The sequence below is a fragment of the Streptomyces sp. NBC_00820 genome (assembly GCF_036347055.1).
Lineage (GTDB): Bacteria > Actinomycetota > Actinomycetes > Streptomycetales > Streptomycetaceae > Streptomyces.
The window spans coordinates 2,790,260-3,251,632 of record NZ_CP108882.1; the positions used below are offsets into that span (position 1 = coordinate 2,790,260).

General features: G+C 72.1%; 379 protein-coding genes, 10 tRNA genes and 11 pseudogenes (2 of these 400 only partly in view). 185 read left to right on the plus strand and 215 right to left on the minus strand.

Features of this window, described 5'->3' with window-relative positions; genetic code table 11:
* Window positions 1–413, plus strand: the 3' end of a protein-coding gene (locus OIB37_RS12765) for an ABC transporter ATP-binding protein (protein ID WP_330457704.1). It extends 1,321 nt beyond the left edge of the window; only the last 413 of its 1,734 coding nucleotides appear in the window; the start codon falls outside the window, past its left edge; the stop codon is at window positions 411–413.
* Window positions 413–2,341 carry an ABC transporter ATP-binding protein gene (locus OIB37_RS12770; protein WP_330457705.1) on the plus strand — a complete coding sequence of 643 codons (1,929 nt, stop codon included), beginning with the start codon at window positions 413–415 and terminating at the stop codon, window positions 2,339–2,341. Before OIB37_RS12765 ends, OIB37_RS12770 begins: the two co-directional genes overlap by 1 nt.
* Window positions 2,342–2,392: 51 nt before the next feature.
* Here OIB37_RS12770 and OIB37_RS12775 read toward each other — a convergent pair.
* Window positions 2,393–3,648 (minus strand): annotated as a pseudogene (locus OIB37_RS12775) (RNA polymerase sigma factor).
* 185 nt (window positions 3,649–3,833) lie between these two features.
* On the opposite strand from OIB37_RS12775, the gene OIB37_RS12780 reads away from it, so the two are divergent.
* Window positions 3,834–4,469 (plus strand): hypothetical protein, encoded by a 636-nt coding sequence (locus OIB37_RS12780; RefSeq protein WP_330457706.1) that lies wholly within the window; start codon window positions 3,834–3,836, stop codon window positions 4,467–4,469.
* Between the two features lie 40 nt (window positions 4,470–4,509).
* On the opposite strand, the gene dnaG is transcribed toward OIB37_RS12780, so the two are convergent.
* The 4 genes from dnaG to OIB37_RS12800 all read right to left on the minus strand — a co-directional run bounded on the left by dnaG (window position 4,510) and on the right by OIB37_RS12800 (window position 10,461).
* Window positions 4,510–6,417: a DNA primase gene (dnaG, locus tag OIB37_RS12785; RefSeq protein WP_330457707.1), complete on the minus strand. Its 1,908-nt coding sequence runs from the start codon at window positions 6,415–6,417 to the stop codon at window positions 4,510–4,512.
* A 47-nt stretch (window positions 6,418–6,464) separates the two neighbouring features.
* Window positions 6,465–7,730, minus strand: a complete 1,266-nt coding sequence (locus tag OIB37_RS12790; RefSeq protein WP_330457708.1) for an NAD(P)/FAD-dependent oxidoreductase — start codon at window positions 7,728–7,730, stop codon at window positions 6,465–6,467.
* A gap of 93 nt (window positions 7,731–7,823) precedes the next feature.
* Window positions 7,824–9,164 (minus strand): deoxyguanosinetriphosphate triphosphohydrolase, encoded by a 1,341-nt coding sequence (locus OIB37_RS12795; protein ID WP_330457709.1) that lies wholly within the window; start codon window positions 9,162–9,164, stop codon window positions 7,824–7,826.
* 499 nt (window positions 9,165–9,663) lie between these two features.
* Window positions 9,664–10,461, minus strand: a complete 798-nt coding sequence (locus tag OIB37_RS12800) for a sirohydrochlorin chelatase (RefSeq protein WP_443058263.1) — start codon at window positions 10,459–10,461, stop codon at window positions 9,664–9,666.
* 223 nt (window positions 10,462–10,684) lie between these two features.
* Here OIB37_RS12800 and OIB37_RS12805 point away from each other — a divergent pair, with 223 nt between their 5' ends.
* Together OIB37_RS12805 and OIB37_RS12810 are read left to right on the plus strand one after the other, a co-directional pair.
* Window positions 10,685–11,362 carry a SanA/YdcF family protein gene (locus OIB37_RS12805; RefSeq protein WP_330457711.1) on the plus strand — a complete coding sequence of 226 codons (678 nt, stop codon included), beginning with the start codon at window positions 10,685–10,687 and terminating at the stop codon, window positions 11,360–11,362.
* A gap of 214 nt (window positions 11,363–11,576) precedes the next feature.
* The gene (locus OIB37_RS12810) at window positions 11,577–13,829 is read left to right on the plus strand and encodes a molybdopterin oxidoreductase family protein (RefSeq protein WP_330457712.1); all 2,253 of its coding nucleotides are present in this window, start codon (window positions 11,577–11,579) and stop codon (window positions 13,827–13,829) included.
* A 77-nt stretch (window positions 13,830–13,906) separates the two neighbouring features.
* On the opposite strand, the gene OIB37_RS12815 is transcribed toward OIB37_RS12810, so the two are convergent.
* The gene (locus OIB37_RS12815; RefSeq protein WP_330457713.1) at window positions 13,907–14,335 is read right to left on the minus strand and encodes a gamma-glutamylcyclotransferase family protein; all 429 of its coding nucleotides are present in this window, start codon (window positions 14,333–14,335) and stop codon (window positions 13,907–13,909) included.
* Window positions 14,336–14,473: 138 nt separating this feature from the next.
* Here OIB37_RS12815 and OIB37_RS12820 point away from each other — a divergent pair, with 138 nt between their 5' ends.
* The 7 genes and pseudogenes from OIB37_RS12820 to OIB37_RS12850 all read left to right on the plus strand — a co-directional run bounded on the left by OIB37_RS12820 (window position 14,474) and on the right by OIB37_RS12850 (window position 22,806).
* Entirely contained in the window at window positions 14,474–16,123 is a 1,650-nt protein-coding gene (locus OIB37_RS12820) for a M4 family metallopeptidase (protein ID WP_330457714.1), read from the plus strand.
* A 427-nt stretch (window positions 16,124–16,550) separates the two neighbouring features.
* Window positions 16,551–17,093, plus strand: coding sequence for a hypothetical protein (locus OIB37_RS12825; RefSeq protein ID WP_330457715.1), 543 nt, complete (start codon window positions 16,551–16,553; stop codon window positions 17,091–17,093).
* 168 nt (window positions 17,094–17,261) lie between these two features.
* Window positions 17,262–17,939 (plus strand): class F sortase, encoded by a 678-nt coding sequence (locus OIB37_RS12830; protein ID WP_330457716.1) that lies wholly within the window; start codon window positions 17,262–17,264, stop codon window positions 17,937–17,939.
* A 68-nt stretch (window positions 17,940–18,007) separates the two neighbouring features.
* Window positions 18,008–19,276, plus strand: coding sequence for an NAD(P)/FAD-dependent oxidoreductase (locus OIB37_RS12835; protein ID WP_330457717.1), 1,269 nt, complete (start codon window positions 18,008–18,010; stop codon window positions 19,274–19,276).
* Complete coding sequence (gene nirB, locus OIB37_RS12840; protein ID WP_330457718.1) at window positions 19,276–21,951, plus strand: nitrite reductase large subunit NirB; 2,676 nt, start codon at window positions 19,276–19,278, stop codon at window positions 21,949–21,951. The genes OIB37_RS12835 and nirB overlap by 1 nt, the downstream gene beginning before the upstream one ends.
* 5 nt (window positions 21,952–21,956) lie before the next feature.
* Window positions 21,957–22,298: pseudogene (nirD, locus tag OIB37_RS12845) on the plus strand (nitrite reductase small subunit NirD); the annotation flags it as partial.
* A 226-nt stretch (window positions 22,299–22,524) separates the two neighbouring features.
* Entirely contained in the window at window positions 22,525–22,806 is a 282-nt protein-coding gene (locus OIB37_RS12850) for a DUF6355 family natural product biosynthesis protein (RefSeq protein ID WP_330457719.1), read from the plus strand.
* Window positions 22,807–22,874: 68 nt separating this feature from the next.
* Here the strand turns inward: OIB37_RS12850 and OIB37_RS12855 are convergent, their stop codons facing one another.
* From OIB37_RS12855 to OIB37_RS12870, 4 genes are all read right to left on the minus strand, one after another.
* A complete protein-coding gene (locus tag OIB37_RS12855; protein WP_330457720.1) occupies window positions 22,875–23,708 on the minus strand; it encodes a carbohydrate ABC transporter permease in 834 nt (277 codons plus the stop codon).
* Window positions 23,701–24,603 carry a carbohydrate ABC transporter permease gene (locus tag OIB37_RS12860; protein ID WP_330457721.1) on the minus strand — a complete coding sequence of 301 codons (903 nt, stop codon included), beginning with the start codon at window positions 24,601–24,603 and terminating at the stop codon, window positions 23,701–23,703. The genes OIB37_RS12855 and OIB37_RS12860 overlap by 8 nt, the downstream gene beginning before the upstream one ends.
* The gene (locus tag OIB37_RS12865; RefSeq protein ID WP_330457722.1) at window positions 24,600–25,859 is read right to left on the minus strand and encodes an ABC transporter substrate-binding protein; all 1,260 of its coding nucleotides are present in this window, start codon (window positions 25,857–25,859) and stop codon (window positions 24,600–24,602) included. The genes OIB37_RS12860 and OIB37_RS12865 overlap by 4 nt, the downstream gene beginning before the upstream one ends.
* A gap of 92 nt (window positions 25,860–25,951) precedes the next feature.
* A complete protein-coding gene (locus OIB37_RS12870) occupies window positions 25,952–26,728 on the minus strand; it encodes a helix-turn-helix domain-containing protein (protein WP_330457723.1) in 777 nt (258 codons plus the stop codon).
* Between the two features lie 233 nt (window positions 26,729–26,961).
* On the opposite strand from OIB37_RS12870, the gene OIB37_RS12875 reads away from it, so the two are divergent.
* From OIB37_RS12875 to OIB37_RS12885, 3 genes are read left to right on the plus strand one after another with little or no spacing between them, the layout of a single operon-like run.
* On the plus strand, window positions 26,962–27,627 hold the full coding sequence (locus tag OIB37_RS12875; protein WP_330457724.1) for a DUF4097 family beta strand repeat-containing protein: 666 nt from the start codon (window positions 26,962–26,964) through the stop codon (window positions 27,625–27,627).
* A 31-nt stretch (window positions 27,628–27,658) separates the two neighbouring features.
* Complete coding sequence (locus OIB37_RS12880; protein WP_330457725.1) at window positions 27,659–28,624, plus strand: ATP-binding cassette domain-containing protein; 966 nt, start codon at window positions 27,659–27,661, stop codon at window positions 28,622–28,624.
* Window positions 28,621–29,397, plus strand: a complete 777-nt coding sequence (locus OIB37_RS12885) for an ABC transporter permease (protein ID WP_330457726.1) — start codon at window positions 28,621–28,623, stop codon at window positions 29,395–29,397. The genes OIB37_RS12880 and OIB37_RS12885 overlap by 4 nt, the downstream gene beginning before the upstream one ends.
* 125 nt (window positions 29,398–29,522) lie before the next feature.
* Here the strand turns inward: OIB37_RS12885 and OIB37_RS12890 are convergent, their stop codons facing one another.
* Together OIB37_RS12890 and OIB37_RS12895 are read right to left on the minus strand one after the other, a co-directional pair.
* Entirely contained in the window at window positions 29,523–29,714 is a 192-nt protein-coding gene (locus tag OIB37_RS12890) for a DUF397 domain-containing protein (RefSeq protein ID WP_330461828.1), read from the minus strand.
* Window positions 29,715–29,722: 8 nt separating this feature from the next.
* On the minus strand, window positions 29,723–30,574 hold the full coding sequence (locus OIB37_RS12895) for a helix-turn-helix domain-containing protein (protein ID WP_330457727.1): 852 nt from the start codon (window positions 30,572–30,574) through the stop codon (window positions 29,723–29,725).
* A gap of 202 nt (window positions 30,575–30,776) precedes the next feature.
* Here OIB37_RS12895 and OIB37_RS12900 point away from each other — a divergent pair, with 202 nt between their 5' ends.
* Both OIB37_RS12900 and OIB37_RS12905 read left to right on the plus strand, forming a co-directional pair.
* Window positions 30,777–31,181, plus strand: a complete 405-nt coding sequence (locus OIB37_RS12900; RefSeq protein WP_330457728.1) for an ATP-binding protein — start codon at window positions 30,777–30,779, stop codon at window positions 31,179–31,181.
* Between the two features lie 22 nt (window positions 31,182–31,203).
* Window positions 31,204–31,635 (plus strand): annotated as a pseudogene (locus OIB37_RS12905) (hypothetical protein); the annotation flags it as partial.
* Between the two features lie 157 nt (window positions 31,636–31,792).
* Here OIB37_RS12905 and ppdK read toward each other — a convergent pair.
* Window positions 31,793–34,540, minus strand: a complete 2,748-nt coding sequence (ppdK, locus tag OIB37_RS12910; protein ID WP_330457729.1) for a pyruvate, phosphate dikinase — start codon at window positions 34,538–34,540, stop codon at window positions 31,793–31,795.
* 416 nt (window positions 34,541–34,956) lie between these two features.
* The gene (locus OIB37_RS12915) at window positions 34,957–36,195 is read right to left on the minus strand and encodes an ROK family transcriptional regulator (RefSeq protein ID WP_330457730.1); all 1,239 of its coding nucleotides are present in this window, start codon (window positions 36,193–36,195) and stop codon (window positions 34,957–34,959) included.
* Between the two features lie 120 nt (window positions 36,196–36,315).
* Between OIB37_RS12915 and OIB37_RS12920 the strand changes: the two genes are divergently transcribed.
* From OIB37_RS12920 to OIB37_RS12930, 3 genes are all read left to right on the plus strand, one after another.
* Window positions 36,316–37,878 carry an MGH1-like glycoside hydrolase domain-containing protein gene (locus OIB37_RS12920; protein ID WP_330457731.1) on the plus strand — a complete coding sequence of 521 codons (1,563 nt, stop codon included), beginning with the start codon at window positions 36,316–36,318 and terminating at the stop codon, window positions 37,876–37,878.
* Window positions 37,875–39,812, plus strand: coding sequence for an amylo-alpha-1,6-glucosidase (locus OIB37_RS12925; protein WP_330457732.1), 1,938 nt, complete (start codon window positions 37,875–37,877; stop codon window positions 39,810–39,812). The genes OIB37_RS12920 and OIB37_RS12925 overlap by 4 nt, the downstream gene beginning before the upstream one ends.
* A gap of 774 nt (window positions 39,813–40,586) precedes the next feature.
* On the plus strand, window positions 40,587–42,251 hold the full coding sequence (locus OIB37_RS12930; protein WP_443058264.1) for a CDP-alcohol phosphatidyltransferase: 1,665 nt from the start codon (window positions 40,587–40,589) through the stop codon (window positions 42,249–42,251).
* Window positions 42,252–42,638: 387 nt separating this feature from the next.
* On the opposite strand, the gene dusB is transcribed toward OIB37_RS12930, so the two are convergent.
* Window positions 42,639–43,772, minus strand: coding sequence for a tRNA dihydrouridine synthase DusB (gene dusB, locus OIB37_RS12935; protein ID WP_330457734.1), 1,134 nt, complete (start codon window positions 43,770–43,772; stop codon window positions 42,639–42,641).
* Between the two features lie 146 nt (window positions 43,773–43,918).
* Here dusB and OIB37_RS12940 point away from each other — a divergent pair, with 146 nt between their 5' ends.
* Window positions 43,919–45,376, plus strand: a complete 1,458-nt coding sequence (locus tag OIB37_RS12940) for an MFS transporter (protein WP_330457735.1) — start codon at window positions 43,919–43,921, stop codon at window positions 45,374–45,376.
* Between the two features lie 56 nt (window positions 45,377–45,432).
* Here the strand turns inward: OIB37_RS12940 and OIB37_RS12945 are convergent, their stop codons facing one another.
* Window positions 45,433–46,482: an alpha/beta hydrolase gene (locus OIB37_RS12945; RefSeq protein ID WP_330457736.1), complete on the minus strand. Its 1,050-nt coding sequence runs from the start codon at window positions 46,480–46,482 to the stop codon at window positions 45,433–45,435.
* Window positions 46,483–46,816: 334 nt separating this feature from the next.
* Between OIB37_RS12945 and OIB37_RS12950 the strand changes: the two genes are divergently transcribed.
* Entirely contained in the window at window positions 46,817–47,815 is a 999-nt protein-coding gene (locus OIB37_RS12950; protein ID WP_330457737.1) for a L,D-transpeptidase, read from the plus strand.
* Window positions 47,816–47,947: 132 nt separating this feature from the next.
* Window positions 47,948–49,312: an alpha/beta hydrolase family protein gene (locus tag OIB37_RS12955; RefSeq protein WP_330457738.1), complete on the plus strand. Its 1,365-nt coding sequence runs from the start codon at window positions 47,948–47,950 to the stop codon at window positions 49,310–49,312.
* 57 nt (window positions 49,313–49,369) lie between these two features.
* Here OIB37_RS12955 and OIB37_RS12960 read toward each other — a convergent pair whose 3' ends face one another.
* A complete protein-coding gene (locus OIB37_RS12960) occupies window positions 49,370–50,116 on the minus strand; it encodes a TetR/AcrR family transcriptional regulator (protein WP_330457739.1) in 747 nt (248 codons plus the stop codon).
* Window positions 50,117–50,165: 49 nt separating this feature from the next.
* Here OIB37_RS12960 and OIB37_RS12965 point away from each other — a divergent pair.
* The 3 genes and pseudogenes from OIB37_RS12965 to OIB37_RS12975 all read left to right on the plus strand — a co-directional run.
* Window positions 50,166–50,300: pseudogene (locus OIB37_RS12965) on the plus strand (ATP-binding cassette domain-containing protein); the annotation flags it as partial.
* Between the two features lie 331 nt (window positions 50,301–50,631).
* On the plus strand, window positions 50,632–50,856 hold the full coding sequence (locus OIB37_RS12970; protein WP_330457740.1) for a hypothetical protein: 225 nt from the start codon (window positions 50,632–50,634) through the stop codon (window positions 50,854–50,856).
* 164 nt (window positions 50,857–51,020) lie between these two features.
* Complete coding sequence (locus tag OIB37_RS12975) at window positions 51,021–51,452, plus strand: hypothetical protein (protein WP_330457741.1); 432 nt, start codon at window positions 51,021–51,023, stop codon at window positions 51,450–51,452.
* Here the strand turns inward: OIB37_RS12975 and OIB37_RS12980 are convergent.
* From OIB37_RS12980 to OIB37_RS12990, 3 genes are all read right to left on the minus strand, one after another.
* Window positions 51,427–52,074 (minus strand): TetR/AcrR family transcriptional regulator, encoded by a 648-nt coding sequence (locus OIB37_RS12980; RefSeq protein WP_330457742.1) that lies wholly within the window; start codon window positions 52,072–52,074, stop codon window positions 51,427–51,429. The genes OIB37_RS12975 and OIB37_RS12980 overlap by 26 nt on opposite strands.
* Before the next feature lie 26 nt (window positions 52,075–52,100).
* A complete protein-coding gene (locus OIB37_RS12985; RefSeq protein ID WP_330457743.1) occupies window positions 52,101–53,111 on the minus strand; it encodes an aldo/keto reductase in 1,011 nt (336 codons plus the stop codon).
* 184 nt (window positions 53,112–53,295) lie between these two features.
* Window positions 53,296–54,678 carry a glycine--tRNA ligase gene (locus OIB37_RS12990; RefSeq protein ID WP_330457744.1) on the minus strand — a complete coding sequence of 461 codons (1,383 nt, stop codon included), beginning with the start codon at window positions 54,676–54,678 and terminating at the stop codon, window positions 53,296–53,298.
* Window positions 54,679–54,860: 182 nt separating this feature from the next.
* On the opposite strand from OIB37_RS12990, the gene OIB37_RS12995 reads away from it, so the two are divergent.
* The 4 genes from OIB37_RS12995 to OIB37_RS13010 all read left to right on the plus strand — a co-directional run bounded on the left by OIB37_RS12995 (window position 54,861) and on the right by OIB37_RS13010 (window position 58,087).
* Entirely contained in the window at window positions 54,861–55,856 is a 996-nt protein-coding gene (locus OIB37_RS12995; protein ID WP_330457745.1) for a metal ABC transporter substrate-binding protein, read from the plus strand.
* 38 nt (window positions 55,857–55,894) lie between these two features.
* The gene (locus tag OIB37_RS13000; RefSeq protein ID WP_330461829.1) at window positions 55,895–56,704 is read left to right on the plus strand and encodes a metal ABC transporter ATP-binding protein; all 810 of its coding nucleotides are present in this window, start codon (window positions 55,895–55,897) and stop codon (window positions 56,702–56,704) included.
* Window positions 56,704–57,606: a metal ABC transporter permease gene (locus tag OIB37_RS13005; RefSeq protein WP_330457746.1), complete on the plus strand. Its 903-nt coding sequence runs from the start codon at window positions 56,704–56,706 to the stop codon at window positions 57,604–57,606. The genes OIB37_RS13000 and OIB37_RS13005 overlap by 1 nt, the downstream gene beginning before the upstream one ends.
* 61 nt (window positions 57,607–57,667) lie before the next feature.
* Window positions 57,668–58,087, plus strand: a complete 420-nt coding sequence (locus OIB37_RS13010) for a Fur family transcriptional regulator (RefSeq protein WP_330457747.1) — start codon at window positions 57,668–57,670, stop codon at window positions 58,085–58,087.
* A 6-nt stretch (window positions 58,088–58,093) separates the two neighbouring features.
* Here OIB37_RS13010 and OIB37_RS13015 read toward each other — a convergent pair whose 3' ends face one another.
* The 4 genes and pseudogenes from OIB37_RS13015 to OIB37_RS36300 all read right to left on the minus strand — a co-directional run.
* Window positions 58,094–58,627 (minus strand): YcxB family protein, encoded by a 534-nt coding sequence (locus OIB37_RS13015; RefSeq protein ID WP_330457748.1) that lies wholly within the window; start codon window positions 58,625–58,627, stop codon window positions 58,094–58,096.
* Between the two features lie 60 nt (window positions 58,628–58,687).
* Window positions 58,688–59,539, minus strand: coding sequence for an isoprenyl transferase (locus OIB37_RS13020; RefSeq protein WP_330457749.1), 852 nt, complete (start codon window positions 59,537–59,539; stop codon window positions 58,688–58,690).
* A gap of 25 nt (window positions 59,540–59,564) precedes the next feature.
* Window positions 59,565–60,311 (minus strand): DNA repair protein RecO, encoded by a 747-nt coding sequence (recO, locus tag OIB37_RS13025; RefSeq protein WP_330457750.1) that lies wholly within the window; start codon window positions 60,309–60,311, stop codon window positions 59,565–59,567.
* Window positions 60,312–60,608: 297 nt separating this feature from the next.
* Window positions 60,609–60,695: pseudogene (locus OIB37_RS36300) on the minus strand (DNA repair protein RecO); the annotation flags it as partial.
* Window positions 60,696–61,185: 490 nt separating this feature from the next.
* Here OIB37_RS36300 and OIB37_RS13030 point away from each other — a divergent pair.
* Window positions 61,186–62,112, plus strand: a complete 927-nt coding sequence (locus OIB37_RS13030; protein ID WP_330457751.1) for a dihydrodipicolinate synthase family protein — start codon at window positions 61,186–61,188, stop codon at window positions 62,110–62,112.
* Between the two features lie 80 nt (window positions 62,113–62,192).
* On the opposite strand, the gene OIB37_RS13035 is transcribed toward OIB37_RS13030, so the two are convergent.
* Genes OIB37_RS13035 through OIB37_RS13060 form a run of 6 tightly spaced genes read right to left on the minus strand, consistent with a single transcriptional unit; the run spans window position 62,193 to window position 68,774 of the window.
* Window positions 62,193–63,179, minus strand: coding sequence for a hypothetical protein (locus OIB37_RS13035; protein ID WP_330457752.1), 987 nt, complete (start codon window positions 63,177–63,179; stop codon window positions 62,193–62,195).
* A gap of 45 nt (window positions 63,180–63,224) precedes the next feature.
* Entirely contained in the window at window positions 63,225–64,205 is a 981-nt protein-coding gene (locus OIB37_RS13040; protein ID WP_330457753.1) for an SCO2521 family protein, read from the minus strand.
* Between the two features lies 1 nt (window position 64,206).
* Complete coding sequence (locus tag OIB37_RS13045; RefSeq protein WP_330457754.1) at window positions 64,207–65,190, minus strand: SCO2522 family protein; 984 nt, start codon at window positions 65,188–65,190, stop codon at window positions 64,207–64,209.
* Window positions 65,187–66,104: an SCO2523 family variant P-loop protein gene (locus OIB37_RS13050; protein ID WP_330457755.1), complete on the minus strand. Its 918-nt coding sequence runs from the start codon at window positions 66,102–66,104 to the stop codon at window positions 65,187–65,189. Before OIB37_RS13050 ends, OIB37_RS13045 begins: the two co-directional genes overlap by 4 nt.
* A 1-nt stretch (window position 66,105) precedes the next feature.
* Window positions 66,106–67,947 carry an SCO2524 family protein gene (locus OIB37_RS13055; protein WP_330457756.1) on the minus strand — a complete coding sequence of 614 codons (1,842 nt, stop codon included), beginning with the start codon at window positions 67,945–67,947 and terminating at the stop codon, window positions 66,106–66,108.
* A 56-nt stretch (window positions 67,948–68,003) separates the two neighbouring features.
* Window positions 68,004–68,774, minus strand: coding sequence for an SCO2525 family SAM-dependent methyltransferase (locus tag OIB37_RS13060; protein WP_330457757.1), 771 nt, complete (start codon window positions 68,772–68,774; stop codon window positions 68,004–68,006).
* Window positions 68,775–69,065: 291 nt separating this feature from the next.
* Between OIB37_RS13060 and OIB37_RS13065 the strand changes: the two genes are divergently transcribed.
* Entirely contained in the window at window positions 69,066–69,581 is a 516-nt protein-coding gene (locus tag OIB37_RS13065) for a GNAT family N-acetyltransferase (RefSeq protein WP_330457758.1), read from the plus strand.
* A 113-nt stretch (window positions 69,582–69,694) separates the two neighbouring features.
* On the opposite strand, the gene OIB37_RS13070 is transcribed toward OIB37_RS13065, so the two are convergent.
* A complete protein-coding gene (locus tag OIB37_RS13070; protein WP_330457759.1) occupies window positions 69,695–70,393 on the minus strand; it encodes a TerB family tellurite resistance protein in 699 nt (232 codons plus the stop codon).
* Window positions 70,394–70,578: 185 nt separating this feature from the next.
* The gene (gene leuA, locus OIB37_RS13075; RefSeq protein ID WP_330457760.1) at window positions 70,579–72,300 is read right to left on the minus strand and encodes a 2-isopropylmalate synthase; all 1,722 of its coding nucleotides are present in this window, start codon (window positions 72,298–72,300) and stop codon (window positions 70,579–70,581) included.
* 344 nt (window positions 72,301–72,644) lie between these two features.
* Between leuA and OIB37_RS13080 the strand changes: the two genes are divergently transcribed.
* The 3 genes from OIB37_RS13080 (at window position 72,645) to OIB37_RS13090 (ending at window position 75,506) form a co-directional block, all read left to right on the plus strand.
* Window positions 72,645–73,715 (plus strand): M4 family metallopeptidase, encoded by a 1,071-nt coding sequence (locus OIB37_RS13080; protein ID WP_330457761.1) that lies wholly within the window; start codon window positions 72,645–72,647, stop codon window positions 73,713–73,715.
* A gap of 21 nt (window positions 73,716–73,736) precedes the next feature.
* A complete protein-coding gene (locus tag OIB37_RS13085; protein WP_330457762.1) occupies window positions 73,737–74,003 on the plus strand; it encodes a protealysin inhibitor emfourin in 267 nt (88 codons plus the stop codon).
* A gap of 69 nt (window positions 74,004–74,072) precedes the next feature.
* Window positions 74,073–75,506 (plus strand): GH1 family beta-glucosidase, encoded by a 1,434-nt coding sequence (locus tag OIB37_RS13090; protein WP_330457763.1) that lies wholly within the window; start codon window positions 74,073–74,075, stop codon window positions 75,504–75,506.
* A gap of 21 nt (window positions 75,507–75,527) precedes the next feature.
* Here OIB37_RS13090 and OIB37_RS13095 read toward each other — a convergent pair.
* Together OIB37_RS13095 and era are read right to left on the minus strand one after the other, a co-directional pair.
* A pseudogene (locus OIB37_RS13095) lies at window positions 75,528–75,721 on the minus strand (hypothetical protein); the annotation flags it as partial.
* A 41-nt stretch (window positions 75,722–75,762) separates the two neighbouring features.
* A complete protein-coding gene (era, locus tag OIB37_RS13100) occupies window positions 75,763–76,716 on the minus strand; it encodes a GTPase Era (RefSeq protein WP_330457764.1) in 954 nt (317 codons plus the stop codon).
* A gap of 207 nt (window positions 76,717–76,923) precedes the next feature.
* Between era and OIB37_RS13105 the strand changes: the two genes are divergently transcribed.
* Both OIB37_RS13105 and OIB37_RS13110 read left to right on the plus strand, forming a co-directional pair.
* Window positions 76,924–78,237, plus strand: coding sequence for an ammonium transporter (locus OIB37_RS13105; RefSeq protein WP_330461830.1), 1,314 nt, complete (start codon window positions 76,924–76,926; stop codon window positions 78,235–78,237).
* A complete protein-coding gene (locus OIB37_RS13110) occupies window positions 78,234–78,572 on the plus strand; it encodes a P-II family nitrogen regulator (RefSeq protein WP_330457765.1) in 339 nt (112 codons plus the stop codon). Before OIB37_RS13105 ends, OIB37_RS13110 begins: the two co-directional genes overlap by 4 nt.
* 85 nt (window positions 78,573–78,657) lie before the next feature.
* On the opposite strand, the gene OIB37_RS13115 is transcribed toward OIB37_RS13110, so the two are convergent.
* Window positions 78,658–79,011: a cytidine deaminase gene (locus OIB37_RS13115; RefSeq protein ID WP_330457766.1), complete on the minus strand. Its 354-nt coding sequence runs from the start codon at window positions 79,009–79,011 to the stop codon at window positions 78,658–78,660.
* Window positions 79,012–79,049: 38 nt separating this feature from the next.
* Entirely contained in the window at window positions 79,050–79,871 is an 822-nt protein-coding gene (locus tag OIB37_RS13120; RefSeq protein WP_330457767.1) for a helix-turn-helix transcriptional regulator, read from the minus strand.
* A 150-nt stretch (window positions 79,872–80,021) separates the two neighbouring features.
* Here OIB37_RS13120 and OIB37_RS13125 point away from each other — a divergent pair, with 150 nt between their 5' ends.
* Window positions 80,022–81,452: an MFS transporter gene (locus OIB37_RS13125; protein ID WP_330457768.1), complete on the plus strand. Its 1,431-nt coding sequence runs from the start codon at window positions 80,022–80,024 to the stop codon at window positions 81,450–81,452.
* A 162-nt stretch (window positions 81,453–81,614) separates the two neighbouring features.
* Here the strand turns inward: OIB37_RS13125 and OIB37_RS13135 are convergent, their stop codons facing one another.
* The 6 genes from OIB37_RS13135 to OIB37_RS13160 form a co-directional block, all read right to left on the minus strand.
* Window positions 81,615–81,974 carry an MmcQ/YjbR family DNA-binding protein gene (locus OIB37_RS13135; RefSeq protein ID WP_330457769.1) on the minus strand — a complete coding sequence of 120 codons (360 nt, stop codon included), beginning with the start codon at window positions 81,972–81,974 and terminating at the stop codon, window positions 81,615–81,617.
* Window positions 81,971–83,269: a hemolysin family protein gene (locus OIB37_RS13140; protein ID WP_330457770.1), complete on the minus strand. Its 1,299-nt coding sequence runs from the start codon at window positions 83,267–83,269 to the stop codon at window positions 81,971–81,973. The genes OIB37_RS13135 and OIB37_RS13140 overlap by 4 nt, the downstream gene beginning before the upstream one ends.
* Before the next feature lie 16 nt (window positions 83,270–83,285).
* Window positions 83,286–83,783: an rRNA maturation RNase YbeY gene (gene ybeY, locus OIB37_RS13145; RefSeq protein ID WP_330457771.1), complete on the minus strand. Its 498-nt coding sequence runs from the start codon at window positions 83,781–83,783 to the stop codon at window positions 83,286–83,288.
* A gap of 12 nt (window positions 83,784–83,795) precedes the next feature.
* Window positions 83,796–85,949: a PhoH family protein gene (locus OIB37_RS13150; protein WP_330457772.1), complete on the minus strand. Its 2,154-nt coding sequence runs from the start codon at window positions 85,947–85,949 to the stop codon at window positions 83,796–83,798.
* Window positions 85,950–86,128: 179 nt separating this feature from the next.
* The gene (locus OIB37_RS13155; protein WP_330457773.1) at window positions 86,129–87,271 is read right to left on the minus strand and encodes a carbohydrate kinase family protein; all 1,143 of its coding nucleotides are present in this window, start codon (window positions 87,269–87,271) and stop codon (window positions 86,129–86,131) included.
* Window positions 87,272–87,375: 104 nt separating this feature from the next.
* The gene (locus tag OIB37_RS13160) at window positions 87,376–88,665 is read right to left on the minus strand and encodes a glucarate dehydratase family protein (protein ID WP_330457774.1); all 1,290 of its coding nucleotides are present in this window, start codon (window positions 88,663–88,665) and stop codon (window positions 87,376–87,378) included.
* A gap of 617 nt (window positions 88,666–89,282) precedes the next feature.
* On the opposite strand from OIB37_RS13160, the gene OIB37_RS13165 reads away from it, so the two are divergent.
* Entirely contained in the window at window positions 89,283–90,581 is a 1,299-nt protein-coding gene (locus OIB37_RS13165) for an MFS transporter (RefSeq protein WP_330457775.1), read from the plus strand.
* Here OIB37_RS13165 and OIB37_RS13170 read toward each other — a convergent pair.
* The 5 genes from OIB37_RS13170 to OIB37_RS13190 all read right to left on the minus strand — a co-directional run bounded on the left by OIB37_RS13170 (window position 90,545) and on the right by OIB37_RS13190 (window position 96,887).
* The gene (locus OIB37_RS13170) at window positions 90,545–91,537 is read right to left on the minus strand and encodes an adenosine deaminase (RefSeq protein ID WP_330457776.1); all 993 of its coding nucleotides are present in this window, start codon (window positions 91,535–91,537) and stop codon (window positions 90,545–90,547) included. The genes OIB37_RS13165 and OIB37_RS13170 overlap by 37 nt on opposite strands.
* Before the next feature lie 31 nt (window positions 91,538–91,568).
* Complete coding sequence (locus OIB37_RS13175; RefSeq protein ID WP_330457777.1) at window positions 91,569–92,474, minus strand: ribonuclease Z; 906 nt, start codon at window positions 92,472–92,474, stop codon at window positions 91,569–91,571.
* A 6-nt stretch (window positions 92,475–92,480) separates the two neighbouring features.
* Window positions 92,481–92,834, minus strand: coding sequence for a histidine triad nucleotide-binding protein (locus OIB37_RS13180; RefSeq protein ID WP_330461831.1), 354 nt, complete (start codon window positions 92,832–92,834; stop codon window positions 92,481–92,483).
* Window positions 92,835–93,014: 180 nt separating this feature from the next.
* Complete coding sequence (locus tag OIB37_RS13185; protein WP_330461832.1) at window positions 93,015–96,197, minus strand: S41 family peptidase; 3,183 nt, start codon at window positions 96,195–96,197, stop codon at window positions 93,015–93,017.
* 120 nt (window positions 96,198–96,317) lie between these two features.
* Window positions 96,318–96,887, minus strand: coding sequence for a hypothetical protein (locus OIB37_RS13190; RefSeq protein WP_330457778.1), 570 nt, complete (start codon window positions 96,885–96,887; stop codon window positions 96,318–96,320).
* Window positions 96,888–96,992: 105 nt separating this feature from the next.
* Here OIB37_RS13190 and OIB37_RS13195 point away from each other — a divergent pair, with 105 nt between their 5' ends.
* Window positions 96,993–97,412: a hypothetical protein gene (locus OIB37_RS13195; protein ID WP_330457779.1), complete on the plus strand. Its 420-nt coding sequence runs from the start codon at window positions 96,993–96,995 to the stop codon at window positions 97,410–97,412.
* Here OIB37_RS13195 and OIB37_RS13200 read toward each other — a convergent pair.
* The 5 genes from OIB37_RS13200 to hrcA all read right to left on the minus strand — a co-directional run bounded on the left by OIB37_RS13200 (window position 97,357) and on the right by hrcA (window position 101,900).
* Entirely contained in the window at window positions 97,357–97,746 is a 390-nt protein-coding gene (locus tag OIB37_RS13200; RefSeq protein WP_330457780.1) for a VOC family protein, read from the minus strand. The two genes, OIB37_RS13195 and OIB37_RS13200, sit on opposite strands and share 56 nt — an antisense overlap.
* 57 nt (window positions 97,747–97,803) lie before the next feature.
* On the minus strand, window positions 97,804–98,550 hold the full coding sequence (locus OIB37_RS13205) for a 16S rRNA (uracil(1498)-N(3))-methyltransferase (RefSeq protein ID WP_330457781.1): 747 nt from the start codon (window positions 98,548–98,550) through the stop codon (window positions 97,804–97,806).
* Window positions 98,547–99,665, minus strand: a complete 1,119-nt coding sequence (locus tag OIB37_RS13210; RefSeq protein ID WP_330457782.1) for a nitronate monooxygenase — start codon at window positions 99,663–99,665, stop codon at window positions 98,547–98,549. Before OIB37_RS13210 ends, OIB37_RS13205 begins: the two co-directional genes overlap by 4 nt.
* Window positions 99,666–99,743: 78 nt before the next feature.
* Window positions 99,744–100,883, minus strand: coding sequence for a molecular chaperone DnaJ (gene dnaJ, locus OIB37_RS13215; RefSeq protein ID WP_330457783.1), 1,140 nt, complete (start codon window positions 100,881–100,883; stop codon window positions 99,744–99,746).
* Window positions 100,884–101,900 carry a heat-inducible transcriptional repressor HrcA gene (hrcA, locus tag OIB37_RS13220; protein ID WP_330457784.1) on the minus strand — a complete coding sequence of 339 codons (1,017 nt, stop codon included), beginning with the start codon at window positions 101,898–101,900 and terminating at the stop codon, window positions 100,884–100,886.
* Between the two features lie 173 nt (window positions 101,901–102,073).
* On the opposite strand from hrcA, the gene OIB37_RS13225 reads away from it, so the two are divergent.
* Together OIB37_RS13225 and OIB37_RS13230 are read left to right on the plus strand one after the other, a co-directional pair.
* Window positions 102,074–102,796 carry an MBL fold metallo-hydrolase gene (locus OIB37_RS13225; RefSeq protein WP_330457785.1) on the plus strand — a complete coding sequence of 241 codons (723 nt, stop codon included), beginning with the start codon at window positions 102,074–102,076 and terminating at the stop codon, window positions 102,794–102,796.
* A 34-nt stretch (window positions 102,797–102,830) separates the two neighbouring features.
* Window positions 102,831–103,709 carry a DUF3097 domain-containing protein gene (locus tag OIB37_RS13230; RefSeq protein ID WP_330457786.1) on the plus strand — a complete coding sequence of 293 codons (879 nt, stop codon included), beginning with the start codon at window positions 102,831–102,833 and terminating at the stop codon, window positions 103,707–103,709.
* Here the strand turns inward: OIB37_RS13230 and OIB37_RS13235 are convergent.
* The 5 genes from OIB37_RS13235 to lepA form a co-directional block, all read right to left on the minus strand.
* Window positions 103,681–104,265 carry a Uma2 family endonuclease gene (locus OIB37_RS13235; RefSeq protein ID WP_330457787.1) on the minus strand — a complete coding sequence of 195 codons (585 nt, stop codon included), beginning with the start codon at window positions 104,263–104,265 and terminating at the stop codon, window positions 103,681–103,683. The genes OIB37_RS13230 and OIB37_RS13235 overlap by 29 nt on opposite strands.
* 99 nt (window positions 104,266–104,364) lie before the next feature.
* Entirely contained in the window at window positions 104,365–105,597 is a 1,233-nt protein-coding gene (hemW, locus tag OIB37_RS13240) for a radical SAM family heme chaperone HemW (protein ID WP_330457788.1), read from the minus strand.
* A gap of 258 nt (window positions 105,598–105,855) precedes the next feature.
* Window positions 105,856–107,697: a SpoIIE family protein phosphatase gene (locus OIB37_RS13245; protein ID WP_330461833.1), complete on the minus strand. Its 1,842-nt coding sequence runs from the start codon at window positions 107,695–107,697 to the stop codon at window positions 105,856–105,858.
* Window positions 107,698–108,021: 324 nt separating this feature from the next.
* A complete protein-coding gene (locus tag OIB37_RS13250) occupies window positions 108,022–109,896 on the minus strand; it encodes an AMP-dependent synthetase/ligase (protein WP_330457789.1) in 1,875 nt (624 codons plus the stop codon).
* A gap of 260 nt (window positions 109,897–110,156) precedes the next feature.
* Entirely contained in the window at window positions 110,157–112,031 is a 1,875-nt protein-coding gene (gene lepA / locus OIB37_RS13255; protein WP_330457790.1) for a translation elongation factor 4, read from the minus strand.
* A 224-nt stretch (window positions 112,032–112,255) separates the two neighbouring features.
* On the opposite strand from lepA, the gene rpsT reads away from it, so the two are divergent.
* Window positions 112,256–112,522 (plus strand): 30S ribosomal protein S20, encoded by a 267-nt coding sequence (rpsT, locus tag OIB37_RS13260; RefSeq protein ID WP_007503526.1) that lies wholly within the window; start codon window positions 112,256–112,258, stop codon window positions 112,520–112,522.
* Between the two features lie 598 nt (window positions 112,523–113,120).
* Here rpsT and holA read toward each other — a convergent pair.
* From holA to leuS, 9 genes are all read right to left on the minus strand, one after another.
* The gene (holA, locus tag OIB37_RS13265) at window positions 113,121–114,110 is read right to left on the minus strand and encodes a DNA polymerase III subunit delta (protein WP_330457791.1); all 990 of its coding nucleotides are present in this window, start codon (window positions 114,108–114,110) and stop codon (window positions 113,121–113,123) included.
* Window positions 114,111–114,197: 87 nt separating this feature from the next.
* Entirely contained in the window at window positions 114,198–114,443 is a 246-nt protein-coding gene (locus OIB37_RS13270; protein WP_330457792.1) for a hypothetical protein, read from the minus strand.
* A 192-nt stretch (window positions 114,444–114,635) separates the two neighbouring features.
* Window positions 114,636–115,517: a YceI family protein gene (locus OIB37_RS13275; protein WP_330457793.1), complete on the minus strand. Its 882-nt coding sequence runs from the start codon at window positions 115,515–115,517 to the stop codon at window positions 114,636–114,638.
* Window positions 115,518–115,642: 125 nt separating this feature from the next.
* Window positions 115,643–116,482, minus strand: coding sequence for an arylamine N-acetyltransferase family protein (locus OIB37_RS13280; protein WP_330457794.1), 840 nt, complete (start codon window positions 116,480–116,482; stop codon window positions 115,643–115,645).
* A gap of 26 nt (window positions 116,483–116,508) precedes the next feature.
* Window positions 116,509–119,085, minus strand: coding sequence for a ComEC/Rec2 family competence protein (locus OIB37_RS13285; RefSeq protein ID WP_330461834.1), 2,577 nt, complete (start codon window positions 119,083–119,085; stop codon window positions 116,509–116,511).
* A gap of 86 nt (window positions 119,086–119,171) precedes the next feature.
* Window positions 119,172–120,026 carry a helix-hairpin-helix domain-containing protein gene (locus OIB37_RS13290; RefSeq protein ID WP_443058142.1) on the minus strand — a complete coding sequence of 285 codons (855 nt, stop codon included), beginning with the start codon at window positions 120,024–120,026 and terminating at the stop codon, window positions 119,172–119,174.
* 661 nt (window positions 120,027–120,687) lie between these two features.
* Window positions 120,688–121,533 (minus strand): DegV family protein, encoded by an 846-nt coding sequence (locus OIB37_RS13295; protein ID WP_330457796.1) that lies wholly within the window; start codon window positions 121,531–121,533, stop codon window positions 120,688–120,690.
* Between the two features lie 81 nt (window positions 121,534–121,614).
* Window positions 121,615–122,355: a hypothetical protein gene (locus tag OIB37_RS13300; RefSeq protein WP_330457797.1), complete on the minus strand. Its 741-nt coding sequence runs from the start codon at window positions 122,353–122,355 to the stop codon at window positions 121,615–121,617.
* 141 nt (window positions 122,356–122,496) lie between these two features.
* Window positions 122,497–125,379 carry a leucine--tRNA ligase gene (gene leuS / locus OIB37_RS13305; RefSeq protein WP_330457798.1) on the minus strand — a complete coding sequence of 961 codons (2,883 nt, stop codon included), beginning with the start codon at window positions 125,377–125,379 and terminating at the stop codon, window positions 122,497–122,499.
* Between the two features lie 417 nt (window positions 125,380–125,796).
* Here leuS and OIB37_RS13310 point away from each other — a divergent pair, with 417 nt between their 5' ends.
* Window positions 125,797–127,086 carry a cytochrome b/b6 domain-containing protein gene (locus OIB37_RS13310; protein ID WP_330457799.1) on the plus strand — a complete coding sequence of 430 codons (1,290 nt, stop codon included), beginning with the start codon at window positions 125,797–125,799 and terminating at the stop codon, window positions 127,084–127,086.
* On the plus strand, window positions 127,083–128,693 hold the full coding sequence (locus OIB37_RS13315; RefSeq protein WP_330457800.1) for an NADH-ubiquinone oxidoreductase-F iron-sulfur binding region domain-containing protein: 1,611 nt from the start codon (window positions 127,083–127,085) through the stop codon (window positions 128,691–128,693). The genes OIB37_RS13310 and OIB37_RS13315 overlap by 4 nt, the downstream gene beginning before the upstream one ends.
* 143 nt (window positions 128,694–128,836) lie before the next feature.
* On the opposite strand, the gene OIB37_RS13320 is transcribed toward OIB37_RS13315, so the two are convergent.
* The 4 genes from OIB37_RS13320 to OIB37_RS13335 form a co-directional block, all read right to left on the minus strand.
* Window positions 128,837–128,909 (minus strand) — tRNA-Ala (locus tag OIB37_RS13320).
* Window positions 128,910–129,092: 183 nt separating this feature from the next.
* The gene (locus OIB37_RS13325; protein ID WP_006136074.1) at window positions 129,093–129,326 is read right to left on the minus strand and encodes a hypothetical protein; all 234 of its coding nucleotides are present in this window, start codon (window positions 129,324–129,326) and stop codon (window positions 129,093–129,095) included.
* 3 nt (window positions 129,327–129,329) lie between these two features.
* Window positions 129,330–129,503: a hypothetical protein gene (locus OIB37_RS13330; RefSeq protein WP_330457801.1), complete on the minus strand. Its 174-nt coding sequence runs from the start codon at window positions 129,501–129,503 to the stop codon at window positions 129,330–129,332.
* A 69-nt stretch (window positions 129,504–129,572) separates the two neighbouring features.
* The gene (locus tag OIB37_RS13335) at window positions 129,573–130,937 is read right to left on the minus strand and encodes an MFS transporter (RefSeq protein ID WP_330461835.1); all 1,365 of its coding nucleotides are present in this window, start codon (window positions 130,935–130,937) and stop codon (window positions 129,573–129,575) included.
* Window positions 130,938–131,223: 286 nt separating this feature from the next.
* Between OIB37_RS13335 and OIB37_RS13340 the strand changes: the two genes are divergently transcribed.
* A complete protein-coding gene (locus OIB37_RS13340; RefSeq protein WP_330457802.1) occupies window positions 131,224–132,168 on the plus strand; it encodes a helix-turn-helix transcriptional regulator in 945 nt (314 codons plus the stop codon).
* 23 nt (window positions 132,169–132,191) lie between these two features.
* Here OIB37_RS13340 and OIB37_RS13345 read toward each other — a convergent pair.
* The 8 genes from OIB37_RS13345 to OIB37_RS13380 form a co-directional block, all read right to left on the minus strand.
* A tRNA-Ala gene (locus OIB37_RS13345) sits at window positions 132,192–132,264 on the minus strand.
* A 172-nt stretch (window positions 132,265–132,436) separates the two neighbouring features.
* Window positions 132,437–132,509, minus strand: a tRNA-Ala gene (locus OIB37_RS13350).
* Between the two features lie 105 nt (window positions 132,510–132,614).
* Window positions 132,615–133,283, minus strand: a complete 669-nt coding sequence (locus tag OIB37_RS13355; RefSeq protein WP_330457803.1) for a histidine phosphatase family protein — start codon at window positions 133,281–133,283, stop codon at window positions 132,615–132,617.
* Window positions 133,280–133,726: a ribosome silencing factor gene (gene rsfS, locus OIB37_RS13360; RefSeq protein ID WP_330457804.1), complete on the minus strand. Its 447-nt coding sequence runs from the start codon at window positions 133,724–133,726 to the stop codon at window positions 133,280–133,282. Before rsfS ends, OIB37_RS13355 begins: the two co-directional genes overlap by 4 nt.
* A gap of 169 nt (window positions 133,727–133,895) precedes the next feature.
* The gene (locus OIB37_RS13365) at window positions 133,896–135,704 is read right to left on the minus strand and encodes a LytR C-terminal domain-containing protein (protein ID WP_330457805.1); all 1,809 of its coding nucleotides are present in this window, start codon (window positions 135,702–135,704) and stop codon (window positions 133,896–133,898) included.
* 16 nt (window positions 135,705–135,720) lie between these two features.
* Window positions 135,721–136,476 carry a nicotinate-nucleotide adenylyltransferase gene (gene nadD, locus OIB37_RS13370; protein WP_330457806.1) on the minus strand — a complete coding sequence of 252 codons (756 nt, stop codon included), beginning with the start codon at window positions 136,474–136,476 and terminating at the stop codon, window positions 135,721–135,723.
* Between the two features lie 56 nt (window positions 136,477–136,532).
* Complete coding sequence (locus tag OIB37_RS13375) at window positions 136,533–136,697, minus strand: hypothetical protein (protein ID WP_330457807.1); 165 nt, start codon at window positions 136,695–136,697, stop codon at window positions 136,533–136,535.
* A 141-nt stretch (window positions 136,698–136,838) separates the two neighbouring features.
* Window positions 136,839–137,003: a hypothetical protein gene (locus OIB37_RS13380; protein WP_330457808.1), complete on the minus strand. Its 165-nt coding sequence runs from the start codon at window positions 137,001–137,003 to the stop codon at window positions 136,839–136,841.
* A gap of 101 nt (window positions 137,004–137,104) precedes the next feature.
* Between OIB37_RS13380 and OIB37_RS13385 the strand changes: the two genes are divergently transcribed.
* Window positions 137,105–138,220 carry a M48 family metallopeptidase gene (locus OIB37_RS13385; protein WP_330457809.1) on the plus strand — a complete coding sequence of 372 codons (1,116 nt, stop codon included), beginning with the start codon at window positions 137,105–137,107 and terminating at the stop codon, window positions 138,218–138,220.
* Between the two features lie 39 nt (window positions 138,221–138,259).
* On the opposite strand, the gene OIB37_RS13390 is transcribed toward OIB37_RS13385, so the two are convergent.
* The 5 genes from OIB37_RS13390 to proB all read right to left on the minus strand — a co-directional run bounded on the left by OIB37_RS13390 (window position 138,260) and on the right by proB (window position 143,243).
* Window positions 138,260–139,330, minus strand: coding sequence for an SCO2583 family membrane protein (locus OIB37_RS13390; RefSeq protein ID WP_330457810.1), 1,071 nt, complete (start codon window positions 139,328–139,330; stop codon window positions 138,260–138,262).
* An 89-nt stretch (window positions 139,331–139,419) separates the two neighbouring features.
* Window positions 139,420–139,992, minus strand: coding sequence for an SCO2584 family spore wall biosynthesis protein (locus OIB37_RS13395; RefSeq protein ID WP_443058143.1), 573 nt, complete (start codon window positions 139,990–139,992; stop codon window positions 139,420–139,422).
* Between the two features lie 109 nt (window positions 139,993–140,101).
* Window positions 140,102–141,388, minus strand: a complete 1,287-nt coding sequence (locus tag OIB37_RS13400; protein WP_330457812.1) for a glutamate-5-semialdehyde dehydrogenase — start codon at window positions 141,386–141,388, stop codon at window positions 140,102–140,104.
* A gap of 145 nt (window positions 141,389–141,533) precedes the next feature.
* A complete protein-coding gene (locus tag OIB37_RS13405) occupies window positions 141,534–141,959 on the minus strand; it encodes a hypothetical protein (RefSeq protein WP_330457813.1) in 426 nt (141 codons plus the stop codon).
* A gap of 177 nt (window positions 141,960–142,136) precedes the next feature.
* Window positions 142,137–143,243: a glutamate 5-kinase gene (gene proB, locus OIB37_RS13410; RefSeq protein WP_330461836.1), complete on the minus strand. Its 1,107-nt coding sequence runs from the start codon at window positions 143,241–143,243 to the stop codon at window positions 142,137–142,139.
* A gap of 214 nt (window positions 143,244–143,457) precedes the next feature.
* On the opposite strand from proB, the gene OIB37_RS13415 reads away from it, so the two are divergent.
* Window positions 143,458–144,858 (plus strand): polysaccharide pyruvyl transferase family protein, encoded by a 1,401-nt coding sequence (locus OIB37_RS13415; protein WP_443058144.1) that lies wholly within the window; start codon window positions 143,458–143,460, stop codon window positions 144,856–144,858.
* 97 nt (window positions 144,859–144,955) lie between these two features.
* Here the strand turns inward: OIB37_RS13415 and OIB37_RS13420 are convergent, their stop codons facing one another.
* The 10 genes from OIB37_RS13420 to OIB37_RS13465 all read right to left on the minus strand — a co-directional run bounded on the left by OIB37_RS13420 (window position 144,956) and on the right by OIB37_RS13465 (window position 162,071).
* On the minus strand, window positions 144,956–146,116 hold the full coding sequence (locus OIB37_RS13420) for a glycosyltransferase family 2 protein (RefSeq protein WP_330461837.1): 1,161 nt from the start codon (window positions 146,114–146,116) through the stop codon (window positions 144,956–144,958).
* Window positions 146,117–146,539: 423 nt separating this feature from the next.
* The gene (locus tag OIB37_RS13425; RefSeq protein ID WP_330461838.1) at window positions 146,540–148,645 is read right to left on the minus strand and encodes a hypothetical protein; all 2,106 of its coding nucleotides are present in this window, start codon (window positions 148,643–148,645) and stop codon (window positions 146,540–146,542) included.
* 188 nt (window positions 148,646–148,833) lie between these two features.
* Window positions 148,834–150,330, minus strand: a complete 1,497-nt coding sequence (locus OIB37_RS13430) for a bifunctional cytidylyltransferase/SDR family oxidoreductase (protein ID WP_330457815.1) — start codon at window positions 150,328–150,330, stop codon at window positions 148,834–148,836.
* Between the two features lie 681 nt (window positions 150,331–151,011).
* Entirely contained in the window at window positions 151,012–152,562 is a 1,551-nt protein-coding gene (locus OIB37_RS13435) for an alkaline phosphatase D family protein (RefSeq protein ID WP_330457816.1), read from the minus strand.
* A 501-nt stretch (window positions 152,563–153,063) separates the two neighbouring features.
* Complete coding sequence (gene obgE, locus OIB37_RS13440; protein WP_330457817.1) at window positions 153,064–154,512, minus strand: GTPase ObgE; 1,449 nt, start codon at window positions 154,510–154,512, stop codon at window positions 153,064–153,066.
* A gap of 150 nt (window positions 154,513–154,662) precedes the next feature.
* Window positions 154,663–154,917 (minus strand): 50S ribosomal protein L27, encoded by a 255-nt coding sequence (rpmA, locus tag OIB37_RS13445; RefSeq protein WP_147986439.1) that lies wholly within the window; start codon window positions 154,915–154,917, stop codon window positions 154,663–154,665.
* A gap of 14 nt (window positions 154,918–154,931) precedes the next feature.
* Window positions 154,932–155,252 carry a 50S ribosomal protein L21 gene (gene rplU, locus OIB37_RS13450; RefSeq protein ID WP_007449531.1) on the minus strand — a complete coding sequence of 107 codons (321 nt, stop codon included), beginning with the start codon at window positions 155,250–155,252 and terminating at the stop codon, window positions 154,932–154,934.
* A 244-nt stretch (window positions 155,253–155,496) separates the two neighbouring features.
* Complete coding sequence (locus OIB37_RS13455; protein ID WP_330457818.1) at window positions 155,497–159,822, minus strand: Rne/Rng family ribonuclease; 4,326 nt, start codon at window positions 159,820–159,822, stop codon at window positions 155,497–155,499.
* Between the two features lie 262 nt (window positions 159,823–160,084).
* A complete protein-coding gene (locus OIB37_RS13460) occupies window positions 160,085–160,855 on the minus strand; it encodes a TIGR03936 family radical SAM-associated protein (RefSeq protein WP_330457819.1) in 771 nt (256 codons plus the stop codon).
* 46 nt (window positions 160,856–160,901) lie between these two features.
* On the minus strand, window positions 160,902–162,071 hold the full coding sequence (locus OIB37_RS13465; RefSeq protein ID WP_330461839.1) for a hypothetical protein: 1,170 nt from the start codon (window positions 162,069–162,071) through the stop codon (window positions 160,902–160,904).
* A gap of 232 nt (window positions 162,072–162,303) precedes the next feature.
* Between OIB37_RS13465 and OIB37_RS13470 the strand changes: the two genes are divergently transcribed.
* The gene (locus OIB37_RS13470; RefSeq protein ID WP_330457820.1) at window positions 162,304–162,657 is read left to right on the plus strand and encodes a DUF805 domain-containing protein; all 354 of its coding nucleotides are present in this window, start codon (window positions 162,304–162,306) and stop codon (window positions 162,655–162,657) included.
* A 122-nt stretch (window positions 162,658–162,779) separates the two neighbouring features.
* Here OIB37_RS13470 and OIB37_RS13475 read toward each other — a convergent pair whose 3' ends face one another.
* The 11 genes from OIB37_RS13475 to OIB37_RS13525 all read right to left on the minus strand — a co-directional run bounded on the left by OIB37_RS13475 (window position 162,780) and on the right by OIB37_RS13525 (window position 178,576).
* Complete coding sequence (locus OIB37_RS13475; protein WP_330457821.1) at window positions 162,780–164,741, minus strand: TIGR03960 family B12-binding radical SAM protein; 1,962 nt, start codon at window positions 164,739–164,741, stop codon at window positions 162,780–162,782.
* Between the two features lie 72 nt (window positions 164,742–164,813).
* Window positions 164,814–166,313, minus strand: a complete 1,500-nt coding sequence (locus OIB37_RS13480) for a CYTH and CHAD domain-containing protein (protein WP_330457822.1) — start codon at window positions 166,311–166,313, stop codon at window positions 164,814–164,816.
* Window positions 166,314–166,404: 91 nt separating this feature from the next.
* A complete protein-coding gene (gene rodA, locus OIB37_RS13485; RefSeq protein ID WP_330457823.1) occupies window positions 166,405–167,601 on the minus strand; it encodes a rod shape-determining protein RodA in 1,197 nt (398 codons plus the stop codon).
* Window positions 167,598–169,847: a penicillin-binding protein 2 gene (gene mrdA, locus OIB37_RS13490; protein WP_330457824.1), complete on the minus strand. Its 2,250-nt coding sequence runs from the start codon at window positions 169,845–169,847 to the stop codon at window positions 167,598–167,600. Before mrdA ends, rodA begins: the two co-directional genes overlap by 4 nt.
* A gap of 177 nt (window positions 169,848–170,024) precedes the next feature.
* Window positions 170,025–170,699: a rod shape-determining protein MreD gene (gene mreD / locus OIB37_RS13495; RefSeq protein WP_330457825.1), complete on the minus strand. Its 675-nt coding sequence runs from the start codon at window positions 170,697–170,699 to the stop codon at window positions 170,025–170,027.
* Between the two features lie 12 nt (window positions 170,700–170,711).
* Window positions 170,712–171,653, minus strand: coding sequence for a rod shape-determining protein MreC (mreC, locus tag OIB37_RS13500; RefSeq protein WP_330457826.1), 942 nt, complete (start codon window positions 171,651–171,653; stop codon window positions 170,712–170,714).
* Between the two features lie 165 nt (window positions 171,654–171,818).
* A complete protein-coding gene (locus tag OIB37_RS13505) occupies window positions 171,819–172,838 on the minus strand; it encodes a rod shape-determining protein (RefSeq protein WP_330457827.1) in 1,020 nt (339 codons plus the stop codon).
* A 337-nt stretch (window positions 172,839–173,175) separates the two neighbouring features.
* A complete protein-coding gene (gene ndk, locus OIB37_RS13510; RefSeq protein ID WP_330457828.1) occupies window positions 173,176–173,589 on the minus strand; it encodes a nucleoside-diphosphate kinase in 414 nt (137 codons plus the stop codon).
* 62 nt (window positions 173,590–173,651) lie between these two features.
* Window positions 173,652–174,014 carry a DUF4233 domain-containing protein gene (locus OIB37_RS13515; RefSeq protein ID WP_330457829.1) on the minus strand — a complete coding sequence of 121 codons (363 nt, stop codon included), beginning with the start codon at window positions 174,012–174,014 and terminating at the stop codon, window positions 173,652–173,654.
* Between the two features lie 10 nt (window positions 174,015–174,024).
* A complete protein-coding gene (gene folC / locus OIB37_RS13520) occupies window positions 174,025–175,539 on the minus strand; it encodes a bifunctional tetrahydrofolate synthase/dihydrofolate synthase (RefSeq protein ID WP_330457830.1) in 1,515 nt (504 codons plus the stop codon).
* 412 nt (window positions 175,540–175,951) lie between these two features.
* Window positions 175,952–178,576 (minus strand): valine--tRNA ligase, encoded by a 2,625-nt coding sequence (locus OIB37_RS13525; protein WP_330457831.1) that lies wholly within the window; start codon window positions 178,574–178,576, stop codon window positions 175,952–175,954.
* Between the two features lie 138 nt (window positions 178,577–178,714).
* On the opposite strand from OIB37_RS13525, the gene OIB37_RS13530 reads away from it, so the two are divergent.
* Window positions 178,715–179,722: a hypothetical protein gene (locus OIB37_RS13530; protein ID WP_330457832.1), complete on the plus strand. Its 1,008-nt coding sequence runs from the start codon at window positions 178,715–178,717 to the stop codon at window positions 179,720–179,722.
* Window positions 179,723–179,794: 72 nt separating this feature from the next.
* Here OIB37_RS13530 and clpX read toward each other — a convergent pair whose 3' ends face one another.
* From clpX to OIB37_RS13555, 5 genes are all read right to left on the minus strand, one after another.
* Window positions 179,795–181,081, minus strand: a complete 1,287-nt coding sequence (gene clpX, locus OIB37_RS13535; RefSeq protein ID WP_330457833.1) for an ATP-dependent Clp protease ATP-binding subunit ClpX — start codon at window positions 181,079–181,081, stop codon at window positions 179,795–179,797.
* A gap of 168 nt (window positions 181,082–181,249) precedes the next feature.
* On the minus strand, window positions 181,250–181,915 hold the full coding sequence (locus OIB37_RS13540; RefSeq protein WP_330461840.1) for an ATP-dependent Clp protease proteolytic subunit: 666 nt from the start codon (window positions 181,913–181,915) through the stop codon (window positions 181,250–181,252).
* 70 nt (window positions 181,916–181,985) lie between these two features.
* Entirely contained in the window at window positions 181,986–182,591 is a 606-nt protein-coding gene (locus OIB37_RS13545; protein ID WP_199273062.1) for an ATP-dependent Clp protease proteolytic subunit, read from the minus strand.
* Between the two features lie 385 nt (window positions 182,592–182,976).
* A complete protein-coding gene (gene tig / locus OIB37_RS13550; protein ID WP_330457834.1) occupies window positions 182,977–184,350 on the minus strand; it encodes a trigger factor in 1,374 nt (457 codons plus the stop codon).
* Between the two features lie 231 nt (window positions 184,351–184,581).
* Window positions 184,582–184,658: transfer RNA gene (locus OIB37_RS13555), tRNA-Pro, on the minus strand.
* 184 nt (window positions 184,659–184,842) lie between these two features.
* On the opposite strand from OIB37_RS13555, the gene OIB37_RS13560 reads away from it, so the two are divergent.
* Window positions 184,843–184,913 (plus strand) — tRNA-Gly (locus tag OIB37_RS13560).
* Between the two features lie 198 nt (window positions 184,914–185,111).
* On the opposite strand, the gene OIB37_RS13565 is transcribed toward OIB37_RS13560, so the two are convergent.
* Window positions 185,112–185,306 (minus strand): hypothetical protein, encoded by a 195-nt coding sequence (locus OIB37_RS13565; protein ID WP_330457835.1) that lies wholly within the window; start codon window positions 185,304–185,306, stop codon window positions 185,112–185,114.
* Window positions 185,307–185,817: 511 nt separating this feature from the next.
* Between OIB37_RS13565 and OIB37_RS13570 the strand changes: the two genes are divergently transcribed.
* Complete coding sequence (locus OIB37_RS13570; RefSeq protein ID WP_443058265.1) at window positions 185,818–186,936, plus strand: acyltransferase family protein; 1,119 nt, start codon at window positions 185,818–185,820, stop codon at window positions 186,934–186,936.
* A 33-nt stretch (window positions 186,937–186,969) separates the two neighbouring features.
* Here OIB37_RS13570 and OIB37_RS13575 read toward each other — a convergent pair whose 3' ends face one another.
* Together OIB37_RS13575 and OIB37_RS13580 are read right to left on the minus strand one after the other, a co-directional pair.
* On the minus strand, window positions 186,970–187,425 hold the full coding sequence (locus OIB37_RS13575; protein WP_330457837.1) for an HD domain-containing protein: 456 nt from the start codon (window positions 187,423–187,425) through the stop codon (window positions 186,970–186,972).
* Between the two features lie 153 nt (window positions 187,426–187,578).
* On the minus strand, window positions 187,579–188,751 hold the full coding sequence (locus OIB37_RS13580; protein WP_330457838.1) for a PP2C family protein-serine/threonine phosphatase: 1,173 nt from the start codon (window positions 188,749–188,751) through the stop codon (window positions 187,579–187,581).
* Window positions 188,752–188,926: 175 nt separating this feature from the next.
* Here OIB37_RS13580 and OIB37_RS13585 point away from each other — a divergent pair, with 175 nt between their 5' ends.
* Complete coding sequence (locus OIB37_RS13585) at window positions 188,927–190,168, plus strand: GNAT family N-acetyltransferase (protein ID WP_330457839.1); 1,242 nt, start codon at window positions 188,927–188,929, stop codon at window positions 190,166–190,168.
* 13 nt (window positions 190,169–190,181) lie between these two features.
* Here the strand turns inward: OIB37_RS13585 and OIB37_RS13590 are convergent, their stop codons facing one another.
* Window positions 190,182–190,991: an Fpg/Nei family DNA glycosylase gene (locus tag OIB37_RS13590; protein WP_330457840.1), complete on the minus strand. Its 810-nt coding sequence runs from the start codon at window positions 190,989–190,991 to the stop codon at window positions 190,182–190,184.
* Window positions 190,992–191,020: 29 nt separating this feature from the next.
* Window positions 191,021–191,509, minus strand: coding sequence for a ribose-5-phosphate isomerase (locus OIB37_RS13595; RefSeq protein WP_330457841.1), 489 nt, complete (start codon window positions 191,507–191,509; stop codon window positions 191,021–191,023).
* A gap of 256 nt (window positions 191,510–191,765) precedes the next feature.
* Between OIB37_RS13595 and OIB37_RS13600 the strand changes: the two genes are divergently transcribed.
* Window positions 191,766–193,193: an amino acid permease gene (locus tag OIB37_RS13600; protein ID WP_330457842.1), complete on the plus strand. Its 1,428-nt coding sequence runs from the start codon at window positions 191,766–191,768 to the stop codon at window positions 193,191–193,193.
* Between the two features lie 388 nt (window positions 193,194–193,581).
* Here OIB37_RS13600 and OIB37_RS13605 read toward each other — a convergent pair whose 3' ends face one another.
* Entirely contained in the window at window positions 193,582–194,160 is a 579-nt protein-coding gene (locus OIB37_RS13605; protein ID WP_330457843.1) for a biotin transporter BioY, read from the minus strand.
* 282 nt (window positions 194,161–194,442) lie between these two features.
* Between OIB37_RS13605 and OIB37_RS13610 the strand changes: the two genes are divergently transcribed.
* Window positions 194,443–195,831, plus strand: a complete 1,389-nt coding sequence (locus OIB37_RS13610) for an amino acid permease (protein ID WP_330457844.1) — start codon at window positions 194,443–194,445, stop codon at window positions 195,829–195,831.
* Window positions 195,832–195,889: 58 nt separating this feature from the next.
* On the opposite strand, the gene OIB37_RS13615 is transcribed toward OIB37_RS13610, so the two are convergent.
* Both OIB37_RS13615 and OIB37_RS13620 read right to left on the minus strand, forming a co-directional pair.
* The gene (locus OIB37_RS13615) at window positions 195,890–196,504 is read right to left on the minus strand and encodes a histidine phosphatase family protein (RefSeq protein ID WP_330457845.1); all 615 of its coding nucleotides are present in this window, start codon (window positions 196,502–196,504) and stop codon (window positions 195,890–195,892) included.
* Between the two features lie 226 nt (window positions 196,505–196,730).
* Window positions 196,731–198,170 carry an FGGY-family carbohydrate kinase gene (locus OIB37_RS13620; protein ID WP_330457846.1) on the minus strand — a complete coding sequence of 480 codons (1,440 nt, stop codon included), beginning with the start codon at window positions 198,168–198,170 and terminating at the stop codon, window positions 196,731–196,733.
* Between the two features lie 177 nt (window positions 198,171–198,347).
* Between OIB37_RS13620 and OIB37_RS13625 the strand changes: the two genes are divergently transcribed.
* The 8 genes from OIB37_RS13625 to OIB37_RS13660 all read left to right on the plus strand — a co-directional run bounded on the left by OIB37_RS13625 (window position 198,348) and on the right by OIB37_RS13660 (window position 207,412).
* Entirely contained in the window at window positions 198,348–199,784 is a 1,437-nt protein-coding gene (locus OIB37_RS13625) for an ABC transporter substrate-binding protein (protein ID WP_330457847.1), read from the plus strand.
* Window positions 199,785–199,790: 6 nt separating this feature from the next.
* Window positions 199,791–200,672 (plus strand): carbohydrate ABC transporter permease, encoded by an 882-nt coding sequence (locus OIB37_RS13630; RefSeq protein WP_330457848.1) that lies wholly within the window; start codon window positions 199,791–199,793, stop codon window positions 200,670–200,672.
* Window positions 200,669–201,523 carry a carbohydrate ABC transporter permease gene (locus OIB37_RS13635; RefSeq protein WP_330457849.1) on the plus strand — a complete coding sequence of 285 codons (855 nt, stop codon included), beginning with the start codon at window positions 200,669–200,671 and terminating at the stop codon, window positions 201,521–201,523. The genes OIB37_RS13630 and OIB37_RS13635 overlap by 4 nt, the downstream gene beginning before the upstream one ends.
* Entirely contained in the window at window positions 201,520–202,704 is a 1,185-nt protein-coding gene (locus OIB37_RS13640) for an ABC transporter ATP-binding protein (protein WP_330457850.1), read from the plus strand. Before OIB37_RS13635 ends, OIB37_RS13640 begins: the two co-directional genes overlap by 4 nt.
* The gene (locus OIB37_RS13645) at window positions 202,701–203,516 is read left to right on the plus strand and encodes a DeoR/GlpR family DNA-binding transcription regulator (protein WP_330457851.1); all 816 of its coding nucleotides are present in this window, start codon (window positions 202,701–202,703) and stop codon (window positions 203,514–203,516) included. Before OIB37_RS13640 ends, OIB37_RS13645 begins: the two co-directional genes overlap by 4 nt.
* Entirely contained in the window at window positions 203,513–204,586 is a 1,074-nt protein-coding gene (locus OIB37_RS13650; RefSeq protein WP_330457852.1) for an ABC transporter ATP-binding protein, read from the plus strand. Before OIB37_RS13645 ends, OIB37_RS13650 begins: the two co-directional genes overlap by 4 nt.
* Window positions 204,583–205,716 carry a 2-hydroxyacid dehydrogenase gene (locus OIB37_RS13655; protein WP_330457853.1) on the plus strand — a complete coding sequence of 378 codons (1,134 nt, stop codon included), beginning with the start codon at window positions 204,583–204,585 and terminating at the stop codon, window positions 205,714–205,716. The genes OIB37_RS13650 and OIB37_RS13655 overlap by 4 nt, the downstream gene beginning before the upstream one ends.
* A gap of 208 nt (window positions 205,717–205,924) precedes the next feature.
* Window positions 205,925–207,412 carry an FGGY-family carbohydrate kinase gene (locus OIB37_RS13660; RefSeq protein ID WP_330457854.1) on the plus strand — a complete coding sequence of 496 codons (1,488 nt, stop codon included), beginning with the start codon at window positions 205,925–205,927 and terminating at the stop codon, window positions 207,410–207,412.
* Window positions 207,413–207,489: 77 nt separating this feature from the next.
* On the opposite strand, the gene OIB37_RS13665 is transcribed toward OIB37_RS13660, so the two are convergent.
* Window positions 207,490–208,152, minus strand: coding sequence for a mycothiol-dependent nitroreductase Rv2466c family protein (locus OIB37_RS13665; RefSeq protein WP_330457855.1), 663 nt, complete (start codon window positions 208,150–208,152; stop codon window positions 207,490–207,492).
* A 165-nt stretch (window positions 208,153–208,317) separates the two neighbouring features.
* Between OIB37_RS13665 and pepN (OIB37_RS13670) the strand changes: the two genes are divergently transcribed.
* From pepN (OIB37_RS13670) to OIB37_RS13680, 3 genes are all read left to right on the plus strand, one after another.
* The gene (pepN, locus tag OIB37_RS13670; RefSeq protein ID WP_330457856.1) at window positions 208,318–210,903 is read left to right on the plus strand and encodes an aminopeptidase N; all 2,586 of its coding nucleotides are present in this window, start codon (window positions 208,318–208,320) and stop codon (window positions 210,901–210,903) included.
* Window positions 210,904–211,118: 215 nt separating this feature from the next.
* Complete coding sequence (locus OIB37_RS13675; RefSeq protein ID WP_330457857.1) at window positions 211,119–212,162, plus strand: hypothetical protein; 1,044 nt, start codon at window positions 211,119–211,121, stop codon at window positions 212,160–212,162.
* Window positions 212,163–212,293: 131 nt separating this feature from the next.
* The gene (locus OIB37_RS13680; protein WP_330457858.1) at window positions 212,294–212,935 is read left to right on the plus strand and encodes a GNAT family N-acetyltransferase; all 642 of its coding nucleotides are present in this window, start codon (window positions 212,294–212,296) and stop codon (window positions 212,933–212,935) included.
* 48 nt (window positions 212,936–212,983) lie between these two features.
* Here the strand turns inward: OIB37_RS13680 and OIB37_RS13685 are convergent, their stop codons facing one another.
* From OIB37_RS13685 to OIB37_RS13700, 4 genes and pseudogenes are all read right to left on the minus strand, one after another.
* Complete coding sequence (locus tag OIB37_RS13685) at window positions 212,984–214,756, minus strand: TIGR03767 family metallophosphoesterase (protein WP_330457859.1); 1,773 nt, start codon at window positions 214,754–214,756, stop codon at window positions 212,984–212,986.
* Between the two features lie 201 nt (window positions 214,757–214,957).
* Complete coding sequence (locus OIB37_RS13690; protein ID WP_330457860.1) at window positions 214,958–215,446, minus strand: NUDIX hydrolase; 489 nt, start codon at window positions 215,444–215,446, stop codon at window positions 214,958–214,960.
* Window positions 215,447–215,655: 209 nt separating this feature from the next.
* A pseudogene (locus OIB37_RS13695) lies at window positions 215,656–216,543 on the minus strand (pyridoxamine 5'-phosphate oxidase family protein); the annotation flags it as partial.
* A gap of 20 nt (window positions 216,544–216,563) precedes the next feature.
* Complete coding sequence (locus OIB37_RS13700; protein WP_330457861.1) at window positions 216,564–217,016, minus strand: VOC family protein; 453 nt, start codon at window positions 217,014–217,016, stop codon at window positions 216,564–216,566.
* A 108-nt stretch (window positions 217,017–217,124) separates the two neighbouring features.
* Between OIB37_RS13700 and OIB37_RS13705 the strand changes: the two genes are divergently transcribed.
* Together OIB37_RS13705 and OIB37_RS13710 are read left to right on the plus strand one after the other, a co-directional pair.
* Window positions 217,125–217,670 (plus strand): CGNR zinc finger domain-containing protein, encoded by a 546-nt coding sequence (locus tag OIB37_RS13705; RefSeq protein WP_330457862.1) that lies wholly within the window; start codon window positions 217,125–217,127, stop codon window positions 217,668–217,670.
* A 157-nt stretch (window positions 217,671–217,827) separates the two neighbouring features.
* Window positions 217,828–221,151: a S8 family serine peptidase gene (locus tag OIB37_RS13710; RefSeq protein ID WP_330457863.1), complete on the plus strand. Its 3,324-nt coding sequence runs from the start codon at window positions 217,828–217,830 to the stop codon at window positions 221,149–221,151.
* Window positions 221,152–221,281: 130 nt separating this feature from the next.
* On the opposite strand, the gene OIB37_RS13715 is transcribed toward OIB37_RS13710, so the two are convergent.
* On the minus strand, window positions 221,282–222,217 hold the full coding sequence (locus OIB37_RS13715; RefSeq protein WP_330457864.1) for a hypothetical protein: 936 nt from the start codon (window positions 222,215–222,217) through the stop codon (window positions 221,282–221,284).
* A gap of 1 nt (window position 222,218) precedes the next feature.
* Complete coding sequence (locus tag OIB37_RS13720) at window positions 222,219–222,767, minus strand: RNA polymerase sigma factor (protein ID WP_443058145.1); 549 nt, start codon at window positions 222,765–222,767, stop codon at window positions 222,219–222,221.
* A gap of 365 nt (window positions 222,768–223,132) precedes the next feature.
* Between OIB37_RS13720 and OIB37_RS13725 the strand changes: the two genes are divergently transcribed.
* The 4 genes from OIB37_RS13725 (at window position 223,133) to OIB37_RS13740 (ending at window position 228,160) form a co-directional block, all read left to right on the plus strand.
* A complete protein-coding gene (locus OIB37_RS13725) occupies window positions 223,133–224,152 on the plus strand; it encodes an aspartate-semialdehyde dehydrogenase (protein WP_330457866.1) in 1,020 nt (339 codons plus the stop codon).
* A gap of 136 nt (window positions 224,153–224,288) precedes the next feature.
* A complete protein-coding gene (gene pepN / locus OIB37_RS13730; protein ID WP_330457867.1) occupies window positions 224,289–226,868 on the plus strand; it encodes an aminopeptidase N in 2,580 nt (859 codons plus the stop codon).
* A gap of 175 nt (window positions 226,869–227,043) precedes the next feature.
* Entirely contained in the window at window positions 227,044–227,532 is a 489-nt protein-coding gene (locus OIB37_RS13735; RefSeq protein WP_330457868.1) for a DUF1203 domain-containing protein, read from the plus strand.
* 109 nt (window positions 227,533–227,641) lie between these two features.
* The gene (locus OIB37_RS13740) at window positions 227,642–228,160 is read left to right on the plus strand and encodes a MarR family winged helix-turn-helix transcriptional regulator (protein WP_330457869.1); all 519 of its coding nucleotides are present in this window, start codon (window positions 227,642–227,644) and stop codon (window positions 228,158–228,160) included.
* A gap of 4 nt (window positions 228,161–228,164) precedes the next feature.
* Here OIB37_RS13740 and OIB37_RS13745 read toward each other — a convergent pair whose 3' ends face one another.
* Window positions 228,165–229,706, minus strand: coding sequence for an FAD-dependent monooxygenase (locus tag OIB37_RS13745; RefSeq protein ID WP_330457870.1), 1,542 nt, complete (start codon window positions 229,704–229,706; stop codon window positions 228,165–228,167).
* Between the two features lie 142 nt (window positions 229,707–229,848).
* Between OIB37_RS13745 and OIB37_RS13750 the strand changes: the two genes are divergently transcribed.
* Entirely contained in the window at window positions 229,849–230,427 is a 579-nt protein-coding gene (locus OIB37_RS13750; RefSeq protein WP_330457871.1) for a TetR/AcrR family transcriptional regulator, read from the plus strand.
* Window positions 230,428–230,596: 169 nt separating this feature from the next.
* Here OIB37_RS13750 and OIB37_RS13755 read toward each other — a convergent pair whose 3' ends face one another.
* The 3 genes from OIB37_RS13755 to OIB37_RS13765 are packed head-to-tail and all read right to left on the minus strand — an operon-like array spanning window position 230,597 to window position 233,363.
* Window positions 230,597–230,881, minus strand: a complete 285-nt coding sequence (locus OIB37_RS13755; protein WP_330457872.1) for a hypothetical protein — start codon at window positions 230,879–230,881, stop codon at window positions 230,597–230,599.
* A 52-nt stretch (window positions 230,882–230,933) separates the two neighbouring features.
* Window positions 230,934–233,117 (minus strand): 4-alpha-glucanotransferase, encoded by a 2,184-nt coding sequence (gene malQ, locus OIB37_RS13760; protein WP_330457873.1) that lies wholly within the window; start codon window positions 233,115–233,117, stop codon window positions 230,934–230,936.
* Window positions 233,118–233,363: a hypothetical protein gene (locus tag OIB37_RS13765; protein WP_330457874.1), complete on the minus strand. Its 246-nt coding sequence runs from the start codon at window positions 233,361–233,363 to the stop codon at window positions 233,118–233,120.
* 291 nt (window positions 233,364–233,654) lie between these two features.
* Between OIB37_RS13765 and OIB37_RS13770 the strand changes: the two genes are divergently transcribed.
* The 5 genes from OIB37_RS13770 to OIB37_RS13790 all read left to right on the plus strand — a co-directional run bounded on the left by OIB37_RS13770 (window position 233,655) and on the right by OIB37_RS13790 (window position 238,275).
* On the plus strand, window positions 233,655–234,260 hold the full coding sequence (locus tag OIB37_RS13770; RefSeq protein ID WP_330461841.1) for an RNA polymerase sigma factor: 606 nt from the start codon (window positions 233,655–233,657) through the stop codon (window positions 234,258–234,260).
* On the plus strand, window positions 234,257–235,210 hold the full coding sequence (locus OIB37_RS13775; protein WP_330457875.1) for a zf-HC2 domain-containing protein: 954 nt from the start codon (window positions 234,257–234,259) through the stop codon (window positions 235,208–235,210). The genes OIB37_RS13770 and OIB37_RS13775 overlap by 4 nt, the downstream gene beginning before the upstream one ends.
* 268 nt (window positions 235,211–235,478) lie before the next feature.
* Entirely contained in the window at window positions 235,479–236,267 is a 789-nt protein-coding gene (locus OIB37_RS13780; protein ID WP_443058266.1) for an ABC transporter ATP-binding protein, read from the plus strand.
* Entirely contained in the window at window positions 236,267–237,673 is a 1,407-nt protein-coding gene (locus OIB37_RS13785) for a hypothetical protein (protein WP_330457877.1), read from the plus strand. Before OIB37_RS13780 ends, OIB37_RS13785 begins: the two co-directional genes overlap by 1 nt.
* Window positions 237,670–238,275: a hypothetical protein gene (locus OIB37_RS13790; RefSeq protein ID WP_330457878.1), complete on the plus strand. Its 606-nt coding sequence runs from the start codon at window positions 237,670–237,672 to the stop codon at window positions 238,273–238,275. The genes OIB37_RS13785 and OIB37_RS13790 overlap by 4 nt, the downstream gene beginning before the upstream one ends.
* 84 nt (window positions 238,276–238,359) lie before the next feature.
* Here OIB37_RS13790 and OIB37_RS13795 read toward each other — a convergent pair whose 3' ends face one another.
* Window positions 238,360–238,896 (minus strand): HNH endonuclease, encoded by a 537-nt coding sequence (locus OIB37_RS13795; RefSeq protein ID WP_330457879.1) that lies wholly within the window; start codon window positions 238,894–238,896, stop codon window positions 238,360–238,362.
* 313 nt (window positions 238,897–239,209) lie between these two features.
* Between OIB37_RS13795 and OIB37_RS13800 the strand changes: the two genes are divergently transcribed.
* The 10 genes from OIB37_RS13800 (at window position 239,210) to OIB37_RS13845 (ending at window position 251,773) form a co-directional block, all read left to right on the plus strand.
* Window positions 239,210–240,328 (plus strand): mechanosensitive ion channel family protein, encoded by a 1,119-nt coding sequence (locus OIB37_RS13800; protein ID WP_330457880.1) that lies wholly within the window; start codon window positions 239,210–239,212, stop codon window positions 240,326–240,328.
* Window positions 240,329–240,802: 474 nt separating this feature from the next.
* Window positions 240,803–242,032, plus strand: coding sequence for an ROK family transcriptional regulator (locus OIB37_RS13805; protein WP_330457881.1), 1,230 nt, complete (start codon window positions 240,803–240,805; stop codon window positions 242,030–242,032).
* Between the two features lie 175 nt (window positions 242,033–242,207).
* Entirely contained in the window at window positions 242,208–243,551 is a 1,344-nt protein-coding gene (locus OIB37_RS13810; RefSeq protein ID WP_330457882.1) for an ABC transporter substrate-binding protein, read from the plus strand.
* Window positions 243,552–243,554: 3 nt separating this feature from the next.
* Entirely contained in the window at window positions 243,555–244,496 is a 942-nt protein-coding gene (locus OIB37_RS13815; RefSeq protein WP_330457883.1) for a carbohydrate ABC transporter permease, read from the plus strand.
* A gap of 1 nt (window position 244,497) precedes the next feature.
* Window positions 244,498–245,391: a carbohydrate ABC transporter permease gene (locus OIB37_RS13820; RefSeq protein ID WP_330457884.1), complete on the plus strand. Its 894-nt coding sequence runs from the start codon at window positions 244,498–244,500 to the stop codon at window positions 245,389–245,391.
* A gap of 6 nt (window positions 245,392–245,397) precedes the next feature.
* Complete coding sequence (locus tag OIB37_RS13825) at window positions 245,398–246,663, plus strand: 6-phospho-beta-glucosidase (RefSeq protein ID WP_330457885.1); 1,266 nt, start codon at window positions 245,398–245,400, stop codon at window positions 246,661–246,663.
* Window positions 246,654–247,634: an N-acetylglucosamine kinase gene (locus OIB37_RS13830; protein WP_330457886.1), complete on the plus strand. Its 981-nt coding sequence runs from the start codon at window positions 246,654–246,656 to the stop codon at window positions 247,632–247,634. Before OIB37_RS13825 ends, OIB37_RS13830 begins: the two co-directional genes overlap by 10 nt.
* 302 nt (window positions 247,635–247,936) lie before the next feature.
* The gene (locus OIB37_RS13835) at window positions 247,937–249,370 is read left to right on the plus strand and encodes a hypothetical protein (RefSeq protein ID WP_330457887.1); all 1,434 of its coding nucleotides are present in this window, start codon (window positions 247,937–247,939) and stop codon (window positions 249,368–249,370) included.
* A 14-nt stretch (window positions 249,371–249,384) separates the two neighbouring features.
* Window positions 249,385–250,419, plus strand: a complete 1,035-nt coding sequence (locus OIB37_RS13840) for a glutamate ABC transporter substrate-binding protein (RefSeq protein WP_330461842.1) — start codon at window positions 249,385–249,387, stop codon at window positions 250,417–250,419.
* A gap of 46 nt (window positions 250,420–250,465) precedes the next feature.
* Window positions 250,466–251,773: a hypothetical protein gene (locus tag OIB37_RS13845; RefSeq protein ID WP_330457888.1), complete on the plus strand. Its 1,308-nt coding sequence runs from the start codon at window positions 250,466–250,468 to the stop codon at window positions 251,771–251,773.
* Between the two features lies 1 nt (window position 251,774).
* Here OIB37_RS13845 and OIB37_RS36305 read toward each other — a convergent pair whose 3' ends face one another.
* Entirely contained in the window at window positions 251,775–252,113 is a 339-nt protein-coding gene (locus OIB37_RS36305; protein WP_443058146.1) for a hypothetical protein, read from the minus strand.
* Between OIB37_RS36305 and OIB37_RS13850 the strand changes: the two genes are divergently transcribed.
* From OIB37_RS13850 to OIB37_RS13865, 4 genes are all read left to right on the plus strand, one after another.
* Entirely contained in the window at window positions 252,073–254,307 is a 2,235-nt protein-coding gene (locus OIB37_RS13850) for a tetratricopeptide repeat protein (protein WP_443058147.1), read from the plus strand. The two genes, OIB37_RS36305 and OIB37_RS13850, sit on opposite strands and share 41 nt — an antisense overlap.
* Before the next feature lie 3 nt (window positions 254,308–254,310).
* The gene (locus tag OIB37_RS13855; protein ID WP_330457890.1) at window positions 254,311–255,639 is read left to right on the plus strand and encodes a PP2C family serine/threonine-protein phosphatase; all 1,329 of its coding nucleotides are present in this window, start codon (window positions 254,311–254,313) and stop codon (window positions 255,637–255,639) included.
* 118 nt (window positions 255,640–255,757) lie between these two features.
* The gene (locus tag OIB37_RS13860) at window positions 255,758–257,098 is read left to right on the plus strand and encodes a vWA domain-containing protein (protein WP_330457891.1); all 1,341 of its coding nucleotides are present in this window, start codon (window positions 255,758–255,760) and stop codon (window positions 257,096–257,098) included.
* 49 nt (window positions 257,099–257,147) lie between these two features.
* Complete coding sequence (locus tag OIB37_RS13865) at window positions 257,148–258,614, plus strand: FHA domain-containing protein (protein WP_330457892.1); 1,467 nt, start codon at window positions 257,148–257,150, stop codon at window positions 258,612–258,614.
* A gap of 27 nt (window positions 258,615–258,641) precedes the next feature.
* Here the strand turns inward: OIB37_RS13865 and OIB37_RS13870 are convergent, their stop codons facing one another.
* Window positions 258,642–259,619: a methyltransferase domain-containing protein gene (locus tag OIB37_RS13870; protein ID WP_330457893.1), complete on the minus strand. Its 978-nt coding sequence runs from the start codon at window positions 259,617–259,619 to the stop codon at window positions 258,642–258,644.
* 86 nt (window positions 259,620–259,705) lie between these two features.
* Here OIB37_RS13870 and OIB37_RS13875 point away from each other — a divergent pair, with 86 nt between their 5' ends.
* The 4 genes from OIB37_RS13875 (at window position 259,706) to OIB37_RS13890 (ending at window position 267,493) form a co-directional block, all read left to right on the plus strand.
* A complete protein-coding gene (locus tag OIB37_RS13875) occupies window positions 259,706–260,110 on the plus strand; it encodes a globin (RefSeq protein WP_330457894.1) in 405 nt (134 codons plus the stop codon).
* A gap of 171 nt (window positions 260,111–260,281) precedes the next feature.
* Window positions 260,282–263,662 (plus strand): FtsX-like permease family protein, encoded by a 3,381-nt coding sequence (locus tag OIB37_RS13880; RefSeq protein ID WP_330457895.1) that lies wholly within the window; start codon window positions 260,282–260,284, stop codon window positions 263,660–263,662.
* A gap of 1 nt (window position 263,663) precedes the next feature.
* A complete protein-coding gene (locus OIB37_RS13885) occupies window positions 263,664–266,402 on the plus strand; it encodes an FtsX-like permease family protein (RefSeq protein WP_330457896.1) in 2,739 nt (912 codons plus the stop codon).
* Between the two features lie 119 nt (window positions 266,403–266,521).
* Window positions 266,522–267,493 carry an ABC transporter ATP-binding protein gene (locus OIB37_RS13890; protein ID WP_330457897.1) on the plus strand — a complete coding sequence of 324 codons (972 nt, stop codon included), beginning with the start codon at window positions 266,522–266,524 and terminating at the stop codon, window positions 267,491–267,493.
* A 162-nt stretch (window positions 267,494–267,655) separates the two neighbouring features.
* On the opposite strand, the gene OIB37_RS13895 is transcribed toward OIB37_RS13890, so the two are convergent.
* From OIB37_RS13895 to OIB37_RS13930, 8 genes are all read right to left on the minus strand, one after another.
* The gene (locus tag OIB37_RS13895) at window positions 267,656–268,342 is read right to left on the minus strand and encodes a hypothetical protein (RefSeq protein ID WP_330457898.1); all 687 of its coding nucleotides are present in this window, start codon (window positions 268,340–268,342) and stop codon (window positions 267,656–267,658) included.
* Window positions 268,339–268,755, minus strand: coding sequence for an acyl-CoA thioesterase (locus tag OIB37_RS13900; protein WP_330457899.1), 417 nt, complete (start codon window positions 268,753–268,755; stop codon window positions 268,339–268,341). Before OIB37_RS13900 ends, OIB37_RS13895 begins: the two co-directional genes overlap by 4 nt.
* A gap of 7 nt (window positions 268,756–268,762) precedes the next feature.
* Window positions 268,763–270,427, minus strand: a complete 1,665-nt coding sequence (ettA, locus tag OIB37_RS13905; protein WP_330457900.1) for an energy-dependent translational throttle protein EttA — start codon at window positions 270,425–270,427, stop codon at window positions 268,763–268,765.
* Between the two features lie 184 nt (window positions 270,428–270,611).
* A complete protein-coding gene (locus OIB37_RS13910; protein ID WP_330461843.1) occupies window positions 270,612–270,884 on the minus strand; it encodes a hypothetical protein in 273 nt (90 codons plus the stop codon).
* Between the two features lie 287 nt (window positions 270,885–271,171).
* Window positions 271,172–272,581 (minus strand): TQXA domain-containing protein, encoded by a 1,410-nt coding sequence (locus OIB37_RS13915; protein WP_330457901.1) that lies wholly within the window; start codon window positions 272,579–272,581, stop codon window positions 271,172–271,174.
* 327 nt (window positions 272,582–272,908) lie between these two features.
* Complete coding sequence (locus OIB37_RS13920; RefSeq protein WP_330457902.1) at window positions 272,909–273,385, minus strand: single-stranded DNA-binding protein; 477 nt, start codon at window positions 273,383–273,385, stop codon at window positions 272,909–272,911.
* 505 nt (window positions 273,386–273,890) lie between these two features.
* Window positions 273,891–276,104 (minus strand): YfjP family GTPase, encoded by a 2,214-nt coding sequence (locus OIB37_RS13925; protein WP_330461844.1) that lies wholly within the window; start codon window positions 276,102–276,104, stop codon window positions 273,891–273,893.
* Window positions 276,105–276,161: 57 nt separating this feature from the next.
* Window positions 276,162–277,769 (minus strand): dynamin family protein, encoded by a 1,608-nt coding sequence (locus tag OIB37_RS13930; RefSeq protein ID WP_330457903.1) that lies wholly within the window; start codon window positions 277,767–277,769, stop codon window positions 276,162–276,164.
* Window positions 277,770–278,041: 272 nt separating this feature from the next.
* On the opposite strand from OIB37_RS13930, the gene OIB37_RS13935 reads away from it, so the two are divergent.
* Both OIB37_RS13935 and OIB37_RS13940 read left to right on the plus strand, forming a co-directional pair.
* Window positions 278,042–278,117 (plus strand) — tRNA-Arg (locus tag OIB37_RS13935).
* A 1,000-nt stretch (window positions 278,118–279,117) separates the two neighbouring features.
* Complete coding sequence (locus OIB37_RS13940; RefSeq protein ID WP_330457904.1) at window positions 279,118–279,582, plus strand: hypothetical protein; 465 nt, start codon at window positions 279,118–279,120, stop codon at window positions 279,580–279,582.
* Window positions 279,583–279,964: 382 nt separating this feature from the next.
* Here the strand turns inward: OIB37_RS13940 and OIB37_RS13945 are convergent, their stop codons facing one another.
* The gene (locus tag OIB37_RS13945) at window positions 279,965–280,225 is read right to left on the minus strand and encodes a hypothetical protein (RefSeq protein WP_330457905.1); all 261 of its coding nucleotides are present in this window, start codon (window positions 280,223–280,225) and stop codon (window positions 279,965–279,967) included.
* On the opposite strand from OIB37_RS13945, the gene OIB37_RS13950 reads away from it, so the two are divergent.
* Window positions 280,224–280,517 carry a hypothetical protein gene (locus OIB37_RS13950; RefSeq protein WP_330457906.1) on the plus strand — a complete coding sequence of 98 codons (294 nt, stop codon included), beginning with the start codon at window positions 280,224–280,226 and terminating at the stop codon, window positions 280,515–280,517. The two genes, OIB37_RS13945 and OIB37_RS13950, sit on opposite strands and share 2 nt — an antisense overlap.
* A 235-nt stretch (window positions 280,518–280,752) precedes the next feature.
* Complete coding sequence (locus OIB37_RS13955; protein WP_330457907.1) at window positions 280,753–281,262, plus strand: hypothetical protein; 510 nt, start codon at window positions 280,753–280,755, stop codon at window positions 281,260–281,262.
* A 249-nt stretch (window positions 281,263–281,511) separates the two neighbouring features.
* Here the strand turns inward: OIB37_RS13955 and OIB37_RS13960 are convergent, their stop codons facing one another.
* A complete protein-coding gene (locus tag OIB37_RS13960; RefSeq protein WP_330457908.1) occupies window positions 281,512–282,012 on the minus strand; it encodes a YfbM family protein in 501 nt (166 codons plus the stop codon).
* Window positions 282,013–282,096: 84 nt separating this feature from the next.
* Here OIB37_RS13960 and OIB37_RS13965 point away from each other — a divergent pair, with 84 nt between their 5' ends.
* Window positions 282,097–282,561, plus strand: a complete 465-nt coding sequence (locus OIB37_RS13965) for an SCO4402 family protein (RefSeq protein WP_330457909.1) — start codon at window positions 282,097–282,099, stop codon at window positions 282,559–282,561.
* A gap of 322 nt (window positions 282,562–282,883) precedes the next feature.
* Here OIB37_RS13965 and OIB37_RS13970 read toward each other — a convergent pair whose 3' ends face one another.
* Window positions 282,884–284,497 (minus strand): adenosine deaminase family protein, encoded by a 1,614-nt coding sequence (locus OIB37_RS13970; protein WP_330457910.1) that lies wholly within the window; start codon window positions 284,495–284,497, stop codon window positions 282,884–282,886.
* A gap of 348 nt (window positions 284,498–284,845) precedes the next feature.
* Window positions 284,846–286,855: a hypothetical protein gene (locus OIB37_RS13975; protein ID WP_330457911.1), complete on the minus strand. Its 2,010-nt coding sequence runs from the start codon at window positions 286,853–286,855 to the stop codon at window positions 284,846–284,848.
* Between the two features lie 302 nt (window positions 286,856–287,157).
* On the opposite strand from OIB37_RS13975, the gene OIB37_RS13980 reads away from it, so the two are divergent.
* Entirely contained in the window at window positions 287,158–287,481 is a 324-nt protein-coding gene (locus OIB37_RS13980; protein WP_330457912.1) for a chaplin, read from the plus strand.
* 151 nt (window positions 287,482–287,632) lie between these two features.
* On the opposite strand, the gene OIB37_RS13985 is transcribed toward OIB37_RS13980, so the two are convergent.
* From OIB37_RS13985 to OIB37_RS14015, 7 genes are all read right to left on the minus strand, one after another.
* On the minus strand, window positions 287,633–288,499 hold the full coding sequence (locus OIB37_RS13985; protein WP_330457913.1) for a tyrosinase family protein: 867 nt from the start codon (window positions 288,497–288,499) through the stop codon (window positions 287,633–287,635).
* Window positions 288,483–288,977 carry a tyrosinase family oxidase copper chaperone gene (locus OIB37_RS13990; protein ID WP_443058148.1) on the minus strand — a complete coding sequence of 165 codons (495 nt, stop codon included), beginning with the start codon at window positions 288,975–288,977 and terminating at the stop codon, window positions 288,483–288,485. Before OIB37_RS13990 ends, OIB37_RS13985 begins: the two co-directional genes overlap by 17 nt.
* Before the next feature lie 371 nt (window positions 288,978–289,348).
* A complete protein-coding gene (locus tag OIB37_RS13995; protein ID WP_330457915.1) occupies window positions 289,349–289,864 on the minus strand; it encodes a hypothetical protein in 516 nt (171 codons plus the stop codon).
* Window positions 289,865–290,033: 169 nt separating this feature from the next.
* Window positions 290,034–290,537 (minus strand): DUF5949 family protein, encoded by a 504-nt coding sequence (locus OIB37_RS14000; protein ID WP_330457916.1) that lies wholly within the window; start codon window positions 290,535–290,537, stop codon window positions 290,034–290,036.
* A 165-nt stretch (window positions 290,538–290,702) separates the two neighbouring features.
* Window positions 290,703–290,999, minus strand: coding sequence for a hypothetical protein (locus OIB37_RS14005; protein WP_330461845.1), 297 nt, complete (start codon window positions 290,997–290,999; stop codon window positions 290,703–290,705).
* Between the two features lie 175 nt (window positions 291,000–291,174).
* A complete protein-coding gene (locus OIB37_RS14010; protein ID WP_330457917.1) occupies window positions 291,175–292,386 on the minus strand; it encodes a hypothetical protein in 1,212 nt (403 codons plus the stop codon).
* A gap of 212 nt (window positions 292,387–292,598) precedes the next feature.
* Complete coding sequence (locus OIB37_RS14015) at window positions 292,599–292,838, minus strand: chaplin (protein ID WP_330457918.1); 240 nt, start codon at window positions 292,836–292,838, stop codon at window positions 292,599–292,601.
* A gap of 213 nt (window positions 292,839–293,051) precedes the next feature.
* Between OIB37_RS14015 and OIB37_RS14020 the strand changes: the two genes are divergently transcribed.
* From OIB37_RS14020 to OIB37_RS14060, 9 genes are all read left to right on the plus strand, one after another.
* Window positions 293,052–293,390, plus strand: coding sequence for a hypothetical protein (locus OIB37_RS14020; RefSeq protein ID WP_330457919.1), 339 nt, complete (start codon window positions 293,052–293,054; stop codon window positions 293,388–293,390).
* A 54-nt stretch (window positions 293,391–293,444) separates the two neighbouring features.
* A complete protein-coding gene (locus OIB37_RS14025) occupies window positions 293,445–294,677 on the plus strand; it encodes a glycosyltransferase family 4 protein (RefSeq protein WP_330457920.1) in 1,233 nt (410 codons plus the stop codon).
* Window positions 294,674–296,125, plus strand: a complete 1,452-nt coding sequence (locus tag OIB37_RS14030; protein ID WP_330457921.1) for an exopolysaccharide biosynthesis polyprenyl glycosylphosphotransferase — start codon at window positions 294,674–294,676, stop codon at window positions 296,123–296,125. The genes OIB37_RS14025 and OIB37_RS14030 overlap by 4 nt, the downstream gene beginning before the upstream one ends.
* A gap of 144 nt (window positions 296,126–296,269) precedes the next feature.
* A complete protein-coding gene (locus OIB37_RS14035; RefSeq protein WP_443058267.1) occupies window positions 296,270–297,601 on the plus strand; it encodes an O-antigen ligase family protein in 1,332 nt (443 codons plus the stop codon).
* Between the two features lie 32 nt (window positions 297,602–297,633).
* Window positions 297,634–299,382: a murein biosynthesis integral membrane protein MurJ gene (gene murJ / locus OIB37_RS14040; RefSeq protein WP_330457923.1), complete on the plus strand. Its 1,749-nt coding sequence runs from the start codon at window positions 297,634–297,636 to the stop codon at window positions 299,380–299,382.
* Complete coding sequence (locus tag OIB37_RS14045) at window positions 299,366–300,133, plus strand: polysaccharide deacetylase family protein (RefSeq protein WP_330457924.1); 768 nt, start codon at window positions 299,366–299,368, stop codon at window positions 300,131–300,133. Before murJ ends, OIB37_RS14045 begins: the two co-directional genes overlap by 17 nt.
* Window positions 300,133–301,290: a glycosyltransferase gene (locus OIB37_RS14050; protein WP_330457925.1), complete on the plus strand. Its 1,158-nt coding sequence runs from the start codon at window positions 300,133–300,135 to the stop codon at window positions 301,288–301,290. The genes OIB37_RS14045 and OIB37_RS14050 overlap by 1 nt, the downstream gene beginning before the upstream one ends.
* Window positions 301,287–301,946 carry a lipopolysaccharide biosynthesis protein gene (locus tag OIB37_RS14055; RefSeq protein WP_330457926.1) on the plus strand — a complete coding sequence of 220 codons (660 nt, stop codon included), beginning with the start codon at window positions 301,287–301,289 and terminating at the stop codon, window positions 301,944–301,946. The genes OIB37_RS14050 and OIB37_RS14055 overlap by 4 nt, the downstream gene beginning before the upstream one ends.
* Window positions 301,943–303,088, plus strand: a complete 1,146-nt coding sequence (locus OIB37_RS14060; protein ID WP_443058149.1) for a GNAT family N-acetyltransferase — start codon at window positions 301,943–301,945, stop codon at window positions 303,086–303,088. The genes OIB37_RS14055 and OIB37_RS14060 overlap by 4 nt, the downstream gene beginning before the upstream one ends.
* 65 nt (window positions 303,089–303,153) lie before the next feature.
* On the opposite strand, the gene OIB37_RS14065 is transcribed toward OIB37_RS14060, so the two are convergent.
* On the minus strand, window positions 303,154–304,647 hold the full coding sequence (locus OIB37_RS14065; RefSeq protein WP_330457927.1) for a glycoside hydrolase family 26 protein: 1,494 nt from the start codon (window positions 304,645–304,647) through the stop codon (window positions 303,154–303,156).
* A gap of 167 nt (window positions 304,648–304,814) precedes the next feature.
* Between OIB37_RS14065 and OIB37_RS14070 the strand changes: the two genes are divergently transcribed.
* A complete protein-coding gene (locus tag OIB37_RS14070; RefSeq protein ID WP_330461847.1) occupies window positions 304,815–306,080 on the plus strand; it encodes an NAD(P)-binding domain-containing protein in 1,266 nt (421 codons plus the stop codon).
* 103 nt (window positions 306,081–306,183) lie between these two features.
* Here the strand turns inward: OIB37_RS14070 and OIB37_RS14075 are convergent, their stop codons facing one another.
* The 3 genes from OIB37_RS14075 to OIB37_RS14085 form a co-directional block, all read right to left on the minus strand.
* Entirely contained in the window at window positions 306,184–307,359 is a 1,176-nt protein-coding gene (locus OIB37_RS14075) for a chaplin family protein (protein ID WP_330457928.1), read from the minus strand.
* A 119-nt stretch (window positions 307,360–307,478) separates the two neighbouring features.
* On the minus strand, window positions 307,479–307,730 hold the full coding sequence (locus OIB37_RS14080) for a chaplin (RefSeq protein WP_330457929.1): 252 nt from the start codon (window positions 307,728–307,730) through the stop codon (window positions 307,479–307,481).
* 288 nt (window positions 307,731–308,018) lie between these two features.
* Complete coding sequence (locus OIB37_RS14085; protein ID WP_330457930.1) at window positions 308,019–308,432, minus strand: rodlin; 414 nt, start codon at window positions 308,430–308,432, stop codon at window positions 308,019–308,021.
* Between the two features lie 268 nt (window positions 308,433–308,700).
* Here OIB37_RS14085 and OIB37_RS14090 point away from each other — a divergent pair, with 268 nt between their 5' ends.
* Window positions 308,701–309,111 carry a rodlin gene (locus tag OIB37_RS14090; protein ID WP_330457931.1) on the plus strand — a complete coding sequence of 137 codons (411 nt, stop codon included), beginning with the start codon at window positions 308,701–308,703 and terminating at the stop codon, window positions 309,109–309,111.
* Window positions 309,112–309,419: 308 nt separating this feature from the next.
* Window positions 309,420–309,827: a rodlin gene (locus OIB37_RS14095; protein WP_330457932.1), complete on the plus strand. Its 408-nt coding sequence runs from the start codon at window positions 309,420–309,422 to the stop codon at window positions 309,825–309,827.
* A gap of 170 nt (window positions 309,828–309,997) precedes the next feature.
* Here the strand turns inward: OIB37_RS14095 and OIB37_RS14100 are convergent, their stop codons facing one another.
* From OIB37_RS14100 to iolC, 8 genes are all read right to left on the minus strand, one after another.
* Window positions 309,998–310,861 (minus strand): ABC transporter permease, encoded by an 864-nt coding sequence (locus tag OIB37_RS14100; RefSeq protein ID WP_330457933.1) that lies wholly within the window; start codon window positions 310,859–310,861, stop codon window positions 309,998–310,000.
* A complete protein-coding gene (locus OIB37_RS14105) occupies window positions 310,858–313,590 on the minus strand; it encodes a CocE/NonD family hydrolase (protein ID WP_330457934.1) in 2,733 nt (910 codons plus the stop codon). The genes OIB37_RS14100 and OIB37_RS14105 overlap by 4 nt, the downstream gene beginning before the upstream one ends.
* 152 nt (window positions 313,591–313,742) lie before the next feature.
* A complete protein-coding gene (locus tag OIB37_RS14110) occupies window positions 313,743–315,158 on the minus strand; it encodes an APC family permease (protein ID WP_330457935.1) in 1,416 nt (471 codons plus the stop codon).
* Window positions 315,159–315,579: 421 nt separating this feature from the next.
* Window positions 315,580–317,082, minus strand: coding sequence for a CoA-acylating methylmalonate-semialdehyde dehydrogenase (gene mmsA, locus OIB37_RS14115; RefSeq protein ID WP_330457936.1), 1,503 nt, complete (start codon window positions 317,080–317,082; stop codon window positions 315,580–315,582).
* Between the two features lie 15 nt (window positions 317,083–317,097).
* The gene (gene iolD, locus OIB37_RS14120) at window positions 317,098–318,981 is read right to left on the minus strand and encodes a 3D-(3,5/4)-trihydroxycyclohexane-1,2-dione acylhydrolase (decyclizing) (RefSeq protein WP_330457937.1); all 1,884 of its coding nucleotides are present in this window, start codon (window positions 318,979–318,981) and stop codon (window positions 317,098–317,100) included.
* The gene (gene iolB, locus OIB37_RS14125) at window positions 318,978–319,817 is read right to left on the minus strand and encodes a 5-deoxy-glucuronate isomerase (RefSeq protein ID WP_330457938.1); all 840 of its coding nucleotides are present in this window, start codon (window positions 319,815–319,817) and stop codon (window positions 318,978–318,980) included. The genes iolD and iolB overlap by 4 nt, the downstream gene beginning before the upstream one ends.
* A gap of 7 nt (window positions 319,818–319,824) precedes the next feature.
* Window positions 319,825–320,745, minus strand: coding sequence for a Cgl0159 family (beta/alpha)8-fold protein (locus tag OIB37_RS14130; protein WP_330457939.1), 921 nt, complete (start codon window positions 320,743–320,745; stop codon window positions 319,825–319,827).
* Entirely contained in the window at window positions 320,742–321,692 is a 951-nt protein-coding gene (gene iolC, locus OIB37_RS14135; RefSeq protein WP_330457940.1) for a 5-dehydro-2-deoxygluconokinase, read from the minus strand. Before iolC ends, OIB37_RS14130 begins: the two co-directional genes overlap by 4 nt.
* A 132-nt stretch (window positions 321,693–321,824) precedes the next feature.
* Between iolC and OIB37_RS14140 the strand changes: the two genes are divergently transcribed.
* Both OIB37_RS14140 and OIB37_RS14145 read left to right on the plus strand, forming a co-directional pair.
* Window positions 321,825–322,739, plus strand: coding sequence for a sugar phosphate isomerase/epimerase family protein (locus OIB37_RS14140; protein ID WP_330457941.1), 915 nt, complete (start codon window positions 321,825–321,827; stop codon window positions 322,737–322,739).
* Window positions 322,740–323,076: 337 nt separating this feature from the next.
* Window positions 323,077–323,277, plus strand: a complete 201-nt coding sequence (locus OIB37_RS14145; protein ID WP_330457942.1) for a helix-turn-helix transcriptional regulator — start codon at window positions 323,077–323,079, stop codon at window positions 323,275–323,277.
* Window positions 323,278–323,478: 201 nt separating this feature from the next.
* On the opposite strand, the gene OIB37_RS14150 is transcribed toward OIB37_RS14145, so the two are convergent.
* The gene (locus OIB37_RS14150; RefSeq protein WP_330457943.1) at window positions 323,479–324,522 is read right to left on the minus strand and encodes a zinc-dependent alcohol dehydrogenase family protein; all 1,044 of its coding nucleotides are present in this window, start codon (window positions 324,520–324,522) and stop codon (window positions 323,479–323,481) included.
* Window positions 324,523–324,807: 285 nt separating this feature from the next.
* Between OIB37_RS14150 and OIB37_RS14155 the strand changes: the two genes are divergently transcribed.
* The 3 genes from OIB37_RS14155 to OIB37_RS14165 all read left to right on the plus strand — a co-directional run bounded on the left by OIB37_RS14155 (window position 324,808) and on the right by OIB37_RS14165 (window position 328,433).
* Window positions 324,808–325,668, plus strand: a complete 861-nt coding sequence (locus OIB37_RS14155) for a PrsW family intramembrane metalloprotease (protein WP_443058268.1) — start codon at window positions 324,808–324,810, stop codon at window positions 325,666–325,668.
* Window positions 325,669–325,750: 82 nt separating this feature from the next.
* Window positions 325,751–325,990 (plus strand): heavy-metal-associated domain-containing protein, encoded by a 240-nt coding sequence (locus tag OIB37_RS14160; RefSeq protein ID WP_330457945.1) that lies wholly within the window; start codon window positions 325,751–325,753, stop codon window positions 325,988–325,990.
* Window positions 325,991–326,090: 100 nt separating this feature from the next.
* Entirely contained in the window at window positions 326,091–328,433 is a 2,343-nt protein-coding gene (locus tag OIB37_RS14165; protein WP_330457946.1) for a heavy metal translocating P-type ATPase, read from the plus strand.
* Between the two features lie 710 nt (window positions 328,434–329,143).
* Here the strand turns inward: OIB37_RS14165 and OIB37_RS14170 are convergent.
* The 6 genes and pseudogenes from OIB37_RS14170 to OIB37_RS14195 all read right to left on the minus strand — a co-directional run bounded on the left by OIB37_RS14170 (window position 329,144) and on the right by OIB37_RS14195 (window position 336,389).
* Window positions 329,144–330,433, minus strand: a complete 1,290-nt coding sequence (locus tag OIB37_RS14170) for a citrate synthase (RefSeq protein ID WP_330457947.1) — start codon at window positions 330,431–330,433, stop codon at window positions 329,144–329,146.
* A 219-nt stretch (window positions 330,434–330,652) separates the two neighbouring features.
* Complete coding sequence (gene recD2 / locus OIB37_RS14175; protein WP_330457948.1) at window positions 330,653–332,911, minus strand: SF1B family DNA helicase RecD2; 2,259 nt, start codon at window positions 332,909–332,911, stop codon at window positions 330,653–330,655.
* A 31-nt stretch (window positions 332,912–332,942) separates the two neighbouring features.
* Complete coding sequence (locus OIB37_RS14180) at window positions 332,943–333,125, minus strand: DUF397 domain-containing protein (protein ID WP_330457949.1); 183 nt, start codon at window positions 333,123–333,125, stop codon at window positions 332,943–332,945.
* A gap of 8 nt (window positions 333,126–333,133) precedes the next feature.
* Window positions 333,134–333,286, minus strand: a pseudogene (locus tag OIB37_RS14185) (transcriptional regulator); the annotation flags it as partial.
* A 53-nt stretch (window positions 333,287–333,339) separates the two neighbouring features.
* Window positions 333,340–333,852 (minus strand): hypothetical protein, encoded by a 513-nt coding sequence (locus OIB37_RS14190; protein WP_330457950.1) that lies wholly within the window; start codon window positions 333,850–333,852, stop codon window positions 333,340–333,342.
* Between the two features lie 71 nt (window positions 333,853–333,923).
* Window positions 333,924–336,389, minus strand: coding sequence for an ATP-binding protein (locus OIB37_RS14195; protein WP_330461848.1), 2,466 nt, complete (start codon window positions 336,387–336,389; stop codon window positions 333,924–333,926).
* A gap of 202 nt (window positions 336,390–336,591) precedes the next feature.
* Between OIB37_RS14195 and OIB37_RS14200 the strand changes: the two genes are divergently transcribed.
* From OIB37_RS14200 to OIB37_RS14240, 9 genes are all read left to right on the plus strand, one after another.
* Window positions 336,592–338,160: a phosphatidylinositol-specific phospholipase C domain-containing protein gene (locus OIB37_RS14200; RefSeq protein WP_330457951.1), complete on the plus strand. Its 1,569-nt coding sequence runs from the start codon at window positions 336,592–336,594 to the stop codon at window positions 338,158–338,160.
* A 150-nt stretch (window positions 338,161–338,310) separates the two neighbouring features.
* On the plus strand, window positions 338,311–338,832 hold the full coding sequence (locus OIB37_RS14205) for a GNAT family N-acetyltransferase (RefSeq protein ID WP_330457952.1): 522 nt from the start codon (window positions 338,311–338,313) through the stop codon (window positions 338,830–338,832).
* A gap of 109 nt (window positions 338,833–338,941) precedes the next feature.
* On the plus strand, window positions 338,942–340,027 hold the full coding sequence (locus OIB37_RS14210) for a LacI family DNA-binding transcriptional regulator (RefSeq protein ID WP_330457953.1): 1,086 nt from the start codon (window positions 338,942–338,944) through the stop codon (window positions 340,025–340,027).
* On the plus strand, window positions 340,024–341,547 hold the full coding sequence (locus OIB37_RS14215) for a sugar ABC transporter ATP-binding protein (RefSeq protein ID WP_330457954.1): 1,524 nt from the start codon (window positions 340,024–340,026) through the stop codon (window positions 341,545–341,547). Before OIB37_RS14210 ends, OIB37_RS14215 begins: the two co-directional genes overlap by 4 nt.
* Complete coding sequence (locus tag OIB37_RS14220; RefSeq protein ID WP_330457955.1) at window positions 341,537–343,480, plus strand: ABC transporter permease/substrate-binding protein; 1,944 nt, start codon at window positions 341,537–341,539, stop codon at window positions 343,478–343,480. The genes OIB37_RS14215 and OIB37_RS14220 overlap by 11 nt, the downstream gene beginning before the upstream one ends.
* An 82-nt stretch (window positions 343,481–343,562) precedes the next feature.
* Window positions 343,563–344,552: a ribokinase gene (locus OIB37_RS14225; protein ID WP_330457956.1), complete on the plus strand. Its 990-nt coding sequence runs from the start codon at window positions 343,563–343,565 to the stop codon at window positions 344,550–344,552.
* Window positions 344,549–344,938, plus strand: a complete 390-nt coding sequence (gene rbsD / locus OIB37_RS14230) for a D-ribose pyranase (protein WP_330457957.1) — start codon at window positions 344,549–344,551, stop codon at window positions 344,936–344,938. The genes OIB37_RS14225 and rbsD overlap by 4 nt, the downstream gene beginning before the upstream one ends.
* A 396-nt stretch (window positions 344,939–345,334) precedes the next feature.
* Window positions 345,335–346,381 carry a LacI family DNA-binding transcriptional regulator gene (locus OIB37_RS14235; RefSeq protein WP_330457958.1) on the plus strand — a complete coding sequence of 349 codons (1,047 nt, stop codon included), beginning with the start codon at window positions 345,335–345,337 and terminating at the stop codon, window positions 346,379–346,381.
* A 132-nt stretch (window positions 346,382–346,513) separates the two neighbouring features.
* On the plus strand, window positions 346,514–347,740 hold the full coding sequence (locus tag OIB37_RS14240; protein ID WP_330457959.1) for an MFS transporter: 1,227 nt from the start codon (window positions 346,514–346,516) through the stop codon (window positions 347,738–347,740).
* A gap of 63 nt (window positions 347,741–347,803) precedes the next feature.
* On the opposite strand, the gene OIB37_RS14245 is transcribed toward OIB37_RS14240, so the two are convergent.
* Both OIB37_RS14245 and OIB37_RS14250 read right to left on the minus strand, forming a co-directional pair.
* Entirely contained in the window at window positions 347,804–348,457 is a 654-nt protein-coding gene (locus OIB37_RS14245) for a hypothetical protein (RefSeq protein WP_443058150.1), read from the minus strand.
* A 113-nt stretch (window positions 348,458–348,570) separates the two neighbouring features.
* Window positions 348,571–350,421: a glycoside hydrolase family 3 protein gene (locus OIB37_RS14250; RefSeq protein WP_330457960.1), complete on the minus strand. Its 1,851-nt coding sequence runs from the start codon at window positions 350,419–350,421 to the stop codon at window positions 348,571–348,573.
* A gap of 312 nt (window positions 350,422–350,733) precedes the next feature.
* Between OIB37_RS14250 and OIB37_RS14255 the strand changes: the two genes are divergently transcribed.
* Window positions 350,734–351,180, plus strand: coding sequence for an SMI1/KNR4 family protein (locus tag OIB37_RS14255; RefSeq protein WP_330457961.1), 447 nt, complete (start codon window positions 350,734–350,736; stop codon window positions 351,178–351,180).
* 67 nt (window positions 351,181–351,247) lie between these two features.
* On the opposite strand, the gene OIB37_RS14260 is transcribed toward OIB37_RS14255, so the two are convergent.
* The 4 genes from OIB37_RS14260 to OIB37_RS14275 all read right to left on the minus strand — a co-directional run bounded on the left by OIB37_RS14260 (window position 351,248) and on the right by OIB37_RS14275 (window position 357,343).
* A complete protein-coding gene (locus OIB37_RS14260) occupies window positions 351,248–351,874 on the minus strand; it encodes an HAD-IA family hydrolase (RefSeq protein WP_330457962.1) in 627 nt (208 codons plus the stop codon).
* A gap of 96 nt (window positions 351,875–351,970) precedes the next feature.
* Window positions 351,971–352,369, minus strand: a complete 399-nt coding sequence (locus OIB37_RS14265; RefSeq protein ID WP_330457963.1) for a hypothetical protein — start codon at window positions 352,367–352,369, stop codon at window positions 351,971–351,973.
* Between the two features lie 157 nt (window positions 352,370–352,526).
* Window positions 352,527–356,252 (minus strand): ABC transporter ATP-binding protein, encoded by a 3,726-nt coding sequence (locus OIB37_RS14270; RefSeq protein ID WP_330457964.1) that lies wholly within the window; start codon window positions 356,250–356,252, stop codon window positions 352,527–352,529.
* A 167-nt stretch (window positions 356,253–356,419) separates the two neighbouring features.
* Window positions 356,420–357,343 (minus strand): serine hydrolase, encoded by a 924-nt coding sequence (locus OIB37_RS14275; RefSeq protein ID WP_330457965.1) that lies wholly within the window; start codon window positions 357,341–357,343, stop codon window positions 356,420–356,422.
* Window positions 357,344–357,484: 141 nt separating this feature from the next.
* Here OIB37_RS14275 and OIB37_RS14280 point away from each other — a divergent pair, with 141 nt between their 5' ends.
* A complete protein-coding gene (locus OIB37_RS14280) occupies window positions 357,485–357,853 on the plus strand; it encodes a hypothetical protein (protein WP_330457966.1) in 369 nt (122 codons plus the stop codon).
* A 113-nt stretch (window positions 357,854–357,966) separates the two neighbouring features.
* On the opposite strand, the gene OIB37_RS14285 is transcribed toward OIB37_RS14280, so the two are convergent.
* Window positions 357,967–358,725, minus strand: a complete 759-nt coding sequence (locus OIB37_RS14285) for a GntR family transcriptional regulator (RefSeq protein ID WP_330461850.1) — start codon at window positions 358,723–358,725, stop codon at window positions 357,967–357,969.
* 150 nt (window positions 358,726–358,875) lie between these two features.
* On the opposite strand from OIB37_RS14285, the gene OIB37_RS14290 reads away from it, so the two are divergent.
* Window positions 358,876–359,367: an ATP-binding protein gene (locus tag OIB37_RS14290; RefSeq protein ID WP_330457967.1), complete on the plus strand. Its 492-nt coding sequence runs from the start codon at window positions 358,876–358,878 to the stop codon at window positions 359,365–359,367.
* On the opposite strand, the gene OIB37_RS14295 is transcribed toward OIB37_RS14290, so the two are convergent.
* The 3 genes from OIB37_RS14295 to OIB37_RS14305 are packed head-to-tail and all read right to left on the minus strand — an operon-like array spanning window position 359,355 to window position 363,537.
* Window positions 359,355–361,040 carry a thiamine pyrophosphate-binding protein gene (locus OIB37_RS14295; RefSeq protein ID WP_330457968.1) on the minus strand — a complete coding sequence of 562 codons (1,686 nt, stop codon included), beginning with the start codon at window positions 361,038–361,040 and terminating at the stop codon, window positions 359,355–359,357. The genes OIB37_RS14290 and OIB37_RS14295 overlap by 13 nt on opposite strands.
* A 5-nt stretch (window positions 361,041–361,045) precedes the next feature.
* Window positions 361,046–362,017: an agmatinase gene (speB, locus tag OIB37_RS14300; RefSeq protein WP_330457969.1), complete on the minus strand. Its 972-nt coding sequence runs from the start codon at window positions 362,015–362,017 to the stop codon at window positions 361,046–361,048.
* 56 nt (window positions 362,018–362,073) lie between these two features.
* Window positions 362,074–363,537, minus strand: coding sequence for a sodium:solute symporter (locus OIB37_RS14305; RefSeq protein ID WP_330457970.1), 1,464 nt, complete (start codon window positions 363,535–363,537; stop codon window positions 362,074–362,076).
* Window positions 363,538–363,730: 193 nt separating this feature from the next.
* Here OIB37_RS14305 and OIB37_RS14310 point away from each other — a divergent pair, with 193 nt between their 5' ends.
* Together OIB37_RS14310 and OIB37_RS14315 are read left to right on the plus strand one after the other, a co-directional pair.
* The gene (locus OIB37_RS14310; protein WP_330457971.1) at window positions 363,731–365,626 is read left to right on the plus strand and encodes a helix-turn-helix domain-containing protein; all 1,896 of its coding nucleotides are present in this window, start codon (window positions 363,731–363,733) and stop codon (window positions 365,624–365,626) included.
* Window positions 365,627–365,851: 225 nt separating this feature from the next.
* Window positions 365,852–366,640, plus strand: coding sequence for a phosphatase (locus tag OIB37_RS14315; RefSeq protein WP_330457972.1), 789 nt, complete (start codon window positions 365,852–365,854; stop codon window positions 366,638–366,640).
* A 67-nt stretch (window positions 366,641–366,707) separates the two neighbouring features.
* Here OIB37_RS14315 and OIB37_RS14320 read toward each other — a convergent pair whose 3' ends face one another.
* From OIB37_RS14320 to OIB37_RS14345, 6 genes are all read right to left on the minus strand, one after another.
* Window positions 366,708–367,079 carry a hypothetical protein gene (locus OIB37_RS14320; protein ID WP_330457973.1) on the minus strand — a complete coding sequence of 124 codons (372 nt, stop codon included), beginning with the start codon at window positions 367,077–367,079 and terminating at the stop codon, window positions 366,708–366,710.
* Window positions 367,080–367,451: 372 nt separating this feature from the next.
* On the minus strand, window positions 367,452–368,321 hold the full coding sequence (locus OIB37_RS14325; RefSeq protein ID WP_330457974.1) for an acyl-CoA thioesterase: 870 nt from the start codon (window positions 368,319–368,321) through the stop codon (window positions 367,452–367,454).
* A 35-nt stretch (window positions 368,322–368,356) separates the two neighbouring features.
* Window positions 368,357–369,514, minus strand: a complete 1,158-nt coding sequence (locus tag OIB37_RS14330) for an acyl-CoA dehydrogenase family protein (RefSeq protein ID WP_330461851.1) — start codon at window positions 369,512–369,514, stop codon at window positions 368,357–368,359.
* A 124-nt stretch (window positions 369,515–369,638) separates the two neighbouring features.
* Window positions 369,639–370,226, minus strand: coding sequence for a hypothetical protein (locus OIB37_RS14335; protein WP_330457975.1), 588 nt, complete (start codon window positions 370,224–370,226; stop codon window positions 369,639–369,641).
* A 77-nt stretch (window positions 370,227–370,303) separates the two neighbouring features.
* Window positions 370,304–370,885: a Uma2 family endonuclease gene (locus OIB37_RS14340; protein WP_330457976.1), complete on the minus strand. Its 582-nt coding sequence runs from the start codon at window positions 370,883–370,885 to the stop codon at window positions 370,304–370,306.
* A gap of 55 nt (window positions 370,886–370,940) precedes the next feature.
* A complete protein-coding gene (locus OIB37_RS14345) occupies window positions 370,941–371,546 on the minus strand; it encodes an SACE_7040 family transcriptional regulator (protein WP_330457977.1) in 606 nt (201 codons plus the stop codon).
* A gap of 96 nt (window positions 371,547–371,642) precedes the next feature.
* Here OIB37_RS14345 and OIB37_RS14350 point away from each other — a divergent pair, with 96 nt between their 5' ends.
* The 11 genes from OIB37_RS14350 to OIB37_RS14400 all read left to right on the plus strand — a co-directional run bounded on the left by OIB37_RS14350 (window position 371,643) and on the right by OIB37_RS14400 (window position 385,417).
* Entirely contained in the window at window positions 371,643–373,259 is a 1,617-nt protein-coding gene (locus OIB37_RS14350) for a carboxyl transferase domain-containing protein (RefSeq protein WP_330457978.1), read from the plus strand.
* An 11-nt stretch (window positions 373,260–373,270) separates the two neighbouring features.
* Window positions 373,271–375,220, plus strand: coding sequence for an acetyl/propionyl/methylcrotonyl-CoA carboxylase subunit alpha (locus OIB37_RS14355; RefSeq protein WP_330457979.1), 1,950 nt, complete (start codon window positions 373,271–373,273; stop codon window positions 375,218–375,220).
* Window positions 375,217–376,176 carry a hydroxymethylglutaryl-CoA lyase gene (locus tag OIB37_RS14360; RefSeq protein WP_330457980.1) on the plus strand — a complete coding sequence of 320 codons (960 nt, stop codon included), beginning with the start codon at window positions 375,217–375,219 and terminating at the stop codon, window positions 376,174–376,176. Before OIB37_RS14355 ends, OIB37_RS14360 begins: the two co-directional genes overlap by 4 nt.
* A 5-nt stretch (window positions 376,177–376,181) precedes the next feature.
* A complete protein-coding gene (locus OIB37_RS14365) occupies window positions 376,182–377,342 on the plus strand; it encodes an acyl-CoA dehydrogenase family protein (protein ID WP_330457981.1) in 1,161 nt (386 codons plus the stop codon).
* Between the two features lie 476 nt (window positions 377,343–377,818).
* Window positions 377,819–378,535, plus strand: a complete 717-nt coding sequence (locus tag OIB37_RS14370) for a peptidase inhibitor family I36 protein (RefSeq protein ID WP_330457982.1) — start codon at window positions 377,819–377,821, stop codon at window positions 378,533–378,535.
* A gap of 92 nt (window positions 378,536–378,627) precedes the next feature.
* Window positions 378,628–379,062, plus strand: a complete 435-nt coding sequence (locus OIB37_RS14375) for a hypothetical protein (RefSeq protein WP_330457983.1) — start codon at window positions 378,628–378,630, stop codon at window positions 379,060–379,062.
* Window positions 379,063–379,177: 115 nt separating this feature from the next.
* Window positions 379,178–380,224 carry an ABC transporter substrate-binding protein gene (locus tag OIB37_RS14380; protein ID WP_330457984.1) on the plus strand — a complete coding sequence of 349 codons (1,047 nt, stop codon included), beginning with the start codon at window positions 379,178–379,180 and terminating at the stop codon, window positions 380,222–380,224.
* A 181-nt stretch (window positions 380,225–380,405) separates the two neighbouring features.
* Window positions 380,406–381,848: a lysine decarboxylase DesA gene (gene desA / locus OIB37_RS14385; RefSeq protein WP_330457985.1), complete on the plus strand. Its 1,443-nt coding sequence runs from the start codon at window positions 380,406–380,408 to the stop codon at window positions 381,846–381,848.
* Window positions 381,832–383,106 (plus strand): lysine N(6)-hydroxylase/L-ornithine N(5)-oxygenase family protein, encoded by a 1,275-nt coding sequence (locus tag OIB37_RS14390; protein ID WP_330457986.1) that lies wholly within the window; start codon window positions 381,832–381,834, stop codon window positions 383,104–383,106. The genes desA and OIB37_RS14390 overlap by 17 nt, the downstream gene beginning before the upstream one ends.
* Window positions 383,103–383,651: a GNAT family N-acetyltransferase gene (locus tag OIB37_RS14395; protein ID WP_330457987.1), complete on the plus strand. Its 549-nt coding sequence runs from the start codon at window positions 383,103–383,105 to the stop codon at window positions 383,649–383,651. The genes OIB37_RS14390 and OIB37_RS14395 overlap by 4 nt, the downstream gene beginning before the upstream one ends.
* Entirely contained in the window at window positions 383,648–385,417 is a 1,770-nt protein-coding gene (locus OIB37_RS14400) for an IucA/IucC family protein (RefSeq protein WP_330457988.1), read from the plus strand. The genes OIB37_RS14395 and OIB37_RS14400 overlap by 4 nt, the downstream gene beginning before the upstream one ends.
* 95 nt (window positions 385,418–385,512) lie before the next feature.
* Here OIB37_RS14400 and OIB37_RS14405 read toward each other — a convergent pair whose 3' ends face one another.
* Window positions 385,513–387,120, minus strand: a complete 1,608-nt coding sequence (locus OIB37_RS14405; protein ID WP_330457989.1) for a beta-N-acetylhexosaminidase — start codon at window positions 387,118–387,120, stop codon at window positions 385,513–385,515.
* 70 nt (window positions 387,121–387,190) lie between these two features.
* Here OIB37_RS14405 and OIB37_RS14410 point away from each other — a divergent pair, with 70 nt between their 5' ends.
* The gene (locus tag OIB37_RS14410) at window positions 387,191–388,072 is read left to right on the plus strand and encodes a DUF4429 domain-containing protein (protein ID WP_330457990.1); all 882 of its coding nucleotides are present in this window, start codon (window positions 387,191–387,193) and stop codon (window positions 388,070–388,072) included.
* Between the two features lie 57 nt (window positions 388,073–388,129).
* Here OIB37_RS14410 and OIB37_RS14415 read toward each other — a convergent pair whose 3' ends face one another.
* Window positions 388,130–389,728 carry a purple acid phosphatase family protein gene (locus OIB37_RS14415; protein WP_330457991.1) on the minus strand — a complete coding sequence of 533 codons (1,599 nt, stop codon included), beginning with the start codon at window positions 389,726–389,728 and terminating at the stop codon, window positions 388,130–388,132.
* Between the two features lie 190 nt (window positions 389,729–389,918).
* Between OIB37_RS14415 and OIB37_RS14420 the strand changes: the two genes are divergently transcribed.
* On the plus strand, window positions 389,919–390,176 hold the full coding sequence (locus tag OIB37_RS14420) for a hypothetical protein (protein ID WP_330457992.1): 258 nt from the start codon (window positions 389,919–389,921) through the stop codon (window positions 390,174–390,176).
* A gap of 26 nt (window positions 390,177–390,202) precedes the next feature.
* Complete coding sequence (gene glmS, locus OIB37_RS14425; RefSeq protein WP_330457993.1) at window positions 390,203–392,020, plus strand: glutamine--fructose-6-phosphate transaminase (isomerizing); 1,818 nt, start codon at window positions 390,203–390,205, stop codon at window positions 392,018–392,020.
* Between the two features lie 145 nt (window positions 392,021–392,165).
* On the opposite strand, the gene OIB37_RS14430 is transcribed toward glmS, so the two are convergent.
* Entirely contained in the window at window positions 392,166–392,726 is a 561-nt protein-coding gene (locus tag OIB37_RS14430; RefSeq protein WP_330457994.1) for a GPR1/FUN34/YaaH family transporter, read from the minus strand.
* Window positions 392,727–392,887: 161 nt separating this feature from the next.
* Window positions 392,888–393,415, minus strand: coding sequence for a universal stress protein (locus OIB37_RS14435; RefSeq protein ID WP_330457995.1), 528 nt, complete (start codon window positions 393,413–393,415; stop codon window positions 392,888–392,890).
* A 317-nt stretch (window positions 393,416–393,732) separates the two neighbouring features.
* Here OIB37_RS14435 and OIB37_RS14440 point away from each other — a divergent pair, with 317 nt between their 5' ends.
* The 4 genes from OIB37_RS14440 to OIB37_RS14455 all read left to right on the plus strand — a co-directional run bounded on the left by OIB37_RS14440 (window position 393,733) and on the right by OIB37_RS14455 (window position 396,587).
* Complete coding sequence (locus tag OIB37_RS14440) at window positions 393,733–393,990, plus strand: hypothetical protein (RefSeq protein WP_330457996.1); 258 nt, start codon at window positions 393,733–393,735, stop codon at window positions 393,988–393,990.
* Window positions 393,991–394,368: 378 nt separating this feature from the next.
* Window positions 394,369–395,586, plus strand: coding sequence for a helix-turn-helix domain-containing protein (locus tag OIB37_RS14445; RefSeq protein WP_330457997.1), 1,218 nt, complete (start codon window positions 394,369–394,371; stop codon window positions 395,584–395,586).
* A gap of 184 nt (window positions 395,587–395,770) precedes the next feature.
* The gene (gene orn / locus OIB37_RS14450; RefSeq protein ID WP_330457998.1) at window positions 395,771–396,373 is read left to right on the plus strand and encodes an oligoribonuclease; all 603 of its coding nucleotides are present in this window, start codon (window positions 395,771–395,773) and stop codon (window positions 396,371–396,373) included.
* A gap of 141 nt (window positions 396,374–396,514) precedes the next feature.
* Window positions 396,515–396,587, plus strand: a tRNA-His gene (locus OIB37_RS14455).
* A 176-nt stretch (window positions 396,588–396,763) separates the two neighbouring features.
* On the opposite strand, the gene OIB37_RS14460 is transcribed toward OIB37_RS14455, so the two are convergent.
* Window positions 396,764–397,804: a LacI family DNA-binding transcriptional regulator gene (locus OIB37_RS14460; protein ID WP_330457999.1), complete on the minus strand. Its 1,041-nt coding sequence runs from the start codon at window positions 397,802–397,804 to the stop codon at window positions 396,764–396,766.
* Window positions 397,805–398,124: 320 nt separating this feature from the next.
* Here OIB37_RS14460 and OIB37_RS14465 point away from each other — a divergent pair, with 320 nt between their 5' ends.
* The 4 genes from OIB37_RS14465 (at window position 398,125) to OIB37_RS14480 (ending at window position 403,023) form a co-directional block, all read left to right on the plus strand.
* A complete protein-coding gene (locus OIB37_RS14465) occupies window positions 398,125–399,453 on the plus strand; it encodes an ABC transporter substrate-binding protein (protein ID WP_330458000.1) in 1,329 nt (442 codons plus the stop codon).
* Window positions 399,450–400,475: a carbohydrate ABC transporter permease gene (locus OIB37_RS14470; RefSeq protein WP_330458001.1), complete on the plus strand. Its 1,026-nt coding sequence runs from the start codon at window positions 399,450–399,452 to the stop codon at window positions 400,473–400,475. Before OIB37_RS14465 ends, OIB37_RS14470 begins: the two co-directional genes overlap by 4 nt.
* A complete protein-coding gene (locus OIB37_RS14475; RefSeq protein WP_330458002.1) occupies window positions 400,472–401,365 on the plus strand; it encodes a carbohydrate ABC transporter permease in 894 nt (297 codons plus the stop codon). Before OIB37_RS14470 ends, OIB37_RS14475 begins: the two co-directional genes overlap by 4 nt.
* 149 nt (window positions 401,366–401,514) lie before the next feature.
* The gene (locus tag OIB37_RS14480) at window positions 401,515–403,023 is read left to right on the plus strand and encodes a GH1 family beta-glucosidase (protein ID WP_330458003.1); all 1,509 of its coding nucleotides are present in this window, start codon (window positions 401,515–401,517) and stop codon (window positions 403,021–403,023) included.
* 16 nt (window positions 403,024–403,039) lie between these two features.
* Here OIB37_RS14480 and OIB37_RS14485 read toward each other — a convergent pair whose 3' ends face one another.
* The 4 genes and pseudogenes from OIB37_RS14485 to OIB37_RS14500 all read right to left on the minus strand — a co-directional run bounded on the left by OIB37_RS14485 (window position 403,040) and on the right by OIB37_RS14500 (window position 408,871).
* The gene (locus OIB37_RS14485; protein WP_330458004.1) at window positions 403,040–404,872 is read right to left on the minus strand and encodes a hypothetical protein; all 1,833 of its coding nucleotides are present in this window, start codon (window positions 404,870–404,872) and stop codon (window positions 403,040–403,042) included.
* 124 nt (window positions 404,873–404,996) lie between these two features.
* Entirely contained in the window at window positions 404,997–406,445 is a 1,449-nt protein-coding gene (locus OIB37_RS14490) for a glycoside hydrolase family 18 protein (RefSeq protein WP_330458005.1), read from the minus strand.
* 270 nt (window positions 406,446–406,715) lie between these two features.
* Window positions 406,716–408,167 (minus strand): annotated as a pseudogene (locus OIB37_RS14495) (sensor histidine kinase); the annotation flags it as partial.
* On the minus strand, window positions 408,164–408,871 hold the full coding sequence (locus OIB37_RS14500) for a response regulator transcription factor (RefSeq protein ID WP_330458006.1): 708 nt from the start codon (window positions 408,869–408,871) through the stop codon (window positions 408,164–408,166). The gene OIB37_RS14500 and the pseudogene OIB37_RS14495, both read right to left, overlap by 4 nt.
* Before the next feature lie 112 nt (window positions 408,872–408,983).
* Between OIB37_RS14500 and OIB37_RS14505 the strand changes: the two genes are divergently transcribed.
* Window positions 408,984–409,526 carry a hypothetical protein gene (locus tag OIB37_RS14505; protein ID WP_330458007.1) on the plus strand — a complete coding sequence of 181 codons (543 nt, stop codon included), beginning with the start codon at window positions 408,984–408,986 and terminating at the stop codon, window positions 409,524–409,526.
* 283 nt (window positions 409,527–409,809) lie between these two features.
* Here OIB37_RS14505 and OIB37_RS14510 read toward each other — a convergent pair whose 3' ends face one another.
* A complete protein-coding gene (locus tag OIB37_RS14510) occupies window positions 409,810–410,679 on the minus strand; it encodes a spermidine synthase (protein WP_330458008.1) in 870 nt (289 codons plus the stop codon).
* Window positions 410,680–410,836: 157 nt separating this feature from the next.
* Window positions 410,837–411,262 (minus strand): hypothetical protein, encoded by a 426-nt coding sequence (locus tag OIB37_RS14515; RefSeq protein ID WP_330458009.1) that lies wholly within the window; start codon window positions 411,260–411,262, stop codon window positions 410,837–410,839.
* 265 nt (window positions 411,263–411,527) lie between these two features.
* Here OIB37_RS14515 and OIB37_RS14520 point away from each other — a divergent pair, with 265 nt between their 5' ends.
* Window positions 411,528–413,138 (plus strand): hypothetical protein, encoded by a 1,611-nt coding sequence (locus OIB37_RS14520; protein ID WP_330458010.1) that lies wholly within the window; start codon window positions 411,528–411,530, stop codon window positions 413,136–413,138.
* 264 nt (window positions 413,139–413,402) lie between these two features.
* Here OIB37_RS14520 and OIB37_RS14525 read toward each other — a convergent pair whose 3' ends face one another.
* Window positions 413,403–413,999, minus strand: coding sequence for a histidine phosphatase family protein (locus tag OIB37_RS14525; RefSeq protein WP_330458011.1), 597 nt, complete (start codon window positions 413,997–413,999; stop codon window positions 413,403–413,405).
* Between the two features lie 219 nt (window positions 414,000–414,218).
* On the opposite strand from OIB37_RS14525, the gene OIB37_RS14530 reads away from it, so the two are divergent.
* From OIB37_RS14530 to OIB37_RS14565, 8 genes are all read left to right on the plus strand, one after another.
* Complete coding sequence (locus tag OIB37_RS14530) at window positions 414,219–415,184, plus strand: phosphatase PAP2 family protein (RefSeq protein ID WP_330458012.1); 966 nt, start codon at window positions 414,219–414,221, stop codon at window positions 415,182–415,184.
* Window positions 415,081–416,292, plus strand: a complete 1,212-nt coding sequence (locus tag OIB37_RS14535; RefSeq protein WP_443058151.1) for a hypothetical protein — start codon at window positions 415,081–415,083, stop codon at window positions 416,290–416,292. The genes OIB37_RS14530 and OIB37_RS14535 overlap by 104 nt, the downstream gene beginning before the upstream one ends.
* The gene (locus OIB37_RS14540; RefSeq protein WP_330458013.1) at window positions 416,283–416,516 is read left to right on the plus strand and encodes a hypothetical protein; all 234 of its coding nucleotides are present in this window, start codon (window positions 416,283–416,285) and stop codon (window positions 416,514–416,516) included. Before OIB37_RS14535 ends, OIB37_RS14540 begins: the two co-directional genes overlap by 10 nt.
* Window positions 416,507–418,222, plus strand: a complete 1,716-nt coding sequence (locus tag OIB37_RS14545) for a hypothetical protein (RefSeq protein WP_330458014.1) — start codon at window positions 416,507–416,509, stop codon at window positions 418,220–418,222. Before OIB37_RS14540 ends, OIB37_RS14545 begins: the two co-directional genes overlap by 10 nt.
* Window positions 418,219–419,556 (plus strand): AAA domain-containing protein, encoded by a 1,338-nt coding sequence (locus tag OIB37_RS14550; protein ID WP_330458015.1) that lies wholly within the window; start codon window positions 418,219–418,221, stop codon window positions 419,554–419,556. The genes OIB37_RS14545 and OIB37_RS14550 overlap by 4 nt, the downstream gene beginning before the upstream one ends.
* A 288-nt stretch (window positions 419,557–419,844) precedes the next feature.
* The gene (locus OIB37_RS14555) at window positions 419,845–420,216 is read left to right on the plus strand and encodes a hypothetical protein (protein ID WP_330458016.1); all 372 of its coding nucleotides are present in this window, start codon (window positions 419,845–419,847) and stop codon (window positions 420,214–420,216) included.
* Between the two features lie 443 nt (window positions 420,217–420,659).
* A complete protein-coding gene (locus OIB37_RS14560) occupies window positions 420,660–421,259 on the plus strand; it encodes a bifunctional DNA primase/polymerase (RefSeq protein WP_330458017.1) in 600 nt (199 codons plus the stop codon).
* Window positions 421,250–421,323 (plus strand) — tRNA-Lys (locus OIB37_RS14565). Before OIB37_RS14560 ends, OIB37_RS14565 begins: the two co-directional genes overlap by 10 nt.
* Before the next feature lie 163 nt (window positions 421,324–421,486).
* Here the strand turns inward: OIB37_RS14565 and OIB37_RS14570 are convergent.
* Window positions 421,487–422,788 (minus strand): M6 family metalloprotease domain-containing protein, encoded by a 1,302-nt coding sequence (locus OIB37_RS14570; protein ID WP_330458018.1) that lies wholly within the window; start codon window positions 422,786–422,788, stop codon window positions 421,487–421,489.
* A 290-nt stretch (window positions 422,789–423,078) separates the two neighbouring features.
* On the opposite strand from OIB37_RS14570, the gene OIB37_RS14575 reads away from it, so the two are divergent.
* Window positions 423,079–424,893: a putative bifunctional diguanylate cyclase/phosphodiesterase gene (locus tag OIB37_RS14575; protein ID WP_330458019.1), complete on the plus strand. Its 1,815-nt coding sequence runs from the start codon at window positions 423,079–423,081 to the stop codon at window positions 424,891–424,893.
* On the opposite strand, the gene OIB37_RS14580 is transcribed toward OIB37_RS14575, so the two are convergent.
* Window positions 424,872–425,960: an LLM class flavin-dependent oxidoreductase gene (locus OIB37_RS14580; RefSeq protein WP_330458020.1), complete on the minus strand. Its 1,089-nt coding sequence runs from the start codon at window positions 425,958–425,960 to the stop codon at window positions 424,872–424,874. The genes OIB37_RS14575 and OIB37_RS14580 overlap by 22 nt on opposite strands.
* A 385-nt stretch (window positions 425,961–426,345) precedes the next feature.
* Here OIB37_RS14580 and OIB37_RS14585 point away from each other — a divergent pair, with 385 nt between their 5' ends.
* From OIB37_RS14585 to OIB37_RS14620, 8 genes are all read left to right on the plus strand, one after another.
* Window positions 426,346–427,302, plus strand: coding sequence for a D-2-hydroxyacid dehydrogenase (locus OIB37_RS14585; protein ID WP_330458021.1), 957 nt, complete (start codon window positions 426,346–426,348; stop codon window positions 427,300–427,302).
* 16 nt (window positions 427,303–427,318) lie between these two features.
* On the plus strand, window positions 427,319–428,716 hold the full coding sequence (locus tag OIB37_RS14590) for an amidase (protein ID WP_330458022.1): 1,398 nt from the start codon (window positions 427,319–427,321) through the stop codon (window positions 428,714–428,716).
* A gap of 69 nt (window positions 428,717–428,785) precedes the next feature.
* Window positions 428,786–429,715: an ectoine/hydroxyectoine ABC transporter substrate-binding protein EhuB gene (ehuB, locus tag OIB37_RS14595; protein ID WP_330458023.1), complete on the plus strand. Its 930-nt coding sequence runs from the start codon at window positions 428,786–428,788 to the stop codon at window positions 429,713–429,715.
* Entirely contained in the window at window positions 429,712–430,449 is a 738-nt protein-coding gene (ehuC, locus tag OIB37_RS14600) for an ectoine/hydroxyectoine ABC transporter permease subunit EhuC (protein WP_330458024.1), read from the plus strand. Before ehuB ends, ehuC begins: the two co-directional genes overlap by 4 nt.
* A complete protein-coding gene (gene ehuD, locus OIB37_RS14605) occupies window positions 430,446–431,096 on the plus strand; it encodes an ectoine/hydroxyectoine ABC transporter permease subunit EhuD (RefSeq protein WP_330458025.1) in 651 nt (216 codons plus the stop codon). The genes ehuC and ehuD overlap by 4 nt, the downstream gene beginning before the upstream one ends.
* Window positions 431,086–431,883 carry an ectoine/hydroxyectoine ABC transporter ATP-binding protein EhuA gene (gene ehuA / locus OIB37_RS14610; RefSeq protein ID WP_330458026.1) on the plus strand — a complete coding sequence of 266 codons (798 nt, stop codon included), beginning with the start codon at window positions 431,086–431,088 and terminating at the stop codon, window positions 431,881–431,883. Before ehuD ends, ehuA begins: the two co-directional genes overlap by 11 nt.
* A gap of 207 nt (window positions 431,884–432,090) precedes the next feature.
* On the plus strand, window positions 432,091–432,849 hold the full coding sequence (locus OIB37_RS14615; protein ID WP_330458027.1) for an IclR family transcriptional regulator: 759 nt from the start codon (window positions 432,091–432,093) through the stop codon (window positions 432,847–432,849).
* Between the two features lie 272 nt (window positions 432,850–433,121).
* Window positions 433,122–433,195: transfer RNA gene (locus tag OIB37_RS14620), tRNA-Lys, on the plus strand.
* An 86-nt stretch (window positions 433,196–433,281) separates the two neighbouring features.
* Here OIB37_RS14620 and OIB37_RS14625 read toward each other — a convergent pair.
* From OIB37_RS14625 to OIB37_RS14635, 3 genes are all read right to left on the minus strand, one after another.
* A complete protein-coding gene (locus OIB37_RS14625) occupies window positions 433,282–433,887 on the minus strand; it encodes a lytic polysaccharide monooxygenase auxiliary activity family 9 protein (protein WP_330458028.1) in 606 nt (201 codons plus the stop codon).
* Between the two features lie 154 nt (window positions 433,888–434,041).
* The gene (locus OIB37_RS14630; RefSeq protein ID WP_330458029.1) at window positions 434,042–435,184 is read right to left on the minus strand and encodes an SPFH domain-containing protein; all 1,143 of its coding nucleotides are present in this window, start codon (window positions 435,182–435,184) and stop codon (window positions 434,042–434,044) included.
* A gap of 164 nt (window positions 435,185–435,348) precedes the next feature.
* Window positions 435,349–436,698 carry a peptidoglycan-binding protein gene (locus OIB37_RS14635; RefSeq protein ID WP_330458030.1) on the minus strand — a complete coding sequence of 450 codons (1,350 nt, stop codon included), beginning with the start codon at window positions 436,696–436,698 and terminating at the stop codon, window positions 435,349–435,351.
* 217 nt (window positions 436,699–436,915) lie between these two features.
* Between OIB37_RS14635 and OIB37_RS14640 the strand changes: the two genes are divergently transcribed.
* A tRNA-Lys gene (locus tag OIB37_RS14640) sits at window positions 436,916–436,989 on the plus strand.
* Window positions 436,990–437,677: 688 nt separating this feature from the next.
* Window positions 437,678–438,223 (plus strand): annotated as a pseudogene (locus tag OIB37_RS14645) (glycosyl transferase); the annotation flags it as partial.
* Window positions 438,224–438,233: 10 nt separating this feature from the next.
* On the opposite strand, the pseudogene OIB37_RS14650 reads toward OIB37_RS14645, so the two are convergent.
* From OIB37_RS14650 to OIB37_RS14675, 6 genes and pseudogenes are all read right to left on the minus strand, one after another.
* Window positions 438,234–439,302, minus strand: a pseudogene (locus OIB37_RS14650) (glycoside hydrolase family 6 protein).
* Between the two features lie 280 nt (window positions 439,303–439,582).
* The gene (locus OIB37_RS14655; protein ID WP_330458031.1) at window positions 439,583–440,257 is read right to left on the minus strand and encodes a class F sortase; all 675 of its coding nucleotides are present in this window, start codon (window positions 440,255–440,257) and stop codon (window positions 439,583–439,585) included.
* An 11-nt stretch (window positions 440,258–440,268) separates the two neighbouring features.
* A complete protein-coding gene (locus OIB37_RS14660) occupies window positions 440,269–440,928 on the minus strand; it encodes a hypothetical protein (RefSeq protein ID WP_330458032.1) in 660 nt (219 codons plus the stop codon).
* 129 nt (window positions 440,929–441,057) lie between these two features.
* Window positions 441,058–441,849 carry an HAD-IIA family hydrolase gene (locus tag OIB37_RS14665; RefSeq protein WP_330458033.1) on the minus strand — a complete coding sequence of 264 codons (792 nt, stop codon included), beginning with the start codon at window positions 441,847–441,849 and terminating at the stop codon, window positions 441,058–441,060.
* Window positions 441,850–442,562: 713 nt separating this feature from the next.
* Window positions 442,563–443,609, minus strand: coding sequence for a hypothetical protein (locus tag OIB37_RS14670; protein WP_330458034.1), 1,047 nt, complete (start codon window positions 443,607–443,609; stop codon window positions 442,563–442,565).
* Window positions 443,610–443,820: 211 nt separating this feature from the next.
* Entirely contained in the window at window positions 443,821–445,248 is a 1,428-nt protein-coding gene (locus OIB37_RS14675; protein ID WP_443058269.1) for an ROK family protein, read from the minus strand.
* Window positions 445,249–445,379: 131 nt separating this feature from the next.
* Between OIB37_RS14675 and OIB37_RS14680 the strand changes: the two genes are divergently transcribed.
* From OIB37_RS14680 to OIB37_RS14690, 3 genes are all read left to right on the plus strand, one after another.
* Window positions 445,380–446,447 (plus strand): Gfo/Idh/MocA family protein, encoded by a 1,068-nt coding sequence (locus tag OIB37_RS14680; RefSeq protein ID WP_330458036.1) that lies wholly within the window; start codon window positions 445,380–445,382, stop codon window positions 446,445–446,447.
* The gene (locus OIB37_RS14685; protein WP_330458037.1) at window positions 446,447–446,947 is read left to right on the plus strand and encodes a heme-degrading domain-containing protein; all 501 of its coding nucleotides are present in this window, start codon (window positions 446,447–446,449) and stop codon (window positions 446,945–446,947) included. The genes OIB37_RS14680 and OIB37_RS14685 overlap by 1 nt, the downstream gene beginning before the upstream one ends.
* A gap of 99 nt (window positions 446,948–447,046) precedes the next feature.
* A complete protein-coding gene (locus OIB37_RS14690; RefSeq protein ID WP_330458038.1) occupies window positions 447,047–447,949 on the plus strand; it encodes an LLM class F420-dependent oxidoreductase in 903 nt (300 codons plus the stop codon).
* Window positions 447,950–448,165: 216 nt separating this feature from the next.
* Here OIB37_RS14690 and OIB37_RS14695 read toward each other — a convergent pair whose 3' ends face one another.
* From OIB37_RS14695 to OIB37_RS14710, 4 genes are all read right to left on the minus strand, one after another.
* A complete protein-coding gene (locus OIB37_RS14695; RefSeq protein ID WP_330458039.1) occupies window positions 448,166–449,056 on the minus strand; it encodes a fumarylacetoacetate hydrolase family protein in 891 nt (296 codons plus the stop codon).
* Window positions 449,057–449,212: 156 nt separating this feature from the next.
* Window positions 449,213–449,929 (minus strand): YidC/Oxa1 family membrane protein insertase, encoded by a 717-nt coding sequence (locus tag OIB37_RS14700; protein ID WP_330458040.1) that lies wholly within the window; start codon window positions 449,927–449,929, stop codon window positions 449,213–449,215.
* Window positions 449,930–450,074: 145 nt separating this feature from the next.
* A complete protein-coding gene (locus OIB37_RS14705) occupies window positions 450,075–450,401 on the minus strand; it encodes a DUF6412 domain-containing protein (RefSeq protein WP_330458041.1) in 327 nt (108 codons plus the stop codon).
* Window positions 450,402–450,444: 43 nt separating this feature from the next.
* Entirely contained in the window at window positions 450,445–450,972 is a 528-nt protein-coding gene (locus OIB37_RS14710; RefSeq protein WP_330458042.1) for a winged helix-turn-helix transcriptional regulator, read from the minus strand.
* A 68-nt stretch (window positions 450,973–451,040) separates the two neighbouring features.
* On the opposite strand from OIB37_RS14710, the gene OIB37_RS14715 reads away from it, so the two are divergent.
* From OIB37_RS14715 to OIB37_RS14740, 6 genes are all read left to right on the plus strand, one after another.
* Complete coding sequence (locus OIB37_RS14715) at window positions 451,041–452,525, plus strand: MFS transporter (RefSeq protein WP_330458043.1); 1,485 nt, start codon at window positions 451,041–451,043, stop codon at window positions 452,523–452,525.
* Window positions 452,526–452,667: 142 nt separating this feature from the next.
* Entirely contained in the window at window positions 452,668–453,678 is a 1,011-nt protein-coding gene (locus OIB37_RS14720) for an SEC-C domain-containing protein (protein ID WP_330458044.1), read from the plus strand.
* A 32-nt stretch (window positions 453,679–453,710) separates the two neighbouring features.
* On the plus strand, window positions 453,711–454,133 hold the full coding sequence (locus tag OIB37_RS14725) for a very short patch repair endonuclease (RefSeq protein WP_330458045.1): 423 nt from the start codon (window positions 453,711–453,713) through the stop codon (window positions 454,131–454,133).
* A gap of 135 nt (window positions 454,134–454,268) precedes the next feature.
* Window positions 454,269–456,383 (plus strand): helix-turn-helix transcriptional regulator, encoded by a 2,115-nt coding sequence (locus OIB37_RS14730; RefSeq protein ID WP_330458046.1) that lies wholly within the window; start codon window positions 454,269–454,271, stop codon window positions 456,381–456,383.
* Window positions 456,380–457,357, plus strand: coding sequence for a hypothetical protein (locus OIB37_RS14735; RefSeq protein WP_330458047.1), 978 nt, complete (start codon window positions 456,380–456,382; stop codon window positions 457,355–457,357). The genes OIB37_RS14730 and OIB37_RS14735 overlap by 4 nt, the downstream gene beginning before the upstream one ends.
* A complete protein-coding gene (locus OIB37_RS14740; protein WP_330458048.1) occupies window positions 457,357–458,325 on the plus strand; it encodes a DUF6339 family protein in 969 nt (322 codons plus the stop codon). The genes OIB37_RS14735 and OIB37_RS14740 overlap by 1 nt, the downstream gene beginning before the upstream one ends.
* 10 nt (window positions 458,326–458,335) lie before the next feature.
* On the opposite strand, the gene OIB37_RS14745 is transcribed toward OIB37_RS14740, so the two are convergent.
* The 3 genes from OIB37_RS14745 to OIB37_RS14755 all read right to left on the minus strand — a co-directional run.
* Window positions 458,336–459,553 carry a DNA cytosine methyltransferase gene (locus tag OIB37_RS14745; protein WP_330458049.1) on the minus strand — a complete coding sequence of 406 codons (1,218 nt, stop codon included), beginning with the start codon at window positions 459,551–459,553 and terminating at the stop codon, window positions 458,336–458,338.
* Window positions 459,554–459,618: 65 nt separating this feature from the next.
* Window positions 459,619–460,656 carry a DNA cytosine methyltransferase gene (locus OIB37_RS14750; RefSeq protein ID WP_330458050.1) on the minus strand — a complete coding sequence of 346 codons (1,038 nt, stop codon included), beginning with the start codon at window positions 460,654–460,656 and terminating at the stop codon, window positions 459,619–459,621.
* A 124-nt stretch (window positions 460,657–460,780) separates the two neighbouring features.
* On the minus strand, window positions 460,781–461,373 hold the 3' portion of the coding sequence (locus OIB37_RS14755; RefSeq protein WP_330458051.1) for a Z1 domain-containing protein. It continues 2,386 nt past the right edge of the window; 593 of the gene's 2,979 nt are visible here — the last part of the coding sequence; its start codon lies off the right edge, out of view; it ends in the stop codon at window positions 460,781–460,783.

Below are 461,373 nucleotides of genomic sequence, written 5' to 3' on the forward strand. Positions count from 1 at the left end.
TGTGGCACGCGCTGGAGGTGGCGCAGGCCAAGGGCTTCGTGGAGCGGCTGGACGGCGGCCTGGACGCGGTGATCGCGCAGGGCGGCACGAACGTGTCGGGCGGCCAGCGCCAGCGTCTGGCCATCGCGCGCACGCTGGTGCAGCGCCCGGAGATCTACCTCTTCGACGACTCCTTCTCCGCGCTCGACTACGCGACGGACGCGGCGCTGCGCGCGGCGCTCGCCGAGGAGACGGCCGAGGCGACCGTCGTCATCGTCGCCCAGCGGGTGGCGACCATCCGGGACGCGGACCGGATCATCGTCCTCGACGAGGGACGGGTGGTCGGCTCGGGCCGCCACCACGAACTCATGGCGGGCAACGAGACCTACCGGGAGATCGTGCTCTCCCAGCTCACGGAAGCGGAGGCTGCCTGATGGCCGGGCCCATGGGACGCATGATGGCCGGGGGCGGCCCCGACCAGCGCTCGATGGACTTCAAGGGGTCGGGCAAGCGGCTCGTCGCCCAGTTCCGACCGGAACGGTTCACGATCTACGGCCTGCTGCTGTGCGTGGTCGTCAGCGTGGCCCTGAGCGTGGTCGGTCCGAAGATCCTCGGCAAGGCCACCGACCTGGTGTTCTCCGGGATCATCGGCCGGCGGATGCCCGCCGGGGCCACCAAGGAGCAGGTGCTCGCGTCGATGCGCGACCACGGCCAGGGCGCGGTCGCGGACATGCTGAAGAGCACCGACTTCACCCCCGGCAAGGGCATCGACTTCGGCGCGGTCGGCAACGTCCTGCTGATCGCGCTGGTCACCTTCCTGGTCGCCGGCCTGCTGATGGCGGTCGCGACCCGGCTGGTCAACCGGACCGTGAACCGCACGATGTACCGGATGCGCTGCGAGGTGCAGGCCAAGCTGTCGCGGCTGCCGCTGTCGTACTTCGACAAGCGCCAGCGCGGCGAGGTGCTGTCCCGGGCCACCAACGACATCGACAACATCGGGCAGACGCTCCAGCAGTCGATGGGGCAGCTGATCAACGCGGTGCTGACCATCGTCGGCGTGCTCGCGATGATGTTCTACGTCTCGTGGATCCTGGCGCTGGTCGCACTCGTGACCGTGCCGCTGTCGTTCGTGGTCGCCACCCGGGTCGGCAAGCGTTCGCAGCCGCACTTCGTGCAGCAGTGGCGCACGACCGGCGCGCTCAACGCGCACATCGAGGAGATGTACACCGGGCACACCCTGGTGAAGGTGTTCGGGCGGCAGGAGCAGTCGGCGCGGCAGTTCGCCGAGCAGAACGAGACGCTGTACGAGGCCTCGTTCAAGGCGCAGTTCAACAGCGGTGTGATGCAGCCGCTGATGATGTTCGTGTCGAACCTGAACTACGTGCTCGTGGCCGTGGTCGGCGGTCTGCGGGTGGCCTCGGGCGCGCTGTCGATCGGTGACGTGCAGGCGTTCATCCAGTACTCGCGGCAGTTCTCGATGCCGCTGACGCAGGTCGCGTCGATGGCGAACCTGGTGCAGTCGGGTGTCGCCTCGGCCGAGCGGGTCTTCGAGCTGCTGGACGCGGAGGAGCAGGAGGCGGACCCGATGCCGGGCGAGCGTCCGGCCGAGCTGCGCGGGCGGGTGGCGCTGGAGGGCGTGTCCTTCCGGTACGACCCCGAGAAGCCGCTGATCGAGGACCTGTCGCTGAAGGTCGAGCCCGGCCACACGGTCGCGATCGTCGGCCCGACCGGCGCGGGCAAGACCACGCTGGTCAACCTGCTGATGCGGTTCTACGACGTCTCCGGCGGCCGGATCACCCTGGACGGCGTGGACGTCGGCCGGATGTCCCGGGACGAGCTGCGCTCCGGGATCGGCATGGTGCTCCAGGACACCTGGCTGTTCGGCGGCACCATCGCGGAGAACATCGCGTACGGCGCCTCGCGCGAGGTGACCCGGGGCGAGATCGAGGAGGCGGCGCGGGCGGCCCACGCCGACCGCTTCATCCGTACCCTCCCGGACGGTTACGACACCGTGATCGACGACGACGGTGCCGGGGTCAGCGCCGGTGAGAAGCAGCTCATCACCATCGCGCGGGCGTTCCTGTCCGACCCGGTGATCCTGGTGCTGGACGAGGCGACGAGTTCCGTCGACACCCGCACCGAGGTGCTGATCCAGAAGGCGATGGCCAAACTCGCCCACGGGCGGACGTCGTTCGTCATCGCGCACCGGCTCTCCACCATCCGCGACGCGGACACCATCCTGGTGATGGAGAACGGCTCGATCGTCGAACAGGGCGGCCACGCCGAGCTGCTGGCGGCCGACGGTGCCTACGCGCGGCTGTACAAGGCGCAGTTCGCGCAGGCGGTGGCCGAGGTCGACTGAGCCCGGACCTGACCTGAAGGGGGCTGCTCACACCGCGTGAGCAGCCCCTTTTCAGTCCAGGTACCCGCGCAGCTGGTCCGCGTAGGCGTGGTCGCGGAGCTTGTTCAGCGTCTTGGACTCGATCTGCCGTATCCGCTCCCGGGTCACGCCGAAGAGGCGCCCTATCTCCTCCAGGGTGCGGGGGCGGCCGTCGGCGAGGCCGTAGCGGAGCTGGACGACCTTGCGTTCGCGCTCGCCGAGGGTGGACAGGACGGCGTCCAGGTGCTGGCGCAGCAGCAGGAAGGCGGCGGACTCGACGGGGCTCGCGGCGTCGCCGTCCTCGATGAGGTCGCCGAGGGCCACGTCGTCCTCCTCGCCGACCGGGGCGTGCAGCGACACCGGTTCCTGGGCCAGGCGCAGGACCTCGAAGACGCGCTCGGTCGGCAGTTCGAGGTGGCCGGCGACCTCTTGCGGGGTCGGCTCGTAGCCGCGTTCCTGCAGCATGCGGCGCTGGACGCGGACGACCCGGTTGATCAGTTCCACGACGTGCACGGGCACCCGGATGGTGCGGGCCTGGTCGGCCAGCGCGCGGGACATGGCCTGGCGGATCCACCAGGTGGCGTAGGTGGAGAACTTGTAGCCGCGCGCGTAGTCGAACTTCTCCACGGCGCGGATGAGGCCGAGGTTGCCCTCCTGGACCAGGTCGAGCATGGTCAGGCCGCGGCCGACGTACCGCTTCGCGACGGACACCACGAGCCGCAGGTTGGCCTCGATGAGGCGGCGCTTGGCCATCCGGCCCATGACGACGAGCCGGTCCAGGTCGAGTTCGAGCCGGGCGTCCAGGTCGGGTGTCCTGCTCAGCTTCTCCTCGGCGAACAGTCCGGCCTCGACCCGGCGGGCGAGTTCGACCTCCTCGGCCGCGGTGAGCAGCGGGATGCGGCCGATCTCGCGCAGGTACTGGCGGAACAGGTCCGAGGAGGGGCCGGCCGTCTCGGCGCGGGCGGCGCGCGGCGCCTCGGCGGATTCCGCCGCCTCCTCCGGCGCCTCGGCCTCGTCGGGTTCCTCCGGCGGCGCCTCGGCGGCCGGCTCCGCTGGAGCGGCGGTCTCCGCCGGGGCGGACGGCTCCGGGTCCGGCGTCCGGGCGGCCTCCGGGTGGTGCAGGGCGCGGCTCTGCGGGGGCACGGCCGCGAGGACGTCCGCCTCCGCGTCCGGCTCGTCGGCGGCCGCGGCGGTCGCGCTGGTGGTGCGGTCGGACTGGGCGAGGGTCTGGGTCTGCACGGGGGCGACCTCCAGGATGATCGCTGCTCAGAGGTTTGCGGCAGCGGCACGTCGGGAGCGGGGAGTCGACGGCCTGCGCTCCGCGGACTCGGGGCACCGCCACCCAGTGTGGGGTACGACACATCACCACCACGAGGGGCGTGCGGTGACTTTTTGCGTCCGGTCCGTGACCGGGAGGTGACAGGGGCCGGGAAACCGGGATGTCGCACCGGGGCCCGTCTGCGAGGATCCTGTGGTGTCCGGACCTCAGTACGAAACCCATGTGACCGTCTCCTGCGCGGACCCCGCCGAGGCGGAGCGCCTGCACGGCTGGGCGCGTGGCGCCGGGCTGAAGCTGACGCACATCGTGCTGGCCCGGGGCCGGATGCGGCACCAGCCGATGCTGACCCTCGCCGGGTCGGCGTCGTACGCGCAGGAGTCGTCGCGGGCCGCCCGGACCGTGGCGGAGCTGCGCGCGGAGGGGTTCGCCGTGGTGCGCGTGAAGATCGAGTCGGTGCCGTGGGCGCCGGAGGTGCCGGACGGCCCTTGCGGGGGCGGGCAGTACTTCGAGCATCACGTGAAGCTGCTGCTGGACGCGGAGGCCGGTCTCGGCACGCTGGCGGCGCGGGTCGTCCCGCACGGGGCGCACCTGTCGTGGAACGCCCGGCGGGTGCGCGGGGACGGGCGGCACGAGCGGTTCGTCACCCAGCGGTGCCGGGGAGTGGCGGACGAGGACGCGGGGCGGGCGCTGGAGCGGCTGCTGGCGGAGCTGAACGGCCTGGAGGTGCTGTCCGTGGAGCGGGAGTTCGTGCTGTACGACAGCGACGAGTCGGTGGACGAGGGCTGGCTCGAGGACGGACCGGCGCGGGAGGCACGGGAGGCACGGGTGTGAACGAGCGGTGGCGTGACCGGCGCTGTCGCGCGGGCACCGTCTAGAGCGCCGAGGCTCCGCGCTCGCGCAGTGCCTGGTCGTACTGCTGGAGGACCCACAGTTCGTTCTGCACGGCGGACAGCTGGGCGGGGTCGCCGCCGCTGGAGAGGCGGGTCATCTGGGACTGGATGTCGCGGATGCGGCGCTCCACCGCGCGGCGGCGGATCACCACCAGGACCGTGCCGGCGTACGTCTCGTCCACGGTGCGCCGCAGGATCGGTTCGACGGCCAGCTCGGTGACCATGGCGCGGACGGTGTCGTCGGGGGCCGCCTCGCGCACCCGGACCAGGTACTCCTGCGGGTCCGGGACGCCGTACTCGGCGCCGCCCGCCTCCGCGATCGTCTGGCGTACGGCGGCGTAGGGCGGGGCGGTGAACTCGTCGACGCCGTACGCGTCGACGGCCGGGGAGACCAGTTCGGGGCGCTGGAGGGCGAGTTTGAGCAGTTCGCGTTCGGCGGCGTAGACGGGGTTGCGCAGGGTGAGGGCGGGGCCGGAGTTGGTGGGGCGGGGGCCGGCCTCCCACTGCTGCTGCGGGCCGCGGGGCTGCTGGCGGGGATCGCCCTTGCCGCCGCGGTCGCGGGCCCAACGGGCCAGCTGGGCCACGCGCTTGACGACGAACTGGGTGTCGAGGATGCCGAGCATGCCGGCCAGTTGGACGGCGACCTCGTGCTGGGCGCCGGTGTTCTTGATGCGGGCCACGATCGGGGCGGCCTCGTCCAGGGCGGCGGCGCGGCCGGCCGGGGTGTCGAGGTCGTAGCGCAGGACGATCTGGCGCAGCGCGAACTCGAAGAGCGGGGTGCGGGGTTCGGTCAGGTCGGCGACCGCCTCGTCGCCCTTGGCGAGGCGCAGCTCGCAGGGGTCCATGCCGTCGGGGGCGATGGCGATGTAGGTCTCGGCGGCGAACTTCTGGTCGTCCTCGAAGGCGCGCAGGGCCGCCTTCTGGCCGGCGGCGTCACCGTCGAAGGTGAAGATCACGCGGGCCGAGCCGTTGTCCATCAGCAGCCGGCGCAGGATCTTGATGTGGTCGCCGCCGAACGCGGTGCCGCAGGTCGCGATGGCGGTCGTCACGCCGGCCAGGTGGCAGGCCATGACGTCGGTGTAGCCCTCGACGACGACGGCCCGGCTGACCTTGGCGATCTGCTGCTTGGCGAGGTCGATGCCGTACAGGACCTGGGACTTCTTGTAGATCGCCGTGTCGGGGGTGTTCAGGTACTTGGGCCCGTTGTCCGCCTCGTACAGCTTGCGGGCGCCGAAGCCGACGACCTCGCCGCCGATGTCCCGGATGGGCCACATCAGGCGGCCCCGGAAGCGGTCGATGGGCCCGCGCCGGCCCTCCTGCGACAGCCCGGAGAGGACCAGCTCCTTGTCGGTGAAGCCCTTGCCGCGCAGATAGCGGGTGAGGTGGTCCCAGCCCTGGGGGCTGTAGCCGACGCCGAAGTGCACGGCGGCCGCCTGGTCGAAGCCGCGCTCGGCCAGGAAGACCCGGCCGGTCTCGGCCTCGGGGCTGGTGGCGAGCTGCTCGGCGTACCACTGGGCGGCGATCTTGTGCGCCTCGACCAGCCGGATGCGCTCGCCGCGCTGGTGGGCGGGGTTGTACCCGCCCTCCTCGTAACGCAGCGTGATGCCGGCCTGTCCGGCCAGCCGCTCCACCGCCTCCGAGAAGGAGAGGTGGTCCACCTTCATCACGAAGGTGATGGTGTCGCCGCCCTCCTGGCAGCCGAAGCAGTGGAAGAGTCCCTTGCTCGGGCTGACCTGGAAGGACGGCGACTTCTCGTCGTGGAAGGGGCACAGCCCCTTGAGGTTGCCGCCCCCGGCGTTGCGCAGCTGGAGGTACTCCGAGACCACGGCGTCGATCGGGACCGCGTCCCGTACCGCCTTCACGTCCTCGTCGTTGATCCGTCCTGCCACGCATGAATTCTACGGGGGTGAAGTGACCGTTCCCGCGCCCCGAGCGGTCAGGGGACGAGACTGTCGAGCGGAACGTGCGGATTCGCGAGGGCTTCCGTGTCCACCGGGGCCTTGGATCGGATGAGTTTCTGCACGGTCTCTGTGACATCCCACACGTTCACGTTCATCCCGGCCAGCACCCTCCCCTCCGTCAGCCAGAACGCGATGAACTCGCGCTTGCCCGCGTCCCCGCGGATCACCACCTCGTCGTACGACCCCGGCGGCGCCCACCCGCTGTACTCCATCCCCAGGTCGTACTGGTCGGAGAAGAAGTAGGGCATGCGGTCGTAGCCGACGTCCTGGCCGAGCATCGCGCGGGCGGCGGCCGGGCCGCCGTTGAGCGCGTTGGCCCAGTGCTCCACCCGGAGCCGGGTGCCGAACAGCGGCAGCGGGAAGTTCGCCACGTCGCCGGCCGCGTGGATGTCGGGGTCGGACGTGCGCAGCCGTTCGTCGACCACGATGCCGCCGCCGTGCGCCCGGTCGGCCAGCTCCAGCCCCGCCGCCTCCGCGAGCCCGATCCGCGGCGCGGCGCCGATCGCCGCGAGGACGTCGTGCGCCGGGTGCTCCTCGCCGTCGTCGGTGCGGGCCGCGAGGACCATGCCGTCCTGGCCGACGATCTCGGTGAGCCGCACCCCGAAGCGGAAGCGGACGCCGCGCTCGCGGTGCAGCTCGGCGAAGACGTTGCCCAGCTCGGGGCCGAGGGCCTGGTGGAGCGGCGTCGGCTCCGGCTCGATCACGGTGACCTCGGCGCCGTACTCACGGGCCGCGGCGGCGATCTCCAGGCCGATCCAGCCGGCACCGGCGATCACGAGGTGGCCGTTGTCCCGGCCGAGGGTGGCGAGGACCCGCTTGAGGCGTTCGGCGTGGGCGAGGCGGCGCAGGTGGTGGACGCCGGCCAGACCGGTGCCGGGGATGTCCAGGCGACGGGGTTCGGCGCCGGTGACGAGCAGCAGCTTGTCGTAGTGGACGAGGGTGCCGTCGTCGCCGTAGCGCACGGTCTTCGCGGCGCGGTCGATGGCGTCGACGGTCTGCCCGAGGTGCAGCTCGATGTCGTTCTGCGCGTACCAGGCGGGCTCGTGCACGAAGACGCTGTCGCGCTCCTCCTTGCCGAGCAGGAAGCCCTTGGACAGCGGCGGCCGCTCGTACGGCTGGTCGCGTTCGTCGCAGATCAGTATCACGCGCCCCGTGAAGCCCTCCGCCCGGAGCGTCTCGGCCGCCTTCGCACCGGCGAGACCGCCTCCGACGATGACGAATGTCTGATCCGCGTCGACCACTTGATGCCTCCTCGTAAGGGTGCCGCCACATGCGAGCGTCCCGCACGCAGCCTGGTGCGGGAAGGGGGTGTGCCCCGATCAGGCCACGCGGAGTCACTTTCCTTTCACATATGCACCGGTCAGTCTCGCGTGCAGGGAACGGGCCGAGGCGTCGGTCAGTGAGGCGATCTGGTCCACGATCACCCGCTTGCGCGCGGCGTCGTGGGACGCCGCGTCGAACAGCGCCCGGAACTGCGGGTCCAGCCCCTCCGGCGCGCGGACGGTGAGCGCCTCGGCCAGCTCGGCGACCACGACCCGCTGGTCGGCACGGAGCAGCTCCTGCTCGGCGCGCTGCATCACGTACCGGTCGGCGACCGCCTTGAGCACCGCGCACTCCAGCCGGGTCTCGCGGGGTACGACGAGTTCGGCGCCGTAGCGGGTGAGCCGGCCGCCGCCGTACGCCTCGCGCGTGGCGCCCTCGGCGGCCAGGCAGAAGCGGCCGATGAGCTGGCTGGTGGCGTCCTTCAGGCGGGCCTGGGCGACCGCCGTGCCGTCGTAGCCGTGCGGCCACCACTCCTGCTCCAGGAGGCGGTCGAGCGCGGCGTCGAGTTCGGCGGGGTCGGTGCCGGCGGGGACGTACCGGCCGACGGCGACCTCGAACACCGCCTGCCGTTCCGGCTCGGCGTGCAGGCAGTTCGGGTCGATGTGCCCGGCGTGCAGGCCGTCCTCGACGTCGTGCACCGAGTAGGCCACGTCGTCCGCCCAGTCCATGACCTGTGCCTCGAAGCAGGTGCGGGTGCCGGGCGCCTCCTTGCGGACCCAGTCGAACACCGGACGGTCGTCCTCGTACACGCCGAACTTCGGGGACGCCGGGTCGGTGGGGTGGGCGCCGCGCGGCCAGGGGTACTTGGTGGCGGCGTCCAGGGCGGCGCGGGTGAGGTTGAGGCCGACGGAGCCCTCGGCGGTGAAGCGCTTGGGCTCGATGCGGGTGAGGAGCCGGAGGGACTGGGCGTTGCCCTCGAAGCCGCCGCAGTCGTCGGCGAACTCGTTCAGTGCCTGTTCGCCGTTGTGGCCGAAGGGGGGATGGCCGAGGTCGTGGGAGAGGCAGGCCGCCTCGACGAGGTCGGGGTCGCAGCCGAGGGCGGCGCCCAGTTCCCGGCCGACCTGGGCGCATTCGAGGGAGTGGGTGAGGCGGGTGCGGGGGCTGGCGTCCCACACCTGACTGGGGGTCCCCCCTGTTCGAGCGAAGTCGAGAGCTTGGGGGAGGGTGCCTGGGGTGACCACCTGGGTCTTGCCCGCCAGGCGGCGCAGGGCGGCTGAGTGCAGGACGCGGGCGCGGTCGCGCTGGAAGGCGGTGCGGCCAGGGCGTTTGTCGGGCTCGGGGGCGTAGCGGTCGGCTGACGCCGGGTCGTAGCCGGGTGGGGGTTCGGAGCTGGTGTCTGCGATGCCTTCCATGGTTCGACAGTACGGGTCGGGGGTGACGATCGGGGGTTGGCGGGTGCGGGGGCCTGCTCGGCCGAGTGGTTCTGTTCTGGGGTGGGGGTGGGTACGGGTTTGGGGTGGGTGCGGCGGGGTCGGGGCTGGGCGCGCAGTTCCCCGCGCCCCTGGGGTGGGTGCCGCTTGGCTTCTCTTTCAGGCTGAGGGGCGTTTGCGGGGTGGTGCGGGTTTGGGGTGGGTGCGGCGCCGTCTTGGCTGGGCGCGCAGTTCCTCGCGCCCCTAGGGGGGTGTCGCTTGGCTTCTCGGTCGGGCTGAGGGGCGTTTGCGGGGTGGGTGCGGATTTGGGGGGTGGGTGCGGCGCCGTCTTGGCTGGGCGCGCAGTTCCCCGCGCCCCTGGGGTGGGTGCGGTTTGGGGGTGGGTGCGGCGGGGGCGGGGCTGGGCGCGCGGTTCCTCGCGCCCCTAGGGGGTGCGGCGGGGGTGGGGGTGGGTGCGTGGGGCCCCGTGTCTCGGGGGGGTTCAGGCTGGGGTCAGTTGTGGGTGGGTGGGTGTTGTCAGGGTCTGGTCGTAGCGGTGGAGGATCAGGCGGGCCATGGCCGGGTGGGATCCCAGGGGGGCCGAGACGATCCAGGGGGCCTGTCGCGCGCACTGGGTCACGAAGCGGCCCGGGGCCGTGAAGCAGGAGGCGATCGCGATCCTGTGGCGGCCCCCTGCCGTCAGGGTGCGCAGGGCCGTGGGGATCGTGGGGGTGGCCGCCGAGGCGTAGGCGGGGAGGACCGGGACGCCCAGGCGGTCGGACAGGAGGCGGGCCGTGTGGCCGGTGTCCGCTGCCGAGTCGGGGTCGCGGGAGCCGGCCGCCGCGAGGACGACCGCGCTGCAACGGCGGCCGGCGGGGTCCATGGCCGGGGGCCAGCCGGCCTCCACGAGGCGGGCGTACAGGGTTTCCGTGAGGAGCGGGTGCGGGCCCAGGGGTGCGGCCACGCGTACGCGTGCCCCCGCGGCGGCCATCGCGGGGATGTCCCGCTTGACGTGGTGGCCGTGGCCCAGGAGCAGCGGGACCAGGACAGCGGGGGTGTCGCCGAGAGCGGCGAGGGTGTCGGGGAGCAGGGGTTCGTTCAGCTCGATGTGGCCCAGCTGGACGCTCAGCGCGGGGCGCAGTTCGCGTATCCGGTCCATGAGGGTCCGTACGGTGGTGAGGGCCCGCGGGTCGCGGCTGCCGTGGGCGACGAGGACGAGGGCGGGCGGGACCGGACGGCGGCGTCCGCTCGGGGAGACGAGCCGGAGCTGGTCGGTGAGCCTGCTGCTGATGCTGTTCATGAGGTGTGCGGTGCTGCCGAGGTGGAAGAGGGACTCGTCGCTGTCGCTGAAGAGGATCGGCGCCGTCATGGCAGGATCCTGGCCGCGGGAGGTTGCGAGGCCGTTGCGGGGCCGTCACGGAAATCCCTTCCGCGGGTTCACGTCGTCCGGATGCGGGGCGTGAGGTGAACCGGACCGGCCGCGGGCGCGTCCTCCAGGTCGGAACCGATCGCAGGGGGCCCGTATGAAGATCCGCCGACCACGGCTGCCGCGCACCCGCCGGGGGCAGCGGCGGCTGGTGCAGGCCGTGATGGCCGGGTGCGTGCTGGCGCTGCTGCCGGCCGCCTGGCTCTACGTGTCGACGGCGGACCGGCTCCGTACGGCGGCGGACGTGCCGCGCACCCCGGTCGCCGTCGTCTTCGGCGCCGGCCTGTGGGACGGGGAGCCGTCTCCGTACCTCGCGCACCGGCTGGACGCGGCGGCGCGGCTGTACCGGGAGGGCCGGATCGAGGTCGTGCTCGTCACGGGTGACAACAGCCGCGAGGACTACGACGAGCCCGACGCCATGCGCGCCTACCTGACCCGGCACGGCGTGCCGGGCGCGCGGATCGTCAGCGACTACGCCGGTTTCGACACCTGGGACTCGTGCGTGCGGGCCAGGAAGATCTTCGGGGTGCACCGGGCGGTCCTGATCAGTCAGGGCTTCCACATCCGGCGGGCGGTGGCCCTGTGCGAGGCGGCGGGGGTGGACTCCTACGGCCTCGGGGTCGACGACAAGCACGACGCGACCTGGTACTACGGCGGCACCCGCGAGGTGTTCGCGGCCGGCAAGGCGGCGCTGGACGCGGTGCTCCGGCCTGATCCGCAGTTCCTGGGACCGCGGGAGCACGGGGTCGCGCGGGCGATGTCCGGGGCCCGGTGAGCGTCACCGGGGAGGACGGTGCCGGGAAGCTCGGTGTCAAAGAGAGCGGTGTCGAGGAGAGCGGTGCCGGGAAGCTCGGTGTCGGGAAGCTCGTGTCGGGGAGGGCGGTGTCCGCCGCCTCACCGCACTCCGCCCGGCGCGGGGAGGCGGTCGTCCCGCCGGTGTAACCGGGGGCGGGCGCGGGCCGTAACAGGCCGCGAGCACGCTGGCCGGCATGGAGACCGCCGCGACGCCCACCCACTGCCCGTACTGCGCCCTGCAGTGCGGGATGAACCTCACGCCCCTGCCGCGAGGGGGCGTGGCGGTGTCCGAGCGGGCGGACTTCCCGGTGAACCGGGGCGCGTTGTGCGGCAAGGGCCGTACGGCGGCGCAGGTGCTGTCGGCCGAGGCGCGGCTGACCTCGCCGCTGGTGCGGTCCCGGACCGGCGCGCTCGTACCGGCGGGCTGGGACGAGGCGCTGGACCGGGTCGCGGGGGCGCTGGGGTCGGTGCGCGCGGAGCACGGCCCGGACGCCGTCGGGGTGTTCGGCGGGGGCGGGCTGACGAACGAGAAGGCGTACGCGCTCGGCAAGTTCGCGCGGGTGGTGCTGGGCACCTCGCAGATCGACTACAACGGGCGGTTCTGCATGTCGTCGGCGGCGGCCGCCGGTACGAGGGCGTTCGGCCTGGACCGGGGGCTGCCCTTCCCGCTGGAGGACATCCCGCGCACGGGCTGCGTGATCCTCGTCGGCTCCAACCTCGCCGAGACGATGCCGCCGGCGCTGCGGTTCTTCGGCGAACTGCGGGCGAACGGCGGCACGTTGATCGTGGTCGACCCGCGCCGCACGCGGACCGCCGAGCAGGCGGACCTGCATCTGGCACCCCGGCCCGGCACCGATCTGGCCCTGGCGCTGGGCCTGTTGCACCTGGTGGTGGCCGAGGGGCGAACGGACGAGGAGTACATCCGGTGCCGGACGACCGGCTGGGCGCAGGCGCGGGCTGCGGCGATGGCGCACTGGCCGGAGTACGTGGAACGGATCACCGGCGTGACCGTTCCCCAACTCCGGCGAGCTGTGCGCATGTTCTGCGAGCCGGAGTCCGCGATGGTGCTGACGGCGCGCGGCCCGGAGCAGCAGTCCAAGGGCACGGACACCGTGAGCGCGTGGATCAACCTGTGCCTGGCGACCGGCCGTCCGGGACGCCCGCTGTCCGGGTACGGCTGCCTGACCGGCCAGGGCAACGGGCAGGGCGGCCGCGAACACGGCCAGAAGGCGGACCAGTTGCCCGGTTACCGCAGGCTGGACGACCCGGCGGCGCGGCGGCACGTGGCCGGGGTGTGGGGTGTGGACCCGGATGCGCTGCCCGGCCCCGGCCGCAGCGCGTACGAGCTGCTGGACGCGCTCGGCACGGACATCCGCGCACTGCTGCTGATGGGGTCCAACCCGGTCGTCTCGGCACCCCGCGCCGCCCACGTCGAGCAACGGCTGCGCTCGCTGGACTTCCTGGCGGTGTGCGATGTCGTCCTCTCGGAGACGGCGGAGCTGGCGGACGTCGTCCTGCCGGTCACCCAGTGGGCCGAGGAGACCGGCACGACGACCAGCCTGGAAGGCAGGGTCCTGCTGCGCCGCCGAGCCGTCACGCCGCCCGCCGGCATCCGCAGCGACCTGGAGGTCCTGCACGCCCTCGCCGCCCGCCTCGGCATCGAGAAGGGCTTCCCGGCCGACCCCGAGGAGGTCTTCGGCGAGCTGCGCCGGGCGAGCGCGGGTGGACCGGCGGACTACTCGGGGATCACCTACGGCAGGCTGGCACGGGAGAACGGCGTGTTCTGGCCGTGCCCGGAGAGTCCCGGCGAGGCCGCCGGGGATGCGGGGGATGCCGGGACGACGGGGGGTGCCGGGGGTGCCGGAACCACCGAGGACGCCGGGGGCGCCAGGACCGCCGGAACCGCCAGGGGTGCCGGAACCGCCGGGGGCGCCGCGCACCCCGGAACCCCCCGCCTCTTCCTCGACCGGTTCGCCACCGAGGACGGCCGGGCTCGGTTCGTCCCCGTGTCCCACCGGGCGAGCGCCGAGGAGCCGGACGCCGCGTACCCGCTGCTGCTGACCACCGGCCGGGTGGTGTCGCAGTACCAGTCCGGGGCGCAGACGCGCCGCGTGGCGGAACTGAACGCGGCCGCGCCCGGCCCGTTCGTCGAACTCCACCCACGCCTCGCCGTCCGCCTCGGTGTGACCGACGGCGACCCGGTCGCGGTGACCTCCCGGCGCGGCCGGGCCGTCGCACCGGCCCGTGTCACCGCCACCATCCGCCCCGACACCGTCTTCATGCCCTTCCACTGGCCGGGCGAGGGCCGCGCCAACACCCTCACCAACCCGGCCCTGGACCCGGCGTCCCGGATGCCGGAGTTCAAGACGTGCGCGGTACGCGTGGAAGCCCTGAGGACCACGGAGCCGACCCGATCCCATCCTCGGAACGAGACCGGGAGGACCTGAAGGCCCCGCGTACTGGCGGTGCGTGCGGGCGCGGCGCGGACGAGAGGCCGGAGCCGGCGGGCGGCGCCCGGGGCGGGTCAGTGGCGGTGGGTGAGCCAGTCGCCGGCCGGGATGCGGGTGCCGTGGGTGCGCAGGTGGGCCGCGACGTGCGGGGCGGCCACGTACACCCAGGCACGCGCCGTGCCGCCGTCGGCGCGTACGGTGTGCCGGGCGACGCGCTCGTAGAGGCCGCGGGGGTCGCCGGGGGCGCACTCCTCCAGCCGGTCCAGTTCGGCGAGCAGGCGGTCGTACGTCTCCGGGAGCGCGGTGACCAGTTCGCCCCGCACCACTCCCCCGGGCTCCTCCACGGCGTAGGGGTAGCCGGGGCCGTCGTACAGCACGGCGTCCGTGAGGCGGGCCGGTTCCTCCGACGCGGTGCGGCCCCGCAGGAACAGGTCGTGGTTCGGTTCGCCGGGGCGCAGGGTGCCGTAGACGAAGAAGGGCAGGCGGGGCGGCGGGACGATCACGGAAACGATTCTCCATCCCCTCCGAGTCCCCACACATCTCCATAGAGACCCTATAGACGCGACATGTCATGCCCACTTAAATCACTCTCGGTACCAGCGCCACCCCCACGCCTCCAAGGCGCATTCCCGAGGAGACAGATGAGTCGGATACGGCAGCACGCCCACGGCGCCCGCCGCGTCGCCACAGCCGGCATCGCCGCCACCACGGCCACCCTGCTGGCCGCCGCGCTCGCCCCCGCCGCGCACGCCGACGGCAGGCCGGCCCCGGCCACCGCGATCGCGCGCGCGGCGTCGGCTCTCGTGGCGCACGCCACGAGCCTGGGCCTGAGCTCCGCGCAGGACACCAGCGTCCGCGACGTGATCGTCGACAAGGACGGCACCCAGCACGTCCGTTACGACCGCACCTACCGCCGACTCCCCGTGCTGGGCGGCGACTTCGTCGTCCACCTGGCCCCCGGCGGCAGTTACCGCGGCGCCGACCGCGCCACCCGGGGCACGCTGTCCCTGGCCTCCGTCACCCCGAAGCTGCCCGCCCCGAAGGCAGCCGATCTCGCGGTGAACGCGCTGCGCGCCGCCAACCTCGGCGAGACGCTGAAGCAGGTGACGGCCAAGCCGCAGCTGGTCGTCGACGCCCTGCACGGCGCGCCGCGGCTGGCCTGGCGCACCGACGCGGCGGGCCGGGACTCGCTCGGCAACCCCGTCGCCCGCACCGTGCTGACCGACGCCCTCACCGGCGCCCAGATCGACGCCTGGGACAGCATCGAGACCGCCACCGGCGACGGACGGTCGCTGTACAGCGGGACGGTGCCGCTGGAGACGACCGGGTCCGGGTCGTCGTACCAGCTCAAGGACCCCACCCGCGGCAACACCTACACCGGGGACGCCGCCGGCAAGACCGACCTGTGCATCCTCGGCATCTGCCTCAGCCGGGCCCCCGCGACGCTGTTCACGGACACCGACAACCACTGGGGCACGGGCACCACAGCCGACCGCGCCTCGGCCGCAGTGGACGCGCAGTACGGCACCAACTCGACCTGGGACTACTACAAGAACGTCCACGGCCGCAACGGCATCGCCGGTGACGGCAAGGGCTCGTACAACCGCGTCCACTACGGCAGCAACTACAACAACGCCTTCTGGGACGACAGTTGCTTCTGCATGACGTACGGCGACGGTGACGGGACGCAACTCGGCCCGCTGGTCGCGCTGGACGTCGCCGGGCACGAGATGACCCACGGGGTCACCTCCAAGACGGCCAAGCTGACCTACTCGGGCGAGTCCGGCGGCCTGAACGAGGCCACCTCCGACATCCTCGGCACCATGGTCGAGTGGTACGCGGACAACCCCTCCGACCCCGGCGACTACCTCATCGGCGAGAAGATCGTCCGCCCCGGCTTCGGCAAGCCCGCGCTGCGCTTCATGGACAAGCCGTCCAAGGACGGCAACTCGGCGGACTACTGGAGCAGTTCGGTCGGCAACCTCGACGTCCACTACTCCTCGGGCGTCGCCAACCACTTCGCGTACCTCCTCGCCGAGGGCAGCGGGGCGAAGACCGTCAACGGCGTCAGCTACGACTCCCCGACCGCCGACGGCTCGACCCTCACCGGCATCGGCCGGGACAAGGTCGGCAAGATCTGGTACCGGGCGCTGACGGTCTACATGACGTCGTCCACGAACTACGCGGGCGCGCGCACCGCGACGCTCAACGCCGCCAAGGACCTGTACGGGGCGGGCAGCACGGAGTACAACGCGGTGGCGGCGACCTGGAACGCCGTCAACGTGCACTGAGCACCGTGAGCTGAGCGCCACGCACGGGGGCTCCGTGAGCCGATCCTCGTGAACTGAGCGCCGCGCACGGAGCCCCGTGCGGCAGGAACGTGAACCGCCGCGCACACGGCGGGCGCGGCAGCGGCCGCCCCTGGCCCGACAGGCCGGGGGCGGCCTTCGCGCGTCCGGGGCCGTCACCCGTTCACCGCCGACCGCGCGCCATTCGTGTGCTCTTCCCCGACGCCCCGCCCACGCCCATGACCTGCCGGAACTCGGCGCGGCTAGCCCGTGTGGGGGCCGTGACCGCCACCCGTTCACCGCAGCGCCGGCCGATCCTCGGGAGGCGGAGCCGCCGGAGAGCCACTTACCTCGGAAGGGCAGGGGCGCGCCCCTGGAGAAGTCGAGACACGAGGTCGAGACACAAGTCGGACGAGCTCTGGGGAGCACCATGCGACGCACCGCCCGCCTGCTGACCGCCACCGCGCTCGCCGTCGCCTCGGCGGGCGTGGCCGCCGCTCCGGCGTACGGCGGCGGCGCGGTCCGCGCGGTGACCCGGGCGGGCAGCCTGCAGGTGTACCCGTCCACGGCGCTGCCGGGCAGTCAGGTCACGGTGAACACGGCGGACTGCGGGACCAAGGGCACGGCGCTGGGCGACGCGGGCGCGGTCGGCGCCGGAACCTTCACACTGGCGCCCAGCACGCACGCGGGCGAGGCGATCGGCCAGTTCAAGGTGCCGTCGAGCGCGCAGCCCGGGACGTACGAGATCGTCGCGAAGTGCGCCGAGGGCGACCGGAACGTGACGGGCGATCTGATGGTGGTGCTGAGCGCGGCGCACGAGCAGGTGCAGCCGCGGGGAAGCGTGAAGACGGGGGTCGGCGGCGCACTCGGCACCGACCCCGTACAGACCACGGCGGGTGTGGCGGCTCTGGCCGTCGCCGCCGCGGGCGGTACCTGGCTCCTGCATCGCCGGGCGAGAGGCGACGGGATCTGACGGACACCCTCCGCTGTCCGTCGCCGGTACCGCAAGTCCCACCCCCTCCGGGTCCGACGCCCCTCGTGGCCCGGAGGGGGAGGGGGTCGTCCCTTCGGGGAAACCCCCTCCGGAATCAGCCTCACAGGGGTCCGTCCCACCGCGGGCGTGCTCCGGGAGAGGGGTCGTATGCGCAGGATCGGGGACACCGCGATAGCCGCCGTCACCGTCGTCGCCCTCGGTTCGGGGGTGTGGCTGCTCGGCGCCGGGGCGGGGACGCACGCGCCGCCGCAGCCGGCCGCCGCCGAGGGGCGGCCCGAACCCGCGGAGGAGCGGCTCTCCTCCCCCGCCCTGGAGCCGTCGGTACCCACCCGCATCCGCATCCCCTCGATCCGGGTGGACGCTCCCCTGATGGGCCTGGCCCTCACCGCCACCGGCAGCCTGGACGTGCCGCCGGCCGGGCAGAAGAACCTCGCCGGCTGGTACGAGGCCGGCACCGCGCCCGGTGAGACGGGCACCGCGGTCGTCGCGGGGCACGTCGACAACACCGAGGGACCCGCCGTCTTCTACGACCTCGGCGCCCTGAAGCGGGGTGCGCGCATCGAGGTGGACCGTGAGGACGGCTCCGTGGCCGTGTTCACCGTGGACGCGGTGGAGGTCTACGCGGCCCGCGACTTCCCCGACGAGAAGGTGTACGGCGCCGCCCACCGCCCCGAGCTGCGCGTCATCACCTGCGGCGGCGGCTACTCGAAGACCACCGGCTACCAGGGCAACGTGGTGGTCTTCGCCCACCTGACGGACAGCACGGCACACACTCCCCAGGAGCACGCGGACAGCGCCCTCACACCCACTCCCCGCCCCCGCTGAGGGCAGCGTTCCGCACGGGAAACAGGGGGGAACCCACCGGGTAATCTCCGGGCCGCACGCTCCTGTGCATGACCTCGGACACGCGTGTGGTGGTGATCGGCGCCGGTCTCGCGGGCACGCGGCTCGCCCGGCGGCTCGGTGAGCTGGGCACACCCGCGCTGCTCGTCGGGGAGGAGGCGCACCCGCCGTACAACCGGGTGCTGCTCGCCGACGTGCTGGCCGGACGGTACGGCCCGGAGGTGATCACCCTCCCCTCCCCCGGCGACCTGGTGCGCGCCCGGATCACCGGCATCGACCGCGCCGCCCGCCTGCTGCACCGCGCCGGCGGACCGCCGATCGGCTACGGCACGCTGGTCCTGGCCACCGGCTCCAACCCGGTGCTGCCGCCGCTGCACGGGCTGCGCGGCGACGACGGCCGGCTCCCCGGGGGTGTCCACGCGTTCCGCACCCTGGACGACTGTCTGGACCTGGCCGGGGCGGCACGGCCCGGCGCACGGGCGGTCGTCGTGGGCGGCGGGCTGCTCGGGGTGTCCGCGGCCCGCGCGCTGGCCGCGCGCGGCGTACGGGTGGTGCTGGCGCAGCAGGCCGAGCGGCTGATGGAGCGCCGGCTCGACCCGGACGCGTCCGCGCTGGTGCGGCGGCACCTGACGGACCTCGGCATCGAGGTGCACACCGAGTGCCGGGTGCGGGACGTGCGCCGCGCCGGCGGGGCCGTGCGCGCGGTGGAGCTGGCGGACGGATATGTCCTCGACACCGACCTCGTGGTCCTCGCCTGCGGGGTACGGCCCCGTACCGGCCTCGCGGAACGGGCGGGCCTCGCCGTCCGTGAGGGTGTCCTCGTCGACGACCGCCTGCGCACCTCCGACCCGCGCGTCCACGCCATCGGCGACTGCGCGCGGCACGCCGGCACGCTCTACGGCCTCGCCGCCCCGGCCCTCGAACAGGCCGACGTGCTGGCCCAGTTCCTGGCCGGGGACACCGGCGCCCGCTACACCGGCACCCGCTCCCTCACCCGCCTGACCCTCTCCGGCCCCGGCCCCGGCTCCCCCCTCGGCCTGGCCTCCTCCGGCCCCACCCCCCTCGACGCCGGCCCCCTCGATCTCGCCGCCTTCGGCCGGGCCGAGGCCCGCCCCGGTGACGACGTCGTACGGCTCACCGACGCCACCCGGGGCACCTACCGCAAGCTCCTCGTCCGCCACGACCGCCTGGTCGGCGGTGTCCTGGTCGGCGACCTCGGCGCCGTCGGCGCGCTCGCCCGCGCCTGGGAGGGCACGGAGCCGCTCCCCGCGGACGGCGGCCCGCTGCTGCACCTGCTCACCCTCGACGGAGGCTCCTGATGCCCGCGAACGCACCTGCCTGGGACCGGCCCCGCCCCACGATCGTGCTCGTCGGCCATGGCATGGTCGGCCAGCGCTTCCTCGAAGCGCTCGCCGAGCACGGCCTGACCGCCACGCACCGCGTGGCCGTGCTGTGCGAGGAACCGCGCCCGGCGTACGACCGGGTCCGGCTCACCTCGTACTTCGCGGGCCGTTCGCCCGCCGAACTCTCCCTGACCGAACCCGGGTTCATCGCCGCCCACGGCATCGAACTGCACGTCGGCGACCCGGCGGTGGCCGTCGACCGCGCGGCACGGACGGTGACCGCCCGCTCGGGAATGGTCCTCGGCTACGACGTCCTCGTGCTGGCCACCGGCTCGTACCCCTTCGTGCCCCCGGTCCCGAACAAGGACGCCGAGGGCTGCTTCGTCTACCGCACGATCGAGGACCTCCTCGCGATCGAGGAGTACGCGAAGTCGAGGGCGAGGACCGGCGCTGTGGTCGGCGGGGGGCTGCTCGGCCTGGAGGCGGCCGGCGCGCTCAAGGACCTCGGACTCGCCACCCACATCGTGGAGTTCGCGCCGCGCCTGATGCCCGTACAGGTGGACGAGGGCGGTGGCGCGGCGCTGCTGCGCACCGTCGAGGGCCTGGGCCTGACCGTGCACACGGGCGTGGGGACGCGGGAGATCACCGTCGGCGAGGACGGCGCGGTCACCGGCATGCGGCTGTCCGACGACTCCGAACTCGCCGTCGGCATGGTCGTGTTCAGCGCCGGCGTCCGGCCCCGTGACCAGTTGGCCCGCGACTGCGGCCTGGCGGTCGGCGAGCGCGGCGGCATCGCCGTCGACGAGCGGTGCCGTACGGTCACCGACCCCCGCGTGTTCGCGATCGGCGAGTGCGCGCTGGCGGCGGACGGCCGGGTGTACGGCCTGGTCGCCCCGGGGTACGAGCAGGCGGAGACGGCCGCCTCGGCGATCACCGGCGACGCGGGCGGCTCGGACGTCGCGGACGGGCAGCGGTCGTTCACCGGCGCCGACCTGTCCACCAAGCTGAAGCTGCTCGGCGTGGACGTGGCGTCCTTCGGGGACGCGCACGGCACCACCGAGGGCTGCCTGGACGTCGTCTACTCCGACTCCCGCGCGGGCCTGTACAAGAAGCTGGTCATCGGCGCGGACGGCACGCTGCTCGGCGGCGTCCTGGTCGGCGACGCGGAGGCGTACGGCACGCTGCGCGCCCTCACCGGCTCGGTCCCGCCGCTCGCCCCCGAGTCGCTGGTCCTGCCGGCGGACGCCGGCGCGCCGGACCGGCTCGGCCCCTGCGCACTGCCGGACGGGGCGGTCGTCTGCTCGTGCCACAACGTCTCCAAGGGCACGATCCGCAGCGCGGTCACCGACCACGGGTGCACGACCGTGCCCGAGGTGAAGAAGTGCACCAAGGCCGGTACGGGATGCGGCAGTTGCGTCAAGGTGCTCGGCGAACTGGTCACCGCCGAGCTGGCGGCGTCCGGCGTCGAGGCCGACCCGGGCCTGTGCGGCTGCTTCGCGCGGACCCGCGAGGAGCTGTACGAGATCGTCCTGGCCCTGCGCCTCACCACCTACCGGGACCTCCTCGACCGGTACGGCCGCGAGGACGCCCGGGGCGGCGAAGGCTGCGAGGTCTGCAAGCCGGCCGTCGCCTCGGTCATCGCCTCCCTCGCCCCGGCGATCGGCGCGAGCGGCCACGTCCTGGACGGCGAGCAGGCCGCCCTCCAGGACAGCAACGACCACTTCCTCGCCAACCTCCAGAGGAACGGCTCGTACTCGGTCGTGCCGCGCGTCCCCGGCGGGGAGATCACCCCGCAGGGGCTGATCGTGATCGGTGAGATCGCCCGCGACTTCGGCCTCTACACAAAGATCACCGGCGGCCAGCGCATCGACATGTTCGGCGCCCGCGTCGAACAACTCCCCCTGATCTGGACCAGGTTGGTGGAGGCGGGCTTCGAGTCCGGGCACGCGTACGGCAAGGCCCTGCGCACGGTGAAGTCCTGCGTGGGGCGCACCTGGTGCCGCTACGGCGTCCAGGACTCCGTGCGCATGGCCATCGACCTGGAGCTGCGCTACCGGGGCCTGCGTTCCCCGCACAAGCTGAAGTCGGCGGTGTCGGGCTGCGCCCGCGAGTGCGCCGAGGCCCGGTCGAAGGACTTCGGCGTGATCGCCACCGCCCAGGGCTGGAACCTGTACGTCGGCGGCAACGGCGGCGCGACCCCACGCCACGCGGACCTGCTGGCGCAGGACCTGGACGACACCGCGCTGGTCCGCCTGATCGACCGGTTCCTGATGTTCTACATCCGCACCGCGGACCGCCTGGAGCGCACCTCGGCCTGGCTGGAGCGGATTCCGGGCGGCCTGGACCACGTCCGGGACGTGGTGGTGGAGGACTCCCTGGGCATCTGCGCGGAGCTGGAGGCGCTGATGGCGGCCCACGTGGCGCACTACCGCGACGAGTGGGCGGCGACCCTCGAAGACCCCGGGAAGCTGGCCCGGTTCGTGTCCTTCGTCAACGCTCCCGGCACCCCCGACCCGGTCGTCGGCTTCGTCCCCGAGCGCGGCCAGATCAAGCCCGACCTGCCCCTGCTGGCCCTCGGCCGCCCGCCGCGGACCCCCGACTCCGCCGGAGCCGGGCAGACCCCCCTCCTGGAAGGAAGCGCCCGGCGATGACCCTGGTGACCCTGGCACCCGAGACGACCGGCGGCACGGTCCAGGTCCTGGTGGCGGACGTCTGGTTCCCGGTCTGCGACCTGCGGCTGCTGCTCCCCGGCCGGGGCGTCGCCGCGCTCCTGCCCGACGGCCGCCAGGCCGCCCTGTTCCGGGACCGCCGGGGCGGGCTGTACGCCGTCGACAACCGCGACCCGTTCACCGGCGCGGCGGTGCTCTCCCGCGGCCTGACCGGAACCCATCGGGGCCGCCCCTTCGTGGCCTCGCCCCTGCTGAAGCAGCGCTTCGACCTGGGGACGGGGCAGTGCCTGGACGACGAGTCCGTACGGATCGCCGTGTACGAGGTGCGCCCCGTGCCACCGGCCGGTCCGACCGACACCGGCGCCGACGCCAGTACCGGCACCGGCACCGGCACCGGCACCGGCACCAACCTCATGGTGCACACGTGCGAGTGACTGGTGATCGCCAGAACCGTTTCCGCAGGCAGCAACCCCGTAACGTGTCCGACATTCAGGCACAAATGACCCGTCGTACGCGACACGGCTCGCGCGCGGGTCTGCACACGAGGAGCTGTCCATGCGTGTCCGTCGTCTCGTCCCGACCGCCCTGGCCGCCATCTTGATGAGCGCCGCCGCCGGTGTCGTCACCGCCGCTCCGGTGGCCGCCGACCCCTGCGGCTTCTACAAGACCGGCTCCGACGCGTACTACAACCACTGCACCTCGGACGGCTCGCACGTCGTCATCAAGGTGCAGGTCGCGCTGGCCCCCGACTACGAGCGGTGTGTCGTCCCCGGCAACACGTGGCTCGGCGCCGCGAGCAAGATCCAGGGCGCGTACTACGTGGGCCGCACCTGCTGAACCCCGTCCGGCGTCGCGCCGACCGGGATCGATCTGCCGGACGCCGTTCGACGGCCGTCCGGCAGACGTCATTCGATCCCGGACCGCTCCACCCCCGCCACGATCCACCGCTGGAAGCACAGGAACACCAGCAGCAGCGGCAGGATCGACACGGCCGCCGCGATGAACAGCTCGTGCAGGCGCACGACTTGGGACGTGGTGAAGGAGGACAACGCGACCTGGACCGTCCAGGCGTCGCGGTCCTGTCCGATGACCAGGGGCCACAGGAAGGAGTTCCAGGCGCCGAGGAACACGATCGTGCCGACGGCCGCGAACACCGGGCGCGTGTTCGGTACGACCACCAGCCAGTACGTGCGCCAGGGCCCGAGCCCGTCGACCTGGGCCGCGTCCTCCAGCTCCCGGGGGAATCCGAGGAAGTACTGGCGGAAGACGAAGCAGGCGAACGCCGGGAACAGGGTCGGGACGATCAGGCCCCGGAGCGTGGAGATCCAGCCCAGTGACGACACCAGGACGAAGCTCGGCACGAAGGTGACGGCGGCGGGGACCAGCAGGGTGCCCAGGATGCCGTAGAAGACCTTGTTCGCGTGCCGGTAGGGGATGCGGGCGAGGCCGTAGCCGGCGAGGGAGGCGAGGAGCAGGGTGCCGAGCGTCGTCGCGACGGCGATCAGCGCGGAGTTGAGCAGGGAGCGGGCGAACGGGACGGAGGTGTCGTCGAACAGCTCCCGGACGTTGCCCCAGCGCACCGTGTGCGGAAGGAAGGTCCAGTCGGGAGAGGTGATCTCCCGCTCGCTCGCCAGGCCGTTGCGGACCAGCAGGTAGAAGGGGATCAGGAAGAGCAGCGCGAGCGCGACGAGCACGGCCACGCGCAGCGCGCGCCCGGCCCGCACCAGGGCGTCATCCATCGGCGTCCGTCCTTCCCAGCCTCAGCCACCGCGCCTGCCCCAGCGTGACGACGGCGATGACCAGCGCGAGGATCACCGCGCCCGCGCTGCCCGCGCCGAGGTTCTGCCCCTGCCCGAGGGCGGTGTAGTAGAGGTAGACGAGCGGCGGGCGGGCGTAAGGCGGGTAACCGCGGGCGTCGGAGAGCAGGTTGTAGAACTCGTCGAAGGCCTGGAAGGCGTTGATGACGAGCAGCAGCACCACCGCGACGGAGGTGGCGCGCAGCTGGGGCAGGGTGATGTGCCGCAGCACGGTCCAGCCGGGCCGGGCCCCGTCCACGGCGGCCGCCTCGTACAGCACGGGGTCGATGCGTTGCAGCCCGGCGAGGAACAGGATCATGTAGAAGCCGGCCTGGAGCCAGAGCCGTACGGTGACGATGACCAGCCAGTACCAGGGTGGTTCGGTGGTGGACAGCCAGGCGACGGAATCGCCGCCGAACCAGCCCAGCACCGTGTTGACCAGCCCGAACCGCACCCCGCTGAAGAGGGACATCTTCCAGATGAGCGCCGCGACGACGTAGCTGCACGCGGCCGGCAGGAAGAACACGGACCGGAAGAAGGCCCGGGCCCGGCGCAGGCGGTTGACCATCAGGGCGAGCGAGAGGGACACGAGGTAGGTGACGGGCACGATGAAGGCGGTGAAGACGAGGAAGGTCTTCAGGCTGCCGGTGAAGGCGTCGTCGCGCAGCATCGCGGTGTAGTTGTCCAGGCCGACGAAGCGCGTGGGCGTGACGGTGTTGTGCGCGTCGAAGAAGCTCAGTCCGACGCTCCACAGCAGGGGCACGTAGGTGAACAGGGCGAGCCCGAGGGCGAAGGGCCCGACGAACACCCAGAACCACAGCGCCCGTCCGCGCCTCACGGCTTCTTCTTCACGCGGTCGAGTTCGGCCGACACCTTCCGTACGACGCCCCGCAGTTCACTCTCGGGACTCGCGCCGCTCTTGATGATCCGGCTCAGCGCGTCCTGGTAGGCGGTCTGGCCTGCCGGGGTCCACAGCAGGGGCTGGGCGTGCCCGTGGTCGGTGGTGAAGCGGACCGCGTCGGCCGCCGCACCCGTACGCAGCTTGGCCGCCTTCTTGGCGAGGGAGATCCGGGCGGGGATGTGGAAGCCGTAGGAGAGGGCGAAGTCCTCCTGGTAGTCGGTGCGTTCGACCCACAGCCACTTCACGAAGTCCTTGGCCGCCTGCCGGTGCCTGCCGCGCGCGCTGACGGCGGCACCGTACGCGCCGACGGGAACGGCGGCCCGGCCGTGCGCCCCGTCCGCCGGGAACGGCAACACCCCGAAGTCGTCGCCGAGTTCCTTCTGGATCTGCGGCAGCGCCCACAGCCCCGACCACTGCATGGCGGTGAGTCCCTGGAGGAAGGCCGACGGGTCCGACCAGTCGGCGGGTGCGCCGAGGAGGAGGGACTTGTCGGCGTAGAAGCGGCGCAGCTTGCCGAGGGTGCGGGCGGCGGCGGGATCGTCGAAGCCGACCTTGCCGTCCTCGGTGACGAGCTGGAGTCCGGCCGCGTAGAGGGGAGTTCCGCCGAGGACGCCGGCCCCTCCGTCATTCCCGAGGAACAGCCCCTTCACCTTGCCGCTGGTCAGCTTCCTCGCGGCGTCGACGAGCGCGTCCAGGGTGGTCGGCGGCTCGACTCCGGCGTCCTTGAGCAGGCTCTTGCGGTAGTAGAGCATCTGCATGTCGACGACCTGCGGGATGCCCCAGATCTTCCCGTCGTACGTCTTCGGCGTGAGCACGGCCGGGTTGAAGTCGTCCTTCACGCCGTCCAGCAGGTCGGTGAGGTCGACGACCTGGCCGCCCTGGATCTGGTCGAGCGTGGGCCCGTTGACCTCGAAGACGTCCGGCCCCGCGTCGGTGAGCAGCGCGGCGGCGGTCTGCTGGTCGAAGTCGCCGGGCCGCCACTGCACCTTGACGTCGGCCTTCTTGTAGGCGGCGGCATACCGCTCGACCGCCTGCTCGGTCCCGGCCTCCCCGTACTGGTGGTACCACTGCGACAGCACGGGCCCGGACCCGCCGCCTCCGTCACTCCCGCCACGCCCGGTGTTGGACCCACAGGCGGTGAGCAACCCCGCCCCCACGCCCGCACCCAACAGCACCCTGCGGCTCATCGTCATCTGTGCCCCCTGACGCTCGTCATCGACACACGGCTCAACGATCAACCATGGAGGACGATTGCGAAAGGGGGGTTGCGGCCGTGTGTCACACGTCAGTGATCCGTGGCCGGCCCGGCCGCGTCGTCCGGGGGCGATCCGGCCGCGTCGTCCGGGGGCGGTCCGGGTTGCATGTAGAGGATGTCGCGGGCCTGCTCCGCGGCGCGGGCCAGGGCTTCGGAGACGAAGTCGACGAAGCGGGCGATGTTCTCGAGGCGGGTGGCGGCGGGGGTGTGGGGTCCGAGGACGCTGACGCCCTGCCGGGCGGTCGCGGCGAGCTGGGAGTTGGACCGGGCGGCGCTCATCATCGACTGGTAGAAGACGTCGGCGTCGACGACGTAGCGCTCGCGTCGGCGTTCGTCGCGTTCACGGCGGATGAGGCCCTGGCTCTCCAGGAACGTGGTCGCCTTGGAGATGGACGCCGGGCTGACCTGGAGGCGCTGGACGAGTTCGGACGCGGTCAGGCTGCCGGCGTCGGTGGTGTAGAGGCAGGTCAGCACCCTCGACATCATCTTGGGCAGGCCCTGTTGCATGAGGAGCGTGGTGAACGCCTCTCCGTACTCGCGAACGGCTTCGGCGTCGCGTCCGTGCGCCTGCGGGGGCGCCTCCGGCTCCCGGGGTACCGCCTGCCTGCGCCGGTGGGCGCGGCGCTCGGTGGCGCGGTGGGCGAGGTCGGCGCGGTAGGCGAGCGGACCGCCGTTGCGCATGACCTCGCGCGTGACGGTCGAGGTGGGGCGGTCGAGACGCCGGGCGATCTCCGCGTAGGCGAGCCCGTCGGCCAGCCCCAGCGCGATCTGCTGACGTTCCTGCTGGGTGAGTCTGCCTCCCGGCATCGCGCCCTCCTTCATGGTCCGTGGCGTGGCCGACTATAGCGTTCACTCCAGCTCATTGCGACGAGCGGGCTGCATCCTGTTGCGTTAGAAACACAGCCGTTGCAACATTTTCCCCGTCTTCACCTGCCCTGATGGGGATTTCGCGCAACAACCCTGTTCCCAGATCCATAAAGGCAACGTAGCGTTTCCCATGTCAGAAAGAAGAGCGCGCGACACAGACAAAGGAGAGCACGATGCAGAAGTTCGACACCCCCGCCCCGATCTCCGCCGTCCTGGACATCCCCGCCGGACGCGTCCAGTTCATCGCCGCCGACCGGACGAACACCACCGTCGAGGTCCGGCCCGCCAACCCCTCCAAGAGCCGTGACGTGAAGACCGCCGAGAAGACCACCGTCACCTGCGGCGACGGCGTCCTGCGGATCACGGCCCAGGCCCCCGACAACAAGCTCCTCGGCCCCTCCGGATCCGTGGAGGTCACCGTCCAGCTGCCCGCCGGCTCCCACGTCGAGGGCAGGACCGGCGGCGCCGAACTGCGCGGCGTCGGACGGCTCGGCGACGTCGTCTTCGAGGGCGCGTACCGGCAGATCAAGATCGACGAGGCCGCGAGCGTCCGCCTCACCGCCCACGACGGCGACATCGAGGTCGGCCGGCTGAACGGCCCCGCGCAGATCAGCACCGCCAGGGGCGACATCAGCATCGCCGAGGCCACACGCGGCGCGGTCGTGCTCAGCACCCAGTCCGGCGACATCTCGGTCACCGCCGCCCCCGGCGTCTCCGCCGCCCTGGACGCCGGCACCGCTCACGGCCGTGTCAGCAACTCCCTGAAGAACGACGGCACCGCCGAGCTCGACATCCGCGCCACCACCTCCCAGGGCGACATCACCGCCCGCAGCCTGTAAAGCCCCCGCTGTCCTCGAAGGAGCACTTCTCATGACCGATCCGGCCATCGCGGCGACCGGGCTGCGCAAGTCCTACGGCGACAAGACCGTCCTCGACGGCATCGACCTGACCGTCGCGGAAGGCACGGTCTTCTCGCTGCTCGGCCCGAACGGCGCCGGCAAGACCACCGCCGTGAAGATCCTCTCCACCCTCATCACGCCCGACCCCGGCAGCGGCCCGGTCCGGGTCGGCGGCCACGACCTCGCCACCCGGGCACCGGCCGTGCGCGCGGCGATCGGTGTCACGGGACAGTTCTCCGCCGTCGACGGACTGATCACGGGCGAGGAGAACATGCTCCTCATGGCGGACCTGCACCACCTGCCCAGGCAGGAGGGGCGGCGCATCGCCGGCGAACTGCTGGAGCGCTTCGACCTGACCGAGGCGGCGAAGAAGCCCGCCTCCACCTACTCCGGCGGCATGAAGCGGCGTCTGGACCTCGCGATGACGCTGGTCGGCAGCCCGCGGATCATCTTCCTCGACGAGCCCACCACCGGCCTCGACCCGCGCAGCCGCCACAACATGTGGCAGATCATCCGCGAGCTCGTCACCGACGGCGTCACCGTCTTCCTCACCACCCAGTACCTGGAGGAAGCAGACCAGCTCGCCGACCGCATCGCGGTCCTCAACAACGGGAAGATCGCCGCCGAAGGCACCGCCGAGGAACTCAAGCGGATCGTCCCCGGCGGACACGTCCGCCTCCGCTTCACCGACCCCACCGCCTACCGCGACGCCGCCTCCGCGCTGAGCGAGGCCCCCCGCGACGACGACGCCCTCACCCTGCAGCTCCCCAGCGACGGCAGCCAGCGCGAACTGCGCTCCATCCTCGACCGGCTCGACTCCGCCGGTATCGAAGCGGACGAACTGACCGTGCACACCCCCGACCTGGACGACGTGTTCTTCGCCCTCACCGACACCGTCCCCGCCCAGTCCAGCCAGTCCAAGGAGACCGTCCGATGAGCTCCCTCTCCCTCGCCGTCCGCGACTCGGGCACGATGCTGCGCCGCAACCTCCTGCACGCCCGCCGCTACCCGTCGCTGACCCTGAACCTGCTGCTCACCCCGGTCATGCTCCTGCTGCTGTTCGTGTACATCTTCGGCGACGCGATGAGCGGCGGCGCGGGCCGCTCCGCCTACATCGCCTACATCGTCCCCGGCATCCTGCTCATGACCATCGGCTCCACCACCGTCGGCACCGCCGTCTCCGTCTCCACCGACATGACCGAAGGCATCATCGGCCGCTTCCGCACCATGGCCATCCACCGCGGCTCCGTCCTCATCGGACACGTCATCGGCAGCGTCCTGCAGTCGATCATGAGTGTGGTCCTCGTCGGCGCGGTCGGCGTGGCCATCGGCTTCCGCTCCACCGACGCCACCGTCCTGGAATGGCTCGCCGCCTTCGGCCTGCTCACCCTCTTCGCCCTGGCCTTCACCTGGATCGCCGTCGGCATGGGCCTGGGCAGCCCCAACGCCGAAGCCGCCGGAAACAGCGCCATGCCGCTGATCCTGCTGCCCCTCATCTCCAGCGCCTTCGTCCCCCTCCACACCATGCCCGGCTGGTTCCAGCCCATCGCCAAGTACCAGCCCTTCACCCCCGCCATCGAAACCCTCCGCGGCCTCCTCCTCGGCACCCACATCGGCAACAACGGATGGCTCGCCATCGGCTGGTGCGTCGCCCTCACCGCCCTCGGCTACCTCTGGTCCCAGGCCCAGTTCAACCGCGACCCCAAATAACCACCACACCCCCCGTGTACGCGACGGGACTGTTCGCCGAGGAGCGAGCGGCGACACGCAGAGGGCGGCACCCCCGCACAGGGTGCCGCCCTCTTCTTTGCCTGCCTCGTGGCAGAAGGAGACGATTACGAGGGTGTCTTCTTCAGAGCTTCGACGAAGGGAGTGAAGGCCTCGGCCGGGATGGTGACAGTTGCCCTGTCCGGGGCTTTGGAGTCACGGATGGCTATACGGGTGGGCCGGGTGGCGATTTCCACGCAGTTATTGCCGTCGCCGCCACCGGAGTAGGACGACTTCCGCCAGTTGTCGGGAGTGTTCACGGGGTGTCTCACAGGTCCTTGACCATTCGGTGGATGAAGTCACGCGAGCGCGTGGGATCGAGTGACACAGCTTCCACCCTACGGAAGAGCGTTCGAAAGACTTCGAGTTGAGCCTCGGCATCGATGAATCCGGTTCCGTGAGGCGCATCGCGTACGGCGGTGTCCAGTTTGGGCACCGTACCGCCCGCCAGCATCATGGGGCTCCAGGCCGCCCCGAAGCCGTCCAGGTCGAAGGGGATGACGCGCAAGGTGATGTGGTCCGCCCCGGAAAGCTCCAGGACACGGAGAAGTTGGGCCCGAGACGTAGCTCGGTCACCGACTCGGATGCGCAGTGCCGCCTCATGGATGACGGCCTCGTACGGGATGGGTTGAGGGCCCACGAGGATCACCTTGCGCTGCATGCGATGACGGACGCGCAGTTCCAGCTCTTCCTCGGGAAGCTCGGGGACCCTGGAGGCAAAGGCGGCGCGAGCGTACTCCGGCGTCTGAAGCAGCCCCGGAATGAACAGAAACTCCGCGTCACGTCGGTATGTGGAGTGGTGCTCCAGCTCCGCCAGGTCGAGGAACGGCGCGGGCAGACACTCGCGATACTCCTCCCACCAACCCCGCGTACGGTCGGTCGCCATAGCCGCCAGGGCATCGATCAGCTCACCGTCGAAACAGGAGTAGTTGACGGCGAGGCAACGCAGTCGCTTCTCGCTCACGCCCGCGAGGCCGGCTTCAATCTGGCTGATCTGCGGGGCACTCACACCGAGAAGCGCCGCCGCCTCCCTGGCGGTGAGCCCCGCCGCGTCACGGAGCCTTCGGAGCTCGACCGCAAGACGCATCTGGCGTGCAGTCGGTTCACTTCTCAATGCCATGACCGCCCCTTCCAACCACCCTGCAGGGCTTACTCGTTCGGGGGCAGATTACGCGACCTGCTTGCAGAACCTAAACAATGCGACCTACCGTCGGTGACGTAGCGCACACGTAGCGGAAGCGCACCGCGTCGTCCTGCCATGACGACTGCGGCAATGCCACCGCGCGCCGGAATCCCCACTCTCACTGATTCGGAGCTGCCGCATGCCCGAAACCTGGGACTACACCCTCTACATCCCCAACGACCTCAGAGCGGTCACGGTATGCCGCCGCACTCTGCGCCTGATCCTGACGATGCACGGTCTGATCGGCCTGACGGACACCGCCGAACTCCTCGCGACGGAGCTGGTCTCCAACGCCGTACGGCACACGAAGGGGCCGGCCGCGCTGAGGGTGCGCCGGACGGCGGAGGGGGTGATCTGGATCGGCGCGTGGGACACGGACCCGGGCCCGCCGGAGCCGCCGCGTCCGCTGGAGCAGGTCACGGACCTGGAGGACGGCCGAGGCCTCGCACTGGTCCGCGCCTGCGCCGACCTGTGGGGCTGGCAGCCGTCGGCCCGCTTCGGTAACCGGGGGAAGTTCGTGTGGTGCGAACTGGAGGCCGCGTGATGGTCGGCTCACCGCACGAGGCCCTGCACCGGATCTCTCGGCCATGACACACGGGCGTGGCCCGCAGGCCGCCGCCATACTGAAACCCCTGGCATCCGCCCTGCGGACCATCGACCCCGACAGCGCCGCCGTCCTCGCCCAATTCGTCGACTCCTGCCTGACCGACCCCCAGGCACAGCAGCAGTGGAGGGAACTGATGACAGCCATCCAGTACTTCTGGCGCCACCCCCTCGCCGAACAGGTACGCGAGGAAGGCCGGGAGCAAGGCCGTGAGGAGGGGCGGCTGGAGGACCGCCGGAAGATGGTCCTCCATGTCCTCGAATGGCGCGGCATCCCCGTCCCCGACGCCGTCCGCGAGCAGGTGACCGCCTGCACGGATCTCGACCGGCTGGAGATCTGGGCCCAACGGGCCGTCCACGCCACCGACGCGTCGGACCTGTTCGCCGGGGAGTGACAGACGCACGCCGAGGGGCGGCACCCCCGCACAGGGTGCCGCCCCTCCTCTTTCGTGCTCCGGAGACGTCGTCGATCGGTGTTGAGGGTCGGGGACCGACGACGGCTCCGGGGCTCGGGTGGGCGGCGCCCCCGCACAGGGTGCCGCCCGGCAGGGCTCAGCGGTGGTCGCTGCCCTCGGACTGGGTTGCCGCGCGGCCGGCCTCCAGGCGGGCGACCGGGATGCGGAACGGGGAGCAGGAGACGTAGTCCAGGCCGACCTCGTGGAAGAAGTGGACGGACTCGGGGTCGCCGCCGTGCTCGCCGCAGACGCCGAGCTTGAGGTCGGGGCGGGTGGCGCGGCCGGCCTGGACGGCCGACTTGACCAGCGCGCCGACGCCGTCCTTGTCGATCGTCTCGAACGGCGACACCCCGAAGATGCCCTTCTCCAGGTACGCCGTGAAGAAACTCGCCTCCACGTCGTCGCGGGAGAAGCCCCACACCGTCTGGGTCAGGTCGTTCGTGCCGAAGGAGAAGAACTCGGCGGCTTCCGCGATCTGGCCCGCCGTCAGCGCGGCGCGCGGCAGTTCGATCATCGTGCCGATCGCCAGCTTCAGGCGGACACCCGTCCTCGCCTCGACCTCGGCGATGACCTGGTCGGCCTCCTCGCGGACGATCTCCAGCTCCTGGACGGTACCGACGAGCGGGATCATGATCTCCGCGCGCGGGTCGGCCTTGGCCGTCTTGCGCTCGGCGGCCGCCTCGGCGATCGCGCGGACCTGCATGGTGAACAGGCCGGGGATGACCAGGCCGAGGCGCACGCCGCGCAGGCCCAGCATCGGGTTCTGCTCGTGCAGGCGGTGTACCGCCTGGAGCAGGCGCAGGTCGTTCTCGTGCGGCTCCTGCCGGGACTCGGCGAGGGCCACTCGGACCGACAGCTCGGTGATGTCGGGCAGGAACTCGTGCAGCGGCGGGTCGAGGAGACGGACCGTCACCGGGAGGCCGTCCATCGCCTCGAACAGCTCGACGAAGTCCTTCTTCTGGAGCGGCATCAGCTCCGCCAGGGCGGCCTCGCGCTCCTCCTGGGTGTCCGCGAGGATCAGCTTCTCGACCATCTCGCGGCGCTCGCCGAGGAACATGTGCTCGGTGCGGCACAGGCCGATGCCCTGGGCGCCGAAGCGGCGGGCGCGCAGCGCGTCCTCGGCGTTGTCGGCGTTGGCGCGCACCCTGAGGCGGCGCTTGCGGTCGGCGAAGGCCATCATGCGGTGCACGGCCTCGACCAGCTCGTCGGCGTCGTCGGCGCCCGGGTGCATGCGGCCCTCGAAGTACTCCACGACCGGGGAGGGGACGACCGGGACCTGGCCCAGGTAGACCTTGCCGGAGGAGCCGTCGATGGAGATGACGTCGCCCTCCTCGACCACGTGGCCGCCCGGCACGGTCATCCGGCGGCGCTTGGTGTCGACCTCCAGCTCCTCGGCGCCGCAGACACAGGTCTTGCCCATGCCGCGCGCGACGACGGCCGCGTGGGAGGTCTTGCCGCCGCGCGAGGTCAGGATGCCCTCGGCCGCGATCATGCCGTCGAGGTCGTCGGGGTTGGTCTCCCGGCGGACCAGGATGACCTTCTCGCCCGAGCGGGACCACTTCACGGCGGTGTACGAGTCGAAGACCGCCTTGCCGACCGCCGCGCCGGGCGAGGCCGCGATGCCGCGTCCGACCTGCTCGACCTTCGCGTCCTCGTCGAAGCGCGGGAACATCAGCTGGGCGAGCTGGGCGCCGTTGACGCGCTGGAGCGCCTCGGTCTCGTCGATCAGGCCCTGGTCCACCAGCTGGGTGGCGATGCGGAAGGCGGCACCGGCGGTGCGCTTGCCGACGCGGGTCTGGAGCATCCAGAGCTGGCCGCGCTCGATGGTGAACTCGATGTCGCAGAGATCCTTGTAGTGGTTCTCCAGGGTCTCCATGATCTGCATGAGCTGGTCGTACGACTTCTTGTCGATCGACTCCAGCTCCGCGAGCGGCACCGTGTTGCGGATGCCGGCGACGACGTCCTCGCCCTGCGCGTTCTGCAGGTAGTCGCCGTAGACGCCCTGGTGGCCGCTGGCGGGGTCGCGGGTGAAGGCGACGCCGGTGCCGGAGTCGGGGCCGAGGTTGCCGAACACCATGGAGCAGATGTTGACGGCCGTGCCGAGGTCGTGCGGGATGCGCTCCTGGCGGCGGTACAGCTTGGCGCGGTCACCGTTCCAGGAGTCGAAGACCGCCTTGACGGCGAGGTCCATCTGCTCGCGCGGGTCCTGCGGGAAGTCCCGGCCGGCCTCCTTCTTGACGATCTTCTTGAAGGTGGTGACCAGCTTCTTCAGGTCGGCGGCCTCCAGGTCGGTGTCGACCGTGACCTTCTTGGCCTCCTTGGCCCTGTCGAGGGCCTCCTCGAAGAGCTCGCCGTCGACGCCGAGCACGGTCTTGCCGAACATCTGGATCAGGCGGCGGTAGGAGTCCCACGCGAAGCGGTCGTCGCCGGCCTGCTTGGCCAGGCCCTGCACCGACTTGTCGGAGAGGCCGATGTTCAGGACGGTGTCCATCATGCCGGGCATGGAGAACTTGGCACCCGATCGCACCGAGACCAGCAGCGGGTCGTCGGCCTGGCCGAGCTTCTTGCCCATCTTCCGCTCGAGGGCGTCGAGATGCGCGCTCACCTCGTCACGCAGTGCCGCGGGCTCCTCGCCGCTGTCGAGGTAGACCTTGCAGGCCTCGGTGGTGATGGTGAAGCCGGGAGGTACCGGCAGGCCCAGGTTGGTCATCTCGGCGAGGTTGGCACCCTTGCCGCCGAGGAGGTCCTTGAGGTCCCTGTTGCCCTCGGTGAAGTCGTAGACGAACTTCACGTCCTCAACGCTCTGGCCCTGCTGGGTGACCTGAGGATCTTTGTTTTCCGACACGGGTCTCGACTCCTTGAGGCCGCGGTGGCTGCCCTGACGGCCAGGAACATACCCAGATCAAAGGCATCTTGGTACATCCACTTGTGCGTCATGAGCCTGTAACCGGTCGTCCGCCACAGGATCGAAAGTCACGGCTCGGCAAGCCGACAGGCCGTCTTGTGTTCACTTCTTGAACGAATCGCCACCCATGAGGGCTAGAAACCGCTCAGGTGAGCAGGGTTTGCCGCGTCTGAGTTCGATCGATGAACGATCAAACCGTGGCACTGAGTGCCAGCCATTGGAGAAGTGCAGCCGCCCGCATTCCGCTCATCTGAGCGCAACCCTTATCAGGGGTGGCGAGAATCACGCTGCCACAGGCCGCCCGTTTCCACCATGCGGACCGCTCCCGAGACGGGAAACACGAGGAAACGCGCCCGTCACACCCCGAGCGCCGACAGCCGCTCCTCCACCCGCTCCGGCGCGTACAGGTGCTCCACGACCATGGCCCCGGCCCCGGTCAGCGCGGCCCGCTCGCCCAGCCGGGAGGTGACGACGTCCAGGTGGGCCGTGGAACGGGGCAGCGCCCGCTGGTAGAGCAGTTCCCGCACACCGGTCAGGAAGGGGGTTCCGGCCAGGTCGCCCGCGATCATCAGCACACCCGGGTTGAGCAGGGTCACCACGGTCGCCAGGACGTCCCCGACCTGGCGGCCGGCCTCCCGGGCCAGCGCCGCGGCCTCGGGGTGCCCCGCGGCCAGCAGGTCCCGTACGTCCGAGCCGGACGCGGCCGGCACCCCCGCCTCGGCCAGCCGCCGGGCCACCGCGCCACCGCTGGCGACGGCGGCGAGACAGCCGTACGACCCGCACCGGCACAGGGCGTCGGTGCCCACGCGGATATGGCCGATGTCGCCCGCGCCGCCGTCGATCCCGCGGTAGATCGAGCCGTCGACCACGACCCCGGCGCCGATGCCGGTGGAGACCTTGACCAGGACGAAGGCCGAGCAGTCGGGGTGTCCGGCGCGCTGTTCGCCGTAGGCCATGAGGTTGGCGTCGTTGTCCACCAGGACCGGGACGGCGGGGGCGCCGGCACGCTCGCCGAACGCGCGGGAGAGGCGGCCCGTTATGTCGTAGCCGTCCCAGCCGGGCATCATCGGCGGCTGGACCACGCGGCCGGTCACGCTGTCCACCGGGCCCGGCACCGCGAGGCCGATCCCGCAGACCTCCCGCGGGTGGTGTCCGGCGAGGGTGAGCAACTCGGCGAACCAGCCGCCGAGTTCGCCCAGGACGGCCTCGGGTCCGTCCTCGATGACGAGGGTGCCGGCGTGTTCCGCGAGGATCTCGCCGGTCAGGGTGAGGACGGCCGCGCGGGCGTGCCGGGTGTCGAGGTCCGCGACGAGGACCACCGCGTGGGAGCCGTCGAACTCCAGGGTGAGGGAGGGGCGGCCGCCGAGCGGGGAGCCGACCGGGCCGCCCGCGCCCTCGCGCAGCCAGCCGGCCCGGAACAGCCGGTCGAGCCGCTGATGGACGGTGGCGCGGGAGAGTCCGGTGGCCTGCTGGAGCGCTCCGCGGGTGACCGCCCGCCCGCTGCGGACCAGTTCGAGCAGCTCACCCGCGGTGCCCTGGCCGCTGCTCCTGATGGTCCTTCCGGTCCCTGCGGTCCTGCCGGGCCGTCCGGTCATGCGCACCCCCTTGTGCTTCTCAAGTTTGCCTTACATATTGAGTTTTGCATGTTAAATAGACGTAACCCTGCGATAGGCACAGCCAAACCCGGTCGGCCGGACGTCTTCGGGGAGCCCCGAGTGGATCGCACTGCCCAGCTCACCAGCCGTGTCACGGATCGCGAGATCGCATACGATCCGCCGCCCGCGGCCTCATCGGCCCCTGCGGCCCCATCGGCTCCATCGGCCGTATCGGCCCCGCTGCCGCCGCCGCACTCGCCCGGGCCACCGGCCGAGTCGCTGCGCGTCGCGGCGGCCCGGGTGCTGGCGGCCAACTGGACGGGCGCGTCGACGGTTCCGTCCCGGAACCTGTATCCGCACCAGTGGTCCTGGGACTCCGCGTTCGTCGCGATCGGGCTGCGGCACCTGTCGCCGCTGCGGGCGCAGACGGAACTGGAGACGCTGCTGGCGGCCCAGTGGGCCGACGGGCGCGTCCCGCACATCGTCTTCAACCCCTCCGTGCCCCTCGACGCGTACTTCCCGAGCCCCGACTTCTGGCGCTCCTCGACCGCGGGGCGCGCGGCGGGCGCACCGCGCACCGTACAGACGTCGGGCATCGTGCAGCCACCGGTGCACGCGCTGGCGGTGTGGCTGGTGCACCGCGCCGATCCGGGCCTGTCCCGGGCGCGCGGCTTCCTCGCCCGCCTCTACCCCCGGCTGGCCGCCTGGCACCGGTACCTGCTGCACCGGCGGGACCTCGGCGGGGGCGGGCTGGTGTCCGTCGTCCACCCCTGGGAGCAGGGCATGGACAACAGTCCCTGCTGGGACCCGCCGCTGGCCCGTGTCACCCCGGCACCGGCCCGCTCCTTCCGCCGCGCCGACCTCGGCCACAGCGCCCCCGAGGACCGGCCGACGGACCTGGACTACGGACGGTACGTGCGGCTGGCGGCGGACTACCGGGACGCGGGATACGCCGACGGGGGCGGTGAGTTCGCCGTGGAGGACCCGGCGTTCAACGCGCTGCTGATCGCCTCCGAGCAGGCCCTGGCCCGGATCGCCGGAGAACTGGGGGCGCCGGGCACCGCCCGCCACGCGCGCGCCGAACGGCTCACCGCGGCGCTGGTGGAGCGGCTGTGGGACCCGGAGAGCGGGATGTTCCTGTGCCGGGACGTGATGGGCGGGAGTGGCGGAGCTGGGGGCGGGGGCAGCGGCAATCGCGAGCCGCGGGACCGGGCCCTGATCCCCGAGCGGGGCGTCTCCGGCCTCGTCCCCCTCCTCCTGCCCGGCCTGCCCCGCGAGGTGGCCGCCGCGCTCGTCCGCACCCTGGGCGGCCCCCACTTCGGGCTCGGCGACCGCACCCGTCTCGTGCCCAGCTACGACCTCCTCGGCGAGGCCTTCGACCCGCACCGGTACTGGCGCGGCCCGGCCTGGTTCAACACGAGCTGGCTCATCGAGCGGGGGCTGCGCGTACACGGCGAGCCCGCGGCGGCGGACGCGCTGCGGGAGGCGTTCCTGCGCACCGCCGGCGACTCCGGCTTCGCGGAGTACGTCGACCCGTACACGGGCGAGGCGTGCGGGGCGCTCGGCTTCGGCTGGACCGCCGCCCTCGCGCTCGACCTGCTGCACCGGCGGCCGGAACACACCGTGTCCTCCACGGGCACCACCGCGTTCGACAGGAGTGACGAGGGAAGGGACCGAGGATGACGGACCGGCAGCATCTGCTCGTGCACGGTGCGACGTTCGCCGCCGTGGGCGACCGGGGCGACATCAGCGGGGTACGCGGCGGCGGCTCCCCCGACGGGCTGTTCGTACGGGACGCCCGGCATCTCAGCCGCTGGCAGCTCACCGTCGACGGCACGGTGCCCGAGACCCTCACCCCGGTCGCGGACGGGGACTCGGCACGCTGCGTACTGGTGCCGCGCGGCGGCCGGCAGGAACCGCCCGCGCACACCGTCTTCCGTGAACAGGCCGTCGGGGACAGCGCGTTCGTCGAGTCCCTGCGGATGACCAGCAACCGCCCGGTGCCCACCACGGTCCGGATCGCCATCACCGCCGACGCCGACTTCACCGACCAGTTCGAACTCCGCTCCGACCACCGCACCTACGTCAAGGCCGGCGCCGTACGCACGCGCCAAGTCCTGGACGACGGAATTGAGTTCGGCTACCGGCGGGGTGAATGGCGGTCCGTCACGACCATCACGGCCGACCCCGCCCCCGACGCGGTCGAGGAGACCGGCACGGGCGCCCGCCGGCTGGTGTGGACGCTGGAGCTGGAACCCCACGGCACGGCCGAACTGGTGCTGCGCGTGATGGCCCGCCCGCACGGCGACAGACGCGCCCTGCGCGTACCGCGTTCACCCGCCGCCCTGAAGGAGCAACTCCTGTCACTGGAGGGCCGGTTCTTCGAGGGCGTGGCCTTCCCGACCGGCTGGCCGGAGCTGGCGGCGGCCTGCGCGCGGGGCCTCACGGACCTGGCCGCGCTCCAGGTCCCGGCGACCGGACCGGACGGCGAGGAGCTGCGCGTACCGGCGGGCGGCGCCCCCTGGTTCCTCACCCTGCTCGGCCGGGACGCCCTGCTCGCCTCCCTGTTCGCGCTGCCCTACCGCCCACAGCTGGCCGCCGCCACGCTCCCCGCGCTGGCCGCCACCCAGGCGACCGGAGGCGGCGGCTCCCCGCTCGCCCAGCCCGGCAAGATCGTGCACGAGGTGCGGCACGGCGAGCTGGCGCACTTCGGGCAGGTGCCGTACGGGCGTTACTACGGCTCGGTCGACGCGACCCCGCTGTTCCTGATCCTGCTCGGCGCGTACGTCGAGCGGACCGGGGACGCCCTGCTGGCCTGGCGGCTGGAGCGGCACGCCCGCGCGGCGATCGGCTGGATGCTGGACCACGGCGGGCTGACCTCGCGCGGTTATCTGGTCTACCGCGCGGACGAGGGCGGCCTCGCCAACCAGAACTGGAAGGACTCCCCCGGCGCGATCTGCTGCGCCGACGGCACCCGGCCGACGGGCGCGGTGATGGCGGCGGGCGCGCAGGGCTACGCGTACGACGCGCTGCGCCGCACGGCGTGGCTGGCGCGCACGGTGTGGGGCGACGAGACGTACGCCGCCCTGCTGGAACAGGCGGCGGTCGATCTGCGGGACCGCTTCCAGCGGGACTTCTGGATGCCGGATCGGTGCTTCCCGGCGCTCGCGCTGGACGGGGCGGGCCGCCAGATCGACGCGCTCGCCTCCGACGCCGGGCATCTGCTGTGGTCGGGGCTGCTGGACAAGGAGTACGGCGAGGTCGTCGGCCGGCGGCTGCTGGAACCGGACTTCTTCTCCGGCTGGGGCGTGCGCACCCTCGCCTCCGGCCAGCCGGCGTACCACCCGCTCTCCTATCACCGGGGCTCGGTCTGGCCGCACGACAACGCGCTGATCACGCTGGGCCTGGCCCGCTACGGCCTGCACGACGAGGCCCGTACGGTCGCGCACGCGCTGGTCGACGCGGCGACCGCCGCCGGACACCGGCTGCCGGAGGTGCTGGCGGGCTACGGCCGCGACACGCATCCCGAGCCGGTCCCCTACCCGCACGCGTGCGTCCGCGAATCCCGCTCGGCGGCGGCGCCGCTCGCGCTGCTCACCGCGGTGGGCGGGGCGTAGGCGGCCGTCGGGCATGCCCTGTCCGGAGGAACCGTTGGTGAGGGGTTTGCCGGGTGTTTGCCCTGGACTGTGAACAGGTGCGGTGAACCGGCCGTACGACATGGCGGCGGGCCAGGCAGGCCGGGCTTCCCGGCCCTGCCCAGCCTCCCCAGCGTGGCCCGCCGACTTCGCCACCGGGTCACGTACGGAAGGACCTCCGGGTTGCCTCAGCACACGAGCACGCGCCAGTCACCGGCTTCGGCCGAGCGGGCGGAGGACGCCCCGGGGAGAGTGAAGGAAACGGTACCGGCCACCCCCGAGCAGGCGGACGGTGCCGAGGAGACCCCGGGGTCCGGCCCCGAGGCGACGGCCCCGGCGGACGCCGGGAAGGCCGATGCCAAGACGGCCACGGCGGAAGGGGTTTCCGGTGACGGGGCTTCGGGTGACGAGGCCTCGGTCGACAAGGACTCGGCCGGCGAGGCTTCGACGGGCGAGGCTGCCGCTGACAAGGCCCCCGCCGACGAAGCCCGGGGCGGCGGCACTTCCGCCGACGGCACTTCCACCGACGACGCTCCCAGCGACGCGGGTCCGGCCGACAGCACTTCCACCGCCGAGACCCCCTCCGGCAGCGCGCCCCCCGCCGAAATCCCGGCCGACAGCGCTCCCGCCGCCGAGACCCCCGAAGCCGAAACCCCGGCCGACAAGACACCCGCCGAGGAGATCCCCGCCGACGGACCCCCCGTACCCGCCGAGCCCCGCGCCGAGTCACGCCGTTCCTGGCCGTGGAGCGGGCCCCTGCGGCGCCGGCGGGAGGCTCACCCCGGCGTCGCCCGGGCCCTGTCCACGGCCGTCACCGTGCTCGCCGCCGCGCTGGTCGTCGCCGCACTGGTGCTGCCGAGCACGGTCGTCGGGCTGGGACCCGCCAAGTTCCTGCGGATTCCGGGTGAGGCGGTCATCGGGGCCGCCGTACTGATCGCGCTGCCGCGGCGGCCGAGGATCGCGCTGGCGGCGGTGTCCGGGGTCGCGCTGGCCGCGATGACCGTGCTGAACCTGCTGGACATGGGGTTCAACCAGTACCTGGGCCGCGGCTTCAACCTCGTCCTGGACTGGACCCTGCTCGGCGACGCGGAGTCGTACCTGGAGGACTCGCTCGGCCGCACGGCCACCCTGGCAGCCACGGCCGGTGTGATCGTGGTCGTCCTGCTGCTCTTCGTGCTGCTGGCGCTGTCCATGGTCCGCCTGAGCAACCTCCTGGCCCGGCACACCGGCACCGCGACCCGCGGCACCCTGATCGCGGGTGTCGCCTGGATCACCTGCTCCTCCCTCGGCCTCCAGATCTCCGGCGTGCCGATCGCGTCGGAGCGCACCGCCACGGCGCTGAAGGCCCAGGCCCGCACGGTGACGGACACGCTGCGGGACGAGGCGGAGTTCCAGAAGGTCGCCAGGGTGGACGCCTTCGGTGACACGCCCCCCGCGCAGCTCGTGCCCGACCTGCGCGGCAAGGACATGGTCTTCACGTTCATCGAGAGCTACGGCCGCAGCGCGATCGAGGACCCGGTCATGGCGCCCGGCGTCGACAAGACGCTCGACGCGCGCACCGCGGCGCTGGAGAAGTCCGGCTTCCACGCCAAGAGCGGCTGGCTGACCTCGGCGACCTACGGCGGCAGCAGCTGGCTCGGCCACTCCACGACCATGTCGGGCCTGTGGATCAGCAACCAGCAGCGCTATCGCACCGTCATGGCGAGCGACCACATGAGCCTGACGGACGCCTTCAAGAAGACGGGCGACTTCGACACGGTCGGCGTGATGCCGGGCGTGCAGAAGGGCTGGCCGGAGCAGAAGTGGTACGGCCTGGACAAGAACTACGACGCCTTCCAGCTCGGCTACAAGGGACCGAAGTTCAGCTGGTCGACCATGCCCGACCAGTACGCGCTGGAGCAGTACCAGAAGCGGGTGCACAGCAAGAAGCCGGCCGACGGCAAGGCGCGGATGTCGCTGCTCATCCTCACCTCCAGCCACCAGCCCTGGGCGCCGATCCCGAAGATGGTCGACTGGGACCGGCTGGGTGACGGTTCGGTCTTCAAGGGTGTCGAGGCCGCGGGCAACAAGCCGGCCGACGTCATCGCCGACACCACCAGGTCCCGCCAGGAGTACGGCAAGTCGATCCAGTACTCGGTGACCGCGCTGACCGAGTGGCTCCAGCGCTACGGCAGCAAGGACACCGTGCTCGTCTTCCTCGGCGACCACCAGCCGATCGCCCGCGTCAGCGGCAACCACGCCAGCCGTGACGTGCCGATCTCGATCGTCGCCAAGGACCCGAAGGTCCTCGACAAGATCACCGACTGGGGCTGGACGGACGGCCTGCGCCCCGCCCACAGCGCCCCGGTCTGGAAGATGAGCTCGTTCCGCGACCGCTTCCTGAAGGCCTACGGCTCGACACCGCACCCCAGGAAGGACTGACACCCGGGCCACACGCGCGGGGCCGGTGCGAAACCCCCGGCCCCGCCCGGCCCGGCAGCCGGGCTCACCCGAGCGGCAGCCCCGGGCCCATCCGAGCCCGCAGCACCCGACTCACCCGAACCCGCAGCCCGCGATTCACCCGAGCCCGAGCCCGAAGTCCCCGGCCCAGCCCCGCCCCGCAGCACCCGACTCACCCGAACCCGCAGCCCGCGATTCACCCGAGCCCGAGCCCGAAGTCCCCTGCCCAGCCCCGCCCCGCAGCACCCCGCAGCACCCCGCAGCCCCCGAAGGCGCCGCTCCCCGGCTCTTCGCGGGGTCCGGGGCGGAGCCCCGTGGGACGGCGCCCTCCCGGCACACCGAGTCGGGCGGGCGGGCGGGAAAGCGATCTCATCCCCCGGACGTGTCCAGTTCGGCTTCCTCGCCGACCCACGCGCAGTCGTACGGGTCCTTCAGCCAGCCGTCCGGCAGCACCACCCGGTTGTTGCCGGACGTACGGCCGCGGGGGCCGTCGGCGCCGACGGGCCACGCCTGGTCGAGGTCCAGCTCGTCGAGGCCGGCGCGCAGTTCCTCCAGCGAGGAGGTGATCGCGAGCCGCTTGCGCATCTCGGAGCCGACCGCGAAGCCCTTCAGGTACCAGGCGACGTGCTTGCGGAAGTCGATGACGCCCTTGGACTCGTCGCCGATCCACTCGCCGAGGAGGGTGGCGTGGCGGACCATGATGTCGGCCACCTCGCGCAGCGCCGGCCGGGCGAGGTCCTCCGGGCGCCCCTCGAAGGCGGCCACCAGGTCCGAGAACAGCCACGGCCGGCCGAGGCAGCCGCGGCCCACGACCACGCCGTCGCAGCCGGTCTCGCGGACCATCCGCAGCGCGTCCTCGGCGGACCAGATGTCGCCGTTGCCGAGCACCGGGATCTCCGGGACGTGCTCCTTGAGGCGGGCGATGGCCTCCCAGTCGGCGGTGCCGCCGTAGTGCTGGGCGGTGGTGCGGCCGTGCAGCGCGATCGCGGTGACGCCCTCCTCGACGGCGATGCGGCCGGCGTCGAGGTAGGTGATGTGGTCGTCGTCGATGCCCTTGCGCATCTTCATCGTCACCGGCAGGTCACCGGCCCCGCTGACGGCCTCGCGCAGGATCGCGCGCAGCAGGTTGCGCTTGTAGGGCAGGGCCGAGCCACCGCCCTTGCGGGTGACCTTCGGGACCGGGCAGCCGAAGTTCAGGTCGATGTGGTCGGCGAGACCCTCTTCCGCGATCATGCGGACGGCCTTGCCGACGGTCGCGGGGTCGACGCCGTACAGCTGGATCGAGCGCGGCTTCTCGCTCTCGTCGAACCTGATCAGCTGCATGGTCTTGTCGTTGCGCTCGACCAGGGCCCGGGTCGTGATCATCTCGCTGACGAACAGCCCCTTTCCGCCGCTGAACTCCCGGCACAGGGTGCGGAAGGGCGCGTTGGTGATGCCCGCCATGGGTGCGAGCACGACAGGCGGCGTGACGGCGTGCGGGCCGATGGCGAGGGGCTGGTTCATCACGGAACTCCGGGACGGCTGTACGACGGGCAACGCTCCATTGTCCCTCACTCCCCCGCAAGCTCATCCGGTCGCTCCGGACACTCTTCGTGACCGGACGGCAGTACTTAGTTAGGCGCACTATTGAAATCGGTTACGATGGACGCATGCCCGAGTTGAGTCATCGTCGACGCCTGCTCGTGCTCACGATCTGCTGCAGCAGCCTGTTGATCGTGAGCCTCGACAACACGGCCCTGAACGTCGCCCTGCCCTCGATGCAGCGCGAGCTGCACGCCACGACCTCCGGTCTCCAGTGGACGATCGACGCCTACACCCTGGTGCTGGCCTCGCTGCTGATGCTCGCGGGTTCGACGGCCGACCGGATCGGCCGCAAGAAGGTCTTCATGACGGGGCTGACGGTCTTCACCGCCGGTTCCCTGCTGTGCTCGCTCGCGCCGAACCTGGAACTGCTGATCGTCTTCCGCATGATCCAGGCGGTCGGCGGCTCGATGCTCAACCCGGTCGCCATGTCGATCATCACCAACACCTTCACCGACGCGCGCGAGCGCGCCCGGGCGATCGGCGCGTGGGGCGCGGTGATCGGTATATCCATGGCCGCCGGCCCTCTGGTCGGCGGCCTGCTGGTGGAGTCGGTCGGCTGGCGCTCGATCTTCTGGGTCAACCTCCCCGTCGGCCTCACGGCCCTGCTCCTCACCCTCCGCCTCGTCCCCGAGTCCCGCGCCCCCAGGGCCCGGCGCCCCGACCCGGTCGGCCAGGTGCTGGTGATCGCCCTGTTCGGCTCGCTGACGTACGCGATCATCGAGGCGCCCGCCTCCGGTGTGACGTCGGTCCTGCCGTTCGCCGCCCTCGCCGTGGCCGCCCTGCTCGCCCTCCTCCGGTACGAACCACGCCGCGACGAACCCCTCATCGACCTGCGCTTCTTCCGCTCGGCGCCGTTCAGCGGGGCCACGGTGATCGCGGTCAGCGCGTTCGCGGCACTGGGTGGCTTCCTCTTCATGTCCACGCTGTACCTGCAGAACGTACGCGGCCTGAGCGCGCTGCACGCCGGGCTGTGGATGCTGCCGATGGCCGTGCCGACGTTCCTGTGCGCGCCGCTGTCCGGACGGCTGGTGGCCACCCGGGGCCCGCGCCCGTCCCTGCTGCTGGCGGGTGCCGCGATGACCGCGAGCGCCCTGCTCTTCGCGGGCTTCGAGGCGGAGACCTCGAACGTGACGCTGTTCCTCGGCTACCTGCTGTTCGGCATCGGGTTCGGCTTCGTGAACGCCCCCATCACGAACACGGCGGTGTCCGGGATGCCGCGCGCCCAGGCGGGCGTCGCCGCCGCCGTCGCGTCCACCAGCCGGCAGCTGGGGCAGACACTCGGTGTCGCGGTGGTCGGCGCGGTGCTGGCGTCGGGAGTGGCGTCGGCGGCGGACTCGTCGTCGTACCGGCACACCTTCGTGTCGGCCGCGGTCCCCGGCTGGTGGATCCTCACGGGCTGCGGCATCGCGGTGCTCGTCCTGGGGGCGCTGACGAGTGGACGCTGGGCGCGGGCGACCGCCGAGCGTACGGCCGAGAATCTGCGGTCCGCGGGGGTGCGCGAGACCTCGGGAGTCGGGGCGTAGTCCGGCGGGCGGCGCTCGGCCGCTCGGGCCAGGCAACCGCTCAGCCGGTCAGCTGCTCAGCCGCTCAGGGCCGTCCGTAGTGCGTCGGCCGCCTCGGTCGTGGCCTCGCGGAAGCGGTGTCCGATGCCGAGGAAGTTGGCGTAGCCGTGGATCAGGTCCGCCCGGCGGCTGAGGGTGACCTTCACACCGGCCTCGGTGAGGGCCTTCGCGTAGGCCTCGCCCTCGTCGCGCAGGGGGTCGAAGCCGGCGGTAGCGATGTAGGCCGGTGGCAGTCCGGCGAGGTCGCCGGCGAGCAGCGGGGACAGGCGGGGGTCCGACCGGTCCACGCCCGTCGGGGCGTAGTGGTCGGTGAACCAGTCCATCTGCTCGCCGGTGAGGAAGAAACCGTCGGCGAACAGCTCCCGCGAACGCGAGTGCCGCGACGCGTCGGTCGCCGGGTAGAGCAGCAGCTGGAACGCGGGCGCCGGGCCGCCGCGCGCGGTGGCCAGTTGGGCGGTCACGGCGGCGAGGTTGCCGCCCGCGCTGTCTCCGCCGACGGCGATCCGCTCCGGGTCGGCCCCGAGGGCGGCCGCGTTCGCGTGGGCGTGGTCGAAGGCGGCGAGCGCGTCCTCGACGGCCGCCGGGAAGACATGCTCGGGGGCCCGGCGGTACTCGACGGACAGCACCCGGACGCCGGCCCGCCGGGCGAGGAAGCGCGCGGTGTTGTCGTGACTCGTCCGGCTGCCCAGCACCCAACCGCCGCCGTGGAAGAACACCAGCAGCCCGGACGGCGCCGCGAGTCCCTCCGGTGTGTAGAGGGTGGCGGGCAGCTCGCCGTACTCCACCGGGATCCGGATCTCCCGGGCGGCCACCGGCTCGATCACGGGCCCGCTCACCATGTGCCGCCCCAGGTCCAGCGCCGCACGGGAGGCGTCCACCTTGCCGTCCAGGACGAGCCTGGTGCCGGCGATTCGCATCAGCCGCAGCAGCAACTGCGCGTCCAGGGCGAGTTCCTGACCGTCCCGCCGGATCGGCGCCCCCGCGATCAGCCGCCGCAGCGGGCGGGGCAGCGCGAACGCCGCCCGGACCGCGGCCGCCTGGGCACGGACGTGAAGCGGAATCGACATCGTGCCTCTTTCGCGCCGGGACCGGGGGCCGGCCAGGCTTTCACGGAATCGGGCCGGGCGGTAGGTGATCGGTGTCCCGGGTGCCCCGCAGACGGACGTGTCCCGCAGATGGACATGCCTCGCGGCAGGCCGTGCCCGGGCCCCGCAGAAGCCGGGCCGGAACCGTGACTCGTGACTCGTGACTCGTAAACAGCCCCATTGGCCCCGGCCCGGTGGTGCGCGCCGAATTTTTGGGACACATTTCCCTCGACGCGCGCAACTGCGACCCGCCTCCGGACTGTCTGACAGGGAGTCGGGCCCGTCAGGGCCGAACAGCGAGAGAGCGGGGCAGGCCGTGGGACGGCGCAAGGGTGGCATAGGGATCGCACTCGTCGTGGGTGCGATGCTGGTGGGCGCGAGTGGCTGCGGCGGGGGCGGCAGCGACAAGGCGGGCGCCACGGCGGGCGGGGACGACGCGAAGTCGTCGGGCAGGCCGAGCGCGAGCGCCTCTCCGTCACCGACGAAGCCCGCGGGGCCGCCGATGCTGCTGGACACGATCACCCCGCAGACGGGAACCACGGTCGGCGTGGCCATGCCGATCTCGGTGGTGTTCACGAACCCGGTGGCGGCGAAGGCGCGGGCCGCGGTGGAGAAGCACATGTCGGTGAGCGCCTCGCAGCCGGTGGTCGGCGCCTGGCACTGGTTCGGCGACAGGCGCGTCGACTGGCGGCCGAAGACGTACTGGCCCTCCGGCACGAACGTGAAGATCGACGTCGACGTGAAGGGCGTCAGCAACGGCAACGGGCGCTACGGCGTCCGCAGCTACACGCACGACTTCAAGGTCGGCGACGACGTGCGCGCGGATGTCTCGGTGACCGGCCACACCATGAGGGTGTCCCGGAACGACAAGGTGGTGCGCACCCTGTCGATCAACGCGGGAAGCGCCCAGTATCCGACGTGGAACGGCACGATGGCCGTCATCGACAAGCAGGAGAAGGTCCACATGACCTCCTGCAGCGTCGGCATCAGCTGCGACAAGGGCAGCCCCAACTACTACGACCTGACGCTGCCCTGGGACGTCCACCTGACCCAGTCCGGCACGTACGTGCACTACTCGACCGGCGACCCCACTCCGGGCAGCGGCAGCGCCCGCGGCTCGCACGGCTGCATCCACCTGTCCATGTCGGACGCCAAGTGGTTCTACGGCCAGGTCAAGCAGGGCGACCCCGTCACCATCACCGGCTCGCCCCGCGCCAAGGCCCCGGCCGACAACGGCTACGCCGCCTTCAACCTGGACTGGGACCAGTGGCTCGTGGGCAGCGCGTCCGGGAGCGGGACGACCGCGACGCTGTGACGCGCCGCGCCGGCGGCGCCGATGGTCCTCCGGGCCCCGGGGAGCGAACCCGGGGCCCGTGAGGACTGTTCGAGGGAGGGGAGCCGCGCGGCATCGAGGCGGGCGGAGGCGGACCCCTTACGGTGCGGCACCATGACGCACCTCTCCCGCCGGGCCGCCCTGACCGGTCTCGCCGTCGGCACGGGGGCCCTCGCCACCACGGGCTGCACCCTCGGGACAGCCGCGTCCGCCCCCTCGCCGTCGGCCTCCGGCCCCTCTGCTTCGGGGCCGTCCCTCACCCCGGGCGCGATGCGGCTGTTCCCGGACGACGGTTTCGACTTCTCGGGGCTGCTCGCGCTCGGCGCGGCCACCATGCGAGCCTCGGAGGTCGGGGACGTGCTCACGGCCGTGAACGCGATCAACAGGGCCGGGCTGTCGGCGCAGACCTACTGCGACACCTTCCACGCCCTGGGCGACCGCCTCTCGTCGCGGAGCGGCCGGCCCGACGACGAGACCCGCCGCTTCCGCTCCCTGCGGGCCGCCCAGTACTACGCGCAGGCCCTGTTCTACGTCCTCGGCACCAGGCGGCCGGGCGACGAGAAGGACTACTACCTGGCCGGACGCCGCGCCTGGGACGACTTCGCCCGGCTGTGCGCACCGGCCGCCGTGACCGCCCAGGTCCCCTACGAACGCACCCGTCTGCCCGTCTGGTTCTTCCGCCCCGACGAGCAGGACAAGGCGCGCCCCACCGTCATCCTCACCAACGGCAGCGACGGCCAGAACGTCGACATGTGGACCTACGGGGTGTGCGCGGCCCTCGACCGGGGCTGGAACGCCCTCGTCTACGACGGCCCCGGCCAGGGGCAGCTGCTCTTCGTGGAGGAGATCCCGTTCACGACCCGCTGGGAGCGCGTGGTCACCCCGCTCGTCGACTGGCTGGTGCGCCGGGGGGACGTCGACGCGACCCGGATCGCCCTCACCGGGCTCAGCATGGGCGGCAACCTGGTCGCCCGGGCCGCCGCCTTCGAGCACCGGATCGCGGCCGTCGTGTGCGAGCCCGGCTGTGTGCGGCCCTGGCTCGCCTTCCCCCAGGAGATCCGCGAGATCGTCACCCCGGACCGGACACGGACCAACCGGATCTGGAAGGAAGCGGTCCCCCGACTCGACCCGTACCAGGCCTACACCGTCAAAAAGCGCTTCGAGATCTTCACCCGCGAGGCCCTCCTCCAGGCCCGCGCGGGCAAGGTCCTCACGGACCTGTGGAGCGCCGCCCAGGTCGCCATCGGCCTGGACGTCACCAAGCAGGTCCGGAACATCAAGGCGCCGGTCCTCGTCCTGGACTACGAGGGCGAGCAGTTCTATCCGGGCCAGCCCCGCGAGATGTACGACCTGCTCCGCTCCCGCCGCGAGTACTTCCGCTTCACCGCGGCCACCGGAGCGCAGCTGCACTGCTCCCCGATGGCCCCGCAGCAGCACTGCGACAAGGTCTTCGACTGGCTGGGCTCGGTCCTTCGCTGACACTCCCGCGGCGGCACTGGCCGCCGGCTCCACGGACGGCCGCCCAGGCGCCGGCGGTCAGTGCCGCCGTCGCGCGACCGCCTCGACCAGGCACCGGATGTCGTCCAGGTCGGCCTCGAACTCGGCCGTGAGGTCGGGCGGCAGGTCCAGCCACGGTGCGAGCCTGCGGTGCCCCGGCAGCTCGCTCTCCGGGAGCCTGCCGCGCCGGCCGCGCCGGCCGCGCGGGTCGAGGGCGCCGGGGGCGAAGCGGCCCGCGGCCTCGGAGGCGGCGAATCCGATCACGAAGGTGGTCACCAGACGCTCCAGCCGGGGCACCTCGGACTCCGGAACCCCGGCTTCGAGGAGGGCCAGGTAGATGATGTCCACGGCACGCGCGGCGTCCGCGGTCACGGCGGGACGCGAGAAGAGCAGGTGCGCGGCCCACGGGTGACGCTGGGCGATCTCCCGGCAGGCGTAGGCGAGGGCGTTGAGCCGTTGGTCCCAGGTCCGGCCCCTGCCCGCGTCCGTACCCGCGTCCGTACCCGTGTCCGTGTCCGTAGCCGTGTCCGTAGCCGTGCCTTTCGCACCCGCACCCGTGCCGGCGCCCTGCGTGTCACCCGCGCCCGCTTCCGGCGGCAGCAACGCGCCGAGCAGGCGTCCGACCATGGCGTCCAGCAGCGCCGCCTTGTCCGCGACGTGCCGGTACAACGCCATCGGCGTGACGCCGACGCGTTCGGCCAGTGCCCGCATCGAGACCGCTTCGAGGCCGCGCTCGTCGGCCAGGGCCAGGGCCGCGTCCAGGATCTCTTCTCGCCTGCCAGTCATGGGTCTACAGTGTAGACCCATACAGCGTAGACTCGATCAAGGGGGACGCATGCTCGAAGCAGAGGGACTGGTGAAGTGCTACGCCGGGCGTCGCGCGCTCGACGGCTTCGGCCTGACGGTCGCGCCGGGCGAGGTCGTGGGCCTGATCGGCCACAACGGCGCCGGCAAGACGACGTTCGTCGAGATCGTCACCGGACTGGTGCGCCCCGACGCGGGCCGTGTCCGCGTCGGGGGGTACGACGCGCTGCGCGCCGGACCTCGGCGTGGCGCTGGTCTGCGGCGCCCTGGCCTCGGTGCGGCTGCGAGGCGGCAGCGGCCGGCTGGTGGCGCTCTGACGCCAAAGGGGCCGGGCGCCGTATCCGGCCCGCTCCCGATCCTCGGATGCGTTCCCGGTCCTCGGATGACGGTCCGGTCAACTCGCCGGGAAACCCTCCCCGCCGATGTCGTTCTTGCTGCACACTCCTTTGCGGCCGGGGAACGGCAGCAGGCGACACGGGAGGGACGTGGGAGAGGCCATGCCGCAGAGCAACAGCACGAGCAAGGTCAGCCGCTGGGACCAGCACGGCCGGGAGCATGTGGTCCAGGTACGGCGGACGGGCATCCAGCGCACGATCAGCTGTGACACCTGCGGCTGGCACAAGGCGGTCCAGTTCCTGCCCTGGCTGAAGGCGGAGGAGCATCTGGCCGGGGCGCACCAGGCGACGGTGGACCCGTCGGCGGCGCGGCAGTCCTCGCGCTGACGCCGCCGACGCGGAGCGCCCGGCACCGGACCCGTCCACCGTTCGCGCCGGTGACCTGCGGTTTCGCGGGTTCCGAGGGCTGCTGCGAGCGGTTTCGAGTGGCCGCTCGCACGGACCGGCGCCAGCCTGGGAAGGTCCATCGAGCGACAGGACGGGAGACCTCCATGACCTCCGCACTCCGCCATCGCTACGGCCGCGCGCTCGGCGCCGGCGCCCTGTCTGTGCTCCTGCTCTCCGGCTCGGCGGCCGGAGCGTCCGCCGCGGCCGGCACCACCGGCACCGCCGCCACCGGCAGCCGTTCCAGCGCGAGCCCCAGCGCCGAGGAGGGCTCGATCACCGTCAAGGCCGGGAAGAGCTCGGTGAAGGCCGGGGACAAGGTGACGTTCACCGGGCGCACCAAGGGGCTGAAGATCGGCACCAAGCTGGTGCTCCAGCATGAGAAGTCCGGGAAGTGGACCACCCTGAAGGCGTCGGCCAAGGTCAGGACCGGCAGCTCGTACGCCATCGTCGCCAAGCTCAACTTCAAGGGCGAGGAGCACTTGCGCGTCTCGGCCGGGAAGGTCCACTCGCCTACCGTGAAGGTGAAGGTGAGCTGAGTCCGCGTATCAGCAGGTCCACGACGGCCGTGAACTCCTCCTCGATGCCCGGGCGCCGCCATTCGCGGGCGTAGCAGGGGTCGTGGAAGCGGCCGGTGGCCTGGAAGACGGCGCGGGCGGCGGCGGCCGGGTCGGAGACGCGGAAGGCGCCCGACCCGGTGCCGGCCTCGATGATCCGGGTCAGCTGCGCGGTCAGGTCGGCGATGTGCTCGCCGACCGCCGTGCCGTTCTCGTCGGCCAGCACGCTGTAGGTGGCGAAGAGTTCGGGGTCGTCGCCGGCCTTGTGCCGCTTGGCCTCGAACAGGGCGCCGAGCCAGGCGCGCAGCCGGTCCTCGGCGGTGCCGTCCCCGGCGACGCCCACCGTGCCGGTACCGTCCTGCGCGGTGCCGTCCCCGGCGGCGATGCCGGCCAGGTGCCGCGAGGTCCGGTCCAGCCAGCGCTTGGTCACCGCCTCGCGCAGCGCCGCCTTGGTCCGGAAGTGCCGGTAGACACTGCCGTGGCTGACGCCGAGCGCGCGCGCCACGTCGACCACGGTGGCCTTGGCCGGGCCGTGGCGGCGCAGCACTTCCTCGGTCGCTTCGAGGATGCGCTCGGCGGTCAGGATCTCGCTGGTCGGTGCCATGTCCTAGACGGTACCGGGGGGTGGTCTCAGCGTTCGCTGTCGAGGTGTGCCATCTGCGCGGTCGGGTAGCGCTCGCCGGCCGCCGCGTCCGCCGGGACGGCCTCCTCGATCGCCGCGAGGTCGGCCGCGTCCAGCGTGACGTCCAGCGCGCCCAGCGACTCGGCCAGCCGCTCGCGGGTGCGGGCGCCGACGAGCGGCACGATGTCGTCGCCCTGGGCGAGCACCCAGGCGATGGCGATCTGCGCGACGCTCACGCCCTTCTCCTCGGCGATCTTCCGCAGGGCCTCGACGAGGTCCAGGTTGCGCCGGAGGTTGTCGCCCTGGAAGCGGGGCGAGAAGGCGCGGAAGTCGTTCGCGCCCAGTTGCCGGTCGTGGGTGAAGTGGCCGGAGATGAGGCCGCGGGAGAGCACGCCGTAGGCGGTGACGCCGATGCCCAGTTCGCGGACGGTCGGCAGGATCTCCCGCTCGATGCCCCGGGTGATCAGCGCGTACTCGATCTGGAGGTCGGCGATCGGGGCGGTGGCGGCGGCCCGGCGGATGGTCTCGGCGCCGACCTCGCTGAGTCCGACGTGCCGGACGTGGCCCTTCTCGATCAGCTCGGTGATCGCGCCGACGGTCTCCTCGATGGGGACGTCCGGGTCGAGGCGGGCGATCCGGTAGACGTCGATGTGGTCGACGCCGAGGCGCTGGAGGGAGTAGGCGGCGAAGTTCTTCACGGCGGCGGGGCGGCCGTCGTAGCCGCTCCAGTTGCCGTCCGGGTCGCGCAGCGCGCCGAACTTCACGCTGACCTGGGCCTGCTCGCGGGCGGCCGGTGAGGCGGAGCGCAGGGCCTCGCCGATCAGCATCTCGTTGTGACCCATGGCGTAGAAGTCGCCGGTGTCCAGCAGCGTCACGCCGGCGTCCAGGGCGGCGTGGATGGTCGCGACGGACTCGGCGCGGTCGGCGTCGCCGTACAGCGCGGACATGCCCATGCAGCCGAGGCCGAGGGCGGAGACCTGGGGGCCGGTGGTTCCGAGGGTGTGGGTGCGCATCGTCATGCATCCACTGTGACATCAGGACTGACAGATTTCAATATCTGTCAGCTGTCATTTGTCATCCACCGTTCGTCGGCCGGGTCGGGGCACAAAAACGCCCACCCACCAGCCGACCGAGTCGGGTGGTGGGTGGGCGAGGAACCGGGGGCCCGGGGGCGGAGCCCCCGGACAGCGCCTCAGACGGAGGTCAGCAACCCACCAGACGGGAGGCCAGGTAACCCTCGATCTGGTCGAGAGACACCCGCTCCTGCTTCATGGTGTCGCGCTCGCGGACGGTGACCGCGTTGTCCTCGAGGGTGTCGAAGTCGACGGTCACGCAGAACGGCGTACCGATCTCGTCCTGGCGGCGGTAGCGGCGGCCGATGGCGCCGGCGTCGTCGAACTCGATGTTCCAGTTCTGGCGCAGCGCCTGGGCCAGACCCTTGGCCTTCGGGGACAGCTCGGGGTTGCGGGACAGCGGGAGCACCGCGACCTTCACCGGGGCCAGACGGTGGTCGAGGCGCAGCACCGTGCGCTTCTCCATCTTGCCCTTGGCGTTGGGGGCCTCGTCCTCGACGTAGGCGTCGAGCAGGAACGCCAGCATCGTGCGGCCGACACCGGCGGCCGGCTCGATGACGTACGGCGTCCAGCGCTCGCCGGCCTCCTGGTCGAAGTAGAAGAGGTCCTGACCGGAGGCCTTGGAGTGGGCCGTGAGGTCGTAGTCGGTGCGGTTGGCGACACCCTCCAGCTCGCCCCACTCCGAGCCGCCGAACTGGAAGCGGTACTCGATGTCGGCGGTGCGCTTGGAGTAGTGGGAGAGCTTCTCCTTGGGGTGGTCGTACCAGCGCATGTTCTCCTCACGGAGACCCAGGCCGGTGTACCAGTTCCAGCGCTGCTGCATCCAGTACTCCTGCCACTGCTCGTCCTCGCCCGGCTTGACGAAGAACTCCATCTCCATCTGCTCGAACTCGCGCGTGCGGAAGATGAAGTTGCCGGGCGTGATCTCGTTGCGGAAGGACTTGCCCATCTGGGCGATTCCGAACGGCGGCTTGCGGCGGGAAGTGGTCTGCACCTGGGCGAAGTTGGTGAAGATGCCCTGGGCGGTCTCGGGGCGCAGGTAGGCGACGGAGCCGGAGTCCTGCGTCGGGCCGAGGTGGGTGGAGAGGAGACCCGAGAACTGCTTGGGCTCGGTGAACGTGCCCTTGTTGCCGCAGTTGGGGCAGTTGAGGTCGGCCAGGCCGTTGGCCGGGGCGTGCCCCTTCTTCTCCTCGTACGCCTCTTCCAGGTGGTCGGCGCGGTAGCGCTTGTGGCACGAGGTGCACTCGGTCAGCGGGTCCGAGAAGGTGGCGACGTGACCGGAGGCGACCCAGACCTCGGGGGCCAGGATGACGGACGAGTCGATACCGACGACGTCCTCGCGCGACGTCACCATGTAGCGCCACCACTGGCGCTTGATGTTCTCCTTGAGCTCGACACCCAGCGGTCCGTAGTCCCAGGCGGCACGCTGACCGCCATAGATCTCACTGCAGGGGAAAACGAAGCCACGGCGCTTGCTCAGGCTGACGATGGTGTCGATCTTGTCGGCGGCCACGGTGCTCTCTTCATTACGACGGCGGGCGTTGAAGCGAGATGCTTCCAGCGAATGATTCAGGTTACCGGCGCGGACTCCCCCTCGGCCAAATCGGCCCTGCCCGCAGGCCCCACGCCAGGGCATTCCGGGCCTCTCACCAGGCTTGTTGACAACGGTTTCCATGTTAGTTGAAAATGACTGTCATGAACGCACGTCGGCGCCCCGGTGCCTCCCGAATAGGCGCGGCCAAGATCGCGGCCGCGGTGGCCATCGCGCTGGGCCTGGGCACCCTCACCGCCTGCTCGACCACCGGCGCCGCCGCGGGCGGCACGGGCAAGTTCGACGTCGTCACGTCGTTCTATCCGATGGCCTTCCTCGCCGAGCGGATCGGCGGCGACCACGTCCACGTCACCAGCCTCACCTCCCCCGGCCAGGAGCCGCACGACCTGGAGCTCAGCCCGCTGCAGATCGCCGGCATCCAGGACTCCGACGCGGTCCTGTACCTGAAGAACCTCCAGCCCTCCGTCGACGACGCGGTGGCCCAGTCCCCGGTGCGCACGAAGATCGACGCGGCCTCCCTGACCACGCTGGAGGAGCACGGCACCGAGGTCGGCGGCCACGCGGCCGCGCACGACACCCCTGACGCCCACGACCCCGGTGACCACGCGGAGTCCGCCGGGCTGGACCCGCACATCTGGCTCGACCCGGTGCGCTACGCCCAGGTCGCCGGCGGCGTCGGCAAGGCCTTCGAGAAGGCCGACCCCGAGCACGCGGCCGACTACCGGAGGAACACCGCGGCCCTGGTGAAGCAACTGGGCCGGCTGAACACGGAGTTCGAGGACGGCCTCGCGCACACGAGGACCAGGGTCTTCATCACCACCCACGCCGCCTTCGGCTACCTCGCCGAGCGCTACGGCCTCACCGAGGAGGCCATCAACGGCCTCGATCCCGAGTCCGAGCCGAGCGCCGCGCGCGTGAAGGAACTCCAGAAGCTCGCCAGGGCCGACCACGTCGGCACCGTCTTCTACGAAACCCTCGTCAGCGACGACACCGCGAAGACGATCGCCGGCGACGCCGGACTGCGGACCGACGTGCTCGACCCGATCGAGGGGATCACCGGCAAGTCCCGCGGCAAGGACTACCTCGCCGTACAGCGGGCCAACCTCAAGGCCCTCCAGCAGGCCCTGGGGGCCAAGTGACCGGCAGGGAGGACGAGACCATGCACACCATGGACGCCATGGACGCCAGGGACACCAGGGACACCAGGGACACCGACACCACGAGCGAGCCCGTCGCGACGATGCGCGGGGTGCGCGCGGAGCTCGGCGCGCGCCCGGTTCTGCGCGGCGTCGACCTCACCGTGCGCCGCGGCGAGGTCGTCGCGCTGCTCGGGGCGAACGGCTCCGGCAAGTCGACGGCCGTACGCACCCTCATCGGCCAGGTCCCGGCCACCGCCGGCGCCGTCGAGCTGTTCGGCACCCCGCTCCGCGCCTTCCGCGACTGGGCGCGCGTGGGCTACGTACCGCAGCGCACCAGCACCGCCGGCGGGGTCCCCGCCACCGTGACCGAGGTCGTCTCCTCGGGCCGGCTCTCGCGCACCCGCTTCGGCCTCTTCCGCAAGGCCGACCGGGAGGCCGTGCACCGCGCCCTGGAGCTGGTCGGCATGGCGGACCGCGCCAAGGACACGGTGACCGCGCTCTCCGGCGGCCAGCACCAGCGGGTGCTGATCGCCCGCGCCCTGGTCGCCGAGCCCGAACTGCTGATCATGGACGAGCCGATGGCGGGCGTCGACCTGGCCAGCCAGGAGGTGCTCGCCGCGACCCTGCGCGAGCAGGTCGCCGCCGGTACGACGGTCCTGCTGGTCCTGCACGAGCTGGGCCCGCTGGAACCCCTGATCGACCGGGCGGTCGTCCTGCGCGACGGCTGCGTCGTCCACGACGGACCGCCGCCACGCGCGCTCGGCCAGCACGCCCTGCCGGGCCACGACCACGTGCACCCGCACACGTCCGCGAACTCCGAACCGATCCGCACGGGACTGCTGAGCTGATGGACCTCCTGAACTACGCCTTCATGCAGCGGGCGCTCCTCGCGGCCGTCCTGGTCGGCATCACCGCGCCCGCGATCGGCATCTACCTCGTCCAGCGCCGCCAGCCCCTGATGGGCGACGGCATCGGGCACGTGGCGATGACCGGCGTGGGCCTCGGCTTCCTGCTGCACGCCTCGCCGGTGTGGATGGCCACGCTCGTCTCCGTGCTCGGCTCGGTCCTGATGGAGCTGATCCGCTGGTACGGCAGGACGCGCGGCGACATCGCCCTCGCCATGCTCTTCTACGGCGGCATGGCCGGCGGCGTGCTGTTCGTGAACCTCGCGCCGGGCGGTTCCAACGCCAATCTGACGTCCTACCTGTTCGGCTCGCTCTCGACGGTCTCGCCCTCCGACGTGACCGCGATCGTGATCCTCGCCGCGTTCGTGGCGGTCGTCACCCTGGGGCTGCGCCGCCAGCTGTTCGCGGTCAGCCAGGACGAGGAGTTCGCGCGGGTCACCGGGCTGCCGGTGCGCGCCCTGAACCTGCTCACCGCCGTCACCGCGGCCGTCACGGTCTCCGTCGCCATGCGGGTGGTCGGCCTGATCCTGGTCTCCGCGCTCATGGTCGTCCCCGTCGCCGCCGCGCAGGCGCTCACCCGCAGCTTCGCCGCGACCTTCGCGATCGCCGTCGCCCTCGGCGTCACCGTGTCGGTCGGCGGCACGGTCACGTCCTTCTACCAGGACGTCCCGCCCGGCGCGACGATCGTCCTGCTGACCATCGGGGCCTTCGTCGCCCTCACCGCCCTGGCCGCTCCGCTGGCCCGCCGACGGGCCCGGACGGCCGCGGCGGCGCAGCCGGCCGGAGACCCCGCGGAGTGCACGATTCCGGCCACGCGGACGGCCGCGGACGAGCTCGGCGTCTGACCGGGCGCGGTCCGGGCTGGCAGAATGGCCCGCGGCAGACGCGTGACGTGAGGAGACAACGGTGACGACCGCTGGACCGCCCGTGAAGGGCCGCGCGACCCGGCAGCGGGCTGCCGTGGCGGCGGCCCTGGACGAGGTCGACGAGTTCCGCAGCGCGCAGGAACTGCACGACATGCTCAAACACAAGGGCGACTCGGTCGGTCTGACCACGGTCTACCGCACCCTGCAGTCCCTCGCCGACGCCGGCGAGGTCGACGTCCTGCGCACCTCCGAGGGCGAGTCCGTCTACCGCCGCTGTTCCTCCGGCGAACACCACCACCACCTGGTCTGCCGTGCCTGCGGCAAGGCGGTGGAGGTGGAGGGCCCCGCCGTGGAGAAGTGGGCGGAGGCCATCGCGGTGGAACACGGCTACGTCAACGTGGCGCACACCGTGGAGATCTTCGGGACCTGCGCGGACTGCGCGGAGGTCTCCGGCGGCTGAGCGGGTTCAGGCGCGGCTCAGGTTGCGGTCCAGGATCGCCCGCAGCCTGTCCGCGTCCTCGGCGTTCCTGAGGCCGCGCTTGGGCAGTACGGCGAACCGGACCGCGTTCTTGTCGCCGCCGAACAGCACGAACATCTCCGCGGTCTCCCGATAGCGCGGCAGCGCCGTCCAGTTCAGCGTCGACGTGGCGTTGTCGGTGGCCGCCGTGAACCCGGCGTCCGTGACCGTCACACGATGCGTGCCGTTGCGCTCGAACGCGCGGAACAGCTGGCGAGCCTGCAGGCGGGGCGCCAGGAGCATCAGGGGCACGAAGACGGCGATCCAGACCCCCCAGAAGACCGGGGCTTCACCGTCCGCCAGATCCGCCGCGGCACCCAGTACGGCACAGCCGACCATGACGCCGATCCACCATTTCCGCCGCCGCCCCGCCTTGCTGACCTGTCTGCGTTCCCGCAGCGCCGTCACCCAGTCCGCCTCGACCGACTGGTACTCCAGCTCGACCGTCTCCTGTGCGGCATCCCGCCCCATGTCCATGATCATGAGGCGGGATACTAAGCCAGCCGACCGGTCGTCACGAGCGCTTTTCCCGGCCGTTACCGATCAGTTCCCCTCGGGACGGCCCTTCATCGCCGCTTCCATCGCCAGCAGCTCCTCGTTCGGCACCGCGCCGCCGAAGCGGCGGTCGCGGGAGGCGAACTCCATGCACGCGCGCCACAGGTCACGGCGGTCGAAGTCGGGCCACAGCACGTCCTGGAAGACCATCTCGGCGTATACGCTCTGCCAGACCAGGTAGTTGGAGGTGCGCTGCTCGCCGCTGGGGCGCAGGAACATGTCGACGTCCGGCATGTCCGGGAAGTACATGTACTTCTGGAGGGTCTTCTCGTTGACCTTGGACGGGTCGAGCCGGCCCGCCTTCACGTCCTCGGCGATGGCCTGCGCGGCGTCGGCGATCTCCGCGCGGCCGCCGTAGTTCATGCAGAAGTACAGGGTGAGCTTGTCGTTGTCCTTGGTCTGCTCCTGGGCGATCTGGAGCTCCTTGGCCACCGACTTCCACAGCTTGGGCATCCGGCCCACCCAGCGCACCCGGATGCCGAGCTCGTCGAGGGTGTCGCGGGTCTTGCGGATGAAGTCGCGGTTGAAGTTCATCAGGAAGCGGACCTCGTCGGGCGAGCGCTTCCAGTTCTCGGTGGAGAAGGCGTACAGCGAGATGCTGCCGACGCCGACCTCGATGGCGCCCTGGAGGACGTCCAGGACCTGCTCGGCGCCGACCTTGTGCCCCTCGGTGCGCGGCAGCCCGCGCTCCTTGGCCCAGCGTCCGTTGCCGTCCATGACGATCGCCACGTGGTTCGGCACCAGCTCACCGGGGAGCTTCGGCGCGCGGGCGCCCGACGGATGCGGTTCCGGCGTCCTGTACTCACGGCGCCGGCGCCCCAGGATCCCGCTTACGACCATGTGCTTCTCGTCTCCTCAGCCGTGCTTAATTCTCGACGTACCGAAGGGAGCGCAGCCCGCGCTCCAGGTGCCAGTGCAGATAGGCGGACACCAGCCCACTGCCCTCGCGGACGTGCCGTGCCTCGGCCGCGTCCGCCGTCTCCCAGTCTCCCGTAAGCAGCGCGCCGAGCAGAACCAGGGTCTGCGGGGAGGGTACGACGCTGCCCGCCACCCGGCAGTCCACGCAGACGGAGCCGCCGGAAGCGACCGAGAAGAACCGGTTCGGCCCGGGCATTCCGCACTTCGCGCAGTCGCCGAAGCTGGGGGCGTACCCGTTGACGGCGAGCGACCGCAGCAGGAAGGCGTCGAGGACGAGGTGCGAGGCGTGCTCACCGCGGGCGAGGGTGCGCAGGGCGCCGACGAGCAGCAGGTACTGCTGTACGGCGGGCTCACCCTCGTGGTCGGTGAACCGCTCGGCGGTCTCCAGCATGGCCGTGCCGGCGGTGTAGCGGGCGTAGTCGGTCACGATCCCGCCGCCGTACGGAGCGATGGTCTCGCTCTGCGTGCACAGCGGCAGCCCCCGCCCGACCAGCTCGCTGCCGCGCGCGAAGAACTGCACGTCGACGTGCGAGAACGGCTCCAGCCGCGCCCCGAACTTCGACTTGGTCCGCCGCACACCACGAGCCACGGCCCGCACCCGTCCGTGACCACGCGTGAGCAGCGTGATGATCCGGTCCGCTTCACCGAGCTTCTGGGTGCGCAGGACGATCCCGTCGTCCCGGAAGAGGCTCATCGCCGGCCTCCGCTTCCGGCCGGCCGGGGGCCCGGGGGTTGCCCCCCGGAGCAGCACAGCATGATCCGGTCCGCTTCACCGAGCTTCTGGGTGCGCAGGACGATCCCGTCGTCCCGGAAGAGGCTCATCGCCGGCCTCCGCTTCCGGCCGGCCGGGGGCCCGGGGGTTGCCCCCCGGAGCAGCACAGCATGATCCGGTCCGCTTCACCGAGCTTCTGGGTGCGCAGGACGATCCCGTCGTCCCGGAAGAGGCTCATCGCCGGCCTCCGCTTCCGGCCGGCCGGGGGCCCGGGGGTTGCCCCCCGGAGCAGCACAGCATGATCCGGTCCGCTTCACCGAGCTTCTGGGTGCGCAGGACGATCCCGTCGTCCCGGAAGAGGCTCATCGCCGGCCTCCGCTTCCGGCCGGCCGGGGGCCCGGGGGTTGCCCCCCGGAGCAGCACAGCATGATCCGGTCCGCTTCACCGAGCTTCTGGGTGCGCAGGACGATCCCGTCGTCCCGGAAGAGGCTCATCGCCGGCCTCCGCTTCCGGCCGGCCGGGGGCCCGGGGGTTGCCCCCCGGAGCAGCACAGCATGATCCGGTCCGCTTCACCGAGCTTCTGGGTGCGCAGCACAATGCCGTCGTCGCGGAACAGACTCATGGGATCCATTCTCGCCCATGCGGCGGCGGCCCCGTCCCGTCGTCGGCACGACCTCGGGCGGCTGGGTCGGTGGGGGGGACCCAGGCGACCCGGGTCACCGGCCGGACCGGGCACCCGTACACGCACACCCTGTTCCCGGCCGCGTCGCAGCCCGGACTCCGCTGCCGCTGCCAGCATCCTGTGGAGGACCAGCCGACCCGCGACCGCGCGCCCGAGCCCGCCCCGGAGGCCCGAATGACCTTTCCCGCCCCGCTGACCGGTGTCGTACCGCCCGTCTGCACGCCCCTGACGCCGGACCGCGAGGTGGACGTCCCCTCCCTGCTCAGGTTGGTCGACCATCTCGTGGAGGCCGGAGTGCACGGGTTGTTCGTGCTCGGGTCGACCTCGGAGGCGGCCTTTCTGACGGACCGGCAGCGCCGGCAGGTGGTGGAGGCGGTCGTCGGTCACGTCGGCGGCGGGCTGCCCGTCCTGGCCGGTGCCATCGACATGACCACGAACCGCGTCCTGGACCACGTCGCCTCCGTCAGCGCCGCCGGCGCCCAGGCCGTCGTCGTCACGGCCCCCTTCTACACCCGCACCCACCCCGCCGAGATCATCCGCCACTACCGCCGCGTCGCCGCCCTCAGCCCGGTCCCGGTCATCGCCTACGACATCCCGTCCGCCGTGCACACCAAGCTCCCCGCCGACGTGGTGCTGGGCCTGGCCGGTGACAGGGTGCTGGCCGGCCTGAAGGACTCCAGCGGAGACCTCGCCGCCTTCCGCGAGGTCGTCACCGGGGCCCGCGCCCACGCCGGGTTCGCCGTGCTGACCGGCTCCGAGGTGATCGCCGACGCCGCGCTGGCGCTGGGCGCGGACGGGATGGTGCCGGGCCTCGCCAACGTCGACCCGCACGGGTACGTCCGCCTCTACCGGCTCGCCCGGGCGGGCGACCTGGCCGGCGCGCGGGTGGAACAGGAGCGGTTGTGCGCGCTGTTCGGCATCGTCGGCATCGGCGACCCGGCCCGGATGGGCGGCAGTTCCGCGGCGCTGGGGGCGTTCAAGGCCGCGCTGTGTCTGCGGGGCGTGATCGACTGCCCGGTGACCGCCGAGTCCCAGATCCCGCTGTCGGGCGACGAGGTCGAGCGGGTGGGCAAGGTGCTGGCGGCGGCGGGGCTGCTGTGACGCGGTGGCCGCGGCCGGGCCGCTGTGACGCGGTGAGCGCGGCCGGGCCGCTGTGACGCGGTGAGCGCGGCGCCCGTGGTTCACGTGGCGGTCGGATCGGGGCCTCCCGTCCGTGTCCGGGTGCTGTCCGGGACCCCGTTGGGGCTGCCTCCCGGGCTGGCGTTCCACAGTTCGCCGAAGCGCCTGATCCGCTGCTGCACGTCGTCCGCGCGGGCGTTCACCGTCGTCCAGGAGTTCACGCTCAGCTGGTCGACGCCGATCTCGTAGGACAGTTCCTCGTCGAAGACGATGAAGTCGATCATCTTGCCGCGCTGGACGTACAGCGGGAGCTGGGACAGGGCCACCACCCGCACCTCGATGCCCACGTCCCGCTGCTCCTTGCAGAGGTCCGCGAGCCCCGGGATGTCCGTCGTCTGCCTGACGACGAACAGGCGCCTGACCGTCACCCCGCGGTCCTCGATCGCCTTGCGCTGGGCCTCCAGGTAGCGGCCGGCCGGTTCGGTGCTCCAGAAGTCCCGGTCCACGGAGGTGCTGGTGGCGTAGACGCTCCTCTTCGCGCACTTGGTCAGGCTCAGCAGCCAGTCGTGGTTCTCGCCGGGGCACTCGGCGCTGAGGTTGGTCAGGTCGTCCATCTGCAGGGCCAGCCGGTTGATCTCCTCGCGCGCGAAGTCGTGCAGGATCTGCGGCCCGATGGACACCACGTGCGTGGCGCTCTCGGCGAGCCGGGGCACACCGTCGTCGCGGAGCTTCTCCACCTCGTTGAAGAGCTTGGTGGCCCGGCCGATGTCGATGAAGCGTTTCTCCACGGAGCTCTTCAGATCGCCCAGCTGGTGCGCGAAGGTCACCATGAACTGGACGATGAGCACCGCGCCGCCGCACAGCACCGACAGCACCAGCTGCCACACGTCGTCGGCCGTCGGGGCCAGCACCGTGCTCAGCACGTACACCACGCCGCCCGCCAGCACCGTGACGAGCAGCTTCTGCATCAGCCTGCGGGCGCCGTCCTCCCGGCCGCGACCGCCGTCGTCGTACCCGTTGTCTCCGCGCGATGTGATCGTTCCGGTCATCTCGCTTTCTCCCCCCGTCGGGACCGTGTGGATGGTGCTCGTTCGTCAGCGGGCCGCCAGCGCGGCGTCGCTCTGGGACAGCAGCGCCCGCAGGGCCATCTGGTCGCGGACGCGCTGCACCAGGTTCTGCCACTGGCGGGTGAAGCCGGGGCGCTGCTCCAGCGTCTGCCACAGCGGGTCGAGCGCCGGGTCCAGGCGGGCCCTGGGCATCCAGACGTGCAGCAGGTGTTCGACGAGGGGGCGCAGCACCTTCAGGGCGGCGGCCCCGTCCGCCGCCGCGACCGGCAGGCCGTCGAGCTTCTGTCCGACGGTCGTCAGCAGCCAGTCGTGCAGGGCCAGGTCCTCGCAGAGTCCGGCCACGGCGTCGGGCGCGGAGTCCTCGGGCACGCGCAGCTCGGCGGTGCGCAGACCCTCCTCGTCGTCGACGGTGAAGCTCACCAGACGGGCCGGGGTGCCGGCCGGGGCGGGCAGCGCGGCCCAGCGCAGCCGTGTGTCGGAGGTCCGCAGCGGGGGGTCCTGGTCGAGCAGGCGGTACTGCCGCGAGATCCGGTCCAGCAGGCCCTGGGCGACGGAGCCGACGTCGAGCAGGTCCGGGGAGCGGGCGTCGGCCAGGAAGCCCTGGACGACCGCTTCGCGCGGCAGGCGGCCGACGGGGACCAGCACTCCGGGGCGGACCAGGTAGTACCCCCACGGGCGGCGCCGGTCGGGTCCGGCGGCCGGGGCGGAGAAGTACGCCGTGGCCTGGAGCACGCGCCCCTCGGTGAGGGCGGCGCGGGCCGTCACCGTGCCGACGGCACGGACCTTGGCGCCGCTCGTGGTGGGCAGCCGGCAGTCCACGCCGGTGAGGACGTCCGGGGAGAGCGCGTGCGGGTTGGGGCGCCGGGAGAGGCGGACGCGTTCGTCGGGACGCAGTTGCAGCAGCCGCTGCGCCACCCGCCCGTCGACGGCGTCACGGGTGGGCAGCAGGCAGGTGCGGACCTCGCCGCACATCAGGGCCGGCGCGGCCGGCAGGGCCCGGTCCGCCATGTCACAGCCCCGGCGGGAAGAGGTAGGAGGTGCGCTCCACGACGTCCTCCGGCACGGTGAGCTTCTCCCGCCCGGCGCGCTCGACGATCTGTCCGACGGCGTGCGCGTCGACGTGGACCTGTTCCAGGACGACCCGCACGGCGTGCTCGACGGGCAGGAAGCGGGTGGGCAGCACGCTGCAGGTGTAGTAGGCGGTGAAGGGCGGCGCGGCGGGGTTGAGCCGCAGCAGGGGCGGCAGCGCGTCCCAGTCCGCGGGGAACGTCCGCTGCTCCCACGGGACGGGGGTCAGCACCGCCCGTCCGTCGTCGCGCAGCAGCCCGAGGCGGGTCAGTTGCCAGACGGCGGCGAGGAACGCGCAGGACCAGGTGCGCTGTTCGCCGACGTCGTCCCACAGTTCGACGTCGACGAAGACCGAGTGGCCGCGGGCCCCGGTCTCCCCGGGCGGCTGCCAGGCGCCGTCGGCGTCCAGCGCGGCGGAGGTACGGCGGGTCGGCGCGCGCCTGCCGTTGGTGAGCCAGCCGGTGCGGCTGACGGGCGGCCGGAAACCGTTGCTGCCGGGCGGCGGGGACTCCACCAGTCGGTGCATCACGGCGTCCGCGAGGCCCGGCCGGTCCGGGCGGAGCGGGTCGGTCAGGGCGCAGCCCGACTCGCGGGCGAGGTAGTCGATGGTCAGCCCCGCCCGCTCGGCCGCGCCCAGCAGGGTCGGTAACAGTTCGGCGGGGGTGGACAGCCGGCTGAAGTAGTCGTCGATCAGGAAGCAGGTGCTGATCCGGGGCCGGTTGCCGGTCGGCAGGGCGGCGGCCCAGGCGCGGGCGGTCTCGGCCCAGGGGCGTACGGCGGTGAAGTGGCGCACCAGCCGTTCGGCGCCCTCGGCGAAGTCCTCCATGTACAGGTGGCCCAGTTCCAGGGAGAGATGGGAGAACGGCAGGGCCTCGGTGACCGGGTCGGCGCTGGTCTCCCGGAAGGCGGCCGCGGCTTCCGTCACAGTTGCCCCCAGTACTTGTCGTCGGTCAGCCGCTCCGCCAGTTCCACCAGGGCCTGCCGGGTCTTGAAGTTGGCGATCTTGCTGTCGAGGACGTCCTCGTCGGTGATGAGCTGCTCGCGCATCTGGAGCACGGGTTCCAGCGGGACCGAGCCGAGGACCCGGGACTTGCCGATGTCCAGGGACGCCGCCAGCTCCTCCAGCCGCTTGTTGCACTGGCGCATCCAGGTGTACTGGGCGGGCGGCATCTGCGCCCACTGCGGCGACTCCAGGTCGGGCACGGCGGCACGGACGAAGCGGATGGCACCGAGGAGTGCCGTCCGGTCGTGTCCCATGGCCACGCCGTGGGACACGATGCCCTGCCGGCCGGCGACCAGTTCGGCGGCGGCCATGACGTGCTGCCGGGTCCAGCGGTGGTAGAGCAGCCAGCGGGCCGGGACGCGCCGCAGTTCGTCGCGGGCGGTGGCGGCCAGCACCAGGTCCATGGCGTAGCTGCGGCCGGCGCTCAGGTCCACCACGATGAGGTCGAACTCGCGGCGCAGCCGCAGGAAGAGGTCGACGCAGCGGTGCAGGTTCTCCTCGTCGGTGACGAACTCCCCGCCGCCGCGGTCGCCGGGCAGCAGGACCAGCCGGCCGGAGCCGCTGGGGCGGTCGCGGAGCACGGGGTGCTCGGTACGGCTCCACACGTCGGCGCGCAGCGGTTCGCCGGTCTTGCCCTTCAGGTAGGAGTGCAGGCCCCGTCCCTCGGCCTCGGTCTTGACGTTCGGGGTGTCGAAGACGGCGGTGGCGGTGGGCGAGCCGAAGTCGAAGTCCAGGTAGCAGACGTCGTCGCCGTCGAGGGCGCGGCGGTAGGCGAGGTTGGCGCTGGTGACCGAGCGGCCGGTGCCTCCCTTGTCGGAGGCGGCGAAGACGAGCACCTCACACCCCCTGGCGCCCGGCGGCCCTGGCGCGGGCGAGGGCGTCGAGTCTGCCGAGCACGTTCAGGGTGAGCGCGCAGGACGTGCCGGGCTGGCTGTCGAGCAGGATGCGGGCGCGGCGCAGGTCGGCCTCGATGCCCTTCAGTTCCGTGCCCTCCTGGCTCTTGGCGATGGGGGCGGGCTGTTCCATCTGCTCGGTGCCGAGGAGGTGGGTCGCCTCGCTGAGCAGGGAGCGGGCCAGCGCGGTCGGTTCGGGGCTGCGGATCGGTGCCTGGGTGTAGAGCTGCTGGGCGGCGACCATGCACTCGGTGACGCGTTCGGTGATGTTCCAGGACAGCCGTCCCTGGCGGTCCGCCGAGTCCGGGTAGGTCGCGTGCACGTTGTCCCACAGGCCGACGCCCTCGCCGTCGGAGATGCGCCGTGCCCACAGGTGGTCGAGGGTCTGTTCGGCGAGCCGGAGCAGCCGGTCGTGCGCGGCGACGTTGCGGGACAGGGCGCACAACTGGATGACGCGCTTGAGCAGTTGGGCCGAGAAGTCGGTCATCGTCCAGCGCATGGGCGGGCCGAGGGGGTCGTCGGACTGCAACGGCAGTGCGACGCCGGGGTTGTGCAGCAGGACCGCGGGGTCCTCGCGGGTGGTGCTGGAGGTGATCCGGCTGCGTTCGGCGAGGCGTTCCATGACGCCGACGGTGCGGGTGAGGTCGTCGTCGGTGGCCCGGCGCCGTACCAGGTCGTGGACGAGGATGGAGGCGACGGAGAGGGAGAAGTACTCGGACTCCAGCTGCTGGCCCGTGGTCCGCCAGGGGATGTCCTCCAGCGGCCATCTGTCGTCGTCGAACCGCGCGATGCCGGACCAGTACTGCTGGGTGATGGTCCAGCGCAGGCGCAGGGCGTCGGCGAGCTTCTGCTGTTCGGGGTTGAGCAGGCCCAGGACGAGGGTGCGGTCGGAGAACAGGTCCTGGATGCCGTCGAGGGCGACGACGGTGAAGTACAGGTACGGCACACCGCGGGCCACGCCGTCGGCCTGGTCCCCGATCGGCTCCCCGGTGTCCACCTGGGGTGCGCCCTTGACCAGGCTCCAGGCCCAGCCGCATTCGAAGAGGCGGTTCTCGTTGCCGAGCTGCTCCTCCACGTCGACGCCGAGGACGACGCTCTCGCGGATGACCGCGCGCAGCGCCCGGAAGCGTTCCTGGAACTGCTGGAGGACCATCCGGTCGGGTGTGCGGCCCTGGCCGATGAGCCGGCACAGCGCCTGACCCTGCGGTGACTCGACCTCGTAGACGTCGACGGTGAAGGAGCGCAGCAGGCTGACCATGGCCGCGGTGAGGCGGTCGCTGGTGGCCTGGCGCAGTCTCTCGATCAGCTGGAGGGTGCCGGAGCGCTCGGTCTTGGTCTGGTAGACCTTGAGGAATCCGAGGGTTGCCAGGCACAGCGTGACCGACAGGCTGAACGAGTCGACGACGCCGAGTGCCCGCTGTTCCTTCGACAGTTCCTGGTCGGGGTCGCGGGTGGTGAAGTAGTGCCCGCCGGAGAAGGTGGGGGTGTCGCCCGCCCGGTGTTTCTCCATGAATTCGGTGAGCGCCCGGACCAGGCTCTCCGGGATCTCTGTCGCGTCACCGACCGCTTTCAGGGATTTCTCGACGTCCGGCTGTGTGGTGTCGGGCGCGTCCAGCCGGAACGCGGGAAACTCGGTCGCGGGATACAGCAGGCAGAGCAGCCGTTCCGCGTCGGCGACGCTGCTGACTCCTCCCGATTCACCCCAGTCCCATGCGCCGTCCGGATAGCAATGACGAGCAACCGACTGCCAGATGGACAGAAGATTCTGTCTGGGCTTGATCTGCATCCCCATGCCCCTCACACAGGTATGTCACCCGGACGGCGATTTGGTATGAGCATTTCTCAGGCACCTCGGTGGCCGCAGGCGACGATCATTCCCGTGTATCCCTCGCGCAGCAGGTCCCCGGGTTTCCCCAGGCGGTGGGTCTCGATTTTCGAAGCGTATTTACCCAGGGTGTCCCGGACTTCCTGCTCGTCGATGTCGAGTGCGGGGAAATCGCGTCCACCCACCCAGTAGCCCCGCGAGTGCTCCATGAAAGCGGCGGCGAACGGCGCCTCCGGCTCCAGGGCGTTCATGAAGCAGCCGACGCCCCGCCGGAACTCCTCCAGCGATCCGGTGATCGACTCGGCGACGAAGAACATGGTGCCCATCGCCCAGCGCTCGCCGCCCTCGTGGAGATCGAAGAGGTTGCCGAGCCGGGGCCGGACCCGTTGCGCGAAGCGCGCCCGGGGGTCCCCGCAGCGCCGGGCGTAGGCCTCGTCCCGGCACAGGACGTCCCAGAACTGGTCCCACTGGAGGTCGTAGGAACGACGCTGCTGATCGAGGTACCCCACGTTCGCCGGCGAGCGCTCCAGGAGCGTGACCCTGTCGCACCAGGGGAGCATGCTGAGAGCGGGATAGAGATTCGGACCCGCCCCGACGTCGATACCGGAAGCCACGCCACCGGAAGTGCCGAAATGGCTGCTGAAATGATCGCGAACGACACCGATGATCGCCTCGTCATCAGGGTGCAGGCTGAGATAATTGTGCCTGATGTACTCCTGGGGATCGAAATGCTCCCAGGTCACATCGTTATTCCGCTTCTCCGTGCCGGTCGGCGATCCCGAGGTCATTAACGCAGGGTAGCAGAGCCGACGCACAAAGCACCCACGCCACGTGCGATCCACGGCGCATGATCACAGAAAGACGGCGCTCGAACGCACAGTTTCGGCCGCCTGGCACGCTCAACCACAAATGGTCCAGATCTCGGCTTGAACGGCCAAAAGCGGCGGGTAAAGATGGGACGAGCCGTGCCGGTCACGGGTTGAGTGATCAGATGCATACCGTCGCATCGATATGTATATCGCACGAGATCCGCACACCCTCACCTTCACCTCGCGCAGGGGCCGAGAAAAGGGGACGGAATGATTCCTCTTCCCGAAGACCACTTCCCGTCGCACACCGGTTCCGTCGCGGGCAGCGGGTCCGAGAAGACACCACGGCTGATCAGAAAGGCCGTGGAGGCCGACCTGCCCGAGGTGCTCCGCCTCGACCGGGAGGCGTTCCCGGAGGGGCCGTATCCGTACTTCGTCCTGCGCCAGTTCCTCGACGCGCTCGGGGACCACATGCTCGTCGTGGACGGCGGCGACGGGCTGCGCGGCTACGTCCTCGCGACCCCGCCGCACCACGCCCGCAGCTGGATACTGAGCCTCATCGTCGGCCACGAGCTGCGCGGCAACGGGGTGGGCCGCGAGCTCATGACCGAGATGCTGCGGCAGCTGCGCGCGGAGGGCGCCGCCGAGATCCTGCTCACCGTGGACCCCGCCAACGAGTCGGCCGTGATGCTCTATCACCACCTGGGATTCGCGCCGTGGGGCCTGCCCCGGGAGGACTACCTGGGCCCTGGAGAGGCAAGGCTGCGCATGCGCCTGGCGTGCTGATCCGGCCCCCCGCGCGACACGGCACCCCGTCCGAGGCCGCCGTCAGACCGTCCGAGGCCGCCGGCAGACCGCCGTCAGGACGCCGCCGGGACGCCGTCAGAGCCGGAGGGGTGTCACGACGGTGTCCGCGCCGCCGCCAGCAGCCGGCTCACGTCGGTGCCGCAGAGGGTGAGCGCGGCGCCGACGGTGGTGAGGGCGTCGCGTTCGGCGGGGGTGTAGGGGCCGTCGGCCAGGGCGATGCGGGCGGCCTGGAGGAAGAGGGCCTCGCGGCCGGCGCAGGCCAGGTGCGGGGCGAGCGGGTCGAGGGCCTCGTGCAGCTCTATGGCGAGGCTCGCGCCGCACGGGCCCGCGTCCACCACCCGGCCGGTGTCGGCGGCGAGCGCCTCGACCAGGGCGGCGAGCTGTTCCTCGGTGCAGTCCTCGAAGCCGGCGGCGCGGACCGCGCAGGCGGCGGTCTCCAGGGCCGTACGGGAGCCGGTGCCGCCGGCGGCGAGCACGGCGAGGGCGACGGTGTGGACGGCGTCGCGGAGCATCGCGGAGAAGCGGCGGGTGGTGGGGTGGTCGAGGACGTCGGTGCCGAAGTGCCGGCGGCAGGCGGCGCACTCCACGACCGGCCCGGCCACCCCACGCGGCAGCACGGGCACCCCGAGGAGGGTGAGGCGGCGGCGGCCGGTGAGCCGCTGGTAGTTGCGGTCGCCCCCGCAGCCAGGGCAGAAGAACTCGCCGTCCCCGACGGGCGTCCACGCGGTGCGGGTGCCCAGGATGCGCGCAGCCCTGACGGCACGGTCGCCTCGTCCCCGTACTGGCAGCACGTCGCACCTCCGTAACCCCGCGGCAACATCGCCGCGCTGGCGTGATGTTAGCCACATCGCGCCGGTTGAGTCAGTACCCCGTAGGAGACCTTTCCGTGACCTGAGGGGCGCGATGGCCGGTACACGACGGTGCCCCGACCCCCGCGCACGCGGGTCGGGGCACCGAAAGTGCCGGTCAGGGGCGGTCAGCGGGTCGCGCGGTTCACCGCGGAGACGACGGCCTTCAGCGACGCACGCGTCGTGTTCGCGTCGATCCCGATTCCCCACAGGACCTTGCCGTCGATCGCGCATTCGATGTAGGAAGCGGCCTGCGCGGAGGCGCCCTCGCTCATCGTGTGCTCCTGGTAGTCCAGCAGGCGTACGTCGATGCCGCAGGACTCCAGGGCGTCGAAGAAGGCGGAGATCGGGCCGTTGCCGGAGCCGGTCAGGACGGTGTCCTCGCCGTCGACGGTCGCCTCGACGGTCAGGGTGTCGACCCCGTCCGTGTCCGTGGTCGACTGGCCCGTCCTGACCTGGATGCGGCCCCACGGGTTCTCGGGGTTCGGCAGGTACTCGTCCTGGAAGACCGCCCAGATGTCCTTCGGCGTGATCTCGCCGCCCTCGGCGTCCGTCTTCGTCTGGATGATCTTCGAGAACTCGATCTGCATGCGGCGGGGCAGGTCCAGCTTGTGGTCGTTCTTCAGGACGTAGGAGATGCCGCCCTTGCCGGACTGCGAGTTGACGCGGATGACGGCCTCGTAGGAGCGGCCGACGTCCTTCGGGTCGATCGGCAGGTACGGCACCGCCCACTCGATGTCGTCGACCGTGACGCCCTTGGCCTTGGCGTCGGCCTCCATGGCGTCGAAGCCCTTCTTGATGGCGTCCTGGTGGGAGCCGGAGAAGGACGTGTAGACCAGGTCGCCCACGTACGGGTGGCGCGGGTGGACCTCCATCTGGTTGCAGTACTCCCACGTGCGACGGATCTCGTCGATGTCGGAGAAGTCGATCTGCGGGTCGACGCCCTGCGAGAACAGGTTCATGCCCAGGGTGACCAGGTCGACGTTGCCGGTGCGCTCGCCCTGTCCGAACAGGCAGCCCTCGACGCGGTCGGCGCCGGCCATCACGGCCAGCTCGGCGGCCGCCACGGCCGTACCGCGGTCGTTGTGCGGGTGGACGGACAGGCAGACGTGCTCGCGGCGGGAGAGGTTGCGGTGCATCCACTCGAAGCGGTCCGCGTGCGTGGACGGGGTCGAACGCTCCACCGTGGCGGGCAGGTTGAGGATGATCTCGCGGCCCGGGCCCGGCTGGTAGACGTCCATCACCGCCTCGCAGACCTCCAGCGCGAAGTCCAGCTCGGTGTCGGTGAAGATCTCCGGGCTGTACTGGTAGCCGAACTCGGTCTCGGGGCCCAGCAGTTTCTCGGCGTACTCCATCACCAGGCGGGTGCCGTCGACGGCGATCTGCTTGATGTCGTCCTTGGAGCCGCGGAAGACGACGCGGCGGAAGACCGGGGCGGTGGCGTTGTACAGGTGGACGGTGGCGCGCCTGGCGCCCTTCAGCGACTCCACGGTCCGCTCGATCAGGTCCTCGCGGGCCTGGGTCAGGACGGAGATCGTCACGTCGTCCGGGATCGCGCCCTCTTCCTCGATGATCGAGCGCACGAAGTCGAAGTCGGTCTGGCCGGAAGCCGGGAAGCCGACCTCGATCTCCTTGTAGCCCAGCTTGACCAGCTGGTCGAACATCCGGCGCTTGCGCTCGGGCGACATCGGGTCGATCAGCGCCTGGTTGCCGTCGCGCAGGTCGGTGGAGAGCCAGCGGGGGGCGGCGGTGACGCGCTTCTGCGGCCAGGTGCGGTCCGGGATGTCGACCTGGTCGTAACGACCGTACTTGTGGATCGGCATGGGGCTGGGCTGCTGGCGGTTGACCATGATCGGTGGGCTCCTGGGAGGTCCGGATGGACGGCCGACGCGCAACGCCAGAGCTCCGCGGGGAGGGGGTCGGCCTCTTGACTACAGGCCCTCGCCGCGGCAGCTAAGAAGAAGCAGCCCGAAACGCATGATGCTCCGCAGCCTAGCCGAGCCGTGCCGGATGCGCGGACCCGTATCAGTATGCGGAACCGAGGGCCATGAATCGGACAAACGGTTATCTCACGCCACGCATCACCACGAGCCATACCACTCCGTGACACAGCATGACGACGGATGTCCGCGTATTTCACCAATCATGGTTGCGCGTAGTGACATCCATGTCACGCAGTGCAAGGGTGCCGGGCATGACGACCAACGGGGGCTTCGAGCCCGTCTTCTGCACGATCGTGCCGCCCCACCTCCTCGACAAGCTCGCCCGCAGCGAGGACTCCGCCGTCTCCGGACCGGCCCGCCGCTCCCTGGAGCGCGACGCCCTGGAGCGCACCCGGCGCCGCCTGACCACGGTGATCGGCGCGCCCTCCGTCGCGCCGCCCGCCGGCGCCGCCGCCGACCAGCCGCACCGCACCGTCTACGACGCCCGCCACACCCAGGACCTGCCCGGCACGAAGGTCCGCGAGGAGGGCACGCAGCCCGGCTCCGACGCCACCGTCAACCGCGCCTACGCGGGACTCGGCGCCACCTTCGAGCTGTATCTGAAGGTGTACGGCCGCCACTCCATCGACGACAACGGGCTGCCGCTGAACGCCACGGTTCACTTCGACAAGGACTACGACAACGCCTTCTGGAACGGCGACCAGATGGTGTTCGGCGACGGCGACAACGAGATCTTCCTGGACTTCACCATCCCGGTCGACGTCATCGGCCACGAGCTGACCCACGGCGTCACCCAGTACACCGCCAACCTCGCCTACTTCGGCCAGTCCGGCGCGCTCAACGAGTCGCTCTCCGACGTCTTCGGCTCGCTGATCAAGCAGTACGCGCTCGGACAGAGCGCCGCCGAGGCCGACTGGCTGATCGGCGCCGGCCTGCTCGCGCCGCGCGTCACGGGCACCGCCCTGCGCTCGATGAAGGCACCGGGCACGGCCTACGACGACGACGTCCTGGGCAAGGACCCGCAGCCCGCCACCATGGACGGCTTCGTGCACACCGGCCGCGACAACGGCGGCGTGCACATCAACTCCGGCATCCCGAACCACGCGTTCTACCTGGTCGCCACCGCAGTCGGCGGCAACTCCTGGGAGCGGGCCGGGCAGATCTGGTACGACGTCCTGACCGGCGGGAAGCTGGCGGAGGACGCCCAGTTCGCCGACTTCGCCACGCTGACCGTGAAGGCGGCCCGTGAGCGGTACGGCGCGGGCGACGAACTCCAGGCCGTGGAGAAGGCGTGGGAGCAGGTCGGGGTGCACACGCTGTAGTTCCGTACTAGACAGTGACCCATGCGTATCCAAGTACGGCGCACGGGCGGCTTCGCGGGCATCGAGCGCCGGGCCGAGGTGGACACCTCGGCCCGGCCCGACGCCCGCGAGTGGCAGTCACTGGCCGAACGCGTCCTCGCGGCCGGCCCCACCACCCCGCCGGACGGCGTCCCGGACGGCTTCAGCTACACGATCACGGTCGACGGCCGCACGGTGTACGCCGCCGACCCCCGACTCACCGGGGACCAGCGGGAGTTGGTCTCCAGAGTGCTGAAGGAGGGGGCTTAGGGGGTCTGTGAACGGCGGTCGGCGCCGGGGCGTTGACTTCTGTTACCGGGGGTACGGATGATCCGGCCCATGGCGACCGACGCAGGCGACCCGGCATCCCGCTCCCGCCCCCTCGCAGATCCCCTCTCAGCGCCCCTCACAGACCCTCCCCCGGCGCCCCTCTCCGTCTCCGGGCCCGGCCCCCTCCCCGGCCCCGGGCCCCGGTCCGCTGCGCGCCTCCGCTTCCCGGACGGCTTCCTGTGGGGCGTCTCGACCTCGGCCCATCAGATCGAGGGCGCCGCCGGGGAACGCGAGCCGTCGGTGTGGGACGTGTTCACGGCCGGGCCCGGCCGGGTGAAGGACGGCTCCACGGCGGCGGTGGCCTGCGACCACTACCACCGCTACCGCGAGGACGTGGCCCTGCTCGCCGGCCTGGGCGTGGACGCGTACCGCTTCTCCGTCTCCTGGCCGAGGGTGAACTCCCCCGGCGGCCTCGACTTCTACGACCGTCTGGTGGACGAGCTGTGCGCGGCGGGCGTCCGTCCCGTCCCGACCCTCTTCCACTGGGACCTTCCCGCGTCCCTGGACTGGATGGACCGGGACACGGCGGAGAGGTTCGCCGCGTACGTGTCGGTCGTCGCGGGCCGTCTGGGCGACCGGGTGACGAAGTGGATCACCCTCAACGAACCGGCGGAACACACCCTGCTGGGCCATGCCCTCGGCGCCCACGCTCCCGGCCGGCGGCTCCTCTTCGACGCCCTCCCGGCCGCCCACCACCAACTCCTCGCCCACGGCCTGGCGGTTCGGGCCCTGCGCGCGGCCGGGGCGCAGGACATCGGCATCGCCAACTCCCACTCCCCCACCTGGCCCGCGTCCGGGAGTCCGGCGGACGTGGAGGCGGCGGACTTCTACGACCTGCTCCTCAACCGCCTCTTCGCCGACCCGCTCGTCCTGGGCGCGTACCCGGAGGGCGTCGGCGAGTTGATGCCGGGAGACGTGGCGGCGGACCTGAAGGTGATCTCCGAGCCGCTGGACTGGTACGGCGTCAACTACTACGCCCCGGCCAGGGTGGGTGCCCCGCGGGACACGGAGACGGAGTTCGGCGGCCTCACCCTGCCGCCCGGACTCCCCTTCTCCCTGCGGGAGATCGAGGGGCGCCCGGTGACGGACTTCGGCTGGCCGGTCGTACCCGAGGCGCTGACGGAACTCCTCACGGATCTCTCCGCCCGCTACGGCGAACGCCTCCCGCCGCTGGTCGTCACCGAGAACGGCTGCTCGTACGAGGGCGTCGACGACCAGGACCGCATCGCCTACCTGGACGCCCACATCAGCGCCGTGCACGCGGCGCTGGAGGCGGGCGCGGACGTGCGCGGCTACTTCGTCTGGTCCCTGATGGACAACTTCGAGTGGGCGGAGGGCTACACCCGCCGCTTCGGCCTGGTGCACGTCGATCACGTCACGCAGCGGCGCACGCCGAAGGCGTCGTACCACTGGTTCCGCGAACTGCTGCGGGCGCCGAGATGACCGCCCCGCCTCCGCGCGGGCTCAGAAGCCGAGCTTGCGCAGCTGCTTGGGGTCCCGCTGCCAGTCCTTGGCCACCTTGACGTGCAGGTCCAGGCTGCATCAACGTGCGGCTACCGCCGCGCGGCCGGCGTCCCCAGCAGCGCCTCGACGCGCTCGCAGGACCTGACGCCGACCTCCTTCAGACGCCCGCCACGCCAGCCCCGGCCCATCCCTTTCCAGCGAACCGGAAGCCGGGGCAGGGGCGAAGCCCCGGCACTCAGAAGCCGAGCTTGCGCAGCTGCTTGGGGTCTCGCTGCCAGTCCTTGGCCACCTTGACGTGCAGGTCCAGGAAGACCGGCGTGCCCAGCAGCGCCTCGATGTGCTTGCGGGACTTGATGCCGACCTCCTTCAGCCGCTTGCCCTTGGGGCCGATGATGATGCCCTTCTGGCTGGGCCGCTCGATGTAGAGGTTGGCGTGGATGTCCAGGAGCGGCTTGTCGGCCGGGCGGTCCTCGCGCGGGAGCATCTCCTCGACGACCACGGCGATGGAGTGCGGCAGCTCGTCGCGGACGCCCTCCAGGGCCGCCTCACGGATCAGCTCCGCGATCATGACCTGCTCGGGCTCGTCCGTGAGGTCGCCCTCGGGGTAGAGGGCCGGGCCCTCGGGCAGCAGCGGGACGAGCAGGTCGGCCAGCAGGCCCACCTGCTTGTCACCGGTCGCCGACACCGGCACGATCTCCGCCCACTCGAAGCCCAGCTCCTTGGCCAGCTGGTCGATCGCGATCAGCTGCTCGGCGAGGGCCTTGGAGTCGACCAGGTCCGTCTTGGTGACGATGGCGATCTTGGGGGTCTTCTTGATCCCGGCCAGTTCCTTGGCGATGAAGCGGTCGCCGGGGCCGATCTTCTCGTTCGCCGGCAGGCAGAAGCCGATCACGTCGACCTCGGCCCACGTCGTGCGCACGACGTCGTTGAGCCGCTCGCCGAGCAGGGTGCGCGGCTTGTGCAGCCCGGGGGTGTCCACCAGGATCAGCTGGGCGTCGGGCCGGTGCACGATGCCACGCACGGTGTGCCGGGTCGTCTGCGGCTGGTTGGCGGTGATCGCCACCTTCTGCCCGACCAGAGCGTTCGTGAGGGTGGACTTGCCCGCGTTGGGGCGGCCCACGAAACACGCGAAGCCTGCGCGGTGGACGGTATCGCCCGACTGCTCGGATGACTGGGTACGAACGCTCATGAGGCTCATTGTCCCTGATTCACGAGCGGGTGCCGCACCAGCGGGCCGCACCGGCCCACTCCGTGAGCGTCCCGTGAGCCTTCGGAAACCCGCCCGCAACGAAACGTCACCGAAACACACCTGTACGCGACCGGAAACCGGCGCCGGTGACCCTCTGACGAGCCCCCCACACCGTTGGAGACGCCCGTGCCCCTCGCCGCCGCCGCCATCGACACAGCCGCCGCCCCCATCGACACGGGCGACACCGCGTGGCTCCTCGTGGCCACCGCCCTCGTCCTGCTGATGACCCCGGGCCTGGCCCTGTTCTACGGCGGCATGGTCCGCGCGAAGAGCGTCCTCAACATGCTGATGATGAGCTTCGTGTCCATCGCCCTGGTGACGGTGGTGTGGCTGGCGGCCGGCTACTCCCTGGCCTTCGGCGACGACACCTTCGCGGGGCTCGTCGGCGGCCTCGGACACGCCGGCATGACGGGCATCGGCCCCGGCAGCGTCCACGGCACGGTCCCCACCCTCCTCTTCGCCACCTTCCAGCTCACCTTCGCGATCATCACGGCGGCCCTGATCAGCGGCGCGGTCGCGGACCGTACGCGATTCCCGGCGTGGCTGGTGTTCGTCCCGCTCTGGACCCTGCTGGTATACGTTCCGGTCACCCACTGGGTGTGGGGCCCCGGCGGCTGGATCGGGGCCCGGCTGGGCGCGCTGGACTTCGCGGGCGGCCTGCCCGTCGAGATCACCTCGGGCGCCTCGGGCCTGGCCCTTTGCCTGGTCCTCGGCCCCCGCCTCGGCTTCAAGAAGGACTCCATGCGCCCGCACAGCCTGCCCATGGTCGTCCTCGGCGCCGGTCTGCTCTGGTTCGGCTGGTTCGGCTTCAACGCGGGCTCCGCGCTCGGCGCGAACGGCCTCGCCGCGGCCGCGTTTCTCAACACCCTCGCCGCCGGCTGCACCGGCCTGCTCGGCTGGCTCTTCGTCGAGCAGCGGCGCGACGGCCATCCGACCACCCTGGGCGCCGCCTCCGGCGCGGTGGCCGGCCTGGTCGCGATCACCCCGTCCTGCGGCACGGTCTCCCTGCTCGGCGCGCTGGTCGTGGGTCTGGCCGCCGGTGTCGTCTGCTCCTACGCCGTGAGCTGGAAGTTCAGGCTGAACTACGACGACTCCCTGGACGTCGTGGGCGTCCACCTGGTCGGCGGCGTCATCGGCACGCTGCTGATCGGCCTGTTCGCCGAGAAGGCGATGACCGGCGGCCCGGAGGGCCTCTTCTACGGCGGCGGTCTGGCCCCGCTGGGCAAGCAGCTCGTGGCGGTGCTCGCCGTGGCCGGCTACGCGTTCACGGTGACGTACGGCCTCGGCAAGCTGCTCGACCGGGTGATGGGCTTTCGCGCGAGCGAGGAACAGGAGCACACCGGCCTGGACCTTACGGTGCACGCCGAGTCCGCTTACGATCACGGGGTCCTGGGCCACGGCGCCCCGGTCGCCCACTCCCTCGTCCGCTCCGTCGCCCAGAAGGTCGAGCGCCCGGCATGAAGCTCATCACCGCGATCGTCAAGCCCCACCGCCTGGACGAGGTCAAGACCGCCCTGCAGGAACTCGGCGTACACGGCCTGACCGTGACCGAGGCCAGCGGTTACGGCCGTCAGCGCGGCCACACCGAGGTCTACCGGGGCGCCGAGTACCGCGTCGACCTGGTGCCGAAGGTGCGCATCGAGGTCGTGGTGGAGGACGCGGTGGCCGACGACGCGATCGACGCGATCGTCGAAGCCGCCCGGACCGGCAGGATCGGCGACGGCAAGGTGTGGTCGGTCCCGGTGGAAACGGTGGTCAGGGTCCGCACCGGCGAACAGGGCCCAGACGCCCTCTGACTCCACCCGGTACCTTCTCGGCCAACAGTTTCAGGTGGGTGTGGTGGGCAAAATGGCGGTCCAGGGGGCGGAGCCCCCTGGTACCTCAGCCGGCGGAAACAGTCACCCGCACAACCCCGTCGGGCGAAGCCAGCAACACCGGCGTCCCCGCACCCCCGAGATCGGCAACAGCAGCCAGATCCTCCGCGGCAACCCCCTCCGCCAAGCTCACCACCGCAGCCGCCTCAAGCGACTGAGCCCCCGAAGCCACAGCCATCGCGACAGCCGCCCGCAGGGCACTCAGCTCCAGCGAGGCCAGCGACACCGACCCGGCGACGTACGTACGCCCGGTCTCGTCCCGTACGGCCGCCCCCTCGGGCACCCCGTTGCGGGCCCGCGCCGAACGCGCCAGCGTGACGATCTTGCGGTCCTCGGGATCAAGCTCGTTGCTCTCGCTCATGCCCAGAGCATACGAACCCCTGCCACCGCCCCGGCCCCTCACCCCGCCACGGGGTACATGGCCCCCCGCCGCCCCTCGGGAGACGCCAGCCACTCCAGCTTCGCCGCCGTGTTCGCCTCCTCCAGCGGAGTGTGCAGCACGATGAGCAGATCGGGCCGCGCCGGCACCTTCATCGCCGTCGCCTCCACGACCAGCAGCCCGGCCAGCGGATGCTCCAGCTCCTTGCGGATCTGCCCCTGGTCCTCGATGTCCCGCTCGGCCCAGATCCTGCTGAACTCGGGGCTCAGGGACGTCACTTCGGCGAGCACCGCCTGAAACCCCTCGTCATCGGGGTCCGCGGCGCACGCCGCCCGGAACTGGGCGACCACCGTCCGCGCGTTCCGCTCCCAACTGGCGCTGCGCAGCCGGAAGAGCGGGTCGGTGAAGAAGTCGACGAGGCAGTTCTGCGTGGACTCGCGCCGCATGCCGAGCACCACCGCGGCCGCCTCGTTGTACATCACGCAGTTGTAGTACCGGTCCATGATGTGCGCCGGATACGGCATCCAGGTGTCGATCAGCCGACGCAGCCCGTCGCACATGTCCCGCTTCTCGGGCGCCACTTCGGCCGCGGGCGGGTTCAGCCCGGCCAGCACGTACAGGTGCCGCCGCTCGGCGTTGCTCAGCCGCAGCACACGGGCGACGGCGTCGAGGACCTGCGGCGAGACGGAGATCTCCCGGCCCTGCTCCAGCCACTGGTACCAGGAGGCGCCGACCCCGGCGAGCACGGCGACCTCCTCCCGGCGTAGTCCGGGCGTACGGCGCCGGGCCCCGCCGAGCGGCAGCCCGGCCTCCTCGGGGGCGACCCGGGCGCGTCTGCTCATCAGGAACTCCCGCAGCTCGCTGCGCCGTTCACTCCTCGCCGTTCCCGCGACCGCCACGTGCCGATCCCCCTCGTCGCCGTGTCTGGTGGTGCCACCACCACCATAAGTTCCGACTCCCCACGCGTATTCCGGCTGCCCCAGGCTGTTGCCATGGCGATCGACACCACCACCCCGACCATCCAACCCACCGCCCCCGTAGGCGAATCGCTCGGCACCTCCCCGCTGTCGACGCGTGACAAGCTCGTCCTGTTCGTGCTGTGCGCGGCCCAGTTCATGGTCGCGCTGGACTTCTCGGTACTGAACGTGGCGCTGCCCGCACTCGGCACCGACCTCGGCATGAGCCGCTCGGCCCTCCAGTGGGCGGTCACCGCGTTCGCGCTGCCCTCCGGCGGGTTCCTGCTCCTCTTCGGCCGCGTCGGCGACCTGTACGGCCGCCGCAAGCTGTTCCTGACCGGTCTGGCCCTGTTCGGCGCGGCCTCGCTGCTGGCGACCCTGGCCTGGGACCCGACGGTCTTCCTCGCCGGCCGCGCGCTGCAGGGCCTCGGCGCGGCGGCGATCGTACCGGCGGGCATGTCCCTGCTGACCACCACCTTCCCGGAGGGTCCGGCCCGCGACCGCGCCCTCGGTATCTCCGGCACGCTGCTGTCACTGGGCTTCACCGTCGGCATGGTCGCGGGCGGTGTGCTGACCGACGCGCTCGGCTGGCGCTCCACGATGGCCCTGCTCACGGTGTTCGCGCTGATCGTGCTGCCGCTCGCCCCGCGCCTGCTGAAGGAGTCGCGCACCCCGGACCGCCCACGCCTGGACGTACCCGGCGCCGTCACCGTCACCACGGGCCTGCTGTCCCTGATCTACGCCCTGTCCACGGCCGCCGACCACGGCTTCGGCCACGCCGACGTCGTCACGACGCTGATCGCCGGCCTGATCCTGCTGGCCGCGTTCGTCCTGATCGAGTCCCGTACGGCCGCCCCGCTCGTCTCGCTCCCGATGCTGCGCCGCCGCACGGTGGCGTGGGGCAACGTGGGCGGTCTGGTCACCTTCTCGATGATGTCGACGGTGGTCTTCGCCCTGACCCTGTACCTCCAGGAGATCCTGCGTCTGTCGGCCTTCGAGACGGGTCTGGTCTTCGGCGTCCAGGGCGTGCTGTCGGCCGTCGCCGGCACGCTGGCCCCGAGGGTCATCGGCCGCTTCGGCGCCAGCCGTACCCTGGTCGGCTCGCTGGCCGGTCAGGGCGCACTGGTGGCGACGCTGCTCCTGCTGGACACCCACACCTGGTCGGTGTGGCTCGCCACGGCCGCCGTGTCCCTGGCGAGCATGTGCCACCTGGGCGCGATCATCTCGTACGGCCTCACCGTCACCTCCGGCGTCCCGGACACGGAACAGGGCCTGGCCACCGGCCTGGTGACCTCCACCCAGCAGGTCGGCATCACGGTCGGCATCCCGCTGCTGGGCGTGCTGGCCACCACCTCCCCCGACCTGATGTCCGGCGTCCACACGGTCCTCGCCCTGGACGCGGCGATCGTGCTCGCCGCCGCCGTCCTGGTCGGCCTCGGCCTGCGCCGGGGTCAGTCCAGAATCTGAACGACCTCACTCCGCGCGGCCGTGTACCCCACACGGCCGCGCGCGCCGTTCACCAACGCAAGACCGGGCGCCACCTGCCCGCACAGCGCGGTGAAGCAGGAAGCCCCCGGAAGGGCCGGACGCTCCGGGCCGGAACCCCTGGCCCCTGGGCCAGGGAACACGTCAAGGCCGGTCCAGCCGCAGCCGCTGCGTTCTCGGCAGGCCGGCGACGACCAGGTCGTACGAGTCCTCGACCAGCTCGCGGACGAGGCCGTCGGGGAGTTCACCGTCCACCGTCACGGTGTTCCAGTGGCGTTTGTTCATGTGCCAGCCGGGGACGACGAGGCCCTCGTGCTCGGCGCGGAGCCGGACCGCGTCCTCCGGGTCGCACTTGAGGTTGACCGTCAGGGGCCGCGCGCCCAGGTTCGCCAGGGCGAACATCTTGCCCAGGACCTTGAAGACCGAGGTCTCCGGGTTGAACGGGAAGTCCTCCACGACCGCGTTGAAGGACAGGCAGAAGGCGCGCAGCTCCTGGGGGGTCACTCCGTATCCTCCTCCGGGACCGGGCCCCCGGCCGGCTCCACCAGCACGGTCACGATCTTGTTCCGGCGTCCCGCCGCCGCCTCCGCCGTCAGCTTCAGGCGGCGCTCGTCGGGCAGTTCGACCTCGGCGGAGGCACCCGCGATGGGCACACGGCCGAGTGCCTTGGCGAGCAGCCCGCCGACGGTCTCCACGTCCTCGTCGTCGTACTCGTCGAGGCCGTACAGCTCGCCGAGGTCGGTGATGTCGAGCCGGGCGGTGACCCGGTAGCGGTCGTCACCGAGGTCCTCCACGGGCGGGAGTTCGCGGTCGTACTCGTCGGTGATCTCGCCGACGATCTCCTCCAGGATGTCCTCGATCGTGACGATCCCGGCGGTGCCGCCGTACTCGTCGATGACGACGGCGACGTGGTTGCGTTCCTTCTGCATCTCGCGCAGCAGGTCGCCGGCGTTCTTGGTGTCGGGCACGAAGACGGCCGGGCGCATGGCGGTGGACACCAGGTCGCTCTCGGACTCCCGGTTGATGTGCGTCTTGCGGACCAGGTCCTTCAGGTACACGATCCCGACGATGTCGTCCTCGCTCTCACCGGTGACCGGGATCCGGGAGAACCCGGAGCGCAGCGCGAGGGTGAGGGCCTGCCGGATGGTCTTGTACCGCTCGATGACGACCAGGTCGGTGCGCGGCACCATGACCTCGCGCACCAGGGTGTCGCCCAGCTCGAAGACGGAGTGCACCATGCGGCGCTCGTCGTCCTCGATCAGCGACTCCTGCTCGGCGAGGTCGACCAGCGCGCGCAGCTCCGCCTCGGAGGCGAACGGGCCGCGCCTGAAGCCCTTGCCGGGAGTGAGCGCGTTGCCGATGAGGATCAGCAGCGACGGGACCGGGCCCATGATCCGGGCGAGCGGCAGCAGCACGTACGCCGCCACCGTCGCCGTGTTGAGGGGGTGCTGGCGGCCGATGGTGCGCGGGGAGACACCGACCGCGACGTACGACACCAGGACCATGACGGCGATGGCGACGAGCAGGGCTTCCCAGGTCTCCGTGAACGCGCGCAGGCAGCCGTACGTCACCAGGGCCGCCGCCGCCATCTCGCAGGCGACGCGGACCAGCAGGGCCACGTTGACGTAGCGGGTGGGGTCGGCGGCGACCTGGGCCAGCTTGGCGCTGCCGCGCCGGCCGGACTTCACCGCCTCCTCCGCCCGGAAGCTGGAGACGCGCGCGATGCCCGCCTCCGCGCAGGCGGCGAGCCAGGCGACGACGACCAGCGCGATCGCCCCGAGAACGATCTGCGGACTCATACGTGGACCGGCCCTCTTACGAGACGGTCGGCGCCGGGGACGGCCCGGTCAGCCCGTGCTCGGCCCGCCACCCGTCGACGATGGCGGCCTGGAGCCCGAACATCTCGGCCTTCTCGTCGGGCTCCTCGTGGTCGTACCCGAGCAGGTGCAGCACGCCGTGGACGGTGAGCAGCTGGAGCTCCTCGTCCATGGAGTGCTGCGTGGGCGCGTCGGCCCCCTGCTGGGTGGCGACCTCCGGGCACAGCACGATGTCGCCGAGGAGTCCCTGCGGGGGCTCCTCGTCGTCCTTGGACGGCGGCCGCAGCTCGTCCATCGGGAACGACATGACATCCGTGGGACCCGGCAGGTCCATCCACTGGATGTGCAGCTGCTCCATGGCGTCGGCGTCCACGACGATCACCGAGAGCTCGGAGAGCGGGTGGATACGCATCCGCGTGAGCGCGTAGCGGGCGATGTCGAGGATCGCCTGCTCGTCGACCTCGGTTCCGGACTCGTTGTTGACGTCGATCGACATGGTCGCGCTGGTCTACTTCCCCTTGTGTCCGGCCCTGCCGCGGCTCTGCCCCTTGTGGGCGCCGTTGTCGGTGCCGTGCTTGCTGTCGTACTGCTCGTACGCGTCGACGATACGTCCCACCAGCTTGTGCCGTACGACGTCCTGGGACGACAGGCGGGAGAAGTGGACGTCGTCCAGGCCCTCCAGGATCTCCTGCACCTGCCGCAGACCGCTCTTGGTGCCGTTCGGCAGGTCGACCTGGGTCACGTCACCCGTGATGACGATCTTCGAGTCGAAGCCGAGCCGGGTGAGGAACATCTTCATCTGCTCGGGGCTGGTGTTCTGGGCCTCGTCCAGGATGATGAAAGCATCGTTCAGGGTGTTGTGCGTCAGCAGGTAATCCTGAGTGACGTAGAGGGAGTCCTCGGCGGCCACCTGGATGCAGACGGTTTCCTCCCTGCCCGCGGGCTCGATGCTGTCGATGAAGCGCATCGGCCGTCCGCCGCCCCCGGCCGCGTGGTAGGCGTCGCGCTTGCGGGCGAGGCGGAAAGGTTCGATGCCTTCGGGGAGGCGGATATCGACGACGTGGGCGTCGTGCCGGTACGCGACTTCCCGGCCCTTCACGAGACCCGGCCTGCGGCCTTCGGCGGGCCTACGGCGGGTGTACGCGACGCCGCCCAGCGATTGGACCAGTGCGATCACGTCGTCGCGGAGCAGGATCGATGTCGTCGTGTACTGAATCCGACAAGTGCGGCCACTCTGCGTGACGGGGCCGCCGTCCGCGTCGAGCAGACCCTGGAGGACCGCCAGCCGGACCTCGGCGGAGTTGTACAGGTAGCCGTCCGGGACGAACTTGGTGTGCGAGCGGGTGCGCAGCAGGTCCAGCTCACGCATCACGCACGTGACCGGGTTCTCCAGGGTGACAACGCCCCCTGGAGACTTGATGCGGTTGAGGACGTAGTCCGGACCGCTCTTGTGGCGCACCGCGACGCCCGGCAGTGCTCCTTCCAGCGCCTCGGCCAGTTCCGGGTCCTCCGTTGCGAAGGAGGGAGTGGTCGAGCCCGTGAGGCAACCGTCGCCCAGCAGCAGGCCCAGCGCGTACGGGTCCATCGGGACCGGACGTTCCGGGAAGCAGACCGGCGCCGTGAGCAGAGGCAGCTCGTACCGGCGGGCGTGAGCCGCACGCAGGTTGCCGATCATGTCCTGGGTCTCCAGGACACGCCACGGCTTGTTCCGGCGTTTGTCCGACGCGGTGCGGACCGTCCACAGGTGCTCGCCGCAGCACAGAGTCCAGGAGCCGTCTTGGGCGGTGACGCGATAGATGTCCTTCTCGCCCTGCGGATAGACGCCGAGGACCGGCGTCGGCTCACCGTTCGAGCCGACGACGAGATCACCGACCTCAAGGTCGCCGATGGGACGCCAGCCGTCCGGGGTCAGGACGTTGGTGAAGATCGGTTGGGCCCTTCCGCGCATGTACGCCAGCGGCGCGACCTCGATCGTCCCCGCCGCCATCAGGCGCGGGATCGAGTCCGGGTCCAGCATGTCGTGCAGCGCGTCGTACAGCGGGCGCAGGTACGGGTCGATCTTCTCGTAGAGCGTGCCGGGCAGGAAGCCCAGGCGCTCGCCGGCCTCGACCGCCGGGCGGGTCAGGATGATGCGGTTGACCTGCTTGGACTGGAGGGCCTGGACGGCCTTGGCCATGGCCAGGTAGGTCTTGCCGGTACCGGCGGGGCCGATGCCGAAGACGATCGTGTGCTTGTCGATCGCGTCGACGTACCGCTTCTGGTTGAGCGTCTTGGGGCGGATCGTGCGGCCGCGCGAGGACAGGATGTTCTGCGTCAGCACCTCGGCCGGGGTCTCCGGGCCGTCGTTCGTCCCGTCGTCACTCGCCTTCAGCATGGCGATCGAGCGTTCCACTGCGTCCTCCGTCATCGGCTGACCGGTGCGGAGCACCAGCATCATCTCGTCGAACACGCGCTGGATCAGGGTGACTTCCGCCGGGCCGCCGACCGCGCTGATCTCGTTGCCCCGGACGTGGATGTCGGCCCCCGGGAAGGCCTTCTCGATCACGCGCAGGAGGGAGTCGCCGGACCCGAGCACGGTGACCATGGGGTGCTGGGCGGGGACCGTGAACTGTGCTCTCGCCTGCTCCTGCGTGGAGGGGTGAGCTGTGGGTGTCTGAGTCATGGGCCGGCTCTGTAGGCCTGCGGTTCCTCCTCGTTACGGCCGCGTAGCTGAGGGCGGCCTCGCACTGTCCAGGGTACGACGGGGCATGGACAACACCGTAGGGATTTTGACCGGGGAGATCGGGGGTCCGGGGACATCTGGGGGAGGATCGGGGTGGACCGGGGCGGAGCCCCTGCGCGTCAGGTGGACCGGCGGAAGCCGATGGTGGGCACCGCCCGCCTGAGCGGCCACGGCCGGTCCAGCTCCCGGGGGACCAGGCCCTCCAGGAACGCGTACCGCCGCAGGGCCGCGGGATCCTGTCCCTCCACCTCCTGCACCCGGCGCCACCACGCCCCGATCTCGGACCAGCCCGGCGCCGACAGCGACCCGCCGAACTCCTGCACCGACAGGGCCGCCGTGAGCCCGGCGAAGGCCAGCCGGTCCGCCAGCGGCCAGCCGGCCAGCGTCCCGGTGACGAAACCCGCCACGAAGACGTCCCCCGCCCCGGTCGGGTCGAGCGCCTCGACCGCGATCGCGGGCACCTCGGCCGCCTCGCCGGTACGGCGGTCCACCGCGTACGCCCCCTCGGAGCCGAGCGTGACGACGGCCACCGGCACGTGCGCGGTCAGCGCGTGCGCGGCCGCCCGCGGGCAGTCCGACCGGGTGTAGCGCATCGCCTCCTCGGCGTTGGGCAGGAACGCCTCGCAGTGCTCCAGGTCGGCGAGTCCGGACAGATCCCACCGCCCGGTGTCGTCCCAGCCGACGTCCGCGAAGATCCGGGTGCCCTCCCGCGCGGCCTGGGCGATCCAGGGGGCCCGCGCCCCAGGGGTGAGCGAGGCGACGGCGGCCCGTGCCGGGGGCGGGCAGTCCGGCACCGCCTCCTGCGGCGGCGGCTCGTGGCCGTGGGAGACCATGGTCCGCTCCCCCTCGTACGCCATGGAGACCGTGACCGGCGAGTGCCAGCCGGGCACGGTCCGCGAGGGGGCGAGGTCGATGCCCTCACCCTGTTCGAGCGCGTCCCAGCAGTACTCCCCGTAGTGGTCGTCCCCGAAGGCCGCCGCGAGGGACGTCCGCAGGCCGAGGCGGGCCAGCGCGGCGGCCATGTTGGCGACCCCGCCGGGGCTGGAGCCCATCCCCCGCGCCCAGGACTCGGTGCCGCGCACGGGCGCCGACTCCAGGCCGGTGAAGATGATGTCGAGGAAGACCGTGCCGGTGAGGTAGACGTCCCAGGGCGGATCGCCGGGCGCGCGCAGGGCGGCCAGCGGATCGAGCTGGGCCTCGCGGCGCGCTGCCTGCGTGAGGTGTTCCGGTTCCTCTCCGGCGATCGCGTGGGACGGGGTCACGGTGCGCTCCCTGACGTGGTGCGGATCTGGCCAGTGTGCACCACCTCCCGCCCCGCATACGGCTTCGCGCACCGGGAGTTGCCACCCCCGTGGGCACCGCCCCGCTACCAGCGCGGCATCACCGGTGTCCGCCAGTCCGGCTCGGCCGCCCGCATCGCCGCCGCGTCGTCCCGCTCGCGCAGTGTCCCGTCGTCCTCGGCCCAGCGCCGGTGCAGCCGGGCCAGTTCGTCCCGGTCGAGTTCGACGCCGAGGCCGGGCGCGTCGGACACGGTGACCCGGCCGTCGGTGAAGGCGATCCGCTCGGTGAGGACGTCCTCGGACTGCCAGGGGTAGTGGGAGTCGCAGGCGTGGTGGAGGTCCGGCACGGTGGCCGCGACCTGGGTCATGGCGGCGAGGCTGATGCCGAGGTGGGTGTTGGAGTGCATGGACACCCCGACGCCGAACGTGGCGCAGATCGCGGCGAGGTGGCGGGTGTTGCGCAGTCCGCCCCAGTAGTGGTGGTCGGAGAGCACCACCTGGACGGCGTCCTTCGTGAAGGCCTCTTTGATCTCGCCGAAGGTGGTCACGCACATGTTGGTGGCGAGGGGGACGCCGGTCCCGGCGGACACCTCGGCCATGCCGGCGGTGCCCAGCGTGGGGTCCTCCAGGTACTCGAGGACGTCGGCGAGTTCGCCGGCCACCTTCAGCGAGGTCTCCACCGACCAGGCGCCGTTGGGGTCGAGCCGCAGCGGGTGCCCGGGGAAGGCCGCGGCGAGGGCGCGTACGGCCGCGATCTCCTCGTCGGGCGGGAGGACGCCGCCCTTGAGCTTGAAGGAGGTGAAGCCGTACCGCTCCGTCAGCTCGCGTGCCTGGGCGACGATTCCGGCCGGGTCCAGGGCCGGGCCCCAGTCGTCGGGTTCGCAGGCGACGCCCTCGGGGTGGGTGCCCCACTTGTAGAAGAGGTAGGCGCTGTACTCGACCGAGTCCCGCACCTTGCCGCCGAGGAGCGCGTGCACGGGCAGTCCGAGCGCCTTGCCCTGGGCGTCGAGGCAGGCGACCTCGAAGGCGGACAGCACGGACAGGCGCAGCTTGTCGGCGCTCTGGACGCCCCGCAGCCCGCCCGCGTCCAGGGCGTCCCCTACCCGGCTCTCGTCCACGGCGAGGTCGAGCCCGAACAGTCCGTTCACATCCATGACCGATCGTCCGGGCAGTCGCTCGGCCAGGGAGCGGGCCGGCTCCAGGTACTTGGTGTCGCCGTAGGTCTCGCCGACTCCGGTCACCCCGTCGGCCGTCACCACCTCGACGATCAGCCGTGGGGTGTAAGGCTGGTGCACGCCCTGGGTGTTGAGCAGCGGCGCGTCGGCGACCAGGATCGGGGTCAGCCGTACCTCGGTGATGGTCAGGTCACGGGTCACAGGGCGGCTCCTCTGGGTCATGTATGAGAACCGAGGCTAAATACACGAACAAAGAGCCGTCAATGGGGGGCGCGAGCGCGAGAAAGCGCGGGCGAAGGCGGGAGTGAGGGCGAGGGAGGGGTGAGGGGGCAAGGGGGGAACACAAAGAACCCCACCCCGCACAAAGCGGGATGGGGTTCGATCGGAGCGCCGGGCAGGCCTTGCACCTGCATTTCCCCGCAGGAAGCGGGGCGTCTTTCCTTGGACCACCAACGCACTGTCCGCCACCGGGAGTTCCGGCGACCGCGACGTGATCAACCATAGCGCATCCGGAGCCCGATGTGATCACCCGACAGGAAAGTCCGGGAAGCCGGGGCGGTTCGGGAGGCGGGGCAGTCCGGAAGGCGGGGGCAGCCTGGAAGGCCGGGGAAGCCGACCGGTTTGGCGCCCGCTTCTACCCGCGCTTCCGTACCGCAAACCCCATGTGATCCACATCACCGCACACCGCCTTCTTCTCGTACCGCGTGCTTGATACAACTTGCTCGCGCGCCCCCGTCGTTCGACGGCCCGTCGCGCCCTCCCCCCTCTTCTTCCGAGCGGCTCCCCCGAGCGCTCCTTCGTCTGCCCCGGGAACGCCCGTGTCCGCCCCCCGCTCTCTTCCCTGGCCCCTCGTCGCCCTCTTCACGGCCGGGTATCTCTCGTCGTACCTGCTGCCGACCACGGTCGGCCGGCTGGACGCCGGCCTGCCACTGTCCGCCACCCAGGCCGGGGCCATCGGCAGTGCGCTGCTGCTGAGTTCGGCGTCGGCCGGCTTCCTGCTGGCCTCGCGCGTCGACCGGACCGGGGCCCGCACCCTGGCCAGGCTGGGGCTGACCCTCGCGGTCCTCGGCTACGGCGGCGCCGCCTTCACCGGGATCGTCCCGGCCGTCGTCGCGGGCGCGGTCGTCGGCGGTTTCGGGTCCGGTACGGTCACCGCGGTCGCCGCGAGCGGTATCGCGGGCCGCCCCGACCCGCACCGCGTCACCACGCTCGGCCTGCTCTGCGTCTCCGCTCTCGCGGGCGCCCTCTACCTGACGATCCCCCGCCTCGGCCCGGGCCACGGCCTGCCGCTCGCCGCGATCGCGCTGACCGCGCTCGCCGTGTGGCCGCTCACCGGCCGGCTGCCCGCCGCTGCCGCCCCGGCCGGCGGGACCGCCGCGGCGCGGGGCCGGCTGCCGCATCCGCGTACCGGGCTGCTGCTGGCCGTCGCGATGCCCTTCTGGTCCCTGACGCAGAACTCCCTGTGGGGCGTCAGCGGCCGCATCGGCCTCGTCCAGGCGCACCTCACCGAGGTCACCGTCGGCGCGGTGTTCGCGGTCGCGCTCGGCGCCGGACTGCTCGGCGTCATAGGTGCCGGCGTGGTCGGACAGCGCCTCGGCCGGGCCGTGCCGATCGGCGTCGGCACGGCGCTCATCGCGGTCTGCGTCCGGCTCAGCGCGTCGGCCGACGGCCTGCGGTCCTTCGCGGCGGGCGAGATCGCCTGGAACCTGCTCTACCCCGTCGTGCTGTCGTACGTCATCGGCCTGGCCGCCTCCCTGGACCCGCGCGGCCGCTGGGCCGTACTGGTCGGCTCGGCGGCCTCGCTGGGCACCGCGGCCGGTCCGCTGGCCGGGAGCCTGCTCGCGGCCCGGGCGGGCTTCCCGGTGATGGGTGAGGTGCTGGCCGCCGGACTGCTGGCGGTCACGGTGCCGATGACGGTGGTGGCGCGCCGGACGGAGCGGCGGCCGCTGCCGCTGCCGGTCGTGGACATCCCCGTGGAGACGGCCGCCCTGCCCGCCCGGAGCGCGTACGACACCGCCTCGGTCGTGGCCGTCCCCATGGAGACGGCCGCCGTGTCCGCCCGCGGCGCGTACGACACCGCCTATCCGAAGGTGTACGCCTCGACCTCGGCGAGGTAGCGGGCCCGGCGCTCCTCGTCGTCCTCCAGGAAGGAGGCGAGGAAGGAGTTGCGGGCCAGTTCGCGCAGCCGGTCCTCGGTCAGGCCGAGGGTCTCGCGGACGGCGTCGAAGTTGTCGCCGGCGTAGCCGCCGAAGTAGGCCGGGTCGTCGGAGTTGACCGTGCACATCAGGCCGGCGTCGAGCATCGCGGGCAGCGGGTGGTCGGCGAGGACGTCGACGGTGCGCAGCCGGACGTTGGACAGCGGGCACAGGGTCAGCGGGATGCGCTCGCGGACCAGTCGCTCGACCAGCGCCGGGTCCTCCATGCAGCGCAGGCCGTGGTCGACGCGCTCCACGCCGAGCACGTCCAGGGCCTCGGTGATGTACTGCGGCGGCCCCTCCTCGCCGGCGTGCGCCACGCGGCGCAGCCCGAGGGCGGCGGCGGCCTCGTACACCTCGCGGAACTTCACCGGCGGGTGCCCGACCTCGGCCGAGTCGAGGCCGACACCGGTGATCCGGTCCAGGTGGGGCTTGGCCAGCTCCAGGGTTTCCAGGGCCGACTCGGCGGACTCGTCGCGCAGGAAGCACAGGATCAGCCGGGTGGAGACGCCGTGCTTCTCCACACTGGTGCCGAGCGCCCGCCACAGCCCGTTCACGACGGTGGCCATGTCGACACCGCGGGCGAGGTGCGCCTGCGGGTCGAAGAAGATCTCCGCGTGCCGTACGCCCTGCGCGGCGGCGCGGGCGAGGTAGGCGTCGGCGAGGTCCTCGAAGTCCTGCTCGGTGCGCAGGACGGCCATCAGCTCGTAGTACAGGTTCAGGAAGGACTGGAGGTCGTCGAACTGGTACGCCTTGCGCAGCTCGTCGGTGTCCGCGTAGGGCAGCGTGACGCCGTTGCGCTCGGCGAGCCGGAACGCCAGCTCGGGCTCCAGGGTGCCTTCGATGTGGAGGTGCAGTTCTGCTTTCGGGAGGGGCATCAAAGCATCGTACGGCCCTCCACCTGGCCCTTCACCTACGCCGGGGCAGCGGCACTCTCTGCAGGTCGTACGCCACGGTCAGCTCGCCCTCGAATCCGGCCGCCCGGGCCTGCCGCGCGAACTCCTCGGGATCGGAGTAGCGCTGGCTGAAGTGGGTGAGCACGAGGTGTCGTACCCCCGCGTCGCGGGCCACGGCCCCGGCCTGCCCGGCGGTCAGATGTCCGTGCTCGACGGCCAGCCGGGTGTCCTCGTCGAGGAAGGTGGACTCGATGACGAGCAGGTCGCAGCCCTCGGCGAGCGCGTGCACGCCCTCGCACAGCCGGGTGTCCATGACGAACGCGAAGCGCTGTCCGCGCCGCACCTCGCTCACCTCGTCCAGGGTCACGTCCCCGAGCCGGCCCTCGCGCTGGAGCCGGCCGACGTCCGGCCCCTGGATGCCGTGCGCGGCGAGCCGCTCGGGCAGCATGCGCAGCCCGTCGGGTTCGGTGAGCCGGTAGCCGTAGGACTCGACGGGGTGCGACAGCCTGCGCGTGTCCAGGGTGTACGACGGCGTGACGGCGAGGACGCCGTCCGCGTCGGCCGGTGCCTCGGTGAGCGCGACCGTCTCCCGGTAGGCGGTGGCGTACCGCAGCCGGTCGAAGAAGTGCTGCCCGGAGCGCGGGTAGTGCGCGGTGATCTCGTGCGGGACCTGGTCGAGGTTGATCCGCTGGATGACGCCGGCGAGGCCGAGGGAGTGGTCGCCGTGGAAGTGCGTGACGCAGATCCGGTTCAGGTCGTGGGCGGCGACCCCGGCGCGCAGCATCTGCCGCTGGGTGCCCTCGCCGGGGTCGAACAGGATGCCCTCGCCGTCCCAGCGCAGCAGGTAGCCGTTGTGGTTGCGGTGCCGGGTAGGGACCTGGCTGGCGGTGCCGAGCACCACCAATTCACGTACGGACACGGCGACTTACCCGGGGGGCCATTCGAGGCCGCGGCCGCCGAGGACGTGCGCGTGGGCGTGCCAGACGGTCTGGCCGGCGCCGCTGCCGGTGTTGAAGACGGTGCGGTAGCTCTCGAGCTTCTCCTCGTCGGCGACGGCCCGCGTCTCGGCGAGGACGTCGGCGGCGAGCGCGGGCGCGGCCTCGGCCAGCTCGGCGGCGTTCTTGTAGTGGGCCTTGGGGACCACCAGGACGTGGGTGGGGGCCTGGGGGTTTATGTCCCGGAAGGCGAGGGTGGTTTCGGTCTCCCGGACGATCGTCGCCGGGATCTGCCTCGCGACGATCTTGCAGAACAGGCAGTCGTCCTGCGGCTCTCCCGCCATTGCGCTGCGCTCGCTTTCGCCGGTGATCAGTACGGGGGCATCGTAGTCGTTCGGGTGCGGGTCCGTGGGGCTGGTCGCGCTCACGCGGCGGTGGCCGCATATCGATACGGCCCCGCGCCCCTAAATCCTGTCGTCGAACTCCCGTTGTCCGCCCGGAGTGCGGTAGTTCGACAACAGGGCCTAGGTCGGCAGGCCCGGTGGTGTCTTTGCGGGCACCGTTTCCAATGCCTCCAGTGCCAGCCGTATCGCCTCGTCGAGCTGGGGATCTCTCCCCGCCGCCCAGTCCTGCGGGGTCTGTACGACCTCCACGTCCGGGTCGACGCCGTGGTTCTCCACGTCCCAGCCGTGCCCCTCCATCCAGAAGGCGTACTTGGGCTGGGTGACCAGGGTGCCGTCGACCAGGCGGTAGCGGCTGTCGATGCCGATGACGCCGCCCCAGGTGCGGGTGCCGACGACCGGCCCGATGCCGAGGGCGCGGATGGCCGCGTTGACGATGTCGCCGTCGGAGCCGGAGAACTCGTTGGCGACGGCGACGACGGGGCCGCGCGGGGCGTCCTGCGGATAGCTGAAGGGCCGTCTGCCGCGGGGCAGGTCCCAGCCGACGATCCGGCGGGCCAGCTTCTCCACGACCAGTTGGGAGGTGTGGCCGCCGCGGTTCTCGCGCACGTCGACGACGAGTCCCTCGCGGGCCACCTCGACGCGCAGGTCGCGGTGGATCTGGGCCCAGCCGGGCGCCTGCATGTCCGGCACGTGCAGGTAGCCGAGGCGGCCGCCGGACCGCTCGTGGACGTGGGCCCGCCGGTCGGCGACCCAGTCGTGGTAGCGCAGGGGCTCCTCGTCGGCGAGGGGGACCACGACCGCGTGCCGGGGCTCGCCCCCGCCGGCGGGCGAGACGGTCAGCTCGACGGGCTTTCCGGCGGTGCCGGTCAGCAGCGGTCCGGGGCCGGTGACCGGGTCGACCGGATGCCCGCCGACCGCGACGATCGCGTCCCCGGGGCGTACGGCGACGCCGGGCGCGGTGAGCGGGGAGCGGGCCTGCGGGTCGGAGGTCTCGGACGGCAGGATGCGGTCGACGCGCCAGGCGCCGTCGCCGTGACGGGAGATGTCGGCGCCGAGCAGTCCCTGCCGGGCGCCGTTGCCCCAGGCGCCGTGCGGGATGACGTAGGCGTGCGAGGTGCCGAGTTCGCCGTGCACCTCCCACAGCAGGTCCACGAGGTCGTCGTGGGTGGCGAGGCGGGCGAGGAGGGGCCGGTAGCGGTCGAGGACGCCGTCCCAGTCGACGCCGCCCATGTCCGGCCGCCAGAAGTTGTCCCGCATGACGCGGCCCGTCTCGTCGTACATCTGCCGCCACTCGGCGACCGGGTCGACGGTCTGCCGGATCCGGGTCAGGTCGACGGTGATGTTCGAGTCGCTGTCCTCGTCGTCGGAGGCGCGCCGGTCGGCGGGTACGACCTTGAGCCGCTCGTCGGTCCACAGCAGCACCCGCTTGCCGTCGCCGCTGACCTCGAAGTGGTCGGCGTCGCCCTCGAGGTGTTCGAGGCGCTGCTGGGCGAGGTCGTACCGCTCCAGCGCGGTCTTGGGGTCGGGGGCGTCGGGTGTGGCGCGGGTGGCGCCGAGGACGCCGCGCACGGGGTGGCGCAGCCAGAGCACGCCGTCCTTGGCGGCGCGCAGGTTGGTGTAGCGGGCGGCCTCGACCGGGAAGGGCACGATGCGGTCGGCGAGGCCGTCGAGGTCGACGCGGGTCGTCGGGGTGCCCTCGGAGTCGGGGGTCTCCTCCTTGTCCGGGGTTCCGAAGGGCCGGCCGTGGCGCTGCGGTCCGAAGGGGGACGGTGTGGTCGCGGCGAGGGTGATCAGGTGCGGGCGGACGCCCTCCACGAAGGCCAGGTCGAAGACGTGCTCGTCGTAGACCGGGTCGAAGGCGCGGCTGGAGAGGAACGCGAGGTGCTTGCCGTCCGGGGTGAAGGCGGGGGCGTAGTCCTGGAAGCGCAGCGGGGTCGCCTCGGTGACCGACAGGTCGGTGGTGCGGGCGATGCGGATCTGGGAGAGCGGGCGGGGTCCGGGGTGGGCCCAGGCGAGCCAGCCGGAGTCGGGCGAGAAGGCCAGGCCGGTGACGTCTCCGTGCTCGCTGCGGTCGGCCTCGCGGACCTCGCCGGTCTCGCGTTCGACCAGCAGCAGCCGTCCGTCGTGCGAGGCGACGGCGGCCCGGCTGCCGTCGGGGGCCATGGCGAGGGCCAGTACGCGGCCGAGCTGTCCGGCGGCGAGCCGGCGCGGGACGGCACCGGGGAGGAGGCCGGTGGCGGGGGCGAACTCCAGGGCGTCGTCGCCCTCGGCGTCCGTCACCCACACCACCCACTCCTCGCCGTCGGCGCGGAAGGTGCGCGGCAGCCGGGCCCGTACGCCGGGCTGCGCGGCGAGCGCGCGGGCCGGCCCGAAGCGGTGGGTGACCCAGTGGACGGCGCCGCGCACGGCGACCGCGCTGCCGCGCGCGGTGTGGTCGGGGGCGGCGGCGCCGAACCAGCGGGCGGCGGCGACGGGATGGGGCTGGAGGTCCACGCGCGGGCCGCCGAGCCGGATGTCCAGCCGGCGTGGGGCGGCGCCGAACAGGTCGTCCAGGATCCACAGTTCGCCGGCGCTGGACCAGACGGCGCGGCTGCCGTCGCCGGCGGCGTGCCGGGCGTAGAAGCCTGTCCCGCTCCCGGCGCCGCCCGGGCGGGAGGCGTCCGCGAGGGGGGTGTGGCGGCGCAGGTCCGTCCCGTCGGCGAGGGAGGAGTACAGGGCGCCGGTGCCCTCGTGGTCGGAGAGGAACGCGATCCGGTCCCCCGCCCACAGCGGGTTCTCGATGTTGCCGTCCAGTTCCTCGTGCAGCCGTGTGAACCGGCCGTCGCCCTCCCGGTCGATCCACAGCTTGCCCGCCGTGCCGCCCCGGTAGCGCTTCCACGTGGCGGCCTCGCGGCCCATGGTGGCGGACAGCAGCACGGTGTGCGGGCCATGGGCGACGTCGCCGACCGGCCCGTAGGGCAGGGTGGTCGCCGGTCCGCCGTCCAGTGGGACGGCGCGGGCCCAGGTGCGGCGCAGACTGGCCTGGCCCTGGGCGCTGATCGCGAGGACCTCGCCGTCGGGGGTCCAGCCGCGCACCTGGGTGCGTCCGCTCCCCCAGTACGTCAGCCGCCTGGCCTGGCCGCCGGCGACCGGGGCGACGTGCACCTCGGGGGCGCCGTCGCGGGTGGAGGTCCAGGCGACGTGGGTGCCGTCGGGTGAGATGCGGGGGTGGGTCACCGGGACGTTGTCGCCGCTGACCCGCCAGGCCCGGCCGCCGTCCAGCGGCGCCAGCCACACATCGTCCTCGGCGACGAAGGTCACCAACTCGCCGTGCAGGTGCGGGAATCGGAGGTACGAGGAACTTTCCGTGCCGTGCCTGGAAGCGCCCTGAGTCACTCCGTCACCTTACGCGCGGGGCCCGTTGCGCGGGGGCCGGTTCACGGATCACTTTCCCTCGGCCGGCCAGCAGGTCGGGTCGCCCTTGCACCACAGGGTGCGGGTGACGGTGACCGTGACGGTCACGGTGGGCCTGGGCTGTGCCGGGGGGCGGTAGGTGGCCGGCGGGGTGAACGCCGGCCCGGGGGTGGCGTCGCAGTCGCCGAGCCCGCTCACGTGGAAAACCCGCCTGCCGCCGACCGTGGCCGTCAGGCTGCCACGCACACAGGCCCCGTCGACGGCCCGGGTGATCCTCCCGTCGACGGTGATCTTCCGCCCGTCCTTGGTCCGTCCCAGGCAGTCGACGGAGACGGCGGTGGTCCGCGTCGGGTCGGGCGACTTGCCGGGGGTGCGGCCGGCGTCGCCGTACTCGCCGGTGCAGTTGAGCCAGTCGACGTCGACGTGCTGCCGGTTCAGCGCGTCGGTCGCGGTCCTGTCCGTGGTGTACGCCACCGAGGCCGAGCCGAGCCCTCCCGGCTGGCAGGCCACCGCCCCGCCCACGGCGACCGCCGCGAGTCCCGCCGCGGCCACCACCCGGGTGGGGCGCGGCCGACGCCAAATCCATCTCAATACCCCCATGAACGGCAGAGTGCCACCGGAACACGCGGGACGGAAGGCCGCATACGGCCACTCACCCGTTCGATCACCCACCCGTGAGGGGCGGTTCGTCCGTATCCTGATTCCGTGCGCAACGAACGCAGACTCAGGCAACTGGTCGTGCCGGACGGGTTCCGCTACGAATGGAGGGTGCGGCATCGCTGCTCGGCGGGTGAACCCTGCACGGAGGCGCTGGACCTGTGGCGAGACGGTGTCGCGCTCCGCGTCGTGTTCCGCGGCGGGGACGGACGGGTCGTCAGCGGCGGCGCCTACACCCACTCCGGGCGGGTGAGCGACGAGCACGGACACTCGGTGAATCTGCACGAGCCCGGCGTCGTACGGGCGTTCGTGGACGAGGTACGCCGGCGGGGCGGGGAGGCCGGCGACGTGGACGGCCGGGAGCCGGCGGCCGGCGAGGTGGACGGATGGGAACTGCTGCCCGCCGTCGCGGTCAGCCGAGCAGCAGCCACTCCTGAAGTTCCACCAGATTGCCCTCCGGGTCCTTGACGTAGGCCACGCGCATGCGGTCGGTCAGCGGGGCCGGGGCGCGGAGCAGGGTCGCGCCCCGGGAGGTGATCTGCTCGCAGTAGGCGTCGAGGTCGTCGACGCGCAGCACGACCAGGGAGCGGTGGCCGGTCGCGGTCTCGCCGAGTTCGTCCAGCAGCCCGGCCATCGTCTCGCGGCCCTGCAGCGCGATCCCGGCGGAGCCGGCGTGCGGGCTGAACTTCTCGTACGGCCCCTCGGTCGCCCCCGACTGCGGCCGCAGGCCCAGGACTTCGGCGTAGAAGCGGTAGCAGGCGGCGAAGTCGGTGACGAGGAGCCGTACTTGGGCGAGCTCCATGGGGTGCTCCTCTCGACTCGGGCCGGGTCGGCTCAGGTCAGGTCAGGTCGGCTCAGGTCAGGACCAGCGGCCGGTGCGGCCGAGCAGGAGGGCCGCGGCGGCGGTGCCCGCCGTGGAGGTGCGCAGGACGGAGGGGCCGAGCACGTGGGCGCGGGCGCCCGCCTCCTCGAAGAGGGCCAACTCGTCACGGGAGACGCCCCCTTCGGGGCCGACGACCAGCACGATCTCACCCTCGGCGGGGAGTTCGGCGGTGGCGAGGGGGGCACTCTCGTGCTCGAAGTCGGAGTGGAGCACGGCGGCGAAGTCGGCCCGCGCGAGAAGTGCGGCCACCTGCTTGGTCGTTGCCGCGTCCGCGACCTCGGGGAAGCGGACCCGGCGGGACTGCTTCCCCGCCTCGCGGGCGGTGGCCCGCCACTTGCCGAGGGCCTTCAGCCCGCGGTCGCCCTTCCACTGGGTGATGCACCTGGCCGCCTGCCAGGGCACGATGGCGTCGACGCCGACCTCGGTCATCGTCTCGACGGCGAGTTCGCCCCGGTCGCCCTTGGGCAGGGCCTGGACGACGGTGATGCGCGGGGACGGCGCCGGCTCCTCGGAGACGGACGTCATGCGGACGACCAGCCGGTCCTTGCCCTCGGCGGCGATCACGTCGCACACCGCATAGCGCCCGGCGCCGTCGGTGAGGACGACCTCCTCGCCGGGCTGCAGCCGCTTCACGGAGACGGCGTGCCGCCCCTCGGGCCCGTCCAGTACGAACTCCGGCCCGGCGGCGTCGAGTTGGTCCACAACGAATACAGGCGCGGTCATCGCGCGTCACCTCCGGCCGACAACGCTGTCATGGCTTCGGCCAGTTCGGCCGCCAGTACCTCAACCAGCTCTCCGGCCGGCAGTTCACGGGCCATCCGGTGCCCCTGTCCCGCGAACATCGCCATGCCCTGGGCGTCGCCGGCCAGGGTGGCGGCCTTGCGCAGCGGGCCGGTCAGATGGCCGACCTCGGGGTAGGCGGCGGGGGCGTAGGGGCCGTGCTCGCGCAGGAACCGGTTGACCAGTGCGCGGGCCGGGCGTCCGGTGAAGGCGCGGGTCAGCTCGGTGCGCGCGAAGACGGGGTCGGTCAGCGCCCGCTTGTGCAGGACGTGGGCGCCGGACTCGGGGGTGGGGACGAAGGCGGTGCCCAGCTGGGCCGCGCAGGCACCGGCGGCGAGGACGGCTGCGATCTGGCTGCCCCGCATGATGCCGCCGGCGGCGACGACCGGGATGCCCACCGTCTCCCTGATCTGCGCGACGAGGGACAGCAGGCCGATGCCGGCGCCGTCGTTCTCCGGGACGTCCCGGTGGGTGCCCTGGTGGCCGCCGGCCTCCACGCCCTGCGCGATCACCGCGTCCGCCCCGGCCCGCTCCACCGCGAGGGCCTCCTCGACGGTGGTGGCGGTGACCAGGGTGAGGGTGCCGGCCCGGCGCAGCGCGTCCAGCGCCTCCCGGCTCGGGACGCCGAAGTGGAAGGAGACCACCGGCACCGGGTTGTCGAGCAGTACGGCGAGCTTGACCTCGTAGCCGTCGTCACGTCCGCTGTCCGGGTCGCCCAGCTCGGTCTCGTACCAGGCGGCCTCGCCGGCCAGCTGCTGTGCGTAGAGCTCGACGGCACCGGAGGGGGGCGGGGCGTCGGCCGCCGCACCTGAGCCGGTGACCGCGCCGGGATACTCCGGCTGCGGCATGAACACGTTCACACCGAAGGGACGGTCGGTGAGTCCGCGCAGCTGCTTGATCTCCTGGTACATGCCGTCGGCCGTCTTGTACCCGGCGGCGAGAAACCCCAGTCCCCCGGCCTCGGACACGGCCGCGGCGAGCCGTGGCACGGAGACACCGCCCGCCATGGGTGCCTGCACGATCGGCAGGGGAAAGAGATCGGTCAGCGCGGAGGACATGACCGCATGGTGTCATGTCCTCCGGACAAGTCCGAATCGGCCCGGGGGTGCCTTTCGGCACCCTCTGCCTCACCGGTGTCAGCGCCCGTTGAACGCGTCCTTCAGGCGGGAGAACAGCCCCTGCTGCCCGGGCTGGAACTGGCCCGTGGGCCGCTCCTCGCCGCGCAGCTTGGCCAGCTCCCGCAGCAGCCGCTCCTGCTCGGGGTCGAGCTTGGTCGGCGTGGTGACCTCGACGTGCACGATCAGATCGCCCCGGCCGCCGCCCCGCAGATGCGTGACGCCCCGGCTGTGCAGCGGGATCGACTGCCCCGACTGCGTGCCGGGCCGGATGTCGACCTCCTCCATGCCGTCCAGCGTCTCCAGCGGCACCTTGGTGCCGAGAGCCGCCGCGGTCATCGGGATGGTCACCGTGCAGTGCAGGTCGTCGCCGCGCCGCTGGAAGGTCGAGTGCGGCAGCTCGTGGATCTCGACGTACAGGTCGCCGGCCGGACCGCCACCGGGGCCGACCTCGCCCTCGCCGGCCAGCTGGATGCGCGTGCCGTTGTCGACACCGGCCGGGATCTTGACCGTGAGGGTGCGCCGGGAGCGGACCCGCCCGTCGCCCGCGCACTCGGGGCACGGGGTGGGGACCACGGTTCCGAAGCCCTGGCACTGCGGGCAGGGCCGGGAGGTCATGACCTGGCCCAGGAAGGACCGGGTGACCTGCGAGACCTCACCGCGACCGCGGCACATGTCACATGTCTGGGCGGAGGTGCCCGGGGCCGCGCCCTCACCGTTGCAGGTGTTGCAGACGATGGCCGTGTCGACCTGGATGTCCTTGGTGGTCCCGAAGGCCGCCTCGTCCAGCTCGATCTCGATCCGGATCATGGCGTCCTGGCCGCGCCGCGTGCGCGAGCGCGGGCCGCGCTGCGACGCCGTGCCGAAGAACGCGTCCATGATGTCGGAGAAGTTGCCGAAGCCGCCGGCTCCGAAGCCGCCCGCGCCACCGGCGCCGCCCGACTGGGACAGCGGGTCGCCACCGAGGTCGTAGACCTGCTTCTTCTGCGGGTCCGACAACACCTCGTAGGCGGCGTTGATCTCCTTGAACCGCTCCTGCGTCTTCGGATCGGGATTGACGTCCGGATGCAGCTCGCGCGCGAGCCGACGGAACGCCTTCTTGATCTCATCCTGCGACGCGTCGCGGCGCACGCCGAGAACGGCGTAGTAATCCGTGGCCACTTACGACTCCGCCAGGATCTGTCCGACGTACCGTGCCACTGCGCGTACCGCTCCCATCGTTCCCGGGTAGTCCATGCGGGTCGGTCCGACCACGCCGAGCTTGGCAACCGCCTCGCCGCCCGAACCGTAGCCGACCGAGACGACGGACGTGGAGTTGAGTCCCTCATGGGCGATCTCGTGCCCGATGCGCACGGTCATGCCCGGATCCTTCGCCTCGCCGAGGAGCTTGAGAAGCACGACCTGCTCCTCCAGTGCCTCCAGGACGGGCCGGATCGTGAGGGGGAAGTCATGTCCGAAACGGGTGAGATTGGCGGTGCCGCCGATCATCAACCGCTCCTCGTTCTCTTCGACCAGTGTCTCCAGCAGAGTGGAGAGCACTGTGGAGACCGTACCGCGATCCTCGGCCTCGAATGACTCCGGGAGGTCCTCGACCAGTTGCGGCACGTCGGCGAACCGGCGTCCCGCGACCCGGCTGTTGAGCCGTGCCCGCAGGTCGGCGAGGGAGACCTCGCTGCACGGAGCCGGGCAGTCGACCATCCGCTGCTCGACCCGGCCGGTGTCCGTGATCAGCACGAGCATCACGCGCGCCGGGGCGAGCGAGAGCAACTCCACATGCCGCACGGTGGACCGGGTCAGGGACGGGTACTGCACGACGGCGACCTGCCGGGTCAGCTGCGCCAGCAGCCGCACGGTCCGCGCCACGACGTCGTCGAGGTCGACGGCGCCTTCGAGGAAGTTCTGGATGGCCCGCCGCTCGGGCGCGGTCATCGGCTTCACGCCGGCGAGCCTGTCGACGAACAGCCGGTAGCCCTTGTCCGTGGGGATCCGCCCGGCGCTGGTGTGCGGCTGGGCGATGAACCCCTCGTCCTCCAGGGCGGCCATGTCGTTGCGCACGGTGGCCGGGGAGACCCCGAGGTTGTGCCGCTCGGTGAGCGCCTTGGAACCCACCGGCTCCTCGGTGCCCACATAGTCCTGGACGATGGCGCGCAGCACCTGAAGCCTGCGTTCACTCAGCATCCGCGCGCACCTCCCTCACGTCGTCCCCACGGGCCACACGGTCTCTCGCTTGGCACTCTGCGCATGCGAGTGCCAGCCTTCACCGGCCCAGTGTACGGCCGTGGGGTGCTCACTGGGCAAGGCCGGTCCCGCCGCGACGGCTCACGCGGATCTCGTACGGATAGCGTCGCGGTATGACGGTGACTTGGGAAGACCTGGGGTGGGAGCGACTGGCCCCGGGCGTCGGCCGGTGCCGGCTGCCCGGCTGGGACTGCACGGTGGGGCTGGTTCTCGGCGAGGGTACGGCACTGTTGGTGGACGCGGGGTCCAGCCTGGCGGAAGGTGCCCGGCTGCGGGCCGCGGTACGGGAGCTGACCGGCCGCGATGTGACTCATCTCGCGCTGACCCACCCCCACTTCGACCATGTCTTCGGCGCCGCCGCGTTCGCCGGGGCCGAGGTGTACGCCGCGGTGGGCCTGGAGGCGGTGCTCGCGCACGAGCGCGCGGAACTGCGGCGGGACGCGATCAGGAACGGGCTGCCGGCCGCCGAGGCGGACGAGGCGGCGGACGTGGTGTCCCGGCCCGTCCATCCGGTCTCGGGCGAGTGGACCCTCGACCTCGGGGGCGGCCGCCAGGCGCTGCTGGCCAACGTCGGCCCCGGCCACTCCGCCCACGATCTCGCGGTCCTGGTCCCCGGCACCCCGGAGGTCGTCTTCTGCGGTGACCTGGTCGAGGAGTCCGGCGAACCGCAGGCCGGCCCGGACGCCGTGCCGTCGCGGTGGCCGGCCGCGCTGGACCGGCTGCTCGCGCTGGGCGGCGAGGACGCGCTGTACGTACCCGGTCACGGAGCGGTGGTAGACGCGGCGTTCGTACGACGGCAACGGGACGAGCTGGCGGCGCGTTTCGGCGTGTCTTGAGTACCGGGCCGCCGCTTCTCCTATCGTCATCCGAATGCGCCCACCCGTCTCCCACCACCGCCCTTCCAACGAGGGCCCTTCGGGCCCGCGCCTTCGTACGTACACCCCCGACCTGACCCCGCCCTGGAAGAAGCCGAAGCCCGTGCCCGAGGTCGCGGCCGAGCCCGGCCTGGTGGTGGAGGAGCCCGGTACCGGCTTCTGCGGGGCGGTGATCCGCTGCGAGGCGGGCACGGTGACACTGGAGGACCGCTTCGGCAAGCACCGGGTGTTCCCGCTGGAGCCGAGCGGTTTCCTGCTGGAGGGCAGGGTGGTGACGCTCGTACGACCGCCGTCCTCGGGCCCGGTACGTCCCACCCGTACCGCATCCGGCTCGGTCGCCGTCCCCGGCGCCCGCGCGCGCGTGGCCCGCGCCGGCCGCATCTACGTCGAGGGCCGGCACGACGCCGAGCTGGTCGAGAAGGTGTGGGGCGACGACCTGCGCGTCGAGGGCGTCGTCGTGGAGTACCTGGAGGGCGTGGACGACCTGCCGTCCGTCGTCGAGGGGTTCGGGCCCGGCCCGGACGCCCGCCTCGGTGTCCTGGTGGACCACCTGGTCCCCGGCACCAAGGAGTGGCGCATCGCCCAGTCGGTGACGAGTGAACACGCACTGGTGGTCGGCCACCCCTACATCGACGTCTGGGAGGCGGTGAAGCCCTCCGCCCTGGGCATCGAGGCGTGGCCCCGCGTCCCCCGCGGCCAGGACTGGAAGACGGGCGTCTGCCGGGCACTGGGCTGGCCGCACGAGAACACGGGCGCGGTGTGGCAGGCGATCCTGGCGCGCGTGGGGTCCTACAAGGACCTGGAGCCGGAGCTGCTGGGACGGGTGGAGGAGCTGATCGACTTCGTCACGGCAACGGCCACCGGTGGGGTTTGACGTCGGGGAGGATGCCGAAGCTGCTCGTGTCGAGTTCGACCCCCAGGGTCTCGAGCGAGAGCGTCTCGCCGAATTTCCTCTTGGTCTGCCCCATGTAGTCAGCCCTCTCCCCCTCGCCTTCAGGCCGCGTCAGCAGGACGCATTGCGCCATGATCGGATCGACGACGAGATAAACGGGGACACCGGCGGCGGCGTAGATCGATCGCTTGACGCTGTAGTCCCGCTCGACGCTGGTCTTTGACACCACCTCGACGACCATGGTGATGAGGCTCGCCGGAAGGAGCCGCCCCGAAGCCGGCAGTACCTCGGGTGCCACGACCACAAGGTCCGGGACAGGCTCACTGGCTTCGTCGACGATGTCGACGTCCTGGGTCTGAAGACGTACCCAATGCCCGCGCGGGATCTGGTCCTGCACATCGCTGACAATCAGGTTGTGCACCAGATCCGGGCTGGCCATCATCACGATTTCCCCCCGCAGAAGCTCCATCCTGAGTCCGTCGGGCGGCTCGAAGCCCTCGAAGAACTCCGCGACTCCTCGTTCGTCCACAGCGGTCATCTCCGTGGCCTCCACATTCGCCGCGTGCTTTCAGCGGCAGCCTACGAACCAGGTTAGGGGCCGTGCCGTCGTTCCGCAGTGATTCACTCCGCCGGGTGGTCAGTCCACCAGGTCCCTGACCACCGCGTCCGCCAGCAGCCGCCCCCGCAGGGTCAGCACCGCGCGTCCCTCTTCGTACGGACCGGATTCGAGCAGCCCGTCCGCCCGTGCCTGCCGGGAAGCCGCGAGGCCTTCCTCCTTCAGGAGGGACAGCGGGACGCCCTCGCGCAAACGCAGCTCCAGCAGGATGCGTTCGACGCGCCGGTCCTCATCCGACAGCAGTTCCCGGCCCGCGCCCGGCGAGCGGCCGGAGGCCAGCGCCGCCGCGTACGCACCCGGGTGCTTGACGTTCCACCAGCGCACCCCGCCGACGTGGCTGTGGGCGCCCGGGCCTGCGCCCCACCAGTCGGCGCCGCGCCAGTACAGCTCGTTGTGCAGGCAGCGGCCCGCCTCGGAGGTGGCCCAGTTGGAGACCTCGTACCAGTCGAAGCCCGCCGCGGACATGGCCTCCTCGGCGATGAGGTAGCGGTCGGCGTGGACGTCGTCGTCGGTCATCGGGACCTCGCCGCGGCGGATGCGGCGGGCGAGCTGGGTGCCCTCCTCGACGATGAGCGCGTAGGCGCTGATGTGGTCGGGGCCGGCGCCGAGGGCCGCCTCCAGGGAGGCCCGCCAGTCGTCGTCGGACTCGCCGGGGGTGCCGTAGATCAGGTCGAGGTTGACGTGGTCGAAGCCCGCCGCCCGCGCCTCGGCCACGCAGGCCTCGGGGCGGCCCGGGGTGTGGGTGCGGTCGAGGATCTTCAGCACGTGCTGCTTCGCGCTCTGCATGCCGAACGAGATCCGGTTGAAGCCGCCCTCGCGGAGGGTGTCGAGGTAGGCCCGGTCGACCGACTCGGGATTCGCCTCGGTCGTGATCTCCGCGTCCGGCGCGAGACCGAACTCGTCACGGATCGACGCCAGCATCCGTACGAGATCGTCCGCCGCCAGCAGGGTCGGCGTGCCGCCGCCGACGAAGACGGTGCGGATCTCGCGCGGGTCGTCGCCCAGCACCTTCCGGGCGAGGCGGACCTCGTCGGTCAGCGTGTCCGCGTAGTTGTCCCGGGAGGCGAGCACCCCGCCGGTGCCGCGCAGCTCGGTGGCGGTGTAGGTGTTGAAGTCGCAGTAGCCGCAGCGGGTCGCGCAGTACGGGACGTGCAGATAGAACCCGAGGGGGCGGTCGGCGGCCCCGGCGAGGGCGGCGGCGGGCAGCGCGCCGTCGTCCGGGACGGGCTCGCCGTCGGGAAGTGCGGAAGGCATGTCCTCCATTGTCCCGTACGACTGCCCCGTACGACGACGCCTGCCCGGCCGGCGTCCGCGCCTCAGGGCCTCGTGCCTCCCCGCACCCCCAGGCCGCCGTCCGCGCCTCCGGCCGCCACGCGCGCCCCCGGACGCCCCCGGGTGCCTGGCCGCCGCGTACGGCGTCGGGGGGGGCCTGCTCGGCGCGTACGGCGTCGGGTGCCCGGCTGTCCGTCTGTCCCCGGCTGTCCGTCTGTCCGCCGTCCCGTGGCGCGGAGGTCACTCGGCCTGGAGGACGAGCAGGGCGAGGTCGTCCTCCGGGAGGCCGCCGCCGAAGTCGTGCACGAGGCGGCGGATGCGTCCCGCGATCCGTTCGGCGCTCAGGCCCGCGCAGCCGGACAGGGCGCGCGCGAGGCCGTCACCGTCGTCGAACTGGCGGGAGCCGGAGCGGCGCTCGGTGACCCCGTCCGTGACGCACAACAGGCTGTCCCCGGGCCACAGTTCGATGGTCTCGCTGGTGTAGGTCTCGTCCTCCACGACGCCGAGCAGGGTCTGCGGGCGGGCGGCGGTGCGCACCTCGCCGTCGGGGCGCAGCAGCAGCGGCAGCGGATGTCCGGCGGAGGCGAGGGTGCAGCGGACGCCGCCGTCGAACGGGGTCAGCTCGCCGTACAGGAGGGACAGGAAGCGGGTCTGCGGGCCGTCCCCGGGGGCCACGGGCCGGCCGCCGGCGGCGACCAGCGCGCGGGCGGCGGCGTCGGCGGCCTCGGTGGCGTCGTCGAGCAGGAGCTGGTTGAGGCGGTCCAGGACGTCGGCGGCGCGGTAGCCCTCGCGGGCCAGCAGCCTGAGCCAGGGCCGGGCGAGCCCGATGACGACCGCGGCCTCGGGGCCCTTGCCCTGTACGTCGCCGACGGCGAAGCACCAGCGGCCGTCGCCCGCCGGGAACACGTCGTAGAAGTCACCGCTGGGGCCGCCCGAATCGCAGGGCTCGTAGACGAGCGCGCTGCGCATCCCGGGGATCTCGGCGACCGCGCCGGGGAGCAGGCCGCGCTGGAGGACGGCGCTGATGGTGGCCTGGCGGGCGTACTGGCGGGCGGCGCCGATGGCCAGCGCCACCCGGCGGCCGAGGTCCTCGACCAGGCCGGTGACCTCGTCGGGGAACCCGTCAGGACCGCACCGGCCGATCACCAGCGTGCCGAGCGGGCGGCCGCCCGCGACCAGCCGGTAGGCGAGCGCGCTGCCCCGGGCGCCGGCCGGGCCGAGCGCGTCGCCGGGCCACGGGTACGGCTCCGGGCCGGACCGGACGCCGTCCCGCGGGCGGGGCGGGTCCTTCTCCAGGGTGCGGTGCAGTTCCTCGATGCGGTTCTCGCTGGCGTGCCAGACCCGGGCGGGCCCGCTCCCGTCGCCGCCACGCACGCTGGCCTCGTCCTCCAGCCACACCGCGCACCAGTCGGCGAGCCGGGGCACGATCAGCTGGCCGGTGAGCGCGGTGACCAGGTTCTCGTCGAGCTGCCCGGCGAGGAGGTCGGAGGCCTCGGCGAGGAAGGACAACGCTCCCCGTCCGAGCCAGTCCCGCTCGGCCCCGGGACGCTGCGGCTGCGGGGCGAGCGCCTCGGCGGCGTCCAGGGTGTGGTCCGCCGCGGGTCCGTCCGGCTCCGGCCTGCCCCCGGCGGGCAGCCGCGCCCACACGGTCTTGGCGCCGGTGCGGTAGGTGACGCCCCAGGACTCGGCGAAGGTGGCCACCAGCCGCAGGCCGCGCCCGTATTCGGGGCTGTCGCCCGCCGGGTCGCCGCCGGAGGGGTCACGCGGGGGCCGTGCCGGATGGTGATCGCTCACCTCCACGACGAACGCCCCGGACTCCTCCAGCCGCCACTCGACCTCCACCTCCGTACCGGCGTGCACGACGGCGTTGGTGACCAGCTCGCTGACGACGGCCATCGCGTCGTCCCTCAGCCGCGCCACCGCCCCGTCCGCGACCAGTCCCCGTGCGGTCCACTCGCCGAACGCGGCCCGCACCAGGGATCGTGCCGACCCGGGCGCCAGAGGACTTCCGGGCAGCGCGGCACGCCCCTGTGCCGCACGGGGGTAGGTATCGCTCTCCCGCTGCGTAGGTATGGCCGCCATGTCCATGCGGCCAGCGTGACAGACAGCCCGCAGGCATGAGCGCTGAGTTACCGAAGTGGCCGGTCATGACCGCGGACCGCGCCGGGAGAACGTCGAAAGACAGTCACTTTCGAGCGAAACGCGAACGCAAGCCGCCCGGGCAGGGCCCGTGGAGGGCCTGGGGAGGGGGCTGTGCGGGGGAGGTGGGGGGCGGCTCGGCCGCGGGGGCGCCGGGCTCGGCTCGGTTCGGCCCCAGGGCGACCCGGATCGGCTCGGCCCGGTCGCGGGGGGGGGCGCGGCTCGGCCGCGGCGCCCCCACCCCTCCCGCCCTCTCCGCGAGGCGGCCTACGCCTCCCGCGCTCCCGCGTACATCTCGTCGATGAGCTGCTTGTACACCCGCTCCACCACCGGCCGCTTCAGCTTCAGGCTCGGCGTGATCTCCCCGTGCTCCACATCGAGGTCCCGGGGCAGCAGCCGGAACTTCTTGATGGTCTGCCAGCGCTGGAGACCCTCGTTGAGCCGCTTCACGTATCCGTCGATCAGCTCGACCGTCTGCGGCGCGGCCACGACCTCGGCGTACGGCTTGCCCTCCAGGCCGTTCTCCTTGGCCCACTGGAGGATGGTGGGTTCGTCGAGCGCGATGAGGGCGGTGCAGTAGTTCCGGTCGGCGCCGTGCACCAGGATGTTGGAGACGAACGGGCACACCGCCTTGAACTGGCCCTCGACCTCGGCCGGCGCGACGTACTTGCCGCCGGAGGTCTTGATGAGGTCCTTCTTGCGGTCGGTGATGCGCAGATAGCCGTCGGGCGACAGTTCGCCGATGTCGCCGGTGTGGAACCAGCCGTCGGACTCCAGCACCTCGGCGGTCTTCTCGGCCTGCTGGTGGTAGCCCTGCATGACGCCGGGGCCGCGCAGCAGGATCTCGCCGTCGTCGGCGATGCGCACCTCGGTGCCGGGCAGCGGCTTGCCGACCGTGCCGGTGCGGTAGGCCTCGCCGGGGTTGACGAAGGAGGCGGCGGAGGTCTCGGTGAGGCCGTAGCCCTCCAGGATGTGGATGCCCGCACCGGCGAAGAAGTAGCCGATGTCGGGGGCGAGGGCGGAGGCGCCGGAGACGCAGGCGCGCAGCCGGCCGCCGAAGGCCTCGCGGAGCTTGGCGTAGACGAGCGCGTCGGCGGCCTTGTGCTTGGCGGCGAGGCCGAACGGCACGGAGGCGGTACCGGTGCGCCGGAAGTTGTCCTGACTCACCTTGGCGTACTCGCGGGCGACCTCGGCGGCCCACTTGAAGATCTTGTACTTGGCCCCGCCGCCCTCGCGGGCCTTGGCGGCGACCCCGTTGTAGACCTTCTCGAAGATGCGCGGCACGGCGGCCATGTAGGTCGGCCGCACCACCGGGAGGTTCTCGATGATCTTGTCGACCCGGCCGTCGACGGCCGTGACGTGGCCGACCTCGATCTGGCCGGAGGTGAGGACCTTGCCGAAGACGTGGGCGAGCGGCAGCCACAGGTACTGCACGTCGTCGCCGGTGATCAGCCCGGTCGCCGTGGTGGCCTTCGCCATGTACGACCAGTTGTCGTGCGGCAGGCGCACACCCTTGGGGCGGCCGGTGGTGCCGGAGGTGTAGATGAGGGTGGCGAGCTGGCCGCCGGTGATCGCGCCGACCCGCTCCTTGATCAGCTCGGGGTGCTGCTGCAGATAGGCGGCGCCGCGCTGCTCCAGTTCGGCGAGGGTGATCACCCAGTCGCCGGTCTCCGCGCCGGCCGGGTCGATGACGACGACCTTGGTCAGCAACGGGAGGTCGGCGCGCTTCTCCAGGGCCTTGGCCACCTGGGCCGCGTCCTCGGCGATCAGCACCCGGCTCTCGGAGTCGGAGAGGATGAACGCCGACTCGTCCGCGTTGGTCTGCGGATAGACGGTCGTGGTGGCGCCGCCCGCGCACATGATGCCTAGGTCGGCGAGGATCCACTCGACGCGGGTCGAGGAGGCGAGGGCGACCCGCTGCTCCGACTCGATACCAAGCTCGATGAGGCCGGCCGCGATCGCGTGGACCCGCTCCGCCGCCTGCCCCCAGCTCAGCGACTTCCAGTCGTCGGGGCCCGTGCCGGTGGACGACGGCACCGGGTAGCGGTACGCCTCGGCGTCCGGTGTGGCCGCCACGCGCTCCAGGAAGAGGGCCGCCACGGACGGCGGACGGTTCTCGATCAGGGTCTGTGTGTCACTCACGACATCCTCCGGGGCCCGCGGCAGTGCGGCTGACTCGGTGCGGCTGGGTTAACTCACGGTGGGGTTCGGACTGTTGTTTAACTCGCGAGTAACTATCGAGCAGGGATCAGCGTAAGGGGGCGACCGGCCGCTGCGTAAGAGGCTTCGGCCTGTCACTTTCCACGCAGAGCGACGCTACGCACGCGTAGGGGCCCGCCGCGCTTTCGCACGGCGAGCCCCCGCGTGTCCTTTTTGCGGACGTAACCGGTAGTTGCCCGCGGTTACTTCTTGGCCTTGCCCGACCCCGCCGAGTCGTCGCTGGAGAGGACGGCGATGAAGGCCTCCTGCGGAACCTCCACGGAACCCACCATCTTCATCCGCTTCTTGCCTTCCTTCTGCTTCTCCAGCAGCTTCCGCTTACGGGAGATGTCACCGCCGTAGCACTTGGCGAGGACGTCCTTGCGGATGGCGCGGATGGTCTCTCGGGCGATGACCCGCGAGCCGATGGCGGCCTGGATCGGCACCTCGAAGGCCTGCCGCGGGATGAGCTCGCGCAGCTTGGCGACGAGCCGCACCCCGTACGCGTACGCGGCGTCCTTGTGGGTGACCGCCGAGAAGGCGTCCACCTTGTCGCCGTGCAGCAGGATGTCGACCTTGACCAGGCTGGAGGCCTGCTCGCCGGTGGGCTCGTAGTCGAGGGACGCGTAACCACGGGTCTTGGACTTCAGCTGGTCGAAGAAGTCGAAGACGATCTCCGCGAGCGGCAGGGTGTAGCGGATCTCGACCCGGTCCTCGGAGAGGTAGTCCATGCCGAGCAGGGTGCCGCGCCGGGTCTGGCACAGCTCCATGATCGAGCCGATGAACTCGGTGGGCGCCAGGATGGTGGCGCGCACGACCGGCTCGTACACCTCGCTGATCTTGCCCTCGGGGAACTCGCTCGGGTTGGTGACGACGTGCTCGGTGCCGTCCTCCATGAGCACGCGGTACACCACGTTCGGCGCGGTCGCGATGAGGTCGAGGCCGAACTCGCGCTCCAGCCGCTCCCGGACCACGTCCAGGTGCAGCAGCCCGAGGAAGCCGACGCGGAAGCCGAAACCGAGAGCCGCGGAGGTCTCCGGCTCGTAGACCAGCGCGGCGTCGTTGAGCTGAAGCTTGTCGAGGGCTTCGCGCAGCTCCGGGTAGTCGGACCCGTCCAGCGGGTAGAGCCCGGAGAAGACCATGGGCCTCGGGTCCTTGTAACCGCCGAGCGCCTCGGTCGCGCCGTTGTGCAGGCTGGTGATCGTGTCACCGACCTTGGACTGCCGGACGTCCTTCACACCGGTGATGAGGTAGCCCACCTCACCGACGCCGAGACCGTCCGCCGGGAGCATCTCGGGGGAGCTGACGCCGATCTCCAGCAGCTCGTGGCTGGCGCCGGTCGACATCATCCGGATGCGCTCGCGCTTGTTGAGCTTGCCGTCGATGACACGGACGTAGGTCACGACGCCGCGGTAGGAGTCGTAGACCGAGTCGAAGATCATCGCGCGGGCGGGCGCGTCGGCGACCCCGACCGGCGCCGGGATCTCCTTGACGACCTTGTTCAGCAGCGCGTCGACGCCGAGTCCGGTCTTGGCGGAGACCTTCAGCACGTCGGACGGGTCACAGCCGACCAGGTTCGCCAGCTCCTCGGCGAACTTCTCCGGCTGCGCGGCCGGCAGGTCGATCTTGTTCAGCACGGGGATGATCGTGAGGTCGTTCTCCATCGCCAGGTAGAGGTTGGCGAGGGTCTGCGCCTCGATGCCCTGGGCGGCGTCGACGAGGAGGACGGTTCCCTCGCAGGCGGCCAGCGACCGCGAGACCTCATAGGTGAAGTCGACGTGCCCCGGGGTGTCGATCATGTTGAGGATGTGGGTCGTGCCCTGGTCGGGGCCCTCGGTGGGGGCCCAGGGCAGACGCACCGCCTGGGACTTGATCGTGATACCGCGCTCGCGCTCGATGTCCATCCGGTCGAGGTACTGAGCACGCATCTGCCGCTGCTCGACCACACCGGTCAGCTGGAGCATCCGGTCGGCGAGCGTGGACTTGCCGTGGTCGATGTGCGCGATGATGCAGAAATTGCGGATCAGAGCCGGGGCGGTACGGCTCGGCTCGGGCACATGGTTAGGGGTCGCGGGCACGCAGGGTCCTGTCTCTTGAGGCGCCTTATGCCTCGGGTCGGATCGTTACGTAGTCTCCATGGTCCCACGGGGAACGACCGCGGACCGTTTTGGGCCGCCGGCGAAGGCGCTGGTACTGTAGATGGCTGTGCCTCATGCCCTCTCAGCGCGAGGCACAACAGGAAATTTTGGATATCGGTGCGGGACCCGAGCGGCCCCGTACCAGAACCTGAAAAGGCTCCTTCGTGGCGAACATCAAGTCCCAGATCAAGCGGATCAAGACCAACGAGAAGGCTCGGCTGCGCAACAAGGCCGTCAAGTCCTCCCTGAAGACCGCCATCCGCAAGGCCCGCGAGGCCGCTGCCGCGGGTGACGTCGAGAAGGCCACCGAGTACCAGCGCGCTGCCGCGCGTCAGCTCGACAAGGCCGTCTCCAAGGGCGTCATCCACAAGAACCAGGCCGCCAACAAGAAGTCGGCGCTTGCTTCCAAGGTCGTTGCCCTCAAGGGCTGAGACTCCTTTCTGATCTGACCGCCGGAAGGACCCAGAGCGGGCCCTCTCTCATCCGCTCCCGTCCGGCACCCCGGAGCACACGCGGCCTGCGTTCGCCACGCGGGTGTGACTCCAACAGCTTGACCCGAGGCCCCGATGCCCACCCTTCCCCGGGAGGGCGCCGGGGCCTTTGGTCTGCCCGGGACCGTTGGTGTTGCCGGGACGGTCGGTCTGCCCGGACCTCTCAGCGTGCCCGGGACTGTCGAGGCGTTGATCGACCGGCCGCTCGCCCGGGGTGAGGGGCACGGGCGCTTGTCAGCGGGACGACGGGACTGTTGAACGCTGGGCGCTCGGCGCTGGACGCTAGTCAGCGGGCCGAGTCGATGAGACATCTCACTGCCGGAGACATCTCACTGTCGCCCGCGGCGAATCCCAGGGTGACCGCGGCGAAGCCCAAGGCACCCACGCCGGAGCCCAGGAGGACCGCGGCGGGCTCAAAGGGCCTGCGCCGGAGCCCAGGAGGACCGCGGCGGACCCGAAGGGCCTGCGTCGGAGCCCAGGGGGAGCGAACGGGGGCCGGTGACCCCTGGCGGGTCGGGCCGGGCGGAGCGCCGGTCGGCTACCCGCGCCCCCGCGACCGGGCGGCCCGCGCGATCGTCACGACCGCCTTCTCCAGGGCGTACCCCGGATCGGTTCCCCCGCCCTTCACGCCGGCGTCGGCCTCGGCGACCGCGCGCAGCGCCTCGGCCACACCGTCCGGGGTCCATCCCCGCATCTGCTGCCGAACCCGGTCGATCTTCCACGGCGGCATCCCCAGCTCGCGAGCCAGGTCGGCCGGCCGGCCGCCCCGCGCCGAGGACAGCTTCCCGATCGCGCGCACTCCCTGAGCCAGCGCGCTGGTGATCAGCACGGGGGCCACCCCGGTGGACAGCGACCACCGCAGCGCCTCCAGCGCCTCCGCGGTCCGCCCCTCGACGGCCCGGTCGGCGACCGTGAAGCTGGATGCCTCGGCCCGCCCGGTGTAGTACCGGCCGACCACGGACTCGTCGATCGTCCCCTCGACGTCGGCGACGAGCTGTGCCGCCGCCGAGGCCAGCTCACGCAGGTCGCTGCCGATCGCGTCGACGAGCGCCTGGCACGCCTCGGGCGTCGCCGACCGCCCGAGCGCCCGGAACTCCCCTCTCACGAACGCCAGCCGGTCCGCCGGCTTGGTCATCTTCGGACAGGCCACCTCCCGCGCGCCCGCCTTGCGCGCGGCGTCCAGCAGCCCCTTGCCCTTCGCGCCGCCCGCGTGCAGCAGCACGAGTGTGATCTCCTCCGCGGGCGCACTCAGGTACGCCTTCACGTCCTTGATCGTGTCGGCCGACAGATCCTGTGCGTTGCGTACGACCACGACTTTGCGCTCGGCGAAGAGCGACGGACTCGTCAGCTCGGCGAGCGTGCCGGGCTGCAGCTGGTCCGGGGTGAGGTCTCGTACGTCCGTGTCGGCGTCGGAGGCCTTGGCGGCGGCCACCACCTCCTGCACGGCACGGTCGAGCAGGAGGTCCTCCTGGCCCACGGCAACGGTCACCGGGGCGAGAGGGTCGTCATTCGCAGTCTGTCTGGCCATCGCTCAAAGCATCCCACGCGGCACCGACAATGAACCGGCCCGCACACCCTGACCGGCCCCCGAACCGGCCCGGAGACCGTCTCAGGGTCACGGCTCCTCGCGCCAGCCGTCCCACTCGCGCGCCAAGGCGTCCAGCTCGACGGGGTCCAGCCGTTCGTTCTCGTCATGCAGGACGACCAGCCACTGGGCGTCCTCCGCGTCGTCCTCGCCGGCCAGGGCGTCCCGGACGAGCTGCGGCTCCTCGTCGATGCCGAAGCGCTCCCCGAGCGCCTCGGCCGCCTCCTCGGCGGCGTCTCGGTCGGGCAGCACCAGCACGTGTCTCACTTCGCTCACCCAGCCATTCTCCGGCACGCCGGCGGAGCCGAAGCACCAGGTCAGGGATCTGGGATGCGGGAGAGGCAGGAGGCGGGAGACGGGAGGGCAGCCGTACCGGGCGCCCCGACCTGGCAGGCCCCGGCATCACCAGGCCCACCAGACGCACCGGGACAGCCGGGCGAGCCGGCGGGGTCGGCGGGGTCGGCAGAGTCAGCCCTGGGGCACGATCTGCACGTCGAGTTCGACGCGGATGCTCGGTCCCACCACCGCGATGCCCCGCGCCAGCATGGTCTGCCAGCTGACGGTGTAGTCGTCGCGGTGGAGTTCGGTGGAGGCCCGGCAGGCGGCCCGGGCCTCGCCCTCCACGCCGTTGCCGAGGCCGAGGTACTCGGTGTCGAGCGTGACCGTGCGCGTCACACCGTGCAGCGACAGCGCGCCGGTGACGGCCCAGCGGGTACCGCCCTTGTGCACGAACCGCTCGCTGTAGAACTCCAGCGTCGGAAACCGCTGCACGTCCAGGAAGTCCGGCGAGCGCAGGTGGTCGTCGCGCATCCCGACGCCCGTGTCGATGGACGCCGCGTCGATCACGACGTGCATCGCCGAACGTTCCATCCGGTCGGCGATCCGCACGGCCCCCGCGAAGGAGTTGAACCGTCCGTGGATGCGGGCCAGCCCGATGTGCCGCGCGGTGAAGCCGATCGAGGAGTGGGCCGACTCGATCTCCCAGTCGCCCGGCGCGGGCGGCTCCGGCGGCTGCGCCACCTGGAGGGTCACATCGCCCAGCGAGGCGAGGGTGTTCTGGCCGACCAGGGCCGTGGCCCGGTAGGGCCTGTAGCCCTCGGCCGACACCGCGAGCCGGTACTCCCCCGCCGGCACGTTCGCCATGAACGTCCCGTAGGGATCGGTACCTCCGGCGACCACCTTGCGGCCCATGCTGTCGCTGACCGTGAACGCCGCGTGCCCCACCGGCTCGTTGACCGGATCGAGCACCCGACAGCTCAGCACGCCCGCGTCGGCCGGCGTCCGCAGTGCCGCCAGGGGACTCGTCCGATGGACCCGGCTCGCTCGATTCCCCAGCCAGCGACCGAACATGTACGACACCCCTGTGCACCTCGACATCATCTGTTGCCGAAGGGTCATTCGATCACCGATGTGAATTTCGAGCAACACGGGCCTACATCATGGGAAACCGGCGCATGCGCCGGAACTCGCCCGAATTAGTCCCTCCGGCTCGGGTTTCGCACGGTCGGCACACCGCTCAGCCCGATCCCGAACACTTCCCGGTACGTGCCCAACACCTCCTCGTCGCCGCCCAGTTCCCGGGTCTCCTTTCTCCCGCCCGCCGCCGTCGTCGTCAACGTCCGTCCGCCGAGGGTGATCCGGCCTCCGTCCTCCGTGACCCGTGAACACACGAGGGAGCGGGTGAAGTGCGAACGCGGTGACGTGCTGTGCCACCAGGCCCCTGCCGTGAAGTCCCCCAGCGCCCGGGGCCGCGTCTCCAGCCGGTACTGCCGCCCGCCGTCCCGTACGACGTCCAGGTCGGCGGCCCCGGCCGAGCCCGTGCCGCCCGGCACCCCGGCCGGATCCGGCCCGGCCTCCGCCACCCGGAACGTCCCCGCGGGATCCGTCTGGTCCCCGCGTTCGGCGAAGGCCAGCGGATGGTGGCTGTGCGCGCCGAACCCGACGTCGGCGAGCAAGTCACCGCCCTCCACCGTCCGCACCCGCAGGGCGAGATGGTCGTACGGGATCCCGAGCCGCCCCTCGTCCCCGTACACGCGTGCCGCGAGCAGCTGGACCTCGTAGCCGAGGGCGGCGAGCAACGCCCCGAACAGGCCGTTGAGTTCGTAGCAGAAGCCGCCCCGCCGCGCTCCGACCACCTTGTCCAGCAGCGCCTTCTCCTCCAGCACGATCTCCTCGCCGAGGTGGATCGACAGGTTCTCGAAGGGGACGGTCCGCAGATGGCGCAGATGCAGCTCGCGCAGAGCCCCGGCGGTCGGCCGCTCGGGACGCGCGGCGCCCAGGCGGCGGAGGTAGGCGTCTGCCTGTGCTGAGTTCATACGCCCAGTCTGGTCGAGCCCGCCACTCATTCCCTGGTCACGTACAGTTCTCCCTTCGCCCCTCCGGTGCCGCCGACCGCCACGGCTCCGTCCCGGTCCGTGCGCAGCACCGTCGCGCCGCCCGCCTGGAGCGCGGCCACCGTCACCGGTGCCGGGTGGCCGTAGGGATTGCCGGCACCCGTGGAGATGAGGGCCGCGCGCGGGGACGCCAGCCGTATCAGCTCCGGGTCCTGATACGCCGAGCCGTGATGGGCGACCTTCAGTACGTCCACACCGGCCAGCTCGGCCGCAGCCGGTGAGCGGAGCAGTTCCCGCTGTGCGGGCGGTTCCAGGTCCCCGAGCAGCAGCAGTCGCAGTCCGCCGGTCCGGGCGAGCAGCGCGACGCTGGCGTCGTTCGGGCCGTCCGGCTCCGGTGCCGGGTCCGGCGGAGGCCACAGCACCCGCCAGGTGAGCGCTCCGGTACGCCGCTCTTCTCCCGCCACGGCCCGGGTGAGCGGGATGTGCCGGGCGGCCGCCTCTCTCCGCACGGACGCGGCCTGGTCCGCCGGTTCCTCGAAGCCGGTGGTCTCGATCGCGGCCACGGAGCGGCCCCGCAGCACTCCGGACAGTCCCGCGACGTGGTCGGCGTGGAAGTGGGTCAGGACGACGAGGGGGACGCGCGTGACGCCCAGTTCTCGCAGGCAGTGGTCGACCAGCGCCGGGTCGGGTCCGGCGTCCACGACCACCCCCGCTCCGTCGCCGGCCGCCAGCACGGTGGCGTCCCCCTGCCCGACATCGCACATCGCGAACCGCCAGCCCGGCGGTGGCCAGCCCGTGACCGCCCGGGTGAGCGGGGCCGGCCGTACGACCACCAGCAGCAGTAGCACACCCAGCGCGCCGCACCACCACGGATGCCCCAGCAGACGGCGCCCGGCCAGGACGACTCCCACCGTGACCGCCGCGAGCAGGAGCGCTCCCGCCCAGCTGCCCGGCCAGTCCACTCCCCCGCCGGGCAGTGACGCGCCGGTCCTGGCGACCCCGGCGATCCATCCGGCCGGCCAGCCTGCGCACCAGGCCAGCACCCTGGCCACGGGCAGCGCGACCGGCGCTGCCGCGAGCGCCGCGAAGCCCAGCACCGTGGCCGGCGCGACCGCCGCCTCGGCGAGCAGGTTGCAGGGCACCGCCACCAGGCTCACCCGGGCCGACAGCACCGCCACGACCGGCGCGCACACCGCCTGCGCGGCGGCGGCAGCGGCCAGCGCCTCGGCCGGCCGCCCGGGAACTCCGCGCCGTCTCAGGGCCTCGCTCCAGCGGGGTGCCAGCACGAGCAGCGCACCGGTGGCCAGCACCGAGAGCAGGAAGCCGTAGCTGCGGGCCAGCCAGGGGTCTTGGAGGACCAGCAGCAGAACGGTCGTGGCGAGCGCGGGGATCAGGGACCTGCGGCGCCCTGTCGCCAGGGCCAGCAGGGCGACCGTGCCGCAGGCCGCTGCGCGCAGCACACTGGGGTCGGGACGGCACACGATCACGAAGCCCAGCGTCAGTGCCCCCGCGAACAGCGCGGTGGCCCGCAGCGAGAGCCCCAGGCGCGGGGCGAGTCCGCGGCGCTCGATCTGCTGGGCCAGGCCGGGTGGCCCGATGAGCAGGGCGAGCAGGATCGTGAGGTTGCTGCCGGAGACCGCGAGGGTGTGGGCCAGGTCCGTCTCCTTGAAGGCGTCGTCCAGTTCGGGGCCGATCCGCGAGGTGTCCCCGACGACCAGGCCGGGAAGCAGCGCCCGCGCGTCCGCCGGCAGCCCCTCGGTCGCCTCCCGCAGCCCGGCCCTGAGCCGGCCCGCCAGCCGCTGCACGGCGCTGGGTCCGTCCACGACCTCGGGTGCCGGCCGGCCCCGTACCCGCAGTACGGCCGCCGTGCGATCACCGCCCGCCAGGGCCGGTGCCAGCCGGCCAGTCACCCGCAGCCGCGTGGACGGCAGCAGCCCGAGCCAGCCGGAACGCCCCGCCGGGACACCGTCGGCCCGCGACGCCGCTGAACTCCCGCCACGCCCCTGGCTTACGGTGCCTTCGCCCGGCGCCGGAACGTCCGCGTCCACGACCAGCAGGACCGGACTCCGCGTCCGCAGCTCTCTCGGTCCTGTCCGCTCCCTCGCGCCCTTGGCCCCGTCTCCCTCCTCGACGCACCGCACCTCGGCCCGGGCGAGCACCGCCATCGGTGCCGCGTGGTCGCCCCGCACCCGCGGCCTGCTCAGCCAGGGGTCGCCGCTCAGCTCGACCTCTGCGGTGACGCTCGCGAACCGCCGGGCCAACTCGGGCACCGGCCCACGCCGCACGTCCGCCCCGTGCAGTCCGGCGGAGACGGCGGCAGCGGCAACACAGAGCAGTACGGCGGCAATCGGGATGGAGTACGTGGAGCGCGTCGAGTGCGTGGAGCTCATGGAGCGGATGGAGTATGTGGAGCGCACGGAGTACGTGGAGCGGTTCGCGCCTGTCGTCCTCCGGGTCCGGAGCAGGAGGACGCCGACGATCAGGCTGACGGTCGCGGCGCCGATGCTCCAGACCAGCGGGGCGGTCAGGGACAGGGCCGCGGTCGCCCACGCCGCGAGCGCGGGCGGGACGAGCCGCAGGTCCATCGGGGCCCCCTGTCCCGGCGCCCGCTCGCCGTCCGGACCGCCCAGGACCGCCCCGGCGTCCGGTGCCTCGTCGTCCGGCCTCCCGCTCACGGCCGCACCAGGGTCCGCAGATCCGAGAAGCGCCGGTCGCCGATGCCGTTGACCTGGCGCAGTTCGTCCACCGAGCGGAAGCCGCCGTGCCGGGCGCGGTAGTCGACGATGTGCTGCGCCAGCACCGGACCGACCCCGGGCAGGGTGTCGAACTGGTCCACGGTCGCGGTGTTGAGAGAGACCGGGGCCGTGGAGCCCGTACCCGCCGGTCCGAAGCCGGCCGCCGCGCCCGGTGCCGCAGGAGGGGCCACGGCGGTTGCCGGGGCTCCTACGACGATCTGTTCGCCGTCCACCAGGAAACGGGCCCGGTTGATCCCCGCGGTGTCCGTACCCGGCCGTACCCCTCCGGCCGCCTTGAGCGCGTCGGCCACCCGGGCGCCGGCCGGAAGGCGCTGGATTCCCGGCTCGCGCACCTTGCCGCCGACGTCCACGACGATCGCCCCGCCGGGTGAGGCCGACGGGCCGCCCATGAGGTCACCGGACTGCACGCCCTCGCTCTTCTTGGCGTATGGCGGCTGCGCACGCGTCACTTGAGGGGCACTCACGGTCTGGGTACGGCCCGCCCAGAAGTGCTGGGCGGCGAAACCGGCGGTGGCCACGAGCACCACGGCAAGCGCGATCACGCCCCGGCGCTCCACCCCGCACCGTGCCTGCACCCACACCGGCAGCCTCTCCCGCAGAGCGAGCCCGGCCCTCTCCCGCCACTGCGCCCCGTCGGGCCGATCCGCCTCCGACCGGCTTACGGAGTCGGGAAGTTGAACCTCGGAAACCGGTCGCGGCTCGGCCACGTCACCCAGCCCCCTGGCCAACCCCGCTCCCGACCCCGCCCCTGGCCCCACGCCAGACCTCATGGCAGACCCCATGGCAGACCCCACGGCGGACCCCACAACCGGCCTCACCTCCGGCCTCGTCACCGACGACGTCCCCGGCCCCACCGTCAGCCCCGCACCCGACGCCGCGATCAGCCCCGCCCCCGACCCCGCATCCACCGCGAACCCCGGCGTCCTCACCCGCACAGGCCGTGCACCGCCCAGCCCAGGCGCCCCTCCTGTCCCCCTCACCGTCTCCGTTTCCGTCTCCGACTCCGTTTCCGTTTCCGGCTCCAGCTCCAGCTCCGGCTCCGTCCCCCTCCCCGTCCCCACCCGCGCGAGTGCCGCACGTCCCGGCACCCCGTCGCCCGGCGCCCGCCGCTCCGGCTCCCGCCGCTCCGCGGCCCGTTCGCCGAAGAGGAGTTCCGCGCGGCGGCGCAGCTCCTCCGCCGGTGCGGGTGGGCGGGGGCGGGGGCGGCCCGGGGCGGCGGCGGGGCGGCGGCGCGTACGACCGTCGGAGGCGGGGCCTCGGCCCGGACCGCTGGTCGGGGAGGGGATGCGTGAGCGTGATCGGAGTGCCATGCCACGAGGATGGGGCATTCCGCCGATCCGCGATGATCTTGGTCAATTTCCGTGGATCACGGCCCAGTTGTGGATAACTCCACCACCCGGATGTGTGAAGTCGAACCCCGGGACGGGGGCGTCAGCGCGGTGAGACGACCACTCCGAGCAGGCCGGGCCCCGTGTGTGCGCCGATGACGGCCCCGACCTCGCTGACATGCAGGTCGCTCAGACCGGGGAGTCGCTCGCGCAGCCGTTCGGCGAGCGCGGCGGCCCGTTCGGGAGCCGCGAGGTGGTGCACGGCGATGTCGACCTCGGCGCCGGCCGCCCGGTCGACGGCGATCTCCTCGAGGCGGGCGATCGCCTTGGACGCCGTACGGACCTTCTCGAGGAGTTCGATGCGCCCGTCGTCCAGCTGGAGCAGGGGTTTGACGGCGAGTGCGGAGCCGAGCAGGGCCTGTGCGGTGCCGATGCGGCCGCCGCGGCGCAGGTAGTCGAGGGTGTCGACGTAGAAGTAGGCGGTGGTGCCCGCGGCTCGCTTCTCGGCTGCCGTGACGGCCTCGTCCATCGTGCCGCCGGCTTCCGTCACCGCGGCGGCGGCCAGCGCGCAGAAGCCGAGCGCCATCGCGACCACCCCCGTGTCCACGACGCGTACCGGCACCGGGGCCTCGCGCGCGGCCAGGACGGCGGCGTCGTAGGTACCGGACAGTTCGGCGGACAGGTGCAGGGAGACGATGCCGCTCGCGCCCGACTCGGCGACCCTGCGGTAGGTCTCCGCGAACTCCTGCGGACTGGGGCGGGAGGTGGTGACCGGGCGTCGCTTCTGCAGCGCCTGGGCCAGGGCGCGGGTGGAGATCTCGGTGCCCTCCTCGAGGGCCTCGTCGCCGAGGACCACGGTGAGGGGCACTGTTGTGATCCCGTGGCGCTCCATCGACCGTGGCGGCAGGTAGGCCGTTGAATCGGTGACGATCGCGACATGGCGGGACATGAGCTGGAGGTTACCTGCCGTAGCCCTCGCCCGGCAGCTCGGCCCCCGCCTGCCGGGCCCGGAGAGCCTTGCGGGGCGGGGTCACATGGTGCTCTCGGGGCGCGGCTTCTTCTGCCAGGGATAGGACGGCCGCGTCACGGGCGGGGTGATCGAGCGGGTCGTGGGCCGCTCGGCCGGGGCCGGGCCGGGGGTCTCCGGCCGCGTCCGTCGGTCTGCGGCGGGTGTCCCGGCGCCGGCCGGGGCGTCGGGCCAGGGCGCGGCGTCCGGGGCCGGTTCGGTTCGTGTCCAGTGGCGCAGGGCGCCCGCCTCGACGTCGATCTGGCTGCTGAGCGCGTCCAGGTCGTCTTCGGCGAAGCGGCGGGCCCGGTCGCGGGCCGCCCAGCGCAGGGAGTCGGCCGAGCTGGTGATGCGCTCGGTACGGCCGCGCAGTTCGGGCAGGCACGCGGTGAGCGCGGCCCGGTCCGGCTCCGACTCCAGGCGCCTGAGGTCCGCGTCGAGTTCCTGTCCGTGGGCGCTGAGCCGTGCGAAGAGGCCGAGGGACTCCTTCAGCGACTCGTCCTCGGCCGCGCCCGCGTGCAGCGCTTCCTGGGTGGCGCGCATCGATGTGCGCAGCGTGAGCCGCAGTTGGGCGATCTCGCCGGCGGGGCCGGGCTGGGCGAAGGACTTGGCGCGCAGGGTGTGGTCCTCGACCGTGCGGCGGGCCTGCGCGATGGTGCGGTCCACTCCGCGTTTGGCGGCGCCGACCGCCTTGACCGTGGCGTAGGCGCCGAGGCAGACCATGAGCAGGAAGAGGAGGGCGAACACGGTGAGCACGGTTTCCATGACGCTCCTCCTCCGACGGGCACGGCATGAGCGGCCGTGTTCTCCACGGTAAACGCAACGGGCAGGCCCGAGGTTCCAGAAGAACCCCGAACCTGCCCGTAGGGAACTACCCCGATGCCGGGTGTGTCCGGCGTCCGGTCATCACGCGGGGACGATGTTCACCAGCTTGGGCGCCCGCACGATCACCTTGCGGATGCCGGCGCCGTCCAGCGCCGCGACGACCTTCTCGTCGGCCAGCGCGGCCTTCTCCAGCTCCTCGTCGGAGATGGACGGCGAGACCTCCAGGCGGGCCTTGACCTTGCCCTTGATCTGCACGACGCAGGTCACCGTCTCGTCGACCACGTACCGCGGGTCGGCGACCGGGAAGTCGCGGTGGACGACCGAGCCGGTGTGGCCCAGCCGGCGCCACAGTTCCTCGGCGATGTGCGGGGCCAGCGGGGCGGCCATCAGCACCAGCGACTCGGCGACGGGGCGCGGGAGGGCGCCGCCGGCCTTGGTCAGGTGGTTGTTCAGCTCGGTGATCTTGGCGATGGCGGTGTTGAAGCGCAGGCCCTCCAGGTCCTGACGCACGCCGTCGATCGCCTTGTGCAGGGCACGCAGCGTCTCCTCGTCGGGCTCGGCGTCGGTGACGGTGACCTCGCCGGTGTTCTCGTCGACGATGTTGCGCCACAGCCGCTGCAGCAGCCGGAACTGGCCGACCACCGCGCGCGTGTCCCAGGGGCGGGAGACGTCCAGCGGGCCCATCGCCATCTCGTACAGGCGCAGGGTGTCGGCGCCGTACTCGGCGGCGATCTCGTCCGGCGTGACCGCGTTCTTCAGGGACTTGCCCATCTTGCCCAGCAGGCGGCTCACCTGCTCGCCCTCGTGGTAGTAGGAGCCGTCGCGCTCCTCCACCTCGGCGGCGGGCACCGCGATGCCGCGGCTGTCGCGGTAGACGTAGGCCTGGATCATGCCCTGGTTGAACAGCTTGTGGAACGGCTCCGCGGAGGAGACGTGCCCCAGGTCGAACAGGACCTTGGACCAGAAGCGGGCGTACAGCAGGTGCAGCACCGCGTGCTCGGCGCCACCGACGTACAGGTCGACGCCGCCGTGCGGCGTGCCCTCGCGCGGGCCCATCCAGTACTGCTCGATCTCGGGGTCGACCAGCTTGCGCTCGTTGTGCGGGTCCAGGTAGCGGAACTCGTACCAGCAGGAACCGGCCCAGTTGGGCATGGTGTTGGTCTCGCGGCGGTACTTCTTCGGCCCGTCGCCCAGGTCCAGGGTGACGTTGACCCATTCCTCGTTGCGCGACAGGGGGGTCTCGGGCCGGGTGTCGGCGTCGTCCGCGTCGAAGGTGCGCGGGCTGTAGTCCTCGACCTCGGGCAGCTCCAGCGGCAGCATCGACTCGGGCAGCGCGTGGGCGACGCCGTCCTCGTCGTAGACGATCGGGAAGGGCTCGCCCCAGTAGCGCTGGCGGCTGAACAGCCAGTCGCGCAGGCGGAAGTTGACGGTGCCCTCGCCGATGCCCTCGGCCTGCAGCCACTCGGTGATGCGGGCCTTGGCCTCGGTGACGTCCAGGCCGTCCAGGCTGATCCTGTCGTTCGCCGAGTTGATGATCTTCGCGTCGTAGGAGCCGAAGGCGTCTTCCCACGTCGCGGTGTCCGTGCCGCGGCCGTCGGTCGGCTCGACGATGCAGTGGACCGGCAGCTCGAAGGCGCGCGCGAACTCGAAGTCACGCTGGTCGCCCGCCGGGACGGCCATGATCGCGCCGGTGCCGTAGCCCATCAAAACGTAGTCGGCGATGAAGACGGGGACCTGCTCGCCGTTGACCGGGTTGGTCGCGAACGCGCCGGTGAAGACACCGGTCTTGTCCTTGGCCTCGGCCTGGCGCTCCACGTCGGACTTCGAGGCGGCCTGCGCGCGGTAGGCGGCGACGGCCTCGGACGGGGTGGCGTGACCGCCGGTCCACACCTCGTGGGTGCCCTCGGGCCACGCCTCGGGGGTGAACTTCTCGACCAGCGGGTGCTCCGGGGCCAGCACCATGTAGGTCGCACCGAACAGGGTGTCCGGGCGGGTGGTGAAGACCGTGATGTGCTCGCCGTCGATCGGGAAGTCGACGCGGGCGCCCTCGCTGCGGCCGATCCAGTTGCGCTGCTGCAGCTTGATGGCCTCGGGCCAGTCCAGCTCGTCCAGGTCCTCCAGCAGCCGGTCGGCGTAGGCGGTGATGCGCATGTTCCACTGGCGCAGCTTGGCCTTGAAGACCGGGTAGTTCCCGCGCTCGGAGCGGCCGTCGGCGGTGACCTCCTCGTTGGCCAGCACGGTGCCCAGGCCGGGGCACCAGTTGACCGGGGCGTCGGAGGCGTAGGCCAGGCGGTACTCGCCCAGTACGTCGGCGCGCTCGATGTCGCTCAGCTCGCTCCACGCGCGCGTGGTGCCGGGAACCGTGCGCTCACCGGACTCGAACTGCGCGATCAGCTCGGCGATCGGGCGGGCCTTCCGCGCCTCCTCGTCGTACCAGGAGTTGAAGATCTGCAGGAAGATCCACTGGGTCCACTTGTAGTAGTCCGGGTCGATCGTGGCGAACGACCGGCGCCTGTCGTGGCCCAGGCCCAGCCTGCGCAGCTGGGCCTTCATGTTCTCGATGTTGGCTTCGGTGGAGACCCGCGGGTGCGTGCCGGTCTGCACGGCGTACTGCTCGGCGGGCAGGCCGAAGGCGTCGAAGCCCAGGGTGTGCAGGACGTTGTGGCCGGTCATGCGCTGGAAGCGCGCGTAGACGTCGGTGGCGATGTAGCCCAGGGGGTGACCGACGTGCAGGCCCGCGCCGGAGGGGTAGGGGAACATGTCCATGATGAACTTCTTGGGCTTGGCGACCAGCTCCGCGTCGCCGGCCAGGTCACCCGTGGGGTTCGGCGCCGCGTAGGTGCCGTCGGCGTCCCAGAAGTCCTGCCAGCGTGCCTCGATGTCGGCCGCCATGGCGGCCGTGTAGCGGTGCGGCGCGACCTCCGCCGACGTGGCGGCGGTGGCAGCGGGGTTCGTCTCGCTCATGATCCTCAAAGCTCCATCGATCGTCTCTGCCTGCGGCTGCGACATCCAAGAAACGAAAAAGCCCCTCGCACAGGAGGGGACGCCGCGCCGATGCCGACCACGGGATTCGACCGGTGGTCGGTACTGATCAGCGCGGCCCGCTAAGCAGAAGGCGTACGGCACGCATGGCGCTAGGGTACCGCAGCGCTTGAGCAAGCCGCGACGCGATTGCGTATGGCATGTGGACAGGCCACCGAACCCGACCAGCGCTGAACGAAGGTCAAGGATTACTTCGCGTAACACCTGCTAAAGGACACCGTCCCGGTGACATCGTCCTTTGATAACAACGCAATAACTGAAACCTCGTACTGATCGGTATGGCGCCACCTAAAGTTCGGCAGCGGGACCGCCTTCCCGAAACTGCTCGGAGTTGCCCCCATGAACCCTCGTCGTACCAACAGTTCGCTCCCCAAACCCGGCCGGTCGGCCTATGGGGTGGCGTCGGCTGTCGTCCTGCTGCTGATACCCGTGATCGTGCTGATCGGAGGCAGCCAGTTCCGTGAGTTCCTGAACTTCGGCGCGGGCGTGCTGTCCCTCGTCTCGCTCAGCTGCTCGGTGATCTGGGGCCTGTTCGCGCAGGACCGGATCTTCCTGAACACACGCCAGCGGATCGTCGGCCAGGCCGTGCACCGGACGACCGCGGTCGCCTCGATCGCCTTCCTCCTGCTGCACATCACCACCAAGATCGCGCTGGATCACACCGTGGTGATCGCCGCGATCATCCCATTCTCGCTCGGCCTCACCGGAAGCGGCGGCCTGATCGGACTGGGCTCCCTGGCGGGCCTGCTGATGATCTTCGTCGGCGTCACCGGCGCGCTGCGCAGCAACTTCGCCGCCCCGGCCCCCGTCGCCGCCCGCTGGCGGGCCATGCACATGCTGGCCTACCCGGCCTGGTGCGCGGCTCTGGTGCACGGGCTCTACGCCGGCCGTCAGGCCAAGCCGGTCTTCGTGATCCTCTACAGCCTGTCCCTGCTGGGAGTGATGGGCGCCCTGGCGCTGCGTTCCGCCCCGCGCCCGGTCAAGCGCCGGCTCGCGGACCGGCTCGTCCGGGTGTTCGGCAGCTCCGAACGGCCCGGCATCGAGGAACTGGAAGCGAGCCGCTCCCGGGCCGGCGAGGCCCGCGTGCCGGGCTTCGAGAGCCGGCGCGAGCAGCGCCAGGCGGGCGCCGACGCGCCGACCCGCGCCTCCGCGCCGCTGTACCAGTCCCCCGCCACGCCCGCGCCGGAGCCCTCCGGCTTCGCGGCCGCCTACCGGACGGTGAACATCCCCGGCGGCCCCCAGGGCCCCTTCCAGAGCGGCCAGGGTCCGCGCACGGACCTGCCGCTCGACCTGCAGCCGACGCAGGCCATGCCGTTCGCGGACGGCCCGTCCAGCACCTCGGGCAGCTGGCCCGTCCCGTCCCCGCCGCCGGTCGGCGAGGCCCCGCCGTCGGCGTACGACCCGCTCCAGGACACCGGGTACAACATTCCGGCCTACGGCAGTCCGGGCGCCGCCGGATACGCCGGAGGTGATGTGTACAACACCGGTGAGACGAATCCGCGCTACGCGACGTACAACTCGGGTGACACGTTCAACAACGGTCCCGCCACTGAACCAACCCCCGGCGCCTCCTTCGACGCGCCGGGTTCGGGCGAACCTTGGAACATGCCCTCCGGAGGCTATAGGTGAACGAGGCCCTGCCCGACGTCCCCGAAGTCCGCGTGGTCGGACTTCCCCAGCTCACGTCGGGCTTCGACCTTGTGGAGAGGCTCGACCTGCCCATGCACCTGAAGGTGCACGGGCCGCTCGAGCCTCTGGGCGGCGAACAGCTGGCCCAGCTCGCCGAGCGCATCAATCTCAGGGGCCGCGGCGGCGCGGGCTTCCCCTTCCACAAGAAGCTGCGCTCGGTCGCCGAGTCGGCGATCAAACGCGGGGTGCGCCCGGTCGTCGTCGTCAACGGCAGTGAGGACGAGCCGGCCTGCCGCAAGGACACGGTGCTCATCAACCGTGCCCCGCACCTCATCCTGGACGGCGCCCTGCTGTGCGCGGAGGCCATGGGCGCCCGCACGCTGGTGATCGGCGTGACCCGTGAGTCGACGCAGCGCTCCATGGAGGCCGCGCTGGCAGAACGCGGCCTGAGCAACACCCGCAGGTCGGCCCTGCGCGCGTGGGTGCAGCGCAACCCCGTGCGCATGGTCACCGGTGCCGCCGCCTCCCTGATCCGCTCGGTGGACGGCGGCCCGGCGATCCCGCCCGGCCGCAAGGTCAGCGCCTCCAAGAGCGGCGTCGGCGGGGCCCCCACCCTGCTGTCGAACGCGGAGACCTTCGCGCAGCTGGCCATCGCCGCCCGCATCGGCCCGGAGCGCTACGGCAACACCGGCCTGTACGACGAGCCGGGCACCGTCATGCTCACGGTCTCCGGCGCGGTGGCGCGCCCCATGGTGATCGAGGTCCCCACGGGCGTGCCGCTGCGCTACGTGCTGCAGCTGGCCGGCGCCCCGCCGGTGCCGCAGGGTGTGCTGACCGGCGGCTACCACGGCAAGTGGATCGACGCGGCGACGGTGAACGAGGCGATCGTCTCCCGCAACTCGCTGGACGCGGTGGGCGGCGCTCTCGGCGCGGGCGCGATCCTGCCGATCAGTCAGGAGACCTGTCCGCTGGGCGAGTCTCTGCGGGTGGCCCAGTGGCTGGCCGAGGAGAGCGCGGGCCAGTGCGGGCCCTGCTACCTCGGACTGCCGGCGGCCGCGCGCGGCATGGAGGACATCATCAACGGGGGCGGCCCCGCCGCTCTGGAGGCGCTGAAGCAGGTCGCCAAGAGCGTGAAGCGGCGCGGTGCGTGCTCGCACCCGGACGGCTCGGCGATGTTCCTGGAATCGACCATCAAGGCGTTCACCGACGACCTCGCCGCCCACGTCCTCGGAAACGGCTGCGGACGGCCCGTGGAGGGCGTTCTGCCGCTCTTCGAGGGGGGCATGGCCCCTTCGGGCATCTCCGGCGGCGGAGAGCCGGAGGACACCGGCGGCAGCCGCCAGAAGATCTACGTCGACTGGACGCTGTGCCGGGGTCACGGGCTGTGCGCGGACATCCTCCCGGAGGTCTTCGAACTGGGGCCGGACGGCTTCCCGACCGTCGCCCAGGCACAGGTGCCGCGTTACGCGGAGGCGAAGGCGCTCCGCGCGGTGCGCCGCTGCCCGGCGCTCGCGCTGCGCTTGGAGGAGGACACGCGCGGGCAGGCACCGCCGCGCAATCTGCCGGTCGTCTCCCAGGGGCGCGGCCGCCGCGCTCTCGGGCGCTGACCCGAGTCCTCCGACCGCGTACGGCGGGTCACCCGGTCAGGGTGGCCCGCCGCCGTCGTACGACGTGGCCCGCCATCGCCGTACGGCACGGCCAACACGCCGAAGGCGGACCATCCTTGAGGATGATCCGCCTTCGGTTTCTGTGGAGCTAAGGAGAATTGAACTCCTGACCTCCTGCATGCCATGCAGGCGCTCTACCAACTGAGCTATAGCCCCTTGCGGTGTTCCGCCCGGTTTCCCCGGCGGCGACGCCAACATTACACGGTCCCCGGGGGGCAGTACCAAATCGGTTTCCGACCCAGCCCCATATGGGCACTATGCCCGTTTCGCCGGTCCTGGGGCCCGCCGGCCCTCCCCTCCCCAGCCCCGCATGCCGGGTGCCGCGTACGGCACGCCGGGTCAGGCCGTGACGAAGGAGTAGAACCTCTTGAGGGTGCAGTGCTCCTCGAGCAGACGGCCGTAGATCGGCTCGCCCTCCAGCTCGCGGTAGGTCTCGATCGGGTCGCCTTTTATGATCAGCGCCCGCGCGCATTCCTCGCACCAGTACTGGTAGTCGGGATTGATCGGCTCCATGTCGCGGACGATCGGCGTGCCACTCCCGCACCAGTCGCACTTCCGCCGGTGTGCACCCATCGATCAGCTCCAGCTGTGGCCGCAGGCCGTGCACACGTAGGAGATTCCGCCGTTGTCGCCGAGAACTTGGGCCACGTGCACGGAACCGCAGGAAGGGCAGCTGAGCCGGGCTTTCGCGCTCTGTGTCAACCCCGCATCGAGGAGGTGGCCGACCTCCTCGAGGATGCTCGCAGGCATCACTGCTCCCTCCCGTCGGGCCGCGCCCCCTGCCGGCCGTTTGATTCTGCCACGGCCGAGCCGGGCAGGTCAGCGACGCCTGAGTACCAGTCCGGACACGACCCCCGCCGCCGCCGTCCCTGCCAGCGCCCACGCGGACGACGAGAACGCCTCCGCAGAGGTATACGCCCCCAAGACACCAAGTGACTCAAGCCGGTTGAGGAACAGTGTGCCGAAGGCCGCCACGCCCATCAGCTGTCCGAGCTGGGTCACCGTCGCCAGCAGTCCGCTGGCGTCCGCGGCGTCCTCGGGCCGCACCGTGGCGAGGGCCCCGGTGAAGGTCGGCCCGAAGGCCAGCGCCAGGCCGACGCCCACCCCGGCGTACGACGCGTACAGCGCCGCTCCCCCGTCACCGCCGCCGCGGAAGGCCAGCCCCACGCCGGCCACGCCCGCCGCGGCGAGCGCGAACCCGGCCGGGGCGAGCCGGCGCTGCCAGGCGGCGGGCCACCTGCGCCAGGTCAGGCTGACCGCGCCGAAGACAACCGCGGTCGGCGCGAAGCTCAGGCCGGCCCGCAGCGCGCTGTAGCCGAGTCCGCCCTGCACGTGCAGTGTCAGAGTGAACAGGAAGCCCGCGTTGACGGACATCACGGCCAGGATCCGGCGCACGGCGAGGCTCATGCCGGGATGGCGCAGCACCCGGGGCGCGATCAGGGGCGCTCCGCCACGCCGGCCCAGCCGGGACTCGTGTCCGCAGAACGACGCGAACAGGACGACGGCGGCGGCGAGCGACAGCCAGGACCACAGCGGCCAGCCCTCTGCCTGCCCGAGCACCAGCGGGACCGTCAGCAGGGACACGGACGCGCCGAGCAGCACCAGACCGGGCACGTCGAGGGCGCGGGCCCGCTCCCGCCCGGCTCCGCCGCCCGGCGGCAGCACCTTCCCGCCCAGGGCCAGCAGTACGGCGCCCACCGGGACGTTGACCAGGAACACCGGGCGCCAGCCGGTGCCGAACAGGTCGGCGCTGACCAGGACGCCGCCCACGATCTGCCCGGCGGCGGCGCCCAGGGCGAGGACGGCCGAGTAGACACCGAGGGCCCGCACACGGGCCTCGCCGGTGAAGGTCCGCTGGATGATGCTGAGCACCTGCGGGATCATCAGGGCCGCGCCCGCTCCCTGCACGAGCCGGAAGACGATCAGCTCGGTCGTGCCCTGCGCCAGGCCGCAGGCGAGCGAGGCGGCCGTGAAGAGGGCGAGGCCCGCGAGGTGGACGCGGCCGTGGCCGAGCCGGTCGCCGAGCCGGGCACCGGTGATCAGCAGCACGGAGTAGGTGATGGCGTAGCCGGCGATCACCAGTTGCAGACCGGCGCCCGTGGCGTGCAGCTCGGAACCGATGGTGGGGGCCGCGACGTTCACGATGAAGACGTCCAGGACCGCCATGAACAGGGCGGTGAGCAGGACCGCGAGCAGGAGCCGGGAACGCTTGTCGGTGGCGGATGTTTCACTGTGAGTGACAGACTCCCCGCCGGCGGCGGGTGCTTCACTGTCAGTGGTGGGTGCTTCACTGTTCGCAGGGTTCGCGGCGGGCGCGGGAAGCGGCCCGGTTCGTGGTGTCGTCGTCATGGCGTCGAGCCTGACGACGCGCCGGTACGGGTGCCGAGTGCCTGTTGATGCGGGTACCGGCAGCACCTGGCTACGCCCGGGCCGGGTGCGGACGATGGGGACGGGCGACGGGGGTCCGACGATGGGGACGACAGCACAGCGGCGCAGGCCGGAACTGGCGGCTTTCCTGCGCGCCAGGCGGGCCCGGGTGACACCGGCGGACGTGGGGATGCCACCGGGGCTGCGGCGGCGCACGCCCGGGCTGCGGCGGGAGGAGGTGGCCCAGCTCTCCGGCGTGGGAGTGACCTGGTACACGTGGCTGGAACAGGGCCGCCCGATCAACGCGTCCGCGCAGGTGCTGGACGCGGTGGCGCGCACGCTGCGGCTCGACCCGCCCGAGCGGGAGCACCTGTACCGGCTGGCGGAGGTGGCCTTCGAGCCCGCCCCGCAACGCCTCACGCGGCAGGTCGGTCCGGAGGTCCAGGGCATCATCGACGCGCTCGATCCCCTGCTCGCCGTGGTCTACAACTCGCGTTACGACATCCTGGCGGCCAACCCCGCCTACCTCGACCTCTTCATCGTGCCGCGGACCCGCCGGCTCGGCGTGCCGAACGCCCTGTGGTCGCTGCTCACGGTGCCGGAGGAGAGATGTCCGGTGGTCCACCGGGACGCCGAGCTGCCCGTGATGGTGGCGACGCTGCGCTCCTCGTACGGCAGGCACGTGGGCGAGGCCGCCTGGGAGGACTACATACGCGCGCTGTCGGAGGCGAGTCCCCGCTTCGCGGAACTGTGGGCGAGCGGTGCGGTGACGCCGCCGGGGCCGCGGGTGAAGACGTTCCGTCATCCGGCGGTGGGCGAGCTGCGGATGACCTCGCAGTCACTGTCGATCGACGGGATGCCCGAGTGCCGGATCGTGGTCTACACGCCGGAGGACGAGGACGCGCGCACGAAGGTGGCGTTGCTGAGGGAGCGCAGACAGCGGCTGTGGCCGCCGGCGGACGAGGAGGCGGCCGGGATCGTCCACCGCCGGAAAACAGAAGATCCCGCCCCCCTGACAGGGGACGGGATCCTCATCACCGATCTTTGACAACTCCGGAGAGTGTCGATCAGTGGAGCTAAGGAGAATTGAACTCCTGACCTCCTGCATGCCATGCAGGCGCTCTACCAACTGAGCTATAGCCCCTTGCGTTCTTCCCGCTCGGCGCGGTGAACAGGAAGAACTCTACCTGCGACCTGCCGGAAAGTGAAAATCGCGGGAAGTGCGGGAAGCACGGGAAAACAGAAGATCCCGCCCCCCTGACAGGGGACGGGATCCTCATCACCGATCTTTGACAACTCCAGAGAGTGTCGATCAGTGGAGCTAAGGAGAATTGAACTCCTGACCTCCTGCATGCCATGCAGGCGCTCTACCAACTGAGCTATAGCCCCTTGCGTTCTTCCCGCTCGGCGGGGCGAACAAGAAGAACTCTAGCCTGCGACCTGCCGGAAAGTGAAATCCGGGTCCCGGGGCCGGGACGGCGGGCCCGGGACGGGTCAGTCGTCGTCCCCGAGGACGGGCTCGGGGAGGGTGCCGGCGTTGTGCTCCAGCAGCCGCCAGCCGCGGGCGCCTTCGCCGAGCACGGACCAGCAGCAGTTGGAGAGGCCGCCGAGGCTCTCCCAGTGGTGGGCCTCGATGCCGAGCAGGCGGCCGATGGTGGTGCGGATGGTGCCCCCGTGACTGACGACCACGAGGGTGCCGTCCTCGGGCAGCTTCTCGGCGTGCCGCAGCACGACGGGGGCGGCACGGTCGGCGACCTCGGTCTCCAGCTCGCCGCCGCCGCGGCGGACCGGCTCACCGCGCTTCCAGGCGGCGTACTCGTCGCCGTGGCGGGCGATGATCTCCTCGTGCGTCAGCCCCTGCCAGACGCCCGCGTAGGTCTCGCGCAGGCCCTCCTCGCGGGTGATGTCGAGGCCGGTGAGGGCGGCCAGCTCGGCGGCCGTGTCCGTGGCCCGCCGCAGGTCCGAGGCGACGATCGCGTCGGGCCCCAGGGAGGCGAGCAGCCGGGCGGCGCGGCGGGCCTGCCCGATGCCGGTCTCGGTCAGCTCGACGTCCGTGGTGCCCTGGAAGCGGCGCTCCACGTTCCAGGCCGTCTGGCCGTGGCGCCACAGGATGACGCGGCGGCCCCGGCCCTGCTGGCCGGTCACCTCACCGGTGGATGTCATCGCCAGTCCCCGCCCGGCTCCTCGGCGGCATCGGCGTCGTGCAGCTTGGCGTGCTCCTCCGCCTTGCCGCGGGTGGCCTTGGCGTCGGCGGGCAGCTCGATCTCGGGGCAGTCCTTCCACAGACGCTCCAGAGCGTAGAAGACACGCTCCTCGCTGTGCTGGACGTGGACGACGATGTCGACGTAGTCGAGCAGGATCCAACGGGACTCGCGGTCGCCCTCACGGCGGACCGGCTTGGCGCCGCGCTCCTTCAGCAGGCGCTCCTCGATCTCGTCGACGATCGCCTTGACCTGGCGGTCGTTCGGCGCGGAGGCCAGCAGGAATGCGTCCGTGATCGACAGGACGTCGCTGACGTCGTAGGCGATGACGTCGTGGGCGAGCTTGTCGGCCGCCGCCTGGGCGGCGGTGGTGATGAGCTCAAGGGAACGGTCGGTGGCGGTCACTACGAAGCTTTCGGTCGGGGGGCGGGGGATCGGCTGGGGATGCGGGGGTCGGTCCCCACACCTGGCACAGCCCGTCGGCGGTCACTGGATCTCAAGGGTCTCACGGACCGCCGCACCGCCCCCACGTGAATACGGCCTCACGTGGGGGTGTCCGCCCGCCGCCGGGACCTCAGGAGGCGGCGGGCCGGTAGTCCTGGCCGAGGACGACCAGGACGTCGGCGCCGGAGGAGACGGTGCCCTTGGTCACGGCACCGGCGGACAGGCCCAGGGTCTTGGCCACCTCGGAGGCGTTCTCCTTGTCGGCGGCGTCGGAGTAGACCACCTTGGAGACGGCCTGGGCGCCGGACGCCGTACCGCCGTCCAGGAAGGTGAAGCCGCCGTTGAGGAGCACCACGCGGGCCTTCTCGGTGTCGTCCTTCACGCCGGTGGCGTTCTGGAGGGAGACCCGGACCGCGGAACCCGCGTCGGGGCTCTTGGCGGTGCCGCCGAGGATTTCCTTGACCACGCTGTCGCTGGTCTGGGCGCTGATGGTGCCGTCGGTCTGCACGGGCAGCAGGGCCGTCCCGGAGTCGCCGCCCTTGGCGAGGTCGGCGAGCCGGGCGAGGAAGGTGCCGAGGTCCTTGTCGGTCAGCGGCGGGTCGAGGATCTGCGCGAGGGTCTGCACGGTGGTCGTGGCGCCGGTGGGGTCGGAGGACATCTTGCGCAGGACACCCTGCATGACCTGCCCGAACCGCTCCAGCTGGGCGTTCTGGGACTCGCCGGCGGCGCGGTAGGTGGCGTAGGCGACGGCCGTCTTCCCGCTCAGGGTCTGCCCCTTGCCCTGGTGGACCAGCAGGGTGGTGCCCTTCTTCTTCGTGTCCGGGTCGGGCACGTCGGCGTTGGTGTCGACCTCGATGTTGCCGACCAGCTCGACGAGGTTCTGCAGGTAGGGCGTGTCGAGGCGCCACGTGCCCTGGATGTCGGTGCCGAGGACGGTGTTGAGCTGGTCGCGGGTGCCGGAGGAGCCGTCCTCGTCGACCGACTTGGCGAGGGTCGTCGTGGTGCCGGAATCGTCGGTGAGCGCCAGGGAGTTGGGCAGCAGGACGACGGTGCCCCGCTTGGTGGTCGTGTTGTCCACCAGGAGCACCGTGGAGGTGCCGTCCTTGCCGGTGTTGTGCAGGTGGACGACGATCACGTCGCGCTTCTGGGCGCCGGTCACGGTCGCGGCACCCTTCTTGGCGCCGGGCGCGGACAGTCCGGGCAGCATGCCCGCGTACCAGAGGTAGCCGACGCCGCCGACGGCGACGAGGGCGAGGACGACGACGAGGGCGACGACCCGGCTGCGGGCGCGGCGGCGGGCCTCCTCGCGGCGCTCGGTGCGGTTCTCGGTGAACTTCAGCCAGTCGATGACGTCTTCGGAGTCGCCGTCGGGCTCCTCGGCGAAGGCGAACTGATCGTCCTGGTCACCGCGTTCACCGCGTTCACCCTGGTCACCCCGCTCGCCCTGTGCGTCCTGTTCACGCGGGGGCGCCGGCTCCTCGGCCTCCTGCGGCGCGTGCGCGCGCGCCTCGCCGGCGGGTCCGGCCTGCTGCGGGATGTACGCGGTCTGTTCGGCGACGCGGGGCTGCTGCCCGCTCGTCGCCGCCTGCCCGTACGGGTCGTAGGCGGTGCCGGCACCCTGGGGCCCGGTCTCCTGGGGACCGGTGGATCCGGCACCCTGGGTGCCGGTGCCGTAGGGGTCGTACGGGTTGTAGGCGGGCGCCCCGCCGTACGGGTCGTACGCCGGGGCCACCGGCTGCTGCCGGCCCGTGTCCGCCGCGCCGCCCGAGTCCCCCGTGTCCTGGGGGGCGTAGCCGTATCCCTGCCGGCCGTACGGGTCGTAGTGCTGCTGCGCCGTCGGCTGCGTGGGGACCTGTTGGTAGACAGGCCTGCCGTACTCGTCGTAGCCGACGATCTCGTACTGGTCGCCGCCGTACCCAGCGTCGTATCGGTCGTTCACCGGTGCCCCTCTCGGCTCACTCGCCGCGGTACAGCTCGCGCTTGTCGATGTAGCGCACGACTCCGTCCGGCACCATGTACCAGATGGGGTCGCCCTTGACGACTCTCGCACGGCAGTCCGTGGAGGAGATCGCGAGGGCGGGAACCTCGACCAGTGAGACGCCGCCCTCCGGCAGACCGGCGTCGGTCAGCTGGTGGCCGGGGCGGGTGACACCGATGAAGTGCGCGAGGGAGAAGAGTTCTTCGGAGTCGCGCCACGTCAGCAACTGGGCGAGGGCGTCGGCACCGGTGATGAAGAACAGGTCGGTGTCCGGGTTGAGGGCGCGCAGGTCGCGCAGCGTGTCCACGGTGTAGGTGGGACCGCCGCGGTCGATGTCGATGCGGCTGACGGAGAACTGCGGGTTCTCGGCGGTCGCGATGACCGTCATCAGGTAGCGGTCCTCGGCCGGGGAGACGTCGCGGTGGGACTTCTGCCACGGCTGGCCGGTGGGCACGAACACCACCTCGTCCAGCTGGAACTGGGTGGCGACCTCGCTGGCCGCCACGAGGTGCCCGTGGTGGATCGGGTCGAACGTTCCGCCCATGACGCCGAGCCGGCGCTTACCCGTGTGGGCGGGGCCGTGGCCCGGCAGGTGCGCCGGGTTCCGCGTCGGGGTGTGCTGCGCCGTTCCGGTCGCCGTTCCGGTCGTGTTGGCGGCGTGCCATGCGGCGGCGTCGGCCGCGCGCGCGGCCGTCTCGTCCACCGGACCGGTAGGCATGTCCTGCTCTCCCATGCATGCAGACCCTACCGGCCCGGTCTGAGGCTTCCGGCCGGGGACCGGGTCCCGGTTCAGCGGTCGCGGTTGAAGCGGGTGGTGATCCACAGCAGGAGCAGCAGGATGAACAGGGCGCAGCCGCCCGTGATGGCCGGGTTCAGGCTGTTGTGGTGGCCGCCGCGCTCCTCGCCCTCGGCGGCGAGGGTGACCAACTGGGCAGCGGTGCTGTGGAAGCTCATCTTCGGCAGGACCTATCGCGTGTGGGCGGTATAAAGACGTGCACTCATGGTAAGCGTGCGCCCCGGCGGCGATCACGCCGACTCCGCCGTTGAGGGTTCCTCGGGGCGGCGGACTGCCGTGCGGGGAACTTTCCTGCCGCGTCAGTCGTCCTCCCGCTTGTAGCCGCGCAGCAGCAGCCAGGCGGTCAGCACACAGCCCAGGACCGTCACGATCAGGACGATCCGGAGCAGGTTTCCCGCCCCGTGCTGGGGAACGGCGTTGGCGGCGGCCTCGGTCAGCCAGGCGGCTGCGGGGTGGTGCTCCATGAGGGGTACTCCTTCGGCTGTACTGCCCGTCCACGGTATATCCGCCTAGGCTGGGCCCTGCCTCGGGGGCACAGTGGGTACTCACGCACATGGGGGAAGACATGTCCGACGACGGCCACGAGCAGACCGGGCGCGAGCGTGTACCGAGCAGGCAGCGCAGGCGTTTCGCGGAGATCTCCTCGCGTGCGTACGAGCATCCGGCGGACCGCTCGGCTCTGGTGGCGCTGCGCAAGCTGAGCGGGTTCGACACCGTCTTCAAGGCACTCAGCGGACTGCTTCCGGAGCGCAGCCTGCGGCTGCTGTTCCTGTCCGACTCGGTGCGGGTCTCCGAGCGGCAGTTCTCGCACCTGCACGACATGCTGCTGGACGCCTGTTACATCCTGGACCTGGAGAAGGTCCCGCCGATGTACGTCAACCAGGATCCGCAGCCGAACGCGATGTGCATCGGGCTGGACGAGCCGATCATCGTCGTCACCACCGGTCTCGTCGAGCTGCTCGACGAGGAGGAGATGCGGGCCGTCGTCGGGCACGAGGTGGGGCACGCGCTGTCCGGGCACTCGGTGTACCGCACGGTCCTGCTGTTCCTGACGACCCTGGCGCTGAAGGTCGCCTGGATCCCGCTGGGCAACCTCGCGGTCATGGCGATCGTGACGGCGCTGCGGGAGTGGTTCCGCAAGTCGGAGCTGTCCGCGGACCGGGCCGGTCTGCTGGTGGGGCAGGATCTGCGGGCCTCGATGCGCGGCCTGATGAAGATCGCGGGCGGCAATCACCTGCACGAGATGAACGTGGACGCGTTCCTGGAGCAGGCCGAGGAGTACGAGGGCGGAGGCGATCTGCGCGACTCGGTGCTGAAGATCCTCAATGTGCTCCCCCGCTCGCACCCCTTCACCACCGTCCGGGCCGCCGAGCTGAAGAAGTGGGCCGAGTCGCGGGACTACCAGCGGATCATGGACGGTCACTACCCGCGGCGCACCGAGGACAAGGACACCAAGGTCAGCGACTCCTTCCGGGAGTCCGCGGCGAGCTACGCGAGCGATGTGAAGACCTCCAAGGACCCGCTGATGAAGCTGGTCACGGACCTCGCGGGCGGCGCGGGCGACCTGGGCGGCCGGGTCCGCCGGGGCTTCAACGGCTTCACGAGCACGGCTCCGCCGAACGGCCCGGAGGACGGCCCGGAGGACAGCCCGGCTGACACTCCCCCGCAGAGCGAGCGCTGACGGCGGCCTGACGCCCCTCTCGCGGTCTCCCGCCTCCGGTCACACCTTCGGCTGGGCCTGGGTGGCCAGCGTGCCGCAGAGCGCCGTCGCCCTGTCCGTCGCGTAGGGGTCGGTGCCGGCCGGGCCGCCCGTCCTGGCGGCCTGGCCGGACAGGAGCGGCCGGAGGTAGGAGGTGGAGTCCTCGGCGCAGGACAGGGGGCCCGCCTGGGCGTAGGAGGAGACCAGCCGGGTCTGGCCCACGCGCAGGGTGTCGTGGTCGAAGCGGAAGGTCACCGCGCGGCGCACGGTGAACAGGGACACCGGAGCCTTGGCGGCGGCGCCGTCGGCACGCAGCGCGTAGACGAAGGTGCTGTCGGAGGAGACCTCCAGGGTGGCCGGGTCGCTCTCGACGGCCCCCAGGGTGCCCAGGACGCGGACCCTGTCGTCGGCCAGCGTCACCCGGGAGGGATCGAACCGCACCACCCAGCCGGTGGGAGCGTGCCGGCCGTCCGCGGCCGGGTGGTCGAAGCTCCGGTCGAACTGGTCGAGCTGGTCGGCGTCGAGCAGGGCGCGGGCGGGACGGACCTGGCGGCCGGTGAGCACCTCGGGGTAGAGGGAGGACCGGACGAGGTAGTTGCGGGCGACGAGCAGGGCCGCCGTGACCTGGCTGTCGGAGAAGTGCGCGGTGCTGCGGGTGGCCGGCAGCGGGATGCCCTCGGCACCGACCTCGAAGTGGGCCGCGGGGCTGTGCGCGTAGAGGAACTCGGCATCGGTGGCGCCGGGCACCTTGCCCTGCGGGGCGAGCGGGATGACGGTCATCCGCAGCGGGTCGGCGGCCCGCGGGGTCGGTGGGGGGCCGTAGGGGTGACGCACGCCCATGTAGATCGCGGTGCCGAAGGCGACGGTGATGAGCAGGACGAGGATCAGCAGCTGCCGGGTGAGGCCGCGGCGCAGGGGCGGGCGGCGGCGTACGGCGGGCGCGTGGTCGCTCACGCGCTCCTGCGCGGAGGACTCCTGGAGCCGGGCAGCGCGGACGAACGACTCGTCGAAAACGACGGATCGGTACTCGTCCTCCGCACCTCCGGGGCCGCCCTCGGGTGTCCCCTCCGGTGGGTCTCCAGGCCCGCCCATACCTTCAGAGTAGGTCTCGCGGGCCTCGGGTAAACGCGCTGGTACACCTGAACTTCTGACAGGTGCTCACCAAGTACGCGCGGGGGCGCTCAGGGGGAGCGCGGGACCGCGGACACGGCCGGCTGGGAGTAGTCGGCGGAGGCGGAGGGGGCCGCGGCGCTGCCCTGCCCCAGGCCGGTGGAGGCGGGTGCCGGTACCCGGTCTCGGGTTCCGGTGGATCCGCCGCGGTAGACCGCGGCAAAGGCCAGCGCGACCATGCCGATTCCCATCACGACGGCGAGCACCCAGGCCACGGGGCGGTGCCAGCGGAGGTGCTTGCCGTAGGGCCCGAAGGCGCCGTCGTAGTCACCCAGGACGCAGGCGTCGTCCGGTTCGACGTCGTCGCGGTCAAGGCCGAAATCGGTGCCGTCGGGGCCGTAGCCGTCGTCGTAACGCTCGCCTCTGGTGCGGGCGCGGCGGGCCTCGGCCTCGGAGGCCTCGGCTCTGGCCTGCGCGGCGGCGAGCAGGCGTTCGACGGCGGACGGCTCGTGCACCACGGCCGCCTGCACGAAGGCCTCGTCGAAGACCACGGAGGCGAACGCATCGTCCGGCACCCCGTGGTCGTAGTCGTCGTCGGGCTCCCAGCCGTCAGGGAACGGCGTGCCCCCCACGTCCTCCGGCACGGTTCCAGAGTAGACCTGGGGGGTCATTTTGGGCAGACGGTATGGAAATTCGGTGCGCCCGCGGGAACGGCTTTCGGCCGGGCGGGCGGCGGGGCCGAAGAGGTGAACCTCAGGGGCGCACGTGCCCGTCGCCGGTGACGATGTACTTCGTGCTGGTCAGCTCCGGCAGGCCCATCGGGCCGCGGGCGTGCAGCTTCTGGGTGGAGATGCCGATCTCGGCGCCGAAACCGAACTGGCCGCCGTCGGTGAAGCGGGTGGAGGCGTTCACGGCGACGGTGGTGGAGTCGACCAGCTGGGTGAACCGGCGGGCGGCCGCCTGCGAGGTGGTGACGATCGCCTCGGTGTGACCGGAGGTCCACAGCCGGATGTGCTCGACGGCCTTGTCGAGGGAGTCGACGACGGCGGCGGCGATGTCGTACGAGAGGTACTCGGTCTCCCAGTCCTCGGCCGTCGCCTCGACCACGGTGGCCTTGGAGCCCTCGGCGTGAGCCAGGACGCGCGGGTCGGCGTGGACGGTGACCCCGGCCTCGGCCAGGGCGTCCAGGGCGCGGGGCAGGAACTCGGGGGCGATGTCCTGGTGGACCAGGAGGGTCTCGGCGGCGTTGCAGACGCTGACCCGCTGGGCCTTGGAGTTGATCAGGATCTCGATCGCCATGTCGATGTCGGCGTCCGCGTCGACGTAGACGTGGCAGTTGCCGGTGCCGGTCTCGATGACGGGCACGGTGGACTCGCTGACCACGGTCCGGATCAGGGAGGCACCGCCGCGCGGGATGAGGACGTCGACGAGGCCGCGGGCGCGCATCAGCTCACGCACGCTCTCCCGGCTCTCCCCCGGCACCAGCTGTACGGCGTCGGCGGGCAGCCCGGCACCGCCGACGGCGTCCCGGATCACCTGGACGAGCGCGCTGTTGGACTCGTAGGCGGAGGCCGAGCCGCGCAGCAGGACGGCGTTGCCGGACTTCAGGCAGAGGGCGGCGGCGTCGACGGTGACGTTCGGGCGGGCCTCGTAGATGATGCCGACGACGCCGAGCGGCACGCGGACCTGGCGCAGGTCGATGCCGTTGGGGAGGGTGGAGCCGCGGACGACCTCGCCGACCGGGTCGGGCAGCTTCGCGACGTCGCGGACGTCGGCGGCGATGGCGCGGACCCGCTCGGGGGTGAGGGTGAGCCGGTCGACGACGGACTCGCTGGTGCCGTTCTCCCGGGCCTTGGCCACGTCCTTGGCGTTGGCCTCGACGATCTCGCCGGTCCGGACCTCCAGGGCGTCGGCGATGGCGAGCAGCACGTCGTCCTTCACCCCGCGCGGGAGCGGCGCGATGCCGGCCGCGGCGGCCTTGGCCCGGTAGGCGGCCTGGGTGACCGGGGACATGGACTCGTACGGCGAGAGCGTGGTCATGGGGGAAGGGTAGTGCGCGGCCCCGGCCCGTCAGGGCCTCGTTCCACCCCGCGAGACACGCCGGAGCGTGCCGCCGTCGCGGCGCAACGCGCGAGGTGGAGCACGCGAGGAGAGGGGGGCGGAGAGGGGGCGGCCGTGGCCGTCGTCAGAACGGGTGAACGCCCACGGGAGTGGCCGGTGCCGGCCCGTATCCCTCGGCTATCCGCTGGTGGTAGGTCTCGCGGTCGATGACCTCCAGGCCGACGATCTCCCAGGGCGGCAGTCCGGCGGTCTGGCGGTGCTCGCCCCACAACCGCAGGGCGACGGCGGCCGCGTCGTGCAGGTCGCGGGCCTCCTCCCAGTACCGGATCTCCGCGTGGTCGCCGGCGTACCTGCTGGTCAGCAGGAAGGGGTGGTCGTGGGCGAGCTGTTCCAGGGCGCGCCGCAGGTCCTGGACCGGGACGTGCGCCCCGGAGACGCTGAGGGTGACGTGCCACAGCCGGGGCAGGTCCCTGGGCTCCTCGTAGGTGTCCCCGGCCGAGACGCTCGTCAGAGCGCCACGGGACGCCGTCCCAGGACGGACTCGTCTCACGACAGCCTCCTTCACGCATGGCCCCTTGACGGAACGTGTCCCTTCACAAGTCCCCGAGACAAAGTTGAGCAGGCCGCAGGGCTCCGCGTGGCGGTTTTACGGAACGTCCCCCACCGGGGGCGGTCCTTACGCCCCGTTTTACCGGCGTCCCGCGACGCGCGGGCGGTCCGGCGTCGGTCACACGTGCAGGAGTACCAGGTCGTCCCTGTGTACGACCTCGCGCTCGTACGCGGGGCCCAGCTCGCGTGCCAGCTCGCGGGTCGAACGCCCGATCAGCTGCGGGATCTCCTTGGCGTCGAAGTTGACGATCCCGCGGGCCACGGCGTGCCCGGTGCCGTCGCGCAGCTCGACCGGGTCGCCGGCACTGAACTCGCCGTCCACGGAGGCGATTCCGGCGGGCAGCAGGGAGGTGCGCCGTTCGACGACCGCGCGGACGGCGCCGTCGTCGAGGGTGAGGGAGCCCTGCGGGGTGGAGGCGTGCTGGAGCCACAGCAGGCGGTCGGCGGAGCGCCGTCCGGTGGGGTGGAAGTAGGTGCCGGTGTCGCCGCCGAGGAGCGCGTCGGCCGCGTGGACGGCGCTGGTGAGGACCACGGGGATGCCGGCGGCGGCCGCGATCCGGGCGGCCTCGACCTTGGTGACCATGCCGCCGGTGCCGACGCCGGCCTTGCCCGCGCTGCCGATCTCGATGCCGTCGAGGTCGGCGGGCCCTCGCACCTGTGCCATCCGGGAGGTGCCGGGCCTGCTGGGGTCGCCGTCGTAGAGGCCGTCGATGTCGGAGAGGAGGACGAGCAGGTCGGCGTGGACGAGGTGGGCGACGAGGGAGGCGAGGCGGTCGTTGTCGCCGAAGCGGATCTCGTCGGTGGCGACGGTGTCGTTCTCGTTGACGATCGGGAGGGCGCCCATCGCGAGCAGCTTGTCGAGGGTGCGGGAGGCGTTGCGGTGGTGGGTGCGGCGGCTCATGTCGTCGCTGGTGAGCAGGATCTGGCCGACGCGGACGCCGTAACGGGCGAAGGAGGCCGTGTAGCGGGCGACGAGCAGGCCCTGGCCGACGCTGGCGGCGGCCTGCTGGCGGGCCAGGTCCCTGGGCCGGCGGCGCAGTCCCAGCGGGGCGAGGCCGGCGGCGATGGCGCCGGAGGAGACGAGGACGATCTCCCTCTCCCCGCCGCTGCGGCTCTTCGCGAGGACGTCGACCAGCGCGTCGACGCGGTCCGCGTCGAGGCCGCCCGCGGCGGTGGTCAGCGACGAGGAGCCGACCTTGACGACGATCCTGCGGGCCTCGCCCACGGCCTGCCTTGCCCTTGCCACCTTGCCTGGGTCCCCTCGTGCGTTCCGGCTCACCGACTGCGCGGCAATCTACGCGAACCGGTCCGGACGATGTGCGCCGGTCCAGTTCCCGGACAGGCACTGGGTGATCATTTGCTCACGGTTCGCATACGGCAAAAAGGTTGCACTGGTTGCGTATAGAAATTAAAGCCACTTCAAACATAAGTTGAAGTTCGTGTCATCTCATGTTCACGCCGCGAAGCGCGTTCTCCTTAGATCCGGCAAAAGCCCCTATGACGTCCTCTCCGTGGAGGAAGCCCTCCATCGCGACGTCATCGCCACCAACTCGGGCAACCTGATCTTCAGCGACGCCGCCCACAAGATCCTCGAGACGCCGGACACCGAGGTCTTCTCGAACGGTGTCGGCACGGACGTGAACGCCGCGGCCCGGATCAACGAGGAGTACGACGCCTTCGTCGTCCCCCTGGCCAACGCGTTCCGGCCGTCCTTCGAAGGCCGGCTGAAGCGGCTGACCCGGCTGATCGGCAAGCTCCGCATCCCCGTGGTGGTGCTCGGCGTCGGCGCGCAGACCGGGGTGGGCTACGACCCGGCGCGGCTGAAGCCGATGGAGCAGTCGGTGCGCGAGTTCTGCTCGGCGGTGCTGGACCGCAGCGCCTCGATCGGCGTGCGCGGCGAGTTCACCGAGCGGTACCTGCTGGACATGGGCTTCCGCGACGTGGAGGTCATCGGCTGCCCGTCGATGTTCCTGTACGGCCGCCGCCTCGACGTACGCAAGCGGCAGCCGGAGCTGACCGCCGAGTCGCGGATCGCGGTGAACGGCTCGCACGACGCGGTGCGCAAGCACGGCCTCGGCAAGATCCTCACCCGCGCCCACGAGCACTACCCGAACCTGCGCTTCATCGGGCAGAACATCAGCGACGCGCGGCAGCTGCACTGGCGGGACCTGAGCGACCCGAACGCCAAGGTGACCGCGATGCCGACGCACCCGGACCACCCGATGTACCGGGAGGACAAGGTGCGCGTGTACGTCGACCCGGTCACCTGGATCGACGAGCTGCGCCCCTTCGACTTCTCCTTCGGCTCCCGCATCCACGGCAACATCGCGGCGCTGCTCGCGGGGACGCCGGCGACCGTGCTGTGCGGGGACTCGCGCACGCTGGAGCTGTGCCGCTACTTCGAGATCCCGTACCAGCTGCTGGAGAAGGCCACCAAGGACCCGGAGTCCGCCGACCCGGCGCGGCTGTACGAGCAGGCCGACTTCAGCGGGCTGACGGGCAACCACGGCGAGCGCTTCGACCGGTTCGCCGGCTTCCTGGACAAGAACGGCCTGCAGAACACCTTCACGCACGGCGACAGCGGCGCGGCCTTCGACGCGCGGATGCGGTCGCTGTCGTTCCCGCCGGGCGTGCGCCCCTGGAACGACACCGACCTCGCCTCGCTCAGCAGCCGGTTCGGCTGGCTGCACAGCCGGGTCGGTGAACTGACCAAGGAGAACGTCCAGTTGCAGCGGGATCTGGCGCGGTCCCGGAAGGGCGCGGTCGCCGCGCCCGCCCCCTCGGTCTACCGGCGCGCCCGCCGCGTGGTGGGCCGGGCCCTCCAGGCGGGCAGGAAGTAACCACCGCCCGCCCGCAGCAGGCGAACCCGGGGAGGCTCCGTACGGAGCCCCCCTCACCGGGCCGGGGCCGACAGGCCACCGCTCACCGGCCCGACCGTCAGGCCGCCGCCGCTCCGAAGCCGCCCAGGGGAAGCATCCGCCGGATCTTCCGCAGTGCGCGGCGCACGAAGGAGTTGGCGGCGGCCTCGCGGTATCCGGGGAAGACCCGGGCCTCGCGGGCCTCGGCACGGTAGATCTCGTCGGGGACACCGGCCGCCTTGGACCGGAAGTGCGGGTAGACGAGGTACACGTGGGTGCCGTGCTTCTCCAGGATCGCGGGGGCCTGCTTCTTCGCCTTGACGAACTTCACGACGTCCAGCAGCAGGTCGGGCCGCCGCATGGCGACGAGGTGCAGCCGCAGCCGCTCGTTCACCTTCAGGCCGCGGGCCACACCGCGGTTCCAGTGGGCCTCCATCAGCGGTGCGGCCAGCTCGAACTTGTGCCGGCGCACCTCTTCGCTGTCGGTGAGGAACTTGGGCCCGAACTGCGGCAGCAGGGTGACGAGGAAGGGCCGGACCATGAGGGTGTCCCGCTTGGCGCCGGCCGGCACCATGTCGGTGATCAGCTTCATCAGGGCCCGCGCGGAGTCGAAGCGGAGGGTGTAGCTGCCGCTCTTGGTCACGTGCTTGCCGTCGTCGCGGCCGACGAGGTAGTAGCAGGTGTAGTCGGCGACCACGGAGACGCCGTCCGCACGCAGGTAGGCCTCCAGGGTGAACAGCGCGTCCTCGCCGGTCCACAGGGACTCGTCGAACCGCATGCCGTGCTTCTCCAGCAGCTCGCGGCGGAACAGCTTCTGCGCGCTGAGCGTGAACTTGATGTTGGAGGAGAAGACGTCGGTACGGGGCAGCGTCTTGCCCCACATCGACTTCGGCGCGGTCCGGTTGACGCCCTCGACCCGGCCGAGGACGACGTCGGTGCCGTTCTCGTCGGCCATGGCGACCATGCGCTCCAGGGCCTCGGGCCCGAGCCGGTCGTCGGCGTCGAGGAAGAAGACGTAGCGTCCGGCCGCCTTGCCGATGCCGACGTTGCGCGGGCCGCTGGGGCCGCCGGAGTTCTCCTGGCGGATGACGGTGACCGTCATCGGAGCGCGCGCCGCGAACTCCTCCAGGTACTCCCCGCTGCCGTCGGTGGAGCCGTCATCGACCGCGATGACCTCCACGCGTGCCGGATCGATGGTCTGTGCCTCTACGGATGCCAGGCACTCGACCAGGTACGGCATCGCTTCGTACGCCCCGATGATGACACTCACATCAGGCTGCGCCACGACGGTCACGTTTTCCCCTTGTCAACAGAACATTTCCCGCGTATCGACTCAATAGCAAGGTGTTAGACGGGCACACCGGGCGAGAGGTTGCCCTGCGACGAGTGCAGCGTGACGCACCTCACACGAAACCGGGGAGGGCGCGGGGCACGGCGGGTCACACCCGACATTACGCCCGGCCGGTAAGAGCCGCCCGACCGCGGATGTCGGCACGGGTAAGAAAGCCGGACGGTGAACCCGAACGCACCGGCCGCAGAGGAGCGCGAACAGGGGGCTGCCGTACGGGCGGACGCGGACGGACGGACCGGCGCGGACGGGCGGACGGAAAAGGGCCGGCCCCCGGGAGCGATCCCGGGGGCCGGCCCTGCGTGCGGTGGCGGGTCAGCCCGCGCTCACGCCGTCCGTCTCGCCGGCGGACGCCCCACGCTGCCCCGGCACCGCGGTGGTCAGCTCGGCCGTCCCGCCGTCCTTGGCGCCCGAGCGGGCGTGCTGGCCGATGTTGCGGGCCTCGGACTTGTGGGCCAGGTCGGCGACCGCGGCGTTGAACTGGTCGATGGACTTCGGCTCGTCCGGGCCGAGCAGGTAGCGCTTCAGCTCCCCGCGGTCCTCGGCCAGCGGGTCCGCGGACGGGTCGCGTACGGCGTCCAGCAGGGCGCCCAGCTCGGCCGCGCTGTTGGAGAGGATCGTCGCGGCGCGCACGGCCGTGTTCTGCCGCTTGAACTCCTCCACGCCCAGCTCGCCGGAGTCCGTGACCGCGTACGGCTTGCCGCTCGCGATGAAGTCGGAGACCACGGAGGAGATGTCGGAGACCATCGCGTCGGAGACGTTGAAGCAGTCGTACAGGCGCGGCTCGGCGCCGGTGATGACGCGGTGCTCGTGCGCGGGGAAGGAGCGCCAGTAGGCGTCGTTCCACTCGGCGCGCAGCCGGGCGATCTCCTCGTGCTGCGCGACGTCGACCACGCCGTCACGAGTGGCCTCGGCCTCGTCACCCTTGTCGCCGTCGACGCTGCCCAGCTCGGCCAGCCGCGCCTCGACGCGGGCCAGCTCCGCCTTGGCCTGCTCCAGGGCGGCGGCGTCGGCGGTGAAGCCGGAGTCGGCGGCGCGGGCGGCGGCGGCCTTCTCGATCAGGGCGGTGATGCGCCGGTGCGCGGCGCCGGCGGCCTTGCTGACGGTGCCGGTGAAGGGGTGCGGCTTGTACAGGACGCGGACCGGCGGGTCGGCCTTCACCAGCTTCTTCACGATGTTCTCGCCGGCGAGGACGATCGAGGTGTTGCCGGGGTTGCCGTCCCAGCCCTCCCAGGTGGGGGCGTACAGAACGGTCGGGCAGCGGCCGTCGGCGGCTGCGCCGCTCAGGCCCTCGATCCTGTCCCGCAGGCTCTGGATGGGGGCCAGCTGCGGGCGGCCCACCTCCACGATGTCGTCGTCGCGGACGCCGACGTCGGCGATGGCGTAACGGTCGCGGCCGGCCCGGCCGGCGGTCCACACCTCGTCGTACGCCTTGCTGTACGGGTTGACGCTGGCGAGCTTGTCGCTGTCGCCGTGGCCGATGAAGACGTGCTTCATGGTGGGCACGCGCAGCAGGTGGATGTTCTTGCCGACGTTCGCCGCGTACAGCGCCACGCGCACGGCGGACAGGTCCAGGTTCATCAGGTGCACCCCTCCGGGCACGCAGATGACGGGGACCGTGGTGGGCGCGAGGTTGTTCAGGATGACGCGCTCGCGCAGGATGATCAGCGGCCGGGTGTCCAGCTGCTCCATCGTCTCCAGCCACATGTTGACCTGGTACGCGGAGTCCTTGGAGCCGGAGAAGTACAGGACCGTCTCGGGCTTGTAGGCGGCCAGCCACTCGTCCATGGCGGCGAGCACGTCGTCGGCCTTCGGCGGGATCTTACGGCCGCGCACGTACGGCATCAGCACGAGCACGTACAGGGTGCCCAGACCCACGGTGAGGGCGATGCCCGCGAAGCCCGCGACGGCGGAGTCGGCCAGGGCGGCGACCAGCAGGCCGATGACGGCGAAGAGGTCGAGGTGGAGCATCTTCTCCGCGGAGCGGTGCAGCAGGCTCTGCGGCGGGGCGTCCGGGATGCGGATGCGGGACTTCAGGTCGATGTTGCGGGTGGCGACCGGCATCCGGCGGCGGTTGCGGATGAGCGTGATCAGCGCGCCGTGCGGGGCCTGCAGGCCGTAGAAGGCGATGAAGCAGGCGATCGCGCCGTAGAAGACCAGGTTGTCCGAGAGGGACATCCGGGCCAGCAGCAGGATCAGCAGCAGCTGCCTGATCAGGAAGCGGATCGACAGGCCGGCCCTGACCTTGCTGAGGCGGTTGATCAGGTAGCTGCCCTTGCGGTGCAGATAGTGGTCCGCCAGGTACGTCATGGCGGCCACGGCCGCGAAGGCGTATGCGCTCGGAATGAGCGCGGCCAGCATGAGGCAGGGGAAGCCCAGCATGACGAGGGCCGCCGCGGCCAGCTCGGCCGCGCTGCCCACCCGGGCCACGCGAATAGCGGTGGATATCACGGAGAAACCTGCTCTGGGAGGGGGGAGTGCCGGTTTTGTTCGGTAATGCCGCGGGACGGCGATAATTCGCGAGATGTACGGACTCAGGCCTCTGCGAACGCCCGGTGAATGAGCGACCACAGAGGCCTGAATTTCGAAAAGCTAATTAGCCGAGATTATTACACGCCGTCCTGACGGTCCAACACCGAGGCCAGCGCCTGCTCGAAACCGGACGCCTGTGCGGCGCCCGCCGTCGGGTCCTGGGCGCGGACGTCGATGACGTGACCGGTCAGCTCCGACAGCAGCACGTCCAGCGAGGTGCGGGCCACGGCCTCGGAGGAGAGCAGCGTGCCCGCGGGCTCCTGCCCGAAGGCCTTGGTGCGCATCGGGGTGGCGGTGCGCTCGGGGTTGACGCAGTTGACGCGGATGCCGTCGCCGGCCCACTCGTCGGACAGCGCCTGGGTGAGGTTCACCATGGCGGCCTTGGTGGAGGAGTAGAGGCTGTACTCGGCGCGGCCGCGGGTGTAGCTGCTGGAGGTGTAGAGCAGCAGCTGGCCCTTGGTCTCGGCCAGGTACTTGTACGAGGAGCGGGCGATCTGCACCGGCGCCAGGTAGTTGACCTTCAGCGCCTCCTCGATGGTGGCGTTGTCGGTCTCGGCGAGCCGGCCGATGCGCAGCACGCCCGCGGTGTTGACGACGTAGTCGATCCGGCCGGTCTCCGCGTACGCCTTGGACAGCGCGTCGTCGACCTCCTCCGGGTTCTCCACGTGGGTGCCGGTGGTGGAGCGGCCCAGCGCGTAGACGTTCGCGCCGTAGGCCCCGGCGAGTTCGGCGATGTCCTTGCCGATGCCGTAGGAGCCGCCGAAGATGACGACGGTCTTGCCGGTGAGGAGCTCGCGGTAGGCCTCCTCGCCGTTCTGCTCGGGGGCGGCGGTGGAGGCGAGCTGGAAGAGCTTGTCGGCGATGAAGACGTCGACCGGCTGGGTCACCTTCATGTTGTACTCGTCGCCCGCGACGACGTGGATCGGCACGTCCGGCAGGTACTTGAGCACGACGGAACAGTCGTCCGTGGCCTGGAAGTTGGGGTCACCGGCGGCGACCTGGTAGGCGCGGCGGATCGTGGACAGCTTGAAGGCCTGCGGGGTCTGGCCGCGGCGCAGCCGGGAGCGGTCCGGGATCTCGGTGATGAACTCGCCGTCCTCGCCGTGCGTGCGCGTGACGATGATCGTGTCCGCGGACGGGATGGCCACGTCGACGGCCTGGAAGCGCTGCAGCGCGATCACGCAGTCGTCGATGACGCGCTCCGAGAGCAGGGGGCGTACGGCGTCGTGGAAGAGGACGTTGCAGTCCTCGCCCGCGGCCAGGCCCTCACCGAGGGCGGAGATGGCCCGCTCGGTGGTCTCGTTCCGGGTCGCGCCGCCCTCGATGACCTTCTTGACCTTCTGGAACCCGGCCTTGGCGACGATCTTCTCGACGTCGCCGACGTAACCTGGCGTCATCAGCACGATGATGTCGTCGATCGAGTCCGCCTGCTCGAAGGTGGCCAGGGTGTGCTCGATGACGGCCTTGCCGGCGATCTTCAGCAACTGCTTGGGGATCGACAGACCCACCCGCTGACCGGTGCCACCGGCCAGGACGACTGCGGTGGTACGGGGCTTGGCTATGTGCTGGGACACAAGTGACCTACCTTGGGGCGACAGGGAACCTTGAAATGGTCCCACTTCGGGTAACCGCAGTGCAAGGTGAGCGACGTCCCATGCATATGTGCGCGCAACCCGTCATTCACCTGGCACTCCTGGTGATTGGTCCCGGGCCGGTGTGAACGCCCGTGAATTTGCTGTGAGTAAGTCCACAGGTGCCCCGACATCCCCCGTGCGACACCCATCACGCCGCCCGCACGAGGCCGTACGAGCCCTGTCGCGACCGCCCGCGCGAAGCCGTACGAGCCCTGCCGCTTCACCCGCGCAAGGCCGTACGACCCCCATCGCGTCACCCGCGGCGACCCGGACCCGCGGATGTGCGCGCGCCGCCGGTCCGCCGTACCGGTCGCACCGGCCGCGCCCTCCCGCCGCCGGTCCGGGTGTCGCCCGCTTCGCGCGCCGGGGTACGGGCCGCACGCGTTCTTCATATACGGCACGGTCCCGTCGCGAACGAGCCGGAATTAGGGACGGCCGGCCTCTCCCATTGCGGCGGAATTTCACGTCACGATTCCGCGGCATTTCGGTTCCGGCCCGGATAAGGGAGCGATTCGAACCGTCCGGTGTGATGTTTTCGGGCGATACGGAGCCCGGGACCTTTCCGGCCCCGGGCTCCGTATCGCTCACACGGGCGTCACACGGCGTCCCCGCACACGGGCGTCACACCACCTGGACGCCCGGTTCGTCCGACTCCACGCGCAGCCGCGCCAGTGTGCTCGCGGTCGCCTGCGGGCTGAGGACCGTGTCGACGACGCGGACCCGCACGTCGATGCTGTCGTGGCGGATGTCGAACAGGTGGTAGCCGCGGTGGGCGTCGATCACCTTCCAGTGCGGGTTGTCCGCCATCAGCGGGTCCCACTGGGCGTGGAAGGCGGCCTGGTCCTGGTCGCCGCTGCTGGAGATGGAGGTGCCGACGAACTCGGCGCCGACGACGTCGGAGTCCGGGTCGGCGAAGTCCTTCTTGAGGTCGCTGATCATCGTCAGGTGCCGGTCGCCGCTGAGCACGACGGGGTTGCGGATGCCGGAGAACTCCTCCAGCAGGGCGTTGCGCTCCCTCTGGTAGCCGTCCCAGGCGTCGTAGTACCAGAGCTTGCCCTCGCCGAGCTGCAGGTCGGTCTCGGCCATCATGATCTGCGAGGCGATCAGGTTCCAGCGGGCCCGGGAGTCGTGCAGGCCGTCCAGCAGCCAGGCCTTCTGCTCTGCGCCGAGCATGGTCATCGCCGGGTCCTGGGCGCCCGCCTGGCCGGTGGCCTGGTCGCTGCGGAACTGGCGGGTGTCCAGCACGTTGAGGCGGGCGAGCCGGCCGAACTCCAGGCGGCGGTACATCTGGATGTGCGGGCCGTTCGGGATCGCGGTGGCCCGCACGGGCATGTGCTCGTAGTAGGCCTGGAAGGCCGCGGTCAGGCGGGAGACGAACGCGTCGTGCGGCTGCTTGTCGGGGTCCTGCGGCACCTCCGCGGCCCAGTCGTTGTCGACCTCGTGGTCGTCGAAGGTGACCACCCAGGGCGCGTTCGCCTGGATCGCCACGAGGTCGGGGTCGGTGCGGTACTGGGCGTAACGGTTGCGGTACTGGACGAGGGTGAACGGCTCCCCCTTGCCCTCGTGCCGCCGTACGGCCGTCGCGGAGGGCGAGGACTCGTAGATGTAGTCGCCGACGAAGAGCACCACGTCGGGGTCCTGGGCGAGCATGTCCGCGTACGGGGTGAAGTAGCCGTGCTGCCAGTTCTGGCAGGAGGCGAGGGCCACGCGCAGCGAGCCGCCCTTGCGGTGCGGGTGCGGGGCGGTGCGGGTGCGGCCGGTGGGCGAGAGCTGGCCGCCGGCCCGGAAGCGGTACCAGTACGGGCGGTCCGGGCGCAGCCCCCGTACGTCCACGTGGACGCTGTGCCCGAGCTCGGGCACGGCCTGGGCGGTGCCCCGGCGGGCGGTTCTTCTGAACCGCTCGTCCTCGGCTATCTCCCACTGGACCGGGAACGCCGCGTCGGGCATGCCTCCGCCGTTGAGCGGGTCCGGGGCGAGCCGGGTCCACAGCACGATGCCGTCGGGCAGCGGGTCGCCGGAGCCGACGCCGAGGGTGAACACGCCGTCCGGCAAGGGGGTGTCGGCGGCACGGGCGACACCGGGAAGCCAGAGCTGGGCGGATGCGGCGGCGCCGAGGACGGCGGCACCGGCGGTCAGAAAGCGACGGCGGTCGGGCGTTGTTGCTGCGGTCATTCGCGAACTCCCTCGCCAGGTGGGCTTCTTCGAATCACACACGGACCCGCGCAAGCTCCCACGGCCGGTCGGCCCGCCCGCTGAACCGGAAGCTTCACGCGCATGACATCCAGGCGGACAACAGAGAACCCGTCACGGCACAGGAACCACACAACACACGTGTTCTCGCCGTGACGGGTCGACAGTTCTGCCCAGGTGTCAGGAGGTGTTCACGTTAACGGGTGTTGAGCGGGTGAATCCCGAACCGTTCCGGCCATTCGCGCCCGTGTCCCGGGCCGCCCTCCCCCTGGCGGCCGGCTCCGCCGGACCCGCGCGGTCACGGCAGAAGAATCGGCGCGCGGAAGCGGCCGGCCCCGGGAGCCGGGAGGCACAGCAAAAGTGCGGCACGGAACGGAGATCCGTTCCGTGCCGCACCTGTCGGCTCACGTGGCGGGGACGCGGTCACCGCGCGGCCCGCCGCCGTCTTCCCGGGCGTTCAGCCGAACCCCCGGGAGGTCCCGTCTACTCGAACGGGTCGAAGTCGTCGTACTCCCGCTCCGCGTCGTCCCGCTCGGCCTGCTTGTCGCGCCGGCGCTGGGCCGCGGGCCGGGGCTCCTCGAAGCGGTGGTCCTCGCCGCGGCGGCCGAGCATCTCGGCGCCCGACATCATGGTCGGCTCCCAGTCGAAGACGACCGCGTTCTCCTCGGGGCCGATGGCGACGCCGTCGCCGGCCCGGGCGCCGGCCTTCATCAGCTTGTCCTCGACACCGAGGCGGCCCAGCCGGTCGGCGAGGTAGCCGACGGCCTCGTCGTTGTTGAAGTCGGTCTGGCGCACCCAGCGCTCTGGCTTCTCGCCGCGCACCCGGTACAGCGGCTCGCCCTCGACCTCCTCGCGAGTGACGGTGAAGCCGGTGTCGTCCACGGCCTTCGGCCGGATGACGATCCGGGTCGCCTCCTCCTTCGGCTTGGCGGCGCGCGACTGCGCGACCATCTCACCGACGGCGAACGTCAGCTCGCGCAGTCCGATGTGGGCCACCGCCGACACCTCGAAGACGCGGTAACCGCGCGCCTCCAGGTCCGGGCGGACCATCTCGGCGAGGTCCTTGCCGTCCGGCACGTCGATCTTGTTCAGAACGACGATGCGGGGGCGGTTGTCGAGGCCGCCGTACTGGCGCAGCTCCTCCTCGATGATGTCGAGGTCGGAGAGCGGGTCACGGTCGGACTCCAGGGTCGCGGTGTCCAGCACGTGCACCAGCACGCTGCACCGCTCGACGTGCCGCAGGAACTCAAGGCCGAGGCCCTTGCCCTGGCTGGCGCCCGGGATCAGACCCGGCACGTCGGCCATGGTGAACACGGTGGAGCCGGCCGTCACGACGCCGAGGTTGGGCACGAGCGTGGTGAACGGGTAGTCCGCGATCTTGGGCTTGGCCGCGCTGAGCACGGAGATCAGGGAGGACTTTCCGGCGCTCGGGTAGCCGACCAGGGCCACGTCGGCGACGGTCTTCAGCTCCAGGACGATGTCCTGGAGGTCGCCGGGCTCGCCGAGCAGCGCGAAGCCGGGGGCCTTGCGGCGGGCGCTGGCCAGCGCCGCGTTGCCGAGGCCGCCGCGGCCGCCCTGGGCGGCGACGTACGAGGTGCCGTGGCCGACGAGGTCGGCGAGTACGTTGCCGGCCTTGTCCAGCACGACCGTGCCGTCCGGGACCGGCAGGACCAGGTCCTGGCCGTCCTTGCCGGAGCGGTTGCCGCCCTCACCGGGCTTGCCGTTGGTGGCACTGCGGTGCGGGGAGTGGTGGTAGTCGAGGAGCGTGGTCACCGACTGGTCGACGGTGAGGATCACATCGCCGCCACGGCCGCCGTTTCCGCCGTCCGGGCCGCCCAGCGGCTTGAACTTCTCACGGTGGACGGAGGCACAGCCGTGGCCCCCGTTACCCGCGGCGACATGCAGATCGACGCGGTCCACGAAGGTGGTCATGGTTCGGTGCCTCCTGGTGGTACCCCCGGCCGACGGCTGGGGAAGTACGGGTATTACCTATGTCAACACGCGAAAGGCGGACCCGCCTTCCCGATGGGAAGGTGAGGTCCGCCTCGCGAAACGTTCGGTCGAAGCCGTGAATCAGATGATTCAGGCGACCGGAACGATGTTCACGACCTTGCGGCCACGGTGGGAGCCGAACTCCACGGCACCGGGCAGCAGCGCGAACAGGGTGTCGTCGCCGCCACGGCCGACGCCGGCGCCCGGGTGGAAGTGGGTACCACGCTGGCGGACCAGGATCTCACCAGCGCTCACGACCTGACCGCCGAAGCGCTTCACGCCGAGCCGCTGGGCATTGGAGTCGCGACCGTTCCGAGTGGACGATGCGCCCTTCTTGTGTGCCATCTGTTCTCAGTCCCTTACTTCGCAGCCGCGGGGATCTCAGTGACCTTGATCGCCGTGTACTGCTGGCGGTGGCCCTGACGACGGCGGTAGCCGGTCTTGTTCTTGTAGCGCAGAATGTCGATCTTCTGGCCCTTGTGGTGGTCCACGACCTCAGCCTGGACCTTGATGCCGGCCAGCACCCACGGGTCGCTGGTCACGGCGTCGCCGTCGACAACGAGCAGGGTCGAGAGCTCGACCGTGTCGCCAACCTGGGCGGTGGAAATCTTGTCAACCTCAACGATGTCGCCGACAGCAACCTTGTGCTGGCGACCACCGCTGCGCACGATGGCGTACACGCGGATCTCTCTTTCGCTCGAAAACAGACGGCACCCCCGCAGGCCAGCCGCCCGGGAAACCACGGACGACCTCTCCCGGGCCAACCGTGTGCCCGGAAGGAAGAGGTTTACGGGGATGTGACGTGTTCAATGGACACGCCGAGGGTCAAGGTTACGGGGCCGTGGCCGAAGGGGTCAAACCGGGCCGGGCCCCTGAGGTGTGTGGCCGGTCACGTGGACCGGCCGCACACCTCACCGGGCTTCGTCAGCCCTCGTCGCCGGCCGCGGAGACCGTGGTGGTCTTCTTCGCCGTCGACTTCTTGGCGGCCGTCTTGGCGGTCTTCGTCGCCTTCTTGGCCGTCGTCTTCTTGGCGGCCGTCGTCTTGGCCGCGGCCTTCTTGGTGGTGGCCGCCTTCTTCGCGGGGGCCTTCTTCGCCGGGGCCTTCTTGGCCGCCTTGCGGGCGGTCTTCTTGGCCGGCGCGGCCTCCTCGGCCGTCTCCTCGACGGGCGCCTCGGCAGCCAGCTCCGGCGCGGCCGACGGGACGACCACGACGGCCGCCTCCTCGGACGCGGTCGGCGCGGTGGCCTTGCGCACGGCACGGCGACGCGGGCGGGCCGGGGCGGCGCTCTCGGCGGGCGCCTCCTCGACCGGGGCCGGGGCGACGGCCTCGGGCTCGGCGGCCACCGGCGCGGGCTCCACGACGGTCACCACGGCCGTCTCGGCCACCGCCGGGGCACCGGCCGGGGCGGACGCCTTGCGGGTGGCACGGCGGCGCGTACGGCCCTTGGGAGCGGCCTCCTCGGCGACGGTCTCCTGGACCGCCACCGTCTCGGCGGCGACCGGCTCGGCCTTCGCAGGGGCGGCTGCCGGGGCCGGCGCGGCGACCTGGGTCTTCGAGGCCTGAGCGGCCTCGACGGCCTCGGCCCGCTCGGCCCGCTCGGCCCTCGCGGACCTGCGGCTCTCCGTCTTCGGCGCACCGGCAGGAGCCGAGGCCTTACGGCTGGCGCGGCGCCGCGTACGGCCACGGCCGGCCGCCGCCTCCGCCTCGGCGATGCTGCTGTACAGCTCCTCGTCCGGCACGAACTCGGGCGCGGGCAGCGCGACGGGCTCGGCGACCTCGGCGGTGACCTCGGCGACGGTCTCCGTCTCCGGCTCCACCGCCTCACCGGTCTCCACGGCCACGGCGGCGGTCTCGTGCTCGTGCTCGTGCACATGACCGTCACCGCCACGGGCGCGCTTCTTGCGCTTGCCGCCACCGCCACCGGGGGCGGTCGGCTGCTCCATGTGGACGATGACACCGCGGCCGTTGCAGTGGACGCAGTTCTCGGAGAACGACTCCAGCAGGCCCTGGCCGACCCGCTTGCGGGTCATCTGGACCAGGCCCAGCGAGGTGACCTCGGCCACCTGGTGCTTGGTCCGGTCGCGGCCCAGGCACTCCAGCAGTCGGCGCAGCACCAGGTCCCGGTTGGACTCCAGCACCATGTCGATGAAGTCGATCACGATGATGCCGCCGAGGTCGCGCAGCCGCAGCTGGCGCACGATCTCCTCGGCCGCCTCCAGGTTGTTCCTGGTGACCGTCTCCTCCAGGTTGCCGCCCTGGCCGGTGAACTTGCCGGTGTTGACGTCGACGACGACCATCGCCTCGGTCCGGTCGATCACCAGCGAACCGCCGCTGGGCAGCCAGACCTTGCGGTCCAGCGCCTTGGCGAGCTGCTCGTCGATCCGGTGGGTGGCGAAGACGTCGACCTCGGAGGTCCACCGCTGCAGCCGGTCCGCGAGGTCCGGGGCCACGTGGGAGACGTACCCGTGGATCGTCTCCCAGGCCTCGTCACCGCTGACGACGACCTTGGAGAAGTCCTCGTTGAAGATGTCGCGCACGACGCGGACGGTCATGTCCGGCTCGCCGTACAGCAGCGCCGGAGCGTTGCCGGTCTTGGCCTTCTTCTGGATCTCCTCCCACTGCGCCTGGAGCCTCTCGACGTCGCGGCGCAGCTCGTCCTCGCTCGCGCCCTCGGCGGCGGTGCGCACGATGACGCCCGCGTCCTCGGGGACGATCTTCTTGAGGATGGTCTTCAGCCGGGCCCGCTCGGTGTCGGGCAGCTTGCGGCTGATGCCGGTCATCGAGCCCTCGGGGACGTACACGAGGTAACGGCCCGGCAGGGAGACCTGGCTGGTCAGACGGGCGCCCTTGTGGCCGATCGGGTCCTTCGTCACCTGGACGAGGACGGGCTGGCCCGACTTCAGGGCGGACTCGATGCGGCGCGGCCCGTTGGCCATGCCGAGCGCCTCGAAGTTGACCTCACCGGCGTACAGGACGGCGTTGCGGCCCTTGCCGATGTCGATGAAGGCGGCCTCCATCGACGGCAGCACGTTCTGGACCTTGCCCAGGTAGACGTTGCCGACGTACGAGGTCGACTGCTCCTTGTTGACGTAGTGCTCGACGAGCACGCCGTCCTCCAGGACGCCGATCTGCGTGCGCTCGCCGTGCTGGCGCACGACCATCACGCGCTCGACGGCCTCGCGGCGGGCCAGGAACTCGGCCTCGGTGATGATCGGCACACGCCGGCGGCCCTGCTCGCGGCCCTCACGGCGGCGCTGCTTCTTGGCCTCCAGACGGGTCGAGCCCTTGATGGACTGCACCTCGTCGGACGGCTCGGTCGCCTTGCGGGGCTCGCGGACCTTGACGACCGTGCGCTCCGGGTCGTCGCCCGTCGGCTCGGCCTCGGGACCGCTGTCACCGGCCCGACGGCGACGGCGCCGACGGCGACGGCTGGAGCTGGACCCGCCGGACTCGTCGCCACGAGCGTCCTCGGCGTCCTCTTCCTCCTGCTCGGCGGTGTCCTCGGTGTCCTGCTCGGCCTGCTCGGCGGCGAGCTCGTCGGCCTCGGCGTCCATGCCCTCGCCGTCGGCGGCGTCACCACGGCGACGGCGACGGCCGCCCCGGCGGCGACGGCGGCGCGAGCCGGACTCCTCCGAGCCCTCGGCGTCGTCACCCTCGTCGTACTCGGCGGCCTCTTCGGCCTCCTCCGGCTCCTCGGCCTCGACGGCCCGCGGCGCCTCGACGACCCGCGTCTCCTCGACGGCGGCCGCCCGGCGGCGACGGCGACGGCGCGCGCCGCTCTCGCCGCGCTCCTCCGCGTACGCCCCGGATTCCCGGGTCTCCTCGGTGGCCTCGGTCTCCTCGGCCTCATCAGCCTCGGCGGGCGTGGCGGCGGCCTCGGCCGCGGCGCGCTCCGGGGTCTGGAAGCGCGGCTCGGTGAACACCGGCGCCTGGAACACGGCCACGGCGGGACGCTTGGGGCGACGCGTCGACTCGGTCTCGGCGGCCTCGGCGGCCTTGGCGGGCGCGGCGGCGGACTTCGCGGCGACGGCCGGCTCGGGCTCGGAGAACCCGCCCGCGGCCTGCCGCACGACGCGGCGGCGCCGGCGCGGGCCCGCGGCCTCGGCGGAGGCCTCGGCGGCGGGGGCCGCCTCGACGGCTTCCGGAGTCTCGGTCACGACAGCCCGCTCGGCACCCTTGGCCTCGACGGTCTCGTTCTCGGTCCCGGGAGCGCCGGAGGGCGCGGAGACACGGCGCGTGGCGCGACGGCGGGCACGGCGCGGCGCGGCCTCTTCGGTGCTCTCGGCGACCTCGTCGGCCACGTCGGCCTCGGCGGCGGGCGCGGTCCGAGCGGCGGCGGCCGGCACGACGACCTCGGCGGTCTCGGCGGGCGCGGCGGCCTCGGCGGCCTCGGCGGCCGGGGCACCGGCGGGCGCGGAGGCACGACGGGTCGCACGACGGCGGGGACGACCGGCCGACGCGGCCTCGGCCTCGACGGCGGGCGCGGCTTCGACGGCCGGCGCGGGCTCCGCCTCGGCGGCGACCGGGGTCACGGCGGCGGGCGCGGACTCCGGCGCCTCGACGGCCTTCGGCGCCCCGGCGGGCGCGGAGGCACGACGGGTCGCACGACGGCGCGGGCGGGCGGCGGACTCGGCCTCGGCCTCTACGGCCGCGGCGACCGGCTCCTCAGCCTTGGTCACAGCGGTACCCGCCTTCTGCTCGGTCTTCTGGGTCTCGGTCTCGGTCTCGCCCTCGGCAGCAGCCGCAGCCGCAGCGCCGACGGGCGCGGACGTACGACGGGTCGCACGACGGCGGGGGCGGCGAGGAGCGGCGTCCTCGGCGGATTCGGATTCGGCGGACGCGGCGGCGTCAGCGGCCTCGACGGGCGCGGCGGTCTCGGTGGACGCGACGGCCTCGGTGGCGGGCGCTGCGGCCGGGACGGCCGTTTCAGTGGCCTCGGTCGCCTCGGTGGGCGCGGGCGCCCCGGTCGGCGCGGACGCGCGGCGCGTCGCCCGGCGGCGGGTACGGCCGGAGGCCGCGGGCTCCTCGACGGCGGCGGGCGCCGTCACGGCCTCGTCCTCGGCCTTCGCCTCGGCGATCTCGTCGGCCTCGGCGGTAGCCACGACTGTGGTCGTGACCTCGGCGGAGGCCTCGGCGGCGCCCGGCGGACCCGCCGGGCGCGAAGCGGCCCTGCGACGCCTGCGCGGCGGCAGGGTGTCGCTGGGGGTGTTCAGTTCGGAACCCTCGTTGGGTTCGGTCGGCTCGAGCATGCGGGCTTATCTCCCGTCAGGCTCCCGGGCGCCGCGCCTGGTCCGGCGACGGTTTCGAAGAACCGTCCGCCGTTGACGTCCGCGGCCCGCGCGATGCGCGGTGGCCGCCGTCCGGGGCGCGGGCGCCGCACGGGAACTCTGTGTCCTTGTCTCGCCGGTTCCGTACACCTTGTCGGTACGGCCTGGCGAAAGTCTTCTGGTCGAGTGCGCCGCCCGACCCAGGTGGCTCCCGAGTACAAGGGCTGCGCTACGACGTCCGTCCCTACGCGGAACCGTCCGGCGCCGTCGCGGCGGCAGCCGGTGCGGCCTTCACGGCCTCGGCTGCCTCGCGGTCGGGCGCGAGCGGATCGGTCACCGTGCCGGTCTCTTCATCGAACAGCCCCTGCGCCAGCCTGGTCACCGCTGCGGGGACCGGCGGCGCCAGGTCGGCCACGGCGCGGAGACCGGACAGGACGTCGTCGGGTCGTACGGCAGGCGTCACGTGCCGAACAACCAGCCGCAGTATCGCACAGGGCTGGTCGGTCGGCCTATCAGCAGGCGAATCGTGCGTTTCCAGTCGCGCGACAGCCGGGCGGGCGTCGAAGGTGCGGACGCCGTTCTTGGTCATGCGCTGCACCTCGACGGTGTCGGCCTGATCGAAGGCCTCGACCGCGCGCCGGACGTCGGCAGGGTCGACGCCGTCCAGCCGCAGCTCCCAGACGGAGGCGGTGAGCCGGTCGGCGAGACCCGAGGTCCGCGCCTCGACCGCGTCGACGATGTCGAGCCCGGTGGGCAGCGACTCGTCGAGGAGGGCACGCAGGGTCTCGGGATCACGCGCCTGGGTCAGCGCGATCTCCAGGTACTCCGCCTCACTGCCGGTGCCGGTGGGTGCGGCATTGGCGTACGACACCTTCGGATGCGGCGTGAACCCCGCCGAGTACGCCATGGGTACCCCGGCGCGGCGCAGCGCACGCTCGAAAGCGCGCTGGAAGTCACGGTGGCTGGTGAACCGGAGGCGGCCGCGCTTGGTGTAACGCAGTCGAATGCGCTGCACCGCGGGTGCGGGCGGCGGGCCTTCGGGCTGTCGCTTGCCCAGTGTCCTAGTCCTTCGTGAGAGCGGTCGTACTGCTACCAAGAGTACGTGTCCCGGGCCGCGGGAGTTCCCGCCGGTCCGCCTCGGCCGGCTGCCGGGACTCGCCCAGGAGCATCCTGCGGACGTCGGCGCGGGCCTGCCGCACGGTGTCGCGGGCGGAGGACAGCGTCTGCCGCACCGTGTCGCGGCCGGAGGCAAGGGTCTGCCATACGGCGTCGCGGCCGGAGGCAAGCGCCTGCCGCACGACCCGGCCCACCCCGCGCGCCGCCTCGGCGGCGGGCCGCAGGACGAAGTCGCGCAGGGCGTGTCCGACCGGGGTGAGCACCGCCTGGTACACCCAGCGCGCCGGCTCCGCGAAGAACCACCGGAAGGTCCACCGGAAGAGGGTCCCGAGCGCCCGCCCGACGACGAGCGAGATCCGTCCGGCGATCCGCCAGGCGTGCCCGAGGGCGTCCCCGACCTCCCGCGCGACGACGGCGACGGCCCGGCCGAGCGGGGCTAGCACCCAGCGCCACAGCGCGAGCGCGGGCAGCACGAACAGAACGCGCACCGTCCAGTACACGACCACGCCGACCACCGTGGCGACGGCGCTCACGCACCACGCCAGGGCCCGCCCGACCGGCTCGAGGACCCAGTCGTACAGCCACCGCGCGGGGACGACGAGCAGATGACGCACCAGCCACGCCACAGCGGCGGACACCCCCGCCCCGCCGGCGGCGAGCAGGGCGCCCACGCCCTTCAGCAGCAGGACGACACCCCGGCCGACGGGCGTGAGCACCCGCGCGTACAGCCAGGCGAGACCGGCACCGACCCCCCGCCCGACCAGGACGAGCGCGCGCCCCACCGGGGTGAGCACGGCCGCGTACAGCCATCTCAGCGGTACGACCACAAGGACGTACCCGAGCCGACCGAGTCCCCTGCCGACCGGCGCGAGAACGAACCGCCACAGGCCCACCCACGGCCACACGAAGACCGCCCGCCCCAGCCACAGCAGCGCGCGCCCCACGGGACGCAGCACGATGTCGGTCAGCAGCCGGGCGACGACGACCAGCGCGTCCCACACCATCCGCACGGGCACCACCAGCACGAGCACCACGATCCGCACCGGGATCCGGATCGCCACGACGAGGCATCCTTCGGGGTTCCGCGGCGAAGGTGGGGGCTTGTGACTGTCCATACCGGTGTAGACGCGGCGGACACCGTCATGGATGCCGGCCTCTTGTTGCGGGGGCATCACATCTCCTCGCGGTGCGGTCACTTCAGGCTCCATGATCACACCCGTCCCACCCGTCACAGAATCCGTGGACGCACGGACCGTGGTGTGCCGACGGGTCTTGTCACCCGACCACCGCGGTCGTATCCAAGACAGTGACGCGCGCACACTCACGCTCTTGGGGGAGGACGAACCAATGCACTGGTACGTGGACGTACTCAAGAAGTACGCGGTGTTCGACGGCCGCGCCCGCCGGCAGGAATTCTGGATGTTCACGCTGTTCAGCCTGATCATCAGCATCGTGCTGGCGATCGTCGACAACGCCATGGACTCGATGGTGCTCGGCCTCGTCTACAGCCTCGCCGTGCTCCTGCCCTCCCTGGGCGTCACGGTCCGCCGGCTGCACGACACCGGCAAGTCCGGCTGGTTCGTCCTGCTGTGCCTGATCCCGCTGGTCGGCGGGATCATCCTCATCGTCTTCCTCGCCACCGAGGGCAGGCCGGAACAGAACCAGTACGGCGCCAACCCCAAGTACGCCCAGGCCGCCTGACGACAGCGGCCGAAGACCGGATCAGCCCGCACCCCGGCGACCGAGCGCGGCAGGCTCGGTGACCGTCTCGCTCTCTCAGCCGGTCGGCGCCTCGATCACCCGATCGAGGCGCCTCGCTCACCTCAGTGCGCGTGACCGCTCGCCGCAGGGGCCGGGGCCGCGTTCTTGACCGTCAGCGGCAGCAGCTTCTTGCCCGTCGGGCCGATCTGGATGTGGGTGTCCATCTGCGGGCACACGCCGCAGTCGAAGCACGGGGTCCAGCGGCAGTCCTCGACCTCGGTCTCGTCGAGGGCGTCCTGCCAGTCCTCCCAGAGCCAGTCCTTGTCCAGGCCGGAGTCGAGGTGGTCCCAGGGCAGGACCTCCTCGTAGGTGCGCTCGCGGGTGGTGTACCAGTCGACGTCGATGCCGAAGGGGGCGAGCGCCTTGTCGGCGCAGGCCATCCAGCGGTCGTAGGAGAAGTGCTCGCGCCAGCCGTCGAAGCGGCCGCCGTCCTCGTAGACGGCGCGGATCACGGCGCCGGTGCGGCGGTCGCCGCGCGAGAGCAGGCCCTCGACGATGCCGGGCTTGCCGTCGTGGTAGCGGAAGCCGATGGAGCGGCCGTACTTCTTGTCGCCGCGGATCTTGTCGCGGAGCTTCTCCAGGCGGGCGTCCGTCTGCTCGGCGGAGAGCTGGGGCGCCCACTGGAAGGGGGTGTGGGGCTTGGGGACGAAGCCGCCGATCGACACCGTGCAGCGGATGTCGCCCTGGCCGGAGACCTCGCGGCCCTTCTGGATCACGTTCATCGCCATGTCGGCGATCTGGAGGACGTCCTCGTCGGTCTCGGTGGGCAGGCCGCACATGAAGTACAGCTTCACCTGGCGCCAGCCGTTGCCGTAGGCCGTCGCGACCGTGCGGATCAGGTCCTCCTCCGAGACCATCTTGTTGATGACCTTGCGCATGCGCTCGGAGCCGCCCTCGGGGGCGAAGGTGAGGCCCGAACGCCGGCCGTTGCGGGTCAGCTCGTTGGCCAGGTCGACGTTGAAGGCGTCGACGCGGGTCGAGGGGAGGGAGAGGCCGATCTTGTCTTCCGTGTAGCGGTCGGCCAGGCCCTTGGCGATGTCGCCGATCTCGCTGTGGTCCGCGGAGGAGAGCGAGAGGAGGCCGACCTCTTCGAAGCCGGTCGCCTTGAGGCCCTTCTCGACCATGTCGCCGATGCCGGTGATCGAACGCTCACGCACCGGACGGGTGATCATGCCCGCCTGGCAGAAGCGGCAGCCACGGGTGCAGCCGCGGAAGATCTCCACCGACATGCGCTCGTGGACGGTCTCGGCGAGCGGGACCAGGGGCTGCTTGGGGTACGGCCACTCGTCCAGGTCCATGACGGTGTGCTTGGACACGCGCCACGGCACGCCGGACTTGTTGGGGACCACGCGGGCGATACGGCCGTCGGCGAGGTACTCGACGTCGTAGAACGCCGGGATGTAGACGCTGCCCGTCTTCGCGAGGCGGAAGAGGACCTCCTCGCGGCCGCCGGGGCGGCCCTCCGCCTTCCACTCGCGGATGATCTTCGTCATGTCGAGCACGGCCTGCTCGCCGTCGCCGATGATCGCCGCGTCGATGAAGTCCGCGATCGGCTCGGGGTTGAAGGCCGCGTGGCCGCCCGCGAGGACGATCGGGTCGTCGATCGTGCGGTCCTTGGACTCCAGCGGGATGCCGGCCAGGTCCAGGGCGGTGAGCATGTTGGTGTAGCCCAGCTCCGTGGAGAAGGACAGTCCGAACACGTCGAAGGCCTTCACGGGGCGGTGGCTGTCCACCGTGAACTGGGGCACCTGGTGCTCGCGCATCAGCGCCTCCAGGTCCGGCCACACGCTGTACGTGCGCTCGGCGAGGACGCCCTGCTGCTCGTTCAGCACCTCGTAGAGGATCATGACGCCCTGGTTGGGCAGGCCGACCTCGTAGGCGTCCGGGTACATGAGCGCCCAGCGGACGTCACAGTCGTCCCAGGGCTTGACCGTGGAGTTGAGCTCTCCGCCGACGTACTGGATCGGCTTCTGCACATGCGGGAGCAGAGCTTCGAGCTGCGGGAAGACCGACTCGACAGACATCGCGGGATTACCTTCGTGAGCTGACAGGGGTGACCATCAAGCCTAACCCGCTCCGAGGGCTCCTCCGTACGCTCAGCCGGGGATCCCGGAAGCGATCTCCCGCCACAGCTCCGGCAGCTCCGCCTCGTCCGCCGTCGCCCGCTGCTCCTCGCGTCCGTACAGCAGTCCGTACGTGAACGCGCTCTCCCCCGCCGCGTGCGCCACCGCGGACAGTTCGCGCAGGGTGTGGCGGGCCATGACGCTGTCCTGGTGGTCGCCGAGGAGGCTGGTGAGGGACTTCATCGACTTGGCCAGGGCACGGGCCCGGCCGCCGAGGGCGGGGGTGGCCGCCTCGGCGGCGTAGCGGGTGCGCTTGGCCTTCTTGCGGGCGTCGTGCAGCGCGAGGTCGCGGTCCGCGCCGGACGGGAGGTCCAGTGCCCGGGTGACCAGGCGGGAGACCTTCGCGAGGTCCTTGTGCACGGCGGCGGCGAGCGTCTTGTCCGGCTTCCCGGCCGCCTTCTGACGCAGGGGCGGCTCGGCGAGGAGGGCGTCGAGGGTGTCGAGGAGGGCGAGGTAGCGGGCGGAGTCCAGTACGGCGAGGAGGTGGCCGCGTGTGCGGCCGTGCCGGGCGCTCGCCCAGCTGGTGAGGCGGTGGCGTACGGGGCCGGCGACCAGGTCGGGCGGGAGGGCGTCGAGGGCGCTCGTCAGCCGTTCGGCCAGGACCTCCTGGTCGCGGTCGAGGCCCAGTTCGCCGGCCAGCCACTTCAGCTCGGCGGCGATCGGGTCGGTTACGGCGCGGTCGAGGACGGCGCCGAAGGCGCGGAAGGCCGAGCGCGTGCGGCGGGTGGCCACCCGCATCTTGTGCACGGAGTCGGGCAGGTCCCGGCGGACGGCCGGGTCGCAGGTGAGGATCGTGTCGCGCTGTTCGCGGACGTAGGCGAGGACGTGGTCGCCCGCGGTGACGGGTTCGGCGCGGTCGGCGCGGCGGGGGCGTGGGCCGCCGGTGCCGCGCAGCGCCCGGGCGAGTTTGGACGGCGACTTGGAGGGGCGTACGCCCGCCTTGCGCAGCCGTTTCTCGACCAGGTCGAGGAGGGCCGGGTCGCCGTCGTCGGCCAGTTCGACCTCGATCTCGGTCCACTGGGCGGTGCCCCCGTCGCGGTTGAGCCGCTCGGCGTCGACCGTGTCGATGCTCACCTCGGCCAGCAGGGCGCCGGCGGCGTCGACGAGGTGGCTCACGTCACGGGCGGAGCGGAGGCGGACGACGGGGATCAGCTCGGCGCCGCGGACGCGGGCGCGGACCAGTGCGGCGATCTCGTCGGGGACGGTGTCCGAGAGGGGTGCGCGGATCTCGTCGCGGATCCCGGGGGCGACGGGGAACTTCAGGTGCCAGCCGGCGTCCGAGCCTCCGGTGCGGCGGCGCAGGGTGAGGGAGGCGGCGGCCAGCCGTTCGTCGGCGGTGTCGTAGTAGGTGGCGTCCAGTACGACGAGTCCTTTGTCGAGGACGTTCGCCACCGCGCCGACGCCGGTCAGGTCGGGCAGCCCGCTGTCGTCGGATTCGTACTTGCGCTCGATCTCGCGTTTCGTATCCGCCATGAATCGAATTTAGTGCCAGACCGGCCGGCAGGGCAGAGGTCGCCCCGGGTGGATGGCCGGGACATTCCCGCCATCCACCCGGAGAACGGCCTCACGCGGACATCGGCCGCTGTGCCTTGATGGACTGCAGGAGCCCCACTGCCACCCATACGGCGAACATCGATGAACCGCCGTACGACACGAACGGCAGGGGCAGGCCGGTGACCGGCATGATGCCGAGGGTCATGCCGACGTTCTCGAAGGCCTGGAAGGCGAACCAGGCGACGATTCCGGCGGCGACGACCGTGCCGTACAGCTCGGTGGAGTCGCGGGCGATGCGGCAGGCGCGCCACAGGACGACGCCGAGGAGGAGGATTATCAGGCCCGCGCCGAGGAAGCCCAGCTCCTCCCCCGCGACCGTGAAGACGAAGTCCGTCTGCTGTTCGGGGACGAACTGGCCGGTGGTCTGCGAGCCGTGGAACAGGCCGGAGCCGGTCAGGCCGCCGGAACCGATGGCGATGCGGGCCTGGTTGGTGTTGTAGCCGACGCCGGCGGGGTCGAGGTCGGGGTTGGCGAAGGCCGCGAAGCGGTTGATCTGGTAGGCGTCCAGGATGTGCAGCTGCCAGACGGCGATCGCGCCGCTGGCGCCCGCGGCGAGCAGGCCGAAGACCCAGCGGTTGGAGGCGCCGGAGGCGAGCAGGACGCCCAGGATGATGATGACCATCACCATGACCGATCCGAGGTCGGGCATGAGCAGCACGATCGCGATCGGTACGGCGGCGAGGCCGAGGGACTGCAGGACCGTGCGGTGGTCGGGGTACTTCTTGTCGCCGGCGTCCACCCGTGCCGAGAGCAGCATCGCCATGCCCAGGATGATCGTGATCTTCACGAACTCGGAGGGCTGGAGCGAGAAGCCGCCGCCGAGCACGATCCAGGAGTGGGCGCCGTTGACGGTGGAGCCGAGCGGGGTGAGCACGGCGAGGATGCCGAAGACGGACAGGCCGTAGAGGATCGGTACGGCGTTGCGCAGGGCGCGGTGGCCGAGCCAGACGGTGGCGATCATCAGGGCGAGCCCGATGCCGGTGTTCATGAGGTGCCGGAGCAGGAAGTAGTACGGGTCGCCCTGGTTGATCTCGGTGCGGTTGCGTGTCGCCGAGAACACCAGCAGTGAGCCGATCAGTGACAGCGCGACGGCCGCCAGCAGTATCGGCCAGTCGAGCCGGCGGGCCAGGGAGTCGCGGGCGAAGATCCTGGTCCAGCCGGCCCGCTCGGGGCCGTATCCGGAGACGGAGAAGCTGTTGCCGGTCATGTGCGCGTCCTCCGGCTTCCCCTCCTGTGGGGCTTTCTGCGGGTGTTGCTGTTGTTCGTGCTGGGCGGCGAGGTGGCGGGGGGCTGCTGGTCGTCCCCGTTGGTGGTGTTGTCCTTCTGCGAGGCCTCGACGTCCTTGGCCGGGTCGCCGGTGACCTTCGGGGCGGCGATGGTGCCGTCGGCGCGGACCTTGGGCAGACTCTTCTGGGGCTCCGGCAGGAGTGCCTTCTTGTTGTCGATGGAGCCGTCGCCCTTGACGCCGTAGAGGGCGCTGTAGATGTTGCGCACGGCCTCACCGGAGGCTCCGGAACCCGTACCGGCCTGGGCGATCGTCATGATCACCGTGTAGTCCTTGGAGTACGTGGCCAGCCACGAGGTGGTCTGCTTGCCGTAGACCTCGGCGGTACCGGTCTTGGCGTGCAGCGGAATCTTGTTCTGCGGCCAGCCGCCGAACTTCCAGGCGGCGGTACCGCGGGTGATGACGCCCGCGAAGGCGTCGTCCATGCCCTTGAGGGTGGCCTGGCTGACCGGCAGCCTGCCGGCCTTCCTCGGCTTGATCGGCGTGACGGTCCTGCCGTCGGCGCTGATGATCGCCTTGCCGATGGTCGGCTCGTACAGCGTGCCGCCGTTGGCCACGGCGCCGTAGATCCTGGCCTCCTGGATCGGCGTGACGAGGGTGTCGCCCTGGCCGATGGAGTAGTTGATCGAGTCGCCCTCGCGCATCTTGTTGCCCTCGAGGCAGTTCTCGTACGCGATCTTCTCGACGTAGGAGCCGTCCTTCTTGCCGGACTTGCACCAGGCGACCTTGTTGGCCTTCCAGTAGTCCAGCTTCCACTGACGGTCGGGGACGCGGCCGGTGACCTCGTTGGGCAGGTCGACGCCGGTCTCCTTGCCGAGGCCGAACTGGTGGGCGGTCTTGTAGAACCAGTCCTTGGGCTGCCCCTTCTTGGGGTTGATGCCGCCGTCCTTCTTCCACTCCCGGTCCGCGAGGCCGTAGAAGACGGTGTCGCAGGAGACCTCAAGGGCGCGGCCGAGCGAGATCGGGCCGAAGCTCTCTCCCTCGAAGTTCTTGAAGACCTGGCCGCCGACGGAGTAGGAGCTGGTGCACGGATAGCCGCCGTCCCACTTGTACCCGGCCTGGACCGCGGCGGCCGTGGAGACCACCTTGAACGTCGAACCCGGGGCCGCCTGACCCTGTATGGCCCTGTTGAGCAGCGGGTAGTCGGAGTTCTTGCCGGTGAGGGTCTTGTAGTCCTTGGCGGAGATGCCGCCGACCCAGACGTTGGGGTCGTAGGTGGGTGCCGAGGCCATGGCGACGATGCGGCCGGTCTTGGCCTCCATCACCACGACGGCGCCGGAGTCGGCCTTGTAGTTCTCGCTGGTGATCTTGTCGAACTGCTGGCGGGCGACCTTCATCGCCTTGTCCAGTTCGTACTCGGCGACCCGCTGGACTCGGGAGTCGATGCTGGTGACGAGGTTGGAACCGGACTCGGCAGGGTCCGCCTCGGCCTTGCCGATGACCCGGCCGAGGTTGTCGACCTCGTAGCGGGTGACGCCGGCCTTGCCGCGCAGTTCCTTGTCGTACTGCCGCTCCAGGCCGGAGCGGCCGACCATGTCCGAGCGCAGGTAGGGCGAGTCGGTGTCCTTGGCCTTCTGGATCTCGTCGTCGGTGACCGGCGAGAGATAGCCGAGGACCTGGGCGGTGTTGGACTTGCCGGGGCCCGCGTAGCGGCGGACGGCCTCGGGTTCGGCGGTGATGCCGGGGAAGTCCTCGGCGCGCTCGCGGATCTGCAGGGCCTGCTTGGGCGTGGCCTCGTCGGTGATCGGGATCGGCTGGTAGGGCGAGCCGTTCCAGCAGGGCTGGGGGGTCTCGGCGTCGCACAGCCGGACCTTCTGGATGACCTCGTCGGCCTTCAGCCCGAGGACGCCGGCCAGCTTGGTCAGGACGCCCTTGCCGTCGTCGCTCTGCTTGAGCAGGTCGGTGCGGGAGGCGGAGACGACCAGGCGGGTCTCGTTGTCGGCGATCGGCACGCCCCGGGCGTCCAGGATGTCACCGCGCACGGCGGGGTCGACGACCTGCTGGACGTGGTTGCCGGAGGCCTGCTTCTGGTACTCGGCGCCCTCGCGGATCTGGAGGTACCACAGGCGGCCGCCGAGGGTGCCGAGGAGGGAGAGGACGAGGATCTGGATCACGACGAGCCGGGTCTGGACCCGTGGGGTCCGTCCGGTCTCGGGAATGTTGGTCACTGCGGCTGTCCTCCCCCTCTCAGTGCGCGAACGTGTGTGCGCGTACGAATGATGAACGACCGGCCTGTGAGGCCGCGTTCCGCCGGAACTTCCTCGTTCGGGTGAACTCTGCTCGGTTGAACTCTGCTCGGGTGAACTCTGCTCTGACGAAGTCTGCTCGGGAGAACTCTGGGCTGTTCACAGCCGCTTGACCCCCTTGATGCGGCCGACCCTGGCCGTTCGGGTGCGGGCCTTGTTCTTCAGGGCGCCGAGGCCGCGCTGGCTGCCGATGCGCAGGCCGGTGCCGGAGGAGAGCCAGCCGGAGGAGATGTTGCCCGCCTTGGCGGCGGGGCCGCTCTCGGCCAGCGGGTCGTTGTCCGCGCGGCGGGCCAGCCACATGACGCCGGGAACCACGAACGGGGCGAGCAGCAGGTCGTACAGGGCGGCCGAGAACAGCAGTCCGGTCAGGCCGACATGGCGGGCGGCGGTGTCGCCGACCAGGGCGCCGACGCCCGCGTAGAGCAGGGTGGAGCCGACGGCGGCGGCGACCACGACGGCCATCGGGCCGGTCACCGACTTCAGCCGGCCGGTCTCGGGCTTGATGAGTCCGGCGAAGTAGCCGATGACGCTCAGTACGAGGGCGTAGCGGCCGGCCGCGTGGTCGGCGGGCGGGGCGAGGTCGGCGAGCAGGCCGGCCCCGAACCCGACGAGGGCGCCGCCCACATGGCCGTACACCATGGCCAGGCCGAGGACGGTGAGCAGCAGCAGGTCGGGTACCGCGCCGGGCAGGTGCAGGCGGGCGAGGACACTCACCTGGATCACCAGGGCGGCGACGACCAGCGCGCTGGAGAGCAGGATCCGGTTGACACGCATGGGGATTAGCTCCTACTGCTGCTGCTCGTCGGTGTCGGTCGTGTCGGCGGACGGTGTGACCGTCACGGTCACCGTCGGCGTCGGGACCGGCTTGGGCTTGGACGGCAGGACCTCGTCGCGCGGGTCGTGCTTGGGGGCCGCGACGACCACACCGACGATGTCGAGCTTGGTGAAGCCGACGTACGGCGTGACGTAGACCGTGCGGGTCAGGCCGCCGCCGGAGGGGTCGACGCGGGAGACCACGCCGACCGGGACGCCGGGCACGAAGGGCCGGTCGGCCTGGGAGCCGAAGGTGACGAGGCGATCGCCCTTCTTCACCTCGGACTTGCCGTTCAGGAGTTCGACGCGCAGGGGGCGGTCGCCCTGTCCGGAGGCGAAGCCGAGTTCGTCGCTGTTCTCCATGCGGGTGCCGACGGTGAAGTCGGGGTCGTTGGCGAGCAGCACGGTGGCGGTGTCGGGGCCGACCGTGGTGACCCTGCCGACGAGACCGTCGCCGTTGAGGACGGTCATGTCCCGCTTGATGCCGTCGTTGGCGCCCGCGTCGATGGTGATGGTCCAGGAGAATCCCTGCGCCGACCCTATGGCGACGACCTGGGCGCCCTTGATGCCGTACTGGCCCTCGCCGGCGATCTTGAGCATCTTGTCGAGCTGTCCGAGGCGGCTGCGGTTGCGGTCGTCGCTGCCGAGCTTCGCCTTGAGGGCCGCGTTCTCCTTCTCCAGTGCGGCGAGCCGGTCGTGGCGGCTGCCGGAGTCCCGGACGGCCGACACGGCGTTGCCGACCGGGTCGACAGCCGAGGACAGTCCGTTCTCGACGGGTCCGAACACCGTGGCCGCGCCCTGCCGGGCGCCGTCGACAGGGGAATTGCGTCCCCCTCTGATGTCCACCGTGATCAGCGCGAACGCGATGGCTACCAGCAGGACCAGGAGCAGCCGGCTCTCTTTCGTGTCCCTCACGTGCGGCGGCCGTGCCCTTCCTCAATAGGAATTCGGGAGCCCTCGGCGGCGCGCGAACAGCGAAGCGCGAACCCGCGGGGCCTGTTTGTGGGAGCTTATGCCTCTATACCAACGATCCGCCGTACGAGAGGAGATCGTCTCGTACGGCGGAATCGAAGAGTTGTGTCATCTGCGCGGCTGGGCGTCCAGCACCTGCTGGAGCGCCTCGAACTCCTCGACGCACTTGCCGGAGCCGAGCGCGACGCTGTCCAGCGGGTCCTCGGCGATGTGGATCGGCATGCCGGTCTCCCGCCGCAGGCGCTCGTCGAGCCCGCGCAGCAGGGCTCCGCCGCCGGTCAGAACGATTCCTCTGTCCATGATGTCGCCGGACAGCTCCGGCGGGCACTTGTCCAGGGTCGTCTTGACGGCGTCGATGATCGCGTTGACCGGCTCCTCGATCGCCTTGCGCACCTCCGCTGCGGAGATGACGACGGTCTTGGGCAGACCGGAGACCAGGTCCCGGCCGCGGACTTCGGTGTGCTCGTCGGAGTCGAGGTCGTACGCCGAACCGATCGTGATCTTGATCTGCTCGGCCGTCCGCTCACCCAGCAGAAGGCTGTACTCCTTCTTGATGTACTGGATGATCGCGTTGTCCAGTTCGTCGCCCGCGACGCGGATGGACTGGGCGGTGACGATGCCGCCGAGCGAGATGACCGCGACCTCCGTGGTGCCGCCGCCGATGTCCACCACCATGTTGCCGGTGGCCTCATGGACCGGCAGGCCCGAGCCGATGGCGGCCGCCATGGGCTCCTCGATGATGTGCACCTGGCGGGCGCCCGCCTGGGAGGACGCCTCGATCACGGCGCGGCGCTCGACACCTGTGATGCCCGAGGGCACACAGACGACGACCCGCGGCCGGGCGAGATACCGCCGCTTGTGGATCTTCAGGATGAAGTAGCGGAGCATCCGCTCGGTGATCTCGAAGTCGGCGATCACGCCGTCCCTCAGCGGACGCACGGCCACGATGTTGCCCGGCGTCCGGCCGATCATCTTCTTCGCTTCGGCGCCGACCGCGAGGATGCCACCGGTGTTGGTGTTGATCGCGACGACGGACGGCTCGTTGAGTACGATCCCACGACCCCTGACGTACACCAGCGTGTTGGCGGTCCCGAGGTCGACAGCCATGTCACGGCCGATGAACGACATTGAGTTCCCCATCAGGATTCGTCTGGCCTTCCCACTAGCTTTTGAGGGCTTTTCAGGTAGGCGAGGTGGGTGCTGTGACGTGCAGGCTTCCATCGTAGACGCGCTTGCACGAACACCGCGCGAGGGTCTTCGCCATTGTCAGCAGATGGTGCGCCGCCTCGCTTGTGGAGACGGCCCATCGGGGGCACACGTTCCCCCGATCGGCAACGCATATGCCAAAGGACGACCGAAAACGTACGGCCGTCCCAGGTCACGGTTCCGAGCGGTACTGACGGGGCGTCAGAAAAATTCTCGGAAACTTCGCTCGGTGCGGCTCGACCGCACCTTTCGGCACCGGTCAGGCACGACCCGGGAAGAAGATCTTCACCTCGCGCTCGGCGGACTCCTCCGAGTCCGACGCGTGGATCAGGTTCTCGCGGACGATCACGCCGTAGTCACCGCGGATGGAACCGGGGGCCGCCGCGATCGGGTCGGTCGGGCCGGCCAGCTGGCGCACGCCCTCGATGACCCGCTCGCCCTCGACGATCAGCGCGACGACCGGACCGGAGGCCATGAACTCCACCAGCGGCTCGTAGAACGGGCGGCCGACGTGCTCGGCGTAGTGCTGCTCCAGGATCGCGCGGTCCAGGGTGCGCAGCTCCAGCGCGGTGATCTGCCAGCCGTCCTTGCGCTCGATACGGCTGATGATCTCGCCGGTCAGGCCACGACGGACAGCGTCGGGCTTGAGCAGGACGAGGGTGCGCTGGCTCACGGAGGGCTCCTTACGACTGATATGCGGTGGGGATGAGGCTACAGGGCGTGCCGGTGCGCCCGTTACGCAGCGTCAGCCGTGGAGGCGGCGGACGCGGCCTGCGCCGCGAAACGCGCCTTCGCCTCGTCCACCTTCTTGCCGTAGTGCACCGACGCCCACCACAGGGCCGCGAACACCGCGCCCATGAAGTACATCATCGGGACGAAGACGCCCGAGGCGATCAGGGCGATCTGCAGGGCCCAGCCGAGGGCGACGCCGCCCGGGCGGCTCACCACGCCGCACAGCAGCACGCACAAGGCCATGGCGATGCCGCTGACCAGCCACACGGTCGACGAGGACAGACCGGGGTCCTTCATGGCCACGAGCGCGGCGAACCCGATGATGAAGAACTCACCGATCAGCGTCGATGAACAGAGCGTACGCACGACGGAATCCTCAGCCCTTTCCCAGGAGCAGGCGGGCCTCGCCCACCGTGATGACCGAACCGGTGACCAGCACACCGCCGCCGGCGAACTCGCCCTCCTCCTCGGCCAGCGTGATCGCCGCCTCCAGGGCCTCGGGCAGCTGCGGCTCGACCTGGACCCGGTCCTCGCCGAACACCTCGACGGCGATCGCGGCCAGCTCGTCCGCGTTCATGGCGCGGTGGCTGGTGTTCCGCGTGACGACGACCTCCGCGAAGATCGGCTCGAACGCCTCCAGCACCCCCCGCACGTCCTTGCCCTCGCTCGCCCCGACCACGCCGATCAGCCGGCTGAAGTCGAACGCCTCCTGGACCGCCTCGGCGGTGGCCCTGGCGCCCGCCGGGTTGTGCGCGGCGTCCAGCACGACCGTGGGAGAGCTCCGCACGACCTCCAGGCGGCCCGGCGAGGAGACGGCCGCGAAGGCCTTGCGCACGGTGTCGATGTCCAGCGGTTCCGGACGCTGCTCGCCGACCCCGAAGAACGCCTCGACGGCGGCGAGCGCGACGGCCGCGTTGTGCGCCTGGTGGGCGCCGTACAGCGGGAGGTACACGTCGGGGTACTCGCCGCCCAGCCCGCGCAGGGTGAGCAGCTGGCCGCCGACGGCGACCTGACGGTCCACGACACCGAACTCCAGGCCCTCGCGGGCCACGGTGGCGTTCTCCTCGACGGCCTTCTTCAGCAGCACCTGGGCCGCGTCGACCGGCTGCTGCGCCATGATCACGGTCGAGTCCGGCTTGATGATGCCGGACTTCTCCGTGGCGATCTCCCCCGGCGTCTCGCCGAGCCGGTCGGTGTGGTCGAGCCCGATGGGGGTGATCACCGCGACGTCGCCGTCGATCACGTTCGTCGCGTCCCAGCTGCCGCCCATGCCGACCTCGACGACGGCGACGTCGACCGGCGCGTCCGCGAAGGCCGCGTACGCCATGCCGGTGAGCACCTCGAAGAAGGAGAGGCGGTACTCCTGCGAGGAGTCCACCATGTCGACGTACGGCTTGATGTCCTGGTACGTCTCGATGAACCGCTCGGCGGAGATCGGGGAGCCGTCCAGGCTGATGCGTTCGGTGACCGACTGCACGTGGGGGCTGGTGTAGCGGCCGGTGCGCAGGTCGAAGGCGCCGAGGAGGGCCTCGATCATGCGGGCGGTGGAGGTCTTGCCGTTCGTGCCCGTGATGTGGATCGACGGGTACGCCCGCTGCGGTTCGCCCAGGACGTCCATCAGCGCGGCGATGCGGCTGACGGACGGCTCCAGCTTGGTCTCGCCCCAGCGGGCGGCCAGCTCCGTCTCGACCTCGCGCAGGGCTCTGTCGAGCTCGGGGTCCTCCGGACGCGACGGTACGTCGCCCTGCGGAGGGCCGCCCTGCGTGCGCAGGGTGCGGCTGCCGGCCTCGATCACGGCGAGGTCGGGGTCGCGTTCGGTCTCGGTCTCGATCAGCTCTTCGAAGGCGTCGAGGGGGTCGGGCGTGTCACTGGTACCGGGCGCTTCGCTCACGGGGCCAGTCTACGGAGGGGTGGCGACTGCGCGCGGCCTGGGCGGGGCGCGCAGGGGTGGGGGCTTGTGCCGTCGGGCGAGGTGCGGGTCCGTCGTGGCTGGTCGCGCCCGCGCGGCGGAGCCGCAAATCGACACAGTCCCGCGCCCCTGGGGGGTGCCGTGCCGTCGGCGAGCAGTCGCTCCAGGCCTGGCCGCGGGCAGTCGTACCGTGGGGGGCCTGCCGTCGGGCGACGTGCGGATCCGTCGTGGCTGGTCGCGCCCGCGCGGCGGAGCCGCATATCGACACAGTCCCGCGCCCCTGGGGGGGTTGCCGTGCTGTCGGTCGCATGAGCACCGCACGACGAAGCGCCTCGCGTACGCGAAGGCCCCCGGAGTTTTGGGGCTCCGGGGGCCTTCGGTGTCATGCGGCCGCTTACGCCTGCGGCAGGCGGTCCAGCTGGGACTGGATGCGGGCGATGTCCTCGTCCGCCTTGGCGAGGCGGGTGCGGATCTTGTCGACCACGTTGTCCGGGGCCTTCGCGAGGAAGGCCTCGTTGCCGAGCTTGGCCGTGGCCTGGGCCTTCTCCTTCTCGGCCGCCGCGAGGTCCTTCGCGAGGCGCTTGCGCTCGGCGGCCACGTCGATGGTGCCGGAGAGGTCGAGGGCGACCTCGGCGCCGGCGACCGGGAGGGTGGCCGTCGCCGTGAAGGACTCGCCCTCCGGCTGCAGGCGCAGCAGCTGGCGGATGGCCGCCTCGTGCGGGGCGAGGGCGGTGCCGTCGAGGGTGAGGCGGGCCGGGACGCGCTGGCCGGGCTGGAGGCCCTGGTCGGCGCGGAAGCGGCGGACCTCGGTGATGACGGACTGGAGGGACTCGATCTCCTGCTCGGCGGCCGCGTCACGGAAACCACTGTCCGTCGGCCACTCGGCGATGACCAGGGACTCGCCGCCGGTCAGCGTCGTCCACAGGGTCTCCGTGACGAACGGGACCACCGGGTGCAGCAGCTTGAGGGTGACGTCGAGGACCTCGCCGAGGACGCGCTTGGAGACCTCGGCGGCCTCACCGCCCGCCTGGAACGTCGTCTTGGACAGCTCGACGTACCAGTCGAACACCTCGTCCCACGCGAAGTGGAAGAGGGCGTCGGACAGCTTGGCGAACTGGAAGTCCTCGTAGTACGCGTCGACTTCGGCGACCACCGAGTTGAGGCGGGAGAGGATCCAGCGGTCCGTGGCCGACATGGCGGAGGCGTCCGGCAGCGGGCCGTCCAGCGTCGCGCCGTTCATCAGCGCGAAGCGGGTGGCGTTCCAGATCTTGTTGGCGAAGTTGCGCGAGCCCTGGACCCAGTCCTCGCCGATCGGGACGTCGACGCCCGGGTTGGCGCCGCGGGCGAGGGTGAAGCGCAGCGCGTCGCTGCCGTACTTGTCCATCCAGTCCAGCGGGTTGACCGCGTTGCCGAAGGACTTCGACATCTTCTTGCCGAACTGGTCGCGGACCATGCCGTGCAGGGCGATGGTGTGGAACGGCGGGGTGCCGTCCATCGCGTACAGGCCGAACATCATCATCCGGGCGACCCAGAAGAAGAGGATGTCGTAGCCGGTGACCAGGACGGAGTTCGGGTAGAACTTCGCGAGCGACTCGGTCTGTTCGGGCCAGCCCATCGTGGAGAAGGGCCACAGGCCGGAGGAGAACCAGGTGTCGAGGACGTCGGTGTCCTGGTGCCAGCCCTCGCCGGCCGGGGGCTCCTCGTTCGGGCCGACGCAGACGATCTCGCCGTTCGGGCCGTACCAGACCGGGATGCGGTGACCCCACCACAGCTGGCGCGAGATGCACCAGTCGTGGAGGTTGTCGACCCAGTCGAAGTACCGCTTCTCCATCTCCTGCGGGTGGATCTTGACCTTGCCGTCGCGGACCGCGTCACCGGCGGCCTTGGCGAGCGGGCCGACCTTGACCCACCACTGCATCGACAGGCGCGGCTCGATGGTGGTCTTGCAGCGCGAGCAGTGGCCGACGGAGTGGACGTAGGGCCGCTTCTCGGCGACGATCCGGCCCTCGGCGCGCAGCGCGGCGACGATGGCGGAGCGGGCCTCCAGGCGGTCCAGGCCCTGGAAGGGGCCGTGGGCGGTGATGACGGCGTGCTCGTCCATGACGGTGATGGACGGCAGGTCGTGCCGCTGGCCGATCTCGAAGTCGTTCGGGTCGTGGGCCGGGGTGACCTTGACGGCACCCGTGCCGAACTCGGGGTCGACGTGCGTGTCGGCGACGACCGGGATGGAGCGGTCGGTCAGCGGCAGCTTGATGAGCTTGCCGACCAGGTGCTTGTAGCGCTCGTCGTCGGGGTGGACGGCGACGGCCGTGTCACCGAGCATCGTCTCGGCGCGGGTGGTGGCGACGACGATCGTCTCGTCGCCCTCGCCGTACGTCATGGAGACGAGCTCGCCGTCGTCGTCCTGGTACTCGACCTCGATGTCCGAGATGGCCGTCAGACAGCGCGGGCACCAGTTGATGATGCGCTCGGCGCGGTAGATCAGCTCGTCGTCGTAGAGGCGCTTGAAGATGGTCTGGACGGCCTGGGACAGGCCCTCGTCCATGGTGAAGCGCTCACGGGACCAGGCGACGCCGTCGCCGAGGCGGCGCATCTGGCCGCTGATCTGGCCGCCGGACTCGGCCTTCCACTGCCAGACGCGCTCGACGAAGGCCTCGCGGCCCAGGTCGTGGCGGGACTTGCCCTCCTTGCCGAGCTCGCGCTCGACGACGTTCTGGGTGGCGATGCCGGCGTGGTCCATGCCGGGCTGCCACAGGGTCTCGAAGCCCTGCATGCGCTTGCGGCGGGTCATGGCGTCGATGAGCGTGTGCTCGAAGGCGTGGCCCAGGTGGAGGCTGCCGGTGACGTTCGGCGGCGGGATGACGACGGTGAACGGGGGCTTGTCGCTCTTCTCGTCCGCCTCGAAGTAGCCACGCTCTACCCAGCGCTCGTACAGCGGCCCCTCTACGTCGGCCGGCGCGTACTGGGTCGGCAGTTCGGTCTCGGGCGCGGTTGGCTGCTGCTGAGCGTTCTCGGTCACGGGGGTCAGTTTAGAGGTGTCGCGGGGTGGTCCCGAAACACGTTTGTTCTGTAACGGTGCGACACCCCGGTGCCCCGCGGCCCCCGGCACTGGGCCAGGATGTCAGGAACACATAAGCATCTGGAGGGGAACCCAGGAATGAGCAACAACCAGCCGGGCCCGTACGGCCAGCAGCCTCAGCAGCCGGGCCCCTACGGCCAGCCGGGGCAGCCGGGTCCCTACGGTCAGCAACCTGGTCCCTACGGCCGGCCGGGCCCCTACGGCCAGCCGCCGCAGGCGCCCCAGCCCGGCTACGGCTACCCCCAGCAGACCCCTCCGGCCGCCCCTCCGCAGCCCGGGTACGGCTACCCGCAGCAGCCGGGTGTGCCGCCCCAGCCGGGTCCGTACGGCCAGCAGCCGAACCCCTACGGTCAGCAGCCGGGCCCCTACGGCCAGGCGCCGTACACCGTGCCGCAGCCGCCGGTCCCGGCCGGCGGCAAGAAGAAGACCGGTCTGATCATCGCGGCGGCGGCCGTGGTGGTCGCGGTGGGCGTCCTCGCGACCTTCATGTTCTCGGGCGGGAGCGGCGACGTCGCGGACGACGGCCCGCACAAGCTGACCACGCCCTCGACGGTGCTGTCGGAGTACAAGAAGGGCAAGAGCGGCAGCGAGAGCATGACGAAGTCCGACATGAAGGACGCCGAGAAGTGGGGTGTGCACAACCCCCGAGACGTCAGCGCCTCGTACCAGGCCGGGGACCCGAGCACTCCGCTGAGCCAGAAGGTCATCCAGTTCGGCGGTGTCTACGGCACGATCGACGACCCCGAGAAGACCGTCGACGCGATGTTCGCCTTCATGGCGAAGGACACCAAGTCCGGTGGCGACGGCGAGGCCGTCACGCTCGTGGGTGAGCCGAAGGCCTACACCCCCGACGGGCTCGACGGTGCCGTGCTCAAGTGCCAGCAGGCGAAGTTCGCCAACTCCGAGGCCGGCGCGGGCGAGCCGAAGGAGCTGAACATGACGATGTGCGTCTGGGGCGACCACAGCACGCTCGGCCTGGTCATGCCGATGGACTTCGCGACCCTCGCGGCGGGCAGGTCCACCGACCCGGCGGAGGCCGCCGAACTCACCGCCAAGTTCCGCAAGGAGGTCCGCGTCAAGGCCTGACGCGGGCAGCGGTCACGACGAAGGGGCCCCGGTCGGCTGACCGGGGCCCCTTCGCGTGGCCGGGCGGCGGGGTTACGCCGTCTTCTGCTCGCCCTGGCCCCGGCCGCGGGCATCACGCGGGATCAGGGTCGGGTTGACGTTGGAGTGGACGACGTCCGCCGTGATGACGACGCGGGCCACGTCGCTGCGGGACGGGACCTCGTACATCACCGACATGAGGACTTCCTCCATGATGGCGCGCAGGCCGCGGGCGCCGGTCTGGCGGAGGATGGCCTGGTCGGCGATGGCCTCCAGGGCCTCGCGCTCGAAGTCCAGCTCCACGCCGTCGAGTTCGAAGAGGCGCTGGTACTGCTTGACGAGCGCGTTGCGCGGCTCGACGAGAATCTGGAGCAGGGCCTCGCGGTCGAGATTGTGCACGCTCGTGATGACGGGGAGGCGGCCGATGAACTCGGGGATCATGCCGAACTTGACCAGGTCCTCCGGCATGACGTCCTCGAAGACGTCCTTCTCCTCCAGCTCGCGCTTGGACAGGATCGTCGCGCCGAAGCCGATGCCCTTCGCGCCTGCCCGCGCCTCGATGATCTTCTCCAGGCCGGAGAAGGCACCGCCCACGATGAACAGGACGTTCGTCGTGTCGATCTGGATGAACTCCTGGTGCGGGTGCTTGCGGCCGCCCTGCGGCGGAACGGAGGCGGTGGTGCCCTCCAGGATCTTCAGCAGGGCCTGCTGGACGCCCTCGCCGGAGACGTCGCGGGTGATCGAGGGGTTCTCGCTCTTCCGCGCGACCTTGTCGATCTCGTCGATGTAGATGATCCCGGTCTCGGCCTTCTTGACGTCGTAGTCGGCCGCCTGGATCAGCTTGAGCAGGATGTTCTCGACGTCCTCGCCCACATAGCCCGCCTCCGTCAGCGCCGTCGCGTCGGCGATGGCGAAGGGGACGTTCAGCATGCGGGCCAGGGTCTGGGCCAGCAGGGTCTTGCCCGAGCCCGTGGGGCCGAGGAGCAGGATGTTGGACTTCGCCAACTCGATGGCGTCCTCGCGGCTTTGGGCACCGCCGTTCTCACCGGCCTGGACCCGCTTGTAGTGGTTGTACACCGCTACCGACAGGGCCTTCTTGGCGGCCTCCTGGCCGACCACGTAGCCCTCGAGGAACTCGTAGATCTCGCGGGGCTTGGGCAGCTCCTCCCAGCGCACCTCGCTGGTCTCCGCGAGCTCTTCCTCGATGATCTCGTTGCAGAGATCGATGCACTCGTCGCAGATGTACACACCGGGCCCTGCGATGAGCTTCTTGACCTGCTTCTGGCTCTTGCCGCAGAACGAGCACTTGAGCAGATCGCCGCCGTCACCGATGCGTGCCACGGTGTGCTTCCCCTTCGCCTGGGAGCCGCCTGGACACTCGGGTCCTACGACTCCTGGTGCTGCCTTATGTCCGACGGTACCTTGCCGGGCCCCGTGTTCGGGTCCCCCTTGGCAGGGTTCACTTTGACGTGGACCCTGCCAAGAGGGCCTGAGAGCGTGCTGCCGGGGTCAGCGGACCTCGGCGTTGTTCATCTTCCGGGTGGAGACGATCTGGTCGACGATGCCGTACTCCAGCGCCTCCTCGGCCGTGAGGATCTTGTCGCGCTCGATGTCCTCGCGGATCTTCTCGAGCGGCCGGTTGGTGTGCTTGGCCAGCATGTCCTCCAGCTGCTCGCGCATCCGGGTGAACTCCTTGGCGATGATCTCCAGGTCGGAGAGCTGACCGCGGCCGGTGGAGCCGGCCGGCTGGTGGATCAGCACGCGGGAGTTCGGGAGCGCCATGCGCTTGCCCGGGGTGCCGGCGGCGAGCAGGATCGCGGCGGCGGAGGCCGCCTGGCCCATGCACACCGTCTGGATGTCCGGCTTCACGAACTGCATGGTGTCGTAGATGGCCGTGAGGGCCGTCATGTCACCACCGGGGCTGTTGATGTAGATCGAGATGTCCCGGTCGGGGTCCATCGACTCCAGGCACAGCAGCTGCGCCATGACGTCGTTGGCGGAGGCGTCGTCGATCTGGACGCCCAGGAAGATCACGCGCTCCTCGAAGAGCTTCGCGTACGGGTCGTACTCGCGGATGCCCTGGGAGGTGCGCTCGACGAAGCGCGGGATGACGTAGCGGCTGTCGGGGCGGGGCCCTTCGTACAGGCCGCTGGCGGCGCCGGGGAAGTTGCTCATGAGGGTGTTCACCGTCCTGGTGGCGTTCTGGGGGCTGGGGGCGTGGCGGTGCGTGGCGTGGCCGGGCCGGTCAGGCACCGGTGCCGCCGCCTCCCGGAACACCCGAGGCGTGCGTGATGATCTCGTCAATGAGACCGTACTCCTTGGCCTCTTCCGGGGTGAACCAGCGGTCGCGGTCGCCGTCGCGGACGATCGTCTCGACGGTCTGGCCGGAGTGCAGCGCGGTCAGCTCGGACATGGTCTTCTTGGTACGCAGCAGGTACTGGGCCTGGATCTTGATGTCCGAGACCGTACCGCCCAGGCCCGCGGAGCCCTGGTGCATCATGATGTCCGTGTGCGGCAGGGCGAAGCGCTTGCCGGCGGTACCGCCGGTGAGCAGGAACTGGCCCATCGAGGCCGCCATGCCCATGCCGATCGTGACCACGTCGTTCGGGATGTACTGCATGGTGTCGTAGATCGCCATACCGGCCGTCACCGAGCCGCCGGGGCTGTTGATGTACAGGAAGATGTCCTTGTCCGGGTCGGCGGCAAGGAGCAGCAGCTGTGCGGTGATCTTGTTGGCGATGTCGTCGTCGACCTGCTGGCCGAGGAAGATGATCCGCTCGTTGAGCAGCCGGTTGTAGACCTGGTCGCCGAGGCCACCACCGATGGAGGGCTCGCCGGCGGCTGAGGGCATCAGATTCGTCACGTATCCACCTGCTCGTCTTACGACGGCGCCGGGCCGTCTCACGTTGTCCTGCTGGGGCTTAGCGGGAAATCCAGCTTGCCCTCGTCTTCATGGACCCTAACGCTCGGTGCCCTTCAGGGAATCCCGGAGATGAGGGTGTTCGCCGGGGGCGTAGCGGTGGGCTCCGCCTTCGGGGCGGCCCGCGGTTCGTGGAGGGCGGTGCGGATCGCCGGCGGGCCGCGGGTTCGCCGTGACCGCTCACGCCCCGCGGCGGAGCCGGAATCCGGCACAGCCCCGCGCCCCCTGGGAGTCTCTCCCGGCGCAAGAGAAACGGGCCCCCGGGAGACATGCTCCCGGGGGCCCGTCCGCGTCTTCAGGGACGCCGCGGAGCCGGTCAGGCCTCCGTGGTCTCCTCGGTGACCTCGGCGGCGGCCTCGGTCTCCGTGGTCTCCTCGTCCTCGTCGTCCAGGTCGACGACCTCGCCGTTGGTGTCCTTCACCGTGGCGGCCTCGACCACGACGGCCAGGGCCTTGCCGCGGGCGACCTCACCGACGAGGAGCGGCACCTGGCCACCCTCGACGACGGCCTGGGCGAACTGGTCGGGGGACATGCCGGAGGAGGCCGCACGCCGCATGAGGTGCTCGGTGAGCTCCTCCTGGTTGACGTTGAGGTTCTCCTTCTTGACCAGCTCGTCGAGGACGAACTGGGTCTTGATGCCCTTGACCGCGGCCTCGCGGGTCTCGGTGTCGAACTCCTCGGCGGTCTTGCCCTGGATCTCCAGGTACTTGTCGAGGGTCAGGCCCATCTGGCCGAGCTGGTGGTGCTCCAGGTTGTGCTTGCGGGTGTTGATCTCGTCCTCGAGCAGCTTCTCGGGGACGGGGACCTCGACCAGCTCGAGGAGCTTCTCCAGGACGCGCTCCTGCGCCTGGGTGGCCTGGTCGAACTGCTTCATGTTCGTCAGGCGCTTGACGCTGTCGGCCTTGAGCTCGTCCAGCGTGTCGAACTCCGAGGCGAGCTGCGCGAACTCGTCGTCCAGCTCCGGCAGTTCACGCTTGGCGACCTGGGTGACCTTGACGGTGACCTCGGACTCCTTGCCCGCGGCGGAGCCGCCCTTCAGCTCGGAGGTGAAGGTGCCCTCCTCGCCGGCGGACAGGCCCTTGACGGCGTCGTCGATGCCGTCGAGCAGCTCGCCGGAGCCGATGGTGTAGGACACGCCGTTCGCGACGCCGTCCTCCAGGACCTCGCCGTCGACCTTGGCCTCGAGGTCGATGGTGACGACGTCGCCGTCCTCGGCGGCACGCTCGACCGGGGCGGTCGAGGCGAAGCGCTCGCGCAGCTGCTCGACCGACTTCTCGATGTCCTCGTCGGTGACCTCGATGGCGTCGACCTCGACCTCGATGCCGGAGTAGTCCGGGATCTCGAGGGACGGGCGGATGTCGACCTCGGCGGTGAAGTTCAGCGTCTCGCCGTCCTTCAGCTCGGTGATGTCGACCTCGGGCTGGCCCAGCGGGCTCAGCTCGGCCTCGTTGACCGCTTCGGTGTAGAACTTCGGGAGCGCGTCGTTGACGGCCTCTTCGAGCACAGCACCGCGACCGAACCGCTGGTCGATGACGCGGGCCGGGATCTTGCCCTTACGGAAGCCCTTCACCGTGACCTGCTGGTTGATCTTCTTGTACGCCGCGTCGAGGCTGTCCTTGAGCTCCTCGAAGGGCACCTCGACAGTGAGCCGAACCCGGGTCGGGTTCAGGGTCTCCACGGCGCTCTTCACGGTTCGGTCTCCTTGTGGCTGACTGCTTGGGTTCTGCCGGAGCCAGACAGCTCCGGCGGATTCGCCGCCCGGAGGAGTACGCAGGCCATGAGGCCGGACACACGGGCGGGCAGCTTGCATAGTAGCCGCAGCCGGTCAGCGCCCCAAAAGGCGACCATCCCGACACCGTGATCCACGATCATCACGACACCGGCGTTCGGCGGCCTTCGGCGGTCTTCGATCGGTCTTCGGTGGTCGGGGTGGCGGGATTTGAACCCACGGCCTTCCGCTCCCAAAGCGGACGCGCTACCAAGCTGCGCCACACCCCGTCTGGTGCGACACGTAGGGTACATGCCCGAGCCGGATGCGTCGGCCGTATCGCCGGGTGGTGGGCGGTGGCGGCGTACTCGCGCCGACTCGCGGCGTCCGCGCCGCACCCCACGTTGGCCTCAGCGGCGGCGAACCCGCTACGATGCCTCCAGTGCCGCGGTCACCGACCTGCGGCGCAGTGTCGCGGGCGTAGCTCAATGGTAGAGCACTAGTCTTCCAAACTAGCTACGCGGGTTCGATTCCCGTCGCCCGCTCTGTACGGCTCAGGGGCCCGGATTCCGCATCGACGGAACCGGGCCCCTGACGCGTTTCGGCCGCCGGTCCGCGTCGGTGTCGGTGCCGGCGCCCGGAAGTGGATCCCCGTCGCCGGACAGCGGCCGGCCGCTCTCCGTTCCTCGTTCCCCGTTCCCCGCTCTCCGCTCTCCGCTCTCCGCTCTCCGCTCTCCGCCGGATCAGAATCTGATCGAGTCGATGCTGTCGGCTATCGAGTTCAGGAACCGGCTGATGGACGGCGCCATACCGGTGGAGGCGAGGAAGAACCCGAAGAGGATCGCGACGATGGCGGGACCGGCCTTGATGTTCCCCCCTCGGATCAGTACTACAAGGATGATCGCCAACAGCAGCACCACGGACAGTGAAATGGCCACAACTGATCACACCCTCGGTCGGTTCGCTCTCCCGGCCCGGAGGTGCGGCCACGCGCACCCCCGCCAGAACCATCGTGCCACCAACACGGCCTGTGTATGCGGCTCGTGACACATCGTCGGCCGACGGCCCGGGACGCGCGCCGCCCCGCGCGCCAATTCGGTGCGTCGTCGGGCCGTGATCGCGCGGCGAATTAAGCGACTTCGTTTCGGTGTCCACCCATCACCAGTGCAGGTAATTGGAATTGATGACACGGAGGCGAGATATGCCCTAATTAGTCGGCATGAATCGGGACATCGAGGGTGAAAGAGTGGTCGGATGTGCCCGCCATCACGTGAACCGGGCAGGCACGTGACGTAATTACCGGGGCACCCGCAGGTGATAACCAGGAATGACCACGAGGTTTTACGGAATCCCGCAGACGACGCTAGGGTGCCCCTGATGTTTGACGCCGCCCCGTCCCCCGGCCAGAACCGCAGACCACTCCCGCCGCCGCAGTCGCCGGCGAACGGAGTGCCCAGTCCGCGAACCCCGACGGATACACGGGAGGAGCAGAAGAAAACCGACAGACCGGGCAAACAGCGCGACGCGTTCTTCGACAACGCCAAGTACCTGTCGATCGTGCTCGTCGCGATCGCTCACTCGTGGGAGCCGCTGAAGGGTGACAGCCGGATCCTGGAGAGCGCGTACACGGTCGTGTACACCTTCCACATGCCGGCGTTCATCATCATCTCCGGCTTCTTCTCGCGCAGCTTCGACATGCGCCCGGACCGGCTGAAGCGGCTGATCACCGGCGTGGTCGTGCCGTACGTCCTGTTCGAGACGGCCTACCCGCTCTTCAAGAACCTCGTCGTGGACGGCTCCCACGAGCAGATCAGTCTGCTCGATCCGTGGTACCTGACCTGGTTCCTGTGCGCGCTGTTCGTCTGGCGGCTGACCACGCCCGTCTGGAAGCTGGTCCGCTGGCCGCTCCCGCTGGCCATCGGCATCGCCATGCTGGCGTCCGTCACCCCGAGCATCGGCGACGACCTGGATCTCCAGCGCATCCTGCAGTTCCTGCCGTACTTCGTGTTCGGCCTGTGCATGAAGCCCGAGCACTTCCACCTGGTGCGCCGCCGCTGGGTGCGGATCGCCTCGGTGCCGGTGTTCGCCGCCGCGCTGGTGGTGGGCTGGTGGGCCATACCGCGCATGCACACGGGCTGGTTCTACCACCGTGCCTCGGCACAGGAGCTGGGCGCCCCGTGGTGGTGCGGCCCGGTGATGACGCTCGCGATGATGGGCTGCTCGCTGCTGCTGACGGCCTGCTTCTTCGCCTGGGTGCCGCGCCGCAAGATGTGGTTCACGGTCCTCGGCGCGGGCACCCTGTACGGCTACCTGCTGCACGGGTTCCTGGTGAAGTTCAGCGAGTACCGCGGCTGGTTCGACCACCCGTCGCTGCACCATCCGCTCGGCGAGATCCTGGTGTCGGTGCTGTTCGGCATCGCCGTGACCCTGCTCTGCACCCCGCCGGTCCAGCGGATCTTCCGCTTCGCGATGGAGCCGAAGATGGAGTGGGCGTTCAAGCGGGACGCGGCCGAACTGGCGCGGGAGCGCCAGCGGAAGGAAAACGAACGCGAGAAGGTCAGCGCTTAGCGCGGACCGGCGCCGGACGTACCGGCCGGCGCCTCACCCCTCCCCCTGACCGAGAAGTACGCGCATCCGGGCGTACTTCTCGGTCAGTCGTTTCCGGGTCGCCTCATCCAGGACCGCGAGCCGCGCGGGGTCGGCGTTGTGCGCCAGGTCCGCCCGCTTCACCAGCAGTGCGCCCGGGGTGTCGAGGATGCGGCGCGCGTACGCCTCCGGTGCCTCGCCGGCCCGCTTGGTGACGGCGCGCACGATGGCCTTGGTGCGCGGCGTCAGGGCGGCCTCCGCCAGCCACCGCTCGCTCAGCGCGTCGTCCTCGACGGCGTCGTGCAGCCAGGCCGCAGCGATCTGCCCGGTGTCCCCGCCGCGGGCACGGACGCCCTCCGCGACGGCGGCGAGGTGCTCGGCGTAGGGCCGTCCCGCCTTGTCGGTCTGCCCCGCGTGGGCGGCCCGGGCGAGGCTCTCGACCTCGGCGAGGGTGAGGAGGGTTCGGGTCACCGGATCAGTGTCTCCTCTCCGGGCCCGGGTGCGCCGCGCACATCGGACCCGCCGCCCGCACCGGACCAGCCGGACCCACCGCACACACCGGATCGCCGGACCCGCCGCGCACACCGGACCGCCGGACCCGCCCCGCGGCCGGCGCCGGTCCGATCAGCGGGCCGCCGCCGAGGCCTCGCGGCAGATCAGCAGCAGGGCACGGTCGTCGTTGACGTCCTTCGCGACCGCCTCGATGAGGTGCCAGGCGGCGCCGTGGAAGCCGCCGGCGACATAGCGGTCGGCCTCGCCGGTGAGCCGGTCGATGCCCTCGACGATGTCGCGGTCGGAGGTCTCCACCAGGCCGTCGGTGAACAGCATCAGCACGTCCCCGGGGCGCAGCGAGCCCTTCACCGGGTCGAACTGGGCGCCGTCGTACACCCCGAGCAGCGGGCCCTCGGCGGCCTTCTCCTTCCAGCGGCCGCTGCCCGCGCTCAGCTGGAGACCCGGCGGGTGGCCCGCGGTGTACAGCTCGTAGTCCCCGGAGTCGAGGTCCAGCACCAGGTGGATGGAGGTGGCGAAGCCCTCGTCCCAGTCCTGGCGCAGGAGGTAGCCGTTGGCGGCCGTGAGGAAGGCGTGCGGCGGGAGGGAGCCCAGCAGGCCCCCGAACGCGCCGGACAGCAGCAGCGCGCGCGATCCTGCGTCCATGCCCTTGCCGGACACGTCCGTGAGGACGACTTCCAGGGTGCGGCCGTTGTTGGTGCGGGCCGCGACGACGAAGTCGCCGGAGAAGGACTGGCCACCCGCCGGGCGCAGCGCCATCTCGTGGTGCCAGCCCTGGGGAAGCTTGGGCAGCGTGCTCTGCACCCGGATGCGCTCGCGCAGGTCGAAGAGCATGGTGCCGCCGCGCCGCCAGGGCACTCCGACCCGGCTGCGGAACTGCGCGGTCAGCAGCCCGAAGAGACCGCACGCGGCGACGACGAGGACCACGCCGGGGGTGACCCGGGAGGGGCCCTCGGTGTACGGGCCGAGCCGTACCGACTCCACGATCAGCGCGGTGGCCGCGGTCGCGTACAGGCCCAGCAGGCTCGCCGGGCGCAGCAGCAGGCCGCCCGCGACGATCGGCAGCACGAGGGTGGCCGGGGAGCACCACACCGAGTTGCCGAGGGTCATGGCGGCGAGGACGGGGACGGTCAGCAGCAGGCCGACCAGCGCGATCCAGTCCGAGCCGTTGCCGCGGAAGTAGTCCACGGCGCTTCTGCGCAGGCCGACGCGGGCCCGGTGCCACTGCATACGCCACCGTGCCGTGAACGTATCGGCCTTCGCGCGCCGCTCTCGTCCTGCCGTCATCAGTTCGGGACCCTATCCATCGGACCGGCCGCTTGGCACGGGAGGTCCCACTTGTCCCCCGTGCGAGGCTCGTTTTCATGTTTCAACCACCCAGTGAACGGCACCGAGGGCCCTCTCGTCGCCGCCAGGGAGAAATTCGCTCGCTCGTCCCGTACGGCACTGGTAGGCATGGCTCATGGGGACTGACCGTGCGACGGAGTTGAAGGTGCTGCGGCCCGAGGAGTGGGACGGCTGGTGGGACGGCCTGATCCGGGCCTTCGGCGACGGCCCCGTCACGGCCGAGGAGCGCGAACTGGACAGGTCCGTCACCGAGTTCGACCGTTCACTGGCCGCCTGGGACGGTGACACGGTGGTCGGTACGGCGGGAGCGTTCAGCTTCCGGATGACCGTGCCGGGCGGCACGCAGGTGCCGACCGCGGGCGTGACCATGGTGAGCGTCGCCGCCACGCACCGCCGGCGCGGGGTGCTGACGTCGATGATGCGGCGCCAACTGGACGACGTACGCGCCCTGGGTGAGCCGCTGGCCGTGCTGACCGCCTCCGAGCCGGCGATCTACGGCCGCTTCGGGTACAACTCCGCGGCCTTCCAGGTCCATGCCGAGATCGACACGAGCCGGGTGACACTGGCGGTGCCCGCCGGCACCGAGGACGTACGTCTGCGGTACGCGAAGCCGGCCGATGTCCTCGACGCGTGCGAGGCGGTGTACGCCGCCCTTGTACCGCGCCGGCCGGGAATGCTGGACCGCCTGCCCGGCTGGGAGCAGGTCGCTCTGGTCGACCCGGAGAGCGGGCGGGACGGGGCGTCGGCGTTGCAGTGCGTGCTCGCCGAACGGGACGGCCGAGTGACCGGGTACGCGCGCTTTCGGACCAAGCTGGGCTGGGGGCCGAGCGGGCATGACGGCACGGTGAAGCTGGAGGCGCTGGAGGCGCTCGACCCGGCGACCGACGCCGCGCTGTGGCGGTTCCTGTGCGACATCGACCTGATGTCGACGCTCTCGGTGCGCGGGCGTCCGGTGGACGACACCTGGCAGTACCTGGTCTCCGACATCCGGCGGTGCGTGCCGCGGCTGCGGGACTCCGCCTACGTCCGCCTGGTCGACGTCGGCAAGGCACTGGCGGCACGCAGCTACCAGGTGCCGGTGGACGTCGTGTTCGAAGTGGAGGACACCTTCTGCCCGTGGAACGCTGGGCGTTGGCGGCTCACCGGGGACGCCAAGGGGGCGGCCTGCGAGCGCACCTCCGACGCGGCCGAACTCTCCCTGTCCGTGAGGGAACTGGCCGCGTGCTATCTCGGCGGGGTGAGTCTTCTGTCGCTGGCGGCGGCCGGGCGGGTGCGCGAACTGCGGCCGGGGGCGCTGACGGAGGCGTCGGTGGCGTTCGGCTCACCGGTGGTGCCGTGGCTGCCGCACGGTTTCTGAGGGCGCCGGCCGCTCACGGCCGCTGGCAGGTGGGGCACCAGAAGAGGTTGCGGGCGGCGAGGCCGGCGGTGCGGATCTCGTCGCCGCAGATGTGGCAGGGCCGGTCGGCCCGGCGGTAGACGTACACCTCGCCGCCGTGGTCGTCCACGCGGGGCGGGCGGCCCATGGCCTCGGGGGTGTGCGCGGGGCGGACGGTGTCGATACGGCCCAGGCGGACGCCTTCGCGCATCAGATCCGCCAGGTCGGTCCAGATCAGGTCCCACTCGGCGGGGGTGATGTCCCTGCCGGGGCGGTACGGGTCGATGCCGTGCCGGAAGAGGACTTCGGCGCGGTAGACGTTGCCGACGCCGGCGATGACCTTCTGGTCCATCAGCAGTGCGGCGATCGTCGTACGGCTGCGGCGGACGCGGGCATAGGCGGCGCCGGGGTCGGCGTCCTGGCGCAGCGGGTCGGGGCCGAGGCGCTCGTGCACGGCCCGCTTCTCGCCGTCCGTGATCAGGGCGCAGGTGGTGGGGCCGCGCAGGTCGACGTACGACGTCGCGTTCGCGAGGCGGAGCCGGACGGTGTCGGCCGGCGGGGGTGCGGGGGCCGGACCGAAGTCGACCTTGCCGAACAGGCCGAGGTGGATGTGGACCCAGTCGGCGTCCCGGAACCCCAGGAAGAGGTGTTTGCCGTGGGCCTCGGTGCGGGTGAGTTCCGCGCCGTTCAGGAGCCCGGCGGCATCCGAGAACTTGCCCTGGGGACTGGTGACGAGCGTGGGCGTGCCGGTGAAGCGGTCGGCGTAGTCCGACGCCAGCCTGTGGATCGTGTGCCCCTCCGGCACGGTGCCCTTTCCTCCAGTCCCCGAGGATGTCAGCCCTGCTGCGGGTGGTGCGCCGGGATGGGGGGCAGCTCGCCCGTCTTCTCGTAGTCCGCCAGCATGTCGATGCGGCGGATGTGGCGCTCGTCACCGGAGAACGGGGTGTTGAGGAAGATCTCGACGAACTTCGTCGCCTCCTCCTGGGTGTGCATCCGGGCGCCCACGGCGACGACGTTGGCGTCGTTGTGCTGGCGGCCGAGTGCGGCGGTCTCCTCGCTCCAGGCCAGGGCCGCCCGAGCGCCCTTCACCTTGTTCGCGGCGATCTGCTCCCCGTTGCCGGAGCCGCCGATCACGATGGCGAGGGAGCCGGGGTCCGCCACCGTGCCCTCGGCGGCGCGCAGGCAGAACGGCGGGTAGTCGTCCTGGGCGTCGTAGATGTGGGGCCCGCAGTCGACGGGCTCGTGCCCCGCCGCCTTGAGCCATTCGACGAGGTGGTTCTTGAGTTCGTAGCCCGCATGGTCGGAGCCGAGATACACGCGCATGGGACGAGTGTGACACGCCCGCACAGGGCGGGCAGCTTCGGGTATCGACCCTGACAAATGTGACGTACACCATAGAACCTGAGGGAAACCTCAAGTAACAATCCGGAATCAGAGGTTCCCGAATTCGATCCCCTCGGATTCACTGGACCGCCTCGCACACCGCTGTGCGAGGTCTCGTACTTAGCGTCCCCCTCCGCACCAGGACGGGCCCGCTCGTACGAGGTACGCACCACCGGCGCAAAGGAAATCCGTCCCCATGACCCCTGGTTCCGGACTTCAAGCAGGCCTCAAAAATCGTCACCTGTCGATGATCGCCATCGGTGGTGTGATCGGTGCCGGACTCTTCGTCGGCTCCAGCTCGGGCATCGCCACGGCGGGCCCCGGCATCCTGCTGTCGTACGCCCTCGTCGGCACCCTCGTCGTCCTCGTCATGCGCATGCTCGGCGAGATGTCCGCCGCCAACCCGACCTCCGGGTCCTTCTCCGCGCACGCCGACCGTGCCCTCGGCCGCTGGGCCGGGTTCTCCATCGGCTGGCTGTACTGGTTCTTCTGGGTCGTCGTGCTCGCCGTGGAGGCGACCGCCGGCGCCAAGATCCTCGAGGGCTGGATACCGGCCGTCCCGCAGTGGGGCTGGGCCCTGATCGTGATGGCCGTCCTGACGGCCACGAACCTGGTCTCCGTCGGCTCCTACGGCGAGTTCGAGTTCTGGTTCGCGGGCATCAAGGTCGTGGCGATCGGCGCGTTCATCGTCGTCGGTGCGCTGGCCGTCTTCGGCGTCCTGCCGGGCGCGCACAGCGACAAGGCGGGCGTCAGCAACCTGACCGCCCACGGCGGCTTCCTGCCGCACGGTCCCGGCGCGATCCTGACCGGTGTGCTGCTGGTCGTCTTCTCCTTCATGGGCAGCGAGATCGCCACCCTGGCGGCCGGCGAGTCGGAGAACCCGCAGCGCGCGGTCACCAAGTCGACCAACAGCATCATCTGGCGTATCGGCGTCTTCTACCTGGGCTCGATCCTCGTCGTGGTCTGCCTGCTGCCGTGGAACGACCCGTCCATCGCCACGCAGGGCTCGTACGTCGCCGCGCTGAACTCGCTGAACATCCCGCACGCCGGCGAGATCATGAACTTCATCGTGCTGACCTCGGTGCTGTCCTGCCTCAACTCCGGCCTGTACACGGCCTCCCGGATGGCGTTCTCGCTCGGCCAGCGCGGTGACGCGCCGAAGGCCTTCGCGCGGACCAACGCCCGCGGTGTGCCGATGGCGGCGATCCTCGCCTCCGTCCTCTTCGGCTTCCTCGCCGTCTTCTTCAACTACGAGTTCCCGGACACCGTCTTCCTCTTCCTGGTCAACTCCAGCGGCGCGGTGGCCCTGTTCGTGTGGCTGGTGATCTGCTTCTCGCAGCTGCGCATGCGGCGGATCATCCAGAAGGAGGCCCCGGAGAAGCTCGTCGTGAAGATGTGGCTGTACCCGTACCTGACCTGGGCCACGGCCGCGCTGATCGTCTTCGTCCTCGGCTACATGCTGACCGACACGAAGGGCGAGAGCAGTGGTCGTACGACCGTGCTGCTGTCGCTCGGCGTGGCCGCCGCGGTGATCATCACCTCCCTGATCAAGGAGAAGGTCGCCGCGAAGAAGCGCCCGGCTGCCGCCGTGGAGGACCAGGCCGACAAGGTCTCCGTCGGCTGAGCCGTCGCCCGGCCACGTGAGACACGTGAGCCACATGAGAGGGGAGGGAGCCCGGAAACGGGCTCCCTCCCCTCTCGCACGTCCCGGGCGCCGCGACCCTGGCCCCCGTCGGCCGGCGCCGGAATCCGGGCATGGGGCACGGCAAGGGGCACCGCATGGGGCACGGCAAGGGGCACGTTCACGTGGACGCCAGGCACCCGGCATCCTGCATCCGGCCCCCGCGCCTCCAATCCCCCGCGCCCCCCGATCCCCGATCCCCCGCACCCCCGCGAAGTGCGCCACGAGGGTGCGGCCCCGCACGGCTCACACCGCGCTCCGGCCGGACATGACGGTGGGGCGGGCGCCGTTCCCGGCACCCGCCCCACCGTCATGTCATGTCTCGGAAGCGTCAGCGCTTGCCGACGAGCTTCCAGGCGGTGGGCAGCGCGCCCATCGCCAGGGCGGCCTTCACGGCGTCGCCGATGAGGAACGGCACGAGGCCGGCCGCGACGGCCTGGGACGCCGACATGTGCGCGGAGAGGGCCAGGTAGGGGACGCCGACGGCGTAGATGACCGCCTCGCCGAGGACCATCGCGCCGGCCATGCGCAGCGGGGAGCGGTCGGCGCCGCGACGGGCGAGAGCGCCCACGGCGGCGGAGGCCAGCAGCATGCCGAGGATGTAGCCGAAGGACACGCCGGCACCCGAGGTGCCGCCCGCGAACCACGGCACGCCGGCGATGCCGGCCACGGCGTACAGGGCGAGGGAGAGGAAGCCGCGGCGGGCGCCGAGCGTCGTGCCGACGAGCAGCGCGGCGAAGGTCTGACCGGTCACCGGCACCGGGGAGCCGGGCACCTGCACCGACAGCTGGGCCGCGAGGCCGGTGAGGGCGGCGCCGCCGAGCACGAGGGCCACGTCGCGCACGCGGGACGCGGGAAGGAGGTCGGCAAGGACGGCACCGGGGCGGGCGGTGACGGTGGCGGTGCTCATGTGGACTCCGCAAGTGTGGGCACAGGGGGACACGTTGACGCTATACCGGTGCGCGCACGCTGATCACCGTCAGCGATCGACAAAGGCGGAGACGACGGCTTGGTCGGCTTCATACAAAGATCCCTGGTCACACCGGGCGGGAAGTGATACCCGTCACTGCGGACGGGAGGCCTCCCGCACGTCGGCGCGGCGGGCGCGTGACTGTAGGTACCCTCCAAACAGGCCTTGCGCCCCGTTCCTCGGCCGCCCCTGCCCGTCTACCGCACTGGACCAGCCGCGCCCATGCCCAGCACCACCGCTCCCGTCGAGACTCCCCGGCAGCAACGGGAGGGCACCGCCCTCTCCTCCGGCCTCAAACAGCGCCACCTGTCGATGATGGCCCTGGCCGGCGTGATCGGCGCGGGCCTGTTCGTCGGCTCCGGCGCGGGTATCGCCGCCGCCGGCCCCTCGATCGTCCTCGCCTACACCCTCTCCGGCCTCCTCGTGATGCTCGTGATGCGGATGCTCGGCGAGATGTCGGCGGCCTATCCGTCGTCGGGTTCCTTCTCCGCGCACGCCGGACGGGCGATCGGTCCGTGGGCCGGCTTCGCCACCGGCTGGTCCTTCTGGATCCTGCAGTGCACCGTGGTCGGCCTGGAGGGCATCGGCGCCGCGCACATCGTCACCGGCTGGCTGCCCGGCACCCCGCAGTGGATGTGGGTGGCCCTCTTCATGGCCGTCTTCTGCGGCACGAACCTGGCCGCCGTGAAGAACTTCGGCGAGTTCGAGTTCTGGTTCGCCGCGCTGAAGGTGGGCGCGATCGTGCTCTTCCTGGCCCTGGGCGCGCTGGCCATCGCCGGTGTCCTGCCGGGCACGGACGCGCCCGGCGCGTCGAACCTGACCGACTTCCTGCCCCACGGCGGCCAGGGCCTGGTGATCGGCATACTCGCCTCGGTGTTCGCGTACGGCGGCCTGGAGACGGTCACCATCGCGGCGGCGGAGTCGGAGAACCCGGCACAGGCCGTGGCGAAGGCCGCCCGCACCGCGATGTGGCGCATCGCGCTGTTCTACATCGGTTCGATGGCGGTCGTCGTCACGCTCGTCCCGTGGAACTCCGAGGAGGTCGTCGAGAAGGGCCCGTACGTCGCCACCCTCGACCACCTGGGCATCCCCGGTGCCGGTCAGCTCATGAACGTGGTGGTGCTGGCGGCCCTGCTGTCGGCGATGAACGCCAACATCTACGGCGGCTCGCGCGTCGCGTACTCCCTGGTCGAGCGCGGTCAGGGACCGAAGGCACTGGGCCGGGTGACCGGAGGCGTCCCGCGCACCGCGGTCCTCGTCTCCTCCGCCGTCGGCTTCTGCTGCGTGCTGCTCAGCTACTGGCGGCCGAAGGACATCTTCCCCTGGCTGCTGAACGTGATCGGCGCGGTCACCCTCGTCATCTGGATCGTGATCGCGGTCTCCCAGCTGGTGCTGCGCCGCCGCCTGGAGCGGGAGGAGCCCGAGCGGCTGGTCGTACGGATGTGGGCGTTCCCGGTCCTCACCTGGGTGGCGCTGGCCGGCATGGCCGCGGTCTTCGTCCTGATGGCCCGCCAGCCGGACACCCGCGTGCAGCTGTACTCGAGCGGCGCGACGACCCTGTTCCTGGCCGTCGTCGGATACCTCTGGCAGCGGGCACGTGCCCGGCGCTGACCCGCGCCACCCCCGCTCGACACGAAGGCCCCCACGGACGACACGTGGGGGCCTTCCCTCATGCGCAGGGCACGTTGAGGGAGAGCAGCGCGGTCTGTTCCCCGGTGATCCTGATCTCGGTGACGGCCGCGTTGGCCAGGCGTGGCAGGACACGGCGGTACTCGGCGAGCGGGATGTGCAGGAGGGAGCAGAGGGTCAGGCGCAGGAGGGTGTTGTGGGCGACGACCAGAACCCGCTCTCCGGGGTGCGCGGCGGCGATCCGGCGCAGGGCGGCCGTCCCCCGCCGGGCCGCCGCCGTGGGGTCCTCGGCGCCGGGGAAGGGGTGGGCCACCGGGTCGGCGCGGAAGGCCTCCGCCGCCTGCGGGTGCTCCGCCCCGAACTCGGCGAGGGTGCGGCCCTCCACCACCCCGAAGTCGCATTCCCGCAGGTCGTTTTCGCGGTGCGGGGTGAGGTCCAGGGCGCGGCAGGCGGGCTCGGCGGTGATGACCGCCCGTGACACCGGCGAGGTCCAGATCGCGTCCACGGGGTGGGCGGCCACCCAGCGGCCGAGCGCCTCGGCCTGGGTGCGCCCGGTGTCGGTGAGGGCGACATCGCTCACCCCCGCGTACCGGTTCTCGGCATGCCAGACGGTCTGGCCGTGACGGGCGAGCAGGAGCGTGGTCGGCTTGGCCATGGGGGCAGTATCCCGGGTTCCGGGTCCTGGCGGGCCGGAGTCGCCCGCGTGAGCCGGTACCGACCGCGTGGACCGGTGCCACCCACGTGAGCCGGTATCGCCCGCGTCGGGCGTGCGGGGTCGCGTCGGGCGTGCGGGGGTCGCGTCGGGCGTGCGGGGTCGCGTGGGGCGTGCGGGGGCCCGGGGGCGAGCCGGCCGTACCCGCTGCCCGGCCCCGCCCGGAGCCTCAGTCCGGCTCCCCCTGCCGGAGCCGGTCCCGTGCGTGTGCCGCCACCGGGCCCGGCAGCCACCCCCGGGACTCCAGCTCCCCCACCAGCCGGGCGTACGGCTCGGCGAAGCGGGCCGTGCGGGTGGGGCGGGGTTCGACGGTCGTGCCCGGGCCGGTCATCGCGCGGGCCGCGGCGGCCAGCGTGGGCGCGGCGCCGGTGCCGTGCGCGGCCAGGACCGCCATGCCCAGGGCGGGTTCCGTCTGCCGGGGCACTCTGACCGGGCGGCCGAGGACGTCGGCGCGAAGCTGGGTCCAGTAGGGGCTGCGGGCCGCGCCGCCGGTGAAGGTGAGGGGGCCGTCGAGAGGGGCGCCGAGGTGGTGGAGGTAGTCCAGGCAGAGGCGTTCGGTGAAAGCGACGCCCTGGAGGAGGGCCGCCCAGAGGTCGGCGTCCGAGGCCGGGTCGCCGAGGAGCAGGGAGGTCGCCTGCGGGGCGCGGAAGGGGAAGCGTTCGCCCGGTGAGACCAGGGGGTAGGCGATCGCGCCCGAGGGCTCGAAGGCGGCGGCCGCGGCGTCCAGCGCGGCCGCGTCGGCTCCCGGGAAGCGGGCCGTGAGGACTCCGGCGCCCACGCTGGAGGCGCCGCCGGGCAGCCAGGTGCCGTCCGGGGCACGGTGGTTGTAGACCACGCCGGCCGGATCGCGTACCGGCTCGGCGGCGGCACCCTTCAGCACCAGGGTCGTCCCGAGGACGGAGTTCCAGGCGCCCTCGCGCAGCGCCCCGGAGGCGATCTGGGCCGCGCAGCCGTCCGTCATGCCCGCGATGACGGGGGTGCCCGCGGGGATGCCGGTGGCGTCGGCGGCGGCCGGGCAGACCTCGCCGAGCCGGGTGCCGGGGCGGACGACGTCCGGGAGGGTGCCCTCGGGAAGCCCGGTGAGGCCGGGCCAGCGGTCGCGCTCGACGTCGTACGCCGTCTTCAGGGCGTGGCTGGAGTCGGCGGGCACGGGCCGGCCGACGAGCCGGGCGTTGATCACGTCGGGCTGGTGCAGGAGGCGGCCGGGGCCGTGGTGGTCGGTGAGCCAGCGCGCCTTGGGCAGCGCCCAGCTGTCCTGCACCTCGACTCCGGCCGCGCGCAGGCCCGCCGCCTCGGCCGCCGCCCGGCCGTCGTCGTACATGAGCGCGGGGGTCGTCGGCCGGCCGGAGGCGTCGGCGAGCAGGACCGTCCCGGAGGTCCCGCACACCGCGAGGCCGCCCACCCGCGCCCGCGTGTCCCGCAGCGCGCCCCGGCAGGCCACGCACACCGCCTCCCACCACTCCCCCGGGTCCTGTTCGTGCCGCGCGCCCTCCCGCCGGTCGCGCCGCAGGGGTGCCGAGCCGCTGCCCACGACAGTCCCGTCGGCCGTCACGAGCAGGGCGCGCACCCCCTGGGTGCCGAGGTCGATCCCGAGCCACGCCAACGCCATCACGCCTCCCGCACTTCGCGACCGGCCATGTGAACTTCCCACGCTCCTCCGAGATTTTCCCCTGATTTCCCCGTGCGCAAGGGATTGACGGCCAACCTTCGCCGTTCCACCCTCTGTTGTCGAGTCGCTTCATCGTGTTAACCCCGCCCGGCCCCACCGCCCCACCGGAGGTCACGGATGGACAGGCACGTGCACGACCGCCGGCGCTTCCTCACCCTCGCCGGCTCCCTCGCCGCCGCCACCGCGACGGCCCCGCTGCTGTCCGCCTGCGGTACCGGATTCGGCGGCAACGACGCGGACAAGGACGGCGGTTCGGCCGCGGACGACGTCACCGGCTCCTTCGGCTGGAAACGGGAGAAGGGCAAGACCGTCAAGGCGCTGCTCAACAAGCACCCCTACACGGACGCGTTGATCGCCGACCTGAAGTCCTTCACCGAGAAGACCGGCATCGAGGTCCAGTACGACGTCTTCCCCGAGGACAACTACTTCGACAAGCTCACCGTCGACCTGTCCAGCGGGCGCGCCTCCTACGACGTCTTCATGCTCGGCGCCTACATGGTGTGGCAGTACGGGCCACCGGGCTGGCTGGAGGACCTCGGTCCCTGGATGCGCAACTCGGCGGCCACCGGCGCCGAATGGGACCAGGCCGACTTCTTCCCGAACCTCCTGCGGGCCGACCAGTGGTCGCTGAAGGCCGGGGCTCCCCTCGGACAGGGCGGGCAGTACGCGCTGCCGTGGGGGTGGGAGACCAACGTGGTCGCCTACAACACCGAGGTGTTCCGGAAGCTGGGACTCAAACCGGCCGACTCCTTCGACGAGTTGCGCGAGCTGGCGGGCGCGATCAAGAAGCGGGCGCCCGGGGCCGGCTATGACGGCATGTACGGGATCGCCGTACGGGGGTCGCGGAGCTGGGCCACCATCCACCCCGGGTTCATGACGATGTACGCCCGCAACGGGCTGCGCGACTTCACGGTCACGGACGGAAAGCTCACCCCCGCGATGAACACCCCGGAGGCCGTCGCCTTCACCGAGGACTGGGCCCAGATGGTGAAGCAGGGCGGGCCGCCGTCCTGGACGTCGTACTCCTGGTACCAGTGCTCCAGCGATCTCGGCGCGAAGAAGGCCGGGATGCTCTTCGACGCGGACACGGCCGCCTACTTCCAGGCCGTGAAGGGGGCGAGCCCGGCCTCCGGGAAGATCGCCTTCCATCCGGGGCCGAAGGGGCCGGACGGCTCGCTGGCCACCAACATGTGGATCTGGTCGCTCGGCATGAACGCCAGGAGCCGTCGCAAGAGCGCCAGTTGGCTGTTCCTGCAGTGGGCCACGGGCAAGGAGCACCTGCGCAGGGCCGCGCTGACCGGCGACCACATCGACCCGGTGCGCAGGTCGATCAGCCAGGACGCGGCGTACAAGGACAAGATGGGGCACCTGCCGGGCTTCATCGAGACCTTCGAGACGGTCGTGGACCAGACGAAGATCCAGTTCACCCCGCAGGCCCAGTTCTTCGACGCCACCACCAGCTGGGCGGCCGCCCTCCAGGAGATCTACGGCGGCGCGGGCGCGCGGTCGGTGCTGGACAAGCTGGCGGACGGCCTGAAGTCCAGGGTGGGGTGAGGGGCGATGAGCCGGCGGACCGCCCTGCGGCCGTACCTCCTCGTCGTCCCGGCGCTGCTGCTGACCTGCGGGATCCTCTACCCGTTCGGACTCGGCCTGTACTACACGCTGTTCGACTTCTCGGCGAGCAAGCCGCGGCCGGACATGGTCGGCCTGCACAACTACGCGACCGTGTTCACCGAGGACGCGTTCTGGAACTCGGCCTGGGTGACGGTGCTGTACGCCGTCGGCGCGGCCGGCGTCGAGACCGTGCTCGGCGTGTCGGTCGCCCTGCTGCTGCACCGTTCCTCGCTGCTGGGGCGGGTGCTGGAGAAGATCCTGATCCTGCCGCTGATGATCGCGCCGGTGATCGCCGCGATCATGTGGAAGCTGATGCTCCAGCCGTCGGTCGGGGTGGTGAACCACCTGCTGAAGCCCTTCGGGCTCGGCGGGGTGCAGTGGACGGACACCCCGACGGGTGCCCTGTTGTCGTCGATCGCCGTGGACGTCTGGGTCTACACCCCGTTCGTGGCGATTCTGGCGCTGGCCGGTCTGCGGTCGCTGCCCGCCTCCCCGTTCGAGGCGGCGGCCGTGGACGGCGCCGGCCGCTGGTACACCTTCCGGCGGCTGACCCTGCCGATGCTGTGGCCGTACGTGCTGGTCGCGGTGATCTTCCGGTTCATGGACTCGCTGAAGGTGTTCGACATCATCTACGCCCTGACCGAGGGCGGTCCCGGCGACTCGACGGTGGTGCTGCAGATCCGCGCCTACCTGGAGGCGATCCGCTTCCAGCGGTACTCCTTCGGGATCAGCTACACGATCGTGCTGTGGGCCGTGGTGTACCTGGCGGCGATGGTCCTCGTCCGGTATCTGGGGCGGATCCAGCGGAAGGCGGCCGAGGCCAGGTGACCCGTCGTGAGCGCCGCCGGGCGGCGTACCGGACACGGCTGCCGGGGTGGCTGGCCGACGCCGCACTGCTGCTCTACTTCGTCTTCGCGCTGTTCCCGGTCGCCTGGATGGTGATCCTCTCCCTGAAACCCGCCGACCAGCTCTTCAGCACCTACTTCTCCTTCACCCCGACCCTGGACGGCTACCGGACCGTGCTGGGCGGCGACGAGGGCATCCCGTTCACGCGGTTCTTCGTCAACAGCCTGGTGGTGTCGGTCGGCGCGGTCGCGCTGTCGCTGGTGGTCGGGCTGCCGGCGGCGTACGCCTCGGCGCGCTGGCGGTTCCGGGGCTCGGAGAACCTGATGTTCACGCTGCTGTCGTTCCGGTTCGCGCCCGAACTCACCGTGATCATCCCGCTGTTCGTGCTCTACCAGAAGCTCGGCCTGTTCGACACCTACGTCGGCATGGTGTGGGTGCTGCAACTGGTCACGCTGCCGCTGGTGGTGTGGATCATGCGGTCGTACTTCGCCGATCTCACCCCGGAGCTGGAGCAGGCGGCCCTGCTGGACGGCTACTCCCGCAAGCAGGCCTTCTTCAAGGTGGCGCTGCCGCTGGTGCGGCCCGGCATCGCGGCCGTGTCGCTGCTGGCATTCATCTTCGCCTGGAACAACTTCGTCTTCCCGCTCATCCTCACCTCCAGTTCCGCGCAGACGGTGACCGTCGGCGCGCTGTCCTTCCTCGGCGGCGACCGGCCCAAGTACAACCTCACGGCCGCGGCCGCGCTCGTCTCCGTCGTACCGCCGCTGCTGCTCGCACTGACCATCCAGCGGTATCTGGTGCGGGGACTGTCCTTCGGGGCGGTGAAGTCATGAGCATCGCGCTGCGGGACGTGACCAAGGCGTTCGGCCGGACCACCGCCCTCGACGGGCTCGGACTCCAGGTGGCGGAGGGCGAGTTCTTCTGTCTGCTCGGGCCGTCCGGCGCGGGCAAGACGACCACGCTGAAGACGGTCGCCGGTCTGGTGCGGCCCGACTCCGGCAGCGTCGAGATCGACGGCCGGGACATGCGGGACGTGGAGCCGTACGACCGCGGTGTCGCCATGTGCTTCGAGAGCTACGCTCTCTATCCGCACCGCTCGGTGTACGACAACCTGGTCTCGCCGCTGCGCTCCCCGCGCCACCGGCTGCCCGCCGCCGAGGCCCGGGAGCGGGTGGGGACCATCGCCGAGCTGCTCGGCATCGGCGCGCTCCTTGACCGGTCCGTGGGCCAGTTGTCCAACGGGCAGCGGCAGCGGGTCGCGCTCGGCCGGGTGCTGGTCCGGCCTGCCCGTGCCTTCCTGCTCGACGAGCCCCTCTCCCACCTCGACGCCAAGCTGCGTCAGCAGATGCGGGCCGAGCTGAAGGCGATCGGGGCGGTGCGGCGGACCACCACGCTGTACGTCACCCACGACGCGGTGGAGGCGCTGGCCCTCGGGGACCGGATCGGGGTGATCCGGGACGGGCGGATCGTGCAGACCGGCACCCGGGAGGACATCTGGTACCGGCCCCACGACACCGAGGTCGCGCGTGCCTTCGGGCGGCCCCGGATCAATCTGCTGCCGGGGACGGTGGTGGACGCGGACGCGTCCCGGCCGGGATCACGGCAGGGCTCACGGCCGGACTCACGGCAGGGCTTCCCGTCGGCCTTCCCGTCGGTCTTCCGCACGGCGGACGGCGCCGTCGAGCTGCCGCTGCCGGTGCGGGTGCCGGTCGGTACCGAGGTCCTGATCGGCGTACGCCCCCGGGACGTCTCGCTGACCGGCGACGGGTACCGGCTCGCGGGGACCGTCTACGTCACCGAGGTGCTCGGCCGCTCCGTCGAGGTGACCGTGCGCGTCGGCGGCCATCACCTGTCGCTCGTCGCGTCCCGGAGCGAGGCGGCCGGGCTGCGTCCCGACGACCCGGTCAGCCCGGCCGTACGGCCGGAGAACCTGCTGGTGTTCGAGGCGGACCGGCCGGGCCGCCCGGGCCTGCGGACGGGGACGGGGACGGGGACGGGGACGGGGAAACCATGACCGGTGGCGGCGCGCACGTGCAGCAGGGGCCCGCGGCCCGGCAGGCCGCCCTGGCCGAACGGGTCCTCGCCGAGGGCTCGGCCACCGCGGCCGACCTGGCCGAGCGGTTCGGGGTGAGCCTGATGACGATCCACCGTGACCTGGACGAGCTCGAACGGCAGGGCGTCGTGAGGAAGTTCCGGGGCGGGGTGACGGCGCAGCCGTCCGGGGTGTTCGAGTCGAACGTGCAGTACCGGCTGAAGAGCATGCTCCCGCAGAAGGCCGCGCTCGCCGAGCGGGCGCTGAAGTCCGTCGAGCCCGGTATGGCGATCCTCCTCGACGACTCCACCACCGCCCTGGAGATAGCCCGCCGGCTCCGCCTCGGCGCGATCACTCCGCTCACGGTGGTCACCAACTTCCTGGAGGCGGTCAACCTCCTCGCCGGCCGGCGCGGCATCCGGCTGATGGCGCTCGGCGGCGACTACGATCCGCTGCACTCCTCCTTCCTCGGGGTGTCGTGCGTGGAGGCGGTACAGCGGCTGCGGGTGGACGTGTGCTTCACGTCGACGTCGGCCGTGCGCGGCGGCTACGCCTACCACCAGGAGCAGCACATCGTCTCCGTGAAGCGGGCGATGCTCGACTCCGCGGAGCGCAACGTGCTGCTGGTGGACCACACCAAGCTGAGCCGGTCCGCCCTGCACCAAGTGGCCCCGCTCTCGCGCTTCGACCTGCTGCTGGTGGACGACGGGGCGTCCCCCGGGGAACTGCGCGGCCTGGAGGAGCACAAGGCGTGCTACGAGGTGTGCGCCACGGAGCCGGGGGGAGGGCGATGACCGCGCTGGAACTGCGTGAGCTGCGCAAGACCTACCGTTCGCGGGGCCGTCCGGCGGTGGAGGCGGTCCGGGGTCTGGACCTGAGCCTGGAGCCGGGCGAACTCCTCGGGCTGCTGGGGCCGTCCGGCTGCGGGAAGTCCACCACGCTGCGGATGATCGCGGGCCTGGAGACGGTGACCGGCGGGGACATCCTGGTCGGCGGTGCCTCGGTGGTGGGGCAGCCCGCGCGGCGGCGGAACATGGGGGTCGCCTTCGAGAACTACGCGCTGTACCCGCCGCTGACGGTCGCGGAGAACCTGGCCTTCGGGCTGAGGGCGCGGCGCGCGAGCGCCCGGGGCGACGTGCGCCGCAAGGTCGCCGGCATCGCCGAGCGGGTCGGCCTCACCGACGTCCTCGACGCCCGCCCGGCCGGACTGTCCAGCGGGCAGAAGCAGCGGGTGTCCCTGGCCCGCGCGCTGATCCGCGAGCCGGACGTCCTCCTCCTGGACGAGCCGCTGTCCCATCTGGACGCCGCCCAGCGCGACACCACGCGGCGCGAACTCAAGCGCATCCAGCGCGACCTGGGCCACACCACGATCCTGGTCACCCACGACCAGGAGGAGGCCCTCTCCCTCGCCGACCGGATCGCCGTCATGCGCGACGGTGTGATCGAGCAGCTCGGCACTCCCTACGAGATCTACGACAGCCCGGCCACCGCCTTCGTGGCGGACTTCGTCGGGGAGCCCGCGATCAACCTGCTGCCCGGCACCGCCACCGCCGACGGCCACGCCCGCCTCTCCGCCGGGGTGCGGATCGCGCTGCCGGTTCCGGTGGCCGAGGGACGCCCGGTGCTGGTCGGCATCCGTCCCGAGGACCTGGCCCTCGCCGGGGCCGACGGCATCCCGGCCCGGGTGGTGGCCCACGAGCCCCTGCTGGAGTGGGGCATCGCCACGCTGGCCCTCGACGGGGTCGAAGGGCCGCTGGTGGCCCTCACCGGGCCCGAGGTCCGCCTCGCGCACGACGAGCACGTCCGGGTGGCGGCCGGACTCACCCATGTCTTCGACGCCGAGACGGGAGCCTCCCTGCGATGACCCCGACCCCGATCAACCCGATGAACTCCACGGACCCGGACTCCACGGACCCGGACTCCGCGCAGTCGACGAACCCCACGCATTCGGCGACCCCGTCGGCCTCCGGGGACCGCGTACGAGTCGTGGCCGCCGGCGACCACTTCGTGCTGCCCTCCCTGATCGGGGAGGCGGTGGAGCACGAGGTGCCGGGCGCCTGCGCGGTGGACGAGCTGACGCTCGGCTGGCCCCTCGAACCCTTCGGCACGGTCGGCGAGGTGAGCGAGGCGAGCGACGCCGAGGAGGAGCTGATCGAGGCCCTGGCCGGGGCCCGGGTGCTGGTCACGCAGATGGGCCCGGTCACCGAACGCGTCCTCGCCGCGTGCCCGGAGCTGCGGCTGGTCGTGGTCTGCCGGGGCGGCCCGGTCAACGTCAACCTGGAGGCGGCCGAGCGGCACGGCGTCCGCGTGTGCTTCGCGCCCGGCCGCAACGCCACCGCCACCGCCGAGTTCACCGTCGGCCTACTGCTGGCCGCCCTGCGCCGCATCCCGCAGGCGCACGAACTCCTGGTCCGCCAGGGCAGTTGGGCCGGTTCGGCCTACTACACCTACGACCGCGCCGGCCTCGAACTGGAGGACCTGCCCATCGGCCTGATCGGGTACGGGGCGGTCGGCAGCCGGGTGGCGCGGGTGCTGTGCGCCTTCGGGGCGCGGGTGATGGTGTACGACCCCTACGCGCGCGGGGAGGTGCACGGGCTGCGGGTGTCCTCGCTGGACGAACTCCTCGGCCGTTCCCGGGTGGTCACGCTGCACGCCCGGCTGACCGCCGAGACGCGCGGCCTGATCGGCAAGCGTGAACTGGCGCTGCTGCCGCCCGGCGCGGTGGTGGTCAACGCGGCCCGGGGCCCGCTGCTGGACGAGGCCGCGCTGTGCGACGCGCTGGAGAACGGGCACCTGTCGGCGGCGGCCCTGGACACCTACGCGGACGAACCGCTCCCGGCGGACTCCCGGCTGCGCGCGCTGGCCGACCGGGTCGTCCTCACCCCGCATCTGGGCGGGGCCAGCCGTGAGGTGGCGCGGAAGGCCGCGCGGATCGCGGCCGCCGAGGTGGGGCGCTGGGTGCGCGGAGAGCCGCTCGCGCACTGTCTGACGTGAGCTGTCGGCGTGAGCTGTCTGACGTGAACTGTCCGGCGTGAGCTGGGACGCATGAGCTGGGCGGCGTGAGCTGGGCGGCACGGAGCCGGGCCGCGTGAGCTGTCCGGCACGGAGCTGGGACGCGTGAGCTGGGACGCATGAGCTGGGACGCATGAGCTGGGACGCATGAGCTGTCCGGCATGGAGCCGGGCATGAACTGGGGGGTGTGATGTTCGTCGGGATCGATGTCGGCACGTCCACGGTGAAGGCGGCCGCCTTCGACGCCACCGGGCGCGAACTCGCCGTGGAGGCGCGGCCGGTGGGCCTCGACCTGCGCGACGGGGTCGTGGAGCAGGACATGGAGGAGGTGTACGCGGCCGTCCTCGCCGTGCTGGGGGCGCTGACCGCGCGGGTGTCCGAGCCGGTGGAGCTGGCCGGGCTGACCGGGCAGGGCGACGGGGTGTGGCTGGTGGACGCGGCGGGGCGCCCGGTACGGCCGGCGGCCTCCTGGATGGACGGCCGGGCCCATGACCTGGTGGACGGGTGGCTGGCGGACGGCACGTTCGAGACCGTCTTCCGGCGCACCGGCGGCGCGATGTTCCCGGGCTCTCCCGGCCCGCTGCTGGCCTGGCTGGACCGGCACGAGCCGAAGTCCCTTGACGCGGCGGCCGCGGCGGTCTACTGCAAGGACATGGTCTTCCAGCGGCTGACCGGCGGGGAGAGGGCGGTGACGGACGTGTCGGACGCCTCGATGCCGTTCCTGGACCCGCGCACTCGGACGTACGACAACGGGGTCGTGGAGCTCCTCGGCCTGACCCGCCGCCGGGGCCTGCTCGCCCCGGTCAGCGACCCGGTGGCGACGGGCGAAGTGGCCGGTGGCACTGCCGGCGGGGCCGCCGCCGCGGGGCCGGCCCCGGGTCCGGAGCCGGAGTCGGAGTCGGGGCTGCCGCCCGGGACCCGGCTGGCGAACGGCCCGTACGACCTGCCCGCCTGCGCGCTCGGCGCGGGGGTCACCGAGCCCGGCGACGGCCTGCTGATCGTCGGGACCTGTCTGGCGAGTCTGGTCGCCACCACCGAGCTGGACCTCGGCGGCGAACCGGCGGGGCTGTTCATCTCCACCGACCGGCCGGGCCACTGGCTGCGCGCGATGCCCGCGATGGTCGGCACGGCGGCCCTGGACTGGGTGCTGGGGACCACCGGTGTCCGGCACCAGGAGGTCGACGGCCTGCTGGCCGCGACACCGCCCGGCGCCCACGGGGTGCGGGTGCTGCCGTACTTCGCGCCCTCGGGCGAGCGGGCCCCGTTCGTGGAGCCCCGGCTGCGGGCCGAACTGACCGGGGTGTCCCTGGAGTCGACGCCGGCCGACCTGATCCGCGCCACCTGCGAGGGCATCGGCTACGCGGCCCGGCACTGCCTGGCGGCGGCGGGCCTGACCGGGACGCTCGCGGTGTGCGGCGGCGGCACCCGCAGCCCCGCCTGGATGCGGCTGCTGGCCGACGTGCTGGGCCGCCCGCTGCGGGTGGTCGAGGGCGAGGTCGGCGCCCGGGGCGCGGTGCTCGCGGCGGCCGAGCGGTACGGCGTCGCGCTGGACACGGCGGCCTGGACCGAGCCGACGCTGGTCGTGGAGCCGGACGCGGAACGGGCGGCGTACTACGCGAAGGGGTACGAGGAGCACCTGCGACGGCTGGCCGAGGCACGGGACCGGGCCCGGCGCTGAGCGGCGCCGGGCCCGGAGGGCTTCCCCCGGACCCGGGCCCCGGGCAGCGGGAGGTGCGGCTCGCCGGGAGAGGCGTCTTACAGGTTGCTGAAGTCCGGGCCCTGGGTGCGGGTCCGCTTGATCTCGTAGAAACCCGGCACGGAGGCGACCGCCAGGGTGCCGTCCCACAGGCGGGCCGCCGCCTCGCCCTTGGGGGCGGGGGTGACGACGGGGCCGAAGAAGGCGATCTGCTCGCCGTCGGGGCCGGGGACCGCGATGACCGGGGTGCCGACCTCCTGGCCGACCTTCTCGATGCCCTCCTTGTGGGAGGCGCGCAGCTCGGCGTCGAACTCGAAGTCCTTCTGCTCGGCGTACTCGATCAGCTCGGCGGGCAGGCCCACGTCCGCGAGCGCACCGGCGATCGCCTCCAGCGTGGGGCCCTCGCCGTCGTTGTGGATGCGGGTGCCGAGGGCGGTGTAGAGCGGGCCGAGGACGTCCTCGCCGTGCTTCTGCCAGGCGGCGGTGGCCACGCGGACCGGCTGCCAGGCCTTGGTGGCGAGCATCTCCCGGTACTCCTCGGGCAGCTGGTCGATCTTGTCCTCGTTGAGGACGGCGAGGCTCATGATGTGCCAGCGGACCTCGATGTCGCGGACCTTCTCCACCTCCAGCACCCAGCGGGAGGTCATCCAGGCCCAGGGGCACAGCGGGTCGAACCAGAAGTCCACAGGGGTCTTGCCGGGCTGGGTCGCGGTCTCGGGCATGTCTCTCCTCGGAAAGAGTCGTTTGAAAGGGCAACATTCGGCCGCGCACCCCCATTCCCGGTACCGGCCCGGAATCCCTGATGTGTCATGTCAGGGGCGCATGGCAGGATCGGTCCTGTTCCGAAGGTTTTGAGGCGTCCAAGCGACCACGAGGGAGTGCCGCCCGTGCCCGGTGAGAATCTGTCCCGCGACGAGGCCCGGGAGCGGGCCGCCCTGCTGTCCGTCGACGGGTACGACGTGGCGCTCGACCTGCGCTCCGCCGTCGGCGACGGGAACGGGGACGGGGGTCCGCGTACGTTCCGCTCGGTGACCACGATCAGGTTCCGCTGCGCGGAGCCGGGCGCGTCGAGCTTCGCCGACCTGATCGCGCCGGGCGTCACCGCCGTCACGCTGAACGGCAGGGACCTCGACCCCGGCCAGGTCTTCGACGGCACCCGGATCCTGCTGGAGGACCTGGCCGCCGAGAACGAGCTGACCGTCGACGCGAGTTGCGCCTACTCCCGCACCGGCGAGGGCATGCACCGCTTCGCCGACCCCGAGGACGGCGAGGTCTACCTCTACACCCAGTACGAGCCGGCCGACGCCCGCCGCGTCTTCGCCAACTTCGAGCAGCCGGACCTGAAGGCGCCGTACCGCTTCGAGGTGCGGGCGCCCGAGGGCTGGACGGTGTGGAGCAACGGCGCCGGTGAACTCGTCGACGGGGTCTGGAAGTTCGCCGAGACGAAGCCGATCTCGACGTACATCACCTGTGTGGTGGCGGGGCCGTACCACTACGTGACCGACACCTACGAGCGCGTCTTCGACGACGGGACGAAGCTGGAGATCCCGCTCGGCGCGATGTGCCGCAAGGGTCTTGCGCCCTACTTCGACGCGGACGACGTCTTCCTGGTCACCAAGCAGGGCTTCGACTTCTTCCACGACCACTTCGACTACCCGTACCCGTTCGGGAAGTACGACCAGGCGTTCGTGCCCGAGTACAACCTCGGCGCGATGGAGAACCCGGGCCTGGTGACCTTCCGCGAGGAGTACATCTTCCGCGGGAAGGTGACGCAGGCGTCGTACGAGGCGCGGGCGAACGTCATCCTGCACGAGATGGCGCACATGTGGTTCGGCGACCTGGTCACCATGGAGTGGTGGGACGACCTGTGGCTGAAGGAGTCCTTCGCGGACTTCATGGGCACGTTCGCGAACGTGGGCGCGACCCGCTTCGAGGACGCCTGGATCACCTTCGCCAACCGGCGCAAGGCGTGGGCCTACCGCGCGGACCAGTTGCCCTCCACGCACCCCGTCACGGCTGACATCCGCGACCTCCAGGACGCCAAGCTCAACTTCGACGGCATCACGTACGCCAAGGGCGCCTCGGTGCTGAAGCAGCTGGTGGCGTACGTCGGCCAGGACGCGTTCCTGGAGGGCGCCCGCCGCTACTTCAAGCGCAACGCGTACGGCAACACGCGCCTGGGCGACCTGCTTTCGGCGCTGGCGGAGACCAGCGGCCGAGACATGACGGCATGGTCCCGCTCCTGGCTGCAGACGGCGGGCGTCAACTCCCTGACCCCGCAGGTGCTGCTGGACGCCGACGGACGGGTAGCGGAGCTGTCGGTGCTCCAGGAGGCGGCCGAGTCGCATCCGGAGCTGCGTCCGCACCGGGTGCGGGTGGGCCTGTACCGGCTCACCCCCGAGGGGAAGTTGGAGCGGTACTCCTCCAAGGAGTTGGACGTCGACGGTCCCCGCACGGTCGCCCCGTACGCGGCCGGCACCGAGGCCCCCGATCTCGTCCTGGTCAACGACGACGACCTGACGTACTGCAAGATCCGCTTCGACGAGACGTCACTGGCGACCCTGCGGGCGCACCTCGGCGACATCACCGACCCCCTCGCCCGCGCCCTGTGCTGGTCGGCGCTGTGGAACCTGACCCGGGACGGCCTGCTGCCGGCGCGGGACTTCATCGACCTGGTGCTGCGGTTCGCGGGCCGTGAGTCCGACATCGGCGTGCTCCAGATGCTGCACGCCTGGGCGGAGTCGGCGCTGGTGCACTACGCGGCGCCGGACTGGCGGCCGACGGGCGGCGAGGCGCTCTCCGAGGGCGCGCTGCGGGAGCTGCGGGCGGCCGGGCCCGGCAGTGAGCACCAGCTGGCCTGGGCGCGCTTCTTCGCGCGGGTCGCCTCCGGTGCGGGGGACCTCGCGCTGCTGAGCGGCCTGCTCGACGGCACGGAGACCGTGGAGGGCCTTGAGGTGGACCAGGAGCTGCGCTGGGCGTTCCTGGAGCCGCTGGCCGCCCACGGCGAGGCCGACGAGGCGGTCCTGGCGGCCGAACTGGCCCGCGACGACACGGCGTCCGGCAAGCGCCACCAGGTCCGCTGCCTCGCCGCCCGCCCCTCCGCCGCGGTCAAGGCGCAGGCGTGGGCGCAGGTCGTGGAGTCCGACGCCCTCTCCAACGCCCTGGTCGAGGCGACGATCGCGGGCTTCGACCGGTCCTCGCAGCGGGAGCTGACGGCTCCGTACGCGCAGAAGTACTTCGCGGCGATCGAGCGGGTGTGGGACGAGCGGTCCATCCAGATCGGCATCGACGTCGTACGGGGTCTGTTCCCCGGTTTCCAGGACCGCCAGGAGACGCTGGACGCGACGGACGCGTGGCTGAGCGCCCACGAGGACGCGGCCCCGGCGCTGCGCCGGCTGGTGCTGGAGGCGCGCGACGACCTGGCGCGGTCGCTGCGGGCGCAGGCGTGTGACGCGGGGGCGGCGAACGGCTGAACCCGCCGATCTCTGGCCTGAGCTTTCCCGCTCGGTGACCGTTACGGAATTCGGTCAATAACAGCCGTAACCCCTGGTCCAACCCATTCGGACCAGGGGTTTTCGGCGCCTACTCGGCATCCGAACACCCGTCCTTTAGTGCCGTCTTGTCCGCATTCCTCGACGGGTGTGTAACAGCGGTTAAAGGTGGGGCGGAGTGCGGGAATCCCGTCGCCATGACGCACGACACCCCGCTCTCCCCCCGCCCCCTCCGCCACCTCGCCGAGGTCCACCGCCGCGTCCTGTCGGCCGCCCAGCTCCGCGCCCACGGCGTGACGACGGCCGAGCTGCACGAGCAGTGCCGCCCCGGCGGCCCCTGGCAGCTGCTCCTGCCGAACGTGGTCCTGCTCCACCCCGGCGCCCCGACGAGCGAGGAGCGTCTGCACGGTGCCCTGCTGTACGCCACCCGCGAGTCCGCTCCGGGCGTCCCGGCCCAGCCCGGCGCCGACGGCCCGCACCGCCCGGTCTACCCGGAGGCGGCGATCACCGGCCTGGCGGCCCTGACCCTGCACGGCTTCTCGTCCACGCCGCCGCTTCCCTCCCTGGACCACGTCGACGTCCTGGTCCCGCGCCTGCGCCGGCTGCGCTCGACCGGGTACGTCCGCGTCCTGCGCACCCCCGACCTCCCGGCGCCCGTGGCCGTGACGGGCCTGCCAGTGGCACCGGTGCCGCGCGCCGTGGCGGACGCGGTCGCGGAGCTGACGGACGCGGACGCCGACGCGGTACGCCGGCTGCTGACCGAGGCGGTGCGCGGCGGCCACTGCGAGGCGGCCGTGCTGGTGCGCGAGCTGACCCGGGCCCGGCTGCTGACCCGCCCCCATGTGGTGGACGCCGTCGACTCCCTGCTGGCCGAGGGCCGCGCGATCGCCGAGGACCGCCTGTACGAGATGGTCGGCGCGTACGGCCTTCCCGACCCCGTCTGGAACGTCGACCTGCGCCTGCCCGGCGGCCCGCACCTCGGCGGCCTGGACGCCTACTGGCCCGAACAGGCGGTGGCGGTGGAGCTGGACACGCGGGCCCCGCGCCAGGACGAGGACGCCCTGTGGTCGGAGTACGCCCGCAAGCGCGAACACCTGGAGCGCCTCGGCATCACCGTCGTCCACATCACCCCCAAGAAGCTCCGGGAATCCATGGAACAGCAGGCCGCGGTGGTCCGTACGGCCCTGATGGCGTCCGGCGATCGCGACCCGGCCGCCTATGTCGTGGTGCTGCCCCGGTAGTGCCGGAAACGGTGATCCGGGAGCAGCGCGGGCGCGGGTGGCGCCCGGCCTGGGAAGCCTGGTGCGGCTACGCTGCTGATCCGGGAACGCATCCCGAGTTCCCGCACCGGCTGGACGGAGAACCGCAGGCCATGCATCCACGTTCCCCCGCTTCCGGACCCGCCCCCGTACCCGAAGCCGACCAGAAGACGGCCACCCCGCCGGCCAGAACCAGCGGACACACCGGACCCGCCGGACCCGCCGGGGCGGTGGCGACCGTCGCGCTGCGTCCCGTCGGTGAGACCGACCTGCCGATGCTGGCGCGGTTCCTCGTCGACCCCGCCGCGGCCGGCCCCTTCCAGTGGTACGGCTACGCGGACCCGGCACGCTTTCGCCGCCACTGGGTGGAGAACGGGCTGCTGGGGGAGGACGGCGGACAGCTGATCGTCATGGGCGACGGGCAGCCGGCCGGGTTCGTCGCCTGGCGGAGGGTGGTGGTCTCGCCGTCCTCCCACTGCTGGAACATGGGGGCCCAGCTGATGCCCGAGGCCTGTGGGCGCGGCATCGGCACCCGGGCCCAGCAGCAGCTCGTCCGTTACCTCTTCTCGAACACCCCCGTGATGCGGATCGAGGCGGACACCGAGGCCGGGAACGTCGCCGAGCAGCGGGCTCTGGAGAAGGCCGGCTTCACCCGCGAGGGCGTACGGCGTGCCATCGTCTTCCGGGACGGGAAGTGGCGGGACGGCATCTCCTACAGCGTGCTGCGCGACGACCCGCTGCCCGCCGGCGTGTGAGGCGCGCGGCGGCCGCCGGCCCTTCCGGCGTGTGAGGCGCGGCGGCCGTCAGCCCTTCTTCAGCACCAGCTCCGTGTTCCGGTCCGCCGCCGCTCCCGCGAGGGTCTTGTTGGCCCCGGGGGCGTTGAAGGACAGCTCCCGGTACAGGGCGGCCAGGCCCGTCTGGGTGAGGTCGGTGTAGTCGGTGCGGTGCGGGGCGGCGGACTCGATCAGGGTGGTGAAGAGGGAGAGCGTGCCGTCCTTGTTGTCCACCACCTCGACGACGCGGGCGAGCTGGGGGTGGTCGACGTGCGAGGCGGTGGAGATCTCCCAGAAGGAGCGGCCGCCCGAGGCCTTGTGCGGGGTGATGACGTTCTTGTGGATGTGCCCGTTCACCCAGGCCAGGACGCCCGGGTGCGCGCTCAGCACGGAGACGACCTCGGCGCCGTCGTGGCGCCGCTCGCCGGGGCGGGCCGGGTCGGAACGGGTGTTGGTCATCGTCTTGCTGGTGTGGTGGCTGAAGACGATCGCGTACGCGTCCTTGTTCTCCTTGAGCGTCCTGGCCAGCCAGGTCAGCTGGGCGGTGCCGATCGAGCCGTCGTAGTGGCCGCCGGCGTCGGTGGTGTCGAGGCTGATGCCGATGACGTCGCCGGAGACGCGGAAGGCGTAGTACTGGGTGCCCGCGTCGAGGTTGGCCGAGGAGTAGCCGTGGCCGGCCGGGCCGTGGCCCTGGTGGGCGGGGTCGAGGTGGGCCTTGAGGTAGTCGGCCTGGGTGTAGGGGGCCCGCTTCTCGTCCGGGGTGACGGAGCGCATGGCGCGGGCGTGGGCCCTGAGGAAGTCCCGGTAGCCGCCGCCCCTGGGGTCCTTGGCGTTCTTGATGGCGTCCTGGAGCTTCCTGGCGTCGGCTGCGGAGACGCTCATCAGTTTCTTGCCGCCGATGGCCGCCTCGGCGAGGTAGGGGTCGGCGTGGGAGCCGTAGCAGCCGAGCGGGAGGGCGTCGTGGTTGCCGACGGTGGAGTACCAGGGCAGGTTGAGGCCGGGGCTGCGCACCTCGCGTCCGGAGGCGGCCAGGAAGCCCTTCAGGTGCGGGAAGCCGAGTGCCTTGTCGCCGTCGCGGGTGGTGGAGTCGGGCTGCCAGTACAGCTTGAGGCCGCTGTTCTGCACGCCCTCGTAGTGCCGGGGGTCACCGGTGTTCGGGGTGATGCGGCCGCCGCTCATCACCTTCATGAACCACTCCAGTTCGGAGTGGGCGTTGTTGTCGGTGTTGTCGCCGGTGGTCATGACGAAGTGCAGCGGGGCTCCGGTGACGGGGGCGCCGCGCAGCGCGTTGACCCGCTCGACGAGTGAGACGGCGCCGGGCACGGTCAGCGCCTCGTGCGGGCGCCAGGCGTGCGGGTCGTGGGAGCGCAGGTACTCCAGGCGCAGCGGGTGCTGGACGTCCATCAGATGCAGGTCGGTGAACTGCACGAACGCGGCGAGCGCCGTACGGCGGTCCGCGCGCCCGGACTTGGCGGCGGCCAGCTCGCCGCGCACGACCCGCTTCCAGCCGGGGCCGTCGCCCAGGCGCCGGTAGCCGGAGCTGTTCCGGGGGGCGGCGACGGAGGCGAGCGTGGTGCCCTTGGTGTAGGGGGCGAGCGGGGCCGCCGGGGTGACCTTGCGGGAGGCGGCGACGGGCGCCTCGGAGGCCGCGGCGGCCTGGCTGTCGGTGGCGGCGGCGTGGCTGTCGGTGGGGTGCAGGGCGTAGCCGACGCCCGCGGAGAGGGTGACCGCTCCGGCGGCGGCGAGGACGGTACGGCGGTGGACCCCCGAAGCGGAGGTGACGACAGAGCGTGTGCGCGACATGGCGCGATCTCCCCGGGTGCGAACGCGTCGGCAGTGGTCGCGGGGCGGTCGCTCACACGAACTCCCCGCTCGCTCTGGATCGTTGGCAGCGGGGATGACCTGCGCGTGAACGGGGTGGCAACGGGCGACGCCGATCACCGTACGTGGATTACAGGCCACAGGTCGTGGTCACGGAGTGGAACGCGGACGGCCGGGGTCCGGTCACTCCTCGTTCATCTCCTGGGGTAGGGGGTGGGCCGAAGAGGTCAGATGGCCGGCCGGCGGGCGTTCGCGCCACAGGCGCAGCGCGCTGTCGACGAGCGGGATCCGGGTCAGGCCGGACAGGGCGTCCAGGTACTGCCAGGCGGCGAGGTCGGTGGAGCCGTCGACCTCGTTGCGGAGTTCGCCGCCGGTGACCTCTGCCGCGTAGACCAGCCGTACGCCGTGGTGGTCGACGGTCCGGCGGCCGAGCCGGCCGGGCACGGTCACCCGGCGGGAGTCGACGCCGAGGAATCCGGTGACCTCGACGCGGTAGCCGGTCTCCTCCAGGAGTTCGCGGCGGACGGTGTCGTAGGGGTCCTCGCCGAACTCCATGCCACCGCCGGGCAGCACCCACTCGTGGCCACCGCCGGGGGCCGGTGAGCGGGCGAGCAGGACCTGTCCGTCACGGACGCACACGGCGTAGGCCGCCACCCTCACCTTCCTTCGCATGGAAGGAGGTTAGCGCGCTAGGGTCTTTCTTCCGGATCAGGCCGGCTCCGGTCTGCGGCGCCTTCTCTGGCCGACCCGAGCGGGGTCTGGTGCGTGCAGCTGCAAGGCGGAGGAGGGAGTCGACGCGGCGCGTCGGCGACCGACGACAACGCAGCAGATGTGCGTGCCAGACCCCGCGACCCCGGCAAGATCCGGAAGAGAGGCCCTAGTTCGGGATTGGCGGGCGAATACTCCGGTGCGGACCAGCGCAGCGGCACGGCCGCCTCGGTCGCGACGGCCCCGGTGACGGTGAAGCGGACGGTCCGCTCGCCGTCGGCGCCGAACTCGGTGCGCGCCTCCCCGGTGAGCTGGAGGGTGTCGCCGGTCGTCCAGTCCAGGAAGAGCAGTCCGGCGCGGGGGTCGGTGCGGAGGTTGCCGAGGGTGAGGAACATGGCGTTGCCGGGGTAGTCGGACCAGGTGAGTTCGCACGGTGAGGTGACCTTCACGAAGCCTGGGTTGCCTCCGCGGTGGCTGACGTCGGCGCCGGCGCCGTGCACGGTGGCGAGGAAGAAGGTGTCGGCGGACTCGATGAACCGGACCTGTCCGGGGGTCGGCCGGGACGTGTGCTCGGGGCGGCCCGGTGCACGGTCGTCGAGGTGCTCGCAGGACTCCCTGCGCTGGATGTACCGCGGGCAGTTGGAGAAGACCTGGTCGGCCTCGACGGCGAAGCCCCGGGGGGTGGGGCGGAGGCGGCCGTTGAGGCGCATCCGGCGGCGGGTGCGGGGGTCGAGGGCGAGGGTGCCGACGGGGGTGCCGGGGGTGGCCAGGGCCGCCGCGAGCGGGCCGGCCGGGGGCGGGCCTCCCGCGGCGCCGGTCCTGACGGACATCTGCCGGGGCCCGGTGGCCCGGACGAAGCCGGGCGTGCCGGCGAGCGGCGCGGCCCACACGCGGCCGGTGTCCGGGTCGGCCGCGCCCACGATCAGCAGGGGCTGGAGTTCCAGGAAGACCGCGGCGACCGGCTTGATGTCCCGGCCGAGGGAGCGGCCGACGTGGTCGGCACGGTCGCGGACGCCGGCCAGGTCCTGAAGGGCCCGCGAGCCCACGTGGTAGACGCTCATGGCGCTCATGACCCTCCCGTCTAGAAGAAACCGCAGGTCGGAGCGGAGCCGAGCGGGGCGGGGGCACCCTCGGCGCCCTCGGGGACGGAGATCTCCAGGCGGGTGCCGTCGGGGTCGTGGAAGAAGATCCCGCCGGAGGCGGAGCCCTCCCGGTGGGCGACCAGGCCGTCGTGGGCGAAGGCCACGCCCGCATCCCGCAGCGCGCTCTCGTACCGCCGGACCCGGTCCACCGATTCGGCGGTGAAGGCGAGGTGGTGCAGTCCGGCGCGCCCGTCGTCGTAGGCGCCCCGCGCCTGCTGCCAGAGGGTGAGCACGGGGGCGCCGTCGCGGTCCGGTCCGCCGAGGAAGGCGTATCGGCGGTCGTCCTCCTTGCCCTCGGCGAGCAGCGTGAAGCCCAGGAGGTCCCGGTAGAAGGCGAGGGAGCGGTCGAGGTCGGTGACGTTGAGGCCGGTGTGGCCGGGGCGCAGGGTCATGGCTCTCCCTTTCGGATGCTCTAACCGTCGTATGCCACATTAGGCGGTTAGATAGGGCGCGTCAACCGGTCACGTATCCTTGAGTGGTTAGCCGACAAGGAGTGTCCGATGCCCGCTGCCGCTCGCGATCCACGCCCGCTCACCGGTGAGCCCCTCGCGCTCGACCTGCTCAACACCCGCTGGAACACGGAGGGCTCGGGCCGGGACCTGCTCGACGACGCCGAGGGGCTCGCGGTGTGGCTGGCGGCCAACGGGCTCGACGGCGCCCACCCGGCCGGCCCGGACGTGCTGCGGCACCTGCGCCAGGCGCGCGAGGCGCTGCGGACCGCGGTGGACGGGTCACCGCGGGAGGGGGCGCCGCTCGTGGACGCCGTACTGGCACACGGGCGCGTCCGGGTCCGGCTGACCGCCGACGGCGCCGCCGAGGAGCCCGAGTTCGCCGACCCGTCCTGGGGGCCGGCGTGGCTCGCCGCCCGGAACTACCTGGACCTGCTCGCGAAGGCCCCGGACCGGATCCGCGTGTGCGCGCACGAGACATGCGTCCTGCACTTCTTCGACACGTCCCGCAACGGCACCCGCCGCTGGTGCTCGATGGCTGCCTGCGGCAACCGCGCGAAGGCGTCCCGGCATTACGCCCGCGCGAAGGAAAGCTGAGCGAAACCGGACGGATTCCGCTCCAACCCGCTCACATCACATCGCGGGTTTTCCCCATACATCCATATCGGTTCGGTCAACGGGTCCCAAAATTCTGTCCCTTGGGTAAGGCTGTGCGCTCGTCCGGCACAGGACTCCTCACCTACAAGGGACGTCGATGACCCATACCTCCGAGCGCGATCCGATATCCGGCCCGAGACGCGTGGCCCGCATAGCCGTGGCCGTGGGTGTGCTGGCCGCCCTCTCCGCGGCCGGGCCGGTCCCGCTGGCCCTCGCCGCGGACCAGCCGCCCGCCACGGCCGACCCCGCCGTCAAGTCCGCGCACGACAAGCTCGGTTCGGACGACGCCGACCTCCTCGCCGAGGCCAGGGCGGACGGCACCAAGAACGTCACCATGATGATCGCGACGAAGCCCGGGCAGACCGAGCAGGTCGCCGGCGAGCTGGACGCGGTCAAGGGCGGCTCGGTGGGCCGCACCTACGACAAGCTCGGATACGTCCGCGCCACCGTCCCGACGGCCAGGGCGCAGTCGGCCATCGCCGCCGCCGCGAAGCTGTCCTCGGTGCAGGCCATCGACCTGAGGCAGGAGATCCAGCTCGACGACCCGACGCCGAGCGCGGACACCGCCCAGGGCGCCAAGGCGGGTGCCGCGGCGGGCACTTACTCCGCTCCGGGCAAGAACACCCCGGCGGAGAACCCGTACAACCCGTCCTTCGAGACCGGTGCCGTCGACTTCGTGAAGGAGCACCCGAAGGCGGACGGCCGGGGTGTCACCATCGGCATCCTCGACTCCGGCGTCGACCTCGGCCACCCGGCGCTGCAGAAGACCTCCACCGGCGAGCGGAAGATCGTCGACTGGGTCACCTCGACGGACCCGATCGTCGACAGCGACGCCACCTGGCGCCCGATGGTCACCGCGGTCTCCGGGCCCTCCTTCACCGCCGGCGGCCTGTCCTGGACCGCGCCCGCGGGCTCGTACGAGTTCAGCACCTTCAAGGAGTCGGCCACCACCGGCGGCGACGAGGCGGGCGACCTCGACCGGGACGGCGACACCACCGACAGCTGGGGCGTGCTGTACGACCCGGCGGCCGGCACGGTCACGCTGGACCTGAACAACAACCACGACTTCACCGACGACACGCCGATGAAGCCGTACAAGGACGGTTACCAGGTCGGCTACTTCGGCACCGACAACCCGGCGACCGACGTCGTCGAGCGGGTGCCGTTCGTCGTGCAGATCCGCAAGGACGTCCCCATGGACCCCTTCGGCGGGACCTGGGTCGGCAAGAAGGCCGACTTCGTCAACATCGGCGTCATCGAGTCCGAGCACGGCACCCACGTCGCCGGCATCACCTCCGCCAACGGCCTGTTCGGCGGGAAGATGAACGGCGCCGCCCCCGGCGCGAAGATCGTCTCCTCGCGCGCCTGCACCTGGACCGGCGGCTGCACCAACGTCGCGCTCACCGAGGGCATGCTCGACCTGGTCGTCAACCGGGGCGTCGACATCGTCAACATGTCGATAGGCGGCCTGCCGGCGCTGAACGACGGCAACAACGCGCGCTCCGCGCTGTACACCCGGCTCATCGACACCTACGGCGTCCAGCTCGTGATCTCCGCGGGCAACTCCGGCCCCGGCGCCAACACCATCGGCGACCCCGGCCTGGCCGACAAGGTGATCTCGGTCGGTGCGGGCATCTCCAAGGCGACCTGGGCCGCGAACTACGGCTCGGCGGTGGAGACGAAGTACGCGATGATGCCGTTCTCCTCGCGCGGCCCGCGTGAGGACGGCGGTTTCACCCCGACTCTGGTCGCGCCCGGCGCCGCGATCAACACCACCCAGACCTGGCTGCCCGGCGCCCCGGTCGCCGAGTCCGGCTACACGCTGCCGGCCGGCTACTCCATGCTCCAGGGCACCTCGATGGCCTCCCCGCAGGCGACGGGCGCCTCGGCGCTGCTGCTGTCCGCCGCGAAGCAGAAGGGCATCGCCCTGACGCCCGCCACCCTGCGCACGGCACTGACCTCGACCGCCGACCACATCCCCGGTGTGCAGGCGTACGAGGAGGGCGCGGGCCGGATCAACGTCGTGGACGCCTGGGACTCCATCAAGGACGGCGCCACCTCGCACGACGCCGCGCCCATGAACTACGCCGTCAAGGCCCCGGTCGACACCGCGATCGACTTCGCCCTGAAGACCCCGGGCTTCGGCACCGGCCTGTACGACCGCGAGGGCGGCCTGAAGGCGGGCCAGAAGAAGACGTACGACGTCACGATCACCCGCACCTCCGGCCCGGACAAGCCCGTCCGGCACGAGCTGTACTTCGCGAACAACGCCGAGCACACCTTCCGGATCCTCGGTGACGACGTCGTCGGCCTGCCGCTGAACCAGCCGGTGACCGTCAAGGTCCAGGCGGCCCCGAAGTCGGCGGGCCTCAAGAGCGCGATCCTCGAGGTCGACGACCCGCGCACGGAGGGCACCGACCAGCAGGTCCTCACCACCGTCGTCGTCTCCACCCCGGTGAACTACGCCTGGTCGGCGTCGGGTTCGGTGCAGCGCAACAGCACTCGCTCGTACTTCCTGACCGTGCCCGAGGGCGCGAAGTCGCTGGAGGTCGCGATCGGCGGGCTGAAGGACAAGAGCCAGACCCGGTTCATCGCCATCCACCCGTACGGCACTCCGGTCGACGACACCTCCACGCCGAAGTGCTACAACAACTACCTCGACGGCAACGGCTGCAAGCCCGACGTGCGTTCCTACGCCGACCCGCAGCCCGGCGTCTGGGAGGTCGAGGTCGAGGCGCGCCGCACCTCGCCGCTGCTCGACAACCCGTACAAGCTGGACGCCACCGTGCTCGGCGCGGCCTTCGACCCGGAGACCGTGACCGTGCCCGAGGCGAAGGTCGGCACCCCGGCCACCGCCTCCTGGAAGGTGACGAACGCGTACGCCGCCCTGGACGGCAAGCTGGTCGGCGGCCCGCTCGGCTCCTCCAAGACGGCCCGCCCGGCAGTCAAGGAGGGCGACACGCAGACCACCACGGTGGACGTGCCGGCCGGCGCCAAGTCCCTGGACGTCGCGATCGGCGGGGTCTCCGACACCGCCGCCGACCTCGACCTGACCGTGTACGACGCGAGCGGCAAGCAGGTCGCGCAGTCCGCGGACGGCGACTCGGAGGAGGCGGTCTCCATCCCGTCCCCGGCCGCCGGCACCTACACCATCGAGGTCGTGGGCTACTCGGTCCCGGCCGGCTCGACCGACTACGACTACCGGGACGTGTTCTTCTCCCCCACCCTCGGTACCGTCACGGTCGACGACTCGGCCCCGGTCAAGCTCGGCACCGGCGACTCGGCCACGGTGAGCGGCCAGGTCACCGCCGCCGCCGAGGCCCCGGCCGGCCGCGAGTTCTTCGGCCGGGTCCAGCTGGTGAACGCCCGCGGCACGGTCGCGGGCACCGGCAGCGTGAAGATCGAGAAGGTCACGCCGTAACGGGGTGATCCCCGGGGATCGACGGGTCCCGAAGGCCCCGAGGGTGGCAAGGGCCCCAGGGGTTCCGGGGCCCAGCGGTCCCAGGGGTTCGCCGAGTGGGGGCGGGTGTCCGGTTTCCGGGTGCCCGCCCTCACGGCTTGCCGGTCGGCTCCCCGTCCTGCGGGCACGTGGTGTGCCGCGCCTCGGGCAGCGTCTCGGTGATCCAGGCCCGGTTGACGGCCACACGGGCGTCTCCCACGGCCCACAGGCTCGCGGTGTCCCGGCCCCGGCCGACCCCGACGAGCACGTGCTGTCCCTCGCGCGGGGCCGGACTCGCGCCGCCGTCGAGAACGAAGCCGACCTCGGCCGGACCGCGGGCGGGCTCGTAGGAGCGGGTCACGGTGAGCACGATCCGGGTCCACGGGTCCTGCGGCAGCCGCTCCACCTTCGCCACGGTGCCCTCCGCGACCAGCCGGTAGCAGGCCAGGGCCGACGCCGGGTCGGAGGGGCGCCCGTCGTCACCGGACACCTCCGCCGCACCCTGGTCGGCGCTCTTCGCGTCGGCCGCGCTCCCGCCCGTCCCCGCGCCCCCGCCCGGCCGGGCCGCCAGCCACCCGAGCCCGGCGACCATCCCGAGGGCCGCGGCACCGGCGAGCGAACCGAGCGCGATCCGCAGGGCCCGGCGCCGGCCGGTGGGGCGCCCCGGACGCGGAGGGCGGGCCGGGCGTGCGGGGGCGGTGGGGCGCGGGGTGCCCCGGGGGCGTCCGCCGGACCCGGAGGCAACGGTCCGCTCCCTTGCCGGCCCCTCCCCCGCCGGCTCGTCCCCGGCCGGCTCGTCCGCCGTCAGCGCCTCCCCCGTCAATGCCTCGGCGATCCACGTCAGTTCCCGCCGCAGCACCGCCACGTCGGCTTCGGCCGCGCGGTGTCGGGCGAGGAAGGAGGCGTCCAGGCGCGCGGCTGCCGGCAGCGGGGTCTCGGTGATCGCGGCCATCAGGGCGTCCATGCCGTCGTACTCCGCGGCATCCCCGGTGCCGTCGGCACCCTCGACTCCGTCGACGCCGTCGGCGTCCTCGTGTTCGGCGGTCATCTCACACCACCTCGTCCTCGTGCAGCCTCTCGCGCAGCGCGCGGACCGCCGTGTGCAGCCTGCTCTTGACCGTGCCCTCGGGTATGCCCAGCTCCTCGGCGATCGCGCGCACCGGCAGGTCGGCGAAGAAGCGCAGGACGACGACCTGGCGCTGGGCGCCGGGCAGCTCGTCCAGGCCCCGGGCGACGGCGAGGGAGAGCAGGCTGGTCTCCTCGCCGGACGGGTGCGCGGGTTCGCGCAGGGAGGCCAGGCGTTCCCCCAGCCGCTCCTGGCGCCGCTTGGCCCGGTGCCAGTCCATGGCGAGGTTGGAGGCGACCACCGCGGCCCACGCGGAGACGTCGCGCGGCGCCTCGTGTCCGTTCGCGGCCCGCTCCAGCAGCCGCAGCCGTACCTGCTGCACCCCGTCCGGCAGGTCCGTCTGCGGCACCCCGCCGAGCGCGAGCACCGCCCGCACCCGGCGCTCCTGGGCCGCGTCCAGCGGGTCCTCGCCGACGCGGTCGTCCGCACCGGCGTGCACTCTCTCCTTACGGCGCGCCCCTCCGCGCAGCACAGGCCACCCCCCTCACACGTCTGCCTCTACGACGCCGCACACGGCCGAAACGTTCGGCCGCCGCCGCACGAAGGCCTCGGCGGCCGCGGAGGCGTGCGTCACACCGCTGTGTGGCCGGGGTGCGCACGGGCAGGAACGGGACAGCACAGCTTCCGGCCCGGGGCTACCGTGGAGGGAATATCTGCAGTTCGGCGAGGCGTGCGGCGCAGGTCCGCAACCATCCGCCGAGTGATCGTGTCCCACTCTCCGGGTGCGCCCCGCGAAGGACGTCAAAGAATTGGACAGGTGGGCCGGGGGCAGCCGCATGATGGGAAAGCCCAGGTCAGACAAGAACACGTAGCAACAGACACACAGAGGGAGTCACCGTGAGGGTCGGAATCGTCGGAGCCACCGGTCAGGTCGGCACGGTCATGCGCAGGATCCTCAAGGAGCGGAACTTTCCCGTCACCGAGCTGCGTCTGTTCGCCTCCGCCCGCTCGGCCGGCACCGTGCTGGACGGCGTGACGGTGGAGGACGCGGCGACCGCCGACTACGCGGGCCTCGACATCGTCCTGTTCTCGGCCGGCGGAACCACCTCCAAGGCGCTGGCGGAGAAGGTCGCCGCCCAGGGCGCGGTCGTCATCGACAACTCCTCGGCGTGGCGCAAGGACCCCGAGGTCCCGCTGGTGGTCTCCGAGGTGAACCCGCACGCGATCGCGGACCGCCCCAAGGGCATCATCGCCAACCCGAACTGCACCACCATGGCCGCGATGCCGGTCCTGAAGCCGCTGCACGAGGAGGCCGGCCTGGAGGCGCTGGTCGTCGCCACCTACCAGGCGGTGTCCGGCTCCGGCCTCGCGGGCGTTGCCGAGCTGCACGGCCAGACGCAGAAGGTCGTCGCGGACGCCGACAAGCTCACCCACGACGGCTCGGCGGTCGACTTCCCCGAGCCGGGCGTCTACAAGCGCCCGATCGCCTTCAACGTGCTCCCGCTGGCGGGCTCGATCGTCGACGACGGTCTGAACGAGACCGACGAGGAGCAGAAGCTGCGCAACGAGTCCCGCAAGATCCTGGAGATCCCGGGTCTGAAGGTCTCCGGCACCTGTGTGCGCGTCCCCGTCTTCTCCGGGCACTCCCTCCAGGTCAACGCCCGCTTCGCCCGCCCGCTCTCCCCGGAGCGCGCGACCGAGCTGCTGGCGAAGGCCCCGGGTGTCGTCCTGTCCGACATCCCCACCCCCCTCCAGGCGGCCGGCCAGGACCCCTGCTTCGTCGGGCGGATCCGCCGCGACGAGACGGTGGACAACGGCCTGGCCCTGTTCGTGTCCGGCGACAACCTCCGCAAGGGCGCCGCGCTGAACGCGGTCCAGATCGCGGAGCTGGTCGCCGCGGAGCTGTCCGCGAAGTAGCGCGACGCCGGGCGTGCGGGGCGGCCTCCTCCGGGTGGCCGCCCCTTTCGCGTACCCGCCGCCGGACAGGGGCATCGCCTTCCCCAGGGCTCCATGGAAGGATGGCGCAACCCACACATAACGAGGAGATGACCGCGTGCCTGGCACAAACCTGACTCGCGAAGAGGCGCAGCAGCGGGCCCAGCTGCTCACCGTTGACTCGTACGAGATCGATCTCGACCTCTCCGGCGCGCAGGAGGGCGGTACCTACCGGTCCGCGACCACGGTGCGCTTCGACGTCGCCGAGTCCGGCGCCGAGTCCTTCATCGACCTGGTCGCACCGGCCATCAGCGAGGTGACGCTGAACGGGGACGCGCTCGACCCCGCCGAGGTCTTCAAGGACTCGCGGATCGCGCTGCCCGGTCTGCTGCAGGGCCGCAACGTCCTGCGGGTCGTCGCCGACTGCGCGTACACCAACACCGGCGAGGGTCTGCACCGCTTCGTCGACCCGGTCGACGAGCAGGCGTACCTGTACACCCAGTTCGAGGTGCCGGACGCCCGCCGCGTCTTCGCCTCCTTCGAGCAGCCCGACCTGAAGGCGACCTTCCAGTTCACCGTGAAGGCCCCCGAGGGCTGGACGGTCATCTCCAACTCGCCGACGCCGGAGCCCAAGGACAACATCTGGGCGTTCGCGCCGACCCCGCGCATCTCGTCGTACATCACGGCGCTGATCGTGGGCCCGTACCACTCGGTGCACAGCGTGTACGAGAAGGACGGGCAGAGCGTGCCGCTGGGCATCTACTGCCGGCCCTCGCTCGCCGAGTTCCTCGACTCGGACGCGATCTTCGAGGTCACGCGGCAGGGCTTCGACTGGTTCCAGGAGAAGTTCGACTACGCGTACCCCTTCGAGAAGTACGACCAGCTGTTCGTGCCGGAGTTCAACGCGGGCGCGATGGAGAACGCGGGCGCGGTGACCATCCGCGACCAGTACGTCTTCCGGTCGAAGGTGACGGACGCGGCGTACGAGCTGCGCGCGGAGACGATCCTGCACGAGCTGGCCCACATGTGGTTCGGCGACCTGGTCACCATGGAGTGGTGGAACGACCTGTGGCTGAACGAGTCGTTCGCCACCTACACCTCCATCGCCTGCCAGGCGTACGCGCCGGGCAGCAGCTGGCCGCACGCGTGGACGACGTTCGCCAACTCGATGAAGACATGGGCGTACCGGCAGGACCAGCTGCCCTCCACGCACCCGATCATGGCCGAGATCCGCGATCTGGACGACGTCCTCGTCAACTTCGACGGCATCACGTACGCCAAGGGCGCGAGCGTGCTGAAGCAGCTCGTCGCGTACGTCGGCATGGAAGAGTTCTTCAAGGGCGTGCAGGCGTACTTCAAGCGCCACGCGTTCGGCAACACGCGCCTGTCCGACCTGCTGGGCGCCCTTGAGGAGACCTCGGGCCGCGACCTGAGCACCTGGTCGCAGAAGTGGCTCCAGACGGCCGGCATCAACATCCTGCGGCCCGAGATCGCCACCGACGCCGAGGGTGTCATCACCTCCTTCGCCGTCCGCCAGGAGGCCCCGGCGCTGCCCGCCGGCGCCAAGGGCGAGCCGACGCTGCGCCCGCACCGCATCGCCATCGGCTTCTACGACCTCGACGAGGCGACCGGCAAGCTGGTGCGCACCGAGCGCGTCGAGCTGGACGTCGACGGTGAGCTGACGGCCGTACCGCAGCTGGGCGGCAAGCGCCGCCCGGCGGTCGTCCTGCTCAACGACGACGACCTGTCGTACGCGAAGGTCCGCCTGGACGAGGAGTCCCTCGCCTTCGTCACCGAGCACCTGGGCGACTTCGAGGCGTCCCTGCCGCGCGCCCTGTGCTGGGCGTCGGCCTGGGACATGACCCGCGACGGCGAGCTGGCCACCCGCGACTACCTGGCGCTGGTGCTGTCCGGCATCGGCAAGGAGTCCGACATCGGTGTCGTGCAGTCGCTCCAGCGGCAGGCGAAGCTGGCGATCGACCTGTACGCCGACCCGACCGCCCGCGAGGCCCTGCTGACCCGCTGGACCGACGCCACGCTGGCCCACCTGCGCGCGGCCGAACCGGGCAGCGACCACCAGCTGGCCTGGGCGCGGGCGTTCGCGGCGACCGCGCGCACGCCGGAGCAGCTGGACCTGCTGGAGGCGCTGCTGGACGGCACCCAGACCGTCGAGGGCCTGGTCGTCGACACCGAGCTGCGCTGGACGTTCGTGGAGCGCCTCGCGGCGGTCGGCCGCTTCGACGAGGCGGAGATCGCGAGCGAGTACGAGCGGGACCGGACGGCCGCCGGCGAGCGCCACGCGGCCACCGCCCGTGCCGCCCGTCCGACGGCGGAGGCGAAGGCGGAGGCCTGGGCGTCGGTCGTCGAGTCCGACAAGCTGCCGAACGCCGTGCAGGAGGCCGTGATCGCCGGCTTCGTGCAGACCGACCAGCGTGAGCTGCTGGAGCCCTACACGGACACGTACTTCGAGGCCGTGAAGGACGTCTGGGACTCCCGTTCGCACGAAATCGCCCAGCAGATCGCGGTCGGCCTGTACCCGTCGGTGCAGGTCTCCGAGGAGATCCTGACCAAGACGGACACCTGGCTGTCCGCCGCCGAGCCGAACGCGGCCCTGCGCCGTCTCGTCTCGGAGTCCCGCGCGGGCATCGAGCGCGCGCTCAGGGCCCAGGCCGCGGACGCGGCGGCGACCACCGCGTAACCGGCTCCCGGACGACGGCGAGGGGCGCCCGGCAGCACGCCGGGCGCCCTTCGCCGTCCGCGCCCGACTTCCGCGTCCGCTGTCCCCGCGGCCGCCGGACGGGTACGAGGGCGGGCACGAGGGCGGCGTCCGGATACCGCCGGAAGACGGTCCGGTGGCGGGTCAGGCTGGCGGTATGACCACCTACACCGCACGGCCGCTGCCGCCCACGACCCTCCGGGAACTGCGTGTCCACGACGACGCGGGCCGCCCCATGGCCCCCTTCACGGACGAGGAGGGCGGTTCGCCGCTGCGCTGCTGCCTACGGCACAGCACGCCCGGCGAAGTGATCGCCCTGGTGTCGTACGCGCCCCTGCGCCGCCGCGCGGCCGAGACGGGCACCGACCCGGGCGCCTACGACGAGCAGGGTCCCGTCTTCGTCCACGCCGGTGAGTGCACCGGGCCTGACGGTCACGGCCTGCCCTTCACGAACGCCCACCGCACGGTCCGCCGTTACTCCGCCGACGGCCGCATCCTGGGCGGCCGCCTGGTCGAGGACCCGGCCGGCTCGCAGTCGGCCTTCGCGGACGCGTTCAGCGAGGCGTTCGCGGATCCCGAGGTGGCGCTGGTGCATGTGCGGGCGGTGGAGTACGGGTGCTTCCTGTACGAGGTGCGCCGGCCGTAGGCGCCGCAAGCAGCCCGCGAACAGCCCGGAGAAAACAGCTCGGCTCCAAGCAACTTTCCGCCAAGCTACTTTCTTGCGATCGAGTCAGTCGCGGGCGGATACTCCCCCCATGGCCTCCACCCCTCACCCCCGGACGCCCTCCGGGGACCCCGTCGACACGATCATCGAGCAGTGGGCGGCGGTCCGGCCCGACCTCGACACCCGGGCGCTGGAGGTCTTCGGCCGCGTCCACCGGATCGCGCGCGCGATGGGCGACCGGACGGAGAAGGCGTACGCCCGGTTCGGCATCTCGCGCGGGGAGTTCGACGTCCTCGCGACCCTGCGCCGCTCCGGCGAGCCGTACACCCTCTCGCCCCGCGAGCTGTCGGCGACCCTCATGCTCACCACCGGCGGCACGACCGGCCGCCTCGACAAACTGGAGCAGGCCGGACTGCTGCGCCGCTCCCCCGACCCGCACGACCGGCGCGGTCTGCGGGTGACGCTCACCGAGGAGGGGCTGCGGCTGGTCGACTCGGCGGTCGGCGCGGGCCTCGCGGAACAGCAGGACGCCCTGACCGCCCTCGACGACGAACAGGTCGGCCAACTGGTCGGCCTGCTGAGGCAGTTGCTGAGCGGGACGGCCGAGTAGCCGTTCAGTCCGCCGGGCCGAGATGACGGGCGAGGGCCGCCTCGACATCCGCCCGGCCGGCCGCGTCGGCGGCCCACGCCACATACCCGTCGGGGCGCACCAGTACGGTCGTCCGCCGGTCGCCCACCCACCGCGCCACCGCCAGCCGGCCTGCGCTCCCCTTGCCGTACGACTCCCGCGCCGGCTCCGGGGAGATCAGTACGAACCGGCCGCCGCGCAGCGCCTCGTGGAGCCGGGTGCCGCCGGCCAGGGCGACGTCCGGGACGCGGGTGCCGGTGAGCCGGTGGGCGCCCCGGGGCGTGGGGTAGCGGTAGCCGATGCCCGTGATCTGGCCCGCGATCTTGCGGCGGGCGGGGGCGACGGCGCCGAGGAACGCGACGAGCGCGGCGCGGGCGGCCAGCGTCCAGGGCCGCTTGGCCATGGCGAGCCGCACGATCCCGCCGCTGCTGCGCAGCACCGTCCTGCCGACCGGGTGCCGCTCGGCCTGGTAGCTGTCGAGCAGCTCCGGACCCGCGTGGCCGGTGACGGCGGCGGCCAGCTTCCAGCCCAGGTTGGCCGCGTCCTGCATGCCGGTGTTCATGCCCTGACCGCCGGCCGGGGTGTGCACGTGGGCGGCGTCCCCGGCGAGGAAGACCCGGCCGACCCGGTAGGCGGGCGCCTGGCGTTCGTCGCTGTGGAAGCGGGACAGCCAGCGGGCGTCGTGCATCCCGAAGTCCCGGCCCAGCGCGAGCCGGGTGATCTCCTTGACCTCCGCCAGGTCCACCGGCTCCCGCTCGGAGATGTCACGGCCGCGGTGCCAGCCGATCACCCGGTAGTAGCCGTCGCCGAAGGGCACGAGGAACGCGAAGGCGTCACCGACGGCGTTCGCCGTGAGCAGGTTCGGGGGCTTCTCGGCGAGCAGCACGTCGGCGAGGACGACGGACCGGATCACCGACTTGCCCGGGAACGGCACCCCGACCGCCCCGCGCACCGCGCTGCGCATGCCGTCGGTGCCGACGACGTACGCCGCCCGCAGCCGCTCGGTCCGCCCCTCGGGCCCGCGCGCCTCCACGGTCACGCCGTCCGCGTCCTGCGTGAGCGCGGTCAGCTCGGTCTCGTACCGGAAGTCGACGCCCGCCCCGGCCGCCCACCGCTCCAGCACCTTCTCCACCTCGTACTGGGGCAGGACGAGGACGTGACGGAAGCGGGTGGGGAGGGTGCGCAGGTCGAAGGTGAGGCCGCCGAAGAGACGCAGCCGCTCCAGGGGCTTGCCGACCGCCTCCAGCTCCTCGGCCAGGCCCCGCGCGTCGAGCTGCTCCAGGGTGCGGGCGTGCAGGACGAAGGCGCGGGAGAGGTTGCTGACCTTGTGGGGGCGCTTTTCGAGGAGGGTGACCCGGACCCCTGCGGCGGCGAGGTCACCGGCGAGGAGGAGGCCGGTGGGACCGGCACCCACGACGATGACGTCAGGGGTGGGGGTCTCGTGGGCCTCAGAGGCCTCAAGGGCCTCGGGGGCCCCGTGGACCTCAGGGCCCTCGTGGGCTTCGGGAGTCGCGGGGGTGCCGTTCATGGTGGCCTCCTGGATGCCAGCACATGTTTGTCAACGCCCGTTGGTCAACATCCGTTGGTCAACGCTTGTTGGCAACGGTAGGACGGTCGGCACGGGAAGTCAACGATTGTTGGCCACCACCCGTTGGCCTACGCTCGTTGGCATGACTGGCAACGCAAGCAGCGGCGGCGCTCGCCGCTCCGACGCCACCCGTACCGCGATCCTCGCCGCCGCGCGCGAGCGGTTCGCAGGCGACGGGTACGAGCGGGCCACCATCCGGGCCATCGCCAAGGACGCGTCCATCGACCCCTCCATGGTGATGCGCTACTTCGGCAGCAAGGAGGGTCTGTTCGCCGCGGCCGTCACACTCGATCTGCGGCTGCCCGACCTCACGCAGGTGCCGCGGGACGAGGTCGGGCGGGCGCTGGTCACCCACTTCCTCGGGCTGTGGGAGAGCAACGAGGAGCTGACGGCCGTACTCCGGGTCGGCGTCACCAACCAGGCCGCGGCCGAGCGGCTCCAGGGTGTCTTCCGGGACCAGTTGCTCCCGGTGGCGCGCAAGGTGTGCCCCGATCCCGAGCAGGTGCCGGCGCGGGCCGCGCTGTGCGCCGCGCAGGTTCTGGGGCTGGCGCTCACCCGTTATGTGCTGCGGCTGCCCCCGGCGGTGGCGCTGTCGCACCAGGAGGTGGTGGCGTGGGTGGGGCCGGTCGTCCAGCGGTATCTGACCGCGCCGAGCCCCTGACCGACCGCCCGACCCGCGCGGACCGATCCTGACCCGCGCGTGGCCGCCGGACACGCGCAGGACCGCCGGACCCGGGAAAACGCCGAGGGCGCCCGTCGTCACCTCCGTACGCGTCGCGCGTGTACGAAGGGGAGGACGGGCGCCCTCGGTCGAAGAACCGTCGGTTCCGTCAGGCCTTGGCGTCGGCCTTGACGGCACCGGCCTTGGACGGGGCACCGCCCTTGGTGACCCGGACCGTGGAGCGGTCCAGCACCATGACCAGGCCGGCGATGACGGCGAACAGGGCCAGCGGGATCAGCACGTACAGACCCACGGTCTCGATGGCGCTCAGACCCTGGCCGGGGTCGTCGCCGTCGTCACGGGCCAGCGCGAGCGCGGGGGAAGACATGAGCAGCATCATCAGCGTCGTACCGGCGGCCAGAGCACCGGCGCGCAGGGCGTTCTTCTTGTCCACGTTCCCCAAGTTAGCGAACGGCCCGAAGGCGCGCGCGCCCGGGGTGCCGTACTCAGGCGCCGGGCGGGCCGGGCGGTTCCCGCAGAACGTCGAGGAGCGCCCTCAGCCGGGGCGATCCGGTCAGTTCCTCCAGGGTCACCGGGCGGCCTTCCGCGTCCGCGACCGGGAGCCGCCAGTTGGGGTACTGGTCCCAGGTGCCGGGGAGGTTCTGCGGGCGGCGGTCACCGATGCCGTCGGGCAGCCAGACGCCGATCAACCGGGCGGGGGTGCGCAGCAGGAACCGGTGGACGGCCTGGATCTCAGCCTCCTCGCCGGAGCCGGAGGAGCCGGAGAGGCCGGAGGAGGAGCCGGAGAGGCCGGAGGAGGAGCCGGAGGGGCCGGAGGAGGAGCCGGAGGGGCCGGAGGAGGAGTCGGAGGGCCGGGGCCGGTGCAGGAGGCCCAGGCCGTCGAGCAGGGCGAGCCATTCCGCCGCGTCCGCCGTGGCCTCCGCGCGCTCCTCGGCCGCGGGGCGGGTGAGCAGGCCGAGGCGGTCGCGCAGGTCGACGTGTTCGCCGGTGAGCCGGGCCGCGGTGGAGGGCAGGTCGTGGGTGGTGGCGGTGGCGACGCAGTCGGCGCGCCAGCGTTCCGGCGGCAGCGGGAGCCCGTCGCCGTCCCAGTCCCGTTCGAACCAGAGCACGGACGTGCCCAGCACCCCGCGCCGCCCCAGCGTCTCGCGCACGCCCGGCTCCACGGTGCCGAGGTCCTCGCCGATCACCACGGCCCCGGCGCGGGAGGCCTCCAGGGTGAGGAGGGCGAGCATGGCGTCGGCGTCGTAGCGGACGTACGTGCCGTCCGTCGGCGGCTGTCCCTGGGGGACCCACCACAGCCGGAACAGGCCCATGACGTGGTCGATGCGCAGGGCTCCGGCGTAGCGGAAGAGGGCGCGCAGGAGCCGGCGGTAGGGGGCGTGGCCCGAGGCGGCCAGCCGGTCGGGGCGCCAGGGCGGCAGGCCCCAGTCCTGGCCGCGGGCGTTGAAGGCGTCGGGGGGCGCGCCGACCGACATGCCGGCGGCGAAGTGGTCCTGCTGCGCCCAGGCGTCGGCGCCCAGCGGATGCACGCCGACGGCCAGGTCGTGCACGATCCCCACGGGCATCCCGGCCTCCCGGGCGGCGTGCTGGGCGGCGCGGAGCTGGCCGTCGGTGAGCCAGGCGAGGCGGGCGTGGAAGTCGACGCGGTCGGCGAGGGCGGCGCGCTCGGCGGCGGTCTCGGCCGAACGGGGGTCGCGCAGGGGTTCGGGCCAGAAGAGCCAGTCGGGGCCGTACCGTTCGGCGAGGGCGTACCAGGTGGCGTGGTCCTCCAGGGCCTGCCCCTCCTCGGCGCGGTAGGCGTCGTACGCGGCCTGCCGTCCGGGTCCGAGCGGCACGGCGAGGACCAGTTCCAGGGCCTGCCGCTTCAGCTCCCACACCGCGTCGCGGTCGATGAGGGCGCCCTTGTCGAGGACGCCGGCCCGCAGCCGGTCGGCGCGTTCCAGCAGCGTGCGCAGGCGCCCCTGGTCCTCGATGTGCGCGAACTCCGGGATCCGTTCGATCCGCAGGTGCACGGGGTCGGGGAAGCGGCGCGAGGACGGCCGGTACGGGGACGGGTCGGTCGGGGCCCCGGGTACGGCCGCGTGCAACGGGTTGACCTGTACGAACCCGGCTCCGGCGGTGCGCCCGGCCCAGCCGGCCAGTTCGGCGAGGTCGTCGAGGTCGCCCATGCCCCAGGAGCGGCGCGACAGCAGGGAGTACAGCTGCACGAGGAGGCCGTAGGAACGGGTGGCGGGGGCGGGCAGCCGGTCCGGGGCGACGATGAGATGGGTGTGCCCGGTGCGGCCGTCGGGCGCGGTGGCCGTCACCTGGTGCACACCGAGGGGCAGCCCCTCGATCCGGTCGCGCTCCTCCTCCTGTCCGTCCTCGGCGCGCACCCGCAGGCGGGTGCCGGGCGGCAGCGCGGCGAAGGCGTCGGGCGGCTGCGGGGTGCCGGCCCACCACACCACCGTCGGGGGCAGCAGCCGTTCGCTCAGCTCGCGTTCCCGCGCGGCGAGCGCGGCGCGTACGGCGTCGGGGGTGCGCGCGTCGACGTCGAGGGCGGCGAGGGCGGCGATGACGGCGGTGGCGGGGACCGCGACCGTACGGTCCGGGGACGGGCTGTAGGAGGTGGCGACCCCGTGCAGGTCGGCGAGCCGGGACAGCTCCACGTCGTCGCGCGCCGGGTCCATCTACAGCCCCGGACCGAAGGAGACCGGGACCGGGTCGGACTCGCTGTGGAGCGGGGTGACGTCGGCGAGCGGGGGCTCGCTGGTCAGCGGCTCGGCGTCGGGCAGCGGAGGCTCGCTGGTCAGCGGCGGCTGCGTGCAGGCGCTCTCCGCGCTGAAGACGCACACCGGTGCCTCGCGGCTGTCCGCGGACCACGGTGCCGCGGGTTTCCACTGGGCCGGGACGGGGGGACGAGCCGGTACGGCCACGGGGGCCTCCTAGTCGGTACGTCGGGTTCGGCTTCTGGCGGGTCACGAAGAGCCCTACCCCGTGGACGGGAAGGCAGACACACAGACACGGACAAGGTGCTTCATATGTCCGGCGTCCGGCCGGATGCCCGATGTCGCGCGGGAGACCGCCGTGGTGGGCGAGGTGCCCGCGAAGCTGTAGCGGTAGTAGCCGAAATCCGGGCGCGGCAGGGCGGGGCCGAAAAAGAACGCGCCGCGTGAACCGGCGGCGACCGGCGGGGCGATAGAGGGGGTGTGAGACTGTTCCGCCCCATGGGGGGCCACCGGGAGAAGGACGGCGCGGCCGAGGACGCGGGGCTGCTGCGGGCCGTCGCGGCGGGGGATCCGGCGGCACTGGCCGATCTGTACGACCGGCACGCGGGATGGCTGCACGCGCGGCTGACGCGGCGCTGCGCCGATCCGGAGGTCGTACGGGAGGTGCTGCAGGACACCTTCGTGACCGTGTGGCGGTCGGCTGCGGGGCATCGCGGGCAGGAGGCCGGCGGCTGGCTGTGGACGATCGCGGCACGGCGGCTGGTGGACGCGCGGCGGGCGCAGGAGCGCGCCACGCGGGTCGTGGGGCCGCCGCTGGAGGAGGGGACCCCGGGGCGGTACGACACGGCCGTCGCGCCCTCCGCCGAGGACCGGGTGCTGACCGGGCTGGAGTACGGCGACGTCGGCACCGCCCTCGACCGGATCTCCCCCGAGCTGCGGGAGGTGCTGCGGGCGACGGTCGTCGACGGGCTGAGCACCCGTGAGGCGGCCCGGCTGCTCGGTATCCCCGAGGGCACGGTCAAGTCCCGCGCCCGCCGCGCCCGCGCCGAACTGCGCGACGCGCTCACCCAGTTGAACCCGTCCCTGGTGGGAGGCACGGCATGACGAACAACAACGCACACATCTGGCACGCGGACGACGGCGTCGTCGCCCGCTACGCCGCCGGCTCCCTGCCGGAGCCGGACGCGTGGTCCCTGGAGACCCACGTGGAGCAGTGCTCCAGGTGCGCGGTCCGGGTGTCGCGGGCCGTGGGCGCCACGGCTGCGGGGACGGTCCTGAGGGAGGTGCGGGAAGCGGTACTGGGGGCGCTTCCCGCACAGGGGGCGGCCCAGGGGTCGGCACGGATCCCGGCATCCGGGGCGCCCGCGTGCGAGGGCGCCGCGGGACAGCGTCGCCCGGGGCTCCCCAAGGTCCGCCGGCTCCCTCGGCTGCGCCGGACCGCCCGGCTCCTGTGGGCCGCCGGACCCGCGGTGCGCGGGGCGTGGCTGCCGGCCGTGCTGGTCGTGGCCGCGGGTGCGCTGGTCCTGGGACAGGGGGGCGGGTTCGCCGGCACGCGGGCGCTGCTGCTGGCGATCGCGCCCGTCGTGCCCGTCGCCGGGGTGGCCCTGTCCTACGGGCCGCACGCCGACCCGCTCTACGAGGTCGCCGCGGCCAGCCCGGGCGGCGGTCTGCGTCTCGCGCTGACCCGGACCCTGGTCGTGCTCGCGGTGAGCCTGCCTCTGCTGACCCTGACCGGGCTGCTGCTGCCCGCCTCCGGCGCCCCGGCGGCCGCGGCCTGGCTGCTGCCGGGGCTGGCGCTGACGCTGACCTCGCTCGCCCTGGCCTCCTTCGTGGGCTGCCGGACGGCGACCGGCGTCACGGCGGGCGGCTGGCTGTGCGCCGTCCTGGCGCCGACGGCCACCGCACCGGCCGCCATCACCGCACGTCTGGCCGAGCAGCTCTCCCAGTGCCTCGACGGGGCGGGCGCGCAGGGCACGTGGGCGGCCGCGGCCGCCGTGAGCGCCGTACTCCTGGCGGTCCGCCGCCAGGCGTTCGACAACCTGCTCCCTCGCTGACGTACGACCCCTGTTCCGGCGTCGGCCGCACACTGCCCGGCCGCGCCGGTGGTCCCGCCTGCCCGCCCGGCCTCACCACTCGAACCAACCGCACCACCCAATCCACTCGAACCACCGTCACCACCCGCACCACCCAAGCCACTCGAACCACCGTCACCACTCGGCAAGGCCGCCACGCGCCGCCCTGCCCCGACCCTGATCCACCGGCGAGCGGCCGGCATGCCGCCCTCCCGGCCGGATCCCTGGAGACACCTTGAGTTCTGTACGCGTGACCGGCCTGAGCGTCCGGCACAGAAAGACCGTCGCCCTCGACTCCGTCGACCTGAGCCTCGGCACCGGTGTGCACGGGCTGCTCGGGCCGAACGGCGCCGGCAAGACCTCGCTGATCCGCGTGCTGGCCACCGTGGCCCAGCCGCACGGCGGCTCGGTGGAGATCCTCGGGCAGGACAGCGCCGACCACCGCGGACGGTCCGGCATCCGGCGCCGGCTCGGCTATCTGCCACAGGAGTTCGGCTACTACCCGGGCTTCACCGTGCGGGAGTTCGTGACGTACGTGGCCTGGCTCAAGGAGATGCCCGCCGACCGCACCCCGGCCGCCGTGGAGCGGGCGGTGGCGCGGGTCGGTCTCATGGACCGCATCGACGAGAAGGTCAAGACGCTGTCCGGCGGCATGGTCCGCCGGGTCGGCATCGCGCAGGCCGTGGTCAACGACCCGGAGGTGCTGCTGCTGGACGAGCCGACCGCCGGCCTCGACCCCGAGCAGCGGGTGGAGTTCCGCGAGCTGCTGCGCGAACTGGGCGCGAACGCCACGGTGGTGGTCTCCACGCACCTGGTCGAGGACGTGGCGACCGCCTGCACGGACGTGACCCTCATCGACGCGGGCCGGGTCGCCTATCAGGGCACGCCGGACGCCCTCGCCACCCTCGGTGAGGACTCGGACGACCCGGGCGACCACCCGATCGAACGCGGTTACACGGCGGCCCTGCGCGCGCACCGCAGCCACCGGGAGACCCAGCGGGCACACGGCGCCCCGGCCGGCGTGCGGGAGGGAGTGTGATGGCGCTCGTGGACGACCTCAAGGGCCGGAAAGACGAGAAGGGCCAGGACGGCCAGGAAGGCCAGGGCGGCCAGGGCGGCCAGAAGGAAGCCGGCCGGAACAGGCAGGGCCCGCGCGCCCCGCACCCGCTTCGCACCGAAGCGCTGCGCAGCTTCGCCCCCTGGGCCGGTGCCGCGGTGCTGCTGGTGCTCGTCGTGATGCTGGCGGGCACCACCAAGCGCTGGCAGGGCGGCTGGGGCGAGACCACGGGGCAGTTGCAGGCCGGCCTGGTGATCGCCGTACCGCTGGCCGCCGCCGCGGGTTGCTGGCAGGGCGGGCGGGAGCGGCGGCAGCGTACCGAGGAGCTGTGGGCGACGTTCGCGCGTGGCCCGCTCGCCCGGTTGCTGACGTCGGCGCTGCCGGTCGTGGTCTGGGTGATGGCCGGGTATCTGGCCGCCGCGGCCCTGGGGCTCCTCGCCACCTGGCCGTACGCCCAGGGTGACCGTCCCCACCTCGCCCTGCTGCCGTCGGGCGCGGTGGCCGTGGGCGCCGCCGCGCTGACGGGGCACGTGGTCGGGCGGCTTGTGCCGTCGCGGCTGGCCGCGCCGGTGCTGGCCCTGGTCGGGTACGTGGGCCTCGGGTACACGGCGCACAGCTCGGATCTCGGCCGTTACCTCAGTCCCGCCTTCGAGAACGGGGCGACCTCGGTGCCGGTGTGGTGGCAGCCGGTGGCGACGACCGTGTGGACGGGGGGTCTGGCGGGAGCGGCCGTGCTGGCGTACGCCGCGCGTCGCCGGTACACGGCCCTGCTGCCGCTGGCCGCCGCGACGGCCGCCGGCGCGCTGCTGATACAGAACGGGGTGGGACTGTGGCACCACAACACCACGGCCGACCACCAGGTGTGCGACACCTCCGTGACTCCCGCCGTCTGTGTGAACGCCCGCTACGCCGGGATGCTGCCGCAGGTCACCGAAGCCCTGTCGGGGATCACCGGGCGCCTGAAGGGCGTACGGCACCTGCCCGCGCGGTGGGAGGACCGCCCGGGTGCGCCGCGCCGCGACGAGGTGGCGCTGCCCATGCTGACGCCGATCGGCTGGTACGTCGTACGGGGGCAGCTGACCGATCCGGAGCAGTTCGCATGGGAGGCGATGGTGGCGTTGCAGCGCGGCGACTGCGCCCACGAGCCGGATCCGCAGGTGGCCAGGGTCGACGAAGCGGTGCAGAACTATCTGGCGCCCAGTCCGGGGCGGGCGCAGTTCGACGGGCTCGACGCCCGGGGTTCCGCATCCCACCGCGCGGACCTGAAGGCGCGGCAGGAGGCCCGCGGACACCTGGCAGCGATGGGCGACGCACAGCGCCGCGCCTGGCTCTCGGCGTACTTCGCCACCGCGGGCGACTGCGACCCCAAGGTGGTGCCGGCGCTGTGAACAGCGGATTCCTTCTGTACGCCCGTTCGCGGGCCGTCCCCGCCACCCTCGCGGCGCTCGTCGCGACGACCGGCTTCGCGATCTGGGCGGCACGGCAGCTGAACGCCTTCGTGGACCCGGACAGCCGGGTGCCGATCGTGGCGCTGGCCCCGCTGATGGCAGCCGCCGTGATCGGTGTGAGCCTGTACACGGCCTCGGCGGAGCTGGACCGTACGGCGGTGCGCCCCTGGTGGCCGCGCCGGCTGGTGCAGCTGGTGGGGCTCACGGCGCTCGCGTCGGGGCTGCTGCCGCTGGCCGTGCTGGGGCACGCGGACGTGTTCGGGCCGCCGGCCGCGATCCGCAACACGCTGGGCTGCGTGGGCATCACCGCGGCCGCGGCGGTGCTGCTGGGGGCCCGGCTGAGCTGGCTGCCCGCGTTCGTCTACGTCAGTTCCGTCTACCTCGCCTCGCACGGGGCGCAGGGGCGCGCGGCGCTGCTGTGGGCCTGGCCGATGCAGCCGGGCGCGCAGCCGGAGGCCTGGGCGATGGCGCTGGCCGCGTTCGTGGTGGGCGTGGTGCTGTACGCCGTACGCGGGGCGCGGCCCGAAGGGCCACGCGTCTGACGCGCCGGTCCCGAAGGCCCCGCGGCTGAGCCACCGCGGGGCACGACGGGCACGGGCTCGTCGGGTATGCGAAGGCCCGGATCGTCAGGCGGAAATGCCGTCGATCCGGGCCATGGCGTCTTCCGCGCCGTACGGTTGCAAGTAGGGCAGCCAGCGCGGGTCCCTATGCCCGGTGCCGATGATGCGCCAGGCCAGACCGGTGGGCGGGGCCGGTTTGTGGTGCAGTCTCCAGCCCAGCTCGACGAGGTGGCGGTCGGCCTTGACGTGGTTGCAGCGGCGGCAGGAGGCGACCACGTTGTCCCAGCGGTGCTGGCCCCCGCGGCTGCGCGGGATGACGTGGTCGACGCTGGTTGCGACGCCACCGCAGTACATGCACCGGCCCCCGTCCCGGGCGAACAGGGCCCGCCGGGTGAGAGGAACGGGCCCCCGGTAGGGCACCCGCACGAATCGCTTGAGCCGGACCACGCTGGGTGCGGGGAGTGTGACGGTCGCGCTGTGCAGATAGGCGCCGGATTCCTCGAGGGAGACGGCCTTGTTCTCCAGGACGAGGACGAGAGCGCGGCGGAGCGGTACGACGCCGAGGGGCTCGTACGACGCGTTGAGGACCAGGACATGCGGCACGGGTGCCTCCTTGGGCGTCGGCGGCGCGTGGCTCGCGCCGGGACGATCTGCAGCCAGTCTCCCCTCATGCCTGGTGAACGCGCCACCATGTCCCGGTAACGGGCTGGGAGTGTTTTCGACCACATCTGATTCATCCCCCGCGGCGGGGCCGGTTCAAGCCCAGGTGAGCCGGGTCGTCGCTGTCCGGATCGGCACGGCCACACACGATGCCCCGTTAGTGTGGTGGTTCTGTCCCTCCGGTGTCCTTTCCGTGACCTTGGCGACCTCGGTTTCGTGACCTTGACCGCCGCACCGGACCGGACTACGCAGCACCATGGAGGTACTTGCCGTGTCCCTGCCCGTCGTCCAACTGGCCGCCGGTGCGTCGCCGTCCCCGTCTCCCACGCCGTCGGGCTCGACGGCGCCGATCGTGCCCTCGCTCCAGGACGCCCAGCAGAGCGCGACGAACGCGGCGGACTGGGTGGAGCAGAACTGGTCGACGTGGCTCGCGATGGGTCTGCAGATCCTGCTGATCGTGGTCATCGCGGTGGTGCTGCGCGCGGTGGTGCGGCGGGCGATCACCAAGCTGATCGACCGGATGAACCGGACCGCCCAGGAGGTCGAGCACACCGCGCTGGGCGGGCTGCTGGCCAGCACCGAGCGGCGCCGGCAGCGCTCGCAGGCGATCGGCTCGGTACTGCGGTCGGTGGCGAGCTTCCTGATCCTCGGTACGGCGGCGCTGATGGTGCTGTCCACCTTCAAGATCAACCTGGCGCCGCTGCTCGCCTCCGCCGGTGTCGCCGGTGTGGCGATCGGCTTCGGTGCCCGGAACCTGGTCACGGACTTCCTCTCCGGCGTGTTCATGATCCTGGAGGACCAGTACGGCGTCGGCGACACGATCGACGCGGGTGTGGCCACCGGTGAGGTCGTCGCCGTCGGTCTGCGGGTGACCAAGCTGCGCGGTGCCAACGGTGAGACCTGGTACGTGCGCAACGGCGAGGTGAAGCGGATCGGCAACCTCTCGCAGGGCTGGGCGACCGCCACGGTCGACGTGACGGTGAAGTCGAGCGAGAACCTGGACCGGGTCAAGGCCACGCTCGCCGAGGTCGGCGAGCGGATGGGCAAGGAAGAGCCCTGGAACGAGCTGCTGTGGGGCCCGGTCGAGGTGCTCGGCCTGGACAGCGTGCTGATCGACTCCATGGCCATCCGGGTCTCGGCCAAGACCATGCCGGGCAAGTCGCTGACCGTGGAGCGCGAGCTGCGCTGGCGCGTCAAGCAGGCCCTGGACGCGGCGCGCATCCCGATCGTGGGCGGCGCCACGGCCACGGAGGACGTCGAGGCGGCCCCGGACCCGTCGGCGGCCATGGCGGCCCCCTCGGCCTTCGCCAGCAGCACCTCCCCGCAGTCCCTGGAGGCGTCGCCGATCACTCCGCAGCGGCCGCCGACGAAGTAGTCCGGCGGACAATCGATTCAGCACACTCGTTCGAGTGAAGGGTGGGGCATCCCGGCGCCGGAGGCGCCGCGGGTGCCCCATCGTTCTGCCGGGGCGCCCGGCGCGGGCTTAGCCCTGGCATCAGTGCGACGAGGAGAAGCGATGAGCGCCGAACCGATCATGGAGCCAGTCATGACGCAGGTGGACCCCCGGCCCTGCCCGGCGACGACCCCACCGAGGCGTACTACGAGACCGACGTGAAAGTCGGCCTCGGCACCCCGCTCCCCCTGCCCGCCCCGTACCCCACCCTCGAGACGGCCTCGTTCCTCGACGAGGACTGAGGCGCTCCGGTCTCCTGGCTCTCCCCCGCTCTCCCCGCCCTTGACGTCTTCCTCCCCCGGCCATACGTTCCTGTCACTCGAATAGGAAACTTTCCTAACAGTGATCTTCCGGGCATGCCGGACGGCGGTAGCGGCCTGAGAGGCGGGGGCGACCATGGCAGGGACCACGGGTACACCGGGAACGCCGGGAACGCCGGGCACCCCGCGCGTGCTGCGCGCCATGAACGACCGGGCCGCCCTGGACCTCCTCCTGGAACACGGTCCGCTGTCCCGCACCCGGATCGGCAAGCTCACCGGACTGTCCAAGCCCACCGCCTCCCAGCTGCTGGCCCGCCTGGAGGCCGCCGGCCTGGTCCGGGTCACCGGCACCAGCGAGGGCCGGCCGGGTCCCGGCGCCCAGCTGTACGCCGTGCGTCCGGACGTCGCGTACGCCGCCGGGCTCGACGTCGCCCCGCACCGCATCCGCGCCGCCGTCGCCGACATCACCGGCCGCACGGTCGGCGAGTACGAACTGCCCACCCCCGGCCGGCACCCGGCCCTTCCGGTCGTCCGGCAGGTCACCGACGCGCTCGACGGCGCGGTGAAGGCCGCCGGGCTCACCCGGGCCGACGTCCACCGGCTGGTGATCGGCACCCCCGGCGCCTTCGACCCGAACACCGGCCGCCTGCGCTACGCCTCCCATCTGCCCGGCTGGCACTCCCCCACGCTGCTCGGCGAACTCGCCGCCGCGCTGCCGATGCCGGTCGAGTACGAGAACGACGTCAACCTCGTCGCCCTCGCCGAACAGCGGCTCGGCGCCGCCCGGGGCCACGCGGACTTCGTGCTGCTGTGGAACCAGGAGGGCATGGGCGCAGCCCTGGTGCTCGGCGGCCGGCTGCACCGCGGCTGGACCGGCGGCGCGGGCGAGGTCGGCTTCCTGCCGGTGCCGGGCGCGCCCCTGGTACGGCAGGTGACCCGGGCCAACAGCGGCGGGTACCAGGAACTGGCCGGCTCCCAGGCGCTGCCGAAGCTGGCCCGTGAGCTCGGCATCGAGGACGTGCCGCCGGGGCCGTACCCCGAGGCCGCCGCCGCGCTGCTGGCCCGCGCCGCCGACCACGCGGACGGTCCGCACCGGGAGCTGCTGCGGGCCTACGCGACCCGGCTGGCCACCGGCCTCGCCTCGCTCGTCTCCGTCCTCGACCCCGAACTCGTCGTCCTCAGCGGCTCCGCCCTGACCGCCGGCGGCGAGGTGCTGCGCGGCCTCGTCCAGGCCGAACTGGAGGAGCTGGCGGCGGCCCGGCCCCGGCTCGTCGTCGGTGACGTCCGTGCGCACCCCGTGCTGCGCGGCGCGCTGGAGTGCGCGCTCGCGGCCACCCGTGACGAGGTCTTCGACACCTCGCGCTGAACCCGCCACGATCCGCGCCTCCGCACCCCCGCAATGCGCGCCTCCTCGATCCGCACCTCCGCAATGCCCTTGATCCGACCCGCCTCGCTCCGCACCCCCTCTCGATCCGACCCGCCCGCCGTACCCGCCCGTCCGCCGTATCCGCCCCTCACCCCCGCCTCTGGGAGGCCTCGCCATGCCCGAAGTCATACCGTCCGGTGTCCGCAGGACAGCATTCGCGCTCACCGCGTCACTGGCGCTGCTGACCACCGCCTGTACCGGCCAGTCCGGTGCCGGCGCCACCGACGACGCCTCCAAGGACACGACGATCAACTTCTGGCACGCGTGGAGCGCGCCGAGCGAGGTGAAGGCGGTCGACTCCCTGGTCGCCGGCTTCGAGAAGGCGCACCCCAACATCCATGTGCACGTGGTCGGCGACATGACCGACGACAAGATCAACCAGGCGCTGCGCTCCGGCGGGGACCGGGCCCCGGACGTGATCTCCTCGTTCACCACCAACAACGTGGGCAAGTTCTGCTCCTCGGGCGCGCTGGTCGACCTGAACCCCTTCTTCGAGAAGTCGCACATCGACCCCGCGACGACCTTCCCGAAGCCGATGAACGAGTACACCCAGTACGACGGCGACCGCTGTGCGGCTCCGCTGCTGGGCGACGCGTACGGGCTCTACTACAACAAGACGGCGTTCGCGAAGGCCGGCATCGCGCACGCGCCGAAGACCTGGTCCGAGTTCGAGGCCGACGCCAAGAAGCTCACCGTCCGCCGGGGCGACGGCTACGCGCAGCTCGGCTTCATGCCCGACTACCACGGCTGGGAGTCCACGACCGAGCACTACTTCGGGCAGTTCTCGCCGACCTACTTCGACAAGCGGGGCAAGTCCGCCGTCGCCGAGGACCCGGCGTTCGAGAAGGGCTTCACGCTCCAGAAGAGGCTCGTCGACGAACTCGGCGGATTCCGGAGGCTGGAGCGGTTCCGGGCCACGCTCGGCGACGAGTGGGGCCCCCGGCACCCCTTCCACACCGGCCAGGTGGCCATGCAGCTCGACGGCGAGTGGCGGCTCGGGATGGCGCTCGACGCCAAGCCGAAGTTCGAGATCGGCGTGGCCCCGCTGCCCGTCCCCGACGACCAGGAGGGGCAGCACGGCAAGGGGTACATCACCGGCACCATCGCGGGCATCGCCGCCACCAGCCACAAGCAGAACGCGGCCTGGGAACTGGTGAAGTACATGACCACGGACACCGACGCGGTGGTCGGCTTCGCCAACGGCATCCACAACGTGCCCTCCACGCTCGCCGCGCTGAAGTCCCCGAAGCTGAAGTACGACCCGCGCTTCAAGACCTTCCTGGACATCGCCGCCGACCCGCTGTCGACCACCACGCCCCCCTCGGTCAACGGCGGCCAGTACCTGGTGACGATCCAGCAGCTCGGCTACGACTACGAGAGCGGCAAGGTCACCGATCTGAAGGCCGGCCTGAAGAAGACGGCCGCGCAGATCGACACGGACATCGCGCAGGCGAAGTAGCCGATGAGCACGGTCACTCTCGCGTCGAGGCGCCGCCGGGCGGCGCTGCGCACACTCGCCTTCATGTCACCGTGGCTGGTCGGCTTCGCGGTCTTCTTCGCCTACCCGCTGCTCTCCACGGTCTACTTCTCCTTCATGCACTACGACGGCTTCGCGGCGCCGACGTGGAGCGGCGGGCAGAACTGGGGTTACGTCTTCGAGCACTACCCGCTGTTCTGGCCCGCCCTGCGCAACACCCTGTGGCTGGTGCTGGTGACCGTGACCCTGCGGGTGGTGTTCGGGCTCGGTGTCGGTCTGCTCATCACCAAGGTCAGGACGGGCACGGGCGTCTTCCGCACCCTCTTCTACCTGCCGTACCTGGCCCCGCCGGTCGCGGCGACCATGGCCTTCGCGTTCCTCCTCAACCCCGGTACGGGCCCGGTCGACTCCCTCCTGGAGAAGGCCGGACTGCCGGCGCCGGGCTGGTTCAGCGACCCGGCGTGGTCCAAGCCCGCCCTGACCCTGCTGGCGCTGTGGGGCATCGGCGACCTGATGGTCGTCTTCATGGCCGCGCTGCTGGACGTGCCGCGGGAGCAGTACGAGGCCGCCGAGCTGGACGGGGCGTCCCGTTGGCAGCGGTTCCGGTACGTGACGCTGCCGGCCATCTCGCCGATCGTGATGTTCGCCGTGGTCACCGGGGTCATCCAGGCCATGCAGTGCTACACGCAGCCGCTGGTGGCGGGGAAGGTCGCCTCGGGCGTGATCCAGGGCGCGGGCGTCCAGTTCGAGCCCGGCTACCCGGACAGGTCCACGCTCACCCTCCCCCAGCTCGTCTACAACCTCGGCTTCCAGCGCTTCGACTACGGCTCGGCCTGTGTGGTGGCACTGGTGCTGTTCGTGCTGTCGATGGCGTTCACCGCGCTGCTGATGCGGCGCCGGGGCGGTCTCATCCAGGCAGGTGACTGACATGACCCAGGTTCTCGACCGACCGGTCAAGGCCGTGTCCCGGGCCACCCCGTCCCGGCGTGCCGCGCGGCGCCGGGCGCTGCTGGAGTGGCTCGCCGTGCACTCCCTCGCCGTCGCCGCTGCGCTCTTCTTCACCCTGCCCTTCGTGTTCGTGGTCCTGACCTCGCTGATGAGCGACAGCCAGGCGCTGAGCCGGGACCTGATCCCGCACACCTGGGAGTGGGGCAACTACCGGAGCGTGCTCAGCACCCCGGGCTTCCTGACCTGGTGGCGCAACACGCTGCTCTACGCCGGGCTGGGCACCGTGCTGTCCGTCGTGTCGTCGCTTCCGGTGGCGTACGCGCTGGCCAAGTTCCGCTTCCGGGGCCGGAATCTGTCCCTCATGCTGGTGATCTCGATGATGATGCTGCCCCCGCAGGTCGTGGTCGTCCCGATGTACCTGTTCTGGGCGAAGCAGCTGGACCTGTCGGGCACGCTGTGGCCGCTGATCGTCCCGATGGCGTTCGGGGACGCGTTCTCGATCTTCCTGCTGCGGCAGTTCCTGATGACGATCCCGGACGAGTACCTGGACGCGGCGCGGGTCGACGGCTGCGGCGAGCTGCGTACCCTGCTGCGTGTCGTCGTACCGATGGCGAAGCCGGGCATCGCGGCCGTGGCACTCTTCCAGTTCTTCTACGCCTGGAACGACTACTTCGGCCCTCAGATCTACGCCTCCGAGAACCCCGGCGCCTGGACCCTCTCCTACGGTCTGGAGTCCTTCAAGGGCGCCCACCACACGGACTGGAACCTGACCATGGCCGCGACCGTGCTGGTCATGGCCCCCGTGATCCTCGTGTTCTTCTTCGCCCAGAAGGCGTTCGTCGAGGGCGTCACGCTCACCGGAGTGAAGGGATAAGCACCTGTGAAACTCACCGTGGTCGGCGGCGGTTCGACCTACACCCCCGAACTCGTCGACGGCTTCGCCCGTCTGCGGGACACCCTGCCCGTCGAGGAACTGGTCCTGGTCGATCCGGACGCCGGACGCCTGGAGCTGGTCGGCGGCCTGGCCCGCCGCATCTTCGCCAGGCAGGGCCACGGCGGCCGTGTCGTCACGACCTCCGACCTGGACGCCGGCGTCGAGGACGCCGACGCGGTCCTGCTCCAGCTGCGGGTCGGCGGGCAGGCGGCCCGTGAGCGGGACGAGACCTGGCCCCTGGAGTGCGGCTGCGTCGGCCAGGAGACGACCGGCGCGGGCGGCCTGGCCAAGGCGCTGCGCACGGTGCCGGTGGTCCTCGACATCGCCGAGCGGGTCCGCCGCGCCAACCCCCGTGCCTGGATCGTCGACTTCACCAACCCGGTCGGCATCGTCACCCGCGCACTGCTGCGGGAGGGACACCGGGCGATCGGTCTGTGCAACGTGGCGATCGGTCTCCAGCGCAAGTTCGCCGCGCTGCTGGGCACCGGGGCGGCGGAGGTGCACCTGGAGCACGTCGGCCTGAACCACCTCACCTGGGAGACGGGGGTGCGCCTCGGCGGGCCCGAGGGGGCCGACGTGCTGCCCAAGCTCCTCGCGGAGCACGGCGACGCGATCGCCGCCGACCTGCGTCTGCCCCGCCACCTCCTCGACCGGCTCGGCGTGGTCCCCTCCTACTACCTGCGCTACTACTACGCCCACGACGAGGTGGTCAGGGACCTGCGCACCAAGCCGTCCCGGGCGGCCGAGGTCGCGGCCATGGAACGCGAACTGCTGACGATGTACGGCGACCCGGCCCTGGACGAGAAGCCGGAGCTGCTCGCCAAGCGGGGCGGCGCGTTCTACTCGGAGGCGGCCGTGGACCTGGCGGCCGCGCTGCTGGGCGGCTCCGGCAGCCCGTACCAGGTGGTGAACACCCTCAACCACGGCACGCTGCCGTTCCTCCCCGACGACGCGGTGATCGAGGTGCAGGCGGCGGTCGGACCGGCCGGAGCCGTGCCGCTGCCGGTGCCGGCGGTCGACCCGCTGTTCGCGGGACTGATGGCGAACGTGACCGCGTACGAGGACCTGGCCCTGCAGGCGGCCCTGCGGGGCGGCCGGGACCGCGTCTTCCGCGCGCTGCTGGCCCATCCCCTCATCGGCCAGTACGACCGTGCCGACACCCTCACCGACCGACTGATCGCGCACAACCGGGAGCACCTCGCGTGGGCCTGACCGCACCCGAGTCCGCGGGCGTTCTTGCCATCGACGCGGGCAACAGCAAGACCGACGTGGCCGTGGTCACCGCCCGCGGGGAGGTGCTGGCCACGGCCCGCGGCGGCGGCTTCCGGCCGCCCGCGGTGGGCCTGGAGGCGGCGATGGACGCCCTGGCCGCCCCCGTCGCCCAAGCCCTGGCGGCCGCGGGCCTGTCCGCCGTCGCACACGTCTCCGCCTGTCTGGCCAACGCCGATCTTCCGGTGGAGGAGGAGCAGTTGGCGGCCGCGCTGCACGCGCGTGGCTGGGGCGGCTCGGTGGAGGTCCGCAACGACACCTTCGCGATCCTGCGCGCGGGCGTGGCCGAGCCCCGGGGCGTGGCCGTGGTGTGCGGCGCGGGCATCAACTGCGTCGGCATGCGCCCCGACGGCCGCACCGCCCGCTTCCCCGCACTCGGCCGTATCTCCGGTGACTGGGGCGGGGGTTGGGCCATGGCCGAGGAGGCCCTGTGGCACGCGGCCCGCGCGGAGGACGGCCGGGGCGGCCCCACCGCCCTGTCCCGCACCCTGCCCGCCCACTTCGGCCTGCCCTCCGTGTACGCCCTGATCGAGGCCCTCCATCTGGACCGCATCGACCACGCCCACCGCCACGAGCTGACCCCGGTCCTCTTCGCCACCGCCGTCCAGGGCGACCCGGTCGCCCGCTCCCTGGTGGACCGCCTGGCGGAGGAGGTCGCCACGATGGCCACCGTCGCCCTCACCCGCCTCGACCTGCTCGGCGAGAGGACCCCGGTCCTCCTGGGCGGCAGCGTCCTGACCGCCGCCCACCCCCGGCTGAACGACGGCATCCGCGCCCTCCTCTTCGCCCGCGCTCCCAAGGCCGACGTCCACGTGGTGCGCGCCAGCCCCGTCATGGGCGCGGCGCTCCTCGGCCTGGACCGGCTGAAGGCGACCCCCGAGGCGCAGAAAAGAGCCCGGACCTACTGGGAGTAGACCCACGCGGTCCCGACCCCGCCCACCACGGGAAGGAAGCCGCCCCGTCCGACCCCGCCCCCCCCTGCAGCCCGTCCGGCGTTCGAGGACAAGGCCCCTTCAGGGCCGGAGCGGGGATCGGGGGCGCCGCCCCCGGAGGAACCGACACGCATCCCCGAGCGTGTAATCGGGCAAGGGTGCCGCAGACCCGGTCCAACCGGAGGCCTCTACTGCGATCCGATCAATATGCCGTGAAGGCCGGTGCGAATGTCGGTGCGGGCGGCGATACTTGGCGGCGAACGGATGACCATGGGGGAGGTCAGATGACACACCCGCCGAAGAGCAGCGCGGCGCCACCGGGGGCGGGTCCCGTCGTGCCCGCCGCCCCGGCCGTACCACCACAGCGGGGGCGGCCCGCTTCCGAGACGTCGCCGCCCGCCGCCCGCCGGAGCGCGTTCGCCGAGGGTGTCGACGTGGTGCGGGCCGCCGCGACGACGGAGCCGGGCCGGCTGCGGATCATCGGCGCCGTACTGGCGCTGCTGGTCGTCGCGTTCGGGGCGGTCACCGCGTGGCAGAGCAGCGAGCGCGCGAGCGCCGCCGACGACGTGCTGCACCGCAGCCAGCCGCTCAGTTCGGGGGCCGCGGACATCTACCGCTCGCTGGCGGACGCCAACACGGCCGCCTCCAGCGGGTTCCTGGCAGGCGGCCAGGAGACGGCGGCGTCGCGCGACCGGTACGAGAAGGACATCCGTACGGCCGCCTCGGGCCTCGTCACGGCCGCAGCCAACGCGGAGCCGGGCTCGCCCTCCGAGGCGACCATCGCCAGGCTGAACCGGCTGCTGCCCGAGTACAAGGGCCTGATCGAGCGCGCCCGCACCTACAACCGGCAGGGCTACCCGGTCGGTGGCGCGTATCTGCGGTACGCGAACGAGAAGATGCAGACGGACATGCTCCCGGCGGCGGAGGACCTCTACACGACGGAGAACCGGCGGCTGAACGCCGACTACGGGGACGCGACGCCGTACCCGTGGGCGGCGATCGCGCTCGGCGTCCTCGCGCTCGCCGCGCTGGCCTGGGCCCAGCACCGCAGCTACCGGCAGACCAACCGCGTCCTCAACCACGGCCTGGTAGCCGCCACCGCCGCCACGACCGTCGTCCTGCTGTGGCTGCTGACCGGGCACACGCTCGCGCGCTCCGGCCTCGACGGCTCCTACGACCACGGCGTCCGCTCGCTGAACGTCCTGCACGACGCCCGTATCGCCTCGCTGAAGGCGCGCGGCAACGAGAACCTGAGCCTGGTGGCGCGCGGCGCCGAGAGCAGAACGGTCGACGGCAAGGCGTACGACGCCTACTACTACGACTTCGACGAGGACCTGACCGTGCTCGGCAAGGGCCTCACCGAGGCCGGCAGGCTCGCCGACGACCGGGCGGGCACCGCCCCGGTCAAGGCGGCCGAGGCCAGCATGACGGTGTGGAAGCAGCGGCACACCGCGGCCCGCACCGAGGACGAGAACGGCAACTACCAGCAGGCGCTGGACAAGGTGATCGGCACCAAGGACGCGACCGGCGAGTGCTTCGACAGCGTCGACAGCAATCTGCGCCACGCCATAGCCCATGAGCAGGCCGAGTTCCAGCAGGCCGCCGGCGACGGGCGGGACGCCATGACCGGGTTGCCCGTCGGCACCGCGGTCCTCGCCGTGCTCGGCGCGGCGGCCGCGCTGGCCGGCATCGGGCGCAGGCTTTCGGAGTACCGGTGACAGGGGGCCAGACGATGTACGCGGCACGCGCACGGGCCTCACTTCGGGGCTGGGGCGGAGTGGGCGCGATGGCGGTCCTGTGCGCCCTGGCGCTCGCCTTCGCCCTGCTGCTGCCCCGCACACAGGAGCCGCGCGCGGCCGCGCCGGCGACGGCCGGGCAGTCGGTGGCCACCGGCAGCCAGGTCCGCGCGGACGCCTGCGAGGACTCCGAGGCGCGCAAGCGGACGCTGTCCCCGTCCGGGGCGGACGGCAGCACGATCGACGCCATCAAGTCCCGTACGGGCGCCAAGCGCAAGCTGATCGTCGGCGTCGACCAGAACAGCTACCGCTGGGGCTACCGCAACCCCAACGCCGAGGGCGCGGAGCTGGAGGGCTTCGACATCGACCTCGTCCACCGCATCGCCGAGGACCTCCTCGGTGACCCGAACGCGGTGCAGTTCAAGGCGATACCGACCAGCCGGCGCATCCCCGCCATCCAGGGCGGCCAGGTCGACATGGTCGTGCGCGCGATGACCATCACCTGCGAGCGGCTCGGCCAAGTCGCCTTCTCCGCTCCCTACTTCAAGACCGGCCAGCAGGTCCTCGCCCCCAAGACGTCGCCGGTGACGGGCTACAACGCCACCCTGGCGCACAAGAAGGTGTGCACGGCGTCCGGTTCCACCGCCCACAGCAAGCTGAAGGCCGACCGGGACAAGGGCGCGCTGCCCGCCTCCACCGACATCTCCACCACCGTCCCCAACCAACTCGACTGCCTGGTCCGCCTCCAGCTCGGCGAGGTCGACGCGGTGGTCACCGACGGCGCGCTCGCCGCGAGCCAGGCCGCCCAGGACCCGACGGTCGAGCTCAAGGGCAAGGCGTTCACGACCGAGTACTACGGGGTGGCGATGAAAAGGGACGCGAACGATCTGGTGCGCCGGGTCAACCACATCCTGGTCGACTACCGCGCGAACGGCTGGCAGGCGTCGTACGACACCTGGCTGTCGGCCACACTGGGCAAGGACGCTGGACCGTCGAAGCCGCCCGCGCCCCAGTATCTGCGCACCGGATGACCCCGCCCCCGACCCAGGCCAACCACACAGCAGCGAGAGGTGATCGATGGGCGTCACGGACCCCGCCGGGCCGGTGATGGACCGGGACGAGGTGGACCGTGCGCTGGCGCGGCTCGGCCAGGAGCACGAGGCGATCGAGACCTCCCTGCTGTCCCTGCAGGACCACGCGGGCCGCAGACTCCTCGAAGGGGCCGCGCTGACGGGCGTCACCAAGGACCGCTGGGCGGTGACGGAGGTGGCGATCACCGTGCTGTGGACCTGCTTCGACGCCTACGCGGGCGCGCTGCGCTCCGCCCGGGAGATCCGCTCGCGGCGCCGCTGGTCCAGCCGCGAGGACCTGGTCGAGCTGACCGGGCTGCTGCGCGGCGCCTCGGTCACGGTGGCCGGCGGTGCCACACCGTCGGGCGCCGGCCGGCTCAGTGAGACGTTCTCGCTGGTCTCCCTGGTCGACCGGATGAACGAGCTGTACGCGTCCTCGCTGGACATGGTCGTCACCGCGGACGCGGTCTGGTCGGCGCTGCCCGCGCGGATCGATTTACTCGCCGCGGAACTCCAGCGCACCCGCAAGCTCGCCCACTCCGTCGGCGTCCGCCCCGGGGAGCACCCGGCCGGCGACGACCTGGAGCGGATCACCCGCACGCTGACCCGGATGCGCGAGGAGGTGATCTCCGACCCGCTCGCCTTCTGGGTGCCGGCCGAGGGCAGTTCGGCGCCCGGCGGCGGCCGCCCGGACACGACGGTGTACGACCGTGAGGCCCGCGCCCTGGAGGACGTGCGGCGGGAGATCGACGCCGTGCTGACCGTGCGGCAGGACGCGGAGGCGCGGCTGATCCGGCTGCGGGACGTGCTCTCCCGCGCGGACCGCACGCTCGCCGAGGCGCGCACCGCGCGCGGTGAGGTGCTGGCGAAGATCGCCGCGACCGAGGTGCCCGTGGTCAGCGGGCCGCCGACCGTGCTGCAGGAGCAGCTCGCGACCGCCGCCGAGTACCGGCGCCAGGCGCGCTGGCACCGGCTCTCGCCGCTGCTGGAGTCCCTGGAGCAGCGGGCGGAGGACGAACTGCTGCGCGCCCGGGAGTCGTTGACCGCGGTCACCGCGCCGCTCGCGGTGCGCGCCGAGCTGCGCGGCCGGCTCGACGCCTACAAGGCGAAGGTCGCCCGGCACGGTCTGGCCGAGGACCCGCTGCTGGTCGAACGGTACGACGCCGCCCGGCGCATGCTGTGGAGCGCGCCCTGCGACCTGCGCGTCGCCGAACAGGCCGTGCTGCGCTATCAGGTGGCCGCCGCCGAGCTGCTCGGCACACCGAGGGTTCCCCAGCAGGGCGGGCCTCAGGACCACAGGAGTGAGTCGTCATGAGTCAGGCGGAGCAGGCCTGCCAGCGGCCGGGCTGCGAGGGGGCGTACGAGGACGTCGGCGGCGGTGAGCTGTACTGCGACACCTGCGGTCTGGCGCCGGTGGTGTCGGCGTCGTCCGGGGACGGCATGGTGGGCTCGCCGCCCACCGGGATCACGGGGGGCGGCAGGGGGTCGGCGGGCACCGGCGCCTCCCGCTCCAGTTCCCGCAGCGCGCGTACGTCGTCGCAGTCGTCGAAGTCGCGGCGCTCGGTGTCGGGGCGGCTCTCGCGCTCGGTGTCGGGCCGGTCCACCAGCCGCTCGGTGTCGGTGCGCAGCTCCGGCGCCTCCTCCGGCGCCTCCACGCGCGGGCGGCTGGGCGCCGGGCTCGTCTCGGTGCCGCAGGTGCCGCGGCCCGACCCGCGCGTGATGGTGCTGGAGAACCCGGAGGTGCCCGAGCGGAAGCGGTTCTGCTCGCGTTCCGACTGCGGTGCTCCGGTGGGTCGTTCGCGCGGTGACCGGCGGGGGCGCACGGAGGGCTTCTGCACCAAGTGCGGGCACCCCTACTCGTTCGTGCCGAAGCTGGCGGCCGGGGACATCGTGCACGGCCAGTACGAGGTCGCGGGCTGTCTCGCGCACGGCGGCCTGGGCTGGGTCTACCTGGCCGTGGACCGGGCCGTCTCCGACCGGTGGGTGGTGCTCAAGGGCCTGCTGGACACCGGCGACCAGGACGCGATGGCCGCGGCGATCTCCGAGCGGCGCTTCCTCGCGGAGATCGAGCACGCCAACATCGTGCGGATCTACAACTTCGTCGAGCACCTGGACCAGCGCACCGGCTCCCTGGACGGCTACATCGTCATGGAGTACGTCGGCGGCAAGTCGCTGAAGGAGATCGCCAACGGCCGCCGCACGCCGGAGGGCCGGCGCGACCCGCTGCCGGTGGAGCAGACGTGTGCGTACGGCATCGAGGCGCTGGAGGCGCTCGGCCATCTGCACAGCCGCAACCTGCTGTACTGCGACTTCAAGGTCGACAACGCGATCCAGACCGAGGACCAGCTCAAGCTGATCGACATGGGTGCCGTGCGCCGCTCGGACGACGACGAGTCCGCGATCTACGGCACGGTCGGCTACCAGGCGCCCGAGGTCGCCGAGACCGGTCCGTCGGTGGCGAGCGACCTGTACACGGTGGGCCGTACCCTCGCCGTGCTCGCCTTCGACTTCCAGGGCTACACGAACGTGTTCGTGGACTCCCTGCCCGATCCGGACACCATCGAGGTCTTCCAGCGCTACGAGTCCTTCTACCGGCTGCTGGTCCGCGCCACCGACCCCGACCCGGCCCGCCGGTTCGCCTCCGCGCAGGAGATGTCCGAGCAGCTGACCGGTGTGCTGCGCGAGGTCGTCTCGCTGCAGACGGGGCAGGCGCGGCCCGCCCTGTCGACGCTGTTCGGGCCCGAGGTGAAGGTCACCGACACGGAGCTGTTCCCGGTGCTGGACGGGGACGTGTCGCGTCTCGGCGCGCGCCGGACGCGCGGCGGCACGCGGGGGCCGGTGCCGGGTCAGGTGCCGGGCGGTCAGGTACCGGGCCAGGTGCCGGCGCGGGAGGCCGTCCCGGCGACCCTCGTCAGGACCGTCGACACGGCCGCCGCCGCCCTCGCGCTGCCCGTGCCGCTGGTCGACCCGGCCGACCCCAACGCCGGTTTCCTGGCCGGTCTCATGGCCTCGGCCCCGGCCGAGCTGATCATCGCGCTGGACGCGGCGCCCGTACGGACCGTCGAGACCCGGCTGCGGCAGATCCGCGCCCGGCTGGAGAACGGCGACCACCGGGCCGCCCTGACGTCGCTGGCCGCGCTGGACGAGGAACGGCCCGACGACTGGCGGGTGGTCTGGTACCGCGGTGTGGCCGCCCTGGTCACCGGCGACTTCGAGGGCGCCGCGCTCGCCTTCGACGCGGTCTACGACGCCTTCCCCGGCGAGGCCGCGCCCAAGCTGGCGCTCGGCCTGTGCGCGGAGGTGCTGGGCCAGCTGGACAACGCCGCCGAGTACTACCGGCTGGTGTGGGCGACCGACCCGAGCTTCGTGAGCGCCGCCTTCGGACTCGCCCGGGTCCGGCTGGCGGCCGGCGACCGCGGCGGTTCCGTACGCACGCTGGAGTCGGTTCCGGAGTCCTCAATCCACTACACGGCGGCCCGGGTCGCGGCCGTGCGGGCGCGGCTGAGACAGCGCACGGCGACCGCCGGTGACGTACCGTTCCAGGAGGACCTGTCGGCCGCCGCGGGGCAGGTCGAGGCGCTCCAGGCGTACGGTCTGGACCCGGCGCGCCGCGAGCAGTTGTCCGCCGAAGTACTCGGCTGCGCGCTGGACTGGATACTCTCCGGAGGTCAGGACGCCGCCCGGCCCGCCGCCGGCCGGGTGCTGCTCGGCAGCGGTCTGGACGAGCGGGGCCTCCGCTTCGGTCTGGAGCGCGCCTACCGCACGCTGGCCCGGCTGGCGCCAGGCGGCGAGGAGAGGATCGAGCTGGTGGAACGGGCCAACCGTTACCGCCCCCGGACGTGGGTGTAGTTGATGTCGCAGATGCCCCAGCAGGCCGCACTGTCGAAGTGCCCGAGCTGCACGGAGCCGCTCGAGCCGGGTGACCTCTTCTGCGGCGCGTGCGGATACGACCTCTCTGTCGTGCCCGCCCCGCCGCAGGACCATCCGACGCTCACCATGACCGGCGCCCCCGCGCCGGGAGGCGGCGTGGACTGGCCCCCGCCCGAGCCGGGCTCGGGCGGCAACCCGCCCGCCGCGCACCAGGCCGCCGACGTGCCCGGGACCGACTCGGGCGGCTCCCCGCTGCCCGCGCCGGAGACGGCCGTACCGGGAGTGCGCTTCGACCGGCCCGACGAGCCCGACGACTACCCGCTGCAGGCCCCGGACCCGCGCGCGGCCGCCGACCCCGCCGCCGTACCGGACGGTGCCTCCGGCCCGGGCGGTCCGGCAAAGGTATGTGTGGCCTGCCGGGCGGGGCGCGTGGACGACGACGGCTACTGCGAGAACTGCGGGCACGCCCAGCCCCGCGAACGCGACCACATGGAGCGGGAGTCGGGCCCGGTGGCCGCCGTCAGCGACCGTGGCCTGCGCCATCACCGCAACGAGGACGCCTTCGCCGTCGCCCACACCGCGCTGCCCGACGGTTCGCCGGCCGCGCTGGCGGTCGTCTGCGACGGCGTGTCCTCGGCGACCCGGCCCGACGAGGCCTCGATGGCCGCCGCGCGGGTGGCCGGGGACAGCCTGCTGGCCGCCCTGCCGCGCGGTACGCATCCGCAGACGGCCCTGCACGAGGCGATCGTCGCCGCCGCGCAGGCCGTCGACGCGCTGGCGGAGGAGCCCACCGCGGCCCGCGAGCACGCCCCGCAGCAGAACGCCCCGGCCTGCACCATCGTCGGCGCCGTCGTCACCTCCGGGCTGCTGGTGGTCGGCTGGGTCGGCGACAGCCGCGCCTACTGGGTGCCGGCCGACCGCTCCGGGCCCCCGGCCCGGCTGACCGAGGACGACTCCTGGGCCGCTCAGATGGTCGCGGCCGGGCTGATGAGCGAGGCGGAGGCGTACGCCGACGAGCGCGCCCACGCGATCACCGGCTGGCTCGGCGCGGACGCCTACGAACTGGAGCCGCACACCGCGTCCTTCAAGCCGGACCGGCCCGGTGTGGTGCTGGTGTGCACCGACGGCCTGTGGAACTACGCCGAGAGCGCCGAGGAGATGGCCGAGGCGCTGCCCCCGGACGCGGCCGAGCGGCCGCTGCACAGCGCCCGCGTCCTGGTCGGTCACGCCCTGGACGGCGGCGGCCACGACAACGTAACAGTGGCGGTCCTGCCGTTCCCGGCGCCCTCGCAGGGGGCAGGATCGGCCTGAGGCCTCAGCACGGCGCCGTACCACCGCACGGGGAAGCCGCGACGGACCGGAGGGGACCGGTCCGTCCGCACGTACCGTCCCGCCACGGCGGGGGGTCCGAGGGGGGATGTGAGCAAGTATGGCCAATTTCGCGAAGTCGAACGCGCCGCAGTTCTCGATGGACGTCTACCAGAACGAGTACCTGCCGGAAGGCGGCCGCGAGGTCAACGCGATCGTCACGGTGACGGCGACCGGCGGGGGAACCGTCGGGAGCGGCGCCCCGCAGGCGTACGCGCGGAGCACCGGGCCGTCCGCCGCGGTGGCGATCATGGTGGACTGCTCGGGTTCGATGGACTACCCGCCGACCAAGATGCGCAACGCGCGCGAGGCCACCGCCGCCGCGATCGACACCGTGCGCGACGGCACGCACTTCGCGGTGATCGGCGGCACCCACGTCGCCAAGGAGGTCTACCCGGGCGGCGGGCGGCTCGCGGTCGCCGACGCCACCACCCGCGAACAGGCCAAGCTGGCGCTGCGCCGGCTCGGCGCGGGCGGCGGTACGGCCATCGGCACCTGGCTCAGGCTCGCCGGCCGGCTGCTGTCCTCGGTGGACGTGGCCATCCGGCACGGCATCCTGCTCACCGACGGGCGCAACGAGCACGAGTCGCCCAAGGCGCTCCGGGCCGCGCTCGACGACTGCGCCGGACGGTTCACCTGTGACGCGCGGGGCGTGGGCACCGACTGGGAAGTGAAAGAAGTCACAGCGGTCTCCTCGGCGTTGCTAGGCACCGCCGACATCGTCGCCGACCCGGCCCGGCTGGCGGCCGACTTCACGCAGATGATGGAGACGGCGATGGGCAAGGAGGTCGCCGACGTCGCCCTGCGGGTGTGGACGCCGGTCGGCACGACCATCAGGTTCGTCAAGCAGGTCGCTCCCGCGGTGGCGGAGCTGACCGACCGGCGGACCGAGGCCGGACCGCGCGCGGGGGACTACCCGACCGGTTCCTGGGGCGACGAGTCCCGCGACTACCACCTGTGCGTGGAGGTCCCGGTGGCCGGACTGGGCCAGGAGATGCTGGCCGCGCGGGTGTCGCTGGTCGTCCCGCAGGCCGAGGGGCCGGCGCTGAACCTCGGCGCGCAGGGGCTCGTACGGGCCGTGTGGACCGACGACATGTCGGCCTCGACCTCGATCAACCCCCAAGTCGCCCACTACACCGGGCAGGCCGAACTGGCCCAGGCCATCCAGCAGGGACTCGACCTTCGCAAAGCGGGCGATTTCGACGGAGCAACGGCCAAACTGGGGCGCGCTGTTCAGCTCGCGGGTGAATCGGGGAACGCGGATACTGCGAAACTGCTTGCGAAGGTGGTGGACGTGGTCGACGCCGCGACAGGTACTGTGCGGTTGAAGGCGAAGGTCGCCGAGGCCGACGAGATGACTCTCGAGACCCGGTCCACGAAGACCGTTCGCGTGAAGAAGTAATGACGTAGCAGGACTTGCCAGGGCCCTGATGAGAAGGGGAAGCGCCGACATGCCGACCTGCCCGAACGGACACCAGTCGGGTTCCGACGACTGGTGCGAGGTCTGCGGTCACCGCATGGCCGGTGCCGTACCCCCGCCGCCCCCGCCCCCGCCGGGCGGAGGCTACGGCTTCCCGCAGGGCGGCCGGCCCGGCGGGCCCCCGCACGGGTCCGCACCCGAGCCGGAGCTGTGCCCGCAGTGCCGTACGCCCCGTGAGGGCGGCGCGCCCTTCTGCGAGGAGTGCCGGTGGAACTTCCTGACCAACACCGCCACCTCGTACACCCCGGCGTCCCCGGCCTCCCCGGCCGCCCCGCGCTCCTCCCAGCCCCTCTTCCAGCCGCCGAGCGCGACGTACGGCGGCGGTGACGGGTACGAGTACCAGGGCTCGCGGCCCTCGCAGGTGAACCGGCCGGCCGAGCCGATCCCGTCCTTCGGCAGCGAGCCGTCGGGCCCGACGCCGTTCGCCGGTGAACGCGGGCCGGCGGGGACGCAGCCCGGCCCGGGTGGGCCTGGCGGTCCTGGTGGGCCTGGTGGGCCTGGTGGGCCGTCCGGTTTCGGTGGCGGTCAGCGTCAGTCCGGTCCGCCTTCGGGCTTCCCCGGCATGCCTGGGCAGGGTCCCGGTGGGCCCGGTGGGCCTGGGGGCCCTGGCGGTCCGTCCGGTTTCGGTGGTGCGCCTGGGCAGGGTCCGGGTGGGCCCGGAGGTCCCGGCGGCCCCGGCGCGCCCGGTCCCTCGGGCTTCGGTGGCGCACCGTCCCGTCCCGTCCCGCCGCCGCCCGGCCCGACGCCGCATGTCGGCCACGGGGGTCCCGGTGGTCCCGGGGGCGCTCCGCAGGCGTTCCAGCCCGGTCCGCCCGCGCAGCCCGCGTTCCCGCGCGAGACCGGCCGCCCGCCGGCCGGGGGTCCGTCCTCCGGTGTCGCCGAGGACGACTGGGTGCTCTCCCCGCCGTCCTCCACCGGCCCGTCCGGTGGTCCCGGTGGCGCGCCCGGCGGTTACGGCTTCCCGCAGCCCGGTGCCCCGGGTGCCACGCGGGCTCCGTCCGGCCCCGGTTTCCCGCAGGCGCCGCAGGGTCCTGCCACCTGGATCGCGACCATCGGTCCAGACCGCGACTACTTCATGGCGATGATGCAGCGCTCCGGCCCGGAGGCCGCGGGCCTGAACCTGCCGGCCTACTCGCCCGAGCAGCAGCGCACGCTGGCCGGCAACCAGGTCACCATCGGCCGCCGTCGGCACTCCACCGGCGACACCCCCGACATCGACCTGGCGGTGCCGCCGGAGGACCCGGGCGTCTCGCACCAGCACGCGGTCCTGGTCCAGCAGCCGGACGGCAGCTGGGCGGTCGTCGACCAGAACTCGACGAACGGCACCACGGTCAACGGTTCGGACGAGCCGATCCAGCCGTTCGTGCCGGTGCCGCTCCAGGACGGCGACCGGGTGCACGTCGGCGCCTGGACGACCATCACCGTCCGCCGGGGCTGAGCCCCGGAGTTCACCGGTGCCGGGCGGTCACGGCAGGGGCCACACGAACGGCCCCCGCGGATCGTCCAGCCACGCCCGGGCGTGCCCGCCGCTGACCGTGACGCCGTACCGTTCCCGGTCGGGCATGCCCGCGCGCTCCCACAGCGCGTACGCCTCGCGCGGGTCGAGGGCGCCCTGGGTCAGGCCCAGCAGGAAACGGAACGGCTCCCGGTCGAGGGCGTGGGCCGGCAGCCCGTCCGGGGACACCGGCCCGGGCCGTGAGCGGATCTCCCCGCGCAGCGGGACGAAGTAGACGGCCGTGGGCAGGAAGCGGCCGTCGGCGTGCCCGGCGTCCCGGACGGTGAGCGAGAGCAGTCCGGTGGCCAGCGGGGTCAGCACGCGGGCACCGGGACGGCACTGGGCGAGCCAGGCGCGCGGCACCGTGGGCAGCGAGCAGGTGGCGATGATCCGGTCGTAGGGCGCGCGTTCGGGCACTCCGCGCGCGCCGTCACCGGTGACGACCGCCGGGTGGTACCCGGCCACGGCCAGGTGCTGCCGGGCCGACTCGGTGATCTCCGGCTCCAGGTCGACCGTGGTGACCAGGTCGTCGTCGCCGAGGCGGTGGGCGAGCAGGGCCGCGTTGTAGCCGGTGCCGGCGCCGACCTCCAGCACCCGGTCGCCGGCGCCCACCTCCAGCGCGACCAGCATCCGCGCCATGAGCGAGGGCTGGCTGCTGGAGGAGACCAGTTCGCCGTCGCGCAGCCGGGTGGCCAGCGGGGCGTCGTCGTAGGCGCCGCGCACCCAGCGCTCGCGGACCGCAGGGTCCGGGCTCTCGCCCCACAGCCGCTCGTAGCCGTCCCCGCCGGTGGCGTAGTAGTACGGCACGAACAGGTGCCGGGGCACCTCGGCGAACGCCTCCCGCCACACCGGGTCCGCCCGCCAGGCCCCGTCGGCGTCGATCCGCCGCACCAGCGCGGCCCGCGCCGCGGCGGCGAGCCCGGCGATCCGCGTGTCGTAGGCGCCCATGTACCCACAGTAGGCGCGAACCGGGGCCACGGGGTCGGGGTCCTGAGCCCGGAGTCCTAGGCCACGCGGTCTGAGACGATGGACGGGTGAATGAGATTCGGCGCGGCACGCTTCAGGAGCAGACCTTCTACGAGCAGGTCGGCGGGGAGGACACCTTCCGCCGGCTCGTCCACCGTTTCTACGAGGGGGTCGCCGAGGATCCGATCCTCAAGCCGATGTACCCGGAGGAGGACCTGGGCCCGGCGGAGGAGCGGCTGGCGCTGTTCCTCATGCAGTACTGGGGCGGCCCCACCACCTACAGCGAGAACCGCGGCCACCCCCGTCTGCGCATGCGGCACGCCCCCTTCACCGTGGACCAGGCCGCGCACGACGCCTGGCTGCGGCACATGCGGGTGGCCGTCGACGAGCTGGCGCTGTCCGAGGAGCACGAGCGGACGCTGTGGAACTACCTGACGTACGCGGCCCGGTCGATGGTGAACACCGCGGAGTGACGCGGCCCGGCTGAACCCCGGATTCCGGTCGTCCGGCGCCGCAATCCGGTCACGATCCGGTATAGACCGGTGTCCGACCGCTTACCCGTTCGGGGTCCCCTCTGCCAGCATCGCCCGAAGATCTGAGCGACAGGCAGGACACGGGGGAGTTCCGAAGCACACGGGGGCCGGGTGACGGGGTACGTCGTCTCACGCGCGCGGGCGCACCGCCTGCTGCTCAGCGCCGCGCTGCTCACGGTGGTGCTGACCACCGTCGTCCTGGCGACGCTCACGGCGTACTCGGGTGCGCTCGGGAACGCGGCGCTGCGGCATGTACTGAACGACCCGCGCAACGCGGCCGACACCTCGCTGATCGTCAAGGCCGACGTCCCGGCGGGCGGTGAGGCGGCCGCCGACTCGGTCGTACGCGCGGGTGCCCGCAGGACCTTCGACGGGCTGCCGGTGACCGTGCGGACGCTGCGCCGCTCGGGCGCGTACGCGCTGCCCGGCGCTCTCCGGCCGGCCGCGGACCGGTCGGAGGACCCGGATCTGACGTACTTCGCGGTGCTGGACCGCACCCAGGTGCGGCTGACCACCGGCCGGTTCCCGCATCCGGCGGCGGGCGACGCCGAGGTGGCGCTGCCGCAGACCGCCGCGCGGCCGCTCGGCCTGAAGCCCGGCGACCGCCTCACCCTGACCGACCGGCTGCGCGGCAAGCCGGTCCGCGCGCGGATCACCGGCCTGTACCGCCCGGTCAGCGTGACCGCGCCGTACTGGCGGCTGGACGACCTGCTCGGGCGCGGGGTGAGGAAGGCCGGCTTCACGACGTACGGGCCGCTGCTCGCCGACCCCGCGCTCCTCACCGGCGGGCGGGTGAGCGCCGGCCCGCCGGCCTGGCTCGCGTCGGCGGACTTCGGGACGGCGACCACCGGGCGGATCGACGCGCTGCGTCGAGCGGCGCGGACGGGCAGCAAGTCGCTGCTCACCTCCGCCGGCCCGCACGGTGCGACGATGTCGGTGACCTCGCTGCCGGACGTCCTGGACCGTGTCCAGCGCTCGCTGCTCGTCGCCCGCTCCACCCTGCTGATCATCGGGCTGCAACTGGTCCTGCTCGCCGGGTACGCGTTGCTGCTGGTGGCCAGGCTGCTCGGTACCGCACGAGCGGGCGAGACCCGGCTGTTGCGGGCGCGCGGCGCCTCCCGGGGGCGGATCGCGGCCCTCGCCGCGGCCGAGGCGCTGCTGCTCGCCGTTCCCGCGGCCCTCTGCGCGCCCCTGCTGGCCGGCCCGCTCACCGCGCTGCTGGCCCGGCACGGCCCGCTGGCCCGGCTCGGCCTGCGTCTGGACGTGCCGGCGGCGGGCGGCCTGCCGGTGTGGCTGGCGGCGGGCGGGGTGGCCCTGGGCTGCGCGCTGGCGGTGACGCTGCCGGCGCTGACGGAGGCCGACACCGAACGGCAGGGCGGCCGGGCGCGGGGCCGCAAGGCGGGGCGGGGCCGGCCGGGCCTCGGGCTGCGCGTCAGCCTCCGTTCCGGGCCGGGCCGTTCGGCGAAGTCCGCGCGTACCCCCGGCTCGCCCGCCGCCCGCCCCCGCCGTGATCTGTTCCCCACCCCCGTACGCGCGGGCGGTGACCTGGGGCTGCTCGTCGTGGCCGGCGTGGCCTACTGGCAGTTGGGGCAGCAGACCACCGGCGCCGTGGCCGCCGGACGGTCGGGGGCGCTCGGGGTCGATCCGCTGCTGGTCGCCGCGCCCGCGCTGGCCCTGCTCGCCGGGACCGTGCTGACGCTGCGGCTGCTGCCCCCTGTGGCGCGGCTCGCGGAGCGCGGAGCGGCAGCCGGGCGGGGCCTGCCCGCGGCGCTGGCCGGCTGGCAGTTCAGCCGCCGTACCGCACGGGGCGCGGGCCCGGTGCTGCTGCTGGTGCTCGCCGTGGCGCTCGGCATGCTGGCCATCGGGCAGTCCGCCTCCTGGAACCGCTCGCAGGACGACCAGGCGGACTTCCGGGCCGGAGCGCCGGTGCGCGTGTCGGCCGCGGGAGACAGCGGTCTCGGCCGCAGCGACCTGTACGCGGCCCTCCCCGGTGTCCGGCAGGCCGCCCCCGCCTTCCGCACCCAGCAGCCGCTGTCCGGCGACCGTACGGCGACCGTGCTGGCACTGGACACCGCGCGCGTGGCGGACACGCTGCTGATGCGCCCCGACCTGGCGTCCGAGCCGGTGCGGCCGCTGCTCGCCGGGCTCCCGCCGAAGGGCTCGACGGCCGGGGCGCGGATACCGGCGGGCACCACCGGGCTGCGGTTGTCGGCGAGCCTGGGCAGCTCCGCCGGACCGGGGACGGACCCCGACGTCACGGTCACGCTGGAGGACCGGTACGGGGTGCCGTACCAGATGCCGTTCGGGCGGCTCCCCGCCGACGGCCGCCCGCACACCCTGACCGTCTCCCTCGCCCCCTCCCTGGCCCGCGCCACCCTCACCGCACTCCAGCTGGACATGCCTCAGCCACCGAACCACGGCGAGCGGCACAGCATCACGTTCCGGGAGTTGACAGCCGTCGGCGCCGACGGAGAGTCGCACCCGGTGACGCTGCCGACCGCCTGGACCACGAGCGCGCGCACCGCCGGCTCGGCCGTCCCGGACCGGTACTCCTCCCCCACCCGGCCCCGGCCCACCGCCACCCGGCCACTGGCCTTCACCTACCGCACCGGGTACGTCGCGGGCGCCGACATCTGGACCACCGCCAGTCTGACGGTGCGGTTCCGGGTGACGCAGCCCGCGCCGGCCGAGGTGGCCGCCGTCGTGACCGATCGCTATCTCGCCTCCACGGGGGCCCGCACCGGACAGCGCGTGGACCTGGTGATCGACGGACAGAACCTGCCGGTGCGGATCGTCCGGTCGGCCCGGGCGCTGCCCGCCACCGCCGACCCGACGTACTCCGGCGACCGCGACGGCGGCGCCGTACTGCTCGACCTGCGCGCCGTGAACCGGGTGCTGCAGGCGCGCTACGGGCAGGGGGTCACGCCCACCGCGTGGTGGCTGGGCACCGCGCCGGGCCACGCGGCCCAGGTCGCCGCGGCCGTGCGGGCACTGCCCGATGTGGACCCGGAGGAGGTCGTGGTGCGCGACGAGATCGCGGCCGAGCTGCGCGACGACCCCTTCGGCGCCGGTCCCACGGCCGCGTTCGCGGCGGCGGCCGTGGTGGCGGCGGCGCTCGCCGCGGTCGGCTTCGCCGTGGGCGCCGCCGGTTCGCTGCGGGCGCGGGAGGCGGAGTTCGCGGTGCTGCGCACGCTGGGGGCGCCGCACCGCCGGCTGGCCCGGGCGATCGCCGCCGAGCAGGCCGTTCTGGTGGGTCTGGCGCTGGCGGTGGGGTTCGGCCTGGGCACCGTACTGGCCCGGGGCGTACTGCCGTTGATCGTGCTGACCGGCGAGGCCACCCGGCCCGCCCCGGACCTGGTCGTCCAACTCCCTGCGGTACATGTGGTGTTGCTGCTCGCCGCGGTGGCCGTGCCACCACTGGTCGTCACGGGACTGCTGGCGAGGCGGCGGGCCGATCCGGCCCGGTCACTGCGTGAACAGGGAGGTGAGTGAGGTGAGTTCGACACCCCGCGCGGTCGCGCCCTGGGTGCGCACCCGGCTGCGGGTCGCGCCCGGTGCCGCACTGGCACTCGCGCTGCTGGTCGCGCTGACCGCCTGCCTGACGGCCGCGCTGCCGCGCGCGGTCGACCGCTACGAGAACGCGGGGCTCGCGCACGCCCTGCGCGCGGCCCGCCCCGACCGCACCACGCTGCGGGTGACCACCCCGCTGCCCGTCCCCGGCAGCTACTCCGGCGACCCCGTCGCGATGCTCAACACCGACGTGCTGAAACTCCAGTACGACCAGGTGCTGAGCACGGCCGGCGAACTGCTCTCCGTGGACCGGGCCCAGTCGTCGTACGGCTTCGCCACCACCGCCGGCCAGAAGGTGTTCGACCCCTGGATCCCGCACCCGGACGGGGCACCCGCCCGCGTCTACCTGGCGGCGCCGACCGGCCTGGCCGAGCACGCGAGCGTCCGCGCGGGCCGGCTGCCGCGCACCTCCGGCCCGGTGAAGGCCGACGCCGCCGGCATCGAGGGCGCCGTCACCGCCGCCACCGCCAAGAGCCTGCACATCAAGGCCGGTTCGGTCATCCACGTACCCGGCATCGGCCGACGCCCGCTCGCGGTCCGGATCACCGGCATCCTCGCCCCGCACGACCCCGGGGGCGCCTACTGGTCGACCGACCCGCTGCAGCGCACCCCTTCCCTCGTCCCGGTGCCCAACACCGTCCCGGTGCAGCACTACTGGGAGGGCACCCTCCTGATCCCGCCGAAGGCCGCGCCCGCCCTGATGTACACCGGCGGGGCACCGACCCGTTACTGGTACCTCGCCCCCGACCTCGGCGACCTGCGCCCCTACGACCTGGACGGCCTGCGCTCCGCCGTCGCCTCGCTGGAGAGCGGCCCAGGCCTTGCGAGCACGCGGTCCGTCACCGCGATGGACACCGACGTCTCCACCGACCTGGACACCGTCCTCGCCTCCTTCGCCGGGCTGCGCTCCGGCATCTCCCCGCTGGTCGCGGTGGCCACCGCCGGCACCGCCACCGTCGCCGCCGCCGTCCTGCTCATGGCCGCCGGCCTGGGCGCCGACCGGCGCCGCACCGAACTCGCCCTGCTGCGGGCCCGCGGCGCGTCCCTGACCGGTCTCGCCGGCCGGCTGCTGGCCGAGACCGCCGTGGCCGCCGTACCGGCGGGGGCGATCGGCCTGGCCGCCGCCGTCCTGCTGCTCCCCGGCGCCCGTACCCGCTACGCCGTCGCCGCCGCGGCCGCCGTCACGCTGACCACCTGCGCCGCGCTCCCGGTGCGCGCCGTCCTCACCCACCGCCCGGTACGGGCGAACGCGCCACGCGAGGACGTGGCGGCCGTACGGCCCTCCCGGCGGCGGCTGGTCGTGGAGCTGACCCTGCTGGTGCCGGCCGCCGGAGCGGTGGAGGCGCTGCGCCGGCGCGGCACGACCGGCGACCAGCTCATCTCCCTGGCACCGGTGCTGATCGGCGTCATCGCGGCCCTGCTGCTGCTCCGCCTCCACCCGCCACTGCTGCGGCTGGCGGCCCGCCCGGCCGGCTGGCTGCGCGGCGCCGTGGCCCAGCTGTCCCTGGCCCGCGCGGGACGCACCTCCGCCTCCGGGGTCCTGCCGCTGCTGGCCCTGCTGATCGCGCTGACCACGGCGGCGTTCGGCGGCTCGGTCCTCACCGGCGTGGCCGAGGCCCGCGACCGCGCGGCACTGCTCACCATCGGCGCCGACGCCCGCGTGGATTCCACCGACCCCCTGCCGGCGGACCTGGCCGGGCGGGTGCGAGCCCTGCCCGGGGTGCGCGGGGTCGCCGCGGTGAGCGTCGACTACGACGCGGCACCGCTGCAGAGAGTGGACAAGATTCCGCTGGTGGGCGTGGACCCGCGCACCTACAGCGAGCTGGCGGCCCGTACGGGCCTGGGATCGTTCCCCGAGGCGGAGTTGGGCGGACCGGGCACCCGGAAACCGGCGGGCACACACCCACTCCCCGCCGTGGCCTCCCCCTCCGTCGCCGCGGTGTACGGCACCGGCCGTCCCCTCCCGCTGCGGCTGGCGGACGGCAGCAGCGTCACCGTCCGGATCACCGCCGTACGAGGCCGTACGCCGGCCGTCCCCGGCACCGACTTCCTGGTCGTGGACCGCGCCGGGCTGCCCGGCCTGAACGCCCGGCCGACATCACTCCTGCTGACCGGGGGCCACCTGGACACGGGCGCGCTGCGCCGTGCGGCCGGCCGCTCGGCCGGCGTCCACACCCTGGCCGGGGAACGGGCCCTGTACGCCGACTCGCCCCTCCAGACCGGCGCCGAGCACGTCTACGCGGCGGCCGTGGCCGCGGGCTCCGGGCTCGCCGTCGTCGCCCTGCTGCTCGCGCTGCTGCGCGCGGCCCCCGAACGCACCGCCCTCCTCGCCCGCCTGCGCACCATGGGCCTCACCCGCGCCCAGGGCCGCCGCCTGCTGATCCTCGAATCCCTCCCCGAGGCCCTCCTCGCCGCGACCGGCGGTGCCCTCACCGGCTGGACGGCCATCCGCCTCCTGTCCCCCGGGGTCGACCTCACCACCATCGCCCTCCCCTCCGCCGAAACCCCGGCGGGCCAGGCGGTCCTCCACCCCGACCCCTGGTCCCTGACGGTCCCGGCCCTCGCGGTCCTGACGGCGGCGGTGGCAGTGGCGGGACTCCAGGCGTGGTGGACGGGCAGACGGGGGTCGGTGGAGGAACTGAGGGCGGGGGACGCGCGATGAACCGACGACTTGACCGCGGGCGGGCGACCCCGCCCCCGGCCGGCCACGACAGCAGTCACCACACCGACAACGACGGCTCGGCAGACGCCGCAGGCACAGGCTCCCTGTCAGGAGACCTCATGACGCCAGACCCCGCCCTCCCCACCCTCACCGAGCTGGCCGACCGGGTCGCTCAGACCCGCGACCGCCCCGCCTACGGCCACGACGCCCTCATCACCTGCGACCGTCTGGTCCGCGTCTTCTCCGCGGACGGCATCGAGGTACAGGCGCTGCAGGGCCTCGACCTCCTTGTGAGAGAGGGCGAGTTGATGGCCCTGGTCGGGGCGTCGGGCAGCGGGAAGTCCACCCTGATGAACATCCTCGCCGGCCTGGACACCCCCACCGCGGGCGCGGCCAAGGTCGCCGGCCGGGACCTGCTCACCATGACCGCGAGGGACCGCCTGGCCTATCGCCGCGAGGCCGTCGGCTTCGTCTGGCAGCAGACCTCCCGCAACCTGCTCCCCTACCTCACCGCGGCCCAGAACGTGGCTCTCCCCCTCCAGCTCGCCGGCACCCGGGGCCGCCGCTCCCGCGCAGCCCGCACCGCCCGCGCCCTGGAGCTCCTGGAGCTGCTCCAGGTGGCCGACTGCCGGGACCGCCGCCCGCACGAGATGTCCGGCGGCCAGCAGCAACGCGTCGCGATCGCGGTGGCCCTCACCAACGCCCCGGCGGTCCTGCTCGCCGACGAACCCACCGGCGAACTCGACTCGAGCACGGCCGCGCAGATCTTCGAGGCGTTCCGTACGGCGAACGAGACCCTCGGCACCACGATCGTCATCGTCACCCACGACCAGACGGTGGCGGGCGAGGTCCGCCGCACGGTCGCCATCCGCGACGGCCGCACCTCGACCGAGGTGCTGCGCCGCAGCGAGGTGGACGTCACGACGGGACACGAGACGGTGGTCGCCCGCGAGTACGCCATGCTCGACCGCGCCGGCCGCCTCCAGCTGCCCGCCGAGTACACCCGGGCCCTGAACATGCGCGACCGCGTGGCCCTGGAACTGGAGCCGGACCACATCGGCGTGTGGCCGGACGACAGCGAGCAGGACTAGCGGGACGCGAACGGGACCGGAGGCGGGCCCAGCGGGGCGCGAACGGGACCGGGGGCGGGCCCCTCAGGGCGCGAGCGGGACCAGCGGGCCGGGGCTGGGGCGGGAAGGGGAAGATACCCCCGGCCGGGGCTCAGCACACGCTGACGCCCGGCCGGCCGGGGCTCAGCGCACGCTGACGCCGAGGGCACCGAGGGACCCGAGGCCCGCGCGCCGGACGGCGACGGAGCCGTAGGGGGTACGCAGCCTGAGCCACGCGCCCGAGGAGAGCAGCGCGGTGTCCTCGGCGGAGGTACCCGGCCGCAGGAAGCCGAGGGACTGTGCCGCGTGCACGGCCCGTACCGGAAGCCAGGTCTCCCCGATCCCGCGGGACCAGATCTCCCGCCCTATCCGGTCCAGCTCGGAGCGCGTACGCCGCTCGGGCGTCAACTCCTCCGTGCGCGACCGGAATTCGGCGACGGACCGGGCGACGGTCGTGCGCAGCGCCTCGGGCGCCGGCAGTCCCGGCTCGGGCCGCCAGTCGCCGCGCGGCGGCAGCACGCCGGCCCACGGAGGTCCGGTGACCGCGGCCGGGACGGCGGCGGTCACCGCCCGCTCGTCCACGGACTCCAGGAACTCCCCCGCGGAGACGGTCATGTCGAGAGTGACGTCGAGCCCGTTCTCGTACGGCTTGGCCAGCCGTACCGCGCGGACCGCCAGCACCTCGAAGGACGGCGGCCGCCCGAACACGGCGAGCGCGGTCCCGGCCGCCTGGAGCCGCACCGCCGCTCCACGGTCGTAGCGGAGCAGCCGGGAGAGGAAGGCGGCGAGGTCCGCCGCCTCCGTCTCGTCGGCAAGGTGGAGCACCGTCATGCGGCGACGGCCTCCTCCTCGTCGGCGTCGTCCCGGTACTCCTGGAGGAACTCCCGCTCCTCAGGGGTGATCCGGCGCGGCCGCTGGGCCTCGAAGTCGAACGGCACGACGACGGTGGAGGCCCGCACGTACACGAGGTCGTCGTCCTTCACCTCACAGGTGATGGTGAAGGACGCGGCCCGGATCTCGGAGATCCACAGCTCTATGTCCACCGGGTGGTGCCGGTGCACGAGCTGCCGCTTGTAGTCGATCTCGTGGCGCGCCACCACGGACCCCTGCTGGAAGTCCTTGTCCGGGCGGAACAGGAAATCGATACGGGCTTCCTCCAGGTAACGGACGAAGACCGCGTTGTTGACATGTCCGTACGCGTCCATGTCCGACCAGCGCAACGGGCAGCGGTAGATGTGGCGCAAGACGCGATCAGCCCCGAGTCAGCTTCTTGTAGGTGGCACGGTGCGGGCGGGCGGCGTCCGCACCGAGCCGCTCGATCTTGTTCTTCTCGTACGACTCGAAGTTGCCCTCGAACCAGAACCACTTCGACTCACCCTCGTAGGCGAGGATGTGCGTGGCGACCCGGTCCAGGAACCAGCGGTCGTGGGAGACCACGACGGCGCAGCCGGGGAAGTCCAGCAGCGCGTTCTCCAGGCTGGAGAGGGTCTCGACGTCGAGGTCGTTGGTGGGCTCGTCGAGGAGCAGCAGGTTGCCGCCCTGCTTGAGGGTCAGCGCCAGGTTGAGGCGGTTGCGCTCACCACCGGACAGGACGCCGGTCGGCTTCTGCTGGTCCGGGCCCTTGAAGCCGAAGGCGGACACGTACGCCCGGCTCGGCATCTCGACCTGGCCGACGTTGATGTAGTCGAGGCCGTCGGACACGACCTCCCACAGCGTCTTCTTCGGGTCGAGGTTGGCGCGCGTCTGGTCGACGTACGAGATCTTGACGGTCTCGCCGACCTTGATGTCGCCGGAGTCCGGGGTCTCCAGACCCTGGATCATCTTGAACAGCGTGGTCTTGCCGGCGCCGTTCGGGCCGATGACGCCGACGATGCCGTTGCGCGGCAGGGTGAAGCTCAGACCGTCGACGAGGACCTTCTCGCCGAAGGCCTTGTTGAGCTTGTCGACCTCGACGACGATGCTGCCCAGACGCGGGCCCGGCGGGATCTGGATCTCCTCGAAGTCCAGCTTCCGCATCTTGTCGGCCTCGGCGGCCATCTCCTCGTAGCGGGCGAGGCGGGCCTTGGACTTGGCCTGACGCCCCTTGGCGTTCGACCGCACCCACTCCAGCTCTTCCTTGAGCCGCTTGGCGCGCTTGGCGTCCTTCTGGCCCTCGACCTTCAGACGGGTCTGCTTGGTCTCCAGGTAGGTGGAGTAGTTGCCCTCGTAGGGGTAGGCGCGGCCGCGGTCCAGCTCGAGGATCCACTCGGCGACGTTGTCCAGGAAGTACCGGTCGTGGGTGATGGCCACGACGGTGCCCGGGTACTTGGCCAGGTGCTGCTCCAGCCAGTTCACCGACTCGGCGTCGAGGTGGTTGGTGGGCTCGTCGAGGAGCAGCAGGTCGGGCTGCTCCAGCAGCAGCTTGCAGAGCGCGACGCGGCGCTTCTCGCCACCGGAGAGGTTGGTGACCTGCCAGTCGCCGGGCGGGCAGCCCAGGGCGTCCATGGCCTGCTCCAGCTGCGCGTCGAGGTCCCAGGCGTTGGCGTGGTCCAGCTCCTCCTGGAGCTTGCCCATCTCGTCGAGCAGCGCGTCGGAGTAGTCGGTCGCCATCAGCTCGGCGATCTCGTTGAACCGGTCGAGCTTGCCCTTGATCTCAGCGACACCGTCCTGGACGTTCTCCAGGACAGTCTTCTCCTCGTTCAGCTTGGGCTCCTGCATCAGGATGCCCACGCTGTAGCCCGGGGAGAGGAACGCGTCACCGTTCGACGGCTGCTGGAGGCCCGCCATGATCTGCAGGACGGTCGACTTACCGGCACCGTTCGGGCCGACGACGCCGATCTTCGCGCCAGGCAGGAAGCTCAGGGTGACGTCATCGAGGATCACCTTGTCGCCGTGCGCCTTGCGCGCCTTGCGCATGGTGTAAATGTACTCAGCCAAGAGAAACCGTCCGGACGCTTGAAATCGGCAGTGGGCAGATACACCCCATCTTGCCTGAGGTCCAGCCCTGGGTGTTAACCCGTCCGGCCGGGGGGCTGTGAGCTGGGGTTCCGCCGATGGCGGTGGCGGCTCGCCTGGCACTGCCGGTCGGCGTCCAGCGCCCTCATCGGGGGCCGGCCGGGCTTCAGGGCGGGTTGGCCGCCATGCGGCAGGCGCCGTTCGCGGCACCACCCGGCACGCCGGCCTGGGTCAGACCGTGCACGCAGCCCTGCAGGTCGCGGTGGACACCTTGGGTACACGCCCCGGTGACGGCGTCCGAGACTTCGACACCCGTCTGCCGGACCATGTTCGCGCAGGCCGGGATGTCCGCCTGGGCGGCGGGGGCGACGAAGGCCACGCCGCCGAACAGGAGGATCGGACCGGTGAGGACACAAGCGATACGGGCCGACGCACGCATAGCAGACACCCGCTCTCCGTCGGTCGGGGCCGGGGTCGGGGAATCGCGGATTCGACACCCCGAGCCGCGGACGCGACCGGTGTCCGACCGTGGGCCCGAGGCGCGAGGCCCGAGACCCGCACCCGTCGCCTCGGCGGAGCAGCCCCTTCATCCGACGCTAGAACAGGCCGCCGCCGCGCGCACCCCGGACCCGCGGCGGGCACGGCGCCGGACATGCCGTGCGCCGGAGTGGGACCGGGGAGCGTTCCCGCGGCCGGTCGGATCGGGTCCCGGCCGACGAGGCGGAATCACTCGCCCGGCTGCATCTCCCGCTTGCGCAGGTAGACCAGGACCGCGCCGCCGATGACCACGAGGCCGATGGCCACGCCGGCGATCATCGGGGTGACCGCGGAGGCACCGGTGGCGGCGAGGTCGGTGTCGACCGTGGCGGGGTCGGAGACCGCGGGGCCGGGCCGGCTGAGGGTCTGGGTGGTCTGCGTGGTGATCACGCCCTGCGTCTTGCAGTCGAGGACGCCGGTGAAGCGCTGGCTGAAGCCGTTGGAACCGGTGAGCGTGAAGTCGTACGGCTGGTCCTCCTGGAGCGGGACCGTGACCGTGCCGGCGGCTCCGGGGGCGACCGTGTGCTCGGCACCCATCAGCTCGAAGGTGAAGGGGAGGTCCCCCTTGTCGGCCGCGGTGACGTCCACGCCGCCCTTGGCGCAGTTCTTCCGCTCCGACACCGCCGGTATCGCGCCCTTGGCCGCCCAGGTGACGTCCGCGGCGGCGGACACGGTGGACTCGCTGGACCCGGCCAGGATCTGGGTGGGGCTGCGGGACTCGGAGGCGAAGGCGCGGCCCACCGGCACGGTGGTGGAGGCCAGCACGGCCAGCTCGGCCGAGCCGTCCGCCGCGTCCTCGGGAATGTCGAAGTACAGCCGGCTGCCGTCCGTCGCCGAGGTGATCACGTTGCCGGTCTTGTCGATGATCCGCACTCCGCTGTACGCGGCGTCCGCCGGCGCCGTCACCGTCACGCTGCGCGCGTTGGTGTGCACGGTCACCGGTCCCAGCAGGTCACCGGGGTGGCCGGAGACCGCGGGCGGGTCCAGGGTCAGCGAGGCCTGCGGCTCGGCGATGTCCCGGGCGCTCTTGTACAGATAGGCGGCGAGCTTCTCGGCCCGCGGGTCGACGGCGTCGACCTTCGCACCGTCCGAGTAGCGCCAGATGGCCACCTGCGTCCCGGCCGCCGCGTCCTGCTCGGTCAGACCGCTCGCGCCCGCCTCCCGGGCGAGCGCGGCGAGGTCGTTGACCTGGGGGTAGGAGTTCTGCAGGATCCAGCGGATCCGGCCGGCGTTCTTGTTGGCGCCCAGCGAGGTGCCGCTCCAGGGCGTCTCCTGGTACTGCGCGTCGCCCTGGACGGGGTTGTGGAGGTCGACGCCGTACGTCTGCAGGGTGCCGCCGTCGTTCACGGACATCTCGAACAGACCCGCGGCCACCGGCTGGTCGGTGCCGTCCTCGTGGACCACGGCCTCGCCGTAGATCTTGAGGCCGTTGATCGTGGCCGTCGCCCCGCCCTGACTTCGCGGAGTGCCGTCGTCGGCGGCCAGGGCGGCACCGGCGCCGGACAGCACACCTGTCAGCGCCAGACCGGAGACCAGGGTCACGGCACCGGCCCGGACGGCACCGGTGGACCGGGCGAACCCAGAGAACGCAGCAAGCACAGAATTCCCCTTCGAGCAGGACCCATTGGACGTGGGGGGAGGTCCCACCAGCAGAATCGGCAGCCCCATGGGGCACGTCCGGCATCCTATGAATCAACCTGAACCCCGCTGGCCGGTCAGAAGGCCGGACGACCGATCCGATCCGTAATCGTTATCGCGGACACCGCCTGTGAGCTGGGCGCTTATCGACAAATCCCCTGGTTCATAGGGGCGTTCGGAGCGCATTCACCGATAAGCCGCAGTTCCCTCAGGGCGGGACGCGAGGTGATGCGGCGGGGCCCGGCGGAACAGAGCCCGATCAGGTCAGGCGCGGACCCGTCCGTGACGTCACGTCACCATCACTGCCTCCGGGTGGGGTTGGGCCGCCTCACCCTCCCTGAGCGTCTCGGGTGGCGGTGTCTCCCACGCCGGCTCCGGACGTGCCGCCGGTGGTGGCGACTCGGGCCTGGGCGAGCGGCGGAAGGCCGCGGTGCCGCGCGCCAGATCGTGGCCGATCGTCACCGCGTCGATGTCGGCCGACGCCCAGCTCTGCTGCCCCGCCCGCACCTCCGTGCGCACCTTCAGCCGGCCCTGCACGACAACGGGCTGCCCCACCTCCACCGACGCCATCACATTGCCCGCCAGCTGGCGATTGGCCCACACCGTGAAGAAGTTGGTGTGGCCGTCCGTCCAGACGCTCTTCTCCCGGTCCCAGTACCGCGAGGTCACCGCCAGCCGGAACCTGACCGACGGCCCGGCCTGCAGTTCCCGGTACACCGGCGTCGTCGCCACGTTGCCCACCACGCAGACCAAGGTCTCGTTCATCGCGCACCCCTCACTCGCCCGGCCCGTTCCGGCCGGGCGGACCCCCGTACGAGCCCCTCCCGTACGGCCCGCGACCGCGTCCGCGGCAGACCGCACACCGCGTACTCACGTACCCGTGCGCGCACCTGCCCCGTGCCGCCATCCCTGCCGGCCCTGCGACGCGATCGCCGTGGGACCAGACTGCCCCCGTCGGACCGAGTCCGCTGAACGCTGTGGACGACCGCGCGCCTGTGGACAACCCCGCCACCCGCACGGGTGATCCATGCGGCCCAGCCGCCGGTCAGCCGCCCATCGGCCGACCCCGCCGGTCCCCGCCGGCCCTCACCAGGTCGACCGCCGAACCCCACCGGCCGGCCCGCCCCGGGCGCCCCACGCGCCCGCACACCTACGCGCCCGCGCCCACGCTCACGCCCGCCTCACGCCACCCCCATAACTCTCGCCACCTCCGCCACTCTGGCCACTCTGGCCAGGCCACCCCGGCCACCCTGGCCACCCGCTCAGCCCGTCACCCCACCCCCGCCTGCACAACCCGCCCGTACTGCTCCCGCACCTCCCGGTATCGCAGCAGCTCCGCGGCCAGCGGGTCGAGCACGCGGGCCCGGCCGCAGCTCGCGGCGGCCTCACGCAGCCGCCTCTCCGCATCCGTGCCGTACCGCCGCGCCGGCCCCCGTGCCGCCATCCGGCAGCTCCACTCCACCAGCGGGCCGCCGACGATCCCGCACAGCATCAACAGCACCGGCACCCCGAGGTTGGGGGCCATGACTCCGGCGATCTGGCCCACCAGCCACAACCCGCCCACGACCTGGAGGAGCGTCATCGCCGCCTGGACCAGGACGGCCACCGGCCACCACCCGGGCCGGGGCGGCCGGCCCGCCGGCATTCCGGCACGGGCCGCCAGCTCGTCCAGCGCCTCGGGCAACCCCTGGGAGCCCCGTGCGGCCGCCTCGCGCACCGCCTGCGACCAAGGCGCGGGCAGCCCCGAGGAAGCGCGGTCGGACACCGAACGGACCGCCTGCTCCACGCGCTGGCGCGCCGTGGCCTCCTCGTCGGCCTGGGTGCGCAGCGGCAGACTGCCCGTGACGGGACCCCGGCTTCGGTTCTGGTGCCAGCGCCACAGCCGCAGCCAGGGGGTGCCGCAGGCGCGGTTGGCGTTGCGCAGCCAGGCGCGTTCGGCAGCCTCGCCGGCCGCCGTGGCGCCGACCGCGTCGGCGAGCCGGGCGGAGAAGTCCTCCCGCGCCTCCTCGCTGAGGCCGTTGTGCCGTCCCGTGGCGTACACGGGCCGCAGTCCCGAAGCGGCGGCGTCCACGTCGGCGGACACCCGGCGGGCGGCCGCGCCGCGCGCCGTCACGAACTGGCCCAGGGACTCCCGCAGTTCACCCACGCCCTTGCCGGTGAGCGCGGACAGGGCGAGCACGGTGGCGCCCGGCTCTCCGTGCTCACCGAGCGCGATGCCGTCCTCGTCGAGGAGCCGGCGCAGGTCGTCCAGGACCTGGTCGGCGGCCTCCCCGGGCAGCCGGTCGACCTGGTTGAGGACGACGAACATGACTTCGGCGTGACCGGCCATGGGCCGCAGATAGCGCTCGTGCAGGACGGCGTCGGCGTACTTCTCGGGGTCGACCACCCAGATGACCGCGTCCACGAGCTTCAGGATCCGGTCGACCTGTTCGCGGTGCTGTACGGCGGCGGAGTCGTGGTCGGGCAGGTCGATCAGGACCAGTCCGCGCAACTGTGCCTCGGCCTCCGCGCTCTGCAAGGGGCGGCGGCGCAGCCGGCCGGGGATGCCGAGCCGGTCGATGAGGGTCGCGGCGCCGTCGCTCCAGCTGCACGCGATGGGGGACGCGGTGGTCGGGCGCCGTACCCCGGTCTCCGAGATCGCCACGCCGGCCATGGTGTTGAACAGCTGCGACTTGCCGCTGCCGGTGGCGCCCGCGATGGCGACGACGGTGTGCTGCCCGGAGAGCCTGCGCCGGGCGGCCGCCTCGTCGAGCACCCGGCCCGCTTCGGCGAGGGTGTCGCTGTCCAGGCGGGCGCGGGACAGTCCGACCAGCTCGCGCAGCGCGTCCAGGCGGGAGCGCAGCGGGCCGTCGTAGGCCAGCGGCTCCGGGCCGTTGCCGCCGCTGTTGCCGCCGCGCGCGGTGGCGTCGAGGGCACCGGTGTGCTCGGCGGCGAGGGTGGCGGCCTCCCTCTCGGTCACGCGGCGGGCGATGAGGCCGTCGTCCCAGACCTCGGCGGGATCGGGGTCCGCACCCGGGTCACCGCCGTCGCCCACGCGCGCGCGAGCCCCACGGACGTCCTCGCCGCCGTCGCTCTCGCCCGCCGCGGCCTCCACGTCGCCGCCGCCCTCGCCCTCCCCGTCACCGTCGACCTCGGCCTCGATCCCGGACTCGCGCACCGAACCGGCCTCCGTACGAGCCTCCGCGTCACCCTCACCGGCGGGACGACCGCTCACGACGCTCCCCGGACCGGAGCCCGCTCCCCGGGGTCCGTCGGCCCGCTCGGTGACCCGCTCGTCCGCCGCCGCCTGCCTGAAGTCACCCGTGTGGCGGTCCGCTGAATCCGGATGACCGGTGCGGTCTGCGTGCCCCGAATAGCCGCCGTGCCCGGCGTGATCCATGCGATCCGTGTCCATGTGATCTGCGTGATCTGCGCGACCTGCGTGATCCATGTGATCCGTGCGATCTACGTGGTCCGCGTGATCTGTGTGATCTGTGTAATCCATGTGGTCCGCGCGATCCGTGTGGTCCCTGTGGTCGTGGTCAGTGACGGCGGTCACCGGTCACCTCTCCTTCTGCAGTACGGACAGCGCGGCGATGAGTTCGGCCTGGGGCTCGGCGTGGACGTCCAGGGCGTCGAGCGGGGCGAGGCGGCGCTCGCGCTCGGTGTGCATGACGCGGTCGACGTGCTCGGTCAGCAGGCGTCCGGCGCGGTCGCGCAGCCGCAGCGCGCCGTGGGCGCCGATCCGTTCGGCGAGCCTCTCGCCCGAGGCGCGCGCCCGGCGTCCGCCCAGCAGCGCGGTGGCGACGAGGGCGGCGACGGCCTCGGGGTCGGGGGCGCTGCCGCGCTCGAGTTGCCGCGCCTCCTCCTCGGCGTACTCCTCCAGCTCGCGCCGCCAGCGTCGTACGGCGAGCCCGATGCGGTGCTCGGCGCCCTCCAGAGCCGGATCGCGGTCGGTGAGCCCCGGCGCGCGGGCGGCGGGCTCGCGCCGCCAGGCCTCGTCGATCCGCTCGTCGGCGGCGGTGACGACGCACAGCAGCAGTGCGGCCAGGCTCTCCACGAGGGCGTCGAGGAGCTCGCCCGCCGTGCAGTCCAGGGGGAAGGCGCGCCATCGCTTGAGGGCGTCCCCGGCGAGTACGGCCCCTGACTGGAGCCGGCGGCGTACGCGCGCGAGCTCGCTGTCGTAGGCGCCGTCGACGGCGGAGGTGAGCCGTAGGGCGGCCGCGTACTGGGCGGCGGCGGCACCGGCCAGCTCGGGCATACGGGACTTCAGCGAGTCCAGGAGGCCGTAGGCCGTACGGGCCATGATGTCCTGCCGGGCCGCGGGGTCCTGGGCGTGGTCCACGAGCCAGGTCCGCAGGGGCGCCACGGCGGAGGCGGGCAGCAGCCCGCCACCCCAGGCGGACTCGGGCAGCTCGGGCACGGTGAACCGGGGTAGGTCGCCGAGGCCGGCCTTGGTGAGCAGGGCGCCGTACTGGCGGGAGACCTCCGAGACGACCTGGTGGGGGACGCGGTCGAGGACGGTCACCAGGGTGGCGCGGTACTCCTTGGCGGTGCGCAGCAGGTGCCAGGGGACGGCGTCGGCGTAGCGGGAGGCGGTGGTGACCATGACCCAGATGTCGGCGGCGCAGAGCAGCTCGGCGGCGAGGACGCGGTTGTCGGCGATCAGGGAGTCGATGTCGGGGGCGTCGAGCAGGGCGAGCCCGCGAGGGAGGGTCTCGGCGGTCTCGACACGCAGCACGCGCGCGGGGTTCTCGCCGGGGAGGAGAAGGTCGTCGGCCGGGTCCCGGTGGGGCACCCAGACCCGGGTGAGGTCGGGGAGCACCCGCATTCCGCTGAACCAGTGATGATCCTCCGGATGGCATACGAGCACCGGGGTCCGGGTCGTCGGCCGGAGCACGCCCGCCTCGCTGACGCGCCGCCCCACGAGGGAGTTGACCAAGGTCGACTTCCCGGCGCCGGTGGAGCCGCCGATGACGGCCAGCAGCGGGGCCTCGGGGGACCGGAGTCTGGGTACCAGGTAGTCGTCGAGCTGCGCGAGGAGTTCGTCGCGGTTGGCACGCGCGCGTGGGGCTCCCTGCAGGGGCAGCGGAAAGCGTGCGGCGGCGACACGGTCGCGCAGCGCGGAGAGTGTGTCGAGCAGCTGAGGCCGTACGTCCAAGGTCACCACATGCGAAGAATGCCCAATTTTAGGGGAATTCTGAAGCATATGGACATGTCTGCGCGCCGACGGGACACAACGGGGCGGAAGGGGCGACCGAGACATCGGCATAGTCCAGGCATAACGAGTGCACAACACCCGGCGCGCCGGGCGTCAAAAGCGATGCATGATTCGTACCTGCCTGCGATTATCAGGACCGCTTCACCGAACCTCCACACCGAGCCGCGGAGGCGAAGCGACAGGGTCGGGGAACGAGGAGCTTTATCCTTGTCCCGCACCAAGCCCCCGTAGCTCAGTGGATAGAGCAGGCGCCTTCTAAGCGCTTGGCCGCAGGTTCGAGTCCTGCCGGGGGCGCCACCCCTCGCCCTCCCTCCGGGAGGGCTTTTTGCTGGTCAGAGTAGGTACGGCAGACGCGACGAAGCCCCGGGGGCTCCCCTGGCGATCAAGGAAAGGCCCCAGGGCCGCCCGGCTGCCACCGGGTCTCCGCGGGCCGCCTTGTCGAGTACGTGCCGAAGTTTCCCGGTCAAGAAACCTCAGCCCGGATCGGGCGGCTCGGGAAGATCCCCGCGACTTCCAGGAGCCGTTTCAGGTCAGACAGCAGCCCCTCGGCGCACCGGGCGTAGGTGGCCGGCAGCACCAGCACGCCGTTCCCGGCCCAGTCCGCCACCTGCGCGGGCGGGATCCCGTCGTTGAGTCACTTCGTCAGGTACGTGGGCCGGATGGTCGTACACACGCCTCCCCGTGGGCGACTCGAAGACGCGAGGAGGCAGCACCGCCTCGCGCGCCGCGCCGAGCCCGACGGATGACCGAAACCCGAGAACGCCACCCGTTGGCCTCGGGTGACGCTTGACCGTCTGCCCTGGACGATCTCGTGCCGCCTGGGCGGCTTGCTGTGGAAGCAGCTGGGCATGTCGTATCCCAGCGCGCTGGGCTGGGCGGTTGAGATCGAGCGAGCGGCTGAGGTAGCCGACAGACCCGCAATGGAGATGTTCTTCGACATGCTGGACGAGTTTCGCGCCGACGGCACCAGGAGCCCGCGGCAGCCTCCGCCGTGAGGCCGCTACTCGACCACGCCAAACCCCACCGGCACTGCCCCCGCCTTCCCACACACTCCGATCAGACGGGCACAGCCAAACCAAGGCAAGCGGTGACAAGCATCAGGTGAAGCCACGGCGCAGTATCAACTGAGACCGGACACCGTGTGATCGCCGGGGATGCGGCAGAGCTTTCCCTGCTTCATCCAGCCCCGGCTCCGCTGCGCCGACGCGCGCCCGCATGTGGATAGGACCGGTCACCGTCTTGGCGGAGAAATTTCGTACGCACCCCACCCGGGCGCCGATCGTGATCGTCTTGAGGCGTGGAGTCCATCATCGCCAGCGCCATAGCCGTCCTCGGAACCCTGCTCGGGTCTGGAATCACTCTGGCGTTTCAGCAGCGCACCACCGACAGGAGCCATCAGTTCACCCGCCGCGAGAAGCTACGCCAGGAGCGACTCGATGCCTACTCCGCCTATGCCGGCGCGTTGGTCAACTACCGCCGCTGCCTGGTTCACCTCTGGTTCTGTGAGCACGAACAGCCCTCACCGGAGGATCCCGACACGGTGCGCATCCGTGCCTACGACTTGCGCTCCCATGCGCAAGACGCCCTCTTCCGCGTACAGATGCTGACGGATGACGGGCGGCTGAGCCAGGCTGCGGAAGACGTGCTTACGGACATCACGAAGCTGCCCAAGACGGACAGTCAGGCCGAGTTGGACGAGCTGAGAGTGCGGACCCGTGACAACATCAGCCGACTCGTCGGCTCGGCCAAGCAACACCTGTGAGTCGCCTACAGGTCGCTGGCTGACGTCGCACACCGACCACGACCGCGCCACAAGCGCACCAACTAGGGCGGCCAACGGTGCGGAGTCGTAGCGGAAGGCCAGCGACGCCTGCGGCCGCACCGCGACTGTTGGCCCCGGTCAGCGGCTGAGTCCCCAGCAGGACACCGAAGTTGGTCATGCAAGAACAACTGCTGTCATGGACGATGACCGCATGCATTACTTCAACGGGACAGGTTGGCGCGCGATCTTCACCGGCACGGAAACGATGATCGGTCGGACGGTGGACGCGGACGCCTGGGACGAGGTGACGGGCGTTGCCCTCGTTGTCGATCCCAAGCGCGGTACCCGCCGGCTGGTGACGGACTACCCGGACTTCTCGCACCTAGAGCGAGCTGATCAGATAGTGGCTGCCGTCCCCGGAGGCGGCTGGCGCGCTGTTCCCGGCCCACTCGGCCACCTGCGCGGGCGGGATCCCGTCGTTGAGCCACTTGGCCATACGGGCGTGCCGGAGGTCGTACACACGCTTGCCGGACGGCGAGTCGAAGACATGCGGAGCCAGTACCGGCTCGGCTTCGCCTGGGTCGACGGTGGACGGGATGGGAGCTGGGGAAGGCGGTGGGTTGAGGAGGGATGATGCCGTCATGGCAGATGAGTTGAGGCGTCCCCTCAGTGAGCTTCGTCAGGGCGATATCGTCCAAGCAACGATCACTAGTCACGAGCCGTGGGGCCTCATGGCGAAGCTCAACGGATACGAGTCCGTGGGCGCCTCGCTGGACATGATTCGCCGCAGCAGCGAGCCGGGAGTGAAGCGACTCGCGCAGGGGCTGCCGCCCGTGGGGGCGACCATCGACCTCGTCATTGACAAGGTGCGTACGTGGCACCGCAAGCCTTGGATATGGGTGGATCTCACGGCACCCGGCCACGGCGAAGGCTGACTCGATCTGTCAGGAGGTGCCCTGACACCAACGACTGACACCAACAAGCGCGGACAGCAGCGGTCGATCCCGGCTCCAAGCGGTCGATCATTCGAGCGCGCAAGCGAGTTGCTAGATCCGTCAGCTACCTGCGATCGCCCCGAAAAGGATGAGGCCAGATCTCAAACTCTGCTTCCAGCGCCAGTGCTCCTGGGGCGAGCCCTGATCCACCTGGAGCGGCGCGCTAGCATCCCGCATGCCCATTCCATGGAGATCCAGCCTGGACGTATTCGCGCGCGTCTTGAGACAGCGTGCGGTCGAGCCCGATTCCGTACGCGACGTCGAGGCCGCCTGGGACGCCTTCGGTGAGTTCCTCCAGATCGAGGTCGAAGGGATCGAGCGACCTGAGAACGACGGTGACGGCTTCATCGTGGAATGGGGCAGGTGGGCCTGGAACGACGACCAGCCTGCGCTGTGCTTCGGGCGACTGCTTGCGGTGAACGAAACCGACGACGGTGACGACCCCGACCGGCAACCGGAGTACTGGAAAGTGGAACTGCAGCTCATCTTCGGCGAGGAGCCGGCCTGGGTAGATCTTGACAGCCTCGGGCATCAGGACACCGGGTTCGGTTACGAGGAGACCGGCGCGCCCAGGATCGCCGCGCTGGGAGAGATGCGCCAGTTCATCGAGTCCTACCCCCAGCTGGCAGCCATGTGGCGAGCCGAGCCGACTCGCAGCCACTTGACCCTTGAACGAGCGGGGTAGCTTCTGCGCCCTGTACCGCATGGAAGTACAGCAACCACAAGGACCGTCTCTGCCCGATCCGCTTTGAGCTACAGATCAGATGCTCCCGTGCCACACCCAGGCCAGATCGTGCGGGGAAGCACGGGGAGCGGCGGGGACAACGTCGCCGGCCAGACCGGCCCAATTGCCGCTTCACCACAGGTCAGCTCAGCGGCCACCCGTAGACGACCCGAGCTTCCCAAGCTGGGGTCTCACCAGTGTCGTGGCCCATCAGTCCAGCCAGACGAGCATCCCGTCGTCCACCCTGGCAGCACCCTCGAAGAACTGGGTGAGGTCGCCGTACCAGGGGCGCCCCCACTCCAGCGCGCCGGGCTCACTCCATCTGAGGGGATACACCCCGGCGCTGGTCAGTTCAGCTGGGTCCACGCTGCTGATGAGCTGGGCATAGCTGACAGCCCGCAGAGCTTTCGCCGCGAGCCGGACCCGCTCGGGCCGCAGGTACTTCGGAGGCCCGTACCCCCAGTCCTCATCCTCGGCGAACGGCTCCTCACCGTGGATCACATTTACGGGGAACTCTGCGCGCGCCAGCAGGAAGCGGAGCATGTCCCAGGTCTTGTACGTGCTGAAGTGGCGCGCTTCGGCCGGCGCGGGTTCCGTCTCCTCCTCGGCGTCCTGGACCTCTTCGACGAAGTCCAATGCCCAGTCGGGGTCTTGGATCGCTCGGTCAAGCTCAGCAGCCGTGACACGCAGATACTCACCGATCATGCTCATGGCCGGAGGCTAGGCGAGACCACCGACACCGGACAGAGCGGCTGGGAACTGTTCGGCCGATCATGAGATGAGTACTCTCGGCTCGTGATTGATCGCGGTATCGCTCTGCCCTACTACCGACTCCATGTCGTTCCTGCGGTCGTGGCGCTGGCCAGCCCGACATGGCAGCGAGAGGTGTGGCTCGATCCGGATCAATTCGAGGATCTCGATTACACCGTGAACGTGCTCTTCGACGACTTCTGCGATGCGGACAATCCGTTGCCCTGGCTGGGGCAATGCCTTCGCACCGAGGAGGAAGTCGAGCTGATGGCACGTCTTGGTACCGCTATCAACGCGGTACAGGACTCGGCCGGTGCCGACGCTCGTAACGAGGCCTGCCTGGACTCGCCAGGCTGGGCGGCCGTAGTCACCGCGGCAGCTCGGTTGGCCCAGGTGCTGGTGTCCAACGATCACGCGGCTTTGAGCAAGCTGCATGACGCCGGCCATCGCTGGCCGCTCGGCGCCGCGTTGCCTACGTCTGAGACTGAGAATCAGGGCGTCGATTCATGACCGCAACCAGATGACGAGGACTGCTGCGATGGCTGTGCCGAGGTAGACGTAGCCGCGCTTGTCATACCTGGTGGCTACGGCCCGGCCGGTGCTCCTCGGGTCGGTTGATTGCGCGTTCGACGGTGTTGCGTTTCTTGTACCGCTCCTCGTTGAAGCCGGGGGGCCGTCCGCCGTGTGAGCCTTTGCTCCGGCGGGCGGCTTGGCTGTCGGTCTTCTCCGGGATGGTGTGCCGAACGGCCGGCGGCTTCCGCCGGCCGTTCTGCTTTCCGGACCGGAACTCAGCCCGTCGGCTCAGCGAGCGCGCCCCAGGGTCAGGCGGCGGTCATTTGCCGGGGCCGTAGGTGTTCTCGAATTGCCGGAAGGCGATCTCCTGGCGCCATTCCGCCGCCGCCTTGGGGCTGGTGGCCAACAGGAGGCGGCAGGCCGGGGGCGGGTTGGTGAGGCCGGGGTGGGCGCCGCGGCAGACGCCCGCCGGGCGGTAGCCGTCGCGCGTGGGGTTGCCCTGCCACAGGCTCCGGCCGGGGAGGAAGGCGTACTGGAGGGAGGCGCGGGCGAGGTCCTTCAGGACCGGGTACGACAGGCCGTAGGTCACGGAGGCGTACTGGTACTCGTGGCTGATGTCGATCCGGGAGACGCCCGGGTCGTCGGTGGCCAGGACGACGGGGACGCCGTACGCGCGGTAGGTGTTGAACGGGTGTTCGGCGCCTCGCACGCCGAGGATCTGGGCGTTGCTGGTGAAGGGCACCTCGACGGCGACCTGACGGGCGGCCATCGTACGGGCGGTGCGCTGCCAGTGGTCCTCGTGGACGAGGTCGACACCGTGCCCGACCCGCTCGGTGCCGGCGACCTCGACCGCCTCCCTGACGTGGAACTTCAGGTCCTCGGGCTTGACCAGACCGGGCCACAACTCACCGGCGTGCAGGGTGACATGGGCCTTCGGGTAGACACCGCGCAGGTAGCGCAGCATGCGCATCTGCAGGCTGTAGTCGCGCAGCGAGCTGTCCCAGTCCTCGGGCTGGACGAGGTTGACGGCGACGAAGCGCGGGTCGCGCTCGGCCAGGCGCATGCCGAGGGCCATCTGCGTGAAGACCCGCTCCGGCGCGCTGCCGCGGGACACCTGGGAGATCCAGCGCACCGGCAGACGGCAGCCTGGGTGGGCGGCACCGGTTCCGCAGGCGGCCGCCTTGTGGAACTCGGCGTCCGCGTCGTCCGCCTCCGTGCGCGCCTCGGCGACCACCTTGTCCAGCTTGCCGCCCGCGACCAGCTTGTCGTGCAGCGCGGCGAAGTCGGGGTCCCAGCCGACGTCGGCGGCCAGCTTCTTGGCACTGTCCGAGGCGGGGGTGACCATGGTCTCCAGGTAGAACTGGTTCTGCCGTACGACCTCGTCGGCGACGTCGGTGAGCAGCTTGCCGCGGTGCCGCCAGGTCACCTCGCCGAACTTGTTGAAGCTGTCGAAGAAGTGGTCGTGGCCGTTCTCGTCCGGCGGGAAGTCCTGCATGGACCAGGCCCGCACGATCGCGTCGTGGAAGGCGCGGTCGGTACGGGCGTCGGCGGCCGGGCGGGTGCCCGCCGCACAGGGCGGGGTCACGGCGGTCAGCGTCGTGGTGTCGACGCACAGGCCGTCCTCGGCGGCCAGCTCGATCAGGTACTCGGTGGAGACCGCGCCGGAGAGGTGGTTGTGCAGGTCGCCGCCCTTGGGAAGGCGGGTGAAGAAGGCGCGTAGCCGGGCCGGGTCGCCGCGGACCGACGACAGGTAGGCGTTCGTGGCCGCCTCGGCCGCCGTCGTCGGGCGGGGCGCGCCCGCCGCGCCGGCCGTACGGCCGGTGGCGGCGTGCGCGGGCAGGACGGCCGACGTCAGCAGGGCCGCGGCACCGAGCCCCGCGGCCAGCACGACGTGCCGGCGCGGAGGGTGCGCAGAGAAGGTGTAGTCGCTCACGCAGGCATGATCATGAAGGGCGGCCCTGCCGTCTCCACGCCGCGCGGCACTCAGGTGACGGCCACCCGCGCGAGTGACAGCACGACCGCGCACCGGGTCAGGCGCATGAGGGTGCATGAGGGCGCGTGAGAGTGCGTGGAGGTGAGTAGGGGTGCATGAGCGTGCGTGGGGGCGTGCGGCTGAGTCAGGGCGCGGACGTGAGCGCGTGGGCGCGAGAGTGCGTGGACGTGAGCGCGCGTGGGCGCCCCGCCGTCGGGGCCCGGGTGACTTCGCCTGCGGGTCCCCGTCCGGACGGTGTCGTGCTCCCGCCCGGACGGTCGTACGCCCGCGGCCCCGCGCCGCCCCCGCTCAGGCGGCCAGCTCGGCCTGCGCCTCCAGGCGTTCCGCCATCGCCTTCTCGGCCAGGGTGTTGGCGGCCGTGTCGAAGCGCTCCAGGGAGCTCGGGGCGTCCGGGCCCAGCACGTACTCCTTGAGGGTGCGGCGGTCGAGGGCCATGGGGTCGGTCCGGGTCCCGCGGACCGAGTCGAGTATCTCCGTGAGACGGGTGCACTCGCGGTCCAGGAGGTAGGCGCCGCCGGCGGTGGTGTAGGCGGCTCGGAACTCCTCGTCGGGCAGGTCGTGGGCGTTGGTGAGGACGTACGGCTTGAGGCTCGCCACGAAGTCGGCGACGACCGAGGAGACGTCGCTGATGAGCATGTCCGCCTGGTTGAAGCACTCGTAGAGGGTGGGCAGCGGCGTGACGATCACGTTGTGGCGGACCGGGCCCTGGGCCTCCCAGAAGAGCCGGTGCCACTCGGCGCTCAGCTCCTGCCACTCGGCCGCCCCGGCGCGGTCGGGCAGCCGGGACTCGCGCATCTGCTCGGCGTCGTCGCCCCCGTGGCGGCCGGCCAGTTCGTCCAGGCGGGCCTGGATCTCCTTGAGCCGGGGCCGTACGGCGGTGAGTGCGGCCTCCCCGTCGGCGAGGCCGCGCCGCTCGTTGTCGGCACGCAGCAGTTCGCGGATGGTCCGGTCGGCGGCGGCCGCCTCGGCCGAGCGCTTGCCGGTGAGCGGGTGGGGCTTGTAGATGACGCGGACGTCCTCCGTGAGGAGCCGCTCGATCAGGGTGACGCCCATCGGGATGAGCGACGTGTGGCAGTCGTCGTCGCTCCAGCCCTCCCAGGTCGGCGCGTACAGGACGACCGGGAGCGGGCCGGGGACGTGCTCGGCGTGCGTGCGGATCGGGGACAGCTGCGGGCGCCCCACCTCGACGATGGCGCTGTCGCTGATGGCGTGCCGCACCCGCTGGTACCGGTCTCGGCCCGCGCGGCCGGCCACCCAGATCTCGTCGTACACCTTGCTGACCCGGTTGCTGCTGGCCAGCTTGTCGCTGTCGCCGTGCCCGATGAAGACGTGCTTGGCCTCGGCCACGCGCAGCATGTGCACGTTCTTGCCCGCGTTGCCGGGGTACAGCACGACGCGGACGCCGGACAGTTCGAGTTCGGCGAGGTCGTCCGCCTTGGGGACGCAGACCACCGGGATCCAGGTGCGGCTGAGGTGACCGAACGAGGGACGCTCCCGCAGGATGATCACCGGGCGCAGGCCGAGCTGTTCCAGCGTCTCGATCCACATGTTGACCTGGTACATGAAGTCACGGGAGACGGCGGCGAAGCTGAAGTAGAGCGCCACCTCGGGCCGGTGAGCGGCCAGTTGGCGGTTGACCTCGGCGAACACCTCGTCCCGCTGGGGCATCCGGCGCGTCTTGCGGTACTGGCCCAGCAGCGCGAGCACGGCGGACGCGGACACCCCCGCGGTGACCGCGAACCCGGCGTACGCCGCTCCCTGGCTCCCGGTGGCGAGAGCGACGAGCAGGCCGGCCTGGGCCGGCAGGTCCAGGTGGAGGAACTTGCGCAGCGACCGCCGGTACAGGAGGGCGGGCGGCTGCTTGGGTATGGGAAGGGCGCTCATGTCGAGGTTGCGCACGATCAGGGGCAGCACCCGGCGCCGGCGGATCGCGTGGTGCACCGCCGTGTACAGCATCATCAGCGCGAAGTGGGCGCTGAAGACGGCGAACGCGGCGATCAGCACCGCGTCGGGCGCCTTCAGGCGCGCGGCCAGCGCGAGCAGCGTCACGGTGCGGGCGGCGAACCGCAGGGTGCGGGTGAGCTGGAGCGAGGCGAGTCGGCGCACGAAGCCCGGGGCCCTGGAGTGCAGCATCTCGTCCGCCGCGTAGGTCACCGCGGCGGCCGCGGCGAAGCCCCACAGGTTGGGCAGCAGCGCCAGAACGGGCAGCGCGGTGAAGCCCGCACCGAGCAGCAGCGCGAGGAGCAGGTCGGCGGCACCGCGCACGCGCAGGGCACCACACAACCGTTGGATCATCATGGGCAGGGTCCTCTTCCGGGAAGGCGTGCTCGACTCAGCGGTCGCCGTTGTTCACCGGTTTGACGTAAGAAAGCGGTGAAGAGTTGTACACCGGGAGGAAAGAAAAAGTTCACCTTGCGCTTCCTTCGGGGCCGGGGCTTCCCTCGGAGCCCGGTGGCTTCCCCTCGGGGGCCGGTCCTCGTGCCGTTGAAAGGGTGATCCCCGCGCGATCACCGTGACCACCCCCGCACCGAGCCGTTGAACGGGAAGTGCGGCGGCTGGTCCTGCTGCCGGCACTTCCCGAGCAATAAAAGGAGAACGTGATGTCTCGCATCGCGAAGGCAGCCGTCGTCGCCCTCGGCACCGGCGCCGTGATGGTCGGCGGCGCCGGCCTGGCCCTGGCCGACGCGGGCGCCCAGGGCGCGGCCGCCGGCTCGCCCGGCGTGCTGTCCGGCAACGTCATCGAGGTCCCGGTGCACATCCCCGTCAACGCGTGCGGGAACACCGTCGACGTGATCGGCCTGCTGAACCCGGCCTTCGGCAACCCCTGCGCCAACCTGGATGACACCCCTGGCACCACCGACACCCCCGGCACGCCTGGCACCCCGGTCACCCCCGGCTACGGCGACACCGGTTACGGCAACTGAACGACCGTACGACGCACGACCGCACCAGAGCCCCGGCACCTCGAGCGCCGGGGCTCTGCCCGTGTCCGTGTCTCCCTTGTCCGCGTCGGCCCTTCCGAAGTCCGCGTTCAGCGACCTCAGCGACCTCGGCGACCTCGGCGACCTCGGCGGCTCACGCGTACCGGTAGATCCCGCTCAGGTCCTCCAGCGAGTCCGGGGTGACGTTCCACGGCGGCAGCTTCTCGTCGCGGGCGACGACGCGCCCATGCTGCTTGTCGCCGGGGCCGGGCTGCTTCGCGGGCAGGTAGCGGTGTTCCCGGTGCGCGCTCTGCCACTTCTGCCACTGCAGGTCGAGGAAGGCGTGATGCAGCCAGAACACCGGGTCGTTCACGGAGGCGCCGCCGAGCATCGCGCCGCCGACCCAGCGGTGCACCCGGTTGTGATTGCGCCAGGAGACGCTGCCACTGCCGGTCCCCCAGCCCTCCAGCTTGTTGCGGAAGCCCCGGGTGACCGTGGAGTTCCAGGGCGCGGCGTCGTAGACGGGGTCGTCGAGGGCGAACTTCAGCTCGCTCCTGGTGGGCAGTTCGATGGGGGCGGCGGCACGGCCCAGGTCCCGGGTGAGGAACTTGCCGTCCGTGATCCCCTCCTTGATGGTCCAGTGCCCGGCCCCGTAGGCGAACGGCCCCGTCGTCACCTGCCGGTCGGAGCGTCGTCCGTTGCCGCCGAGCAGGTCACTCGTCCAGGGCACCGAACTCGTCGTACGGTCCCGGGTCCAGTCCCAGTACGGCATCGTCACCGAGGAGTCCACGCGCCGCAGCGCCCGCTCCAGCTCCAGCACGAACCGGCGGTGCCAGGGCAGGAAGGAGGGGGTCATGTGGGCGGTGCGCAGGCCGTCCTCGCCGTCGGCGGTGTAGTAGTCGATGTGCATGCGCACGAACTCGTCGTACTCGCCGCGCCGTTTCAGTTCCAGCAGCGCGTTCACGAACCGCCGGCGTTCGGTCGCGGTGAGCGTGCTGGCGTTCTTACGCACGTACGCCACGGCCACCCCCGATGTGCCCCGTGTACCCCGTGTGTGCCATGCGGTCCATGCCGTCCATGCCGTCCATGCGGACCGAGTGCCCCATGTCGCCCATGTGGTCCATGGTCCCCATGCGGTCCCCGTCGAGCGGGCCGGGCGCGACCTCACGCAACTGCTGGGTCGGGCCGAGCTCGTCGACGGCCGCCCGGGTCGCCTCGAGCGGTGTCTTGTACGACGTGTAGTGGTCGACCATGCTCATCCAGGTGCCGTCCGCCCGGCGCATCAGGTGCAGCGGGTGGCCGTCGACGGTGATCTGCCACTCGTCCCCGGTCGCCCTCCGTCCCGTGACCGGCACCAGAAAGCCCTGGATGCGGCGCCCCCGGTAGGTCTCGTCGAAGGACCTGCCGCCCGGCCCGTGTGCCGGGGGAACCGGCCGCGAGGCGGCGACCACCGGGGCCAGCGCCAGCGCTGCGGCGGAGGCCAGCAGCCCCCGTGCCACCTCTCTCCGGGATGGTCTCCCCGTCCCCGTTGCGACCCCTTGTTCCGCGCCCACCACCACACCACCGGCACCGACGGCCATCGCTCACTCCTCGTCCTGATTCCGATCTCCGTACCAGTAACCGACGGCAGGCACGCGGGGTCACCACCGGAGGTCCATACGGTGGTACGTGTACGAGGGTGGGGTACGGCCGTTCGAGCGGTTCGGCGCGGCGAGGAACACCCGGCGGCACGCCCCGTCCGGAAGGGCAGCTCGCGCGTCGCGGCCGAGACGTAGAGCTGCCCACGTACCGCGCCGGGGGCGGGAGCCCCGGGGGGGGAAGGGCCACCGTCGGCGCGGCACGCGGGCGTACGACTCCGGGGAGCGGTCCGCTACAGGCCAGGGCCCGTGCCCAGGTCGGCGACCGGGACCGTCCGCAGGGCCGGGGCGAGGACGCCGAGTTCGGGGAGCTTGGGGTCCGGGAGGCCGAAGTTGTTCGGGTTGGGCGCGGTGAGCGGGGCGTCCACGGCCAGTCCGGGTGCGAGGGTGCGCAGGTCGGAGGCGTGGGCGTCGAAGCCGGCGTGGTCGAAGCCGTCGCCGAGCAGGTGCGGCAGGGGCGCCTGGAGATGCGCGCCGGGCAGTGCACCGGTCACCGGCATCTGGGGCAGGGTCCGGTCGGGCAGCAGCCGGCCGGTGACGTAGCGCGGGCCGTCGGGGGCGCCCGGCGTCAGCAGCGGCACCTCCAGGCCGAGCTTGGGCACCTCCATGCCGAGGGACTTGGAGACGCCGTCCAGGGGCACGGGGACGGGGACCGAGCCGGCCGCCGCCGCGGGGGTGGCTGCCGCCCCGACGGCGGCGGCGACACCGGTGATGACGGCGGCAAGGGTTCGACGGGTGGTCGGCTTCATGTCAGTACGGTCCCTTTCGGAATACGGGAGTTCGGGGTCCGTACCGGGTAACGAGCCGGAAAACGCCACCAGCGCACAATTCACCCGGGGGCAGCAATAGTCGGCTCGTCATTCAACCCTTTACGACTCGCGCACGCCGGCCACCGGCCGCCGCCCGGGGGTCGGGGCATCAGCCGCGCAGGCTGCGGGCGGGCAGGACGACGTGCGCGGCGGCGTGCAGGGTCTCCTCGGCGCCGGCGAAGGCGGCCAGGGCGGCGGGTTCGACGGCCTGGCCGGGCGCGCCCTCGGGCCAGGCACGGGTGGTGAAGACGAGGTAGGCGTAGCCGCGGGTGGCGACGGCGGCGAGCCACTCCGGCGGCGCGGTGGCCTGGGCGACCAGCTGGGGCATGTTGACGACGGCCTGGCCGGCCTCGACGAGCAGGGTGACAGGCAGGCTGGGCTTGGTGGTGCCGTCGACCAGTTGCCCGCCGACCGGCAGGCCGTTGACGGCGAGCAGCTGCCGGACCGCGGCCGCCGTGGCCTCGGGGCCGCCGGCCGCGTCCCCGAGGGAGTAGGCCAGCAGGTAGGGCATGTCGGTGCCGTCGGGGGCCTCGCCGCTCCAGGCCAGGACGACGAGGGTGCCGAGGTCCGCGGCGCGGACGGCGGGACGGGCTTCGCTTGAGGTTGAGGTCACCGCGCGACCTTATCGACGGGCTGCCGCGCGGCCGGGCGGCTTCTCACCCTTCCGGACGAGTGCCCGGGGGCGCTCCACACGATCGAGCGAAGCGGTCCCGAAAACGCCGCAGGCCGGTTCCGCGATGTGCGGTACCGGCCCCTTCTCCGGCGCGGAGGCAGGGTGTCAGCTCTGCAGGGGCAGGCCGCCGAGCAGCGGGTTGTGCTGGTTCAGGGCGGTGGTGGCGCCCTTGACCGTGCTGAGGACGGAGTCCTTGTTCTCGGTGTTGAGCGCGTCCGACTGGTGCTGGAGCGGCATCAGGTCACCGACGGTGAGGGGGCCCGAGGCGAGCCGGTTGACGGCGCCGTTGAGGCTGGTGGGCGTCAGGTCGGCGGCGTTGGGGGTCGCTGCGAACGCGGGCGCGGCGACGCCGGCGAGGGCCACGGAACCGGCAACGACAGCGGCGGCCTTCAGGGACTTCATCATGTTCCTCTCTTCGGCAACTCACGTCACCCCAGGGAATTCCGGACGCCGTGTCCAACGAGTGCCCGCCGGGCCGGAAACCCCGTACGGAGAAGACATATGAGATCCCCCGGAACGGGCAGGCCTCAGCCGTCGCGCCCGACGGCACGACGGCTGAGGCGGGGCGGTACCGGTGTCAGCCCGTCGGCTGGAGCGCCGGCGCCGGAGGCAGGCTGGGCAGAGCCAGCGTCGGGGCCGGCAGCCCGCTGCCCAGGAGGGTCGAGGTCAGCAGGTCGACCAGGTTGCCGACCACGCCGGTGGCGGCCGACAGCACGTTGCCGAGGTCGGCGGTGACGGCCTTGATCAGACCGTCGATCGCACTGGTCAGCTTGCCCAGCGCGTCATCGGTCAGGTCCCGCGCCAGGGGCGCCTTCAGAACGTCACCGGCCATCGCGACGTCACCGGCCTTCACGGCCACAGGCACTGCGGGCAGGAACGGCGCTGCGGGGAGGGTCGGGGCGGCCGGAGTGGCCGGAGTCGCAGGGACCGCCGGAGTGTTCGGAGTCGCCGGAGTCGCGAGCACCGCCGGAGTGGCCGCAGCGGCCGGAGTCGCAGGGACCGCCGGGGTGTTCGGCACGGCGGGGGCGCTCGGCACGGCCGCCGTGCTGGGCGTCGCGGGCGCGGCGGGAACCACCGGCGCACTCGGTACGGCGGGAGCGCTCGGCAGAGCGGGAGCGCTGGGCACGTCGGGAGCGCTCGGCGCGGCCGGGGTGCTCCCGACGGCCGGAGCGCTCGGCACCGCCGGGGCAGCGGGCTTGGCCACGTCGGTAGGCGCGGCCACGGCGCTCGGCACGGCCGCGGTGGTGGGAGTCGCCGCGGGAACCGCCGCGGGGACCGCCGCGGGGACCACCGTGGGTGTGGGGGCCACCGGCGCCGGCTCGGCCGCGTCCGTGGGGGCGTCCGCGGCGGCGTCCGGAACCGCGGGCATGGCGGCGGTGCTCGGCGTGGCCTGTGTGTCCGGCTCGGCCGCGGCGACGGGCGTCGCCGGGCTCGGCGGGAGTGCCACGGTGGTGGGCGTGGTCGTCACCGCCGGGGCCGGGGCCGTGGTGGCGATGCGGGTGATTGCGTCCTTCGCGGCGTCACCGAGCTTCTTGGCCTGGTCGGGGCTCAACCGGCCGTTCTGGAGGGAGGCGTTGAGCAGGTCGACCACGGGGGTGAGGACGGAGTTGGTGTCGGCCAGGGACTTGACCTGGGCGAGCAGGGAGGCCGCGCCGGGGGCGGGCCGGCGGGAGGCGGGGACGTGCTCCCGGGCCGATTCGGTGGCGAAGGCCGCGGGGCCGGTGACACCGGCCAGGAGGATTGCGGAGAGAGCGGTTGACGCCAGACGCCGCGCGGATGAACCACGCATGGGTGTTCCTTTCACAGTGGCAGGGGTGCCTGTCTTCACCGTTGGACCCGCCATTGCTTCACGCAACCGCTCGAACACCCGGCGTGAACCGTTCGAGGGAAAGGAAGCGGGAAGGAAGCAGAAAGGAGAACGGAAAGGAACCGGAACAAACCGGCCGTCCACCCGCTGACGAAGCGCGGGTGGACGGCCGGCCGAAGGACTGCGACCCGACGTCAGTCGCTGGCGCAGGTGTTGCCGAACGCCGGGTTCAGCAGACCGATGACGTCGATGGTGTCACCACAGACGTTGACCGGGACGTGGACCGGGACCTGGATGGCGTTGCCCGACAGCAGGCCCGGGGAGTGGGCGGCGAGGGCGCCCGCGCCGGAATCGGCGGAGGCCGCGCCGGCGGCGCCGGCGACGGCAGCGACAGCGGCGGAGGTCAGGACCAGACCCTTCGCGATACGCGACATGGAGTGATGCTCCTTGGAATCGACACAACATCAGGGCGGGATGCCCGATGTTGTGTCAACGCGCCATGCTTCAGACGGTTGTGCCGCCAATGGGGTGATGAGCGCCGAGCGGGCCTTCACATGTCCGACACACTTGCACTGTTTCTTCGCATAAGCCCGTTCGGTCACTAATGTTGCCGACCTCTTCCGCTCGCGCGAAAGGCACCGCCGGTCATGCGCAACTCCTCGGAACCGCCGTCACGTTCGGCGGTGGGCAGAGGCGGCGCGCGCGATCCGCGCGCGCTCTCCCTCAAGCGCCGTCGCACGCCGGGAGCACGGAACGGCATCGCCTGTCCGGCGGACGACGTAGCGCGTTCCACGTCCATCGGACCGGAACGCGTACCGGCGCGGCGGATGTCCGCCTACGCCATCCCGCTCGGCCACGGCCCGGAAGTGACCCATCTCGGCTCCGCCGCGCGAGGCGGTGGTGACCAGCCGGGCTTCCTGCTCGTTCCTCCGGGGGACGCGGCGAGGGCCGGAGCGCTCGTCGCCGCCGTGGACGCCCGGCAGTGAGACGCGTTCCCGACAGCAGCCCCGAGCGCCCCCCGTGAGCGAGGTAACCCGCGAATGCACCAGCCAGCCCCCGATCCCCGGCCACGGGTCCTGCATCTCGCGCAGCCCGTCGACGGCGGTGTCGCCCGGGTCGTACGGGACCTCGTGCGAGCCCAGATCGCGGCGGGCCTGCGGGTCACGGCCGGCTGCCCCGGCGGCGAACTCGCCGCGGAGCTGCGGGAGCTGGGCGCGGACGTACGGCACTGGCGGGCCGGCCGGTCGCCGGGTCCCGGTCTGCCCGGGGAGGTACGGCGGCTCGCGCGTCTGGTCGAGGAAGTGCGGCCCGAACTGGTGCACGCGCACAGCGCCAAGGCCGGACTTGCCGCCCGGCTCGCCGTACGCGGACGGGTCCCGACCGTGTTCCAGCCGCACGCGTGGTCGTTCGAGGCGGTCGGCGGGACCACCGCCGCGCTCGCCCTGCGCTGGGAACGGTGGGGGGCGCGCTGGGCGGACCGGGTGGTGTGCGTCAGCGAGGCGGAGCGCGCGACCGGCCTGCGCGCCGGGGTGCACGCCCCGTACACCGTCATCCCGAACGGCGTCGACCTCACCCGCTTCCGACCCGCGCCCGCCGGGGCCGACCGCGCCGCCCTCCTGCCGGACCCGGATCTGGACTTGGACCCGAACGCGAACCCGGACCCGAACCCGGACCTGGACCCAGTCCAGAACCCCGACCCGGCGCGGCCGCTCGTCGTCTGCGTCGGGCGGTTGTGCCGGCAGAAGGGCCAGGACGTGCTGCTGCGGGCCTGGGACCAGGTCCTGCGGGCGGTGCCGGACGCGCGTCTGGTGCTGGTCGGCGACGGCCCCGACCGGGAGTCCCTGCGCCGACAGGCCGGTCCCGCCGTGCGGTTCACCGGTGCCGTCCCGGATCCGCTGCCCTGGTACCGCGCCGCCGACCTGGTGGTGCTGCCCTCGCGCTGGGAGGGCATGGCCCTCGCCCCGCTGGAGGCGATGGCCTGCGCGCGGCCGGTCGTCCTCAGCGATGTCGACGGCGCCCGCGAGAGCCTGCCGCCCGCCCTCGCGGCGCGCTGCCTGGTCCCGCCGGAGGACCCCTCGGCGCTGGCCGGGGCCGTCGCCGGACTGCTGTCCGACGCACCGCTGCGCGCGTCGCTCGGCGACCGGGGACGCCGGCACGTCCTGTCCACGCACGACGTACGGCACACCGCCGCAAGGGTCGCGGACCTGTACCGCGAACTCCTCGGCACCCGGCCGCCCGTGCCCTCCGAGTGCAGGGAGTCCATCCACTCGTGACCACGGAAAGCACCGCCCCCTCCCCCGGCGCGCCCGGCGCGCAGCCGTGGGACCCCGGGTTCCCGCCCGTCTCGCTCGCGCCGGCCCGCCCGGCCCGCGGCTTCCGGTTCCCGGTGCGGCGCCCGCCCGCGCGGCCCGCCTCACCGCTGCCGCTGCTCGCCGCCGACGCGGTGGCCGCGCTGGCGGGCGCGGTGGCCCTGGACGAGGCCGCGCGCGACCCGCTCCTGGTCGGCGTGCTCGTGTCCGCCGCGCTGCTGCTGCGCCCGCGCTCTGCACGGGCGGTGCCCGGTGCCCTCGACGGACTGCCCGGTGTCCTCGACGAACTGCCCGTCGTCTGCGGCCGGATCGCGGTCGTCTGGCTCGCCCTCGGCGCGCTCCTCGCCGCGTACGAGCCCGCCCGCGCGCTGTCCGCCCCGACCCTGCTGCTCGGCTGGGCGCTGCACGCGGCGGTTGCCTGCGCGGGCCGCGGCGCGGTGCGCCGGCGGCGCCGGGCCGCCCGGCTGCGGCGGCCGCGGACGGCGCTGGTCGTCGGCCCCGCCGCGACCGCGCAGCGGGTGGCGGCCGCGCTGCTGCGGGACCCGCGCTGCGGGGTGCGGCCAGTGGGCGTGGTCACGGACCACCCGGACGGCAGCGGCGGGCTGCCCGTGCTCATCACCGGCGAGCAGGTGGAACGGGCGCTCATCCAGAACGGGGTGCGGGCCGTGTTCACCGTCGATCCCGCCGTACGCACCGGGAGGGGTCCGCTGCTGCGGGCGCTGGCCGAGTCGGGCTGCGCGGTGTGGGAGGTCGACGCGGACTTCCCGGCGTTCGAGACGCGCGACCGGCTCGCCGGGTTCTCCGTCCGCCGTCTGGACCTGGGGACGCGGCGGCGCGGCAGCGCGGGCAAGCGGCTGCTGGACGTCATGGTGTCCGGGGTCCTGCTGGTGATGGTCAGCCCGCTGCTGCTGGTGTGCGCGGCGGTGCTCAGGCTGACCGACGGGCCCGGCGTCGTCTTCCGGCAGGAGCGCGTCGGCAAGGACGGACGTCCCTTCACGCTGCTGAAGTTCCGCACCCACCGCCCGGTCGACGAGCACGAGGCGGCGACCCGGTGGAGCGTGGCGGGCGAGCGGGAGATGGGCCGCTTCTGCCGCTTCCTGCGGCAGGCGTCGCTGGACGAGCTGCTCCAGCTGTGGAACGTCTTCCGGGGCGACATGAGCCTGGTCGGCCCGCGCCCCGAACGGCCGTATTTCGTGAGCCTGTTCAGTCAGGCCCATCCCGGCTACGCGGCCCGGCACCGCATGCGGACCGGCATCACAGGCCTCGCCCAGATCAACGGGCTGCGCGGTGACACCTCGATCGAGGACCGGGCCCGCTTCGACAACGCCTACATCGACAACTGGTCGCTGTGGCAGGACGTCTGCATCCTGCTGCGCACCGCGACCGCGCTCGTGCGGTCCACGGGGAGCTGACCGATGAGTCCCGACCCGCCCCCCGCGCACCCCTCCCGACCGTCCCCGTTCAGGCCGTCGTCGTGGCCTCGGTCGTGGTCCCAGTCGTGGTCTCGGTCGTGGTCTCAGGAGTGGTCCCAGTCATGGTCTCGGTCGTGGCCGTCGCTGTCGCCGGTGCCGGCCGTGATCGCCGTGGTCGCCGTGGTCGCCCTCCTGGCGCTGCCCGTCGCCCCCGGCGGCGACGGCGGCGCGGGTCCGGCCGACGCGGCCTCCGGTCTGCTGGTCGTCTTCTGCGCCGTACGACTGCTGCGCGCGCGCAGCCGTCCGCTGTCCCGTACCGCCGCGGTGGTGCTCGGCCTGCCGGTGGCCGGGCTCGCGCTCGCCGCGATGGGCGCGGTCTCGCCCGGCGCCGGGATCGCGGGGCTCGGCCGCTACCTGCAGATCTTCGTCCTGGTGCCCGCCGCCGTCCTGCTGCTGATCCGCGACCGGCGTGACTTCCGACTGCTGGCCTGGTCGTTCGTGGCACTCGCGCTGTGGCAGGGGGCGATCGGTGTACGGCAGTACGCCACCGGGACCGGCGCCTCCTACCAGGGCGAGGACATCCGCGCGGTCGGCACCTTCGGGACGCAGGACGTGATGGGCATGGCGACCGTGGTGTCTTTCGGGCTGGTCTGCGCGGTGGGCCTCGCGCTGGGCCGCCGCGCGGTACGGGAGCGGCTGTGCGGCGCCGCCTGCGCGGTCGCGCTGCTGCCGCCCCTGGCGCTGTCCTTCAGCCGGGGCGCCTGGATCGCCACCGCCGTGACCCTCACCGTGCAGCTGGCCCTGGCCGGGCCACGCCGGGCCCTGCGGGTGGGCGCGGCCGTGGTGGCCGCGGGGGTGGTGCTGGTGGGCGGGCTCGGGGTCGGTACGGCGATGCTCCAGGAGCGGATCGACAGCATCACGCGGGTCGCCGACGCGCCCGACCAGTCCGTCACCGACCGGTACACCATGTGGGCGGCGGCCACCGGCATGTGGCGTCAGCACCCGCTGACCGGCGTCGGGCTGAAGGGCTTCCCCGAGTACCGGGACGGGCACTCCTCGCTCGCGCTGTCCTCGGGCAGCGACACGGAGGGCGCGGGCGCGGGCTACCGCAGGCAGCCCCTGCTGTCCCCGCACAACATGTACCTGCTGGTGCTCGGCGAGCAGGGGCTGACCGGGCTGCTGTGCCTCGCGGGCGGCTGGCTGGCCATGCTGGTGCGCGGGCTGCGCGGCCTGTGGCGGACGCGCCGCCCGGGACCGGTCCCGGAGTGCGCCCTGATCGGCTGCGGCCTGCTGTTCTGGCAACTCGTCGACTTCGCCTACGCCGACATCGGCGGCCCGTCGACCGTCCTGACCGCGGTGTGCTTCGGGCTGGTCGCGTGGTGGGCCCTGGTCGGCGGCGACGAGCCCGCCCCGACCTGCCCCGCCGCGCCCTCGCCGCGGCCTCGCGGGCGCGCCGGGAAGGCCGTCGTCCGGTGACGGTGACGCCCTCACGGGGCCCCGGCCCTGACATGGCCCCGCCGGCCGGTCCGACCGGGCCGACCGGCGGCGACCGCGCCCCTCGCCACCCGGCGCCCACCACCCCGACCGCCCCCACCGTCGCGGCCGCCCCCACGCCCGTTCCCGCCCCCATTCCGGTCCCGGTTCCCGCGCCCGCCCCCGAACGGCAAGCCCCCCTGACCGGCCGTTCGCTCGCCAAGGCCACCCTCCTCACCGCCTCCCTCTCGGTCGCGGGGGCGTTGCTGGGGCTGGTGCGGGACCAGTCGCTGGCGCGGCTGTTCGGGGCCGGCCGGGACACGGACGCCTTCCTGGTGGCGTGGACCGTGCCGGAGTTCGCGGCCACGCTGCTCATCGAGGACGGGCTGGCGTTCGCGCTGATCCCGGCGTTCAGCGTGGCGCTGGCCCGCCGGGCGCGGGGCGCTGCCGGGGACCCGGTACGGTCCCTGATCGCCGGTACGCTCCCCCGGCTGGCGCTGGCCTTCGCCGCCGTGGGCGCGCTGGTCGCCGTGGCGGCCCCGGGGGTCGTCAAGGTCCTGGCGCCCGGTCTGCCCGACCCCGGGCTCGCCGTGGACTGCACCCGGATCACCGCGACCTGCGTGGTCAGCTTCGGCCTCGCCGGGTACTGCAGCGCGGCCCTGCGGGCGCACCGCCGCTTCCTGGCACCGGCCGCGATCTACGTCGCCTACAACACGGGCATCGTCACGGCGATGTTCGCGCTCGGCGGCGCCTGGGGGGTGCGCTCGGCGGCGTTCGGGGTCGCGGTGGGCGGGGTGCTGATGGTCCTCACCCAACTGCCGTCGCTGGTGGGCCAGTTCCGCGCGCGCCGGGTGACGGGCGGCGGCGGACCCGACACGGGCGGGGCGCCGCGCCCCCTGGACGTTCCGCTGATGGCCACCGTGCTGCTGTTCGCGCTGTGCCGGCAGTCGCAGGTGCTCATCGAGCGGTTTCTCGCCTCCAGCCTGCCCGCCGGGGCCATCTCGCACCTGAACTACGCCCAGAAGATCGCGCAGATCCCGATGACCATGTCGATGATGCTGTGCACGGTCACCTTCCCGGTGGTGGCGCGGGCGCTGGCCGAGGGCGACACCGAGCGGGCCCGGATCCGGGTGGAGCGGGACCTGTCGGTGGCCTCCTGCCTGGTGCTGCTCGGCACCGCCGCCGTGGTGGCCTGCGCACCGCAGATCGTCCATCTGCTTTTCCAGCGGGGCGCGTTCACCGCCCGGGACACCGCGGCGACCGCGGGGGTGATGCGGGTGTACGCGCTCGGACTGCTCGGCCAGACCCTGACGGGTGTCCTGGTCCGCTCCTACTTCTCGGCGGGCCGCGCCACCTGGTACCCGGTCGGCGCCATGGCCGCCGGGATCGCCGCGACCTCCCTGATCGGCGCCGGCACGGTCGGCGCGTACGGCGTGACCGGGATCGCCGCCGCCAACGCCACCGGCATCACGCTGACCGCCGCCCTGCTGCTGTGCGGCATGCGCACCGCCCGGCACGGCCGCCCGCGTGGGGTGCCGGTCCGCACCGGGCCCGTGCTGCGTGAGCTGGGCCGGCCGCTGGGGGCCGCGGTGCCGGCCACGGCGGCCGGGGCGCTCGTGGCGGCCCGGCCCACCGCTCCCCTCGCGGGGTTCGCCGCCGGTGGCGTCACCGTGACCGTCGTCTTCGTCCTGCTCTGCTGGGCCCTGGGTGCCCAGGGCTTCGCTCCCGCGTTCCGTTCCATGACCGCCCACACCCGAAGGCTCGCCCATGCCGTCTTCCGTTGAGTCCGTCCCCCGCGCCGACTCCTCGGGCCCGGCCAGACCCGGCCCGGTCCCGTGGATCGCCATGTACCACTCGGTCGGCGACCGCTCCGACGACCCGTACCGCGTCACGGTCACGCCCGGCCGGCTGGAGCGGCAGCTGCGCTGGCTGCGCGGGCGCGGTCTGCGGGGGGTGTCCGTCGCCGAGCTGCTCGCCGCCCGCGCCCGCGGTGAGGGCCGCGGCCTGGTGGGCCTCACCTTCGACGACGGCTACGCCGACTTCCTCACCCACGCCCTTCCGCTGCTGGCCCGCTGGGACTGTACGGCGACCCTGTTCGTGCTGCCCGGCCGGCTCGGCGGCGTCAACGCCTGGGATCCGCTGGGCCCGCGCAAGCCGCTGCTCACCGCCGACGGCATCCGGGACGCGGCCCGGGCCGGCGTGGAGATCGGCTCGCACGGCCTCACCCACGTCGACCTGACCCGCGCCGACGACACCGTCCTCGGAGCCGAGACGGCCGGAAGCCGTTCCACGCTCCAGGAGTTGACGGGCGCGACGGTCGCCGGCTTCTGCTATCCCTACGGCACCGTCGACCAGCGCGCCGTGGACGCCGTACGGCGGGCCGGCTACGACTACGCCTGCGCCATCGACCCCGGCGGGCTGACCGGCCCGTTCGCGCTGCCCCGCGTGTACGTCGGGCAGGACGACACCGCCGCCCGCCTGTTCCTGAAGTACCGGCTGCACCGGCTGCGGCGCCGACCGGTCGAGGGGCTGTGATGAGGGCGCTGCATGTCATCACCGGGCTCGGCGTGGGCGGCGCCGAGCAGCAACTCCGGCTGCTGCTGCGCCACTTGCCCCTCACATGCGACGTGGTGACGCTGACCAACCCCGGGTCGGTGGCCGAGGGGCTGGCCGCCGACGGGGTGCGGGTGTCCCACCTCGGCATGGCGGGCAACCGTGACCTGGGCGCGCTGCCCCGCCTGGCCCGGCTGATCCGGCGCGGCGGCTACGACCTCGTGCACACCCATCTCTACCGGGCCTGCCTGTACGGCCGGATCGCGGCCCGGCTGGCCGGGGTGCGCGCGGTCGTCGCCACCGAACACTCCCTGGGCGACTCGCAGATGGAGGGCCGGCCGCTCACGGCGGGGGTGCGCGCGCTGTACCTGGCCGGGGAGCGGCTGGGCCGGGTCACGGTCGCCGTGTCGCCCACGGTCGCCGACCGCCTCACCCACTGGGGCGTGCCCCGGCCGCGCATCGCGGTCGTACCGAACGGCATCGACCTGGACCGGTTCCGCTTCGACCCGGTACGACGGCTGCGCGTCCGCGCCGAACTCGGCCTGACCGACGACGCGTTCGTCATCGGCGGCATCGGCAGGCTCGCGCCCGGCAAGCGCTTCGACGTCCTCGTGCACGCGCTCGCCCGGCTCCCCGGCGACTGCAGGCTGCTGCTGGCCGGCGGCGGCGCCGAGGAGGGCGCCCTGCGCCGCACCGCCGTCGAGGCCGGGGTCGCCGACCGGGTGCTGTTCACCGGGGAACGGCCGTGCGTCCCCGACGGCTCACCCGGCCCGGACCTGCCCGCGCTGGCCTCGGCGATGGACGTGCTCGCCTCGCCGTCCCCGGAGGAGGCGTTCGGACTGGCCGTCATCGAGGCGCTGGCCGCCGGGCTGCCGGTGCGGTACGCCTCCTGCCCGGCCGTCGAGGACCTGTCCCCGGAAGCCGCCCCCGGGGCCCGGCGCGTCCGGGGCGGCGCCGACGCCTACGCCCGCGCGCTCGCCGAGGTCCGTGCGGCCGAGCCCGGCCCGCGCACCGCCCCCGAGGCGGCCCGCCACTACCGCATCACCCGCAGCGCCGCCCTGCTGATGGACGTCTACGCGTCGGCGCTGGCCCGCACGGTCCCCTCGTCCCGTTCCCCGCAGAAAGTCAGCCCGTCATGACCGAGACCCACTCCCGGCGCCATCGCACCGCCTCCCGTCCGCCGGGCGGCCGTACCCTCCCGCCCTGGTCGCTGGTGGCGGCCGGCGTGCTCGCGGGCGGCCTGCTCGGCGGCGCCTACGGCGTGCTGAAACCGCCGGTGTACACGGCCACCAGCTACCTCGTCGCCGTACCCACCGAGCACTCCGACACCGCCTCCGCGCTCGGCTTCGCGCAGGTCTACGGCCGGGTCGCCACCCAGGACGTCGTACTGGCCGAGGCGCGGGCGGGCGCGGGCGTGCCGCTGGACACCCTGCGCGACAGCGTGCGCACGGCCACCTCGCCGGACGCGCCGATGGTCGCCGTCTCCGCCACCTCCGCGCGCCCCGCCCAGGCCGCCGCCATGGCCAACGCGGTGGCCGTCTCCCTGGCCCAGCACGCCGACGCCACCAAGGCCGACACCCACGTCGGGCTCCAGCGGTTCGCGCCCGCCGTGCCGCCGAGCACGCCGACCTCGGCCTCGGCGGGGGTGACCGCGCTGGTCGGGGCGAGCGCCGGCGGGCTGCTCGGCGGGCTGGCGCTGCTGGTCCGGCCGGGCCGCCGGCCGGAGGAGGAACCCGCGCGGCCGGCCTCGCTGCCCGGTCCGACTCTCGCCGCCGACGCGCACCGTCCGCTGTGACGGCCACGTACCCGGCGCGCACCAGGCACCGCGCGCAGCCCACGGCCGCGGCCGGACTCGTCACCGAACTCGTCACCGACGAACGGGCCTTCGCCGCGCTGGCCCCGGCCTGGGGACGGCTGTACAAGCGGTGCGCCGCCGCGACCCCGTTCCAGAGCCACGCGTGGCTGCACTCGTGGTGGCAGTCGTACGGCAGGCCGCGCCGGCTCAGGCTGTTACTGGTGCGCCGCGGACGCGATCTGGTCGCGGCGGCCCCGCTGATGCTGGTCCGCCGGCCGCTGCCCGCGCTGGTGCCGCTCGGCGGGGCGATCTCGGACTACGCGGACGTACTGCTGGACGACGCCGACGACGGACGCGCGCTCGGCGCCCTGACCGAGGCCCTGTCGGCGGCGGCGCGCACGGCCCTGATCGACCTGCGCGAGGTCCGCCCGGGCGCCGTGGCCGAGCGGATCCACGACCGCTGGCGCGGGCCGCGCCGCGGGGTGCCGGACTCGCTGTGCCTGGAGCTGCCCGCGGTGCCCATGGCCGAACTGGTCGCCCGGCTGCCGTCGGGCAAGGCCCAGCGGGTGCGCGCCAAGCTCCGCAAGCTGACCGCGCTGGGGGTGACGCGGCGGGTGGCCGGACCGATGGAGGTGGACGTCGCCCTGCACCGGCTGCTGGCCCTGCACCGCTTGCAGTGGCAGGACCGGAAGGTGACGAGCGAGCACCTCAGTCCCCGGTTCCGCGAGCATCTGGCGCGCGCGGTGGGTCCGATGGTGCGCTCCGGGAACGCCGTCGTGACGGAGTTCCGGATCGGCGCGGACGTGGTCGCCGTCGACCTGACCCTGCTGTCCCGGAGCCTGGCCGGCGGCTATCTGTACGGCGCCCATCCGCGCCTGCGCGAGACCAGGGCGGACGTGGCCGTGATGCTGCTGGACGCGTGCACCGAGCGGACCGTCGCGGGCGGGCACGGGGCGCTGAGTCTGCTGCGCGGCGACGAGCCCTACAAGCACCACTGGCGTCCCGAACCGGTCGTCAACCGGCGGCTGCTGCTGGCCCGGCGGAGCACCGCCCCACTGCTGTCGGCCGCGCTGCTGGACGCGGCCGCCCGGCAGCGGGGCAAGGAGGTGCTGCACCGGTGGAAGGAACGCGACCGGGACTAGGCGGTGTCTCCCCGATCTTCGCGGGTCCGCGACGCCCTGATCCACGAAGATCGAAGAGACACCCCCTAGCGGCTCCGCGACCACCAGTCGAAGCGCAGGCAGAGCTTTCCGCCGAGCCAGTACTCGACCCAGTCACCGAGGTTCAGCGGCGAGCAGTTGGCGGGAGGACTCGTGACGGGCACGGGGGTGGGCGCGGGAGCCTGCACCGGGGTCGGGGTGGGTGTCGGGGTCGGGGTGGGCTTGACCACCGGGGTCGGAGTGGGGGTCGGGGTGGGCTTGACGACTGGGCTCGGAGTGGGGGTCGGGGTGGGTTTGACGACCGGGGTCGGAGTCGGGGTCGGGGTCGGGGTGGGTTCCGGGGCCGGCTGGTCGGTGCGGCCGTACAGGGCGGACCGGTAGACCTCGGAGGACCGGGGGTTGCGCGAGCACTGCCACACCCCGTGCGGGCAGTAATCGGTCAGCGTGTTGTACAGCGGCTTGTGCTCGTCGATCCAGGCGAGCATGCGCCGCATGTACTCGGTGTTGTCCCCGTTGCTGAAGAGTCCCCACTCCGGATAGGAGACGGGCTTGCCGTGGGCCTTGGCGAAGTCCACCTGCTGCTGGAGGCCGTAGGGTTCCGCCACCTGCTCGTCGAAGGACAGGCCGCTCGGCTGGTCGTAGGAGTCCATGCCGATGACGTCGACCATGTCGTCGCCCGGGTAGCACTCGGTCCACGGCACGGCGTCGCGGCCGCGGCTCGGCGCGAAGTCGAACCGGAACCTCTGGCCCGGCACCGACCGCATGGTGGTGACGATCCGCTTCCAGTACGCCTTCCAGGCCTCCGGGTCCGGTCCGCAGCGGTGGGTGTACGTGGCGCCGTTCATCTCCCAGCCGAGCACGAGCACCGTGTCCGGCACGCCCAGCGCCACCAGCCGCTGGGCCAGGGCACGGAAGTGCCGGTCGAACTGTCCCGCCTCGCCCAGCCGCAGCAGCAGGCGCACCTGGGCGTCGGAGAGGTTGTCCTCGTTGCGCTCCTGCATGGGCACGTTGAGCACGAGGGTGCGGTCCGCCTTCTCGCGCCGCCAGTGCGCCCACACGTCCAGGAAGCCGGGCGCGCCCTCGATGTCGGCCCAGTGGTCGCCGGGCAGATAGGTGTGCGCGACCTTCAGCTCCGCGTCGCCGAGCCAGTGACTGAGCCCGGCCATCCGCGCCACTCCGAGCGCCCCGGAGTCGAGGAAGGCACCGAAGGCCGGATACGTCTTCGCGGGAGCTGCCGGTGCCGGAGTGACCGGTGCGGGAGTCGTCGGCGTCGGAGTCGTCGGCGTCGGTGCGGCGGGCGTCGGATCAGCCGCCGCCGGAGCGGTCGGCGTAGGTGCGGTCGCTGCCGATGCGCTCGGTGCAGGAGCCGTCGGTGCCGAAGCGCTCGGTGCGAGAGCCGTCGGTGCGGGAGCGGGATGATCGGTCGCCCGTGTCCCTCCCGCCGCGAATCCGGGACCGGCCGTCAGGGCGACCGACGCGGTGATCGTCGCCGCGACCACGGCCAGTCGCGGGCGCCGGACCCTTCGCTGCTGTCGAGCCATGATCGCCCTCTCTCCACGCGACTGCCTTCCCGGCGCGCGCTCCTTGTTATTGACACCCAGTCACATCGATACGGATGCCGCCAGTGCGGTTACGGCTTTCAGGTGGTCCCGGGCGCCGCACGGGTGAGCCGGCCGGCCCGGGCCGCGGAGAAAGCGAGCGGTTGCTGATGTACGACCTGCTGGTGGTGGGGGCGGGTCCCTACGGCCTGTCCGTCGCGTCGCACGCGGTGGCGGCCGGACTGGACGTGCGGGTCTTCGGGCGGCCCATGGCGACCTGGCTCGACCACATGCCCCGGGGAATGCTCCTGGAGTCGGCGCCGTGGGCGACCAACCTCTCGGATCCGGAAGGCCGTTGGCGCCTCGATGTGTTCCGCGCGTTCCGCGCGTCCCGCGGGACGACGGTCCCGCACGCCGATCCCCTCCCGCTGGAGGTGTTCACCGAGTACGGCCTGTGGTTCGCCCGCAACGCCGTGCCGCCGCCCGACGAGCGGACGGTGACCGGGGTGGCACCCTGCCAGGGCGGCTTCGAGGTGAACGTCGAGGACGGGGAGAGGCTCACCGCGCGGACGGTCGCGCTGGCCGTGGGCGTGCCGCCGTTCGCCGAGCTGCCCGCGCCGCTGCGCGGAGTGCCGTCCGCCCTCGTCTCGCACAGCAGCCACCACCGCGACCTAGAACGGTTCCGCGACCAGGATGTCACCGTGCTCGGCGCCGGCCAGTCGGCCCTGGAGACGGCCGCGCTGCTGGCCGAACAGGGCACGCGGGTAAGGCTGCTGGCCCGCGCGGAGCGACTGCGCTGGAACCCGGTCCCGTCCGCCCTCGAACGCCCGTGGTGGCACTCGGCCCGGGCCCCGCACAGCGCCCTCGGCCGCGGCTGGCGCAACGGGTTCTACGCCGAACGGCCCGACCTGTACCGGCGGCTGCCGGCGCGGACCCGGGCCCGGCTCGCAGTGGACGCGCGCGGCCCGGCGGGCGCCTGGTGGCTGCGTGAACGGGTGGAGCCCCGGGTGGCGGCGCTGCTCGGCCATGAGCTGGTGGCGGCGCGTGAAGTGCCGGGCGGACTACGCCTGGAGACGGCCGGGCGGCGGGGCGGCAGGCGGGTGCTGGAGACCGGCCACGTCATCGCGGCGACCGGCTTCCGGGTGGGCCGCGAGCGACTGCGCCTGGTCTGCCCCGGGTTGCGCGCGCTGCTGGCCACCGGCGCCGGCGGGGCGCCGGAAGTGGGCCTGGACTTCGAGTCGTCGTACCCCGGGCTGTTCCTCGCCGGTCTGGTCACGGCCGCGGACTTCGGCCCGGCGATGCGTTTCGTGCACGGCGCGTCCTTCACGGCGGACACGCTGGTGCGCGGGGTACGGCGACGACTGCGGGAGGGGCCGGCCGGCTGGCGGATTCCGGCCGGACGGCGTGGCGAGGTGCCGGACGGGGCCCGGCACTGAAGGATGCGATACGGCTCCCTGGCGGTACGGCGCCGGGGTGCCGCCTGGCGGGCGGAGTCGCGGGTGGCGGGGTGCCGGGCACTGAGGTCCGGCACCCGACGCGTTACCGACGAGACGCGGCTCGGCCTCGCCGGTACAGAACGGCACCGGCCACGATCAGCGCCGCACTCGCGGCCGAGGTCGCGATCATGGCGCGGGCATCGCCACCGGTGTGCGGAAGTGAGGGCGGCGGACCGTGGTGGTGGCCGCCGTGGGGAGGAGGCGTGTGGTGACCACCATGCGGAGGCGGGGTGTGGTGTCCGCCGTGGGGTGGAGGCGTGGTCTCCTCGCCGCCGTAGGGAGGCGGGGTGTGGTGGCCGCCGTGGGGTGGAGGCGTGGTCTCCTCGCCGCCGTAGGGAGGCGGGGTGTGGTGGCCGCCGGGCGGGGTGGAGTGCTCGCCGTACGGGGGAGGCGTGGTCTCCTCGCCGCCGTAGGGGGGCCGGGTGGTGGTTTCTCCACCGCCGTAGGGAGGCGCGGTGGTCGTCTCGCCGCCACCGTAGGGAGGCGCCGTGGTCTCGTCCCCACCGTAGGGAGGCGCCGTGGTCTCGTCCCCACCGTACGGAGGCGCAGTGGTCTCGTCCCCACCGTACGGAGGCGCAGTGGTCTCGTCCCCACCGTACGGAGGCGCAGTGGTCTCGTCCCCACCGTACGGAGGCGCAGTGGTCTCGTCCCCGCCATAGGCGGGCGGAGTGGTCTCGTCGCCGCCGTACGGAGGCGCGGTCGTCTCGTCCCCGCCGTACGCGGGCGGAGTGCTCTCGTTGCCGCCGTACGCGGGCGGAGTGGTCTCCTCGCCGCCGTACGGAGGCGCGGTCGTCTCGTCCCCGCCGTACGCGGGCGGAGTGCTCTCGTTGCCGCCGTACGCGGGCGGGGTGGTCTCCTCGCCGCCGTAGGCGGGCGGAGTGGTCGCGGGGCTCGGGGAGCCGTAACCGGAGTCGTCGTCGGAGTCGCCGTACGCGGGCGTGTGCGAGGCACCGGCGTGTGTCTTCGAACCGTGGCTGTTCGCACAGGAGTTACCGAACGCGGGGTTCAGCGCGGCCGCCACGTCGACGGAGTTGCCGCAGGCGTTGACCGGGACGTCCACCGGCACTTCGACGGTGTTGCCGGACAGCACACCGGGCGAGCCCTGTGCGGTGCCGTGCGCGCCCGAGTCGGCGAGCGCCTGGCCGCCGTACAAGGACATCACACCCGTCGCTGCGGCGGCAGCGGCCACGACCATGCCCTTGCTGAGGGTCTGTCGCAATGTGGTTGTCTTCCTGCTCGAAGAAGTGGGAAGGCCGGCCTCGGAACACGTAATCGAAGGATCGACGGTCCGAGGCCGGCCTGAACGCAGCCGTGGGCTGGTGCGTTGTGTTACCTGTGTCAGTCGTTGCCGCAGGCGCTGCCGAACGCCGGGTTCAGCAGACCGATGACGTCGACCGAGTCGCCACACACGTTGACCGGCACGTGAACCGGGATCTCGACCGTGTTGCCGGACAGGACGCCCGGGGAACCGACAGCGGCGCCCGTGGCACCGGAGTCGGCGAAGGCGGGCACCGCACCACCCAGGGCGAGGATCGCACCGGCGATGACAGCAGCGCTCTTCTTCATGGAGTTTCCCTTCTCTGCGGTCATGCCCCTATGTCGGCCGAAACCGAGCGAGCACAGCTTGAACGGCTCGCACCATGACCAGCAGGCTGTAAAACGAGGCATAGACAGCCGAAGAAACTATGGAACGCGAGTCGCCCCGGAATTCACTCGAACGCCTTCACAAAATTGACACGTTGGCGGAATCGGCCGGATCCGAGTCCGCGGCGTGCGCGGGAAATCGCAGGAGAAACGCTTCTTCAGAAAAAAGCGAAGGCCGCCCGGGCGGTGCGGAAACTCCGCACGCGCCCGGACGGCCTTTCGGACCGCGAGGGGTCAGTTGTTGGCGGTGCCGTTGCCGGACAGGGCCGAGACGTCGTCCAGGACGTGCGAGAGCGGCTCGTCGTCCTTGGCCTGGGTGGAGTTCTCGGCGCACTGCTGGTTCTGCGGCGAGGACAGGACCGGGATGTCCTGGACGCCGACGTTGGCGAGGACGGCCACGACCGACTGGACGTCCGCCTTGACGGGCAGGCCGACACAGAGCTTGTTCAGCGAGCTGCCGACCAGCGTGGCCTGCGGGCTCATGCTGCCGTAGGTCGCGTTGTTGCCGAACGACTCGGCCGCGTTGTTGCCGCTGAGCGACGTGGTGCCGGTGTCGTTGCCGATGGCGAGCGCCTGGGGGGCTGCCGCCGCCGACACACCGACGAAGGACGCGGCGACCACCGCAGCGGCCATTGCCTTCTTCAGCATTTCGGTATTCCTTTCCTGGCTCCTCGGCTCCTCGCCAAGACGCACGTTCCTGTCCGGCATCAACCCGGCCACGGCGTTTTGGTTGCGGGGTATCACCCGTTCGGATCGTTCGGCGGTACGGAACCCGTGGAATTCCGAGGACGGTCGCCCGTGCGCGCCGCATGGCCCCATGTGGTCCATTGGAGTGAACGGGAGCAACCGATCGCCATGGCGGGCAGTTGACCCCGATGGCTCCGGTGGACGGGGTTTCTCCAGAAGGGAATCACAAGTGATCAAGAAGGTTCTGGCCGCCGCCGCGGTCGCCGCCTCCGTCGTCGGCGCCTCCGCCGTCGCCGCGTCGCCGGCCCTGGCCATCGGCAACGACCACGGCACGACCTCCTTCAGCGGCAACGGCGCCTCCCAGGCGTTCGGCAACTCGGCCACCTACGGCAGCATGAGCCCGCAGATGGCGCTCATCCAGGGTTCGCTGAACAAGCCCTGCATCGGCCTGCCCGCGAAGGTCAACGCCCAGTCCCTGGTGGGTCTGCTCAACATCGGCGTGCAGGACATCCCGGTCCTGTCCTCGCCGCAGAACCAGCAGTGTGTCGAGAACTCCACCCAGGCCAAGGGCGACGAGCCGCTCTCGCACATCCTGGACGACATCTCCGCCCTGTCCGGCAACGGCACCGCCAACAACTGATCCGGAGATCCCCGGGGTCCCGCACGGCCCCTCCGTCGGGCCGCCGAGCTTTTCGGCGGCCCTTCGGCGTGTCCCCGCGTCCCCGGCCGGACGTCCGCCGGCCGGGTACGCGGGGCTGCCGTGTGTGGGGTGGGTGAGCCGGGCGGCCGTACCGCGGTTCAGGTGCACCGCGCGGCACAGGGGGCGCGCGTGAACCTGACGGAGTGCGCTGACCCGATCGAGGCAAAGACCGCAACCCCGAAGGGCTCCGCACCGTTGTCGATCACGCAGCTCCTCCCCGGAGTCCGCCTTTTCGAAAGGGAACGAACATGAAGAAGCTGTGGGCAACCGCGGCCGTCGCCGCCTCCGTCGCCGGTCTCGCGGGTGCGGCCGCCCCGCAGGCCCTTGCCATCGGCGACGACCACGGCACGACCTCCTTCAGCGGCAACGACGCCACCCAGGCGTTCGGCAACTCGGCCACGTACGGCGACATGAGCCCGCAGCTCTCGCTGGTCCAGGGTTCGCTGAACAAGCCCTGCATCGGCCTGCCCGCGAAGGTCAACGCCCAGTCGATCCTGGCCCTGGTCAACGTCGGCGTCCAGGACATCCCGGTCCTGTCCTCGCCGCAGAACCAGCAGTGCGTGGAGAACTCCACCCAGGCCAAGGGCGACGAGCCGCTCTCGCACCTCCTGGACGACATCTCCGCCCTGTCCGGCAACGGTGCCGGCAACGGCTGATCCAGGTCCTCCGCGGCGGCGGGTCACCGGTCTTCTCCGGTGGCCCGCCGTCGCGTTGTGCCGCCGGGACCTCGAAGGCGGGGGCCGGTGGCCCGTCGTCCTCGGTGAACTCCCCCTGGATCAGCGGGAAGGCGCCGACGGCCTCGGTGCGCGGGAGCCGCCGCACCGGCTCAGGAGACCACGTCCTTGCGGGCGAACCCGCGGAAGGCCAGGGCGAACAGGACGAGGGCGTAGGTCACCGAGACCGCGGCGCCCTGGATCATGCCGGACCATTCCAGCTGCGGCTGGACGGCGTCGGCCCAGGCGAACTGCCAGTGCGCGGGCAGGAAGTCCCGCCAGTGGCCGAGGGCGGTGACGGCATCCAGGACGTTGCCGACGATGGTCAGGCCGACCGCGCCGCCGACCGCGCCGAGCGGGGCGTCCGTCCTCGTCGACAGCCAGAACGCCAGTGCCGCGGTGACCAGTTGGGACACGAAGACGTACGCCACCACGATCACCAGGCGCCGGGCCGCATCGCCGGCGTCCAGCTGGCCGCCGGTGGGGATCTGCAGCGGGCCCCAGCCGTAGGCGGCCGTGCCGACCGCGAGGGCCACCACCGGCAGCAGCACCATCGCGGCGAGGCTGAGCCCGAGGGCCACGGCGAGCTTGGACCACAGCAGCCGGGCCCGGGGCACGGGCGCGGCGAGCAGATAGCGCAGGGAGGACCAGCTCGCCTCGGAGGCGACCGTGTCCCCGCAGAACAGGGCGACCGGGATCACCAGCAGGAAGCCCGCCGAGACGAACAGGCTGACCGCGGCGAAGTTGGCGCCGGACGCGGTGGCCGTGTCCATCAGCGTGATCCGGTTGTTGCGGCCGCCGGGGCTGCCGCCGATGGTGAAGGCGACGAGCAGGACGAACGGCAGGGCCGCGAGGATCGCGCCCATGATCAGGGTGCGGCGCCGCGTGAGCTGGCGGACCAGCTCCACGCGCAGGGGCAGGGTGCGGCCCGCGCGGTAGCCGGAGGCGGCCTCGGCGGGCTCGGTGAGCGTGCTCACGGGGTACCTCCGATCAGGGTGAGGAAGGCGTCTTCCAGGCGCCGGTGCGGGCCGACCGAGGCGACGGGCACCTCCAGGCGGACCAGCTCCACGACCAGCCGCTCGGCGGTGCCGCCGGGTTCGAGGCGGACCAGCAGCCCGTCCTCGGCGCGTACGGCGGAGGCCACCCCGGGCAGCGCGGCCACCTTCTCCACGACCGGCTCCTCGACGGGGGTGCCGGTGCCGACCAGCAGGGTGTCGCCGGAGCCGACGATGTCCCGTACGGGGCCCGCCTGGACGAGCCGGCCGCGGTCCATCACCACCAGGTGGGTGCAGGACTGCTCGACCTCGGCGAGGAGATGGCTGGAGACGATCACCGTGCGGCCGCCGGCCGCGTAGCGGATCATCACCTCGCGCATCTCGCGGATCTGGGGCGGGTCGAGCCCGTTGGTGGGCTCGTCCAGGATGAGCAGGTCGGGCAGGCCGAGCATGGCCTGGGCGATGGCCAGGCGCTGGCGCATGCCCTGGGAGTAGGTGCGCACCGCGCGGGCGAGGGCGTCGCCGAGGCCGGCGATCCGGAGCGCCTCGTCCAGGTGGGCGTCCTCGGGCGGGCGGCCGGTGGCCCGCCAGTACAGCTCCAGGTTCTCCCGGCCGGACAGGTGCGGCAGGAATCCCGCGCCCTCGACGAATGCGCCGACCCGGGACAGCACGGGTGCGCCGGGGCGGATGGCGTGGCCGAAGACGCGGATCTCGCCGCCGTCCGGCCGGATCAGGCCCATCAGCATGCGCAGGGTGGTGGTCTTGCCCGCGCCGTTGGGCCCGAGCAGGCCGAGTACCTGGCCCTTCTCCACGCGGAAGGAGAGCTCACGCACCGCGGTGGGGGTCCCCCCTGCTCGAGCGAAGCCGAGAGCTCGGGGGAGGTCGGCGGCCCCGGCGTAGCGCTTGCTCAGGCCGCTTATCCGCAAGGGGACTTCGGCGAGTTCCGGGTCGGGTGCGGGGGCGGTGGTCCGGCGGCGGCCGGTGAGCAGCAGGGCGAGGGCGGCGCCCGCGCCGGCCAGGGGCAGCCACCACACCCAGGCGGGCAGCGGGGCCGCGGCGGTGGTGACGGCGGGGGCCGTGGGCACGCTCAGGTCTCCCTTGACGGAGACGGTGTAGGTGGCCGGGGCGGCCGGTGAGGCGTAGCCGAGGTCGGTGGCGGCGAGGACCAGGCGGAGGCGGTGCCCCTTCGGCACCTCGTGGTCGATCGCCGGGAGGGTGACGGTGACGTCCTTGCCGGCCTTGGCGCCGGTGACGCGCAGGGGGGTGACGAGCTGGGCGGGGAGCACCTGGCGGGTGCCGTCGGGGGTGACGTCGTACACCTTGGCGAACAGGACGGCGTCGTCGCTGGTGGCGGAGACGTGGACGGTGACGGTCGGCGAGCCGGTGACGCGCAGGCCGGTGCGCAGGGGTGCCGAGTCGAATCGGGCGTACTGGCCGGGGAAGTCGAGGGAGACGCCGACGCCGAGCGCGGACAGCTGGGACAGGCCTCCGGCGCCGCCGAGGCCGGGCAGCGCGGAGATGGCGGGCGGACTGGCTCCGGCGGGGTTGGTGACGCGCTGCTCGCCGCCGCTGAGGGCGACGGGGTGCGGGTGGGAGCGCAGGCCGGGATAGGCGTCCGCACTGGCGCCGCGCAACTGGGCGGCGCCGTCTGTGGAGTTGACGCCTCCGGTGCGGGTGACGCGGAAGGCCGGTCCGGTGCCGGCGGAGGTGTCGTCCTTGAGGTAGCGGTCGAACCAGGCCCGCACCCGGCCGCGCACCCGGTCGGTCTCCAGGTCGCCGCCGTCGTGTCCGCCCGCGGTCCAGTCGACGTCGACCGGGGCGCCGTTCGCGCGGATGGCCTTCTCGGCCGCGTCGGACTGGGCGAGGGTGAACAGGGAGTCGGTCTGCCCCTGCACCAGCAGGGTGGGCACCTTGATGCGTCCGGCGACGGCGGACGGTGAGCGTGCTTCCAGCAGTGCGCGGTCGGCGGCGCCCGGGGTGCCGGACTCGGCGACGCGGTCGTACATCCGGCACAGGGCGGCCTCGAAGCGGGCGCAGCCGCCACTGGTGGTGAAGAAGACGCCGGTCCACAGCTTCTTGAACACGCCGTCGGGGAAGAGGGCGTCGGCGAGGTTCCAGTAGGTGAGGGCCGGGGCGATGGCGTCGATCCGGCGGTCGTGTCCGGCGGCGAGCAGGGAGATCGCGCCGCCGTAGGAGGCACCGGCCACGCCCACGCGCGGGTCGCCCGGCCGGTCGAGCCGGACCTGGGGGCGCTTCGCCAGCCAGTCGACGAGCCGGGAGACGTCGGCGACCTCGTGCCGCGGGTCGTTCAGGCCGATCTCGCCGGTCGAGTGGCCGAAGCCGCGCGCCGACCAGGTCAGGACCGCGTACCCGTCCCGGGCCAGGTCCTCGGCCTGCTGCCGTACGTCGTCCTTGCTGCCGCCGAAGCCGTGCGCCAGCAGGACGGCGGGGCGGCGGCCTGCGGGACCGGCGGTGAAGTACGAGGTGTCCAGGCGGGTGCCGTCGGTCATGGTCATGACCCGGTCGGCCCGGTGCACCGCGGGGACGTCGGCGGAGGCGGTCGCCGCCGTCCAGGTGCCGGCGCCGGCGAGCACCACGACAGCGGCCGCGGCGGCCATGCTCCCCCAAGCTCTCAGCTTCGTTCGAGCAGGGGGGACCCCCATCGCGGCTCCCTTCAGCAGCCCTCGCAGCGCGGGCACTCGAAGATCCATGCGTCAACGGTACGGGCCGCCACCGACATCGGCTGCTGTCCGTGGGCTGAACCCGGGCCCCTCCTTGGGGAGTACGGGCCCGTCCCGGCGTACTTCGGACGCGGTACCGGAACCTCGCGCGACAGCCGTGTGGCCGCCGCGCGGGCCGCGTGTCAGACCTGCACGTCCTCGGGGACCGACACCAGCCAGCGGGTCTCGCGGCGCGGGCGGAGGTAGAGGGCCCAGTAGAGGGTGGCGGCCGCGGTGATGCCGCCGGTCCACAGCAGGTAGCTCGCCTCCTGCTGGGTGAGGATGTAGGCGAGGACGGCGATCAGCAGGACCGGCATGGCGGGCCACAGCGGCATCCGCCACGCGGGCGTGTCCCGGTGGGAGCCGCGGCGGGCGAGCAGGGCGGCGACCGCGACCAGCAGGTACATGGCGGTCACCGAGACGCCGGTGACGCCGTACAGGGTGTCGAGGTTGACGAAGCAGAGCAGCGCGCCGGGGACGCCGACGGCGAGCGTGGCGACCCAGGGGGAGCCGAAGCGGCCGAGCTTGGAGAAGACGTTGTTGACCGGCTCGGGCCAGGCCTTGTCGCGGGCGGAGGCGAACAGGACGCGGGAGTTCTGGATGACCATGACGATGCCGGCGTTGATGATCGCGAGGGCGACGCAGAGGCTCACGAAGGTGCCGACGGCGGAGTTCGACCAGGCGGTGACCATGGAGCTGATGTCGCCGCCGGTGAGTTCCTTCAGGTCGCCGGCGCCCATGGTGATCGCGGCGACCGGGACCAGGATGACCACGGTGGAGATCGCGAGGGTGGCCAGCACCGTGCGGGCGACGTTGCGGCGCGGGTTCTCCAGTTCCTCGGAGAGGTAGACGGCGGTCGAGAAGCCCTGGGTGACGAAGAGGGCGATGGCGAGTCCGGAGACGACCAGCATGGCGGTCACGGTGTCCGTGTGGCCGTGCGCGCCGGCCACCCGCATGGAGACCAGGCTGTCCACGCCGCGGTGGCTGTGGGTGAAGCCGAGCAGGGCGACGACTCCGGCGGCGACGACCTCCAGGACCAGGAAGATGCCGGTGATCCAGGCGTTGGCGCGCAGGTCGAGCAGGCCGGCGAGGGTGGCGAGCAGCATCACGCCGGCCCCGGTCATCGCGGGGTCGAGGTGGGCGATCGGGGCGAGGTAGTCGGCGGTGCCCATGGCGATGACGGGCGGCACGATCACGACGACGAGCAGGGACAGCACGAAGACCAGCCAGCCCGCGAGGCGTCCGGCCAGCGTGGAGACCATGGCGTACTCGCCGCCCGCGCTCGGGATGAGGGTGCCCAGCTCGGCGTAGCAGAAGGCCACCGCGATACAGAGCAGGGAGCCGATGGCGATGGTCAGGGCGGTGGCCGTGCCGAGGGTGCCGAACAGGTCGGGGACGACCACGAAGAGCGTGGAGGCGGGGGTCACGCAGGAGAGGGTGAGCAGGGTGCCGCCGACGACGCCGATGGAACGCTTGAGCTTCTGGGGACCGTCGGGGCTGTCAGAGGCCGCGGAGGCCTCGATGACTGCGGTCTCGACGGGGCGGAGCGTGTCGCTCATGCGGCGGTTCCGATCGACTGGTGCTCGAGTGTGGGATCGGGAGCGCTATCGCCTCCGGCGGATCGTCGTACGTCCTTCTCGCCCGCTCCCGGTGCCGCATAGAGAACCCCGACGAAAACCGTCCCGTCAATGGCCGTTCACCTTCGGAATCCGCACGTGGCGACTGCCTTACGCGGCATCACTTTCCCAGGCCATGAAGCCTTGTAGGTGCATCCATCAAGCCACGCCGGACCGTGACCTTGTTTTCAAAGGTCAATTCGGCTCAGCCCTTTCGACACCCGTTTCATCCCACCTGAACGGGAATCGCAGCCGACGTTTCAAAAAAATGTCAGCACGTCCGGAATCCGGACGTGCCGGAACACGCACCGGCGCCCCGGTCCCTCCCCCGGGAAGGGAGACCGGGGCGCCGTGCCGTACCGGGTCAGTGATTGCGCGGGAACCCCAGGTCCACGCCCGTCGGGGCCTCGGACGGGTCGGGCCAGCGGGTGGTGACGACCTTGCCGCGGGTGTAGAAGTGCGTGCCGTCGTTGCCGTAGATGTGGTGGTCGCCGAAGAGGGAGTCCTTCCAGCCGCCGAAGGAGTGGTAGCCGACGGGGACCGGGATGGGCACGTTGACGCCGACCATGCCGGCCTCGATCTCCAACTGGAAGCGGCGGGCCGCGCCGCCGTCCCGGGTGAAGATCGCGGTGCCGTTGCCGAAGGGCGAGGCGTTGATGAGCGCGACACCCTCCTCGTAGGTGTCCACGCGCAGCACGCACAGCACCGGGCCGAAGATCTCCTCCTGGTACGCCTTCGCGGTCACCGGCACCCTGTCGAGCAGCGAGATGCCGATCCAGTGACCGTCCTCGTAGCCCTCGACGGTGTAACCGGTGCCGTCGAGCACGACCTCGGCACCCTCGTCGGCCGCGCCCGCCACGTACGACGCCACCTTGTCGCGGTGCGCCGCCGTGATCAGCGGGCCCATCTCGGAGGCGGGGTCGTCGCCGGGGCCGATCTTGATCTTCTCGGCGCGCTCGCGGATCTTCTCCACGAGGGCGTCGCCGATGGCGCCGACCGCGACGACCGCGGAGATGGCCATGCAGCGCTCGCCCGCGGAGCCGTAGGCGGCGCTGACCGCCGCGTCGGCGGCCGCGTCGAGGTCGGCGTCGGGCAGGACCAGCATGTGGTTCTTGGCGCCGCCGAGGGCCTGGACGCGCTTGCCGTTCGCGGAGGCGGTGGTGTGGATGTAGCGGGCGATCGGGGTCGAGCCGACGAAGGAGACGGCACGCACGTCCGGGTGCTCCAGGAGGCGGTCTACGGCCACCTTGTCGCCGTGCACGACGTTGAAGACGCCGTCCGGCAGGCCGGCCTCGGCGAGCAGCTCGGCGATCCTGACGGACGCCGACGGGTCCTTCTCGGACGGCTTCAGCACGAAGGTGTTGCCGCACGCGATGGCGAGCGGGAACATCCACATCGGCACCATCGCCGGGAAGTTGAACGGCGTGATGCCCGCGACGACGCCGAGCGGCTGGCGGATCGAGGACACGTCGACGTTGGTGGCGACCTGTGTCGACAGCTCGCCCTTCAGCTGCACGGTGATGCCGCACGCGAGGTCGATGATCTCCAGACCGCGTGCCACCTCGCCGAGGGCGTCGGAGTGCACCTTGCCGTGCTCGGCGGTGAGCAGCCCGGCGATCTCGTCCCGATGGGCGTCGACCAGCGCGCGGAACTTGAACAGGATCGTGGTGCGCTGGGCCAGCGAGGAGTGGCGCCAGGTCGCGAAGGCGTCCTTCGCGGCCGCGACCGCCGCGTCGACCTCCTCGACGGAGGCGAAGGCGACCTTCGTGGTGACCGCGCCGGTCGCCGGGTCGGTGACCGGCCCGTACGTGCCCGACGCGCCTTCGGCGGTCTTGCCGCCGATCCAGTGGTTGACGATCTTCGTCATGCCCAGATGCTCCTTTTACAGATGGCGTCGTCGGGTCGAGACGTGCCGTTCGTACAGCTCACGCGCCTTGACCGCGGACGCTCGGGTCGCGGTCTCGGCCACAGGAACATCCCACCAGGCCTGGGCCCCGGGCGCGCCCGACACAGTGTCGGCCGTTTCGGTCTCGACGTAGACACATGTGGGAGTGTCGGCGGCCCGTGCCTCGGCGAGTGCCGCGCGCAGCTCGGCGACGGTCCTCGCGCGCAGCACGCGCATGCCGAGGCTGGCGGCGTTGGCGGCGAGGTCGACGGGGAGCGGGGGGCCGGTGAGGGTGCCGTCGTCCGCCGGGCGGCGGTAGGCGGTGCCGAACCGCTCGCCGCCCACGGCCTCCGACAGGCCGCCGATCGAGGCGTATCCGTGGTTCTGCACCAGCAGCACCTTGATCGCGACGCCCTCCTGCACGGCGGTCACGATCTCGGTCGGCATCATCAGGTACGTGCCGTCGCCGACCAGCGCCCACACGTTCCGTTCCGGCGCGGCGAGCTTCACTCCGATGGCGGCGGGGATCTCGTAGCCCATGCAGGAGTAGCCGTACTCCAGGTGGTACTGGTCGCGGGAGCGGGTCCGCCACAGCTTGTGCAGGTCGCCGGGGAGCGAGCCGGCCGCGTTGACGATGATGTCGGACTCGTCCACGACGGCGTCGAGGGCGCCGACGACCTGTGGCTGGGTCGGCCGTGCGGCCGGGTCGGGCGCCGCGAGGCAGGCGTCGACCTGCCGCTCCCAGCGCTCCTTGCCCTCGGTGTACTCGGCGGCGTAGGCGTCGGCGACGCGGTGCTCGTGCATCCCCAGCGCCTCGGTCAGCTCGCCCAGGCCGCTGCGGGCGTCGGCGACCAGGGGCTGCCCGGCCAGCTTGTGGCCGTCGTAGGGCGCGATGTTGAGGTTGAGGAAACGGACGCCCGGGCGCTCGAAGAGCGTGCCGGAGGCGGTGGTGAAGTCGGTGTAGCGGGTGCCGATGCCGATCACCAGGTCGGCGGTGCGGGCCAGGTCGTCGGCGGTCGCGGTGCCGGTGTGGCCGATGCCGCCGACGTCCTGCGGGTGGTCGTGGCGCAGGGAGCCCTTGCCGGCCTGGGTGGAGGCGACCGGGATGCCGGTGGCCCCGGCGAACTCGGCGAGGGCCTCCTCGGCGCGGCTGTGGTGGACTCCGCCGCCCGCGACGACGAGGGGCCTGCGGGCGGCCAGGACCGCCTGGACGGCCTCGGTGAGTTCGGTGGGGTCCGCGCCCGGGCGTCGTACGGTCCACACGCGTGTCGTGAAGAACTCCTCGGGCCAGTCGTACGCCTCGGCCTGCACGTCCTGGGGCAGGGCGAGGGTGACCGCCCCGGTCTCCACCGGGTCGGTGAGCACCCGCATGGCCTGCAGGGCGCTGGGGATCAGGGCCTCGGGCCGGGTGACGCGGTCGAAGTACCTCGACACCGGGCGCAGGGTGTCGTTGACCGACACGTCGCCGGCGTAGGGGACTTCGAGCTGCTGGAGGACCGGGTCGGCGGGGCGGGCGGCGAAGACGTCGCCGGGCAGGAGGAGGACCGGGAGGTGGTTGACGGTGGCGAGGGCCGCGCCGGTGACCAGGTTGGTGGCGCCGGGGCCGATGGAGGTCGTGACCGCGTGCGTGGACAGCCGGTTCGACTGGCGGGCGTAACCGACCGCCGCGTGCACCATGGCCTGCTCGTTGCGGCCCTGGTGGTACGGCATCGCGTCGGCGTACTCGACCAGCGCCTGGCCGATCCCGGCGACGTTGCCGTGGCCGAAGATGCCCCAGGTGGCGCCGATCAGCCGCCGTCGTACGCCGTCGCGTTCGGTGTACTGGGCGGCGAGGAAGCGCACCAGTGCCTGCGCGACCGTGAGCCGGGTGGTGGCCGTCATCGGTATCCCCCCGCGCTCTCCACGTGGTCCGGGTGGAAGCGGATCCGCCACTCCCGCGTCGCGCCGGGGCCGGCCATGACGTTCAGGTAGTACATGGGGTGGCCGGGCTGGGCGATCGACGGGCCGTGCCAGCCGTCGGGGACGAGGACGGCGTCGCCGGAGCGGACCTCGGCGAGGACGTCACTGCCGCCCTCGCGCGAGGGGAACACCCGCTGGTAGCCGAGGCCTTCGGGGCCGTCGATCTCGAAGTAGTAGATCTCCTCCAGCTCGGACTCCTCGCCGGGCCGGTGCTCGTCGTGCTTGTGCGGCGGGTACGACGACCAGTTGCCGCCGGGGGTGATCACCTCGACGGCGATCAGCCGGTCACAGTCGAAGCCCTGACCGTCGGCGCCTTGGGCGGCGGCGAAGTTGCGCACCTGGCGGGCGCAGGTGCCGCTGCCGCGCTGCTCGACGGGAACCTCCGGCGCGGGGCCGTAGCGGGCGGGGAGTCGTCGCTCGCACTTCGCTCCTGCCAGGGCGAAGCGGCCTCCCGCGCCGGAGGCGATCTGGACCCGGGTGTCCCGGGGGGCGTACACGAAGTCGGAAACGTCCGCGAACACGCTTTCCCGGCCCAGGAGTTGAAACTTACTGTCTTCGATTTGCACGGTACATCCGCCTTGTAGCGGAAGCACGATCCATTCGCTGTCCCCCGTGGTGAACGTATGCGTACCGTCCGGTGCCAACTCCACGACGCGCAGGCTGCTGTAGGTCCAGCCGGCCCGGTCGGGGTCGATGTCGAGGGCGTACCGGGCGTTCGCGGTGGCGCCCTTGGGCAGGTGCAGGTCGGTGCTGGTCATGCGGCCCTCACAGCAGTCCTACGGCGGTGTCCACGGCGGCGGCCACGTCGCCGTCCGCCGGGTACAGCAGGGAGCGTCCGGCCACCAGGCCTCGCACGGTGGGGAGTCGGAGCGCGCCGCGCCACTTCTCGTAGACGGCGGCCTGGTCGTCGGGGTCGTCCCCTATGTCACCGCCGAGCAGCACGGCCGGCAGGGTGGAGGTCTCCATGACCTGGGCCATGTCGTCGGGGTGCTCGGTGACCGGCACCTTCAGCCAGGTGTAGGCCGAGGTGCCGCCGAGGCCGGAGGCGATGGCGAGGGACTTGGCGACCGCCTCGGCGGACAGGTCGTTGCGCAGCCGCCCGTCCGGGCCGCGCCGGCTGAGGAACGGCTCGACGAAGACGGGCAGCCGGCGCGCGGCCATGGCGTCGACGGCGCGGGCGGCGGACTCCAGGGTGGTCAGGGAGCCGGGGTCGTCGTAGTCGATGCGCAGCAGCAGCTTGCCGGCGTCGAAGCCGAGGCGCTGGAGGTCCTCCGGTCGGTGGCCGGTGAAGCGGTCGTCCAGTTCGAAGCGCGCGCCCTGGAGGCCGCCGCGGTTCATGGAGCCGATGACCACCTTGTGCTCAAGGGCGCCGAGCAGCAGCAGGTCGTCCAGGATGTCGGCGGTGGCGAGCACGCCGTCGACGCCGGGCCGGGACAGCGCAAGGCACAGGCGCTCCAGCAGGTCCGCGCGGTTGGCCATGGCGAGGCCCCGGTCGCCGACGCCGAGCGCGCCGCGGGCGGGGTGGTCGGCGGCGACGATCATCAGCCGCCCGCTGTCGCCCAGCAGCGGGCGCCGGGCCCGGTGGGCGGCGGCCTCGGCTATGGCCTCGGGGTGGTGGGCGCGGGTGTGGACGAGGGCGGAGACGTCCACGCGGGGGCGGGTTCCCGCCGGGCCGGGCGCGCTCATCGCACCGCTCCGGCGTCGAGCGCGGCCGTGATCTCGGCGGGGGTGGGCATGGCGGAGGAGCATTCCAGGCGGGAGGCGACGATGGCGCCGGCCGCGTTGGCGTGGCGCATGACCGTCTCCAGGTCCCGGCCGGCCAGCAGTCCGTGGCAGAGGGAGCCGCCGAAGGCGTCTCCGGCGCCGAGGCCGTTGAGGACGGTGACGGGCAGGGGCGGCACCTCGGCGGTGTCACCGTCGCGGGTGACGGCCAGGACGCCCTTGGGGCCCAGTTTGACGACGGCGGTCTCGGCTCCGGCGGCCAGCAGTGCGCGGGCGGCCGCGTGCGGTTCGCGCAGGCCGGTGGCGACCTCCACCTCGTCCAGGTTGCCGACGGCCACCGTGGTGTGGCGCAGGGCCTCGGCGTAGAACGGGCGGGCGGCGTCGGGGTCCGTCCAGAACATGGGGCGCCAGTCGAGGTCGAAGACCGTCGTACCGGACCTGGCGCGGTGGGCGAGGGCGGCGAGGGTCGCGGTGCGGCTGGGCTCCTCGCTCAGACCGGTGCCGGTCACCCAGAAGACGCGGGCGTCCCGGACGGCGTCGAGGTCCAGGTCGCGGGTCTCGATCTCCAGGTCGGGGGCCTTGGGCAGCCGGTAGAAGTAGAGCGGGAAGCGGTCCGGCGGGAAGACCTCGCAGAAGGTGACGGGGGTGGGCAGGCCGGGGACCGGGGTGACCCAGCGGTCGTCGACGCCGAAGCCGCGCAGGGCTTCGTGGAGATAGGCGCCGAACGCGTCGTCACCGGTACGGGTGATGACGGCGGTGCGCAGGCCGAGCCGGGCCGCGGCGACGGCGACGTTGGCCGCCGAGCCGCCGAGGAACTTGCCGAAGGACGACACCTGGGCGAGCGGGACGCCGGTCTGGAGCGGGTAGAGGTCAACCCCGATGCGCCCCATGGTGATCAGGTCGTACGCCATCGGCTTCCCTTCGCCATGCCGTGATGCCTCTTCCCGGCTTTCTAGTCCTGCCCCGGGAGCCCTGTCAATGTTTTGTCCGGACATTCGGACGAGGCCTTGACACCCTTTCCGGTGCCCCGCACCCTGGCGGCCATGACGTCGTTGTCACCCCCCTCACTCTCCCGGATCCGGATCGGATCGGCGCCCGACTCGTGGGGCGTGTGGTTCCCGGACGACCCGCGGCAGGTCCCCTGGCGGCGCTTCCTCGACGAGGTCGCCGGCTCCGGCTACGAGTGGATCGAGCTGGGCCCCTACGGCTACCTCCCGACCGACCCCGCGGTGCTCACCGAGGAGACCGCCCGACGCGGCCTGAAGGTGTCGGCCGGCACGGTCTTCACCGGCCTGCACCGCGGCCCGGCCGTGTGGGACGAGACCTGGGCGCACGTCAGCGACATCGCCGCCCTGACCCGGGCCATGGGCGCCCGCCATCTGGTCGTCATCCCCTCCTTCTGGCGCGACGACAAGACCGGGCAGGTGCTGGAGCCGTCCGAACTGACCCCCGAGCAGTGGCGGAACCTCACCTCGCTGACCGAGCGCCTGGGCCGTCAGGTGCGCGAGCGCTACGGCCTGACGATCGTCGTCCACCCGCACGCCGACACCCACATCGACAGCGAGGAGAACGTCACCCGGTTCCTCGACGGCACCGACGCGGACCTGGTGTCGCTGTGCCTGGACACCGGGCACTACGCCTACTGCGGCGGGGACAGCGTGAAGCTGATCGAGACCTACGGCGAGCGGATCGGCTATCTGCACCTCAAGCAGGTGGACCCGGAGGTCCTGGCCGAAGTCCGCGCCGACGGCACCCCGTTCGGCCCGGCGGTCGCGCGGGGCGTGATGTGCGAACCGCCCTCCGGGGTGCCGGCGCTGGGGCCGGTGCTGGCGGCGGCGGGGAGGCTGGACACCGACCTGTTCGCGATCGTCGAGCAGGACATGTACCCGTGCGCCCCGGACAGGCCGCTGCCGATCGCCCGCCGCACCCGGGCGTTCCTGAGGTCCTGCGGGGTGTGACCCGCAACGGCCCGGGCGGTGCCGGTGACGCCCGGACGGCGACCGGGGCCCGGCCGGAACCGGCGGCGGGGCGACCGGAGTCCGCCGGGCCGGCGCGTCAACTCGCCCCGCCCACAGGCCGGCGAGCACCTTCGCTGCGGTTCTGTCACAAACACCCCCTTCCTGTCACACATGTCGCGTCTACGCGGGCTCCGCGTCACACCCGGTCGACAGCCGCTGTCCCGCGGTCACTCTGTGTCGTTCACCGGGCACAGGCATGGTGATCGCCAGCGCAGCGCCCGGCCCCCCGACGGCCGCATCCGGCCGCCCCCGCGGCGCGCGCAGGGAGGTGCAGCGCATGACCGACCGAAGGCTCTGGTCCTACAAGGAGATCGCGGCGCACATCCGGGTACAGCCCGACACCGTACGTTCCTACCGCAAGCACGGGCTGCTGCCCCCACCCGACCACGTGGAGGGCGGCAAGCCGTACTGGTACGCCGACACCGTCCGCGCCTGGGTCGCCTCCCGCCCGGGCAATCGGGGCCGCAGAGACGACTGACCGCGGCGGGCCGCCGCCTTCGGGACACGGCGGCCGTGAGGGGCGGTGGTGCCACGTGGATCGTGACGGGCGGTCGTGACGCGAAGGCCGCGACAGGCAGTCGCGACACGGCACGTGACGGGCGCGGTCGTGACACGGCAGCCGTGACGGGCGGCCGTGACGGGCGGTCGCCGGGCCACCCCTCGCGGCCCGCCCCCGCGGTCAGCTCCAGGGCTCGACGACCGTCACGCCCGCCCCTGGTGCCGCGTCCATCGACGCCAGGGCCTGCGGGGCCGCGTCGAGCGGGATCGTCCGCGTCACCAGCAGGTCCGGGCGCAGCACTCCGGACCCGACCAGCTCCAGCATGCCCGGGTAGGCGTGCGCGGCCATGCCGTGGCTGCCGAGGAGTTCGAGCTCCAGGGATATGACCCGGGCCATGGGGACGGGGGTGGTGCCGTCGGCCGACGGCAGGAGGCCCACCTGGACGTGGCGGCCCCGGCGGCGCAGGGAGGCGAGGGAGGCCGCGCAGGTGACGGGAGAGCCGAGGGCGTCGAGAGAGAGGTGAGCGCCCCCGCCGGTCAGCTCGCGGACTGCGGCGGCGGTGTCGGGTACGGCCGTCGCGTCCACGCACCACGCCGCGCCGAACCTCTCCGCCAGTTCCAGGGCCCGGGGGGACACGTCCACCGCGACCACCCGGGCCCCCGACGCCGCCGCGATCATGACGGCCGACAGGCCGACTCCGCCGCAGCCGTGCACCGCGACCCACTCCCCCGCCGCCACCCGGCCCTGGCCCACGACCGCGCGGAAGGCGGTGGCGAAGCGGCAGCCGAGGGCCGCGGCGGTGGCGTACGCCATGCCGTCGGGGATCGCCACCAGATTGACGTCGGCGTGGTCCAGGGCCACGAACTGGGCGAACGAGCCCCAGTGGTGGAAGCCGGGCTGGGTCTGCCGCTCGCACACCTGCTGGTCGCCGACCGCGCAGGACGGGCAGGTGCCGCAGGCGCAGACGAAGGGCACGGTGACCCGGTCGCCCGGACGCCATCCCGTCACCCGGTCGCCCACCGCCTCGACGACTCCGGCGAGTTCGTGCCCGGGCACGTGCGGCAGCGTGATGTCCGGGTCGTGGCCCATCCAGCCGTGCCAGTCGCTGCGGCACAGCCCGGTCGCCTCGACCCGCACCACCACCCCGTGCGCGGCGGGCACCGGGTCCGGCACCTCACGCACCTCCGCGGGCTTCCCGTACTCCTCGAACACCACGGCTCTCATGCCCCCACCCTGCCCAGCGGGGCGCCCGTACACGCCGGTTCGCCGCCGCGCGGGTACGGCCGCCCGGCCGGGCCGCACCTGATCCGGCAGGGGCTGTCCGCCGGGCCTGTCCGAACTGCACCAAAGGGCGCGTCTGCATAAGGTGCGGGATAAATCGCCCAGCAGGAGCCCGAGGAAGCCCGAAGGGGACCCGACGTGAGCCACTCTCCGCCGCCCGGCCGGCCCAAGGCCCGCATTCCCGGTCCGCAGCAGCCCCCGCCGCCCTACCCCCGCATCGGCGCCGGCCTGTGGAAGCGCTGCCTGGGCGGCGGTCTCGCGCTGTGGGCGCTGACCGCGGTGCTGACGTACGTGACGCGGAACGCCGCCCTGCTGCCGACCCTGATCCTGCTGGGCGGCTTCCTGGTCCCCGTCGTGTTCGTGCTGTGGGCGTACGAGCGGCACGGCCGCGACCTGGGGGTCAGCGCGGTCCTCGGCTGCTTCCTGGCCGGCGGCGTGCTCGGCGTGCCGGGCGCCGCGCTGATGGAGCCGTATCTGCTGCACCCCTCCCCGGAGCTGTTCCTCGGCATCGGACTGGTCGAGGAGGCGGCCAAGCTCGGCGCGCTGGTGTTCGCGCTGCGCCGGCTCCCGGGCATCCGCGGGACGCGGGCCGGGCTGGTGCTGGGCGCGGCGGTCGGCTTCGGTTTCGCGGTGCCGGAGAGCTGCGGGTACGCCTTCGAGGCGGCCTTCTCCACCGGCGTCTTCGACCTCAGGACGCTGCTGGAGACGGAGATCCTGCGCGGGCTGCTCGCGCCGTTCGGGCAGGGCCTGTGGACGGCGATCGCGGGCGGCGTCCTGCTCTCCTGCCGGCGCCCGGCCGGGCGTTTCCGCCTCCCCCCGCCGGTGCTCGCCGCCTGGTTCGGTGTCGCCCTGCTGCACACCCTGTGGGACTCCACGCACGGGATCGCGCTGTGGCTGGTGGCCCGGCTCGCCGGAGCCGGGGTCCAGCGGGAGCTGTTCGCGCAGGGGTACCTCGTGCGGCCCAGCGCCGCGCAGGAGCACCTGTTCACCCTGTTCTCCCTGGCCGGCCTGGCACTGGTCGCGCTGCTCGGCGTCGTCTGGGCGCGGTCGCTGGCCTACCGGGCAAGACCTTGGAGAAATACCCCCTAGGGGTATAGTCTCAGGAAAGTGGGGCCCACCGTGGACCCCGCGAGACCCCGACAGCCCCACACGCCTCGACGAGGAGAACGACATGAGCGCCCAGACCGAAACCCCGGGCTCCGTCACCACCGTCTACAAGGTGAGTGGCATGAGCTGCGGCCACTGCGAGGGCTCCGTCTCCGGCGAGCTCACCCAGCTCCCCGGCGTCAGCTCCGTGAAGGCCGTCGCCTCGACGGGCGAGGTGACCGTCGTCTCCGCGGCTCCGCTCGACGCCGAGGCCGTGCGCGCCGCCGTCGACGAGGCGGGCTTCGAGCTGACCGGCACGGTCTGAGGGCACCCGCCCGGGGGCCCCGCAACCTTTTCCCGACCGGACTGCGCCGACCAGCTCATACTGGCTCCGTACGGTCCGGTCCGATGTCTGGAGTCCGGACATGACCAGCACCACAGGCACAGGCACAGGCGCAGAGACAGCCGCGGATCCGGCGACGGAGCCGACGGCGCGGACAAGGACGGAACGGGCGGCGACGGCGACGGCTCCCGGCGCGGTGAACGCGGCGGGCGGAACGTCCGAGGTCGAGCTGCTCATCGGCGGCATGACCTGCGCCTCCTGCGCCGCCCGGGTGGAGAAGAAGCTCAACCGGATGGACGGTGTGAGCGCCACGGTGAACTACGCCACCGAGAAGGCGAAGGTCAGCTACGGCGCGGACGTCCAGGTCGCCGACCTGATCGCCACCGTGGTCAGAACCGGCTACACCGCCGAGGAGCCCCCGCCGCCGGAGCCCGCCCCGGACGCGTCCGAGGGCCCGGAGGGCGCCGCGCCGGCCGCGGAACCGGACGCCCTGCGCCACCGTCTGCTCGTCTCCGCCGCGCTCGCCGCCCCCGTCGTGCTGCTCTCCATGGTCCCGGCGCTCCAGTTCGACAACTGGCAGTGGCTGGCGCTCACCCTCGCCGCGCCCGTCGTCGTCTGGGGCGGATGGCCCTTCCACCGGGCCGCGTGGACGAACGCCCGGCACCGCGCCGCCACCATGGACACGCTCGTGTCGGTCGGCACGCTGGCCGCGTTCGGCTGGTCGCTGTGGGCGCTGTTCTTCGGTCACGCGGGCATGACCGGCATGCACGAGGAGTTCCGCTTCCCCGTCGACCGCATGGACGGCGCCTCCACGATCTACCTGGAGGTCGCCGCCGGGGTCGTCGCGCTGATCCTGCTGGGCCGCTATCTGGAGGCCCGCTCCAAGCGGCGCGCGGGCGCGGCCCTCAGGGCGCTGATGGAGCTGGGCGCCAAGGACGTGGCCGTGCTGCGGGACGGGCGCGAGGTACGGCTGCCGGTGGCCTCGCTGGCGGTCGGCGACCGGTTCGTCGTACGGCCCGGGGAGAAGATCGCCACCGACGGTACGGTCGTCGAGGGCGTCTCCGCGGTGGACGCGTCCATGCTGACGGGCGAGTCGGTGCCGGTGGACGTCGGCCCCGGCGACCAGGTCGCCGGCGCCACGGTCAACGCGGGCGGCCTGCTGGTCGTGGAGGCCGCCCGGGTCGGCGCGGACACCCAGCTCGCCCGGATGGCGAGGCTGGTGGAGGACGCGCAGAACGGCAAGGCCGCGGTGCAGCGGCTCGCGGACCGGATCTCCGCCGTCTTCGTCCCCGTGGTCATCCTGATCGCGCTCGGCACCTTCGGCGTCTGGCTGGGCGTCACCGGCGACACCGCCGCCGCGTTCACGGCCGCCGTCGCCGTCCTGATCATCGCCTGCCCCTGCGCGCTGGGCCTCGCCACGCCGACCGCGCTGATGGTCGGCACCGGCCGGGGCGCCCAGCTCGGCATCCTCATCAAGGGCCCCGAGGTGCTGGAGTCCACCCGCCGTGTCGACACGGTCGTCCTGGACAAGACCGGCACCGTCACCACCGGCCGGATGACCCTCCAGGAGGTCCACGTCGCCGACGGCGAGGACGAGAGCGAGGTGCTGCGCCTCGCCGGCGCCCTGGAGCACGCCTCCGAGCACCCCGTCGCCCGGGCGATCGCCGCGGGCGCCGAGGAGCGCGTCGGGGCGCTGCCGCCGGCCGAGCGGTTCGAGAACGTCCCCGGACGGGGCGTACGCGGCCGCGTGGAGGGCCGCGAGGTGGCCGCCGGGCGCCTCTACGACACCCTGCCCGGGGAACTGGCCGAGGCCCGCTCCCGGGCCGAGCGGGAGGGCCGTACGGCCGTCGTGGTCGGCTGGGACGGCCGGGCGCGCGGCGTCCTCGCGGTCGCCGACACGATCCGGGAGACCAGCGCCGAGGCCGTGCGCGAGCTGCGCGCGCTGGGACTCACCCCGGTACTGCTGACCGGCGACAACCGGACGGTCGCCGAGGCGGTCGCGCGGGCGGTCGGCATCGACGAGGTGATCGCCGAGGTGCTGCCCGAGGACAAGGTGGACGTCGTACGACGGCTGCGGCGCGAGGGACGGACCGTGGCCATGGTCGGCGACGGCGTCAACGACGCGGCCGCGCTGGCCACCGCGGACCTGGGCCTGGCCATGGGGACCGGTACCGACGCGGCGATCGAGGCGGGCGATCTGACGCTGGTGCGCGGGGACCTGAGGGTGGCCGCGGACGCCATCCGGCTCTCCCGGCGCACCCTCGCCACCATCAAGGGCAACCTGGTGTGGGCCTTCGGCTACAACGTGGCCGCGCTGCCGCTGGCCGCGGCCGGTCTGCTGAACCCGATGATCGCGGGGGCGGCGATGGCCTTCTCCTCGGTGTTCGTGGTGACCAACAGCCTCCGGCTGCGGCGCTTCCGCTGAAATCGCGGGAACCTGCGGGAACCTGCGGGAAACCGCAGCCGAAGTAGGACTCCCCCTGGAGTCGGGCGCGCACCTCACATAAGCTCTTCACAAGCCTCGCGCATCTTCCTTACGCTTGGGCCCCGATCCCCGTATCGGGGCTCTTGCGCACCTAAGGGACATATGCAAGAGACGCAGATCACAGTGATGCGAACGTAACCATCGAAGGGGTTCGAAGGTCTAAGTTGGCGATGTCAGCACAGCGTCTTGGGGGGCGCCGGCTGGCATCTGGGGATGTCTTGGGGGACTTCCTCAGATGGAGGTACCTCCCGGCTCCGCTCCGACGGAGTTGAGAGCCTGGGGGAGCGTGGCCGGGGCACGTACACCGGGGAGCTTTGAGCGGCCCTCCCAGCGTGCGTTGTCCCGGCAGATCGCACCGCATCACTGAAGTACGGCGGGTCACTCCCGTCGTGCTCGGACAGCGAATTCAGGCGCTGTCTTCTCCGAGCGCCCGGCCGGATCCCGTGGGGGGAATCCGCACCGGGACATGGGAAGGCGCCCTGGTCGTCAGCCCGTGGGGGGACTGACGCACCAGGGCGCCTTCTGCTTTCCCGCGCGCGGTTCTCGCGCGTGCCCGCACGGTTCTCGCGCGTGCCCGGGTACGGCTCAGGGCCTGTCCGTGCGGACAGGCCCTGGCGGTCAGCTCGTTCGGCGCCTGGTCGGCGCCTGGCTCAGCGCTCCTCGACCGGCACGAAGTCGCGCTCGACGACACCCGTGTAGATCTGGCGCGGGCGGCCGATGCGGGATCCCGGCTCCTTGATCATCTCGGTCCACTGGGCGATCCAGCCCGGCAGGCGGCCGAGGGCGAACAGGACCGTGAACATCTCGGTCGGGAAGCCCATGGCCCGGTAGATCAGGCCGGTGTAGAAGTCGACGTTCGGGTAGAGGTTGCGCGAGACGAAGTAGTCGTCGGAGAGCGCGTGCTCCTCCAGCTTCAGCGCGATGTCCAGCAGCTCGTCGGACTTGCCGAGCGCGGAGAGGACGTCGTGCGCGGCAGCCTTGATGATCTTGGCGCGCGGGTCGAAGGACTTGTACACCCGGTGGCCGAAGCCCATCAGGCGGACGCCGTCCTCCTTGTTCTTCACCTTGCGGATGAAGGAGTCGACGTCGCCGCCGTTGGCCTGGATGCCTTCCAGCATCTCCAGCACCGACTGGTTGGCGCCGCCGTGCAGCGGGCCCCACAGGGCGCTGATGCCCGCCGAGATGGAGGCGAACATGTTGGCCTGCGAGGAACCGACCAGGCGGACCGTGGAGGTCGAGCAGTTCTGCTCGTGGTCGGCGTGCAGGATCAGCAGCTTGTCGAGCGCGGAGACGACGACCGGGTCGAGCTCGTACTCCTGCGCCGGGACCGAGAACGTCATGCGCAGGAAGTTCTCGACGTAGCCGAGGTCGTTGCGCGGGTAGACGAACGGGTGACCGATCGACTTCTTGTACGCGTACGCCGCGATCGTCGGGAGCTTGGCGAGCAGACGGATGGTGGAGAGGTTGCGCTGCTGCTCGTCGAACGGGTTGTGGCTGTCCTGGTAGAAGGTGGACAGCGCCGAGACGACCGAGGACAGCATGGCCATCGGGTGGGCGTCGCGCGGGAAACCCCGGTAGAAGTTCTTGACGTCCTCGTGCAGCAGCGTGTGCCGCGTGATGTCGCCCTTGAACGTGGTCAGCTCGTCGACGGTCGGCAGCTCACCGTTGATCAGCAGGTAGGCCACCTCCAGGAAGGTGGAGCGCTCGGCCAGCTGCTCGATCGGGTAACCGCGGTAGCGGAGGATGCCCGCCTCGCCGTCGAGGTAGGTGACGGCCGACTTGTACGCGGCCGTGTTGCCGTACCCGCTGTCCAGCGTCACCAGACCGGTCTGGGCGCGGAGCTTCCCGATGTCGAAGCCCTTGTCGCCGACGGTGCTGTCGACCACCGGGTAGGTGTACTCGCCGTCGCCGTACCGCAGTACTACAGAGTTGTCGCTCACGTCATCCCTCACCGACGTTGTGCCTCTTCTTCGAGGTGCCCTGACTGTCTCTAGCCTCCCCCATTCGGCTCAGAAGAGTGCACTCGGGGTCGGCCAATGGGCCTATCGGCGGCACTCAGTGCCGTCAACCTGCTCATCCTGCCTCCTCGAAGAGGGATCCGGAAGTGCTCTGTGACCTTCATGACTCATTTGATCGATCATTTTTCGCGACGCCGCCGGTCAGCGGCCGGCGAGCCTGAAGTCGAGGGCCGTGCACCGCCGTCCGGCCGACACCGTGCGCACCGCCTGCCCGATCGCCTTGCGTGAACCGACGAGCACAACCAGCTTCCTGGCCCGGGTCACCGCCGTGTACAGCAGGTTCCGCTGGAGCATCATCCATGCTCCGGTGGTGACGGGGATCACCACGGCGGGATATTCACTCCCCTGCGAGCGGTGAATGGTCACCGCGTAGGCATGGGCCAGTTCGTCCAGTTCGTCGAACTCGTACGGAATCTCCTCGTCCTCGTCCGTCAGCACCGTCAGGCGCTGGTCGACCGGATCGAGCGACGTGACCACGCCCACGGTGCCGTTGAAGACTCCGTTCGCCCCTTTGTCGTAGTTGTTGCGAATCTGGGTGACCTTGTCCCCGACGCGGAAGACCCGGCCGCCGAACCGCTTCTCCGGCAGATCGGGCCGGCCGGGCGTGACGGCCTGCTGGAGCAGGCCGTTGAGGGCGCCGGCGCCGGCCGGTCCGCGGTGCATCGGGGCGAGCACCTGGACGTCCCGGCGCGGGTCGAGCCCGAACCGGGCCGGGATGCGCCGGGCGGCCACGTCCACGGTGAGCCGGCCGGCCGCCTCGGTGTCGTCCTCGACGAACAGGAAGAAGTCCTTCATGCCGTCCGTGAGCGGGTGCCGACCGGCGTTGATGCGGTGCGCGTTGGTCACCACCCCGGACTGCTGGGCCTGCCGGAAGACCTGGGTGAGGCGGACGGCCGGGATCGGGCTCCCGTCGGCGAGCAGATCCCGCAGGACCTCGCCGGCGCCGACGCTGGGGAGCTGGTCCACATCCCCGACGAAGAGGAGGTGCGCCCCCGGCGGTACGGCCTTCACCAGCTTGTTGGCGAGCAGCAGGTCCAGCATCGACGCCTCGTCGACGACCACCAGGTCGGCGTCCAGCGGGCGTTCGCGGTCGTAGGCGGCGTCGCCGCCGGGCTTCAGCTCCAGCAGCCGGTGCACGGTGGAGGCCTCGGCGCCGGTCAGCTCGGCCAGCCGCTTGGCGGCCCGGCCGGTGGGGGCGGCGAGCAGCACCTTGGCCTGCTTGGCGCGGGCCAGTTCGACGATCGAGCGGACCGTGAAGGACTTGCCGCAGCCCGGCCCTCCGGTGAGCACGGCGACCTTCTCGGTCAGCGCGAGCCGTACGGCGGCCTCCTGCTCGGCCGCGAGATCGGCGCCGGTACGGCCCTTCAGCCAGCCCAGCGCCTTGTCCCAGGCCACGTCCCGGAAGCCCGGCATCCGGTCCTCGCCGGTGCGCAGCAGACGCAGCAGCTGGGCGGAGAGGGAGAGTTCGGCGCGGTGGAAGGGGACGAGGTAGACGGCGGTGACGGGCTCGGCGCCGCCACCGTCCGGCCCCGGCACCTTCTCCCGTACGACGCCCGGCTCCTCCCCCTCCTCTCCCGGCTCGGCCAGTTCCGCCAGACACTCGATGACCAACCCGGTGTCGACCTGGAGGAGTTTGACCGCGTCGGCGATCAGCCGCTCCTCCGGCAGGAAGCAGTGGCCCTGGTCGGCGGACTGGGACAGCGCGTACTGCAGGCCCGCCTTCACGCGCTCGGGACTGTCGTGCGGAATGCCCACGGAGCGGGCGATCCTGTCGGCGGTGAGGAAGCCGATGCCCCAGACGTCGGTGGCGAGCCGGTAGGGGTGGTTCTTCACCACGGAGATGGACGCGTCGCCGTACTTCTTGTAGATCCGCACGGCGATGGACGTGGACACCTCGACGGTCTGGAGGAAGAGCATGACCTCCTTGATCGCCTTCTGCTCCTCCCAGGCGTCGGCGATCTTCTTCGTCCGCTTGGGGCCGAGCCCCGGCACCTCGACGAGCCGCTTCGGCTCCTCCTCGATGATCCTCAGGGTGTCCACGCCGAAGTGCTGGGTGATCCGGTCGGCGAAGACCGGCCCGATGCCCTTGACCAGTCCGGAGCCGAGGTAGCGGCGGATGCCCTGGACCGTGGCCGGCAGCACGGTGGTGTAGTTCTCCACGGTGAACTGCTTGCCGTACTGGGGGTGGGACCCCCACCGCCCCTCCATCCGGAGCGACTCCCCCACCTGCGCACCGAGCAGCGCGCCGACGACCGTGAGGAGGTCTCCGGCACCCCTGCCGGTGTCCACCCGGGCGACGGTGTAGCCGTTCTCCTCGTTGGCGTAAGTGATCCGCTCCAGGACACCTTCGAGCACGGCGAGCCGCCGCTCACCGCTGGAGTCCGCCGCCTGCTGTGCCATGCGTCGACGGTACCGGTGAGGTGTGACAGGACTACTTCTCCGGGCCCTTCAGGGCTTCGAGGAAGGTGGTGAAGACGGGGGCGGTGAAGGTAAGAATGGCTCGGGTGGGGGCCTTGGAGTCACGGACGGCGGTGTCGGTGGGGGTGGTGGCGATCTCCACGCAGGCATTGCCGTCGTCCGGGCCCGAATAGGACGACTTCCGCCAGTTGCCCATGGGGTTCCTCACAGCTCTTTCGCAAGCCGGTTGATGAAGTCACGCGTCCGCCCGGGGTCGAGTGACACGCCTTCCACCTTACGGAAGCGCGTTCGAAAGGCGCCGAGTTGGGCTTCGGAGTCGATGACGGCCGAGCCGTGCGGTACGTCACGCACCACCGTGAGCTGGCGGCGGCGTAGCGGGGGGCGACCGCGGAACCGCCGTTAAGCCCCTCTCAACCGCGCTCCGCATAGCGGTAGCCGTAGTACTCCTCGCCGGCCACCAGGACCGAGGTGACGTACCTCGGGAGGCCTTCGGCGTCCCTCTCGACCTCCTGTGAGGTCTGGCGGGTGAAGCCCAGTGACACCCCGGGGATCACCGGGTACTCGGGCTGCGACGTGTCGACCGTCCAGCCCCGCCCGGCCGCGCGCCGGAAGAGGTCCTCGGCGGGGGTCGTGAACACCTCGTCCCCGTCGAGCAGGACGCGCGTGCCGGACGTGCGGCCCTCGCCGGGCCACCACAGCTCGATCGCGGTGACCCGCGTTCCGTCCTCGGCCAGGGCCTGTACGCCGACGTGGTCGAGGGTCCAGGAAGCCTGCGCCGAGTTCCGGCCGGGGCGGCGCAGCACCCGGGGCTCGCCCCAGTCGGGCACCGCGGCGAGCGCCTCGTCCAGCGTCATGCCCAGCAGGACCGGCGCGACTCCGCGCGGCGGGTCGAGCACCAGATCCATGACCGTCCCCACTGCCACCTCGACTCTGCCGGCAGGTCATCGTCCCAGGACTTCGGCCGGCCCGGCCCAGGGGGTCCGTGCGCAGCCGCTCACGATCCCGGTCCGAGCCGCACGGACGTGTCCGGGAGGCCTTCCTGAGGTCCGGCTCCCGGTCCGTCGCCGGTGAGCCCGGTGAGCCTGTCGACCTCGCGGAGTTCGGCGGCGGCCTCGGCCTGGCGCGGGTTGTTCATCCGGCGAAGTGCGTCATGCGCGGCTGTCAGGGTTTCGCGGGCTTCGTGGTGGCGGGCGAGGTGGCGCAGGACGATTCCGAGGTCGAGCCGGGCCGGTTCGCCCCAGGTGGGCATGTGCGCCGCCTCGAAGTGGACCAAGGCGTAGCGCAGGGGGGCTTCGGCGTCGGCCCATCGCCGCAGGGCGGCCAGGTCGTTGCCGATGTGCCGGCGGGCCGAGGCGAGGTACAGGTCGATCAGATCGGGTTGCTGCCCGGGTACGCCGGCCTGGCAGATGGCTTCGCTGCGCCGGTGGATGAGCAGGGCTTCGTCGGCGTGGCCGCTCTCCCGCAGATGCCGGCCCAGGGTGTTGAGGGTGGAGAGTTCGGCGAGGCGGCTCTGCGGGGAGGTCTGGCCGCCGAGGAGGGCGGCCGCTGCGCGGAGCCAGGTGATGGACTCGTCGACCTGCCCGAGCCGGTGGAGTGCCGCGGCCCCGTAGCCCAGTGCCCAGACGACCTGGAGCTGGTCCCCGGCCTCGTGTGCCGCCTCCCGGGCGGCCTGTGCGGTGGCCAGTGCGGCAGGGTGGTCGTAGACGCACGTGGTGTAGGCCCAGGCGAGGTAGTTCAGGTGGACGGCTTCGTCGCGTCTGCTGCGCAGGGCGCGGGCGGAGTCGGCGGCCCGCCGGAACACCTCCACCCACAGCTCCCAGTGCTGGTTGCGGTCGGAGAACCAGTGCATGGCCTCGGCGGCGTCGATGACCCGCTGGTTGTGTCCGGCTGCCTGGGCCCGGCCGAGGGCCGCCAGCCACTGGGTGCGCTCGGCTTCCAGCCAGGCCTGAGCCTGCTCCCGGTCGGCGGGCGCGGTGGCCAGGTCCGGGTCACCGTCGGCCGAGTTCGGGTGGTGCTCGGCGTCGAAGCGCAGCGCGGCGGCGGTGGCCCGGCGCAGCACCCATCGGTCGGCCCGGTCCTGGGCGGCGGAGACGTGCGTGCGCTCGTCGTCCTCGGCCAGCTGTTCGGTGGCGAAGAGGCGGAGGAGGTCGTGGAAGCGGTAGCGGTCGGCGGTGGGATGGGGCTGGAGCAGTCCGGCGTCGACGAGGTGCTCCGCGCACCGGGCGGCCTGACGGATCGGCAGGTCCGCCAGGAGTGCGACGGTCTCGGGGCTGAAGTCGGGGCCTTCCGCGAGTGAGGCGCGGCGGAAGACGGTCCGGTCGGCCGGGCTCAGCCGCCGGTAGGACAGGGCGAAGGCGGCCCTCACCTGGAGGGAGCCGGCCTGCAGGGCGTCCAGACGGCTTTCCTGCTCGGCGAGTTGGGCGACGAGCTTGGCGATCCGTTCGCCGGGCCGGGAGGCGAGGCGTTGCGCGGCGATGCGGATGGCCAGGGGGAGGTGCCCGCACAGCTCCGCGAGGTCGCGGGCGGCCTGGCGCTCCCGCTCGACCCGCTCCGGTCCGATGATGCGGGTGAGGAGTTCGACCGCTTCCTCACGGCGCAGCAGCGCGAGTTCGGTGCGGTGTGCCGATTCGAGGCCGGCGAGGGTGTGCCGGCTGGTGACGACGGTGAGCGAGGCACCGGTGCCGGGGAGCAGAGGGCGGACCTGGCCCTCGTCCGCGGCGTTGTCCAGCAGGAGCAGTACGCGCCGGTCGTGGAGGAGGGAGCGCAGCAGGCCGGAGCGGTCCTCGGTGCCGGTGGGGACGGCGCTGTCGGCCACGCCGAGGGCGCGCAGCAGCCGGGCGAGCGCGTCGCGCGGCCGGGTGGGCCGCGGGTCCATGCCGCGCAGGTCGACGGCGAACTGTCCGTCCGGGAAGTGCGGCGTGAGGGCGTGGGCGGCGTGCACGGCGAAGGCGGTCTTGCCCAGGCCCGGTTGCCCGCAGATCACCGCGACCGGCGCGGCGGCCGGGCCGGGATGTTCCGCCAGGGCCAGCAGCCGGGTCAGGACAGGACCGCGGGCGGTGAAGTCGTGGAGGTCACGGGGCAGGGCGAGCGTGTGGTGCGCGGCCCGCCCCGTGGTGGGTCCCGCCTGCGGCCCGGCGTCCGGTCCGCCGGAGTTTCCGATGGCCGGGCGGGGGCGGCCCAGGCTCGCGGCGTGTTCCAGTTCCCGGGCACCGGCGGTGTCCAGGCGCAGGGCGGCGGCCAGGGCCTGCACGGTACGGCGCTGCGGTCCCCGGGACCGTCCGCGCTCCAGGTACGACAGTGCCCGCACGCTCACGCCCGCGGCCTGCGCCAGCTCCTCCTGGCTGAGCCCGGCCTCCGTCCGCAGAGCGCGCAGCCGCGTGCCGAAGTCGCCGGCGGCCGCTGGTGTACCGCTGCCCATGCTGGATGCGCCCCCCTGGTCGGCGAGGTCCCGCCGGGACATGGACCTCAACCCGCAAAAGTATGCAGGACTCTTACTTTTGCGGGTGGAAGTTCATGTTCCCCACGCGTTCCGTCGGATTGGCTGGGAGGCGAAGCGGATCCGGATCGATCCGGCCGCCGCGATCCGTCGCTCTCTCCGCGCCACGCCCGCGTGCGCCCGGCGGAGAGGCCGGCCGTCCTCAGTGAATCCGGACAGGAGTCCCATGCCCCCCACCGCCTTTCACGCCGGTGCCGCACCGCGGCGGCGGTCCCGCCCGCTGGCACGTCTGCTGACGGTCTGCGCCGTGCTGAGCACGGCGCTGCTCACGCCTGTCGCCGCCGGGGCGGCCGGGTCGAGCAACGACGACGCCTACCGGAACATCGGGCCGGCGACCCGGGCCGACTGGATGAAGAACATCGCGAGCGACACCTGGCTGGCGGCGATGTCCCTGCCCGGCACCCATGACACGCTCGCCCTGCACGGCGGCGCCGCCGTGCAGACGCAGGAGGACTACGGCGACAGCGCCGACACCCTGACGGCGCAACTGGAACGCGGTATCCGTGCGATCGACATCCGGGTCCGCGTCACCGACGGCTACTACTTCGCGGTCCACCACGGAGTGGTCTACCAGGACGCCAACTTCGACGACGTCCTGACCAAGGCGCAGACCTTCCTCACTCAGCACCCGAGCGAGACCGTCGTCATGCGCCTGAAGGCCGAGTGCCCCTACTCGAACCCCAGCCCCACCGACTGCTACAACGACGGGTTCAACGTGACCCCGGACCGGATGAAGAAGATCCTCGCCGACTACGTGGCGAAGTACCCCAACCTCTTCTACGCCCCTTCGGTGTCGGGCAGCGCCAGGGCGAGCGTTCCCCGTCTCTCGCAGGTCCGCGGCAAGCTGGTCCTGGGCAGCTTCGACAACGTCGGTGACTACAGCGGCAAGTTCGGGATCAACACCTTCAACGACCACCAGGAGGACCACTGGGCGGCGTCCACCGTCCCGCAGAAGTGGGACTACGTCAGGTCGAACATCGACCAGGCGGTCGGTGACACCACCGGCGAGATGTACGTGACGTTCACCTCCGCGTCCACGGGCCTCAACCGGCTTCCGTTCGAGTACGCCGGCGGATACCGGTCGGTCCAGAGCGGCGTCACCACCGATGTCCCCGGCGTCAACTACCAGTTGATGCAGTACCTCAACGGCGGCGGCGGGAAGGGCCATCTCGGCCTCGTCATGATGGACTTCCCCGGCTGGGCCCTGGTGGACGACATCATCTCCCGCAACGACAGCGGCATCGTCTCGGGCGCCGACCGGGCGATCTGGCTCGTCAACTCCGACACCGACAAGACCTACGTCAACACCCAGTACAACCGGTGCATGGTGCGCGGACCCGAGTTCGACAGCTCCAAGACCGGCGGTCTGGTCACCCAGCACACGTGCCAGGCGACGGCGCCCAGCAGCCACCAGTGGGGGGCCGAACAGCCCACGAGCTTCGACCCCAAGGGCTACTACTGGATCAAGGCCGCCAACGGCAAGTGCCTGACCGTCCCCTACGGTGACGGCACCCCGCCGTCGGCCGGCACCCAGCTGTTCTGGTGGGGCTGCGAGGACCGCTGGTTCTCGGGCAACCAGATGTGGAACATCATCCCGACCAAGGTCGGAACCGCGGGCGGCTACAAGCAGGCCTACAAGTTCGTCAACAACTGGACGGGCCAGTGCCTGTCGATGGACCCGGCCACCGCCTCCGCCTCGGGCGGCAAGGTCACCCAGGACACCTGCCCGAAGTAACCCGCACACCCACGGGAAGGCCGCCACGGCCACACGTCCCGCCCGCACGGGAACCGGACTCCACCGGCCCCCGTGCGGGCGGGACTTCGCTGTCACGGCACCCGGCCGACGCCCCGGCCTCACAGGGCGATACGCCTAGACTCTCGCCCCATGCCTGCCGATGACGTGAGACTGGAGCGGCTGGGCGCCGAGCACGCGCCGGCCCTGCTGGCCTTCGAGCGGGAGAACCGGGAGTACTTCGCCCGGTCGATCCCGGACCGCGGCGACGCCTACTTCCTGGAGTTCGCCGAGCAGCTTCGTGCCCGGCTCGCCGAACAGGCCGCCGGCGTCTGCCACTTCCACGTCGTCGTCGACGGCCGGGGTGAGCTGATCGGACGCGTCAACCTCGTGGACTCCGAGCACGGCAGCGCCGAGCTCGGGTACCGGGTCGGTGAGCGTTCGGCGGGGCGGGGTGTCGCGACGCGTGCCGTCGCGCAGGTGTGCCGGCTCGCCGTCACGTCGTACGGGCTCTCCTCGCTCACCGCGATCGCCACCCACGACAACACCGCCTCCCGCACGGTCCTCGAACGCAACGGGTTCACCGTGACCGGAGACGTCGAGATCAACGGACGGCCCGGTTTCCGCTACCGGTGCTCGCTGCATCAGGCCCGTCGAGGCTTCCCGCTCATCTGAGCGCCTCTCATCACAATCCGATCTCGGCGGTTGATTTCTCCCCGTGTAATCGATTCCAATCCTCCATGCACGTCGATGTAAACGATTCCACAAGGAGGTGGAGCCGGAGATGGCGAGCATCAAGGACGTCGCCGCCGCCGCGGGCGTGTCCGTCGCCACGGTGTCGCGGGTGCTCAACGAGCACCCGTCGGTCAGCGCGGACGCACGGGCGCGGGTGCTGAGCGCCGTGAAGGCGCTGGAGTACCGGCCGAACGCCGTCGCCCGGTCCCTGCGCACCGACCAGACCCGCACCCTCGGCCTGGTCATCAGCGACGTGCTGAACCCGTACTTCACCGAGCTGGCCCGCTCCGTCGAGGAGGAGGCCCGCGCGCTCGGGTACAGCGTGATCATCGGCAACGCCGACGAGCGGCCCGACCTCCAGGACCACCACATCCGGACCCTGCTGGACCGCCGGATCGACGGCCTGCTGGTCTCCCCCGCCGACGGCGCCTCCCCGCTGATGCTGGACGCCGCGCGCGGAAGCACCCCGATGGTCTTCGTGGACCGGTGGATCCCGGGCGTCGACGTGCCGGTCGTGCGGGCGGACGGACGCGCCGCCGTACGGGACCTGGTCGCGCATCTGCACGCCCTCGGGCACCGCCGCCTCGCCATCATCGCGGGACCGGGCAGCACCACGACCGGCAGCGAGCGCGTGGAGGCCTTCCGGGAGGCCATGGCGGCCTACGGGCTCGACCTCCCGGACTCCTACACCGGCCAGGGCGACTTCCAGGCCGCCAGCGGCCGGCGGGTCACCGAGGGCTTCCTCGACCTGCCGGAGCCGCCCGAGGTGGTCTTCGCGGCCGACAACCTGATGGCGCTCGGCGCGCTGGACGCGATCCGCGCGCGCGGGCTGCGCGTCCCGGACGACATCGCGCTGGCCGCGTTCGACGACATCCCGTGGTTCGTGCACACCGATCCGCCGGTCACGGCGATCGCCCAGCCGACGGGCGAGCTGGGCCGGGCCGCCGTACGCGCCCTGGTGGCCCGGATCGAGGGGCGGCCTCCGGAGTCCGCCGCCTTCCCCGCCCGGCTCGTCGTGCGCCGCTCGTGCGGCGAGCCCCCTGTCCCCTTCCCCACCCAGTCCCCCAACCCCTCTCAGTCCCCCTCCAAGTCCCCCTCTCAGTCCCCCTCCCCAGTGCAAAGGAGCACGTCGTGAGCGACCCGGATGAGTTGCTGCGTATCGAGGGCATACGGAAATCCTTCCCCGGCGTGGTCGCGCTGGACGGCGTCGACTTCGACCTGCGCCGGGGCGAGGTGCACGTACTGCTCGGTGAGAACGGCGCCGGCAAGAGCACGCTGATCAAGATGCTCTCCGGTGCCCACACCCCCGACGCCGGGCGCATCCTGGCCGGCGGCGAGGAGGTGCGCATCCAGGGCGCACAGGACGCCGAACGCCTCGGGATCGCCACGATCTACCAGGAGTTCAACCTCGTCCCCGATCTCACGGTCGCCGAGAACATCTTCCTGGGCCGCCAGCCGCGCCGCTTCGGGATGATCGACCGGGGCCGGATGGAGGCCGACGCCGAGGTGCTCCTCGCGCGGGTCGGCGTGAACGTCTCGCCCCGCGCGCGGGTGCGTGAACTCGGCATCGCACGCCTGCAGATGGTCGAGATCGCCAAGGCGCTGAGCCTGGACGCGCGCGTGCTGATCATGGACGAGCCGACCGCCGTGCTCACCTCGGAAGAGGTCGAGAAGCTCTTCGCCATCGTCCGCGCGCTGCGCGAGGACGGCGTGGGCGTCGTGTTCATCACCCACCACCTGGAGGAGATCGCCGCGCTCGGCGACCGGGTCACCGTGATCCGGGACGGCCGCAGCGTCGGGCAGGTCCCGGCCTCCACGCCCGAGGACGAACTCGTACGGCTCATGGTGGGCCGCTCCATCGAGCAGCAGTACCCCCGCGAGCGGCCCACCGGGCAGGGAGCGCCCCTGCTCCACGTGGAGGGCCTCACCCGTGACGGCGTCTTCCACGACGTGAGCTTCGAGGTGCGGGCCGGCGAGGTCGTCGGCGTCGCGGGGCTCGTCGGCGCGGGCCGCACCGAGGTCGTGCGGGCCGTGTTCGGCGCGGACCCGTACGACAAGGGGGCCGTGAAGGTCTCCGGCACCGAGCTGCGGCGGGGCGACGTGAACGCGGCCATGGCCGCCGGGATCGGGCTCGTGCCCGAGGACCGCAAGGGCCAGGGGCTGGTGCTGGACGCCTCCGTGGCGGAGAACCTGGGCCTGGTGACCATGCGGTCGGCGACCCGGGCCGGGCTGGTGGACCGCAGGGCGCAGCACTCGGCCGCCGAGCGTATCGCGACGCAGCTCGGGGTGCGCATGTCGGGCCTCGGCCAGCATGTGCGCACGCTGTCCGGCGGCAACCAGCAGAAGGTCGTCATCGGCAAGTGGCTGCTGGCCGACACCAAGGTGCTGATCCTCGACGAGCCCACCCGCGGCATCGACGTCGGCGCCAAGGTCGAGATCTACCAGCTGATCAACGACCTCACCGCGGCCGGCGCCGCCGTCCTGATGATCTCCAGCGACCTGCCCGAGGTGCTCGGCATGAGCGACCGGGTGCTGGTGATGGCCCAGGGCCGGATCGCGGGCGAACTCACCGCCGCCGAAGCCACGCAGGACGCCGTCATGTCCCTCGCCGTGAGCATCCCTACCACTGAAACGGAGGGCCCCCGTGGCCACTGACACGCTCAAGAGCACGACGGGCGCGGGCGCCCCCGGCGGTCTGCGCCGCCTGCTCCTCGACAACGGCGCGCTGACCGCGCTGATCGTCCTCGCCGTCGCCCTGTCGGCGCTGTCCGGCGACTTCCTGACGACGGACAACCTGCTCAACATCGGCGTCCAGGCGGCCGTGACGGCGATCCTCGCCTTCGGTGTGACGTTCGTGATCGTCGCGGCGGGCATCGACCTGTCGGTCGGCTCGGTGGCCGCGCTGACCTCGACCGTGCTGGCCTGGAGCGCCACGCAGTCCGGTGTGCCGGTCGCGCTCGCGGTCGTCCTCGCCATAGCCACCGGCGTCGGCGCCGGACTGGTCAACGGCTTCCTGATCGCCTACGGCAAGCTGCCGCCGTTCATCGCGACGCTCGCCATGCTGTCGGTGGCGCGCGGCCTGTCCCTGGTGATCTCCGGGGGCGTCCCGATCCCCTTCCCGGACTCGGTCTCGCACCTCGGCGACACCCTCGGCGGCTGGCTGCCGGTGCCCGTGCTGGTCATGGTGGTCATGGGGCTGCTCGCGGCCCTCGTGCTCGGCCGCACCTACATCGGCCGTTCGATGTACGCGATCGGCGGCAACGAGGAGGCCGCGCGCCTGTCCGGCCTGCGGGTCAAGCGGCAGAAGCTCGCCATCTACGCCCTGTCCGGCGTGTTCGCGGCCGTCGCGGGCATCGTGCTCGCCGCCCGGCTGGGCTCCGCGCAGCCGCAGGCCGCGGACGGCTACGAGCTGGACGCGATCGCCGCGGTCGTCATCGGCGGCGCCTCCCTTGCGGGCGGCACCGGCAAGGCGTCGGGCACGTTCATCGGCGCGCTGATCCTCGCCGTGCTCAGGAACGGCCTCAACCTGCTGAACGTGTCCGCCTTCTGGCAGCAGGTCGTGATCGGTGTCGTCATCGCGCTGGCGGTGCTGCTGGACGCGGTGCGCCGCAAGGCGGGGGCGACCCCGGTGACCGGCGCGGGCGGCCCCAAGGGCAAGCAGGCGGCGACGTACGGCCTCGCGGCCGTGGTCACGGTGGCCGTCGTCGGCGCGACCTCCTTCCTGCACAGCGGCTCCTCGGCCTCGGCGAACCCGAAGATGGGCCTGTCGCTGTCCACCCTCAACAACCCCTTCTTCGTGCAGATCCGCTCCGGTGCCCAGGCCGAGGCGAAGAAGCGGGGCGTGGACCTGACGGTCACGGACGCCCAGAACGACGCCTCCCAGCAGGCCAACCAGCTGCAGAACTTCACCAGCTCGAAGCTCGGCGCGATCATCGTCAACCCGGTGGACTCCGACGCGGCGGGCAACTCGGTGAAGGCCGCAGGCAAGGCGAAGATCCCGGTCATCGCCGTCGACCGGGGCGTCAACAAGGCCTCCGTGGCCGCGCTGGTGGCCTCCGACAACGTCGCGGGCGGTGAGCTGGCGGCCAGGTCGATCGCCGAGAAGCTGGGCGGCAAGGGAAAGATCGTCATCCTGCAGGGCCAGGCCGGCACCTCCGCCGCCCGCGAGCGCGCGGCGGGCTTCGCCAAGGGGCTGAAGGCCTACCCGGGCATCAAGATCGTCGCCCAGCAGCCCGCGGACTTCGACCGCACCAAGGGGCTGGACGTGATGTCCAACCTGCTCCAGGCCCACCCCGACGTCCAGGGCGTCATCGCCGCCAACGACGAGATGGCCCTCGGCGCGATCAAGGCCCTCGGCTCCAAGGCCGGCAAGTCGGTGGCGGTCGTCGGCTTCGACGGCACCCCCGACGGCCTCACCGCCGTCAAGGGCGGCACGCTGTACGCCTCGGTCGCGCAGCAGCCGAGCCAGCTCGGCAGGATCGCCGTGGACAACGCGCTCCGGGCCGTGCACGGCAAGAAGGTCGAGCCGATGGTGAAGGTGCCGGTCAAGGTCGTCACCAAGCAGAACGTGGCGGGCTTCACCGGCTGACGGCGCGGACAGACGGGGGCGGGCGGCCGTACCCGGCGGGTACGGCCGCCCGCCCCGGTTCATCTCTCAGGGGAGTCAACTCATGTACGACTACGACCTCATGGTCGTGGGTTCGGCCAACGCGGACCTGGTGATCGACGTCGAGCGGCGGCCCGCCGCCGGCGAGACGGTGCTGGGCGGCGACCTGGCCGTCCACCCGGGCGGCAAGGGCGCCAACCAGGCGGTCGCCGCCGCCCGGCTCGGCGCCCGTACGGCCCTGCTGGCCCGCGTCGGCGACGACGGCCACGGCCGGCTGCTGCTGGACTCGCTGCGCTCGGCCGGAGTCGACACGGCGAGCGTGCCGGCCGGCGGGGCGCCGACCGGCGTCGCGCTGATCACCGTCGACCCGTCCGGGGACAACAGCATCGTGGTGTCGCCCGGCGCCAACTCCCGGCTCGGCGCCGGGGACGTCCGGGACGCCGCGAGCCGCCTGCACGCCTCGCGCGTGGTGTCGGCGCAGCTGGAGATCCCGCTGGAGACCGTGGTGGAGGTCGTACGGACACTCACCGGCGACAACCGGTTCGTGCTGAACCCGTCGCCGCCCCGGCCGCTGCCGGCGGAGGTACTGGCGGCCTGCGACCCGCTGATCGTCAACGAGCACGAGGCGCGGGTGCTGCTCGGCGACGCCCTCGTGGGCGAGGACCCGGCGGACTGGGCGCGGCTGCTGCTGGCCGAAGGGCCGCGTTCGGTGGTCGTGACGCTGGGCGCGGAGGGTGCGCTGGTGTGCGACGCCTCCGGGGTGCGCCGGGTGCCGTCGGTGAAGGTGGACGCGGTGGACACCACCGGCGCCGGGGACGCGTTCACTGCGGCGCTGGCCTGGAAGCTGGGGTCGGGCGCGGATCTGGCCGACGCGGCCGCCTACGCGGCCCGGGTCGGCGCGGCGGCCGTGACGAAGCGGGGCGCGCAGGAGTCGTACCCCACGGCGGCGGAGGTCGACGCGCTGGCGGCGGAGGCCGGCGCCCTGGTGGCAAACGGCGACGCCCTCGTGGCGGACGGCGGGCGTGTGTCCGGCGAGGAGGGCGGGGACCGATGAAGAAGGCGGGCATCCTCAACCGGCATCTGGCCGGCGCCCTCGCGGAACTGGGCCACGGCGACGGGGTCCTGGTGTGCGACGCGGGCATGCCGATACCGGACGGACCGCGCGTGGTGGACCTGGCGTTCCGCGCCGGCGTCCCGTCCTTCGCCGAGGTCCTGGACGGGCTGCTGGCCGAGCTGGTGGTGGAGGGGGCCACGGCGGCCGAGGAGGTGCGCGCCGCCAACGCGGAGGCCACCGCGCTGCTGGACGCCCACTTCCCGGAGCTGACCCTGATCCCGCACGAGGAGCTGAAGGAACGGTCGGCGCGGGCACGGCTGGTGGTGCGTACGGGCGAGGCCCGGCCGTACGCCAACGTGCTGCTGCGGTGCGGCGTGTTCTTCTGACGGGCGCCCGCGTCCGGCTGCCCCGCGGGGCTCCCCGGAACGTTTCGAGGGGGCCTGCCCGGTCCGTCGACCGGGCAGGCCCCCTCGGCTTTCCCCTCCGTACCAGAACCTCGTGAATCCCCCCCGGGTCCCCCACCGGAGGTTCTGATGCACAGTACGACGCGGAGGGTGCGCGAAGGGTTGCACGGAGTACCGAGGTTTCTTTCCGCGGGAGTTCACGGCTCCGGCCGGCGGCCCCGGCGAGGCCCGCTCCCCCACGAGTTGTCCAAGGGCGGCGGCAAACGGGGCGGTTGGCCTTAGGGTCTGCTCGACACCGCACGGAACCGACGGCGTGCCCGGCCCGTCCGGCAGGGCACGGGACGGGTGCCCCGCGACGCACGACCAAAGGACGACGAGATGACGGTGACCCTGGCGGACGTGGCCGCCCGCGCCCAGGTCTCCCCCGCGACGGTGTCGCGCGTACTGAACGGCAACTACCCCGTGGCCGCCGCGACGCGCGAGCGGGTGCTGCGGGCGGTGGACGAGCTGGACTACGTCCTCAACGGCCCCGCCAGCGCGCTCGCCGCGGCCACCTCCGACCTGGTCGGCATCCTGGTCAACGACATCGCCGACCCCTTCTTCGGGATCATGGCGAGCGCGATCCAGGGCGAGATCCAGGGTCCGGGCGGCCGGGCCGGGGGCGAACGCCTGGCCGTGGTCTGCAACACGGGCGGCTCCCCGGAGCGCGAACTGACCTACCTCACCCTCCTGCAGCGCCAGCGGGCCGCGGCCGTGGTGCTGACCGGCGGGGCCGTGGACGACGCGGCGCACGCGGCGAAGGTGGCGGCGAAACTGCGCAGGCTGTCGGAGGCGGGTACCCGGGTGGTGCTGTGCGGACGCCCGCCCGCACCGGACACCGGGGCCGTCGCCCTGACCTTCGACAACCGCGGCGGCGCCCGCGCCCTGACCGAACACCTCACCGCCCTCGGCCACCGCCGCCTCGGCTACATAGCGGGCCCCGCGGAACGCACGACCACCCGGCACCGCCTGGAGGGCCACCGCGCCGCGCTGGAGGCCGCGGGCGTCAAGGAGGACGACCGCTGGACCGTGTACGGCCACTACGACCGCCGCTCCGGTTACGAGGCCACGCTGGAGCTGCTGCGCCGCGACCCGGACCTGACGGCGGTCGTCGCCGCCAACGACTCCATCGCCCTCGGTGCCCGCGCCGCGCTCCGCGACCGCGGCCTGCGCGTCCCCGAGGACGTCTCGGTCGCCGGCTTCGACGACCTTCCCTTCAGCGTCGACGCGGCGCCCGCGCTCACGACGGTGCGCCTGCCGCTGGCGCAGGCGGGGGCCCGGGCCGGACGCGTCGCGATGGGGCGCGAGGAGACCCCGCCCGGGGGAATCGCCTCGGTCCGGGGCGAGTTGATGGTGCGGGCGTCCACGGGGGTCCCCCGGGCGTGAGTGGGACGGGCCCCGTCGTGATGCGGCGGTGCCGGTTATTCGCTGGCGGTGTCCTCGTCGTCCCGGCTAGCCTCCGCCGGTGAATCCGCAGCTCGCGCCGCAGCGCGCCCACGTCCGTCCCCGTTCCGCCTCATGAGCCTCACCGACTCGCTGATCGATGTCAGGCCGCTGCGCGCCTCGCCCGTCTTCCGGCGGCTGCTGGTCGGCCGGACGGTGTCCGTGCTCGGCGGGTTCATGACCATGGTGACGGTCATGTACCAGGTGTGGGACCTGACCCGCAGCACGGCGTGGACCGGCGCGGTCGGGCTGGCGCAGGCGCTGCCGCTGGTGGTGTTCGGGCTGTTCGCGGGGGCGTGGGTGGACCGGGCCGACCGGCGCCGGATGTACCTGACGGCCACCGTGGGCCAGGCGGTCTGCTCCCTGCTGCTCGCCGTGCAGGGCTTCACCGGACATGTGCCGGTGGTGGCCGTCCTGGCACTGGTGTCCACGCAGTCCTGCTTCGGCGCGCTCGGCGCCCCGGCCGCCGGGGTGTTCGTCCCGCGCCTGCTGCCCAAGGACCAGGTGGCGGCCGGGCTCGCCCTGAACCAGGTCACCGGCCAGGCGATGATGCTCCTCGGCCCCGCGCTGGCCGGTGTGCTGCTGGGCTGGCTGGGTGTCGGCACCTGCTACCTGCTCGACGCCCTCAGCTTCGGGCTCGCGTTCTACGGCGCCTTCGGCCTGCCCCCGCTGCCGCCGGAAGGCGAGCCGTCGCGGGCCGGTCTGCACGGGGTGCTGGACGGGCTGCGGTTCCTGGCCGGGCACCGGGTGGTGCGCGGCGCGCTGCTCACCGACCTCGCCGCCACCGTGCTGTCCTTTCCGGTCAGCCTGTTCCCGCTGGTCAACGCGGAGCGGTTCGGGGGTGATCCACGCACCCTGGGCCTGTTCCTGTCGGCCCTGGCGGTGGGCGGCGTCACGGCGACCGTCCTGTCCGGCTCGCTGACCCGGATCGGCCGGCCCGGCACGGTGATGCTGTGCAGCTCGGCCGCCTGGGGTGTGGCCCTGCTGCTCTTCGGCCTGACGGCGAACCCCTGGACCGGTCTCGGTCTGCTGGTCCTGGCCGGCGCCGCCGACGCCGTCTCGGTCGTCTCCCGCTCGACCATCGTGCAGACCCGCACCCCCGACGCCCTGCTCGGGCGGGTGACCGCGGCCGAGCAGATCGTGGGACAGGCGGGCCCCAGCCTCGGCAACGTGCGCGGCGGCCTGGTCGCCGGCTGGAGTTCCGGGACGACGGCCCTGATCACCGGGGGGCTGCTGTGCGCGCTGGCGGTGGCGGGCGTCGCCGCGACGACCCCCGAACTCCGCGAGGGGACCACCCCGTAGGGGTCCTTAGGGGTCCTCAGGGGTCCGTAGGGGTCCGTAGGTGCCACCCGTGAGGGAGCACCCTCAGACCCGCCTCGCGCACCCCACCGGCTTCCCGCCTCCCAAGTCGACGTAGAGGGCCGTGGACGCCGGGCACTCCGCTCGCTTCCGCACCGCCCGCACCAGCTTGTACCGGGGCTTGTGCGGGCCCGAGCCGTCGCAGGGTGTCTCACGGACCTGGGCGTCGGCGGAGTCGTAGAGGCAGTCGCCGGGGATGGTGCGGGAGCCGCCACCGGCGCCCGGGTCACCGGGGTGCGGGGGTTCGAGGTTGCGCATACAGGCGTACCCCGGGGGGATCGCGGCGTCGGTGCTCCCGTCGCCGTGGGCGCGCTGCGCGCCGATGTGCAGGACGAAGTCGGTGGTCGCCGGGCACTGCGGGCCGTCGGCGGACGTGCCGTCGTAGCGGGCGACGACCCGGGCGGCGGCCCGTTCGCCGGCGCAGGGAACCTCGGTGAAGCTGGTGGTGCCGAAGGAACTGCACTCGCCGACGGCGAGGAACACGACGCCGTAGCCGGTCGTCGGGGCCGGGGAGGCGGCGGGGCGGGCGCTGCCCGCCGGGGAGGCGTCCTGGCATCCGGCCAGGACCATCAGGGCGGCCGGCACGGTCAGGGCGGTGAGGATCAGGGCGGACGGCCGCACCGGCCGGCGCGCCCCGCCCACGGCACCTCTCGCACGCATCGCATCCCCCCAGACGCCCCCGCCCAGCGTGGCCCGCCGCCGCGGGGCCACGCCAGACATGAGGGATGCTTTCCGCCCCTCGGGGGTGGTGTGTCCCGATGCGTGACGTACGGCTAGTACGTCAGCCCGTGACCGATGGGGTACAGCACCTGCGCCGGATCGTCCGCCCGCTGCACCGGCACGGGGAGCCTGCCGTGCGGGTGCACCCGGCCGGCGATCACCCGTGCCGCGGCGCGCAGTTCGACGTCGGTCCAGGAGTAGGCCGCCAGCCAGGCCTTCACCTCGGGCAGCTGGGCGACGTCGTAGGGGTTGCGGATGGCGACGGCCACGACCGGCCGGCCGGTGGCGAGCAGTTGCCGTACCAGGGTCAGCTGGGAACTGCTCGCCGTCAGGTTGTACGTCCCCACCACCACGGCGTCCGCGCCCTGGGCCGCCGTCACCGCCTTGGCGATGGTCGCCGCGGAGGGTGCGGTGCCGGTGGACAGGGCGGTGGCGGTGAAGCCGAGTTCGGTGAGCGCGGCGGCCAGGACGCCGGTGGGCGGCCCGGTGGTGCCGGACGGGGAGGCCGGGTCGGCGCCGACGACCAGGACCCTGGGCACGCGCCGCCGGTCGAGCGGGAGGGTGCCGCCCTCGTTGACCAGCAGGGTCGTGGTCCGTTCGGCGATCCGGTCGGCGGCGGCCAGATGGGCGGCGGTGCCCACCACCCGGTCGACGTGGTCCTGGCTGACGAGGACCCCCCGGTCGAGGAGGCCGAGCCGCGCCTTCATCCGCAGGATGCGCAGGATCGATTCGTCCAGGCGGGCCTCGGTCAGCTCGCCGCCGCGGACGGCACCCAGCACCGCGTTCCAGGCGACGTCCAGGTTCGGCGGGTTGAGCAGCTGGTCGACGCCGGCCTTCAGCGCGAGCACCGGCACCCGGTCGTCGCCGTACTTGGTGCGCACGCCCTCCATGCCGAGGGAGTCGGTGATCACGACCCCGTCGTAGCCGAGTTCGCCGCGCAGGATGCCGGTGAGGATCGGCGAGGAGAGGGTGGCCGGGTCACCGGAGTCGTCCAGGGCCGGGAACTGGATGTGCGCGGTCATGATCGAGTCGATGCCCGCCGCGATGGCCGCCCGGAAGGGCACCGCGTCCAGCTTCTCCCACAGCTCCCGGCTGTGGGTGATGACCGGGAAGCCGAAGTGGCTGTCGACGGCGGTGTCGCCGTGGCCCGGGAAGTGCTTGGCGGTCGCGGCGACCCGTGAGGCCTGATAGCCCTTCACCTCGGCCGCCACCAGCGCCCCCACGGCCTGCGGGTCGGCCCCGAAGGACCGTACGCCGATGACCGGGTTGGCCGGGTTGACGTTGACGTCCGCGTCCGGCGAGTAGTCCTGGTTGATGCCCATCGCGCGCAGTTCGGCGCCGGAGAGGCGGCCGAGGGTGCGGGCGTCGGACCGGGAGCGGCCCGCGCCCATCGCCATGGCGCCGGGGAACAGCGTGGCGGGTTTGCCCACCCGGCACACGATGCCGTGCTCCTGGTCGGTGGCGATGAGCACCGGAAGCCCGCGCGGCTGCTCCAGGGACGCCTTCTGGATGCCGTTGGACAGGTCCGCGATCTGGTGCGGGTCGCGGGTGTTGTGCGCCCAGGTGAAGTAGATGATCCCGCCGACCCGGTACTTGGCGATCAGTTCGGCGGCGGTACGGACCCCGATCTCGCCCAGGTTGGCGTCGATGTCGGCCTGGTCCGGGGCGGTGGCGGAGTGGCCGTAGACCCGCATCACGAAGAGCTGGCCGACCTTCTCCTCCAGCGTCATCCGGGAGATGAGGGCGCGCAGCCGGCGGTCGTTCGTGGTGGCGCCTTGGGCGGTGGCGGCGTGGGCGGTGGTGGGTACGGTCAGCGCGGCGGCGACGCTCGCGGTCGCGGTGAGCACAGCCCGTCTGGACGGCCGTGCGGTGTTTCCCGTGCTTCCCGTGCTGGTGTCGTGCACGTGCGCCCCTTCCAGAGGAGAACCGCTGAAGGAAACTTCCGAGGAGTCAGCAATATCCGGGAAGTTTCTTTCCGTCAAGGCAACGCACAGGAAGCCGGCATGGGGCCGCCACCGGCGCATGGGAGGGGGGCGCGCCGGTGGCGGTGGCCGCGCGGGCGCGGTGCGGCGGAGAGGGTGCGTCGGCGTTCGCGGCCTGCGGCGAGGCCGACACCGCACCACGGGACTCGTCCGGCGGCCTGCGGGTTGGACGGTCGAGCCTGCGAACGGGTTCCCGCGGGCCCGGGCCGGAAGAGAGGCCCTAGGCTCCCGGCCATGTGGAGACGAACAGTCCAGGAAGTGTTCCCGGAAGCGGGGTTCCGTGAGCCGGTCCAGGAGTCCGCGCTCGCCGGGGCCGAGAAACGGCTCGGGCGGGCACTCCCCGGCGACCTCGGGCGGTTGCTCCTCGAGAGCGACGGGGTGACCGGTCACACCCACGTGGACACCGTCTGGTCCCTCGACCGCATCGTCGAGCACAACCTGCTCTTCCGGTCCGACGAGTCCTTCGCCCGGCTGTACATGCCCTTCGACGCCCTCCTCTTCTTCGGGGACGACGGAGGCGGCGACCAGTTCGCCCTCGTGGTGAAGCCCGAACGCCCGGACGTCTTCGTCTGGGAGCACGAAACCGACAGCCGCCGGTGGGTGGCCGGTGACCTGCGGGACTACCTCCGCCGTTCGCTGCGCACCGGCGAGGACGACTGGTACGCGCACGCCGGCCCGTGACAGCGGCACGCGTGCCGGACGACGCACGGAGCGGAACGCCCGCGGCACACCCGAGGACGGCGGCGGGTCACGAGCCGGCGGCGAGCAGGGGCGCGAGCGCCCGGCGGAGGTCGTCGATCCGGCGGTAGTGGACGGCGGTCATTCCCGCTTCTCGGGCCGCCACGACGTTGGCGGCCGTGTCGTCGACGAACAGGCAGCGTTCGGCCGGGGCCCCGATGCGCTCGGCGGCGATGCGGTAGACGCGGGGATCGGGCTTGGCGATGCCGATGCGTGCCGTGTTCACGACGAGGTCGGCGAGATCGGCGAGCCCTTGCCGGGCGAGATCCCGCTCCAGCCGGGTGGTCGCGTTGGAGACGAGAGCCACGGAGACCGACGCGACGTCGCGTGCCTGTCCGAGCAGGGCGACGACCTCGTCATCGACCGCCGGCACGAGCTCGGACCAGGCCGTGACCGCCGCTCGGGCGCGCTCCCTCGATCCGCAGCGGCGGGCGAGTTCGGCGGCGACCGCCGCGCGCCATTGCTCGTCGGTGACCTTCCCCGTGATGGCGGGGTGCAGACGCTCCGGCGCGAAGGCCGCGGCCGCGAGGGCACCGGCGGGCAGCCCGTGTGCGCGCTCGAGTGCGTCGGCGGCGGGCCAGTGGCGGAGAACGCCGTCGATGTCGCAGAGAACGGCGTCATGGGGAGGACGAGGCATGTTCACCGCCTTCTGGATGTCCCGCCGGAAGCTGTCCGAGCAACAGCCGTCACACCAGAGGCAGTTGGGCGTTCCGTACGGTCGGTGCGCAGGAGGTCAGCACAGGAACCAGCCGGAACTGACCTTGCCGTCGCCCACCGCGCCGGCCACCCGCACACAGCGATGACCGGCGTGGACGGTCACCGGGCCCGCGTGGTACCGGTACCTGCCCCTGTCGACGACCGGCCGGCTGCCGCGCGCCTGCACGCTGACCGACATGACCCGCTGGGTGCCGGGGGCCTTGGTGACCGTGAGGGCGCAGACATAGCCGGCCCGCTTGTAGACGTGGACGACTCCGGTACGGAAGGGCAGCGTCCGCACCTCGCGCCCGGCGCAGGAGGAGTCCGTGGCGGCCTGGGCGGCGCCGGGCGACACGAGGGCGAACACGGCGGACGCGGCCAGCAGGACCGCGCCGAGCGACAGACGTCGCCGTACCGCACCACTGACCCCACCCACCACTGTCGTCCTCCCCCGCCCCGCGGCCGTACGCCACAGACGTGCGTACTGATGTACGGACGCACGACATATGTCGGATGGTTGCACGACCGTCACCACGGCACGCGAGGGGACGACCCCCGGGAGCCCAGGGGCCCAGGGGGTCTCGGGGCCCTCCTCAGCCGGACACGCCCACCGGCTCCTCCGGCTCGGACTGGCCGACGAAGGTCCGCCACAGCGCGGCGTACCGGCCGTCGAGGGCGAGGAGTTCGTCGTGGGTGCCGTCCTCGGCGACCCGGCCGTGGTCCATGACCACCACCCGGTCCGCGCGGGCGGCCGTGGTCAGCCGGTGGGCGACCACCAGCGTCGTACGACGGCCCGCCAGGCGGTCGGTTGCCTGGTTGACCTGGGCCTCGGTGGCCAGGTCGAGGGCGGCCGTGGCCTCGTCGAGCAGGAGGACGTCGGGGTCGACGAGCTCGGCGCGGGCCAGCGCGATCAGCTGGCGCTGGCCGGCCGAGAGGTTGCGGCCGCGCTCGGCGACCTCGTGGAGGTAGCCGCCGTCGAGCGTGGCGACCATCTCGTGCGCGCCCACCGCCCGCGCCGCCGCCTCCACCTCGGCGTCGGTGGCGTCGGGCCGTCCGTAGGCGATCGCGTCGCGGATCGTGCCCGGGAAGAGGTACGCCTCCTGCGGCACGACCCCGAGGCGGTGCCGGTACGAGGTCAGGTCCAGGTCGCGCAGGTCCGTGCCGTCGGCCGTGACCCGGCCGCTGGTGGGGTCGTAGAACCGGGCCACCAGCTTGACCAGCGTCGACTTGCCCGCGCCCGTCTCGCCGACGAAGGCCACGGTCTGCCCGGCCGGGATCCTCAGGTCGATGCCGGTCAGGGCCTCCTCGCCCTCGTCGGCGCCGTACGCGAAGCCCACGCCCTCGAAGGCGATCTCGCCGCGCAGCGAGAGGACGTCAAGAGGTTCGTCGGCGGACCGGGTCGAGGTCGGCTCGCGCAGCAGCTCCTGGATGCGGCCCAGCGAGACCGTGGCCTGCTGGTAGCCGTCGAAGACCTGGGAGAGCTGCTGGACCGGGGCGAAGAACAGGTCGATGTAGAGCAGGTAGGCGACCAGGGCGCCCGTGGTCAGCGTGGCGGCCTCCACCCGGCCCGCGCCCGCGATGAGGACGGCGGCCGCCGCGACCGAGGAGAGCAGCTGGACGAAGGGGAAGTAGACGGAGATCAGCCACTGGCCGCGGATGCGGGCACTGCGGTAGCTGTCGCTGCGCTCGGCGAACCGCCGCCCGCCGTCCCGCTCGCGCCGGAAGGCCTGCACGATCCGCAGTCCGGCCACCGACTCCTGGAGGTCGGCGTTGACCCCCGACACCCGCTCACGGGCCAGCTCGTACGCCTTCACGCTGGCCCGGCGGAAGAAGAAGGTGGCGAGGACCAGCGGGGGCAGCGTGGCGAAGACGACCAGCGCCAGCTGCACGTCGATCACCAGCAGGACGACCATGATGCCGAAGAAGGTGACGACCGAGACGAACGCGGTGACCAGTCCGGTCTGCAGGAACGTGGACAGGGCGTCGACGTCCGTCGTCATCCTCGTCATGATCCGGCCGGTCAGCTCGCGCTCGTAGTAGTCGAGGCCGAGCCGCTGGAGCTGGGCGAAGATCTTCAGCCGCAGCGAGTACAGCACGCGCTCGCCGGTACGGCCGGTCTTGCGGGTCTCGCCGATCTGCGCGGCCCACTGCACGAGCACGGTGGCGAGGCCGAGCAGGGAGGCGGCCCACACGGCGCCGAGGGCCGTCTTCGTGACGCCCTGGTCGATGCCGTGCCGGATCAGCACCGGCAGCAGCAGGCCCGCGCCCGCGTCCACGGCGACCAGCAGCAGGCTGACGAGCAGGGGCCGGCCGAAGCCCTTGAGGAGCCGGCGCAGGCCGTACGACTTCTCGGGGCGCACCGCGTGGGCCTCGTCGACGTCCGGGGTGTCGGTCGCCGGGGGCAGCGCCTCGACCAGGGCGAGCAGCTCCGGGGTGGCCGGGGTGCCGGACAGCGCCTGGCTCCGGGGCTCGCGGTCGCCGGTCCACAGCCTCGGGGTCACGCCGCGCTCGGCGTCGAACTCGGCGTCCAGCTCGTCGCGGACGGTGGTGTCCTCCTGCGGCCCGGCCGGGCGGGCGTGGCCCGGGGAGACCCCGCCCAGCTCGTCCGGGTCGGTGAGCAGGCGGCGGTAGAGGGCCGAGCGCTCCTGGAGCTCCTCGTCGGTGCCGATGTCGGCGAGCCGGCCGCCGTCCAGGACGGCGATGCGGTCGGCGAGGCCCAGGGTGGAGCGGCGGTGGGCGATGAGGAGGGTGGTGCGGCCCTCCATGACGTGCTTGAGCGCCTCGTGGATCTCGTGCTCCACGCGCGCGTCCACGGCGGACGTGGCGTCGTCGAGGACCAGCAGGCGGGGGTCGGTGAGCAGGGCGCGGGCGAGTGCGATGCGCTGGCGCTGGCCGCCGGAGAGGGTCAGGCCGTGCTCGCCGACCAAGGTGTCGTAGCCGTCGGACAGCTCGGCGATGAAACGGTCCGCCTGGGCGGTGCGGGCGGCGGCCTCGATCTCGTCCTGGGAGGCGTCGGGGCGGCCGTAGGCGATGTTGTTGCGGACGGTGTCGGAGAAGAGGAACGAGTCCTCCGGGACCAGGCCGATCGCGGCCCTGAGCGAGTCCAGGGTCAGCTCGCGCACGTCGTGGCCGCCGACGAGGACGGCGCCGTGGGTGACGTCGTAGAAGCGCGGCAGGAGCAGGGAGAGGGTGGACTTGCCGGAGCCGGAGGAGCCGACGACGGCCAGGGTCTCGCCGGGCCGGATCTCGAAGGTGACCCCTTCCAGCACCGGGCGCTGGTGGTCGTACCCGAAGGACACGTCGTCGAACTCGACGGTCGCGGGCGCGTCGGCGGGGAGGGTCTTCGTGCCCTCCTTCAGCGTGGGCTCGGTGTCGATCAGCTCCAGGACGCGCTCGGTGCCGGCGCGGGCCTGCTGGCCGACCGTGAGGACCATGGCGAGCATGCGGACCGGGCCGACCAGCTGGGCGAGGTAGGTGGAGAAGGCGACGAAGGTGCCGAGCGTGATGTGCCCGCGCACCGCCAGCCAGCCGCCGAGCGCCAGCATCGCGACCTGGCCGAGGGCGGGTACGGCCTGGAGCGCGGGGGTGTACCTGCTGTTCAGGCGGATGGTGCGCAGCCGCCCGGCGAACAGGCGTCGGCCGACCTCCCTGAGCTTGCCGGTCTCCTGCTCCTCCTGCCCGAAGCCCTTGACCACGCGTACGCCGCTCACGGCGCCGTCGACCACGCCGGCGACGGAGGCCGCCTGGGCCTGGGCGTACCAGGTGGCGGGGTGCAGCCTGCTGCGGCTGCGCCTGGCGATGTACCCGAGGGCCGGGGCGACCGCGAGGGCGACCAGGGTCAGCGGCAGCGACAGCCACGCCATGATCGCCAGGGACATCAGGAAGAGCAGGACGTTCCCGATGGTCATCGGGAGCATGAAGAGCAGGCCCTGGATCAGCTGGAGGTCGCTGGTGGCCCGGCCGACGACCTGCCCGGTGGACAGCTCGTCCTGGCGGCGTCCGTCCAGGCGCGTGATCGTGCCGTACATCTCGGTCCGCAGGTCGTGCTGGACGTCGAGGGCGACGCGGCCGCCGTAGTAGCGGCGTATGTAGGTGAGCGCGTAGACGAGGACGGCGGCGCCTACGAGGCCGCCGGCCCAGGGGCCCATCGAGCGGGTGTGGCCGCCGATGACGTCGTCGATGATCACCTTGGTGATCAGCGGTACGACCGCCATCACGGCCATGCCGGCCAGGGAGGAGCCGAGCGCGAGAACGACGTCCTTCGGATACCGCCAGGCGTAGCCCGCCAGCCGTCGTGCCCATCCCCGTTGCGGTGCCACTCGGGTGCCTTCCTGTTGTCCTGCTCTGCCGGAAGGCACAAACGCCGGGAGCGGCGAATTTCATCCCCCCGCAACAAAAGGGAGCGGGGGGACGAAGGACGGTACGTCGCGGCGCGTGGGCGCCGCGTGGGCGCCGTGTGATCGCCGCGTGATCGCCGCGTGGTGCGTCAGCCCTGCGGGGGCACCGCCACGGCGGCCTCGCTCGGGGTGCTGGTCGGGGTGTAGAGCGCGGTGCCGGTGGTGGTCGGCACCAGATCCCTGTGGACGACCTTGGCGACGTTCTGGATGGTGGTGACGCCGTAGTCCATGGTGCTGTTGTCCTGCGTCAGCACGGAGATCATGTAGTCGTGGCCGCGGCCGTCGAAGGTGCCCAGGCTGTGCACCCGCCAGCCGTGGGTGGAGCGCTGCAGCCAGCCGTTCTTCACGTGCACGGCGACACCGGAGGGCGCTCCGGCGGGCGTGCCCCAGCGCTGCGAGGAGACGACCTTGCCCATCAGCTTCTGGATGTAGGCGCGGGAGTTGTCGCTGAGCACGGTGTTCTTGGCGGTGACGAGCTTGAGCAGCTTCTGCTCGTCCGTGACGTTCTCCTGGGTCAGGCCCCAGTAGCCGTTCGCGCCCGGCGTGGTCCTGGTCATCTTGGCGGCGGAGAGGAAGCCCTTGATCTTCGTCAGACCCAGCTGCTTCCACAGCGCGGTGGTGGCGTTGTTGTCCGACTTGGTGATCATGGCCGTCGCGAGCGAGCTCTCGCGGTCGGTCAGCAACCGGTTGTGCTTCTTCGCGTCCCACAGCAGCGTGGCGAGCACGGTGACCTTGACGGTGCTGGCCGAGTCGTAGGCGCTGGTGGCGCGCAGGGTGCAGGTGGTGCTGGTGGAGCGGTCGTACAGGCCGACGGCGACCGTGCCCTTGCGCGTGGCGAGGGCGGCGGTGATGTCCTTCTGCAGCTTGCTCGCCAGGCCCGCCTTGGCGGAGGTGCAGCTGACGGTGGGCGTCGCCGCGGTGGCCGGGACGGCGGCGGTCACGGCCGGTATGAGCACGGCCGCGCCGACGGCGGCCGCGACCACCGCGGCACGCCTGGATTTCCGGTGAGTCATGAAATTCCCCTCGAGCGTCGAACGGGCGTCCCCTGAACGCCGTGTGTCTTGACTCGCAGAGGTGAGCGAAAGTTGTACGGGTGTTCTCAGAGGCGGGTGTTCGAGGGAGTGGGCGGGCGCCCGGGCGGCAATCCTTCAGGCATGGCGGAGGAGAAGGAAAGCGCATATGTACGGTCGGGGCGGTTGTTCGCGGCGCTTGCGGTGCTGCAGTGCCTCAGCTCGTCCGACCGCGGGCCGGCGACGCCGGACCGGTTCCCCGCGAAGCACGGCGCGGCCGAGCGCATCAGCGACGTACAGCGGGATCTGTACGAGAAGCTGACGAAGCTGCGCGGACGGGAGGAGCGGCACTGGGAGGCGGCAGCGGAGATATTCCGGTCGGTGGCGGACTTCCTGACGCCGGCCCCAGTACCGACGCACTGCTTCAACGCCCCCCAACTCGCCGAGCACAAGGCGGGTTACGACGCCCAGATGGCCGCCTACCGGGAGAAGTACCCCGGCCTCCTGCAGTGACCGGCGACGGGAGCCGTCCCGCGTGTCCGGCTTCCGGGCCGGGAGCCCGCCGGCCCCGGCCCGAACGGGGCGCGTCCACATGTCGCCCCTCGATCCCGCGAGCCGGACGTGGCTCACGCCTCGAAGTCGTACTCCAGCACGTACGCCGACGAGTCGAGCACCATCTCGTTCACCTCGACTGGGACCCCCTCGGCGTCGTAGGCCGTACGAGCCATCAGCATCACCGGCACGCCAGTCGGCAGCGACAACTGCTCCGTCTCGTCGGCACTCGGCATGCGTGAGCGGATCTCCTCCCGGAAGCGGACCGGCCCCCGGCCCAGCTCCGCCAACCGTGCGTAGATACCGCCCGGGCCCGTGTCCGGCTGGGCGATCGGTGTGCCCGCGGCCAGATCGGCGCGCAGATAGGAGGCGGAGAGCAGCACCGGCTTGCCGTCGAGGACGTAACGCCGGCGGCGGACACACGCCCGCGCTCCCTCCGCCAGGTCCAGGACGGCCGCGACCGCCGACGGAGGCTCTTCCTCGGCCACCGCGACCGAGTCGACGGCGAGTTCACGTCCGGTCGTGTCGGTCGCCCAGACCGAGCGGCCCGCACCCCAGCCCGCGTGCGCGAGTCGCTCGATGCCCCGTCGCCGGATCGGCCTGAAGTCACGGACGAACACTCCGGCACCCTTGCGCGCCTCGACGATCCCTTCCGCCTGGAGGACGCCCAGAGCCTGACGAGCGGTCATCCGGGCCACTCCATGGGCCGCCATGAGGTCGTTCTCACCGGGCAGCCGGTCACCCGGACCGTAGTCACCGGCGTCGATGGCCGCCCGCAGCTCAGCCGCGATGCGCTGGTACTTGGGCTGCCGCCCCGCGTCCTGGCCGCTCATCCAGACCTCTCCTCCGATCATCTCTAGACATCCTAGGCATCAGAGGTCGCCGACCCGCAGCCGAATGGCGCTGCATTCGAGCAGTTCCGCTCACATCTCTAGAGAGGCATTGCCCACCCGTCCGGCAGCCGCTTCACTACATCTCTAGAGATGCAGCTCGACAGTCGCTCCCGCCTCCCGGAGGTCCTGGTGTCAGCCGATACCCCACCGTCCGAGTCCGTCACCTCCGGCACGGCAGAAGCCCAGTGGCTACTGCCCCGCACGGCAAGGAGCGCGCACCGCGCCCGCGGACTCCTGCGCACGCAGCTCACCGAGTGGAAGGTGGACGACGACACCGCCTGCACCGCCGAGCTCCTGCTCTCGGAACTGGTGAGCAACTCCGTGCGGCACGCCCGGACGCCGCCCGGACGGGACATCGGCGTGCGTGTCGCATGGTACGGCGGACGGCTGCGCGTGGAAGTCGCGGATGCCGACGACACCCGTCCGAACGTGCGGAAGGCGGACGGCGAGGACGAGCAGGGGCGCGGTCTCGCGATCATCGAGGCCCTCGCCGCCCGCTGGGGCTGCTGTCCTCGCCGGTACGGGATCGGCAAGGCGACCTGGGCGGAGGTCGCCTTGCCGGACGGTGCTCAGCCCAGGTGAGTCGGCGCGAACATCCGCAGCAGGGCCGGGAGTACGACCACCGACGGGCCGGGGGAGGACAGGGCCTTCGACAGGTCCGCCTCCAGGGTCTCCGGGGTCGTACGGACGCCGGGGACGCCGAAGGACTCGGCGAGGGCCACGTAGTCCGGGCGGGTCAGTTCCGTGGCCGTGGCCTGGCCGAAGGCGTCCGTCATGTACTCGCGGAGGATGCCGTAGCCGCCGTCGTCGATGATCAGCCAGGTGACGTTCAGGTCGTACTGCCTGGCCGTCGCCAGCTCGGCGATCGAGTACAGCGCGCCGCCGTCGCCGGAGACCGCGAGGACCGGGCGGGTCGGGTCGGCGACCGCCGCGCCGAGGGCCGCCGGGAAGCCGTAGCCGAGGCCGCCGGCGCCCTGGGCGGAGTGCATGGTGTTCTCGCCCTGGGGGTCGAAGGCCGACCAGGCCCAGTAGGCCAGGATCGTCATGTCCCAGAAGGAGGGGGAGGTCGGCGGCAGGGCGCGGCGGACCGCGGCCAGCACGTTCTGTTCCAGGGTGAGTTCCTGGCTCGCGATGCGGTCCCCCACCTTCGCGAGAACATCGCGCACCCGCTCCGCGGCCGTCTCGTCCTCGCGCTCCTCCGCCGTCTCCAGCAGGGCCTGGAGGGCCAGGCGGGCGTCCGCGTGGATGCCGAGGGCCGGGTGGTTGGACTCCAGCTTGCCGAGGTCGGCCTCGATCTGGATGACCCGGCCGCGCGGCTTGAACGTGTGGTAGTTCGAGGAGAGTTCGCCCAGGCCCGAGCCGACGACCAGCAGGACGTCCGCGTCCTCCAGGAAGTCCGTCGTGTGGCGGTCCTCCAGCCAGGACTGCAGGGAGAGGGGGTGCTCCCAGGGGAAGGCGCCCTTGCCGCCGAAGGTCGTCACCACGGGGGCCTGGAGCTTCTCGGCGAGCGCCACCAGCTTGCCCGAGGCGTCGGAGCGTACGACCCCGCCGCCCGCGATGATCGCCGGGCGCTCGGCGCGGGACAGCAGGTCGGCCGCCACCGCCGTGAGTTCGGGGCGCGGAACCAGGTCCTCCGGCGTCGCGTCCATCGCCGTCACCACCGGCAGCGACGTCTCGGACAGCAGCACGTCCTGTGGGATCTCCACCCACACCGGGCCGTGCGGTGCCGTCAGCGCCGACTTCCAGGCCTCCGCGATCGCGGAGGGGATCTGCGACTGGGTGCGGACGGTGTGGACGGACTTCACCACGCCACGGAACGAGGCGGACTGGTCCGGGAGTTCGTGGAGGTAGCCGTGGCGGCCGCCGCCCAGGCCGGCCGTCGGGATCTGGCTGCTGATCGCCAGGACGGGGGCAGAGGCGGAGGCCGCCTCCTGGAGCGCGGCCAGCGAGGTCAGCGCGCCCGGGCCCGTCGAGAGCAGCAGCGGGGCCGCCTCACCGGTGATCCGGCCGTACGCGTCCGCCGCGAAGCCCGCGTTGTTCTCCACGCGCAGGCCGACATAGCGGAGCGTCGAGCGGCGCAGGGCGTCGAACATGCCCAGCGCGTGCTGGCCGGGGAGCCCGAAGACGGTCGTCGCGCCCAGTCCGGCCAGGGTCTCCACGACCAGGTCTCCGCCGTTGCGGCCGGACGGAGTGTTCAGGGCCGCCGAGATCTGCGCCTGCGTCGGGCGGAGTACCAGGTCGTGGTCGTGCGTCACGTCGCTTACGCGTCCTTCCGGGCCGCCGCGATCTGGCGGCTCATGATGGTGGTCAGTTCGTAGGCCGTGTGGGAGGCGGCCACCGAGGTGATCTCGGCGTGGTCGTAGGCCGGGGCGACCTCCACGACGTCCGCCGAGACGAGGTTGCAGGAGGCGAGGCCGCGCAGGATCTCCAGCAGCTCGCGGGAGGTCATGCCGCCCGCCTCGGGCGTGCCGGTGCCGGGCGCGTGGGCCGGGTCCAGGCAGTCGATGTCGATGGAGATGTAGAGGGGGCGGTCGCCGATGCGCTGGCGCAGCTGGTCGGCGACCTCGTCGGCGCCGCGGCGGTAGACGTCCGCGGAGGTGACGATACCGAAGCCCATCTTCTCGTCGTCGGTGAGGTCCTGCTTGCCGTACAGCGGGCCGCGGGTACCGACGTGGGAGAGGGCGGAGGTGTCGAGGATGCCCTCCTCGACCGCGCGGCGGAACGGCGTGCCGTGCGTGTACTCCGCGCCGAAGTAGGTGTCCCAGGTGTCCAGGTGGGCGTCGAAGTGGAGCAGGGCGACGGGGCCGTGCTTCTTCGCCACCGAGCGCAGCAGCGGCAGCGCGATGGTGTGGTCGCCGCCCAGGGTCATCAGGCGGGCGCCGGTGCCGAGCAGGTCGTCGGCGGCGGCCTCGATGGTCTCGACGGCCTCGTTGATGTTGAACGGGTTCGCCGCGATGTCGCCGGCGTCCGCGACCTGCGCGAGGGCGAAGGGAGAGGCGTCCTGCGCGGGGTTGTAGGGGCGCAGCAGCCGGGACGCCTCGCGGATGGCGTTGCCGCCGAAGCGGGCGCCCGGCCGGTACGAGACGCCCGAGTCGAACGGCACGCCCACGACGGCGACGTCGGCGGTGCCGACCTCGTCCAGCCGGGGCAGCCGGGCGAAGGTCGCGGGGCCGGCGTACCGCGGGACGCGGGAGGAGTCGACGGGGCCGCGGGGCGTCTCGTTGCCGCTCATGCTGAAATGCCTTCTTTCTTGCGCTTCCTCGCGCATGCACTGCTTTTCATACGACTCTACTGGTGAGCCGGTACCGGTTCGTCGGAGACGGGTTCGGGGGACCGTCCGGCGAGTCGCTCGCGCCAGATGGCGAGGACACGCTCGTCGGTGGGCTTGGTGGCCAGGGACACCACCACGTAGGCGGCGAGGGAGGCCAGAAGGCCGTAGTAGACGGGCTCGTTGGCGAGGATGCCGTAGCCCGCCATCAGGCCGATCACGGCGAGACCGCCGACGATCACCGAGGCCAGCGCGCCCTGCACGGTGCCGCGCTTCCACAGCAGGCCGCCGAGGATGGGCACGAGCAGGCCGGCGACGAGGAGGTTGTAGGCGACGGTCAGGGCCTCGATGACGTTGTTCAGCGCGATCGCGGTGCCGATCACCGCTATGCCCATGATCAGGATGAAGAGCCGGTTGCCCTTGACCTCGTCGTGTTCCTCGGACCCGCCCTTGACGATCCCCCGCAGCCGGGACCAGATGTCGTTGTTGGCGACGGTGGCGCAGGCGATCAGGGCGCCGGAGGAGGTCGACATGACGGCGGCGAGGGCGGCGGCCAGCACCAGGCCCCGGACGCCGATGGGCAGTTCGTCCTTGACGATGGTGGCGAACGCGTCGTCGGGGCTGGCCAGCTTGGGGTAGAGGACCTTGGCCGCCGTGCCGATGACGGCGCCGGCGAGGGCGTAGGCCAGGCAGTAGGTGCCGGCGACCGTGCCGCCGATCCGGGCGACCTTGTCGCTGCGGGCGGTGAACACGCGCTGCCAGATGTCCTGGCCGATCAGCATGCCGAAGGTGTAGATCAGCACGTACGTGAAGATCGTCTCGCCGCCGATGCCCAGCGGGTCGAAGTACTCGGTCGGCAGCTTGGCCTTCATCGCGGAGAAGCCGCCCGCCTTGACCACGGCGATGGGCAGCAGGAGCAGGAGCACGCCGATCGTCTTGACGACGAACTGCACCATGTCGGTCAGGGTGATCGACCACATGCCGCCCAGCGTCGAGTACGCGACGACGATCGAGCCGCCGAGGATGATCGCGACAGTGCGGTTCATGTCGAACAGGACGTCGAAGATCGTGGCGTAGGCGATGGTCGAGGTGACCGCGAGCATGAGGGTGTACGCCCACATGACCAGGCCGGAGATGACGCCGGCCCGGCCGCCGTAGCGCAGGTCCAGCATCTCGGAGACGGTGTAGACCTTCAGGCGCGCGATGCGGGCGGAGAAGAAGACCGACAGGGCCAGCAGGCCGAGGCCGATGGTGAAGACCATCCAGGCGCCGGAGAGGCCGTACTGGTAGCCGAGGCCCACGCCGCCGATGGTGGACGCGCCGCCGAGGACGATGGCGGCCATGGTGCCGGAGTACATGGAGGGCCCGAGGCGCCGCCCGGCCACCAGGAACTCGCTCTTCGACTTGGCGCGGCGCATGCCCCACCAGCCCATCGCCAGCATCCCGGCGAGATAGACGACGATCACTGTGTAGTCGACGGCCATGGGTGGGGCCCTCCTTCGGCGCAGGGTCGGTGGCGTGTCGTGCAGAGTCGTGGGGACGCGCCGGCAGCTGATCGCGGGGACATCCGCCCGTACCCGCGGCTGCCGTGCTGACCTGAGATTAGGTGGCCGGAAAGCGACTGCGAAGTGTACGTTTCATCCATATGAACGGGGTGGAGTGGAGGAAACGCACACCATGCCGGAGACGAACACCCCCGCCGTCCCGCCGACACCCCCGGTCCCGCTGGCGGCGCTGCTGGCCCGGGAGGACCTGGCGCTGCGGCAGATCGCTGGCCCCTCGGACCCGGACACCGCGATCCACTGGGTGCACACCTCGGAGATGGCCGACCCCTACCCGTACCTGCTGGGCGGCGAGCTGCTGCTGACCGCGGGGGTGCACGTGCCCCGGGCGACGGGGCCGGACGCGGGCACCGGCACCGGCACGGGCGGGGCCGGGAGCCTGGAGGAGTACTTCGACGGCTACGTCTCCCGCATCGTGGCCGCCGGTGGTGCCGCCCTCGGCTTCGGCGTGGCCCCCGTGCACGACACGGTCCCGCACGCGCTGGTCGCCGCCTGCGACACCTACGGCCTCCCCCTCCTGGAGGTCCCGCCGCAGACGACCTTCTCCGGTGTGGCCCGCGCGGTCTGGCAGCTGATGGCGCAGGCCCGCCTCGCCGAACTGCGCCGCGTCACGGACGCGCAGCAGAGCCTGGCCTCCGCCGCCTCCCGCCCCGACCCGGTCCCGTCCGTGCTCCGCCAGCTCGCCCAGCGGGTCACCGGCCGCGCGGTCCTGTACGGCCCCGACGGCACCGAACTCGCGGCGGCGGGCCGGGAGCCGGCGGAGGGGGTGCGGGAGGCGCTGGCGAAGCTGGCGGACGTGGTGCGGCCCACGCGCCGGGGCGCGCCCCCGGCCGACCAGGGGGTACGGCTCCCGGGCCGCACGACGCCGACGGCGGACCACGGAGGTCGGCTCCCCGGCCGTACGGCACCCCCCGCGGACCACGGGGGTCGACTCCCCGGCCGTACGGCACCCCCGGCGGACCACGGAGGTCGGCTCCCCGGCCGCACCGCACCCCCGGCGGACCACGCGGCCCGGCCGGGCGACCGCACGGCAGCCGCCGCGCACCGCGACCCGGAGACGGCCCCGGCCGGCACCCGGCCCGCCCCCGCCACGTCCCCCTCCCTCACCTCACCCACCTCACCCACCTCACCCGCCTCCCTGGGCACCCCCGCTCCCGCCTCCGGCGCCCGGCCGCTCTCCCCCACGCCCACCTCCGCCACCGACACCCTCGGCGGCAGCCACCTGGCCGCCTACGCCCTCGGCGCGGGCGGGGGTTTCGTGCTCGGGGTGGCCGCGCAGCGGCGCGAGCCCGGGGACCACACCATCGCGTCCGTCGCCGCCGTGCTGCTGTCGCTGCTCACCGGCGAGCAGCAGAGCGGGGCCGGGGCGGCCCGTGCCTCCGCGCTGGTGCGGCTGCTGCTCGGGGCGGCTCCGGAGGAGGTCGCACCGCTGCTGGGAGGGGAGAGGGAATCGGCGCCGGCGCGGTGGATCGTCGTTCACGCGCGGCCCGAGGGGCGGGCGCCCGACGCGATGGGCGCCTCCGCGCTCGGTGCGGCGCTGGGCTCGCCGCTGGTCGACCTCGGGCGGGACGTCGTACGGGTGCTGGTGCCCGCCGAGCGGGAGCCCGCCACGCAGCCGGGCTGGACGCTCGGGGTGAGCGCGGCCGCCGGCCCGCACGAGTGGCCGGTCGCCGACGCGCAGGCGGCCCGCGCGCTGGCCCGCGCGCGGGCGACCCGCGCCTCGCTGGTCCGGCACGGCGCCCGGCCGGGGCTGGAGGACCTGGTGCCGCGGGCGGACGCCGAGGCGCACGCGCGCGCGTTGCTCGCGCCGCTCGCGGCCGGTCCCGCGCTCGCCGAGACCCTGCGCACCTGGCTGTCCCTGCACGGCAGTTGGGACCGTACGGCGGTGGCGCTGGACGTGCACCGCAACACCGTGCGACAGCGGATCGCCCGTTGCGCCGCGCTGCTGGAGGCGGACCTGGACGACCCGGACGTGCGGATGGAGCTGTGGTTCGCGCTGCGACAGCACTGAGGGCACCCCGCCGTCCCGGGCGGCCCACACGCCCGGGGCCCCGCGCGGCGGGTGACCCGTACGGCGGGCGACCCGTACGGCGGGTGACCCGTACGGGAGTAACCCCTACGGAAGTGACCCGTACGGGAGTACCCGTACAGGAGTGACCCGTACGGCAGATGACCCCGCCCACCGGGGTGTGACAATCCGACGACGCGCACCGTCCGCTGCCTCACAATGGGAGGCATGCCGATACCCGGGACACCCAGCCGCGCCCAGCTCGTCGACCACCTGGTGAGGACCCGTATCGCGGGCGACGTCGCCACGCCCCGCGAGAACAACCTCTCCCACTACCGTCAACTCGCCAACGGTGTCCGCAACTTCTGGCTCGGCCTGGAACTGGGCGACCGCTGGGCCGACGAGCAGGACGTGCTCGCGGTGATGGCCGAGCGGGTCGGCGTCAACGACGATCCGGAGTACCGGTACGGGCAGGACACCATCGACCCCGAGCTGACCGTGGACGCGCTGGAGCGGATGGCCCTTCGGCTGCGCAAGGCGGCCGACGGCCGGCAGCGGGTGCTGTTCGCCACCGGTCACCCCGGCGGTCTGCTGGACGTGCACCGGGCCACGGCCGCCGCGCTGCGCGCCGCCGGCTGCGAGATCGTCGTCATCCCGGACGGGCTGCAGACGGACGAGGGTTACGTCATGCAGTTCGCGGACGTGGCCGTCCTGGAGCACGGGGCGACCCTGTGGCACACCCACTCCGGCGAGCCGATGCGGGCCGTCCTGACGGGGCTGGAGCGCGCGGGGCACGCGCTGCCGGACCTCGTCGTGGCCGACCACGGCTGGGCCGGATACGCGGGCCAGCACGGCGTCGACTCGGTCGGGTACGCCGACTGCAACGACCCGGCGCTGTTCCTCGCCGAGTCCGAGGGCACCCTCCAGGTCGTGGTGCCGCTCGACGACCACGTGGTCACGCCCCGCCACTACGACCCGATGACGGCGTACCTGCTGGCCGAGGCGGGCCTGGTGTGAGGCACTGACACGCGCGGGGGGCGGCCCCGACGGGACCGCCCCTCGCACTCAGGTTGTTGTGCTCTGCTCAGTGGCCTCCACCGCCACCGCCTCCGTGACCGCCGCCACCGCCGTGGCCGCCGCCACCACCGTGACCGCCGCCGCCGTGGCCGCCACCACCGTGGCCGCCGCCGCCGTGACCGCCGCCGTAGCCACCGTGGCCGCCATAGCCGCCGTGGTCTCCGTGACCGTAGCCGCCGTGGCCGCCGTGGCCGCCGTGGCCGCCGCCGTAGCCATAGCCGTAGCCGTAGCCGTCGTCGTCGTTCCACCAGTTGTTGTGGTGCCCGCAGCCGCCGTTCCAGCTGCTAGAGCTGTGGCTGTTGTGGGACGGGGCCGCCGACGCGGTGCCCGCCGCGCCGAGCGCAGCTCCTCCTGCCAGCAGGAATCCTGCAGCGGACATCGCGACAAGACGCCTTGTGCGCTGTGATCGCATGGGGAATACCTTCCATCTCCATCGTCTCTCGCGGCTCCGACGGAGTCCGCGAGGTGATGGCCGTCGCCGCGACCAAAGAAGGAAGAGTGCGGCGCGGTCTTCAGGTTTCACCGCAACTTGAGTGGCACGTCGCATGCCACCGACGCCTGCTAGCCGCCCGTGCGCGCTCACGCAACCGGGCGCTGCGGCTGAGGTCCGAGGGGTCCGGAGCCTCGTCGGTCCTGCATACCGTGCGTTGCGGCTTTCACTCATAGAGCCTAGTACCCCATGCGTCACTCGTCACTTCGAGCGAGGGCCGCGGAACACGGGCGCCGGAAGGTGTCCGGGCCCGGTCCGGCGTCAGCGGCGGGGAACGCGGACCACGCCTTCCTGGATCACCGAGATGGCGAGCCGCCCGTCCTGGGTGTAGATGCGGGCCTGACCGAGGCCGCGGCCGCCGTAGGCGGACGGTGACTCCTGGTCGTACAGCAGCCATTCGTCGGCGCGGAAGGGCCGGTGGAACCACATCGCATGGTCCAGGGAGGCCCCCACGACGTCCCCCACGGCCCAGCCGCCGCGCCCGTGTGCGAGCAGCACGGAGTCGAGGAGGGTCATGTCGGAGACGTAGGTGGCGAGGACGACGTGCAGCAGGGGGTCGTCGGCGAGCTTGCCGTTGCTGCGGAACCACACCTGCGAGTGCGGCTCGCGTGGCTCACCGAACTTCCCGTACGGCGGCTCGTCCACGTAGCGCAGGTCGATCGCCTCGCGGGCCTCCAGGAAGCGCTCGACGACGGCGGCGTCGAGGTGGTCGTAGCCGCGCAGCCGGTCCTGCGAGGTGGGCAGGCCGGCCGGGTCGGGCGAGGCCGGCATGGGCGCCTGGTGGTCCAGCCCCTCCTCGTACGTCTGGAAGGACGCGGAGAGGTGGAAGATCGGCTTGCCGTGCTGGACGGCGACCACGCGGCGGGTGGTGAAGGAGCGCCCGTCACGGATGCGGTCGACGTTGTAGACGATCGGCGCGCCGGGGTCGCCCGTGCGCAGGAAGTACGCGTGCAGGGAGTGGGCGGGACGGTCCGCGGGGACCGTCCGCCCGGCGGCGACCAGCGCCTGCGCCGCGACCTGCCCGCCGAAGACGCGCGGGACGACGGCGGAGCGGGACTGGCCGCGGAAGATGTCCTCCTCGATCTGCTCGAGGTCGAGCAGATCGAGGAGGTCCTGAAGTGCCTGGCTCATGGCGTCAGTTGTACCGGGCAGCGATTGCCGGAACCTTACAGACCCATGTCCTTGGCGATGATCGTCTTCATGATCTCGCTGGTACCGCCGTAGATGCGGTTGACGCGGTTGTCCGCGTACAGGCGGGCGATCGGGTACTCGTTCATGAAGCCGTAGCCGCCGTGCAGCTGGAGGCAGCGGTCGATGACGCGGTGTGCGACCTCGGTGCAGAACAGCTTGGCGCTGGCGGCCTCGGCGGGGGTCAGCTCACCGGCGTCCAGGGCCTCCAGGGCGCGGTCGGCGACGGCCTCGGCCGCGTCCACCTCGGCCTGGCAGGCGGCCAGCTCGAACTTGGTGTTCTGGAAGGAGGCGACGGTCTTGCCGAAGACGGTGCGCTCCTGCACGTACTCCTTGGCGAACCGGACGGCCGCCTTGGCCTGCGCGTAGGCGCCGAAGGCGATGCCCCAGCGCTCGGAGGCGAGGTTGTGGCCGAGGTAGTAGAAGCCCTTGTTCTCCTCGCCGAGGAGGTCCTCGACGGGCACCTTGACATCGACGAACGCCAGCTCGGCGGTGTCGGAGGTCTTCAGGCCGAGCTTGTCGAGCTTGCGGCCGACGGAGTAGCCCTCGGACTTGGTGTCCACGGCGAAGAGGGAGATGCCGAAGCGGCGGTCCTCGGCGGTGGGCGCGGAGGTGCGGGCGCAGACGATCACGCGGTCGGCGTGGACGCCGCCGGTGATGAAGGTCTTGGCGCCGTTGAGGACGTAGTGCGTGCCGTCCTCGGAGAGCTTGGCGGTGGTCTTCATGCCCGCGAGGTCGGAGCCGGTGCCCGGCTCGGTCATCGCGAGGGCCCACATCTCCTCACCGGAGACGAACTTCGGCAGGAAGCGCTTCTTCTGCTCGTCGGTGGCGAGCATCTTGATGTACGGCAGGCCGAGCAGCACGTGCACGCCGGAGCCGCCGAACTGGACGCCCGCGCGGGCCGTCTCCTCGTACATCACGGCTTCGAACTTGTACGACTCGATGCCGGCGCCGCCGAACTCCTCGTCGACACGGATGCCGAAGACGCCCAGCTCGGCGAGCTTGTAGTAGAAGTCGCGCGGCGCCTGGCCCGCGGCGAACCACTCGTCGTAGACGGGGACGACCTCGGCCTCGATGAAGGCCCGGAGGGTCTCCCGGAACGCCTCGTGGTCCTCGTTGAACACCGTACGGCGCACCGCCGCCACCTCCGTACCTCGACCTGACATCGCTATGTCTAAGCGCTTGCTCATACCGAGCGTACCGGCGAGTAGGGAAACCCGTCCAGGGGGGTTCGGTGGTAACGCTCGTCACGCCGGGAGGTCAGCCGGACTCCTCGCCGGGGTCCGTCGCGAGCCGGAGTTCGATGTCCCAGTCGAGGTCCTGGCGGTATTCCACGGCTCCTTGGCGGTACCAGACGCGGTAGCCGGAGAGCGTGTCGCGGACGTGGCCGGTCACTCTGACGCGGACGAGGGAACAGGTCTTCGCGAGGGCGTGACGCGACACCGGGACCGGCCGTTCGGGACGGGGCCGGGGCTCACCCGCCCGGCGAAGGGCTTCGTCGCCGGAGAGGACGAAACCGTGGCCGCCCGTCTCCTCGGCGGTGAGGACGCCGTAGCGCACCACCTTCAGGCCGGCGGGCACCTGGAGCACGCGGGTGCGCAGAATCGTCAGGGGCTCCCCGCTGTCATTGGTCGCGCACGGCAGACTCGCCCAGTACTCGTCACCGACCCGCGCGTGGTCGAAGCCGATCTCGTTGCCCGTGCGGGCGAGCGCGTGTCCCTGGGCGTAGCCCCCCGACCGGTCACCCCCCGCCGCGGCCGTCAGCACCCCCACCGCGGCGAGCGCCACCACCGCCCGCATCCCCCGCAGAACGCCCGCACCCACGACTCCCCTGTCCGCGTCGATCACCGCGGAACCCCCCTTCATTCGCACAGGGGGGGAATAAGATCACGCCGCTGACCTGCGTGAACAGATCTTCCAGGCGGTCACTTCCGGTCCCCGGCCGTGCCGTAACGGCGGAACTCCGAGGTGTCCACGGTCCAGGGGCCGAACGGCACCGTGTCCCCGTAGATGTACGCGTCCTTGCGGGCGTAGCGGCCCTTGCACGGGTCGGAGTGGACCTCGACGGTGCCGGTGCGGGGGTCGACGATCAGGTAGTGCTCGATGCCCATGGCCGGGTAGTCGGCCAGCTTCTCGATGTAGTCGTTGTTCGGGTTGGACGGCGAGACGATCTCGACCACCGCGAGTACCTGCGTCGCATCGACGGCGACGCCCTCCTCATCGAGCACTCCCTCGGGGATGACGACCGCGTCAGGGTGGCGCATGCGGCCGAGTGCCGGGGCTTCGATCTCGGGGCCGCTCGCGCAGACGTAACCGGGGTGCGTGGTGAGCAGCTGCTCGTCCAGCTGGTTGCGAATGCGGTGGATCGCGCCCGCGTGCCGCATCGGGTGACACGTCATGGCCAGGATCGGCCCCGACGGCCCGATCTCGACGGTCCAGGAACCTTCGAGCCGCTCGGCGTAAGCCCCGAGCTCCTCGGCGATCGCGCGCATCTTGGCGTACTCCACGGCCGCAGCGTACTGGGGTGAAGCTCTGGCACCGGGCTCACGGGACCGATTCGACTCAGCCCTCGGTCTCCCCCACCGCCGCGAACGCCCCCCGTGCCATCCGGTGCAGCAACGCCGCCGTGGTGCCGCGACCGGGAAGCGTGCCCGCGCGGCCCAGGTGGGGGGTGGAGTTCAGCAGGCCGAAGACCGAGTGGACCGCCGAGCGGGCGGCCGGTTCGGTGAGCGCCGGGTAGACCTCGCGGACCACCTCCACCCACAGCTCCACGTACTGCCGCTGGAGCTGGCGCACCAGCTTGCGGTCGGTGTCGCGCAGCCGGTCCAGCTCGCGGTCGTGGAGGGTGATCAGGGGGCGGTCGTCCAGGGCGAAGTCGATGTGGCCCTCGATGAGCGAGTCCAGGACCGCCGGGGCGCCGCTGTCGCCGTCGGCCTCCGCCAGGCGGCGCTTCGCGCCGGTGAGGAGCTGGCCGCTGATGCCGACCAGCAGTTCGGCGAGCATCGCGTCCTTGCCGGGGAAGTGGCGGTAGAGGCCGGGGCCGCTGATGCCGACGGCCGCCCCTATCTCGTCGACCCCCACGCCGTGGAAGCCCCGCTCGGCGAAGAGGCGGGCGGCCTCCTTGAGGATCTGCTCGCGCCGGGTGGGGGCGTCGGTTCTGGTGACCATGCCAGTAATTCTAGACAGGGAGGTTAGCGGTCGTTAACCTGAAGGAAATGGTTAACGCTCATTAACAGTACGACCACTGGGTGAGGGGACCGCAGGATGCACGAGGCACCGGAGCTGACGAGCGCGGCTGATCCCGCGTCGGAGGCCTGGCAGGCCAATGAACAGGCCCACCTCGCTCTCACCGAGGAGCTGCGCGGCAAGCTGGCCGCGGCGGCGCTCGGCGGCGGCGAGCGGGCGCGGGCCCGGCACACCGCCCGCGGCAAGCTGCTGCCGCGGGACAGGGTGGACACACTGCTCGACCCCGGCTCGCCGTTCCTGGAGCTGGCCCCCCTCGCGGCCGACGGGATGTACGACGGGCAGGCCCCGGCCGCCGGCGTGATCGCCGGTATCGGGCGGGTCAGCGGGCGCGAGTGCGTGATCGTCGCCAACGACGCCACCGTCAAGGGCGGCACGTACTACCCGATGACGGTGAAGAAGCACCTGCGCGCGCAGGAGGTGGCCCTCGACAACCGGCTGCCGTGCGTCTACCTCGTGGACTCCGGCGGAGCCTTCCTGCCCATGCAGGACGAGGTGTTCCCCGACCGCGAGCACTTCGGGCGGATCTTCTACAACCAGGCCCGGATGTCCGGCGCCGGGATTCCGCAGATCGCGGCCGTGCTCGGCTCGTGCACGGCGGGCGGGGCGTACGTGCCCGCCATGAGCGACGAGGCCGTGATCGTCCGCAACCAGGGGACGATCTTCCTCGGCGGTCCGCCGCTGGTGAAGGCGGCCACCGGTGAGGTCGTCACGGCGGAGGAGCTGGGCGGCGGCGAGGTGCACTCCCGCGTCTCGGGCGTCACCGACCACCTCGCCGAGGACGACGCGCACGCCCTGCGGATCGTCCGGAACATCGTCGCCACGCTCCCGGCCCGGCAGCCGCTGCCCTGGGAGGTCACGCCGGTCGTGGAGCCGAAGGTGGACCCGTACGGGCTGTACGGCGCCGTCCCGGTCGACTCCCGCACCCCCTACGACGTCCGCGAGGTCATCGCGCGCGTGGTGGACGGCTCCCGGTTCGCCGAGTTCAAGAGCGAGTACGGGCAGACGCTGATCACCGGCTTCGCCCGGATCCACGGCCACCCGGTCGGGATCGTCGCCAACAACGGCATCCTGTTCGGCGAGTCCGCCCAGAAGGGCGCCCACTTCATCGAGCTGTGCGACCAGCGCGGCATCCCGCTGGTGTTCCTGCAGAACATCTCCGGCTTCATGGTCGGCAAGGACTACGAGGCCGGTGGCATCGCCAAGCACGGCGCCAAGATGGTCACGGCCGTCGCCTGCACGCGCGTGCCCAAGCTGACGGTGGTGGTCGGCGGTTCGTACGGCGCCGGCAACTACTCCATGTGCGGCCGGGCCTACTCCCCCCGCTTCCTGTGGATGTGGCCCAACGCCAAGATCTCCGTCATGGGCGGCGAGCAGGCCGCCTCGGTGCTCGCCACCGTCAAGCGCGACCAGCTGGAGGGCCGGGGGGAGTCCTGGTCGGCCGAGGACGAGGACGCCTTCAAGGCGCCCGTCCGCGCGCAGTACGAGCGCCAGGGCAACGCCTACTACGCCACCGCCCGTCTGTGGGACGACGGCGTGATCGACCCGCTCGAAACCCGTCAGGTGCTCGGACTCGCCCTGACGGCCTGCGCCAACGCGCCACTGGGAGAGCCCCAGTTCGGCGTCTTCCGGATGTGAGGAGGGGAACCGTGTTCGACACAGTGCTGGTGGCCAACCGGGGTGAGATCGCCGTACGCGTCATCCGTACGCTGCGCTCGCTGGGCGTGCGCTCGGTGGCGGTCTTCTCCGACGCCGACGCCGACGCGCGGCACGTCCGGGAGGCCGACACGGCGGTACGGATCGGTCCGGCTCCGGCCGCCGAGAGCTATCTGTCGGTGGAGCGGCTGCTGGAGGCCGCCGCCCGCACCGGCGCCCAGGCCGTCCATCCCGGGTACGGCTTCCTCGCCGAGAACGCGGGCTTCGCGCGCGCGTGCGAGGAGGCGGGGCTGGTGTTCATCGGCCCGTCGGCGGACGCCATCGCGTTGATGGGCGACAAGATCCGCGCCAAGGAGACGGTGAAGGCGGCCGGGGTGCCGGTCGTGCCGGGCTCCAGCGGCAGCGGGCTCACCGATGCCCAACTGGCTGAGGCCGCCCGGGAGATCGGCACTCCGGTGCTGCTCAAGCCCTCCGCAGGCGGTGGCGGCAAGGGCATGCGGCTGGTGCGGGACGTGAGCGTGCTGGAGGAGGAGATCGCGGCCGCCCGCCGCGAGGCCCGCGCCTCCTTCGGTGACGACACGCTGCTCGTGGAGCGGTGGGTCGACCGGCCCCGGCACATCGAGATCCAGGTGCTGGCCGACGGCCACGGGGGCGTGGTCCACCTCGGCGAGCGCGAGTGCTCGCTCCAGCGGCGCCACCAGAAGATCATCGAGGAGGCGCCCAGCGTGCTCCTCGACGAGGAGACCCGGGCCGCGATGGGCGAGGCGGCCGTGCAGGCGGCCCGCAGCTGCGGCTACCGGGGCGCGGGCACGGTGGAGTTCATCGTGCCGGGCAACGACCCCTCGTCGTACTACTTCATGGAGATGAACACCCGTCTCCAGGTGGAGCACCCGGTCACCGAACTCGTCACCGGGCTGGACCTGGTGGAGTGGCAGCTGCGGGTGGCGGCGGGCGAGCCGCTGCCGTTCGCCCAGGAGGACGTCCGGCTCACCGGCCACGCCGTCGAGGCGCGTATCTGCGCGGAGACCGTGTCCGTCAAAGAGGGCGCGCGCGGGTTCCTCCCCTCCGGCGGCACGGTCCTGCTGCTCGACGAACCCCAGGGCGACGGCGTCCGCACCGACTCCGGGCTCAGCGAGGGCACCGAGGTGGGAAGTCTGTACGACCCGATGCTGTCCAAGGTGATCGCGTACGGCCCCGACCGGGAGACCGCGCTGCGCAGGCTCCGGGCCGCGCTCGCCGGGACCGTCACGCTGGGCGTGCCGACCAACGCGGGCTTCCTGCGGCGGCTGCTGGCGCATCCGGCGGTGGTGGCCGGCGAGCTGGACACCGGGCTGGTGGAGCGGGTGGTGGACGAGCTGGTGTCCACGGAGGTGCCGGAGGAGGTGTACGAGGCGGCGGCGGCCGTACGGCTGGAGGGGCTGCGGCCCCGCTCCGAGGGCTGGACCGACCCCTTCTCGGTGCCGGGCGGCTGGCGCCTGGGCGGCACGCCGAAGCCGGTGTCCTTCCCGCTGCGCGTACCGGGCTGCGATCCCGTCGTCCGCGTGAGCCGGGGAGGGGCCACCGTCACCGAGGACCGGGTCTCCGTCACCCTCGACGGGGTCCGGCACACCTTCCACCGGGCCGGTGACTGGATCGGCCGCGACGGCGACGCGTGGCAGGTGCGCGACCACGATCCGGTGGCCGCCTCCCTCACCGGCTCCAAGCACGCGGGCGCCGACTCGCTCACCGCGCCGATGCCCGGCACGGTGACCGTGGTGAAGGTGGCCGTGGGGGACGAGGTGACCGCCGGGCAGAGCCTGCTGGTGGTCGAGGCGATGAAGATGGAGCACGTCATCTCCGCCCCGCACGCCGGCACGGTCACCGAGCTGGACGTCACGTCGGGCACGACGGTCGCCATGGACCAGGTGCTGGCCGTCATCGCACCCAAGGAGGCGGCGGAGTGAGCGCCGACGGACTGCCCATGGTCGTACCGGCCCAGGATCTGCCCGCCCGGGTGCGGATCCACGAGGTCGGCGCGCGCGACGGGCTGCAGAACGAGAAGACGGCCGTACCGACGGCGGTGAAGGCGGAGTTCGTCCGCCGCCTGGCCGACGCGGGCCTGACCACCATCGAGGCGACCAGCTTCGTGCACCCCAAGTGGGTGCCCCAGCTGGCCGACGCCGAGGAGCTGTTCCCGCTCGTCTCCGGTCTGGACGGCGTCGAACTGCCCGTACTGGTCCCCAACCAGAGGGGCCTGGACCGGGCGCTGGCGCTCGGCGCGCGCCGGATCGCCGTGTTCGCCAGCGCCACCGAGTCCTTCGCGAAGGCCAACCTCAACCGCACGGTGGACGAGTCGCTGGCCGTGTTCGAGCCGGTGGTGCGGCAGGCGAAGGACGCGGGCGCGCATGTCCGCGGGTACGTCTCCATGTGCTTCGGCGACCCCTGGGAGGGGGCGGTCCCCCTCCACCAGGCGGTCCGCGTCTGCGGGGCGCTGCGTGACATGGGCTGCGACGAGCTGAGCCTCGGCGACACCATCGGGGTCGCGACCCCGGGCCACGTCCTGGAGCTGCTCGCGCTGCTGAACGAGGAGGGCCTGCCGACGAACGTGCTCGGCGTGCACTTCCACGACACCTACGGCCAGGCACTCGCGAACACCTACGCGGCCCTGGAGCACGGGGTGACCACGGTCGACGCGTCCGCCGGCGGCCTCGGCGGCTGCCCGTACGCGAAGTCCGCCACCGGCAACCTCGCCACCGAAGACCTCGTTTGGATGCTGCACGGACTCGGCATCGAGACAGGGGTCGACCTGGGCCGTCTGACCGCCACCAGCGTGTGGATGGCCGAACAGCTGGGCCGTCCGAGCCCGTCCCGCACCGTCCGCGCACTCGGTAGCACGACACAGACCCACAAGGACAAGTGATCAGCATGGACCACCGCCTCAGCCCCGAGCTGGAGGAACTCCGCCGTACGGTGGAGGAGTTCGCGCACGACGTCGTGGCGCCGAAGATCGGCGACTTCTACGAGCGGCACGAGTTCCCGTACGAGATCGTGAGCGAGATGGGCCGGATGGGCCTGTTCGGACTGCCGTTCCCCGAGGAGTACGGCGGCATGGGCGGCGACTACCTGGCCCTCGGCATCGCCCTGGAGGAGCTGGCCCGCGTCGACTCGTCCGTGGCGATCACCCTGGAGGCCGGGGTCTCCCTGGGCGCCATGCCGATCCACCTGTTCGGCACCGAGGAGCAGAAGCGCGAGTGGCTGCCCCGGCTGTGCGCGGGCGAGATCCTGGGCGCCTTCGGCCTCACCGAGCCGGACGGCGGCAGCGACGCCGGGGCGACCCGCACCACGGCCCGCCTGGACCCGGACACGAACGAATGGGTCATCAACGGCACCAAGTGCTTCATCACCAACTCGGGCACCGACATCACAGGCCTGGTGACGGTCACCGCGGTCACCGGCCGCAAGCCGGACGGCAAGCCGCTGATCTCCTCGATCATCGTCCCGTCGGGCACCCCCGGCTTCACGGTCGCCGCGCCCTACTCCAAGGTCGGCTGGAACGCCTCCGACACCCGTGAACTGTCCTTCCAGGACGTCCGGGTGCCCGCCGCGAACCTTCTGGGCGAGGAGGGCCGGGGCTACGCGCAGTTCCTGCGCATCCTCGACGAGGGCCGCATCGCCATCGCGGCGCTGGGCACCGGGCTGGCGCAGGGCTGCGTGGACGAGTCGGTGAAGTACGCGAAGGAGCGCCACGCCTTCGGCCGTCCGATCGGTTCCAACCAGGCCATCCAGTTCAAGCTCGCGGACATGGAGATGAAGGCCCACACCTCCCGCCTCGCCTGGCGCGACGCGGCCTCCCGCCTGGTCGCGGGCGAGCCCTTCAAGAAGGAGGCGGCGATCGCCAAGCTCTACTCGTCCACGGTCGCCGTGGACAACGCCCGCGACGCCACCCAGATCCACGGCGGCTACGGCTTCATGAACGAGTACCCGGTGGCCCGCATGTGGCGCGACTCCAAGATCCTGGAGATCGGCGAGGGCACGAGCGAGGTGCAGCGGATGCTGATCGCGCGGGAGTTGGGGCTGACCGGCTGATCCGGTTCCCATGAGGGAGGGGGCGGGGCGTCGTCGTACGCCGTCGCCCCCTCCCTGCGTTTCCGGCCGGTCCCACCAGCCCTCAGCCAGCCCTCGGTGAGACGTCACTCAGACGTCAGCCACGCCGCAGCCATGCTTCAACCAGCTTTGATTGCCGACGAGTTGGCACACATGCTAGATTCCGCCCCACTTCCGAACACCTGTCCGTACTTTCCCGCTGACCACGGGGAATCCGCAGGTACGGAAGGGGAAATGGGGGAGATCTCGCTGTGCGCGATATCCCATGGGCGCGGCCCGCGCATGCAGCGCGGTTCCGGCTTTCGCCGATGGACTTCAAGGTCACCGCCCCACCATCGGCGGAGCCTTTTGCGCTCGCCGCGTTTCCGTCCACGTGATTCGACCATCCGTCGATCCCCCGGACGCGTCGACATGCCCCCTTTCCCGCTGTGCGTCAACTGACACCAGGGGGTATTCATATGCGCATACGCACCATGCTGGCCGTCGCGGCCGTCGGTTCCCTGACACTCGCGGGTGCGACCGCCGCTCCGTCGCTCGCCGCCGACGAGCCCGGTCATCCGGCCGATGTCGTGACGGGGGTGCTCACTCCGGATCAGGAGGCGGAAGTCGAGACGGCTCCGGGTGCCACCGACAAGGTGGACGTGTACTACAAGGGGGCGAAGATCGACCCCGCGTCGGACTGGAGCGGCGCGAACATCTGCGTCGAGGCGTCGGAGGACGGCACCATGCGGTGCTTCGACAACGACACCGAGTCCAACGCGTACCTGGCCGCCCACGCGCCCACGGCTCAGGCCCGGGCCGGTGCGAAGCAGGCGCTGGCGAACCGCACGCAGGCGAAGGCCGCGGTGGCCGCCCAGAGGTACTCGGACTGCCCCGATTCCTACGTGTGCCTGTGGCAGGACGCGAACTACTCGGGCCGGCGCCTGCAGTGGCCGACCTATCCGGAGGCCAAGACCCGCCATCTGGACCAGTATTCGCCGTCGTTCCGGGACAAGGCCAGCTCCGCTTTCGTGAACCGGCCGCAGCGCGGTGTGGAGGTGTACGACTTCCGCTCGGGCCTGCCGGATCCGCACCTTTTCCTGGGCGCCGGCTACAGCCTTTACCCGGACTTCAAGAGCATCGATTACACCTACGGCGGCAGCTGGAACGACCGGGCCGACGCCATCAAGTTCTGAGCGCGCGCATTCCAGCCGTACCGGCATCCCGAAACCGGGGTGCCGGTACCGTGACCCCACCCGTCAGACCCTCGTATCCGATGGAGACCCCCGTGAACCGCACCCCCCATATCGCCGCAGTTCTCGCGCTCGGAGCCGTCCTGGCCGCCGGGACCACCGCCTGTTCCGTCAAGGACACCGCGAAGCCGGACAAGATCGGGGTCGTGGAGAAGCTGCCCGTCGACACGGACAAGGCGCAGTCGAAGAAGAACGCCCGGGAATTCCGTTCCTGGGTCGAGAAGAACGGCACCGCACAGCAGAAGGCCGCCGCCGCCCGCGTGGACCGCATCATCGGCGAGTGGAACGAGCAGACGGGCAACGCCTACATCTCCACCGACATCAACGGCGGGAAGACCCAGGTGACGGACCCTCAGGCGGCGGCCGGCGCGATCGTCAAGGCGTTCGCCTCCTGGAAGGACTCGAAGCAGGGATACGCGTCCGTCTACGACGTCTTCGGCAACGCCATGGTCACGAACTACCAGTTCTGACCAGGGCCCGGGGCCGCCGGGACGATCCACCCCCTGGACAGTCTCTGAGGTTAGGCTAACCTATCTTCGACCTTGTCCGGCGGGCGCTTCGCCCCGTTCGAAAGCAGTCACAGCCATGCCCCACGCCCGTGCCACCCACCCCACCCGCCGCGGCCTGCTCGCCGCGGGCGGCGCCATCGGACTCGGCGTAGCGCTCGCCGCCTGCGGCAACGACAAGGGCACAAGCGGTGACTCCGGGGCACAGGGGAAGGCCGGCACGTCCGGTCCCTGGAGCTTCAAGGACGACCGCGGCACGCTCGTGAAGCTGGACAAGGTCCCGGCGGACATCGTCGCGTTCACGGGTGTCGCGGCCGCGCTCCACGACTACGGCGTCCAGGTCAAGGGCGTCTTCGGTCCGACGAAGACCACCGCGGGCAAGCCCGATGTCCAGGCCGGCGACATGGACATCAGCAAGGTGACGATCCTCGGCAACACCTGGGGCCAGTTCAACATCGAGAAGTACGCGTCCCTCGCGCCGGACCTGCTCGTCTCCACGATGTTCGACAGCGCCGGCACCCTCTGGTACGTCCCGGACGAGTCGAAGAAGAAGATCTCCCAACTCGCCCCCAGCGTCGGCATCTCCGTCTACGACCGGCAGCTCACCCAGCCGCTGCAGCGCATGTGGGAGCTGGCCGAGTCGCTCGGCGGCGACATGAAGGCCGCCAAGGTGACGGACGCCAAGAAGCGGTTCGAGGCCGCGGCCGCCCGGCTGCGCGCCGCCGCCAAGGCCAGGCCCGGCATCAAGGTGCTGGTCGGCTCCGCCAGCGACCAGCTCTTCTACGTCTCCGGCAGCGACCTCTCCGTCGACCTGGAGTACTTCAAGGCCCTCGGCGTCAACTTCGTCGAGCCGCCGGAGAGCGCCAAGAAGCAGGGCGGCGGTTGGTACGAGTCGCTGAGCTGGGAGAACGTCGACAAGTACAAGGCCGACATCATCATGATGGACGACCGCTCCTCGGCGATCCAGCCCGCCGATATCACCAAGGCGACCTGGAAGAAGCTGCCCGCGGTGAAGGCGGGCCAGGTCATCGCCCGCTCCCCCGAGCCGATCCTGTCGTACGACAAGTGCGTGCCACTGCTCGACAACCTGGCCGAGGCCCTGGAGAAGGCGAAGAAGGTGAGCTGAGGCTTCTTCTGACCCTTGCGGCCCCCTTCGACGACCCCGGCCGAGACTGCCGGGGTCGTCTTTTTCGGGGGAGGGGCGAAGTTCCATGATCTTCGACTTAGGTTAGGCTAACCTAAGTCGAAGCCGTGGAACTTCGCCCCTTTTCCGTTCCCCCACGGACAGTCCCCTCGGAGGACCCCCCATGCGCTCGCACCTGCTCAATGGCCTCACAGCGGAGCACTACCGCCGCTCCGTGACCGAAGGAGTAGAGCGGGTGGCGGCCAAACTCGCCACCACCGAACGTCCGTTCACCGGAATCACCGTCGACGACCTCGCACCCCGCATCGACGCCATCGACCTCGACCGGCCGCTGGGCGACACCGTCGCGGTGCTGGACGAACTGGAGGACGTCTACCTCCGGGACGCGGTCTACTTCCACCACCCCCGCTACCTCGCCCACCTCAACTGCCCGGTCGTCATCCCGGCGGTGCTCGGCGAGGCCGTGCTCTCGGCGGTCAACTCCTCCCTCGACACCTGGGACCAGTCGGCCGGCGGCACGCTCATCGAACGCCGTCTCGTCGACTGGACGACCGAGCGCATCGGCTTCGGACCGGCCGCCGACGGCGTGTTCACCTCCGGCGGCAGCCAGTCCAACCTCCAGGCGCTGCTGCTGGCCCGCGAGGAGACCAAGGCCGACGACCTGACCAGGCTGTGCGTCTTCGCCTCCGAGGTGAGCCACTTCAGCGTGAAGAAGTCGGCGAAACTGCTGGGCCTGGGCCCCGACGCGGTGGTCAGCATCCCCGTCGACCACGACAAGCGCATGCAGACCCTCGCGCTCGCCCGCGAGCTGGAGCGCTGCGCGCAGGACGGCCTCGTCCCCATGGCCGTCGTCGCCACCGCCGGCACCACCGACTTCGGCTCCATCGACCCGCTCCCGGAGATCGCCGAGCTGTGCGCGCGGCACGGGGTGTGGATGCACGTCGACGCGGCCTACGGCTGCGGGCTACTCGCCTCCCTCAGGTACCGCGACCGGATCGACGGCATCGAGCGCGCCGACTCGGTCACCGTCGACTACCACAAGTCCTTCTTCCAGCCGGTGAGTTCGTCCGCCCTGCTGGTCCGGGACACGGCCACCCTGCGCCACGCCACCTACCACGCGGAGTACCTCAACCCGCGCCGCATGGTGCAGGAGCGCATCCCCAACCAGGTCGACAAGTCCCTGCAGACCACCCGCCGTTTCGACGCCCTCAAACTGTGGCTGACGCTGCGCACCATGGGCGCCGACGGCATCGGCGAACTCTTCGACGAGGTGTGCGAACTGGCGCGGGAGGGCTGGCAGTTGCTGGCCGCCGATCCCCGCTACGACGTCGTCGTCGAGCCGTCGCTGTCCACCCTCGTCTTCCGCTACGTCCCGGCCGCCGTCACCGACCCGGCCGAGATCGACCGCGCCAACCTGTACGCCCGCAAGGCCCTGTTCGCCTCCGGCGACGCCGTGGTCGCGGGCACCAAGGTCGGCGCCCGCCACTACCTGAAGTTCACCCTGCTCAACCCCGAGACGACGCCGGCCGACATCGCCGCCGTCCTCGACCTGATCGCCGGCCACGCCGAGCAGTACCTGGGAGACTCCCTTGACCGCGCTTCCTGAAGCCAGCCGCATTCATGACTTCGTGGGGATCGGGCTCGGCCCCTTCAACCTCGGCCTCGCCTGCCTCACCGAGCCCATCGAAGAGCTCGACGGCGTCTTCCTGGACTCCAAGCCCGACTTCGAGTGGCACGCCGGGATGTTCCTGGAGGGCGCCCACCTCCAGACGCCGTTCATGTCGGACCTGGTCACCCTCGCCGACCCGACCTCGCCGTACTCCTTCCTCAACTACCTGAAGGAGAAGGGCCGGCTGTACTCGTTCTACATCCGCGAGAACTTCTACCCCCTGCGCGTCGAGTACGACGACTACTGCCGCTGGGCCGCGAACAAGCTCACCAGCGTCCGCTTCGGCACCACGGTCACCGAGGTGACGTACGAGGACGACGTGTACGTGGTGCGCACCCAGGCCGGTGACACCTACCGTGCCCGCCGCCTCGTCCTCGGCACCGGCACCCCGCCGCACGTCCCGGACGCGTGCCGGGACCTCGGCGGCGACTTCCTGCACAACTCCCGTTACCTGGACGGCAAGGCGGAGCTGCAGCGCAAGAAGTCGATCACCCTGGTCGGCAGCGGCCAGTCCGCGGCCGAGATCTACTACGACCTGCTCAGCGAGATCGACGTCCACGGCTACCGGCTGAACTGGGTCACCCGCTCCCCGCGGTTCTTCCCGCTCGAATACACCAAGCTCACGCTGGAGATGACCTCCCCGGAGTACATCGACTACTTCCACGCGCTTCCCGAGGCCACCCGCTACCGGCTCACCGCGCGGCAGAAGGGCCTGTTCAAGGGCATCGACGGCGACCTGATCAACGAGATCTTCGACCTGCTCTACCAGAAGAACCTCGGCGGCCCCGTCCCCACCCGCCTGCTCACCAACGCGGCCCTCACCGGCGCCCGGCACGAGAGGGGCACGTACACCCTGTCCTTCCGCCAGGAGGAGCAGGGCAAGGACTTCGAGCTGGACAGCGAGGGCCTGGTCCTGGCCACCGGCTACCAGTACCGGGAGCCGGAGTTCCTCGCGCCCGTCCGCGACCGGCTGCGCTACGACTCCCAGGGCAACTTCGACCTCGCCCGCAACTACGCCATCGACGTCACCGGCCGCGGCGTCTTCCTCCAGAACGCCGGCGTGCACACGCACAGCATCACCAGCCCCGACCTGGGCATGGGCGCGTACCGGAACGCTTACATCATCCGTGAGCTGCTGGGCACGGAGTACTACCCGGTCGAGAAGTCCATCGCCTTCCAGGAGTTCGCGGTATGACAGACAAGAGCCTGACCTTCACGATCCGCCCGCTCGACCCCCTGAAGGACGCCGAGCTGCTGCACGGCTGGGTCACCCACCCCAAGGCGGCGTTCTGGATGATGCGGGACGCGCGGCTGGAGGACGTCGAGCGCGCCTACATGGAGATCGCGGCCGACCCGCACCACCACGCCCTCCTCGGACTCGACGACGCCGGGACCCCCGTCTTCCTGATGGAGAAGTACGACCCCGCCCACCGCGAACTGGTCGGACTGTACGAACCGCGGCCGGGCGACGTCGGAATGCACTTCCTCGTCGCCCCCGCCGACACGCCCGTGCACGGGTTCACGCGGGCCGTCATCACCGCGGTGATGGCGCACCTCTTCGAGGACCCGGAGGCCCGACGGGTGGTCGTGGAGCCCGATGTGGCCAACAAGGCCGTGCACGCCCTGAACGAGGCCGTCGGGTTCGTGCCCGAACGGGAGATCCGGAAGCCGGAGAAGAAGGCGTTGCTGAGCTTCTGCACGCGTGAGCGGTTCACCGAGGCGACGGCGGTGCCGGCATGACCCTCGCCGACACCGTGGCCCACCTCTCCCCCGAGCGCTGGGAGACCGCCAACCGTCAGCTCGTCCGCAAGGCACTCGCGGAGTTCGCGCACGAGCGGCTGATCACCCCCGAGAAGGACGGGGACCGGTATGTCGTGCGCAGCGACGACGGTCTCACCTCCTACCGCTTCTCCGCCGTCCTGCGCGGCCTCGACCACTGGCAGATCGAGGCGGACTCGATCACCCGCCACCGCGACGGCTCCGAACTCCCCCTCGCCGCCCTCGACTTCTTCATCGAGCTGCGCGGGGCCCTGGGCCTGAGCGACGAGATCCTGCCGGTCTACCTGGAGGAGATCTCCTCCACCCTCTCCGGCACCTGCTACAAGCTCACCAAGCCGCAGGTCCCGGCCGCCGAGCTGGCCCGCTCCGGATTCCAGGCCGTCGAGACCGGGATGACCGAGGGCCACCCGTGCTTCGTGGCCAACAACGGGCGGCTCGGGTTCGGCGTCCACGAGTTCCTGTCGTACGCCCCGGAGACCGCGAGCCCGGTCCGGCTCGTGTGGCTTGCCGCGCACCGCTCGCGGGCCGCGTTCACGGCCGGCGCCGGGATCGAGTACGAGTCCTTCCTGCGAAAGGAGCTGGGCGAGGAGACGCTGGACCGCTTCCACGCCGTCCTCACCGGGCAGGGCCTGGACCCGGCCGACTACCTGCTCATCCCGGTCCACCCCTGGCAGTGGTGGAACAAGCTCAGCGTCACCTTCGCCGCCGAGGTGGCCCGCCGGCACCTCGTCTGCCTCGGCGAGGGCGACGACGAGTACCTGGCCCAGCAGTCCATACGGACGTTCTTCAACACCTCCGACCCGCACAAGCACTACGTCAAGACGGCCCTGTCCGTCCTCAACATGGGCTTCATGCGCGGACTCTCGGCCGCCTACATGGAGGCCACGCCCGCGATCAACGACTGGCTCGCCCAGCTCATCGAGAACGACGAGGTGCTCAGGGCGACCGGGCTGACGATCATCCGCGAGCGCGCGGCCGTCGGCTACCGGCACCTGGAGTACGAGCGGGCCACCGACCGCTACTCGCCCTACCGCAAGATGCTGGCCGCGCTGTGGCGGGAGAGCCCGGTGCCCTCGCTCGGCGAGGGCGAGTCCCTGGCGACCATGGCGTCCCTGCTGCACGTGGACCACGAGGGCGCGTCCTTCGCGGGCGCCCTGATCGAGCGGTCCGGGCTGACGCCCACCGAGTGGCTGCGCCGGTACCTGCGGGCGTACTACACCCCGCTGCTGCACAGCTTCTACGCCTACGACCTGGTGTACATGCCGCACGGCGAGAACGTGATCCTCGTCCTGGAGGACGGGGTGGTGCGGCGGGCGGTCTACAAGGACATCGCCGAGGAGATCGCCGTCATGGACCCGGACGCGGTGCTGCCGCCGGACGTGCGGCGGATCCGGGTCGAGGTGCCGGAGGACCAGAAGCTGCTGTCGATCTTCACCGACGTCTTCGACTGCTTCTTCCGCTTCCTCGCCGCGAACCTCGCCGCCGAGGGAATCCTGACCGAGGACGGCTTCTGGCGCACGGTCGCGGAGGTCACCCGCGAGTACCAGGAGGCGAACCCTGGGCTGGAGGACAGGTTCCGGCAGTACGACGTGTTCGCCCCGGAGTTCGCGCTGTCCTGCCTCAACCGGCTCCAGCTGCGCGACAACCGGCAGATGGTGGACCTAGCCGATCCCTCCCGCGCGCTCCAGCTGGTGGGGAGCCTGAAGAACCCCCTGGCGGCCTTCTGAGGGCACACAGACGGACGGGCACCCCGGAGTACGGTCCTCCGGGGTGCCCGTCGGCCGTTCACCGGCCGTGTGCCCGCGCTCCCGCGCGCCCTCGGTCAGCCCGTCGGCCAGGGCACCTGGGGCGAGCGGTAGTAGGTGATGCCGAGGGCGTCCCAGCGCGGTCCCTGCGCGGCGAGCCGCACCTTGTAGGCGTCCCAGCCGTGCGTGGCCGCCGGGGACCAGCCCAGCTCGGCCACGCCGGGCAGCCGCGGGAACGCCATGTACTCGATGTCGGAGGACCTGGTGAGGGTCTCCGACCACAGCGGGGCCTCGACGCCCCGGACGGCCGAGGCGGGCGCGCCGGGGAGGTAGGTGCCCGGGTCCCAGTCGTAGGACCGCTTCACCTCCACCAGCCCGGCCCAGGACAGCCCCAGGGGCGTGTCCTTCGTGTACTTCATGTCGAGGTAGACCCGGTCGGCCGGGGACAGGACCAGTCCGGTGCCGTTCCGGGCCGCCGCGGCCACCTGCTCCTTCTCGGCGGCGCCGGTGCCGTCCAGTCCCCAGTACTGGGCGAGAGCGCCCTTGGCGGGGGTGGCGCCGGTCAGCTGGTGCCAGCCGATGACCGTCTTGCCGTACTTGGCGACCAGCGGCTGGACGCGGTCCATGAAGGTGACGTAGTCGGCGTGGCTGGTGGAGTGCGCCTCGTCGCCGCCGATGTGGAGGTAGCGGCCGGGGGTGAGCGCGGCCAGCTCGCGGATCACGTCGTCCACGAAGTCGTACGTCACCGGCTTGTTCACGCACAGGGAGCTGAAGCCGACCTGGGTGCCGGTGTACAGCGGGGGCGCCGTGCCGTCGCAGTTCAGCCGCGCGTAGGAGGCGAGGGCGGCGTTGGTGTGGCCGGGCATGTCGATCTCGGGGACGAGTTCGACGTAGCGGGTGGCCGCGTAGCGGACGATCTCCCGGTAGTCGGCCTTGGTGTAGTGGCCGCCCGCACCGCCGCCGACCTCGGTGGAGCCGCCGTAGGAGGCGAGCCTGGGCCAGGAGTCGACGGCGATGCGCCAGCCCTGGTCGTCGCTGAGGTGCAGATGCAGCTCGTTGATCTTGTACAGGGCCAACTGGTCGATGTAGCGCTTGACCTGGCCGACGGTGAAGAAGTGCCGGGAGACGTCGAGCATCGCCCCGCGGTAGGCGTAGCGGGGGTGGTCCTCGATGGTGCCGCCGGCGACGGTCCAGGGTCCGGGCTGGACGGTCCCGCGCTCGACGGCCGCGGGCAGCAGCTGGCGCAGGGTCTGCACCCCGTGGAAGAGGCCGGCGGGAGCGCTCGCGGTGATGGTGACCCCGTCGGGGGCGCTGTTCAGCCGGTAGCCCTCGGGGCCGAACGAGCCCTTGGCCAGGCGCAGTCGGATGCCGCCCTCGCCCTGCTCGGTCAGGGGCAGCCGGTAGCCGGTGGACGGCCGCAGGATGCCGGCCAGGTAGGCGGCGACGCGGCGGACGGAGAATCCGGCGGCGCCGTCGACACGGACGCGGGTCGCCGCGGTGATGCGGTACGGGGCTCCGCCCGGCTCGACCGAGGCGGGCGCCGGGACCACACGGTCCAGGGGTGCCGGTTCCGCGGCCCGGGGTGCGGGTGCCGCGCCGACGCTGAACGCGCCCGCCGCCGCCACCAGCAGGAGGGATCCGAGGACGCGGGTCAGTCGGGGAGTCGTGCTGTGGTGCCGTCTCACATGCGCTCCCTTCGGGACTGCAGGATTGGTCAAGACCACTCTCCCTCACATCCGGTGAAACAATCCCCGCATGGCGGAAATCATCCAGAAGGACGGCACGTGGGTCTTCGCCGGGGACGCCCTGCGGCTGACCCCGGGACGGGACAGGAACGTGAGCCTGCTGCGCCGCGCCCTGGGTGAACTCGAGGTCCCGCTGCGCGCGTTGGCGGGTGTCTCGTTCGAGCAGGGCAAGCGGTCCGGGCGGCTGCGACTGCGACTGCGCGACGGCGCCGACCCCCTGCTGCTCGCCACCGCCGGCCGGCTCGCGGAGGCCGACGACCCCTATCAGCTGCCCGTGGAGTCCGACCGGTACGGCGTGGCCGAGTACTTCGCGCAGGAGGTCCGCAACTCCCTGCTGCTGGACGGGATCCCGTCCGCGCCGGTCACCGGCTACCTGCTGCCGGGACCGTCCCTGCCGGTGGCCGCCGCGGCCGGGGACGGCGCGGCGGACTTCGACGGGGAGCGGGTGCGGCTGGAGTGGAACTGGAAGACGGAGGACGCCAAGTCCGCCACCGGCACCCGGACGATCCCGCTCGCGGACATCGACGCCGTGCAGTGGCAGCCGGCGTCCGGGCTGGAGAACGGCTGCCTGCGCTTCACCGTGCGCGGCGCGCCGCCCGCCACGCCGCCGAAGTACGACCCGAACGCGGTCGAGCTGTGGGGCTTCCGCAAGGACCCGTTGATGGCGCTGGTCGCGGCGGCCGTGCAGGCGCGGCTGCCGCATCCGTCGGCACCGGCCGCCGTGCCGGCCGTGCCGCGGCAGGCCCTGCCGCCGGGCGGGCCGCCCGCCGCCGAGGACGACCACGACGCCCTGCTGCGGCGACTGCGGGAACTGGGCGAGCTGCACCGTTCGGGGGTGCTCACCGAGGAGGAGTTCGCGCTGGCCAAGCGGGCGGTCCTCCAGCGGATGTGAGGACCGCCGCGCCCGGTGCCGGGTGCGCCCCGTCACGGCCCCGGGGCGCACCGGGTGTCACTTCGCCCTGCGGGCCACCGTGAAGTGGTCGATGCGCTCACCGGTCTCGGCGATGCCCGACACGGTCAGCGTGGTCTGCCGCCCCTTCGGCGCGGGCGTGACGTCCACGCGCAGGAAGGAGTAGTCGAGGTAGCGCACCCGGGACCAGGCGACGGTCTCGTTCCGCTTGCCGTCCTTGAGGTTGACGAACGAGGCGACGGAGTCGGTCTCGTGCTCGTGGCCCTCGTAGGAGTCGGGGGCGGTGAAGGCGTACAGGCTGCGGCCGGCCGCTCCGGCGGTGACGTACACCACACCCTCGGTCTCGGAGTAGGCGGTGCCCCCGATCGGGAGCTTCTTGGCGACCGCGTCCCCCTTGATCACGTCGGTGCGCTCGTACTGGTGGTTGTGGCCGTTGATGACCAGGTCCACGGTGTACTTCTCGAACAGCGGCACCCACTCCTGGCGTACGCCCCCCTCCGAGGCGTGCGCGGTGGAGGTGCAGTAGGCGCAGTGGTGGAAGAAGACCACGACGAAGTCGACGTCCTTGGCCGCGCGGTACCTCTTCAGCTGCGCTTCCAGCCACTTGGTCTGGGTTCCGCCCGAGATGCCCAGGTTTGCCGGGATCTCGTACGAGATGTCGTTGGCGTCGAGGGAGATGACCGCGGTGTTGCCGTAGACGAAGGAGTAGACGCCCGGCAGGTTCTTCCTGTCGGGGCCGTTGTCCGGGAGGGTCCAGCGGGCGTCCTCGCCACCGTAGCCGTTGGGCGAGTACCAGGCCTCCATGTCGTGGTTGCCGTACGCCGGCATCCACGGGACCTGCTTGGCGACCGACTCGGTCTGGGCGAGGAACTGGTCCCAGGTGCGCGAGTCGAAGCCGGTGTCGGTGGTCTTGCCGGCGCCGGAGGGGTCGCCGTAGGCGATGTCGCCGGCGTGCAGATGGAAGGCCGGGTTCTGGCCGAGGATCAGGGCGTTGTTGGCCAGGCCGTGGTAGCCGACGCCCTCGTCGCCGAAGGCGGTGAAGGTGAACGGCTTCTTGTGGTCGGGGGCGGTGGTGAAGGTGCCGAGGGTGCCCAGCAGGTGCGGCTCGGCCGGGTCGAAGCCGCGGTGACCGACGCCGTAGTAGTACGTCCTGCCGGGGCGCAGGTGGGTGAGCCTGGCGTGGATGTAGTACTGGGTGTGGTCACCGCTCGCGCCGACACCGGCCGGGGTGTGCAGGGCGCGGACCTCGGCGTCGATCCTGCGGGAGAGGTCCCAGGGATGGGCGCCGATCCGGATGAACGGCTTCTTCACCGCGACCGGGACCTGCCAGGAGACGGTGATCTCGGTGCGCGGGTCGTTGCCCCAGGCCAGGTGGCGGCCGAAGGGGGCGACGAGGGCGCCGTCGACGGTCTCGGCCGACAGGGTAGCGCTCCCCCACCGCCTGAAGGGCGTGGGAGGTACCCCCAGCGCCGGGACGGCGGCCCGTGCGGTGGCGCCCGGCACGAACGCGCCGCCCGTGACGGCGCCCAGGGTGACGGCACCGCCTCTGATCATGGCGCGCCGGGAGAATCGCGCGCGCAGGTACTCATGCTGTTCGGCCATGCTCATGCGCTCGGCCAGCTTCTCGGGTACTCCCATGCGAGGAATGTCCATGACGCCTGAAACTCGTCCCCGCAGGCGACCGCGCGCAGGACACCGGATGGACGGCTTGCGAACACCTGCCCACGAGAGTCCCAGCACACCGCTCCACGGGGGCACCCAACGGGCATCTGCCCGGAATCGGGCACGATTCTTGCGAATCTCGCGCCGGTGGCCCAGGATCTACCGGGTGCACGAGGAACTTGTCGATCACCTGACGCGGTCCACGCCCCTGAGCAGGGGCGAGGCGCTGCGGGTGGTCCAGGACGTGCTCGCCTATTTCGACGAGACGACGCAGGACTACGTCCGTCGCCGCCACCGCGAGCTGCAGGCCCAGGGCCTGCAGAACACGGAGATCTTCGACCGGATCGAGGCGGACCTGAAATACCGAACGGTGGCGCCGCCGGAGCTCACGCTCAGGCAGCTGCGCCGCATGGTCTACGGCTGAGACGCCAGGCTGAGAGATACGTATACATGTGCGGAATTGTCGGATACATCGGTAAGCGTGACGTGGCCCCGCTGCTGCTGGAAGGTCTGCAGCGGCTGGAGTACCGCGGCTACGACTCCGCGGGCATCGTCGTCTCCTCCCCGAAGTCGGCCGGCCTCAAGATGGTCAAGGCCAAGGGCCGCGTGCGCGACCTGGAGGCCAAGGTCCCGGCGCGCTTCAAGGGCACCACCGGTATCGCCCACACCCGCTGGGCCACCCACGGCGCCCCCTCCGACGTGAACGCCCACCCGCACATGTCGGCCGACCAGAAGGTCGCCGTCGTACACAACGGCATCATCGACAACGCCTCCGACCTGCGCCGCAAGCTGGAGGCGGACGGTGTCGAGTTCCTCTCCGAGACCGACACCGAGGTCCTCGTCCACCTGATCGCCCGCTCGACGGCCGAGAAGCTGGAGGACAAGGTCCGCGAGACCGTGCGCCTGGTCGAGGGCACCTACGGCATCGCCGTCATGCACGCCGACTTCCCCGACCGCATCGTGGTGGCCCGCAACGGCTCCCCGGTCGTCCTCGGCATCGGCGAGAAGGAGATGTTCGTCGCCTCGGACATCGCCGCGCTGGTCACCCACACCCGGCAGATAGTCACGCTGGACGACGGCGAGATGGCCACGCTGAAGGCCGACGACTTCCGCACGTACACCACCGAGGGCACCCGTACGACGTCCGAGCCGACCACCGTGGAGTGGGAGGCGGCCTCCTACGACATGGGCGGCCACGACACGTACATGCACAAGGAGATCCACGAGCAGGCCGACGCCGTGGACCGCGTGCTGCGCGGCCGCATCGACGACCGGTTCTCCACCGTGCACCTGGGCGGCCTCAACCTGGACGCCCGCGAGGCGCGCAAGATCCGCCGCGTGAAGATCCTCGGCTGCGGCACCTCGTACCACGCGGGCATGATCGGCGCCCAGATGATCGAGGAGCTGGCCCGCATCCCCGCCGACGCCGAGCCTGCCTCCGAGTTCCGCTACCGCAACGCGGTCGTCGACCCCGACACCCTGTACGTCGCGGTCTCCCAGTCCGGTGAGACGTACGACGTCCTCGCCGCCGTGCAGGAGCTGAAGCGCAAGGGCGCCCGCGTCCTCGGCGTGGTCAACGTGGTCGGCTCGGCCATCGCCCGCGAGGCCGACGGCGGCATCTACGTGCACGCCGGCCCCGAGGTCTGCGTGGTCTCGACGAAGTGCTTCACCAACACCACCGTCGCCTTCGCCCTGCTCGCCCTGCACCTGGGCCGCACCCGTGACCTCTCGGTCCGCGACGGCAAGCGGATCATCGAGGGCCTGCGCCGGCTGCCGGAGCAGATCACCGAGATCCTCAAGCAGGAGGAGGAGGTCAAGGCGCTGGCCGAGGAGTACGCCGAGAGCCGCTCGATGCTCTTCATCGGCCGTGTCCGGGGCTACCCGGTGGCGCGTGAGGCCTCCCTGAAGCTCAAGGAGATCACCTACATCCACGCCGAGGCCTACCCGGCCTCCGAGCTCAAGCACGGCCCGCTGGCCCTGATCGAGCCCGCCCTGCCGACGGTCGCGATCGTCCCCGACGACGACCTGCTGGAGAAGAACCGCGCCGCCCTGGAGGAGATCAAGGCCCGCAGCGGCAAGATCCTCGCGGTGGCTCACCAGAAGCAGGAGAAGGCCGACCGGACGATCGTCGTCCCCAAGAACGAGGACGAACTGGACCCGATCCTCATGGGCATCCCCCTCCAGCTCCTCGCCTACCACGCGGCGAAGATCCTGGGCCGCGACATCGACAAGCCGAGGAACCTGGCGAAGTCCGTGACGGTGGAGTAGAAAACCCCCGCGACGGCCGAAGCGATAATTGAGCAACCCCCACGGCGAGCAACCGCCTCCGCGAAAGCGGCGCCGGTCCAGGCGCGAAAAAGAGACCCCCACGTGTGCCACCTCGCACGTGGGGGTCCTTTCGGTGCTGCTCGATTCAGCCGGCGGCCGTCACCCCCCGGCCCGCAGCACGTCGGGGAAGCGCCGTCGGCCAGTGCGCCAGCGCGGCCGTCGCCGCGTACCAGGCCACCGCCCCGGAGGCGACGGCCACCCAGCCTCCGGCCTTGGCCAGAGCGGAGCTGTCCGCGAACTGGGCCACGGCCAGCACGAGCATCGCCAGGAACAGCAGCCCGTACATGACCTGGCCGAGCCTGTCCCCTCCCGCGAGGGTCAACGTGAGCGCCACGAGGGCGAAGAGCAGCAGGAAGAGCCCGGCCGCGTGAGCCGACCCGGGGCTCGCGACGGCCCAGGTGAACCACAGCGCGCCGAGGGCCGTGAAGCCCGTACCGGAGGCCGGGTCGCGGTCGCGGAAGGCCAGCAGGCCGACCAGGAACAGGGCGACTCCGCCCACGTAGTGGGCCACTGACGCGGCGTCGGCCGTCGCCACGCCGTCGATCACACCGGTCGTACCGAGCCCGAACGCCAACAGGGTTATCCCCAGGGCGAGTCGGCCCACAACGGAAGTGTTTCCGCTTCCCGCGGAGACGTCATTGTCCACGGCGGGCTCCCTTCATGCATGTGCGGTTGTGCGGTGCCCGGTATATGCCCTTCACAAGGGCACAAACACCTCTACGCATGAGTAGTTTCACGCTGTACGAAGGGAGTTGACGGGGTGCCGCGCACTCCGGGGAGCGAGGGGCCGAAGGGGCCGGGGCGGCGTCAGGGAATGACGATCACGGGCCGCTTCGCCCGCTTGGCGAGCCGCCCGGCCACGGAGCCGAAGAGCCGGCCGACGAGCCCGTGGGTCGAGCCGACCACGATCGCGTCGGCCTCGTACTCCCGCCCGACCTCCTCGAGTTCGTGGCAGATGTCACCGCCGCGCTCGACGAGGATCCACGGCACCTCGGCCAGATGTTCGGCACAGGCCAGTTCGAGGCCGAGCACCTCGGTGCGGTGGTCCGGGACATCGACGAAGACGGGCGGCTCGCAGCCGGCCCACACGGTGGTGGGCAGCCGGTTGGCCACATGGACGATGATCAGACCCGAACCGGAGCGGTGGGCCATGCCGATCGCGTAGGCGAGGGCGCGCTCGCTGGAGGTGGAGCCGTCGAAGCCGACGACCACTCCGTGCCGGAAGGCGGGATCGCAGGAGTGGCGTGACTCTTCCGCCGCCAGGGGCTCGGCCGCCGTGGGTTCGGCGACGGGCCGCTTGCGGTCCGCGGGTTCGAAGAATTCGTGACCGGCCATGGCTGTCTCGGCGTTGTGATCCTTTAGGGAACGGGGGCGACATCGTGCGGTGAAGCTGTGTCCGGGAAACGTCTTCCCAAGCCCATACCCCCAAGGGTACGGCTGCACGCCTCCTCTGGGCCAGATCCCGCACACGCTCCGTAAGCGGCCCTCCGGGTGTCTTCCGGGGGTTCCCCGGAGCATGCACGAGCGGCGCCCGCAACGCAATGGTTGCTGCCCCGTACAGGCGGTTTGCACAGGCTTCACAGGGACACCGCCGGTGACCGGCCGGTCGGACGGGCGTTGAAGGGGTGAGCCACCGCCCCAGGGAGCACGAGATGCCCGCACCCCCACCCGCCACCGACCCGCACCCCGCGCCGGACACGACGAGTGACGTGATCCGCTGGGCGGCCTTCAGTTGTGTCCTCGTCCCCGTGGTCCTGCTCTGGTACGGCACCTCACTGGCCGGCGCCGCGGGCACGGCTCTCGGCCTCGCCGCCGTCACGGCCGCCTGCCGCGTCCTGCTGCGCCGTTCGGAACGTTGCGCGGAGCAAAGAGGCGGGCGTCACACTACGGAGTGGACACCGGTCGACTGACCGGTTTCCGCGCCCCCGAACGCTTCTTTTCAGCCAACTTCTGGATATCGACCTGGAGGGGTCGGAACCACCCCCCTTCCCCCGTTCCACCTGCACAAAAAGGGGTTGCGCGACCCTCCGCACCCTATGCGGTTTGGCCACCGCCACAAGGCGCACTTCCCTACGCGGCCCACGAGTGCAACCCTTCGTGATCGAATGCTTCACGCCAAGTTGTCATGTCGACAATGCGTCGCGTGCGGAACTGGCCATCGACAGACCGTGGAAGCCAGTAGATTCGATCTTGACTTTCTTACGGCGGGGGACTCGTGCAGGACCGAGGGGAAACGTGCAGGAGCGACACAACCGAGGAGCCGCGACCACCGAGGGGGGCTTAAGCGGATGAGCCACGACTCCACTGCCGCGCCGGAAGCCGGTGCCCGGAAGCTGTCCGGGCGACGCCGCAAGGAGATCGTCGCGGTGCTGCTGTTCAGCGGCGGCCCCATCTTCGAGAGTTCCATACCGCTCTCGGTGTTCGGCATCGACCGCCAGGACGCCGGAGTGCCGCGTTACCGGCTGCTGGTGTCCGCCGGCGAGGACGGCCCGCTGCGGACCACAGGGGGCCTCGAACTCACCGCGCCACATGGGCTGGAGGCGATCTCCCGCGCGGGCACGGTCGTCGTGCCGGCCTGGCGCTCGATCACCTCACCACCACCGGAGGAGGCGCTCGACGCGCTGCGCAGAGCGCACGAGGAGGGCGCCCGCATCGTCGGGCTGTGCACCGGCGCCTTCGTGCTCGCCGCGGCGGGCCTGCTGGACGGACGCCCGGCGACCACCCACTGGATGTACGCCCCGACTCTGGCCAAGCGCTACCCGTCGGTGCACGTGGACCCGCGCGAGCTGTTCGTCGACGACGGCGACGTGCTGACCTCGGCCGGTACGGCCGCGGGGATCGACCTGTGCCTGCACATCGTGCGGACGGACCACGGCAACGAGGCGGCCGGCGCGCTGGCCCGCCGCCTGGTGGTCCCGCCGCGCCGCAGCGGCGGCCAGGAGCGCTACCTCGACAGGTCTTTACCCGAGGAGATCGGCGCCGACCCGCTCGCCGAGGTCGTCGCCTGGGCGCTGGAACACCTCCACGAGCAGTTCGACGTGGAGACGCTGGCGGCACGCGCCTACATGAGCCGCCGTACGTTCGACCGCCGGTTCCGTTCGCTCACCGGCAGCGCGCCGCTGCAGTGGCTGATCACCCAGCGGGTGCTCCAGGCGCAACGGCTGCTGGAGACCTCGGACTACTCGGTGGACGAGGTGGCGGGCCGGTGCGGTTTCCGCTCACCGGTCGCGCTGCGCGGGCACTTCCGCCGTCAGCTCGGCTCCTCCCCCGCCGCGTACCGGGCCGCGTACCGGGCCCGCCGGCCACAGGGCGAACGGCACGACGAGCAGGAGGCGCAGGTGTCCGCGCACAGCGGCGCGGGCGCGCCGCACGCCGGTGTGCCCGGCCACGGACCGGTGGGCCACCTGCCCACCGCGCTGCACCCTGACCGGGACAGCGGGGTCCCGATGCAGATGAGCCGCCGCCAGGCGGTGAGCCTGCTGCCGGGCCCGCGCGGGGGCGGCTGAGCACCCCAGAAGAACAGAAGAAGAGGAGAGGGGGGCGGGGTCGTACTCCGCCCCCCTCTCCTCTTGCTCTCTCGCTGTCTCCCGTGCTCGCTCCCGCCTCGCTCCCCGATGTTTCTGACCGTTCACCGACAAGGTGGGCGCACGCGCGGTCCGGCTCGGGGCCGCTCCCCGTAAGGTGAGACACATGAACGATCGCATGGTCTGGATCGACTGCGAGATGACCGGCCTCTCGCTGTCCCACGACGCTCTCATCGAGGTGGCCGCCCTCGTCACCGACTCCGAGCTGAACGTACTCGGCGAGGGGGTGGACATCGTCATCCGCCCACCGGACTCGGCACTGGAGACGATGCCGGAGGTGGTGCGCGAGATGCACACCGCTTCCGGACTGCTGGCGGAGCTGGCCGGCGGCACCACGCTGGCCGACGCCGAGGAGCAGGTCCTCGCCTACATCCGCGAGCACGTCAAGGAGCCCGGCAAGGCCCCGCTGTGCGGCAACTCCGTCGGCACCGACCGCGGCTTCCTGCTGCGCGACATGCCGACCCTGGAGGACTGGCTCCACTACCGGATCGTCGACGTCTCCTCGGTCAAGGAGCTGGCGCGGCGCTGGTACCCGCGGGCCTACTTCAACAGCCCGGAGAAGAACGGCAACCACCGCGCCCTCGCCGACATCCGCGAGTCGATCGCCGAGCTGCGCTACTACCGCGAGGCCGTCTTCGTCCCGCAGCCCGGCCCCGACTCCGAGACCGCCAGGGCGATCGCCGCCAAGTACGTCCTGCCCGCGCAGTAACCGCCGCTCCGCCCGGGTCCGCAGGGGCTCGCCGGGGCCCTCCCGGGGCCCGCGCGAAAACGCGTGCGCGAGCACCCCTTCGGACCCTGTAGACTTCTTCTCGGCCGGTCGGGGAAACGACAAGTTCCACAGCCGGTCATGGTGGGTGTAGCTCAGCTGGCAGAGCACCTGGTTGTGGTCCAGGATGTCGCGGGTTCAAGTCCCGTCACTCACCCTGAGTAATCAGCCGGTGACACCGTCGAGAGACGGGGTCACCGGCTGATTCGTTTTCCGGCGCGCGCCGACGACTGCCGACGCCCGCCGGGCGCCCGCACCACCGGCGAGCCCCGGCCAGTTCGGCAGCACTGGTTCGGCAGCACCCGTCCCTGGGCATCCGGCACGTGAGCCGCCTCACGACGACGCCCGCACCACCAGCTCCGTGGGCAGCACCGCGTGGCGGCGTCGCAGGTCGCGGGTGGCCGGGGGGCGGCGGTCGGCTATCTCCGCGAGGAGGAGGTCGATCATGGCGCGGCCCATCTCCTGGATGGGCTGGCGGACGCTGGTGAGCGGCGGGTCCATGTGGCGGGCGATGGCCGAGTCGTCGTACCCGACCAAGGCCACGTCGTCGGGGATGCGGCGGCCCGCCTCGCGCAGGACCTGGCGGGCGCCCGCCGCCATCACGTCGGAACCGGCGAAGACCGCGTCCAGGTCGGGGTACCGCGCCAGCAGGGTGGTCATCGCACGCCGGCCGCCGTCCTCGGTGAAGTCCCCCGGCTCGATGAGAAGTTCGTCGGCCTCGCGGCCCGCGTCCCGCAGGGCGTCGCGGTAGCCGTCGACGCGGCGCTGGGCGCCGTAGACGTCGAGGCGGCCGGTGATGTGCGCGATCCGGCGCCGGCCGCGGGCCAGAAGGTGCTCCACGGCCGAGCGGGCGCCGCCGTAGTTGTCCGAGTCCACCGAGGTGAGCGTCTCCCTCGCCGACCGGGGGCCGCTGATCACGGCCGGGGTCTCCAGCTGGGTGAGCAGGTCCGGCAGCGGGTCGTCCGCGTGCACCGAGACCAGGAGGACACCGTCGACGCGGTGGGCCGCGAGGTACTGGGCCAGACGCTGCCGCTCCCGGTCGCCGCCCGCGAAGATCAGCAGCAACTGCAGTTCCGTGTCGGCGAGTTCGGCGCCGACACCGTGCAGCATGTCCGAGAAGTACGGCTCCGCGAAGAAGCGGGTCTCCGGCTCGGGGACGACCAGGGCGATGGAGTCGGTGCGGTTGGCCGCAAGGGCACGGGCCGCGGTGTTGGGGACGTAGCCGAGCTCGGCGACGGCGGCCTCGACCGCGGCGCGGGTCGCGTCACTGACCCGCGGGGAGCCGTTGATCACCCGCGAGACGGTGCCCCGGCCGACTCCGGCCCGAGCGGCGACCTCCTCGAGCGTGGGCCGCCCGCCACTACGGCTACGCATCGGGCTCCGCCTTTCCTCACCGCACATCAAGCCGACCTGGAATGTAACAGCGCCGCTCGCCGCGGCCGCCGCGGGCCGCTCACGCACCGCCAACTGCCCCCAGTTAACGGCCGGATAACTGAACGCGGCGCTCCCCGTCCATTCCCTTGACACCCCGCCCCGGACCGACGACCCTTCAACACATCACACGTGGGAGCGCTCCCACGGTACCTGACACATACACATCCCGCACGTTCCCCGCCCGAGCCGCAGCGAGTACGAACGGGCCCGATTCCATGAGTCGGCCGGGGGGTCGGCACGTCAGGCAACAGGAGGACGCAATGCGCACGAGCATCCGCCGGTCCCGCAAAGTGGGGGTCTTCATGACCGTCGCCGCGCTGGCCACGGGACTGCTGGCCGGCTGCGCCAAGGACTCGGACGACGGCTCGTCGGACTCGGGTGGCGGCAACGGCAGTGACAAGGGCAAGACCACACTGACCATCGGCACCTTCGGCGTCTTCGGCTACAAGCAGGCCGGCCTCTACGACGAGTACATGAAGCTCCACCCGGACATCAGCATCAAGGAGAACGTCACCACCCGTACCGACGTGTACTGGCCAAAGGTGCTCACCCGCCTCCAGGCCGGCGCCGGCACCGACGACATCCAGGCCATCGAGGTCGGCAACATCACCGAGGCCGTCCAGACGCAGGGGGCCAAGTTCGTCGACCTCGGCAAGGACGTCGACAAGTCCCAGTGGCTGGACTGGAAGAACGCGCAGGCCACCACCAAGGACGGCAAGCTCATCGGGCTCGGCACCGACATCGGCCCGATGGCCATCTGCTACCGCAAGGACCTGCTCCAGAAGGCCGGCCTGCCCACCGACCGCACCAAGCTCGCCGAGGCCTGGAAGGGCGACTGGGCGAAGTACGTGGACCTGGGCAAGCAGTACATGAAGAAGGCGCCCAAGGGCACCAAGTTCGTGGACTCGGCCGCCTCGGTCTACAACGCGGTACTGGGCGGCGCGACCGAGCGCAACTACGACAAGGACGGCAACGTCGTCTGGGACAAGTCACCGGGTGTGAAGAAGGCGTGGGACGTCGCCATGACCACGGCGACGAGCAACATGTCGGCGAAGCTGAAGCAGTTCGACCCCACCTGGGACCAGGGCTTCGCCAACGGCACCTTCGCCACCGTCGCCTGCCCGGCGTGGATGATCGGCTACATCGAGCAGAAGTCCGGTGACTCCGGCAAGGGCAAGTGGGACGTGGCGGCGGCCCCGGCAGCCTCCAACTGGGGCGGCTCCTTCATCGGTGTGCCGACCGCGACCAAGCACCAGAAGGAGGCCGTCGCCCTGGCGAAGTGGCTGACCGCGCCCGAGCAGCAGGCGAAGGTCTTCGCCAAGCAGGCCAGCTTCCCGTCGACCCCGTCGGCGTACGCGGGCCTGAAGCCGCAGGCCGACACCACCGCCTACTTCTCGGACGCGCCGCTGACGCAGATCTTCTCCGACTCGGCGAAGACCATCCCGGCGCAGCCGCTCGGCCCGAAGGACAAGCCGATCGACAGCGCGATCAGCGACATCGGCATCCTCCAGGTCGAGCAGAAGGGCAAGTCCCCGGCACAGGGCTGGGACGCGGCGTCCAAGGAGATCAAGGACGTGCTCGGCCAGTGACCAGCTCCGAAGAGGCTCTCGCGCGTCCCGCGTCGAGCGCCGAGGCCGCGCCCGGCACCCCGCCGGGCGCGGCCCGGGGCGCTCGGGGTCGCGGCACGCCGGCGGGCGCCGAGTCCTGGCGCAGCCGGCTGTACCGCTGGGACATGAAGGCGTCGCCGTACGCCTTCGTGGCCCCCTTCTTCGTCCTGTTCGGGGCCTTCACCCTGGTCCCGCTGCTCTACACGGCCTGGTACTCGCTGCACGACGTACAGCTGTCGGCGCTGGACCACCAGACCTGGGTGGGCCTGCACAACTACGAGAACCTGCTGTCCTCGGACTTCTTCTGGAACGCCCTGCGGAACACGTTCACCATCGGCCTGATCTCGACCGTGCCGCAGCTGCTCGCCGCGATCGGGCTCGCCCATCTGCTCAACTACCGGCTGCGCGGCTCCACCGTGTGGCGGGTGGTGATGCTGACGCCGTACGCCACCTCGGTGGCCGCCGCGACCCTGGTGTTCACGCTGCTGTACTCGTGGGACGGCGGCATGGTCAACTGGATCCTGCACTTCTTCGGCGTCGACGCCGTCAACTGGCGTGAATCCGACTGGGGTTCGCAGTTCGCGGTGTCGTCCATCGTGATCTGGCGGTGGACCGGCTACAACGCGCTGATCTACCTGGCCGCGATGCAGGCGATCCCGACGGATCTGTACGAGTCGGCGGCGATCGACGGGGCGAACCGCTGGCAGCAGTTCCGGCACGTGACGATCCCGCAGCTGCGGCCGACGATCCTCTTCACGGTCGTCGTCTCGACCATCGGCGCCACCCAGCTCTTCGGTGAGCCGCTGCTGTTCGGCGGGGTCAGCGGGTCCAAGGGCGGCTCGGAGCACCAGTACCAGACGCTCGGCCTGTACATGTACGACCAGGGCTGGATCATCGGCAACCTCGGCAAGGCGTCCGCGATCGCCTGGTCGATGTTCCTGATCCTGCTGATCGTCGCCGCGGTCAATCTGCTGCTCACCCGACGGCTGAGGAAGACCCAATGACCACCACTGACATGGCCTTGCCGCAGGCGCGCAGGCCCGGGGCCGGGCGGCGCCGGGTGATGGGCGCGGGCAAGCAGCTGCACGCCGGCCCGATGACGTACGTCGTGCTGACCGTGTTCGCGCTCGCCTCGCTGGCCCCGCTGGTGTGGACGGCGATCGCGGCCTCGCGCACCGACCGGCGGCTCGCCCAGACCCCGCCCCCGCTGTGGTTCGGCGGCAACCTGTTCACGAACCTCCAGGCCGCCTGGGACCAGGCCGGGCTCGGCACCGCGATGTTCAACTCGGTGCTCGTCGCCGGGACGATCACGGTGAGCACGGTGGTGTTCTCCACACTGGCCGGCTTCGCCTTCGCCAAGCTGCGGTTCCGGTTCTCCGGACTGCTGTTGCTGCTGACCATCGGCACGATGATGATCCCGCCGCAACTGGCCGTCGTACCGCTGTACCTGTGGATGTCGGACTTCGGCTGGTCGAACCAGCTCCAGACGGTGATCCTGCCGAGCCTGGTGACCGCGTTCGGCACGTTCTTCATGCGGCAGTACCTGGTGCAGGCGCTGCCGTCGGAGCTGATCGAGGCGGCCCGGGTGGACGGGGCGAGCAGTCTGCGGATCGTGTGGCACGTGGTCTTCCCGGCGGCCCGGCCCGCGATGGCGGTGCTCGGCCTGCTGACGTTCGTGTTCGCCTGGAACGACTTCCTGTGGCCGATCATCGCCCTGAACCAGCAGAACCCGACCGTCCAGGTGGCGCTGAACTCGCTCGGCACCGGCTACGTCCCGGACCAGGCCGTCATCATGGCGGGCGCGCTGCTCGGCACGCTGCCGCTGCTGCTCGCCTTCCTGCTGTTCGGCAAGCAGATCGTGGGCGGCATCATGCAGGGCGCGATCAAGGGCTGACGGCGGCGGTCCGCGGGGCCCGGGCAGCGCCGCCCGGGCCCCTCCCCCGCACGGGAGGGCCGGGCCGGCGCCGCCCCGGCCCCCTTCGCCCCCACCTCTGCCTCCTCACTCACCCGTAGGTCTCCTCGACCCTCCATGGGAGCGCTTCCATGCCTGAGTCCGTTTCCCCCTCCCCGTCCTCCCCGCTCGCCCAGGCCGACCCGGTCGCGCGGCCCGACCTGGTCGCGCAGGACGCCCAGCAGGCTCCGGTGGCCTTTCCCCCGGGCTTCCTCTGGGGCGCCGCGACCTCCGCCTACCAGATCGAGGGAGCCGTGCGCGAGGGCGGCCGCACCCCCTCGATCTGGGACACCTTCAGCCATACGCCGGGCAGGACGGCCGGCGGTGAGACGGGGGACATCGCCGTCGACCACTACCACCGCTACCGCGACGACGTCCGGATGATGGCGGACCTGGGCCTGACCGCCTACCGCTTCTCGGTCTCCTGGTCCCGGGTGCAGCCGACCGGCCGGGGCCCGGCGGTCCAGGTGGGCCTGGACTTCTACCGCCGGCTGGTGGACGAGCTGCTCGCACATGGCATCAAGCCCGCGGTCACGCTCTACCACTGGGATCTGCCGCAGGAGCTGGAGGACGCGGGCGGCTGGCCGGAACGGGACACGGCCCAGCGGTTCGCGGAGTACGCGCAGATCGTCGGCGAGGCCCTGGGCGACCGCGTCGAGAACTGGATCACCCTCAACGAGCCCTGGTGCAGCGCCTTCCTGGGGTACGGCTCCGGGGTGCACGCCCCCGGCCGCACCGACCCGGTGGCGTCACTGCGGGCGGCCCACCACCTCAACCTGGCTCACGGCCTGGCCACTTCGGCCCTGCGCTCCGCCATGCCGGCCCGTAACCAGATCGCGGTCAGCCTCAACTCCGCCGTCGTGCGGCCCCTTTCCCAGGACCCGGCCGATCTGGCGGCGGCCCGCCGGATCGACGACCTGGCCAACGGCGTCTTCCACGGACCGATGCTGCACGGGTCGTACCCCGCCTCGCTCCTGTCCGCGACGTCCTCGGTCACCGACTGGTCGTACGTCCTCGACGGCGACCTCCGCACGATCAAGGCGCCGCTGAACGCGCTGGGCCTGAACTACTACACCCCGGCCCTGGTCTCGGCGGCACCCGGCGAGCCGAAGGGGCCGCGCGCGGACGGTCACGGCGCCAGCGCGCACTCGCCCTGGCCCGGCGCCGACGACGTGCTGTTCCACCAGACCCCCGGCGAGCGCACCGAGATGGGCTGGACGGTCGACCCGACCGGCCTGTACGACCTGATCACCCGGTACTCCCGGGAGGCCCCGGGCCTGCCCCTGTACATCACGGAGAACGGCGCCGCCTACGACGACAAGCCCGGCCCCGACGGCCAGGTGCACGACCCCGAGCGCATCGCCTACCTGCACGCCCACCTCGCGGCGGTCCACCGCGCCCTCGCCGACGGCGCCGACGTGCGCGGCTACTACCTGTGGTCCCTGATGGACAACTTCGAGTGGGCCTACGGCTACGAAAAGCGCTTCGGCGCGGTCTACGTGGACTACGAGACGCTGGAGCGGACACCGAAGTCGAGCGCGCGGTGGTACGGGGAGGCGGCGCGGGCGGGGGTGCTGCCGGGGGCGGGGTCCGGGGACTGACGCCGGGCCCCACGGCTCACGCGAGCATCCGCCGGGCGACGTCCCGGATCCGGTCGTCGAGGGTGCGGGCTCCGGCGTGTTGGGAGAACAGGTCGTAGCACTCCACCACGCGCCGCTCGGAGGCCGCCCAGCGCGGCAGGTCCTGGTACAGGTGGTCCGGGAAGGGCGGCCCCATCGCCAGCAGTACCCGCAGGGCGCTGACGCCCACCGGGGAGGGACCGGCGAGGTCGGCCAGTACGGGGGCGGCCCTGGTGGGGTCACCGGTGATACGCCAGTGGGCCTCGGCGGCACGTCGGCGCTCCCACCGGCCGCCGGCTCGGAGGTGCCTCTCGACCAGGGGAAGGAGGGACACCGCGGCCGGGCCGAGGGCGGCGGCATCCTCCAGGCCCCGTCCGCTGTCGCGCAGGCGGTCCGCCAGAAGGCGCAGCGCCGGTTCCGGGTCGGCGCCGAGGCGGGCGGCACTGGTCGCCGCGGCGACGGCGAGTTCTCCGTCGCCGTCGCGCGCGATCCCGGCCAGCACGGAGAGCAGTTCCCCGTCCGGGACGCCCCAGTCGCCCAGCCGGCGTACGAGGGAGGCGTCGTGGTGGCGCTCCAGCAGTTTCCGGAGGTCGGGCAGGAGCTGACGGGCCGTCTCCGCGGTGAAGGTGTCCAGCAGCTCGCCGAGGCGGTGACCGCGGGCGCGGCGCAGGGCGCGGCGCCGGTGGTCGTCGCGGCCCGTTCGGGTGGCGAGGGCGGCGAGGGCCTCGGGGGACGGTTCCGGTACGACGGTCAGGAGGCGCTCGTCGCCGAGGCGGCCGAGCACCACCTGGGCCTCACCGGTCGTGGGGGTGTCGGCGAGCGCGTGCGGCAGGACGTGGTCGCCGAGCGCCGGGGCGGGCTCGCCGGCGCCGGGCAGCCAGCGGACGAGGGCGCGGAGCAGCTCGGAACGTTCCCAGACCTCGTGTTCGTGGGGCAGGGCCGCGGTGAGGAGGGCGACGGTGTCGTTCTCGCGGTCGCGCCAGGTCTCGGAGAGTTCGGCGGCCCGGCGGGAACCGCGGCCGGTGAGGTCGCCGCACGTGGTGAAGGCGCGGGCAACGGTCACCAGGGCGTCCGGGTCCTCCTTCAGCACGGCGCACAGCCGGGAATCGGCGTCGCCGACACCGTGGAACCAGCTGTACGGGTCGGTGGCGAATCCGGTGCCGCCACCGCCCTCCGCCAGGGCGGCGACCAGGTCGGCGGGGTAGGGGGCCTGTTCCCGTTCCAGCAGCGCGAGGGCTGCGGTGGCGCGGACCGCCGGGACCGGGTCGGTGAGGGCGGCGCGCAGGCTCCGCTCGACCGCCTCGCCATCGGGGTCCAGCCGGGTGCGGACGGTCAGCGCGTCGGCGCGGACCACGGTCACCGTGTCCGTCTCGTGAGCGGCGGTCAGCGCCCGCACCGCCGCGGGGATGTCCGCGCCGCTCGCGCGCAGGGCGAGACGCACGGCCTCGCGTCGCACCTCGGGGTCGTCGTCGGTGGTCAGGTGCAGCAGTCCTCGCACCTCCGCCGCGACCCGCTCGCCGCCCTCTTCGTGGGTCTCGGTGTCCGGCTCGTCGGCACGACCCGCGACACCGGACAGGAACGCGAGCGCGGACGCCCGCTCGTGGGCGGCGTGCACGGCGGCGTGCGCCAGGAACGGCACGGCCGCCACGCTCGCCGAGTACACCGACCCCTGGTGCAGCACGCGTCCGAACAGCTCGCGCACGGCGGCCTTCGCCCGGTCCGGGTCGCCGGAGTACAGGGCGCGTATCCAGTCCGGGACGTCGCCGCCGTCGCCGTAGGCGTGGCCCAGCTCCGTCCACTCGACCGAGTCGAGTTCCTCAGGTGATCTCACACCGGCGCACTGTAGTGACGGGCACTGAAACGTGCCCAACGTGCGCGAGGTCCTGGCGCCGGGGAGTGGTCGGCGCCAGGACCTCGGGTTCACCGGCAGGCGGTCGTCCGCCGGCCGCCGGGGGCTACTTGTACGCCGCGAACGCCTTCGAGAAGGCGAACGCGTCCTGGGCTACCGAGCTGCACACCGGATCCGCGGAGGGCTTGGGGCCGCCCGCGCACTGCTTGTCGCGGGCCGCGGACCACATGGAGAGGGCGCCGAGGCCCTTGGACTTGGCGAAGTTCACCAGCTGGGTGGCGTCGTCGGTCGTGAACACCTCGGTGGAGACGTCGTTGACGCCGATCATCGGGGTGACGGCGACGGTCTTCCAGGCGTCCGCGTCGGACCGGCCCAGCACGCCCTTGACCTGGGCCTGCGTGGCGGTGGCGGCCTGTACGGCGTAGTCGCCCATGTCACCGCTGAACGCGGGGCCGTAGTCCATCGCCATGATGTTGACGGCGTCGATCTTCACGCCGTTGGACTTGGCGTCGGACAGGAGGTTCACGCCGTCCTGGGTGAGGCCCTCGGGCATCACCGGGAGGGTGAAGGAGACGTCCAGGCCGGGGTGCTGGGCCTGGAGCTCGGCGATGGCCTGGGAGCGGCGGGTGTTGGCCGCGGTGTTGGGCAGTGCGCCGCCCTCGACGTCGAAGTCGACCTTGGTCAGCTTGAAGGCGTCGACCGCCTTGCCGTAGGCCGCCGCGAGCGCGTCCGCGGAGGAGCAGGCGGTGGCCAGCTCGGAGCCGGAGGCTCCGCCGAAGGAGACCCGCACGTCACCGCCCTTGGCGCGCAGGGCGCCTATCTGCGCGGCCACGCCGTCGCTGGTCAGGTCGGTCACGCCGCCCCACTTGGGGGTGCAGCCGCCGCCGTCGGTGACGAAGGCGAGGTTGAAGTTCTTCACGCCGGTGGCGTCGGCGGCGCCGAGGAGGTCGAAGGCCGGGTAGAGGGAGGTGTCGACGTAGGGGGCGAAGCCGGCGGAGGCGGTGGTGCCGCTCCCGGCGCCGCTGCCGCTGTCCGTGCCGGTGCTCGCGGTGGGCGCGGGGGGCGCGCTCTGCGTGGGGGCGGGTTCCGGGGCCGTGGTCGGGCGGCCGCTCGGCTCGGGAGTGGCTCCGCCCTCCGCCGAGCACCGCTGGTCGTCGACGCGGCAGCCGGTGGGGTCGCCGCTGCCGTCGACCACGAAGCCGAGGGTGACCGACTTGCCCGGGGCCAGACCGTCCGTGTCCCACTTGGCGGGGCGCACGGTGACGTGCCGGCCGCTGACGTCGGCCTCACCGTTCCAGAGCGAGCCGAGCCTGGCGCCCTCGGGCAGGTCGAACTCCAGCGACCAGGTCTTCTCCGTCTGGGTGCTGTTGTTGGTGACGACGTACTGCGCTGTGTAGCCCGTCTGCCAGTCACTGGTCTTCGTGTACGCGGCGTTCACCCCGGCCGCGTTCGCGGTACCGGCCAGCAGGACCGCGCCACCGCCGACCACGGCCGCGGCGACCGCGCCACCGATCGCCTTGTTCCTGCCACTGATCCTGCGCCGGTGCGTGCTCATGCGCGTGCCTGCCTTCGCTGTCCACGGGGGGTGGGGTGTGGCAGCACGCTAGCGAGGCCGATTCGGACAAATGACCTAGGGGACGGAGTCGTCGGAGTTCTTAGGGTGCGCTTAAGGATGGGATCGGGGACGGTTAAAAGCCGAGACCGGTTTCTCTGGATTCTCCCGTTCTCCCGGCTCCCCTGGAGTCCCTGGCTCCCCCGGATTCCCGAGCTCCCCCAGCTCCCCCGGATTCCCCCGTTCCCTCGGCTTCTCCGGCCTCTGCGGCTTCACCGATCTCCACGGTCTCCTCGACCGGTGCCGCCGGGCCGCGCCCCGCTGTCCGCGTCCCGTCGGGGCGCCGCCCAGCTGGAACCAGATCCGTACCTCGGTGCCGCCCAGCACCGAGGAGCCGATGCGGACGTCTCCGCCGGTGGACTCGGCGAGGCGGCGCACGATGTCCAGGCCGAGCCCCGTCGAGCCCGCACTGCCGGAACCGCGGCCGCGGGCCATCGCAGCCCGGGGGTCGGATATGCCGGGGCCCGCGTCCGAGACCAGGACGATCACGGCCTCCTCGCTGTTGTGCACGTCGACCGCGAACGCGGTGCCCTCGGCGGTGTGCCGGAAGACGTTGCCCAGCAGCGCGTCCAGGGCGGCGGCCAGGTCGGCGCGGGCCACGGGTATGCGCACCGGACGCTCCACCCCGGCCACCCGCCACTTACGGCGCTCGTCCTCGGCGAGTGCCGACCAGAACTCCATGCGCTCGCGGACCACTTCGGCCGCGTCGCAGCCGGCCGCCGGCCCGGCCGCGCCGGTCTGCGGCTTGGCCTCCCGGGCCGTACGGATGATGGTGTCGACCTCGCGCTCCAGCTGGGCGACGGCGGCCCGGGTCTGTTCGGCGGCCGGACCCGCGCCCAGGGAGGCTGTGTTCAGCCGGAGCACGGTGAGCGGGGTACGCAGCCGGTGCGAGAGGTCCGCCGCCAGTTCGCGCTCGTTGGCGAGGAGCTGGACGACCTGGTCGGCCATGGAGTTGAAGGCGACGGCTGCGAGCCTGAGTTCGGTCGGCCCGTCCTCGGGGACGCGGGAGCCGAGCTTGCCCTCGCCCAGTTCGTGCGCCCCCTCGACCAGCCGCCGCGCGGGCCGCACCATGCGCACCCCGAGCCGGTCGGCGACCGCGACCGAGCCGACGACCAGCGCCAGGCCGACGCCGCCGAGCACCGCCCACGCCGTGCCGACGCCGTTGCTCATCTCCGACTCGGGCACGTACACCTCGACGACCGCGATCGCGCCGGAGCCGAGGGCGACCGGCTGGAGCAGGGCGGAACCGCCGGTGACGGACGCGGTGGAGGCCCGGCCCATGTTCCGTACCGCCTGGATGTCCCGGCCGGTGGCGCGCTGCCGCCCCAGGTCGAGCGCCGCGTGCCCGGCCTCTGCGGGCAGGTGCACGGCCATCCCGGAGGCGGGTCCCTCGGCATCGGCACCGGGGCCGGGGCCGGGGCCGGGGCCGGGGCCGGGGCCCGCGCCCGCGCCCGCGCCCGCGCCCGCGGAGGCCACCACCTTTTCCAGCTCGTCCCGGTCGGTGGTGATGGACAGCGCCGGGGCGACGGCGGCGGCCTCGCGCTCGGCGTTGGAGAAGGCGCGGTCGCGGGCCATCTCCTGGACGACCAGGCCGAGCGGGACGGCGAAGGCGACCGCCACCATCGTGGTGACCGCCAGGCACACCTTGACCAGAGCCCATCTCATCGCGTCGGCTCCCCCGCCGCGGGTGGCTCCAGCTTCACCCCGACACCGCGCAGGGTGTGCACATAGCGCGGCCGGGCCGCGGTCTCCCCCAGTTTCCGGCGCAGCCAGGACAGATGGACGTCGATGGTCTGGTCGTCGCCGTAGGACTGCTGCCAGACCTCGGCGAGCAGTTCCCTGCGCGGGACGACGACGCCGGGGCGGCCGGCGAGGTAGGCGAGGAGGTCGAACTCGCGACGCGTCAGATCCAGCCGTCTGCCGTCCAGTTCGGCCTGGCGGCGCGTCGGGTCGACGCTGAGGCCGCCGACGCGGAGCACCGGCGAGGGCGGTGCCTCCCCGCCGCCGGGGCGGGCCCGGCGCAGCACGGCGGCGATGCGGGCGGACAGGTGCTCGACCGAGAACGGCTTGGTGAGGTAGTCGTCCGCCCCGGCGTTGAGCAGCCGGACGATCTCCGTCTCGTCGTCCCGGGCGGTGGCGATGATGACCGGCACGTCGGTGACGCCGCGCAGCATCTTCAGCGCCTCGGAGCCGTCCAGGTCGGGCAGTCCGAGGTCCAGGATGACCACGTCGAAGCGGAGATGGGCGACCTCGCGCAGCGCCTCCAGCGCCGTACCGACACTGCGCACGGCGTGCGAGGCCTCGGTCAGATGCCGGATGAGTGCCGAGCGTACGAACTGGTCGTCCTCGACCACGAGAACACGTGCCATGCGCCGCACCGTACGCCATACGGACCGCCCCGGTGCGGGCCTGTGGACAACTCTCTGTGGATAACTCCGGTCCCCTGCGCGGGTTGTGACGGGTGGGGCAGGATGGCCCGCGATGCGCAGAGGACTCGTACACGTACTGGCGTGGCTGCTCTCGACGGGAGCGGCGGTCACGCTGTCCTGGTGGGGCGTGCACACGGTGATGGCGGGGACGGCGTACGACCCGCCGCGCGCCCTGCCGATCACGGCGGCCGACGCGACCCGGCAGGCGGCGAAGGCACCGCCGCCCCCGGTCACCACGCGCCCGGCCCCGTCGCCGAAGAGGCCGCGGACGAGCCCGTCGGCCGACGCCCCGGCACCCGCGCCCTCCACGACGACGGCCGCGGGTTCCGGCACGTCCCCCGCACCCGCGGCCCCCGCCTCCTCCGCCGCCACCGGCCAGGTCAAGGCCTACGACACCGGCGGCGGGAGGGCGGTCTTCGATCTGGGCCCCGCCGACGCGACGCTCGTCTCGGCGACCCCGGGGACCGGCTGGTCGATGCAGGTGTGGAAGACGTCGACGTGGATCCGGGTGGAGTTCAGCAGGAGCACGGACCGGGTGACGGTGTTCTGCGCCTGGAACGACGGGCCGCCGACCGTCCAGGTGATCAACTACTGACGCCCGCACGGGCCCGGACCGCCGGGGCGGGTTCGACGGTCGTGTCCGACGGCCATGTCCGACAGCTGTGTCCGACAGCCCTGTCCGCTCAGGCTGTTGACGACAGGGCCCAGGGGGTGTCTCTTCGGTCTTCTCGGTCCTCGTGGATCAGGCCGCGGCGTCCGGTGCGGTGCCTCGGCGTGCGGCCGGATCGTCCTCGTACTGGGCGTACGTGGGCGATTCAGCCGTACGGCGAGGTGCCGTGCCGGGCGTCGCGGACCCACGAAGATCGGGGAGACACCCCCTAGCGGAACACCGAGGGCGGTGGGGCCGGTGAGGCCACTGCCGCCGCGTCCGTGACGGGGGTGGCGCCTCCCGTGAAGTCGGTGAGCGGGCGGCCGTGTTCGACCCGGCCGGGGTGTGGGTCGGAGGCGGCTCGGCGGGTGAGTTCGGCGAGCGGAAGGGGGGCGTCGGAGGCGACCAGGATGGCGTTGCCGAAGCGCTTGCCGCGCAGGACCGCCGCGTCGGCGATCAGCGCGAGTTCCGCGAACCGGGCTGCGGCGGTGGCGATCTGGCCGCGCAGGTGGGCGAGCGGCGGGCCGTCGGCGAGGTTCGCGACGTAGACACCGGACGGCTTCAGGGCCCGGCGGACCTCGTCCAGGAACTCGGTCGAGGTGAGGTGGGCGGGGGTCCGGGCACCGCTGAAGACATCGGCGACGACCAGGTCGGACCAGCCGTCGGGCGTCTTGGCCAGCCCTTCCCGGGCGTCGGCCGAGCGCACCCGTATCCGGGCGGTGGGGTCCAGCGGAAGCTCACGGCGGACGAGTTGGACGAGGGCCGCGTCCCGCTCGACGACCTGCTGGGTGGAGCGGGGGCGGGTCACGGCGACGTACCGGGCCAGGGTGAGGGCGCCGCCGCCGAGGTGCACGGCGTGCACGGGCTTGCCGGACGGGGCGGCGAGGTCGATGACGTGGCCGATGCGGCGCTGGTACTCGAAGGAGAGGTGGGCCGGGTCGTCCAGGTCCACGTGCGACTGGGGCGCGCCGTCGATCAGCAGCGTCCAGGCCCGGGAGCGGTCGGGGTCGGGTATGAGCTGCGCGAGCCCGCCGTCGACCGCTTCCACCACGGCCTCGACGGCGGCCGACCCTCGCCGGTTGTTCCTGGACCTGCCCATCGGACCATTCTCGCAGGCGCCACGGACCCGCGCCGTACGGCGACCGGAGGCCGAAATCCGGAGGTCTGCGGCCGGGAAGCGGGAGGTCTGCGGCCGGGAAGCCGGAGGTCTGAGGCCGAGAAGCCGGAGGTCTGCGGCCTGGCAGGCGGAGGGCGGCTCAGCGGCAGCTGTCCGCCGCCTCGATCATCCGGGCCGCCTCCCCGAGCGCCCGGCGCAGCACCACCGGGTCGGTGGCGAGGTCGGCCTCGCCGGGCGGCACCAGCCAGTCCGAGCCCTCCACCGGAGGCTCCGGGGCGAGCCGGATCCCGCGTCCGTCGGTCTCCGTACAGGTGCTGCCCGGCACGTCCCAGCAGGCCGCCGTCCCCGCCGGGACGAGGAAGCCGAGGGTGTCGCAGCCGTCGTCGTGCAGCACGGGCCCCACCGCCTCCCCCGTGCCGCGGCGCAGGATGTCGACCGCCTCCAGCCCCTGCCGGGTCGGCACCGTCACGAGGTCGCACACCGCGTCACCCGAAGCAGGCGGCGACGTCGGCGCGTACGCCGACACCGCAGCCGTACAAGGATCGTTGCCCTGGCTGGTCTCCATGCCGGCCTCCACCGCGCTGCCCTGTTGCAGTCCATGACGTACAACGTGCGGCGGCGTCAACGGCTACGGCACAAGTCAGCCGCAAAGGATGGCAGTTCATGGCGGATCGTGGATGAGATATCCGTTTTGTAGCCAAACACTGCGTGGCGGGTCCGACACACCAGGTACGTTCTTGCCCGCCGGAACCAGGGTGTCACACGGACAACTCAGCCCAGATCCACCCCGGATCCGGCATGGTTCGACGGTTCGCACGAGAGGACCGGCCATGGCGTCGTCAACGGAGACCTCGTCACAGCCCGACCGGCCACACCGGCCCAACCTCGCCTTCCGGCAGCTGCGCGGGCGGCGCTCACCGGCGGAGTTCGCCGCGCTGGTGCGGCGTGCCGCACGCGAGATCGGCGAGCGGGTGAGCTGTGACGCGCGCTACGTCGGCAGGGTCGAGGCGGGTGAGATCCGCTGCCCGAACTACGCGTACGAGCGGGTGTTCCTGCACATGTTCCCCGGTCGCACGCTCACCGATCTCGGGTTCGCGCCGCGCTCGGCCGTACGCGGACGCGGGGCGCGTACGGCCACGGACGCGCCCCTGGTACCCGCCCCGGGTGAGACGCGGGGCGGCCACCGGCCGTATGACCCGGAGGACCCCCCGGATCATCCGGGCGGTCCGGGCGGTCCGGACCGTTCGGAATGTCCAGACCGTCCGGACCGCCATCCGTACGACTCGCAGGACTCGCAGGACCCGTACCGCTCGGACGAGCCGTACCAGAACGACCACCTGAACCACGAGGAGAGCGACGTGCTGCGTCGCGCATTCATGACCGGCGGAGGCGCCACGGTCGCCGCCGCCACGCTGGGCCCGCTGGGGCTCGCCACGGCCACCCCGGACGCCACGGACGCCCCGCGCACGACGGACGCCCCACGCACGACGGGCACCACGGGCTCCACGGTGGCGGCCCGGCCGCCGCGCCGCGCCGGAACGCCCGAGGTCGCCGCCCTGGAGGAGGCCGTCCGCCGCATCAGAGTGCTCGACGACCGGCACGGCGCGGACGGCCTCTACCAGCGCGCGGCCGCGCCACTGCGCGCCGCCTACGAGCTGCTGGACGCGGGCGCGACCCGGCAGACGACCGCCGACCGGCTGCACTCGGGCGCCGGCGAACTGGCCATCTCCGTGGGCTGGCTGGCCCACGACTCCGGCCGCTTCGACGACGCCCGCTCGCACTACGCGGAGGCGCTGGCCACCGCGCGCATGACCGGTGACGCGGCGGTGGAGGCGCACGCCTTCTGCAACACGGCGTTCCTCGCGCGGGACGCGGGACGCCCCCGGGAGGCGGTACGGGCGGCTCAGGCCGCCCAGCGTGCCGCCCGTCCGCTGGGCTCCCCGCGCCTGATGTCGCTCCTCGCGCTGCGCGAGGCGGGCGGCTGGGCGGGGCTCGCCGACCGTACCGGCTGCGGGCAGGCGCTGGCCCGGGCGCAGGCCTTCTTCCAGCGGGGCCGGACGGAGGCGGATCCCGAGTGGATGAGCTTCTACGGCGAGGCCGAGCTGGAGGGGCTGGAGGCGCAGTGCTGGTCCACGCTGGGCGACTGGCGGCGCGCCTCCCGCCACGCCGGCCGGGCCGCGCACCTCCAGGACCCGCACTTCTCCCGCAACATCGCCCTCTACACCGCCGAGCTGGCCGACGACCTCGCGCGCGACGGGCGCCCCGACGAGGCGGCCGCCGCCGGCCTGCGTGTCCTCGGTCTCCTCGCCCAGGTCCAGTCCTCCCGCATCCAGACCATGCTGGCGGGCACGGCCCGCGTGCTGCTGCCGCACCGGCGGGCGTCGGGGGTCTCGGACTTCCTCGACCGACACGGGGCTCTGCCGAGGGCTGGGCGGGGGTAGGTCTGCGGGCGGGGCCGTCGTGGCTCTGTCGCGCAGTTCCCCGCGCCCTTGGGGCGGCACACGTTCGGTCGGCCGGGTGGTTCGGTGGGGCCGTGTGGGGAGTCGGGTGCGGGTCCGTGGTGGCTGGTCGCGCAGTTCCCCGCGCCCCCGGGTCGGCACACGTTCGGTCGGCCGGGTGGTTCGGTGGGGCCGTGTGGGGAATCGGGTGCGGGTCCGTGGTGGCTGGTCGCGCAGTTCCCCGCGCCCCCAGCCGGGTGGTTCGGGTCAGGCCGTCAGGTGTCCCGTGTCGTTCCAGCTCTCGATCGCCGGTTCGCCGTAGGCCCAGCCCAGCACCGACAGCGAGGTCGGGTTCAGTCGGATCCGCGCCGCGAAGTCCAGCGGCAGGCCCAGCCACCGGGCACCGATGGACCGCAGGATGTGGCCGTGGGCGAAGATCAGGACGTCGCGGTCGGCGGAGCGGGCCCAGGAGACCACCTCGTCCGCGCGGGCGGTGACCTCGGCGAGGCTCTCGCCCCCGGGGACGGCGTCCCGCCAGATCAGCCAGCCGGGCCGCACGGCCTGGATCTCCGCGGGCGTCATGCCCTCGTACGCGCCGTAGTCCCACTCCATCAGCGCGTCCCAGGTCTCCGCCCGCCCACCGAACCCGGCCAGCTCGCACGTCTCACGCGCGCGTACCAGCGGACTGGTCCGCACCTCGGCCGCCGACAGCCCGTCCAGGGGAGCCCGGTGCAGGCGCTCGCCGAGCAGCTTGGCACCCCGGCGGCCCTCCTCCAGCAGCGGTACGTCGGTCCTGCCGGTGTGCTTGCCGGACAGCGACCACTCCGTCTGTCCGTGCCGGGCCAGCAGGATGCGCGGTGCCATGGGTGACCTTCCGAAGGAGAGAACAGGGGAGACCAGAGGCCGGATCCCTCCATCATCGCGCACCCCGGACCGGGGCAACCCGCCGGGCGATCTCCGCGTCTTTGAGTGCTGGAGCCCGTACTCACGGCGATCGGGACACCGTAGGGTGACACGGTCGCCCGGACGGGCGCGCCGCACGGCAGCGGCGGAACGCAACAGCAGAAGGGGGAGGGCGATCGGATGGCGGCGACCGAGACACCGGGCACCGAGGTGACCCCTCGACCCCGGCTGCGCTGGTGGACCGAACTGCCACTGATACTGCTGGTCTACGGCTGCTACTCGGCCGGCCGCCTCCTCGCGCGCGGAAACGTCGGCGGCGCCGTCGACCACGGCCTGGCGATCCTGCGCTTCGAGCAGGCCCTGCACCTCAACGCCGAGCACCCGCTGAACCGTTTGTTCACGCGCGAGCCCTGGCTGGGCGTGCCGGCCGACTTCTGGTACGCCTCGCTGCACTACCTGGTGACGCCCGCGATCCTGGTCTGGCTGTTCAGGACCCGCGCCGCGCACTACAGGGCGGCCCGCACCTGGTTGATGTCGTCCACCTTCCTCGGCCTCATCGGTTTCACCCTGCTGCCCACCTGCCCGCCCCGCCTGCTCTCCGCGGGCCACGGGTTCGTGGACACCATGGCCCACTACAGCGCGTACGGCTGGTGGGGCGGCGAGGCCAGCGCGCCGCGCGGCATGGGCGCCATGACCAACCAGTACGCCGCGATGCCGAGCCTGCACGTCGGCTGGGCGCTGTGGTGCGGGGTCATGCTGTGGCGGCACGGCGGCACGCGCGTGGCGAAGGTCCTCGGCGTCCTGTACCCGCTGCTGACCGCGATCATCGTCATGGGCACCGCCAACCACTACTTCCTGGACGCGGTCGCGGGCGTGGCGGTGATGGGCGCCGGGTTCCTGATCGCGCCGCGTCTGATGCGCGCGGCCGATCTGGTGCGGGCCCGCCTGCAGGCCCGCCCGTACCCCCGTACCCTCGCGGTCACGGCCGTCCCGGACGACGCGGACGCCCCGATTGTCAGTGGCGGATGCCAGACTTCCGCGGGTGAGCGAATTCCACGGCAGCGCGAGTCGCGGCTCGGCGCCGCGGCCGAACCGGACGCCTCCCCCAGCGACGCGGGCGAAGGCGCTCCGACACCGGCTCGCTGAGCTGCGCGGTCCCGACGTACCGGCCAAGGCCCTGGACGCGCGCGCCCTCGCGGCGCTCGCGGCGAACCCGGGGTGCCACAGGCGCGCGATCCTGGACGGCGCCGGAGTGGACAAGGCGGCGCTGGCGAGCGCGCTGGGCGCGCCGTCGGCCTTCGGTCAGTCGCAGTTCGCCCTGACCCGGGGCAACGCGTTCGAGGCACGGGTGAAGGCGGACGGCGGCGCGGAGCTGCTGCGCCTCGCGCACTCCCGGCTGGACCCGGGCGCCGAGCCGCCCGCCTCGGCCGCCGCCGTGCCCGACCTGGGCGCGCCCGGCCCCGAGGGGCGTACGGCCCGTACGGCGCTGGCGTTGCGCGAGGCCGTGGACTCGGGCGGCTGGACGCTGCTGGACCACCCGATGCTGGCCCTGGACGTGGCCGGCTCGCCGGCGTTCCTGGAGCCGGACGCGGTGGTGGTGCATCCGGACGGCGTCTGGACGGTCGTGGAGATCAAGTCGTTCCCGATGCTGGACGGGGCGGCGGACCCGGCGAAGGTGGGCGCGGCCGCCCGGCAGGCCGCGGTGTACGTGCTGGCGCTGGAGCAGGTCGCGGCCCGGCTCGACCCGGCCCCCCAAGTCCGCCACCAGGTGCTGCTGGTGTGCCCGAAGGACTTCTCCAACCTCGCCACCGCCTCCGTGGTCGACGTGCGCAAGCAGCGCGCGGTCACCGCCCGGCAGCTGGCCCGGCTCACCCGGGTCGAGGAGATCGCCGACGACCTGCCCGAGGGCGTCTGCTTCGCGCCGGACCGGCCGGCCGAGGAGCTGACGGCCGCCGTCGGGGCGGTCCCGGCCGCGTACGCGCCGGAGTGCCTGTCGGCCTGCGAACTGGCCTTCCACTGCAGGGAACGCTCCCGCGCGGCCGACGCCGTGACCCGGCTCGGCCGCCCCCTGCGCGCCGAACTGGGCGGCCTGACCACGGTCACCGACGTCCTCGCGGCGGCCCGGGGCGAGAGCGGCGACCCGGACGACCCGGCGGTGGCGGCCCTGCGCCGGGCTGCCGCCCTCCGCGCCGAGGCACTCCGGGTCGTGGCCCCGCGTACCGAGGCCCCCGGGGAGGCGCTGCCGTGCCCCTGACCTCAACCCCGGCCCACCCGAAGCCCGCAGACTGCACCGTCCACCACCCCGCCCACCGGCACCACTGCCACCCCCGCCGCAGCCTCCGCACCCCCGGGGGCCACCGCGGAGGCGCTGCCGTGTCCCTGACGGCCATCTCGCCCACCACCACCGACCAGGCCGGCACCCCCTCGACGGCCACCCCGCGCACCGAGGCTCTCGCGGAGGCGACCCCGTGTCCCTGATCACCACCCTGGCCCGTCTGGAGGCCGTCAGCACCGGCCGGGCCCAGCCCGCCGCGACCGTCCGGCACCGCCATCTGTCCGACCGGCCGCTGGTGTTCGTGCCGCTGACCACCGCCGGTGAGGCCGGTGCCCCGCTCGGCGCGCTGGTCGGCACCGACCGGGACGCCCCGCGTCTGCTGGTGGTGCCGCAGCCCCGTGACCGCGACCTGCGCTTCGCGTTCCTCACCGAACTCGCCGACGTCGTCCTGCCGTACATCGACGCCCACGCCGACGACGTCGAGGCGGCCGAGCGCACCGAGACCGACCCGGAGACGGGCAAGCGGGTCAAGGTCGAGGCCGAGCTGTGCGCGGACGCGCCCCAGCTGGTGGTGCCGAGCCGGGCGGGCCTGGACCTCGTACGGCTGCTCGGCCGGTCCATGCGGTTCCGGCGCACCGCCGAGCAGGACCCGGAGACGCCGTACCCGGCGCCGCCCCGGGTCCCGCTGCTGGGCCGCTGGCTGACCCACTACGGGGAGCGGTCCCGGGTGCCCGGCTCGTCCCTCCTGCTGGCCCTCACCGAGGTGCTGACCCGGCACTGGGCGACCGGCCAGTCCGGTCTGGAGGACCAGCACCTGGGCGCGCTCCTCGCCTGGATCGATCCTCCGGCGGACCCGGGGGACCCCCGGCGGGCGGTGTCCGGCGCCGAGGCCGCCCACCGGGCCGAACTCGCGCGCGACGCCGACGGCCAGCTGCTGTGCCCGCCGGCCGGACCGGCCACCGACCCCGCCTTCGACAACAAGCTGCTGGCCCCGGCGATCGAGCGCTACGACCGCGCGCGTACCGCCCTGGCCGCCGCCGAGGACGCTCTGGAGGCCGACGACCGGCTGGCCGCGCTCACCGCGGCCGAGCGGCACATCCGCGACCTGGTGGAGAGTCGTACGCGGCCCACCTGGGACGCGGTGTGGCGGGGCCTGGACCTGTTGCGGGCGCTGCCGGAGGGCGGGCACGTGGTGGAGCGGTGGACCAGGGACCGCTGGTCGTTCACCGGCCACCGCGACCGGGTCGTGGCCGGCGAGCCCCCTCAGCCGCGCCGCGACGACGCGGTGACGGCGGCGAACAAGCTCGCCACGCGCGAGCGCGAGCAGGCCCGGCTGGAGGCGCAGGAGGCGCTGGACGACCCGCTGGTGATGGCGGGGCGGCGGCTGGCCGGTGAGGCCTTCGCGGGCGAGGTGACCGATGTCGTCATGGCGTACAGCGAGGGCAAGCGGCCGAGCCCGCGCCCGCTGGTGACCGTCCGGACGGACGACCGGCCGCATCTGGCGGAGCGCGCGAAGGTGTACCGCTCGCTGGGCGGCAAGCCGCAGGCGGCGGAGTTCGTGGGCTGGGAGGCGGCCGAGGGCGACGCCCCCGACAGCCCCGACGCCCCCGACAGCCCCGACGGCCCCGACGATCACAGTGGCCACAGCGGTCACAGCAGCAGCGGTCACAGCGGCAGTGGCGGTTCCGTCGTCCTGCGGATCGTGGACAAGATGGGCCGGGGCAAGGAGCCCGCGGCCGGTTCGGTGCCGGAGAAGGGCGACACGCTCTGCTTCACCCTCTTCGAGCACGAGCAGCGCGGCGGGGCGAAGCTGCCCGACCCGGAGGAGACCCCGTGGACGCACGGCGGACCGCCGGGCGAGTCCGTGCCGGAGGCCGCCGACACCATGACCGAGGAGGACGTCCTGTGACGACCGTCGACTTCGACCCCGGGGCCGCGGCGGCACGCGCCACGGACGCGATCCTCCACGACACCCTGCACGGCACCGAGCGGGGCGTGGTGGTCGACTCCCCGCCGGGCGCGGGCAAGTCCACGCTGGTGGTCCGCGCCGCCCTGGAACTGGCCGACGCCGGACGCCCGTTGATGGTCGTGGCGCAGACCAACGCCCAGGTGGACGACCTGGTCCTGCGGCTCGCCGAGAAGAACCCCGACCTGCCGGTGGGCCGGCTGCACAGCAGCGACACCGACGCCTACGACAAGGCACTGGACGAACTCCCGAACGTCCGCCCGTCGGCGAAGGCGGCCGACCTCGGCGGCCTTCCCGTCGTCCTGTCCACGGCCGCGAAGTGGGCGCACGTCACGGTGGACGAGCCGTGGCGGCACGCGATCGTGGACGAGGCCTACCAGATGCGCTCGGACTCCCTGCTGGCCGTGGCCGGGCTGTTCGAGCGGGCACTGTTCGTGGGCGACCCGGGTCAGCTGGACCCGTTCGCGATCGTCGGCAGCGAGCAGTGGGCGGGCCTGTCGTACGACCCGTCGGCCTCCGCCGTGACGACGCTGCTCGCGCACAACCCGGGGCTGCCCCAGCACCGGCTGCCGGTCTCCTGGCGGCTGCCGGCCTCCGCGGCGCCGCTGGTCTCGGACGCCTTCTACCCGTACACCCCGTTCCGCAGCGGCACCGGTCACGGCGACCGCCGGCTGTCCTTCGCCGTCCCCTCGGACGGCACGGGCCCGGACCGGGTGATCGACGAGGCCGCGGAATCCGGCTGGGGCCTGCTGGAGCTGCCCGCCCGGCACACCCCGCGCACCGATCCGGAGGCGATGCGGGCGGTGGCGGCGGTCGTACGGCGCCTGCTGGACCGCGGCGGCGCGTCGGTGTCCGAACGCTCGTCGGACCCCGCTCCGCTCACCGCCGACCGCATCGCCGTCGGCACCGCCCACCGCGACCAGGCGGCGGCGGTGCGCGCGGCGCTGGCGGATCTCGGCGTCGCGGACGTGACGGTCGACACCGCGAACCGCCTCCAGGGCCGCGAGTACGACGTCACGGTCGTCCTCCACCCGCTCTCCGGGCGCCCCGACGCCACCGCCTTCCACCTGGAGACCGGCCGCCTGTGCGTCCTGGCGTCCCGCCACCGCCACGCCTGCATCGTGGTCTGCCGCGCGGGCGTCGGCGACCTCCTGGACGACTACCCGTCCACGGAACCGGTCCAGCTGGGAACGCTGGTGAAGTTTCCCGACGGCTGGGAGGCCAACCACGCGGTGCTGGCACACCTGGCGGAACACCGGGTGAGCTGGCGCCCCTGACCGGGCCGACGGTGCTTCCCCACCCCGCCCCCGGCAACCCCGCCCATCCTCCGGACGGAGTCCGGCACGCCGCCGCAGACGGCCGAAGAACACAGCCCCGACGGCTGGGAGGCCAACCACGCGGTCCTCGCGCACCTGGCGGAACACCGGGTGCCCTGGCGCCCCTGAAAAGGGACCCCCGCGCGGTTCCGGAAGCGCCGGGGTCCTCTTGCGTCCGCGCGAGACAATGGACGGTGGCCCACCTGACGGGAGGCGCCGACCGCAACCGTGCGAGGAGGAGATTAAGACATGGCGGAGCCCACGCCGCGTCGGAACGAACCGCGGCTACGCCCCGCGTCCCTGGTCTTCGAGCCCGTGGAGGCGGCCGCGGATCCGGAGCACTTCTTCGACCTGGAGTCGATCGACGATCCGCGCGCTCTGCTGGCGCGGGCCACGGAGCTGGCCCAGGCGTTCAGCGCGGCGGCCGACCGGGCGATGGAGTTCCAGGCCGTCGCCGCGGCCCAGCTCGCCGACCCGCGCCGCTTCGACCGGCTGACCCCGGCGGACATCGCCGAGCGGGCGGAGTGGACCGAGGACTACGCGAAGAAGATGGTGGAGTTCGGGCGCGACCTGCTGCGCGGAGCCGACGCCGAGGGCCGTACCCCCGTCGATCCGGTCTAGGGCCTTTCTTCCGGATCAGGCCGGCTCCGGTCTGCGGTGCCTTCCGGCCGACCCGAGCGGGGTCTGGTGCGTGCAGCTGCAAGGCGGAGGAGGGAGTCGACGCGGCGCGATGGGGGTCCCTCCCTGCTCGAGCGAAGCCGAGAGCTTGGGGGAGAGTGACGACAACGCCGCTGGGGGTACCCCCTGCTCGCAGAGCTTGGGGGAGTGCGTGCCAGACCCCGCGACCCCGGCAAGATCCGGAAGAGAGGCCCTAGCCCCGGCCAGGTCCGGCGGAGCGGCCCCGGTCCGCCTCTGCCGGACCGCCCTGACCGCCCTGACCGCCCTTGTCCGACCGCCCGCCCGGCATATGCCAGGTGGGCAAGATACTGCCCCCCGCCCCCTCCTGTCCCGGTTTTCCGCAACCCAGGGGAAGCGCGCGCTCACGGCGGGTACATCTTGACGACATGAGCAGCGCACCGAACGTCACCTCCGCCACCGCCGACGGGGCCGCCTGGCTCGCCTCCGCCGGCGCTTTCCCGCGCAGCACGCGCGCCCTGTGGGAGGAGTGTCCGGACGCTCCGGTCGTGCTGCCCTGCGGCACCGTCTTCGACGTGGTGAACGCCCCGGCGGTCTTCGGCCGCCGGATGCTGGACCGGCTGTGGGAAGAGGGGCCGGGCGCCGGACCGGTCGCGGTCCACCGGGGCCGCATGCTGCTGTTCGCCGCACCGGGCACCGCCCAGCGCCTGCCCTCGCTGCTGACCTGGGAGGAGTGGGGGGCGGCCGGCAGCCGTACGGAGGCCGTACCGCCGCTGCTGTGCCACGGCACCGGAGACGCGGTGACGGTCCCCGCACCCTGCGGCGACGGCTCCCCCGGCTCCACCCCTGGCCCCACTCCCGGGGGCTCCCGCTGGCTGGTCGCCCCCGACACCCGGCACCCGTGGCTGCCCGGCCCCGAGGTGCTGCTGTGGGCGGCGGTACGGGCGGCCCGCTCGTGGACGCGGATATCGATTTTTCCTCCCGCCGATCAGGATGCTAATGTCTACGACGTCAGCAGGCGCCGCTAGCTCAGTTGGTTAGAGCAGCTGACTCTTAATCAGCGGGTCCGGGGTTCGAGTCCCTGGCGGCGCACGCGAGGGAACGGCCGACAGGTTTCGCAAGAAACTTGTCGGCCGTTCTCGTATGCCTGGACACTCACCCGGCGGTGCGGCCCGCTCCCACCCGGACAGCCCCCTCACAGCCCGGCAACTCAGCCTCAGCCCGGCAGCTCGGCTCGGCAGCTCAGCCCGGCAGCTCAGCCCGGCAGCTCCGGCGTGATCTTCACCGTCCACGCTCCCGACGCCGTACGCCCCTCCGCCTCCACCTTCACCCCGTCCTGCGGCACCGTGAAGCTCTCCCCGAGGGCGAGCGGGGCATCGGCCAGGGGCGGGTAGACGGAGTTCTCCCAGCAGGCCTGGGAGCGCGGATGGGCGTCCACCACCTGGACCGAGCCGGCACCGGACTCGACATCGCCGCGGACGCGGTAGACCAGGATGCCCTGCCGGCAGGCCGTGCGGTCGTTGCCCGCCGAGCCGCGCGCCTCGACGGCCAGGGCGCTGTCCGGGCCGGTGCGCACGACCGCCAGTTTGGTGCCGCCGCCGAGGCCGAACGCCGGGGCGCCGGCCGCGCTCCGCACCGGGACACCGGGCCCGGCGGCCAGCGGCTCCAGGGTCAGCCGGGTCGCCGACGTCCCCCGCACGCACGCCACCTGGCGCGGATCCAGCCAGCCCAGCTTCCACTTGTGCCAGGCGAACAGGTCCGGGGAGAGACCGAACTGGCTGCCCATCAGGTCCCAGTCGCCGACGTAGGTGTCCCAGTCGCCCTCACCGTCCGTGGGTCGGTGGTAGAGGTCGGGGAGGTCGAAGACATGACCGGTCTCGTGGGCCAGGACCAGCCGGTCGGGCGGGTGCCTCTCGAAGACGGTGACGACCCGGCGGACGTCGGTGCCGTCCAGACGCTCGGGGGTGTCGAGGTTGACGACCTTCGTCGCGTCGGAGTCCACGCCGGGCGCGTCCGGGTCGGCGACGAGGTAGACGACACCGAAGCGCGAGAAGTCGACCTGCCGGTCGGCCGCGGCGAAGGCGTCGCGCAGGTAGGCGGCGCGGTCGGTCTCGCTCCAGTCCCGCTTCATGGCGTACGCCGTGGACGGCTTCGGCATGCGCAGCCAGCGCTTCAGCGGATGCGGGCGCAGGGTGAACCTGCCGTAGGAGGCCTGCTGGAAGAAGCGGCTGGTGGCCGGGAAGTGGTCGGCGGTCAGCTCGTCGGGGGTGGTGTGCGGGGTGGCGTCCGGGAAGGACAGGAAGATCAGGACGGCGTCGAGCGAACCGACCGGGCGGGTGTAGGCGGGGTTCCAGGCGTCCACGCCCTCGGAGTGGTGGGCCTCGGTGCGGTGCAGCGCGCAGGCGGTCGTCGAGAAGGGCTCGGCGGCCGACGGGCCGGTGAGGATCGAGGTCGCGGCGAGCGCCGACATCGTGGTGGCCACGGCGGCGGTGCTGCGCAGCTTGGGCACGGAAATGACCTCCGGATGCGGTTCGTGGAACGCCGAAGGGCGCAGCATCCAGATTGTGGTTATTTCCGATGTTATGCACTGTTCATCTGAACCAGAAGGGTGAGTACGCCCGTTTGCGCGCACGCGCCACACCTGCGGACGACACCCCGAATCACTCACGGAACGTCACAAGTGGTCGTGGGCTTGAAGAACCGGTCCAGGTGCGGGCAGAAACGATCTGTCAGAACGGTGGGGCGATCCGGGACACTGGTGAGTGGCTGGAAGGGCTCGGGGCCAGCCTCTATGATCGGCACACTTTCCGGCACGGACAGAGATCGAGTGCACTGCGGGAGCGAGCGGTGAGCGGAACGTCCGAAGGGCCGACGCCCGCGGCAGACCTCGACCGGTCAGCCGTAACAGACAGTGACCCTACCCCCTACCATCGTGTCTTCGCGGCCGCCCCGCTCGCCATGGCCGTCGTGAACGCCGAGGGACTCGTCGTCAGCGCCAACGCCGCCTTCGGCGAGCTGCTCGGCGCCGCCCCCGAGGCACTGACCGGCAGGCCTGCGGCCGATCTGGTCGACCTGGCCGCCGACACCCGTACCCGGCACGCCTACCGGGAGGTGCTGGGCGGCCGGCAGGCGAGGCTGCGCTGCACCCGGCGCCTGAAGCACCGCGACGGCACCTCGGTGTGGGCGCAGGTCACCGTCGCGCCGCTGGCCGACGGCGCTCCGGGCGTGCTGCTGTCGGTCACCGACGTCAGCGCGCACCGCGAACTCCAGGCGCGCCTCAGGCACTTGCAGATGCACGACCCGGTGACCCGGCTGCCCAACCGCACCCTGTTCTTCGAACGCCTGTCGGCCGCGCTGGAGGCGGAGTCGTACGAACAGGGCGGCACCGGACGGATCGGCCTGTGCTATCTGGACCTCGACGGCTTCAAGGCCGTCAACGACACGCTCGGCCACCGCGTCGGCGACCGGCTGCTCGCGGCCGTCGCCCAGCGGCTGACCCGGGTCGCCGACGAGGCCGGGTACGCCCGCAACGGCACCCCGCTGGTGGCCCGGCTCGGCGGGGACGAGTTCGCCCTGCTGGTGGAGGACTCCACCGGCACCGACCAGCTCTCCGACCTGGCCGGCTGCGCGCTCAGGGCCCTGGAGGAGCCGTTCGACCTGGCCGGGCAGCGCCTGTCACTGACCGCGTCCATCGGCGTCGTCGAACGGCACGCGGCCGGTACGACCGCCACCGGCCTGATGCAGGCGGCCGACACGACGCTGTACTGGGCGAAGGCGGACGGCAAGGCCCGCTGGACCCTGTTCGACCCGGAGCGCAACGCGCACCGCATGACCCGTCAGGCCCTCTCCTCCACCCTGCGCCCCGCCATCGAGCGCGGCGAGTTCGCCCTCGAGTACCAGCCGTTGGTCGGTATGGAGGACGGCAGGCTGAGCGGGGTGGAGGCGCTGGTGCGCTGGCATCACCCGCAGTTCGGCACGCTGACGCCGAATCGGTTCATCGGACTGGCCGAGGAGGACGGCTCCATCGTGCAGCTCGGCCGCTGGGCGCTGTCCACCGCGTGCCGTCAGGCCCGCCGCTGGCAGCTCGACCACCCGGGCGAGCCGCCCATCTTCGTCAGCGTCAACGTGGCCGTACGCCAGGTGTGGGACTCCGACCTGGTGGCGGACGTCGACCGGATCCTCGGCGAGAGCGGCCTCGCCCCGCACCTGCTCCAGCTGGAGCTGACCGAGTCGGCCGTGATGGGCTCGGCCGGCCGCCCGCTCCAGGCCCTGCAGGCCCTGAGCGACATGGGCGTGCGCATCGCCATCGACGACTTCGGCACCGGCTACTCGAACCTGGCCTACCTCAGCCGGCTGCCGGTGTCGGTCCTGAAGCTGGACGGGTCCTTCGTGCGCGGCTTCCAGTACGAGGAGCACCAGGAAACGGCCACGGGGACCCCGCCCAACCCGGCCGACGAGGTCATCGTGGAGGCGATGATCCAGCTGGCGCACCGCCTCGGGCTGACCGTCACCGCCGAGTGCGTGGAGACCTCGGCGCAGGCCACACGGCTGCGCCGGATCGGCTGCGACACCGGACAGGGCTGGCTGTACTCCCGTCCGGTGCCGCCGGACCGCATCTCCGAGCTGCTGGGCGTGCAGACCTACGCGGTCGGCAAACCGTAGGCGTCCGCGATCAGTTCGTAGGAGCGCAGCCGCAGTGCGCCGCGGTGGGCGTGTGAGGTGAGCATCAACTCGTCGGCCCCGGTGCGCTTCTGCAGGCCGTCCAGGCCGGAACGGACCTCGTCCGCCGTGCCGTGCACGACGTTCGCGGTCCAGGAGGACACGAACTCCTCCTCCATGGAGCTGAATTCGTAACGCTCCACCTCCGCCGGGTCGGGGAAGAGACCCGGGCGGCCCATGCGCAGCCGGAGCATGTTCAGCGCGGCCGCCCGCACCTGCCGGCGGGCCTCGGCCGCCTCGTCCGTGGCGAGGGCCGCGACACCGATGAGGGCGTACGGCCGGTCGAGCACCGCGGAGGGCCGGAACGTCTGCCGGTACAGGTCCAGGGCCGGAACGGTGTTCTGCGCGGAGAAGTGGTGCGCGAAGGCGAAGGGCAGTCCGAGCAGGCCGGCCAGGCGGGCGCTGAAGCCGGAGGATCCGAGCAGCCAGATCGGCGGGCGGTGCGGGGACTGGACGCCGCCCGGGGTGGTGCCCTGCACCGGGCCCGGGATGGCGTGGATCCGGCCGTAGGGGTGCCCGTCGGGGAAGTCGTCGTCCAGGAACCGGGTCAGCTCGGCCAGTTGCTCCGGGAAGTCGTCGGCGCCCTCGTTCAGGGTGTCGCTGCGGCGCAGCGCGGCGGCCGTGGCCCCGTCCGTGCCGGGGGCCCGCCCGAGGCCCAGGTCGATCCGCCCGGGCGCCATGGCCTCCAGCGTGCCGAACTGCTCGGCGATCACCAGCGGGGCGTGGTTGGGCAGCATGACGCCGCCCGAGCCGAGCCGGATGCGGTCGGTGTGGGCGGCGAGGTGGCCGAGGATCACGGCGGGCGAGGAGGAGGCGACACCCGGCATGGAGTGGTGCTCGGCGACCCAGTACCGGTGGAATCCGCGCGCCTCGGCGGACCGCGCGATCTCCACGCTCGTCCGCAGGGCCTCGGTGGCCGTGCTCCCCGCACCGACGGTGACCAGGTCCAGTACGGAAAGGGGTACGGGTGCGGTGCCGAGCGTCGCCCCGCGGATCTCGTCTGCCGACACGGTGCGTGCCTCCTGTTTCTTGCCTGAGCAGTCCTGCCCGGCATCAACGGAAGGGTGCCTCCGGTTATTCCCGCGGCTCCTGACGGAAGACACGCGGCCGGGGTGCGCGGTTCCTGACGGAAGACACGCGGCCGGGGCACGCGGCTCCTGACCGGAGGCGCACGTCCGGGGCACGCGGTTCCTGACCGGAGGCACGCGGCCGGGACGGCGGGGCGGGACGGGCGGCAGGGCGGGGCCGGACCGGGACCGTCGGCATCGGGCCGGGCGGTGCTGTTGACGGTCGTGGGTGGGGGTGCGAGCGTGGTCGATCCGCGCATGTCGGATGCCCTGTGTGCCTCCGCCCTGGAGGACCTGTGCGCCTCTGTCCGGGAGGAACGGCCCACCGATGCCCATCCCGACCCGCCCCACCCTGCTCGTGCTGGACGCCGACCCGCCGCCCCGGCTCGGCCGCCTCACCGGTCGCGCCCGGATCCTGTACACCGACGCGGCCGGCCTGGCCGAGCGGCTGCCGGGGGCGGACGTGCTGCTGGTGTGGGACTTCACCTCCCCCGCCGTGCGAGAGGCCTGGCCGGGGGGCGGCCCGCGGCCGCGCTGGGTGCACACGGCGAGCGCCGGCGTGGACCATCTGATGTGCCCGGAACTGGCCGCGTCCGCGACGGTGGTGACCAACGCGCGCGGGATCTTCGACCAGCCGGTCGCCGAATACGTCGCCGCGCTGGTGCTGGCCATCGCCAAGGACCTGCCGCGCACGCTGGAACTGCAGCGGACGCGAACGTGGCGGCACCGGGAGTCGCGGCGGGTGGCCGGTACGCGTGCGTGCGTCGTCGGATCGGGCCCGATCGGGCGCGCGATCGCGCACACGCTGAAGGCCCTGGGGGTGACGACGGCGCTGGTGGGACGCGTGCCGCGGACCGGCATCCACGGTCCGGCCGACCTGGACCGGCTGATCTCCCGCGCGGACTGGGTGATCGCCGCCGCGCCGCTGACCGAGCAGACGTACGGCATGTTCGACGCCCACCGGTTCGGGGTGATGCAGCCCTCGGCGGTGTTCGTCAACGTCGGCCGCGGACAGCTGGTCGACGAGGACGCCCTGGCCGAGGCGCTGCGCAGACGCTGGATCGCGGGCGCGGCCCTGGACGTGTTCGCCGCCGAACCCCTCCCCGCGGACAGCCCGTTGTGGGGGTTTCCGGGGCTGGTCGTCTCCCCGCACATGAGCGGCGACACGGCCGGCTGGCGGGACGAACTGGGCGCGCAGTTCGTGGAGTTGTACGAGCGCTGGGCGGCGGGCAGATCTCTGGTGAACGTGGTCGACAAGAAGCGCGGCTACGTACCGGGCCATTGACCCACCGGGAGGGTGCATGCAGCTCACCGACCTCACCGCCGTACAGCTCCTCGACGGCTACCGCAAGGGCGAGTTCAGTCCCGTCGAGGCGACGGCACAGGTGCTGGAGCGGGCGCGCCGGATCCAGCCGGAGGTCAACGCGTTCGCGCGCCTCCTGGAGGAGGAGGCGGCGGCGCGGGCACGGGAGTCGGAGGAGCGCTGGCGGCGGGGCGAGCCGGCCGGGCTGCTGGACGGGGTGCCGGTGACGGTGAAGGACCTGCTGCCGCTGCGCGGCCATCCGACCCTGCGCGGCTCCAAAACCGTTCCGGTACAGGGACGTTGGGACGAGGACGCCCCCTCGGTCGCGCGCCTGCGTGAGCACGGGGCGGTGTTCGTCGGCAAGACCACGACACCCGAGTTCGGCTGGAAGGGCGTGACGGACTCCGCGCTGTCCGGGATCACCCGCAACCCGCACGACCCGTCCCGCACGGCGGGCGGTTCCAGCGGCGGCAGCGCCGCGGCCGTCGCCCTCGGCGCGGGTCCGCTGTCGCTGGGCACGGACGGCGGCGGCAGCATCCGCATCCCGGCCGCGTTCTGCGGGATCTTCGGGCTGAAGCCGACGTACGGCAGGGTGCCCCTGTATCCGGCGAGCGCGTTCGGCTCGCTCTCGCACGTCGGCCCGATGACGAGGGACGCGGCGGACGCGGCGCTGATGCTGGACGTCATCTCCGGCCCCGACCCGCGCGACTGGTCGGCGCTGCCCCCGGCGCCGGAGTCGTTCCGGGCCGGGCTGGACAAGGGGGTGCGCGGACTGCGGGTGGCGTACTCGCCCTCGCTGGGCGGGCAGGTGGCCGTCCGCCCGGCGGTCGCGGCGGCCGTACGGCAGGCGGTGGCCGCACTCGCGGACCTCGGCGCCTACGTCGAGGAGACCGACCCGGACTTCAGCGATCCGGTGGCGGCCTTCCACACCCTGTGGTCCGCCGGCGCCGCCCGTCTCACCCAGCATCTCCCCGCGCACCGGCGGCAGTTGCTCGATCCCGGGCTGCGGGAGATGTGCGCGAGGGGTTCCCGGTCGAGCGCGCTGGACCATCTGGCCGCGGTGGAGGTGCGCGCGGACCTCGGCCGCCGGATGGGCCGCTTCCACGAGCGCTACGACCTCCTGGTCACGCCCACCCTGCCGATCACGGCGTTCGAGGCGGGCGAGGAGGTGCCGGCGGGCTCCGGGCTGCGCCGCTGGACCGGGTGGACGCCGTTCACCTACCCCTTCAACATGACCCGGCAGCCCGCCGCGTCCGTCCCGGTCGGCACGGACGGCAGCGACGGCGGAGGCCTGCCGGTCGGTCTGCAGATCGTGGCCGCCCGGCACCGCGACGACCTGGTGCTGCGGGCCGCCCACGCCCTGTACGACGCCGGCCTCACCCTCCACGAGAGCTGACCCCGCGCCCTCGAACAGCCCGGAGAACCGTGGTGCATAGGACGCCTGCGCCGGGGTAGCCGCGCCGCCATGGCTCCACCACTTGGGAACGGCACACCCCCGCCGCGGCGGCCGGGAGACAGACACAGCAGGCGTTCGGTCCTCGCCGGCGCCACGGCGCTCGGCGCGTGGGGGGCGCTGGGGACCACGGGCTGTACGCGCGTGGCCTCGGCGTCCGGCGCGAACGGCGGCGACCTCCTCGGCCGGCTGCGCGCGCAGGGTGTCGTACGGCTCGGGATCGCCGGCGAGATCCCCTTCGGCTACATCGACAGGGACGGCCGTCTCACCGGCGAGGCACCCGAGTTGGCGAAGGCGGTGTTCGGACGGCTCGGGGTGCACCGGGTGCAGCCGGTGCCGACCGAGTTCGGCTCGCTCATCCCCGGGCTCAACTCCCAGCAGTTCGACGTCGTGGCCGCCGGGATGTACGTCAACCCCGAGCGCTGCGCACAGGTGATCTTCGCCGATCCCGACTACCAGATGCTGGACTCGTTCGCCGTCCGCAAGGGCAACCCGAAGGGGCTGCACTCCTACGAGGACGTGGTGGCGAAGAAGGCACGGTTCGCCACCGGGACCGGATACGCCCAGATCCAGCACGCGGTGGAGGCCGGGTACGAGGAGAGCGACATCCTGGTCGTCCCGGACCAGGTCGCCGGACTGAACGCGGTGGAGGCCGGGCGGGTCGACGTGTTCGCCGGTACGGCCGTCACCGTCCGCGAGGTGGTGAGGAAGTCCGCCAAGGCCGAGGCCATCAAGCCCTTCGCACCTCTCGTCAAGGGTGAACCGCGTGTGGACGGGGGCGCGTTCGCGTTCCGTTCGGCCGAGACACGGCTGCGGGACGCCTTCAACGCCGAACTGCGCGGGCTCAGGAAGAGCGGCGAACTACTCAGGATCCTGCGGCCCTTCGGCTTCACCAGGGCCGAGATGACGGACCTCACCGCGAAGGAGCTGTGCGGCGGATGACCCCAGGGCTCTGGAAACTCGTACTGGAAGGCGTCTGGACCACCCTTCAACTGCTGGTGTTCGGCGCGCTGCTGGCCACGGCGGTGTCCTTCGCCGTCGGTGTCGCGTGCACCCACCGAAGCAGGCTCGTGCGCTTCGCCGCCGGCTGCTACACCGAGGTGTTCCGCGGCACCTCGGCGCTGGTGATGATCTTCTGGGTGTTCTTCGTACTGCCGGTCGCCTTCGGCTGGCAGCTGGTGCCGCTGTGGGCGGGCACGCTGGCGCTCGGGCTGACGTACGGCGCGTACGGCTCGGAGATCGTGCGCGGCGCGCTGAACGCGGTCGATCCGGCGCAGCGGGAGGGCGGCATCGCGCTGAGCCTCACGCCCGCCCAGCGGATGCGGCTGATCGTGCTGCCGCAGGCGGTGCCGGAGATGATCCCGTCCTTCTGCAACCTGCTGGTCGAACTCCTCAAGGGCACCGCGCTGGTGTCCGTCATGGGCATGGGCGACCTGACGTTCAGCGCCAACCTGGTGCGGCTGGCGTTGCAGCAGAGCGCGGAGATCTACGGCTACGTCCTGCTGATCTACTTCGTGATCGCCTTCACGCTGACCCGGCTGATGCGCTCGCTGGAGAAGCGGCTGAAGGCCTCGGTGGGCCGGGACGCCGGCACGGAGTCGGCGGCACGGGAACTCAAGCGGGCGCGGACGACCGGTGTCGGGGCCGGCGTGGCCAGTGGGGACGGTGTCGCATGAGGTGGGACTGGAACGCGGTCGGTGATTTCCTGCCCGACCTCTGGAAGGGCCTGCTCGTCACCCTCCAGGCCGTGGCCCTCGGCTCGCTGCTGTCCTTCGGCCTCGGGCTGGTGTGGGCGCTGCTGACGCGAGCGCCGACCCGGTGGGTGCGCTGGCCGGTCGAGGCCGTCACGGAGTTCGTGCGCGACACCCCGCTGCTGGTGCAGCTGTTCTTCCTCTTCTACGTGCTGCCCGAGTGGGGCCTGACGTTCTCGGCACTGGCCACCGGCGTGTTCGCGCTCGGGCTGCACTACTCGACGTACACCATGCAGGTCTACCGGGCCGGCATCGAGGCGGTGCCGGCGGGCCAGTGGGAGGCGGCGACGGCGCTGAACCTGCCCCGGCACCGGATCTGGACCGCGGTGATCCTGCCGCAGGCGATCCGCCGGGTGGTCCCCGCGCTCGGCAACTACGTGATCGCCATGCTCAAGGACACGCCGATGCTCATGGTGATCACCGTCCTGGAGATGCTCGGCCGGGCCCGGCTCTTCTCCCAGGCGCACTTCCAGTTCACCGAGCCGGTCACCGTGATCGGCGTGGCCTTCATCCTCATCTCCTACCTGGCCTCCCTTGTCCTGCGAGCCCTGGAGCGACGCCTTGTCCGCTGACACGCCTGTGAAGAAGGAACCCGCCGCGAGCGCGGAGCCGGCCGCGGCCGGCGGTGAGCTGATCCGCCTGGAAGGGGTGACCAAGCGCTTCGGATCGAACACCGTGCTGGACCGGCTGGACTTCTCCGTGCAGCCCGGCAGGCACGTGACCCTGATCGGACCCTCCGGCTCCGGCAAGACCACGATCCTGCGGCTGCTGATGACCCTCACCAAGCCGGACGAGGGCACGATCACCGTGGACGGGGAGCACCTGTTCCCGGCGCCGGAGAAGCAGGTCCGCGAGGTCCGCAAGAAGATCGGGATGGTGTTCCAGCAGTTCAACCTGTTCCCGAACATGTCCGTGCTGCGCAACATCACCGAGGCGCCGGTGCAGGTGCTCGGCATGTCCAGGGACGAGGCCGAGGCGCGGGCGCGGGAGCTGCTGGACCTGGTGGGGCTCGCCGACAAGTGCGACGCGCGGCCCACCCGGCTCTCCGGTGGCCAGCAGCAGCGGGTGGCGATCGCCCGCGCGCTGGCGATGCGCCCGCGTGTGCTGCTGCTGGACGAGGTGACCTCCGCGCTCGACCCCGAGCTGGTGGCGGGCGTCCTCGACCTGCTCAGGGACATCGCACGCAGCACCGACATCACGATGCTGTGCGTGACCCACGAGATGGGTTTCGCCCGCGACATCTCGGATCAGGTGCTGATGTTCGACTCCGGGCGGGTCATCGAGGCGGGCCCGCCGGAGCAGATCTTCGGCGATCCGGAGCGGGATCGTACGCGGGAATTCCTCAGCGCGGTCCTGTGACTACGGGCTGTCAGGCGGGAAGAGCCGAGGTCCACACGCTGGGTCGTGACTGTGGCATATGCCAGAGGGTCTGCGTCGCAGTTGGGAGGGGCCGGTGAGCATCGCAATCTCGCCAACACCCCCTCCCCTTCGGCTCTTTGCCCGCTATCGTGGAACCGATCCGCCGACCGGATTTCGCGGCCAAGAGAGCGAGCGCAGGGGGAAACCGTGGCGCTGAAGCACGAGCCGACCGCCCCGTACCACTCGGCCCAGGACGCGCTGCGCGTCCTGGAGACCGTGGCCCGTCACTCCGCCGGCATCACCGACTCCGACCTGGCCCGCGACACCGGCCTGGACCGCGGACGCCTGACCACCCTGCTGCGCATGCTGCGCCGGGAGGGCTACGTCGAGCAGATCGCCGACGGGGCGTACGTCACCGGGGACACGCTGCGCCGGCTCACCTCGGCGCACGACCGGGAGCGCGCCCTGCGCGAGAAGCTCCAGCACACGCTGGACCGGCTGCGGGACTCCGTCGGCGCGGCCGTCTACATCAGCCGGTACGTGGACGGCGAGGTCCACGTCACCCAGTACGCCGCGGGGCCGGGCGCCCCGGCGGTCAACGAGTGGGTCGACTTCCGCTACTCCGCGCACGCCACGGCCGTCGGCAAGAGCCTGCTGACCCAGCTGGACCACAACGGCCGCCGCGACCACCTCTCCCGGCACAAGATGGCCCGCCTCACCTCGCGCACCATCACCAGCGACAAGCTGCTGCTCTCCCGCCTGGAGTCGCAGCCGCCGACCGTGCCCGTCCTGGACCTCCAGGAGTACGCGATCGGCACGGTCTGCGCGGCCGTCCCGATCACCGCCGGTTCAGCCGTCGGCTGTCTGGCCGTGTCCCTGCCGGTGGAGCACGCCCACCGGCTGAAGCGGGCCGCCGACACGCTCAACCGCAACGCGGCCCCGGTGCTGCTGTCGCTGACGCTCTAGGGGGGTGTCGTTTGGACAACGCGGCGAGGTGCCGTGCCGGGCGTCGCGGACCCGAGCTGATCCAAACGACACCCCCTAGGCCGGCCGGGGCGGCGCTGCGGACGGGCTTCGGTGGAAGATGTCCCGTAGGGGCTCCACGGGGTCCCGCGGTGCCCCTACGGGTTCCCTGCGGGGTCCCCACGGAGGGCGCGGCCGGGTGGTCACGAGCACCCTCCAGGACCAGGTAGTATTTTCTTTGTCGCCGGCCGCGAAGAGCGGAAGGCGAGAGTCACGCGCCGCTAGCTCAGTTGGTTAGAGCAGCTGACTCTTAATCAGCGGGTCCGGGGTTCGAGTCCCTGGCGGCGCACAGCAGAAGGGCCCCTCGCGAGAGCGAGGGGCCCTTCGACGTTTCCCCGCCGGGCCCGGCGGGCCGGTCGAGCCCGGCGCGCGGAGTCAGAAAGTGACGTCGGAGCAGGCGTAGAACGCGTTGCCCGTGTCTGCGATCGTCCACACCGCGAGGATGACGTGGTGGCCGCTCAGCCCGCCCGGCAGGGTGCCACTGTGGCTGAGGGTGGCCGGCGGGCGCTGCCCGTTGTACGGCACCGTCAGGAACGGGGTCAGGTTGAGGTCGGAGCGGGACAGGGCGTGGCCCTGGTTCCAGCCCGGCCTGGTGACGTAGTAGCGGAAGTCGGTCGTGGCGTGCATGGCGGTGAACTGCCAGCGGAAGGTGTACGACTGACCTCCCGTCACCCGGGTCGTCGGCCAGGCCGCGCCGGACGGGGTGGCGGGCGAGCTGAGCTGGGCGAAGCGGCTCACGCCGCCGTTGCAGAGCTGGCCGTCGGCGGGTCCGGCGGCCGGGAAGCCCTTGGGGCCCTCGACGCTCTGCGGCTCCCACTGGATGTCGCCGCAGTTCGGCACGGTGCCGTTCTGGCAGAGCTTCTGCCTGCTGACGGGGAGGTCGGTGTAGCCGTGCCCGCTGGCACCGCCGGTGGAGAGCGCGAAGGCTCCGGCGGTCACCAGCGCCAGCACGGCCGCGGACAACGTGGTCTTCGTACGCATGCTGCCGCTCCTGGAGAACGTGGGGGAGTTTCAGTGAGCCGAGCTGTGCTGTAGGTCTAGACCAAGCCCCAGATTATTGCCGTCTGTTGAACATGTCCATACCAACCGCCCAAACCAGCCGCGCGGGCTCCCCCGCCCGGACGCGCGTGGGCCCTCACCCCGGTTCACCGCGCCCCGAGCAGAACGCCACCGTCAGGTCCCGGACCAGGACCTTGCGCTCGTAGTCGTCGAGTTCGACCAGCCCGCGCACGGTCAGCCGGGTCACCGTGTCCTCCACGGAGTCCACGACCGAGCCCAGCATCGAAGACCGCTGCTGGGCGTCCAGCGCGGCGATCCGGCGCCGGTGCATCGCGGCGGCGAACTCCGGGGCGTAGTCCACCCGCAGCGGGCGGACCGAGAACACCTCCAGGCCGACCGCCGCCGCGTCCGCCGCCACCAGCCGGGTCAGCACGTCCGCCGCCGCGTCCACCCCGCTCCGCGTCCCGCCCGGCGACTCCACCGGCACCCGCAGCAGCGCCGCCTCCACGCACTCGCGCAGATAGGTTTCGTGGTCCTCGATCCCGAGCAGGGCGCGCGCGGTGTCCCGCACCCGCCACACCACCAGGACGACCACCCGCAGCGCCACCCCGCTCGCGTCCGCCGCCGGCATCGCCTCGCTGCGCCAGTGCCGCAGCCGCACGTCGGCCCGGCGGCGGCGCAGCAGCGGGTTCACCCAGAGCAGCCCGGTACGACGGACGGTTCCCCGGTAGCGGCCGAACAGGCCGAGCACCCAGGCCCGCCCGGTCCGGCCCCGGGTCAGCCCGCCGAAGCCGCACAGGCCGAGCGCCCCGGCTCCCGCGTACGCCGCCCACTGCGCGGGACCGAGCCCCGCGCCCGCGTGCACCGGCAGGCGCAGCGCCTCCGTCGCGAGCGAGGGGAGCACCCCCGCCCACCACGAGGTGGCCAGGCACCCCGCGGCACCGCTCACCCCGGCGCACAGCCCGGCCGCTCCGGGCAGCACCCGCGCCGGCTGCTCCATCAGCTCCGGGTCGACCTGGGGTGCCGGCCGGCCGCGGACCTGGGCGGCCGGGCGGCCGAGGCGCGGCTGCTCGCCGGTGCCCTGCCGGCGGCCCACCACGGCGGGTTTCAACGGCACCGACACCGGGGCCGGTTCGTCACGGAACAGCAGATGGACGGGGATCTCCGTGGTCGCCTCGTTCTGGATGAGCCGGGGCGGCCGGGTGGCCGTACCGGTGACACCCGGCGCGCCCTCCGCGTACTCCTCGGGTTCGGGCGTGTGTGACGTGGTCGTACTCATGCGTGCCTCCAGCCTCCGCGCCAGACGCGTCATGACAAGGGAATGAGAACGGGAAATGCGAACGGGAAGGGGACGTGGGCGGGTCTCCACGCCGGACTCCGTGCGGGGCTCCGTGCGGGGCTCCGTGCGAGAAGACCCGCGACAGCGCCCCGCGGCGAAGCCGGCTAGGCGAACAGCCGGCGCCAGGTCTCCGGTCCCGGGTAGCCGTCCGCCGCGCCGCCGCGCCAGCCCTGGGCGCGCTGGAACGCCTCCACGGCCCGCCGGTCCGCCTCGCCCCAGACCGGACCGGGCCCCTCGCTGTAGAACCTGCCGAATCCCTTCTTCACCAGTTGCCGTCCCAGCTGGGCGACGTAGTCGTTGTCCGCGCCCGGACGGAAGTAGTTCCGGCCGGGATACCCGGGCACCCCGTGCGAGGCGGGGACACCGGAGCCCGTGCCGGCGGGCACCTGGGAGCCGGAACCGGAACCGGGTGCCGTGGATCCGCCGCCGGGGATGGGCTTGCCCTCGCCGGTCATCAGCAGTTCCCAGGTACGGGTCCCGGGCAGTCCGTCGGCGTCCGCGCCGGTCCAGCCCTGGGCCCTCTGGAACGCCTGCGTCGCCCGCCGGTCGGCCTCGCCCCAGACCGGACCGGGACCCTTGGCGTAGAAGGAGCGGCCGCCCCTGGCCACCAGCATCTCGCCGAGCATGGTCACGTACTTGTTGTCGGCCCCCGGACCGAAGGACCGCGCGCCCGGGAACGGGACCGGCGTCTTGGCCGCACCGCCCGCCTGCGCGCCCGCCGTGCCGGCGACCACGCCCTTGTAGCGGTAGGGGACGTACTTGTCCGCGTTGGTCCAGTAGGGGTACGGGGTGGCCTGGCTGCGGGCGTGCGGCGGGGTCTGCTCGTACACCGTGTAGTACGTGTGCGTGTAGTCCGTCCAGCCGCCGAAGATCACCACGTGGGAGCCCTTCTCCGGGTTGGCCGGGTTGTGGAAGAGCAGCATGTCGCCGGGCTGGAGCTCCTCCTTCGTGATCTTCACCCCGAACTGGTCGAGGCTGCCGGTCCACTCGTTGGAGAGCAGCCCCCAGGCCATGGAGACGTAGCCCGAGCAGTCCTGCCGGTAACCGTCCTTCCAGTAGGAGGTCATGCTGTACGGCACCTTCGCGGTCACCCAGGTCTTGGCCCGGTTGATGATCTCGGTGCGCGTGATGGTGGTGATCCGGGTGGCGGGCTTGACGGGCTGGCCGGCCGGACCGTGCAGCGGGGCCTTGGGGCCCTGCGGGGTCTCGGGCCCGGCGTCCCCCGCGGGGGAGCCGGGACGGGGCGGGGAGTGGGGGGCTGCCTGGGCGGCGGCCGGGACGGCCGCGCCGAGGGCGGCGGACGCGGCGGCGGCCACGACCACGACGCCTCGGACCGCCGGGCGGCCGCAGGGGTGACCGGACAGCGACCGGGGGGACATCCGGCGCCGCTGGACACAGCCGGGGCAGTCGCAGTCGCTCGCGGGATCGAATTCCTCGAACACCGGAGCCGCCATGCGATCTACCTCACATTCGGGGTGGGTTTGTCCGCGAGTGTGCACGTTGATCAGTTTCACAACTGTCCGCGAGACGCGCATGTTGACGGTCCGAATGATGTACAGCCCGGGCGGCGCCCCCCAGGGGACGCCCCCGGGGGTTCCCCGAGGCCACCCGGGGAACATCGCCTGGCCGGAACCACCCCTCCAGGTCATGTAGAGTTTTCTCTGTCAGCAAGCGCCGCTAGCTCAGTTGGTTAGAGCAGCTGACTCTTAATCAGCGGGTCCGGGGTTCGAGTCCCTGGCGGCGCACAGACAAGGAACAGGCCTCTCGCACACGCGGGGGGCCTGTTCCCGTATGGCCGGACACCTCCGGACGTGGCGGCCCGGGGGCCTCCGCGAGCGGATCAAGCGGGCGGATCAAGAAGCGCCCCATCGACCGCCGACCTCCCTCCCTCGGGCGAAGCGGCGCAGGCGCCGGAGGTCGTCGAGGCCGGCCGGGTGGACGTGCCGCGGGATCCGCGGGTCGCCCGCCGACGGCACCGGGAGATCCCGCACGCCGTCCGGTCCGGCGACTCCGCACGGGCGGAGGGGGTCACGTAAGACCGCTTCGGCGATGCCCACGCCCGTCTCTCCCCCACCGGGCCACCCGAACCCCCGGAACCCCACCCGCTCCACAATGAACTGGTTTGACCGGTAAACAGCGCGTTTCGTGTCTTGCGATCATGCCGGACGCCATAGAACCCTGGTTGCCCACGATGCTGTGGAACAACGGTAGTTGGGGTGAAGCAAGCGGTTGCCGACCGGCGGGGAGGGGGACCCGCCCGCGCACCGGTGCCCAGGGGGGCATCACGCGACCGGAAGATCACCGTCCCGTCCGCAGGGGTGGGCAGGACGCGGCGACGGTGACGCACCACTGACACGTCCGTGCCGGCCGGGGAGCGCCGAGCGGGCGGAAGACCGACGGACACGCGTTGACCCGCGTGTGGGGGGATGACTCATGACGTCGACGCCGAAGGGCGCCCGGCAGAGCCACGACCGGAACCACGATCCGCACGACGACCCGTCACCGACCGCACGGCCGAGAACCGTCGCGCACCGCACCGGCCACTCGCATCCGGTCAGGGGCAGCCTGCCGCGATACGACTACGAGCACTACAGCCGGCTCGCCGGCCCCCTCACCCAGCCGGCTCCGGGGGAGCCCTACCGGGTGCGGTACCGCTCGCTGCTCGCGCAGGAGCCGCACCGGATACGCGCGGCGCTCATGCTGGGCGCCGCGCCACTGCTGTCCCTGGTCCTGCTGGCCTGGCTGCTCCAGCCCGAGCACTGGACCGAACGCGACTATCCCGTCCACGACTTCCTGCCGGCGCTGGACACCGTGATGCTGGTCTCGATCGGCCTGATCGAGTTCTTCCGCTGCATGACCGTGCTGTCGAACGCGCACGCCACCCTCGTCGCCCGCGATCCGGTCCCGGTGGTGCCCGAGACCGGCACCCGGGTCGCCTTCCTGACCACCTTCGTGCCCGGCAAGGAACCGCTGGAGATGGGCTCCGCGCCTACGCCCCGGCCAGCCGCAGGGCGTAGGCGGGCCACCAGTCGCCCGCCTTGGGGCCGCCCTTGCAGGTGCCGTCGGACTCGCCCGGACGCTTCACCCACAGGTAGGCGTCCGCCAGCGGGTCCCCGGTCCTCGTGGTCGGGGGCTCGCCCAGCGCCCTGCCGGGCGGGTTGCACCAGCGCTCGTCCGGGTCACCCGCCGTGTAGGGGCCGTTGCCGTTGCGGCTGGTGTCGACGACGAAGTGCTTGCCGCCGGTCTTCGCCGAGAGCCGCTTGCCGTAGGTGAGGGAGTCCGGGGTGGAGTAGAAGTTGGAGACGTTGACGGCGAAGCCGTCGGCCCGGTCGGCGCCGGCCCGCTGGAGCGAGGGGACGATCCGGTCGGGGCGGCTCCAGCCGGCGTTGCCGGCGTCCAGGTAGACCTTGGCGCGCTCAAGGGACTTGAGCCGGGTGACGGCGCCCTTGAGGAGGTCGTAGCGCTCCTCGTGGAACTCCTCGGGGGTGCAGCCGTCGGCGAGGTGGAGCACGGCGTCGGGTTCGAGGATCACGGTGGCGGCGCGGTCGCCGATGCCCCGGGCGACCGCGTCGATCCAGGCGCGGTAGGCGTCGCCGTCGGCGGCGCCGCCCTGCGAGTACTGGCCGCAGTCGCGGTGCGGGATGTTGTAGAGGACGAGCAGGGCGGTGCGGTCGGACTTCTCGGCGGCCTCGGTGAAGCCGCGGGCCTCGCGCTCGGGGTCCTCCGGGCCGATCCACTCCCCCGTCGGCTGTTCGGCGATCTTCCGGATCTGCGCGGCCTCGGTCTTCCTGCCGGCCTTCTCGTAGGCGGCGACCTGCCGGGCCGCGGTGCCGTCCGGGTTGACCCAGAAGGGGTCTGCGGCCTTGGGCCGCTGGGTGATCCGCGCCTTCGCGTCCGACGCCTCGTCCCCGCCTCCGGCTCCGGCTCCGGCTCCGGCTCCGGCTCCGGTCGGGGTTCCCCCTCGGCTCCCGTCTCCGGCTCCGGCTCCGCCCCCCGCTTCCGCCTCCGGAGGAGCAGCCGGCGACCAGCAGTGCCGCCCCCAGCAGCACCGCGGACACCCCTGTCCGCGCCCTCGCCCGTTTCACCGGGCGGTCCCCCCTGCCGTCGTCCATGCGATCCCCCCTGGGCGCATCGTTCCGGGCGCCAATCGTTACATACCGCCCCCGCCGGTCACGAGGCCGCGCGAGGACCGGGGGCGCGGAGGTGCCTTGCGCGAAGGTGCCGGCGCGGGGCCCGGGGGGCGGGGGTGATCAGGGGGGACCAAGGGAGATCAGGGGGAGGGATCAGGGGGAGGGATCAGGGGGTGATCAGGGGGGATCAGGGGCGCGGGGGATCGGATCAGGGGGCGGTGCCGGTGAGGTACGCCGAGACCACCACGTTGGCCGTGTAGCCGCCGCTGACGGGGTCGAAGACGCCGCCGCAGGTGATCAGGCGGAGTTCGGCGCGGCCCGCGACGCGGGTGCCGTAGGCGCGGCGGGCGTCGAAGTGGTCGTTGGGCAGGACCTCGACGTCGTCGACGGTGAACTCGGCGACCTTGGCGTCCGCGCGGACCACCCGGACCGTCTCGCCGGGCGTGAGGGTGCTGAGCTTGTAGAAGACGGCGGGCCGGGTCCGGGTGTCGACGTGCCCGACCAGCAGTGCGGTGCCGGCCGCTCCGGGAGTGGCACCGGCGCCGTACCAGCCGACCACGCCGGCCTGGTCGAACGGCGGCGGGTCGATGGCGCCCCGGCTGTCCAGGCCGCGGGCCACCACCGGTGCCTGCACGCCGAGTTCGGGGATGTCGACGCGCTGTGGGACCGACCGCTCCAGCGGCTTGGCCGGGGCGGGCAGATAGCCCGTGCCGGCGTCACGGCCGAGGCCCGCCACGTCACCGCTCGCCGGCCCGGACGGGTTCGCCGGCACGCCGGTCACGTCGCGGCCCCACAGCCACAGACCGAGCAGCAGGACCGTCCAGGCCACGGCCGTGATCAGCCGCCCGGTGCCGGTGGAGCGCCCGTGCTCGTCGTCGGACATCGCGGGGGCCCTCAGCCCGTACCGCGGCTCCGGCGGGATCTGAGCACCCCGACGGCGGCCGCGGCGCATCCCGCGAGGGCGAGGCCGGTCAACGCCTGCAGCGTGCCGGGGCCGGACCCCGTGGTGGCGACCGTGGCGAAGTGGGTCGTGTCCTCGATGCCCGGCGCGGCGCCGGTACCGGCACCGATGCCCATGCCGACGCCGGTGCCGGTGGCCGTGGTGACGGCGGTGCCGCCGCCGCCCGCGTGGACCGGGGCGACGGGCGACTCGCCGGTGAGGGGTTCCGTGTCGGACGCCGAATCCGAGGAGTGATCCGAGTCGCCGACGGGTGTTCCCGCGACCGTCATCCGACCGGTCAGGACCTGGCCGGCGCAGGTGACCCGGACATCGTAGGAACCCGGCTCGGCGGCCGAGCGCAAGCGGGTCTCTCCCGTCAGCGTGCCCTGGGCGCCGGTCAGGCGGGCGTCGGAGACGAACGCGTCGGATGTGGCGGTGCCCTGCGAGGCGGAACAGTCGCGCACCCGCAGGGACACGTCGGCACCCGGCGCCGGAGAGGCCGGGGTCACGGTGACTCCGCCGTCGCGCGTGCCCCCGTCCGCCGCGTGGGCCGTCGGCGTGAACGCGGCGGCGGCAAGGATTCCAGTACAGAGAGTGAGGCGAAGTGAGCCCATCGTGAACCTCCAGATATTGGGAGGCTCCCTCGTACGGCGCTCCGCCGCATCCTCAGGGGGTGCCCGATTGCTCCATCCGGGCGAGAGAGGGCGCGGAAGGGGTTTGGTATCCCCCGGTCGGATGATCGTTCAGACGAGGTCGACCAGGTCCGCGATCGAGTCGACGACCCGGGACGGACGGAAGGGGTAGCGGTCGATGTCGTCCGCCTGGGTGACGCCGGTCAGGACCAGGAAGGTGCGCATCCCGGCCTCCAGGCCGGCGAGGACGTCGGTGTCCATGCGGTCGCCGATCATCGCGGAGGTCTCCGAGTGGGCGCCGATCTGGTTGAGCCCGGCACGCATCATCAGCGGGTTGGGCTTGCCGACGAAGTACGGCTTCTTGCCGGTGGCGGCGGTGATCAGCGCGGCGACGGAGCCGGTGGCGGGCAGCGCCCCCTCGGTGGACGGGCCGACGTTGTCGGGGTTGGTGGCGATGAACCGGGCGCCGTCGTTGATGAGGCGGACGGCCTTCGTCATGGCCTCGAAGGAGTACGTGCGGGTCTCGCCGAGGATCACGAAGTCGGGGTCGTGGTCGGTGAGGATGTAGCCGACGTCGTGCAGGGCGGTGGTCAGGCCTGCCTCACCGATGACATAGGCGCTGCCGCCGGGCCGCTGGTCGGCCACGAACTGGGCGGTGGCCATGGCCGAGGTCCAGATGTTGTCCACCGGCACCTCCAGGCCCATCCGCTGGAGCCGGGCGTGCAGGTCGCGGGCGGTGTAGATGGAGTTGTTGGTGAGCACGAGGAAGGGCCGCTCGGCCTCGCGCAGCTTCTTCAGGAAGGCGTCGGCACCGGGGATCGGGACACCCTCGTGGATCAGGACGCCGTCCATGTCGGTGAGCCACGACTCGATGGGCCTGTCGACGTGCCTGCGGTCTGCCATGTGCGTCTCCTGGCGTGCGTACGGTCAAGAAAGGCTGGGGGCGCCGGAACCACGGCGTACCGACGCCCCCAGCCTAGTCAGGACGACCTGATCTCGGACCCGGCCGGGTGCGGGTGGCTGGGGCGGGTGCGGGTGGCTGGGGCGGGTGCGGGTGGCTGGCGCGGGGCCGGGTGGCTGGCGCGGGGCCGGGTGGCTGGCGCGGGGCCGGGTGGCTGGCGCGGGGCCGGGTGGCTCGGGTGAGACCGTCCGGCTCGGGCGGGCGCGTCCGGCTCGGGCGGGTGTGGGTGGCCCGGGCGGGTGTGGGTGGCCCGGGTGAGACCGTCCGGCTCGGGCGGGCGCGTCCGGCTCGGGCGGGTGTGGGTGGCCCGGTGCGGTCTGCTCGGTGGAGTCCCGAGCGGGTGCCCCTTCCGGCCGGCCGCGCCGCGTCGCGCCTCACCGGCCTCCGTCGAGCAGGGCGGGAGCAGGGTGGGGGCGGGGTGGGCAACTCCGCGACCGAGTCGAGGACATGGGTGGCACCCGCGGCACGGAACTCGGTGCCGCCGTGGGCCCGGAGGTGGTGAGCGGTCCGCATCATCTGCGGCCGCACCCGGCGCACGAGCAGGCCGGGTACGGCCAGTTGGCGCGCCGCCCCGCCCAGCCGGCCATTCACGGGGGCAGGCGGGGAAGGCAGGTGCGCGGGTGTACCGGGATGGGGCCCGGCACACCCGCGGCTGTCAGCGGCGTCTGCGGGACAGCAGGAACGCGCTGCCGCCCACGGCCAGGAGCACGGCGGTGGCCGTGAGCAGCCCGCGCGCCAGTCCGAGACCGGTGCGGGCGAGTTCGCGGGCCCGCTGGCCGGCCTCCTGCGCCTCCTGGGCGAGGGGGAGCGCGGCGCCGGGGGTCCTTCCGCCGGTGGACGGCGTGGCGGAGGGGGACGCGGTGGAGTGGGGGGTGGTGGACGTGGCGACCCCGGGGGGCGTGGCCGCCGTACCGGTGGCGTCCTGGGCCTGTCCCGCCCCGGCTTCGTCCGTCCAGGGCTGCCCCGTCCGCGCCGCGCCGTTCTGGTCCCGGCCGCTCTCGGCCTGGCCGCTCCGGGTCTCCCCCGGCTGCGCCTGCCCCGTCCGGGTGCCGCCTGGCTGCTCCGGGTCCTGCGCCGCCGTCGTACCGCCTCCGTCCTGGTCGTGGCCGGCACCCCGGTCGGCATCCCGGTCGGGGTCCCGGTCGGCGGCGGCGATCGCGAACCGGTAGTCGTCCGACTCCCCGATCCACTCGCCGTCCTGGCCCCGGCGCTGGACGACGGCCGCGTTGGCGGTGACCTGTTCGGGGGCGGCGTCGGCGGTGAGGGCGAGCCTCACCTTGACGGTGACGGTCTTGCCGGGCGCCACGGTGAACCCGGCGAACCCTTCCGCGTCGAACACGCCGACCAGCTCCTGTTCGTCCGTGCTCTCGAACCGGACGGGCCGGGCACGGGCGCCGTCGTAGAAGTCCAGATGGGGCTGCGACGGTTTCAGGGTGTGTTTGTCGTCGGTGAGGACGATGACCGGGTGAACGCCGTTACAGGCCCGGCCGGTGGTGTTGGTGAGGTCGATGTACCAGGTGCCGTGGTCTCCACCGGCCTCGTAGGAGGCGGGGCCGCCGTGGATGCGGGTGGCCAGCGGAAAAGTGCGGTCGCCGGGGGCCGCGCAGGAGGGGGTCGCGTCGGCGTGGGCGGCGTCCGACACGGCGGGTACCAGGAGAGCGGCTGCGGTGAGGCAGAGGGACAGGGACGTACACAATCGCATGAACACATGACCATGTCGGGTCGAGGCCCGTCGTACGGGGTGCCGCTCCGTGGACGGCCCCAAGTCCGCTCGATCAGCGCAGGCGCACGGCGGGACGGACTGTACGACCGACTGTGCGGCTCGGACGCCCTGTCGGCGGACGGCACGCGAGCAAGGGGCACGGGAAACCGCGCGAGCAAGGGGCGCCCTCCCCCCTGCCATGAAGAACGCCTCAGCTGTCCGCCCGTCCGAACATCGGCGCCAGCAGCAACTGCGCGGCCCCCTCGGCCACTCCCCGTTCCCCGCCCGGAGCCACCCGTACCGGGACCGTGCCACCGGGCATCCCCTCCCGCCGGGCCCGCGCCGCGAGGACCTCGGCGACGCCGTGCACGTACGCCTCCGGCGCCCCGGCGATCGTCCGCCCGCCGAGCAGGACGAGGTCGATGTCCAGCAGTCCCACCAGATTCCCGGCGCCCACCCCGAGCACGCGCGCCGCCTCCGCGACGTCCCCCCGGGACACGGCCGCCAGGCACAGCGCCTCCATGCAGCCCCGGTCCCCGCATCCGCACGGCGGCCCGTCCAGCTGGATCACCTGGTGCCCGAACTCCCCGGCCCCGGTCCGCGCCCCCCGGTGCATGCTCCCGCCGATCACCAGGCCGGCCCCGAGCCCCGTACCGAGGTGCAGGTACGCGAACGAGCCGCCCGCCCCGCCGACGGACAGCCCGAGGGCCGCCGCGTTCGTGTCCTTGTCCACCACCACCGGCACCCCGAGCCGCTCGGCGAGCGCGTCGCGCAGCGGAAACCCCTCCCACTCCGGGAACCCGGTGACCCGGTGCAGCACGCCCCGGGCGTGGTCGAGCGGTCCGGGCAGCGCGACCCCGACCCCGAGCAGCGTGCCGGCACCCGCGAGCCCGTGGTCCCCGGCGTCACGCCGGTCGCCGTTCCCGTCGCCCAGGACCGCGTCCACCAGCGCCGCGACCTCCCCGGCGACCGCCCGCACCACGTCCTCGGCCCGCCCCCGGGCCTCACCTCCGCCGCCGCCGCCGGCGCCTCCACCTCCACCCCCGCCGGAGGTCACGCCCCCGGCCCCGTAGGGGACCTCAGCCCCATCAGGGACCTCGGACCCGTAAGGGACCTCAGCCCCGTAGGGGACCGCAGCCCCACCAGGGACACCGGCCCCGTAGGGGACCTCGGACCCGTAAGGGACCTCGGACCCGCAGGGGACCTCGGACCCGTAAGGGACCTCAGCCCCGTAAGGGACCTCAGCCCCGTCACGGACCTCAGCCCCGTAAGGGACCTCAGCCCCGTCACGGACCCCGGCCCCGAACCCCAGCCCGACTTCCCGCCGCCGCTCCCCCACCACCGTGCCGTCGAGATCGACCAGCACCACCCGCAGCTCGTCCCGGTCCAGATGCACCCCCACCGCGTGCCCGGCCTCCGGCACGAGCCGCAGTACGGTGCGCGGCTTGCCCCCGGTGGACGCCCGGCGCCCGGCCTCCGCCGCGAGTCCCGCCTCCCGCAGCCGCGCGGTGATCTTGCTGACGGCCTGCGGGGTCAGCCCCGTACGCTCGGCCAGTTCCAGCCGGCTGATCCCCTCCGCCCCCGCGCCGCGCAGCAGGTCGAGCACGAGCGCGGTGTTGTGGGACCGCACCGCAAGCAGATTCGCCCCCGCCGGACCGCCCTTCGTCCGGTTCCCGGTCCCGTTCACGCGATGCCGCCGTTCGTCCTGTTCACACGACCCATTGTCCCCGCCGCTTGCACTTTGGCAACAGCGTTGCGAAAGTAGGACGCATGACTGGTACCCCCCTCCGCGTCGGCCTCATCGGCTACGGCCTCGCAGGCTCCGTCTTCCACGCCCCGCTGATCGCGGCCACCGAGGGCCTCGCCCTGGACACGGTGGTCACCGCGAACCCGGAACGGCAGGAGCAGGCCCGCGCCGAGTTCCCGGACGTCCGTATCGCCGCCACCGCCGAGGAACTGTTCGACCGCGCCGACGAGCTGGACCTGATCGTCATCGCGTCCCCGAACAAGACGCACGTCCCGCTCGCCACCACCGCGCTGAAGGCGGGTCTGCCGGTCGTGGTGGACAAGCCCGTCTCCGGCACCGCCGCCGAGGCCCGCGAGCTGGCCGCCCTCGCCGACGAGCGCGGCCTGCTGCTGTCGGTCTTCCAGAACCGCCGCTGGGACAACGACTTCCTGACCCTGCGCAAGCTGCTCGACGAGGGCGCGCTCGGCGACGTCTGGCGCTTCGAGTCCCGCTTCGAGCGCTGGCGCCCGCAGCTCAAGGGCGGCTGGCGCGAGTCCGGCGACCCGGCGGAGATCGGAGGTCTGCTCTACGACCTCGGCAGCCACGTCGTCGACCAGGCCCTGGTGCTCTTCGGCCCGGTCACCGAGGTCTACGCCGAGACCGTCGCCCGCCGCGCCGGCGCGGAGACGGACGACGACACCTTCATCGCGCTCACCCACGCAAGCGGCGTCCGCTCCCACCTGTACGTCTCCGCGACCACCGCCCAGCTCGGCCCGCGCTTCAGGGTGCTGGGCTCGGAGGCCGGCTACGTGAAGCACGGCCTGGACCCGCAGGAGGCGGCGCTGCGCGAGGGCCTGCGCCCCGGCCCCGCCTGGGGCGGGGAGCCCGAGACCCTGTGGGGCCGCCTGGGCGCCGGCGAGTCCCCGCTGACCGACGGCGGCCGTCCCGTGCCGACCGTGCCCGGCGACTACCCCGCCTACTACGCGGCCGTGGCGGCGGCCGTCACCGGCGACGGACCCAACCCGGTGACCGCCCTGGAGGCGGCCGACGCCCTCGACGTACTGGAGGCGGCCGCCCGGTCCGCCCGCGACAAGGTGACGGTGACCCTCTGATGCACCACCCGCAGATCACCCCGAAGTTCGCCCCCGAGATCACCCCGAGCGTGGAGGAACTGGAGGCTCAGGAACGCCACCTGGTCTTCCGGCAGTTCACCTACGACGACGCGTGGACCATCGGCTCGCTCCTGGTCGAGCTGGCCCGGGAGCGCCAGGCCCCGGTCGCCATCGACATCCACCGCGCGGGCCAGCAGCTCTTCCACGCCGCCCTGCCCGGCTCCACCCCGGACAACGACGCCTGGATCGCCCGCAAGCGCCGGGTGGTGGAGCGCTACGGCGCCTCCTCCTACCTGGTCGGCGCCCGCTTCCGCGCCAAGGGCACGACGTTCGAGGACTCCTCGCGCCTCGACGCCGACACCTACGCGGCCCACGGCGGCTCCTTCCCGATCCACGTCGAGAACGTCGGCGTCGTCGGCTCGGTGACCGTCTCCGGTCTGCCGCAGCTCCAGGACCACCGCTTCGTGGTGGAGGTTCTGGAGCGGTTCCTGGGCAAGTAGCCCGAGCGGGGGATTACCGCGCGGCTCCCTCCGGTCGGGAGGTGCGTGCCGGACGATCAGGACGGCACAGCACGCACCGGACCGGAGGGAAGGGCCCCGATGAGCGAGTCGGCGGACAGCGCGGGCAGTACGGGCAGCGCGGGTATCAGCAAGGAAGCGATCGGCCGGTACGGCGTCTGGAGCATCGGGCTGCGCTCGGACGACCCGGCCCGGCGCGGCGAGATCTCCGAGGCCGCCGCGGAACTGGAGGAGCTCGGCTACGGCACCGCCTGGCTCGGCGGCAGCAGCGCGCCCCGCAACGCCCTGCCGCTGCTGGAGTCGACCTCCCGTCTGATCGCCGCCACCAGCATCACGAGCATCTGGCAGCACAACGCCGAGGCCAGTGCGGGCGGTTACTTCGAGGTGGAAGCCGCCCACCCCGGCCGCTTCCTGCTCGGACTCGGCATGAGCCACGCCAAGCTCGCGGAGCAGTACCGGCGCCCGCTGTCGGCACTCGTCGCCTACCTCTACGCGCTGGACGGGGCCGGCGTCCCGGCCGGGCGCCGGGTCCTCGCGGCCCTCGGCCCGAAGGCACTGGCGCTCTCCGCCGACCGGTCCCTGGGTGCGATCCCCTACCTCACCACCCCCGAGCACACCGCCCAGGCCCGCGCGCTCCTGGGCGCGGCCCCGCTGCTGGCCCCGGAGCTCGGGGTCGTCCTGGAGACCGACCCGGCCCGCGCCCGCGCCCTCGCCCGCGAGCACCTCGCCTTCTACCTCTCGCTCCCCAACTACACCAACAACTTCCTGCGCCTCGGCTTCACCGAGGAGGACCTGCGCGACGGCGGCAGCGACCGCCTGATCGACGCGCTGTACGCATGGGGCGACGACGACCGCGTCCGCGACCACGTCGACGCCTTCCTCCAGGCAGGCGCGGACCACGTGGCCCTCCAGGTGATCGACGACGGCGCACCGGACGACCTCCCGCGCGAGGCATGGCGGAAGCTCGCACACCTGCTGGGGTGAGCGGTACCGCCCGGCAAGGCGCGGGGAACCGCACGGCCGGCCACCGACCGTCCGCGGTCGGCGGACGCCGCGGCCGAAAATCCTCGCGGTCGGCGGACGCCACGGCCAGAAACCCCCACGGTCGGCGGAGGCCCCGCCCGGGAACCGTCCCCGCCCGGGAACCACCCGCGGCCGGCGGACGCCCGGCCGCGTTACCCCCTGGCCGCGGGCGGAGCCCTACGCGTCCTTGAACTCCTGCCGCTGTCGCCCGAGCCCCTCGACCTCCAGCTCGACGACATCTCCGGCCCGCAGGTACGGCTTCGGCTCGGGTCGTCCGAGCGCGACCCCTGCGGGAGTACCGGTGTTGATGACGTCACCGGGGTACAGGGTCATGAACTGGCTGACGTACCGCACGACTTCACCCACAGGGAAGATCTGCTCGGCCGTCGTCCCGTCCTGCTTGAGCTCGCCGTTCACCCACAGCCGGAGCGACAGCCGCTGCGGGTCGGCGATCTCGTCGGCCGTCACCAGCCAGGGTCCGAGCGGGTTGAACGTCTCGCAGTTCTTCCCCTTGTCCCAGGTGCCGCCCCGCTCGATCTGGAACTCGCGCTCGGACACGTCGTGCGCGACCGCGTACCCGGCGACATGGGCGAGCGCCTGCTCGGCCGACTCCAGGTAGCGAGCCGTACGCCCGATGACCACGGCCAGCTCCACCTCCCAGTCGGTCTTGACCGACCCGCGCGGCACGAGGACGGTGTCGTCCGGGCCGACGACCGTGTCCGGCGCCTTGAGGAAGACGATCGGCTCGGCGGGCGGTTCCGCGCCGGTCTCCCGGGCGTGGTCGTGGTAGTTGAGCCCGACGCAGACGATCTTGCCGATCCGGGCGAGCGGCGGCCCGATCCGCAGCCCGGCCACGCCCGGAGCAGGCAGCGCGGCCGCGTCCGCTGCTGGCAGCGCGGGCAGCTCACCGGCCTCCTCGGCCGCCCGGATCCGGCCGAGCGCGGCGTCGTCGGCGAGGAGCGTGCCGTCGATGTCGGCCACCAGGCCCGACAGATCACGCAGGGTCCCCCCGGCGTCGAGCAGCGCGGGCCGCTCCGCTCCGGCCGTACCGACTCGCAGCAGCTTCATCGTCCGTCACTTCTCCCTCGCTCGCGGGCGCCGCCCGGCCGGCCGCCGATGTGGTGCGGTCATCGGAGGACTGACCGATCCTCCGATCCAGTCATTCAGTCCGCAAGACCCCGTTCACGTATTGGACCGTCACCGGGCGCGCCCTCCCGGAACGGCTCAGCGATACAGCGCGGCCCGCTCCACCGTGCTCCACGCCGTGCTGGTCACGACGTACAGGGCGGCCGCGAGCGGCACCACCGCCACGGTGACGAGCGTGAAGAACGACATGAACGGCATGACCTTGCCGACCGCGCCGAGCCCCGGCACCGGTCCCCCGTCACCGACCGTGACCGTGAGGGGGTTCCCGGCCATCGTCCGCTTGGTACGCCGGTAGTTGAAGGTGGCCACGGCCGCGACGAGGGCGAAGAGGGCGAGGTAGACGAGCCCGGCCGCGCCGAACAGCCCGCCGCCGGCGACGGCGTCGGCCCAGTGGCCGCCGAGCGGCGCGGCGAACAGCTCGTGCGTCAGCAGTCCGTTGCGCTCGCCGCCGATCGCGGAGTGGGAGAAGAGGTGGTAGAGGACGAAGAAGGCCGGCAGTTGGAGCAGGCTGGGCAGGATGCCGGAGAACGGCGAGACCTTCTCCTCCCGGTGCAGTTCCAGCACCGCCTTCTGCAACCGCTCGGGGTTCTTGGCGTGCCGGGTGCGCAGTTCGGCGATCCTCGGCTGGAGTTCGGCCCGGGCACGCTGGCCGCGGGCGGCGGCCCGGGACAGGGGATGCACGAGGAGTCGTACGAGCGCGGTGAACACAACGATGGCGGCGGCTGCCGCGGAGGCGTGGAACAACGGCTGGAGCAGGTCGGCGAGCTGCTCGACCAGGCGGGCGAAAACGGACATGGCGGGGACCTCCGTGCTGGGGCGCGTCGTGCCGGGTGACACCGGGGCGGTGTGCCGGGGCGGCATGACGACCCGCGCGGGGGTACGCGTGTGAGCCGGTGGGCCGGGGTGGCGGCTCTGGCTCAGTGAGATGACACGGAATGCCCTACGCGCAGGTCGTCGCGAGGGCGTGTCCGGGGGCCCGGGGCCGGCGGCGGCCCGAGGCGTCGGGGTCGCGCTGGGGCAGGAAGGCCGTACGCCGGTCCCGGTCGCGTATCGCCGTACGGACGCGGGTGGGTGGGACGGCGGGCGCGCAGCGGGCGGTGACGAGCGAGGAGACGGCGAGCGCGGAACCGGCCGCGGCGGTCGCGGCGAGCGCGACGGTGGCGGAGAGGCTGCCGGTGTCGAGAAGTACGACCTGGAGCAGCAGCAGATGCATCAGGACCAGCAGGAACGCGGCGGGACGCACCACGGCGGCACGACTGCGGACCATCACCGACTCACCTCCCCCGACGCGCTGTTCTCCGACCGCTCACTTATACCGGATCGGTCTGCAGGGGCTCCAAGAGCCGCTTCGGCCTGAGCAGCGCCCGGCTGACCGGATCCGCCGGGTCGGGATCGAGTCCCGGTCCCGGCACCATGACAACGTCCGGAACGGGTACGACGGTTCCACACGCGGGACATTCGCCGTACGACCCGAGTTCCGTTCCGCATTCCGCGTGCCGGAAGTACCGCAACTGGGCCGTCCGGAAGTTCTCCCGCCCCCAGCGCGACAGCGCCCGCAGCGCGGGCCACAGGGCGATGCCGCGCTCGGTGACGACGTACTCGTCGCGCGGCGGCGACTCCTGGTACCGCCGCTTCTCGAGGATGCCCTCCTCGGTGAGCGCCTTAAGCCGGGCGGAGAGGACGGCGCGGGGGATGCCGAGGTGGACGAGGAAGTCGTTGTAGCGCCGTACGCCGTAGAGCGCGTCGCGGACGACGAGCAGCGTCCACCGCTCACCGACGACCTCGAGCGCGCGGGCGATCGAGCATTCCTGCGTCGCGTAGTCCTTGCCCAGTGCCATGCCGTCCACTGTAACCATTCCCGCCCGAGAGGTTCAATGAATGAACTCACTCGGGTAGGCTGCGAAGCATGGCTAGGTTCAATGAAAGAACCCTCAAGAGCGCGAGGGTGACCGCGAAGGCACCCGAAGCCGGCACGCCCCCACGGCCCGCGCCGCTCCCACCACCCGCGCACGCCCGCGCCACCCTGGCCCTGACCAGCGCGGCGACCGCCGTGGCCCTGATGACGTACACGGCCCCGATGGTCACGCTCCCGGACACGGCCGCCGCCCTCCACACCCCCCTCTCCGCCCAGGCCTGGCTGCTGAACGGCACCCCGCTGGGTCTGGCCGCCCTGCTGCTGGTGGCCGGCAGCCTGGCCGACGACTACGGCCGCCGCCGCGTCTTCCTCGCCGGCACGCTCGCCCTCGGCCTGACCACGGCCCTGGGCGGCCTGACCACCTCGACCTGGCTCTTCACCCTGGCCCGCGTCGCCCAGGGCGCGGCGAGCGCGGCGATCCTGGCGAGCAGCCTGGGCCTGCTGGTGGCGGCGTTCCCGACCCCGCGCGGCCGCCTCCACGCGACCGGCGTGTGGGGCGCGTTCGTCAGCGGCGGCATAGCCGCGGGCCCGCTGATCGCCGGCGCGATGCCGTCCTGGCGGGTGGCGTACGGCGCCCTGGGCGCGGCGGCACTGCTGGTGGCGGCGCTCGGCCTGCGCCCGCTGACCGAGTCGAAGGCACCCCGGGGCGGCCGCCCCGACATCCCCGGCGCCCTGACCTTCGGCGGAGCGCTGGTGGCCCTGGTGGCGGCGCTGACCCTGGGCCGGGACGGCTGGCTGCGCACACCGGTCGCCCTGCTGCTGGTGGCGTCAGTGGCTCTGGGAACCCTCTTCACCCTGCTGGAACGCCGCGCCCGCACCCCCATGATCGACCTGTCCCTCCTGCGCCGGCCCCGCTTCCTGGCCTCCTCGGCGGGCGGCCTGTTCACCGGCCTCACGGTCATCGGCCTCTTCAGCTACCTCCCGGCACTCCTCCAGCAGACCCTGCACCTGACCCCGATGAACACGGCCTGGTTGCTCCTGCTGTGGTCCGGCCTGTCCTTCACGGTGGCCCTCCAGGCCAAGCGGCTGGCGGGCCGGATCAGCGCGCGCCGGCAACTGGCCGTGGGCTTCCTCCTCCACGCGGCGGGCGCCCTGACGATGCTCGGCGCGACAGCCTCGGGCTCGTGGGTACGACTGCTGCCGGGCCTGCTGATCGGCGGCGTGGGCAGCGGCCTGCTGAACGCCGCGCTCCCCCTGCTGTCGGTGGAGTCGGTACCGCCCGCGCGGGCCGCGATGGGCTCCGGCGCCCAGCAGACCTTCCGCTACATCGGCTCCTGCGCGGGCGTGGCCCTCACCATCGCCCTGGTCACCTCCTCGGGCGGCGACCTGGCACGCGGCGCGAACGTGGCGATGGCGGTGTCGGCCGGACTGGCCGCGCTCGGGGCGGTGTGCGTGGGGGTTCTGCGGGAAAGCGAGGAACGGCGGACGGACGGACAAGAAAGTGCCGGCGGGATAGCGGCGAAGGCGAACGGGTAGGGGTGGCGAAGGCCGTGCACACGGTGCCCGATCCCGCAAAACCCCAGGAACGCCCATGACAACGAGGACCACCGAGCAGGCGAGCGCGGACGATCAGCCGCCCCCTCCTCCTCTGTCACCCCTCGGCAGTACGGTGTCACCCATGCGCCCCGACACGCCTGCCGAGAACGTCGACCACACCGCCGAAGCGGCACGCCTGGAGCGGACCGCCGGCCTGTACCCCGAGGACACCGAGGCCCTGCTCCTGCGAGCCGCGGCCCACCTGGAACTCTCCGGCGACCGCCCCGCCGCGTCCGCGCTCTACGACCGCCTGCTGGCCGACGACGCCTCCCTGGAGAACCCCCACCTGGTCCGCGCCCTGAAGGCGTCGAACCTCTGGGAGTACGGCCACGAGGCGGAGGCCAGGGCGATCATCGACGGCATCCGCATGTCCGCCCCGCACGACCCGGCCCCCTGGGTGATCGTCGCGGAGTCCCTGGAGGCCCACGACGAGTTGGAGGCGGCGGCGGAGACGTACACGGAGGCGGCGCGCCTGCTGCTGACGGACGCCGCGGAGCCCCCGCACGCGACGCACCCCCTCCTCTACGGCCGCCACCGGGTCCGCCGCATGCTGGGCCTGGCCCACGACGACTGGGACACCCTGGCGGACACCCTGCACACCTCGCCGGTCTCCCTGGACGAACTCCACGACCCCAAGCGCGTATGGTCCCTCGGCTCGGACAACCCGGCGGAGCTGGAGGCGGAGATCTCCCGCCTCCGCGCGGAACTCGGCGCCTACCGCGAGGCGTTGTCCCGCCCGTTCCCGGTGGCGATGCTGCACTGGCCGGCCACCGAACTGACGGAACTCCTCTCGGCGTACCCGACCCTGACCGCGGAGTACCCCTCCCACCCCGAGCACCTCGCGACCATAGAGTCCTCCCTCCGCGAACTCTCCACCTCCGGCACCCCGAACCTGGGCATCGTCACGGGCACGGTCCCCTCCTACGAGGCCTTCGCGGCCTCGGAGGGCGCCTCCCCGGAGGACACGACCTTGCTGCCCCAGTACGCGACGACTTTGGCGGCCCGGGGGCGCGCTGCGGCTTGGCCGCCGGAGCGGGTGGCTGCTTGTTGGTGTGGGTCGGGGCGGGGCTATGGGGAGTGCCACGGGGCATAGCCTGAGGGTGGAAGAGAAAGACGCGACAGACGGTGGAGACCACACCCGAGACCCGTGCCCGGATGCGCCTACAGAAGAGCCGGAACACGGAAGTCGAGATGACATTGCGCCGGGCTCTGCACGCGGCGGGGCTGCGGTATCGGGTTCACCGCAAGCCCCTGAAGGGCGTCAGGCGTGAGGCCGACGTGCTCTTCGGCCCGGCGAAAGTGGCCGTGTTCGTGGACGGATGCTTCTGGCACGGCTGCCCGGAGCATGCCACCTGGCCGAAGAGCAACGCGGAATTCTGGCGTACGAAGATCGAGGGAAACCGCCGACGAGATCGGGATACCGACGAACGGCTAGCGTCGGCCGGCTGGCTGTCCGTACGGGTCTGGGAACACGAGGATCCTGCCGTGGCCGCCGCTCGCGTTCTCGCCGTCGTGACGACGCGCCGGGCCGGAACCGTAGGCGCGTAATCGGCGATCGCGCCTTCACGGAACGGCTGTCAGATTATTTTTGACATGCTCACCTTCGTCAAAAAGCTGCTAACCTGTGCGATCCACGCTGACGCACGGCGGGGGGGGATCCCCGGGCAGGAGGCATGACGCACGATGCCGGATTCGGCACCACACTCCCCGCACGGCGAGGCCTTCGGTCCCTGGCTGCGACGTCAGTTGCAGCGGACCGACATGTCGCAGGCCGACCTGGCCAACAAACTGGACAAGACCCGCGCCGCCGTTTCCGCGTGGATCAACGGTCGTGCCGAGCCTCGCGAGGAGACCAAGGCCCGCATCGCCGAGATCCTGGGTACGGACCTCGTTTCCGTCGTGACGCGCACGACGGACGTACCGATCAGTCGACCGATCCGCTGGCACCACCGGCCGGCGCACACCGACGGTGGCCGTGAGTACGGCAATGCCGCCGCGTTCGCGTTCGACGCCGATCTCTCGGTGCTGGCACGCGAGGCGACCCAGAACTCTCTGGACGAGCGTTGTGACGTCCGCTCACCGGTTCGCGTCCATTACACGTTGCACGAGTTGGACGGAGCGCACCTCGACGCCTTCCTCGACGCGCTGCACTGGGGCGAGCTGGTCGCTCACTACGAAGAGTCCTCGCGTGGCAACCAGAAGGTCTCCCGAAGTCTTCGCTCCGCGTTGAGCGATCTCTCGCAGGAGCGAAGGCTGCGCCTCCTGCGGATCGACGACTACAACGCGGCGGGCCTCACGGGGCCGGAGTACAGCGACGGACGGTTCGCCGCGGTCGTCCGTCGTCAACTGGACAGTCACAAGGTCACGGCCGGTCGAGCGGGCGGCTCGTACGGCCTCGGCAAGGCCACTCTCTGGGCGACCAGCCGCTTCGGCCTCGTGCTGATCAACTCGACGCTGTCGGAGCCACACGAGGGACGCACCGCCGGTCGGGTCGTCGGGCGCCTGGACCTGCCCTGGCACGAGGTGGCCGGTGAGGCCTTCGCGGGGCCGGCCTGGCTCGGCGAGCCGGACACCGAACCGGAACACGAGGGGATCTCCCGCTCCTGGTGGGCGGACGACGAAACACTGCGCAGGCTCCACCTGCGTCGTTCCGGCAAGGAGCCCGGCACGTCCTTCCTCATCGTGGGCGCGTACGACGCATCCGGAGCCACCGAGACACTCCAGGAGATGCACGACAAGCTCGTCCGGTCACTCGCCGACGACTTCTGGGCGGCGATGATCGGAGGCCGAACCGCCGGACCCTTGCTCGAAGCGCGCGTCACCACCCTGCGCAACGGCGAGACCTATCTGCCCGAACAGCAGGTCGACCCGCATGCCCATCACCCGGCGCTCAGCCGTGCTCTCCAGGCATACCTTGACGGAGAGACCGTCGAAGAGCTGACGGCCGCAGACCAAGTGGTCCGCGCCGACGTCCCGTTGGTCGTATCGCCGTTGAAGGATCAGGGGCGGCCCCGTGACAAGGGGCGCGAACATCAGGCCGTACTCCTACTCACCCCGGCCGACGACAGCGACACGCGCATCAACCAAGTGATCTGCATGCGGGGCAATCGCATGACCATCACCGAGCAGCGTCCGCGGGACCTGCCTCTCGGCACTCCGTCCTTCCAGGCCGTCCTGCTCGCCGGATACGCGACGGGTAGGGCCGGTGAAGACGTGGCACTGGCCGAGGCCTTCCTGCGCGCTTCCGAGCCGCCCGAGCACGATCGGTGGGATCGCACCGAGGAGTTGACGACGACCTACCAACGGGGGGCTCTGGCACGGCTGAAGGAGTTCCGGTCGGCCATCGACCAGACGGTTCGCTCGCTCGTGGGCAAGCGGGACGTCACGCGCAGCGGCGGACCCTCGGCGCTGCGAGAGCTTCTGAAGCTCGACACAGGTGCGGGGGCGGGTGGCCGTCGGGCCCAGTCCTTCCCGACGGTGCGCAACGTCGAGGCCCGCATCGACGACCGTGGGGCATGGCACGTCACCGTCCACCTGAGACTGCCGGACGCCGAGGACCCCTGGGTGCTGGCTCCGGTCGCAAAGTTCGACGTGCGTTCGGGCGGCCGGCCTTCCGTGGAGTGGGAACTGCTCGTCGGATCCGAGACCTGCCGCGCAAAGAACGGCACGATCGTCATCGAGCCCGGTGTTCGCACGGCGGTGTTCAGCGGCGTGACCAACCCGGCCAGCCATCCGGTCCGGGGCGGCTACGCCCGACTCGCGGTGGACGTGCCCAAGGCCCGTGGAGGTGCGGCGTGAAGCCGGTGTTCCCCTATCCCACGCTCCTCGGCGATGTGTCGTGCGACGTCGTCTCGGTCGCTGTGGACGGAAAACCCCTCCCCTACACGAAGGTCTCGCCCACGGAGCGTGTGGTCGCCCTGCACCAATCCGGGCGCGCGGGCTGGGAGGCAGCGGTTCTGGACCTCCGCGTGACCCTTCCGCAAGCCGAGGTGCGGGACGGCCCCTGGCAGGACGTGAGCTGCCTGGCGGTTCTGACCGAGAAGGCCACCAACGCTCGCACGACCGCCCGGCTCCGCCCTGCCATGGACGGTCCCATGACCGGGTCGATCGCCCTGTCGCGCGTCGCCCACCTACGGCGTGCGACGTTGTCTCTGCTGGTCGTGGCGACCGTGGACGGAGTCCCGGGCCGCCTCGTTGGCTCCGCGGAGGACGACTGGTATATCGATCTCGAGGAGACGACGCCGGTCCGGCAACGAGAGATCGAGATCGTGGAAGTCGACTTCCGGGACGGCCCGCACCCGTGGTTGCGCCCCTTCAAGGAGTCTCCGTGGATCGTCGAGACCGCCGGTGACATGCCCACGGTCTACCTCAACACCGGGGCAGTCGAGGGCCTGATGGAGGTACTGAGGGGCCGCGGTGGCAGTCCGACGGAACGGGTGGTCCGCGAGGTGACCGCCTCTCAGATCGCCCAGGACGCATGGACCGCGATGTTCCACACGGCCGCCGGTGACTTGGAAACCGACGAGGACGGCACCCCGGTGATGCCCACGGGGTGGCGTGAGGCGGTACTGCGCACGATGCTGCCCGACGTGCTGCCCGGACGACAGCTCACCGACGCGCTGTACGAGATCAACGAACGCCGCGCGAAGGGCTTCGGATGGTCGGAACTGCAGACGGGCATCCAGTACGCGTCCGGTCGCCGCGCGCAGATCGCGAAGAAACTGACGCACGCGGTGCGCACCGTCGACCGCGCCGAGAGGAGCACCGACTGATGTCGCGTCGCGCACCCTTCGACGTCCCCGAGGTGCTCGGCCTGCTGCCCGACTCGGCCGTCGCCAAGCATCTGAGTCGTGGCATGCAGGCAGGCCAGGAGAACCCGCCCCAAGTGGTTCTGCGCAAGGCGAGCACGTCCTTCTCGGACAACGCGGCCCGATGGCGCAGCGCGCCCGTTCGGGAGCTCGTCGAGCAAGCCATGACGCGATTCGACGACGAGCGCAGCGCCGCCGACGGCTGGCTCGCTCCTCGCCTGCACGCCACCCTCCGCATGACGCGTTCCGAGGCCGGCGATCGCAGGCTGTGGAACCATATCGCGATGCTCGTCGCTCCCGACTACGTGGTCTGGCGCCACAAGGGAGCGGAGATCGCGCAGAGTTCCCGCTTCTGCGGACCGCACTACACGCAGTGTTTCTCCCGCTTGTGGTGGGTCGCCGAGCTCTTCCGGGACGGGCCCGACTACCGCCCCGTGCAGATCGCCTGCGCTGTCCAGGACGTCCTCAACACCACCCTGCGTCTGGATGTCATCGACCACCGGCCGACCGCGCAGGCCCTGGTACGCGTCTTCGACCGGCTGTTCTCGTCCGGTACGCCGCGCCCGGGCGATCACGTCAACGCGCTTTCCTCCGCCGTCAACGCCGCCGGCAGCACACTCGTCTACGACGTCCTGGCTCCCGACGCTTCCCCGCTCGTGGAGGAGCTCCACGACTGGATCGCCGCAGCGGAGGAAGCGGCGCCGGTTCGCTGGGATAGGTTGCCGGACGGGCCGGACGACGGTGGAGTGCAGGCCGGGGCGGTCGATGCACTCGTGCCCCTCTTCGACAAGCTCCTGGCCGAGGCTCCGCTTCGCCGTCGAGGCCGCGTGCCGGACGAGGAGGAAGACCTCACTCCGACGCCCACCGTCCCCGAGCAGCGGCAAGGAGTGAGCCTCGACAAGAATCTGCCACCTTGGATGCACCAGGGGTGAAGAGGCGGGCTCAGGCCTGTGTGTCGGTGTCGGTGTCGGTGTCGGCAGGAACGCCTTGCTCCCCCGCTCGCGATCGCCAGCGCAGGAGTTCTCCCCTGGCGTCCTGGGGGATGCCATGGTCGAGAGCGGCGCTCAGCACGTGCACACCGAACCACGGTGGTACCGCGTTGCCGATCTGTTGGGCCTGGTCGTTACCCCGCCACGGGTACCGGTAGGGGAATGTCTGGAAGACGCCGGCTTCCTCGTTGCTCAGGCGCTCCATCTCGGTCTCTCGGGCGTCCAGACCCACAATCCGGTTACGCTTCCACTTACCGGTGATGGTCGCGGACGGTTGGTCGGATTCTCGACGTCCCCGAGCCTTGGGGTCACCGCCACTGCCGTAGTTGGACACAACGCAGAACGGCATCGTGCGCGGGGTTGCCTCCTCCACGCACGCGTACACGTCCCGAAGAGCACCAGCCATCGACACCCAGGGCTCACGACCACCGGACACAACCTCACCAGCGCGCACTCCCTTGCGGTACTGGTGGTGCGTCGCGGCCAAGAAGTCCTTGGGAATCTCGGTATGCCGTGCCACGAGCACTGCCCGCCGACGTGTTTGAGGAACCCCGTACTGCTCCGTGTGATAGACCTTCGCCGAAGTCTGATACCCGACAGCCTTCAGCACCTTCTCGTACTCGTGCCAGACCTCGATGACGGAGGGCACCTGCTCGAGGACGATCACGTCGAACGGGCGAGGCTCGTTCTCCTCGTGGCGAGGACGAAGCATCGCCTCGAAGATCCACCGCAGAGGCTGGAGGACCAGCCCGGTCCGCTCGTCTTCGAGCTTGTCCAGTTCGCGCTGGATGTCCTCCCAGGTTTCCCCGTTCATCCCCGCCTTCTCACGCGTGTACCAAGCGTGCATGCGGTGGATGAATCCGGTGACGAGATCGAAAGCCTTGCGCCCCGAACCGCTTCCCGCGATGGAGAACGTCTGACAAGGGGGTCCCCCTGCCAGCACGGTGCAGTCCTTGAAGTCGGGGTGGTCCGGTCCGAAAAAACGGACGTCGCCGTGAACGGTCCTCAGGCCCGCGGCGAGCCTTGTGGCCACCGCGTCGTCGTCCCACTCGATGCCGATCGACGGAATACCGAGGACTTCCGCCCCCAAATCCAGCCCACCCGGCCCCGCGAAGAGGTCGACAATGTGCCAAGGCAGCCGTTGCGGCTGATCGGGTGGTGCGCTGGTCATGGTGGGGAAGTCTATCGGCCGGTCGACGCATGCCATCCCGCCTTCACCATTCACCCCTCCACGGATCACCGCCGATCCCCGGACCGCAGGACTGAAGCGATCGCTTCGCCCACCGCCTGCGCGAGAGGAGGAGGTGTGGCGTTACCCACCTGTCGATAGCGGGCCGTCTTGCGACCGGCGATGAACCACTCGGCAGGGAAGCCCTGCAACAAGGCCACCTGTTCGACGGTAAGAGGAACGCGTCCGCTCCGTCCGGCGACAGGATTCCAGGAGAAGTCGGCCCCTGGGACCAGATCCGCCACGGTCACCCCGTCCACGCCGATACGCTCCCACTTCCGCTTGGCGCCGGTCGGGCCGAGGTCCGCTCCCCCGCGATCCCAGGAGCCGCCGACGATGGTGGGGGCGATCACATCGGCCTGGGCAGCCCACCTGGCGGCGTCGGGCCACCCCCGCTCCCCCATGGAGTCCAGCAGAGTCCGTCCGACGGTCGGCGGGGGCCCCTGGTGCGGCTTGGGCCACTCGAATCGCTCGATCAGATCGTCCTTGAAAGCGACGAGCAGGCCCACTTCTCGGCTCTGCGGGACGCCGAAGTCCTTGGCGTTGAGGACGTGCCACCGGAATCGGTACCCAAGGTGGCCAAGCTCCTCCGCGACGGACGCGCGGATCGGTTCGTACTCGTCTTTCCGCACCAGGTCGGGCACGTTCTCCAGGAGGACTGCACGCGGCTGCACTCCGTAGATCAAGTCCACCGCGGCCCCGAGTACCGCGAGCTCCGCGTCGTCGCCTCTGGTGCGGGTGGCAGTCGCCGGGGACTTCACCCGCGGCAGACCACCCGAGAGCAGCTGGACATCGTAGACCTGCTGATCCTCCGCGGGATCGAAGGCTGCGAGATCCACTTCACGAACGTCCCAGCCCGGGCGGTTGGCACGCAGGGTCTCGCACGCGATCGGACGGTTGTCGAGAAGCAGCACGGGATCGAAGCCCGCGCGTTCGAGACCCAGCGCGAGGCCTCCCGCCCCGGCGCAGATCTCCAGCGCGGTGAGCCTGCCCGGCTGTGCCAGATCGCCGCGATCAGCGGCGAGCACCACGTTCCCCCCGATCATGATGGTGCCGCTCCCCCGTCGTCCCGAACACAGATCGTTCCCGCCCGCCGGCCGACCTGGTCGGCCGGCGGAATCCCCGTGATCGAGGTTACCGGCCGGCCGACCTGGCTGTGGGTCCTCCCGATCAGCGAGCGTCGATGATCGCTTGCCCCTCCTTGGCCGAGTCGATCGTCGTGAAGCGCACGACACGACCGTCGGCACGGCGGGCCGTGGAAGGGGCGACGAAAGAGAAGGCCATGGTGATCTTCTCCGGATCGAGGCGTCCGTCCTCGGCGATGGCGCCCCGATGCTTCGATTCGACCACGGGGTACACGATCACGACGCCGCGGCGGGGAGCGACGAGATTCTCCGTGCCGCTGTCGCCCGAATCCGCGAGACTCCCCGCGATGCGGAGCGGCACCGCACGGTGCTTGGGCTCGCTGATCGCACCGAAGAGAGGATCTCGTCGCCGATCGCGCCCGAACCACGCGAAGGAACGGTTGCCGGCCCCCAGGGCGAGACGCTGGCCGCGCTTCGTGTGCTGGGGGGCGATGACCAGCCAGTCGTCGACGTCCGGCGAGCCGCCCTCGTTGATCTCGGCCAGGTAGGCCAGATGCGGCTCGAACTGAGAGGGCGCCCCCCAGCGCACATCGCGAATCAGATCGAGGAATTCCGTCGTGCCGAGCCGCCCGATGAAGGCGTCGAATCGATGAGTGACGGCCTCGCGCGACCCTTCGG

Coding starts and splice junctions, on each gene's coding strand:
- recD2 (WP_330457948.1), bottom strand. CDS start 332,911: ATGGCACAGCAGGCGGCGGACTCCAGCGGTGAGCGGCGGCTCGCCGTG.
- OIB37_RS13000 (WP_330461829.1), top strand. CDS start 55,895: ATGGACGCCAGGGACACCAGGGACACCAGGGACACCGACACCACGAGC.
- ybeY (WP_330457771.1), bottom strand. CDS start 83,783: ATGTCGATCGACGTCAACAACGAGTCCGGAACCGAGGTCGACGAGCAG.
- OIB37_RS14395 (WP_330457987.1), top strand. CDS start 383,103: ATGACAGACAAGAGCCTGACCTTCACGATCCGCCCGCTCGACCCCCTG.
- OIB37_RS14235 (WP_330457958.1), top strand. CDS start 345,335: ATGACGGTGACCCTGGCGGACGTGGCCGCCCGCGCCCAGGTCTCCCCC.
- OIB37_RS13020 (WP_330457749.1), bottom strand. CDS start 59,539: ATGGTCGTAAGCGGGATCCTGGGGCGCCGGCGCCGTGAGTACAGGACG.
- OIB37_RS13125 (WP_330457768.1), top strand. CDS start 80,022: ATGGCGATCGACACCACCACCCCGACCATCCAACCCACCGCCCCCGTA.
- OIB37_RS13630 (WP_330457848.1), top strand. CDS start 199,791: ATGAGCCGGCGGACCGCCCTGCGGCCGTACCTCCTCGTCGTCCCGGCG.
- OIB37_RS13815 (WP_330457883.1), top strand. CDS start 243,555: ATGAGCACGGTCACTCTCGCGTCGAGGCGCCGCCGGGCGGCGCTGCGC.
- OIB37_RS13735 (WP_330457868.1), top strand. CDS start 227,044: ATGACCACCTACACCGCACGGCCGCTGCCGCCCACGACCCTCCGGGAA.
- OIB37_RS12955 (WP_330457738.1), top strand. CDS start 47,948: ATGACGCACCTCTCCCGCCGGGCCGCCCTGACCGGTCTCGCCGTCGGC.
- OIB37_RS13585 (WP_330457839.1), top strand. CDS start 188,927: ATGGGGACTGACCGTGCGACGGAGTTGAAGGTGCTGCGGCCCGAGGAG.
- nadD (WP_330457806.1), bottom strand. CDS start 136,476: ATGGGAGAGCAGGACATGCCTACCGGTCCGGTGGACGAGACGGCCGCG.
- OIB37_RS14260 (WP_330457962.1), bottom strand. CDS start 351,874: ATGCCTCGTCCTCCCCATGACGCCGTTCTCTGCGACATCGACGGCGTT.
- OIB37_RS14570 (WP_330458018.1), bottom strand. CDS start 422,788: ATGCTGCGCCCTTCGGCGTTCCACGAACCGCATCCGGAGGTCATTTCC.
- OIB37_RS13685 (WP_330457859.1), bottom strand. CDS start 214,756: ATGTCGCGCACACGCTCTGTCGTCACCTCCGCTTCGGGGGTCCACCGC.
- OIB37_RS14025 (WP_330457920.1), top strand. CDS start 293,445: ATGCACCAGCCAGCCCCCGATCCCCGGCCACGGGTCCTGCATCTCGCG.
- OIB37_RS13895 (WP_330457898.1), bottom strand. CDS start 268,342: ATGACGGTGCTCCACCTTGCCGACGAGACGGAGGCGGCGGACCTCGCC.
- OIB37_RS13925 (WP_330461844.1), bottom strand. CDS start 276,104: ATGGATTACACAGATCACACAGATCACGCGGACCACGTAGATCGCACG.
- OIB37_RS13805 (WP_330457881.1), top strand. CDS start 240,803: ATGGCAGGGACCACGGGTACACCGGGAACGCCGGGAACGCCGGGCACC.
- OIB37_RS14225 (WP_330457956.1), top strand. CDS start 343,563: ATGTACGACTACGACCTCATGGTCGTGGGTTCGGCCAACGCGGACCTG.
- OIB37_RS14750 (WP_330458050.1), bottom strand. CDS start 460,656: ATGATCGGGGGGAACGTGGTGCTCGCCGCTGATCGCGGCGATCTGGCA.
- hemW (WP_330457788.1), bottom strand. CDS start 105,597: ATGCCTTCCGCACTTCCCGACGGCGAGCCCGTCCCGGACGACGGCGCG.
- OIB37_RS13465 (WP_330461839.1), bottom strand. CDS start 162,071: ATGGACAGTCACAAGCCCCCACCTTCGCCGCGGAACCCCGAAGGATGC.
- holA (WP_330457791.1), bottom strand. CDS start 114,110: ATGGCCAGACAGACTGCGAATGACGACCCTCTCGCCCCGGTGACCGTT.
- OIB37_RS14380 (WP_330457984.1), top strand. CDS start 379,178: ATGCCCCACGCCCGTGCCACCCACCCCACCCGCCGCGGCCTGCTCGCC.
- OIB37_RS14460 (WP_330457999.1), bottom strand. CDS start 397,804: ATGCGTAGCCGTAGTGGCGGGCGGCCCACGCTCGAGGAGGTCGCCGCT.
- OIB37_RS13375 (WP_330457807.1), bottom strand. CDS start 136,697: ATGAGCTTCCACAGCACCGCTGCCCAGTTGGTCACCCTCGCCGCCGAG.
- OIB37_RS14195 (WP_330461848.1), bottom strand. CDS start 336,389: ATGTCCCGGCGGGACCTCGCCGACCAGGGGGGCGCATCCAGCATGGGC.
- OIB37_RS12820 (WP_330457714.1), top strand. CDS start 14,474: ATGAGTCGGATACGGCAGCACGCCCACGGCGCCCGCCGCGTCGCCACA.
- OIB37_RS12995 (WP_330457745.1), top strand. CDS start 54,861: ATGAACGCACGTCGGCGCCCCGGTGCCTCCCGAATAGGCGCGGCCAAG.
- OIB37_RS13580 (WP_330457838.1), bottom strand. CDS start 188,751: ATGACGGCAGGACGAGAGCGGCGCGCGAAGGCCGATACGTTCACGGCA.
- OIB37_RS13390 (WP_330457810.1), bottom strand. CDS start 139,330: ATGGGCGGGCCTGGAGACCCACCGGAGGGGACACCCGAGGGCGGCCCC.
- OIB37_RS12945 (WP_330457736.1), bottom strand. CDS start 46,482: ATGTCGATTCCGCTTCACGTCCGTGCCCAGGCGGCCGCGGTCCGGGCG.
- rbsD (WP_330457957.1), top strand. CDS start 344,549: ATGAAGAAGGCGGGCATCCTCAACCGGCATCTGGCCGGCGCCCTCGCG.
- OIB37_RS14660 (WP_330458032.1), bottom strand. CDS start 440,928: ATGGGCTCACTTCGCCTCACTCTCTGTACTGGAATCCTTGCCGCCGCC.
- OIB37_RS14285 (WP_330461850.1), bottom strand. CDS start 358,725: ATGAGCGGCCAGGACGCGGGGCGGCAGCCCAAGTACCAGCGCATCGCG.
- OIB37_RS13625 (WP_330457847.1), top strand. CDS start 198,348: ATGGACAGGCACGTGCACGACCGCCGGCGCTTCCTCACCCTCGCCGGC.
- OIB37_RS14710 (WP_330458042.1), bottom strand. CDS start 450,972: ATGGCACTGGGCAAGGACTACGCGACGCAGGAATGCTCGATCGCCCGC.
- OIB37_RS13400 (WP_330457812.1), bottom strand. CDS start 141,388: ATGACCACGCTCTCGCCGTACGAGTCCATGTCCCCGGTCACCCAGGCC.
- OIB37_RS13600 (WP_330457842.1), top strand. CDS start 191,766: ATGACCCCTGGTTCCGGACTTCAAGCAGGCCTCAAAAATCGTCACCTG.
- OIB37_RS12830 (WP_330457716.1), top strand. CDS start 17,262: ATGCGCAGGATCGGGGACACCGCGATAGCCGCCGTCACCGTCGTCGCC.
- OIB37_RS13890 (WP_330457897.1), top strand. CDS start 266,522: ATGACGCCAGACCCCGCCCTCCCCACCCTCACCGAGCTGGCCGACCGG.
- rodA (WP_330457823.1), bottom strand. CDS start 167,601: ATGACCGGCAACAGCTTCTCCGTCTCCGGATACGGCCCCGAGCGGGCC.
- OIB37_RS14500 (WP_330458006.1), bottom strand. CDS start 408,871: ATGGCACGTGTTCTCGTGGTCGAGGACGACCAGTTCGTACGCTCGGCA.
- OIB37_RS13080 (WP_330457761.1), top strand. CDS start 72,645: ATGACGACCAACGGGGGCTTCGAGCCCGTCTTCTGCACGATCGTGCCG.
- OIB37_RS12810 (WP_330457712.1), top strand. CDS start 11,577: ATGGAGACCGCCGCGACGCCCACCCACTGCCCGTACTGCGCCCTGCAG.
- OIB37_RS13455 (WP_330457818.1), bottom strand. CDS start 159,822: ATGCTCGAGCCGACCGAACCCAACGAGGGTTCCGAACTGAACACCCCC.
- OIB37_RS13870 (WP_330457893.1), bottom strand. CDS start 259,619: ATGGGCGCCTACGACACGCGGATCGCCGGGCTCGCCGCCGCGGCGCGG.
- OIB37_RS13385 (WP_330457809.1), top strand. CDS start 137,105: ATGTCCGACGACGGCCACGAGCAGACCGGGCGCGAGCGTGTACCGAGC.
- OIB37_RS12835 (WP_330457717.1), top strand. CDS start 18,008: ATGACCTCGGACACGCGTGTGGTGGTGATCGGCGCCGGTCTCGCGGGC.
- OIB37_RS14145 (WP_330457942.1), top strand. CDS start 323,077: ATGACCGACCGAAGGCTCTGGTCCTACAAGGAGATCGCGGCGCACATC.
- OIB37_RS13330 (WP_330457801.1), bottom strand. CDS start 129,503: ATGCCTGCGAGCATCCTCGAGGAGGTCGGCCACCTCCTCGATGCGGGG.
- OIB37_RS14305 (WP_330457970.1), bottom strand. CDS start 363,537: ATGGCCGTCGACTACACAGTGATCGTCGTCTATCTCGCCGGGATGCTG.
- OIB37_RS14240 (WP_330457959.1), top strand. CDS start 346,514: ATGAGCCTCACCGACTCGCTGATCGATGTCAGGCCGCTGCGCGCCTCG.
- OIB37_RS14590 (WP_330458022.1), top strand. CDS start 427,319: ATGCAGCTCACCGACCTCACCGCCGTACAGCTCCTCGACGGCTACCGC.
- OIB37_RS12975 (WP_330457741.1), top strand. CDS start 51,021: ATGACCTCCGCACTCCGCCATCGCTACGGCCGCGCGCTCGGCGCCGGC.
- ehuD (WP_330458025.1), top strand. CDS start 430,446: ATGAGGTGGGACTGGAACGCGGTCGGTGATTTCCTGCCCGACCTCTGG.
- OIB37_RS13295 (WP_330457796.1), bottom strand. CDS start 121,533: ATGTCCCGCCATGTCGCGATCGTCACCGATTCAACGGCCTACCTGCCG.
- OIB37_RS13120 (WP_330457767.1), bottom strand. CDS start 79,871: ATGAGCAGACGCGCCCGGGTCGCCCCCGAGGAGGCCGGGCTGCCGCTC.
- OIB37_RS13530 (WP_330457832.1), top strand. CDS start 178,715: ATGAGCAACAACCAGCCGGGCCCGTACGGCCAGCAGCCTCAGCAGCCG.
- OIB37_RS12855 (WP_330457720.1), bottom strand. CDS start 23,708: ATGGATGACGCCCTGGTGCGGGCCGGGCGCGCGCTGCGCGTGGCCGTG.
- ehuB (WP_330458023.1), top strand. CDS start 428,786: ATGGCTCCACCACTTGGGAACGGCACACCCCCGCCGCGGCGGCCGGGA.
- OIB37_RS14005 (WP_330461845.1), bottom strand. CDS start 290,999: ATGAAGTCCCTGAAGGCCGCCGCTGTCGTTGCCGGTTCCGTGGCCCTC.
- OIB37_RS14655 (WP_330458031.1), bottom strand. CDS start 440,257: ATGTCCGACGACGAGCACGGGCGCTCCACCGGCACCGGGCGGCTGATC.
- OIB37_RS13470 (WP_330457820.1), top strand. CDS start 162,304: ATGCACTGGTACGTGGACGTACTCAAGAAGTACGCGGTGTTCGACGGC.
- mmsA (WP_330457936.1), bottom strand. CDS start 317,082: ATGACGAAGATCGTCAACCACTGGATCGGCGGCAAGACCGCCGAAGGC.
- OIB37_RS13245 (WP_330461833.1), bottom strand. CDS start 107,697: ATGGCGGCCATACCTACGCAGCGGGAGAGCGATACCTACCCCCGTGCG.
- OIB37_RS13170 (WP_330457776.1), bottom strand. CDS start 91,537: ATGCCCCTCCCGAAAGCAGAACTGCACCTCCACATCGAAGGCACCCTG.
- OIB37_RS14510 (WP_330458008.1), bottom strand. CDS start 410,679: ATGGGCAGGTCCAGGAACAACCGGCGAGGGTCGGCCGCCGTCGAGGCC.
- OIB37_RS13190 (WP_330457778.1), bottom strand. CDS start 96,887: ATGGGGGTATTGAGATGGATTTGGCGTCGGCCGCGCCCCACCCGGGTG.
- OIB37_RS14350 (WP_330457978.1), top strand. CDS start 371,643: ATGCACGAGGCACCGGAGCTGACGAGCGCGGCTGATCCCGCGTCGGAG.
- OIB37_RS13775 (WP_330457875.1), top strand. CDS start 234,257: ATGACGAACAACAACGCACACATCTGGCACGCGGACGACGGCGTCGTC.
- OIB37_RS13210 (WP_330457782.1), bottom strand. CDS start 99,665: ATGTCCTCCGCGCTGACCGATCTCTTTCCCCTGCCGATCGTGCAGGCA.
- OIB37_RS13540 (WP_330461840.1), bottom strand. CDS start 181,915: ATGAGCAACTTCCCCGGCGCCGCCAGCGGCCTGTACGAAGGGCCCCGC.
- OIB37_RS13840 (WP_330461842.1), top strand. CDS start 249,385: ATGTACGCGGCACGCGCACGGGCCTCACTTCGGGGCTGGGGCGGAGTG.
- OIB37_RS14400 (WP_330457988.1), top strand. CDS start 383,648: ATGACCCTCGCCGACACCGTGGCCCACCTCTCCCCCGAGCGCTGGGAG.
- OIB37_RS13310 (WP_330457799.1), top strand. CDS start 125,797: ATGAACCCTCGTCGTACCAACAGTTCGCTCCCCAAACCCGGCCGGTCG.
- OIB37_RS13950 (WP_330457906.1), top strand. CDS start 280,224: ATGGCAGATGAGTTGAGGCGTCCCCTCAGTGAGCTTCGTCAGGGCGAT.
- OIB37_RS12770 (WP_330457705.1), top strand. CDS start 413: ATGGCCGGGCCCATGGGACGCATGATGGCCGGGGGCGGCCCCGACCAG.
- hrcA (WP_330457784.1), bottom strand. CDS start 101,900: ATGCTGAGTGAACGCAGGCTTCAGGTGCTGCGCGCCATCGTCCAGGAC.
- OIB37_RS14720 (WP_330458044.1), top strand. CDS start 452,668: ATGCGCCCCGACACGCCTGCCGAGAACGTCGACCACACCGCCGAAGCG.
- OIB37_RS13420 (WP_330461837.1), bottom strand. CDS start 146,116: ATGCCGTACCTGGTCGAGTGCCTGGCATCCGTAGAGGCACAGACCATC.
- OIB37_RS13200 (WP_330457780.1), bottom strand. CDS start 97,746: ATGGAGCTCGCCCAAGTACGGCTCCTCGTCACCGACTTCGCCGCCTGC.
- OIB37_RS13615 (WP_330457845.1), bottom strand. CDS start 196,504: ATGGCCAAGCCGACCACGCTCCTGCTCGCCCGTCACGGCCAGACCGTC.
- iolB (WP_330457938.1), bottom strand. CDS start 319,817: ATGACCAGCACCGACCTGCACCTGCCCAAGGGCGCCACCGCGAACGCC.
- OIB37_RS13835 (WP_330457887.1), top strand. CDS start 247,937: ATGACACACCCGCCGAAGAGCAGCGCGGCGCCACCGGGGGCGGGTCCC.
- nirB (WP_330457718.1), top strand. CDS start 19,276: ATGCCCGCGAACGCACCTGCCTGGGACCGGCCCCGCCCCACGATCGTG.
- OIB37_RS13800 (WP_330457880.1), top strand. CDS start 239,210: ATGGAGGTACTTGCCGTGTCCCTGCCCGTCGTCCAACTGGCCGCCGGT.
- OIB37_RS14670 (WP_330458034.1), bottom strand. CDS start 443,609: ATGCGATTGTGTACGTCCCTGTCCCTCTGCCTCACCGCAGCCGCTCTC.
- OIB37_RS13785 (WP_330457877.1), top strand. CDS start 236,267: ATGGCGCTCGTGGACGACCTCAAGGGCCGGAAAGACGAGAAGGGCCAG.
- OIB37_RS12880 (WP_330457725.1), top strand. CDS start 27,659: ATGACCGATCCGGCCATCGCGGCGACCGGGCTGCGCAAGTCCTACGGC.
- OIB37_RS14440 (WP_330457996.1), top strand. CDS start 393,733: ATGCCCGCACCCCCACCCGCCACCGACCCGCACCCCGCGCCGGACACG.
- OIB37_RS13650 (WP_330457852.1), top strand. CDS start 203,513: ATGACCGCGCTGGAACTGCGTGAGCTGCGCAAGACCTACCGTTCGCGG.
- OIB37_RS14370 (WP_330457982.1), top strand. CDS start 377,819: ATGCGCATACGCACCATGCTGGCCGTCGCGGCCGTCGGTTCCCTGACA.
- OIB37_RS13595 (WP_330457841.1), bottom strand. CDS start 191,509: ATGCGCGTGTATCTCGGCTCCGACCATGCGGGCTACGAACTCAAGAAC.
- OIB37_RS14065 (WP_330457927.1), bottom strand. CDS start 304,647: ATGGCTCGACAGCAGCGAAGGGTCCGGCGCCCGCGACTGGCCGTGGTC.
- OIB37_RS13605 (WP_330457843.1), bottom strand. CDS start 194,160: ATGAGCACCGCCACCGTCACCGCCCGCCCCGGTGCCGTCCTTGCCGAC.
- OIB37_RS13110 (WP_330457765.1), top strand. CDS start 78,234: ATGAAGCTCATCACCGCGATCGTCAAGCCCCACCGCCTGGACGAGGTC.
- OIB37_RS14110 (WP_330457935.1), bottom strand. CDS start 315,158: ATGAGCGACACGCTCCGCCCCGTCGAGACCGCAGTCATCGAGGCCTCC.
- OIB37_RS13060 (WP_330457757.1), bottom strand. CDS start 68,774: ATGACCTCGGGATCGCCGACCGGCACGGAGAAGCGGAATAACGATGTG.
- OIB37_RS14070 (WP_330461847.1), top strand. CDS start 304,815: ATGTACGACCTGCTGGTGGTGGGGGCGGGTCCCTACGGCCTGTCCGTC.
- OIB37_RS14010 (WP_330457917.1), bottom strand. CDS start 292,386: ATGCGTGGTTCATCCGCGCGGCGTCTGGCGTCAACCGCTCTCTCCGCA.
- OIB37_RS13015 (WP_330457748.1), bottom strand. CDS start 58,627: ATGATCATGGACATGGGGCGGGATGCCGCACAGGAGACGGTCGAGCTG.
- OIB37_RS12870 (WP_330457723.1), bottom strand. CDS start 26,728: ATGCCGGGAGGCAGACTCACCCAGCAGGAACGTCAGCAGATCGCGCTG.
- OIB37_RS13705 (WP_330457862.1), top strand. CDS start 217,125: ATGCCCGCTGCCGCTCGCGATCCACGCCCGCTCACCGGTGAGCCCCTC.
- OIB37_RS13955 (WP_330457907.1), top strand. CDS start 280,753: ATGCCCATTCCATGGAGATCCAGCCTGGACGTATTCGCGCGCGTCTTG.
- OIB37_RS13055 (WP_330457756.1), bottom strand. CDS start 67,947: ATGCAGATCAAGCCCAGACAGAATCTTCTGTCCATCTGGCAGTCGGTT.
- OIB37_RS12985 (WP_330457743.1), bottom strand. CDS start 53,111: ATGACGATGCGCACCCACACCCTCGGAACCACCGGCCCCCAGGTCTCC.
- OIB37_RS13920 (WP_330457902.1), bottom strand. CDS start 273,385: ATGAACGAGACCTTGGTCTGCGTGGTGGGCAACGTGGCGACGACGCCG.
- OIB37_RS13980 (WP_330457912.1), top strand. CDS start 287,158: ATGTCTCGCATCGCGAAGGCAGCCGTCGTCGCCCTCGGCACCGGCGCC.
- OIB37_RS14310 (WP_330457971.1), top strand. CDS start 363,731: ATGCCGGAGACGAACACCCCCGCCGTCCCGCCGACACCCCCGGTCCCG.
- OIB37_RS14515 (WP_330458009.1), bottom strand. CDS start 411,262: ATGGAGACCAGCCAGGGCAACGATCCTTGTACGGCTGCGGTGTCGGCG.
- OIB37_RS13290 (WP_443058142.1), bottom strand. CDS start 120,026: ATGAGGTCTGGCGTGGGGCCAGGGGCGGGGTCGGGAGCGGGGTTGGCC.
- OIB37_RS14140 (WP_330457941.1), top strand. CDS start 321,825: ATGACGTCGTTGTCACCCCCCTCACTCTCCCGGATCCGGATCGGATCG.
- OIB37_RS14245 (WP_443058150.1), bottom strand. CDS start 348,457: ATGCGTGCGAGAGGTGCCGTGGGCGGGGCGCGCCGGCCGGTGCGGCCG.
- OIB37_RS12960 (WP_330457739.1), bottom strand. CDS start 50,116: ATGACTGGCAGGCGAGAAGAGATCCTGGACGCGGCCCTGGCCCTGGCC.
- OIB37_RS13620 (WP_330457846.1), bottom strand. CDS start 198,170: ATGGCGTTGGCGTGGCTCGGGATCGACCTCGGCACCCAGGGGGTGCGC.
- OIB37_RS13675 (WP_330457857.1), top strand. CDS start 211,119: ATGACGCACGACACCCCGCTCTCCCCCCGCCCCCTCCGCCACCTCGCC.
- OIB37_RS12805 (WP_330457711.1), top strand. CDS start 10,685: ATGAAGATCCGCCGACCACGGCTGCCGCGCACCCGCCGGGGGCAGCGG.
- era (WP_330457764.1), bottom strand. CDS start 76,716: ATGAGCGTTCGTACCCAGTCATCCGAGCAGTCGGGCGATACCGTCCAC.
- speB (WP_330457969.1), bottom strand. CDS start 362,017: ATGAGCGGCAACGAGACGCCCCGCGGCCCCGTCGACTCCTCCCGCGTC.
- OIB37_RS13665 (WP_330457855.1), bottom strand. CDS start 208,152: ATGCCCGAGACCGCGACCCAGCCCGGCAAGACCCCTGTGGACTTCTGG.
- OIB37_RS14205 (WP_330457952.1), top strand. CDS start 338,311: ATGCCTGCCGATGACGTGAGACTGGAGCGGCTGGGCGCCGAGCACGCG.
- OIB37_RS14560 (WP_330458017.1), top strand. CDS start 420,660: ATGAGCAGCGCACCGAACGTCACCTCCGCCACCGCCGACGGGGCCGCC.
- OIB37_RS13715 (WP_330457864.1), bottom strand. CDS start 222,217: ATGACCGCCGAACACGAGGACGCCGACGGCGTCGACGGAGTCGAGGGT.
- OIB37_RS13860 (WP_330457891.1), top strand. CDS start 255,758: ATGGCCAATTTCGCGAAGTCGAACGCGCCGCAGTTCTCGATGGACGTC.
- OIB37_RS14520 (WP_330458010.1), top strand. CDS start 411,528: ATGGCGTCGTCAACGGAGACCTCGTCACAGCCCGACCGGCCACACCGG.
- OIB37_RS13545 (WP_199273062.1), bottom strand. CDS start 182,591: ATGCCCTCAGCCGCCGGCGAGCCCTCCATCGGTGGTGGCCTCGGCGAC.
- OIB37_RS14740 (WP_330458048.1), top strand. CDS start 457,357: ATGTCGCGTCGCGCACCCTTCGACGTCCCCGAGGTGCTCGGCCTGCTG.
- dusB (WP_330457734.1), bottom strand. CDS start 43,772: ATGAACCAGCCCCTCGCCATCGGCCCGCACGCCGTCACGCCGCCTGTC.
- OIB37_RS14055 (WP_330457926.1), top strand. CDS start 301,287: ATGACCGAGACCCACTCCCGGCGCCATCGCACCGCCTCCCGTCCGCCG.
- OIB37_RS13230 (WP_330457786.1), top strand. CDS start 102,831: ATGCGCCCACCCGTCTCCCACCACCGCCCTTCCAACGAGGGCCCTTCG.
- OIB37_RS13660 (WP_330457854.1), top strand. CDS start 205,925: ATGTTCGTCGGGATCGATGTCGGCACGTCCACGGTGAAGGCGGCCGCC.
- OIB37_RS14700 (WP_330458040.1), bottom strand. CDS start 449,929: ATGTCCGTTTTCGCCCGCCTGGTCGAGCAGCTCGCCGACCTGCTCCAG.
- orn (WP_330457998.1), top strand. CDS start 395,771: ATGAACGATCGCATGGTCTGGATCGACTGCGAGATGACCGGCCTCTCG.
- OIB37_RS13810 (WP_330457882.1), top strand. CDS start 242,208: ATGCCCGAAGTCATACCGTCCGGTGTCCGCAGGACAGCATTCGCGCTC.
- OIB37_RS14625 (WP_330458028.1), bottom strand. CDS start 433,887: ATGCGTACGAAGACCACGTTGTCCGCGGCCGTGCTGGCGCTGGTGACC.
- OIB37_RS14685 (WP_330458037.1), top strand. CDS start 446,447: ATGCACCACCCGCAGATCACCCCGAAGTTCGCCCCCGAGATCACCCCG.
- OIB37_RS14445 (WP_330457997.1), top strand. CDS start 394,369: ATGAGCCACGACTCCACTGCCGCGCCGGAAGCCGGTGCCCGGAAGCTG.
- OIB37_RS14695 (WP_330458039.1), bottom strand. CDS start 449,056: ATGAAGCTGCTGCGAGTCGGTACGGCCGGAGCGGAGCGGCCCGCGCTG.
- OIB37_RS14705 (WP_330458041.1), bottom strand. CDS start 450,401: ATGGTCCGCAGTCGTGCCGCCGTGGTGCGTCCCGCCGCGTTCCTGCTG.
- OIB37_RS13910 (WP_330461843.1), bottom strand. CDS start 270,884: ATGCGTGCGTCGGCCCGTATCGCTTGTGTCCTCACCGGTCCGATCCTC.
- OIB37_RS12875 (WP_330457724.1), top strand. CDS start 26,962: ATGCAGAAGTTCGACACCCCCGCCCCGATCTCCGCCGTCCTGGACATC.
- OIB37_RS14045 (WP_330457924.1), top strand. CDS start 299,366: ATGCCGTCTTCCGTTGAGTCCGTCCCCCGCGCCGACTCCTCGGGCCCG.
- OIB37_RS14525 (WP_330458011.1), bottom strand. CDS start 413,999: ATGGCACCGCGCATCCTGCTGGCCCGGCACGGACAGACGGAGTGGTCG.
- OIB37_RS13690 (WP_330457860.1), bottom strand. CDS start 215,446: ATGCGAAGGAAGGTGAGGGTGGCGGCCTACGCCGTGTGCGTCCGTGAC.
- recO (WP_330457750.1), bottom strand. CDS start 60,311: ATGAGCCTCTTCCGGGACGACGGGATCGTCCTGCGCACCCAGAAGCTC.
- OIB37_RS14315 (WP_330457972.1), top strand. CDS start 365,852: ATGCCGATACCCGGGACACCCAGCCGCGCCCAGCTCGTCGACCACCTG.
- OIB37_RS14080 (WP_330457929.1), bottom strand. CDS start 307,730: ATGACCGCAGAGAAGGGAAACTCCATGAAGAAGAGCGCTGCTGTCATC.
- OIB37_RS14165 (WP_330457946.1), top strand. CDS start 326,091: ATGACCAGCACCACAGGCACAGGCACAGGCGCAGAGACAGCCGCGGAT.
- OIB37_RS14635 (WP_330458030.1), bottom strand. CDS start 436,698: ATGGCGGCTCCGGTGTTCGAGGAATTCGATCCCGCGAGCGACTGCGAC.
- OIB37_RS12970 (WP_330457740.1), top strand. CDS start 50,632: ATGCCGCAGAGCAACAGCACGAGCAAGGTCAGCCGCTGGGACCAGCAC.
- glmS (WP_330457993.1), top strand. CDS start 390,203: ATGTGCGGAATTGTCGGATACATCGGTAAGCGTGACGTGGCCCCGCTG.
- OIB37_RS14015 (WP_330457918.1), bottom strand. CDS start 292,838: ATGTCGCGTATCGCGAAGGGTCTGGTCCTGACCTCCGCCGCTGTCGCT.
- OIB37_RS14085 (WP_330457930.1), bottom strand. CDS start 308,432: ATGCTGAAGAAGGCAATGGCCGCTGCGGTGGTCGCCGCGTCCTTCGTC.
- OIB37_RS13380 (WP_330457808.1), bottom strand. CDS start 137,003: ATGGAGCACCACCCCGCAGCCGCCTGGCTGACCGAGGCCGCCGCCAAC.
- OIB37_RS13680 (WP_330457858.1), top strand. CDS start 212,294: ATGCATCCACGTTCCCCCGCTTCCGGACCCGCCCCCGTACCCGAAGCC.
- OIB37_RS14180 (WP_330457949.1), bottom strand. CDS start 333,125: ATGGGCAACTGGCGGAAGTCGTCCTATTCGGGCCCGGACGACGGCAAT.
- OIB37_RS13280 (WP_330457794.1), bottom strand. CDS start 116,482: ATGAACTCAGCACAGGCAGACGCCTACCTCCGCCGCCTGGGCGCCGCG.
- OIB37_RS13325 (WP_006136074.1), bottom strand. CDS start 129,326: ATGGGTGCACACCGGCGGAAGTGCGACTGGTGCGGGAGTGGCACGCCG.
- OIB37_RS13750 (WP_330457871.1), top strand. CDS start 229,849: ATGACTGGCAACGCAAGCAGCGGCGGCGCTCGCCGCTCCGACGCCACC.
- OIB37_RS13285 (WP_330461834.1), bottom strand. CDS start 119,085: ATGGACCTGCGGCTCGTCCCGCCCGCGCTCGCGGCGTGGGCGACCGCG.
- OIB37_RS12925 (WP_330457732.1), top strand. CDS start 37,875: ATGACGGACCGGCAGCATCTGCTCGTGCACGGTGCGACGTTCGCCGCC.
- OIB37_RS14365 (WP_330457981.1), top strand. CDS start 376,182: ATGGACCACCGCCTCAGCCCCGAGCTGGAGGAACTCCGCCGTACGGTG.
- OIB37_RS13855 (WP_330457890.1), top strand. CDS start 254,311: ATGTCGCAGATGCCCCAGCAGGCCGCACTGTCGAAGTGCCCGAGCTGC.
- OIB37_RS14585 (WP_330458021.1), top strand. CDS start 426,346: ATGCCCATCCCGACCCGCCCCACCCTGCTCGTGCTGGACGCCGACCCG.
- OIB37_RS12895 (WP_330457727.1), bottom strand. CDS start 30,574: ATGGCATTGAGAAGTGAACCGACTGCACGCCAGATGCGTCTTGCGGTC.
- leuA (WP_330457760.1), bottom strand. CDS start 72,300: ATGGTCAACCGCCAGCAGCCCAGCCCCATGCCGATCCACAAGTACGGT.
- OIB37_RS14290 (WP_330457967.1), top strand. CDS start 358,876: ATGCAGCTCGACAGTCGCTCCCGCCTCCCGGAGGTCCTGGTGTCAGCC.
- obgE (WP_330457817.1), bottom strand. CDS start 154,512: ATGACCACCTTCGTGGACCGCGTCGATCTGCATGTCGCCGCGGGTAAC.
- OIB37_RS14630 (WP_330458029.1), bottom strand. CDS start 435,184: ATGAGTACGACCACGTCACACACGCCCGAACCCGAGGAGTACGCGGAG.
- OIB37_RS14255 (WP_330457961.1), top strand. CDS start 350,734: ATGTGGAGACGAACAGTCCAGGAAGTGTTCCCGGAAGCGGGGTTCCGT.
- murJ (WP_330457923.1), top strand. CDS start 297,634: ATGGCCCCGCCGGCCGGTCCGACCGGGCCGACCGGCGGCGACCGCGCC.
- OIB37_RS13065 (WP_330457758.1), top strand. CDS start 69,066: ATGATTCCTCTTCCCGAAGACCACTTCCCGTCGCACACCGGTTCCGTC.
- OIB37_RS12825 (WP_330457715.1), top strand. CDS start 16,551: ATGCGACGCACCGCCCGCCTGCTGACCGCCACCGCGCTCGCCGTCGCC.
- OIB37_RS14480 (WP_330458003.1), top strand. CDS start 401,515: ATGCCTGAGTCCGTTTCCCCCTCCCCGTCCTCCCCGCTCGCCCAGGCC.
- OIB37_RS13845 (WP_330457888.1), top strand. CDS start 250,466: ATGGGCGTCACGGACCCCGCCGGGCCGGTGATGGACCGGGACGAGGTG.
- OIB37_RS14465 (WP_330458000.1), top strand. CDS start 398,125: ATGCGCACGAGCATCCGCCGGTCCCGCAAAGTGGGGGTCTTCATGACC.
- OIB37_RS14280 (WP_330457966.1), top strand. CDS start 357,485: ATGGCGGAGGAGAAGGAAAGCGCATATGTACGGTCGGGGCGGTTGTTC.
- ehuC (WP_330458024.1), top strand. CDS start 429,712: ATGACCCCAGGGCTCTGGAAACTCGTACTGGAAGGCGTCTGGACCACC.
- OIB37_RS13435 (WP_330457816.1), bottom strand. CDS start 152,562: ATGACCGCAGCAACAACGCCCGACCGCCGTCGCTTTCTGACCGCCGGT.
- OIB37_RS14200 (WP_330457951.1), top strand. CDS start 336,592: ATGCCCCCCACCGCCTTTCACGCCGGTGCCGCACCGCGGCGGCGGTCC.
- OIB37_RS13040 (WP_330457753.1), bottom strand. CDS start 64,205: ATGGCGGACCGGGCCCTGCCGGCCGCGCCGGCCCTGATGTGCGGCGAG.
- OIB37_RS13300 (WP_330457797.1), bottom strand. CDS start 122,355: ATGGAAACCGTGCTCACCGTGTTCGCCCTCCTCTTCCTGCTCATGGTC.
- OIB37_RS14530 (WP_330458012.1), top strand. CDS start 414,219: ATGGCGGCGACCGAGACACCGGGCACCGAGGTGACCCCTCGACCCCGG.
- OIB37_RS14130 (WP_330457939.1), bottom strand. CDS start 320,745: ATGAGCGCGCCCGGCCCGGCGGGAACCCGCCCCCGCGTGGACGTCTCC.
- OIB37_RS14415 (WP_330457991.1), bottom strand. CDS start 389,728: ATGGGAGTACCCGAGAAGCTGGCCGAGCGCATGAGCATGGCCGAACAG.
- OIB37_RS13505 (WP_330457827.1), bottom strand. CDS start 172,838: ATGTCGTTCATCGGCCGTGACATGGCTGTCGACCTCGGGACCGCCAAC.
- OIB37_RS14150 (WP_330457943.1), bottom strand. CDS start 324,522: ATGAGAGCCGTGGTGTTCGAGGAGTACGGGAAGCCCGCGGAGGTGCGT.
- OIB37_RS13340 (WP_330457802.1), top strand. CDS start 131,224: ATGGGGACGACAGCACAGCGGCGCAGGCCGGAACTGGCGGCTTTCCTG.
- OIB37_RS12850 (WP_330457719.1), top strand. CDS start 22,525: ATGCGTGTCCGTCGTCTCGTCCCGACCGCCCTGGCCGCCATCTTGATG.
- OIB37_RS14095 (WP_330457932.1), top strand. CDS start 309,420: ATGAAGAAGCTGTGGGCAACCGCGGCCGTCGCCGCCTCCGTCGCCGGT.
- OIB37_RS13770 (WP_330461841.1), top strand. CDS start 233,655: ATGGGGGGCCACCGGGAGAAGGACGGCGCGGCCGAGGACGCGGGGCTG.
- OIB37_RS13275 (WP_330457793.1), bottom strand. CDS start 115,517: ATGTTCGGTCGCTGGCTGGGGAATCGAGCGAGCCGGGTCCATCGGACG.
- OIB37_RS14325 (WP_330457974.1), bottom strand. CDS start 368,321: ATGAGCCAGGCACTTCAGGACCTCCTCGATCTGCTCGACCTCGAGCAG.
- OIB37_RS13995 (WP_330457915.1), bottom strand. CDS start 289,864: ATGAAGCCGACCACCCGTCGAACCCTTGCCGCCGTCATCACCGGTGTC.
- OIB37_RS14345 (WP_330457977.1), bottom strand. CDS start 371,546: ATGGTCACCAGAACCGACGCCCCCACCCGGCGCGAGCAGATCCTCAAG.
- mreD (WP_330457825.1), bottom strand. CDS start 170,699: ATGCGTGTCAACCGGATCCTGCTCTCCAGCGCGCTGGTCGTCGCCGCC.
- OIB37_RS14105 (WP_330457934.1), bottom strand. CDS start 313,590: ATGGATCTTCGAGTGCCCGCGCTGCGAGGGCTGCTGAAGGGAGCCGCG.
- OIB37_RS13030 (WP_330457751.1), top strand. CDS start 61,186: ATGACCTTTCCCGCCCCGCTGACCGGTGTCGTACCGCCCGTCTGCACG.
- rpmA (WP_147986439.1), bottom strand. CDS start 154,917: ATGGCACACAAGAAGGGCGCATCGTCCACTCGGAACGGTCGCGACTCC.
- OIB37_RS14730 (WP_330458046.1), top strand. CDS start 454,269: ATGCCGGATTCGGCACCACACTCCCCGCACGGCGAGGCCTTCGGTCCC.
- OIB37_RS14050 (WP_330457925.1), top strand. CDS start 300,133: ATGAGGGCGCTGCATGTCATCACCGGGCTCGGCGTGGGCGGCGCCGAG.
- OIB37_RS13180 (WP_330461831.1), bottom strand. CDS start 92,834: ATGGCGGGAGAGCCGCAGGACGACTGCCTGTTCTGCAAGATCGTCGCG.
- OIB37_RS12940 (WP_330457735.1), top strand. CDS start 43,919: ATGCCCGAGTTGAGTCATCGTCGACGCCTGCTCGTGCTCACGATCTGC.
- OIB37_RS13355 (WP_330457803.1), bottom strand. CDS start 133,283: ATGACATCCACCGGTGAGGTGACCGGCCAGCAGGGCCGGGGCCGCCGC.
- OIB37_RS14275 (WP_330457965.1), bottom strand. CDS start 357,343: ATGACTCACCGGAAATCCAGGCGTGCCGCGGTGGTCGCGGCCGCCGTC.
- OIB37_RS13610 (WP_330457844.1), top strand. CDS start 194,443: ATGCCCAGCACCACCGCTCCCGTCGAGACTCCCCGGCAGCAACGGGAG.
- OIB37_RS13745 (WP_330457870.1), bottom strand. CDS start 229,706: ATGAACGGCACCCCCGCGACTCCCGAAGCCCACGAGGGCCCTGAGGTC.
- OIB37_RS13480 (WP_330457822.1), bottom strand. CDS start 166,313: ATGGCGGATACGAAACGCGAGATCGAGCGCAAGTACGAATCCGACGAC.
- OIB37_RS12915 (WP_330457730.1), bottom strand. CDS start 36,195: ATGACCGGACGGCCCGGCAGGACCGCAGGGACCGGAAGGACCATCAGG.
- OIB37_RS13090 (WP_330457763.1), top strand. CDS start 74,073: ATGGCGACCGACGCAGGCGACCCGGCATCCCGCTCCCGCCCCCTCGCA.
- OIB37_RS14690 (WP_330458038.1), top strand. CDS start 447,047: ATGAGCGAGTCGGCGGACAGCGCGGGCAGTACGGGCAGCGCGGGTATC.
- OIB37_RS13960 (WP_330457908.1), bottom strand. CDS start 282,012: ATGAGCATGATCGGTGAGTATCTGCGTGTCACGGCTGCTGAGCTTGAC.
- desA (WP_330457985.1), top strand. CDS start 380,406: ATGCGCTCGCACCTGCTCAATGGCCTCACAGCGGAGCACTACCGCCGC.
- OIB37_RS14680 (WP_330458036.1), top strand. CDS start 445,380: ATGACTGGTACCCCCCTCCGCGTCGGCCTCATCGGCTACGGCCTCGCA.
- iolC (WP_330457940.1), bottom strand. CDS start 321,692: ATGGCGTACGACCTGATCACCATGGGGCGCATCGGGGTTGACCTCTAC.
- OIB37_RS14410 (WP_330457990.1), top strand. CDS start 387,191: ATGGCGGAAATCATCCAGAAGGACGGCACGTGGGTCTTCGCCGGGGAC.
- OIB37_RS14745 (WP_330458049.1), bottom strand. CDS start 459,553: ATGACCAGCGCACCACCCGATCAGCCGCAACGGCTGCCTTGGCACATT.
- OIB37_RS14665 (WP_330458033.1), bottom strand. CDS start 441,849: ATGGCAGACCGCAGGCACGTCGACAGGCCCATCGAGTCGTGGCTCACC.
- OIB37_RS13475 (WP_330457821.1), bottom strand. CDS start 164,741: ATGTCTGTCGAGTCGGTCTTCCCGCAGCTCGAAGCTCTGCTCCCGCAT.
- OIB37_RS13205 (WP_330457781.1), bottom strand. CDS start 98,550: ATGACCGCGCCTGTATTCGTTGTGGACCAACTCGACGCCGCCGGGCCG.
- OIB37_RS13945 (WP_330457905.1), bottom strand. CDS start 280,225: ATGACGGCATCATCCCTCCTCAACCCACCGCCTTCCCCAGCTCCCATC.
- OIB37_RS13740 (WP_330457869.1), top strand. CDS start 227,642: ATGGCCTCCACCCCTCACCCCCGGACGCCCTCCGGGGACCCCGTCGAC.
- OIB37_RS13700 (WP_330457861.1), bottom strand. CDS start 217,016: ATGACCCTGCGCCCCGGCCACACCGGCCTCAACGTCACCGACCTCGAC.
- OIB37_RS13640 (WP_330457850.1), top strand. CDS start 201,520: ATGAGCATCGCGCTGCGGGACGTGACCAAGGCGTTCGGCCGGACCACC.
- OIB37_RS12885 (WP_330457726.1), top strand. CDS start 28,621: ATGAGCTCCCTCTCCCTCGCCGTCCGCGACTCGGGCACGATGCTGCGC.
- OIB37_RS12800 (WP_443058263.1), bottom strand. CDS start 10,461: ATGAACAGCATCAGCAGCAGGCTCACCGACCAGCTCCGGCTCGTCTCC.
- OIB37_RS14320 (WP_330457973.1), bottom strand. CDS start 367,079: ATGTCCGCTGCAGGATTCCTGCTGGCAGGAGGAGCTGCGCTCGGCGCG.
- malQ (WP_330457873.1), bottom strand. CDS start 233,117: ATGGACCCGGCGCGCGACGACGTGGAGCTGTCCCGGCTCGCCGACCTG.
- OIB37_RS13710 (WP_330457863.1), top strand. CDS start 217,828: ATGACCCATACCTCCGAGCGCGATCCGATATCCGGCCCGAGACGCGTG.
- OIB37_RS13655 (WP_330457853.1), top strand. CDS start 204,583: ATGACCCCGACCCCGATCAACCCGATGAACTCCACGGACCCGGACTCC.
- OIB37_RS13035 (WP_330457752.1), bottom strand. CDS start 63,179: ATGACCGGAACGATCACATCGCGCGGAGACAACGGGTACGACGACGGC.
- OIB37_RS13820 (WP_330457884.1), top strand. CDS start 244,498: ATGACCCAGGTTCTCGACCGACCGGTCAAGGCCGTGTCCCGGGCCACC.
- OIB37_RS14505 (WP_330458007.1), top strand. CDS start 408,984: ATGCGCAGAGGACTCGTACACGTACTGGCGTGGCTGCTCTCGACGGGA.
- OIB37_RS13085 (WP_330457762.1), top strand. CDS start 73,737: ATGCGTATCCAAGTACGGCGCACGGGCGGCTTCGCGGGCATCGAGCGC.
- OIB37_RS12795 (WP_330457709.1), bottom strand. CDS start 9,164: ATGGAAGGCATCGCAGACACCAGCTCCGAACCCCCACCCGGCTACGAC.
- OIB37_RS12980 (WP_330457742.1), bottom strand. CDS start 52,074: ATGGCACCGACCAGCGAGATCCTGACCGCCGAGCGCATCCTCGAAGCG.
- leuS (WP_330457798.1), bottom strand. CDS start 125,379: ATGAGCGAGACGAACCCCGCTGCCACCGCCGCCACGTCGGCGGAGGTC.
- OIB37_RS14555 (WP_330458016.1), top strand. CDS start 419,845: ATGGCGGAGCCCACGCCGCGTCGGAACGAACCGCGGCTACGCCCCGCG.
- OIB37_RS12900 (WP_330457728.1), top strand. CDS start 30,777: ATGCCCGAAACCTGGGACTACACCCTCTACATCCCCAACGACCTCAGA.
- OIB37_RS13645 (WP_330457851.1), top strand. CDS start 202,701: ATGACCGGTGGCGGCGCGCACGTGCAGCAGGGGCCCGCGGCCCGGCAG.
- iolD (WP_330457937.1), bottom strand. CDS start 318,981: ATGACGGCCACCACCCGGCTCACGGTCGCGCAGGCACTGGTGCGCTTC.
- OIB37_RS13115 (WP_330457766.1), bottom strand. CDS start 79,011: ATGAGCGAGAGCAACGAGCTTGATCCCGAGGACCGCAAGATCGTCACG.
- OIB37_RS13975 (WP_330457911.1), bottom strand. CDS start 286,855: ATGATGATCCAACGGTTGTGTGGTGCCCTGCGCGTGCGCGGTGCCGCC.
- OIB37_RS14490 (WP_330458005.1), bottom strand. CDS start 406,445: ATGAGCACGCACCGGCGCAGGATCAGTGGCAGGAACAAGGCGATCGGT.
- OIB37_RS12865 (WP_330457722.1), bottom strand. CDS start 25,859: ATGACGATGAGCCGCAGGGTGCTGTTGGGTGCGGGCGTGGGGGCGGGG.
- OIB37_RS14020 (WP_330457919.1), top strand. CDS start 293,052: ATGCGCAACTCCTCGGAACCGCCGTCACGTTCGGCGGTGGGCAGAGGC.
- OIB37_RS13235 (WP_330457787.1), bottom strand. CDS start 104,265: ATGACCGCTGTGGACGAACGAGGAGTCGCGGAGTTCTTCGAGGGCTTC.
- OIB37_RS14160 (WP_330457945.1), top strand. CDS start 325,751: ATGAGCGCCCAGACCGAAACCCCGGGCTCCGTCACCACCGTCTACAAG.
- OIB37_RS13225 (WP_330457785.1), top strand. CDS start 102,074: ATGACGGTGACTTGGGAAGACCTGGGGTGGGAGCGACTGGCCCCGGGC.
- OIB37_RS13140 (WP_330457770.1), bottom strand. CDS start 83,269: ATGAGTCCGCAGATCGTTCTCGGGGCGATCGCGCTGGTCGTCGTCGCC.
- OIB37_RS14475 (WP_330458002.1), top strand. CDS start 400,472: ATGACCACCACTGACATGGCCTTGCCGCAGGCGCGCAGGCCCGGGGCC.
- OIB37_RS14210 (WP_330457953.1), top strand. CDS start 338,942: ATGGCGAGCATCAAGGACGTCGCCGCCGCCGCGGGCGTGTCCGTCGCC.
- OIB37_RS14435 (WP_330457995.1), bottom strand. CDS start 393,415: ATGGCCGGTCACGAATTCTTCGAACCCGCGGACCGCAAGCGGCCCGTC.
- OIB37_RS13150 (WP_330457772.1), bottom strand. CDS start 85,949: ATGACTCAGACACCCACAGCTCACCCCTCCACGCAGGAGCAGGCGAGA.
- OIB37_RS13865 (WP_330457892.1), top strand. CDS start 257,148: ATGCCGACCTGCCCGAACGGACACCAGTCGGGTTCCGACGACTGGTGC.
- OIB37_RS14715 (WP_330458043.1), top strand. CDS start 451,041: ATGGCTAGGTTCAATGAAAGAACCCTCAAGAGCGCGAGGGTGACCGCG.
- OIB37_RS13005 (WP_330457746.1), top strand. CDS start 56,704: ATGGACCTCCTGAACTACGCCTTCATGCAGCGGGCGCTCCTCGCGGCC.